General features: G+C 64.7%; 434 protein-coding genes, 10 tRNA genes, 1 other RNA gene, 13 pseudogenes and 1 riboswitch (2 of these 459 cut by a window edge). Of the genes and pseudogenes, 208 read left to right on the forward strand and 250 right to left on the reverse strand.

Going from position 1 to position 449,916, the window contains the following annotated elements; all coding sequences use genetic code 11:
- From narH to KDC96_RS16615, 4 genes are all read right to left on the reverse strand, one after another.
- Positions 1-234, reverse strand: partial view of a nitrate reductase subunit beta gene (gene narH, locus KDC96_RS06900; protein ID WP_212451759.1) — the 5' end (the start) only. Its footprint begins 1,296 nt before the window's first position; only the first 234 of its 1,530 coding nucleotides appear in the window; its start codon is at positions 232-234; its stop codon lies off the left edge, out of view.
- On the reverse strand, positions 231-3,968 hold the full coding sequence (locus KDC96_RS06905) for a nitrate reductase subunit alpha (protein WP_212451762.1): 3,738 nt from the start codon (positions 3,966-3,968) through the stop codon (positions 231-233). Before KDC96_RS06905 ends, narH begins: the two co-directional genes overlap by 4 nt.
- Positions 3,965-4,960, reverse strand: a complete 996-nt coding sequence (locus KDC96_RS16610; protein ID WP_371815552.1) for an MFS transporter — start codon at positions 4,958-4,960, stop codon at positions 3,965-3,967. Before KDC96_RS16610 ends, KDC96_RS06905 begins: the two co-directional genes overlap by 4 nt.
- 110 nt (positions 4,961-5,070) lie before the next feature.
- On the reverse strand, positions 5,071-6,825 hold the full coding sequence (locus tag KDC96_RS16615; RefSeq protein WP_212451764.1) for a nitrate/nitrite transporter: 1,755 nt from the start codon (positions 6,823-6,825) through the stop codon (positions 5,071-5,073).
- A 103-nt stretch (positions 6,826-6,928) separates the two neighbouring features.
- Between KDC96_RS16615 and KDC96_RS06915 the strand changes: the two genes are divergently transcribed.
- A complete protein-coding gene (locus KDC96_RS06915; protein ID WP_212451766.1) occupies positions 6,929-7,624 on the forward strand; it encodes a helix-turn-helix domain-containing protein in 696 nt (231 codons plus the stop codon).
- Here KDC96_RS06915 and KDC96_RS06920 read toward each other — a convergent pair.
- The gene (locus KDC96_RS06920; RefSeq protein WP_212451768.1) at positions 7,621-8,835 is read right to left on the reverse strand and encodes an alginate export family protein; all 1,215 of its coding nucleotides are present in this window, start codon (positions 8,833-8,835) and stop codon (positions 7,621-7,623) included. The two genes, KDC96_RS06915 and KDC96_RS06920, sit on opposite strands and share 4 nt — an antisense overlap.
- A gap of 82 nt (positions 8,836-8,917) precedes the next feature.
- Between KDC96_RS06920 and KDC96_RS06925 the strand changes: the two genes are divergently transcribed.
- The 4 genes from KDC96_RS06925 to KDC96_RS06940 all read left to right on the forward strand — a co-directional run bounded on the left by KDC96_RS06925 (position 8,918) and on the right by KDC96_RS06940 (position 12,577).
- A complete protein-coding gene (locus tag KDC96_RS06925) occupies positions 8,918-9,388 on the forward strand; it encodes a hypothetical protein (RefSeq protein ID WP_212451770.1) in 471 nt (156 codons plus the stop codon).
- A 50-nt stretch (positions 9,389-9,438) separates the two neighbouring features.
- The gene (locus KDC96_RS06930) at positions 9,439-10,050 is read left to right on the forward strand and encodes a carbonic anhydrase (protein ID WP_212451772.1); all 612 of its coding nucleotides are present in this window, start codon (positions 9,439-9,441) and stop codon (positions 10,048-10,050) included.
- A gap of 113 nt (positions 10,051-10,163) precedes the next feature.
- Positions 10,164-10,880: a superoxide dismutase gene (locus KDC96_RS06935; protein ID WP_212451774.1), complete on the forward strand. Its 717-nt coding sequence runs from the start codon at positions 10,164-10,166 to the stop codon at positions 10,878-10,880.
- A 119-nt stretch (positions 10,881-10,999) separates the two neighbouring features.
- Positions 11,000-12,577 carry an acyl-CoA dehydrogenase family protein gene (locus tag KDC96_RS06940; protein WP_249171961.1) on the forward strand — a complete coding sequence of 526 codons (1,578 nt, stop codon included), beginning with the start codon at positions 11,000-11,002 and terminating at the stop codon, positions 12,575-12,577.
- A 28-nt stretch (positions 12,578-12,605) separates the two neighbouring features.
- Here the strand turns inward: KDC96_RS06940 and ipdC are convergent, their stop codons facing one another.
- Positions 12,606-14,240 (reverse strand): indolepyruvate/phenylpyruvate decarboxylase, encoded by a 1,635-nt coding sequence (gene ipdC / locus KDC96_RS06945; protein ID WP_212451778.1) that lies wholly within the window; start codon positions 14,238-14,240, stop codon positions 12,606-12,608.
- A 333-nt stretch (positions 14,241-14,573) separates the two neighbouring features.
- Here ipdC and KDC96_RS06950 point away from each other — a divergent pair, with 333 nt between their 5' ends.
- Positions 14,574-16,595 carry a ribonucleoside triphosphate reductase gene (locus tag KDC96_RS06950; RefSeq protein WP_249171962.1) on the forward strand — a complete coding sequence of 674 codons (2,022 nt, stop codon included), beginning with the start codon at positions 14,574-14,576 and terminating at the stop codon, positions 16,593-16,595.
- A gap of 1 nt (position 16,596) precedes the next feature.
- Entirely contained in the window at positions 16,597-17,334 is a 738-nt protein-coding gene (locus KDC96_RS06955) for an anaerobic ribonucleoside-triphosphate reductase activating protein (protein ID WP_256439043.1), read from the forward strand.
- An 83-nt stretch (positions 17,335-17,417) separates the two neighbouring features.
- On the opposite strand, the gene KDC96_RS06960 is transcribed toward KDC96_RS06955, so the two are convergent.
- The 3 genes from KDC96_RS06960 to KDC96_RS06970 all read right to left on the reverse strand — a co-directional run bounded on the left by KDC96_RS06960 (position 17,418) and on the right by KDC96_RS06970 (position 20,607).
- Complete coding sequence (locus tag KDC96_RS06960) at positions 17,418-18,620, reverse strand: tyrosine-type recombinase/integrase (protein WP_212451785.1); 1,203 nt, start codon at positions 18,618-18,620, stop codon at positions 17,418-17,420.
- The gene (locus tag KDC96_RS06965) at positions 18,617-19,906 is read right to left on the reverse strand and encodes a site-specific integrase (protein WP_249171963.1); all 1,290 of its coding nucleotides are present in this window, start codon (positions 19,904-19,906) and stop codon (positions 18,617-18,619) included. Before KDC96_RS06965 ends, KDC96_RS06960 begins: the two co-directional genes overlap by 4 nt.
- A 479-nt stretch (positions 19,907-20,385) precedes the next feature.
- Positions 20,386-20,607, reverse strand: a complete 222-nt coding sequence (locus KDC96_RS06970) for a hypothetical protein (RefSeq protein WP_212451787.1) — start codon at positions 20,605-20,607, stop codon at positions 20,386-20,388.
- A 343-nt stretch (positions 20,608-20,950) separates the two neighbouring features.
- Between KDC96_RS06970 and KDC96_RS06975 the strand changes: the two genes are divergently transcribed.
- Positions 20,951-21,205 (forward strand): DUF6437 family protein, encoded by a 255-nt coding sequence (locus KDC96_RS06975; RefSeq protein ID WP_212451789.1) that lies wholly within the window; start codon positions 20,951-20,953, stop codon positions 21,203-21,205.
- A gap of 78 nt (positions 21,206-21,283) precedes the next feature.
- Here KDC96_RS06975 and KDC96_RS06980 read toward each other — a convergent pair whose 3' ends face one another.
- The 6 genes from KDC96_RS06980 to KDC96_RS07005 form a co-directional block, all read right to left on the reverse strand.
- Positions 21,284-21,682 carry a single-stranded DNA-binding protein gene (locus KDC96_RS06980; protein WP_212451791.1) on the reverse strand — a complete coding sequence of 133 codons (399 nt, stop codon included), beginning with the start codon at positions 21,680-21,682 and terminating at the stop codon, positions 21,284-21,286.
- A gap of 267 nt (positions 21,683-21,949) precedes the next feature.
- Complete coding sequence (locus tag KDC96_RS06985) at positions 21,950-22,219, reverse strand: hypothetical protein (RefSeq protein ID WP_212451793.1); 270 nt, start codon at positions 22,217-22,219, stop codon at positions 21,950-21,952.
- 70 nt (positions 22,220-22,289) lie between these two features.
- A complete protein-coding gene (locus KDC96_RS06990; RefSeq protein WP_212451795.1) occupies positions 22,290-23,225 on the reverse strand; it encodes a DUF2493 domain-containing protein in 936 nt (311 codons plus the stop codon).
- Positions 23,226-23,444: 219 nt separating this feature from the next.
- Positions 23,445-23,885 carry a hypothetical protein gene (locus KDC96_RS06995; protein ID WP_212451797.1) on the reverse strand — a complete coding sequence of 147 codons (441 nt, stop codon included), beginning with the start codon at positions 23,883-23,885 and terminating at the stop codon, positions 23,445-23,447.
- 11 nt (positions 23,886-23,896) lie between these two features.
- Positions 23,897-24,826, reverse strand: a complete 930-nt coding sequence (locus KDC96_RS07000) for an ArdC family protein (RefSeq protein ID WP_212451799.1) — start codon at positions 24,824-24,826, stop codon at positions 23,897-23,899.
- Between the two features lie 227 nt (positions 24,827-25,053).
- Complete coding sequence (locus KDC96_RS07005; RefSeq protein WP_212451802.1) at positions 25,054-26,286, reverse strand: ImmA/IrrE family metallo-endopeptidase; 1,233 nt, start codon at positions 26,284-26,286, stop codon at positions 25,054-25,056.
- A 155-nt stretch (positions 26,287-26,441) separates the two neighbouring features.
- Between KDC96_RS07005 and KDC96_RS07010 the strand changes: the two genes are divergently transcribed.
- From KDC96_RS07010 to KDC96_RS07030, 5 genes are read left to right on the forward strand one after another with little or no spacing between them, the layout of a single operon-like run.
- Positions 26,442-26,663, forward strand: coding sequence for a DUF2188 domain-containing protein (locus KDC96_RS07010; protein WP_212451804.1), 222 nt, complete (start codon positions 26,442-26,444; stop codon positions 26,661-26,663).
- Positions 26,664-26,680: 17 nt separating this feature from the next.
- Positions 26,681-27,913: a nucleotidyltransferase gene (locus KDC96_RS07015; RefSeq protein ID WP_212451806.1), complete on the forward strand. Its 1,233-nt coding sequence runs from the start codon at positions 26,681-26,683 to the stop codon at positions 27,911-27,913.
- On the forward strand, positions 27,898-28,398 hold the full coding sequence (locus KDC96_RS07020) for a hypothetical protein (protein ID WP_212451808.1): 501 nt from the start codon (positions 27,898-27,900) through the stop codon (positions 28,396-28,398). The genes KDC96_RS07015 and KDC96_RS07020 overlap by 16 nt, the downstream gene beginning before the upstream one ends.
- Positions 28,361-28,732: a patatin-like phospholipase family protein gene (locus KDC96_RS07025; protein WP_212451810.1), complete on the forward strand. Its 372-nt coding sequence runs from the start codon at positions 28,361-28,363 to the stop codon at positions 28,730-28,732. The genes KDC96_RS07020 and KDC96_RS07025 overlap by 38 nt, the downstream gene beginning before the upstream one ends.
- The gene (locus KDC96_RS07030; protein WP_212451812.1) at positions 28,729-29,421 is read left to right on the forward strand and encodes a patatin-like phospholipase family protein; all 693 of its coding nucleotides are present in this window, start codon (positions 28,729-28,731) and stop codon (positions 29,419-29,421) included. The genes KDC96_RS07025 and KDC96_RS07030 overlap by 4 nt, the downstream gene beginning before the upstream one ends.
- Before the next feature lie 140 nt (positions 29,422-29,561).
- On the opposite strand, the gene KDC96_RS07035 is transcribed toward KDC96_RS07030, so the two are convergent.
- The 3 genes from KDC96_RS07035 to KDC96_RS07045 form a co-directional block, all read right to left on the reverse strand.
- Complete coding sequence (locus KDC96_RS07035) at positions 29,562-31,535, reverse strand: ParB/RepB/Spo0J family partition protein (RefSeq protein WP_212451814.1); 1,974 nt, start codon at positions 31,533-31,535, stop codon at positions 29,562-29,564.
- A gap of 104 nt (positions 31,536-31,639) precedes the next feature.
- Positions 31,640-35,887, reverse strand: a complete 4,248-nt coding sequence (locus KDC96_RS07040) for a strawberry notch family protein (RefSeq protein WP_212451815.1) — start codon at positions 35,885-35,887, stop codon at positions 31,640-31,642.
- A 75-nt stretch (positions 35,888-35,962) separates the two neighbouring features.
- A complete protein-coding gene (locus KDC96_RS07045) occupies positions 35,963-36,877 on the reverse strand; it encodes a toprim domain-containing protein (protein ID WP_212451816.1) in 915 nt (304 codons plus the stop codon).
- 146 nt (positions 36,878-37,023) lie between these two features.
- Between KDC96_RS07045 and KDC96_RS07050 the strand changes: the two genes are divergently transcribed.
- Entirely contained in the window at positions 37,024-37,608 is a 585-nt protein-coding gene (locus KDC96_RS07050; RefSeq protein ID WP_212451818.1) for a lytic transglycosylase domain-containing protein, read from the forward strand.
- Positions 37,605-37,808 (forward strand): DUF5818 domain-containing protein, encoded by a 204-nt coding sequence (locus KDC96_RS16385; RefSeq protein ID WP_224800987.1) that lies wholly within the window; start codon positions 37,605-37,607, stop codon positions 37,806-37,808. Before KDC96_RS07050 ends, KDC96_RS16385 begins: the two co-directional genes overlap by 4 nt.
- 7 nt (positions 37,809-37,815) lie before the next feature.
- On the opposite strand, the gene KDC96_RS16390 is transcribed toward KDC96_RS16385, so the two are convergent.
- The 8 genes from KDC96_RS16390 to KDC96_RS07085 all read right to left on the reverse strand — a co-directional run bounded on the left by KDC96_RS16390 (position 37,816) and on the right by KDC96_RS07085 (position 43,502).
- The gene (locus KDC96_RS16390) at positions 37,816-38,469 is read right to left on the reverse strand and encodes a site-specific integrase (RefSeq protein WP_249171964.1); all 654 of its coding nucleotides are present in this window, start codon (positions 38,467-38,469) and stop codon (positions 37,816-37,818) included.
- A gap of 23 nt (positions 38,470-38,492) precedes the next feature.
- Positions 38,493-39,068 (reverse strand): integrase arm-type DNA-binding domain-containing protein, encoded by a 576-nt coding sequence (locus KDC96_RS16395; protein ID WP_249171965.1) that lies wholly within the window; start codon positions 39,066-39,068, stop codon positions 38,493-38,495.
- A gap of 178 nt (positions 39,069-39,246) precedes the next feature.
- Positions 39,247-39,323: transfer RNA gene (locus tag KDC96_RS07060), tRNA-Met, on the reverse strand.
- 100 nt (positions 39,324-39,423) lie between these two features.
- Positions 39,424-39,942 carry a 2'-5' RNA ligase family protein gene (locus tag KDC96_RS07065; RefSeq protein WP_212451820.1) on the reverse strand — a complete coding sequence of 173 codons (519 nt, stop codon included), beginning with the start codon at positions 39,940-39,942 and terminating at the stop codon, positions 39,424-39,426.
- Positions 39,943-40,042: 100 nt separating this feature from the next.
- Positions 40,043-41,014, reverse strand: a complete 972-nt coding sequence (gene mltG, locus KDC96_RS07070; protein ID WP_212451822.1) for an endolytic transglycosylase MltG — start codon at positions 41,012-41,014, stop codon at positions 40,043-40,045.
- Between the two features lie 4 nt (positions 41,015-41,018).
- Entirely contained in the window at positions 41,019-42,278 is a 1,260-nt protein-coding gene (gene fabF / locus KDC96_RS07075; protein WP_212451824.1) for a beta-ketoacyl-ACP synthase II, read from the reverse strand.
- A gap of 95 nt (positions 42,279-42,373) precedes the next feature.
- Positions 42,374-42,610: an acyl carrier protein gene (locus KDC96_RS07080; RefSeq protein WP_212451826.1), complete on the reverse strand. Its 237-nt coding sequence runs from the start codon at positions 42,608-42,610 to the stop codon at positions 42,374-42,376.
- Positions 42,611-42,704: 94 nt separating this feature from the next.
- A complete protein-coding gene (locus tag KDC96_RS07085; RefSeq protein WP_212451828.1) occupies positions 42,705-43,502 on the reverse strand; it encodes a hypothetical protein in 798 nt (265 codons plus the stop codon).
- Positions 43,503-43,696: 194 nt separating this feature from the next.
- Here KDC96_RS07085 and KDC96_RS07090 point away from each other — a divergent pair, with 194 nt between their 5' ends.
- Complete coding sequence (locus KDC96_RS07090; protein ID WP_212451830.1) at positions 43,697-44,131, forward strand: PA2169 family four-helix-bundle protein; 435 nt, start codon at positions 43,697-43,699, stop codon at positions 44,129-44,131.
- 133 nt (positions 44,132-44,264) lie between these two features.
- Here KDC96_RS07090 and aspS read toward each other — a convergent pair.
- A pseudogene (gene aspS / locus KDC96_RS07095) lies at positions 44,265-46,048 on the reverse strand (aspartate--tRNA ligase).
- Between the two features lie 193 nt (positions 46,049-46,241).
- On the opposite strand from aspS, the gene rnd reads away from it, so the two are divergent.
- The 3 genes from rnd to KDC96_RS07110 all read left to right on the forward strand — a co-directional run bounded on the left by rnd (position 46,242) and on the right by KDC96_RS07110 (position 49,657).
- On the forward strand, positions 46,242-47,444 hold the full coding sequence (gene rnd / locus KDC96_RS07100) for a ribonuclease D (RefSeq protein ID WP_212451832.1): 1,203 nt from the start codon (positions 46,242-46,244) through the stop codon (positions 47,442-47,444).
- Positions 47,445-47,451: 7 nt separating this feature from the next.
- Positions 47,452-48,348, forward strand: a complete 897-nt coding sequence (locus KDC96_RS07105) for a LysR substrate-binding domain-containing protein (RefSeq protein WP_212451834.1) — start codon at positions 47,452-47,454, stop codon at positions 48,346-48,348.
- Between the two features lie 304 nt (positions 48,349-48,652).
- Complete coding sequence (locus KDC96_RS07110; RefSeq protein ID WP_212451836.1) at positions 48,653-49,657, forward strand: hypothetical protein; 1,005 nt, start codon at positions 48,653-48,655, stop codon at positions 49,655-49,657.
- Positions 49,658-49,702: 45 nt separating this feature from the next.
- On the opposite strand, the gene KDC96_RS07115 is transcribed toward KDC96_RS07110, so the two are convergent.
- Both KDC96_RS07115 and pgsA read right to left on the reverse strand, forming a co-directional pair.
- Positions 49,703-50,335 carry a hypothetical protein gene (locus tag KDC96_RS07115; RefSeq protein WP_212451838.1) on the reverse strand — a complete coding sequence of 211 codons (633 nt, stop codon included), beginning with the start codon at positions 50,333-50,335 and terminating at the stop codon, positions 49,703-49,705.
- Positions 50,336-50,557: 222 nt separating this feature from the next.
- On the reverse strand, positions 50,558-51,166 hold the full coding sequence (pgsA, locus tag KDC96_RS07120; protein WP_212451840.1) for a CDP-diacylglycerol--glycerol-3-phosphate 3-phosphatidyltransferase: 609 nt from the start codon (positions 51,164-51,166) through the stop codon (positions 50,558-50,560).
- Positions 51,167-51,294: 128 nt separating this feature from the next.
- On the opposite strand from pgsA, the gene KDC96_RS07125 reads away from it, so the two are divergent.
- Positions 51,295-52,698, forward strand: a complete 1,404-nt coding sequence (locus tag KDC96_RS07125) for an MFS transporter (protein WP_212451842.1) — start codon at positions 51,295-51,297, stop codon at positions 52,696-52,698.
- A 12-nt stretch (positions 52,699-52,710) separates the two neighbouring features.
- Here KDC96_RS07125 and KDC96_RS07130 read toward each other — a convergent pair whose 3' ends face one another.
- The gene (locus KDC96_RS07130; protein ID WP_212451845.1) at positions 52,711-52,902 is read right to left on the reverse strand and encodes a hypothetical protein; all 192 of its coding nucleotides are present in this window, start codon (positions 52,900-52,902) and stop codon (positions 52,711-52,713) included.
- Between the two features lie 218 nt (positions 52,903-53,120).
- Between KDC96_RS07130 and KDC96_RS07135 the strand changes: the two genes are divergently transcribed.
- Positions 53,121-54,794 (forward strand): thiamine pyrophosphate-binding protein, encoded by a 1,674-nt coding sequence (locus KDC96_RS07135; protein ID WP_212451847.1) that lies wholly within the window; start codon positions 53,121-53,123, stop codon positions 54,792-54,794.
- On the opposite strand, the gene KDC96_RS07140 is transcribed toward KDC96_RS07135, so the two are convergent.
- Positions 54,791-55,183, reverse strand: coding sequence for an EVE domain-containing protein (locus KDC96_RS07140; RefSeq protein WP_212451849.1), 393 nt, complete (start codon positions 55,181-55,183; stop codon positions 54,791-54,793). The two genes, KDC96_RS07135 and KDC96_RS07140, sit on opposite strands and share 4 nt — an antisense overlap.
- Positions 55,184-55,374: 191 nt before the next feature.
- Here KDC96_RS07140 and KDC96_RS07145 point away from each other — a divergent pair, with 191 nt between their 5' ends.
- The 5 genes from KDC96_RS07145 (at position 55,375) to KDC96_RS07165 (ending at position 60,778) form a co-directional block, all read left to right on the forward strand.
- Positions 55,375-57,039: a bifunctional diguanylate cyclase/phosphodiesterase gene (locus KDC96_RS07145; protein WP_212451851.1), complete on the forward strand. Its 1,665-nt coding sequence runs from the start codon at positions 55,375-55,377 to the stop codon at positions 57,037-57,039.
- A 64-nt stretch (positions 57,040-57,103) separates the two neighbouring features.
- Positions 57,104-57,913, forward strand: coding sequence for a diaminopimelate epimerase (gene dapF, locus KDC96_RS07150; RefSeq protein ID WP_212452477.1), 810 nt, complete (start codon positions 57,104-57,106; stop codon positions 57,911-57,913).
- Positions 57,895-59,088: a MiaB/RimO family radical SAM methylthiotransferase gene (locus KDC96_RS07155; RefSeq protein ID WP_212451853.1), complete on the forward strand. Its 1,194-nt coding sequence runs from the start codon at positions 57,895-57,897 to the stop codon at positions 59,086-59,088. The genes dapF and KDC96_RS07155 overlap by 19 nt, the downstream gene beginning before the upstream one ends.
- Positions 59,085-60,008 carry a signal recognition particle-docking protein FtsY gene (gene ftsY, locus KDC96_RS07160; RefSeq protein WP_212451855.1) on the forward strand — a complete coding sequence of 308 codons (924 nt, stop codon included), beginning with the start codon at positions 59,085-59,087 and terminating at the stop codon, positions 60,006-60,008. Before KDC96_RS07155 ends, ftsY begins: the two co-directional genes overlap by 4 nt.
- A 122-nt stretch (positions 60,009-60,130) precedes the next feature.
- Positions 60,131-60,778, forward strand: coding sequence for an inner membrane-spanning protein YciB (locus KDC96_RS07165; protein ID WP_212451857.1), 648 nt, complete (start codon positions 60,131-60,133; stop codon positions 60,776-60,778).
- Here the strand turns inward: KDC96_RS07165 and KDC96_RS07170 are convergent, their stop codons facing one another.
- The 12 genes from KDC96_RS07170 to KDC96_RS07225 all read right to left on the reverse strand — a co-directional run bounded on the left by KDC96_RS07170 (position 60,779) and on the right by KDC96_RS07225 (position 70,646).
- Positions 60,779-61,621 carry a hypothetical protein gene (locus KDC96_RS07170; protein ID WP_212451859.1) on the reverse strand — a complete coding sequence of 281 codons (843 nt, stop codon included), beginning with the start codon at positions 61,619-61,621 and terminating at the stop codon, positions 60,779-60,781.
- A gap of 269 nt (positions 61,622-61,890) precedes the next feature.
- A complete protein-coding gene (locus KDC96_RS07175; protein ID WP_212451861.1) occupies positions 61,891-62,295 on the reverse strand; it encodes a hypothetical protein in 405 nt (134 codons plus the stop codon).
- A gap of 10 nt (positions 62,296-62,305) precedes the next feature.
- A complete protein-coding gene (locus KDC96_RS07180) occupies positions 62,306-64,231 on the reverse strand; it encodes a potassium transporter Kup (RefSeq protein WP_212451863.1) in 1,926 nt (641 codons plus the stop codon).
- A gap of 165 nt (positions 64,232-64,396) precedes the next feature.
- Positions 64,397-65,038 carry a tetratricopeptide repeat protein gene (locus KDC96_RS07185; protein ID WP_212451865.1) on the reverse strand — a complete coding sequence of 214 codons (642 nt, stop codon included), beginning with the start codon at positions 65,036-65,038 and terminating at the stop codon, positions 64,397-64,399.
- A complete protein-coding gene (locus KDC96_RS07190; RefSeq protein WP_212451867.1) occupies positions 65,035-65,460 on the reverse strand; it encodes a cytochrome c-type biogenesis protein in 426 nt (141 codons plus the stop codon). Before KDC96_RS07190 ends, KDC96_RS07185 begins: the two co-directional genes overlap by 4 nt.
- Complete coding sequence (locus KDC96_RS07195) at positions 65,457-65,891, reverse strand: DsbE family thiol:disulfide interchange protein (RefSeq protein ID WP_371815539.1); 435 nt, start codon at positions 65,889-65,891, stop codon at positions 65,457-65,459. The genes KDC96_RS07190 and KDC96_RS07195 overlap by 4 nt, the downstream gene beginning before the upstream one ends.
- An 88-nt stretch (positions 65,892-65,979) precedes the next feature.
- Entirely contained in the window at positions 65,980-67,965 is a 1,986-nt protein-coding gene (locus KDC96_RS07200) for a heme lyase CcmF/NrfE family subunit (RefSeq protein WP_212451869.1), read from the reverse strand.
- A gap of 14 nt (positions 67,966-67,979) precedes the next feature.
- Positions 67,980-68,441: a cytochrome c maturation protein CcmE gene (gene ccmE, locus KDC96_RS07205; protein ID WP_212451872.1), complete on the reverse strand. Its 462-nt coding sequence runs from the start codon at positions 68,439-68,441 to the stop codon at positions 67,980-67,982.
- Positions 68,438-68,593, reverse strand: a complete 156-nt coding sequence (ccmD, locus tag KDC96_RS07210) for a heme exporter protein CcmD (RefSeq protein ID WP_371815540.1) — start codon at positions 68,591-68,593, stop codon at positions 68,438-68,440. The genes ccmE and ccmD overlap by 4 nt, the downstream gene beginning before the upstream one ends.
- Positions 68,590-69,342 (reverse strand): heme ABC transporter permease CcmC, encoded by a 753-nt coding sequence (ccmC, locus tag KDC96_RS07215; RefSeq protein WP_212451874.1) that lies wholly within the window; start codon positions 69,340-69,342, stop codon positions 68,590-68,592. Before ccmC ends, ccmD begins: the two co-directional genes overlap by 4 nt.
- Positions 69,343-69,437: 95 nt before the next feature.
- Entirely contained in the window at positions 69,438-70,505 is a 1,068-nt protein-coding gene (locus KDC96_RS07220) for a Glu/Leu/Phe/Val dehydrogenase (RefSeq protein ID WP_212451876.1), read from the reverse strand.
- 64 nt (positions 70,506-70,569) lie between these two features.
- Positions 70,570-70,646: transfer RNA gene (locus KDC96_RS07225), tRNA-His, on the reverse strand.
- Between the two features lie 225 nt (positions 70,647-70,871).
- On the opposite strand from KDC96_RS07225, the gene KDC96_RS07230 reads away from it, so the two are divergent.
- On the forward strand, positions 70,872-71,510 hold the full coding sequence (locus KDC96_RS07230; protein ID WP_212451878.1) for a 2OG-Fe(II) oxygenase: 639 nt from the start codon (positions 70,872-70,874) through the stop codon (positions 71,508-71,510).
- Positions 71,507-71,830 carry a TraR/DksA family transcriptional regulator gene (locus tag KDC96_RS07235; protein WP_212451880.1) on the forward strand — a complete coding sequence of 108 codons (324 nt, stop codon included), beginning with the start codon at positions 71,507-71,509 and terminating at the stop codon, positions 71,828-71,830. Before KDC96_RS07230 ends, KDC96_RS07235 begins: the two co-directional genes overlap by 4 nt.
- Positions 71,831-71,916: 86 nt before the next feature.
- Here the strand turns inward: KDC96_RS07235 and rpmE are convergent, their stop codons facing one another.
- The 10 genes from rpmE to pyrH all read right to left on the reverse strand — a co-directional run bounded on the left by rpmE (position 71,917) and on the right by pyrH (position 81,540).
- The gene (rpmE, locus tag KDC96_RS07240; protein WP_212451882.1) at positions 71,917-72,141 is read right to left on the reverse strand and encodes a 50S ribosomal protein L31; all 225 of its coding nucleotides are present in this window, start codon (positions 72,139-72,141) and stop codon (positions 71,917-71,919) included.
- Positions 72,142-72,362: 221 nt separating this feature from the next.
- Entirely contained in the window at positions 72,363-72,839 is a 477-nt protein-coding gene (gene fabZ / locus KDC96_RS07245) for a 3-hydroxyacyl-ACP dehydratase FabZ (protein ID WP_212451884.1), read from the reverse strand.
- A complete protein-coding gene (locus KDC96_RS07250) occupies positions 72,836-73,552 on the reverse strand; it encodes an OmpH family outer membrane protein (protein WP_212451886.1) in 717 nt (238 codons plus the stop codon). Before KDC96_RS07250 ends, fabZ begins: the two co-directional genes overlap by 4 nt.
- Positions 73,552-76,296 (reverse strand): outer membrane protein assembly factor BamA, encoded by a 2,745-nt coding sequence (gene bamA / locus KDC96_RS07255; protein WP_212451888.1) that lies wholly within the window; start codon positions 76,294-76,296, stop codon positions 73,552-73,554. Before bamA ends, KDC96_RS07250 begins: the two co-directional genes overlap by 1 nt.
- Positions 76,297-76,468: 172 nt before the next feature.
- Positions 76,469-77,566: an RIP metalloprotease RseP gene (gene rseP / locus KDC96_RS07260; RefSeq protein ID WP_212451890.1), complete on the reverse strand. Its 1,098-nt coding sequence runs from the start codon at positions 77,564-77,566 to the stop codon at positions 76,469-76,471.
- 16 nt (positions 77,567-77,582) lie between these two features.
- Positions 77,583-78,746: a 1-deoxy-D-xylulose-5-phosphate reductoisomerase gene (dxr, locus tag KDC96_RS07265; RefSeq protein WP_212451892.1), complete on the reverse strand. Its 1,164-nt coding sequence runs from the start codon at positions 78,744-78,746 to the stop codon at positions 77,583-77,585.
- A gap of 10 nt (positions 78,747-78,756) precedes the next feature.
- Positions 78,757-79,347, reverse strand: coding sequence for a phosphatidate cytidylyltransferase (locus tag KDC96_RS07270; RefSeq protein ID WP_371815541.1), 591 nt, complete (start codon positions 79,345-79,347; stop codon positions 78,757-78,759).
- A 177-nt stretch (positions 79,348-79,524) separates the two neighbouring features.
- Positions 79,525-80,223, reverse strand: coding sequence for a polyprenyl diphosphate synthase (gene uppS / locus KDC96_RS07275; protein ID WP_212451895.1), 699 nt, complete (start codon positions 80,221-80,223; stop codon positions 79,525-79,527).
- Positions 80,224-80,244: 21 nt separating this feature from the next.
- Positions 80,245-80,802 carry a ribosome recycling factor gene (frr, locus tag KDC96_RS07280; RefSeq protein ID WP_212451897.1) on the reverse strand — a complete coding sequence of 186 codons (558 nt, stop codon included), beginning with the start codon at positions 80,800-80,802 and terminating at the stop codon, positions 80,245-80,247.
- 3 nt (positions 80,803-80,805) lie between these two features.
- Positions 80,806-81,540, reverse strand: a complete 735-nt coding sequence (gene pyrH / locus KDC96_RS07285; protein WP_212451900.1) for a UMP kinase — start codon at positions 81,538-81,540, stop codon at positions 80,806-80,808.
- Positions 81,541-81,631: 91 nt separating this feature from the next.
- Here pyrH and KDC96_RS07290 point away from each other — a divergent pair, with 91 nt between their 5' ends.
- A complete protein-coding gene (locus tag KDC96_RS07290) occupies positions 81,632-82,705 on the forward strand; it encodes an MBL fold metallo-hydrolase (protein ID WP_212451902.1) in 1,074 nt (357 codons plus the stop codon).
- Between the two features lie 69 nt (positions 82,706-82,774).
- On the opposite strand, the gene tsf is transcribed toward KDC96_RS07290, so the two are convergent.
- Together tsf and rpsB are read right to left on the reverse strand one after the other, a co-directional pair.
- Entirely contained in the window at positions 82,775-83,701 is a 927-nt protein-coding gene (gene tsf, locus KDC96_RS07295; RefSeq protein WP_212451904.1) for a translation elongation factor Ts, read from the reverse strand.
- A gap of 108 nt (positions 83,702-83,809) precedes the next feature.
- Positions 83,810-84,574, reverse strand: coding sequence for a 30S ribosomal protein S2 (gene rpsB, locus KDC96_RS07300; RefSeq protein ID WP_212451906.1), 765 nt, complete (start codon positions 84,572-84,574; stop codon positions 83,810-83,812).
- A gap of 309 nt (positions 84,575-84,883) precedes the next feature.
- On the opposite strand from rpsB, the gene KDC96_RS07305 reads away from it, so the two are divergent.
- Positions 84,884-85,147 (forward strand): hypothetical protein, encoded by a 264-nt coding sequence (locus KDC96_RS07305; RefSeq protein ID WP_212451908.1) that lies wholly within the window; start codon positions 84,884-84,886, stop codon positions 85,145-85,147.
- Here the strand turns inward: KDC96_RS07305 and KDC96_RS07310 are convergent.
- Positions 85,083-85,955 (reverse strand): phosphatidylcholine/phosphatidylserine synthase, encoded by an 873-nt coding sequence (locus KDC96_RS07310; protein ID WP_249171967.1) that lies wholly within the window; start codon positions 85,953-85,955, stop codon positions 85,083-85,085. The genes KDC96_RS07305 and KDC96_RS07310 overlap by 65 nt on opposite strands.
- Positions 85,956-85,965: 10 nt before the next feature.
- A complete protein-coding gene (locus KDC96_RS07315) occupies positions 85,966-86,718 on the reverse strand; it encodes a phosphatidylserine decarboxylase (RefSeq protein ID WP_212451910.1) in 753 nt (250 codons plus the stop codon).
- Between the two features lie 177 nt (positions 86,719-86,895).
- Here KDC96_RS07315 and KDC96_RS07320 point away from each other — a divergent pair, with 177 nt between their 5' ends.
- Positions 86,896-87,996 (forward strand): phosphatase PAP2 family protein, encoded by a 1,101-nt coding sequence (locus KDC96_RS07320; protein ID WP_212451913.1) that lies wholly within the window; start codon positions 86,896-86,898, stop codon positions 87,994-87,996.
- Here KDC96_RS07320 and KDC96_RS07325 read toward each other — a convergent pair.
- Positions 87,957-89,096, reverse strand: coding sequence for a beta-ketoacyl-ACP synthase III (locus KDC96_RS07325; RefSeq protein WP_212451915.1), 1,140 nt, complete (start codon positions 89,094-89,096; stop codon positions 87,957-87,959). The genes KDC96_RS07320 and KDC96_RS07325 overlap by 40 nt on opposite strands.
- 350 nt (positions 89,097-89,446) lie before the next feature.
- Between KDC96_RS07325 and KDC96_RS07330 the strand changes: the two genes are divergently transcribed.
- A complete protein-coding gene (locus KDC96_RS07330; RefSeq protein ID WP_212451917.1) occupies positions 89,447-92,161 on the forward strand; it encodes a DUF3857 domain-containing protein in 2,715 nt (904 codons plus the stop codon).
- An 87-nt stretch (positions 92,162-92,248) separates the two neighbouring features.
- Here the strand turns inward: KDC96_RS07330 and KDC96_RS07335 are convergent, their stop codons facing one another.
- The 4 genes from KDC96_RS07335 to KDC96_RS07350 form a co-directional block, all read right to left on the reverse strand.
- On the reverse strand, positions 92,249-92,479 hold the full coding sequence (locus KDC96_RS07335) for a hypothetical protein (protein ID WP_212451919.1): 231 nt from the start codon (positions 92,477-92,479) through the stop codon (positions 92,249-92,251).
- Position 92,480: 1 nt separating this feature from the next.
- Positions 92,481-92,675: a hypothetical protein gene (locus tag KDC96_RS07340; RefSeq protein ID WP_212451922.1), complete on the reverse strand. Its 195-nt coding sequence runs from the start codon at positions 92,673-92,675 to the stop codon at positions 92,481-92,483.
- A 73-nt stretch (positions 92,676-92,748) separates the two neighbouring features.
- Positions 92,749-93,003 carry a cold-shock protein gene (locus KDC96_RS07345; RefSeq protein ID WP_212451924.1) on the reverse strand — a complete coding sequence of 85 codons (255 nt, stop codon included), beginning with the start codon at positions 93,001-93,003 and terminating at the stop codon, positions 92,749-92,751.
- A gap of 534 nt (positions 93,004-93,537) precedes the next feature.
- A tRNA-Tyr gene (locus KDC96_RS07350) sits at positions 93,538-93,623 on the reverse strand.
- Between the two features lie 138 nt (positions 93,624-93,761).
- Here KDC96_RS07350 and rlmB point away from each other — a divergent pair.
- Together rlmB and KDC96_RS07360 are read left to right on the forward strand one after the other, a co-directional pair.
- Positions 93,762-94,574, forward strand: a complete 813-nt coding sequence (rlmB, locus tag KDC96_RS07355) for a 23S rRNA (guanosine(2251)-2'-O)-methyltransferase RlmB (RefSeq protein ID WP_212451927.1) — start codon at positions 93,762-93,764, stop codon at positions 94,572-94,574.
- Positions 94,575-94,598: 24 nt separating this feature from the next.
- Positions 94,599-95,483, forward strand: coding sequence for a hypothetical protein (locus KDC96_RS07360; RefSeq protein ID WP_212451928.1), 885 nt, complete (start codon positions 94,599-94,601; stop codon positions 95,481-95,483).
- 100 nt (positions 95,484-95,583) lie between these two features.
- Here KDC96_RS07360 and KDC96_RS07365 read toward each other — a convergent pair whose 3' ends face one another.
- Both KDC96_RS07365 and lon read right to left on the reverse strand, forming a co-directional pair.
- Complete coding sequence (locus tag KDC96_RS07365; protein WP_212451930.1) at positions 95,584-95,856, reverse strand: HU family DNA-binding protein; 273 nt, start codon at positions 95,854-95,856, stop codon at positions 95,584-95,586.
- A 244-nt stretch (positions 95,857-96,100) separates the two neighbouring features.
- Positions 96,101-98,509, reverse strand: a complete 2,409-nt coding sequence (gene lon / locus KDC96_RS07370) for an endopeptidase La (protein WP_212451932.1) — start codon at positions 98,507-98,509, stop codon at positions 96,101-96,103.
- A 247-nt stretch (positions 98,510-98,756) separates the two neighbouring features.
- Here lon and KDC96_RS07375 point away from each other — a divergent pair, with 247 nt between their 5' ends.
- Positions 98,757-99,335 (forward strand): hypothetical protein, encoded by a 579-nt coding sequence (locus KDC96_RS07375; protein ID WP_212451934.1) that lies wholly within the window; start codon positions 98,757-98,759, stop codon positions 99,333-99,335.
- Between the two features lie 51 nt (positions 99,336-99,386).
- The gene (locus tag KDC96_RS07380; protein ID WP_212451937.1) at positions 99,387-99,890 is read left to right on the forward strand and encodes a peptidoglycan-binding protein; all 504 of its coding nucleotides are present in this window, start codon (positions 99,387-99,389) and stop codon (positions 99,888-99,890) included.
- Between the two features lie 36 nt (positions 99,891-99,926).
- On the opposite strand, the gene KDC96_RS07385 is transcribed toward KDC96_RS07380, so the two are convergent.
- The 7 genes from KDC96_RS07385 to KDC96_RS07415 form a co-directional block, all read right to left on the reverse strand.
- Positions 99,927-100,268 carry a YbaB/EbfC family nucleoid-associated protein gene (locus KDC96_RS07385; protein ID WP_212451939.1) on the reverse strand — a complete coding sequence of 114 codons (342 nt, stop codon included), beginning with the start codon at positions 100,266-100,268 and terminating at the stop codon, positions 99,927-99,929.
- 19 nt (positions 100,269-100,287) lie between these two features.
- Positions 100,288-102,054: a DNA polymerase III subunit gamma/tau gene (locus KDC96_RS07390; RefSeq protein ID WP_212451941.1), complete on the reverse strand. Its 1,767-nt coding sequence runs from the start codon at positions 102,052-102,054 to the stop codon at positions 100,288-100,290.
- Positions 102,055-102,111: 57 nt separating this feature from the next.
- An RNA gene (gene ffs / locus KDC96_RS07395) (signal recognition particle sRNA small type) lies at positions 102,112-102,206 on the reverse strand.
- Between the two features lie 82 nt (positions 102,207-102,288).
- Positions 102,289-102,567, reverse strand: coding sequence for an ETC complex I subunit (locus tag KDC96_RS07400; protein ID WP_212451943.1), 279 nt, complete (start codon positions 102,565-102,567; stop codon positions 102,289-102,291).
- A gap of 129 nt (positions 102,568-102,696) precedes the next feature.
- Positions 102,697-105,132, reverse strand: coding sequence for an ATP-dependent helicase HrpB (hrpB, locus tag KDC96_RS07405; RefSeq protein ID WP_212451945.1), 2,436 nt, complete (start codon positions 105,130-105,132; stop codon positions 102,697-102,699).
- The gene (locus KDC96_RS07410; protein WP_212451948.1) at positions 105,129-105,647 is read right to left on the reverse strand and encodes a hypothetical protein; all 519 of its coding nucleotides are present in this window, start codon (positions 105,645-105,647) and stop codon (positions 105,129-105,131) included. The genes hrpB and KDC96_RS07410 overlap by 4 nt, the downstream gene beginning before the upstream one ends.
- A gap of 2 nt (positions 105,648-105,649) precedes the next feature.
- A complete protein-coding gene (locus KDC96_RS07415) occupies positions 105,650-106,660 on the reverse strand; it encodes a polyprenyl synthetase family protein (RefSeq protein WP_212451949.1) in 1,011 nt (336 codons plus the stop codon).
- A 68-nt stretch (positions 106,661-106,728) separates the two neighbouring features.
- Between KDC96_RS07415 and KDC96_RS07420 the strand changes: the two are divergent.
- Positions 106,729-107,048, forward strand: a pseudogene (locus tag KDC96_RS07420) (chorismate mutase).
- Between the two features lie 128 nt (positions 107,049-107,176).
- On the opposite strand, the gene KDC96_RS07425 reads toward KDC96_RS07420, so the two are convergent.
- The 7 genes from KDC96_RS07425 to KDC96_RS07455 form a co-directional block, all read right to left on the reverse strand.
- Positions 107,177-107,794: a hypothetical protein gene (locus tag KDC96_RS07425; protein ID WP_212451950.1), complete on the reverse strand. Its 618-nt coding sequence runs from the start codon at positions 107,792-107,794 to the stop codon at positions 107,177-107,179.
- Positions 107,795-107,853: 59 nt separating this feature from the next.
- Positions 107,854-108,732 (reverse strand): hypothetical protein, encoded by an 879-nt coding sequence (locus KDC96_RS07430; RefSeq protein ID WP_212451952.1) that lies wholly within the window; start codon positions 108,730-108,732, stop codon positions 107,854-107,856.
- Positions 108,729-109,322, reverse strand: a complete 594-nt coding sequence (locus KDC96_RS07435; RefSeq protein WP_212451954.1) for a sigma-70 family RNA polymerase sigma factor — start codon at positions 109,320-109,322, stop codon at positions 108,729-108,731. The genes KDC96_RS07430 and KDC96_RS07435 overlap by 4 nt, the downstream gene beginning before the upstream one ends.
- 106 nt (positions 109,323-109,428) lie before the next feature.
- Positions 109,429-110,754 carry a HAMP domain-containing sensor histidine kinase gene (locus KDC96_RS07440; protein WP_212452484.1) on the reverse strand — a complete coding sequence of 442 codons (1,326 nt, stop codon included), beginning with the start codon at positions 110,752-110,754 and terminating at the stop codon, positions 109,429-109,431.
- A 124-nt stretch (positions 110,755-110,878) separates the two neighbouring features.
- Entirely contained in the window at positions 110,879-111,556 is a 678-nt protein-coding gene (locus KDC96_RS07445; protein ID WP_212451956.1) for a response regulator transcription factor, read from the reverse strand.
- Between the two features lie 125 nt (positions 111,557-111,681).
- A complete protein-coding gene (locus KDC96_RS07450; protein ID WP_212451958.1) occupies positions 111,682-112,011 on the reverse strand; it encodes a PepSY domain-containing protein in 330 nt (109 codons plus the stop codon).
- A 90-nt stretch (positions 112,012-112,101) separates the two neighbouring features.
- Positions 112,102-112,833, reverse strand: a complete 732-nt coding sequence (locus tag KDC96_RS07455) for an SIMPL domain-containing protein (protein WP_212451960.1) — start codon at positions 112,831-112,833, stop codon at positions 112,102-112,104.
- Between the two features lie 96 nt (positions 112,834-112,929).
- Between KDC96_RS07455 and KDC96_RS07460 the strand changes: the two genes are divergently transcribed.
- Together KDC96_RS07460 and KDC96_RS07465 are read left to right on the forward strand one after the other, a co-directional pair.
- Positions 112,930-114,732 carry an ABC-F family ATP-binding cassette domain-containing protein gene (locus KDC96_RS07460; protein WP_212451962.1) on the forward strand — a complete coding sequence of 601 codons (1,803 nt, stop codon included), beginning with the start codon at positions 112,930-112,932 and terminating at the stop codon, positions 114,730-114,732.
- A 97-nt stretch (positions 114,733-114,829) separates the two neighbouring features.
- A complete protein-coding gene (locus KDC96_RS07465; RefSeq protein ID WP_212451964.1) occupies positions 114,830-115,192 on the forward strand; it encodes a nuclear transport factor 2 family protein in 363 nt (120 codons plus the stop codon).
- Positions 115,193-115,271: 79 nt separating this feature from the next.
- Here the strand turns inward: KDC96_RS07465 and KDC96_RS07470 are convergent, their stop codons facing one another.
- Positions 115,272-115,745 (reverse strand): DUF6456 domain-containing protein, encoded by a 474-nt coding sequence (locus KDC96_RS07470; RefSeq protein WP_212451966.1) that lies wholly within the window; start codon positions 115,743-115,745, stop codon positions 115,272-115,274.
- Between the two features lie 109 nt (positions 115,746-115,854).
- On the opposite strand from KDC96_RS07470, the gene KDC96_RS07475 reads away from it, so the two are divergent.
- Both KDC96_RS07475 and KDC96_RS07480 read left to right on the forward strand, forming a co-directional pair.
- Complete coding sequence (locus tag KDC96_RS07475; protein WP_212451968.1) at positions 115,855-116,442, forward strand: helix-turn-helix domain-containing protein; 588 nt, start codon at positions 115,855-115,857, stop codon at positions 116,440-116,442.
- A gap of 69 nt (positions 116,443-116,511) precedes the next feature.
- On the forward strand, positions 116,512-117,696 hold the full coding sequence (locus tag KDC96_RS07480; protein ID WP_212451970.1) for a glycosyltransferase: 1,185 nt from the start codon (positions 116,512-116,514) through the stop codon (positions 117,694-117,696).
- 24 nt (positions 117,697-117,720) lie between these two features.
- On the opposite strand, the gene secF is transcribed toward KDC96_RS07480, so the two are convergent.
- From secF to yajC, 3 genes are read right to left on the reverse strand one after another with little or no spacing between them, the layout of a single operon-like run.
- On the reverse strand, positions 117,721-118,701 hold the full coding sequence (secF, locus tag KDC96_RS07485; protein ID WP_212451972.1) for a protein translocase subunit SecF: 981 nt from the start codon (positions 118,699-118,701) through the stop codon (positions 117,721-117,723).
- Between the two features lie 11 nt (positions 118,702-118,712).
- On the reverse strand, positions 118,713-120,311 hold the full coding sequence (gene secD / locus KDC96_RS07490) for a protein translocase subunit SecD (RefSeq protein ID WP_212451974.1): 1,599 nt from the start codon (positions 120,309-120,311) through the stop codon (positions 118,713-118,715).
- Between the two features lie 56 nt (positions 120,312-120,367).
- Positions 120,368-120,694 carry a preprotein translocase subunit YajC gene (yajC, locus tag KDC96_RS07495; RefSeq protein WP_212451976.1) on the reverse strand — a complete coding sequence of 109 codons (327 nt, stop codon included), beginning with the start codon at positions 120,692-120,694 and terminating at the stop codon, positions 120,368-120,370.
- 225 nt (positions 120,695-120,919) lie between these two features.
- On the opposite strand from yajC, the gene KDC96_RS07500 reads away from it, so the two are divergent.
- From KDC96_RS07500 to KDC96_RS07535, 8 genes are all read left to right on the forward strand, one after another.
- Positions 120,920-120,996, forward strand: a tRNA-Pro gene (locus KDC96_RS07500).
- A gap of 79 nt (positions 120,997-121,075) precedes the next feature.
- Complete coding sequence (locus KDC96_RS07505; RefSeq protein WP_212451978.1) at positions 121,076-123,199, forward strand: TonB-dependent siderophore receptor; 2,124 nt, start codon at positions 121,076-121,078, stop codon at positions 123,197-123,199.
- A 55-nt stretch (positions 123,200-123,254) separates the two neighbouring features.
- The gene (locus tag KDC96_RS07510) at positions 123,255-124,130 is read left to right on the forward strand and encodes a CoA ester lyase (RefSeq protein WP_249171968.1); all 876 of its coding nucleotides are present in this window, start codon (positions 123,255-123,257) and stop codon (positions 124,128-124,130) included.
- A gap of 69 nt (positions 124,131-124,199) precedes the next feature.
- The gene (locus tag KDC96_RS07515; protein ID WP_212451980.1) at positions 124,200-124,613 is read left to right on the forward strand and encodes a holin family protein; all 414 of its coding nucleotides are present in this window, start codon (positions 124,200-124,202) and stop codon (positions 124,611-124,613) included.
- A 26-nt stretch (positions 124,614-124,639) separates the two neighbouring features.
- Positions 124,640-125,080 carry a type II 3-dehydroquinate dehydratase gene (locus KDC96_RS07520; RefSeq protein WP_212451983.1) on the forward strand — a complete coding sequence of 147 codons (441 nt, stop codon included), beginning with the start codon at positions 124,640-124,642 and terminating at the stop codon, positions 125,078-125,080.
- Between the two features lie 139 nt (positions 125,081-125,219).
- Positions 125,220-125,675, forward strand: coding sequence for an acetyl-CoA carboxylase biotin carboxyl carrier protein (accB, locus tag KDC96_RS07525; RefSeq protein ID WP_212451985.1), 456 nt, complete (start codon positions 125,220-125,222; stop codon positions 125,673-125,675).
- A 9-nt stretch (positions 125,676-125,684) separates the two neighbouring features.
- Entirely contained in the window at positions 125,685-127,034 is a 1,350-nt protein-coding gene (accC, locus tag KDC96_RS07530) for an acetyl-CoA carboxylase biotin carboxylase subunit (protein ID WP_212451987.1), read from the forward strand.
- 492 nt (positions 127,035-127,526) lie between these two features.
- Positions 127,527-129,923 carry a TonB-dependent receptor gene (locus KDC96_RS07535; RefSeq protein WP_212451989.1) on the forward strand — a complete coding sequence of 799 codons (2,397 nt, stop codon included), beginning with the start codon at positions 127,527-127,529 and terminating at the stop codon, positions 129,921-129,923.
- Positions 129,924-130,028: 105 nt separating this feature from the next.
- On the opposite strand, the gene KDC96_RS07540 is transcribed toward KDC96_RS07535, so the two are convergent.
- Entirely contained in the window at positions 130,029-130,478 is a 450-nt protein-coding gene (locus KDC96_RS07540; RefSeq protein WP_212451991.1) for a GFA family protein, read from the reverse strand.
- Entirely contained in the window at positions 130,475-130,936 is a 462-nt protein-coding gene (locus KDC96_RS07545) for an Lrp/AsnC family transcriptional regulator (RefSeq protein ID WP_212451993.1), read from the reverse strand. The genes KDC96_RS07540 and KDC96_RS07545 overlap by 4 nt, the downstream gene beginning before the upstream one ends.
- A gap of 207 nt (positions 130,937-131,143) precedes the next feature.
- Between KDC96_RS07545 and KDC96_RS07550 the strand changes: the two genes are divergently transcribed.
- The 6 genes from KDC96_RS07550 to KDC96_RS07575 all read left to right on the forward strand — a co-directional run bounded on the left by KDC96_RS07550 (position 131,144) and on the right by KDC96_RS07575 (position 137,033).
- Positions 131,144-132,886, forward strand: coding sequence for a HAMP domain-containing histidine kinase (locus tag KDC96_RS07550; protein WP_212451996.1), 1,743 nt, complete (start codon positions 131,144-131,146; stop codon positions 132,884-132,886).
- 95 nt (positions 132,887-132,981) lie between these two features.
- Entirely contained in the window at positions 132,982-133,989 is a 1,008-nt protein-coding gene (locus KDC96_RS07555) for a polysaccharide deacetylase family protein (protein ID WP_212452488.1), read from the forward strand.
- 61 nt (positions 133,990-134,050) lie between these two features.
- Positions 134,051-134,123: transfer RNA gene (locus KDC96_RS07560), tRNA-Ile, on the forward strand.
- 28 nt (positions 134,124-134,151) lie between these two features.
- Positions 134,152-134,228: transfer RNA gene (locus KDC96_RS07565), tRNA-Pro, on the forward strand.
- A 58-nt stretch (positions 134,229-134,286) separates the two neighbouring features.
- On the forward strand, positions 134,287-135,855 hold the full coding sequence (locus tag KDC96_RS07570) for a DUF1800 family protein (protein WP_212451998.1): 1,569 nt from the start codon (positions 134,287-134,289) through the stop codon (positions 135,853-135,855).
- A gap of 5 nt (positions 135,856-135,860) precedes the next feature.
- The gene (locus tag KDC96_RS07575) at positions 135,861-137,033 is read left to right on the forward strand and encodes a DUF1501 domain-containing protein (RefSeq protein WP_212452000.1); all 1,173 of its coding nucleotides are present in this window, start codon (positions 135,861-135,863) and stop codon (positions 137,031-137,033) included.
- Here the strand turns inward: KDC96_RS07575 and KDC96_RS07580 are convergent.
- Both KDC96_RS07580 and KDC96_RS07585 read right to left on the reverse strand, forming a co-directional pair.
- On the reverse strand, positions 137,030-137,431 hold the full coding sequence (locus tag KDC96_RS07580) for a DUF421 domain-containing protein (protein ID WP_249171969.1): 402 nt from the start codon (positions 137,429-137,431) through the stop codon (positions 137,030-137,032). The genes KDC96_RS07575 and KDC96_RS07580 overlap by 4 nt on opposite strands.
- Before the next feature lie 171 nt (positions 137,432-137,602).
- Complete coding sequence (locus tag KDC96_RS07585) at positions 137,603-139,072, reverse strand: M20/M25/M40 family metallo-hydrolase (protein ID WP_212452002.1); 1,470 nt, start codon at positions 139,070-139,072, stop codon at positions 137,603-137,605.
- A gap of 117 nt (positions 139,073-139,189) precedes the next feature.
- Between KDC96_RS07585 and ettA the strand changes: the two genes are divergently transcribed.
- Positions 139,190-140,863, forward strand: a complete 1,674-nt coding sequence (ettA, locus tag KDC96_RS07590; protein WP_212452004.1) for an energy-dependent translational throttle protein EttA — start codon at positions 139,190-139,192, stop codon at positions 140,861-140,863.
- Between the two features lie 18 nt (positions 140,864-140,881).
- A complete protein-coding gene (locus tag KDC96_RS07595; protein WP_212452006.1) occupies positions 140,882-141,214 on the forward strand; it encodes a hypothetical protein in 333 nt (110 codons plus the stop codon).
- A gap of 236 nt (positions 141,215-141,450) precedes the next feature.
- On the opposite strand, the gene KDC96_RS07600 is transcribed toward KDC96_RS07595, so the two are convergent.
- Entirely contained in the window at positions 141,451-141,762 is a 312-nt protein-coding gene (locus KDC96_RS07600; RefSeq protein ID WP_212452008.1) for a GIY-YIG nuclease family protein, read from the reverse strand.
- A 76-nt stretch (positions 141,763-141,838) separates the two neighbouring features.
- Here KDC96_RS07600 and KDC96_RS07605 point away from each other — a divergent pair, with 76 nt between their 5' ends.
- Together KDC96_RS07605 and KDC96_RS07610 are read left to right on the forward strand one after the other, a co-directional pair.
- Positions 141,839-142,105, forward strand: coding sequence for an acylphosphatase (locus KDC96_RS07605; protein ID WP_212452011.1), 267 nt, complete (start codon positions 141,839-141,841; stop codon positions 142,103-142,105).
- A gap of 115 nt (positions 142,106-142,220) precedes the next feature.
- Positions 142,221-142,703 carry a hypothetical protein gene (locus KDC96_RS07610; protein WP_212452013.1) on the forward strand — a complete coding sequence of 161 codons (483 nt, stop codon included), beginning with the start codon at positions 142,221-142,223 and terminating at the stop codon, positions 142,701-142,703.
- 22 nt (positions 142,704-142,725) lie between these two features.
- On the opposite strand, the gene KDC96_RS07615 is transcribed toward KDC96_RS07610, so the two are convergent.
- Positions 142,726-143,328, reverse strand: coding sequence for a pyridoxamine 5'-phosphate oxidase family protein (locus tag KDC96_RS07615; RefSeq protein WP_249171970.1), 603 nt, complete (start codon positions 143,326-143,328; stop codon positions 142,726-142,728).
- Between the two features lie 172 nt (positions 143,329-143,500).
- Between KDC96_RS07615 and KDC96_RS07620 the strand changes: the two genes are divergently transcribed.
- Together KDC96_RS07620 and KDC96_RS07625 are read left to right on the forward strand one after the other, a co-directional pair.
- Positions 143,501-144,652: an RcnB family protein gene (locus KDC96_RS07620; protein ID WP_249171971.1), complete on the forward strand. Its 1,152-nt coding sequence runs from the start codon at positions 143,501-143,503 to the stop codon at positions 144,650-144,652.
- Positions 144,653-144,853: 201 nt separating this feature from the next.
- Complete coding sequence (locus KDC96_RS07625) at positions 144,854-145,522, forward strand: 2OG-Fe(II) oxygenase (protein WP_212452015.1); 669 nt, start codon at positions 144,854-144,856, stop codon at positions 145,520-145,522.
- Positions 145,523-145,666: 144 nt separating this feature from the next.
- Here KDC96_RS07625 and KDC96_RS07630 read toward each other — a convergent pair whose 3' ends face one another.
- The 3 genes from KDC96_RS07630 to KDC96_RS07640 all read right to left on the reverse strand — a co-directional run bounded on the left by KDC96_RS07630 (position 145,667) and on the right by KDC96_RS07640 (position 150,249).
- Entirely contained in the window at positions 145,667-147,295 is a 1,629-nt protein-coding gene (locus KDC96_RS07630) for a lysine--tRNA ligase (protein WP_212452017.1), read from the reverse strand.
- 225 nt (positions 147,296-147,520) lie between these two features.
- Positions 147,521-148,540, reverse strand: a complete 1,020-nt coding sequence (locus KDC96_RS07635; protein WP_249171972.1) for a copper resistance protein B — start codon at positions 148,538-148,540, stop codon at positions 147,521-147,523.
- Positions 148,537-150,249 carry a copper resistance system multicopper oxidase gene (locus KDC96_RS07640; RefSeq protein ID WP_212452019.1) on the reverse strand — a complete coding sequence of 571 codons (1,713 nt, stop codon included), beginning with the start codon at positions 150,247-150,249 and terminating at the stop codon, positions 148,537-148,539. Before KDC96_RS07640 ends, KDC96_RS07635 begins: the two co-directional genes overlap by 4 nt.
- Positions 150,250-150,326: 77 nt before the next feature.
- On the opposite strand from KDC96_RS07640, the gene KDC96_RS07645 reads away from it, so the two are divergent.
- The gene (locus tag KDC96_RS07645) at positions 150,327-150,599 is read left to right on the forward strand and encodes a metal-sensitive transcriptional regulator (protein ID WP_212452021.1); all 273 of its coding nucleotides are present in this window, start codon (positions 150,327-150,329) and stop codon (positions 150,597-150,599) included.
- Here the strand turns inward: KDC96_RS07645 and KDC96_RS07650 are convergent.
- Both KDC96_RS07650 and KDC96_RS07655 read right to left on the reverse strand, forming a co-directional pair.
- Positions 150,596-151,162, reverse strand: a complete 567-nt coding sequence (locus KDC96_RS07650; protein WP_212452023.1) for a TM2 domain-containing protein — start codon at positions 151,160-151,162, stop codon at positions 150,596-150,598. The genes KDC96_RS07645 and KDC96_RS07650 overlap by 4 nt on opposite strands.
- 30 nt (positions 151,163-151,192) lie before the next feature.
- Positions 151,193-151,696, reverse strand: a complete 504-nt coding sequence (locus tag KDC96_RS07655; RefSeq protein ID WP_212452025.1) for a nuclear transport factor 2 family protein — start codon at positions 151,694-151,696, stop codon at positions 151,193-151,195.
- A gap of 49 nt (positions 151,697-151,745) precedes the next feature.
- Between KDC96_RS07655 and KDC96_RS07660 the strand changes: the two are divergent.
- The 5 genes and pseudogenes from KDC96_RS07660 (at position 151,746) to KDC96_RS07675 (ending at position 157,311) form a co-directional block, all read left to right on the forward strand.
- A pseudogene (locus KDC96_RS07660) lies at positions 151,746-154,513 on the forward strand (ATP-dependent DNA helicase).
- Positions 154,510-155,430, forward strand: a complete 921-nt coding sequence (locus tag KDC96_RS07665; protein WP_249171973.1) for a hypothetical protein — start codon at positions 154,510-154,512, stop codon at positions 155,428-155,430. Before KDC96_RS07660 ends, KDC96_RS07665 begins: the two are co-directional and overlap by 4 nt.
- The gene (locus KDC96_RS16400; RefSeq protein ID WP_249172004.1) at positions 155,331-155,582 is read left to right on the forward strand and encodes a helix-turn-helix domain-containing protein; all 252 of its coding nucleotides are present in this window, start codon (positions 155,331-155,333) and stop codon (positions 155,580-155,582) included. Before KDC96_RS07665 ends, KDC96_RS16400 begins: the two co-directional genes overlap by 100 nt.
- 104 nt (positions 155,583-155,686) lie before the next feature.
- On the forward strand, positions 155,687-156,619 hold the full coding sequence (locus tag KDC96_RS07670) for a sterol desaturase family protein (RefSeq protein ID WP_212452027.1): 933 nt from the start codon (positions 155,687-155,689) through the stop codon (positions 156,617-156,619).
- Between the two features lie 164 nt (positions 156,620-156,783).
- On the forward strand, positions 156,784-157,311 hold the full coding sequence (locus KDC96_RS07675; RefSeq protein ID WP_212452029.1) for a histidine phosphatase family protein: 528 nt from the start codon (positions 156,784-156,786) through the stop codon (positions 157,309-157,311).
- Here the strand turns inward: KDC96_RS07675 and soxR are convergent.
- Positions 157,308-157,772, reverse strand: coding sequence for a redox-sensitive transcriptional activator SoxR (gene soxR / locus KDC96_RS07680; protein WP_212452030.1), 465 nt, complete (start codon positions 157,770-157,772; stop codon positions 157,308-157,310). The genes KDC96_RS07675 and soxR overlap by 4 nt on opposite strands.
- Before the next feature lie 112 nt (positions 157,773-157,884).
- Between soxR and KDC96_RS07685 the strand changes: the two genes are divergently transcribed.
- A complete protein-coding gene (locus tag KDC96_RS07685; protein WP_212452032.1) occupies positions 157,885-158,289 on the forward strand; it encodes a VOC family protein in 405 nt (134 codons plus the stop codon).
- Between the two features lie 49 nt (positions 158,290-158,338).
- Here the strand turns inward: KDC96_RS07685 and KDC96_RS07690 are convergent, their stop codons facing one another.
- The 3 genes from KDC96_RS07690 to KDC96_RS07700 are packed head-to-tail and all read right to left on the reverse strand — an operon-like array spanning position 158,339 to position 160,253.
- Positions 158,339-158,968 (reverse strand): SOS response-associated peptidase, encoded by a 630-nt coding sequence (locus KDC96_RS07690; RefSeq protein WP_212452034.1) that lies wholly within the window; start codon positions 158,966-158,968, stop codon positions 158,339-158,341.
- Entirely contained in the window at positions 158,968-159,870 is a 903-nt protein-coding gene (gene ubiA / locus KDC96_RS07695; RefSeq protein WP_212452036.1) for a 4-hydroxybenzoate octaprenyltransferase, read from the reverse strand. Before ubiA ends, KDC96_RS07690 begins: the two co-directional genes overlap by 1 nt.
- A complete protein-coding gene (locus tag KDC96_RS07700) occupies positions 159,867-160,253 on the reverse strand; it encodes a hypothetical protein (protein ID WP_212452038.1) in 387 nt (128 codons plus the stop codon). Before KDC96_RS07700 ends, ubiA begins: the two co-directional genes overlap by 4 nt.
- 120 nt (positions 160,254-160,373) lie before the next feature.
- Between KDC96_RS07700 and KDC96_RS07705 the strand changes: the two genes are divergently transcribed.
- The 3 genes from KDC96_RS07705 to KDC96_RS07715 all read left to right on the forward strand — a co-directional run bounded on the left by KDC96_RS07705 (position 160,374) and on the right by KDC96_RS07715 (position 162,908).
- Positions 160,374-161,120 (forward strand): 16S rRNA (uracil(1498)-N(3))-methyltransferase, encoded by a 747-nt coding sequence (locus tag KDC96_RS07705; RefSeq protein WP_212452504.1) that lies wholly within the window; start codon positions 160,374-160,376, stop codon positions 161,118-161,120.
- A gap of 95 nt (positions 161,121-161,215) precedes the next feature.
- Positions 161,216-162,589: a glutamate--cysteine ligase gene (locus KDC96_RS07710; protein ID WP_212452040.1), complete on the forward strand. Its 1,374-nt coding sequence runs from the start codon at positions 161,216-161,218 to the stop codon at positions 162,587-162,589.
- Between the two features lie 16 nt (positions 162,590-162,605).
- Entirely contained in the window at positions 162,606-162,908 is a 303-nt protein-coding gene (locus tag KDC96_RS07715; protein ID WP_212452042.1) for a putative quinol monooxygenase, read from the forward strand.
- Between the two features lie 3 nt (positions 162,909-162,911).
- Here KDC96_RS07715 and KDC96_RS07720 read toward each other — a convergent pair whose 3' ends face one another.
- From KDC96_RS07720 to KDC96_RS07740, 5 genes are all read right to left on the reverse strand, one after another.
- Positions 162,912-164,309: an isoprenylcysteine carboxylmethyltransferase family protein gene (locus KDC96_RS07720; RefSeq protein ID WP_212452044.1), complete on the reverse strand. Its 1,398-nt coding sequence runs from the start codon at positions 164,307-164,309 to the stop codon at positions 162,912-162,914.
- A gap of 113 nt (positions 164,310-164,422) precedes the next feature.
- Positions 164,423-165,769: a PQQ-binding-like beta-propeller repeat protein gene (locus KDC96_RS07725; RefSeq protein WP_212452506.1), complete on the reverse strand. Its 1,347-nt coding sequence runs from the start codon at positions 165,767-165,769 to the stop codon at positions 164,423-164,425.
- Between the two features lie 40 nt (positions 165,770-165,809).
- Positions 165,810-166,613 (reverse strand): tetratricopeptide repeat protein, encoded by an 804-nt coding sequence (locus KDC96_RS07730; protein WP_249171974.1) that lies wholly within the window; start codon positions 166,611-166,613, stop codon positions 165,810-165,812.
- 144 nt (positions 166,614-166,757) lie between these two features.
- Positions 166,758-167,900: a glycosyltransferase family 4 protein gene (locus KDC96_RS07735; protein WP_212452046.1), complete on the reverse strand. Its 1,143-nt coding sequence runs from the start codon at positions 167,898-167,900 to the stop codon at positions 166,758-166,760.
- Positions 167,897-168,763, reverse strand: coding sequence for an alpha/beta fold hydrolase (locus tag KDC96_RS07740; protein ID WP_212452048.1), 867 nt, complete (start codon positions 168,761-168,763; stop codon positions 167,897-167,899). The genes KDC96_RS07735 and KDC96_RS07740 overlap by 4 nt, the downstream gene beginning before the upstream one ends.
- Positions 168,764-168,837: 74 nt before the next feature.
- Between KDC96_RS07740 and KDC96_RS07745 the strand changes: the two genes are divergently transcribed.
- Together KDC96_RS07745 and astD are read left to right on the forward strand one after the other, a co-directional pair.
- Positions 168,838-170,256: a protein adenylyltransferase SelO gene (locus tag KDC96_RS07745; RefSeq protein WP_212452051.1), complete on the forward strand. Its 1,419-nt coding sequence runs from the start codon at positions 168,838-168,840 to the stop codon at positions 170,254-170,256.
- Between the two features lie 94 nt (positions 170,257-170,350).
- The gene (gene astD / locus KDC96_RS07750) at positions 170,351-171,775 is read left to right on the forward strand and encodes a succinylglutamate-semialdehyde dehydrogenase (protein ID WP_212452054.1); all 1,425 of its coding nucleotides are present in this window, start codon (positions 170,351-170,353) and stop codon (positions 171,773-171,775) included.
- Position 171,776: 1 nt separating this feature from the next.
- Here astD and KDC96_RS07755 read toward each other — a convergent pair whose 3' ends face one another.
- Positions 171,777-172,499 carry a hypothetical protein gene (locus tag KDC96_RS07755; RefSeq protein WP_212452056.1) on the reverse strand — a complete coding sequence of 241 codons (723 nt, stop codon included), beginning with the start codon at positions 172,497-172,499 and terminating at the stop codon, positions 171,777-171,779.
- Between the two features lie 327 nt (positions 172,500-172,826).
- Here KDC96_RS07755 and rarD point away from each other — a divergent pair, with 327 nt between their 5' ends.
- Positions 172,827-173,753 carry an EamA family transporter RarD gene (rarD, locus tag KDC96_RS07760; protein WP_212452058.1) on the forward strand — a complete coding sequence of 309 codons (927 nt, stop codon included), beginning with the start codon at positions 172,827-172,829 and terminating at the stop codon, positions 173,751-173,753.
- On the opposite strand, the gene pyrC is transcribed toward rarD, so the two are convergent.
- On the reverse strand, positions 173,750-174,787 hold the full coding sequence (pyrC, locus tag KDC96_RS07765) for a dihydroorotase (RefSeq protein WP_212452060.1): 1,038 nt from the start codon (positions 174,785-174,787) through the stop codon (positions 173,750-173,752). The genes rarD and pyrC overlap by 4 nt on opposite strands.
- A gap of 65 nt (positions 174,788-174,852) precedes the next feature.
- On the opposite strand from pyrC, the gene KDC96_RS07770 reads away from it, so the two are divergent.
- On the forward strand, positions 174,853-175,746 hold the full coding sequence (locus KDC96_RS07770) for a RimK family alpha-L-glutamate ligase (RefSeq protein ID WP_212452061.1): 894 nt from the start codon (positions 174,853-174,855) through the stop codon (positions 175,744-175,746).
- The gene (locus tag KDC96_RS07775; RefSeq protein WP_212452063.1) at positions 175,743-176,471 is read left to right on the forward strand and encodes a folate-binding protein YgfZ; all 729 of its coding nucleotides are present in this window, start codon (positions 175,743-175,745) and stop codon (positions 176,469-176,471) included. The genes KDC96_RS07770 and KDC96_RS07775 overlap by 4 nt, the downstream gene beginning before the upstream one ends.
- Position 176,472: 1 nt before the next feature.
- On the opposite strand, the gene KDC96_RS07780 is transcribed toward KDC96_RS07775, so the two are convergent.
- A complete protein-coding gene (locus KDC96_RS07780; protein ID WP_212452065.1) occupies positions 176,473-177,069 on the reverse strand; it encodes a TetR/AcrR family transcriptional regulator in 597 nt (198 codons plus the stop codon).
- A 31-nt stretch (positions 177,070-177,100) separates the two neighbouring features.
- On the opposite strand from KDC96_RS07780, the gene KDC96_RS07785 reads away from it, so the two are divergent.
- Positions 177,101-178,072, forward strand: coding sequence for a metal-dependent hydrolase (locus KDC96_RS07785; RefSeq protein ID WP_212452067.1), 972 nt, complete (start codon positions 177,101-177,103; stop codon positions 178,070-178,072).
- Between the two features lie 19 nt (positions 178,073-178,091).
- Here KDC96_RS07785 and KDC96_RS07790 read toward each other — a convergent pair whose 3' ends face one another.
- From KDC96_RS07790 to rplU, 3 genes are all read right to left on the reverse strand, one after another.
- Positions 178,092-178,634: a GNAT family N-acetyltransferase gene (locus KDC96_RS07790; protein ID WP_212452069.1), complete on the reverse strand. Its 543-nt coding sequence runs from the start codon at positions 178,632-178,634 to the stop codon at positions 178,092-178,094.
- Positions 178,635-178,840: 206 nt separating this feature from the next.
- Positions 178,841-179,110 carry a 50S ribosomal protein L27 gene (gene rpmA, locus KDC96_RS07795; RefSeq protein ID WP_212452071.1) on the reverse strand — a complete coding sequence of 90 codons (270 nt, stop codon included), beginning with the start codon at positions 179,108-179,110 and terminating at the stop codon, positions 178,841-178,843.
- 12 nt (positions 179,111-179,122) lie between these two features.
- Positions 179,123-179,662, reverse strand: coding sequence for a 50S ribosomal protein L21 (gene rplU, locus KDC96_RS07800; protein ID WP_212452073.1), 540 nt, complete (start codon positions 179,660-179,662; stop codon positions 179,123-179,125).
- Positions 179,663-179,893: 231 nt separating this feature from the next.
- Here rplU and KDC96_RS07805 point away from each other — a divergent pair, with 231 nt between their 5' ends.
- Together KDC96_RS07805 and KDC96_RS07810 are read left to right on the forward strand one after the other, a co-directional pair.
- The gene (locus KDC96_RS07805) at positions 179,894-180,358 is read left to right on the forward strand and encodes a hypothetical protein (RefSeq protein WP_212452075.1); all 465 of its coding nucleotides are present in this window, start codon (positions 179,894-179,896) and stop codon (positions 180,356-180,358) included.
- 25 nt (positions 180,359-180,383) lie between these two features.
- The gene (locus tag KDC96_RS07810) at positions 180,384-181,082 is read left to right on the forward strand and encodes a Crp/Fnr family transcriptional regulator (RefSeq protein WP_212452077.1); all 699 of its coding nucleotides are present in this window, start codon (positions 180,384-180,386) and stop codon (positions 181,080-181,082) included.
- Between the two features lie 31 nt (positions 181,083-181,113).
- Here the strand turns inward: KDC96_RS07810 and KDC96_RS07815 are convergent, their stop codons facing one another.
- The 9 genes from KDC96_RS07815 to KDC96_RS07855 form a co-directional block, all read right to left on the reverse strand.
- Positions 181,114-181,566 carry a hypothetical protein gene (locus KDC96_RS07815; protein ID WP_212452079.1) on the reverse strand — a complete coding sequence of 151 codons (453 nt, stop codon included), beginning with the start codon at positions 181,564-181,566 and terminating at the stop codon, positions 181,114-181,116.
- Between the two features lie 77 nt (positions 181,567-181,643).
- Positions 181,644-182,090, reverse strand: a complete 447-nt coding sequence (locus KDC96_RS07820) for a molybdenum cofactor biosynthesis protein MoaE (RefSeq protein ID WP_212452082.1) — start codon at positions 182,088-182,090, stop codon at positions 181,644-181,646.
- A gap of 6 nt (positions 182,091-182,096) precedes the next feature.
- The gene (locus KDC96_RS07825) at positions 182,097-182,339 is read right to left on the reverse strand and encodes a MoaD/ThiS family protein (protein WP_212452084.1); all 243 of its coding nucleotides are present in this window, start codon (positions 182,337-182,339) and stop codon (positions 182,097-182,099) included.
- 1 nt (position 182,340) lies between these two features.
- A complete protein-coding gene (moaA, locus tag KDC96_RS07830; RefSeq protein ID WP_212452087.1) occupies positions 182,341-183,387 on the reverse strand; it encodes a GTP 3',8-cyclase MoaA in 1,047 nt (348 codons plus the stop codon).
- The gene (locus tag KDC96_RS07835; RefSeq protein ID WP_212452089.1) at positions 183,380-183,700 is read right to left on the reverse strand and encodes a Rossmann fold domain-containing protein; all 321 of its coding nucleotides are present in this window, start codon (positions 183,698-183,700) and stop codon (positions 183,380-183,382) included. The genes moaA and KDC96_RS07835 overlap by 8 nt, the downstream gene beginning before the upstream one ends.
- Before the next feature lie 2 nt (positions 183,701-183,702).
- Positions 183,703-184,089, reverse strand: coding sequence for a dihydroneopterin aldolase (locus KDC96_RS07840; protein WP_212452510.1), 387 nt, complete (start codon positions 184,087-184,089; stop codon positions 183,703-183,705).
- A gap of 18 nt (positions 184,090-184,107) precedes the next feature.
- Positions 184,108-185,019 carry a class I SAM-dependent methyltransferase gene (locus KDC96_RS07845; RefSeq protein ID WP_212452091.1) on the reverse strand — a complete coding sequence of 304 codons (912 nt, stop codon included), beginning with the start codon at positions 185,017-185,019 and terminating at the stop codon, positions 184,108-184,110.
- Entirely contained in the window at positions 185,019-186,434 is a 1,416-nt protein-coding gene (thrC, locus tag KDC96_RS07850; protein WP_212452093.1) for a threonine synthase, read from the reverse strand. Before thrC ends, KDC96_RS07845 begins: the two co-directional genes overlap by 1 nt.
- Positions 186,435-186,475: 41 nt before the next feature.
- Complete coding sequence (locus KDC96_RS07855; protein WP_212452096.1) at positions 186,476-186,823, reverse strand: helix-turn-helix transcriptional regulator; 348 nt, start codon at positions 186,821-186,823, stop codon at positions 186,476-186,478.
- Positions 186,824-186,870: 47 nt separating this feature from the next.
- On the opposite strand from KDC96_RS07855, the gene KDC96_RS07860 reads away from it, so the two are divergent.
- Positions 186,871-187,350 (forward strand): SRPBCC family protein, encoded by a 480-nt coding sequence (locus tag KDC96_RS07860; protein WP_212452098.1) that lies wholly within the window; start codon positions 186,871-186,873, stop codon positions 187,348-187,350.
- Here KDC96_RS07860 and KDC96_RS07865 read toward each other — a convergent pair whose 3' ends face one another.
- The 8 genes from KDC96_RS07865 to coxB all read right to left on the reverse strand — a co-directional run bounded on the left by KDC96_RS07865 (position 187,351) and on the right by coxB (position 193,759).
- Positions 187,351-187,923, reverse strand: a complete 573-nt coding sequence (locus KDC96_RS07865) for an SURF1 family cytochrome oxidase biogenesis protein (protein WP_212452100.1) — start codon at positions 187,921-187,923, stop codon at positions 187,351-187,353. It lies immediately after the preceding gene.
- Positions 187,920-188,264: a DUF983 domain-containing protein gene (locus KDC96_RS07870; protein ID WP_249171975.1), complete on the reverse strand. Its 345-nt coding sequence runs from the start codon at positions 188,262-188,264 to the stop codon at positions 187,920-187,922. Before KDC96_RS07870 ends, KDC96_RS07865 begins: the two co-directional genes overlap by 4 nt.
- A gap of 44 nt (positions 188,265-188,308) precedes the next feature.
- Complete coding sequence (locus tag KDC96_RS07875) at positions 188,309-189,139, reverse strand: cytochrome c oxidase subunit 3 (RefSeq protein WP_212452101.1); 831 nt, start codon at positions 189,137-189,139, stop codon at positions 188,309-188,311.
- Between the two features lie 32 nt (positions 189,140-189,171).
- Positions 189,172-189,765, reverse strand: coding sequence for a cytochrome c oxidase assembly protein (locus KDC96_RS07880; protein ID WP_212452103.1), 594 nt, complete (start codon positions 189,763-189,765; stop codon positions 189,172-189,174).
- Between the two features lie 2 nt (positions 189,766-189,767).
- Complete coding sequence (locus KDC96_RS16555; RefSeq protein ID WP_256439044.1) at positions 189,768-189,893, reverse strand: hypothetical protein; 126 nt, start codon at positions 189,891-189,893, stop codon at positions 189,768-189,770.
- Positions 189,890-190,834, reverse strand: a complete 945-nt coding sequence (locus KDC96_RS07885; protein ID WP_212452105.1) for a heme o synthase — start codon at positions 190,832-190,834, stop codon at positions 189,890-189,892. The genes KDC96_RS16555 and KDC96_RS07885 overlap by 4 nt, the downstream gene beginning before the upstream one ends.
- A gap of 105 nt (positions 190,835-190,939) precedes the next feature.
- Positions 190,940-192,661 (reverse strand): cytochrome c oxidase subunit I, encoded by a 1,722-nt coding sequence (gene ctaD, locus KDC96_RS07890; protein ID WP_212452107.1) that lies wholly within the window; start codon positions 192,659-192,661, stop codon positions 190,940-190,942.
- 57 nt (positions 192,662-192,718) lie between these two features.
- Positions 192,719-193,759: a cytochrome c oxidase subunit II gene (gene coxB, locus KDC96_RS07895; protein WP_212452109.1), complete on the reverse strand. Its 1,041-nt coding sequence runs from the start codon at positions 193,757-193,759 to the stop codon at positions 192,719-192,721.
- 243 nt (positions 193,760-194,002) lie between these two features.
- Here coxB and pyrE point away from each other — a divergent pair, with 243 nt between their 5' ends.
- The 8 genes and pseudogenes from pyrE to ruvX all read left to right on the forward strand — a co-directional run bounded on the left by pyrE (position 194,003) and on the right by ruvX (position 199,036).
- Positions 194,003-194,584 carry an orotate phosphoribosyltransferase gene (pyrE, locus tag KDC96_RS07900; protein WP_212452111.1) on the forward strand — a complete coding sequence of 194 codons (582 nt, stop codon included), beginning with the start codon at positions 194,003-194,005 and terminating at the stop codon, positions 194,582-194,584.
- Positions 194,585-194,591: 7 nt separating this feature from the next.
- Positions 194,592-195,332 (forward strand): pyridoxine 5'-phosphate synthase, encoded by a 741-nt coding sequence (locus KDC96_RS07905; RefSeq protein ID WP_212452113.1) that lies wholly within the window; start codon positions 194,592-194,594, stop codon positions 195,330-195,332.
- A 4-nt stretch (positions 195,333-195,336) separates the two neighbouring features.
- The gene (locus KDC96_RS07910; RefSeq protein ID WP_212452115.1) at positions 195,337-195,618 is read left to right on the forward strand and encodes a pyridoxal phosphate biosynthetic protein; all 282 of its coding nucleotides are present in this window, start codon (positions 195,337-195,339) and stop codon (positions 195,616-195,618) included.
- A complete protein-coding gene (locus tag KDC96_RS07915) occupies positions 195,615-195,923 on the forward strand; it encodes a hypothetical protein (protein ID WP_212452117.1) in 309 nt (102 codons plus the stop codon). Before KDC96_RS07910 ends, KDC96_RS07915 begins: the two co-directional genes overlap by 4 nt.
- Positions 195,920-196,320 (forward strand): annotated as a pseudogene (acpS, locus tag KDC96_RS07920) (holo-ACP synthase). Before KDC96_RS07915 ends, acpS begins: the two are co-directional and overlap by 4 nt.
- A gap of 35 nt (positions 196,321-196,355) precedes the next feature.
- Complete coding sequence (lepB, locus tag KDC96_RS07925) at positions 196,356-197,303, forward strand: signal peptidase I (protein ID WP_249171976.1); 948 nt, start codon at positions 196,356-196,358, stop codon at positions 197,301-197,303.
- Between the two features lie 18 nt (positions 197,304-197,321).
- Positions 197,322-198,569, forward strand: a complete 1,248-nt coding sequence (locus tag KDC96_RS07930; protein WP_212452119.1) for a DUF3089 domain-containing protein — start codon at positions 197,322-197,324, stop codon at positions 198,567-198,569.
- The gene (gene ruvX, locus KDC96_RS07935; protein ID WP_212452516.1) at positions 198,566-199,036 is read left to right on the forward strand and encodes a Holliday junction resolvase RuvX; all 471 of its coding nucleotides are present in this window, start codon (positions 198,566-198,568) and stop codon (positions 199,034-199,036) included. Before KDC96_RS07930 ends, ruvX begins: the two co-directional genes overlap by 4 nt.
- On the opposite strand, the gene KDC96_RS07940 is transcribed toward ruvX, so the two are convergent.
- The 3 genes from KDC96_RS07940 to KDC96_RS07950 are packed head-to-tail and all read right to left on the reverse strand — an operon-like array spanning position 199,033 to position 201,066.
- Positions 199,033-199,944, reverse strand: a complete 912-nt coding sequence (locus KDC96_RS07940; RefSeq protein ID WP_212452121.1) for a transposase — start codon at positions 199,942-199,944, stop codon at positions 199,033-199,035. The two genes, ruvX and KDC96_RS07940, sit on opposite strands and share 4 nt — an antisense overlap.
- Positions 199,944-200,888 (reverse strand): hypothetical protein, encoded by a 945-nt coding sequence (locus tag KDC96_RS07945; protein ID WP_212452123.1) that lies wholly within the window; start codon positions 200,886-200,888, stop codon positions 199,944-199,946. Before KDC96_RS07945 ends, KDC96_RS07940 begins: the two co-directional genes overlap by 1 nt.
- Positions 200,889-200,904: 16 nt before the next feature.
- The gene (locus KDC96_RS07950) at positions 200,905-201,066 is read right to left on the reverse strand and encodes a hypothetical protein (RefSeq protein ID WP_212452125.1); all 162 of its coding nucleotides are present in this window, start codon (positions 201,064-201,066) and stop codon (positions 200,905-200,907) included.
- A gap of 123 nt (positions 201,067-201,189) precedes the next feature.
- Here KDC96_RS07950 and KDC96_RS07955 point away from each other — a divergent pair, with 123 nt between their 5' ends.
- Entirely contained in the window at positions 201,190-201,687 is a 498-nt protein-coding gene (locus KDC96_RS07955; RefSeq protein WP_249171977.1) for a PaaI family thioesterase, read from the forward strand.
- Positions 201,680-202,081, forward strand: a complete 402-nt coding sequence (locus tag KDC96_RS07960; protein WP_212452127.1) for a PaaI family thioesterase — start codon at positions 201,680-201,682, stop codon at positions 202,079-202,081. Before KDC96_RS07955 ends, KDC96_RS07960 begins: the two co-directional genes overlap by 8 nt.
- Before the next feature lie 40 nt (positions 202,082-202,121).
- Here KDC96_RS07960 and KDC96_RS07965 read toward each other — a convergent pair whose 3' ends face one another.
- Positions 202,122-204,272 carry a transglycosylase domain-containing protein gene (locus tag KDC96_RS07965; protein WP_212452129.1) on the reverse strand — a complete coding sequence of 717 codons (2,151 nt, stop codon included), beginning with the start codon at positions 204,270-204,272 and terminating at the stop codon, positions 202,122-202,124.
- Positions 204,273-204,332: 60 nt separating this feature from the next.
- Complete coding sequence (gene cobS / locus KDC96_RS07970) at positions 204,333-205,328, reverse strand: cobaltochelatase subunit CobS (RefSeq protein ID WP_212452131.1); 996 nt, start codon at positions 205,326-205,328, stop codon at positions 204,333-204,335.
- A gap of 179 nt (positions 205,329-205,507) precedes the next feature.
- Between cobS and KDC96_RS07975 the strand changes: the two are divergent.
- The 3 genes and pseudogenes from KDC96_RS07975 to KDC96_RS07985 all read left to right on the forward strand — a co-directional run bounded on the left by KDC96_RS07975 (position 205,508) and on the right by KDC96_RS07985 (position 207,408).
- A pseudogene (locus tag KDC96_RS07975) lies at positions 205,508-206,345 on the forward strand (oxygenase MpaB family protein).
- 60 nt (positions 206,346-206,405) lie between these two features.
- Positions 206,406-206,768 (forward strand): DUF1428 domain-containing protein, encoded by a 363-nt coding sequence (locus KDC96_RS07980; protein WP_212452133.1) that lies wholly within the window; start codon positions 206,406-206,408, stop codon positions 206,766-206,768.
- A gap of 4 nt (positions 206,769-206,772) precedes the next feature.
- Positions 206,773-207,408 carry a glutathione S-transferase family protein gene (locus KDC96_RS07985; RefSeq protein WP_212452135.1) on the forward strand — a complete coding sequence of 212 codons (636 nt, stop codon included), beginning with the start codon at positions 206,773-206,775 and terminating at the stop codon, positions 207,406-207,408.
- Here KDC96_RS07985 and KDC96_RS07990 read toward each other — a convergent pair.
- A complete protein-coding gene (locus KDC96_RS07990) occupies positions 207,405-207,998 on the reverse strand; it encodes a DnaJ domain-containing protein (RefSeq protein ID WP_212452137.1) in 594 nt (197 codons plus the stop codon). The genes KDC96_RS07985 and KDC96_RS07990 overlap by 4 nt on opposite strands.
- 60 nt (positions 207,999-208,058) lie before the next feature.
- On the opposite strand from KDC96_RS07990, the gene KDC96_RS07995 reads away from it, so the two are divergent.
- The 5 genes from KDC96_RS07995 to KDC96_RS08015 are packed head-to-tail and all read left to right on the forward strand — an operon-like array spanning position 208,059 to position 211,392.
- Complete coding sequence (locus tag KDC96_RS07995; protein ID WP_212452140.1) at positions 208,059-208,328, forward strand: BolA family transcriptional regulator; 270 nt, start codon at positions 208,059-208,061, stop codon at positions 208,326-208,328.
- Positions 208,328-208,780, forward strand: a complete 453-nt coding sequence (locus KDC96_RS08000; RefSeq protein ID WP_249171978.1) for an NUDIX hydrolase — start codon at positions 208,328-208,330, stop codon at positions 208,778-208,780. Before KDC96_RS07995 ends, KDC96_RS08000 begins: the two co-directional genes overlap by 1 nt.
- A complete protein-coding gene (locus tag KDC96_RS08005) occupies positions 208,777-209,670 on the forward strand; it encodes a pirin family protein (RefSeq protein ID WP_212452142.1) in 894 nt (297 codons plus the stop codon). The genes KDC96_RS08000 and KDC96_RS08005 overlap by 4 nt, the downstream gene beginning before the upstream one ends.
- A gap of 16 nt (positions 209,671-209,686) precedes the next feature.
- Positions 209,687-210,499 (forward strand): SDR family NAD(P)-dependent oxidoreductase, encoded by an 813-nt coding sequence (locus tag KDC96_RS08010; RefSeq protein WP_212452144.1) that lies wholly within the window; start codon positions 209,687-209,689, stop codon positions 210,497-210,499.
- Positions 210,500-210,504: 5 nt separating this feature from the next.
- Positions 210,505-211,392: an alpha/beta fold hydrolase gene (locus tag KDC96_RS08015; protein ID WP_212452146.1), complete on the forward strand. Its 888-nt coding sequence runs from the start codon at positions 210,505-210,507 to the stop codon at positions 211,390-211,392.
- On the opposite strand, the gene KDC96_RS08020 is transcribed toward KDC96_RS08015, so the two are convergent.
- On the reverse strand, positions 211,389-212,483 hold the full coding sequence (locus KDC96_RS08020; protein ID WP_212452148.1) for a DUF2332 domain-containing protein: 1,095 nt from the start codon (positions 212,481-212,483) through the stop codon (positions 211,389-211,391). The genes KDC96_RS08015 and KDC96_RS08020 overlap by 4 nt on opposite strands.
- Before the next feature lie 63 nt (positions 212,484-212,546).
- Here KDC96_RS08020 and hisG point away from each other — a divergent pair, with 63 nt between their 5' ends.
- The 8 genes from hisG to KDC96_RS08060 all read left to right on the forward strand — a co-directional run bounded on the left by hisG (position 212,547) and on the right by KDC96_RS08060 (position 221,508).
- The gene (gene hisG, locus KDC96_RS08025; RefSeq protein WP_212452150.1) at positions 212,547-213,239 is read left to right on the forward strand and encodes an ATP phosphoribosyltransferase; all 693 of its coding nucleotides are present in this window, start codon (positions 212,547-212,549) and stop codon (positions 213,237-213,239) included.
- Complete coding sequence (gene hisD / locus KDC96_RS08030) at positions 213,239-214,531, forward strand: histidinol dehydrogenase (RefSeq protein ID WP_212452152.1); 1,293 nt, start codon at positions 213,239-213,241, stop codon at positions 214,529-214,531. The genes hisG and hisD overlap by 1 nt, the downstream gene beginning before the upstream one ends.
- Positions 214,528-214,995, forward strand: coding sequence for a transcription antitermination factor NusB (nusB, locus tag KDC96_RS08035; protein WP_212452161.1), 468 nt, complete (start codon positions 214,528-214,530; stop codon positions 214,993-214,995). Before hisD ends, nusB begins: the two co-directional genes overlap by 4 nt.
- Before the next feature lie 104 nt (positions 214,996-215,099).
- Positions 215,100-215,957 (forward strand): thiamine-phosphate kinase, encoded by an 858-nt coding sequence (thiL, locus tag KDC96_RS08040; protein WP_212452164.1) that lies wholly within the window; start codon positions 215,100-215,102, stop codon positions 215,955-215,957.
- Between the two features lie 169 nt (positions 215,958-216,126).
- A complete protein-coding gene (locus KDC96_RS08045) occupies positions 216,127-218,268 on the forward strand; it encodes a sodium-translocating pyrophosphatase (RefSeq protein ID WP_212452166.1) in 2,142 nt (713 codons plus the stop codon).
- A gap of 192 nt (positions 218,269-218,460) precedes the next feature.
- Positions 218,461-219,663 (forward strand): GNAT family N-acetyltransferase, encoded by a 1,203-nt coding sequence (locus KDC96_RS08050; RefSeq protein ID WP_249171979.1) that lies wholly within the window; start codon positions 218,461-218,463, stop codon positions 219,661-219,663.
- Entirely contained in the window at positions 219,660-220,544 is an 885-nt protein-coding gene (locus tag KDC96_RS08055) for a transcriptional regulator (RefSeq protein ID WP_212452168.1), read from the forward strand. Before KDC96_RS08050 ends, KDC96_RS08055 begins: the two co-directional genes overlap by 4 nt.
- A gap of 46 nt (positions 220,545-220,590) precedes the next feature.
- On the forward strand, positions 220,591-221,508 hold the full coding sequence (locus KDC96_RS08060; RefSeq protein ID WP_212452170.1) for an acyl-CoA thioesterase II: 918 nt from the start codon (positions 220,591-220,593) through the stop codon (positions 221,506-221,508).
- A gap of 148 nt (positions 221,509-221,656) precedes the next feature.
- On the opposite strand, the gene KDC96_RS08065 is transcribed toward KDC96_RS08060, so the two are convergent.
- On the reverse strand, positions 221,657-222,472 hold the full coding sequence (locus KDC96_RS08065) for a universal stress protein (RefSeq protein ID WP_212452172.1): 816 nt from the start codon (positions 222,470-222,472) through the stop codon (positions 221,657-221,659).
- 143 nt (positions 222,473-222,615) lie between these two features.
- On the opposite strand from KDC96_RS08065, the gene KDC96_RS08070 reads away from it, so the two are divergent.
- The 3 genes from KDC96_RS08070 (at position 222,616) to KDC96_RS08080 (ending at position 226,086) form a co-directional block, all read left to right on the forward strand.
- Positions 222,616-224,112 carry a carotenoid oxygenase family protein gene (locus KDC96_RS08070; protein ID WP_212452174.1) on the forward strand — a complete coding sequence of 499 codons (1,497 nt, stop codon included), beginning with the start codon at positions 222,616-222,618 and terminating at the stop codon, positions 224,110-224,112.
- 102 nt (positions 224,113-224,214) lie between these two features.
- Positions 224,215-224,826, forward strand: a complete 612-nt coding sequence (locus KDC96_RS08075; RefSeq protein ID WP_212452177.1) for a superoxide dismutase — start codon at positions 224,215-224,217, stop codon at positions 224,824-224,826.
- Positions 224,827-225,171: 345 nt separating this feature from the next.
- Entirely contained in the window at positions 225,172-226,086 is a 915-nt protein-coding gene (locus KDC96_RS08080) for an OmpA family protein (protein WP_212452179.1), read from the forward strand.
- A 122-nt stretch (positions 226,087-226,208) separates the two neighbouring features.
- Here KDC96_RS08080 and KDC96_RS08085 read toward each other — a convergent pair whose 3' ends face one another.
- Together KDC96_RS08085 and uvrC are read right to left on the reverse strand one after the other, a co-directional pair.
- Complete coding sequence (locus tag KDC96_RS08085) at positions 226,209-227,531, reverse strand: hypothetical protein (RefSeq protein ID WP_212452181.1); 1,323 nt, start codon at positions 227,529-227,531, stop codon at positions 226,209-226,211.
- Between the two features lie 236 nt (positions 227,532-227,767).
- Positions 227,768-229,777, reverse strand: a complete 2,010-nt coding sequence (uvrC, locus tag KDC96_RS08090) for an excinuclease ABC subunit UvrC (RefSeq protein WP_212452183.1) — start codon at positions 229,775-229,777, stop codon at positions 227,768-227,770.
- A 35-nt stretch (positions 229,778-229,812) separates the two neighbouring features.
- Here uvrC and KDC96_RS08095 point away from each other — a divergent pair.
- A pseudogene (locus KDC96_RS08095) lies at positions 229,813-231,023 on the forward strand (NAD(P)/FAD-dependent oxidoreductase).
- A 6-nt stretch (positions 231,024-231,029) separates the two neighbouring features.
- Here the strand turns inward: KDC96_RS08095 and KDC96_RS08100 are convergent.
- Positions 231,030-232,577 (reverse strand): phospholipase D-like domain-containing protein, encoded by a 1,548-nt coding sequence (locus KDC96_RS08100; protein WP_212452185.1) that lies wholly within the window; start codon positions 232,575-232,577, stop codon positions 231,030-231,032.
- Between the two features lie 326 nt (positions 232,578-232,903).
- Between KDC96_RS08100 and KDC96_RS08105 the strand changes: the two genes are divergently transcribed.
- Positions 232,904-234,451, forward strand: a complete 1,548-nt coding sequence (locus tag KDC96_RS08105) for a wax ester/triacylglycerol synthase family O-acyltransferase (RefSeq protein ID WP_249171980.1) — start codon at positions 232,904-232,906, stop codon at positions 234,449-234,451.
- Positions 234,451-235,269, forward strand: a complete 819-nt coding sequence (locus tag KDC96_RS08110; RefSeq protein ID WP_212452187.1) for a triacylglycerol lipase — start codon at positions 234,451-234,453, stop codon at positions 235,267-235,269. The genes KDC96_RS08105 and KDC96_RS08110 overlap by 1 nt, the downstream gene beginning before the upstream one ends.
- A gap of 230 nt (positions 235,270-235,499) precedes the next feature.
- On the opposite strand, the gene KDC96_RS08115 is transcribed toward KDC96_RS08110, so the two are convergent.
- Both KDC96_RS08115 and KDC96_RS08120 read right to left on the reverse strand, forming a co-directional pair.
- Positions 235,500-236,624 carry a hypothetical protein gene (locus tag KDC96_RS08115; RefSeq protein ID WP_212452189.1) on the reverse strand — a complete coding sequence of 375 codons (1,125 nt, stop codon included), beginning with the start codon at positions 236,622-236,624 and terminating at the stop codon, positions 235,500-235,502.
- Positions 236,528-238,624: a TonB-dependent receptor gene (locus KDC96_RS08120; RefSeq protein ID WP_212452190.1), complete on the reverse strand. Its 2,097-nt coding sequence runs from the start codon at positions 238,622-238,624 to the stop codon at positions 236,528-236,530. Before KDC96_RS08120 ends, KDC96_RS08115 begins: the two co-directional genes overlap by 97 nt.
- A gap of 218 nt (positions 238,625-238,842) precedes the next feature.
- Here KDC96_RS08120 and infA point away from each other — a divergent pair, with 218 nt between their 5' ends.
- The 7 genes from infA to KDC96_RS08155 all read left to right on the forward strand — a co-directional run bounded on the left by infA (position 238,843) and on the right by KDC96_RS08155 (position 244,906).
- On the forward strand, positions 238,843-239,088 hold the full coding sequence (infA, locus tag KDC96_RS08125; RefSeq protein ID WP_212452193.1) for a translation initiation factor IF-1: 246 nt from the start codon (positions 238,843-238,845) through the stop codon (positions 239,086-239,088).
- 19 nt (positions 239,089-239,107) lie between these two features.
- Entirely contained in the window at positions 239,108-239,680 is a 573-nt protein-coding gene (locus KDC96_RS08130; protein ID WP_212452195.1) for a nucleoside triphosphate pyrophosphatase, read from the forward strand.
- A complete protein-coding gene (locus tag KDC96_RS08135) occupies positions 239,673-240,638 on the forward strand; it encodes a ribonuclease (RefSeq protein ID WP_212452197.1) in 966 nt (321 codons plus the stop codon). Before KDC96_RS08130 ends, KDC96_RS08135 begins: the two co-directional genes overlap by 8 nt.
- Positions 240,635-240,823, forward strand: a complete 189-nt coding sequence (locus KDC96_RS08140) for a DNA gyrase inhibitor YacG (RefSeq protein WP_212452198.1) — start codon at positions 240,635-240,637, stop codon at positions 240,821-240,823. The genes KDC96_RS08135 and KDC96_RS08140 overlap by 4 nt, the downstream gene beginning before the upstream one ends.
- 104 nt (positions 240,824-240,927) lie before the next feature.
- Positions 240,928-241,003, forward strand: a tRNA-Phe gene (locus KDC96_RS08145).
- Positions 241,004-241,040: 37 nt separating this feature from the next.
- On the forward strand, positions 241,041-241,844 hold the full coding sequence (gene purC, locus KDC96_RS08150; protein ID WP_212452205.1) for a phosphoribosylaminoimidazolesuccinocarboxamide synthase: 804 nt from the start codon (positions 241,041-241,043) through the stop codon (positions 241,842-241,844).
- Positions 241,845-241,984: 140 nt separating this feature from the next.
- Positions 241,985-244,906: a pitrilysin family protein gene (locus tag KDC96_RS08155; RefSeq protein WP_212452206.1), complete on the forward strand. Its 2,922-nt coding sequence runs from the start codon at positions 241,985-241,987 to the stop codon at positions 244,904-244,906.
- Between the two features lie 126 nt (positions 244,907-245,032).
- On the opposite strand, the gene KDC96_RS08160 is transcribed toward KDC96_RS08155, so the two are convergent.
- The gene (locus KDC96_RS08160) at positions 245,033-247,249 is read right to left on the reverse strand and encodes a TonB-dependent receptor (RefSeq protein WP_212452208.1); all 2,217 of its coding nucleotides are present in this window, start codon (positions 247,247-247,249) and stop codon (positions 245,033-245,035) included.
- A 269-nt stretch (positions 247,250-247,518) separates the two neighbouring features.
- On the opposite strand from KDC96_RS08160, the gene purS reads away from it, so the two are divergent.
- Together purS and purQ are read left to right on the forward strand one after the other, a co-directional pair.
- Positions 247,519-247,770, forward strand: coding sequence for a phosphoribosylformylglycinamidine synthase subunit PurS (gene purS, locus KDC96_RS08165; RefSeq protein WP_212452217.1), 252 nt, complete (start codon positions 247,519-247,521; stop codon positions 247,768-247,770).
- A pseudogene (gene purQ / locus KDC96_RS08170) lies at positions 247,770-248,473 on the forward strand (phosphoribosylformylglycinamidine synthase subunit PurQ). Before purS ends, purQ begins: the two are co-directional and overlap by 1 nt.
- A 4-nt stretch (positions 248,474-248,477) precedes the next feature.
- Here purQ and KDC96_RS08175 read toward each other — a convergent pair.
- From KDC96_RS08175 to KDC96_RS08195, 5 genes are all read right to left on the reverse strand, one after another.
- Complete coding sequence (locus tag KDC96_RS08175; RefSeq protein WP_249171981.1) at positions 248,478-250,829, reverse strand: bifunctional diguanylate cyclase/phosphodiesterase; 2,352 nt, start codon at positions 250,827-250,829, stop codon at positions 248,478-248,480.
- An 81-nt stretch (positions 250,830-250,910) separates the two neighbouring features.
- Entirely contained in the window at positions 250,911-251,300 is a 390-nt protein-coding gene (locus KDC96_RS08180; protein ID WP_249171982.1) for a GFA family protein, read from the reverse strand.
- A complete protein-coding gene (glmS, locus tag KDC96_RS08185) occupies positions 251,297-253,120 on the reverse strand; it encodes a glutamine--fructose-6-phosphate transaminase (isomerizing) (RefSeq protein ID WP_212452223.1) in 1,824 nt (607 codons plus the stop codon). Before glmS ends, KDC96_RS08180 begins: the two co-directional genes overlap by 4 nt.
- A gap of 81 nt (positions 253,121-253,201) precedes the next feature.
- Positions 253,202-254,089 (reverse strand): DMT family transporter, encoded by an 888-nt coding sequence (locus KDC96_RS08190; RefSeq protein WP_212452225.1) that lies wholly within the window; start codon positions 254,087-254,089, stop codon positions 253,202-253,204.
- A gap of 63 nt (positions 254,090-254,152) precedes the next feature.
- Positions 254,153-255,181, reverse strand: a complete 1,029-nt coding sequence (locus tag KDC96_RS08195; RefSeq protein WP_212452227.1) for a glycosyltransferase family 2 protein — start codon at positions 255,179-255,181, stop codon at positions 254,153-254,155.
- A gap of 89 nt (positions 255,182-255,270) precedes the next feature.
- On the opposite strand from KDC96_RS08195, the gene KDC96_RS08200 reads away from it, so the two are divergent.
- Positions 255,271-257,184: a hypothetical protein gene (locus tag KDC96_RS08200; RefSeq protein ID WP_212452229.1), complete on the forward strand. Its 1,914-nt coding sequence runs from the start codon at positions 255,271-255,273 to the stop codon at positions 257,182-257,184.
- On the opposite strand, the gene KDC96_RS08205 is transcribed toward KDC96_RS08200, so the two are convergent.
- The gene (locus KDC96_RS08205; RefSeq protein ID WP_212447985.1) at positions 257,136-257,993 is read right to left on the reverse strand and encodes a hypothetical protein; all 858 of its coding nucleotides are present in this window, start codon (positions 257,991-257,993) and stop codon (positions 257,136-257,138) included. The two genes, KDC96_RS08200 and KDC96_RS08205, sit on opposite strands and share 49 nt — an antisense overlap.
- A complete protein-coding gene (locus KDC96_RS08210) occupies positions 257,986-258,657 on the reverse strand; it encodes an O-methyltransferase (protein ID WP_212447986.1) in 672 nt (223 codons plus the stop codon). The genes KDC96_RS08205 and KDC96_RS08210 overlap by 8 nt, the downstream gene beginning before the upstream one ends.
- Before the next feature lie 249 nt (positions 258,658-258,906).
- Here KDC96_RS08210 and KDC96_RS08215 point away from each other — a divergent pair, with 249 nt between their 5' ends.
- Entirely contained in the window at positions 258,907-260,451 is a 1,545-nt protein-coding gene (locus tag KDC96_RS08215) for a CpaF family protein (protein ID WP_212447987.1), read from the forward strand.
- A 198-nt stretch (positions 260,452-260,649) separates the two neighbouring features.
- Here the strand turns inward: KDC96_RS08215 and KDC96_RS08220 are convergent, their stop codons facing one another.
- Complete coding sequence (locus KDC96_RS08220; RefSeq protein ID WP_212447988.1) at positions 260,650-260,892, reverse strand: hypothetical protein; 243 nt, start codon at positions 260,890-260,892, stop codon at positions 260,650-260,652.
- A 64-nt stretch (positions 260,893-260,956) separates the two neighbouring features.
- Here KDC96_RS08220 and KDC96_RS08225 point away from each other — a divergent pair, with 64 nt between their 5' ends.
- Positions 260,957-261,898 (forward strand): DMT family transporter, encoded by a 942-nt coding sequence (locus KDC96_RS08225; protein ID WP_212447989.1) that lies wholly within the window; start codon positions 260,957-260,959, stop codon positions 261,896-261,898.
- 40 nt (positions 261,899-261,938) lie between these two features.
- Positions 261,939-262,076 carry an entericidin A/B family lipoprotein gene (locus KDC96_RS08230; protein ID WP_212447990.1) on the forward strand — a complete coding sequence of 46 codons (138 nt, stop codon included), beginning with the start codon at positions 261,939-261,941 and terminating at the stop codon, positions 262,074-262,076.
- 6 nt (positions 262,077-262,082) lie between these two features.
- On the opposite strand, the gene KDC96_RS08235 is transcribed toward KDC96_RS08230, so the two are convergent.
- From KDC96_RS08235 to KDC96_RS16560, 14 genes and pseudogenes are all read right to left on the reverse strand, one after another.
- A complete protein-coding gene (locus KDC96_RS08235; protein ID WP_212447991.1) occupies positions 262,083-262,682 on the reverse strand; it encodes a DUF938 domain-containing protein in 600 nt (199 codons plus the stop codon).
- A 1-nt stretch (position 262,683) separates the two neighbouring features.
- Positions 262,684-264,246, reverse strand: a complete 1,563-nt coding sequence (locus KDC96_RS08240) for a fatty acid--CoA ligase (protein ID WP_212447992.1) — start codon at positions 264,244-264,246, stop codon at positions 262,684-262,686.
- 107 nt (positions 264,247-264,353) lie between these two features.
- Positions 264,354-264,800: an ABA4-like family protein gene (locus tag KDC96_RS08245; protein ID WP_212447993.1), complete on the reverse strand. Its 447-nt coding sequence runs from the start codon at positions 264,798-264,800 to the stop codon at positions 264,354-264,356.
- A gap of 3 nt (positions 264,801-264,803) precedes the next feature.
- A complete protein-coding gene (locus KDC96_RS08250; protein ID WP_249171724.1) occupies positions 264,804-265,547 on the reverse strand; it encodes an NAD(P)H-binding protein in 744 nt (247 codons plus the stop codon).
- A gap of 31 nt (positions 265,548-265,578) precedes the next feature.
- Positions 265,579-266,751 (reverse strand): deoxyguanosinetriphosphate triphosphohydrolase, encoded by a 1,173-nt coding sequence (locus KDC96_RS08255; protein WP_212447995.1) that lies wholly within the window; start codon positions 266,749-266,751, stop codon positions 265,579-265,581.
- 315 nt (positions 266,752-267,066) lie between these two features.
- Positions 267,067-267,777: an aspartate/glutamate racemase family protein gene (locus tag KDC96_RS08260; RefSeq protein WP_212447996.1), complete on the reverse strand. Its 711-nt coding sequence runs from the start codon at positions 267,775-267,777 to the stop codon at positions 267,067-267,069.
- 79 nt (positions 267,778-267,856) lie between these two features.
- The gene (locus KDC96_RS08265; protein WP_212447997.1) at positions 267,857-268,828 is read right to left on the reverse strand and encodes an alpha/beta fold hydrolase; all 972 of its coding nucleotides are present in this window, start codon (positions 268,826-268,828) and stop codon (positions 267,857-267,859) included.
- Entirely contained in the window at positions 268,825-269,841 is a 1,017-nt protein-coding gene (locus KDC96_RS08270) for an SO2930 family diheme c-type cytochrome (RefSeq protein ID WP_212447998.1), read from the reverse strand. Before KDC96_RS08270 ends, KDC96_RS08265 begins: the two co-directional genes overlap by 4 nt.
- Complete coding sequence (locus tag KDC96_RS08275; RefSeq protein WP_212447999.1) at positions 269,838-271,028, reverse strand: parallel beta-helix domain-containing protein; 1,191 nt, start codon at positions 271,026-271,028, stop codon at positions 269,838-269,840. The genes KDC96_RS08270 and KDC96_RS08275 overlap by 4 nt, the downstream gene beginning before the upstream one ends.
- A gap of 72 nt (positions 271,029-271,100) precedes the next feature.
- Positions 271,101-271,493 carry a hypothetical protein gene (locus tag KDC96_RS08280; RefSeq protein WP_212448000.1) on the reverse strand — a complete coding sequence of 131 codons (393 nt, stop codon included), beginning with the start codon at positions 271,491-271,493 and terminating at the stop codon, positions 271,101-271,103.
- A gap of 6 nt (positions 271,494-271,499) precedes the next feature.
- A pseudogene (locus tag KDC96_RS08285) lies at positions 271,500-272,893 on the reverse strand (NAD(P)(+) transhydrogenase (Re/Si-specific) subunit beta).
- Between the two features lie 101 nt (positions 272,894-272,994).
- Entirely contained in the window at positions 272,995-273,276 is a 282-nt protein-coding gene (locus KDC96_RS08290) for an NAD(P) transhydrogenase subunit alpha (RefSeq protein WP_212448001.1), read from the reverse strand.
- Positions 273,276-274,403 (reverse strand): NAD(P) transhydrogenase subunit alpha, encoded by a 1,128-nt coding sequence (locus KDC96_RS08295; protein WP_212448002.1) that lies wholly within the window; start codon positions 274,401-274,403, stop codon positions 273,276-273,278. The genes KDC96_RS08290 and KDC96_RS08295 overlap by 1 nt, the downstream gene beginning before the upstream one ends.
- 15 nt (positions 274,404-274,418) lie before the next feature.
- Positions 274,419-274,541: a hypothetical protein gene (locus KDC96_RS16560; protein ID WP_256438993.1), complete on the reverse strand. Its 123-nt coding sequence runs from the start codon at positions 274,539-274,541 to the stop codon at positions 274,419-274,421.
- 244 nt (positions 274,542-274,785) lie between these two features.
- Between KDC96_RS16560 and KDC96_RS08300 the strand changes: the two genes are divergently transcribed.
- Both KDC96_RS08300 and KDC96_RS08305 read left to right on the forward strand, forming a co-directional pair.
- Complete coding sequence (locus KDC96_RS08300; RefSeq protein WP_212448003.1) at positions 274,786-276,219, forward strand: sigma-54 dependent transcriptional regulator; 1,434 nt, start codon at positions 274,786-274,788, stop codon at positions 276,217-276,219.
- A gap of 32 nt (positions 276,220-276,251) precedes the next feature.
- Positions 276,252-277,016: an SDR family NAD(P)-dependent oxidoreductase gene (locus KDC96_RS08305; protein WP_212448004.1), complete on the forward strand. Its 765-nt coding sequence runs from the start codon at positions 276,252-276,254 to the stop codon at positions 277,014-277,016.
- Between the two features lie 15 nt (positions 277,017-277,031).
- Here KDC96_RS08305 and KDC96_RS08310 read toward each other — a convergent pair whose 3' ends face one another.
- The 6 genes from KDC96_RS08310 to KDC96_RS08335 form a co-directional block, all read right to left on the reverse strand.
- The gene (locus KDC96_RS08310; RefSeq protein ID WP_212448005.1) at positions 277,032-278,189 is read right to left on the reverse strand and encodes an alkaline phosphatase; all 1,158 of its coding nucleotides are present in this window, start codon (positions 278,187-278,189) and stop codon (positions 277,032-277,034) included.
- A gap of 74 nt (positions 278,190-278,263) precedes the next feature.
- The gene (folP, locus tag KDC96_RS08315) at positions 278,264-279,379 is read right to left on the reverse strand and encodes a dihydropteroate synthase (protein ID WP_212448006.1); all 1,116 of its coding nucleotides are present in this window, start codon (positions 279,377-279,379) and stop codon (positions 278,264-278,266) included.
- A 225-nt stretch (positions 279,380-279,604) separates the two neighbouring features.
- A complete protein-coding gene (locus KDC96_RS08320; RefSeq protein WP_305819756.1) occupies positions 279,605-280,744 on the reverse strand; it encodes a site-specific DNA-methyltransferase in 1,140 nt (379 codons plus the stop codon).
- A gap of 238 nt (positions 280,745-280,982) precedes the next feature.
- Positions 280,983-281,687: a hypothetical protein gene (locus KDC96_RS08325; protein WP_212448008.1), complete on the reverse strand. Its 705-nt coding sequence runs from the start codon at positions 281,685-281,687 to the stop codon at positions 280,983-280,985.
- Positions 281,688-281,760: 73 nt separating this feature from the next.
- Complete coding sequence (locus KDC96_RS08330; RefSeq protein ID WP_212448009.1) at positions 281,761-282,684, reverse strand: calcium/sodium antiporter; 924 nt, start codon at positions 282,682-282,684, stop codon at positions 281,761-281,763.
- A gap of 31 nt (positions 282,685-282,715) precedes the next feature.
- Positions 282,716-283,345, reverse strand: a complete 630-nt coding sequence (locus KDC96_RS08335; protein WP_371815459.1) for a ribonuclease HII — start codon at positions 283,343-283,345, stop codon at positions 282,716-282,718.
- On the opposite strand from KDC96_RS08335, the gene KDC96_RS08340 reads away from it, so the two are divergent.
- The 6 genes from KDC96_RS08340 (at position 283,338) to KDC96_RS08365 (ending at position 288,306) form a co-directional block, all read left to right on the forward strand.
- Entirely contained in the window at positions 283,338-284,501 is a 1,164-nt protein-coding gene (locus tag KDC96_RS08340) for a PQQ-dependent sugar dehydrogenase (protein ID WP_212448011.1), read from the forward strand. The two genes, KDC96_RS08335 and KDC96_RS08340, sit on opposite strands and share 8 nt — an antisense overlap.
- Positions 284,502-284,545: 44 nt before the next feature.
- Complete coding sequence (locus KDC96_RS08345; RefSeq protein WP_212448012.1) at positions 284,546-285,085, forward strand: GNAT family N-acetyltransferase; 540 nt, start codon at positions 284,546-284,548, stop codon at positions 285,083-285,085.
- An 85-nt stretch (positions 285,086-285,170) separates the two neighbouring features.
- A complete protein-coding gene (locus KDC96_RS08350) occupies positions 285,171-285,725 on the forward strand; it encodes a DUF1285 domain-containing protein (RefSeq protein ID WP_212448013.1) in 555 nt (184 codons plus the stop codon).
- A 13-nt stretch (positions 285,726-285,738) separates the two neighbouring features.
- Positions 285,739-286,347, forward strand: a complete 609-nt coding sequence (locus KDC96_RS08355) for a CoA pyrophosphatase (RefSeq protein WP_212448014.1) — start codon at positions 285,739-285,741, stop codon at positions 286,345-286,347.
- A complete protein-coding gene (locus tag KDC96_RS08360; RefSeq protein ID WP_212448015.1) occupies positions 286,337-287,509 on the forward strand; it encodes a CCA tRNA nucleotidyltransferase in 1,173 nt (390 codons plus the stop codon). The genes KDC96_RS08355 and KDC96_RS08360 overlap by 11 nt, the downstream gene beginning before the upstream one ends.
- A 287-nt stretch (positions 287,510-287,796) precedes the next feature.
- Positions 287,797-288,306, forward strand: a complete 510-nt coding sequence (locus KDC96_RS08365; protein WP_212448016.1) for a hypothetical protein — start codon at positions 287,797-287,799, stop codon at positions 288,304-288,306.
- A 72-nt stretch (positions 288,307-288,378) separates the two neighbouring features.
- Here the strand turns inward: KDC96_RS08365 and parC are convergent.
- Positions 288,379-290,672: pseudogene (gene parC, locus KDC96_RS08370) on the reverse strand (DNA topoisomerase IV subunit A).
- A 168-nt stretch (positions 290,673-290,840) separates the two neighbouring features.
- Here parC and KDC96_RS08375 point away from each other — a divergent pair.
- From KDC96_RS08375 to KDC96_RS08385, 3 genes are all read left to right on the forward strand, one after another.
- Positions 290,841-291,932 carry a redoxin domain-containing protein gene (locus KDC96_RS08375; protein ID WP_212448017.1) on the forward strand — a complete coding sequence of 364 codons (1,092 nt, stop codon included), beginning with the start codon at positions 290,841-290,843 and terminating at the stop codon, positions 291,930-291,932.
- A gap of 126 nt (positions 291,933-292,058) precedes the next feature.
- Entirely contained in the window at positions 292,059-292,601 is a 543-nt protein-coding gene (locus tag KDC96_RS08380) for a DJ-1/PfpI/YhbO family deglycase/protease (protein ID WP_212448018.1), read from the forward strand.
- A gap of 200 nt (positions 292,602-292,801) precedes the next feature.
- Positions 292,802-293,689, forward strand: coding sequence for a DUF4349 domain-containing protein (locus KDC96_RS08385; protein ID WP_212448019.1), 888 nt, complete (start codon positions 292,802-292,804; stop codon positions 293,687-293,689).
- Between the two features lie 104 nt (positions 293,690-293,793).
- Here KDC96_RS08385 and KDC96_RS08390 read toward each other — a convergent pair whose 3' ends face one another.
- The 3 genes from KDC96_RS08390 to KDC96_RS08400 form a co-directional block, all read right to left on the reverse strand.
- Entirely contained in the window at positions 293,794-294,129 is a 336-nt protein-coding gene (locus KDC96_RS08390; protein WP_212448020.1) for a 2Fe-2S iron-sulfur cluster-binding protein, read from the reverse strand.
- Positions 294,126-295,202 (reverse strand): cysteine desulfurase family protein, encoded by a 1,077-nt coding sequence (locus tag KDC96_RS08395; RefSeq protein ID WP_212448021.1) that lies wholly within the window; start codon positions 295,200-295,202, stop codon positions 294,126-294,128. Before KDC96_RS08395 ends, KDC96_RS08390 begins: the two co-directional genes overlap by 4 nt.
- Before the next feature lie 119 nt (positions 295,203-295,321).
- A complete protein-coding gene (locus tag KDC96_RS08400; protein WP_249172006.1) occupies positions 295,322-296,323 on the reverse strand; it encodes an aminotransferase class V-fold PLP-dependent enzyme in 1,002 nt (333 codons plus the stop codon).
- A 172-nt stretch (positions 296,324-296,495) separates the two neighbouring features.
- On the opposite strand from KDC96_RS08400, the gene KDC96_RS08405 reads away from it, so the two are divergent.
- Both KDC96_RS08405 and KDC96_RS08410 read left to right on the forward strand, forming a co-directional pair.
- A complete protein-coding gene (locus KDC96_RS08405) occupies positions 296,496-297,152 on the forward strand; it encodes an alpha/beta hydrolase (protein ID WP_212448023.1) in 657 nt (218 codons plus the stop codon).
- A 446-nt stretch (positions 297,153-297,598) separates the two neighbouring features.
- Positions 297,599-298,297, forward strand: a complete 699-nt coding sequence (locus KDC96_RS08410; protein ID WP_212448024.1) for a TonB family protein — start codon at positions 297,599-297,601, stop codon at positions 298,295-298,297.
- Between the two features lie 9 nt (positions 298,298-298,306).
- Here the strand turns inward: KDC96_RS08410 and KDC96_RS08415 are convergent, their stop codons facing one another.
- The gene (locus tag KDC96_RS08415; protein WP_212448025.1) at positions 298,307-298,534 is read right to left on the reverse strand and encodes a hypothetical protein; all 228 of its coding nucleotides are present in this window, start codon (positions 298,532-298,534) and stop codon (positions 298,307-298,309) included.
- A gap of 101 nt (positions 298,535-298,635) precedes the next feature.
- Here KDC96_RS08415 and KDC96_RS08420 point away from each other — a divergent pair, with 101 nt between their 5' ends.
- From KDC96_RS08420 to KDC96_RS08440, 5 genes and pseudogenes are all read left to right on the forward strand, one after another.
- A complete protein-coding gene (locus tag KDC96_RS08420; RefSeq protein ID WP_212448026.1) occupies positions 298,636-299,007 on the forward strand; it encodes a DUF3597 domain-containing protein in 372 nt (123 codons plus the stop codon).
- A 63-nt stretch (positions 299,008-299,070) separates the two neighbouring features.
- A pseudogene (locus tag KDC96_RS08425) lies at positions 299,071-300,926 on the forward strand (DUF885 family protein).
- Positions 300,927-300,966: 40 nt separating this feature from the next.
- The gene (locus tag KDC96_RS08430; protein ID WP_212448027.1) at positions 300,967-302,613 is read left to right on the forward strand and encodes a cyclic nucleotide-binding domain-containing thioredoxin-disulfide reductase; all 1,647 of its coding nucleotides are present in this window, start codon (positions 300,967-300,969) and stop codon (positions 302,611-302,613) included.
- A gap of 80 nt (positions 302,614-302,693) precedes the next feature.
- Positions 302,694-304,310: a hypothetical protein gene (locus KDC96_RS08435; protein ID WP_212448028.1), complete on the forward strand. Its 1,617-nt coding sequence runs from the start codon at positions 302,694-302,696 to the stop codon at positions 304,308-304,310.
- Between the two features lie 85 nt (positions 304,311-304,395).
- Entirely contained in the window at positions 304,396-305,952 is a 1,557-nt protein-coding gene (locus KDC96_RS08440; RefSeq protein WP_212448029.1) for a hypothetical protein, read from the forward strand.
- A gap of 18 nt (positions 305,953-305,970) precedes the next feature.
- Here the strand turns inward: KDC96_RS08440 and KDC96_RS08445 are convergent, their stop codons facing one another.
- Together KDC96_RS08445 and KDC96_RS08450 are read right to left on the reverse strand one after the other, a co-directional pair.
- Complete coding sequence (locus KDC96_RS08445) at positions 305,971-306,525, reverse strand: DUF937 domain-containing protein (protein ID WP_212448030.1); 555 nt, start codon at positions 306,523-306,525, stop codon at positions 305,971-305,973.
- 40 nt (positions 306,526-306,565) lie between these two features.
- Positions 306,566-306,925 carry a hypothetical protein gene (locus KDC96_RS08450; RefSeq protein WP_212448031.1) on the reverse strand — a complete coding sequence of 120 codons (360 nt, stop codon included), beginning with the start codon at positions 306,923-306,925 and terminating at the stop codon, positions 306,566-306,568.
- Between the two features lie 138 nt (positions 306,926-307,063).
- Here KDC96_RS08450 and KDC96_RS08455 point away from each other — a divergent pair, with 138 nt between their 5' ends.
- Positions 307,064-308,056 (forward strand): endonuclease/exonuclease/phosphatase family protein, encoded by a 993-nt coding sequence (locus KDC96_RS08455; RefSeq protein WP_212448032.1) that lies wholly within the window; start codon positions 307,064-307,066, stop codon positions 308,054-308,056.
- A gap of 23 nt (positions 308,057-308,079) precedes the next feature.
- On the opposite strand, the gene KDC96_RS08460 is transcribed toward KDC96_RS08455, so the two are convergent.
- A complete protein-coding gene (locus KDC96_RS08460; protein WP_212448033.1) occupies positions 308,080-309,696 on the reverse strand; it encodes a phosphoenolpyruvate carboxykinase in 1,617 nt (538 codons plus the stop codon).
- 276 nt (positions 309,697-309,972) lie between these two features.
- Here KDC96_RS08460 and KDC96_RS08465 point away from each other — a divergent pair, with 276 nt between their 5' ends.
- The 7 genes from KDC96_RS08465 (at position 309,973) to KDC96_RS08495 (ending at position 315,359) form a co-directional block, all read left to right on the forward strand.
- Positions 309,973-310,722: a response regulator transcription factor gene (locus KDC96_RS08465; RefSeq protein WP_212448034.1), complete on the forward strand. Its 750-nt coding sequence runs from the start codon at positions 309,973-309,975 to the stop codon at positions 310,720-310,722.
- Positions 310,715-312,301, forward strand: coding sequence for an ATP-binding protein (locus KDC96_RS08470; RefSeq protein ID WP_212448035.1), 1,587 nt, complete (start codon positions 310,715-310,717; stop codon positions 312,299-312,301). The genes KDC96_RS08465 and KDC96_RS08470 overlap by 8 nt, the downstream gene beginning before the upstream one ends.
- A complete protein-coding gene (locus KDC96_RS08475) occupies positions 312,298-312,735 on the forward strand; it encodes an HPr kinase/phosphorylase (protein WP_249171726.1) in 438 nt (145 codons plus the stop codon). Before KDC96_RS08470 ends, KDC96_RS08475 begins: the two co-directional genes overlap by 4 nt.
- 67 nt (positions 312,736-312,802) lie before the next feature.
- Positions 312,803-313,738 (forward strand): RNase adapter RapZ, encoded by a 936-nt coding sequence (rapZ, locus tag KDC96_RS08480; protein ID WP_212448036.1) that lies wholly within the window; start codon positions 312,803-312,805, stop codon positions 313,736-313,738.
- Between the two features lie 65 nt (positions 313,739-313,803).
- Positions 313,804-314,241: a PTS sugar transporter subunit IIA gene (locus tag KDC96_RS08485; protein ID WP_212448037.1), complete on the forward strand. Its 438-nt coding sequence runs from the start codon at positions 313,804-313,806 to the stop codon at positions 314,239-314,241.
- Positions 314,242-314,251: 10 nt separating this feature from the next.
- A complete protein-coding gene (locus KDC96_RS08490) occupies positions 314,252-314,530 on the forward strand; it encodes an HPr family phosphocarrier protein (RefSeq protein WP_212448038.1) in 279 nt (92 codons plus the stop codon).
- A 22-nt stretch (positions 314,531-314,552) separates the two neighbouring features.
- Positions 314,553-315,359, forward strand: coding sequence for an RNA methyltransferase (locus KDC96_RS08495; RefSeq protein ID WP_212448039.1), 807 nt, complete (start codon positions 314,553-314,555; stop codon positions 315,357-315,359).
- 167 nt (positions 315,360-315,526) lie between these two features.
- On the opposite strand, the gene KDC96_RS08500 is transcribed toward KDC96_RS08495, so the two are convergent.
- The 3 genes from KDC96_RS08500 to recR form a co-directional block, all read right to left on the reverse strand.
- Positions 315,527-316,966, reverse strand: a complete 1,440-nt coding sequence (locus KDC96_RS08500) for a DNA recombination protein RmuC (RefSeq protein ID WP_212448040.1) — start codon at positions 316,964-316,966, stop codon at positions 315,527-315,529.
- A 247-nt stretch (positions 316,967-317,213) separates the two neighbouring features.
- Positions 317,214-317,777: a peptide deformylase gene (gene def, locus KDC96_RS08505; RefSeq protein ID WP_212448041.1), complete on the reverse strand. Its 564-nt coding sequence runs from the start codon at positions 317,775-317,777 to the stop codon at positions 317,214-317,216.
- Between the two features lie 135 nt (positions 317,778-317,912).
- The gene (gene recR / locus KDC96_RS08510; protein ID WP_212448042.1) at positions 317,913-318,509 is read right to left on the reverse strand and encodes a recombination mediator RecR; all 597 of its coding nucleotides are present in this window, start codon (positions 318,507-318,509) and stop codon (positions 317,913-317,915) included.
- A 53-nt stretch (positions 318,510-318,562) separates the two neighbouring features.
- Between recR and fmt the strand changes: the two genes are divergently transcribed.
- The 4 genes from fmt to KDC96_RS08530 are packed head-to-tail and all read left to right on the forward strand — an operon-like array spanning position 318,563 to position 321,739.
- The gene (gene fmt, locus KDC96_RS08515; RefSeq protein ID WP_212448043.1) at positions 318,563-319,480 is read left to right on the forward strand and encodes a methionyl-tRNA formyltransferase; all 918 of its coding nucleotides are present in this window, start codon (positions 318,563-318,565) and stop codon (positions 319,478-319,480) included.
- Positions 319,477-320,229: a tRNA pseudouridine(38-40) synthase TruA gene (gene truA, locus KDC96_RS08520; protein ID WP_212448044.1), complete on the forward strand. Its 753-nt coding sequence runs from the start codon at positions 319,477-319,479 to the stop codon at positions 320,227-320,229. Before fmt ends, truA begins: the two co-directional genes overlap by 4 nt.
- A 2-nt stretch (positions 320,230-320,231) precedes the next feature.
- Complete coding sequence (locus tag KDC96_RS08525) at positions 320,232-320,633, forward strand: hypothetical protein (RefSeq protein WP_212448045.1); 402 nt, start codon at positions 320,232-320,234, stop codon at positions 320,631-320,633.
- Positions 320,630-321,739, forward strand: coding sequence for a zinc-binding dehydrogenase (locus KDC96_RS08530; RefSeq protein ID WP_212448046.1), 1,110 nt, complete (start codon positions 320,630-320,632; stop codon positions 321,737-321,739). Before KDC96_RS08525 ends, KDC96_RS08530 begins: the two co-directional genes overlap by 4 nt.
- Positions 321,740-321,865: 126 nt before the next feature.
- Here KDC96_RS08530 and KDC96_RS08535 read toward each other — a convergent pair whose 3' ends face one another.
- Complete coding sequence (locus tag KDC96_RS08535) at positions 321,866-322,846, reverse strand: asparaginase (RefSeq protein ID WP_212448047.1); 981 nt, start codon at positions 322,844-322,846, stop codon at positions 321,866-321,868.
- A gap of 110 nt (positions 322,847-322,956) precedes the next feature.
- On the opposite strand from KDC96_RS08535, the gene KDC96_RS08540 reads away from it, so the two are divergent.
- Positions 322,957-323,032 (forward strand) — tRNA-Val (locus tag KDC96_RS08540).
- A gap of 74 nt (positions 323,033-323,106) precedes the next feature.
- Here the strand turns inward: KDC96_RS08540 and KDC96_RS08545 are convergent.
- Positions 323,107-323,676, reverse strand: coding sequence for a TlpA disulfide reductase family protein (locus KDC96_RS08545; RefSeq protein WP_249171727.1), 570 nt, complete (start codon positions 323,674-323,676; stop codon positions 323,107-323,109).
- A 66-nt stretch (positions 323,677-323,742) separates the two neighbouring features.
- Here KDC96_RS08545 and argH point away from each other — a divergent pair, with 66 nt between their 5' ends.
- From argH to KDC96_RS08565, 4 genes are read left to right on the forward strand one after another with little or no spacing between them, the layout of a single operon-like run.
- Complete coding sequence (gene argH, locus KDC96_RS08550; RefSeq protein ID WP_212448049.1) at positions 323,743-325,080, forward strand: argininosuccinate lyase; 1,338 nt, start codon at positions 323,743-323,745, stop codon at positions 325,078-325,080.
- Positions 325,080-325,346 carry a hypothetical protein gene (locus KDC96_RS08555; protein ID WP_212452533.1) on the forward strand — a complete coding sequence of 89 codons (267 nt, stop codon included), beginning with the start codon at positions 325,080-325,082 and terminating at the stop codon, positions 325,344-325,346. The genes argH and KDC96_RS08555 overlap by 1 nt, the downstream gene beginning before the upstream one ends.
- On the forward strand, positions 325,328-326,587 hold the full coding sequence (lysA, locus tag KDC96_RS08560) for a diaminopimelate decarboxylase (RefSeq protein ID WP_212448050.1): 1,260 nt from the start codon (positions 325,328-325,330) through the stop codon (positions 326,585-326,587). The genes KDC96_RS08555 and lysA overlap by 19 nt, the downstream gene beginning before the upstream one ends.
- Positions 326,588-326,593: 6 nt before the next feature.
- A complete protein-coding gene (locus tag KDC96_RS08565; protein ID WP_212448051.1) occupies positions 326,594-327,448 on the forward strand; it encodes a bifunctional precorrin-2 dehydrogenase/sirohydrochlorin ferrochelatase in 855 nt (284 codons plus the stop codon).
- On the opposite strand, the gene KDC96_RS08570 is transcribed toward KDC96_RS08565, so the two are convergent.
- Positions 327,445-328,443, reverse strand: coding sequence for a MarR family transcriptional regulator (locus KDC96_RS08570; protein WP_212448052.1), 999 nt, complete (start codon positions 328,441-328,443; stop codon positions 327,445-327,447). The two genes, KDC96_RS08565 and KDC96_RS08570, sit on opposite strands and share 4 nt — an antisense overlap.
- A 128-nt stretch (positions 328,444-328,571) precedes the next feature.
- On the opposite strand from KDC96_RS08570, the gene KDC96_RS08575 reads away from it, so the two are divergent.
- Both KDC96_RS08575 and KDC96_RS08580 read left to right on the forward strand, forming a co-directional pair.
- Positions 328,572-329,174, forward strand: coding sequence for an RNA polymerase sigma factor (locus KDC96_RS08575; RefSeq protein ID WP_212448053.1), 603 nt, complete (start codon positions 328,572-328,574; stop codon positions 329,172-329,174).
- A complete protein-coding gene (locus KDC96_RS08580; protein ID WP_212448054.1) occupies positions 329,171-329,545 on the forward strand; it encodes a DUF6768 family protein in 375 nt (124 codons plus the stop codon). Before KDC96_RS08575 ends, KDC96_RS08580 begins: the two co-directional genes overlap by 4 nt.
- Here KDC96_RS08580 and KDC96_RS08585 read toward each other — a convergent pair.
- Both KDC96_RS08585 and KDC96_RS08590 read right to left on the reverse strand, forming a co-directional pair.
- Entirely contained in the window at positions 329,542-330,093 is a 552-nt protein-coding gene (locus KDC96_RS08585; protein WP_212448055.1) for a murein L,D-transpeptidase family protein, read from the reverse strand. The two genes, KDC96_RS08580 and KDC96_RS08585, sit on opposite strands and share 4 nt — an antisense overlap.
- A gap of 91 nt (positions 330,094-330,184) precedes the next feature.
- A complete protein-coding gene (locus tag KDC96_RS08590; RefSeq protein WP_212448056.1) occupies positions 330,185-331,474 on the reverse strand; it encodes an adenylosuccinate synthase in 1,290 nt (429 codons plus the stop codon).
- A 206-nt stretch (positions 331,475-331,680) separates the two neighbouring features.
- Here KDC96_RS08590 and KDC96_RS08595 point away from each other — a divergent pair, with 206 nt between their 5' ends.
- On the forward strand, positions 331,681-332,733 hold the full coding sequence (locus tag KDC96_RS08595) for an alpha/beta hydrolase (RefSeq protein ID WP_212448057.1): 1,053 nt from the start codon (positions 331,681-331,683) through the stop codon (positions 332,731-332,733).
- A gap of 21 nt (positions 332,734-332,754) precedes the next feature.
- Here KDC96_RS08595 and KDC96_RS08600 read toward each other — a convergent pair whose 3' ends face one another.
- The 5 genes from KDC96_RS08600 to KDC96_RS08620 all read right to left on the reverse strand — a co-directional run bounded on the left by KDC96_RS08600 (position 332,755) and on the right by KDC96_RS08620 (position 338,173).
- Positions 332,755-333,066, reverse strand: a complete 312-nt coding sequence (locus KDC96_RS08600) for a hypothetical protein (RefSeq protein ID WP_212448058.1) — start codon at positions 333,064-333,066, stop codon at positions 332,755-332,757.
- A 218-nt stretch (positions 333,067-333,284) separates the two neighbouring features.
- Positions 333,285-333,923, reverse strand: coding sequence for a hypothetical protein (locus tag KDC96_RS08605; RefSeq protein WP_212448059.1), 639 nt, complete (start codon positions 333,921-333,923; stop codon positions 333,285-333,287).
- Between the two features lie 155 nt (positions 333,924-334,078).
- Positions 334,079-335,185, reverse strand: coding sequence for an ATP phosphoribosyltransferase regulatory subunit (locus KDC96_RS08610; RefSeq protein WP_212448060.1), 1,107 nt, complete (start codon positions 335,183-335,185; stop codon positions 334,079-334,081).
- Positions 335,186-335,308: 123 nt separating this feature from the next.
- Positions 335,309-336,892 carry a phosphoglycerate dehydrogenase gene (gene serA / locus KDC96_RS08615; RefSeq protein WP_212448061.1) on the reverse strand — a complete coding sequence of 528 codons (1,584 nt, stop codon included), beginning with the start codon at positions 336,890-336,892 and terminating at the stop codon, positions 335,309-335,311.
- A gap of 102 nt (positions 336,893-336,994) precedes the next feature.
- Positions 336,995-338,173: a phosphoserine transaminase gene (locus tag KDC96_RS08620; protein ID WP_212448062.1), complete on the reverse strand. Its 1,179-nt coding sequence runs from the start codon at positions 338,171-338,173 to the stop codon at positions 336,995-336,997.
- Between the two features lie 186 nt (positions 338,174-338,359).
- Here KDC96_RS08620 and KDC96_RS08625 point away from each other — a divergent pair, with 186 nt between their 5' ends.
- Complete coding sequence (locus KDC96_RS08625) at positions 338,360-339,553, forward strand: glycosyltransferase family 1 protein (protein WP_212448063.1); 1,194 nt, start codon at positions 338,360-338,362, stop codon at positions 339,551-339,553.
- Between the two features lie 4 nt (positions 339,554-339,557).
- Here KDC96_RS08625 and KDC96_RS08630 read toward each other — a convergent pair whose 3' ends face one another.
- Together KDC96_RS08630 and KDC96_RS08635 are read right to left on the reverse strand one after the other, a co-directional pair.
- A complete protein-coding gene (locus tag KDC96_RS08630; RefSeq protein WP_212448064.1) occupies positions 339,558-339,986 on the reverse strand; it encodes a hypothetical protein in 429 nt (142 codons plus the stop codon).
- Between the two features lie 105 nt (positions 339,987-340,091).
- Positions 340,092-340,742: a PadR family transcriptional regulator gene (locus tag KDC96_RS08635; protein WP_249171728.1), complete on the reverse strand. Its 651-nt coding sequence runs from the start codon at positions 340,740-340,742 to the stop codon at positions 340,092-340,094.
- Positions 340,743-340,846: 104 nt separating this feature from the next.
- Here KDC96_RS08635 and KDC96_RS08640 point away from each other — a divergent pair, with 104 nt between their 5' ends.
- The 5 genes from KDC96_RS08640 (at position 340,847) to KDC96_RS08660 (ending at position 344,617) form a co-directional block, all read left to right on the forward strand.
- The gene (locus KDC96_RS08640) at positions 340,847-342,172 is read left to right on the forward strand and encodes a replication-associated recombination protein A (protein ID WP_212448066.1); all 1,326 of its coding nucleotides are present in this window, start codon (positions 340,847-340,849) and stop codon (positions 342,170-342,172) included.
- A complete protein-coding gene (locus tag KDC96_RS08645; RefSeq protein ID WP_212448067.1) occupies positions 342,130-342,849 on the forward strand; it encodes a hypothetical protein in 720 nt (239 codons plus the stop codon). Before KDC96_RS08640 ends, KDC96_RS08645 begins: the two co-directional genes overlap by 43 nt.
- Entirely contained in the window at positions 342,849-343,748 is a 900-nt protein-coding gene (locus KDC96_RS08650; RefSeq protein WP_212448068.1) for a hypothetical protein, read from the forward strand. The genes KDC96_RS08645 and KDC96_RS08650 overlap by 1 nt, the downstream gene beginning before the upstream one ends.
- Positions 343,749-343,762: 14 nt before the next feature.
- Entirely contained in the window at positions 343,763-344,473 is a 711-nt protein-coding gene (locus tag KDC96_RS08655) for a hypothetical protein (RefSeq protein WP_212448069.1), read from the forward strand.
- A gap of 68 nt (positions 344,474-344,541) precedes the next feature.
- A tRNA-Thr gene (locus KDC96_RS08660) sits at positions 344,542-344,617 on the forward strand.
- Between the two features lie 128 nt (positions 344,618-344,745).
- Here the strand turns inward: KDC96_RS08660 and KDC96_RS08665 are convergent.
- Both KDC96_RS08665 and KDC96_RS08670 read right to left on the reverse strand, forming a co-directional pair.
- Positions 344,746-345,132, reverse strand: a complete 387-nt coding sequence (locus KDC96_RS08665) for a hypothetical protein (protein WP_212448070.1) — start codon at positions 345,130-345,132, stop codon at positions 344,746-344,748.
- 67 nt (positions 345,133-345,199) lie between these two features.
- Positions 345,200-346,564, reverse strand: coding sequence for a M24 family metallopeptidase (locus KDC96_RS08670; protein ID WP_249171729.1), 1,365 nt, complete (start codon positions 346,562-346,564; stop codon positions 345,200-345,202).
- A 134-nt stretch (positions 346,565-346,698) separates the two neighbouring features.
- Here KDC96_RS08670 and KDC96_RS08675 point away from each other — a divergent pair, with 134 nt between their 5' ends.
- A complete protein-coding gene (locus KDC96_RS08675) occupies positions 346,699-347,988 on the forward strand; it encodes an NADH:flavin oxidoreductase/NADH oxidase family protein (protein WP_212448071.1) in 1,290 nt (429 codons plus the stop codon).
- Positions 347,989-348,078: 90 nt separating this feature from the next.
- On the opposite strand, the gene KDC96_RS08680 is transcribed toward KDC96_RS08675, so the two are convergent.
- Together KDC96_RS08680 and queF are read right to left on the reverse strand one after the other, a co-directional pair.
- Positions 348,079-352,947: an S-layer family protein gene (locus tag KDC96_RS08680; RefSeq protein ID WP_212448072.1), complete on the reverse strand. Its 4,869-nt coding sequence runs from the start codon at positions 352,945-352,947 to the stop codon at positions 348,079-348,081.
- 180 nt (positions 352,948-353,127) lie between these two features.
- Positions 353,128-353,597 (reverse strand): annotated as a pseudogene (gene queF / locus KDC96_RS08685) (preQ(1) synthase).
- A gap of 112 nt (positions 353,598-353,709) precedes the next feature.
- Between queF and KDC96_RS08690 the strand changes: the two are divergent.
- From KDC96_RS08690 to KDC96_RS08740, 11 genes are all read left to right on the forward strand, one after another.
- Positions 353,710-355,014: a hypothetical protein gene (locus KDC96_RS08690; protein WP_212448073.1), complete on the forward strand. Its 1,305-nt coding sequence runs from the start codon at positions 353,710-353,712 to the stop codon at positions 355,012-355,014.
- Positions 355,015-355,053: 39 nt separating this feature from the next.
- Positions 355,054-355,896 (forward strand): sulfurtransferase, encoded by an 843-nt coding sequence (locus KDC96_RS08695; RefSeq protein ID WP_212448074.1) that lies wholly within the window; start codon positions 355,054-355,056, stop codon positions 355,894-355,896.
- Entirely contained in the window at positions 355,893-357,098 is a 1,206-nt protein-coding gene (gene metC / locus KDC96_RS08700; RefSeq protein ID WP_249171730.1) for a cystathionine beta-lyase, read from the forward strand. The genes KDC96_RS08695 and metC overlap by 4 nt, the downstream gene beginning before the upstream one ends.
- A complete protein-coding gene (locus KDC96_RS08705) occupies positions 357,095-358,237 on the forward strand; it encodes a mechanosensitive ion channel family protein (RefSeq protein ID WP_212448076.1) in 1,143 nt (380 codons plus the stop codon). Before metC ends, KDC96_RS08705 begins: the two co-directional genes overlap by 4 nt.
- The gene (locus KDC96_RS08710; RefSeq protein ID WP_212448077.1) at positions 358,234-359,307 is read left to right on the forward strand and encodes a mechanosensitive ion channel family protein; all 1,074 of its coding nucleotides are present in this window, start codon (positions 358,234-358,236) and stop codon (positions 359,305-359,307) included. Before KDC96_RS08705 ends, KDC96_RS08710 begins: the two co-directional genes overlap by 4 nt.
- Positions 359,308-359,357: 50 nt before the next feature.
- On the forward strand, positions 359,358-359,960 hold the full coding sequence (locus tag KDC96_RS08715; RefSeq protein ID WP_212448078.1) for a hypothetical protein: 603 nt from the start codon (positions 359,358-359,360) through the stop codon (positions 359,958-359,960).
- A gap of 90 nt (positions 359,961-360,050) precedes the next feature.
- Positions 360,051-360,809 (forward strand): uroporphyrinogen-III C-methyltransferase, encoded by a 759-nt coding sequence (cobA, locus tag KDC96_RS08720; RefSeq protein ID WP_212448079.1) that lies wholly within the window; start codon positions 360,051-360,053, stop codon positions 360,807-360,809.
- On the forward strand, positions 360,806-361,102 hold the full coding sequence (locus tag KDC96_RS08725; protein ID WP_212448080.1) for a DUF2849 domain-containing protein: 297 nt from the start codon (positions 360,806-360,808) through the stop codon (positions 361,100-361,102). The genes cobA and KDC96_RS08725 overlap by 4 nt, the downstream gene beginning before the upstream one ends.
- 1 nt (position 361,103) lies before the next feature.
- Positions 361,104-362,732: a nitrite/sulfite reductase gene (locus KDC96_RS08730; protein ID WP_212448081.1), complete on the forward strand. Its 1,629-nt coding sequence runs from the start codon at positions 361,104-361,106 to the stop codon at positions 362,730-362,732.
- A complete protein-coding gene (locus tag KDC96_RS08735; RefSeq protein ID WP_212448082.1) occupies positions 362,725-363,174 on the forward strand; it encodes a DUF934 domain-containing protein in 450 nt (149 codons plus the stop codon). The genes KDC96_RS08730 and KDC96_RS08735 overlap by 8 nt, the downstream gene beginning before the upstream one ends.
- Positions 363,167-363,925, forward strand: a complete 759-nt coding sequence (locus KDC96_RS08740) for a phosphoadenylyl-sulfate reductase (protein ID WP_212448083.1) — start codon at positions 363,167-363,169, stop codon at positions 363,923-363,925. The genes KDC96_RS08735 and KDC96_RS08740 overlap by 8 nt, the downstream gene beginning before the upstream one ends.
- Positions 363,926-363,966: 41 nt before the next feature.
- Here KDC96_RS08740 and KDC96_RS08745 read toward each other — a convergent pair whose 3' ends face one another.
- The 31 genes and pseudogenes from KDC96_RS08745 to KDC96_RS08895 form a co-directional block, all read right to left on the reverse strand.
- Entirely contained in the window at positions 363,967-364,611 is a 645-nt protein-coding gene (locus tag KDC96_RS08745; protein ID WP_212448084.1) for a hypothetical protein, read from the reverse strand.
- A gap of 85 nt (positions 364,612-364,696) precedes the next feature.
- Positions 364,697-365,614 (reverse strand): NAD(P)-dependent oxidoreductase, encoded by a 918-nt coding sequence (locus KDC96_RS08750; protein ID WP_249171731.1) that lies wholly within the window; start codon positions 365,612-365,614, stop codon positions 364,697-364,699.
- A 2-nt stretch (positions 365,615-365,616) separates the two neighbouring features.
- Positions 365,617-366,744, reverse strand: a complete 1,128-nt coding sequence (gene proB / locus KDC96_RS08755; RefSeq protein WP_212448086.1) for a glutamate 5-kinase — start codon at positions 366,742-366,744, stop codon at positions 365,617-365,619.
- Positions 366,729-367,796 carry an Obg family GTPase CgtA gene (cgtA, locus tag KDC96_RS08760; RefSeq protein WP_212448087.1) on the reverse strand — a complete coding sequence of 356 codons (1,068 nt, stop codon included), beginning with the start codon at positions 367,794-367,796 and terminating at the stop codon, positions 366,729-366,731. The genes proB and cgtA overlap by 16 nt, the downstream gene beginning before the upstream one ends.
- Positions 367,797-367,929: 133 nt before the next feature.
- Positions 367,930-369,861 (reverse strand): TonB-dependent siderophore receptor, encoded by a 1,932-nt coding sequence (locus KDC96_RS08765; RefSeq protein ID WP_212448088.1) that lies wholly within the window; start codon positions 369,859-369,861, stop codon positions 367,930-367,932.
- A 116-nt stretch (positions 369,862-369,977) separates the two neighbouring features.
- Positions 369,978-370,207: riboswitch (cobalamin riboswitch) on the reverse strand.
- A 32-nt stretch (positions 370,208-370,239) separates the two neighbouring features.
- A tRNA-Ala gene (locus tag KDC96_RS08770) sits at positions 370,240-370,315 on the reverse strand.
- Between the two features lie 88 nt (positions 370,316-370,403).
- A complete protein-coding gene (locus KDC96_RS08775) occupies positions 370,404-371,396 on the reverse strand; it encodes a hypothetical protein (protein WP_249171732.1) in 993 nt (330 codons plus the stop codon).
- Between the two features lie 191 nt (positions 371,397-371,587).
- A complete protein-coding gene (locus KDC96_RS08780; protein ID WP_212448089.1) occupies positions 371,588-372,319 on the reverse strand; it encodes a Bax inhibitor-1/YccA family protein in 732 nt (243 codons plus the stop codon).
- Between the two features lie 147 nt (positions 372,320-372,466).
- Positions 372,467-373,258 (reverse strand): pyrroline-5-carboxylate reductase, encoded by a 792-nt coding sequence (locus tag KDC96_RS08785; protein ID WP_212448090.1) that lies wholly within the window; start codon positions 373,256-373,258, stop codon positions 372,467-372,469.
- A 126-nt stretch (positions 373,259-373,384) separates the two neighbouring features.
- Complete coding sequence (locus tag KDC96_RS08790) at positions 373,385-373,891, reverse strand: YbjN domain-containing protein (protein ID WP_212448091.1); 507 nt, start codon at positions 373,889-373,891, stop codon at positions 373,385-373,387.
- Positions 373,888-375,567, reverse strand: coding sequence for a tetratricopeptide repeat protein (locus KDC96_RS08795; RefSeq protein WP_249171733.1), 1,680 nt, complete (start codon positions 375,565-375,567; stop codon positions 373,888-373,890). Before KDC96_RS08795 ends, KDC96_RS08790 begins: the two co-directional genes overlap by 4 nt.
- A 142-nt stretch (positions 375,568-375,709) precedes the next feature.
- Positions 375,710-377,440 (reverse strand): cell division protein FtsZ, encoded by a 1,731-nt coding sequence (ftsZ, locus tag KDC96_RS08800; RefSeq protein WP_212448092.1) that lies wholly within the window; start codon positions 377,438-377,440, stop codon positions 375,710-375,712.
- A gap of 164 nt (positions 377,441-377,604) precedes the next feature.
- Positions 377,605-378,948: a cell division protein FtsA gene (gene ftsA, locus KDC96_RS08805; protein WP_212448093.1), complete on the reverse strand. Its 1,344-nt coding sequence runs from the start codon at positions 378,946-378,948 to the stop codon at positions 377,605-377,607.
- Positions 378,948-379,853: a cell division protein FtsQ/DivIB gene (locus KDC96_RS08810; protein WP_212448094.1), complete on the reverse strand. Its 906-nt coding sequence runs from the start codon at positions 379,851-379,853 to the stop codon at positions 378,948-378,950. Before KDC96_RS08810 ends, ftsA begins: the two co-directional genes overlap by 1 nt.
- Entirely contained in the window at positions 379,846-380,856 is a 1,011-nt protein-coding gene (locus tag KDC96_RS08815) for a D-alanine--D-alanine ligase (RefSeq protein ID WP_212448095.1), read from the reverse strand. Before KDC96_RS08815 ends, KDC96_RS08810 begins: the two co-directional genes overlap by 8 nt.
- On the reverse strand, positions 380,826-381,791 hold the full coding sequence (gene murB, locus KDC96_RS08820; RefSeq protein ID WP_371815553.1) for a UDP-N-acetylmuramate dehydrogenase: 966 nt from the start codon (positions 381,789-381,791) through the stop codon (positions 380,826-380,828). Before murB ends, KDC96_RS08815 begins: the two co-directional genes overlap by 31 nt.
- Before the next feature lie 5 nt (positions 381,792-381,796).
- A complete protein-coding gene (gene murC, locus KDC96_RS08825; protein WP_212448097.1) occupies positions 381,797-383,242 on the reverse strand; it encodes a UDP-N-acetylmuramate--L-alanine ligase in 1,446 nt (481 codons plus the stop codon).
- Positions 383,239-384,483: an undecaprenyldiphospho-muramoylpentapeptide beta-N-acetylglucosaminyltransferase gene (gene murG, locus KDC96_RS08830; RefSeq protein ID WP_212448098.1), complete on the reverse strand. Its 1,245-nt coding sequence runs from the start codon at positions 384,481-384,483 to the stop codon at positions 383,239-383,241. Before murG ends, murC begins: the two co-directional genes overlap by 4 nt.
- Positions 384,480-385,724, reverse strand: coding sequence for an FtsW/RodA/SpoVE family cell cycle protein (locus KDC96_RS08835; protein ID WP_212448099.1), 1,245 nt, complete (start codon positions 385,722-385,724; stop codon positions 384,480-384,482). The genes murG and KDC96_RS08835 overlap by 4 nt, the downstream gene beginning before the upstream one ends.
- Positions 385,721-387,105 (reverse strand): annotated as a pseudogene (murD, locus tag KDC96_RS08840) (UDP-N-acetylmuramoyl-L-alanine--D-glutamate ligase). Before murD ends, KDC96_RS08835 begins: the two are co-directional and overlap by 4 nt.
- 10 nt (positions 387,106-387,115) lie before the next feature.
- Positions 387,116-388,186: a phospho-N-acetylmuramoyl-pentapeptide-transferase gene (gene mraY / locus KDC96_RS08845; RefSeq protein WP_212448100.1), complete on the reverse strand. Its 1,071-nt coding sequence runs from the start codon at positions 388,184-388,186 to the stop codon at positions 387,116-387,118.
- A 19-nt stretch (positions 388,187-388,205) separates the two neighbouring features.
- Positions 388,206-389,675, reverse strand: coding sequence for a UDP-N-acetylmuramoyl-tripeptide--D-alanyl-D-alanine ligase (murF, locus tag KDC96_RS08850; protein ID WP_249171734.1), 1,470 nt, complete (start codon positions 389,673-389,675; stop codon positions 388,206-388,208).
- Positions 389,672-391,171 carry a UDP-N-acetylmuramoyl-L-alanyl-D-glutamate--2,6-diaminopimelate ligase gene (locus KDC96_RS08855; protein WP_212448102.1) on the reverse strand — a complete coding sequence of 500 codons (1,500 nt, stop codon included), beginning with the start codon at positions 391,169-391,171 and terminating at the stop codon, positions 389,672-389,674. Before KDC96_RS08855 ends, murF begins: the two co-directional genes overlap by 4 nt.
- The gene (locus KDC96_RS08860) at positions 391,168-392,886 is read right to left on the reverse strand and encodes a penicillin-binding protein 2 (RefSeq protein WP_212448103.1); all 1,719 of its coding nucleotides are present in this window, start codon (positions 392,884-392,886) and stop codon (positions 391,168-391,170) included. Before KDC96_RS08860 ends, KDC96_RS08855 begins: the two co-directional genes overlap by 4 nt.
- Positions 392,883-393,425, reverse strand: coding sequence for a hypothetical protein (locus KDC96_RS08865; protein WP_212448104.1), 543 nt, complete (start codon positions 393,423-393,425; stop codon positions 392,883-392,885). Before KDC96_RS08865 ends, KDC96_RS08860 begins: the two co-directional genes overlap by 4 nt.
- Positions 393,422-394,360 (reverse strand): 16S rRNA (cytosine(1402)-N(4))-methyltransferase RsmH, encoded by a 939-nt coding sequence (gene rsmH / locus KDC96_RS08870; protein ID WP_212448105.1) that lies wholly within the window; start codon positions 394,358-394,360, stop codon positions 393,422-393,424. The genes KDC96_RS08865 and rsmH overlap by 4 nt, the downstream gene beginning before the upstream one ends.
- A complete protein-coding gene (locus KDC96_RS08875; RefSeq protein WP_212448106.1) occupies positions 394,357-394,866 on the reverse strand; it encodes a division/cell wall cluster transcriptional repressor MraZ in 510 nt (169 codons plus the stop codon). Before KDC96_RS08875 ends, rsmH begins: the two co-directional genes overlap by 4 nt.
- 380 nt (positions 394,867-395,246) lie before the next feature.
- The gene (locus KDC96_RS08880; protein WP_212448107.1) at positions 395,247-396,050 is read right to left on the reverse strand and encodes a hypothetical protein; all 804 of its coding nucleotides are present in this window, start codon (positions 396,048-396,050) and stop codon (positions 395,247-395,249) included.
- Complete coding sequence (locus KDC96_RS08885; RefSeq protein WP_212448108.1) at positions 396,031-396,408, reverse strand: hypothetical protein; 378 nt, start codon at positions 396,406-396,408, stop codon at positions 396,031-396,033. The genes KDC96_RS08880 and KDC96_RS08885 overlap by 20 nt, the downstream gene beginning before the upstream one ends.
- A 12-nt stretch (positions 396,409-396,420) precedes the next feature.
- Positions 396,421-397,442, reverse strand: a pseudogene (locus KDC96_RS08890) (cysteine synthase A).
- Positions 397,443-397,483: 41 nt separating this feature from the next.
- The gene (locus KDC96_RS08895; protein WP_212448109.1) at positions 397,484-397,801 is read right to left on the reverse strand and encodes a 2Fe-2S iron-sulfur cluster-binding protein; all 318 of its coding nucleotides are present in this window, start codon (positions 397,799-397,801) and stop codon (positions 397,484-397,486) included.
- Between the two features lie 107 nt (positions 397,802-397,908).
- Here KDC96_RS08895 and KDC96_RS08900 point away from each other — a divergent pair, with 107 nt between their 5' ends.
- The 3 genes from KDC96_RS08900 (at position 397,909) to KDC96_RS08910 (ending at position 401,617) form a co-directional block, all read left to right on the forward strand.
- Positions 397,909-398,526 carry a DNA-3-methyladenine glycosylase gene (locus KDC96_RS08900; protein ID WP_212448110.1) on the forward strand — a complete coding sequence of 206 codons (618 nt, stop codon included), beginning with the start codon at positions 397,909-397,911 and terminating at the stop codon, positions 398,524-398,526.
- A gap of 96 nt (positions 398,527-398,622) precedes the next feature.
- Positions 398,623-400,704: an alpha/beta fold hydrolase gene (locus KDC96_RS08905; RefSeq protein ID WP_371815463.1), complete on the forward strand. Its 2,082-nt coding sequence runs from the start codon at positions 398,623-398,625 to the stop codon at positions 400,702-400,704.
- A 100-nt stretch (positions 400,705-400,804) separates the two neighbouring features.
- Positions 400,805-401,617: an SDR family oxidoreductase gene (locus KDC96_RS08910; RefSeq protein ID WP_212448111.1), complete on the forward strand. Its 813-nt coding sequence runs from the start codon at positions 400,805-400,807 to the stop codon at positions 401,615-401,617.
- Positions 401,618-401,621: 4 nt separating this feature from the next.
- On the opposite strand, the gene KDC96_RS08915 is transcribed toward KDC96_RS08910, so the two are convergent.
- Positions 401,622-401,915 carry a 4a-hydroxytetrahydrobiopterin dehydratase gene (locus KDC96_RS08915; protein WP_212448112.1) on the reverse strand — a complete coding sequence of 98 codons (294 nt, stop codon included), beginning with the start codon at positions 401,913-401,915 and terminating at the stop codon, positions 401,622-401,624.
- A gap of 58 nt (positions 401,916-401,973) precedes the next feature.
- Between KDC96_RS08915 and ccmA the strand changes: the two genes are divergently transcribed.
- The gene (ccmA, locus tag KDC96_RS08920; protein WP_212448113.1) at positions 401,974-402,585 is read left to right on the forward strand and encodes a heme ABC exporter ATP-binding protein CcmA; all 612 of its coding nucleotides are present in this window, start codon (positions 401,974-401,976) and stop codon (positions 402,583-402,585) included.
- Positions 402,582-403,232, forward strand: a complete 651-nt coding sequence (locus KDC96_RS08925) for a heme exporter protein CcmB (RefSeq protein WP_212448114.1) — start codon at positions 402,582-402,584, stop codon at positions 403,230-403,232. The genes ccmA and KDC96_RS08925 overlap by 4 nt, the downstream gene beginning before the upstream one ends.
- Positions 403,233-403,236: 4 nt before the next feature.
- Here KDC96_RS08925 and KDC96_RS08930 read toward each other — a convergent pair whose 3' ends face one another.
- Entirely contained in the window at positions 403,237-403,413 is a 177-nt protein-coding gene (locus KDC96_RS08930; protein WP_212448115.1) for a hypothetical protein, read from the reverse strand.
- Between the two features lie 186 nt (positions 403,414-403,599).
- On the opposite strand from KDC96_RS08930, the gene KDC96_RS08935 reads away from it, so the two are divergent.
- A complete protein-coding gene (locus KDC96_RS08935; RefSeq protein WP_212448116.1) occupies positions 403,600-404,262 on the forward strand; it encodes a hypothetical protein in 663 nt (220 codons plus the stop codon).
- Positions 404,263-404,477: 215 nt separating this feature from the next.
- On the opposite strand, the gene map is transcribed toward KDC96_RS08935, so the two are convergent.
- Together map and KDC96_RS08945 are read right to left on the reverse strand one after the other, a co-directional pair.
- A complete protein-coding gene (map, locus tag KDC96_RS08940) occupies positions 404,478-405,302 on the reverse strand; it encodes a type I methionyl aminopeptidase (RefSeq protein WP_212448117.1) in 825 nt (274 codons plus the stop codon).
- A gap of 46 nt (positions 405,303-405,348) precedes the next feature.
- Entirely contained in the window at positions 405,349-406,137 is a 789-nt protein-coding gene (locus KDC96_RS08945; protein WP_212448118.1) for a DUF4163 domain-containing protein, read from the reverse strand.
- A gap of 61 nt (positions 406,138-406,198) precedes the next feature.
- On the opposite strand from KDC96_RS08945, the gene KDC96_RS08950 reads away from it, so the two are divergent.
- The 5 genes from KDC96_RS08950 to glnA all read left to right on the forward strand — a co-directional run bounded on the left by KDC96_RS08950 (position 406,199) and on the right by glnA (position 411,038).
- On the forward strand, positions 406,199-407,587 hold the full coding sequence (locus KDC96_RS08950; protein WP_212448119.1) for a M17 family metallopeptidase: 1,389 nt from the start codon (positions 406,199-406,201) through the stop codon (positions 407,585-407,587).
- A 98-nt stretch (positions 407,588-407,685) separates the two neighbouring features.
- Entirely contained in the window at positions 407,686-408,036 is a 351-nt protein-coding gene (locus KDC96_RS08955) for a hypothetical protein (protein WP_212448120.1), read from the forward strand.
- A 29-nt stretch (positions 408,037-408,065) separates the two neighbouring features.
- Positions 408,066-408,992: an N-acetyl-gamma-glutamyl-phosphate reductase gene (argC, locus tag KDC96_RS08960; protein ID WP_212448121.1), complete on the forward strand. Its 927-nt coding sequence runs from the start codon at positions 408,066-408,068 to the stop codon at positions 408,990-408,992.
- A gap of 231 nt (positions 408,993-409,223) precedes the next feature.
- Positions 409,224-409,562, forward strand: coding sequence for a P-II family nitrogen regulator (locus KDC96_RS08965; RefSeq protein ID WP_212448122.1), 339 nt, complete (start codon positions 409,224-409,226; stop codon positions 409,560-409,562).
- 66 nt (positions 409,563-409,628) lie between these two features.
- Positions 409,629-411,038, forward strand: a complete 1,410-nt coding sequence (gene glnA, locus KDC96_RS08970; RefSeq protein WP_212448123.1) for a type I glutamate--ammonia ligase — start codon at positions 409,629-409,631, stop codon at positions 411,036-411,038.
- An 84-nt stretch (positions 411,039-411,122) separates the two neighbouring features.
- Here the strand turns inward: glnA and KDC96_RS08975 are convergent, their stop codons facing one another.
- Positions 411,123-412,364, reverse strand: coding sequence for a hypothetical protein (locus KDC96_RS08975; protein ID WP_249171735.1), 1,242 nt, complete (start codon positions 412,362-412,364; stop codon positions 411,123-411,125).
- A gap of 233 nt (positions 412,365-412,597) precedes the next feature.
- Here KDC96_RS08975 and KDC96_RS08980 point away from each other — a divergent pair, with 233 nt between their 5' ends.
- On the forward strand, positions 412,598-413,203 hold the full coding sequence (locus KDC96_RS08980) for a lysozyme (protein WP_212448124.1): 606 nt from the start codon (positions 412,598-412,600) through the stop codon (positions 413,201-413,203).
- On the opposite strand, the gene KDC96_RS08985 is transcribed toward KDC96_RS08980, so the two are convergent.
- From KDC96_RS08985 to KDC96_RS09000, 4 genes are all read right to left on the reverse strand, one after another.
- Positions 413,200-417,420, reverse strand: coding sequence for a translocation/assembly module TamB domain-containing protein (locus KDC96_RS08985; protein WP_212448125.1), 4,221 nt, complete (start codon positions 417,418-417,420; stop codon positions 413,200-413,202). The two genes, KDC96_RS08980 and KDC96_RS08985, sit on opposite strands and share 4 nt — an antisense overlap.
- Positions 417,420-419,546 carry an autotransporter assembly complex family protein gene (locus KDC96_RS08990; RefSeq protein WP_212448126.1) on the reverse strand — a complete coding sequence of 709 codons (2,127 nt, stop codon included), beginning with the start codon at positions 419,544-419,546 and terminating at the stop codon, positions 417,420-417,422. The genes KDC96_RS08985 and KDC96_RS08990 overlap by 1 nt, the downstream gene beginning before the upstream one ends.
- Positions 419,547-419,595: 49 nt before the next feature.
- On the reverse strand, positions 419,596-420,441 hold the full coding sequence (locus tag KDC96_RS08995) for an arginyltransferase (protein WP_212448127.1): 846 nt from the start codon (positions 420,439-420,441) through the stop codon (positions 419,596-419,598).
- A 235-nt stretch (positions 420,442-420,676) separates the two neighbouring features.
- On the reverse strand, positions 420,677-421,942 hold the full coding sequence (locus KDC96_RS09000) for a threonine ammonia-lyase (protein ID WP_212448128.1): 1,266 nt from the start codon (positions 421,940-421,942) through the stop codon (positions 420,677-420,679).
- A 95-nt stretch (positions 421,943-422,037) separates the two neighbouring features.
- Here KDC96_RS09000 and KDC96_RS09005 point away from each other — a divergent pair, with 95 nt between their 5' ends.
- The 4 genes from KDC96_RS09005 (at position 422,038) to KDC96_RS09020 (ending at position 425,585) form a co-directional block, all read left to right on the forward strand.
- Entirely contained in the window at positions 422,038-422,952 is a 915-nt protein-coding gene (locus KDC96_RS09005) for an NAD(P)-dependent oxidoreductase (RefSeq protein ID WP_212448129.1), read from the forward strand.
- Positions 422,949-424,601, forward strand: coding sequence for an amidohydrolase (locus KDC96_RS09010; protein ID WP_212448130.1), 1,653 nt, complete (start codon positions 422,949-422,951; stop codon positions 424,599-424,601). The genes KDC96_RS09005 and KDC96_RS09010 overlap by 4 nt, the downstream gene beginning before the upstream one ends.
- A 330-nt stretch (positions 424,602-424,931) precedes the next feature.
- The gene (locus tag KDC96_RS09015; protein WP_212448131.1) at positions 424,932-425,150 is read left to right on the forward strand and encodes a hypothetical protein; all 219 of its coding nucleotides are present in this window, start codon (positions 424,932-424,934) and stop codon (positions 425,148-425,150) included.
- A gap of 219 nt (positions 425,151-425,369) precedes the next feature.
- The gene (locus tag KDC96_RS09020; RefSeq protein WP_212448132.1) at positions 425,370-425,585 is read left to right on the forward strand and encodes a hypothetical protein; all 216 of its coding nucleotides are present in this window, start codon (positions 425,370-425,372) and stop codon (positions 425,583-425,585) included.
- Positions 425,586-425,640: 55 nt separating this feature from the next.
- Here the strand turns inward: KDC96_RS09020 and tatC are convergent, their stop codons facing one another.
- The 9 genes from tatC to KDC96_RS09065 all read right to left on the reverse strand — a co-directional run bounded on the left by tatC (position 425,641) and on the right by KDC96_RS09065 (position 433,286).
- Entirely contained in the window at positions 425,641-426,456 is an 816-nt protein-coding gene (gene tatC / locus KDC96_RS09025; protein ID WP_212448133.1) for a twin-arginine translocase subunit TatC, read from the reverse strand.
- A 9-nt stretch (positions 426,457-426,465) separates the two neighbouring features.
- Positions 426,466-426,897 carry a Sec-independent protein translocase protein TatB gene (gene tatB, locus KDC96_RS09030; protein WP_212448134.1) on the reverse strand — a complete coding sequence of 144 codons (432 nt, stop codon included), beginning with the start codon at positions 426,895-426,897 and terminating at the stop codon, positions 426,466-426,468.
- A gap of 53 nt (positions 426,898-426,950) precedes the next feature.
- Complete coding sequence (locus tag KDC96_RS09035) at positions 426,951-427,190, reverse strand: twin-arginine translocase TatA/TatE family subunit (protein ID WP_212448135.1); 240 nt, start codon at positions 427,188-427,190, stop codon at positions 426,951-426,953.
- 73 nt (positions 427,191-427,263) lie between these two features.
- A complete protein-coding gene (gene scpB, locus KDC96_RS09040) occupies positions 427,264-427,935 on the reverse strand; it encodes an SMC-Scp complex subunit ScpB (protein ID WP_212448136.1) in 672 nt (223 codons plus the stop codon).
- Complete coding sequence (locus KDC96_RS09045) at positions 427,932-428,795, reverse strand: ScpA family protein (protein WP_371815466.1); 864 nt, start codon at positions 428,793-428,795, stop codon at positions 427,932-427,934. Before KDC96_RS09045 ends, scpB begins: the two co-directional genes overlap by 4 nt.
- Complete coding sequence (gene nagZ / locus KDC96_RS09050; RefSeq protein ID WP_212448137.1) at positions 428,792-429,814, reverse strand: beta-N-acetylhexosaminidase; 1,023 nt, start codon at positions 429,812-429,814, stop codon at positions 428,792-428,794. Before nagZ ends, KDC96_RS09045 begins: the two co-directional genes overlap by 4 nt.
- 88 nt (positions 429,815-429,902) lie before the next feature.
- Positions 429,903-430,616 (reverse strand): SPOR domain-containing protein, encoded by a 714-nt coding sequence (locus KDC96_RS09055; protein WP_212448138.1) that lies wholly within the window; start codon positions 430,614-430,616, stop codon positions 429,903-429,905.
- A gap of 53 nt (positions 430,617-430,669) precedes the next feature.
- Positions 430,670-432,418 (reverse strand): arginine--tRNA ligase, encoded by a 1,749-nt coding sequence (gene argS / locus KDC96_RS09060; RefSeq protein WP_212448139.1) that lies wholly within the window; start codon positions 432,416-432,418, stop codon positions 430,670-430,672.
- A 217-nt stretch (positions 432,419-432,635) separates the two neighbouring features.
- Complete coding sequence (locus KDC96_RS09065) at positions 432,636-433,286, reverse strand: hypothetical protein (RefSeq protein ID WP_212448140.1); 651 nt, start codon at positions 433,284-433,286, stop codon at positions 432,636-432,638.
- A 102-nt stretch (positions 433,287-433,388) separates the two neighbouring features.
- Between KDC96_RS09065 and ispH the strand changes: the two genes are divergently transcribed.
- Genes ispH through rnhA form a run of 3 tightly spaced genes read left to right on the forward strand, consistent with a single transcriptional unit; the run spans position 433,389 to position 435,822 of the window.
- Positions 433,389-434,357 (forward strand): 4-hydroxy-3-methylbut-2-enyl diphosphate reductase, encoded by a 969-nt coding sequence (ispH, locus tag KDC96_RS09070; RefSeq protein ID WP_212448141.1) that lies wholly within the window; start codon positions 433,389-433,391, stop codon positions 434,355-434,357.
- Positions 434,358-434,372: 15 nt separating this feature from the next.
- Positions 434,373-435,344, forward strand: a complete 972-nt coding sequence (locus tag KDC96_RS09075) for a homoserine kinase (RefSeq protein WP_212448142.1) — start codon at positions 434,373-434,375, stop codon at positions 435,342-435,344.
- 28 nt (positions 435,345-435,372) lie between these two features.
- On the forward strand, positions 435,373-435,822 hold the full coding sequence (gene rnhA, locus KDC96_RS09080) for a ribonuclease HI (protein ID WP_212448143.1): 450 nt from the start codon (positions 435,373-435,375) through the stop codon (positions 435,820-435,822).
- A 64-nt stretch (positions 435,823-435,886) separates the two neighbouring features.
- Here the strand turns inward: rnhA and KDC96_RS09085 are convergent, their stop codons facing one another.
- From KDC96_RS09085 to KDC96_RS09095, 3 genes are all read right to left on the reverse strand, one after another.
- Positions 435,887-436,063 (reverse strand): DUF1508 domain-containing protein, encoded by a 177-nt coding sequence (locus tag KDC96_RS09085; RefSeq protein WP_212448144.1) that lies wholly within the window; start codon positions 436,061-436,063, stop codon positions 435,887-435,889.
- A gap of 66 nt (positions 436,064-436,129) precedes the next feature.
- Positions 436,130-437,254 (reverse strand): FAD-binding oxidoreductase, encoded by a 1,125-nt coding sequence (locus KDC96_RS09090; protein WP_212448145.1) that lies wholly within the window; start codon positions 437,252-437,254, stop codon positions 436,130-436,132.
- On the reverse strand, positions 437,254-438,243 hold the full coding sequence (locus KDC96_RS09095) for an alpha/beta hydrolase (protein ID WP_212448146.1): 990 nt from the start codon (positions 438,241-438,243) through the stop codon (positions 437,254-437,256). The genes KDC96_RS09090 and KDC96_RS09095 overlap by 1 nt, the downstream gene beginning before the upstream one ends.
- Positions 438,244-438,355: 112 nt before the next feature.
- Between KDC96_RS09095 and KDC96_RS09100 the strand changes: the two genes are divergently transcribed.
- The 7 genes from KDC96_RS09100 (at position 438,356) to KDC96_RS09130 (ending at position 445,791) form a co-directional block, all read left to right on the forward strand.
- On the forward strand, positions 438,356-438,847 hold the full coding sequence (locus KDC96_RS09100) for a prepilin peptidase (protein ID WP_212448147.1): 492 nt from the start codon (positions 438,356-438,358) through the stop codon (positions 438,845-438,847).
- Positions 438,848-438,937: 90 nt separating this feature from the next.
- Positions 438,938-440,035 (forward strand): Flp pilus assembly protein CpaB, encoded by a 1,098-nt coding sequence (cpaB, locus tag KDC96_RS09105; protein WP_212448148.1) that lies wholly within the window; start codon positions 438,938-438,940, stop codon positions 440,033-440,035.
- Positions 440,036-440,115: 80 nt separating this feature from the next.
- A complete protein-coding gene (locus KDC96_RS09110; protein WP_249171736.1) occupies positions 440,116-441,750 on the forward strand; it encodes a type II and III secretion system protein family protein in 1,635 nt (544 codons plus the stop codon).
- An 18-nt stretch (positions 441,751-441,768) separates the two neighbouring features.
- Positions 441,769-442,422, forward strand: a complete 654-nt coding sequence (locus KDC96_RS09115; RefSeq protein ID WP_212448149.1) for a CpaD family pilus assembly protein — start codon at positions 441,769-441,771, stop codon at positions 442,420-442,422.
- 3 nt (positions 442,423-442,425) lie between these two features.
- Complete coding sequence (locus KDC96_RS09120; RefSeq protein WP_212448150.1) at positions 442,426-443,706, forward strand: pilus assembly protein CpaE; 1,281 nt, start codon at positions 442,426-442,428, stop codon at positions 443,704-443,706.
- 98 nt (positions 443,707-443,804) lie between these two features.
- Positions 443,805-444,776, forward strand: coding sequence for a type II secretion system F family protein (locus tag KDC96_RS09125; RefSeq protein WP_212448151.1), 972 nt, complete (start codon positions 443,805-443,807; stop codon positions 444,774-444,776).
- Positions 444,777-444,792: 16 nt separating this feature from the next.
- The gene (locus KDC96_RS09130; protein WP_212448152.1) at positions 444,793-445,791 is read left to right on the forward strand and encodes a type II secretion system F family protein; all 999 of its coding nucleotides are present in this window, start codon (positions 444,793-444,795) and stop codon (positions 445,789-445,791) included.
- Positions 445,792-445,874: 83 nt separating this feature from the next.
- Here the strand turns inward: KDC96_RS09130 and KDC96_RS09135 are convergent, their stop codons facing one another.
- The 4 genes from KDC96_RS09135 to KDC96_RS09150 all read right to left on the reverse strand — a co-directional run bounded on the left by KDC96_RS09135 (position 445,875) and on the right by KDC96_RS09150 (position 449,413).
- Positions 445,875-446,399 (reverse strand): MarR family winged helix-turn-helix transcriptional regulator, encoded by a 525-nt coding sequence (locus KDC96_RS09135; protein ID WP_212448153.1) that lies wholly within the window; start codon positions 446,397-446,399, stop codon positions 445,875-445,877.
- 47 nt (positions 446,400-446,446) lie between these two features.
- On the reverse strand, positions 446,447-447,319 hold the full coding sequence (locus KDC96_RS09140; RefSeq protein ID WP_212448154.1) for a crotonase/enoyl-CoA hydratase family protein: 873 nt from the start codon (positions 447,317-447,319) through the stop codon (positions 446,447-446,449).
- Between the two features lie 106 nt (positions 447,320-447,425).
- On the reverse strand, positions 447,426-448,211 hold the full coding sequence (locus KDC96_RS09145) for an SDR family NAD(P)-dependent oxidoreductase (RefSeq protein WP_212448155.1): 786 nt from the start codon (positions 448,209-448,211) through the stop codon (positions 447,426-447,428).
- A gap of 29 nt (positions 448,212-448,240) precedes the next feature.
- The gene (locus KDC96_RS09150) at positions 448,241-449,413 is read right to left on the reverse strand and encodes an acetyl-CoA C-acetyltransferase (protein WP_212448156.1); all 1,173 of its coding nucleotides are present in this window, start codon (positions 449,411-449,413) and stop codon (positions 448,241-448,243) included.
- Between the two features lie 156 nt (positions 449,414-449,569).
- Between KDC96_RS09150 and KDC96_RS09155 the strand changes: the two genes are divergently transcribed.
- Positions 449,570-449,916, forward strand: partial view of a tetratricopeptide repeat protein gene (locus KDC96_RS09155; RefSeq protein ID WP_212448157.1) — the beginning only. It continues 1,339 nt past the right edge of the window; 347 of the gene's 1,686 nt are visible here — the first part of the coding sequence; its start codon is at positions 449,570-449,572; the stop codon falls past the right edge of the window.

A 449,916-nucleotide genomic window follows, 5' to 3' on the forward strand; every position in this document is an offset into this window, starting at 1 on the left:
CATCTTGGGCCGGATCGAACCGCCGGGCGTGCGGACCCAGCCACCATTCCAGCGCTTCTGGTTTTCCCAGTCCTTGGGATAGCCGATGCCCGGCTTGGTCTCGACATTGTTGAACCAGGCATATTCCATGCCTTCGCGGCTGGTCCACACGTTCTTGCAGGTGACCGAGCAGGTGTGGCAACCGATGCACTTGTCGAGATTGAGGACTTTGCCGATTTGCGCGCGGATCTTCATGCTGCGGTCTCCCCTTCAGGAAGCGCTTCTTCGAGCCAGTCGACCTTCTGAAGCTTACGGACAATCACGTATTCGTCGCGGTTCGACCCGACCGTGCCGTAATAGTTGAAGCCATAACTCTGCTGAACGTAGCCACCGATCATGTGGGTTGGCTTGAGCACCGCGCGGGTCACCGAATTGTGAATGCCGCCGCGCTGGCCAGTCAGCGGCGATCCCGGGACATTCGTGATCTTCTCTTGCGCATGGTACATAAAGAGCGTGCCCTCCTTCATGCGCTGCGACACCACCACGCGGGCAACCAGCGCTCCGTTGGCGTTGAAGGTTTCGACCCAGTCATTGTCGACGAGACCCGCCTTCGCAGCATCAACCTCGCTCATCCACACGATCGGCCCGCCGCGCGAGAGCGTCAGCATCAACAGATTGTCGGTGTAGGTCGAGTGGATGCCCCATTTCTGGTGCGGCGTGATGAAATTGAGCACCACGTGCGGTGCGTTCTTCGCTTCATCGAGCATCGGCTTGACCGCCTTGGTGTCGATCGGTGGGCGATAGAGACAGAACCCTTCGCCAAACGCACGCATCCACTTGTGATCCTGATAAAGCTGCTGCCTCCCGGTCAGCGTCCGCCAAGGAATCAATTCGTGGACGTTGGTATATCCCGCGTTGTAACAGACATGCTCGCTTTCGAGCCCCGACCATGTGGGCGAAGAAATGATCTTTCTCGGCTGGGCCTGAATGTCGCGGAAGCGGATTTTCTCCTCTTCCTTGGGCAGCGCCAGATGCTCGTGATCGCGGCCCGTTTTCTTGCCGAGATCGCCCCACGCCTTGACCGCAACCTCGCCATTGGTCTCGGGTGCCAGCATCAGGATAACTTCGGCGGCGTCGATCGCGCTTTCGATTTGCGGCATGCCCTTGGTCGGGCCTTCTTCCAGCACTCTTCCATTGAGATTGCGTAAGTTCTCCACTTCATGCTCGGTATTCCAGCCGATACCCTTGCCGCCATTGCCAAGCTTGTCCATCAACGGACCAAGCGCGGTAAACCGCTTGTACAGGTTGGGATAATCCCGCTCGACCACCGCGATATTGGCCATGGTCTTGCCCGGAATAGGCTCGACTTCGCCTTTGCCCCAATCGGCCACGTCATAGGGCTGCGCGATTTCGTTGGGACTGTCGTGTTGGATCGGAGTCATCACAACGTCTTGCTCGACCCCGAGTACCTCGGGCGCAATTTCGGAGAACTTTTTTGCGATCCCCTTGTAGATATCCCAGTCGCTGCGCGACTCCCACACCGGGTCGACAGCCGCCGACAGCGGGTGGATGAACGGGTGCATGTCGGACGTGTTGAGATCGTCCTTCTCGTACCAGCTCGCGGTCGGCAGCACGATGTCCGAATAGACACAAGTGGTCGACATGCGGAAGTCGAGCGTAACGAGCAGGTCGAGCTTCCCTTGCGGCGCATCGTCGTGCCACTTCACTTCCTTGGGCTTCTGGCCACCGATCTCTCCCAAGTCCTTGCCCTGCACGCCATGCGCGGTGCCAAGCAGGTGCTTGAGAAAATACTCGTGGCCCTTGCCCGAAGACCCGAGAAGGTTGGAGCGCCACACGAACATGTTGCGCGGCCAGTTGGCTGGATCGTCCGGATCGAAACAGGACATTTCCAGCTCACCCGATTTCAGCTGCTCCGCCACATAGTCCTTGGCGTCCTTGCCAGAAGCCTTAGCCGCCTTGCCCACTTCTAGCGGATTGGTCTTGAGTTGCGGCGCACTGGGAAGCCAGCCCATCCGTTCGGACCGCGCATTGTAATCAATCAGGCTTGCGTCCCAATCTCCCTCGGGCGCAGTCGGTGAAAGGATCTCGTCCACATCGAGTGTTTCGTAGCGCCACTGATCGGTATGCGCATAGAAGAAGCTGGTCGAGTTCATGTGGCGCGGAGGCCGGTTCCAGTCGAGCGCGAAGGCAAGCGCCGTCCAGCCGGTTTGCGGGCGTAGCTTTTCCTGGCCAACATAATGCGACCAGCCGCCGCCCGACTGGCCCACGCAGCCGCACATCACCAACATGTTGATGATGCCGCGATAATTCATGTCCATGTGGTACCAGTGGTTCAGACCAGCTCCGACAATGACCATCGATTTACCCTTGGTCACTTCGGCGTTGCTCGCGAATTCGCGGGCAATTGTGATGATCTGTTCTGCAGGCACACCGGTAATCTTCTCGGCCCAGGCCGGGGTATATGGGACCATCTCGGCGTAATCCCGCGCAACATGGTCTCCGCCAAGACCCCGATCGAGCCCATAGTTGGCGCAAAACAGGTCGAAGACGGTCGCAACGAAAGACTTGCCTTCCTTGAGCTGGAGCTGGCGCGCAGGCACCCTGCGATTGAGCACACTGGGATGATCGGTCCCTTCGAAATGATCGTGTTCGCGATTGCCGAAATAGGGGAAGGAGACCTCGACCACCTCATCGTGCTGGCCTTCAAGGATGTTGGTCATGCGAAGCACAGTATCGTTGCCGCGCCCGTCCTTCTCCTCCAGGTTCCATTTGCCCTCTTCGCCCCAGCGGAAACCAGCCGAACCATTGGGCACGACGACTTCTTCGGTGGCCTCGTCGATTGCCACCGTTTTCCATTCGGGATTGTTGTCTTCCTCAAGATCCTCGAGGAAATCGGCAGCCCGCAAGAGCCGTTCAGGCACGTAAGCACCGTCTTTTTCGACCAAACGCACAAGCATGGGGAAGTCGGAATACTTGCGGCAATAATCCTCGAAATACTCTGCCTGACGGTCGAGATGATACTCGCGCAGGATGACATGGCCCATCGCCATGGCGAGCGCGGCGTCGGTCCCTTGCTTGGGATTGAGCCAGAGGTCAGCGAATTTGGTCGCCTCGGCATAGTCGGGGCTGACCACGGCAACCTTGGTGCCCCGATAGCGCGCCTCGGTCATGAAGTGGGCATCGGGCGTGCGTGTTTGCGGCACGTTGGAGCCCCACATCATCAGGAAACCCGAATTGTACCAATCGGCGCTTTCCGGAACGTCGGTCTGCTCACCCCAGGTCTGAGGGCTGGCGGGTGGCAGATCGCAGTACCAATCGTAGAAGCTCATGCAGGTGCCGCCGAGCAGCGAGAGATAGCGCGAACCGGCCGCATAGCTCACCATCGACATCGCGGGGATGGGCGAGAACCCAATCACCCGGTCGGGGCCATAGGTCTTGGCGGTGTAGGCGTTGGCCGCGGCGATGATCTCGTTGACCTCATCCCAGGTCGAACGCACGAAACCGCCATGGCCGCGTATTGCGGTGTAGCTTTTGCGCTTGGCCGGGTCCTCGACGATCGAGGCCCATGCAGCCACTGGGGTCCTCACCACACGCGCTTCGCGCCACAGTCTGACCAGCCGCGAGCGGATCATCGGATATTTCAGCCGCTGGGCCGAATAGATGTACCAGCTGTAACTTGCACCGCGCGGGCACCCACGAGGCTCGTGGTTCGGCAGGTCGGGCCGCGTACGCGGATAATCCGTCTGCTGCGTTTCCCAAGTGATGATCCCGCCCTTGACGTAAATCTTCCAGCTGCAGGACCCTGTGCAATTCACGCCGTGGGTCGAACGCACGATCTTGTCGTGCTGCCAGCGCTTGCGATAGCTGTCTTCCCAATCACGGTTTTCGTTAGTGGTCACCCCGTGACCGGCGGAAAAGGCCACTTTCTTCTGGTTGAAGAAGGTCAGGCGGTCGAGAAGCTTGCTCATGCGGTTGCTCCCTTGAGCTGGGCTGGTGATTCAACCGGGGTTGGCGCCCGGCCGCGTTCGATGTCGTGCAGCAGGCCGCCCCGGCGGGTGTAGGCCCACCAGGTCAGTGCAGCGCAGCTGGCGTAGAAGATGAGGAAGCTCCACAAGGCGGCCATCGGCGAACCGGTAGCTGCAATCGCACTGCCGAAGCTCTTCGGGATAAAGAAGGCCCCGTAGGCGGCGATGGCCGAAGTGAAGCCCACGATCGCTGCCGACTCCTTCTCGGCCTGACGGACCCGCGCCGTCTCATCCAGATGGGGCATCAGGCGTGGCACTTCTTGGCGCATGATGTTGGGAATCATCTGGAAGGTCGAAGCATTGCCGACACCCGTCATGAAGAACATGAAGATGAAAGCGCCAAGGAAACCCCACCAGTTTGCCGCTTCGAGGAAGTACACCACCCCGAGCACGCCCAGCATCATCAGCACAAAGACCCAAAAGGTTACTCGCGCACCGCCCCATTTGTCCGATACCCAACCGGTCGCAGCACGGCTAAGCGCACCCACAAGCGGCCCGAGGAAGACGAACTGGAGCACATCCACGTCCGGGAACTGGTGTTTGGCGAGCAGCGGCAGGCCAGCGGAGAAACCGATGAAGCTGCCGAAAGTCCCGGTGTAGAGCCAGCACATCAGCCAATTGTGCTTGCGCTGGAAAATCACCGACTGTTCCGAAAAGCTGGCCTTTGCATCGGCGATGTCGTTCATCCCGAACCATGCCAGCAGCGTGGACACCATGATGAACGGCACCCAGATGAAGCCGGCATTCTGAAGCCACAACTGACCGCCTTCTGCCGTTTGCTGCGGTTCTCCGCCCAGCGCGCCGAAGACGCTGGCGACAATCACCAGCGGCACGAGAAACTGCATCACCGATACGCCCAGATTCCCCAGCCCGGCATTGAGCGCCAAAGCGTTGCCCTTCTGTGCCTTCGGGAAGAAGAAGCTTATGTTCGACATGGAGGAGGCGAAGTTGCCACCACCAAAGCCGCACAGCAGGGCGAGAACGAGGAAGATGATATAGGGCGTGTCTGGGTTCTGAACCGCATAGCCTATCCCGAATGCCGGGATCAGGAGCGACGCGGTCGACAGAGTGGTCCACAGGCGCCCCCGAATATCGGCACGACAAAGCTGTAAAAGATCCGCAAGGTCGCGCCGGAAAGGCCCGGCAATGCCGCCAGCCAGAACAACTGATCGGTGGTATAGTCGAAGCCTATCGAGGGCAGCTTCGCGACCACCATCGACCACACCATCCAGACCGAGAAGGCCAGCAGCAGGGCGGGAATCGAGATGTAGAGATTGCGCCGCGCAATCTTCTCGCCCGTTTGCTCCCAGAAACCGGGATCCTCAGGTTTCCACTCGGTCAGCACCTTGCTGGGAGTAGCGACAGCTTGCTTCTCCTCATCGTGCAGCTCTGCCATTTCCGGGAATTCGGGCAGCGATCGCGTATCGATCCCGCTGGCCTTCTGCTCCATCTGCCGGATGGCGATATGCATCCATGCGAGCGCAACGCCCACTAGGGCAAACAGGACCATGAAACAGCTGGTCCAGATGCCGGTCAGGTCACTGACCGCGCCGAACACGATCGGCAGAATAAAGCCGCCGAGCCCGCCGACCAGGCCCACGAGACCGCCCACCGATCCAACGTGGCCGGGATAGTAGACCGGAATGTGCTTGTAGACCGCCGCCTTGCCGAGCGACATGAAGAAGCCCAGCACGAATACAGTGATGACAAAAGGCACCAGGTTCATGGAGGTGGAGAACGTGATGTCGCCTTCGATCCCGTGGATGACGTAATCGGTCGCGGGATAGGACAGCATAAACAGGCAGATCAGCGAGACGCCGAAGGTGGCGTACATGATCTTGCGCGCGCCATACTTATCCGAGAGCACGCCTCCATAGGCGCGGAACACGCTGGCCGAGAGCGAGAAGGTCGCAGCGAGCATACCCGCCAGCTTCACGTCGATACCGTAGAGGCCAACCATGTAATTGGGCAGCCAGAGCGCGAGCGCCACGAAGGCACCGAAAACGAAGAAATAGTAGAGCGAGAAGCGCCACACCTGCTCATTGCGCAGCGGTTCGAGCTGTTCGAGCAGGCCTTTTGCCTTCACCCCGCTAGTCTTGCGGGCCGCGAACTCGGGATCGTCCTTGGCAAAAAGGTAGAACAGGACGGCTACGATCGCCAAGGCTCCCGCCCAGACCTGAGCCACGCCCTGCCAGCCGATCGCCACCATAACCCACGGCGCAAGAAACTTGGTCACCGCCGCACCGACATTGCCCATGCCGAAGAAGCCGAGCGCCGAACCTTGCTTCTCAAGCGGGTAGAACTTGGCGACGTAAGCAACGCCAACGGCAAAGCCGCCACCCGCCAAGCCTAGACCTAGCGCCGCCAGCAGCATCATGAGATAACTGTCAGTGTAGGACAGCAAGAAGGTCGATGCCGCCGAGGCGAGCATAGTGATCGGGAATACGATCCGACCGCCGTGCTGGTCGGTCCACACCCCAAGCAAGAGACGGCTGAGCGAACCGGTAAGGATCGGCGTTCCGACCAGCAATCCGAACTGCGTATCGGTCAGGCCCAGCTCCGCCTTGATTTCGATCCCGACGATCGCGAAGATCGTCCAGACAGCGAAGCAGATCGTGAAGGCAAACGTGCTTAGGCCCAGTGCCCTGTTTTGCTCACCGCTCGTCGCGATTTCCTGACCTTGCATGGTTCGATCCCTGTTTTGGCATTTTGGACGGAACTGCAATTGCTCGAGGTCGGTCGTGGCTCTTTGACCAAAATCAAATTGGCAAGCGCTGGCCGGAGAATCTCTTCTCGACATGACGAGACGCAATGGTGCCGCCGAAATAGATCATGCATTTACTTGATAATGATCAAGTGAAAGGCTAACTCGGCGAATTCAACGAGTTGGAGCTTCGACATTCATGAGAATCGGCGAGAAGCCTGAAATCGCACGGCTTCCGCTGTTTCGGGACATGGCCGAAGCGCAGCGGGATACGATCCTTGCGGGGGCCTATCTCCAGGTTTTTCCTCCACAGCTCACGCTCTTCGAAAAGGGACAGGATGCGGACTTCCTGCATGTGCTGGTCGATGGGCTGGTGGAACTGTTCGTGGAAGGTGCCGGGCGCGATACGACCATGCGGATCGTGGAACCCGTCGAAAGCTATATTCTCGCTGCCGTCGTAACCGACACTCCCTATCTGATGTCTGCGCGCACGCTTACCTCTTCTCGCATCCTGCTCGTTCCTGCGTTAGGACTGCGCGAAGCCGTTCGGCATGATGCCGCCTTGATGCAGGCGACCATGCATCAACTGGCACATGGCTATCGCGATCTCGTCCGCGCGCTCACGGATATGAAGGTGCGGCAGTCGGCCGAGCGGCTGGGCAATCACTTGCTCGAAAAATCCGCCCGGCAAAGCGGGCAGTGGGAGTTCGAGCTCAAGGGAGAGAAGCGCCTGCTCGCCTCGCTGCTCGGCATGACGCCCGAAAACCTCTCGCGCGCTTTTGGCACGCTCAGAAAACATGGCGTATCGCTCGATGGTTCAAGGGTGAGGATCGAGGACCGCGAAAGCCTCAAGCGTTATGCACGGCCCGATCCGGTACCGCCTGACCTGCGCTAGAAACTGACCTGGACTTGCAACCAACCTTTTGTGGTATCAACGCTGAACGCGTCCGCTTCGTAATGCGCCAACTTTGCTAGAACGGTCAGGTTCTTTTTTATCGGATATACCACAAGCAGGTCCACTTCGCGTCCGTAGGACAGGTCAATCTCCGTAGCGTCGAAATCGTGCACGGTACCGCGCAACAACAACCCCTTGAGGGGTGATCCGTCGCCGAAGCGATAGCTCACGTCGCCATAGAAATCGCGCAGCCCGGTCGGCGGCGTGGCGAGGAACTTGTCGGCCCAGCCGTTGAAAGCGTGCAAGGTTGCCAACGGTGTCTGCAGCCCGGTCGAACCGTTGCCTTCCAGTCGCTCCAGGCCGACCTTGGCGGTGAAACCACCGGTCGAAACCCCTGGCTCGAGCAAGAGGTAGTCGAGCGAAAAATTGCCCGGATTCGGCCCCAGATCGCGCTGGTTGGCGTATTCGGCAGCGTACAGGATTTTCGTACTGCCGCTCACCGGTTGCGCGCCCGCTAGGCGCAGACCCAGCGTTTGCGAGCTGGCCGCAGGCGCATCGGGAATATCGAGGAAATAGCCATAGGCAGAAACCGTACCGACTGACGGAATGGCGTAGCTGGCATTGACGGCGTGGATATCGTTGTCACGCCAGACTCCGTTGGGAGAATCCGGTCCAAATATCCGGTTGACTCGCCATGCATGGAAGTACTGGATCGAAGCTCCTTCGACCGGTTTCAGATTCAGTTGTACCAAGTCGAATGTCTGGTCGTTCTGGCGCCAGTCGACCGAACCGACCCAGCGCTGATTGTCGAGGTTGACCTTTTGCCGCCCGACGACCGCTTCGATCGCCGGATCGGGTCGCCACCGTACGAACGCACGGTTGAGCAACACGTCGGAAGGATCGGCGACGACCGGAAACTGCGCGAGGCCATTGACCGTGTCGTTGAAGTCGTCTGGCCCGATCCGGACCACGGCCTCGCCTTCGACCAGCGCGCTCAGGCCGTTCCATTCGTCGGTCTCGACCCCGCCCCTGATCCTGAGTGTCGAAGCGGTCGCATCTTCAGGCAGGTTTGCCTGTTCGACCACTTCGAGCCGGTACCTCAAATCGAGATAGGGCTCGAACGGCAGATCATTGCCGTCATCTGCAAGGGCGACTGTCGGCGTCAGCATCGCCAGCGAGGCAGCCGAAAGGCTGAGAAGGTGCGTTTTCATGCCGCCCGAATAGACTCGCAGGCCGAGATGTATTTGATGCTGATCAAAGTTGTGCAGGCGATAATGGTTAGAAGGCAAGGCCATGATCTTCGACGACTTCACCATTGCTCGCGTGCTGCATGTCGCCTCCATTGTCGGCTGGATCGGCGGCGTCTGGTTCGTCACATTCGTGGTGATGCCGGCCATACGGAAGACCGAGGCGCCTGAGAACCGGTTGAAAGCCTTTCACCGTATCGAGCAGGGCTTCTCCGCGCAGGCCAAGGCGTGGGTCCTGCTGGCTGGCACCTCAGGGTTCTGGATGACGTGGCGCGGTAACTTGTGGGGGCGTTTTGCCGAGCAGGGTTACTGGTGGCTGCACGCGATGCTCGCCTTGTGGCTGGCGTTCTTTGTGATGCTGTTCATTGCCGAACCGCTGTTTTTGCACAGACGGATGGCGCACTCGCAAACACCCGAACGTGATTTTCGCTTGATGGTTCGGGTGCATCAGGTCCTTTCAGTCGTCGCCCTCCTAACGACGCTGGGTGCAATGGCCGGCGCCCATGGAATACTCTGAATGGGACGACACAAGAGCCGCCAGCGAACACCGAAGGATGATCAGATCAATTGGAAGAGGTACCTCAACTCACACCCGAAGAAGCTCTCGAGCTCTTGAAGGAGGGCAATAGGCGCTTTCTCGACGACTCGACCTATGAGCCGACAATGGACCGCATGCGGCGGCTCGAGCTTGCGGCGGCGCAGCGCCCCTTTGCAGCTTATCTGAGCTGCTCGGATTCGCGCGTCCCGCCCGAACTGTTGTTCGAGCGCGGATTGGGTGAACTCTTCATCATCCGTAATGCGGGCAACACTTTGTGCACAACGGCACTCGGCAGCCTCGAATTCGCGGTCACGAACCTCAATGTGCCGCTCATCGTGGTGATGGGGCACGAGGCCTGCGGCGCAATCAACGCCGCAGTGTCGCTTGCAAGGGGCAAGGCAAGCTTCTCCGGCAACATCTCCAAGGTTCTGCAATCGCTTCTCCCAGCCGTGCTCGAGACAGATCCTTGGGCAGATCACATCGTTGACGCCGCCGCGATCAGCAATGTCCGGCGCGTGGTGAGAGAGCTACGAGAGGAGGCATCACCCGCATTGCTGGCGCCACAACGCCAGGGCACGCTCAAGGTGGTCGGTGCCTTCTATCATCTCGACAGCGGCAAGGTTAATTTCCTTGAGGACTGAGACGGGATCGAAATCGCTTTGATCTGAGACAATGACACGGAAACGAGATATTCCGAAAATCGCCGGATGGGACCATTCGGCCGTTGAGTGAGTGAAGTCGGGAGTCTGACTCTATGAGCAATCTAACCAGACGCGAGGCGATAGGAACGACAGCGATCGGAGCGGCGGGGCTTGCGCTATCGGCAACCGCTTCAAGCGCCGGCGCGCAGGAACCGCAGCCCATCGCTGCCATTGCCGGAAAGCACATCCCCAAGCCCTTGCGGTTCGATCCGGCGAAGCTATCCGGCCTTTCCGAGCGCCTGATAACCTCACATTGGGAGAACAACTACCAAGGTTCGGTCCGAGGTCTAAACACCATCGAAAAGCGCCTCGCCGCCGCGATGGCGGACCCGGACTATCCAACCGTCGCCTATGCCGGAATGAAGCGCGAGGAGCTACACCGTACGGGATCTATGGTGCTTCATGAACTCTACTTCGACGGGCTTGGCGGGGACGGAAATCCGGGCGGCCCGATCTTCGAGGCGCTGGACAGCTGGTTTGGCAGCTATGAAGACTGGGAGGCCGAATTCCGCCGCACCGCCATGTCGCTGGCGGGCGGATCGGGCTGGTGCATCCTCACGTGGAACGCACACACGCGCTCATTGCACAACTACTGGGCGTGGGATCACATGCACGGCGCGGCAGCGGGCGTACCGTTGATTGCGCTCGATATGTATGAACATTCCTATCACATGGACTACGGCACCGCTGCCGCGCGCTATGTCGACGCCTTCATGGCCAATCTCGACTGGGAAGTGATAGACGCGCGGTACCAGGCGGCCACGACCTGACCAGAGTTTCTCGCGCCGGTCTCCGACCATTCGAAGGGCGCGTGCTAGCATTGAGCTTTAAAGGAGCCACCGAACTTATGGAGTTGCGCCACCCCGCTAAGGGGTCCGAGACCCACGAGGTGACCAATCAGCCTCCACCTCTCGTAGGCTTCAATCGGTTCCGCTCGGATCGGGCGCTGCAAGAGGCTGTGATCCGGTCCGGAGCGGGCAGCCACGTCGATCGGCTCGATGGTTTTGGCGAGAAGACAGGCTCGAACGAGGTCATCGGCTGGGGCGAGGATGCGAATCAGAATTGCCCTAGGCTCGAGACTCATGACCGCTTCGGTCACCGGATCGACGAAGTCCGGTTCCATCCTTCCTATCATCAATTGATGTCGTTGGGACTCGACGAGGGAGTGGCGGCGGTCGCCTGGGATGGAACAGAGGCAGGGCAGACGCTTCACGCCGCGTTGAGCTTTCTGGTCGGCCAGGCCGAGGCTGGCACCGGTTGCCCGATGACGATGACCTATGCCGCTGTCGCGGCGCTCGGCCTCGATCGTGACATTGGCAGTTTCTGGATACCCCGGATCACGGCATCGCGCTACGATCCGGCGGTCAGGCCTGCACCGGAGAAGGCGGGCGTCACGATCGGCATGGCCATGACCGAAAAGCAAGGCGGCTCGGACGTCCGTGCGAACACCACCAGAGCTCAGGCGGGAGACGGAGCATACCGGCTCACCGGGCACAAGTGGTTCTGTTCAGCACCGATGTGCGACGCCTTTCTGACATTGGCCTACACCGAAGCGGGATTAACCTGTTTCCTGGTTCCCAAGTGGACACCGGTTGGCGAACGCAATGCCGGTTTTCGCATCATGCGCCTTAAGAACAAGCTGGGTGATCTCTCGAATGCCTCCTCGGAGATCGAATATCACGATGCTTATGCGGAGCGGGTTGGAGAGGAGGGGCGCGGGGTGGCAACGATCATCCAGATGGTTCAGCATACCCGTCTGGACTGCATTGTCGGCTCTGCTGCTACTATGCGCGCCGCGCTGGCCGAGGCCATATGGCACACCAGCCATCGCACGGCGTTCCAGCGCAATCTGGCGGACCAGCCCGCGATGGCCGCTGTCCTTGCAGACCTTGCCGTGGAGAGCGAAGCGGCCACATCGCTTGCGTTCCGTGTCGCAGCCGCATTCGACCGTAAGGAACCGCTGGCCCGTCTGCTGACACCGATCGCCAAATACTGGGTCTGCAAACGCGCGCCGGGCATGGTGTACGAAGCGATGGAATGCCTTGGTGGTGGCGGCTATGTCGAGGACGGACCGATGCCGCGCCTTTTCCGGCAATCACCCCTAAACGCAATCTGGGAAGGCTCGGGCAACGTCATCGCGCTTGATGTCTTGCGAGCGATAACGCGCGAACCCGACTCGCTCGAATCTTTGCGGGAGTTTCTCGCAGAGGCACGCGGCAAACACCCCTTATACGACAACTGGATCGAGTCGCTCGATTTCAGCGATAGCGGTGAGCACCGCGCACGCAATATGGTCGAAAGGTTGGCGCTAGCAGCGCAGGCTGCGGCGCTGATTTGCGCTGAAAGCCCGATTGCCGAGGCATTTTGCCGGTTACGCCTTGTGAGCCCATCGCTGGCCTATGGCGGCTCGGACGCGGTTATCGACTCACGTGACATTATCGAGCGGGCAAAGCCAGCAATCGGCTGACGCAACAAGGCGCGATGGCCCGCGGCCGCTATTCATTCGCCAGCGCCGAAATCCGCCTCATGGCTTGCGTAAAGCGTTGCAGTGCATCAGACGTGCTGCCACGCGGCAGCATCGCTTCGATCAGGTAGAAGCCGTCCTCTTCTTCGACCGCTCTCTTCAGCGCCTCGGCGAGTTGGGAGCAGGCCTCAACCCGCTCTCCTTTCCCACCAAGCGATTGCGCCAAGTCTGCATAGTGAAAATCGGCGAGGTCGGTGTAAGCATCAGCTGCGGCAAAACTCCGGAGCATCCCCCAGCCCTGATTGTTGAGGACGATCACGATCGGTGACCATCCATAGCGTTGGCAGTTTCCGAGTTCCCAGCCGGTCATCTGGAATGCGCCATCCCCGACGAGCACGATCGGACGGCGGCCTGTGACAGCGTTGATGGCAAGCCCCGCGGGGACGCCTGTTCCCATCGAAGCATAGTATCCAGGCGCAACCAATTCGGTATCGGCGACTTCCAGGCCTATGAACAGGCAGTCTCCGACATCGGCGGCAATCGGCATGGGCCCATGAGTTTCGAACAGGTCGTTGATGCCGATGGCGATATGCGACGGTGCCAGCGGCGTCGCGTCATCGGGCAACCCAACCGCGTAGGATGCACCGCTCGCCGACTTGGCCGCTCCGATCGGCTCGGCGATTTCGGTCAACGCGTCGATCAGCGCTTCGAGTGTGACGTCCGGATAGATGTGATGAGCGAACACCACGGTGCGATCAAGCGCGCGGATCGATGCTCGCATATCGATCTCGCGTCCGGAAACGCCAAAATTCGTGTCGCAAACAATCACTCCGAGCATCAACAGGCAGTCCGCGCCTTCTATCGCTTCGGCGACGCCCGAGTTCCCGGCGGAGCCAAGATAGGTGCCGAGCAAAGGCAATTCCTCGCCTGCAAACAGCCCCCTGCCCATGAAGCTTGTTGCAACCGGAATGCACAAGGTCCGACATAGCTCGGCGATCCTGTCTTCGAGGTCGTATCGGCGCGCTTCAACGCCAACGAGGATTGCAGGGGACTCAGCCGCTCGGAGTTTGCCGATGATTTCGCGGGCGCAGGCGCGCGCACTATCAAGGTCAGGGGGCGGCAGATGCATTGAAGGCACTGAGGCGCATGGCATGTCGACGAGATCGCGAGGGAACTCGATATAGACCGGTCGCGACAGACTGATGGCGGTGTCGAGCACTCTTGCGATCCCTTGATGTGCGATCGCCGGGTCATCGAGAATGCATTGGGCACAGGTCAATTCTCGGAAGACTTCGAATTGGGAGTTCAGGCTCTTGACCTGATGGTGCAGGCCGAGCCCCAAGACCCCCTCCTGCGCGCCGGACGCTCCCGAAATGACCACCAGGGGCGATTTCTCGGCATAGGCCTGAGCCACGGCGTTCACCATGTTGAGAGCACCGGCACCGTAGGTGACAGCCGCAACGCCCAAACTGCTCCCGATCCGGCTGGCGGCATCCGCCGCATAGCCGACCGAGGGTTCGTGGCTCAGCGTGTGCAAGGGCAGAATGTCGGTCTCGGAGATGGCGCGGAAGAAGGGCAGGACAAAATCACCCGGAATTCCGAAAACCCGGTCCGCTCCGCGATCCTTGAGCGCCTTGAGCAAGGCCGTCGCCAGTGTCTCCGACAATCCGTTTCTCCGCAGGTCCAAGATGCGCGCCCGAAGCGCGAGGCATCGTCACATGTGCCGCGCGGATAGGTCAGCGATACGGCTGAGGCTTTGACCGAAGTCAAGAATGCGATCCTACCATGAGGGGCGTCACCCGGGCCTGATCTGGGGATCGCATGACTGTTCCTTGATGCCGCGAAACTCGCCCGAAACGCTCCATCGAGAAAATTTCATCGGTTTGACATTTATCAATCCAATCTTCCTATCTTGTGCCTAGGATTCCATAACTAACACTACATGTTGTGTCTAAGCCGCTCGCCAAGAGCTGGCTCGGATCAGGGAGAGAATGGAACCATGACGCTGAAACTGAAGAACGAAAGTGCTTGCGAAGCGCTTGCAGCGAATGATCGTTCGTATGGCCAAGTAGGCATTCGTGACGCACTCCGGGGTGGCCGCGAAATCAACTGCTCCGAAACCGTCGGTGAGTATATCTCGGGTGCCGACTGGCGGATCAAGGCCAACGCCAATGTCGGCTATTCGCACGCCGGCCTCATCAGCAACGTCGCGGGCAAGGTGATCGCCAATTTCTGGCTCGACGAGGTCTACGCGCCCGAGGAGGGCCTGGCGCACCGGCAGGGTGACATCCATATCCACGATCTCGACTGCCTGACCGGGTATTGCGCGGGGTGGTCGCTGCGCGCGCTGCTGAACGATGGGTTCAACGGTGTCGCCGGGCGCGTCTCGTCTCGCCCGCCACGCCATTTCCGCGAAGCGCTCGGCCAGATGAGCAACTTCCTCGGCATCCTGCAATCGGAATGGGCCGGCGCGCAGGCGTTTTCGAGTTTCGACACCTATCTGGCGCCCTACGTCTTCTACGATAATCTGACATTCGCTGAAGTGAAAAAGGCGATCCGGCAGTTCGTTTACAACCTCAATGTGCCGGCGCGCTGGGGTCAATCTCCGTTCACGAACATTACGCTCGACATCGCGGTGCCCGAAGACTTGCGCAGTCTCTATCCGACCTATCGGGACCTCCATCTTTTCGCCGGGATCGAGAATGACGTCCTGCTTGCCCGGGCACAGGCACGGGACATGGGATTGCGATCGCTGAAAGACATGACCTTCTCCCACTTCGCTGCGGAGATGGAGCTGATCAATCTCGCCTATTATGAAGTGATGACCGAAGGCGACGCGACCGGCCAACCCTTTACCTTCCCGATCCCAACCGTGAACATCACCGAGGATTTCGACTGGGACAGCAAGGTAGCCACCGCGATCTTCGAGAACGCGGCGAGGGTCGGGTCCTCCTATTTCCAGAACTTCATCGGCAGCCAGTATATCCGCGATCCGGAGACCGGGGAGCGACACCCCAACCCCGAAGCCTACTCGCCGGGCGCAGTGCGATCCATGTGCTGCCGCCTCCAGCTCGATCTGCGCGAACTGTTGAAACGCGGAAACGGCCTGTTCGGCTCGGCTGAAATGACCGGTTCGCTCGGCGTCGTTACCATCAACATGGCTGCGCTTGGCTATCGCTTCAAAGGCGATCTACCAGCCCTGATGGATGAGCTCGACCGGTTGATGGATATCGCGAAGTCAACGCTCGAGAAGAAGCGCGCTTTCGTCCAGCAGATGTACGATCGCGGATTGTACCCGTTCACCGCCCGTTACCTGCCGTTCCTGCGCAACCACTTTTCGACCATCGGGGTCAACGGGATGAACGAAATGGTGCGCAACTTCACCGGGGACGCCTCTGATCTAACCGAGCCGGACGGGATTCAGATGGCGCTGGATATCCTCGACCATATGCGTGCCAAGCTGGTCGGGTATCAGGAACTGACCGGCAATCTGTACAATCTCGAAGCCACTCCTGCAGAGGGCACCACCTATCGCTTTGCCAAGGAAGACCGAAAGCGGTTCCCCGACATCCTCCAGGCCGGCTGTGAGGAGAACATCTACTATACCAATTCGTCGCAGATCCCGGTCGATCACACCGACGATCCGTTCGAAGCCCTCGAGCTGCAGAATGACCTGCAATGCAAATATACCGGCGGTACGGTGCTTCATCTTTACATGAGCGAGAAACTGTCGAGTGCCGATGCCGCGCGCAACTTCCTGAAGAAGGTGCTGACCAATTATCGCGTGCCCTACGTCACGCTGACACCGGTCTTCTCGGTCTGCGACACGCATGGCTATCTACAGGGCGAGCAACCGGAATGCCCCGAATGCGGTGAAAGGACCAAGGTCTGGACCCGGGTGATGGGATACTTCCGACCGGTGGACAGCTTCAACAAAGGCAAGAGCGGCGAACACCGCGAGCGCCGCCATTTCACCGAGGATGCCGCGATGGTCGGCGACCTCTTTGCATCACCGCACTGAGATGGAATCGGTTGCAACATTGCCGGAGGGCAAACGGCACGTCGAAAGGCGTGCCACCGCCCCGTTTCACGGGCTGACCCCATTCACGATGCTGGATTTTCCGGACCGGGTCGCCTGTATCATCTGGGTTGCAGGCTGCAACATGCGTTGCGGATACTGCCACAACCCACAGATCGTGCTCGGACAGGGCAGCATGAGCGAGGAAAAGATTTTTGCGTTTCTCACCAGACGTCGGAGGTTGCTCGATGGCGTTGTGCTTTCCGGCGGGGAGGCGACGAGTTGGCGCGGGCTGTTCGATTTCGCGATGAAGGTCAAAGCGATGGGATTTGCCCTCAAGCTCGACACCAACGGCCTGCGTCCCGATGTGGTCGCCCGATTGCTCGAAGCGCGATTGCTCGACCGGATCGCGCTCGATTATAAGGCGCCGCCTTCCAAGTTTCAGCGTGTGACCGGCGTCAAAGCCTGGTCGCGCTTTTCATCGACGTTGGACATGCTGTGCGGCCAGAACGCGGTCCCCTTCGAGGTGCGCACGACCGTACACAGCGACTTGCTTGACGAAGAGGACGTGCTCACCATCGCCAGCGACCTTGCCGGTCGTGGCTATCGCAGTACCTATGCAATTCAGCAAGCGGTCTCCGGCGAAGTTCGGTCAACGCTTGGCGACCTTCCGGAAAACAAGCTCTCGATCAACCAGCTGAGGATGTCGGCGGAAAGCCAGATCACGCTTCGATTTCGTTAGCCGGCCCGAGTGACTTGAGAGGGAGCAATATGGTTTACTTCTACGCAGCTAAAGTATTCAAAGCGACTTCAGTCTGACTTTACCTAGGCGTGTCCAAGCCTGTCTTCGATCGCATCGCCTACCTGCTGAACCGCTTCCAACAAATGACCGTCATCGAGGTGGGCATATCGGGCCGTGGTCTGAACATTGGCATGGCCAAGCAGACGCCCGATCATTGGCAGCGTTTCCTTGTTCATCGCGGCATGGCTGGCAAAGGTATGGCGCAGGTCGTGGATACGAACGCCGGGTAGTCCTGCTTCGTCTCTGAGCCGGCGCCAGAACCCGTTCACGCAGCGAAGCGGCTTGCGGTAGCTGTAGTTCCAAAACAGGTACGGAATCCTCTCGAAGCGGGGGAGCGCGGCGATCACTTCACGGGCTGCCGAGCCGAGCCAAACCGTTCGTGGTCCGGTTTTGCTGTCGCGCAAGTGCAGGCGGTTACACTTGATGTCGGTCCATTCGAGCGTGAGGATTTCGCTCTTGCGACAGCCGGTCAGCAACAGGAGCGTGATGGCTGCACCCGCGCACTGCTTCGTGCGGTCGTCCGATGATCGAAGCTTCGCCAGTTCGGTTCCCAAGCGAGCGAGTTCTTCGTTCGTAAGGAAGCGCTCGCACTGGCGCTTGCGGTTGGGCCGCACGGAACGGCACGGATTGGTGTTTTCGAGCCGGTAGCCCCACTCTTCCGCCTTGTTCAGCATGTGCTTTAGGATTTCAAAGGTCCGGTTCGATGCTCCCGGCCCTGTCCGATTGTTGAGGTCCGCAAACCAGCTTGTGACATGACCCTCGTTCAGCTCGTCGATGTAGATACCGGTGAAGGCGTCATCGAGATAGCGGCGGCGATAGCCGGTGTGGGTTTCCAGGGTCGATGCCTTCCAGCGTGGTGCCCAGCGTTCACAATACTCGGTCAAGAAGTCGGCGAAGCTCGGCGCTGACCGGATGCGCTGGCGCTCAGTCGCCGGATCGCGACCGACCTGCGCGTAGGCAATAACCCGGCGCGCGACCATCTGGGCCTGGTAGCGAGTCAGGACCGATGCAGGCCCGATTGTCACGGTGCGCATACGGCCTGCCATGCGGGTCTGGACGATGTAGACGTTGCGACCGCTCGGATAGTGGCGAATGCCAAAGCCGTGCTCGACTCCGAGCCATGTTGTAGTGCGCGCCCTGCCTTTGGGAACGAGCTTGAAGTTGACAGTGGCACCGACTTCGGCAAGCGCTTGCTCGACGATCTTCTTGAGGCTGGCGGCGGTCATGGCCTGAGACCAATAGCTTGCGCCAGCGAGCCAGAAACTCGCTCGGCGGCTTCGCCGATCACGTCATCGGACAGGTGGGCATATTTGGCGGTCGTCTCGACCAGCTTGTGGCCCAGCAGCTTACCAATGGTCGATAGGGGAACGTTGCCCATGATCGCGGTCGAAGCGAAGCTGTGCCGCAGGTCGTGGATGCGGACGTCTGGCAATGCGCAACGACGCCGGAAGACGAACCACCACTGATCGAAGTTCAGCGGGCGTTTTCCAGTGCGGTTCGGAAAAACGAGATCGCTGTCATTGCGCCTCTCGATTCCCGAAAAAACGTCCTGCGCCTGTGAATTAAGCCAGATCACCTTGGGACCAGTCTTGCTGTCTGGCAGCACGAGCCGTGGCGGTTTCACCCACTCCCAGCGCAGGTTCTTGATCTCGCCAACGCGCGCGCCAGTGAACAAGAGCAAGCGAGCGATTGCGACCTCTGCTGGTCGGTCTGCCTCGGCCTCACGCAATGCCGCCCCGATCCGGCGATACTCGACTGGCGTCAAATAGCGTTCGACGCTTTGCCGCTTGTAGCGCGGCATGCCTCGGCAGGGGTTCGAACCTGGCCGACGCATCTTGAGCGCCTCGGCATATTTGAACAGCGCGGACAACACGGGCACGGCGCGATTGAACTTCACCTCGCTCTCTCCCGCGCATCCATCGCGCCAGCGGTGGATGTCAGGAGGGAGGATGTCCGCTACGCGCATGTCGCCAAACGTAGGTTTGATGGTGAGCCGCCACGCGCCCCAGTTCCGCTTGGTAGTCGATGGCTTCCAGACGCGCGAAAGATCGTCCCAATATGTCTCGACGAAATCGGTCATCGTCGGGGTGGCTTTGACCACTACGCGTTGGGGCAATCCGTCGAGCGCGGCTTCGGCAAGGAAGCGGCGAGCCTGCGCCCTCGCCAGCCCCGCCTCAAGTTCGTCGGCCCGGCCAAGGGTGATGCGCCGATGCTTCCCGCGGTGGCGCAAGCGAACGAACCAGAAGTAGTTCCCGCTCGGCCTTACGCGGAGCCCAAAGCCTGCAAGCTCGGTGTCCCAGATGCAGTATTCGCGCTCGCGCAGCGGCAGCTTGCGGCGGGCAAAATTGCCATCGAGAAGCGCTCTGCGCGCAGACCTTCGACGTTTGGGGACCATATGGCATTCGCCCTCATGCAAACTGCCCCCAGAACCCTTGGAAATACTGTCATTTGCGGGGACCGGGCGGCATTCAACAGCGCCCTCTCTGTCGAGCACTTTGAGCGTTTCGCGCACTGATTTTATTGCACTTTTTCCCAAAACACAGCAGTGCTACTGCGTACGGTGTGCCAATTCTGTTCCCCATTGCGCGGCGAAATCCGGTGATCATGGTCGCTCCTTTCTCGAAGGCATTTTCCAACTGAACCCTCGGAGGCGCGAGCATCCAGTTCGCGGTCGTAATCCTGCTTGATCTGCAACTGAATGAATACCACGCACAAGGACCGCACCCCCGCAAAGGCTGCGGCAAAGGAGCGCGTGCGGTGCCCGGGACCGGGGCCTGTCGGTTCCCGCGGCACCGCGCCGGTCCGACCCGCTGCCGCTCGGGAGTGCGCGCGGGGCCCAGAACAAAAATGGCCGCGCCCGCAGGAGCACCGCCGAAGGCGGGGCGGGACCGAGCGCGTCCCCAGCCCCGCTCCACTTTTCGTCCCGCTCCAGTGCCAGCGAACACGAAAAAGGGGCAGGAACCGTCACCGGCTCCTGCCCTCGTTTGGTCGTCAGTATTCGTCCAGCAAGGCCCCATGGACCGTGTGCACCACGCGGCTGGCGAGATGCGCAGGCAGTGCGTTGTAGTCACCCTCGTCCAGGGCGAAGTAGCCCAGGTCTTCATCTTCCACCACGTGCTGGTCGAAGAAACTGTGCAGGGCGCGCCTTTCGGCAACTGCAAGCGCTTCGAAATAGCTGTGCGCGTTCGTGTCCAAGGTGCTGAGTGCAGTCATGATATCCTCCTGAAACCTGTCGCTGAGACGACAGGAAACAGGCGGAGGGGCATGGGGCCGGCGGGTCAGGGATCGCCCCGAGGGCGACCGCGAAGCGGCGGTGGGGGCAACGATTTTGTCGGACCGGAGCAAAGCGCAGGGGAGGCAAAATGGTGGGGCCCCGCCGTCCTTGACGCGCCGGCCCTATACCCATCACCCTTGGAACTCGGTGAGCCAGCCCCCTCCCCCGCTCCGTTACGTAGTGCAAGGGACGACCCGCGCGATTGGACTTTCCTACAGGCTGTGCCCGGGTGCATGTTGATCGAAGGGAGGATCCACCGAGGGGTGCAGGAAAGGAACCCCGATGCCAACCAAACGAAGCGCTGTCGCAGCACTCCGGAAACTCGAGGCCGACCGGCTGGCACTTGCCGAGCGCCAGAAACAACTTGAGGAGCAAGCCGCCCTAGAACTGGGCCGCATCATATTGGGAACAGGACTTGAGACCTTCTCGAAGAAGGCGCTCGCAAGAGTTGCCGGAGAACTTGGAAAGCTCGGCGAAGAAGCATCTCTGCAGAGGCTGCTTCCACCGGCTCGCTCATCTTCTCCTACCGAACAGTGAACCGGAGAGTAGGAACAGTAAGAAGGGGCCCTGTCCGGTAGGACAGGACCCCTTCGGGAGGGAGACCGACGGGAGAGTTCAGTCGATCTCGGGAGCGTCGGTGTTGTCGTTGTCGTCACTCGAGCCGTTACCTCGGGAGAGGAAGTCGACCTTGTCGGCGAGGATCTCGGTACCGTAGCGCGTGACCCCGTCCTTGTCCTCCCACTGGGTGTAGTGGATGCGGCCTTGGACGCTGATCAGTTGGCCCTTTGAGCAGTACTGCCCGACGGTCTTGGCGAGGCCGTTGAAGCAGGTCACCCGGTGGAACTCACTTTCCTTGGCGGTGTAGCCGTTCTCGTCCTTGTAGGTCTTGCCGTCCTTGTCGCGTGCGGGGCGATCGGTGACGACGGTGATCCCGGTGACGTTGGTGCCGCCCTTGGTCTCGCGGGTGTCGGGATCGCGAGCGATGCGGCCAGTGAGGATTGCAATATTGGTCATGGGTGTATTCCTTCGGTTCCTCAAACCGGAGACCATCTCCGGCTTGCGAACATCCAGAAGAAGCAGGACATGGGAGGACTGCACCGCAGGCCTGAAGGGCCGAAGGGGAACCTGTTCATGACGGGTGGTGCGGGCAGGCAGCGCAGCTGCCAACACGGCCGGCAAGGAACGGGTTGCTGTCCTCAGCTGACCTGATTCAGGACTGTTCGCGAAGAAAGCCGGATGGGTATCGGGTGCGGGCCTGAAGGTGCCAATACCCTGCTGCAATCAGCCTGCTCCATCGCCTTCCGATGCCGCCAGGAGATCCATGAAGTTGCGGGCTGCTTCCCGGTCTTCCTCGTTTTCGAACGCAACGTCGAGATCGGGGGCAGACCCAAACATGTGCAGGAACGACCACAGTGCAAAGCGCTTGCCCCGGTCGTCCTCAAGGCCGAGATCGACCCGGCAATGCTCAATGCCGGCTGCAAAGGTGTCGGGAGAAACCCCGGAGAGGTCGGTGGTGGCAAAGTAGCGCTGCAGCAGATCGTCAAGTTGCATGACCGGTCCATAGTCGGGTCGATGCCGGATGCACATGCAGACGTTTACGATGCTGATGATGAATGCCCACTCAGGACCCGGGAGAGGTGCCCAAGAGGCCGCGGCGATCGACCACCGTGATCCGGCGTGCCTTGGCATCGATGACGAGCCGTTCGGTCACGCCATTTCCCGGAAAGGCGACGACGTAACGCGGATTGAGCGCAAGCATTTGCTCGTTGCGCTTGAAGCCGGCGCGGGCACCAAGCCGACGATCGAGCGAATAGGTCAGCTGCTGCACCTCGCGGCGCTCGGCCCAGCTCGCTGCGAGGCGATCTGCACCCTTGCCATCGCCGCCATGGACCAGGAAGAGATCTGGAACCGCATCGCGAACCTTGTCCAGCGTTGCCCAGATATTGTCAGCATATCGCTTCGCATCCTCGGCGCTCTCGAAGCTCTGGCGACCACCGGCGAAGAGGACCGGAATTCCTTCCGGAATCAGAGCGTGACGCCGCTTCTCAGCACGTGCGCGGAGGAAATCGCGGGCATCGATAACAGCCGACGTGAGATGGCGCGAATGGCTCGCACGCGAGCCGGAAACGGGCTTCCACGAGGAACCGGTCTCGTCGCGGTAAAGTGCTGCCGCCGCCTCGCGCATCTGCTCAAAGGCAAGCATGCTGGCTTCGGCAGCCTGCGCACGCTCAACCTGCTCTTCAAGATTGCTCGAATGCACTTCGGACCCGTCGGCTGATGCGAGGAGGACCCGGATCTCGTCGCCGGCCCGGTCAAGTTGAGCCGACTTGCGGCTGGCTGCGCGGTGAAAGAGATTGACCACGCCCCAGGCAATATCCTCGGCATCTGCTTCCAGGGCCGTGTCGGAAAACATCGCGAAGAGGTCGGACCATACGGCACCAAGCGTCTGGTCGATCGCATCCTCGCAGGGAAAGTCGGTCTCGTTGAAGGGGGCTGGCCTGATGCTGAGGCCTGAAAGGTCGAGGCCGCTCAACTGGTCGATGAAGCTGTCGTACATGGGGTGTCTCCTGATCGCGGGGACAAGGAGAGGAGGCACCATTGCCTCGGCCCTGTCCGCCGGAGCCCGATCAGGGCCGGGAAAAGGGGCGAGACGCACCGCGTAGCGGGAAACCTGCGGCCCTAGGCTGGCGCGGGCAACACGGGCCGACGGGCCGCAGGTTGCGGCGCGCTCCGACCGGCCCAAGGGCCTTTCCCGGCGGGCAGGGATGAGGCAGGATCAGGGCACGGTGTCGCAAGCAGATCGGGAGCGCTCGAAGATCGCTTCGCCATTCGAGAACCGACCGACCAAGCGCAGCTCACCGAACAGGTCGATGAACCGTCCCGACACCTGGCCGAGCCAGTGCCGTGCCCTTGCCCTTCGCGGGTTGTAGAAATCGGCTTCCCAGTAGCGAGCGTCATCGCGCTCTACGAGCCAGATCGCCGCGAGACCGCAATAGGTCGATATGCCGCAATCGGCGAAGGCGTTTCGCAGGAGGATGCGATCCTCGCGGCCGCGCCATCCATCGAAGCGTTCAAAGGAAGGAAAGGCCGCCTTCGTGGTATAGATGATCTCGTCGACGAGGCACTCGTAGGCCCAGTCGACATCTTCGTCTTCGCCATCATAAAGCAGGCGAAAGGCTACCACGGAGCCGGTCGGATAGCTGACTGAACGTCCCATCTCTCTGCTCCTCAGGCTGCATCAGCGAGATTGATGTCGGGCTTGCTTTCGTGGGATTGGCAACCACCCAGTTTGAGCAGCAGGCTTGCCGCTTCCTCGGCCTTGGCCGCAGCAGTGAGGATCGCGCGCTCGTCCGATTTGAGGATCTTGAGCCAAGATGCGATGTAGCTGGCGTGATGGTCGAGGTGGGTGACCGGAAGACCCAGTTCGGCTCCGAGGATTGCCGACGAGAGTTCGGCGATCAGTTCTTCGGCAGCATAGGCGTCGCTGCCAAAGCGGTTCTTGAGATCGCGATCGAGCCGCGAGGAATGTCCCGTCCAGTGCGACAGCTCGTGCGCGAGCGTCGCGTAATAGTGGTCATACGCTTCGAACAGTTCGGTTGGCGGCATGGTGACCCGGTCGCGCATCGGCTCGTAGTAGGCATGAGCACCATGATGCCGCAGGTCTGCGCCAATATGGGCAAAGAAGGCATCGAGCCGGTCTTCGCCTCCTTCGGGATCAAGCGCAGCAATGAATGGCTTGGGATGATAGAACTCGGGGAGGCCATCGCACTGGTCAGCGTTGAACACGGCATAGGCCTTAAGCACGCGCCGGTTTTCGGTGTCGGCCTCGCCTTCGGCGTTTTCGACCTCCTTGGTGTAGCTCTTGTAGAAGATTGCGATGGTCGATTTCTCGCCCTTGCGGACCTGTCCACCAAGCTTATGGCACTGGCGGTAGGTGATCCAGTATGGCGAAGTGTAGCCACAGCCATCGGCCACCATCCACAGCCAGAAGGTATTCATTCCGCGATAGGGCGTTCCGCAAGAACGCAAAGGACGGGAGACTGGCACGCCGCGCCACGGCTTTACCCACGGCTTTGTCCCTTGCTCGAGCTTTTCGATGATGGCCGCGGTAATGCGCTGGGCTGGCGAAGCAGAGGCAGTGCGGCGGGATTTGGTCATGGGAGTTCTCCTGAACGCCGGGACGGGCATGTCCCGGTTCAGGAAAAGCAAAGCTCTCTCCCCTCTCGTTTAATGATTACGGCTATGCGTCCTCATTGAACATTAGAGGGATGCGTAAAGGTCAACCAAGAATGATCTTCGCTTTCGTTGCAGCTATGTCCGCTACTTGTGATGGCTTCGACGATCGCGCCCACTACTTGGTCCAGAAAATCCTGGGTCGGCTTCATTCACCGCCGCCGACTTCGTGATGGAAATCGAGGGTTCTCCCACACGTCAAATGCATCGGAAATCCCACCCTCGCCATCTTCCTCTTCGTCCTGATCAGTATGAATGAGCAACGTCATCATCCATCCGTTGTGCAGGCGATAAGCTTGTTCCTGCAGGGATGGGTGAGGACCTTCTGTCGAAAGAGCGAGCCACACTCCGGCGCTCACGTCATCCCAATCGGATTGCTGACCATTGGACAGGCGCGCGGCGAGTGAAGGTGTGGGCAGCCGGGTCCCGATCCGAACATCAATGAAAGGAAAACGGCTGGGCTTGTAGATTCGCCGGACGACATCATCCTTCGAAATGATAACCGCGCAAACGGCATCATTGTACTGCACATATTGAAGAGCGGTCGCTTCGTTACTCATATTGTAGCGCGTGGCCAGCGTGAACACATGCTCCAGCGCTGGTGTCCCCAGATTGCGCATATCGGGTTTGAAGTGCGCGAGCGGCATGAGCATGCCCGCACTGAACCGATTTGCCTCCAACTCCATCCGCCGCGCACGATTGTCACGGTCCGCCTCACGGATCGCCATATCGGCTTTCGAGCATGTGAACTGACCGGCGCGCGCGGGCTGGTGCGCGATAATAAGATAATGTCCGAGTTCGTGCCCGATAGTGAAGCGCTGGCGCTGCACCGAGCCCTTGCTGTTGACCAGGATGACGCCACTCGCGCGTTCGGGCTGTGTAACAAGTCCACCTTCGAAGCTGGCTGTTTCCAGCCGATGGATATCGGTGATGCCGACCGCCTCGGCCAATTCCTCAATCGGCACCGGGATCGGCATGTCGGGCACCTGCCGCATGATTTCAGCGATGATCTTTTCCGGCGAACCGCAGTCCGCGAGTTCGATCCGATCAATCTCCATCCTACCCCCGGTTCGGCGCTTCTGCATCCCTTTGATAATGTCTTCGATCAGCTCGCGCTCCTTCGTATCGAGCGATTTCAGGTCGCGATACATGACGAGCAATTGTTCTTCGTCGCTGCCTTCGTCGGGAGCCTCTCCAACAAGGCTGGCAATCGAAACGCCGAAATGATCGGCGAGCTTCCGGACGAGCTCGATCGACGGATTCTTGGCGGTGCCCTTCTCCAGTTCCCAGACGTGCGCTTTCGATGCGCCGATGGCGTCCGCGACATCCTGAAGCGACTGTCGCTTTGCAGTGCGAAGTTTCTGAAGCTTCGTCGCCAAGGACATTGACCGATTTCCTTTCACGCATCCTATCATGCGGACACCCTCATAGGAATCAACAATCGTTCGGTCAAACGAACGTTTTCGTCCGGTCAGTTGACCTAGAGCGTCGTTCGGTATATCTTACGATTTTGTCGGGCCAATCAGACAAGGAATCGCTCATGAGTCGTAACCAGCATATTACACCCCACCGTCGTGGCTGGGCCGTTCAGCCGGCCGGAGGCCAGCGTGCGTCGTCCGTTCACCGGACACAGGCTGAGGCGATTGCCCGCGGTCGCGAGATCGCCCGCAATCAGGAATCCGAACTTCTCATCCATGGCCGCAACGGCCGAATTCGCGCGCGTGACAGTCATGGCCGCGACGAATTCCCGCCCGAAGGCTGAACCAAGGGAGCCCTGAAATGACGTACCAGAAGCCGATCTTGCCGCCTTCGGCCGCCGATGCTCTCCTGATGGACGTCGCGCGCCGCATCCAGCTCTCGCCCACCAAGCATGACGAAGCCGAACAGCATTATCAGGCGCTCTGCGCCCATGTGGATCGGCCCGACAGCCCGCTCCACGGGAAGGTGATCGCCTGCTATCCGGGCGGTAGTTTCGCGACCGGAACCGCGATCGCATCGCGCGTCTCGAAAGATCAGCACGATGTCGACGTCGTGATCGAACTCGATATTTCGCCGTTCAGTGAGCCGTCGGGCGTGCTGGCGACCCTTTTCGTTGCGATCAACGGTGAGGAAGGCAGCCGTTATCATGGGCGGGTGACCCTCAACAGCCGCTGCGTCACCGTAACCTATGAAGACGGCACACGCGTCGATCTCATGCCGATCGCCCGGCTCGACCAAACGCCCCTGAAGGCTGGCCATCTTTTTCACTGGCGCCAAGAGACCGCCGAAACCTACCACAAGACGGTCAATCCTTGGGGCTTCGCCGATTATTTCAATCGTGAGGTGGCGTTCGATCCGGTTTTCGCGACGATGTTCGACGCCCGTCGCCAGATATCGGATGGCGTGGTCGCGAAGGCCGAAACCGACCCGCTACCCGGTCGCGTTCCGCTCTCGGAAAAATCCTCGCGCGTCGTGGCGCTCCAGTTGCTGAAGCGGAATCGCGATGTCCGCTACCGCTCGCGCGATGGTCGGAAGCCGCCGTCGGTAGTGCTCGCGGCTATGGCTCTGGATAGCGGTCCGGCGCAGTCCGGGCTGGTTGACGAGGTCGTCAATATTGCCTCGCACATCAGTGGCCAGCTTCAGGATCACGTTCGCCGGTTTGACACCTTGGTCGTACGCAACCCCTCCTTCCCGGAGGATATCTTCACAGATCGATGGCCTAGGGAGGTCGCCGCGCAGAACGTTTATATGCGTGATCTCGATCATCTGCAGCGGCAGCTTGGTCGCCTTCGCAGCGACAACGCAAATCTGACCGAAATGCGGACCATCCTCGATGACCTGTTTGGCGAGACGGCGGCGGGCTTCGCGGTCGAACGCTTTCTCGATGCAAGCCGGCGCGAAGCCGAACGCGGCGCGATGCGCTTCGGAACGACCGGACGCATCCTTACCGGCGCGCCCGCCATCATCGGCGCTGCGACCAGCACAGCCGCGCGCGCCAGTACCAACATGGGTGGCGGATGCATCCCGGACTGATCAGCATCGAGAATCAGATTGCCGCGATGGCCGAGCGCTGGCCCGGCTTCAAGGTCATCGAGCGCGCCGATCGATACGCTGTCTGGCAGGGACGTCTGCAACCTCTCCAGCGCTTTTACACGGTTCGGATCGGCTATCGTGTGCCGTTGGCGATCGAGGCCTTCTCGCTGCTGCAGGTTCAACCGCGCGTTCAGATTCTCGATCCCGTTCTCGAACGGCATTCAGACTATGAGGAAGGCCCTGTCCCCCACGTCTATGTGAACCGCGACGAACCAAGGCTGCCTTATCTCTGCCTGTTCGACGCCTATAATCGCGAGTGGACTCCGAGCGATCTGCTCGCCGAGACGACGGTGCCGTGGAGTTCGCGCTACCTCTTCTTCTATGAGGGTTGGCTCGCGACTAAGTCATGGCGCGGCGGCGGTCGGCACCCGACACGAGAGGAGCAAGATGGCATTGCAAACAAAAAGGCCATCGCGGCGGTCTGACGGCACATTAGTCGAGCAGCGGGTGCAATTGCCCTGGCCTACCGACAAGCCCTTCCGCATTCTCTCGATCGACGGCGGCGGGATTCGCGGCATCCTGCCGGCTGCTCTTTTGGCAGAGTTTGAATCTCGCCACTTGGATGGCCGCTCGGCAGGCGAATATTTCGACCTAATCGCCGGGACGTCTACAGGTGGTATCATTGCCCTCGGCCTGTCAATTGGAATGCGCGCAAGCGAAATCCTCAAGCTCTACCTCGATCATGGCGAAGCAATATTTCCGCCAATCCGCCCCCTTTTAGCAGGCTTAAATCGGGCCTTCGCTTTTTCCATTCGTTGACTCGCTACCAGTATGAGCGTGGTCCACTCGAACGCGAGCTACGCAAGCTGTTCGGCGAGCGGCAAATCGGCGATGCGCACTGCCGTTTGTGCATACCGGCATTCGATGGCTTCACCGAGGTCCACATCTTCAAGACACCGCACCACCCCGACTTCAAACTCGACTGGCGCGAGGAAATGGTGACAGCCGCACTCGCAACCTCCGCGGCGCCGACTTTCTTCTCCGTCTATAGGAATGGGGAGCGGCGCTTTGCCGACGGAGGCGTCTGGGCGAACAATCCTGTTATGGTTGCGCTAGTCGATGCGCTAAGCTGCCATGATCTCAATCGGCGCCAAGTCCAGATTCTGTCGCTCGGCTGTGGCGAGTCCGAGATGCTTATCTCAGATGATCAGGTCCGGCTCGGCGGACTATGGCACTGGAAAGAGGTCATCTCGTCGGCAATGCGGCTTGCTAGCCAGAACGCGCTTGGTCAAGCAGGACTTCTCATTGGTCGCGACCAACTCGTGAGAATTGACGCGCCCCTGATGCCTGATAACCCCATCGAGCTCGACGATTATTATCGCGCCAAACAAGTTCTGCTTCCACTTGCTGCGCCCTTGGCGAGCACTTTTGACGAGGTTGTTAGCCAGCGCTTTTTCGCAGTGCCTGTCGATCCTTATGAAGCATTTCATGGCTCGCGAGCGGGCTAATGGCCGACTATTCGGTGAGCGAAGCCGAAGCTGACCGAGGGCTTCCAGCCCAAATGCGGCTCAGATTTTAACATCCAGATGGCGGCCCGTCCCGAGAGGGACGGACCGCCTGCCGAGTGACCTGGACCTGTCAGGAGGGGTCAGGCTGCCTGCTCGGCAATCTCGTCAGTTCCTTCGGCGTTGACCGCCTCGTCTCCGTCGTGGTCGGCCAATTCGACTTCTTCAGAATCGTTGAACCGCATGATCGGCGGAACCCAAGCCTGCGCCCGTTCCTTGACCTCGGGCTCGCCAATGAAGTTGCCCGAGAAGATGCGTTCGGCAGCGCTCGCAAGCTCAGCCTTCTTCGATGCGGCATAACGACTGACCAGTTCGGGACCGCCGGCGGCGTCGAGCGCTTCGAGCGTGCGCGCCTTAGCCACCCGGTCGAAGTAGTTTTTCGCCGTGGGACGCCACCAATGCGCGGTCTCGATTTCGAGGAGCGAGCCGAGTGCCTCGTGCATCGGCACCGATCGTTCGCCTTCGCAGGCAAGGCTGGCAACCAGAGTGCGCGAGACGACATGGCCAAGCCATGCTGAGCGCGCCTCGTCGGAAAGCGCTCGGAATTTCGCGAACCGCTCGACATCGCTTTCACCCGCACGCCAGTTTTCATCGAGCGACCCGGCGAACTCGGCAAGCGCGGCACTCGCCGGCGCATCCTTCGCCTCGAACCCGGTGATAGGCCCGGACGCGACCGAGCCAACGAGGGTCGACGCTTTCTTGGCGCGCCAGTCGTGCCCATCGGCATCGGCGAGCGTGAAGACCATGAAGTCGAGCGCTAGTGCCGGGTCGTTGGCGAGATGGATTGCCAGGATGTCGCGGCGCTGCATTGCGAGTTCGTCGAGCAGGCGCTGGGAAAGCGAGCTCCCCTTGGGCTTAGCCGCACCGCTCTCTTCAATGGCCTCGACCACGCCTTCGTCAGCGATGACCTCGGTCTCGGTGTAGAACTGCGGGACCAGGGTCGGCTCGCCATTGCGCGAGAGGACGAGGAAGGCGCCGGCCTCCGGTTTCAGTTCGTCGGCGAGTACCGGCGGCCGGTCATTGAGCACGCGCATGGCACGGTCGATCACCACTAGTTCCTTCTCGGCCTTGGCGACCTCGTCCTCGTCGCTGTCCTCGTCTTCGAGCACAGCGGCGACGCGGTCGTAGTCGGCCTCGAGCTCGCCGAGTTCCTGAGCTTCCTGTTCGGTCATCGGCGCAGGGTCGCAAGGCAGACGGCTCAGACCTTCGACGAGGTCATGGCTGACGTAGTTGCCAAGGGTCGGGCGCACCCAGGCAAGGCCATATTCGAGCGCGGCCTTTTCTGCGGCTTCGTCCATGGCCTTGTGCGCGAGGTCCTCGAGCAGCGCGACATCGATCCAGCTCTCGCTGGCATCATCGTCGAACAGTTCGCGCTCGATCCGACCACCTGCGTCGAGATAGGCATCGCGTCCGACTAGCACAGCTCGCGGATCGGAACCGCGCACCGTGGCATCGAGCACCATGCGGCGGATCGTGTCGGGCGTGATCTGGTACCAGGCGTGCTGCAGCTCAGCATAGACATGCGCCTGGCGCTCGACGTCGGAAATCGCGCCGTAGGCCTTGGCCATGTCGAGCGTGATCGTGCCTTCGGCGAGCGCTTCGAAGACGCAAGGCGCGAGACTTGCCAGGCGCAGACGCCCTTCGACGAACCGGACGGTGAGGCCGAAGCGGCGCGCCACGTCTTCGGTGGTAGCCCCTGCCTCGATGATGGAGGCGAAGGCCTGCGCCTCGTCGGCGGGGTTCATCGCGAGGCGCTGGAAGTTCTCAGCAAGACTGGCTTCGCGCACTTCGCTTTCTTCGCCTTCGATGACGAGGCAGGTGACCTCGTGGTTCTCGGGCAAGGTGCCCTCTTCGGCCAGCGCCTGCAGCGCGGTGAGACGGCGACCGCCGGCCTCGACTTCGAACTTGCCGCGCTTTCCTTTGCGCACGACGAGGTTCTGCAGCAGGCCGCGCGCAGCAATGTCTGCCCGCAGCTGGAGGTCGGCCAGCACGTCGCTCGACTTGCGAACGTTGCGCGGGCTCGGGACGAGCTTCTTCAAGGGAATCGACTGGATCATAGGTGTTCTCCTGATGGATTGAAGGCGCAGGTGAGGATCACGAGGCCCACAAGCCCAAAGGGCTCCCTCCACTCTCATTCTGAGAATGGGGTCTGCCCGAGGGATCAGGCGGCAAGCGCGGGAAGGATCAAAGAGGCTTTCGACACCGGGACGAACAGCCGCGTGCGGTAGCGGATGATCTCGGTGAAGCAGCCCTTGTTCTTGTACCAGTCGAGCCGGTCGGGCGAGAACCCGGTCAGTTCAAGGCGCTGTTCGCCGCCGACCAGCGAGCGCTTCACAGTCAGGGAGTCGTGGCTTGCGAGGCACAGCGGTTTGCCGCTGGCGAGGACGAGGTCGCCGATCTGCTCTGCCGATGGTCCGGTAACCCCGGAAAGGCCAAAGGTATCGGCGATTGCAGCGAGATCGACATCGAGCACTTCGCGGCCGATGATCGACTGGCCGTCCTCGGCAACGAGCCGGGTGACGCGGACATGATCGCCGGGGAGGCGCTTCCAGACCGGGAGCAGCAGTCCGGTGGCGAGATGGACGCGCTCGGTAACCGGTGATTTGGCCGCCTCTTCTTCCTCGGTCCTCCAGGCGCTGGTGAACGCAGTGACGCCAATTTCTTCCCAGTGGCTCTCACCGAGTGCCTCAAGTGTCCAGTTCGCGGACTTGAGCGGTCGCAGAAGGCGCCGACGTTCGATCACGGCCCCGTCGTCAGCGATAAGGCGCCGGGCAGGAACCGAGAGGGCGACCTTGCCCGAGCGCGTATTGCGCATCGGGATAGCGTGCGGGCTGCCGATCTCGTGCATCCGCACCAGGCGCTGCAATCGCAGAGGCCGAAGGTGCCTCGTCATTTCGAGCGAGACGAGACGGGTCTCGGCTCCGGTCACGGGATCGGTGCGCAGGAGTTCATCTGCCAGGACATTGAAACGATCAACCCTGACGGTTTCCAGTCCCTGGTCGAGCGTTCCGGCCTCGCGCGCGGCTTCGATCCGCGCTTCGACGAGACCAAGGTATTCATCAAATATGGCGTTCTGGAGCGCGATCGGCAGCGCGAGAATGCGGTTGAGCCAACGCTGAATCGTCGGGAGATTGTCGGTCAGCCCGCCATCGGGGTTTTCGAGCCGGAGACCCGTACGCTCGACAAAATTCCCGAAACTCGTGGCTTCGAGCTTGCCGTCATAGAGCAGCTGGAACCAGCGGCTGAGCGCGTCGCGCGCATAGTCGCTTTCGAGATTGTCGGCCGGGTCGAACAGGTTCTGACCGCCCGTCTGGCGCTGGCCGCGCGTCAGCGCGCCCAATGCGTCGAGCCTTCGCGCAATGGTTGAGATGAATCGGCGTTCGCCCTTTACGTCGGTGGTTACCGGCCGAAACAGCGGGGCCGAGGCCTGGTTGGTGCGGTTGGTACGACCAAGACCCTGGATGGCGTTGTCCGCGCGCCAGCCCGGCTCGAGCAGGAAATGAACCCTGCGCTGCTGGTTTCGGCAGCCGAGGTCGGCATGATAGGATCGCCCCGTGCCGCCCGCATCCGAGAAGACCAGGATGCGCTTGATCCCTTCCATGAAGCTTTGGGCTTCGGCGACATTGGCGCTGGGGCTACGCCGTTCGAGGCGCTGCTCACCATCGCGGCCCAGTACAAGCCTGCGGGTCCGGCCCGTGACTTCGGCCACGGCGTCGGTTCCGAAATGTTCGATAATCGCATCGAGCGCAGTGGCGATGGGCGGCAGTGCGCAAAGCTGTTCGATCAGCGCATCGCGCACAGCAATGGCGCGCGGGCAGAAAACGGGATTGCCCTCTCCGTCGCTCATCGCCTCGGAGCGAAGATTGCCGTCCTCGTCGGCGAATACCTGCATCAATCGTATCGGGAAGCTCTTCGTAAGGTAGTCGATGACGTATTCACGCGGGGACAGATCGATATCGAGAGCTTCGCGTTCTTCCACGGTAAGGTCGGCAAGGCGCCGGTCGAGCATGGCCTCGGCGGTCGAGACCAGCTGCACGACAACCGAATTCTCTTCGCCAAGCGCTACTTCCATCGCGGGGATCAGGCTCGGCAATTTCATCGAAAGCAGGAGCTGGGCAAAGAAGCGCTGCTTGGTGCCTTCGAAGATCGATAGCGCCGCAGCCTTGGCATTGCGGTTGAGCGTGTCGCCGCTGTCCTCGTCGACCACGCGGGTTGCTTCGAGCGCAGCTTCGAGGTTGCGGTGGATGATCGCCCAGGCATCAGCATAGGCATCGTAGATCCGTACCTGTGCTTCGGTCAGGCTATGTTCGAGGATGTCGTACTCGACCCCGGCGAAGGACAGCGCACGGGCAAGATAGAGGCCCTGGGCCTTGAGATCACGGGCGACGAGCTCCATCGCCGCGACGCCGCCAGCGCGGATCTCGGTCATGAATGCCTCGTGGGTCGGAAAAGCGGTCTCGGGTCCCCAAAGGCCGAGGCGGGAAGTGTAACCGAGGTTGGCGATATCCGAAGCGCCAGTGGCAGACGCGTAAAGCACGCGGGCGCGCGGCAAGTGGTTCTGCAGCCTGACGCCCGCCATCCCTTGTTCAGAGCCCTTGACCTTGCCGCGGATTGAAGAGCCCCCGAGCGCATTAGCCATCGCATGGGCTTCGTCGAAAGCGATCACGCCGTCGAAATCCTCGCCCGCCCAGGCAAGGATCTGGTCGAGCCGCGTATCCTCGGCGCGGCCCGAGCGCAGCGTCGGATAGGTGACGAAGAGAATGCCTTCGGACATCGTTACGGGCTGGCCGAGTTTCCAGCGCGAGAGCGGCTGGAGATCGAGCGGTAGTCCGCCAAGCGCTTCCCAGTCGCGGCGTGCATCTTCGAGCAGCGCCTCGTTCTTGGTGATCCAGACATGCCGGCGCTCGCCTGCGAGCCAGCGGTCCATGATGACCGCTGCGATCTGCCGTCCCTTGCCCGCTCCGGTCCCGTCGCCAAGGAAGAAGCCCTGCCGGTAGGTGTGCCCATCTTCGGACAGCTCCAGCGAGGTGGCTTCCTGGCTGACCTTGAACTGACCTGGAAGATCACGCGAAAATGCCTGGGCAGCGTAAACGAGTGTCTCGCATTGCGCTTCGGACAGCAGGCCATCGGCCTGCCAACCTGCGGGAAGGCGCGGGCAAACATCGGGCTGCGGTGCCGCGACCGAACCCATGGCGACCGATTCCACGAGCGGGGTGGGATGGACCGGCGCATCTTCGAAGGCGATGCGGCTGGGCCGGTAAGGCAGGTAGATGCCTGCCTGTTCGGGCACAGGCGCGGGGTCGGCGAGGACCGAATAGGCAAGGTCGATCGCATTCGCGCTGGCTGCTGGTGTCGCGGCGAACGGCGCCACCGGCCGAACCGGCGCGCTTTGGGTCGAAGTCTTGCAAACGAGGCGCACTGGCTTGCCGACTGGCAGGCGATGGATGTTGGCGGATGTCTGCGCACGGGGCGGAAGCGCAGTGATAAGCTCGTGGAGCGCGATCAGGTCGGCAGTATCTCCGGTGATCGCGGGCGAAGCCGCAGTCGGCGTCTTGTCGAACACGACCAGTCGAACGGCAATCCCCGTCCCTGTCCGGCGAAACATCTGCTCCAAGCGGACATTGAGCACGAGCGACGTTTCGTCCTGTGCTTTGGCGAAAGCGGAAGCATCGAAGCCTTCGGGCATGATGGCGACTATCCTCGCCCCATTTGCAGCCACTCGGATCGCACCGCGCAGGTGACGCATGGCGGTCTCACCGTCCTTGCCGCGTTCCTGGCTGCGGGCGAATGGCGGGTTCATCAGCACGACCGACGGAACAGGGCCGCGCACCAGGTCGGCGATCAGCTCCCCGTCATACGTGGTGATCGCGGCTGCGGGGAAGATGTGGCCGAGGCAGTCTCGTCTTGCCGGATCGATCTCGTTGAGGAGCAGCGAAGCGTTCTGGACGCTGCCCCAAAGCGCAAGGGCGCCATTACCGGCGGATGGTTCGAGAAGCGTGTCTTGCGCAGCAACTGCTGCGGCCTTCGCCATCAGCCAGGCCAGCATTGGCGGGGTCGAGAACTGTTGGAGCTCGACCTGTGCTTCGCTGCGCACGTGCCGCGGCGGCAAAGCTGCTTCGAGCCAGTCGAACCGCGCTTCGGCTTCGTGTACATTCGTCGCCAGATCGATCCGTGAGGACTCTCGAAGCCAGAGTAGTGCGCCGATCTCGACCGCGCTGTTGTAGTCGTCGATCGTCCAGGCACCTCCCCAGTCGAGAACACCGGTCTCTTCGGCGAACAGCCCGGAAATGTCGGTACGGGTAAGATGACGACCCGAAGCAAGAAGCGCGGCAACTCGGGTGCCAATGGCATAGGCCAAGGGTATGGACGGCAACTGCTCGCCGGCGGGAAACAGGTCTGATTGAAACATGGCAATTCGTCCTCCTGATGGGGGCATCGGGACACGCCCTCTGCCGGATCAAGAAATCGAGAAGCCCTCTCTCCTCTAACGCGCCGCTTTGCGGCGCAGCCATGCTATGAGTTCATCGTTCCAGTCGGTATCGCTTGGATGTGGCTTGCGGACTTGGATCGTCCGCCCTTCCTGCGCGTAGGCTCCGAGGCCACGCGAGGCGGCCAGCTCGCCGCCAGCATCATGATCGACGAACAGATGAAGCTCGGTCACACTCTCGGGAATGCTTACGAGACCGAAACGCTCATTCCCAAGGGTCGCCCAAACGGGAATGCCGGTGAGCGCATAGGCTGACAACGCGCTCTCGATCCCCTCGGCAAGGCCGAGCTTCCCGGAAACCGGAGCAAAGAGACGGACAGCAGCTTCACCGAGCGAGCCAAGCGCGCGCTTTGGCTTGTCGAAGGTGGCCTTGGTTGAAGCCTCGGTGGACAAAAACGTGCGGTGGATCGCGATCGGCCCCTCATCGAGGCTGACCGCCGCAATCATAGCGGGAAGAAAGCGGGCCTGTCCTTTCGGCCCGAGCGGCGTTTGCGGATGAAAGCGAAGAGCTGAAGATGCGGCCAGGATGCCGCGGCTCTCGAGGTAGGCCTTCGCCGGACTGGCACCCAATGGTTCCGCTTCGCGCCAGATCCTCAACGCTGCTGCCGAGGGTGTGCGTAGCCTTGTTGGCTCGATCTGATCCTCGGCCGAAGAACCCGAGAAAAACCTGGCCACCTCGAAACCTTCGCGCGCCATTGCGGAAAGCACGCTCTGTTGATCGCAGCCCGCAAAGCAATGGAAGAGAATAGCCTTTCGGCCGAGCGTCACGCCGAGCGAAGGTGTGCGGTCATCATGCGCGGGACAGCACGCCATCCCCTTTGTGCCTGACCATTTGCCCCCTCGGCTTTCGCAGATGTTGCGGGCGGTGTCCTCAAGCGAGGTACGTGACAGGGTTGAATTCGAAACAGGCATACCGGCTCCATCGCCTCACAATTGCCCCCTCCAGACGAACCCCTCTCCTCTCGGATAAACTTGCAAAAAAAACGTTTTCCTACACCCATTTGTTCTATTTATGTTCTCTTGCGGATCGAGGCAACGTGAAAGGTAATTCAATGCGAATGTCTCTGGTGGCTTGCGGTTGCGGTGCGCTCGCGATTGCGATTTCGGGATCCGCGCACGCGCAGGAGTTTCAGGTCTTCGACCATGACCTCGGCACAGTTGAGGTTACAAACGACAAAGGGCGCGCTTTCAACCCGACTGCAATCCACTTGGGCAAGCCAGATGGCGGCGCGGCCTATATCGATAGAAGCTTCAAGGAAGCCTTGTATGAGCCACTCATCCGGCAAGCTGAAGCGCGATACCAATTGCCGCCTCGACTGCTTCAGGCCCTGATTTGGCAGGAATCGCGGTTCAACCCGATGGCAATCAGTCCGGCTGGCGCCGCTGGGCTCGCTCAACTCATGCCGGGAACGGCAAGAGAACTTGGTGTCAGCAATCGCCACGATCCGGCTGAGAACATCGATGGCGGCGCGCGGTATCTGAAGCAGATGCTAGAGCGCTTCGGTGCGATCCATCTCGCGCTGGCCGCATACAATGCTGGTCCCGGCGCCGTGTCGCGAGCCGGCGGAATACCGAAAAATCGTGAAACACCTGGATATGTGAAGAGCGTTATCGACCGATGGATGGCATACGGTTCGATATGACTACGAATCGGAAAAGGATCAGCGGACGGCTCGAGCACCTTCCTCGGGGAGCCGTAATTGTAACCGATGCCGGAGATCATTGGGTTCTCGAAGACTACGAACCCTCAAACAACGACTTTGGATTTGAGGTTACCGCAGAGGGTATCGTTGTCGGGTTCGACCGCCTTCGCGTCGAATGGCTGGGGCAGGTGCCCGCCTAGGAGCAGGTCAAGCGGCTCTCAAAACAGCAATGTTTTGCGCTTTGCCGCCGATGGAATCGAGGAAGTCTGCCCAATCCTGCAGCATTGCACGACGGGGAGCGAGATATTCGGCAGCATTGTATGCCCCGCGAACCTCGTTCTCTTCGCTGTGTGCCAATTGCAGTTCGACCCAGTCTTCATGATATCTGCGGATCCACATCGGTGGTTCGCTGACCTCGACCAGCTGCTCATTCGCCCAGGTGCTCGCCAGACCCCTGAAGCCGTGAACAGTTTGTCGCCCGTGGTAACCGAGGCGATAGAGGCCATAGATCATCGTATTCTCGGAAAGCGGCATCTTGGGCTTCTGGCCTGGAAAGACGTATTCGCCTTCGGACTTGCTGATCATATCTTGAGCAAGAGAAGCGGCTTGTCGCGACAAAGGCACGATATGCTCGCGGCCCATTTTCATCCGATCAGCGCCAATGCGCCAAACTGGTAAATCTCCGACTAGACCTTCAAACTCGTGCTTCTTGGCGAACCGGAGTTCCTTGGTCCGGACCCATGTAAGAAGAGCAAAGGTCAATGCCGCCCGCGTAATTTCGGATCGTCTCTCACCCTCTTCCTGGTATCGCTCCATCTTGATGATGAGTTCGGGTAGCTGTGCCAGAGGCAGCTTCGCCATATGCTTGACCCGAGGACGTGGCTTCAAAGCCCCCGAAGATGCGCCGTTGGATCGGAATCGCAAAGTCCGCTGGCAATCGCGAACTGGAATACCTGACCAATGCATTGCTTGGCCCGTCGACTGATGTCGAGCGCGCCGCGCTCCTCGATCTTCCGAATGACCTTCAGGACTTCTGGTGGAGTTATCTCATGCATCATGAGCTCGCCTAAGACAGGAAGCACGTCCTGCTCCATCCGCGACCACACGCGCTTCGCATGGGCGGGATTGAGACTACTTGCTCTGTTCTCATGCCACATGGTGGCAATCGCCCTGAAGGTCTTAGCCTCTTCGAAGTCCCGACCCGGTTTGTGAACCATCGGGTCCCTGCCTTCGGCCAGCACACCCTTGGCAGCTCTCTTGAGTTCTCTTGCGGCCGCTATTCCGACTTCGGGGTAGGCACCGAAAGAAAGCAGCTTCTCCTTCCCGTGGTACCGGTATTTCAGCCGCCAGAGCTTCGAGCCGTTCTTTTGCACCAGGAGGAATAATCCCTCCCCATCCGCAAGCTTGTATGGACGCTCAGCCGCCTTCGCTTTTTTGATCTGAATCTCACTCAAGGCCATTGGGGGTATCGCTCCTTTTCGCTACCCCCGGAAAATACCCCCAAAATACCCCCACACCAAATCCGGCTTCAAGCGAATGCATGCGCACGCAAGCGGACGCGAATCACTCACATCATTCTGTTTTAATTGAAGTTTACGGATGTATGCGGAAGCAAGCGAACCCATGCGGATTCGAGATTGGTAGCGGAGGAGGGACTCGAACCCCCGACACGCGGATTATGATTCCGCTGCTCTAACCACCTGAGCTACTCCGCCCCATGCTTGCCGCGATGGGCTTCGCAAGGCGACAATCGCCTCTAGCGAGCGGCGCATTTAGGGTGCACGTGCGCAGCGGTCAACCACTGTTGAGCGGCTTTCATGCGCGCTCCTTGCCCCGAAACGCGCAGGTCTTCACCCATTCCCACGGACCACCGAGATAGCGGTGCAGTTCGAGCGCGGGAAACGCGAAGTCGCGCGGCTCGATCTGTGGTGCCAGCTCGGCCTGCAGGGCGCGCGCCTCCTCCTTGCTCACCTTGTTCTGGATCGTGATGTGCGGGCGCGGTTCGTAGAGGTCCTGATCGGTCAGCGCGCCGTGGAAATGCTCCGCTATCATCGCGCGCAGCGCCAGCAGTCCGGGCGCTTCGAGTGCGATCGCCGTGCCCTTGCCGAGGTCCATCAGCCCGCTGATGCGCGCAGCCGGCGGCGCATACTCGCGCGCGACCTGCGGCAGGAAATCGCGCAGCTCATCGAGCAGCGACGGCGCGAAGGCGTGAAACATCGTGACATGCGCGTGCAGGTGATTGCGTTCGGGCGGGAAATGCGCGCGGCGCAGACCCTCTGCCCAGCCCTGAATGTCGGGCGGCAATTTGGCGGTGACGATGAAGGGACGGCTCACGCCCTACTCCATCTCCCCCCGCTCGCGGCAGGTTCTGTCGAGGTCCGCCGAGGACCGTTGAGCGCGGCGCGAGCGAAGGCTCATTTCGATAAGCGTCCGGTCATTCCATCTCCCCCCGCTCGCGGCGGATCGCGTACCATCTCTCGACATTGGCGTTGTGCTGTTCAAGCGTGTCGGCAAACCAGTGCCCGCCGGTCCCGTCGGCGACCATGAACAGCGCGCTGGTCCTTTCCGGATTGAGAACCGCCGCAATGCTTTCGCGCCCCGGATTGGTGATCGGGCCTTCGGGCAGGCCGACGCGGGTGTAGGTGTTGTAGCCGTTGACAGCCGCGATCTCGGACTGGCGGATGCGGCGGCCCAGCGGCTTGCCCTTGGTGATCGGATAGATGATCGTCGGATCGGCCTGCAGCAGCATCCCGGTCTTCACCCGGTTGGAATAGAGGCCCGCGACCATCCGCCGCTCCGACGGCTTGCCGGTTTCCTTCTCGACAACCGAGGCGAGGATCAGCGCGTCGCGCATCGTTTCGACCGCGATATCCGGCTGGCGTTCGGCCCATGCTTCGGCGAGATAGGTGTCCATGGCAGCCTGCATCTGCTCGATCAGCGAGGCACGGCTCTGGTTGCGCTCGAAGGCATAGGTGTCGGGCAGGATCGAGCCTTCGGGAGGCACGTCGATCTCGCCGGTGAGCAGTTCCTCTGCCATCAGCTTTTCGTAGACCAGGATCGAGGGCATGCCTTCGGGTATGGTCACAAACCGGCGGATCACATCGCCCGCCTGGAACGCCGCGAGGATCTGGCCTTGCGACATTCCGGGGGTCAGCAGGAACTCCCCCGCCTGGATCGGATCGGACGAGCCGAAGATGCGAGCTCGCAATACGAAGCCGTCGGTCGATGTAATTAGGCCTTCGTCTTCGAGCTTGTCCGCCACCGCGCTGACCGAAGCTCCGGCCGGAATAACGAAGGGGGTCTCGTCCTTGACCGTCGCGCCACCCAAAAGCGACGCACCCAGATATAGCCCGGCGGCGCCAGCCAGCGCCAGCACCAGCCCGACAATAAGGCCAAGGCGCTTCACCGGATCAATCGATTTTCTGCATGATCAGCGAGGCGTTGGTACCGCCGAAGCCGAAGCTGTTGTTCAGCACCGCGCGCACTTCGCGTTGCCGCGCCTTGAGCGGCACCAGATCGATTCCCTCCGTGCCTTCATCGGGGTTGTGCAGGTTGAGCGTTGGCGGAACCACGCCGTCGCGCATGGCGAGGATGCAGAACACTGCTTCGACCGCGCCCGCGCCGCCCAGCAAATGCCCGATTGCCGACTTGGTCGAGCTCATCGAGGCACCGCCGAGATCGTCGCCCAGCACGCGCTTGACCGCGGCGAGTTCGATCGTGTCGGCCATCGTCGAGGTGCCGTGGGCGTTGACGTAGTCGATATCGCCCGGCCCGAGACCCGCCTTGCGCAGCGCCATCCGCATCGCCAGCTCCGCGCCCTTGCCTTCCGGATGCGGCGCGGTGACGTGATAGGCATCGCCCGACAGGCCGTAACCGGTCACTTCGGCGTAGATGGTCGCCCCCCGCGCTTTCGCGCGCTCGTATTCCTCGAGCACGATCACGCCCGCGCCTTCGCCCATCACGAAGCCGTCGCGGTCGCGGTCGTAAGGGCGGCTCGCCTCGGTCGGGCGATCGTTCATGCTGCAGTTGAGCGCACGCGCTTGCGCGAACCCGGCGATCCCCAGCGGATTGATCGTGCTTTCGGCCCCGCCCGCCAGCATAACGTCGGCATCGTCCATCTGGATCATCCGCGCGGCATCGCCGATCGAGTGCGCGCCGGTCGAACAGGCGGTCACGACTGCGTGGTTGGGGCCCATGAAACCGTACTTGATCTGCACCTGCCCGGTCACGAGGTTGATCAGGCGCCCGTGGACGAAGTGCGGGCTGACCCGGCCCGGTCCGCGCTCGTGGAGATTGACGCTTTCGAGCTCGATCCCCGGCAATCCGCCGATCCCGGCACCGATCGAACAGCCGGTGCGCAGCTTCTCCTCGTCACTCATTTCGGTCAGGCCGGCATCTTCGAGCGCCTGGCCGGCCGCATCTATGCCGTAGACGATGAAGGGATCGACCTGCCGCTGGATCTTGTGGTCGACGCGCTTGTCCGCATCGAAGCCCCAGGCATGGTCCTTGGGCTTCACCTCGCAGGCGATGGTGCATTTCTGCCCTTCGGGCTCGAAGCGCGTAATCGGCCCCGCACCGCTTTCGCCTGCAATCAGGTTTTTCCAGCTGGTTTCGACATCCCCGCCCAACGGTGTGACGAGACCCAGTCCGGTTACAACCACACGGCGCATTGCAATCCCTCCGAAACACTACAGGCCCGCGACCCTCAGCGGGCTCGGGCCTGTTGGTCAACGCCCCGCCGTCCGGCGGAGCCGATGCGGGCAGATCAGCCCTTGTTTTCTTCGATGTACTTGGTGGCGTCGCCGACCGTCGTAATCTTCTCGGCTGCATCGTCGGGGATTTCGACGCCGAATTCCTCTTCGAACGCCATCACCAGTTCGACGATATCGAGGCTGTCGGCCCCCAGATCATCGATGAAGCTTGCTTCCTGGGTGACCTTGTCGCCTTCGACGCCAAGGTGCTCGACGACAATCTTCTGCACGCGGTCGGCAGTATCGCTCATGTGTGTCCCTCTTGAATTGGGGGTTAAGAATTGGCCTTCGCCCTAATCAAGGGCGCGAATGAGCGCAAGTGGCGATCGATTTTCCGCAACAGGTTCAGTCGAACAGCGATTGTGCATCCTGCCGCTCGATATCGCCCCGGAACGCCAGCGAACGTTCGATCATGTATTTATGCCATCCGCCGAACATCACAAGGGCGCGCAGGCTCTGGCCGCCGATCGTGTCGAGCGCGGCGTTGATGAGTCCCGTGTGGGCGGCGTTGATCTTGGTCCAGCCGCCCGCGCCAAGATCGGGGTCGAAATAAATCTGGTAGGGCGTCTGCCCGCGCTGCACGAGCACGTCGTATTCCGGCGAATGGATGAAGCGCGGGTCATCGCCACGCCCGTCGAGGGCGCGGGAGAGTTCCGCCCTAGCCTCAAGATGTTCGGCCCATTGCGAGGCGCGGTCGCGATCGCTCTCGATCGCGCGAAGGGCGGCGCTCCGGTCGTCGGCAATCTGCTGCGTCCACCCGGCCGTGCCGACCAGCGTGAAATCCATCTCGCGCGAAAGCGGAAACACGACGTCGGTGTATTCGGGAAACACCCGGGTGCGCGGTTCGGTGACCTCGCCGGTTTCGGCAAAGCTGCGGCGCGCCTCGTCGATCCGGTCCGGCGGGATTTCGGTGAGTATGACGTCCGGCTCCGCCCGCCGGATCGCGGTGCGCAACCTATCGAGCGAATAGGCCTCGCTGGTTCGGTGATTGCCGTGGAGCACGGCAAGCACGGTCACCTTGGTCAAGGCCACGTCGGCGGGGTCGCTACCGGGTGCGCATCCGGTCAGCGCCTGGCTGGCACCCGCCAGACCGCTCGCGGCTGCGAGGCTCCCGAACATCGCTGTCCTGCGTGTCGCTTTCATGGTTCCTCCCGGTTCCGGACATTCCGCCCGACTTGGCCTCGATATGCCGCCCCCGTCCAGTCTCTCGACCTGTCGCAGCTCAGGCGCGACTCGTCGTCCGGTACGGATCGAATTCCCGGTCTGACCGTTAAGTGATTGAAAGCGCGATACAATCGGTGTCGCACGCAGCCATACGCAGACCCTTAGGGAGACCCATGACTACTGTTGATCTGATCAAGAACCTTACCCAAACCACTTACGATTCGGTCGAAGGTTATCGGCTCGCCGCCGAAAAGTCGGACAATCCGACTCTCGAGCGCGCCTTTGCCCGCCGCGCCGGCGATCGCGCCGAAATCCTCAACCGTCTGAATTCCGCGATCCAGTCGCGCGGCGAAGCGCCGGTGACCGCTGCCAGCACGCAGGGCAAGGCCCACCAGTTCTTTCTCACCCTCACCGAGGCGCTGGGCGACAGCAACGAAGCCGCGATCAAGCGCGTGGAGGAAGGCGAGGAGTATCTTGCCGAGCAGTTTCGTGACGCGCTCAAGCGGGAAGACCTCGACAAAGACACGCGCATGCTGATCGAAACCGCCTATCGCGACGTGCGCGAAGGGGAACGCTTCAGCGACATGCTCGAGCAGCACTACGCGTAATCGGTACCCGGCGTTGCGCGCTACGCGACCTGGCGATCGTGCCACCAGCGCTCTGTGCCGGGCAATATAATCACGAAATCCTCACAGACTGGGGCGTCCGGACCTTCCGGGCGCCCATTTTTCTTGCGAGAATTCAGCTGTCTTTCGCGGGCGGTTCTACCGTGCGCAGGTGCAGTTCGCGCAGTTGCCTGGGTTCGGGCTTGCTTGGCGCGCCCATCATCAGGTCTTCGCCCTTCTGGTTCATCGGGAAGGCGATAACCTCTCGAATCGCTTCCTCGCCTGCCAGCAGCATCACGATGCGGTCGATCCCCGGTGCCGAGCCACCGTGCGGCGGCGCGCCCAGTTTGAAGGCTTCGATCATCCCGGCAAATTCGCGGTCGACCGTTTCCTTGTCATAGCCCGCGATTTCGAACGCCTTGTACATGATCTCCGGCTTGTGGTTCCGGATCGCGCCCGATGACAGCTCGTAGCCGTTGCAGACAATATCGTACTGCCACGCCCTGATGGTGAGCGGGTCCTGCGTCTCCAGCGCTTCCATCTCGCCCTGCGGCATCGAGAACGGGTTGTGGCTGAAATCGACCTTCTTGTTTTCCTCGTCCCACTCGAACATCGGGAAGTCGACGATCCAGCAGAATTTGAAGCAGCCCTCTTCGATCAGGCCGAGCTGTTCGCCCACCTGCGTGCGCGCGGCACCTGCGAGCTTCGCGGCGTCCTTTTCCTTGCCCGCGGCAAAAAACAGGCCGTCATCGGGCCAAGGCCGAGCTCGTTGTAGAGCTCCTCCATGCGATCCGGCCCATGGTTCTTGGCGATCGGACCACCGAATTCGCCGCCCTTGCGGGTCACATAGCCGAGGCCCGCAAACCCTTCGGAACGCGCCCATTCGTTCATGTCGTCGAAGAACTTGCGGCTCTTGTCGGCGGTGTTCGGGGCTGCCACCACGCGCACCACGCCGCCGCCGCCAACGATCTTCTCGAACAGGCCGAAGCCCGATTTCTCGAAGTGGCTGGTGACGTCGCTGATGATCAGCGGGTTGCGCAGATCGGGCTTGTCGGTGCCGTATTTCAGCATCGCTTCAGCATAGGGAATGCGTGGGAATTCGCCCGACTTGGTTACGGTCTTGCCGTCGGCGAATTCCTCGAAACATCCGGCCAGCACCGGCTCGAGCGCCTGGAACACGTCTTCCTGAGTGACGAAGCTCATCTCGAAATCGAGCTGGTAGAATTCGAGGCTGCGGTCGGCGCGCAGGTCCTCGTCGCGGAAACACGGCGCGATCTGGAAATATTTGTCGAAGCCCGACACCATCAGCATCTGCTTGAACATCTGCGGCGCCTGGGGGAGCGCGTAGAACGTGCCCGGATGCATCCGGCTGGGCACGAGAAAGTCGCGCGCGCCTTCGGGGCTGGACGCGGTGAGGATCGGGGTCTGGAACTCGGTAAAGCCCTGATCGGTCATCCGGCGGCGCAGGCTGGTGATGACCTTGCTGCGCAGCATGATGTTGCGATGCATCGTTTCGCGCCGCAGATCGAGGAAGCGGTACTTGAGGCGGATATGCTCGGGATATTCGAGCTCGTCCGCGACCGGCAGCGGCAATTCCTCCGCCGCGCTCTGCACCGCGATCGCGCGGGCGAACACTTCGACCTCGCCGGTCGCCAGCTTGGGGTTCACCGTTTCGGCGGTGCGCGCCTTGACCTCGCCATCGATGGTCACGACCGATTCGAGCCGCAGCTTGTCCAGCACGGCAAGCGCGGGCGAATCCTCGTCCGCGACGATCTGGGTGATGCCATGGTGATCGCGCAGGTCGACGAACAGGACGCCACCGAAATCGCGCTTGCGATGCACCCAGCCCGAAAGACGGACGGTTTCGCCAACATTCCCGGCGGAAAGCTGTGCGCAAGTATGAGATCGATAGGCGTGCATCTAATTTCTTGTCCTGTTTGGGTGTAAGGCGCTAAGGGCGCGCCGCGCAAAACGGCGTGGTGGCGTGGCTGCTCCAGTCCGCCCGGATACGCGCGCGCTAACAGGGGAACCACGTGGTTTTGTCAAGCCGCGCGGAAAACGAGTGGGACTTGTACCCGAGGGCGGCACTCCGCCCAAATTATGTGAAGTTGAGATGAAGATACACGACCTGATCACCACCACCGAAGCGCTCGCGGACCTGTGCGAGCGGCTCGCAAAATCCGAATTCGTCGCCGTCGATACCGAATTCATGCGCGAAAACACCTATTGGCCGGAACTGTGCCTGGTGCAGATCGCCAACACCGAAGAAGCTGCGGCCATCGATCCGCTGGCCGAGGGTATCGACCTCGCCCCGCTGCTCGATCTGATGTGCGAGAACGAGGACGTCCTCAAGGTCTTCCATGCCGGCGGACAGGATGTCGAGATCATCGTCAACCTGACCGGCAAGACCCCGCATCCGGTGTTCGATACCCAGGTGGCGATGATGGCGATCAGCCAGTCCGAACAGATCGGCTACGCCAACCTCGTCGATACCTGGCTCAACATCCAGATCGACAAGGGCGCACGGTTTACCGACTGGAGCCGCCGTCCGCTGACCGATCGCCAGATCGAATACGCGATCGGCGACGTGACGCATCTGTCGAAGATCTTCCCGAAGATCCTCAAGAAACTGATCAAGACCGGCCGCGGTGCGTGGCTCGATGCCGAAATGGACAAGCTCGCGGACGAGAGCAATTTCATCATCGATCCCGACACGTCGTGGAAGCGCATCCGCTCGCCCGGACGCAATCCGCAGGTGCTCGGGCGGCTGAAGGCGCTCGCCGCATGGCGCGAGGGCGAAGCGCAGCACAAGAATATCCCGCGTGGACGGATCATGCGCGACGAGACGCTGGCCGATATTGCCTCGCACCCGCCCAAGAAACAGGCGGACCTCGCCAAGGTTCGCGGGCTCTCTGCCGCATGGAAGGACAACGATATCGGCAAACGCATGATGCGCGTCGTCGCCGAAGCCGAACCGCTGCCGAAAGAGGAAATGCCCGAAAAGATGAAGCGCGGCGCGCCACTGGGCAAGGAAGGCGCGCTGGTTGCCGACCTGCTCAAGCTGCTGCTCAAGATCCGCGCCCGCGAAATCGACGTTGCCGCGCGCCTGCTGACCCGCGCCGACGAGATGGAAGCGCTTGCCGCCGGGGTGCGCGATCTCAAGGTGCTGCAGGGCTGGCGTTACGAGGTGTTCGGCCGCGATGCGCTGGAACTGGTCGAAGGCAAGCTCGCCTTTGCAGTGCAGAACGGCCGGCTCAAGATGACCCATATCGACGACATGCAGGCCAGCATGGAAGAAGCGCTGGCGGCGGAATAGCGGGAGCGTGAGCACCTACCTTCCCACCATCAAGCAGCTGCAATATCTGGTCGCGCTGTACGAGCACAAGCATTTCGGCCGCGCTGCGGATGCGAGCTTCGTGTCGCAATCGACGCTGTCGGCGGGCATCCGCGAGCTTGAATCGCTGCTGGGCGTGACGCTGGTCGAACGGAGCCGCCGCGTCGTGCGCTTCACCTCGCTGGGCGAGCAGGTGGTCGAGAAAGCCAATCGCCTGCTGCGCGAAGCGGAGGAGTTGTCCGACATGGTCCAGGCGGCCGGTCAGCCGCTGTCGGGCCAGCTGCGCATGAGCGTCATCCCGACCATCGCGCCATTCATGCTGCCGCGGCTGCTGCCGCGCCTCAAGCGCGAGCGCCCGGACCTCAAGCTCTTCCTGCGCGAGGAAACCAGTCAGGACGCGATCGAATCGCTCCAGCACGGGCGCGCCGATTGCGTTCTGCTCGCCTTGCCGTTCGACACCGGCGAGGTCGAAGTCGAACATATTGCCGACGACCGCCTGTTCGTCGCCTTCCCCAAGGACGACCCGCGCGATCCGCCCGACGTCGTCCCGCCCGAAATGATCGACGAAGGGCGGCTGCTGCTGCTCGAGGACGGGCACTGCCTGCGCGATCACGCGCTGGCGGCCTGCAACCGCTCGGAACTGCGCGCCAGCGCAGCGATGATCGGCACCAGCCTGCATACGCTGGTGCAGTTGGTCGACAACGATCTGGGCCTGACGATGCTGCCCGAAATGGCTCTCAACGCCGGAATTCTCGAAGGCACAGAGGTCGTCGCGCGCCCCGTCGACAATGCCGATGCCAAGCGCGAGATCGTGCTGATATGGCGCAAGAATTCGCCGCGCGAGGCGGATTTCAAACTGCTCGCGGAAGAATTGCGGGCAGGCTGAGGAGCCCGGGAAGCTGGCCCTTCGACAGCGAGATTCAGCGCAACCTGAAAGAAGAATCCACGCAATTTGAATAAGATACTGCCCAGCGGCAGAATCTTATCAAGTTCGAATCGATATATTTGTATAAACCCGACAACTTTGCCTCCGGCGATTGAGAAAAATGCAAGAATAGGACAGGGTATTTCCCTTACATTATCGGGCCGCATCCACGACAACTTCTATGGAGGGTATGTCGATGATTAAGGAAGCGCTTGATATCTCAGCACATTCGCTTGAAAGTGCCGCCAAATCCATCCGCAGCGTCTTGCCGGACTCGTCTGCGAAGACCACCGACGGATTGTTCGCCCAGGCGATTACCGTGGTGAATTCGCTGACGGTCGATATCGGCCCCGAGGCGGCATCCGATTTCGAACCTGCGGAACTCGAATTGCTTTCGGTTTCACTGGTAAAGCTGCAGCTCCAGACCGCCGAGCTTGCCGAACAGGCCCTGCGTGTGAACTTCCCGGTCGAATTCGGGATCAAGCACGCCGTCTCACCCTACGCGCTGATTACCCACGACAAGCTGCTGGGCCCCGGCCTGTGGAAGATCGGCGCAGCCGAAGACCCTGACGTCGATCTGTCGAAGCATATGCTCGAATTGGGGCTCGGCGTCATGCTGGCAGGGACGGGGACCGAGAAATCGAAAATGATCGAGCGGTTTCGCGCGTTCAAGAAGCTGCTGCTGCTGATCATTGCCGGTATGGCGACCTCGCAGAACCCGAAGGCGAAGATCGCGGCGAAGATCCTGGCAAGTCTCCTGGCGTCGCTCGACGACAAGATCGAACAGGATGAAGGCGGCGGCGGAATCGGGACCGAGTCTCCGGGCGGCGAAACCGAGGACTGCTACGCCGATGTGTTTCTCCTGAGCGTGGAGTCGACCTCGATCGGTGCCGGCGTCGCCAACGAAACAGCCGACGTCGCCGACTGGGATCTCGAATTCAAGATCGGTGCCGAGCCCAACATCAAGATCAACTCTTCGCAGGCGGACGCATCGATCGCCCGCCCCTATGCGCTGAAGGAAAACCTCAAGCTGGATGGCAAATGCGGCCAGATGAACACGCTCAACTGGGCGTTCAATGCCACCGAGATCGACACGCTGGGCTCGAACGATCTGGGGACCTGGCAGTCTGGATCGACGCGCATGAAGTGCCCGAACCACCGGACTGTTCCCATCCCGGTCACAGTCAGGGAAGACAACAGCACGACGGCCACCAACACGACCACGGTCACCGCCAACCTGCTGATCGTGTTCAAGTGCGGCCGCGACTAGGCGGACTGGGCCGGGCTGGCCCCGGCTCGAAAGAGTGATGCCGGTTCAGCGCGAAACGACGGATCGGGTCCACGTTCGGCCCGGCATCACCGCGATATCGACGGGGAGCGCGCTTACCCCGACGGACAGGGTGTAGGCGACGCCGATCACCTGCGGTCGCCAGGACCGGGTGCTGGCTGCCATGCTCGAAAGCCAGCTCGACAAGCTCGTGCCCGCCGGCGGGGTGAAGCCGCCGGGAGGGGCGCTGATGAACATCGATCCGCCGATGCTGACGCCGGCATCCACGGTGACCGCCAGTTCGATCGAATCTCCGCCCAGGGTCGAGGGAGCGGGTCCGAAGAAGTATCCGAGCTGAACCCCGCCGCCCGCGCCGATGTTCGTCACCAGCCCGACCGAAAGCGAGCCATAGAGGCCGATATCGAACCCTCTGGACTTCTTCCAGAAATAGACCCCGCTGCCCGCAGAATAGGCCGCCCCTGCCGACGCGCCGACGGTCAGCCCTTCGGTGATCGTGAAATCGGTGGGGGAAGGAACGACCGCCCCCGGGATCGAACCGCTGACGGTCATGGTGGCGCCGTCGTCGCACCGATCGAGTGTGTGATCGAGCAGGCGCCCCTTGGCGTTGCCGGTCGCCGCCAGCGCCGCAATGGCCCCGCGAAGCAGTGTCTCCTCGCCCATGACATTCGGCTTGGCACTGGGCAATCGACACCGTTGCGCCGTACTGAAATCAAGCCCCGCGAAATTGCGAAATCGAACGCGAAAATTCTCCGGCATAGAGGCACCCCCTCCTTGGATGCAGCCTCATACCACAGTTCCTCGGCGATCCGGAATTCTTCGATCAGGTCGGTTTGCCGGCGGCGTAATCCACCAGCGCGCGCCGATCTTCCGAAACCGGCCCGTTCAGTCCATGTGCTTCAGGCCGACTCGCAGATAATCCCAGCCGGTGATGCAGGTCAGCACTGCTGCGGCCCACAGGCTGCCCAGACCAATCAGGTGGATCCAGCTTTCGGCGGTAGTGCGGCACATGTCGCCGACCTGCTGGCAAGGCTGGCCGTGCACCGCTCCGCCAGCGATCAGCGCGCCGAGCGCGACCAGCTGAAACGTCGTTTTCCATTTGGCAAGGCGCGAGACCGGGATCGAGACCTGCAATCCGCCGAGGAATTCACGCAGACCGCTGACCGCGATTTCACGCATCAGGATGACGAGCCCGGCGATAACGTGAAAGTCGCCGACATACGGCCCGCGCATATACCCTTGCGCAGTCAGAATCAGGATCACGGTCGCGACCATGATCTTGTCCGCGATCGGATCGAGGAACATGCCGAGCTTCGACACAGTCCCCTGCGCGCGCGCAAGATAGCCGTCGAAGAAGTCGGTGATGCCGATCAGGCAGTAGAGCACGAAGCCGACCGCATAGCCGAGCCGCCATTCCGGCCACCACAGGAAAAACGCCAGCAGCGGCAGCGCCAGGATGCGCGACAGTGTCAGGATATTCGGCAGCGTCAACATGTCCTGGCCGCCTGTAGCGCTTCCCAAAGCGGGGCAAAAGACGTGATCGGGTGCTTGTGAACGCTCTTGTGAATGTCACTGCGTCCGCTATGTCAGCCGCCTCAAGGGACGCAGGCACGCATCACGGCATGACCACATCGACGCACCTCATGCGCCGCAAGCGCTTCCTCCCGCTCATGGCGACCCAGTTCTTCAACGCCTTCAACGACAATCTCTACAAGACCGCGCTGGTGCTGTTCGTGGTCTATTCGGTCTACAACGACGAACAGCAGGAAGCGCTGTTCAGCGGTCTGGCGACCGGCATCTTCATCCTGCCTTTCGTGATCCTCTCCGCGCTTGCCGGACAGCTCGCGGATACGCGCGACAAGGCGAAGATCATCCGGATCGTCAAGCTGTGCGAAATCGGCTGGGCAAGCCTCGGCGCGATCGGGCTGTTCATGGCGTGGCAGGGCATCGCGGTGCACACTTTCGCAATCCCGCTGCTGCTGTTCGTGGTATTTCTCGCTGCGGCGCAATCGACCTTTCTCGGTCCGATCAAATACGCGATCCTGCCCCAGCACCTGAAGAAGGACGAGGTGCTGCCCGGCACCGGGCTGGTGGAAGCGGGCACCTATATCGCGATCCTGACCGGCACCATCCTGGCCGGCTTCGTCTCGGTCGAACTCGCGATCGTGCTCATCGTGCTGACCGCCTTCGTCGGATACTTCGTAAGCCGGTGGGTGCCCGATGCGCCGCCGCAGAGCGATTACGAGATGCACTTTCCGCTGCTCGAGCCCTATGCCGAAAAGCCGCGCAACCCGGTGCTCAAGTGGATGGGCTACGTCCCGGTCGCGATCGCCGACCAGGCGGTGATGAGCTGGCGGCTGGTCACCGACACGATGCACATTCGCGAAATCTTCTACGCCATACTCGCGATCAGCTTCTTCTGGACCATCGGGGCAGTGCTGTTCATCCAGTTCCCGCCGCTTGCGAAAAACCAGCTGTACGCGAGCAAGGAGGTCGCGAGCCTGTTTCTGGTGATCTTCTCGATCGGTATCGCGATCGGGTCAGTCGGCATCAACGCGCTGCTGAAGGGCGTCGTTTCGGCGCGGTTCGCACCCGCTTCGGTGGTCGTCATGGGGCTGTTCGTGATCGGGTTCTATCTTGTCGCAAGGGCGTGGACGCCGAGCTCGACGGGCGAATTATTAGGCGTCCATGCTTTCGTGCTTGAGCCGCTGGCGATCCCTCTCCTGCTGATGCTGCTCGGCATCGCGACGGCCGGGGGCATGTTCGTCGTGCCGCTCTACGCGTTTCTGACGACCCGGTGCGCGCACGATGCCGCTTCGCGCACGATCGCGGCCAACAACATCGTCAATTCGCTGGCGATGGTGATCGGATCGCTGATCGCGATCGGGCTGACACTTCTGGGGCTACCGGTGGCCGAGCAATTGTTGCTCGCCGCCGCGATGTGCGTGGTTTCGGCCTGGCTCGGCAAGATCCTTCACAACGCCGAACTGGCGCAGGTCGAGCTGACTGCCAGGGCCCTGCGCTGAGCCGCGGGCCTGTTACATGATGAAGACGAGGATCGCGGCGGTTGCAGCGACATAGGTGCTGACGAAGCCGCGAATATCGGTCGTCGTCAGGCGCCACAGCGATTCGGCCGGGATATCGAGCAGATCGCGTTTTACATGCGGAGGCAGACTCGCCCGGAACGGATGGCGGCACGTCTCGTCGGTGAGAACCAGGTTTCGGCGCATGCAGGACCTCGTTTTTTGGGCGCAGACTGTTGCCCGTCGCCGTGTCGTCGTTGACCTCTGCGTTAACACTTTCTTAACTTTTTGGAACGGCGGCTTGGGCGGTGTCGCGCAGTGGGACATTAAGCAGTCGCCTTAACCAACCCACCGGGTTCGAAGACCGTTTGCGCCCGGGCGCGCCCGGCGCTAAGCGCGGCTGGCCTGAGCGGGAGAAACACGACTTGGCCGATCCGACGAAAACCGCAGCCGAATTGCTGGTCGAATGCCTCGCCGAACAGGGCACCGATCGCATTTTTACGGTGCCGGGCGAGAGCTTTCTCGCGGTGCTCGATGCACTGCATGAACGATCGGAAATCGAGACGATCACGTGCCGTCAGGAAGGCGGCGTCGCGTTCATGGCCTGCGCTGACGGCGCGATGACGCAGAAGCCCGGCATCGCCTTCGTCACCCGCGGACCCGGTGCGACCAATGCCAGCATCGGAGTGCATGTCGCGCATCAGGATTCGCAACCGATGATCCTGTTCGTCGGCGATGTGGACCGCGCGATGCGCGATCGCGAGGGGTTTCAGGAAATCGATTTCAGCGCTTTCTTCGGCCCGATCTGCAAATGGGCGGCGCGGATCGACGATGCGGCCCGAATTCCGGAATACATCGCCCGCGCCTATTCGGTGGCCATAAGCGGACGCCCGGGTCCGGTCGTGCTCGCCCTGCCCGAAGACATGCTGTGCGACCAGGTGGACGCTGCGCTTGCGCCGCGCCCGCCCGTCACCCGCCCGGCGCAGGCCGCATGCCCCGACGCGATGCAGGCGCTGTTCGCGCTGATCGCGGATGCCGCCAGCCCGATCGCGATCATCGGCGGTGCGGGCTGGAACGCGAAGGCGCGCGATCACTTTCAGCGTTTCGCCGAAAGCATCGGCCTGCCGGTCGCGACCGCATTCCGCCGGCAGGACGCGATCAGCCCGTCCTCCCCGGTCTTTGCCGGCAACCTTGGCTACGGTCCCAATCCGAAGCTGGTCGCACGGGTGAAGAATGCCGATCTGGTGCTGGCCGTCGGCGCGCGGCTCGGCGAGGCGACGACCGACGGCTACACCGTTCCGCCGCTCGAACACCCTGACCAGCTGCTGGTCCACGTCCATCCCGATCCGGAAGAGCTCGGGCGGGTCTACCGCACCGAGCTCGCGCTGTGCTGTGCGGTCGACGAATTCGCCGAGACCGCCGCGCTGTGGGAGGATCACACCGTCATCCCCTTCGATGCCGGGGCCGAGGCGCATGCCGAGTGGGAGGCATGGGCCACGCATTCACCCGCCGACGCTCCCCCTGCGCTCGACATGGGGGCATGTGTCTCCGCCATGCGTGCGGCGCTGTCTCCGGATGCGATCATCTGCAACGGCGCAGGCAATTTCTCGGGCTGGTGGCACCGCTACTGGCGCTACGAAGGGCTGCCGACGCAGCTCGCGCCGACCGCCGGGGCTATGGGGTACGGGGTGCCCGCAGCGGTCGCTGCCGCGCTGCGCCACCCGGAGCGGCAGATCGTCGCAATTGCCGGAGATGGCGATTTCCTGATGAACGGACAGGAACTGGCGACAGCGGTACAATACGGCGCGAACCTGTTGGTGTTGGTGGTCGACAACAGCGCCTACGGCACGATCCGGATGCATCAGGAGCGCGAATATCCGGGCCGGGTTTCGGCCACCCGGCTTTCCAACCCGGACTTTGCGACGCTCGGCGCGTCGTTCGGGTCATGGAGCGCGACCGCGACGACCACTGAAGAATTCACCGACGCGCTCGCCGAAGCGCTGACGCGGCAGGGCCTGCGGCTCATTCACATGAAGATCGATATCGAGCAGCTCGCCGCCAGCGGCGCGACGATAAGCGGCCTGCGCGCGAAGGCCTAGCCTTCGGCCATCTTGCAGATCAGCTTCCATTCGGCTGGCTTGATCTTCGCCACCGACAATCGCGACTGGCGCACCAGCTCGCAATCGGCCAGCCTGGGCTCCGCCTTGATCTGCTTGAGCGTGACCGGGTTATCGAACTTGCGCTTGGGCTTCACTTTCACTGCTGCCCATGTGCCGGTTTCATCGGTCGGGTCGCCAATGCCCGCCACGCTGATTTCGCAGATACCGACGATTTCGAGTCCTTCGCGCGAGTGGTAGAAAAACGCTTCGTCGCCCACTTCCATCGCGCGCAGGTTTAGCTTCGCGGCATGATTGCGCACGCCGTCCCACACGCCCTCCTTTTGGGCGACGAGATCGTCGTAGCTGTATTTGAAAGGCTCCGATTTCATCAGCCAGTAACTGGGCACGCGTCGAGCTCCTGCTGTGTGTCTACGTTCGCCCGATACCCAAGCGAGAGCCTCACCGCCACCCCGGCAGCGTGCGAACACCCGGGATTAACCCGATTTTTAGGGCTATCGCGCCATTACACGCAGATTGGCTTTTCAGGGGGGCAAGCCGTTCTCGGTGCTTTTCGATCAAAGTGGCTAACCAGAATTCGACCAACCGCTTCGGCACCGCCGAGCGCGATCTCATAGCCCTCGGCATCGCGACCGGGGCGATCATCCTGTTCGTCGCTACCGGCAGCTCGGTACTGCCCCAGGTCGTGCGGGCGATGCTTGGTGATGGCGACGGCCCGGACAACCTGCTGGTCAACGCTCTGTTGCTCAACATCGCGCTGATTATCTTCGGATGGCGCCGCTATCGCCAGCTGACGTTCGAGATAAGCGAACGTCGCAACGCCGAGGCTCAGGCGCGCGAACTCGCTGAAATCGACCCGCTGACCGGCTGCCTCAATCGCCGCAGCATGGCCGAAGCCACGCAGAAGCTGCGCGAAGACGCGAACGCAAAGGGTCAGGCGATCGCGTTCGTGATGATCGATCTCGATAATTTCAAACAGATCAATGATATGCACGGCCACAGAGTCGGCGATGCAGTGTTGACGACACTGGCCGAACGCATTTGCTCCCAGCTGCCCGGTCAAGGCAAGCTGGCCCGGCTCGGCGGTGACGAATTCGCGTTCGTCGTTCCGTACGATGCGAAGGCCCCGGAGCGGGTCGACGATCTTGTGATCCGGCTCTACGAGCGCGTTACCGGGCAATTCGAACTCGACGGGATTACCATCGACGCAACGATGTCGATCGGGATCGCTACAGACCACGACGAGCACGGTTTCAATCCGCTCGTGGCGGATTCTATTGCGTTGATGCACCGCGCCGACATCGCGATGTATCACGCCAAGAAGCAGGGCAAGAATCGCTTCTTCTGGTTCGAACCCACGATGGAGAACGAACTGCGGTTCCGCAACGAGCTGGAATCGGGCATCCGCCGCGGGCTCGCTGAGCGCGAATTCGTGCCCTATTACGAACAGCAGATCGATCTCGAGAGCGGGGAACTGGTCGGGTTCGAGATGCTGGCGCGCTGGCATTCACCGCAACTGGGCGTGGTCAGCCCCGAAATCTTCATCCCGATCGCAGAGGAAATGGGCCTGATCGGCGAGTTGTCGGACCAGCTTATGGCGCGCGCGTTCGTCGACGCAACCGAGTGGGACGAAACGCTGACCCTTTCGATCAACATTTCCCCGGTCCAGCTGCGCGATCCGTGGTTCGCCCAGAAGCTGCTCAAGCTGCTGGTCAAGCACGGCCTGCCGCCACGCCGGCTCGAGGTCGAGATCACCGAAAGCTGCCTGCACTCCAATATCGGCATGGTGCGATCGATGATCACCAGCCTGCGCAATCAGGGCGTGCAGATCAGCCTCGACGATTTCGGCACGGGCTATTCGAGCCTCGAACAGCTGCGGACCCTGCCGTTCGACAGGCTCAAGATCGACCGCAGCTTTGTCAGCGAACTGGGCGATCCCGACGGGCGGACCAAGATCGTCGATGCGATCATATCGCTCGGTCGCGGGCTCAACATGCCGATCACTGCCGAAGGGATCGAGGACGAGCACATCCTCGAGACGCTCAAGACCATGGGCAAGCTGAAGGGCCAGGGCTACCTCTACGGACGTCCCGAAACTGCCGAGCAGGTCCGCGAACGGCTGCGCGCAGAAGGCAAGCTCGCCGAACAGCCAGTCGCGCCCAAGGCGTCGGAAACCGATTTCGAGGCAGAGATTGCGGCGATGACGCGGCTGCACGCCAGCCAGTAACGCAGCGTCGCCGGGAACGCCGGGGCTGGACGCGGGCGGACGGCGTGCATAGATGCGCAGCGCGATGCGCATTCCCTTCACCAAGATGCACGGCCTGGGCAACGACTTCGTCGTGCTGGATGCCCGCACGCAGGAACTGCCCCGGATTTCGGGGTCGATCGCGAAGGCGATTGCGGATCGGCGACAAGGGATCGGCTGCGACCAGCTGATCCTGCTCGAACCGAGCGAAAGCTGCGATTTCCGCATGAGGATCTTCAACGCGGATGGCGGCGAAGTCGAAGCGTGCGGCAACGCCGCGCGCGCGGTGGCGCTGCTGCATGGCGAGCCCGCTCGGGTCGAGACCGCCGGCGGCCAGATCGCATTGTCGCCCGCTGACGGCGGTGCAACGGTCGATATGGGCACGCCCCGGTTCGACTGGGAGGCGATCCCGCTCGCCTACGCGATGGACACCGCGGCGATGCCGCTCGCGTGGGAGGAACTCGGCAACCCGATGGCGGTCAATGTCGGCAATCCCCACGCGATCTTTTTCGTGGACGATGCCGATGCGGTCGATCTTGCCACGCTCGGCCCGCAGATCGAGCACGATCCGGTGTTCCCCGAGCGTGTGAACGTCAATGTCGCGAGCGTGGTCGGCGAGGATCACCTCAAGCTGCGCGTGTGGGAGCGTGGCGCAGGGCTCACCCGCGCCTGCGGAACCGGCGCCTGCGCCACCGCTATGGCGGCGATGAAGCGCGGACTGGTCGGGCGCACGGCCACGGTCACCCTGCCCGGCGGTGACCTCGTGATCGAATGGGACACCGACAACCGCATCCAGATGACCGGCCCAGCGACTGAAGCCTTTCGCGGCACATTCGAATGGGACGAGTTCGCGTGAGCGCTCCCTCAAAACTCGCGGAAGTCATCTCATTGGGCTGCCGCCTCAATATCGCGGAAAGCGAGCGGATGCGCGCGATGCTCGCCGAGGCGGGCGATGTGGTGGTGGTCAATTCCTGCGCGGTCACCAGCGAAGCGGTGCGCCAGACCCGGCAGGCGATCCGCAAGGCCCGCCGCGCGCGGCCCGATGCGCGGCTGCTGGTCACCGGCTGCGCCGCCGATATCGAGCGCGACGAGCTCGGCGCGATGCCCGAAGTCGACGGGCTGATCGCCAACGAACGCAAGCTCGATCCGCGCGCGTGGAATATCCCGGCGGCCTCGGCACCCCTCGCCCCGACCAAGACCCGCGCCTTCATCGCGGTCCAGAACGGCTGCGACCACGCCTGCACCTTCTGCGTGATCCCGCAGGGGCGCGGAGTCAGCCGTTCGCTGCCGGTTGCCGAGGTGCTACGCGAGGTCGATCAGCATCTCGATCACGGCGCGAAGGAAGTGGTGCTGACCGGGGTCGACTTGACGTCATGGGGTCACGATCTGCCCGAGATGCCGCCGCTCGGTGCGCTGGTCGCCGCGATCCTCGATGCGTTCCCCGCCCTCGCCCGGCTGCGCCTCTCGTCGCTAGACGGAATCGAGATCGACGAGGCGCTGCTCGAACTAATCGCGAGCGAAGAGCGCGTGATGCCGCACCTCCACCTCTCGCTCCAGCATGGCGCGGACCTGATCCTCAAGCGCATGAAGCGCCGCCACAGTCGCGCCGATGCGATCGACCTGGTGCAGCGCCTCAAGGCCCGCCGCCCCGAAATCGCCGTAGGCGCGGACCTGATGGCGGGCTTTCCGACCGAGAGCGCCACGCATCACGCCGACAATCTCTCGATCATCCGCGAGCTAGATATCGTCCACGGCCACATTTTCCCGTTTTCGCCTCGCCCAAGCACACCCGCCGCGCGCATGCCGCAGCTCGACCGCGCGCTTATCAAGGCCCGCGCCGCGGAATTACGCGCCGCCGTCGCCGAAGTGCGCATCAGGTGGCTCGCCAGCCTTGTGGGCGAAACGCACCGCATCCTCGCCGAACGCGATGGCAGCGGCTACACGCCGCATTACGCCCGCGTCGCGCTGCCCGAAGGCACCCAGCCGGGCGAAGTCATCGAACTGTCCATCGAGGAAGGCCTGCTCAAGTGAACGAGAAAAGCTGGAGCCAGCGCCTTTTCGGGGGATTCAGCAAGACGTCCGACCGGCTCTCGTCGAACCTCTCCGGCATCGTCAGCACCGCCAAGCTCGACGATGCGACGCTCGACGATGTCGAGGACGCGCTGATCGTCTCCGATCTCGGCCCCGCCGCCGCTGCGCGCATCCGCGCCAAGCTGGCGGAGAAGCGCTTTGGCCTGCAGATCACCGAGCAGGAACTGAAGGAAGCGGTGGCCGAAGAAATCGCCGAAATCCTCCGCCCGGTGGCCAAGCCGCTCGAAATTACCGCCTTCCCCCGCCCGCAGGTGATCCTCGTGATCGGGGTCAACGGCAGCGGCAAGACCACCACCATCGCCAAGCTCGCGCACCTCTTTACCGAGGACGATTACGGCGTGCTGCTGGCGGCAGGCGACACGTTCCGCGCCGCGGCCATCGCACAGCTCGCCACCTGGGCCGAGCGCGCCGGTGTGGACCTGGTGCGCGGCCCGGAAGGCGGCGACCCGGCCTCGATCGTCTTCGACGCGGTCAAGCAGGCCACCGACACCGGGATCGACGCACTGATCGTCGACACCGCCGGGCGGCTGCAGAACAAGCGCGAGCTGATGGATGAGCTGGAGAAAATCCGCCGCGTTCTTGGTCGCCTCAATCCCGAGGCCCCGCACGACGTGGTGCTGGTGCTCGATGCCACCAACGGCCAGAACGCGCTGTCGCAAATCGACGTGTTCAAGGAAGTCGCGGGCGTCACCGGGCTGATCATGACCAAGCTCGATGGCACCGCGCGCGGCGGCGTGCTGGTCGCGGCGGCCGAGCAATACGGCCTGCCGATCCACGCCATCGGCGTCGGCGAAAAGATGGAAGATTTGCGCCCGTTCGATCCGGATCTTGTTGCCAGAGTTATCGCCGGTGTTGCTTAGCCTTCGACATTGCGAGGAGACGCAGTCGACGAAGCAATCCATCGACCTTACATCCGATGGATAGCGCAGGAGTTGGATTGCCGCGCGGCTTCGCCGCTCGCAATGACGAAATTGAGAGATAGATGAGCACTTCCGAAACCAAGAAAGCCGGCTCCTCCTGGCTTAACGTCGCGGTCGATTACGGGCCGCTGCTGGTGTTCCTCGCAGTCTATCGCTGGAACGCACCCGACGATCCCAATCCGGCGGGCGAGCTGATGGCGATCATCTACGGCACCGGCGCGTTCATGGTCGCGGCGGTGACGGCGCTGCTGATTTCCAAATGGCGGCTCGGCAAGGTATCGCCGATGCTGTGGTTTTCGACCGCGCTGATCGTCGGCTTCGGCGCGCTAACGATCTTTTTCGGCGACCCGGTGTTCGTGCAGTTGAAGCCGACCATCATCTATTCGGTGTTCGGTGTCGCATTGCTGGTCGGCTGGCGTAAGGGCAGGCCGCTGCTCAAGATCCTGCTCGAAGCTGCGTTCGAGGGCCTGACCGACGAGGGCTGGCTCAAGCTGTCGCGCAACTGGGGCTTCTTCTTCCTCGTCCTCGCCGCGCTCAACGAAGGGCTGCGCGCCTATCTCACCTTCGAAGGCTGGCTGTGGGCCAAGTTCTGGGTGTTCCTGCCGCTGACCTTCCTGTTCACCTTCACGCAGATCCCGATGCTGATGAAGCACGGGCTGGATGTCGGCGAGGAAGAAGACGTGCTGAAGGAAGAGCCGCCGACCGGATGACTAGGCGGGACGACAGAGCTCGTCGCGGTTTCGCACGATGAATTCGTGGACGTGGACCTTGGATTGCTGCTTGCACTCATCCGTATAGAACCACTCCTCGAACGCTTCCGCAGCAGCCGTTTCCGGACCTTCAAAATCGAAGTACCGTTCCCCTCCGGACTCAAATCCGTCGATGGCAACCGAGTTCACATACATGCGCTGTAAATCGTCTTCGTCGTGCAGTTCGTGCACCCATTCGCGCAGGCTTAACTGAAGCGGTTTCATTTTGAACAATCCCAGGAAGCCCGACTGCTTGATCTCGTCAGCCTGGCGCATCTGCCTTTCAACGTAACGTAGGGTATGCTCATTCGACGCGGTCGTTTTGGGCTCGGTATCCTTGGTGGCCGGATCACGACTGCGGACGAGATGTTCGATCAGCCTTTCGCGGCTCGCCGCCCATTTTTCGGGGTCTTGGGAAAGGGGTACGGGCTCGGAGCGACTAGGATCGGAAACGCTTTCGGCCTGTTCAAGCATCGCGGCAACAAAATACTTGTCCAGCTCATCCCAATGGAATTGCTCGACAACATCAGCCATCATCTGATGCTCGTTCGGGTAATTGTCGATCAGCTGTGTAAAGCCGCCATTGCTCACTTGGCCCACGATATCTGACCAGAGCATCAGCGTGCGCTGGGCGTCGGTGAGCGACAGATTTCCCGGACTCCCGTAAAAATTCCATCCCTCGACACCCATCACTTCTGGAACATAAAGAAACGAATCCTCACCCGTTAGCCACCACCCATCGTGGGCAAAGCTGGCGGCTTCTTCAAATCTAGCATCTGTCATCACCGGGCGGGTTTCCGTCACATTGTCCTCCAATCTAGCCACACGAACCGTGCTCGCTTCGATTGATCCATTCCCATATGAGCCGGACCAAGCAAGCATTTTCCTACACGGCAAAACCGCGTCATACTCCGCGCGGCTCTTTGACAATCGCATCTGCGAAACGCGTTTCGAGTTGGAGAAGTGTCAACTTCGCTTTCTCGGCTCAAGCACCTGAGACATAGACTGAAATCGGCGAAATCCGTGCCTGACACCGTGTCAGGTGTGTCAACTTTGCTCCAACCTGACCGCGCCTAATCGTCCGTCGCCCACTGATCCTGATCCTCGACAGGCTGCGGCAATCGCCCTTCGAGCCAGTCGGCAATCGCGCCCGGTGTCGTTTGGTGGTCGGAGCATTCAATCACCCAGGACAGGAAATAAGCAGGTCCACCGTTCAGATAAGGCGGCGGCGAAACCGGCATGAAGATCGTCGGAAGCCTGTCATCCACTGACAGGTAGTTGAGCACGTGTCCCATCTCTTGCACCGCGTGCCACGCCAGCGGATGGCGAATATCGAGGGAAAATTTGATGTACCAGCCTTGTTCCGAGTCACCCGTCCCAAAGCCCGCGAATTCGGTCGTATTGACCTGCACCGACGGCACTCGCGAGAGATAGCTCAACAGCTTGTGAAAGCGAGGGTGATGCTTTGCGAAACTCACGGGCAGCCCCCTAAATCTCCACCTGGCTCCCCAGCTCCACCACACGGTTGGTCGGCAGCTTGAAGAAGTCCATCGCGCTGGCGCTGTTCCTCAGCATCCATGCGAAGATTTTCTCGCGCCAGATCGCCATGCCGGGCTTGTCGCTCGCGAGCAGGGTCTGGCGCGAGAGGAAGAAGCTGGTGTGCATCATCTCGAACTCGCCGCCACACGCCTGCATCTTTTTCAACCCCTTGGGCACGTCGGTCTCTTCCATGAAGCCGTAATGCAGGATCGCGCGGTAGAACCCGTCGCCCATGTCGGTGTATTCGCACCTCTTGTCCGGGTCGACATAGGGCTCGTCGGCAATCTCAATCGTCAGGATCACGACGCGCTCATGCAGCACCTTGTTATGCTTGATATTGTGCAGCAACGCGGACGGCACGCCGGCCGTGCTCGACGCCATGAAGATCGCGGTCCCGGGCACGCGCAGGGCGGAATTCTTGGCCGACTTGGCGAAGATTTCCATCGGAAGCGCGACCTCGCTCATCCGTTCGCGCATCAGCTTGCGCCCGCGCGCCCAGGTGGTGAGCAAGGTGAACGCGATCAGGCCCACGACCAGCGGGAACCAGCCGCCCTGCGGGACCTTGGTGAGGTTCGCGGCGAAATAGGCTCCGTCGACGATCAGGAACAGCAGCACGACCGGCGCGGCGTACCACCACTTCCACTTCCACACGCTCACCAGCAGCACCGCCATCAGCAGCGTGTCGATCGTCACCGCGCCCGTCACCGCGATGCCATAGGCGCTGGCGAGGTTGGAGGAATTCTGGAAGGTCACCACGAGAATGATGACCGCGATCATCAGCGCCCAGTTGACCACCGGAATGTAAATCTGGCCGCCTTCGGTTTCCGAAGTGTGGAGGATGTTGAGGCGCGGCATGAAGCCCATCTGCACGGCCTGGTGTGTGATCGAGAACGCGCCCGAAATCACAGCCTGGCTGGCGATGAAGGTGGCGACGGTGGCGAGGCCTACAAGCGGCAGGCGCCATTCCTCGCTGGCGAGCAGGAAGAACGGGTTGCGCACGACCTCGGCGGCCTGTTCGGGCGGCAGCCCGGCGATCATCGCGCCCTGCCCGAAATAGTTGAGCAGCAGGCACGGCATCACGAAACCGAACCAGCTGAGGCGCATCGGCCCGCGCCCGAAATGCCCCATGTCGGAATAGAGCGCTTCCGACCCGGTTACGGCGAGAACGACGGCACCCAGCGCGAGGAATGCCACGACTCCGTCGGTGACGAAGAACATCACCGCGTAATAGGGATTGAGGGCCCACAGGATGTCCGGGTTCTGGATGATCTGCCAACCGCCCAGCCCGGCGATCACCGTGAAATAGACGATCATGACCGGCGCAAACAACGCGCCGACCTTGGCCGTGCCGCGCGCCTGCAGCATGAACAGGCAGACGAGCAGACCGAGCGCGATCGGGATGACGAAGGGTTGCAGGCCTTCGTCCACCACGGTCAGCCCCTCGACTGCGGAGAGCACCGAAATCGCGGGCGTAATCATGCTGTCGCCGTAGAACAGCGAGGTGGCGAACACGCCGAGCAGCACCACCAGCCAGCCGTAGCTCGATTTGCCGATGTGGCGTGAGAGCAGCGCGACGAGAGCAAGGCTGCCGCCCTGCCCTTTGTTGTCGGCGCGCATCAGGATGGTCACGTACTGGATCGCCACGACGAGCAGCATCGACCAGAAGATCAGGCTGACGACGCCGAGCACATGCATCCGGTCGATCGCGATGTTCGCCGCACCCGAAAAGGTCTCGCGAAACGCGTAGAGCGGGCTGGTTCCGATATCGCCGAAGACGATACCGATTGCGCCGACCGCCAGCGCAGTTTTGGACGCACTGTGACTATGGCCCCCGGTGGGAGGCCGATGCGCCGGCGCTGCTGCTTTATCGCTCATTTATGCGGATTTCCCGTTCATCCGGTACTGCCCTTCTACGAGTGCCCGTTGTTCGGGCTGGCTCGTCGACCCCCTGCTTGCGAACAGCCGCAAGGTCGCGGCCCCTAGCACCGCAGTTTCGCGGCTGCAATATGACGCTGTGCACGGTATCCGGCGAACCCGCCACTAGCGCTGCAGCATCGGGGCATTGGCAATCATCTGGTCGAGCCCGGCAACCCGGCGTTCGAGATCGGCGCGCCACGGTGCATCCTCGGGCGATTTCTCCAGCAGTGCGGCCCAGGTCGCCCGCGCCTCGCGCACTTCGCCGCTACGCAAATAGGCAAAGCCGAGAAAGAATTCGGGCGACGGATTGGCGGGATCGATCGCGATCGCCCGTTCGTAGGCAAATCGCGCAGCGGGAGTGACGGTGCCATCGGCATGGCCGACCAACGCGATGCCGAGCGCGAGCCAGCCTTCGAGATGGCGGGGATTGTCGGTCAGTCCCTTCCTCAGCAAGCCCGCCGCATCGCCGAACTGACCGCGCCGTGCAAAGGCATCCGATGTCACGAGATAATTGGGTTTGGGCACAGTCTCGTCGAACAGCTGCCGCCGCGCCATGACCATTTCCTCGCCCGATTGCTGGGCGCGTGCCTGCTCCGGTTTCGGGCTTCCGGGCTGGCCCGGCGATCCCTGCCAGGCATATCCCGCCAGGCCGAACACCAGTGCTGCGGCAAACAGGCTCCACCCTTCGCGCGGCAATCGCAGGACGATCACGGCGAGCGCGAGTGCCGCCAGCGCAAGTACGCCAACGATCAGCCAGCCGGTCATACGCCCTCGCCTTCGCTGCGGCGCTTTCCGAGCCGGCGCAACAATACCGTCAGCGCAACCAGCAGCAGCAAGGCCGGGATCGCGAACAGCGGCCAGGTGGTCGCGCTTACTTCCGGGGAGTAGCTGACGTAATCGCCGTAGCGCTCAACCAGCCACGTACGGATTGCCTCCGGGCTTTCGCCCGCCGCGATCCGGCTGCGCACCTGATGCCGCATGTCTCCTGCCATCGGAGCATCGCTGTCGGCGATGCTCTGCGACTGGCAGGTCAGGCAGCGGAGTGTCTCCATCAGCTCGAGCGCGCGCGCTTCCTGCGCCGGGTCTTCGAGCTGGGTGTAAGCATAGGGAGCGGGCGGCAGGTCGTCCTGCGCCGCCAGCGGGAGCGCGGCGCACAACAACGCAATGGCGGCGAGGAAGCGCGTCATCGCGCTTCCTCCAGCTTGCCCAACAGCATCGCCACATCGCGTTCGCGAATGTCGCCGATGTGCTGGTAACGGATGTTGCCGGCACCGTCGATCACGTAGGTTTCGGGCACCCCCGACGCGCCGATTTCTATCATCAGCGAGGAAATCTCATCCGCGCCGATCCGCGAATACGGATTGCCGTGGCGCTCGAGAAACGCTGCGACATCTTCCGGCTTGTCGCGGATCGCAATGCCGATGATTTCGACGCCCTGTTCCTTTAACGCTTCGAGCTGCGGCGCTTCGGCGATGCACGGCAGGCACCAGCTGGCCCAGACGTTGAGCAGCCTGGGCTCGCCGCCGACGAAATCGGCGCGCGCGGCGCCCGGCACACCCTCTGTCGCGGGCGGCAGATCGAATTCGGGGAGCGGCTTGGAGATCATCGCCGAGGGCACTTGATCATCCTTCGGCTGGGTCAGCATGTAACCCCGAGGCCGAGAATGAAGAGAAACACCGCAAGCGGAATTGCATAGGCCAGGCGCATCACGCAGTCTCCGGTTGCCGGGCCGAGGCCAGCCGTTCGAGGTCCGCGCGGCGCGCATCGCCGAGCTTCCTGACACGGCGACGGCGAAAATCGGTCTGAATCCGGCCGACGATCGCGAGGATTCCCCCCAGTCCGATCAGCAGCCCGCCATACCAAATGAAGGTCACGAACGGCTTCCACCAAATTCGCAGCTGCCAGCGCCCCTCGCCTGCCCGATCGCCGATCACCGCGTAAAGCTGGCCGTCCCACCGGGTCAGCAGCGCCGCCTCGCTGGTCGCCTGCACCGGCGTCCAGAAGCTGCGCGCCTGCGGATTGAGCATCACCGCCGCGCCATCGCCGCGCCTCGCCGCAATCCGTGCTTCCATCGCGGTCCAATTGGGCCCGGCAACCGGCTCGACGCCTTCGAGCGCGATGGTCCAATTCCCGACACTGGTCGCCTCGCCCGGTGCCACCGCGGCAAGCCGCTCCTGCGAAAATGCGCTTTCGCTCGCCATGCCGAACAGCGACACCGCAATCCCGAAATGCGCGAACACCATGCCCCACACCGCAACAGGTATGCGCGTCACCTTTCGCCCCCGCAGCGGCAGGAAAGCGGCGACAGCGAGCACTGCGGCGAGCGCGAGACCCAGCATCGGCAGCAATCCGTAATTGCCGAGAACCGCCACCATCACAACGATCGCGACGAAGATCGCGCCGAGGATCGCGAGTTCCTGCCTGATGCGGAAAGGCGAATCCGATTTCCACCGCAGCAGCGGGCCGACCGACATGATCACGAACATCGGGATCGCAAAGATCGCGCTCACCGGATTGAAATACGGCGGTCCGACCGACACGCGCACGTCGAATGCTTCGGTCAGCAGCGGGTACAGCGTGCCGAGCAGCACGATCGCGAGGATCGCGGTCAGCATCACGTTGTTGAACACCAGCGCGCCTTCGCGGCTGGTCGCGGCGAAGCGCTTGCCCTCGGCAATCGAACTGGCGCGAACGGCGAAGATCGTCAGCGCGCCCCCGATGTAGAGACCCAGCAGGACGAGGATGAAGGTGCCGCGTTCGGGATCGACCGCGAAGGCATGGACGCTGGTCAAGACGCCCGACCGCACCAGAAACGTGCCGAGCATGCTCATCGAGAACGCGAGCACTCCGAGCATGATCGTCCAGGTGCGAAGCGCATCGCGCGCGGCCAGCACGCTGACCGAATGCAGCAGCGCGGTTGCCGCGAGCCATGGCATCAGCGAAGCGTTCTCGACCGGATCCCAGAACCACCAGCCGCCCCAGCCGAGCTCGTAATACGCCCAGTAGCTACCCGCCGTGATGCCGAGCGTCAGGAACACCCACGCCCCCAGCACCCACGGGCGCATCACGCGGGCGAATTCGGGCGTGACCTGGCGGGTCACAAGCGCCCCCATGGCGAGGCTGAACGCCACAGACAGCCCGACATAGCCGATGTAGAGCGTCGGCGGATGCAGCGCGAGGCCGATGTCCTGCAACAGCGGATTGAGTCCCACCCCTTCGGCGGCGGGCACCGGCAACCGCTCGAACGGATTCGAGCTGAGCAGCAGAAATGCATAGAAGCCGAGCGCGACGAAGCCCTGCACCGCCAGCGTCGCCTGCATCGTGCGTTCGGACAGGCGCCGCTCCGCTGCTGCCAGCAGCCCGCCCGACAGCGCGAGCACCGCAACCCACAGCAACATCGATCCTTCGTGGTTCCCCCAGGTTCCGGTGAGCTTGTAGAGCAGCGGCTTCATCGAATGCGAATTGGTCGCGACCAGCTTGATCGAAAGGTCGGTGATCGCAAAGGCCCACAGCAGCATCGCAAACGCCAGAACTGCAAGCACGGCCTGCACCACGGCAGCGGGTCTGGCGTAGATCGCCAGCGGCGAGGCGTTACCCTCGCCCGCGTGCAAGGCGGCTGCGCCGGACAGCATCTGCAGCGCCGCCAGCGCCGCAGCGAGCCATAGGGCGGCGAGGCCGATTTCCGCGATCATCCCGAATGCCGCCCCTAATCGAGCCCGACAGTGGTTTCGGCCGCGGCCTCGGCAGCGTTGTGCCCTTCGAGCCCTTCGAGCTCCCTCGGCACGTAGTTCTCGTCATGCTTGGCCAGCAGGTTGGTCGCGAGGAAGGTTCCGTCGGCCTGCAGACTGCCCTCGGCAACGACGCCCGATCCTTCGACAAACAGGTCGGGCAGGATGCCGCTGTAGCGGACCGGTACGGCGCTGGCCTCGTTCCCGGTCACGACAAAGGCGACCGTTACGCCATCGGCCTGCGTTTCGAGCGAGCCAGGCCGAACCATGCCGCCGAGCCGTACCGCCTGCCCCACCGCCGGCGGATCGACCGCAATCTGTTCGGGCAGGTAGAAATAGTTGGCCTGGTTGCGCAGCGCCCACGCCGCGATCAGACCGGCAGCAACGATCGCCACCAGTGCGAGCACAACCAGCCCCAGCCTCTGATGCTTGGCCTTCACTGTCCGGACCTTTGGCTTTTCACCGTATCGCGGCGGCGTTCCGCGCGACGCATCGATCGCCAGCTCCAGGCCAGCAGCAGAGCCAGACCGCCCAGCCCGATCGCGTAGGCCGCGATCACGAAATCCCAATGGTCGAGCGCCTCGCGCATCATGCGTTCCCCATCGCTGCGCTGGCGGGCACGTCATCGTCCAGCGCGCGGCGGCGCAGACGCGCTTCGACCTGCGCTTCGGCGATCAGCGCGCGCATCCGCATCAGCACGATCGCCGCGAACAGCAGCGAGAAGCCGAGCACCGCGACCAGCAGCGGCCACAGGAACACAGGGTCGATCGCGCTCTTGCCCGCGGTGATGCTGGGCGGTTGATGAAGCGAATTCCACCACACCACACTGCGATTGATGATCGGAATGTTGATCGCGCCGACCAGACCGAAAATCGCGGCGATCCTGGGCGATCCGCCCTCGCGTTCGGTCGCCTGCGACAGCGCCAGGTATCCGGCATACAGGAACAGCAGCACCAGCATGCTGACCAGCCGTCCGTCCCATTCCCACCACGTGCCCCACGTCGGGCGGCCCCAGATCGACCCGGTGGCGAGGCAGATCGCGGTAAATGCCATCCCCGGCACCGCCATCGCGCGCGCGGCGATTCCCGCCAGCGGGTGCTTCCAGATCAGCAAGGCGCCGCTGGCGATCGCCAGACCGCTCCAGCCACCCATGCCGAGCCAGGCGCTGGGCACATGGATGAACATGATCCGCACGCTGTCGCCCATCAGGCGATCGGGCGGGATCACCGTCAGGCCCCACGCCATCGCGCCGCCAGTCAGCAGCAGCCCGCTCCACAGGCACAGCGGCATCAGCCACTGCGCGAGCGCCATGAAGCGTTTGGGGTTGGCGTAGATGTGCATGCGTTATCGGCCTTGCGGAGTGTATTAGTGTCCCAGCCGCCCCCGGCAAGGGCGCAAAGCATGCAAGGAATGCTGCATTTCGCGAAATCGGGCGCTCAGCTGCGTCCGATCATCTTTTGCGCCATCCGGTCGGCGACGACATCGGGAGAGGTTTTGCCGGCATCGCTTTCCTGCCAGATCTGCTCGAGCCGTTCGGGGATCAGCGCGATCCGCTTGCGCACTTCGTTGATATCCCCCGGTGTCCCGTCGCGGCGCGCCAGGTATTCGGTCGCGACCGAGATGATCCCGCCCGCATTGATGACGTAATCGGGCGCAAACAGGATATCGCGTTCGAACAGCGCCTGGCCGTGTTCGGGGCGGGCGAGCTGGTTGTTCGCGCCACCCGCAACGATCGCGCAGTCGAGCCGCGCGATACCGTCATCGTCGAGGATCGCGCCGAGCGCGTTCGGACTGAACACGTCGCAGGCAACGGTCATGATGGCATCGGCGCCCACGCAATCGGCACCCAGTTCGCGCGCCAGCGACGCTGCGCGCTCCTCGTGCATGTCGGCCAGGGTCAGTTTCGCCCCGTCCTTCGCCAGCAGTTTCGCGACACCGCCGCCGACGCTGCCCGTACCCTGCACCGCAACATGCACGCCGGTAACGCTGTCCTTGCCGAGTTTGTGGCGAACCGCCGCCCTTATGCCGTGATAGATGCCCATTGCGGTGAACGGGCCCGGATCGCCGCCGGCCGCATCTTCACCCGAAACCGGCAAGCCCGAAACATGCGCGGTGTGCTTCGACACGGCAACCATGTCCGCCTCGCTGATCCCGACATCTTCGGCGGTGACATAGCGGCCACCCAGAGCCTCGACCGCATCGCCGAACGCGGCGAGCATGGCCGGTGTCTTGGTCTTCGCCTTGTCGGCGAGGATTACTGCCTTGCCTCCGCCCATCGGCAGCCCGGCCATTGCGTTCTTGTAGCTCATTCCGCGTGACAGGCGCAGCGCATCGCGCAGACCATCCTTGGGATCGGGATAGTGCCAGAACCGGGTTCCCCCGGCGCCGGGGCCGAGATGCGACGAATGCACCGCGATAATGGCCGTGAGTCCACTTTCGCGATGATGCACGAATTGCACCATTTCGTGCTCGTCGAAATCAGGCTCGGTCCAGAAAGCGGTCATACGCCAAACGCCTCACAATAGATCGCGGCGACGACCGAAGATCGATCCGGCAAACTGGGAAATATGGGGCGATCGAGGGGTCTCGAACCCCCGACCTCCGGTACCACAAACCGGCGCTCTAACCAACTGAGCTACGATCGCCACATGCCCCGTCCCAACGCCATCGCAATGGTGCCACGTCCGCGCAAGGAGGGCGGTTTACGCCTGATCTGGCCCCGGTCAAGGGGACCTTCAAGCGGCGCGAGCCTGTTGCACAAAGCCCGTGGCAAGAAAAGCAAAAACTGCGTTTCGGGCGGATATGCGCAAGATTGTTTCGCGGGAAGCGGGCGGCTTGCGCGGCGCGCCTGCCACACTATCGTCGAACCCATGCCGGCCCCAGGCGATTCTTCTGCCGCGACGCTGCTTTCGCATGCTGGCATTCAGCGCGTGCCCAGCCCCAGGATCGAGCTGTTCCAGATCCGCAACTTCGTCGACGAGGCGCTGTGCCGCGAGCTGATCCGGCTGATCGACCAGGATCGTCGCCCGTCGACCATCGCCGACGACAACGGCGATGCCTATTTCCGCACCAGCGAAACCTGCGATCTCGCGCCCGAAGAACCGGCGGTGCAACAGCTCGAGGCGATGCTGCGTGGCTTGAACGGCATAGATCCGGCGCACGGCGAACCGTTGCAGGGCCAGCGCTACGATATCGGGCAGGAATTCAAGCCGCACACCGATTACTTCACGCCGGGCGGGCCGGACTTCGAAAAGTTCTGTTCGGTCGCGGGCCAGCGCACATGGACGTTTATGATCTATCTCAATGACGTGGAGGCCGGCGGCGCTACACGGTTCAAGGTGGTGGGCAAAACCTTCCAGCCCGAAACCGGCAAATTGCTGTGCTGGAACAACAAGCGCCCCGATGGCAGCGTCAACCCGGCCACGCTCCATCACGGCATGAAAGTGCGCAAGGGGCTGAAATATGTGATAACCAAGTGGTATCGGGAACGACCGTGGGGATGGGAATGAGCGACTACAAGGACATGGCGCAGCAGCTGCGGACGCGGCTCGACGATCTGCTCGAGCGCGCCGAGGTGATCGAAGACGACCTGCGGCATCCGCTCGATGCGGATTCCAGCGAGCAGGCGGTCGACCTTGCCGACGACGAGGCACTGGAGGGCGTGGACGAAGTGCTGCGTGCCGAGATCCAGCAGATCAGGTATGCGCTCACGCGGATCGAGAACGGGACCTACGGCACCTGCGCCAAATGCGGCAAGGATATTGCCCGCAAGCGGCTCGAAGCGCGCCCGATTGCGACCCGCTGCATCGATTGTGCCAGCGCGGCCTAGGCCAAAAAAGAAAAAGGCGGCCCGGTAGGACCGCCTTTTCCTGGCAGCGCACCAACGAATTGGGGCTGCGAAGCTCGTCGTGTCGCTTACTTCTTGAGCGAAAGCCCGCCGAAGCGCTTGTTGAACGCCGCCACACGACCGCCTTCCTGCACCTGGCGGTTGCCGCCGGTCCATGCGGGGTGGCTGGTCGGGTCGATATCGAGCGACATGGTGTCGCCCTCGCTGCCCCAGGTGGAGCGCGTCTGAAACTCGGTGCCATCGGTCATCTTGACCGTGATCATGTGATATTCGGGATGCCCTTCGGCTTTCATACGTATTTCCTTCGAGCGTCCACCGGTACCGACCGGTGGTGCTATGTTTTCGGAGAAGCGGCGCTCATACCGCTCACGAACCAAATTGCAAGTGTTTCTCCCCTCCCTTGAGGGAGGGGTCGGGTGGGTGTACAACGGATGTGGCAATCCCACCCCGCTGCGACTAGGCAACGCTGCGCGTCGCCAAGTCTCACTGCCCCTCCCTCAAGGGAGGGGAGAGATTAAGAAGGCGGATCGGCGATCATCGCCGTGAATTCGGTCTCGCAGGTGGTCTTGCCCTCGACGCTCGCCTTGCCCTTGAACTTGTAGATCGTGCGGCGTTGCTGGAGGAATTCGACCTCCAGATCGAGCAGGCAACCGGGTGTCACGGGGCTGCGAAACTTCGCGCCGTCGATCCCCATGAAGATCACCAGCTTGCCGGTGCCCGCGAGCTCCAGCGTCTCGATCCCGAGGATCGCCGCCGCCTGCGCGAGCGCTTCGATCTGAAGCACACCCGGCATGATCGGAGCGCCGGGGAAATGCCCCTGGAAGAACTCCTCGTTGATGGTGACCGCTTTCACCGCGTGGATGCGCTCACCGAGGTGCAGCGCCTTCACCCGGTCGACCAGCAGCAACGGGTAACGATGCGGCAGGGCCTTGAGCACCTTGTGGATATCGTAATCCACGATCGGCTCCGATGGTGTCGCCTTCTCGCTCATGCCCTGCCCCCGCGCGTCCGTGTTCCGGCCCTAGCGGCCTTCGGGGACTGCTGGTTGCCCTGCTGCGCGGCCTGCTGGCGCTGCTGCAGCACCTGTGCGGCTACCAGCGTCTGCTGGATGTCCTGGAACAGCTGCACGCCTTGGCGCGAAGGCTGCCAGCCCGCCGGCGGGACGATCTGCACCGAAGGAACCTTGGTGTTGAGCGAGGTCGTCACCTGCTGCGTGATGTCCGCGGCCGGGGGAGCATAAAGCACCGAACCCGGGGTGAAGACCATCTGGATCTGCTGCTGGGTGACGACTTCCTGCACCGAGGTGGGATACTGCGCGAAAATCTGCTCGATCGCGTAGACGCGGGCGGAATCGATCTGGTTGCTGAGCTGCGCGATTTCCTGTTCGAGCGTCTGCAGCTGCGCGAATTGCGGGCTGCTCTGAGCTGCCTGCAGTTCGGCGTCGTTCACTTCGTTGTCGTTGTTGGTGTCGAACCCCTGCAGCAGCGTCTGGCGCTGCTCGTTCTTGGCCCGGCGGGTTTCGATCTGTGCCGAATAGGTGGTCGAGACCTGGTTGTAAGCGGTCTGCAGCGCGCTGGTGCCGATGATCGCGCGGGTCACATCGACCGTGGCGATCCGGCCCTGGACCTGGGCGATGGCGGGAGCCGCCGAAACGGCACACGCGGCGAGGCTCGCAGCGGCGAGCGATTTGGCAAGAAGTTTCATCAGAACTGTGTTCCTACGTTGAACGTGAATGTTTTGTCGTCATCGCCCTCGACCTTGCGGATCGTCTGGGCGAAATCGATGCGGAACGGCCCGAATGGCGAGTTCCAGTTTACCCCGATACCGGCAGTGATACGCGGGGACGGCGAATTGCCGAGGAAGACCTCGCGAATGCGGCTGTTGGGGCGAATGCTTGGTACGTTGTCGGTCACCCCGTCCGCCGCGATCGGATTGATCGTTGCGAACTGGATGGCATTTCCATCGGCGTCGGTGCCGTTTTCGATAAAGATCAGGTTGCCGTCGGCATCGGTCTGCTGGATGCCGAAGGGATTGTCCTGCAGCACCGGTTGGGTCACACCCCAGAGCGCACCGACATCGACCCACACCGACGGGCGCAGGCCAAGCTCGCGCGCACCGGTGCCGAGCGGCACTTCGAGTTCGGCGCGGGCGAGGTAGTAATTACGGCCGCCGAGCGCGTCGTCGCGCACCGATCGCCGTTCGGTCACGGGCACCGGACCATCGGCGCTGTCGATATAGGGCTGGGTCAGGATGCGCGGCCCCACACCACGAATGTCGAAACCGCGGAACTGCGGCTCGCCGAGGAAGAACCGGTCGGTGAGGAGGATATCTTCCACCTGCGGTCCGCCGCGATCCTGCAGCGGGATGATCGTGCCGCCTTCGGCCAGCAGCGAGAAGATGAAGCCGCTGTTCGCGACGTTCCAGAATTGCTGGCCGCGACCGCGGAACCGCAGATAGCGGACATCGCCGCCCAGACCGGCGAATTCGGTGCTGAGGGTGACGGTGCGTCCGCGCGTCGGGCGCAAGCGCGAGTTGAGCGAGTTGTAGTTGAGGCTGAGCCCGACGATCGAGCTGAGACGTTCGCCCAGCGCATCGCACAGGAACCGGCCCGCAAGCAGCGGGTCGCATTCGCGGGTCCCGTCTCCGTCGAGATCGGAGAAGAAGATGTTCTGGTCGAGGCTGACATCGTCGTAGTTGAGCGTGTAGCTGCCGACCAGCGACATGAACTCGGTCAGCGGCACACCGACACGGATGCCGAACCCGGTGGTCGCCTGTTCGAAGGTCGTGTTGCGATCACGATTCCGGAAGTTGAAACTGCTGATGTCGCGCCGATAGATATCGATGCCGGTCGAGATGTTGCGGTCGAAAACGTAAGGCTCGGTGAAGCTCACCTGCGCCGAACGCGAGAATTGCGAATAGTTAAGGCTGAGCCCGATCGTCTGCCCGCGGCCGCGGAAGTTGCGCTGGCGGATGCTGCCCGCGAGGATGAACCGCTCGATCGACGAGAAGCCGGCCGAAAACTGCAGCTCGCCGGTCGGCTGCTCTTCGACATTGGCTTCAAGAACGATCCGGTCGGGCGCGCTGCCTTCGACCTGGTTGACCTCGAAATTCTCCTGGAAATAACCCAGCGAATTGATCCGCGCGGTGGTGCGCTGCACCCCGAGCGAGTTGAACGCATCGCCTTCCGACAGGCGAAACTCGCGGCGGATCACCTTGTCCTGCGTCAGCGTGTTGCCGTTGACATCCACCCGCTCGACATAGACGCGCGGCGCCTCGCGCAGAATGAACGTGATGTCCATCGTCAGGTTGTCTTTGTTGCGGGTGAAGCGCGGCTGGACATCGGCAAAGGCGTAGCCGAACCGACCGGCCAGCTCGGAAAGCTGCTCGACCGTATCCTCGACCGCCTTGGCGTCGTACCAGTCGCCGGTTCCCATCGGCAGCCGCTCGCTCATCGCGTTGCTGTCGAAATCGCGCAGCTGGCTGTCGACCGTCACGTTCCCGAACTTGTAGCGCTCGCCTTCCTCGACCACGTAAGTGATGATGAAGTCCTGCTGATCGGGGGTAAGCTCCGCCACGGCCGAAACCACGCGGAAATCGGCATAGCCTTCGGTCAGGTAGAATTGCCGCAGCTTCTGCTGATCGAATGCCAGCCGGTCGGGGTCGTAGCTCGTGTTGGAGCTGAAGAAGCGGTAGAAGCGCGCCTGCTTCGTGACCATCTCGCCGCGCAGCTCGCCATCGGAAAACTGTTCGTTGCCGATGATGTTGATCTGGCGAACCTTGGACTTGGGCCCTTCGCTGATTTCGAACACCACGTCGACGCGGTTCTGCGGCAGCTGCACCATCTTGGGCTCGACGCTGGCGGCGAAGCGACCCTGGCGCTTGTACAGCTCGATGATGCGCGCGACGTCGGCGCGAACTTTCGAACGCGTGAAGATCTGGCGCGGCGCGAGCTTGATCTCGGGCACGATCTTTTCGCTGTCGAGCCGCTTGTTGCCTTCGAGCACGATGCGGTTGATCACCGGGTTTTCAGTTACGGTAATGACGACGTTGCCGGCATCGTTGCGGATCGAGAAGTTCGAAAACAGCTCGGTCGCGCCAAGATCCTTCAGCGCCTCGTCGGCCGCGACCGAGGTATATTCCTGGCCGACGCGCAGCCGGATGTAACTGAGGATCGTGGTCGGCTCGAGCCGTTCGGCCCCGGCAACGCTGATCGATCGGATGATGTTGCTCTGCGCGGCGGGATCCGGAGCAGGGGTCGGTGCGGGTGCAGGTTGCGTCGCGGGCGCCGGTGCGTCGCCTTCGTCCTGCGCCAGCGCGGAATAGGGAACACCGGCGAGCATCGAGCCGCAGGTGAGCGCGATCGCGAACCGACCCGCGGCGCTTGCCGGTTTCGAGGTTGCAGGATGGGGATAGACAGACTGGTCGCCTGCCGGCTTGCGTCGATTCATGCAGTAAAAGTCCCGTCTAACCCGTCTTCAAACGCCCGTTTGCGTTGGCCACGCCTCCCCAAAGGCGCATATTCGATGGGCTGCGAAAGCCCGGATTGCCTCTGCCCCATGCACGTCGCGCAATCAAGCGGGCAACCCCCTCTGGCTACGCTCGCCCGTTCGCTTTCCCCGGCTAACTGCCGAAAAACGGCAGCGAGACGACGTCATTCACCGTCACGACCACCATCAGCATCAGGACAATCGCGATTCCCGTACGATAGGCCCATTCGGTCGCTTGCGGTCCGACCGGTTTCCGGCGGATCGCCTCGACAGCATAGAAAGCCAGATGGCCACCATCGAGCGCGGGAATTGGCAAGAGGTTGATGAATGCCAAATTAAGCGAAATCAGGGCGACGAAGAAAACGAAGGCGGAAAGGCCGAGGCTGAGCTGCTCGCCCGAAAACTTGGCGATTTTGACCGGCCCCCCCATCTCGGCAAGCGAGCGATCGCCGCGAATGATCTGAGCGATTCCGGTCACCATCATGTTGGCGGCACTGACGCTCTGATCGACCGAGAGCGCTGCCGCCTCGCCGATCCCGAGCTCCTCGTAACGTTCGGCGATCTGCTCGGTTTCGATACCGATCAGGCCCACGGTCGACGGGTTGCCGAACCGGTCGGTCATTTCGACCGCCGCCGCCGTGACGGGAAGTTCGATCCGGTCGCCCTCGCGCACGACAGTGACCTCGAATGCGCGATTGGGATACAGCAGGATGGTCTGCTGGATTTCCCGCCAGCTGCCCATCTTCTGCCCGTCGATCGCGACGATCCGGTCGCCGACCTCGAACCCCGCTTCGCGGGCCCGCGAATCCTCGGTGAACGCGGCGATGATACCGACCTGTTCGGGCTCAACCGGCAGCGGTTTCCCGTAGGCGAGATTGAACGCGAAGAAGATGCCGAGCGCGACGAGAATATTGGTGACCGGCCCTGCGGCCACGATCAGAGCGCGTTTCCACAGGGCGGCGCATTGGAAGCTGCCCTCTTCCTCGGGAGCATCCGGATCGGGCACCGAAGCAGGGTTCATGTCGCCTCTGAACTGCACATACCCGCCAAGCGGCAGGATGGAGAGTTTCCAGCGCGTACCGTGCCTGTCGGTGACGCCGGCAATCTCCTTGCCGAATCCGATCGAAAAGGCATCGGCTTTCACCCCGAACCACCGGCCAACCAGATAATGACCCAGCTCGTGCACGGTGATCAGCGGCCCGAGCAACAGCAGGAAGCCGACGGCGTACATCCAGAAAGGGGGTGATTCAAACAACGGCGTAATGCTCCAGAATTTCGGTCGCCCGGGCGCGCACATCGGCATCGAGCGCCAGCACGTCCTCCAGCGAACGCGCCGGTTGCGGGCTATAGCGGTTCAGAAGTTCCTCCACCACTGCCGCTATGCGGGTGAACCGAATCTGACCATCGAGGAAGGCGGCCACGGCAACTTCGTTCGACGCGTTGAGCACTGCGGGCGCGCTGCCTCCGACGTGGATGGCATTGCGGGCCAGCCGGGTCGCGGGAAAGCGCTCCTCATCGGGCGCGAAAAAGCTCAGTTCGCCGATCTGCACGAGGTCGAGCGGTTCGAGCGGCGTGTCCATCCGCTTCGGCCAGGCGAGGCAATTGGCGATCGGAACCCGCATATCCGACGGGCCGAGCTGCGCCAGCGTCGATCGGTCGCGGAATTCGACCATCGAATGGATCACACTTTGCGGATGGACCACGATCGACAGGCGATCCAGCCCCACCGGGAACATGTAATTCGCCTCGATCAGCTCGAGGCCCTTGTTCATCATCGTCGCCGAATCGACACTGATTTTCGCGCCCATGTCCCAGTTGGGGTGCGCCACGGCCTGCTCGGGTGTCGCCGCTTCGAGCTGCTCCTGCGACCAGGTCCGGAACGGTCCGCCGCTCGCCGTCAACGTGATCCGCGCGACATCGTCGAAATGGTTGCCGACGAGGCACTGAAAGATGGCGTTGTGCTCACTATCGGTCGGCAGCAGCGCGGCGCCATGCTGCGTCAATGCCGCCGTCATGACGGCTCCGGCCGAAACCAGCGCTTCCTTGTTGGCAAGCGCGATCGTCCCGCCGCGCTCGATCGCGGCCATCACCGGGGCAAGCCCCGCGCAGCCGACGATCGCCGCCACCGTCAGATCGACCTCGCGCCGCGCGGCATCGCACAGCGCCTGCGCGCCGCCCGCCGCTTCGATATCGGTCCCCGACAGCGCTTCGCGCAATGCGTCGAGACATGATTCGTCGCCCACCACCGCAAGCTTGGCATCGAATTCGCGCGCGAGCTTTCCGAGCTCGGCCGCGCTGCAATTGGCGGTGAGCGCCTCTATCTGCCACGCTTCGCGGTCACGGCGGATCAGGTCGAGCGTCGAAGCGCCGATCGATCCGGTAGCGCCCAGAATGGTTATCGAACGGGTCATAGCGTCTGCATTATCCCAGCAAATTCGGTGCCACGGCAACCACGAACAGAACGAAGAACACCGCGAGGAAGCCGTCGAGCCGGTCGAAGAACCCGCCGTGCCCCGGAATGAGACTGCCCGAATCCTTCATCCCGGCGCGGCGTTTCATCCAGCTTTCGAAAAAATCCCCAGTCTGCGCAATAATCGCGATCAGACTCCCGGCGACCAGCGCGAGCGACACACCCGAAACGCTCAGCTGCTCCGATGCCGTCGGGCCGAACCCTGCAAGCTCGTGCGCCAGCGCCACGATACTGGCGGCCAGCGCGCCTCCGCCCAGCCCGGCCCAGGTCTTCGACGGGCTGATTCTGGGAGCGATCTTGGGACCGCCGATCGCGCGACCGGCGAAATAGGCCCCGACATCGACTGCGATCACCGGCAGGAGGAACACCAGCGCTACCTCAAGCGCGCCGTAGCTCCGCCGCACCTGGATCAGCGCCAGTGCAGCGGCGGAGACATAGGCGGCCCCGAAGAACAGCCAGGCGATCTCGCCCAGCGGCGAAATGCCGAAGGCTTTGACGATCGCATTCCATTCCCACAGCACCAATCCGGCGAGCAGGACCACGAAAGCGATCCAGAACCCCCCCCGAGCCAGAGCGCGGCGGTGGCCACCGCGACCATCACGATCCCCGATGCGAGGCGGATCTGGAGGTCGCTCATGCGGCCGGGATCATCGCCACTCTGCCCGACAGCGGGATCGCCCGATTCCAGCGACTTCTTGGTGATTTCTTCGAGTCGCCGCTTAACGTCCGCCATAGCGCCGCTCCCGTGTGCCGAAATCGTCGAGCGCCTGCTGCAGATGCTCCGGCTTGAAGTCGGGCCACAGCGTGTCGACGAAGAGCATCTCGGCATAGGCCGCCTGCCACAGCAGGAAGTTCGACAGCCGAACCTCTCCACTGGTGCGGATCAGCAGATCCAGCGGCGGCAAATCGTGCGTGTCGAGGTTGGCGTCGATCGATGCGGTCGTGATCTCCCCCGCCTGCGCCGCGCGGGTCGCGGCGCGCGCGATCTCGTTCTGCGCGCCATAATTGAGCGCCACGGCGAGCGTCTGCGTGCCCTTGGAAGTCTGTTCGAGAGCATCTTCGAGCATGGCGACGATATCAGGTGCAAGCGAACGCCAGTCGCCGATGATCTTGAGCTTCACGCCGTTGGCGATAAATTCGGCCAGGTCCGATTTGATGAACTTGCGCATCAGGTTCATCAGATCGTCGACCTCGTCCTCGGATCGTTTCCAGTTTTCCGAAGAGAAGGCGTAGAGCGTCAGACAATCGAGCCCCATCGGCTCGACCGCGCGAACCAGCCGCCGGACAGCTTCGACCCCGCGCTGATGACCGACCGAACGCGGCAGGCCGCGCTTCTTCGCCCAGCGACCATTGCCGTCCATGATGATGGCCACGTGACGGGCGCCCTGCCCTGTTCCGGTGTTGGGCCGCTCGCCCATTAGCGCTCCCCTGCCGCGTCCTTACTGCGTCAGGATTTCCTGTTCCTTCTTCGCCGCGGCCTCGTCGGTCTCGGCGACGTATTTGTCCGTCAGCTTCTGGACTTCGTCCTCCATCCGCTTGCGGTCGTCTTCGGAGATTTCCTTTTTCTTCTCGTCGGACTTGAGCGCTTCCATCCCGTCGCGGCGGACGTTGCGGATCGCGATCTTCGCCTTTTCCGCATATTGTCCGGCGAGCTTGGCGAGTTCCTTGCGGCGTTCTTCGGTGAGATCGGGCATCGGCAGGCGCAGCGTCTGTCCGTCGATCATCGGGTTAAGCCCGAGGTTGGCGTGCGCGATCCCTTTTTCGACCGCGATCACGTTCGACTTGTCCCACACCTGCACGCTCAGCATGCGCGGCTCGGGCGCGGAAACGGTCGCAACCTGGTTGAGCGGCATCATCGCGCCGTAAACCTCGACCTGGACCGGATCGAGCAGGCTGGTGTTCGCGCGACCGGTGCGCAGGCCCGAAAGATCGCCCCGAAGCGAATCGACGGCTCCCTGCATCCGGCGTTCGATATCTGCCTTGTCGTATTGCGGCATGGCTTACGCTTCCCCTCTGACAATTGTCTGGACGCCCTCGCCGCTCAGAACGCGGGCGACGTTTCCTTTTTCGCGGATCGAGAACACCACTATCGGAATGTGGTTCTCGCGGCAAAGTGCCACTGCCGTCGCGTCCATCACCTTGAGGTTCTGCGACAGGACCTGGTCGTAAGTGATGGAATCGAAACGGGTGGCGTTCGGATTGTGTTTGGGATCGCTGTCGTAGACCCCGTCGACGCTGGTGCCCTTGAGCAGCGCGTCGCAACTCATCTCGGCTGCGCGCAGCGCCGCGCCGGTATCGGTGGTGAAGAACGGATTGCCGGTGCCTGCGGCGAAGATCACGATGCGGCCCTTCTCGAGGTGCCGCTCCGCGCGGCGCCGGATATAGGGTTCGCACACGCTGCTCATCGGGATCGCGCTCTGCACCCGCGTCTGCACGCCCAGCTGTTCGAGCGCGTTCTGCATCGCCAGCGCGTTCATCACCGTGGCGAGCATGCCCATGTAATCTCCGGTCGTGCGATCGAGCCCCTTCGCCGCCGCGCTGATCCCGCGAAAGATATTGCCCCCGCCGATCACCAGACACACTTCGAGCCCGGTGTCCTTCGCCGCCTTCACCTCTTCGGCGAGCCGCGCGACATAGGCCGGATCGATCCCGTATTCCTGCTCCCCCATCAGAACTTCGCCCGAAAGCTTGAGCAGGACGCGCTTGATTTCGGGAAGGGCCGATGTTTGGGACATGGGTGACAAGCTTCCGGTTCGGACTAAGACTGCGGCTTCCCTTAGCCACGGCGGCCCAAGCGCGCAAAGGGAAAGACGGGGAGACAATCGGATGACCATAAAACGGCGAATCGCCTTCGCTCTAATCGGCGTGGCGCTGATCGCAGGAGCGCTGGTGCTCGCGTTTCAGCGCACGATCGGAGAACGGGTTTTTGCCAGCGCGGTCGCACAACGCCTCGCGCAGAACGATCTTCAGTTCGGACCGGGGTTGCATCTTGTCCTGTGCGGGACGGGCTCACCGCTCCCGAACCCAGATCGGGCGGGACCCTGCAATCTTGTGGTGGCGGGTGAACAGTCGTTCGTGGTCGACATCGGGGAAGGTGGCGCGCGCAATCTCAATCTCATGGGGTACGATATTGGCTCAATCGACGGATTGCTGCTGACCCACTACCATTCCGACCACGTCGACGGGATCGGACCGCTGGCGCTGCTTTACTGGACCATCGGCACTGCCAGAGCACCGCTCGATGCATACGGTCCCACGGGGATCGCGGAACTCGTGGAGGGATTCAACGCCGCCTATGCGCTCGACCACGCCTATCGCGTGGCGCACCATGGTCCCGAAATCGTGCCCGCCAGCGGTGGTGGCCTGCGCGCCGTTCCGTTTGAAGTCGGCGACGAGCCCGTGATTGTTCTTGAACGCGGTGGCCTTACGATCACGGCTTTCCCGGTCGAGCACGACCCGGTCCGCCCCGCGATCGGATACCGGTTCGATTATCAAGGCCGATCGCTGGTAATCAGCGGCGACACATCGCGCTCATCGTCGCTCGAAGCAGCGTCGCAGGGCGCCGATTTACTGGTTCACGATGCGTTGCAGGGCAAACTGGTCGGAACACTGACCGAAGCGCTGGATAAGTCGGGCGCGCGGAACACCGCTCAGATCACCCGCGACATCCTCGATTACCATGCCTCGCCGGAGGACGCAGCGGCCAGTGCTCAGACAGCCGGGGTCAAATATCTTGTGCTTTCGCATCTCGTACCGCCGATCCCCAATGCATTTCTTTATCCCTCGTTCCTCGGCGACGCGGAAAGCAAGTTCGATGGCGAGATAATCGTCGGCGAAGACGGGATGATCTTCACGCTGCCACCGGAAAGCGAAGCGATCGAACGTCGCAAGGTGCTATAGAACGCAAAAACAAGAAGGCCGCCGCAGCGCTGCGCTGCGACGGCCTTCTGTTCTCAATCTACAAGAAACTCAGCCGCCGACGGCAGCCGCGACTTCCGCTGCGAAGTCGCTTTCTTCCTTCTCGATCCCTTCGCCGAGCTGGAAGCGGACGTAGTCGACCAGCTTGATCGTGCTGCCTGCCTCCTTGGCGGTGCGGGCGACGTGCTCTTCGACGGTCGCCTTGCCGTCCTTGACGTAGACCTGGCTCAGCAGCGCGTTTTCCTTGGCGTATTTCTTGACCGCGCCTTCGACCATCTTTTCCTGAACGTTCTCAGGCTTGCCGCTTTCGGCGGCCTTTTCCTGGGCGATCGCGCGCTCGCGCTCGATCACGGCCGGGTCGAGGCCATCGGCATCGAGTGCCTGCGGGAACATCGCGGCGGCGTGCTGGGCCACGTCCTTGCCGAGCTCGGCGAGAACGTCGGCGCTGGCATCGCCCTCGAGCGCGACGAGCACGCCGATCTTGCCGAGGCCTTCGGCGACGGCATTGTGGACGTAGGACACGACCGCGCCCTGCGAGACCGATACGGTTTTCATGCGGCGAATCTGCTGGTTCTCGCCGATCGTCGCGACATTGTCGGTCAGCTTGTCGCCAACCGTCCCGCCATCGGGATAGGCTGCGGCCTTGAGCGCGTCGACATCGTCGCTGCCGAGCGTCAGGGCAACGGCGGTGGTCTTGCGCACGAAGTCCTGGAACTTGTCGTTCTTGGCGACGAAATCGGTTTCCGAATTGACTTCGACAGCCACGCCGCGCGTGCCCTCGACGGCAAGGCCGACGAGACCTTCAGCCGCAGTACGGCTCGATTTCTTCTGGGCGGTGGCAAGCCCCTTGGCGCGCAGCGCGTCGACGGCGGCTTCGATGTCGCCAGCGGCTTCGCTCAGCGCTTTCTTGGCGTCCATCATACCTGCGCCGGTCTTTTCGCGCAGTTTCTTCACATCGGCGACGGTGAAATCGGCCATGGTGATTTCCTTCTGATAAATCTGGGGCACCGGGCCCCGTTGCGGGTGCCCGGTGCGGTATTCTGGGATAGCGACGCGCGCGCGGCGCGCGCCGACTGAAAACGTGGATCAGGCGTCCGCGGTCTCGGCGGTCGGTTCGGCCGGAGGCTCGGCCATTTCGCCGACATCCGCGCCCGAATCCTGCACCGCGCCACCGCGACCGGCTACCGCCGCATCGCGAATGGCATCGCAATAGAGGCGCACGGCGCGGCTGGCATCGTCGTTGCCCGGAACCGGGAAGGCGATCCCGGACGGATCGACGTTGGTATCGAGCACCGCGATCACCGGAATGCCGAGCACGGCAGCTTCCTTGATGGCGAGGTCTTCCTTGTTGGCGTCGATCACGAACATCACGTCCGGAATGCCGCCCATGTCGCGAATGCCGCCGAGCGACAGTTCGAGCTTGTCCCGCTCGCGCGTCAGCTGGAGGATTTCCTTCTTGGTCAGACCGTGGGTCTCGCCCGACAGCTGCTCTTCGAGCGTCTTGAGCCGCTTGATCGACTGGCTGATCGTCTTCCAGTTGGTCAGCATCCCGCCGAGCCAGCGATGGTTGACGAAGTGCTGGCCCGATGCGCGGGCGGCTTCGGCGATCGGCTGCTGAGCCTGGCGCTTGGTGCCGACGAACAGCACCTTGCCGCCGGCGCGGACGGTTTGCTCGACGAAATCGAGCGCGCGCGCGAACAGCGGCACGGTCTGCGACAGGTCGATGATGTGAACGCCGTTGCGGTTGCCGAAGATGTACGGCTTCATCCGCGGGTTCCAGCGGTGGGTCTGGTGGCCGAAGTGTGCGCCGGCCTCGATCAATTGCTGCATGGTGACGGTGGTGGCCGCCATAGGTATTTCCTTTCCGGTTGTTCCTCTGGAAGGCAGGAACCGCAGGCGGCCTAAACGAATAGGGGCTCCGCTCGCGGCACCGGTATGTGGCGCCTTCCATGTGAATTTCGCGCGGTCCGGAAGCTGATGCCCCCGATCCGACGCGAGAGCGGCCCCTTAGCCGGGCAAACCGGACAAATCCACCCTTTTCGAACATTTTTGCGCCCCGCGCCCATTCACCGCTTGACACTGTGGAACAATAGTAGAACAAGGCGTTTGGAACAAACATCGAACATGCATTGTTTTGCACCGGTAAGGGAGCACCCTAGGATGATCACGACCACACTGACCGCGCTGTTCGTGGCTGTTGCGATTGCCACAGCGTTGGGCCTTGTCGATTGCTGGCTGCTCGGCCGGGATGCGTACGCCTCGCTCAGGCAGGAGCGTGCGCTCGCTCGGGCCGGGTTCGTGCCGATGGTCGAAGCGGACGTGATGCGGCTGCGCCGTCCGGTTCGCGCAGCGGCCCTGGCTAATCGTGCGTCGGCGCAGCGTGCACCGGTGCCGTTTCCCGCTCGAGCGCGCGACGCCGCTTGATCCGTCCGTATTTCAGCAAGGCGTAGGGCATCAGCGCGAGATAGCCGACGCTGATCGCGGTCATCGTCCACCACGGCTCCAGCAGCAGGGCGGCGAAAGCCAGCGCGACGAACGCGATGAGCCCGAGCCTGACCCCGCGGCGCGGGCGAAGCGCCGCCCAGCTGAGCGTCGCCATGTTCGAAATCATCAGGACCGCGATCAGGCTGATCCAGATCGCCAGCGCAACGGGATCGCGGAACTCCTCGCGACCGGTCGCCATCCACAGATAGAACGGGGCAAAGGCGATGCCCGCTCCGACCGGCGCAGGCACCCCTGTCAGGAACCCGGCCGATTTGTGCGGCTGATCCTCGACATCGATCCGCGCGTTGAACCGCGCCAGCCGCAGCGCGCAGCAGATCGCGAACAGCAGCGCTGCGAACCAGCCGAACGGCTTCAGTTCGTTGAGCGCCCACAGATACAGGATCACCGCCGGTGCCATCCCGAACGACAGCGAATCCGCAAGACTGTCGAGCTCCGCGCCGAACCGTGACTGGGCATTGAGCAGTCGAGCGATCCGCCCGTCGATCCCGTCGAGCACTCCCGCCAGCACCACCGCCAGGATTGCAAAGGCCCACTGCCCCTCGATCGCGAAACGGATTCCGGTCAGCCCCGAACACAGCGCCGCGGCAGTGATCGCGTTGGGCATCATCGCGCGCAGCGAGAGCCCCTTGCCGTCGGCGGCTACCTTGCCATCCTCGTCCTCCGCCGCCTTCGGTCCGACACGCGCCGGAAGCGGCGATTTGCGGGGGCGTTTCCCGTGCTTCTTCACGGAGTGCCCATCATTGCGCGATGCCTTCGAGCAAGGCCTGAGCGCCGACCTCGGCCAGCACCGTTTCCCCGGCGATCACGCGCTGGCCCATCAGCACCCTGGGGCTGGTGCCAGCGGGCAGATACACGTCGACCCGACTGCCGAACCGGATCAGGCCGACCCGCTGGCCTTTGGCAACGGTGTCGCCCGGTTTCACGAACGGGATGATCCGGCGCGCGACGAGACCGGCGATCTGCGTGAACCCGATCTGCAACCCGTCGGCGCGTTCGACCAGGATATGCTGGCGTTCGTTCTCCTCGCTCGCCTTGTCGAGATCGGCGTTGACGAATTTGCCCGGGATATAGACCAGCCGCCGGATCGTGCCCGCGATCGGCGCGCGGTTGATGTGTACGTCGAACACGCTCATGAAGATCGACACCCGCGTCACCGGCCCGCTGGGCAGCCCCGGGTTGGCCGAACCGTCGTCGATCTGAAGTTCGGCCGGCGGCTCGACCGTCGTGATCAGCGAAATCAACCCGTCGGCCGGTGCGACGATCGCATCGTCGGCCTGTGGCACCACGCGCTCGGGATCGCGAAAGAACGCGAACACACCCGCCGACAGCAGCAGCAGCGGCCAGCCGATGATTTCCCAGTCAAAGATGATCAGCGGCACCAGTGCGATCGCGATCGCGATCAGGCCGAACTTGCGCCCCTCCGGATGGATCGCGGGCCAGCTCCAAGTGGCCTCGCCGCGGCCCTGATTGTCGAGAATTTCACCTGCCATGCGCCCGCATCTAGGGCGTGGCTCGCGGTGTCGCAAGCGAAGCGCGCGCAATGGAGCGGGCAAAAGGGCGAATTCTCGCTGTGTCCCAAGGCTTGGACCGCACAATCGAGGACTGTCCCGAGGTCTGCCGCACATTCACACTTTAGTGATATGTTTACCCTAATTCGGGTCGCCGTGATGAACGACACCGCCATCGTCCCGCCCATGCAGACACTCGAACAGTCGGCCGCACGCCGGTGGCTGGGCGAAGTGCCGATCTACGCGATCGGGCTGGCGTTGATGGCGCTTTGCATCGGTCTGTTGATGTCGCGGGGCGTCAATCCCAGCATCGAAGGGATTTTCGTCAACGCACGGCTGTTCGGCATGTTCGTTGTAGTGCTGGTAGCCTGGGATGCGGGCCGACAACTTTATCGCGCACGTCCCGTCAGCCCGGTCGCGCACCTCAAGGCGCGCTATGCCGATCCGGGGCTGATCCGCACGATCCGCGCAGGCTTGCCGCTGCTTGCCGTCGCGATCGTCCTGCTGCCCTACTTCTCCAAGATGAAGGCCGCGATTCCGCTGTTCAACGACTACACCTGGGATCAGGCCTTCATTGAGTGGGATCGCGCGATCTTCTTCGGGCACGATGCCTGGCAGGTGCTGCAACCGGTGTTCGGATATCCGGTCGTCACCGCGTTTCTCGCGCTGCTCTACCAGCTGTGGTTTCTGCTGCTCTATCCCGGCGTCATGTTCTTCGCTTTTGCGCGGATCGACAGCGACGTACGGCGGCAGTTTTTCCTGTCTTATGTGTTGAGCTGGACGCTGATCGGCGGGGCGATGGCCACCTGGCTGGCATCGGTCGGCCCGTGCTTCGTGGGGCCGATGCTCGGCAATCCGGCCTTCGATGCGCAGATGGCCTATCTCAACTCCGCCAACCAGCAGATCCCGATCATGGTCCTGCCGGTGCAGGAGATGCTGCTCGAATGGTACGGCAAGGCGGAAAACGGCCTAGGCAGCGGAATCACCGCGATGCCGAGCATGCATTGCGCGATCGCGTTTCTCTATTGGCTTGCGATGCGCCGCATCTCGCCGCGCCTGGGCGTCTTCTTCGGCGTGTTCTTTGTCATCACCTGGATCGGCAGCGTGCACCTCGCCTACCATTACGCGGTCGACGGGCTGGTCTCGCTGATCGCGGTGGCGGCGATCTGGAAGGCGTCGCAGGCGATAATCGCCGCGTGGGACGCCGCCGTCGCAGCGCGTCAGGCGACCTTGCGCACGAACACCGTCCCGGCCGAATAGCCCGCACCGAAACTGCAGATCAGCCCGGTGTCGCCCGGCTCGAGATCGTCGCTATGCTGGTGGAAGGCGATGATCGAGCCCGCACTCGAGGTGTTGCCATAGGTATCGAGCACGGTCGGGCTTTCGTCCTCGTCCGCCTCGTGACCCAGCACGCGCTGCGCGATCAGGCGGTTCATCCCGGCATTGGCCTGGTGCAGCCACAGGCGCCGGATGTTGGCAGGATCGATCTGCAGTTTGCTCGCCTCGTCGACGATCATCTGCGCGACCATCGGCACCACTTCCTTGAACACCTTGCGTCCTTCCTGGACGAACAGCTTGTCGGCAGCGCCCGCAGATTCGGGATGCGCGCGGTTGAGAAAGCCGAAATTGTTGCGGATGTTGTTGGAAAACACCGTCTTGAGCTTGGTCCCGAGGATCTCCCAATGTTCCTTCGGTGCGATCGCTTCGTCTTCGACCAGCACCGCAGTGGCAACATCGCCGAATATGAAGTGGCTGTCGCGATCGCGCCAGTTGAGGTGTCCCGAGGTGATTTCAGGGCTGACCACCAGCACACTCTTCGCATTGCCAGCGCGCACATAATCCGCCGCTGTCTGGATCCCGAACGTCGCCGATGAGCACGCGACATTCATGTCGAAGCCGAAGCCTTCGATCCCCAGCGCCTCCTGGATCTCGATCGCCATCGCCGGGTAGGCGCGCTGCATGTTCGATGCCGCACACAGCACCGCATCGACGTCCTCGGGTTTGCGCCCGGCCCGCTCCAGCGCCTGACGCGCGGCGATCACGCCGATCTCCGCCATGATGGACAGCTGGTCGTCGGGGCGTTCGTCCCAGCGCGGGGCCATGATCTCGGGGTCGAGGATCGGCTCTTTCGACATCACGTGCCGCGCCTTGATACCGCTCGCCTTTTCGATAAATTCAACCGACGAGGGATGCAGCGCCTCGACCTCGCCGGCCTCGATCGCTTCGGCGTGGCGCTGGTTGTGGCGCTCGACAAAGCTGTTGAAGCTGGCGACCAGCTCTTCGTTGGTGATCGATTCCGCCGGGGTAAACAGACCGGTGGCGGAAATGACGGGGCGATGGGTCGGTTGCAGGTCTTGCATGGGACGAGCGCAATACTGCCGCGTCGATGCCCCCGCAAGAGCGCTCGGGCATGGGCACGGCCGAATGCGGGACATGCCGCGCAAAAGCGCTTGAGCGGTAGCCTGCCTTCGGTAAAACGAAACGGGGCCAACACCCTGCTGGAGCGAGACAATTTGATACAGGGGGCCGACGAGACAAGCCGGTCCGATCGGAAATGCAGGAAATTATGCGACTGAACATTGAAACGCGTCACTCCGGCGCATCGGATAAATCTCGTCCATGGCGGCACCGGCGCACGGGATCCGCGCTTGCGCGCGCAACGGCATTCCTTCTCGCGACCGCAGCGCTCCCCGCAGCGGCCGGCGACGAAGTGCTCTACGAACCTGCGCCCGACTGGATCATCCCGGTCGACGTTTCGACCGTCGAACGCGATCCGACCAACAATCTCGTGGTGCAGGATACGCAGATCCGGATCGAGGACGGACGGTTGTGGGAATATACAGACACCGTGTTCCGCATTTCGTCGCTGCAGGAACTGGGACAGGTCGGCACCCTGACTGCCCGCTGGTTGCCGGACAAGGGCGACCTGATCGTCCACGAGATCGCGATCCTGCGCGATGGCGAGACGATCGACGTGATCGCGCAGGGCGAGCGGATGGACACCCTGCGCCGCGAGCGCATGCTCGAAATGCAGATCATCGACGGCACGCTGACCGCCACCATGTCGGTCCCGGGCCTACAGGTCGGCGATGACCTGCGCATGCGCTATTCCGTCACCAATTCCGATCAGGCGCTGGGCCGCGAGGTGCAGAGCCAGTCGCTGCTATGGCGCGAGCCCGGCAAACCTGCCGATTTCGCTCGCATTACCGCATCGTGGGCCGAAGACCTGCCGGTGCGCTATCAGACCGGGCCCGAACGCGACATCGTCACGCCCGAACTGCGCGACGGCCACAAATGGCTCAGCGTGATGATGCCGCTGCCCGAGGCGGAGGATTTCCCCTACGATGCCCCGGCGCGCTATCGCGTTCCCAGCCTGCTGCAGCTCGGCACGTTCAAGGACTGGGCCGAAGTGTCGAGCGTAATGGCTCCCTACTACAAGGTCGATGGCGCGCTCGACGAGCTCGACGACCTGAAGCAGCGCGTCGATGCGATCCGCAATTCGGGCGGGAGCGAACTGGAACAAGCGGTCGCCGCGCTCGAACTGGTGCAGGAGGACATCCGCTACCTGATGAACGGTCTCGACGGCGGGAACTACCTGCCGCAGGACGTCGCGACCACCTGGGAAAAGAAGTACGGCGACTGCAAGGCCAAGACGGTGATCCTGCTGGCGATCCTGGCCGAGCTCGGGATCGCGGCCGAGCCGGTGCTGGCATCGACCAATCGCGGGGAATTCGTGCCGACATCGCTGCCGCTTCCCGGCGCGTTCAACCACGTGCTCGTGCGCGCGACGATCGCGGGGCAGCACTATTATCTCGACGGCACCAGCCTGGGTGCGAATATCGACGTCGTCGGCAACGTCCCGCCGTTCTACTACACGCTGGCGATCCGCGATGGCGGCGCGGAGCTCGAGGAGATCGTCCAGGATCTGCCGCGGGTCGCGGAAATGGGCATCGCATTCGATATGGATGCGAGCCTGGGCGGCGACCTCCCGATGCTCGGCACCGTGACCATGACGTTTCTGGGCCCGCGCGCGGCGCAGATGAACTCGAATGCGGAAAAGGTCACCGACGAGAACAAGCAGTCGATGGGCAGCGGTTTCCGCCGGCTGCTTGGCGGAGAGGTCAACGTGCTCGACGTCACGATCGAGCAGGGCGACGACGACAGCGAAGCCACCGTGGTGGTCGAGGCGATCTTCCCCCCGCTGATCAAGTATGATGGATCGGTCGGCGAATTCGCGCCGCAGCTTCCATCGGGCCGCTTCAACTTTTCGCCCAACCGATCGAAGCAGGCGTGGCGCGATTTGCCCGCGCGGGTGAATCCGCCCAACACCGCGACCGGCGAATTCCGGATCACGCTGCCGGAGACCGAGGGCGAATTCGAAATCAAGGGCGAGCAGGAGATCGATCTGATCGTCGCGCGTCAGCAGTTCCGGCGCAATGTCACGCTAGAAGGGCGCGAACTGGTGATTGTCGAACAGCAGACCAGCCTCGGCGGCGAGGTTCCGGCGGAGGAATTCCGCACCGAGCGCCGCAAGTCGGCCCAGCTGGCGCGGTCGCAGGTCAAGGTGGTCGCGCCCAAGGATATGCCGCGGCGCTGGCGCTTCGCCGAAGGCGCGGATCGCTCGGTCCTCGCACCGATCGATGCGGCCCTCGGACGGCTGATCGAAGAGGATACGGACGAGACCGGCCCCTATCTCAACCGCGCGAGTTTCCGCTTCAGCACCTACGATTTCGCCGGAGCGCTGGCGGATCTCGACAGTGCTATCGCAATCGAGGCGACCGCCGGACTGTTCGAACAGCGCTCGTTCATTCACGAAAACCTGCTCGATTTCGACAGCGCCGCCGCCGACCTCGAGGAAGCCTATCTGCTCGATCCATCGCACGAACGCGCGATCGCGCTGGCGCGCATGATGACCGATGCGGGCAAGCTCGAAGAAGCCCGCGATCTTCTCGCGGAAGTCGACGGCAACGAGGAAGTGCAACGCACGCTCGCCTACGCGATGGCCGATGTCGAAGCGGTCGGCGGCAATGGTGCGGCGGGGTTGGAACTGCTCGCCGATCTCCTGATCGACGCGCCCAACAACGGCGACGTGCTCAATTCGAAATGCTGGTACATGGGCACCTGGCAGGTCGATCTCGACGATGCGATATCGGTCTGCACGAAGGCGGTCGAAAACAGCGCGAACACCGCGATGGCGCTGGACAGCCGGGCGCTGGCGTTCTTGCGCAATGGCATGTTCGACGAGGCGCTGGCCGATGCCGATGCGGCGCTGGAACTCAACCCCGATCAGACCGAGACGCTGCTGCTGCGCGGCCTGATCCTGCGCGCGCGGGGCGAAGAACGCGGGCAGGCCGACATTGCGTCGGCCATCGCCCGCAGCCCGGCGCTGGCGCGGCAGTATCGTCGCTGGGGCTTCGAACTCTAGCGCGATCGACGTTGGTCAGTAACGGGCCAGCACCGGACCGATCGGTGCTGAGGCTCCGTCATGGTTTGCGGGACTTCGCGTGGCTATTCACACGCGTGCGGCGCGGCTGCCCTGCTTGCCCGACTGGCGCGCGTGCTCCGCCATCGCGTCGTCCAGCCTTGAATAGGAATAGGGTCCGACGCGGTAAACCATCGAAGCCTCGGCGGTAATCCCGTCGGGAAGCCGCGCCGGTGCATCCGGCCCGAGGGAACCGCCTTCGCTTTCCCACTCGCCGGTGTCGCGCTTGCCGGAGCCTGCCGTGCGCGATGCGCTACTCACGTCATCCATCCCGCCGTACGGCAGGACGTTCGTCTCGGGGCCAGCCCCGGTTGGAGAGGCCATTGGCCTTTCGCCAGCCGGCAATCCGCTCCGCACGGGCACCCAGTTGTTCGGCGGCTTCCGTGCGTTCTTCAGCCGTACCCGACCGATCGGCCTTCATGGCTGCGAGCTGGTGATCGAAGAGAAATTGATTCATCGGCATCGGAAAATCCTTGCTGGAGAAGTGGAGCGGGAGCCGGGAGCACGAAGCTCCCGGCCCTCGGGTGGGGTCAGCCCTGCTGTTGGCGGGCCTGCTCCTTCTGGCTCCGGCCATCGCCCTGCTGGTGCTGCAGGTTTACGGCGCGCTTCTTGCCGCCGTCGACCTCGCTGGTCTCGTAGCCGTAGCGCTGTTCGACCTTGGGTTCCTGGGCCTGCTGTTGCAGATCGGACTTGCCGAAGGGCAGCGCGTCGCCGCCCTTTTCAGGGGTGATCGTTCCCACGCCCTTGTTGCTGTCATAGCTCTTGATCTTGCCAAAATGTGTCATCGGTCATTCCTTCGAACGAAAGTGCAGCGCGCCAGAATGGACCCGGCTGCGACTAGGAGGCGAAACTGAAGGAAAGGGCTTCCGATGAAGGAGGCTGTGACCGTCGATTGCGACTGGTAGCTTACCCTTAAGTGGGTATCGCATTCACCGCTTACAAGGTCGACGGCAGATCATTTGCGCGCCGCACCCACCTCCCGAGCCGCGCATAGTGCGATATCGCAGACTATCTGGCGGCAAGTGGTTGGCAGGGCGTCCGATCGCAACAAGACAGCACGTTGTGACGCTGTCCAATCGCCAGTTTGCGGCGCGGTCTGGAACGAAGCGATCAGCCCCTTCAGCCCGCGACCCGCACCGGATGCAAGCCCCGCCGCCGCGACGCCTGCGAGCTGCGAGAAGAACACGCCGATGTCCCACAGTACATGATCGCGGCCCACCGTTGCGGCGGCGTTAGGCAAGGTGAGCCCAACTCCGGGTCAGCAAGGTCGCGCATGACGAGCAGGACAGGAGTCGATCCGGACTTCGGGAATGGGCAATTGGTGGACAGGGCTGGATTCGAACCAGCGTACGCTTGCGCGGGCAGATTTACAGTCTGCTGCCTTTAACCACTCGGCCACCTGTCCACATCTTGCCATGCAGGAATATGGGGACCCGAACACGGGTCTCCCGCTGCCGAGAGGCGCCCCTTTGGCGAAGCGGCGCTTGCCTGTCAATGGGGCGGCTGGCAGGGGGCTGCTCGAACACCAAAATCGGGACGATACATGGCCAAAGGTGAGAAAAAGCGGGCGTTGCGAGGGCGTGCGGGCCGGATGAAGGGCGGGCGCGGATCGGGCCGAGCCACCGCAGGCCACGTGCGGCTGTGGGGCCGCCATCCGGTCGAAGCGGCACTCATGAATCCGGAACGAAAGCACCGCAAGCTGTGGGCCACGCGCGAAGGCATCGACAGCCTCAATGGCGAACTGCCGCCCGACTTCCCGATCGAATTTGCCGAGGTCACCGATCTCGCCCGGCTGGTCGCCAAGGACGCCCCGCATCAGGGTCTGGTGCTCGAATGCGAACCGCTCGAAGGCCGCTTTCTTGACGAACTCGCCACTGGCGATCCGGCGCATCCGGTGGTGGTGCTCGACCAGGTGACCGATCCGCACAACGTGGGCGCGATCCTGCGCTCTGCAGCGGCGTTCGGGGCCGCGTGCATCGTCACTCAGGATCGCCACGCTCCGCCCGAAAGCGGCGTGCTGGCCAAGTCGGCCTCCGGCGCGCTCGAAACCGTGCCGTGGGTTCGCGTGGTCAACCTCGCCCGTGCACTCGATGAACTGGCCGAGGCGGGATACTGGCGCATCGGGCTGGCCGGCGAAGCCGAGACGACGCTGGCAGAGGCGCTGCCCGCCGGGCCGGTCGCGCTCGTCCTCGGTGCCGAGGGCGAAGGGATGCGCCAGAACATCGCGGCGCATTGCGATGCCCTCGCCCGGCTGCCGATATCCTCGGCGATCGAGAGCCTCAACGTTTCGAATGCCGCCGCGATCGCGCTATATGCCACCGTGACGCGTGAAGGGTCCGACGTAACGTCGATTTAACCGCTTGCTGGGAGCATATCGCCTATGATCGCCAACCACCCCGTCCGCCTCCGCGCCGCCGCCATGCTGGCCGCGCTGTCGTTGCTGCTCACCGGCTGTTTCATATCGCCGGGCAAGTTCACGTCCGAGCTGCAGCTGATGGATCAGGATCGCTTCGCTTTCACCTACGAGGGAGAAATCTTCTTCCTTGGGCTGTCGCGGCTCGCCCAGCTCGGCGCCGCCACCGAAACGTTCGAAGCGAATTGCTGGGACGATGAAACCGGCGAGGATCGCGAATGCACCGCTGCGGAAGTGGCCCAGCAGCGCGCCGACTGGGATGCCGGAGCCGAAGAACGCGCTGCGCGGTCGAAACAGGAGGCCGAGCAGCTTTCCATGATCATGGGCGGGATCGATCCTTCCAATCCCGAAGCGAGCGCTGAACTGGCGCGATTGCTGCTCCGGCAGAAAGGCTGGGACCGGGTCGAGGTCAAGGGCGACGGCGTATTCGACGTGAGCTTTTCGGTCAGCGGGGAGCTGAGCCACGACTTCATGTTTCCGGTGATCGAGGGATTTCCGGTCACAAGCCCGTTTGTTCAGTTGATCCTGCGCGACGGTGACGTCGTGCGCGTCAACGCGCCGGGGTTTGCGGCGCAGAGCGAGGACAATCCCGCTACTGGCATGATGGGCGGTATCGGTGCGCTGGCCGGTCTTGCGGCAATGGACGGCGGTTCTGATACGGGTTCCGGAGCCAACCCGATGCCGAACCTGCCCGTGGTCGAAGGAACCTTCACGATCGTGACGAATGGTTCGATCCTCGCCAACAACACCGACGAAGGACCGATGGCGACGGCCGGCGGTCAGGCGCTCTCCTGGGAAATTTCACCGCGCACCAGGACGGCACCGATGGCGCTGATCGACGTATCGCGCTGATCCGATCGCATTCGGACGTCAGACACGAAAAACCCCGCCGTTCGTGAAGAACGGCGGGGTTTTTCCGTCAGGCGCAAGGCGTTGCGCCGACCGGGGTGTTCTAATTGACCGAATCCTTGAGACCCTTGCCGGCCTTGAATTTCGGCTGGTTGGAGGCCTTGATCGTCATCGGTTCGCCCGTACGCGGGTTGCGACCGGTCGACGCCTTGCGCTTGGCGACCGAGAACGTCCCGAATCCGACCAGCCGAACTTCGTCGCCGCCCGACAGAGCCTTGGTAATCGCATCGAAGACGCCTTCGACCGCGCTCGAAGCGTCGTTCTTGGAAAGGCCAGTCGACGCAGCGACAGCGCCGATCAGATCGTTCTTGTTCATCGTGGGAACCCCCTCATTCTTCTTGGATTGTCCGGTTTCGGTGAATCGCCTCTCCGAAAGCACGCAAATTGAGCCCTTTTTGGAAGGGCTGTCAAAGGTAAAACGCCCGGAAAAGTGCCGTTTTTTGTCAAACGGCAAACAATAGCGACGAGTCGAGCCGTGCCTGCCGGTCCCACCGGACAAAACGGCCCGGACGAATGGTGATACGCGCTGCGAGTCGCAACACACGCTGGCGCATAGCGCATCAATGGGCGGTTGGCACGTCCGTTCCGGAAGCTTTGGGATCACCCGTGGATGCTCCGGGTTGACTGGCGAGATCATCGGCCTCGGTCCATTCGATCGGCACCGGCATTTCGACCAATGCGTGTTCGAGCACCTGATCGACATGGCTGACCGGAACGATCTCGAGCCCTTCCTTCACGTTGTCGGGAATCTCCGCCAGATCCTTCACGTTGTCTTCGGGGATGAGGACAGTCGTGATCCCGCCGCGCAGCGCCGCGAGCAGTTTCTCCTTCAATCCGCCGATCGCCAGCACGCGGCCGCGCAGGGTCACTTCGCCGGTCATCGCGACATCGGGCCTGACAGCGGTTCCCGAAAGCGTCGACACGATCGATGTCACCATCCCTACCCCGGCGCTCGGCCCGTCCTTGGGCACTGCGCCTTCGGGCAGGTGGATGTGGACGTTGCGGCGCTGGAACAGCGAAGGCTTGATCCCGTAGGCCGGCGCGCGCGATTTGACGAAGCTGAACGCCGCGGCGACGCTTTCGTTCATCACTTCGCCGAGCTTGCCGGTGGTCTTGATCTCGCCCTTGCCCGGCGTCGTTACGCTTTCGATCGTCAGCAGTTCGCCGCCGACCTGCGTCCAGGCGAGGCCGGTAACCGCGCCTATCTGCGCTTCGTCTTCGGACATGCCGTGCTTGAACTTGCGCACTCCTGCGAAGTCACCGAGATTCTCCGGCGTGACGCGCACGCTGGTCGTCTCTTTCTCGAGGATCTTGCGCAGGCTCTTGCGGCACAGCCGAGCGATTTCGCGCTCCAGCGTCCGCACCCCGGCTTCGCGGGTGTAGTATCGGATCAGGTCGCGCAGCCCCTCTTCGGTCAGCTCGAACTCGTCCTTCTTCAGCCCATGCTCCTTGATCTGCTTGAGCAGCAGGTGACGCTTCGCGATCTCGACCTTCTCGTCTTCGGTATAGCCTTCGAGCCGGATGATCTCCATCCGGTCGAGCAGCGGCTGCGGCAGGTTGAGGCTGTTCGCGGTGGTCACGAACATGATGCTGCTGAGATCGAGGTCGAGTTCGAGGTAGTGGTCCTGGAACTTGTCGTTCTGTTCCGGGTCGAGCACTTCGAGCAGCGCCGAAGCGGGATCGCCGCGAAAATCCTGGCCGAGCTTGTCGATCTCGTCGAGCAGGAACAGCGGATTGCTGGTGCCGGCCTTTTTCAGGTTGTTGACGATCTTCCCCGGCATCGAGCCGATATAGGTCCGGCGGTGGCCGCGAATCTCGGCTTCGTCGCGCACGCCGCCCAGCGACTGGCGCACGAATTCGCGGCCCGTCGCCTTGGCGATCGACTTGCCGAGCGAGGTCTTGCCGACACCGGGAGGACCGACGAGGCACAGGATCGGCCCCTTCAACTTGTTGGTGCGCGCCTGCACCGCAAGATATTCGATGATGCGGTCCTTGACCTTTTCCAGGCCATAATGATCGGCATCGAGGACAACCTGCGCCTTGGCGATGTCCTTCTTCACCCGCGATTTCTTGCCCCACGGCAGGCCCAGCAGCACGTCGAGATAATTGCGAATGACGGTCGCCTCCGCGCTCATCGGCTGCATCGCCCTGAGCTTCTTGAGCTCGGCGTTGGCCTTGGCCCGCGCTTCCTTGGACAGCTTGGTCTTCTCGATCTTGGCGGTGAGTTCGGCGATCTCGTCGCCCTCTTCGCCGTCCCCCCCGCCGAGCTCGCTCTGGATCGCCTTCAGCTGCTCGTTGAGGTAATATTCGCGCTGGGTCTTTTCCATTTGCCGCTTCACCCGTCCGCGGATCTTGCGTTCGACCTGGAGCACCGACAGTTCGCCTTCCATAAAGGCCATCACAAGTTCGAGCCGCTTGAGCGGATTGCCCTCGGTCAGCAGCGACTGCTTGTCGGAAACCTTGGCATTGATCGCAGCGGCGATCGTGTCACCCAACTGGCCTGCATCGTCGACATCGCTGAGGTCGATATTGGCATCGTCGCCGAGCTTCTTGTTGAGCTTCGCATATTCGCCGAACTGCTGGATCACCTGCCGCATCAGCGCAGTGACCTCGCTGCCTGCGACGGTTTCGGGTTCGATCAGTTCAACTTCGGCCAGCACGTGGTCGCCGTGCTCATGCAGTGCGACGGTCTTCGCGCGGTGCGTGCCTTCGACCAGTACGCGAACCGTCCCGTCCGGCAGCTTCAGCAGCTGCAGCACCTGCGCCACCACGCCGACATCGAAAAGGTCCTCGCTTTCGGGATCGTCGCAGCCCGGATCGAGTTGCGCGAGCAGGAAAATGTCCTTGCTCGCTTCCATCCCGGCTTCGAGCGCCGCGACCGATTTGTCGCGACCGACGAACAACGGCACGACCATGCCGGGAAATACGACGATGTCGCGCAAGGGGAGAAGGGGAAAGTGTTGTGTCATCAGGTAATTTCCGCGGGCACCATTGGGGTGCGCCTTTGGCCATGAATATGGGAAGCGACCCGCTGGCTCGCAATGGGCCGGGTCAGGAAGCTGTGGACGCCCCGGTGCGATAACCGCATTGGTTGCAGGCGCAAGGCCCGCGAGCAAACGACAGTTACGCATCAGCCGAAAACCTGCTATTCCTCCAGCAACAACATCGGTCGCACTTTTGCCAGACACGTCTTTGGCCATGCCGAAGGAGACCGATATGCCACTCGCGCCCGCCGATGCGCTCACCAAGAAATTGAAGTGGGACGACTTCACGCATCTGGACAAGGATCCGCCGAAGCCCGGCGGCACCGCCCAGGCCGCGCTTACCGATGTCGATTATTCGTATACGGCGGCCAAGGTCTGGTCGGACGACGGCAAGAAATACAAGATGAGCCAGAATCCGACCATCACCACCCGGATGCATCCGGATTGCTGGGTGGCCAATTTCGTCTTCGATTTTCCCCAGGCCGAACAGGACGAACTGCTCAAGCATGAGCAGCTCCACTATCAGATCGGGGTGCTGGCCGCGCGCGACTGCGCCGAAGGGTTCAACGCACTCCAGAACAAGGAGTACGACAATACCCAGGATGCGACGGACGAATTCAACGCCCTGTTCGCAACGCTCGACGTGAAAAAGATCCAGCTCAAGTATGACAAGGACACGCACAGCCAGCCGAGAAAGTTCCCGGTGAAACAGAAAGCGTGGGCCACCGCCATCGGCCTTGTCAGCGCGAGCAAGGAAAAGAAGCTGCGACCGACACTCATCGCATCCAGCCTGATCGACGACACGATGTGACGTGAAGGGCACGCACCCCGGAGAGGAATGACAATGTTGAAATCCACACTCTTGTCGCCCAATTCTCGGCTCCAGCAGGCTTCGAACGGCCCGCCGTCGATCCGAAAGCGTCCTCCCGATGACGACAAGGATGCAGTGCAGCGCATCCAGAAAGCGCTCGCAAGTTTCGGGTTCAAGCTGCCCAAATCGTTCCCCAATGGACCCGGTCTCGAACCCGACGGACTCTACGGCCCCGAAACCGAAGGCGCGGTGCGCGATTTCCAGAAGCAGGCGTTTCCGGGGCAATACAGCCAATGGGACGGCCGCTGCGGTCCCAACACGCTCGGCAAGATGGACCAGCGCCTCGTGGATAACCCGGTCAGACCGATCGGGGAGATCGAATGCGTCCCTGCCGGCAGGGGGTCTTCACCGTCCTATTGCCTCGTCAGGGGCCATCCGCCGGTGCTGATCCCTCCTGCGCCACCGGTGCCCTTACCCAGTCTTGCCAAGGCAAGAGGCAAGGTCGGAGCTCCGGTCAGGCGCTTCTATCTCGAAAACGCATGGCCAAAGGGATAGGTTTCCTCGGCGGGGTCGCGTGACTGCTTCCGCACCCTAGCCCATTCCGGGCAGGTTGAACCCCGGCGGCAGGCCCATTCCGCTCTGCATATCCTTCATCTGCTCGGCGGAGACCCGGTCGGCCTTGTCGCGCGCATCGTTGAAGGCGGCGGTGACGAGGTCTTCGACCATCTGCTTTTCTTCGGGCTTCATCAGGCTGTCGTCGATCGATACGCCAAGGATGCGGCCCTTTGCGGTCGCCCGCACCTTGACCAGCCCGCCGCCCGATTGCCCTTCGACTTCCATCGAATCGAGCTTGACCTGCATCTCGTTCATCTGATTCTGGATCGTCTCGGCCGCCTGCTGCGCAGCCTGCAACATTTCTTCCATCGATTTCATCGGGGTATCTCCATCGGGTTTATCGGCCGCCTGATACGCGCGCGACATTGCCGTGCGGCTCGATCAGTTCGGCATCGGGGAAGGCTTCGAACGCGGCCTTGACCAGCGGGTCGGACCGGATGCGGTCGCTCTCCGCTTTGGTTTCGGCATCGGCCTGTTCGCGCAGCGAAGGCTGCGCCGTGCCGGTACCGAGCTCGACCTGCCAGCGCTTGCCGGTCAGCTTGAACAGCGCATCGCGGATATCGGGAGCGGGGTCGTCAGGAAAAGCATCAGCCTGCTCGTAAACCAGCCGCTCGGGCGCGAGTTCGATCACGCGCACCCGGTCGCGCATCATCTGGGCGACGCGCAGCTGCCCGGCCTTGTCGACCTGTTCGACGAGGTCGTTCCAGTCGAGCTGCGATGCGGTGGCGGGCGCGGATCGAGCCACGTCGCCGCTCGACGGCGCAGGCCCCGGCCCTTGAATCGCCAGTTCCTCGATCCGCCGCATCAGCTTGCCGGGATCGGGCATCTCGCTCGCATGCAGTGCGCGCAGCAGCGCCATCTGCGTAGAGACCAGCGGATCGGGCGCCTGTCGCACCTCGTCATGCCCCTTGAGCAGCAATTGCCACAGGCGATGCAACTGGCTCGGGCTGAGCCGCTGCGCAAACTCGCCCAGCGCGGCGCGCTCTTCCTCGCTCGGCGCATCGGGTTCGCCGCCGGAAACCTGCGCGACGGTGATCTTGTGAACCAGGTCCATCAGCGCGCGCATCAGGGCCAACGGCTCCACCCCCAACGCATATTGCTCGTCGATACCGGCCAGCAGCGCTTTCGCATCCGCGTCCAGAATCGTGCTCAGCAATTTGCGTTTGGCGCTCTTGTCGGCGAGGCCCAGCATGTCGCGCACGCGCGCCGCCGTAACCTTGCTGTCCGCATCGAGATCGGCATGCGCGATCGCCTGATCGAGAATCGAAAGCCCGTCGCGGACCGACCCTTCGGCGGCGGCAGCGATGATGGCGAGTGCTTCGTGTTCTGCCTCGACACCTTCCTTTTCGCAGACGTTGCCGAAGTGTTCGGCCAGCAGATCGGCGGGGATCCGGCGCAAATCGAACCGCTGGGTCCGGCTCAGCACCGTCACGGGCAACTTCTCGACCTCGGTCGTGGCGAACAGGAATTTCACATGCGCGGGCGGCTCTTCGAGCGTCTTGAGTAACGCGTTGAAGGCGTTGCGCGACAGCATGTGAACTTCGTCGATGATGTAGATCTTGTACCGCGCCGAGACCGCCGCGTAGCGTACCGCCTCGATGATCTCGCGCACATCGTCGACCCCGGTGTGCGAGGCGGCATCCATCTCGATCACGTCGATATGCTGGCCCTCGGCGATCGCGCGACACGGCTCGCACTGGCCACACGGATCGATCGTCGGACCTCCTTCCCCGTCCGGCCCGACGCAATTCAGCGCCTTCGCGATCAGCCGCGCGGTCGAGGTCTTGCCCACCCCCCGCACCCCGGTCATCAGAAAGGCATGCGCCAGCCGGTCGCGCTCGATCGCGTTGGCGAGCGTGCGCACCATCGGCTCCTGCCCGATCAGCTCGGAAAAGGTCTGCGGGCGATATTTGCGGGCGAGGACGCGGTAGGGCTGGTTTGTGCCAGCTGCCGGAGCCGGCGCTGGCGAAGGCGCAGGTTGAACAGCGGGCGGAGCTGGCGCGGGATCGCCGAACATCGAATTCTGTCCGGCGGCCTCCAGTTCGGCTGCCGTGGGGGCATTCTCGTCATCAGGTTCGGTCAGATCGGGGTCGGAATCGGTCACCCCGTCAAGCTAGGCGCTTGGCGAACGTTTGTCATCGCGATCATCGCAGGATTTGATGGAAAAGGAGCCGAGCGACCCGCCGCAATTCACCTGGGCTGCTTCCTTCCGGACCTGACCCGGTGAGCGAACGCAAACGTCCACCCGGCTCCCGAGGGCGCATATGGCGGCGAGAAATAGAGAATTCAATAGCGCTTTTGTGTCCGGCACGATCAGTCCCGGACACAGCGGCGCTCGCTATTTGAAATTGTCGGCGTAGGCCTGGATCTTGAGCGACTTCGGTGGGGTCGCATGCACGCGGGCCGCAATCCCGTATTTCTCGGCATAGGCCTTGGCAGCGTCCTTGCTGGGGAAGTTCAGCCTGACCTGCGCCTGCGTGTCTCCGCTGCCGGTCCAGCCCATCAACGGATCGGGGCGGCGCGCCTCGCTCTGCTCGAATTCGAGCACCCAGGTGTCGGTCTTGGCCTTGCCCGATTGCATCGCGCTCTTGGGCTGCTGGTAGATTCTCGCGCTCATTTCTTTCTTTTGTCCCTCAAACGCCGGGCGGCGGGCATCCGCCCGCCTTGGCTTTCGCGGCATAAGCCGCGACGGCCGGTCGGCCTTGCGGTCGCTGCGCGGCCGTGTTGCTGCGGCAATAATCGAATCTCACTCTCGATTAAACGCGTTTTTGGTTTTCAGGCTGGGCTTTTCCACCCACGGCTGCTCGGGCCAGCGGTGCTTGGGGTAACGGCCCTTCATGTCCTTCGCGACATCGGCCCAGCTGCCGCGCCAGAAACCGGGCAGGTCGCGGGTCGACTGGATCGGGCGGCCTGCCGGACTGGTCAGCTTCAGCAGCAGGGGTGCGGTGCCGATCATCGGATGGCTGTCGAGGCCGAACAGCGCCTGCACCCGCACCTCGACACTGGGTGCGTCGTCTCCGACGTAGTCAACCGGATGCCGGGTATCGGCGGGCGAGACGAAATGCGTCGGCGCTTCGCGGTCGAACCGCTGCCGCGTCTCCCAGTCAAGCAGCGCCAGCGCGGCTTCGGCAAATCGGTGCGCCGGCAGATCGAGATCGCGGCGGCCGTGCAGCACCGGGGCGAGCCAGAGATCCGGATTGTCCCGCAGCATCTCCGGCGACAGCGCCGAAAGCCCGGCGAAGCGCGCACGCGCCTCGAATCCCGGCGGGAACAGTTCCCCCAGCTTTTCCAGAGCTTTGTCCACCAGCATATCCACAATCGCCTGCGGCTCTGGCCGGGGATCGGGTGCGCTGCTGAGGACGATTGCGCCCAGCCGCTTCTGGCGCCTCGCCTCCACGCGTTTATTCGTGGGATTCCAGTTCAATATCGGTCGTTCTTCAAGCTCGTGCGCAAACAGCTGCGCCACCTGCGCTTCGCTCAATTCGACGCCTGCGGTAATCCGTGCACCCCTTGCCTGACCCTGCGCGTCGCAAATGGCGATCCACTCGGCACGGGCGAGCGCAGAAGCCGGCTCGAGCTGAAATCCGCGACCTCCCGCCGAAAGCCATTGCTCGCCGCTTGAATCGCGCCGCCTTGCAACGAAATCGCAGCGCGCCAGCGCGATGCATTCCGCCGGGCTGGCCTCGCGCTGCACGCCCGTTTTGACAAGTTTGCCGGCCGCCTTCGCCCAGCCCTGCGCGATCCGTCGCGCGCTCGTCGCCCGCTTCGAGCGATCGCCCCGCCACTGGTTGAGACGCTGGGCGAGATCCTCGCTGCGTCCGCCCAGTCCGCGCTCCTGCATCAGCATGACGAGCGCTGCGGTTTCATCCGCGCAACCGGACTGTGCGCCGTAAAGCACAGCGGCGGCCTGATCGGGTGCCATCGGCATGCTCGCCACGGCCTCGCCGAAGGTCGTGATCCTGCCCTCGTCATCGATGGCGCCCAGCCGCTCGAGCGCGGTGCGCGCCGCCGCGATCGAAGCTTGGGGAGGACTGTCCAGCCACGCCAGTTCGCGCGGATCGTTCGTGCCCCACCTCGCAAGCTTGAGCAGCAGCGGTGCGAGATCGGCGGTCTCGATCTCCGGCGCAGCGAATTCGGGTCGCCCGAGATGCCCGCCCTCCTCCCATAGCCGATAGGCGACACCGGGCCCCTGCCGCGCCGCCCGCCCGGCCCGCTGCGTGGCAGCTGCCTGGCTGGCGCGGTGCGTGACGAGATGCGTTGTCCCTGCCGCGCGGTCGAACAGCGCGTTGCGCGCCAACCCGCTGTCGACCACTGCTGCAACTCCGTCGAGCGTCAGCGACGTTTCGGCGATCGCGGTCGCCAGCACGATCCTGCGGCGGCCGTTCGGGTCGCGCCGAATCGCCAGACGCTGGCCCGCCGGTTCGACCTGACCGTGCAGCGGCAGGATCGGCGTGTCGGGCAGGCGCGCTTCGAGCCGCTCGCGGGTGCGCTCGATCTCGCGCACGCCTGGCAGGAAGGTGAGGATATCGCCGTCCCGTTCGCGCCACGCCGTCATCACTCCGGCTGCAACCTGATCTTCGACCGACGCCGACGGATCGCTGCCCAGCCAGCGGATTTCGAGCGGGTGGCTGCGGCCTTCGCTTTCGATCACCCGCGCACCCTCGCCCAGCAAACGGGCAAAGCGGGCACCGTCGATTGTCGCCGACATCACCAGCACGCGAAGATCGCCGCGCAGGACGTTGCGGGTTTCGAGCGCCAGCGCCAGCCCGAGGTCGCTGTCGAGATGCCGCTCGTGCGCCTCGTCGAACAGCACCGCCGAAACATCCGGCAATTCCGGGTCTTCGACCAGCCGGTTCACCAGGATCGCCTCGGTCACGACGAGTATGCGGGTCCGGGCCGAAACCTTGCTGTCGAGCCGGGTCATGTAGCCCACGGTCTCGCCCGGCTTCTCGCCCAGCAATTCGGCCATGCGCTCCGCCGCAGCGCGCGCGGCGACCCGGCGCGGCGAAGTCACGATGATCTGCCCGCTGCACCAATCCTCTCCGAGCAGCGCCGGGGCAACCGCCGTGGTCTTACCTGCGCCGGGAGGGGCGATGAGCACCGCGACACCAGAACGCGACAGAGCGGCGCGCAAAGCCGGCAGAACGGCGTTGATCGGGAGGTCAGTCAGTGCAGACTTCATCTCTCGGGCGGGACATCGAGTATCGCGGCAAACTCGGCCTCGAGAGCAGCCAGCGTGGCGCCATGGTTGCGCCACTCATCGCCTGGCAGGGCGATTGCGATGGCAGCCATGGCGCGGGCCTCATCAGGTTCCAGCGGCGACAAGCGCCTTGCATCGAGGGCAGCTACTGTTCTGGCGTAGTCATATTGGAGCTGTTCGAGCGTAAAGAAGCCCGAATACCGCCCGAACGAAAGGAAATGACGCAGGGTTCGTCCGACCACCCTGTTGGGATGCCTCGCACTTGGAACGGTCATGACAATCGGACTAGAATCGAGCGGCGTACCGTCCATCCGCAAATAGCCGAAATGCACGCCGTCTCCGCCGGTGCCTGCAAAGGTCAGGCAATTGCGCGGCGTCGCATCGTAGCCGGGTGGCTGGAGGCGCACTGTGAACAGCAGGCCCAGACGCTCGGCCACATTGGGGATGTTGGCAAGTATCGCCTTGAGCGTCGCGAGATCGCCCGGCTCGTCCACCATCCTCAATACCCGCGCGCCACCGCGAATTGTGCGGCTTCGGCCATGGCCTGACGCGCCTTGCCGTCGGGGAAGATCGAAATCGCATCGATCGCACGCTGCGCGAAATGACGGGCGCGGTCGCGCGTGTCCTCGAGCGCGTTGTGCCGCTCGATCAGGCGGATCGCCTCGGCGAGGTCCGCATCCGACGTGCGGTGGCCGCCGATCGCATCCTTCCAGAATTTGCGTTCGCCATCGTCGCCGCGGGCATAGGCCAGGATCACCGGCAGGGTCATCTTGCCCTCGCGGAAGTCGTCGCCCTGATCCTTGCCCATCTGGGCCGCGTCCGAATCGTAATCGATCGCGTCGTCGACAAGCTGGAAGGCGACGCCGAGATTGCGCCCGTAATCCTCGAGCGCGCGCTCCTTTTCCTCGTCGCATTCGGCGACGACGGCGCTGATCTGGCTTGCTGCGGCAAACAGCGCGGCGGTCTTTGCGCCGATGATGTGAAGGTAGCGTTCCTCGCTGGTCTCGATCTGGCGCTGCGCGGTCAGCTGGTTGACTTCGCCTTCGGCGATTACGGCGCTGGCATGGCTCAGGATCTTGAGCACCCGCAGCGATCCGTCTTCGGTCATCAGTTCGAAGGCGCGGCTGAACAGGAAATCGCCGACCAGAACGGTCGCGGGATTGCCGAAGATGATATTGGCGGCGGCCTTGCCCCGGCGCAACTCGCTGCCGTCGACCACATCGTCGTGCAGCAGCGTGGCGGTGTGGATGAATTCGACCGCCGCCGCGAGCTTGTGATGCCGCGTGCCCTGATATCCGACCAGCTCGGCCCCGGCGAGCGTCAACATCGGGCGCAACCGCTTGCCACCGCCCGAAATAAGATGCCCGGCCAGCCGCGGAATCAGCGGGATTTCGCTCTGCATGCGTTCGAGAATGACCGAATTGACCGAATTCATGCCGCTGGCAGTCAGCGACAGCATCGGATCGAGTGTCGGCTGCTTGCGCGGAAGAGGTACGACGTCGGCACTCATGATGTTCCGGCCTTAGGTGGAGCGTCGCTCGCTTGGCAAGCGCTCAATTGGTGCTAGTTACGCGGTATATGCCGCAAGAGACGCAACCGCCCGGCGCCCCCGCCGTTCCCGCCGACCCCGTTCTGGCGACCTATCGCAAGAGCATCGACAACATCGATGCAGCGATCATCCATATGCTTGCCGAACGGTTCCGCATCACGCAGGCGGTGGGGGAATACAAGGCCAAGGTCACCCTGCCCCCGCGGATCCCGCGCGCGAAGCGCGTCAGATCGAGCGGCTGCGCAAGCTTTCCGAAGAGGCCGATCTCGATCCGGAATTCAGCGAGAAATTCCTGCGCTTCATCATCGAAGAGGTGATCCGCCACCACGAAAAGGCGCGGGAAGGTTAGGACAAAGGACGGGCACGCGATCGCCATCGACCGCGTGCCCGAAAGTATCCGCAGTAGTCCGACAACGGGCTGCGGATGGGTCCGGCAGGAGGTGTGGGGCCAGTTCCCTGCCGGTTATCGTGCATTGCTCAACGCGGCGCGCGGCGGTTCACCCGGCGCGGTTTCTTGGCACCTTGCGGGCGAGAGGTAGTGACGGTCCGGCTGACCTGACCATCGCTGCGGGTGGTCACGCGATCGCGGGCAAACACCGTGTCTCCGCCCGACTTGCTCACCCGCTGGCTGGCGCTCGAATTGCCCATGCCATCGCGGCTTCGGTTGCCGGTGACGTCGTAGCTGTTGCCCCGCCGACCCGTGGCCGTTCCGGTGAAGGTCGAGCCGTTGTCCGTGCGGACCCGTTCGCCATCGAAAGTGCGCGACCTGCCTTGCGGACCGGTCTGGGTGCGACTGACGGTCGAACCGGTATCGGTGCGCTGACGGTTGAGATTGCTCGAAGCGGTGTTGCCATTGTTTGTGTTGGTAACCGTGCGATCGCGATTGAAGGTGCCCGCTTCGCGATCGCGCGTCGTGGTCTGGGTCGCGGTTGCGTTGGGGCCTTCGAAGGTGCGGGTGCGGGTCTGCTCCTGCGCCAACACGGCGGGAGAAAGAGTGATCGCTGCAATTGCAGCCAGTGCCAGGGTCGATTTCATTGCGGTTTCCTCGTCCTTGCTGATGGGTTTGGCGGGGTCGAAGCCTTCCCGGTCCACCATTCCGGTGCGGTTTCACAACACAGACGCGGCAGTCTCCCAAACCCTTCGCGGGCGGACGATTATTCCGGAGGCAGGCCTCCGGGCTCGGCCTGCGTAACATCGCCCGGAGCGCGGTCGTCGGCCGGTTTAATGCCTTCATCGGCGGGCGGTTCGCGTCGCATTTCGCTGCGTTCGCGCAATCGCCGGATACGTTCGCGCCGCTCTTCGGGCGGCAGGTCTCGCAGGCGCTCGCGCCGTTCGGGGATGAAGTCCTCGCGGGTCAATTCCTCGCCGTTTTCGATCCGTTCGCGCAATTCCTCCCGCCGGGTTTCCAGCCGATCGTCAATGCGACCCTCGCGGCGCTCGCGAAAACGGTCGATCCGGTCGCGCAGAACCTGTTCCTGTTCGGGAGACGGCACCGGCAGGCCTTGTTCCTGTCGCCGCTCGATTGCGCGGTCGATCCGGCGATCGACCCGCTCCCGTCTTTCATCGGTGCGCCGGTTGCGCCGCTCGTCGATGCGCCGGAAAGCCTCCTCGAGCTCTTCGGGCGTGTCGATCGGACCATCGATCTGGACCTCCAGGCGTTCCCCGGCAGCCGGAGAAGCGGCTTCGCTTGCGGTGGGCGAAGTGGCGGGTTCAGGTGCATCGTCGCGCCCGGTGATCGCGTCCCATACCTTCTCGGCGGAAGGGATCGCGATCGACAGGTCGCCAAGCAGGCCGGTCGCCGCCGCCGTCGTCGCCAGCGCACCTGCTACGAGCGCGCCGACCGCCAGCCGCCGCGCGCTGCGCCACCGGCGTGGACCTCCGCCCCCGGGCCGGGTATCGGGAAGCGGCGCTGGGCGATCCGCCGTCCGCGCGATCACGCGATCGGCGAAACCCTCCGGCAGATCCGGCACCGTGTCGGCAGACAGCAGGCGACCAAGCGGGCTGTTGGACGCTATCGCTTTCTCGTCGCTCATGCCCTGCCTCCTTCCGCTTCCAGCTCGGCGAATGCCTTGCGCAGCGCTCCGCGAGCGCGATGCAACAGCGATTCAAACGCCTTGAGATTCATGTCGAGCGCTTCGGCCGCCTCGGCATTGGGAAGTTCTTCGTAGTACGTCAGCACGATCGCAGCACGCTGACGTTCGGGAAGCGCGGCGATCAATGCGCGGGCTGCCCGCCCTTCCTCGCTGGCCTCGATCCGCGCATCCGCGAGCGGGGCCTCGTCCGCGCGCTCGGGCACCTCGGCTCCCGATACGCGCCTGGCGATCCGCAACCGGTCGATCGCAAGGTTGACCGTGACGCGTTTCAGCCACGGCGCGAGCCTGACATCGCCGGCGCTGCGCGCGTCGAGGCGCGGTGCATGGTCCCAAAGTCTCAACATCGCTTCCTGCGCAATATCCTCGGCCTCGTGCGGTTCGCCCATCATGCGATAGGCGATCCGGTGCAGCAGCGGGCCGTGCCGCTCGATGGCAATACGAAAGGCGCTTTCGTCGCGTGCGGCGATCCGCGCGACGAGCTGCGCCTCATCGGATGGGCGGTCGGAGTGTGGCTCGCCGCTCTCGATCATGGTCTCTCGCGCAATGGGCCCCGCTTGCGTGTGTCGTGCGATCATTCGCTTTCGACCTTAACGCAGCTCGCTCACCAAACCCTTCGCGAACGAAGGAATTTTCCGGTCATGCCCGCGGAAGGCTCAGCACCACCAGCAATCCGCCAAGGTCCTCGCTCTCGCCGAGCGTCACGCCGCCGCCGTAGATTTCCGCCACGTCGCGCACGATGGCGAGGCCCAGCCCGGTGCCCGGCTTGCCGGTGTCGAGCCGCGCACCGCGATCGAAGATGCGCTCGCGATCCGCTTCGGGAATACCGGTCCCGTCGTCCTCGACCCAGATTTGGCAAGCCTCGGAATCCTCGTCGGCGTCGACCGTCACGAATACGCTGCCACCGCCATATTTGGCCGCGTTCTCGATCAGGTTGCCCAGTATCTCGTCGAGATCCTGCCGCTCGATCGCGACCATCGACTCCTTGCCTCCGGCAATGTCGAGCCGACCTTCCGGATAAAGCCGCTCGACCGCGCGGCGCACGGCCTCGGCGCTTTGCCGGACATTGGTGCGCGCATGGCCGACCGCCCGCCGCCCGACGGCGCGGGCGCGGGCGAGGTGGTGGTCGACATGGCGCTGCATCGTCCGCGTCTCGCGGAACACCGCCTCGTTGAGGTTGGGATCGCGTGCGGTCGCAGCGTTGGTCAGAACCGTCAGCGGGGTCTTGAGCGCGTGCGCGAGATTGCCCGCATGCATCCGCGCTTCCTCGGCTTGCTTTTCGGAGTGTTCGAGCAGCGCGTTCAGCTCCTCGACCAGCGGCTGAACCTCGGTCGGCAGCGGCTCGGTAATGCGATTCTCGCCGGTGGTGCGCAGCTTCTGGATCGCCGCCCGCACCCGACGCAGCGGCGAAAGGCCATAGCGGATCTGCAGCATCGCCATCACCAGCAGGCCCAGACCGAGCACAAGAAAGCTCCACACCAGGATCGAGCGGACCTGCTGCAATTGCTGGTCAATGTCTTCCGTCGCGGAGGCCACCGCGAAGGTCCAGCGGGTTTCGCTGCCCGGCAGTATGACTGTGCGCTCGACGATCCGCAGCGGCTCGTTCTCGAACTGGTCGGAATTGTAGAAATGCGCTTCGCTGTCGAAGTGTTCGTTATCGCCTTCGACGCCCTGGAGCGTGAGCGTCCGATCCCACAGGCTGCGAGAAGGCCATGGTTCGAACTCGGTGCCGTTGATCTGATAATAAAGCCCGCTGTTGGGCTCAAGAAAGCGCTGATCGCCGAGCGCACGGTTGAAGCTGACTTCGCCCCCCGGCATGATTTCTGCCGAAGCGATCATCGCGGTCAGGATGTATTCGAGCTGCTCGTCGAAATTGCGCTCGACCTGACTGGACAGCGTGCGGTCGAGCGCGATGCCGCCGCCGAGCAGCAACACGATGATCCAGCCCGCCGCAATAAGCCCCATTCGCCGCGCGAGGCTGCGACGGGGATGGTCGACCTGGGGATGCGGTCTTGCCGCTCCATCGGCGGCGGGCAGGTCTGCCGCTCCGCCGCCCGGCGCGGGCGATCGGCCCGCCGGATCGGGCGAATCAGGCGCGGGGAGCGTCTGCGGGGTCGTCGAGGCTGTAACCGAGGCCACGGATCGTCGTTATCACTTCTGCGCCGAGTTTCTTGCGGATGCGGGTGACGAACACTTCGATCGTGTTCGAATCCCGGTCGAAATCCTGATCGTAGATATGCTCGATCAGCTCGGTACGGCTCACCACCTTGCCCTTGTGGTGCATCAGGTAGCTGAGCAGCTTGTATTCCTGCGCGGTCAGCTTCACCGGTTCTCCGGCCAGCGTGACCCGGCCGGAACGCGTATCCAGCCGTACGTCGCCAGCGGTAAGCTCCGATGATGTGTTGCCCGACGCGCGGCGGATGAGCGCGCGCAGGCGAGCGATCAGCTCTTCGGTCTGGAACGGCTTGGCCAGGTAATCGTCGGCGCCCGCGTCGAGCCCGGCAACCTTGTCCGACCAGCTGTCGCGCGCGGTCAGCACCAGCACCGGAAAGCCGCGCCCTTCCTTGCGCCACATCCCCAACACCGTGAGCCCGTCGATTTCGGGCAGGCCGAGATCGAGGATCACGGCGTCGTAATCCTCGGTGCTGCCGAGAAAGTGCCCGTCCTCGCCATCGGTCGACAGGTCGACCGCATAGCCATTTTGCTCGAGCGTCGATTTGAGCTGCTGGCCGAGCGTGGGTTCGTCTTCGACGATCAGAATGCGCATTTTCCACCAATCTGCTGCGAATAAGCCGCCGAACCCGTGCGCTTTTGGGCGCGACGCGTCAAGCAAGCGGCTGTGCGAAGGTCCATGAATTCCCCGGGGTCCTGGCGATCGAAGGAAGCGACGACCTAGCGGGAACGGTTGATGATGCGACCCGTCCGGGCGTCGACATCGACATAGGTCACGCGGCCGTCCCTGATGAACTTCAGGCGATAGGCCCGCGCCGTCGAATCGTAGGCCGGGCCGAGATATTCGCTGCCGCGCATCTGCGGCAGGATCCGGCGTTCGATCTCGCGCAGCGACAGCTGGTTGCCCGCACGCATTTCCTTGCGCGCCTCGCCCTGGTCGCTGCGGTTTTGATCCTGGCTGGCCGCAGCCGAAGCCACGGGCGTCATCGCCAGGGCTCCCAGCGCAATCGCGGTACCGATGCCGGCAAGATACGAACGGATGCGTGTCATGATGGCTCCATGCCTAGAGGCGAGGCGTTGAACAAGCAGTGAATAGTGACGTTGCCGTGCGTTCAGGGCGGCGGCGGGCCAATCGGCTCGTCACGAAGGGTCGCGGGAGAGGAGTTCGTACGTGATCGTGATCGCCACCCCGGTGCTGATCATCCCCGGCTGAACCGGTGGCGGCGCGGCCTCCGCTTCGGCGACCATGGCATCGCGAAGCGCCACCTGCTGCATCGGCGCGCCACCGCGAATGGTCTCGTCGATCGCGAGCACCCGCACGGCGGCGTAACCCAGCATCGCAGCGTAGCTTTCGGCCTGCGCTCTGGCCTTTTCGACCGCCCGCTGGCGCGCCTGCGCCTTGGCTGCCTCGTCGTTCTCGATCGAGAAGCTCGGACCGCCAAGATCGGTCGCGCCCGCCGCAACCAGCGCGTCGAGCACCGCTCCGGTCGCCTCGATCTCGCGCAGCTTCACGTTCACCCGGTTCGAAACCTGGTAGCCGCGAAACTCGTTGCGCTGGGCGGCGCGGTTGTAATCGTAGCGGGCGTTGAGATTGATGCCGCTGGTCTGGATATCCTTCTCGTCTATCCCCAGCGCCTTGATCCGGTCGATCACCCGGCGCATCTCGATCGCGTTGAGGCGCATCGCTTCGACAGCGGTAGCGGCGTCGGAGGTAACTCCTGCGCTGATTGTCGCGATGTCGGGTTCGGCGGTAATGCTCTCGTAGACGGATAGCTCCACCACCGGGCCTTCAGATTCGATCTCGACCGTCGCCGAATGGGCGGGAACGGCAATCGCGCTCGCAGCGAGAGCGGTGGCGAGGTGTCGAAACATGCGTGTTCTCCTTCAGGTCCGCGATGCAGCGACCGGACTTACGCCGTGCTGAACCGGCTTGTGGGGCCGCGCACAAGACCCTAGGGCGCGCGCACCATGGCACAACCCCCCATCCGCTCGCTCGAAGGTATCGGCCTGCAGCAAGGCGGGCGGTGGCTGTTCGGCGGACCAGACGTGGCACCGATGGACCTGCATGTCCTGCCCGGCGACCGGCTGGCGCTGATCGGGCGCAATGGCGTGGGCAAGACCACGCTGTTCAAGCTGATCGACGACCGGATCGAGATGGATCGCGGCACGCGGCGGGTGAAGCCGAACATGCGGATCGTGTTTCTCGAACAGGAGCCCGATTTCAGTGCCTACGATACGCTGATGGACTTCGCGCTGCACGGCGATCACGCGCCTGCCCCACACGAGGTGGAGAGCATCGCCGGGCAGCTCGGCATCGACATGAACACCGATGCGAACTCCGCCAGCGGCGGCGAGCGACGGCGTGCAGCCATAGCCCGCGCGCTCGCGCAGGACCCCGATCTGTTGCTGCTCGACGAACCGACCAACCATCTCGACCTGTCCGCGATCGACTGGCTGGAGGACTGGCTGACCCGTTACAAGGGCGCCTTCATCACGATCAGCCACGACCGGACCTTCCTCAAGCGTCTGACCCGCGCGACGCTTTGGCTCGATCGCGGCACCCTGCGCCGCAAGGAGGTCGGGTTCGGCGGCTACGAGGCGTGGGAAGAGCAGGTCTATGCCGAGGAAGCCCGCGCGGCGGAGAAGCTCGACGCCAAGCTCAAGATCGAAGCGCACTGGCTCGAACGTGGCGTGACCGCGCGGCGCAAGCGCAACCAGGGTCGGCTTGAGAAGCTCCACCAGATGCGTGCGGCTCGGGCGGCGATGATCTCCGACAGCGGCGCCGCGAAGCTGAAACTCGCCAATGACGAGGAGTTCAAGTCCAAGTCGGTGATCGTGGCGGAGGGCATCTCCAAGACCTATGACGGGCGCGCGGTGATCAAACCGTTCAGCCTGCGCATCCAGAACGGCGACCGCATCGGCATCGTCGGCGCGAACGGCGCGGGCAAGACGACTTTGCTCAAGATGCTGACCAGGGAGATCGAGCCGGACACCGGCACCGTCCAGCACGCGCGCACGCTATCGGGAGTGATGATCGATCAGCAGCGCAAGCTGCTCGAACCGGATCTTACCGTGCGCGACATCCTTGCCGAAGGCGGCGACTGGATCGACGTGCGCGGCAACCGCAAGCATGTGCAGGCGTATCTCAAGGACTTCCTGTTCGATCCCAAGCTGGTCGATACCAAGGTCGGCATCCTGTCCGGCGGCGAGCGCTCGCGCCTGCTGCTCGCGCGCGAGTTTGCGCGCACGGCCAACTTGCTGGTGCTCGATGAACCGACCAACGATCTCGACCTCGAAACACTCGACCTGTTGCAGGAAGTGATCGCCGATTTCGACGGCACGGTCCTGATCGTCAGCCACGACCGCGACTTTCTCGACAAGACAGTGACCATCACGCTCGGACTCGATGGCACGGGCCGGGTCGACATCGTCGCAGGCGGCTACGAGGACTGGGAGGCGAAGCGCCGGCGACCCGTCGAGCCCAAGGCCAAAGCGAGCACGCCAACTTCCTTGCCCAGCCCGGCCCCGCCCGCGCCCAAGTCCGATAAGCTCTCCTATAAGGACCAGCGCGATTACGAGCTGCTCCCGGCGCGGATCGAGGAACTGGAAGCAGCCATCGCCAAGGGCGAGGCGATCCTGGCCGATCCCGACCTCTTCGCCAAGGACCCGAAGCGCTTCGCGACCATCTCCAAAGGCCTCGAGAACGCCCGCGCCGAGAAGGACGCAGCCGAGGAACGCTGGCTCGACCTGGCCGAACAGGTCGAAGGCTGAACCCGACTGACGCATCGGCACGCATCGCCACGCGATCTGTCGCGATGCTGCCACATTGCGGGCGCACTCTCCAATGTAGCTCAATGGGAGAACGCCGATGTCGATCGATCAACTCGCGAGGGATTTCACCAAGGCCGTCGCCGAAGACAATGCCGAGGTTTACCAGTCGTACTGGGCCGACGATATCGTCAGCCTCGAACCGATGCCCGACAGTCCGATGGCACGGGTCGAGGGACGCGAAGCATTGCTGCAGAAGCACGCCTGGTGGAACGAGAACGCCGAAGTGCACGACACGACGACCGAAGGCCCGTTCGTGTTCGGAGACCAGTTTGCGGTGAATTACTCGATGGACGTGACGATGGACGGCGAGCGTTCACAGATGTCCGAAGTCGGGCTCTACACGGTAAAGGACGGGAAGATCGCGGAAGAGCGGTTCTTCTACGGCCAGGCCGGAAGCTGACATCAGCCGCGCCTCGGTTCGTCGCTGACCACACGCGCCTGGAGCACATGGAACACGGTCCTGAACCGATAAACCGCGCCTAGCGGATGCGGTAGAAATCGGCGACGCGTTCCAGCGCGAGCCTGAGCACCAGCTTGCCGCTGCGCGCGGGCCAGCCCAGCCGCTTTTCCGCCTCGGGCAGGCTTTCGCCGGCGCAAACTGTCCTCCACAGGATGTCCTCCAGCCCTTTGCCCGCTTCGGCCAGCGCGCCGTCGAACCGGGCCTTTGCCGCGATCTGCCGTTCCGTCGCAGACAGCCCCTGCTCGCCCGTCGTCTTTACCCGCACCGGATCCCAGCGCATCGTCACGTTGGGCGAAAGCTGCGCGCGCTCGTAATCGCCGCGCAGGGCCTCGCCCGCATGAAACAGCCGGTCGTCGAGATGGCCGCGCGCGTGCAGCCAGGCGATCGGGGATTCGGCGACATTCACGGTCACCGTGCGCCGCTTCCCCCTGGCCCCCGATCCGCGCCGCGGCCCTTCGCTGGTCAGTTCCTGTTCCATCAGCCTGCGCCGCATCACCACACTCCTTCACCTATTTGGTGATACGGGTCTTGCATTCTCGCCGACAATGTAGGAAAGTCGAAAATGCCAGATAGGTTAGCCGGACCGGGCCAGAGGGACACAAATGATCAATCGCATCCGCGACTTCCGCAAGGCCAAGGGTCTGACGCTGGCCGAACTTGCCGAAGCCTGCGATCCACCCACCACTGCGCAGACGATCGGGCGGCTCGAAACCGGCATGCGTAACCTTTCGACCAAGTGGATCGACCGGATCGGCATCGCACTCGGAGTCGATCCCGAGACTCTCGTGCGTTCGGAAACCGGTGCGCAGCCGCAGGTCGTGGCTGAATTGCTCGCGTCGGGGGCCGAGGCGCTGACCGCTCCACGCGAGGCGGTGCTGCCGACCGAGCTGGCTGCGCAGGATGACGATACGCCGCTGATGGTTCTCGAGGTGCAGGAGAGCGTCGGCGAATTCCGTCCCGGCGACATGCTGTGGATGCGGCAATTGCCGCCCGAGCGCGCGGGCGAGGCGATCAATCGCGATTGTCTGCTGCCCCGCCCCGGCGGGCGGTTCGCGTTCGGCCGGTTGATCGACCGGCGTGGCACGCTGGTCGGATTGCTGCCGCCCGGTTCAGGACAGAAACAGCAGGTGGTCGACAACCCGCCCTGGATCGCAGTTGCCACCATGCTCGTGCGCCCGCTCCAGCCGTAACCTTGGCCGGTCAGATGCCTTTAACCAACGCCGCATACCGTTGAAATATCGCAGGAGAAACCCGACCGAGTGAAACATGTCCTGGCCCTGAGTACGCTTTATCCCAACCCGGCCAATCCGCGGTTCGGGACCTTCGTGGCGCGCTCGCTGGAAGGATTGGCGAAGCGCGGCGAATGGCGGGTCACCGTGGTCAACCCGATCGGCCTGCCGCCGGTCGTGCTGGGCCGCTATCGCGCGCTGGCAGAGCTGCCGATGCTGGCCGAAGAGCGCGGCGTTGCGGTCCATCGCCCGCGCTTCACCCTGATCCCCAAGGTCGGGGCGCGACGCAATGCCAGCGCGATCGCCAAGGCCGTGCTGCCCGCGATCGAAGCGATCCATGCCGAACACCCGATCGACCTGATCGATGCCGAGTTCTTCTTTCCCGATGGGCCCGCTGCAGCGATGCTTGCGCGGCACCTGCGCCTGCCGCTTTCGATCAAGGCGCGCGGTTCGGACATTGCGCTGTGGGGCGAACACGAGTTCGCGCGCGAACAGATGCTCGACGCCGCCCGGCAAGCCGCCGGGCTGCTCGCCGTCAGCGAGGCGCTCAAGCGGCAGATGGTGGCGCTCGGCATGCCGGACGACAAGATCGCGGTCCACTACACCGGGCTCGACCGCGACCGCTTCCGCCCGCTCGATCACATGCAGCTGCGCGCGCAGCTGGGCCGCCAGCTCGGGTTCGAAATGCCCGAAAACGCGCCGCTGCTAGCCTGCGTCGGCGCGTTGATCGAACGCAAGGGACAGGACCGCGCGATCGCTGCCCTGCCGCACATTCCGGGTGCCCGGCTGGTGCTGGTCGGCAAGGGCGAGGATGAAGACCGGCTGCGCAGCCTCGCGCGCAGCACCGGCATGGAAGGGCGGGTGCATTTCGCCGGATCGGTCGATCACGATTTCATGCCGCTCATCCTTTCGGCGGCGGACGTGATGGTACTCCCCACGGTCAGCGAAGGGCTGGCGAATGCATGGGTCGAAAGCCTCGCCTGCGGGACACCGGTGGTAACCACCGATGTCGGGGGCGCGCGCGAACTCATCACCGGCGAAACTGCCGGTCGCTTGCTGGAGCAGCGCAGCCCCGAAGCGGTTGCGGAAGCGGTGAACGCGGTGCTGAATAATCCGCCCAAACCGCTCGAGGTCGCCGCGCTGGTCGAAAGCTTCAGCTGGAGCAATCACGCCGCGGAACTGGCCGCGCGCTTCGAACAGGCCCTGTCGCGCTGAACCCGGCCGGTGCCGCGTGTGGGTCTAAGCCTCGCCGCGCGCGATCTTTTCCTGCCGGTCGGCGGCGGTTTCCTGCGGCACGAAGCTGTTCGAGGTCACCCCCATCCAGATCAGCAACGGTGCCGCCATGTAGACGCTCGAATAGGTGCCGACGAACAGCCCGAGCGTGATCGCGGCGACCATGCCGAACAGGCTCGCCGGGCCGAACAGCAGCAGCGGCAGCAGCGCGACCAGCAGCGTCAGTGACGTCATCACGGTGCGCGCCAGCGTCTCGTTGACCGACAGATCGAGCAGTTCGGGCAGCGGCATCTTGCGGAATTTCTTGAGGTTTTCACGGATGCGATCGTAGACGACGATCGTGTCGTTCAACGAATAGCCGATGATCGCCAGGATCGCGGCGATGATCTGCAGCGAGAATTCGAGCTGGAACAGCGCAAACATGCCCAACGTCAGCGACACGTCGTGGAACAGCGCAAACAGCGCGCCCGCGCCGAACTGCCATTCGAACCGGACCCAGATGTAGAGCGCAACCGCGAGCATCGCGGCGACCAGCGCGAGCAAGGCGTCCTGCCGGAATTCGCCCGAAACCTTGCCCGAAACGCTGTCGACCCCGTCGATCCGGATATCGGGGTGGCCGACTTCGAGCGCGGAGACGATCGCGGTGGTCATCTGGTTCGCGAATTCGGGGTTGCCTTCGGCCTCGGGCGGCAGCTTGACCCGGATCGAGACCTCGTTGGGCGCGCCGAAGCGCTGGACCACCGGATCGCCGACACTCTCGACCCCCGCAACGGTCGAACGCAGTTCCGCCAGCGGGGCCTCTGCGGTTTCGGTAAAGGTCACGCGGATTTCCTGGCCGCCGGCGAAGTCGACCCCGTAGTTGAGGCCGTTGATCGCCACCATCGCCCAGCTGGCCGCGATCAGGATGATGCTGCCGATGAAGAACGGAAACCTGAGTTTCAGGAACCGGATGTTCGTATCGTCGGGAACGAGCTTGAGCAGCTTCATGGCGTCGGTCTCTACAGGTTGATGTCGCTGGGACGCTTGGCGCGCAGCCAGTCGGCGACCCACATGCGGGTAAGCGTAACGGCGGTGAATACGCTGGTGAACAGGCCGATCACCAGCACCACCGCAAAGCCGCGGATCGGACCGGAGCCGAACAGGAACAGCAGCACCCCGGCGATGAAGTTGGTGACGTTGGCGTCGTAGATCGCGCGGCTCGCTTCCTTGTAGCCGGTTTCGACCGCCGCGACCACGCGTCGCCCGCGCTTGCGCTCCTCACGGATGCGCTCGTTGATGAGCACGTTGGCGTCGACCGCCGCGCCGATGGTCAGCACGAACCCGGCGATGCCAGGCAGCGTCAGCGTGGTATTGAGCCCCGCCATGATCCCGAGCAGCATCATCACGTTGAAGCCCAGCGCGATGGTCGCATAGATGCCGAAACGGCCGTAGGTCGCCACCATCAGCGCGATCACCGCGAGGCTGCCGATCAGCATCGCCAGCATCCCGCGCCGGATCGAATCGGCACCGAGATCCGGGCCGACGGTGCGTTCTTCGACCACCGCCAGCGGCACCGGCAACGCGCCCGACCGCAGCGAAATCGCCAGCTGGTTCGCGCTGTCAGGGGTGAAGCTGCCCGAAATCTGCGCCGCCCCGCCCAGGATCGGTCCTTCGAATACCGGTGCGGAAAGGATCGCTCCGTCGAGGATGATCGCGAACGGTTTGTCGACGTTCTCGGTGCTGAGCTTGGCAAACTTGGCCCCGCCCTGCGAATCGAACTGGATGTTGACGACGTTCTCGTTGGATTCCGGGTTCACCCCGGCCTGCGCTCCGGTGAGGCTGTCGCCGCGAATTCCGCCCAGTCGACGGACCGCCTCGAACGATCCTTCGCGCGCCGATCCGGCCGCATAGGGATAGATTTCGCTGCCCGGAGGCGCGATCCCCGCCTGCACATTCTCGGGCAGCGCGTTGAGATCGACCAGCTTGAACTCGAGCTCGGCGGTCTGGCCGAGCAGCGATTTGAGCGCTTCGGGATCCTCGAGCCCCGGCACCTGCACCACGATCCGCGCATCGCCCTGGCGGATGATTGTCGGTTCGCGGGTGCCGAGCTCGTCGATCCGGCGGCGGACCACTTCGGTGGCGCTGTCCATTGCGTCGTTGAGCGCCTGGTCGATCCCGTCCTGGGTCGGAATCAGCACCATGCGCTGCCCGTCGACCACCGACAGGTCCCATTCGCGGGTCAGGTTCTGACCCTGGATCAGCGGCTCGATCAGCCCGCGCGCACGATCGACATCGGTGGCGTCGTTGAGCAAGAACGACAGCCGGTTGTTCGAGGTCGAGACATCGCCGATGCGGATACGCGGCTCGGCATTGCGCATCGCCTGCCGCGCCGCCTCTTCCATGTTCTGCAGCCGCTGTTCGCGCACATCCTGCGGGTTGGCCTCGAGCAGCAGGTGCGACCCGCCCGCAAGGTCGAGACCGAGATTAACCGTCGGCGACGGCAGCTGCGCGGGCCAAGCGACATTCGTGGCGCTGAATATCGACGGCAGTGCCGCCGCGACGGCGACGAGGGTGATCCCCCACAACCAGATTCTTTTCCAAAAGGGAAATTCGAGCATGAAGCCGTTCTCAGTCCGCGTGCAGGGTGGTCGTGACAGGGTCGCCGGTCTGGCGATCAGTCGTTGGCGGGGCTGCCGCCCGGCGGAATGACATCGCCGATCGTGTGCTTGATCGCCTTGACGCGGACGCCCTGGGCGAGATCGATTTCGACATACGTGTCGTCAACCTTGGCAATCTTGCCGACCAGACCACCGGCGGTCACGACCTGATCGCCTTTCTTGAGGCCCGAAACCTTTGCCTGGTGTTCCTTTTGCCGCTTCATTTGCGGACGGATGATGAGGAACCAGAATATCAGCACCATGCCGATGATCGGCAGCCAGGTGAGCCAGGCCGGAGGTGCTGCGGCGGCACCGGCCCCGGCGGCGGCGAGAAAGTCAACCATGTGTCGTTCAGCCCGTCAGAATTCGCGTCAGTGGTCTTGCAACGGGCCGGAAGCGCCACTGCGTCTGCTGCGGCGCTGCCCTCCCGTCTGCGTTCAAGTGGGCGCGGTTAGCAGCAATGCAAGTGCCCCGCAATCGCGGCTGTTTCGCGTTGCGCACAGGATTGCCCGCCCAATCCGGCTTGCCACGCCCGGGACCTCGCCCTATAGCGCGCGCCTCCACTGGATCGGGACGTAGCGCAGCCTGGTAGCGCATCACACTGGGGGTGTGGGGGTCGCTGGTTCGAATCCAGTCGTCCCGACCAGTGGAACGTTCGTCGACTTTCGGTATATTTCTTGCCCGCGCAAGGAACTAACGCGCCTTCTGTCTGTTAGGATGCGTTAATGCCTGGTCGAGCCCAATTTCTCGGATGCGCGGCGATGTTCGCTGTCGCGGTGCCCGCCGCCGCACAGGACGACACGCCACCCGATCCCCGCGTGCAGCAGATTCCGCCCGCATCGTCGGCTGAGTCTGCTGGCAGCGCGATCGATTCGGCATCTGCCGCCCGCCGCACCTTTACCCCCGCCGATTTCGCCCGCTTTGCCCCCCGCAATGCGCTCGACATGGCGCAGCTGATTCCGGGCTTTTCGATCCGCTCCGACGATGGCGATCGCGGGCTGGGCCAGGCCAACACCAATGTCATCGTCAACGGGCAACGCATCTCGGGCAAATCGAACGGCCCCGTCGCCGCGCTCCAGCGCATCCCGGTGGAAGAAGTCGTGCGGCTCGAAATCGTCGACGGGGCAAGCCTCGATATCGGCGGATTGACGGGGCAGGTCCTCAATGTCGTCACCCAATCGACCGGCGCGATTACCGGACAATTCCGCTATTCGGCAGAATGGCGGTCGTCGGGCGTCCCGTTCCGGTGGAGCGACGGGCAGGTCTCTCTCGCGGGCGGCGACAACAGGACCGAATGGACCCTGAGCTTCGAAAACGATGCCGGTCGACGCGGCGACGCCGGGATCGAACGCGTCTTCGATGCGGCAGACAACCTGATCGACACCCGGATCGAGCGCTCCAATTTCGATACCGATCGGCCCAGCCTGTCGGGCTCGTTCGCGCGCACCGCCGACAACGGCAACGTGCTCAATCTGACCGGGCAGGTGCAGGCCTACATCTTCCGCGAACGCGAAGTCTCCGAACGCAGCGGCCCGATCGCTCCGATTGATCGGCTGCGGACCTTCCGCTCACGCGAGGACGAATACAATTTCGAACTCGGCGCGGATTACAGCTTCGCTGTGGGCGACGGGACGCTCAAGCTGATCGGCTACCACCGCTACGAAGACAGCCCGACTCAGGCCGCAGTCCTCACCGAATTTGCCGACGACAGAGCGCCGGAAGGGTCGGTGTTCGTGCGTGACGCCGACGAGGGCGAAAGCATCGTGCGCGGCGAATACAGCGTCGCGGGTCTCGGCGGAGACTGGCAATTCGCGCTCGAAGGCGTGAAGAACTTTCTCGATATCGATTCGGCACTGGAACAGCGCGACGCATCGGGCATGCTGCAGCCGGTCGCATTCGAAGGGGCCAGCGCACGGGTCGAGGAAGATCGCGCCGAAGGCAGTGTGACCTACGGGCGCGCGCTCTCGACCGCGTTTCTCATCCAGCTTTCACTCGGCGCGGAGTATTCGCAGATCAGCCAGTCGGGTGTCGCGGGCCAGACCCGAACGTTCTGGCGTCCCAAGGGCTTCGCGTCGTTCGACTGGAAAGCCAACCCCACCCTCAACCTTTCGGGCCGTGTCGAACGCGTGGTCGGGCAGCTCGATTTCTTCGATTTCATCGCGTCGACCAACCTCGATCAGGACCGGGTCAACGTCACCAACGCCGATCTCGTTCCGCCGCAAAGCTGGCTGTTCGAACTCGAGGCGACCCAGAGCCTCGGTGCTTACGGTTCGCTCAACCTGCGCGGATTCTTCGAGGATATCAGCGACATCGTCGATCAGATCCCCATCGCAGGCGGCGGGCAGGCACCGGGCAATATCGATTCGGCGACGATCTACGGGCTCGACGGCGAGCTGACGCTGCTGTTCGATCCGCTCGGCCTCAAGGGTCTGCGGCTCGACACCGAACTTGCCTGGTCGCAAAGCGAAGTGCTCGATCCCCTGCTCGGCACCCCGCGCGAAATTTCGGGCAACGAACTGGTCGAATTCGAAATCGAATTGCGGCAGGATTTCCTCGGTACGCCGTGGGCCGTGGGCGCGTTCTTCCGCTACGACGAGCAGCAACCTTCAGTGCGGCTCGACGAGGTATTCCAGCGGCTCGAACCGCCGGGTTTCGCGCGGGTCTTCATTGAGCACAAGGACGTGTTCGGGATGACCGCGCGCTTCCGCCTCAGCAACCTGCTTGATCGCAGGAACCGGCTGGATCGCACGATCTTCGTCGACCGTGCGGCGGGGATCGTCGACTTTCGCGAAGACCGCGATCGCACCTTCGGCACGATCTTCTCGATCGATCTCGAAGGGTCGTTCTAGCAGCCTTGCACCGCCCCGCGCCCGCGCCTAACCGCTGGCGCCGGAGGAGCCGACAATGACACTACGGATGCGCAGCTGGCTGTTTGCCCCGGGCGACAGCGCCCGGAAGATGGACAAGGCGATCGCGAGCGAGGCGGACATCGCGCTGCTCGATCTGGAAGATTCGGTGGTGCCGGAAAACAAGGCTGCGGCGCGCGGGACGGTGGTCGAGGCGCTGGCCAGCGCGCCCGACCGGTCGCGCGTCTGGGTGCGGATCAATCCGCTGTCGGGCGCATGGACCGGGGCCGACCTCGACGCTGTGGTCCCTGCGCAACCGGGCGGCGTGTTCCTGCCCAAGGCCGAGGGCGGGCACGATGTGGAGCGCCTCGATGCGCTGCTGACCGAGCGCGAAAAGGCGGCGGGACTGCAGCCGGGAGCGATCAAGGTCGCGGCGCTGGTCACCGAAACGGCCACCGCGATGTTCACCACCGGCACCTATGACGGCGCGCCGCGGCTCGTCGCGATGAGCTGGGGCGCGGAAGATCTCTCAAGCGAACTCGGTGCCAGCGAACAGCGCGGGCCCGACGGCGAATACACCCATGTTTATGAAATGGCGCGCAGCCTCTGCCTGCTCGGCGCGGTCAAGGCCGGGGTCGCTCCGATCGAGACCGTGCAGCCCGAATTCCGCGATCTCGAGAAGCTGGAAGAGAGGGCCCGCCGCGTCCGCGCGCAGGGGTTTCGGGGGATGCTGGCGATCCACCCGGCGCAGATCGCGCCGATCAACGCCGCCTTTACGCCCGGCGCAGCGGAGATCGCGCATGCCCGCATGGTGGTGCAAGCCTTCGCCGACCATCCCGGCGCGGGCACGGTGGCGATGGACGGCAACATGCTCGACCGCCCGCACCTGGCATTGGCACAGCGGCTGTTGGCGGAAGCTGGTGAGGCCGAATAGGAGATAGAATTTTCCTACACTATCCTATTTGGTTACTTCCTACGCAATTCGACAGCAGGAGTGGCTTACATGGGCGTCATCGAAACCCTGATCGGACCGATCAGCGCAATCATCGACAAGATCATCCCCGACAAGGAGGCCCGCGCCCGCGCCAAGCTCGAACTGCTCAAGCTCGAAGGCTCGCAGGAAATGCAGCTGATCGAGGCGCGCCTGCAGGCGATCGTCGCCGAGGCCAATTCGCGCGACCCCTGGACCAGCCGTGCGCGCCCCAGCTTCCTCTACGTGATGTATGCGTTGATCCTGTTCTCGGTCCCGATGGGCATTATCGCCGCCTTCGATCCGATCACCGCCCGCGCCATCGGCGAAGGCATGACCGCCTATCTCGCCGCCCTGCCCGAGGCGCTGTATGCGCTGTTCGGCACCGGCTACCTCGGCTACACCGCCGCGCGGCAATGGGGGAAGGTGAAAGGCGTTGAAAGGTGAGCCATGCGCGGGCTAAGTCCGCGCCTATGACCAACACAGTCTACGTCCTCAACGGCCCCAACCTCAACCTGCTGGGCCTGCGCGAGCCGGAGATCTATGGCTCGACCACGCTCGATGAGATCGCCGGAATGCTCGAAGATCGCGCGCGCGATCTCGGTCTCGCCATCGACATGCGCCAGACCAACCATGAAGGCATGCTGGTCGACTGGCTGCACGAGGCGCAGGCTGAAGGCGCGCGGGCGGTGCTGCTCAACGCGGCGGCCTATACCCACACCTCGATCGCGCTGCTCGATGCGATCAATGCGATAACCACACCGGTTATCGAAGTGCACCTTTCGAACCCGAAAACGCGCGAGGAATTCCGCCACACCTCCTATGTCGGGCTGGCCGCCGCCAGAACCGTGGAAGGCCACGGCGCGGACAGCTATCGCATCGCGCTCGAAGCCGTGGCGGCAGGCGAAGTCTGAACCGCGCGCCAGCCGCTTTGCAGAAAATGCAAGCATTGCCACTTGCCAGCCGCAATCTGCGTGAATAACCACCTCGCAACCACACAACCAAGGGGCATGCATGGCGACCGATAAGCCAGGTGCCGGAAAATCTTCCGGCATGAATATCGACACCGATCTTGTTCGTGAGCTCGCCGAGTTGCTCAACGAGACCGGCCTCACCGAAATCGAAGTCGAGCACGACGATCGCAAGATCCGCGTCGCGCGCGGCGCGGTGGCCGCCATGGCTCCGGCCATGGCCGCGCCGCCTGTCGCTGCGGCGGCCGCTGCGCCGAGCGCCGCTGCGCCAGCACCCGCCGAGTCTGCTCCGGCAGAGGATACCGCCGACGCGATAAAATCGCCGATGGTCGGCACCGTCTACCTCGCGCCCGAACCGGGCGCAGCGAATTTCATCAAGATCGGCGACAGCGTCTCCGAAGGCGACACGCTGCTGATCGTCGAGGCGATGAAGGTCATGAACCCGATCACCGCCGAAAAGTCAGGGACGATCAAATCGGTGCTGGTCGAGAATGCCCAGCCGGTCGAATTCGACCAGCCGCTGGTCGTCGTCGCGTAAGTTCACGCCATGGCAATCACCCGCATCCTGATCGCCAATCGCGGCGAAATCGCGCTGCGCATCCATCGCGCCGCGCATGAAATGGGGATCGAAACGGTCGCAGTGCATTCGACCGCCGATTCCGATGCGATGCATGTGCGGCTGGCGGATCGCGCCGTCTGCATCGGCCCGCCGCCTGCAGCCGAAAGCTATCTGAACCAGGCCGCGATCATCTCCGCCGCCGAGGTGTCCGGCTGCGACGCGATCCATCCGGGCTACGGCTTCCTTTCGGAAAACGCCAAGTTCGCCGAGATCGTCGAGGCGCACGATATTGCCTGGATCGGGCCCAAGCCCGAGCATATCCGCACGATGGGCGACAAGGTCGAAGCCAAGCGCACCGCCGGGGCATTGGGCCTGCCGCTCGTCCCCGGCTCCGATGGCGCGGTCTCCGATCCCGAAGAAGGCAAGAAAATCGCCGCGGAAATCGGCTATCCTGTGATCATCAAGGCGGCCAGCGGCGGCGGCGGCCGCGGGATGAAAGTGTGCGAGAGCGAAGACAAGCTCGCCAGTTTGATGCAGGCTGCCGGCAACGAGGCGAAGGCCGCGTTCGGTGACGCCACCGTCTATATCGAGAAGTATCTCGGCAATCCGCGCCACATCGAATTCCAGGTGTTCGGCGATGGCGAAGGCAACGCGATCCACCTCGGCGAGCGCGATTGCTCACTCCAGCGCCGCCATCAGAAGGTGCTCGAGGAAGCGCCCTCCCCCGTCATCAGCCACGAAGACCGCATGCGTATGGGCGAGGTCTGTTCCAAGGCGATGCGCGACATGGGCTATCGCGGGGCGGGTACGATCGAGTTCCTGTGGGAGAACGGCGAGTTCTACTTCATCGAGATGAACACCCGGCTGCAGGTCGAGCATCCGGTGACCGAAGCGATCACGGGGGTCGATCTGGTCCGCGAACAGATCCGCATCGCGGCCGGAAAGCCGCTTTCTGTAACGCAGGACGAGATCGTGTTCTCGGGCCACGCGATCGAATGCCGGATCAACGCCGAAGACCCCTTCACTTTCGCGCCCTCGCCCGGCGAGGTGACGTATTATCACGCGGCGGGCGGCATGCACGTGCGGGTCGATTCGGGACTGTATGCGGGCTACCGGATCCCGCCCTATTACGACAGCATGATCGCCAAGCTGATCGTCTACGGGCGCACCCGTGAAGGCTGCATCATGCGCCTGCGCCGCGCGCTCGAGGAAATGGTGGTCGAAGGGGTCAAGACCAACATTCCGCTGCACCAGGAACTGCTGCGCCAGAACGACGTGCTGCATGGCGATTATTCGATCAAGTGGCTCGAGGAATGGCTCAAGGAGCGCGAATCATAGCCTGCGACGGAACGCACGGGCGTCGCCGATAAACACCGCCACCGGGTTTGTCCGGTCCGGCCTCGAAGACCTCGGCTGGCAGTTCATCACGCTGGTGCGAAAGATGGATCGGCGGGCGAGAAGAGCCGCTGGCTGACCGCGAGGAATGGTGTGCAGACCGCCGGGCTTTCTCGGTCGCAAGAACCCGATACCGACGCCAACCCGCGCGCCGCCCCGCTGGCCACGTCCTTTCTTGCGGCTGGCGCGGCGGGATGCCGCGGCGGGTCGGATGAGGAATTGTTACTATTCCCCTGTCCGTGCGAGCGGAAAGGCGATCGCCGTAGCCGCGTCCTTGCCCGAACCTGCTTTCGAACGACCGCGTGGCCACAACGAGTGTTACTTGGATAACACAGCTGCCGCGCAAATTCCTCCGCTCCGCCATCGCCGATATGTTCCGAACCCCGAAAAGGCGTAGAATCCCGCCATCATAGTCTCATGGTTGGGAGAGAATTCATGAGTAACGGGATCGTATCCAAGTCGACCGTCTTGCGCGCCGCTTTGCTGGTCGGCTGCGCGCCTGTGCTGTTCGCCACCCCCGCATGGGCACAAGACGGCGAGACCGACGACCAGGCGGAAGCTTCGGGCAACGTCATCATAGTCACCGCGACCAAGCGGGATTCGACCATTCAGGACGTGCCGTTTTCGATCAACGCGCAGACCCAGGAAGACATCCAGCGCTCCGGCGCCGGCACGCTCGAAGACCTGTCGCGCAATGTCGCCGGTCTCTCGATCCAGAACCTCGGCCCGGGCCAGAGCCAGGTTTCGGTCCGCGGGGTTTCCGCTGGGCAGGTCGTGCGCGATCAGCCGGGCGTGAAGGAACAGGTCGGCATCTATCTCGATGAATCGGTGATTTCGCTGTCGCTGTTCACCCCCGATCTCGACCTGTTCGATCTCAACCGCGTCGAAACGCTGCGCGGTCCGCAGGGAACGCTGTTCGGATCGGGTTCGGTCGGCGGCACCATCCGCTACATCACCAACCAGCCGGAAATCGGCGTGACCGAAGGGCAGGTCGAGGGCAATCTCAACCTCGTCGACGGCGACGATATCGGCTGGCACATGAAGGGCGCGATCAACGTGCCGCTGGGCGACAACGCGGCGATCCGCGCGGTCGGTTACTACACCCAGTATGCCGGGTTCATCAACGCGATCGGCCCGGCCGGCGGCGAGGACGTGAACGATGGCGAGCGCTACGGCGGCCGCATCGCGTTCAAGCTCGACACCGGCGAAGGGTTCAGCATCACGCCTCGCGTGATCTACCAGAAGGTCAAGGCCAACGGCTTCAACCGGCAGGAAATCTTCAACCTGTACGCCAACCCCTTCACCATCCCGACCACGGTCTTCGACGAACGCGAGCAATATCTGCTGCTGCGCGAAGCGTTCGAGGATGAAACCCTGATCGCCGACATGGTGGTCGAGGCCGAACTTGGCGGGGTGATCCTGACGTCGGTCAGCTCGTTCACCAGCCGCGACATCCTCGTCAGTCGCGATGCCAGCGCGCTAACCGGCTCGGTTTCTGTCGATCTCGGCTATCCCGACGCGGCGGTGAACCTGCCTTCGAACCTGCGCGACACCACCGATCTGGAATCGCTGACGCAGGAAGTCCGCCTGTCCTCGAATTACGACAGCCCGCTGCAGTGGGTCATCGGCGGGTTCTATTCGGACACCGACCGGTTCTATCGCCAGCGTCTGCCCACTCCGGGCTACGCGGCGGCGACCGATGCGACGCTCGGCGCAGGCACCTCGGCGGCGGTCGCGAACGGGTTCGCCAACCTCGATTCTCCGTTCAATTCGGACCTGCCTTACAATATCGAGCAGCTCGCGATTTTCGGTGAGGCGACCTGGTCGATCAACGATCGTTTCGACGTGACGCTGGGCGGGCGATACTACGATTTCGAGGAAGTGCGCACGATCACCACCGGCGGCCTGTTCGCCAACGGCGATTCCGGCCAGGTCGACCGCACCAGCTCGGACGGGGTGAGCCCGCGCGTGCTGCTGAGCTACGATGTGACCGACAGCGTCACGCTCAACGCGCAGGCTTCGAAAGGCTTCCGCCTCGGCGGGGTCAACGATCCGCTCAACGTGCCGCTGTGCAACGCGCAGGATCTCGCGCTGTTCGGCGGGTTCCAGGACTACAACGACGAAACCCTGTGGAACTACGAAATCGGGGCCAAGGCCTCGGGCAACGGCTTCTACGCAAACGTCGCCGGGTTCTACAATGATATCAAGGACCTGCAGGTTACTCTGGACGCCGGCAGCTGCTCGTCGCGGATCGTCTTCAACGTCGAGGAGGCGCATACGCTCGGTTTCGAGGTCGAAGTCGGGCTATCGCCGATGGCGGGTCTCGACCTGGTGTTCTCGGGCAGCTGGGTCGAAGCCGAATTCGACACCACCCTGCCCGGCGCGCTGACTGCGGCGACCGGCATTCGCGAAGGCAACCGGCTGCCGTCGGTGCCCGAATTCCAGTTCTCGGCAACCGGCAGCTACGAATGGCCGATTTCCGACACGGCGGATGCCTTCATCTCCGCCAGCTATTCGCATGTCGGCAGCCGCTTCACCCAGCCTGCAGACCAGGAGAACAACCCGCGCACGTTCGTTTCCAACCTGCCGTTCAACGGGGCGACGGGCAACGCCGGAACCACGGTCGACCTGCTGCTGCCGTCCTACGACATCGTCAACCTGTCGGCGGGGATCGATATGGAGAACGGCCTGTCGTTCCAGATCTACGCCAACAACATCTTCGACGAGAATGCGCTGCTCAGCTTCGATCGCGAACGCGGCGGCCGGGCACGGCTGGCCTACCAGACCAACCAGCCGCGCACCTTCGGCGTGACGGCGCGCAAGAGCTTCTGACGCCCGCAGACAGGGCGGCGCGGAAAGCCGACGAGAAAGGGCGGGCCTTCGCGGTCCGCCCTTTTTCTTGCCTGTCGATGCGGGCTGCGCATCCGGGCGCACGCATCAATCGAATGTGAAACCGGCCGCTTTCGCTTCGGCGACGATCTCCGGCCCGGTCTTCATCGGAGTGTCCTGCGCGAGATCGTACCAGTCTTGCTTTTCGTCGACGAAGATCTGGTGCTTGATCGGCAAGCCTGCCGGCAGGTCGTCGAACAACCCGGTCAGGAATGTCCGCGCGCCGGTGGGCTTGAACCGGTACCACAGGTTGCTGCCGCATTTCGTGCAGAACGCGCGTTCGGCCCACTCGCTCGAATCGTAGGTCGTGATGCTGTCTTCGCCGGTCAGCGAAAATCCGTCGCTCTCGATCCCGGCATACATCGATCCCCCCCATCGCGCGCACATCGTGCAGTGGCAGACATCGACCTCGCGATGCGCGCCCGTCAGCGTGATGCCCACCGCGCCGCACAGGCAGCGGCCTTCGAGCGGCCGGTCGAGCCGCTCGACTTCGCTCACAGCGGGACGCCGGGTTCGTGCTTGGCGGTGCGGATCGTCAGCGACGTCTTGACGCTGTCGACATTGGGAGCGGGGGTCAGCTTGCTGGTCAGGAATTCCTGAAAGCTCTGCAGGTCCTTGCTCACGATCTTGAGGATGAAATCGATTTCGCCGTTGAGCATGTGCACTTCGCGCACCTCGGGCAGTTCGCGCATCGCCTCTTCGAATTCGCGCAGCGCGCTTTCCGCCTGGCTCTTCAGGCTCACCATCGCGAACACGGTGATGGCAAAGCCCAGCTTCGAGGGGTCGAGATCGGCGTGGTAGCCGCGGATCACGCCGTCTTCCTCGAGCCCGCGCACCCGGCGCAGACAGGGCGGCGCAGTCAGCCCGACGCGTTGCGCCAGCTCGACATTGGTTACACGCCCTTCGGCTTGCAATTCTGCCAGCAGGCGTTTGTCGATATCGTCGAGGTTGGCCATACTTCGCCCGCTCCGCAACAAAAGAACGAAAGAACATGCTCACAGAAGCGCGCGCATGAACAATATTATTATGTCTGCCAGCAATTGTCCCGCTTTGCAACGCACTCCAAGTGATGCGCTGTGACAAACACGCCGGACTGGTATGGCACCATCGAGACGCTCTGCGCTGTGCGGAGCGACAGCGCCTGCCCCGAGGTAACTGCCTGAATGTTCTTCGACGATCGCCTTGCTACCGTGTTGCGCCAGCGCGGCGACAGCGAGGCGGGCGCACGCACGCAGTTCAGGCAGTTGCTCGATATCCTGGGGAATCGCAAATACGGGCGCGATCACAGCCTGATCGCGGCCGCGTGGCTGCGGATGGACGCGCTGGCGGATCGTCTCCCGCCGCACGAGCGCGCGGCGATGATCCGCGAGCCGGGCTGGCGGTTCCGCAACGCCGATCTTGCTGCGCATCTCGCCGATTTCGAACCGGAAGTGGCCTCGGCTGCGCTCAACCGCGCCAATCTGTCGGCGGAGGACTGGACCGCGCTGATCCCCCGCCTGCCGGTGCGCGCGCGCGGATTCCTGCGGCTGCGCAAGGATTTGCCGGTCGATGTCGAATCGCTGCTGAACCGGCTGGGAGTCTACGATCGTGGCCTGCCCGCTCCGGGCGTGTCCGAACCGGCGGTGCTCGACCTGACCGAGGCGATTGCCGACGAAGACCAGCCGGCGAACGATCGGCAAGAGCCGGTGATCGATACTGTGTCCCCGGCTCGTGAAGACCCGGTCGAAAGCGGCCGCAGCGAAATCTCGGCGCTGGTGGAGCGAATCGCGCAATTCCGCCGCACCCGCGATGCCGAAACCGCCGATGCCGAGCTTTCGCCCCGCCTCCCGCTGGAGGATGACGCTGCGCCGATCGACCGGCGGATTGCCGGGTTCGGGTTTGCCGCCGACGCCGCCGGACGGATCGAATGGGCCGATTCCGAAGTGGCGGCGATGGTGATCGGCATCCGGCTCGCGGCACCGCGCACGCTCGGCGAGGATGTGCGGCGGAGCGCGCTCGACCGGGCATTTGCCCGGCGTCAGCCGATCGTGCAGGCCGCCACGCAATTGTCCGGTGCCAGCGCGATCGCGGGCGACTGGATTGTCGATGCCCAGCCGCGTTTTACCGAGGATGGCAATTTCGCCGGATATGTCGGGCGCTTCTTGCGCCAGTCGGCAGCGAACGATGCAAGCGCGAGCCGCGCCGCGCGCGAGGCCGACCGCATCCGGCAATTGCTCCACGAACTGCGCACCCCGATCACCGCGGTGCAGGGCTATGCCGAAGTGATCCAGCAGCAATTGTTCGGCCCCGCCCCGCACGAATACCGCGCCCTGGCTGCCGCGATCGCCGCCGATGCCGCGCACATCCTCGCCGGGTTCGAGGAACTCGACCGGCTCGCCAAGCTCGAAACCGGGGTCGCGGAAATGGAACCCGGGGATGTCGACCTGGCCGATCTGGTTGCGCGCACCGTGGGCCAGCTTGCGCCGGTTCTCGCCCCGCGAATGGCGGGCATCGAGCTGCTGCTGGAAGCGGACGGACAGGCGCGCGTCGCGATCGATCCGGACGAAGCGGAGGCGCTGGTCTGGCGATTGCTCGCGACCCTGGGAGGCGGGTGCGCTTCGGGCGAGATGCTGACCTGCACCCTCGCGGTCGAAGGCGGCGTGGTGCGGCTCGCCTGCGATCTGCCGGCCCAGCTGATCGGCGAAGAAAGCATCTTCTCGGCCGAAGCGAGGCCGGTTGCGGGCAGCGTCAATGCCGGTCCGTTCGGCGCCGGGTTCACCCTGCGCCTGGCCCGTGCGGAAGCCCGCGCGGCGGGCGGCTCGCTGGTTCAGGACAGCGATCAGGTGATCGTGCTGCTGCCGCTCTTGACCGCTGCTGGCGGCCTGCCTAGCGACAGAGGCGGATGCGAAGCAGGCGGGGAGGCCTGAAACGCCTCCCGAGGGATCACATCGCTGCGGCGCCGCAAAACGAGCGGCGGATCGGCGATCCAGCAAAGGGGGGAAGCCGCGCTGTGACCGGCTCGATGCTCATTCCGCCCGATCGCAAGGCGCTGGCGGGCTTCGCCAGCGGTTTCGGTCAGAAAGTGCTGCTGACGGTCGACACCGAAGAGGAATTCGACTGGGAAGCGCCGTTTCGCCGCGACGGCCATGGACTGAAGCATGTCGGCGAGATCGCCCGGTTCCAGAGCTTTTGCGAGGATATCGGAGCGCGTCCCGTCTACCTCGTGGACTGGCCGATCGCGAGCGACCCGCGGGCGGTCGACATCATCGGCGATGCGGTGCAGCGCGGGGCGGCGGAGGTCGGGGTGCAATTGCATCCCTGGGTCAACCCGCCTTTCGATGAAGAGGTCAATACCCGCAATTCCTATGCCGGAAACCTGCCGCAAGCGCTCGAAGCGGCGAAATTCACGCAGCTGCGCGACCTGATCGAGAGCGCTTTCGGCACCGCTCCGCTGATCTACCGGGCTGGTCGCTACGGCCTCGGCCCGCACACCGCCGACATGCTGAGGCAGGCGGGCATAGCGATCGACACTTCGGTCCGTACGCTGTTCAATTACTCGCACCAGCACGGCCCCGATTACAGCCGCCACCCGCCCGCGCCCTACTGGGTCGACGAAGCGCGCGAACTGCTCGAACTGCCGGTCACGACGGTCTACTGGGGCATCCTGCGCCAGCTCGGCATTCCGCTGCAGCGAATCCAGCGCCATATTCCGACCTTCTACGCTGCATTTTCGAAGCTTCGCCTGCTTGAACGCATCGCACTCACACCAGAGGACGTGACCGCCGAGGAGGCGATACGCGGCATCGACATCGCGCTCGATCTCGAACTGCCGGTGCTGGTGCTGTCGTTTCACAGCCCCACGCTGGCCCCCGGCTTCACGCCCTATGCCGCTAGCCAGGACGACGTCGAGCGCCTCTATGACTGGTTCCGGCAGGTCTATGCCTATCTCGGCACGCGCGGGGTGCGCTCGACCACGGTTTCTGAAATCGTCGATGCGACGAAAAGCCAGCCCGGCACCGCGCCCGTCTGAACGCTTGTTTCCGCCCGATGCACGCTGTAGGGGGCGGGTCCGTCTCGCCGTCGATCCGGACGGGCCTGTAGCTCAGCGGTTAGAGCTGGCCGCTCATAACGGCTAGGTCGCGGGTTCGAATCCTGCCGGGCCCACCGGCGGCGGTGACGGGCATACCGATGTCGGGGAGTGGCGCAGCCTGGTAGCGCACCTGTTTTGGGTACAGGGGGTCGCTGGTTCGAATCCAGTCTCCCCGACCATCGGTATCGACCCTCCCGGCCCGGCGCGAAGGGTTTTTCCGCGCGCGCCGTCTTCTTCATGCCCGCGACAATTCGCGACGCGCCGCAGCGTGACATCGCCGGTCCGGCGAGTCATGATCGCGCGCAGCAGGAGAACCGGAAGACCAGCATGGCGACATCGCAGCCGCATATCGCGCTCAACCGCTTCGGTTACGGTTTGCGGCGCGGCGAGTCCCCGCCGGACGACGCGCGGCGCGCACTGCTGCGCCAGCTCGACGCCTACGACCCGCGACCCGCAGCGCTCGCCGCCCGCGCCGACACTTCGGGCGAGGCCGGGGAACTGCTGCAACTGATCCGCAGCCAGCGCCGCCAGCGGCAGGATTATCTCAAGCGCATGGAGCGCGAGACCGAGGCAGCCATGGCCGGACCAGGCATGGCAGACCCCGGTATGTCCCGCAGCCGTCGGCAAGCCGGACGCGACGCCCTGCCGCCGGAACTGCGCCGCGCCTTTGTCGCGGGCTTTGACGTGTTTCGTGAGGACGTGCAGCTGCGCACCGACATCGCGGTCGCCAGCGAGACGCCCATGGTCGAGCGGCTGGTGCATTTCTGGTCGAACCATTTCAGCGTATCGGTCGGCAAGGCGGGAACAGCGCACCAGGTCGGCAATCACGAATTCGGAGCGATCCGCCCGCATGTTCTCGGCCGGTTTTCGGACATGCTCAAGGCGGCGGTGCTGCATCCGGCGATGCTGCTCTATCTCGACCAGTTCCAGTCAATTGGACCCAGTTCGCGCTTCATGATGCGCCGCCGCAAGAGCGCGCGCGGCCCGCGCGGCCTCAACGAAAACCTCGCCCGCGAAGTGCTCGAACTGCACACGCTCGGGGTCGGCGGCGGCTATTCGCAGACCGACGTTGCCGAACTGGCGCGGGCGCTGACCGGCTGGACGATACCCGGTTTGCCGCGCACCGAACGCTTCGCCGAGCCGCAGCCCGGAGGCGCGGCGTTTGTCGCGGTCGCGCACGAACCGGGCGATCGCAGCGTGCTTGGCCGCACTTATCGCGATGGCGGGGCGCGTCAGGCGCTCGACATTCTCGACGATCTCGCCGCGCATCCGTCGACCGCGCGCTTCATCGCGACCAAGCTGGCGCGACATTTCGCCGGCGACGATCCGCCGCAGGGTCTGGTGCGCCGTCTCGAACAGGATTTCCTCGCCACCGAGGGCGACCTCGCAAGCCTTGTCCGCGCCCTGATCGATGCCCCCGAGTCGTGGGCCACGGGTCCGGTCAAATACCGCGCACCCTTCGAATGGCTGGTATCGGTGCTGCGTCTGACCGGAGTCGAGGGGCTCGGTGCGCGGCGGACCGTGGGTGTCCTCAAGGAAATCGGCCAGGTGCCGTGGCAGGCCCCTTCGCCCGCTGGCTACGATGATCGCGCAGGCAGCTGGGCCGGGCCCGATGCGCTGTTCCGCCGGGTCGAGCTGGCCGAACGGATCGCGCGCAATGTCCCCGCAGGCGATGTCGCAGCCCGCGCCGAAGCGGCTTTCCCCGGCACGTTGAGCGAGACCACGCGCACCTGGCTGGACCGCGCCGAAAGCGGCACGCAGGCGCTCGGTCTGTTGCTGGTGTCGCCCGAAATGATGCGGAGATGACAGGCATGCTCCATTCCCTCGATCGACGCAGGTTGCTTGGCGGATCGCTGGCGCTCGGCGCGGCGAGTTTCGCGCTCCCGCGCATGGTGTTTGCCCGCGCGGCGGGTGATCGCAACCTGTTGCTGGTGGTGTTGCGCGGAGCCGCAGACGGGCTGGCGATGCTCGCGCCGCTCGGCGATCCGGCCTACGAACAGGTGCGCGGCTTCGGTCTGCCCGACTACGAGAGCGCGCCGAAGGCGGGCGGGTTCTTCGCGATCCATCCCGCGTTCCAGCAGGTTGCTGCGGCCTATGCCGAAAACCAGGCGCTGTTCGTGCATGCGACCGCAACCGCGTATCGCGAGCGGTCGCATTTCGACGGACAGAACCTGCTCGAAACAGGCGGAACGAAGCCCTACGCCCAGCGTGATGGCTGGCTCAACCGGCTGGTCGGCATGATGCCGGTCGACGGTTCGGGCGCTGCACCCAAGGCGCTCGCGATCGCACCGACCGTGCCGCTGGCGCTGCGCGGCGAAGCGCCCGTATCGAGCTACGCGCCGTCATCGCTGCCGCAGGCGAGCGACGCTTTCATGGAGCGGGTGTCGCTGCTGTATGCAGAGGACGCCCAGCTCGGCCAGCTGTGGCAACGCGCGCTGGAGACGCGCGAGATGGCGGGCGGTGACAATCTGCGCAATCTGCGCGACGCCAGGGCCGCTGGCGAGCTCGCCGCCTCGCTGATGCGCGAACGCGGCGGCGCACGCATCGGCATGATCGAGCTGAGCGGATGGGACAGCCACGCCAACCAGCGCAACGCGTTCAATCGCCAGGCGGGTCAGCTCGATGCGCTGCTCGGTGCCTATCGCGCCGCGATGGGCCCGGCCTGGGCCAGCACTCTGGTGCTCGCAGTGACCGAATTCGGACGGACCGTCCGCTATAACGGCACGGGCGGGACCGATCACGGAACCGCTGGCGCGGCGCTGGCGATGGGCGGCGCGCTGCGCGGCGGTCGCGTGATCGCGGACTGGCCCGGGCTGAAGGACGGCGAGCTGTACGAAGGCCGGGACCTGCGGCCGACTATCGCGCTCGAAAGCGTGCTGGCCGGGGCAAGCGCGGAGCATTTCGGGCTCGATCCCGAGCACACGATGGCGCGCCTGTTCCCGGATCGGAGGGCTCCGGCCATGACCGGATTTGTCGCCGGCTAGTCGGCGCTTTTCACGTTCTCGATCAGGCGCTCGTCCAGCTTCTGACCGTGGAGCACCGACACGTCGCCGGTCGTTTCGAGCACCACCGCGCGCACTTCGGAAAAGTCGAGCACGTTCGCCTCGCGCAGCTTGGCGATCAGGTCGCTTTCGGCCATGCGCGCCTGACCGAGCGCATCGGACAGGATCTGGCCGTCGCGCATGATCAGCAGCGGCTGGTTCTGCATCACCTGTTCCACCCGGTCCGAGGACGATCGCAATTTCGCAGCGATGTATTGCGCGATAACGAGACCGGCCATGCCGATCATCGCCTGCGCAAAGGTCTGCCAGTCGCTGGCCTGGATCACCCCGGCGGCGACGCTGCCCATCGCGACCGTCATCACGAAGTCGAAATTGGTCATCTTCGACAGTGTGCGCAGGCCGTTGACCCGGATCAGCAGCGTTACCCAGATGAGCGCGACCGCCGCGAGAATGATGCCGCGAAGCGCCAGATCGAGCGCGGTGGTTTCTACAAAGATGGCGTCTCTCCCCTTTAACGGGGGATCAACGCCCGGGAGCGCACTTGGCTCCGACTACCTGTCCATCACCGCAGGCGCGCTCGGCTCGATACCGCCTGTCTGGATCGAGCGCGGCTCGTTGGCGAGGATTCCGGCGACCTGCGTCCAAACCGCCACATTCTGGCGCAGTTGCGCGATATCGATCTTGTCGAGCGTGTCGTCGGGCGTGTGGTGGAGATCGAAATAGCGCGTGCCGTCCTGCTGCAGATCGATGATCGCGGTCTGCTGGTCGCGCGCGATGTTCAGGTCCGCACCGCCACTGGCGACGATGGTCGAATTGGCCACGCCGAAACGCGCGACCGCACTCGCGATTCTTGCGTGCAGATCGGGATTGCTCTCGCCAAAATTGCTTTCGAACCGCCAGATGCGGTCCGCGCCGAAATCGCTCTCGATCCCGACCGCGATCGGCTCGTCGATATGCGCGGCGCTGTAGGCGCGGCTACCCCACAATCCGACCTCCTCGGCCCCGGCGAACAGCACCCGGACGGTGCGCAGCGGCTGGCCGCTCGCAGCGACATTCAGCGCGGCGGCGGCGATGATCCCGCATCCCGCACCATCATCGAAGGCTCCGGGCGCGTTCCACCAGCTGTCGAGATGGCACGCCAGCAGCACCGGCGGCAGATCGGGATTGCGACCGACGATCTCGCCGACGACGTTGCCGCTGATCTGCTTGCCGATGCGGCGCGGGTTCATCTCGAGCCTCAGGGTGACCGGGCGGTCGCCTGCGCGTTCGAACATCCGCTCGAGATTTTCGGCGTCGGGCAATGACAAGGCTCCGGCGGGGATCGGGTCGGCCTCGTCGCCCCACGATGTCCCGCCGGTATGCGGGTTGCGATGGTAGTCGGTGCCGACCGACTTGATGACCACCGCGACCGCACCCTTTTGCGAAGCGATCGCGGGCGCGATCCAGCGTGCAGGCCCGGCAAACCCGTAATGCGAACCGTCCTGCGCGCGCCGCATCTGGTGGCTGATGTAGGCGATCTTGCCCTGCAGGCTCGACGCCGGGGCCGCGCGCAGTTCGTCGACCGTGCGGAAGTACACCACTTCGGCCTCGATCCCGCCTGCCGGCGTCGCCGCGCTGTCGCCCAGCGGCAGGACGACGAGGTCCTGCGCAAACGGGGCGGTCACCCGCGCCCGTGCGAGATCGCCCGGTACCCAGGTGTCCATTTCGAACGGCTCGTCGGCAACATTCTGGAATCCATGCCGGGTCAGCCATTGCATCGCCCAGACCCGCCCGCGCGTTTCCGCCTCGGTTCCCGCCTGCCGCGGTCCGACTTCGGTGGTGACGCCCTCGACGAAATCCCACGCGATCCCGTCGCGTTCCAGCGCGGCATCCGCGATCTCTTCCAGCGTTCCCTGCACAACGATCGGCGTTCCGTCGGGGTTCTGCCCCCGCGAGAGGTGCGCCAACGCGCCATCCCATTGCTGGGCACCAAGAACGGCAGGAGCGGTGAATGCGGCGAGCGCGAGGATCATCTTATGCATGGCATGCGCTGCTATCCATGGTGCGGCGCCAAGTCCAGCTTGCCCTGCCCCCGCCTGCGCCCTATCTGCGCAGCGAGACTTTCACCCAGATACCCGATCGACAAGGACGACCCCACGATGGCCGCGCAATACGCATTCGTCATGAAAGGCATGACCAAGAGCTTCCCCGGTGCCCAGAAGCCGGTGCTGTCGAACATCAGCCTCCAATTCTACCAGGGCGCGAAGATCGGCATCGTCGGGCCCAACGGCGCGGGCAAATCGACCCTGATGAAGATCATGGCCGGGATCGACACCGATTTTTCGGGCGAGGCCTGGGCGGGCGAGAACATCACCGTCGGCTACCTGCCGCAGGAGCCGGAGCTCGATTCGACCAAGACCGTGCTCGAAAACGTGCGCGAAGGTGCGCTTGAAACCGCGCAGCTGGTCGAGGAATTCAACGCCGTCTCCGCGCAGATGGCCGAACCCGACGCCGATTTCGACGCGCTCGGCGACAAGATGGCCGAGCTGCAGGCGAAGATCGACGCGGTCGATGGCTGGACGCTCGACAACCAGCTCGAAATCGCGATGGAGGCGCTGCGCTGCCCGCCGTCGGACATGGGCGTCGAAAGCCTTTCGGGCGGCGAGAAGCGCCGTGTCGCGCTGACCCGGCTGCTGATCCAGAAGCCCTCGATCCTGCTGCTGGACGAGCCGACCAACCACCTCGACGCGGAATCCGTCGAATGGCTCGAGAACCACCTCAAGGAATATGCCGGTGCGGTGCTGATGATCACCCACGATCGCTACTTCCTCGACAATGTGGTGGAATGGATCCTCGAGCTCGATCGCGGTTCCTACTACCCCTACGAAGGCAACTACTCGACCTATCTCGAGAAGAAGGCCAAGCGTCTCGAACAGGAAAGCCGCGAGGAGAGCGGCAAGCAGAAGGCGCTGCAACGCGAGCTCGAATGGATCCGGCAGACGCCATCCGCGCGCCAGACCAAGTCCAAGGCGCGTATCCGCAAGTTCGAAGAGCTGCAGGAAGCGCAGGGCAACCGCACCCCCGGCAAGGCGCAGATCGTCATCCAGGTCCCCGAACGGCTCGGCGGCAAGGTGATCGAGGCGAAGAACCTCACCAAGGCCTATGGCGACAAGCTCTTGTTCGAAAACCTTTCCTTCATGCTGCCCCCCGGCGGCATCGTCGGCGTGATCGGGCCAAACGGCGCGGGCAAGTCCACGCTGTTCAAGATCATCACCGGGCAGGAAACCCCCGACAGCGGCAGCATCGAGATCGGCGACACCGTCCGCCTCGGCTATGTCGACCAGTCGCGCGACGACCTGACGCCGACCAACAACGTCTGGGAGGAAATCTCCGACGGGCTCGATTACATGAAGGTCAACGGCCACGACATGTCGACCCGCGCCTATGTCGGCGCGTTCAACTTCAAGGGGCCGGACCAGCAGAAGAATGTCGGCAAGCTCTCGGGCGGCGAACGCAACCGCGTGCACATGGCCAAGATGCTGAAAGAGGGCGGCAACGTGCTGCTGCTCGACGAGCCGACCAACGACCTCGACGTCGAGACCTTGGCCGCGCTGGAAGACGCGATCGAGAACTTCGCCGGCTGCGCCGTGGTGATCTCGCACGACCGCTTCTTTCTGGATCGTCTCGCGACGCACATTCTGGCGTTTGAGGGCAACAGCCACGTCGAATGGTTCGAGGGGAACTTCGAGGCGTATGAAGAGGATAAGCGGCGGCGGCTGGGCGACGCGGCGGATCGGCCTACGCGGTTGGCTTATAAGAAGCTGACTCGGTGATAGGAGGAAAGCTACTGCATGAACGAAGAGCAGCTAAATCGCCTAATCGAAGCGATTGGATCGCATGCCGATCAGCAGGGCGGTAATCTGGCCAAGCTCAAAGGGTTTTTGGCACAACAACAAAAGGAACAGCGGGATTTCCTCGCTGGGCAGCGAGCCGCCAGCGATACTTCCCAGAGGGCGGCGAATAGGGCAGCTGTCTGGTCTGCGATAGCCGCGACAATCGTTGCGTCGGCTGCCATCGTGCAAGCGTACGCAGCGATTACCGAGAGGTCAGTGCCTCAAGCTGCAATCGAAGCCGAAGGAAAGTTGCTACCGTCACCTGATGACGAAGTTGCAGAGACGAGGTAACCGTGACGGCGTCCCCCCGGAGTTGGTCAGGGGTCCCGCTTCTTACACAACGCGCCAACCAAGAAGAAAAGCCTTATCCCGGATCAAGTCCGGGATGACGGTGGGGCTGTGTGCGACCTCACCTCTCTCGTCGGCCCGTGCTTGACACGGGCCTAGGCTTACTTTTGCGCCAACCTACGAAGGAAGAAAGCCCTGCCCCGTGTCAAGCACGGGGCGACGTTTAAGGTTGAGCGGGGCTAATCACCCTCCCCATACCAATCCTCCCACAAATCCTTCCACTCCGGATTGTCCTTCTCGATCAGCGCGAACTTCCACTCCCGCCGCCATTTCTTCACCAGCTTCTCGCGCGCGATCGCATCGGCGATGTCCTCGTGCCGCTCGGCATAGACCAGCATCGTCTTGCCGGATGCAGCGACATGCTCCGAACCCTCGCCATTGCGGTGCTGCCACACACGTGCGGGCAAGTCTGCCGTCACGCCGGTATACATCCCGCCGCGATAGCGGTTCGCCATGATGTAGACCCAGCCGCCCTTTTCCATGGCGACCATCCTGTGCAAAAGTCGCTTAAAAAAAAGCCTTGCCCCGGATCAAGTTCGCGACGACGATGTGTGACAGGTTGAGCTCATGCCCGCCACCCACTGCATCATCCACGGTCTGGTTCAGGGCGTGTTCTACCGCGACTGGACCATCGCGAGGGCGCGCTCCCTCGGCCTTGCGGGGTGGGTGCGCAACCTGCCGGACACGACGGTCGAGGCGCATCTGGAGGGTGATCGCCACGCCATCGCCCGCATGATCGCCGCGCTGCACGAAGGCCCACCGCGCGCGCGGGTCGAGCGGATCGAGCAGACTGAAGTCGACCCGCAGGACTTCGCGATCTTCGAGCGGCGCTAGGCGGCGGCGGGTTGTCCAGCCCCCGCAAGCTTGTTCATCCTTTACGGCCTGTTAACCTGCACTGGGCAGTCTCCCCTAGAGACACGGGGCAACGCCACAGGGGGCATCGCCGAACATGGCAAGCGACATTGCGCTTCCAATCCTGACCGGCCCGGTCGGCTTTATGCTGGCCGCCGCCTTTGCCTGCGCGGTGCATGCCACTCTCGCCCTGCGGCCGCGCCGGGCATCGACCAAGACCGACGCGCTAGACGGGCTGTTCCAGCGCGAAACCCTCGCCAGCGAAATGCACGAAGCCGCCTTGCGTCATCGTCGCGCACACGGTCAGCGGCGCGCGGTATGCGGGCGAAGCGATCCGCTGCGCTACGATTGGGGAGGACGCCGGCGACGCCAGACGCTGGAAGAGGTCGCCGCCGTGCTGCGCAGTGGGCAACGCAACGGTGCCGCATGGGAAGCCGTCGTCGCGCTGGTCGAAGGCGAGGGCTTCGTCATCGTCGATGGCAAGGCCGAGGTTGCGACGACCGCCCAGCCCGAGATTGCCGAGTTCGCCGAGATCGAGGAGGTGAAGCTGCTGCCCCCGCCAACGGCCGCAGCGGCCTGACCCGCCAAACGAGGGGCCATAGCTAGGGCGTGACCCAGCGCCCCTGCCACGTTCCGCCATCCCCGCGCGCGAATTGTGCGCGAACATGCCCGGTATGCGCGAGGTACAGCCAGTCGATCTCGCTCAGCTCGACCAGCAGCACCGCGAAATTGTCCCATGCGGGCTCGAGCTGTGCGTCGCTCGGCTCGATGCCTTCGAGCTCCGCCGGGAGCCCCGATGTCGGCGCCTCGGCCAGCGTCCCCGGTCCGTCGCCAAGGTAGCACCGCCGCGCGAAGTTCGACCCGTCGGCCCATGCCTGCCGCGTCACGTCGGCATCGCGCAGGATCGCGCCGGTCCCGCGTGCGCGGATCTGCACCTTGGCGCCCTTGTCGTAGAACAGCACCGCCATGCGAGGGTCGGCCTCGATCGGGCCGACCTTGGGCGCGCGGCTATCGGTATGGAAGCGCAAGGTCCACGCCGCGCTGTCGAATTCGCGCAGCACCATCGTGCGGGCATCGATGTCGCTGGTGACCACCCCGGGGGTGTGCATCGGCGACCTGCGATCCCGCGCCGCACGGATGAGCCGGTTGGTGAGATCACGCTGCACGTCGTCGAGATGGTCGAACATGGCGGGCATGTGGGCCATCACGCCCGGGCGATCAAGCGGGCTCGACTTCGCTCACGCGTTGTTCATAATAAAGCCCATAAACATGAACGCGAACCTAAACGGGTGGTTAAGTCTGGCGACAGCGAATCCCCTGTATCAGGACGTATCAACTTGGCCGCGAGTGGTGGGGCGGTAACACTTGGAGGCACTCATGGACCTATCCCAATGGCTGAAAGGCAGCGCGCTGTCCGCACTGGCGCTCGCGCTTGCAGTGGTCGTTCCCACCGAATCCGGCGAGGCGAAAGCCGAGGCGGCCGAAGCGGCGAATGCGACGGCGAGCTTCGAACAGGATCGCCAGGATCGCGCACAACGTCGCAGCGAACGCCGCGCCAACCGCCAGCAGGCCCGCGGCGACAATCGCGGTCAGCGCCAGGAAGCGCGACGCGGCAATCGCGCGCAACGCCAGGAAGCACGCGGCGGCAATCGCGGCGAGCGCCAGGAAATGCGGCGCGACAACCGTCAGAGCCAGCAGTTCGAGCGGCGCGCGGTGCGGGCCGGAGAGCGCAATATCGAGCGCGCCGGCAATCGCGGCCAGCAGTACCAGGGCCGCGCCGAACGCCGGGCCGAGCAGCGCCAGGACCGGGGCGACCGGCGTTTCAACGGGCGTGCAGAGCGTCGCGAGAATGCTCAGAACCGTCGGGCCGATAACCGCGTGGACCGTCGTGGCAACCGCATCGAGAACCGGCAGATCCGGCGTGACGGCTTCCGCGATGGAGTCCGGACGGAACGGCAGCGTGATCGCTACGAGAACCGGCAGATCCGCCGCGATGGCTTCCGCGACGGTGTCCGGACCGAACGGCGGCGCGATCGCTACGAAGACCGGCAAATCCGCCGCGATGGCTTCCGCGATGGCGTAAGGGCCGAGCGGCGGCGTGACTATCGCCGCGACCAGCGCGACTATCGCCGCAGCGACCGGCGTTATCGCGATCAGCGCAACTACCGGGGCGATCGCGGCTATGCCCGCGGGTACCGAGACGGGATCCGCAACCACAAACGGTGGGATCGGCGCTGGCGCAACCACAACCGCTATGGCTGGCGCAATTATCGCAGTTCGCACCGGAACATCTTCCGGCTCGGTCGCTACTACGCGCCGTACCGCGCGCACCGCTACAGCCGGCTGCATATCGGGTTCTACCTCGACAGCCTGTTCTACCAACCGCGCTTCTACATCAGCGATCCGTGGGCCTATCGCCTGCCGGACGTCTACGGACCCTATCGCTGGGTGAGGTATTACGACGACGTGCTGCTGGTCGATATCTACACCGGCGAAGTGGTCGACGTGATCTACGATTTCTTCTGGTAAGGATCGTCGGTCGACGCGGAACGAGATGCCCCTGCCGGAGCGATCCGGCGGGGGTTTCGCTTTTCGGTGCTGGCATGATGGCCTCGCGCGTCGGCGCATCGACCCCGACGGTGCGTATGCCGGCATCGCAGCGGCGCCCGACAGCCTTTCGCCGCAGCCACCTGCTTGCATGGCGCGTCGCAATTGGTAAGCGTTTCGCCTATGCCCAAGACCGAAACCATTCCCGATCAGGACGGCCTGGTACGCGTCGGACAGAGCGTGCGACAGCGACTCAAGGCCGATCCCGGTGCCTACCGGGTCGACACCGAAAAGGCGGAGCTTTTCGCGATCGGCGATTTCCTCACCGGCGCCGAAAGCGAGCGGTTGTGCCTGATGATCGACCAGATCGCACGGCCTTCTTCGCTGCATGAACTCGGCTACGAAAGCGGCTTTCGTACGTCCTATTCGGGCGATCTCGACCCTTCGGATAGCTTCGTGAAAAGCATTTCGCGACGGATCGACGATCTGCTGGGCCTGAACCCGATCATCGGCGAAGCGATCCAGGGTCAGCGCTACCTCCCCGGCCAGCAGTTCAAGCCGCACAACGACTGGTTCTACACCACCGAGAAGTACTGGAATCTCGAACGCAAGCGCGGCGGGCAGCGCAGCTGGACCGCGATGGCCTATCTCAACACCGTGGAGGAAGGCGGCGGGACGCATTTCACGGAAATCGGCATCAACATCCAGCCCAAGCCCGGCGTGCTGCTGGTGTGGAACAACGCCACCCCGGATGGCCGACCCAACGAGGCGACGATGCATGCCGGAACGCCGGTGGTGAAGGGCTCGAAATACGTCATCACCAAGTGGTATCGCACACGGCGCTGGCGGTAGGAAAATGGATTGTTTCGCGCTTGCTTTCCCTCCGTCATTGCGAGCCGAAGGCGAAGCAATCCATCACCAGATGTGTCCGCTAATAGCGACGGTCGGTCGATGGATTGCCGCGTCGCCTTCGGCTCCTCGCAATGACGAAGAAGGCTATGCCCTAGCCAAAGCCTCGCCGATCAGCTTGCGGCTGTTCTCGACCCCGTAGAGCGCGATGAAACTGCCCATGCGCGGCCCTTGCTCCGATCCGAGCAGCGTCTCGTAAAGCCCCCGGAACCAGTCGCGCAGGCTTTCGAAGCCGAATTCCTCGCGCTTGCCGATTTCGTAGACGATGGTCTGCAATTCCTCCGCCGCGATGTCCGCCGGGGCGGTGGCCAGCTCGGCATCGAGCGCGCGCAGGGCCGCCGCTTCGTTCGCCGCGGGCGCACGCTTGCTCAGCGTGGGGACGATGAAGTCGCGGGTGTAATTGATCGCGCAGTGGATCAGCCGCGCGAGCTCGGGGCGAATGTCGACCTCGCCCAGATAGGAGCGCAGGTAATCCTCCAGCGCCTCGGGCGTCGCCTGCGTCCCGAGCACGCTCGCGAGGTTGAGCAACAGGCCATAGGTCACGGGCAGGCTCTCGCCTTCGCCCGGTGCCTCGTCGGCATGCCATCCGCCCTTGGCGCGCAGCAGGTTCCACGCCGGATTGCCGAGCTTCTTGTCGAGATCCTGTTCGGCAATACGCTCGCGGAACGCCCAGTAATCGTCGACCGCGCGCGGGATCACCCCGACATGCAGCTGCTTGGCGCTTTTGGGATTGGGGAAGATGTAGAAGCCCAGGCTCTCTTCGCTGCCATAGGTCAGCCACTCCTCGATGGAGAGCCCGTTGCCCTTCGACTTCGAGATCTTCTCGCCATTCTCGTCGAGGAACATCTCGTAGATCAGACCCTCGGGCTTGCGCCCGCCGAGCGCCTTGACGATCCGGCCCGACTGCACGCCGCTGTCGGTCAGATCCTTGCCGTACATCTCGTAATCGACCCCGAGCGCATACCAGCGCATCGCCCAGTCGACCTTCCATTGCAGCTTGGACATGCCGCCAAGCGCCGACTGCTCGACGTCGCTGCCGTCTTCGTCGGTGAAGCGCACCGTCCCGGCCTCGGCATCGACGACCTCGACCGGCACCTGCAGCACCCGACCGCTGACCGGGCTGATCGGCAGGATCGGCGAATAAGTCTGCCGCCGTTCCTCGCGCAGGGTCGGCAGCATGATGTCGAGGATGTCCTGGTTTGTGCGCAGCACCTGCCGCAGCGCATCGTCGAACCGGCCCGAATTGTACATGTCGTTCGAAGCGACGAACTCGTACTCGAACCCGAACCGATCGAGAAACGCGCGCAGCATCGCGTTGTTGTGCGCGGCAAAGCTTTCGTGCCCGGCGTCGAACGGGTCGGGTATCCGGGACAACGGCTTGCCGAGATGCGATGCCAGCATGTCGTGATTGGGGACGTTGTCGGGCACCTTGCGCAGCCCGTCCATGTCGTCGCTGAATGCTACCAGCCGCGTCCTGCCGTCTTCGGGACGCGCGCCGATCATGGCCTCGAACGCGCGCCGCACCAGCGTCGTGCGCAGCACTTCCTGAAACGTGCCGATATGCGGCAGGCCGCTGGGGCCATAGCCGGTTTCGAACAGGATCGGCGAACCGTCAGACTTCGCGCCGTCTGGGTAGCGTTTGAGGAGGCGCTGCGCCTCTTGGAACGGCCAGGCCTTGTTGACGCGTGCGGCGGCGATCAGTTCGTCCATGCTCATAGTGCGGCGGTCTTTATGGAAGCGCTGCGATGTTGCAAGCGCGAATTGGGCGGCGAAGTTGACACACTTGACACCGTGTCACCTTCAATTTCAGGTGTGTTTTCCGTTCGAAAGCAGACGCTTAACGCCGAAAAAGCGAAGTTGACACTTCTCCAACCCGAATGCGGGCGTTTGGGTCCTGCTTATCGCTCTGCCCTAGCAAGCGGCGGGCGTGTAGGACAGCGCTCAGAACCAGGCGCGCAGGCCGACGATCAGCTTGAAACCGTCCGGGTTCTCCCCGGCAGCGCGGGCGATGTCGGCGGTTTCGCCAAGCTTGGCTTCGTACTCGACCCCGACATAGGGCGCGAATTCGGGCACGAATTCATAGCGCAGCCGCAGGCCCGGCTCGATTGTGGTGATCCCCGCACCGATATCGCGTTCGGGAATGTCCTGCGCCGAGAATTCGACTTCAAGCCGCGGCTGGAGGATCAGCCGCTGGGTGATACGCTGGTCGTATTCGCCTTCCAGCCGCGCGGTAAGGTCGCCCCTGTCTGACAGGAACAACGCCCCGTCGACGTGGAACATGTAGGGCGCAAGTCCCTGAATGCCGAGCACCAGATGCCCGCGCGAATCGGGTTCCGGATCGAACCGGACGCCCGCCTGCAGGTCGAAAAACGGGCCGATCGCGCGGCTGTAGAGCGCCTGTATTTCGGCATCTTCCAGCGCGCCGCCAAATTCGCCTTCCCCTTCGGTCTTGAGCACGAAGCGGTTGATGTCGCCGCCGTACCAGCCCTGCGCATCCCAGACATATCCGGTGCCGCCGCCTTCGGCCGGGAACCGCGCTTCGAGCCGCTCGATCAGGACCATGCCGGTTGTCATCCCGCCATTCTCGCGTGCCAGCTGGCGGCGCGCGGGAGCCATTGCCGCTTCGCCCCAGATCGCATCGGCAGCGTGGCGCGGACCCTCGAGGGCGCGCGCCGGCACAGCGTCTTCGGGCGCAGCTCCGGGCACGGACTTGTCGGCACCCATCGCGTGCCCCGAATGGTCCATTGTCGGCTCATCGGGTGTCTCGGTCATGTCATGCCCGGAATGGTCCATCGCTTCCGGCTCGGCCTTCGTCTCGTCCTGCGGCGGGCATTGCTCGGGCGGCAGGTGGCCCATGGCGCAGTGATCCATCTCCGGCTTACTCCCATGCGCGGAGTGATCCTGCGCAGCGAGCGGCGCAGCGATCAGGGCTGCGCTGGCAAGGGCGAAAAAACGGATCACGCTCGCGTTGCTTCGGGGAACGGCCGCACGGTCACGACCTGCATCATCCCCGCATGCATGTGGTAGAGCAGGTGGCAATGGAACGCCCAGTCGCCCGGCTCGTTGGCGGTCAGGTCGAACGTCGCCGTCCCGCCCGGCTGCACCACCATCGTGTGCTTCAGCGGCTGGTGCATGTGGTCCGCGCCGTTGACCAGCTCGAAGTAATGGCCGTGCAGGTGGATCGGATGCGCCATCATCGTCTGGTTGACGAGTTTCACCCGCACCCGTTCGTCGAACCCGAAGCGGATCGGATCGTCGGTGACCGAGGTGAATGTCTTCCCGTCGAACGACCACATGTAGCGTTCCATGTTGCCGGTGAGATGGATCTCCATTGCGCGCTCGACCTCGCGGTGCGGGTTCATCCGCCTGGCGCGCAGATAGGTGTAGCGCAGCACGCGGTGCTCGACGTTGTCGAGGCCGAGGCCGGGGAAGTCCATCCGGTCCGTGGGGCTAGGCGCGACCATGTCCACGCCCGGCCCCGCCTTGACGTCGGCGGGCAGGAGCGAGGTGTCGCGCATGTCGTGGTCCATGCCGGCCATATCGCCGCCCATATCACCATGCCCCATCGCGGCGTGGTCCATCATGCCCATGTCGGTCATGGTCAGCGTGGGAATTTTGCGCAGCGGCGGCGGCGTGGCGATGTGGCCCTTGTGGCTGGTCAGGCTGGCGACGCCCATGCCGCTGCGGTCCATCGCTTCCGCGACGATCGCGTGACTGCCATCGGACGGCTGGACGATCACGTCGTAGGTCTCGGCAGTGCCGATCTGGAATTCGTCGACCTCCACCGGGTCGACGTCCTGCCCGTCGGCCTGGATCACCGTCATCGGCACGCCGGGAATGCGGACATTGAAGAACGTCATCGCGCTGCCGTTGATGACGCGCAGCCGCACGCGCTCGCCGGGCTTGAATTCCAGCTGGAGGTCGTCCGCCGGGCCGTGTCCGTTGATGAGATAGGTGTAGGTCGAGCCAGTGACGTCCGAAATGTCGCGCGGGTTCATCCGCATCTGGCCCCACATCCGGCGCTGCTCGCCCGACAGCTCGCCCTCGGTCGCGCTGTTCATCTGGCGCTGGAAGTAGTGCTCGCCGACCTTGAGCTTGCGCATGATCTCGTGCGGATGGATCGGCGTGAATTCGCTCAGCAGCACGACGTAATCGCGGTCGTAGCGCGGGTCGGGGTCCTTGGGCTCGATCACCAGCGGGCCGTAATGCCCCGCCTGTTCCTGCAGCCCCGAATGCGAGTGCCACCAATAGGTGCCGTTCTGCCGGATCGGGAATTCGTAGGTGAAGGTCTGCCCCGGCTTGATGCCCGGAAAGCTCACGCCCGGCACCCCGTCGAACTGGAACGGCAGCAGCAGGCCGTGCCAGTGGATCGAGGAATCCTCATCGAGATTGTTGGTCACGTGCAGCCGCACGTCCTGCCCTTCGCGCAGGCGGATCAGCGGGCCGGGCACCGTGCCGTTGACCGCGATCGCGTGGCCCGAGCGTGCGCCGGTGACAAAATGCGCATCGCCGATCGACAGCGCGATATCCTCGCCCGACAATTCGCCGAAGCCGTTCTTCGCGTGAGTGAGCGAGCGGCCCTTCGCCCAGGCGGGCGTGGCCAGCGATGCGGCGGCGGCGAGCCCGACGGTGCTCGAAATGAAATGGCGACGATTGAGGGAAACAGGCATGGCCTTATCGGGGTTGCGACACTGGATATGTATCCCTTATATATACCCCCTAGGGTATTTCAACGGGAACGTCGCCTATGGCCGGGTCATCCAGCACCAAAATCAACCGCCTGAACCGCATCGCCGGGCAGGTGCGCGGGGTCGCGCAGATGATCGAGGACGATCGCTACTGCATCGACATCCTGCACCAGCTTCGCGCGATCAAGTCGGCACTCGCCAAGGTCGAAAGCCAGGTGCTCAAGGACCACGCAGCCTGCTGCGTCAACGAAGCCATCGCCAGCGGCAACGAAGCCCAACAGCGCGAAAAGTTCGAGGAACTGGTCGACCTGCTGGAAAAGGCGCGCGGTTAGGCCATCACCGAGCGGCCGGTGCCGCTGCGATCCTTGAAGCGCTGCATCATTCCGGGGATCATCAGAAAGTCGAACCCGACCCAGATCCCGCGCAGGATCAGCCCAATGGCTCCGAGCGGCGGAAAGATAACGAAGCAGATCACGCTCCCGCAAAGCAGGGCGAGCTGGGCGATCGCGGAATGGAATTCGCCGCAATAGAACCGATGAACCGACAGCGGGCTGGCGAAGAAGAACATGAGATAGGCAACGATGATGCTGCGCCGGTGCGGCGGGCCGAACAGCCGATCCAGCTCGTCCTCCACCCTTGCCTTGAGGCCCGATCGCTCGGGTGCGTAACCCGAAACGAAAGGGGTCGGCGCTGCGATGCCGGACGCGCGCGAGACCTCATGGGGCGCGGCGCAAGGTCGCGCACCATCACGCGCCCGTTCTTCGGCAAGAAACGCCGCGCGGTGGTCCTGATAGGGGTCGCACGGGGCGGGTTGCCGGTCGCTCAGGCCTTTCCTGCCGAAACTCGCATGTCCCGCGCTCAAACGTCTCGAGGTGTGGTGCAACGGGTCGTCCATCTCGTAGTCCAGTTCGCTCGCTCCCGAAGCCTAATAGGACGCGACCACCCGCGAAATCTTGTCGCCGGCCACTTCGTATTCGCCGTAGGTGACGATCTCGGCCTCGCCGAGAAACTCCTTCTGCCAGACATAGATCCGATCACCGGTCCAGCCGCTTTCGATGATCTCGGGGGCTCGCATCTCCAGGCCGGCTCCGCGTGCCGCCGAAAAGAACATGGTGTAGACTTTTCTCAGCTCGGCCCGGCCGAGGACGACGGTGTCGTTCACGATGAAGACGACATCGGGGGTGAAATGCTTCAACCATCCTTCGAAGTCGCCCTTGAGTCCGGTGTCGCGGGCGCTCTGCACCACTTTGGCCGCTGCCATCATCCGCTTGTGGTCGTCGGATTGCGGCACGGCAGCCGGTTCTTGGGCTGACGCGACCGAAGGCCCGAGCAATGCCGTTGCCGTTGCGAAACCCAAAGCGATGCCAGAAACGAGACTGCGCATATTTCCTCTTTCCTCCCGACGATGGTTGCTGCGCAATTGTCGCATGCTTGCGTTTACATTTCGTTCCTGCTCCCGCATTTCATGAACCGTGACCTTGCCCGCACCCTCACCGGACCCGGTCCCCCTCCCCGCCTTGCACGCCAGCCATGGCGGCAACTGGCTGCGTCCGGCCGATGGCGAAACCGGCGCCGTGTCCAAGGGCGATGCGATCATGGCCGCATCGGACACGCCCGTCTTGCTGGTCAACGCGCCGCTGGTGGCGAACCGGCTGGGCTATCCCGACCTTTCGGGGCTCGACCTGCTCGAACTCTTCGCCTTCGTGCACCCTGCCCGCTTTTGTGTGCCGACTCCGCGCGGACTGGCTCAGGCGCTGACGATCGCCGAGCCCGAGGGCGACGAAGACGTGCCCGAATTCCTGCAACGCGCCGCCGGGGCGCTGGTCGCGGCGTGCGAGGATCCCGAATGGTTCGAGCGCGAGGGTGCATGGAGCGCGCTGCAGACGATGCAGCGGCTGCGCTGGCCGTGGGCCAACGTGTTGAAACCGCATGTCGCCAAGCCCGAGCAGGCGGAAAAGTGGCTGTTTTCACGCCTGCCCGAATGGCAGGAAGCCCCCGAGCGCGGCGCGCCGCGGCAGATCGCGTTGCCCGATGCCGAAGTGCTCGCCCAGCTCGATCACCTGACCGGCGAAGGGGCGGAGAGACGCGAAGGCCAGCGCGCCTATGCCAGCGACGTCACGCGGATATTCGCACCCAGAGACAAGCGCGAAACCCCGCATGTGGCGCTGGCGCAGGCGGGCACGGGTATCGGCAAAACGCTGGGCTATCTGGCCCCCTCCTCGCTGTGGGCCAGCGCCAGCGGCGGTACGGTGTGGGTCTCGACCTTTACCAAGAACCTCCAGCGCCAACTCCGCGCCGAAAGCCGCCGGGCATGGCCGGTCAAGCGGCCCGACGGCACGCCCCCGTGGTGGTGCGCAAGGGGCGCGAGAACTACCTCTGCCTGCTCAATCTCGAAGACGCGCTTCAGGGCGGGTTTGCCGGACGCCCCGCGATCCTGGCGCAGCTGGTCGCGCGCTGGGCCGCCTTCACGCGCGACGGGGACATGATCGGCGGCGACTTGCCCGGCTGGCTCGGCACCCTGTTCCGCAAGCGCGGGATCGCCGCGCTCACCGATCAGCGCGGCGAGTGCATCTATGCCGGGTGCCCGCACTACCGCAAATGCTTCATAGAGCGCGCGGCACGCGACAGCGCACAGGCCGATCTCGTCATTGCCAACCATGCGCTGGTGATGGTCAACGCCGCGCGCGGTCGCGACCATGCCCAGCGCCCTACCCGGCTGATCTTCGACGAGGGGCACCACGTGTTCGAAGCGGCGGATTCGACCTTCGCTGCGACGCTTTCCGGGCAAGAAGCAATCGAATTGCGCCGCTGGATCATCGGTCCGGAGCGCAAGAACCGGGGGCGCAGGCGCGGGCTGGCAGCGCGACTGGCCGACGTCGCGAGCTATGACGACGAGGGCGGCGAAGCGGTCGAGGCGGCGATCGAGGCGGCGCAGGCGCTGCCGGGCGACGGCTGGCTCGGGCGGCTCAATGAAGGCGAACCGTCCGGCCCGATCGAGCAATTGCTCTTCGCGGTGCGCGCGGCAACCTATGCCCGCGACGAAAGCGGCGGGCAGGAAGCGGGCTACGGTATCGAGACCGAAGCCTCCGGACTTCCGGGCGACGTGATCGAAGCCGCGGGCGTCGCGGCAGAAGCGCTGGCCGCGATCCGCACTCCGCTGATCCGGCTGGGCGGGCGGCTCGAAGCGATCATGGCCGATCCGCCCGACTGGCTGGATGGACAGGGCCGCGCACGGATCGAAGGCGCGCGCTTCTCGCTGCAATGGCGGGTCGATCTGGTCACAGCGTGGGAATCGCTGCTCGATCGGCTCGGCGGACCGGACGATCCCGAATTCGTCGATTGGCTCGCGGTCGATCGCTCGGACGCGCGCGAATTCGACGTGGCGATCCACCGCCGCTGGCTCGACCCGATGAAGCCGTTTGCCAAGGTCGTGCTCGAACCCGCGCATGGCGTGATGCTGACCAGCGCCACGCTTACCGACCGGATCGGGGCGCAGCCCGGCGATCCATGGGAAAGCGCGATCCAGCGTTCGGGCGCGGCGCATGTCGATACGCAGCCGCTGCTCTCGGCTGCCGACAGTCCGTTCGACTATGCGAGCCGCGCCGAAGTGCTGATCGTCACCGATATCAGGAAGGGCGATCTGCCCGGCCTCGCAGGCGCCTACGCGCGGTTGATCGAGGCCTCGCAGGGCGGCGTGCTCGGCCTGTTCACCGCGATCCGTCGCCTGCGCGCTGTGCATGGCCGGATTGCCGATCGCCTGGCGCGCGAAGGCCTGCCGCTCTACGCCCAGCATGTCGATCCGATCGACACCGGCACGCTGGTCGATATCTTCCGCGACGATCCGCGCGCGAGCCTGCTCGGCACCGATGCGCTGCGCGACGGGGTCGATGTGCCGGGCCGGTCCCTGCGCTGCGTGGTGCTGGAGGCGGTGCCGTGGCCGCGCCCCGATATCCTCCACAAGGCCCGCCGCGCCGCGAGCGGTTCCGGCAGCCAGTTCGACGATCGTATCATCCGCGCCCGACTGGCGCAGGCATTCGGGCGGTTGATCCGGGGCAAGGAAGACCACGGCCATTTCGTCGTGCTGTCCGCAGCCTTCCCCTCGCGGCTGCTGTCGGCCTTCCCCGAAGGCACCGCGATCCGGCGCGTGACGCTGGACGAGGCACGCGAACGGATCGCCGGAAGCATGATCGGAGCCGACCAAGCGGCTGGCGCGACCGAAGCAAACGAGGCACAAGCACCGTCATGATCGAGCAGGTCGAATTCTTCGTCCGGGTGATGACGATCGGCGCGGCGCTGATGTTGCTCGCGCAATTGGTCGCCGGTGAGGTGCGCGCGGCAATCAAGCTGCCGGTTGTCGGCATGATCGTCGGCGTGATCGCCTATCTCGTGAATTCGAGCACCATGATGACCCGGGATAATGTGTGGGTTCCACTGGTGGATCTGGTCGCGATATTTTCGCCGTTCTGGATCTGGCTGTTCGCCCGCAGGCTGTTCGAGCGCGAACCGCCCAGGGGCGTCATGAACGCCGCCGCCGCAGCGCTGACGATATCGTGGTTCTTTGCAAACTTCGTAGAGCCGGTGCAGGTGTTCGCATTCTACTTTACGCATGCCGTCGCGCTGGCGCTGATCGTCGATCTCGTCCGGGTCGGCTTGATGGGGCGAGAAGACGATCTGGTCGAACAGCGCCGCGTCATCCGCCTGTGGTTGCCGCTGCTCGTCGCCGCGCAGGCCGGCGGGATCCTGATTTTCGAGATGGTTTTCGGATTGACCCGCGCGTTTCCGCTGGTGCAGCTGCTCAACACGTTTCTGATCCTGCTGATTACCCTGTTTGCCGGGCTCGCGCTGCTGCGGACCGATCCCGAACTGCTGGTCGAATCCGAGCAGGATCAGCCCGACGAAGACGATCCGCGTCTCGACCTCTCACCGTCGGAAACCGTCCTCCACGACAAGCTTGCCGCGGCCATGGCCGAAGGGGCCTATCGCCAGCCCGGCCTGACGATCTCCGCCTTGGCCGAACAGCTCGATACCCCGAACACCGGCTGCGCGCGCTCATCAACCGCAAGCTGGGATACCGCAACTTTTCCGTCTTTCTCAATCGCCACCGGATCGCCGAAGCGCGTAAAAAGCTCGCCAGCCGCGAGGATGTGGACCTGCCGGTGCTGACCATCGCCATGGACCTCGGCTACAACTCGCTGCCGACCTTCAACCGCGCCTTTCGCGCCGAGACGGGCACCACGCCGAGCGAATTCCGCCGCGAAGCGATCGGAGCCGAGGAATCCGCCGAAACAGTGCCGGTTCGGGCTGTTCAAAACTGAAAAACCTCGATCGATTCCGGAATCGACCGGCTTTCTTCGCCAGTGAGAGGAAATCCGGAGCGCGCCGGTGCACCTAGGTTTCCGTCAGATCGATGGAGAGCCCCATGACCCTACTATCCACCCCGCCAGCCACCGGCGACCCCACCCTGACCTATGCCCTGGGCAAGGTCGGCGATCATTTCCTCGACGTGATGTATTTCGATCTCGGTCGCTATCTGATCGCCGCCGGAGTCCTCACCGCGATCCTGCTGGTGTTCCGCCGCTGGGCAGGCCATCGCCGCATCCAGCAGAAGAACGCGCAGGGATCGGATTATCGCCGCGAGATCCTGTCCTCGCTGCGCACGGTGTTCGTGTTCGGGGTCACCACCCTGACCACCTTGCTCGGCAAGGAACTCGGGATCATCAAGCTCGAACTGGAAACGACCACGCTCCTGACGCTGATCTGGCAAACCGCGCTGATCATCGTCGTGCACGATGCCTATTTCTACTGGATACACCGCGCGATGCACACCAGGCGGCTGTTCCGGGCGACGCACCTGCACCACCACAAGTCGCGCACCCCCACCCCGTGGGCAGCCTACAGCTTCTCGACCTGGGAAGCCGTGTTCGAAGCCGCCTTCATGCCGCTGTTCCTGCTGATCACCAGCCTGATGGGCGTCGCCTATGCCGGGTTAGCGGTGTTCCTGTTCCTGTGGCACATGATCATCCGCAACGTGATGGCGCATGCCGGGCACGAACTGTTTCCGGCAGGCTGGGTCGACAATCCGCTGACCGACTGGATCAGCACCACCACCCATCACGACCTGCACCATTCGGACCGCCACAATTTCGGGTTCTACTTCACCTGGTGGGACCGGTGGATGGGCACCGAGCATCCGCGCTACAAGGAGGAATTCCGCAAGCACGCCAAGCCCCTGCGCATGCCGGGCATTCCGGGATCGGTCGCGGAACGTGTGTCGGTGATCGCCATGGCCGTCTTCGCCACGTCGATCGCGCTGGCAGGACCGTTCACCGGGATCGAGACAGGAATGCTCTGACTCCACCCTTCCCCAGCGACCGGCGCGCTCCTCGTGCCGGTCATGCGGCAGTCTCGCCAGCGCGAGGCTGCCGCATTGGCTTTACAGACCGGGGGTTATCGTGCTGAGAGCAACCGCGCGGCGCTGGTCGCTGCGGTGGGATCGAGCAGGAGAAGTGGCGCGTCATGAAAATCCTCGGATTGCTGAGGCACGCCAAATCGGACTGGGACGATTCGTCGACGCGCGATTTCGACCGTGGGCTCAACGATCGCGGTCGCAGGGGCGCGGCGCTGATCGGCAAGCACATCGCCGATCATGGCATCGAGTGGGGCGCGCTGATCGCCAGCCCTGCGGTGCGGGTGAAGCTCACGCTCGAAGAGGCACTCCCGGACGCTGAACCGGTGTTTGACGACCGGCTTTATCTCGCCAGTTCGGACACGATCCTCGAAGTGGTCGAAAGCCAGGGGGGCGATCACGATGCGGTGCTGATCGCGGGTCACAATCCTGGCCTTCAGGACGTATTGCTGGAACTGGTTTCGCCGGCCCACGAGAACGATCTGTTTCACGAAGCGAAGGTCAAGTTCCCGACCGCGACCTTCGCGGTGATCGAATGCGACATCGACGACTGGAGCGAGCTCAAGAATTTCGTCGGCAAGCTGGTGCACTTCGCCCGACCGCGCGATCTCGATCCGGAGCTCGGGCCGGAATACTAGGCCACTTCGGGCGGCAGCATCACGCGCGGGCCTGCGCCCTTTTCGCCCCAGCGATCGCCCGCGTTGTAGAGCGCGCACTTCTTCAGGCTCAGGCACCCGCACCCGATACACCCGTCGAGATCCTCGCGGATTTTCGCGAGCGCGGCGATCCTTGCGTCGATACGCTTGCGGATGACGCTGCTGATCCTCTTCCAGTCGCGCGCATTCGGGGTGCGCCCATGCGGCAATTGCGCCAGCTGCTCACGGATTTCGCCGAGCGTCAGGCCGAGCTGCTGCGCGATCATGATGAAGCTGACCCGGCGAATGTCCGAACGCAGGAAACGTCGCTGATTACCGCCGGTGCGAACCGGCTCGATCAGGCGCTTGTCCTCGTAAAACCGGATCGCCGACACGGCGAGCCCGGTGCGTCGCGCCATTTCGCCGATCGGGATCAGGTCGTTCCTGTGCGGTCTTGCGGTCATGTTGCACCCACTTTCGGAATAAGCTTGACCTCAAGTTAGGTTGAGATTGCACGATTGGCAAACGGGTGATTCGCAAGCGGATCGCCAACCCATGATTACAGGGAGCCGACCAATGCCCAGCGGACAGATCGAACACGCCAACCTTTCCGTCACCCAGCCCGAACGCAGCGCCCAACTGTTCAGGCAACTGTGCGGCTGGGAGGAACGCTGGCGCGGCGAATCGCAGCTGGGCGGCAGGACGATCCATGTCGGCGAACCCGGCAATGGCGCAGGATATCTTGCGCTCTACACCGGCGAGCATTTGACCGGCGACTATGCCAAGGGCCAGCCGCTCAACCATGTCGGCCTGGTGGTCGACGATCTCGACGGGGCCGAAAAGGTGGTGATCGCCGCCGGTCTGGAACCGTTCGGGCACGACGACTACGAGCCGGGCAGGAGGTTCTACTTCTTCGACTGGGACGGGATCGAATTCGAAATCGTCAGCTATCAGAATCGTGGGGCGGGAGAGGCAGCATGAACGAACCGATCCTGCGCGAGCCGATCTTCGGCGACGCTGGCAAACGCCCTCACAGAAGGTTTGTCTGGCTCGCCGCCCCGCGGGTCCACGGCTGGTCGGTGCGGTCGATGCTGATGTCGCCGCTCCACGGCTTGCACAGCGCTTTCGCATCGTCGGGCGATCCCGAAACCCACCCCTCGTAGTCCTCTGGCCGAAGCAGCACGGGCATCCTCGAATGCACGCCCTCCGCGTCCGATCCCTTGCTGTCGGTCATGACCATTGAATAGCATGTCCCGAATTCGTCCGATTCCCGCCAGACGCCCGCTGCGGCGAACAGCTCGGCGTCGGGCAGCGACAGCCAGGTGCGGGTCTTGCTCCCCTTCGGCCCCTGCGCCTCCGCCCACGCGCTCACCGGGATCAGGCAGCGGCGTTCCTCGAACGAATAGCGCCAGAAGAAACTATCGAGCTTGTCGGTGCGGGCATTGTTGACCGGCTTGGGCTTCAAGGGCTGGCCGCTCTTGCCCTTCATCACCAGCGGAAACCCCCAGGTCATCTGCCTGATCTCGCCGCCAGCGACGACCAGACCCGGATAGCCGGGATAGACTTCTTCGCCGAAATTCGCCCCGCCCAACGCTTCGATCGCGTCAAACCACCTGGCGACCTCGTCCTTTGCCTTGGTCATGCGGTAAAGGTTGCACATCAGGCATTCCCCACGGTGAAACAGGCCAGCGCCATCAGCGCCCCGGCCCAGCGGTTCGAGCGGAAGCGGGTGAGCGGGTTGTCCGGATCTTCGGGGTCGAGCGTGGCGACCTGCCACAGCAGGTGCAGCGCGACCGGCAGCAGCGCAAGCAGCGCCAGCCAGTCCTCGCGGAACAGCCAGAAGCCCAATCCCCACAGCCCGATCGTGGCGGCGTAGAACCCGGCGACCCCGGCCTGCACCTTGCCCCCCATCCGCAACGCCGAGGACTTCACGCCGACCAGCGCATCGTCCTCGCGGTCCTGCAGCGCGTAGATCGTGTCGTAGCCGATCACCCACGCGATGCACCCGGCATAGAGCACCGCGAGCGCGTCCCAATTGTCGAACCGCAGCTGCGTCCAGCCGACCAGCAGACCCCAGTTGAACACCATGCCGAGCCACGCCTGCGGCCACCAGGTGATGCGCTTCATGAAGGGATAAGCGGCGACCAGCGCGAGGCTGGCGAGCGCGACCAGTTGTGCCTCCCAGCGCAATTGCAGCAGCACCAAGAGCCCGATCAGGCAGAGGAAGACCAGCCAGCCCCACGCGACCTTCTTCGACACTCGCCCGCTTGCGACCGGGCGCGCTGCGGTGCGCGCAACCTTGGCGTCGAGGTCCGCGTCGACGATGTCGTTGTACACGCACCCCGCCCCGCGCATCGCGATCGCGCCCAGCAAGAGCCAGCCGAGCAGCGCCCACTGGAACCCGGCGCCGGTCAGCCAGACGCCGAACACGCACGGCCAGAACAGCAGCCACCAGCCGATCGGCCGGTCGAACCGCGCCAGCTGCGCCAAATCGCGCGGCAGCTGCGGCAGGCGCTCGATCAAGCCGCGGTGCTCGGTGTCGGGGACGATCTGCTCGGTCATGCGCGCGACTCTTCAGCCTTGGCGGCGCGCCAGCCGATCACGGCCAGCACCAGCATCACGGTGTTCCCGGCAAAGTCGATCATTCCATAGGAGGTGAGCACCGGCACTTCGAAATGGAAATACCAGTTGAAGACGAAGAACGGCAGCAACAGGGCTGCGAAGACCAGGAATGCGGTCGCCCGCCATCGCACCACCAGCGCCATGATACCGAACAGCACCGCCTGCGCTCCGAAACCCGCCATGATGAAGCGGTTGGTGTAGGTGTTGGCGCGATAGGGCTCGGTGAAACCAAGCTCGATCACGTTGCCGGGTGCCAACAGCGCCCATCCGCCAAGGATCAGGAATACCGCAGCTATTCCGAATTGTGCAGCGCGCGCAGTCATACGAGCCGACTAACCTATTTCGTCACCCCCGCGAAGGCGGAGGTCCAGCTTTCTTGCCCGCCACGGTTGAAAAACAGCTCGATTCCCGCTTTCGCGGAAATGACGAGAATGGAGATCGAATTGCCCGCAACACCCGCCTGGCCTCCGAAAAGCGCACCGCGCCTGTTCGTCGAGGAAGAACTGGGCCAAGGCCGGACCTTCGCGCTCGAGGGCAGCCATGCGCACTATCTCGGCAAGGTGATGCGCGTGCGCGAGGGCGACACGATCATCGTTTGCGACAATATCACCGGCGAATGGGCGGCACGCGTCGGGCAGGTCGACAAGCGCCGGGTCGATGTGACCGTGACCGAACGCCTGCGCGAGCGCGAGGAGGTGCCCGACCTGTGGCTCTGCCCCGCCCTGCTCAAGAAGGACCGCTTCGACCTGGTGCTCGAAAAGGCGACCGAACTTGGCGTCGCGCGCATCCAGCCGGTCGTCACCCGCCGCTGCGTCGCCGACAAGCTCAATCTCGACCGCGCCCGCACGATCACCACCGAGGCCGCCGAGCAATGCGCCCGCACCGCACTTCCCGAACTGGGCGAGCCGGTGAAGCTGGAGGCCTTGCTTCGCGATTGGCCGCAGGACCGCGCCCTGTTGTTTGCCGACGAACAGGGCGGTGAGGCCGCCGCCGACGCCTTCACGGTGCATTCTGGCCCCGCCGCACTTCTGATCGGCCCCGAGGGCGGGTTCGACGATGCCGAGCGCGAGGCGATCCGCGCCCATCCGCAGGCTCGCGCCATCACTCTCGGCCCGCGCATCCTGCGCGGCGAAACCGCTGCGATTGCAGCGCTTTCGGTGTGGATGGCCACCGCCGGCGACTGGTCCTGACAATTTTGTCCTGGCTGCAAAAAACGCAATTTGCCCTTCCCACGCCGAATTCGGTTTCGTAGGGCAACCGGTACCAGAGGAAAGGGTTTGCCCGTATGAGTACGCGCGAGGCATCGACAGCCGACGATCCGGTCATCGATAGCCGTGATCAGTTGATCGCCCCGATGCGGGGCGGCGAGAAGCCCAAGTCCGACTGGCGGATCGGGACCGAACACGAAAAGCTGGTCTACAAGAAGGCCGATCGCCGCGCGCCGTCCTATGACGAGCCCTGCGGAATCCGCGACCTGTTGATGAACCTGACCGAATTCGGCTGGGAGCCGGTCGAGGAAGGGGGCAAGGTCATCGCCATGCGGGGCGCGGACGGCACCGTCAGCCTCGAACCCGCCGGGCAGCTGGAGCTTTCGGGCGCCCCGCTCGAAACCCTGCACGAGACCTGCAACGAGACCGGGCGCCACCTGGCGCAGGTCAAGCAGGTCGGCGAGCGCTGCGGGGTCGGCTATCTCGGCCTCGGCATGTGGCCCGACAAGACCCGCGAAGACCTGCCGATCATGCCCAAGGGCCGGTATGAGATCATGCGGCGTCACATGCCGCGGGTCGGCAATCTCGGGCTCGACATGATGCTGCGGACCTGCACGATCCAGGTCAATCTCGATTATTCGTCCGAAGCCGACATGGTGCAGAAATTCCGTGTCGGGCTGGCGTTGCAACCGCTTGCGACGGCGCTGTTTGCCAACTCGCCCTTCACCGAGGGCAAGCCCAACGGCTACCTCTCCTACCGCTCGCATATCTGGTCCGACACCGATCCGCACCGGACGGGCATGCTGCCGTTCGTGTTTGAGGACGGCTTCGGCTACGAGCGCTGGGCCGACTACATCCTCGACGTGCCGATGTATTTCGTGTTCCGCGACGGGAAATACATCGACGCGGCTGGGCTCAGCTTTCGCGACTTCCTCGACGGCAAACTGTCCGTTCTGCCCGGCGAGCGCCCCACGGCGAGCGACTGGTGGGACCACCTTTCGACCGCGTTCCCCGAAGTGCGGCTCAAGAGCTTCCTCGAAATGCGCGGGGCGGACGGCGGGCCGTGGAGCCGGATCTGCGCGCTGCCCGCCCTGTGGGTCGGCCTGCTCTACGACAGCCAAGCGCTCGATGCCGCGTGGGACCTCGTCAAGGACTGGTCGATGGAGGAGCGCGAGCGGCTGCGCAACGAAGTGCCCCGGCTGGCGCTGGAAACGAAGCTGCCGGGCGGCAGCGGGACGCTGCAGGACCTTGGCAAGGATGTGCTCAAGATCGCGCATGCCGGGCTCGCCGCACGCGGCCGGCTCAGCGTCAGCGGCGACAACGAAACCGGCTATCTCGAAACGCTCGAGGAAATCGTCGCGACCGGCAAGGTCCCCGCGCAGCGCCTGCTCGATGCCTATTACGGCGAATGGGGCGAAGACGTGAGCAAGGTCTACAAGTATTCATTCTAGGAAGGGGCGGTCCATCATGCTGATCGTGCTGGCGAAAGCAAAACTTGGCGCAGGCGCACTCGAAGCCGGGCGCGCGGCGTTCACGGCGATGATCGAAGCGTCGCGAGCCGAAGAAGGCTGCATCGAATACGCCTATTCGGTCGACGTGCTCGACCCCGCAACGCTCAACATCGTCGAAAAATGGGTCGACGAGGCCGCACTCACCTTCCACTTCCAGACCCCGCACATGGCGGCGTTCCAGAAGGCGCTGGGTTCGCTCGATGTGACGGTGGTCGAAGCGCTCAAGTTCCAGGCGGACGACGGCGCGCCGCTGTTGTAGCTGCTATTCGGCGGGCTCCGCCACCGGCCCGCGCCCAGCCCCACTCCCGCGCCGCATGATCCGTCGTTTCAGGCGGACAAGCGGCGCCGTGATCACGCCGTGCTGGTCCATCCAGTCGTAATATTCGCGATATTTCGGATCTTCTGCGAGCAGGTGCGCTTCCTCGGTCCGCGCGCGCCAGTAATAGATCGCGTTGACCAGCAACAGGAAAAAGCTGTTGCGGATCGCATCGGCGGGAGAGCCGTTGGTCACCAGGAACGGCATCACCGAACACCACCAGAACAGGTTCTTCGACAGGTAGGCCGGGTGCCGGGTGAAGCGATACGGCCCGTTGGTCAGCACGCCGCGATAGGTGAGGTTGGAAAAGCGGATGCCGAACGCCACCGTCGCCCAGGCGTAGACGCCGGTGAGGAACACCAGCCAGCCCGCCCATAGCCACAGGGCGGCATCGTTGCCCGCCAGCCAGTGCCCCCATCCCGCGACATTGCTTTCGTAGCTCAGGATCTGGTTGTTGCTGCCGATCAGGCCCCACACGAACGGCGGGTAGCATAGCAACGCCGCCAGCCAGCCGCCCAGAAACGGGTTGCCGCTGCGAATATGCGCATCGAGCGGGCGCAGCGTGAACAGGTATCCGACCGTGCCGATCTGTACGTCGATCACGAACAGCAACGTGATCAGCAGCACCCCGATTGCGACCGGGTTGGAGATGATCTCGGCCGGGTTCGCCTCGACGATCTCGGCAAAGCCCGGCGGCAGGATCGAGATCATGAACGCGCCGAAAAAGCCCTTGATGATCCACGCGCGCCAGTGCTTCCTGATCTTCCCGGCGTCCCATTCCCCGCGCCCGATCATCATCGCGCCGAAATGCCAGGTCGCATCGCGCGGCTCGATCATGAAGCGGTCGAGCCAGATCACATAGGGCACCGACAGCACCACCATCGGCAACAGTGCGACGGTGAGCACCTCCATCGCGAACAGGTATTGCCCGTCCCAGTACCAGCGGCACAGCCCGTACAGCGCGGCGAGGATCGCCCAGGTCGACCACAGACCCGCGATCTTCACCGTCGATACCGGTACGATCTCGGATATTGTGCGCTTCAGGCTCCAGTCGAGCCCGGTCGAGGGCCGCAGATGCACCCGGTCGACCAGCACCGACCAGATCGCCATCGGCCCGGCCGTGAAGAGCATCGCCGCAAGCGCGGCATAGGGTCCCGACAGCACGCCCCGCCCGGACGACAGCGGGCCGCTCAGACCCAGCGCATCGGCGATCGCGGGATAGGCGCGGCAGAACAATATCCAAGCGAACAGGCCCAGCAGCCCGGCGAGGCCTACGCCTGCCGAAACGTCGCTGGGTGGCGGTGCGGGTTTGGCACCGGTCGCGGATCGTGAGGTCGCGCTCATTGCCCTTCGCCCTTAGCGGCAAAGGGTTAACAACGCGGGTGGATTATCCGGGCGGTCCCTTCCGGGAACAGCGCCGGTCCAATCGTTAACGGCGGGCGGTCGTCACCGGCAGTCTATCGCCAGGCGTGGATCGTTCCGCTGTCGTCGAGAATGTAGAGATAACCGTCGGCCACCACGGGCGGCAGGCTGACCGGCTGGTCGATATCGGCGAACAGCTGCGCCGACCCTTCGCCCACGCTCAGCTTCCACACTTCGCCGCGCGAGCTCGCGACCCACAGGTGGTTGCCCGCCAGGACCGGTCCGGTCCAGAAAATCGGGCCTTCCTTGTCCTTTTCATCGCGCCAGCGCTGCAATTGCGTGATCCAGCGCACCCGGCCGGTCGAGCGCGCAATCGCCAGCATCCGGGCGTCGTCGGTAAGCGTGAAGATCCACTCGCCCGCAATCGCCGGAGTCGAGATGCCCGCGAGGTTGAGCTCCCAGATGCGCTGTCCGGTGACCAGCTCGTAGGCTGCCATGCGTCCGCCCTGACCGAGCGCGTAGACCCGCCCCGAATCGATGATCGGATCGGCATCGATATCGGTCAGCGAACTCACCTGGGTCGAAATGTTGGTACGCGCCAGCGCGTCCGACCACAGGGTGCGCCCGTTTTCATAGCGATAGGCGGACAGTTCACCGCTCGAATAGCCGGCGATCACCGTCCCCTGACCGGCCGCAGGTGCGGCCACGCCGAACACCCCCGATTGCGTCGCGGAACCCGATTCGTCCCACATCAGGCTGCCGTCGCTGATATCGAGCGCGATGATCTGGTTGTCCTGCGTCATCACGAACAGCTGACCGAACGCGATCGTCGGCGATCCGCGCAGCGGCCCGGATGGCTTCACCTGCCAGATGATGGAACCCGTGTCCGCGTCGAGCGCCTTGACCTCGCCCGCGCCATTGGTGGCGTAGAGCTTGCCGTCGTTGTAGCTCACCCCGCCGCCGAACGCCGACGGGCGCATGTCGGCGTCCATATCGACATCGACGCTCCAGATCCGGGACCCGTTGTTCTTGTCGAACGCCTGAATCGCACCGTCCGACCCGACCGCGAACAGCTTGTCGCCGCCGATCACCGGCGTTGCGGCAAGACGCGCGCGATCGCTCGATCCCTCGACCCGCGCAGTCCACACCCTGGCGGGAGTCTCGGACAGCTGGAGATGGCCATAGGATTTGCTGGCCGATCCGCCGACCTGCGCCCATTCGGCATTCGCCGCTGCCGGGGGCAGCACCACGCTCACCCCGGCCAGCGTGGGATCAACCACCGTTCCGCTTTCGATCCGCGACAGGATCGGCATGCGGTCGCCAACCGTGGGCGTGGTCTTCTTGCCGCCGCCGAACAGTCCCCCGCCGCTGCAGGCGGTCAGCGTGGCGGCCAGCATCCCGGCGATCAGAGCGGTCTTCGTGGCATTCCAGTACATCGTCATACGTCCGTCCAAGTCATTTCCGGTGCTGCATTTGCGCATGCTACTGCGCGGCAATTGGCCCCTCGCCGTCCCTGTCGGCAGGGAGCACGCCCTCGTCTTCGAGCAGTTGCTCGACATCCTCGATCGCATCGACCCCAAGCAATCCGGCCATCTGGCGCGCCCGGGTTCGCAGCGTGTTCGGCACGTCTTCGTCCTTGGCGATCGCCGCGAACATCGCCCCGGCTTCTCTGCGGTTGCCGGATTCGAGATGCGCGATGGCGGTCAGTTCGCCCGCGCTGCCGAAAAAGGCGTTGCCGGGCACGGCCAGGTCCTTGAGCTTGGCGATCACATCGGCGGGCTTGCGCGTGTCGAAATTGGTCGCGACTTCGCGAATTCGGGCGAGATCCCGCAAGGCCGGGGGTGCGTCGGGATCGTCGGCGACCTGCTTGTAGAGCGCGACCGCCTCGTCGAACTTGCCCTGCTCCAGCGCCGCTCCAGCCTTGAGGAAGCGAGCCGATGTGCGCGCGCCCGGCGAACCGGAATCGAGCAGCGGATCGACTTTCTTTGCCGCCGCATCGAATTCGCCCGCCTGGGTCGAATCGAGCGCGCTGACGATCGTTTCGGATTCGGCTTCGAGCGCAGCCTCGTTGCGGCTGTCCCAGAACAGGTAGCCGCCAAACCCGACCAGCACGATCGCCAGCAGCCCGGCAATGGCGACGCCGTATTTCTTGGCGAACTGCTCGACATCGTCCTTGCGCACCGCCTCGTCGATTTCGCGCATGAGGATTTCGTCCTCGGCGGACGCGGCACTGTCCTTGGACTTGTTCTTGTCGGCTTTGTTCGGGTCGGTCGGGTTGAGCGCCACGGGGCTCTGATCCTCATCCTGATTTCGGTTCGGGCGTGCTTTAGGCAGGAGCGCTGCCTTCCGCAATGCCGCGCACGCACAGGCCCAGACCCTCTCCCCGGCGAGATGCCGTCGGTAAGTTGAACCACCAATGAAGCGATGTCGTCAGATTTCCCGGCCGAGCGCATCGGAATACAGCGCCCGGTAACGGGCGATCATCGCCGCCTTATCGAAGTGTTCGGTCGCCCTGATGCGGTTGGCAGCACCGACATCACGTCGCACAGCCGCGTCACCGGCCAGTTCCTCCAGCATCGAAGCCAGGGCGAGCGCGCTGTCCGGAACCGCGATGAATGGTCGGTTTGCCTCGGACACCATCGCCTTGATATCGCCGACGTCGGGCGCGACCACCGGAAGGCCGGCGGCCATCGCTTCCACCACCGAAAGCGGAAACTGTTCGGATTTCGAAGACAGGGCAAAAATATCGAACAGGCCGATGACCCGCGCGGGATCGTTCACGACCCCCGGCAGATGGACACGGTGACTGATGTCGGCGGCCACCGCCCGTTCGCGGATCGCGTCCCGTTCCGGCCCTTCGCCGAGGATCACGAGGTGCCAGCTCTCGGGCAGGCCGGCGCACGCTTCGACCAGCATCGGCAACTGCTTGACCGGGCGCAGTCCCGCAAGCGTTCCGATCCAGAACTCGCCTGCGCGCTTGATGACTCGCAAGGCGCCCGGCTCCGGCTCGCGTCCGAACCGCGTGATATCGATCCCGTTGGGTATGCGTTTGATCCGCTCGGGCGGCTGTTTCCAGCGAGTCAGCGCAATCCGCTCCAGCAGGCGGCTCGGCACGACCAGCGAGGTCGCACCGGTCAGCGCGATCCGGCGATACACGTTTCGGCGCAGCTTGAGCTCGCCTGCCTCGTCCTCGTTGAAGCCGTCCTCGTGATGGATCAGCGGGGCGAGCCCGAACTGCTTGCCGAACACCGTATGCGCCATGACCACGTCCATCGCGCCCCAATTGTAGGTCAGGATCAGGTCGAACGGCTTGAGCGCTTCCGCGATCCTGACCAGTCGCCCGGGCGTCGGCAACCCCTTGAGCGCTGGGAAATCCTGCGGAAAGCGTACATCCACCGCGCGGTCGATGTATTCGCGCGCGCCCGTTTCGCCCGGCGTGCCCGAAATCACTGTGTGGTGGAGCGCCGGGCCGAAAGCGTTCATCAGCTGCACCGCGCGCAGCTCCTTTCCGCCAGCCGAAAAGGTCGAATGGCAGTGCAGGACCCTGGGCGGACCGCCGGAACCGTCGCTCATTCGATACCCGCCAGCAGGGCGTCGATCGCGGCGCGCGCTTCGGGTTCGTCGAGGGTCGGCGCATGGCCCACGCGTGGCACGGTGACGGTCCGCATCGCGGGATTGATCGCTTCCATCCGTTCGACCGTTTGCGCCGAGATCAGGTCGGACAATTCGCCCCGCACCAGCACCATCGGCACATCGCGCAGCGCCTCGAACGCCTGCCACAGATTGGCAGGAGCGGCGTTGCCGGGCTTCGCGAACGGCTCGGCGATTGCCATGTCGTAATCGTAGCTGATCCGCCCGTTCTGGCTCACCACCAGCGTGCGCTTGGCCATTTCGAGCCATTTTTCGAGGTCGTAATCGGGAAACGCCGCGCCGTGTACTTCGCTGAGCGATCGCGCGGCATGGATCCAGGTCGGGTAGCTGCGTCCCTGACCGACATAGCCCGATATCCGCTCGACCCCGGATGCCTCGACTTCCGGCCCGATATCGTTGAGCACGCAGGCGGCAATCCGCCCCGGCTTGGCGTGCGCCAGCAACAGCGTCATCAGCCCGCCCATGGAGGTGCCGATCGAAATGAACCGTTCGATACCTTCTTCCGCCAACAGCGTTTCGACGTCGGCGACATAGGTCAGCGGGTTGTACGTGTCCGAATCGGGTGCGTAATCGCTCATCCCGCGGCCGCGCATTTCGGGCACGATGACACGGCGCGTTGCGCTGATGTGCGCGCCGAGATCGGCGAAGTCGCGCGAATTTCGGGTCAGACCATGCATGCAGATAACCGGCGGACCGGAATAGCTCTCCGGCCCTCGGTAATCGCGGTAATGCAAGGTCAGCCCGTCGCTGCTGGTCCAGCTGCGGTCTTGGTACAAAGTGGCCATAAAGGGCGACATTCCCCCGGAATTGCTTGGCGCGCACGCTTGCAGCACACGCCGCTTGCCCCCAATATCGCGAGATGCGCCCCGAACCGCAAGCTGCTCGATACCGCCCCGATCCGGCGATTGCGGAAATTGCCGATTGGCTGGGCGATCCGGTGGCCGCTGCCGATTTCCCCGAAACCCGCCTGCGTTTCCGCAATGATCGCGCGGCTGCCAGCATCGGGCTCGATGGCCTGAGCGACAATGGCTGGACCGCGCATTTCGGCCGCTTCGAACCGCTCGACGGCAATCTGCCGCAACCGCTCGCCCTGAAATACCACGGGCACCAGTTCCGCGTTTACAATCCCGAGATCGGCGACGGGCGCGGATTCCTGTTTGCGCAGCTGCGCGATTCGGACGACCGCCTGCTCGACCTCGGTACCAAGGGTTCGGGCCAGACGCCTTACAGCCGCGCGGGCGACGGGCGGCTGACCCTGAAAGGTGCGGTTCGCGAAATCCTCGCGACCGAGATGCTCGAAGCGCTGGGCGTCAACACCTCCAGGACTTTATCGGTGATCGAGACCGGCGAGGAACTGATGCGGGACGACGAGCCATCGCCCACCCGCTCGGCGGTGATGGTGCGCCTCTCGCACTCGCACATCCGCATCGGCACGTTCCAGCGCCTGCTCGCGTTCGAGGAACGCGATCATATGGCGGCTCTGGTCGACTATTGTCTCGCCCACTTCCCCGGCCCGCAACCGCCCGAGGATGCCCCGGGACGTGACGAACCGGCGGTCATCCTGATGCATCAGGTGGTCGAACGGATGGCCGATCTCGCCGCCAGCTACATGGTCGCAGGCTTCGTCCACGGCGTGCTCAATACCGACAACATGAACATCACCGGCGAAAGCTTCGATTACGGACCGTGGCGCTGGCTGCCGACATGGGATCCCGGCTTCACCGCCGCCTATTTCGACCATGCCGGGCTCTACGCCTTTGGTCGCCAGCCTGAGGCATTGCACTGGAATTGCGGGCAATTCGCCGTAGCGCTGCGATTGCTCGCGGAAACCGAACCGCTGGTCGCAGCGCTCGATCGATTCGGCGAACTCTACATGGCCGCGATCGCGCGCCGGTGGTGCTGGCGGCTTGGTGTTGTGCCCAAAGGAATCGAGGCGGACGCGGCCATGATCTCTGGCTGCGAAAAGCATATGCGGGAGACCGGCGAGGGTCCCGACGCGTTCTTCTTCGCCCATCGCGGCACGCGCGGAGCCAAGGGGGAAATCGGGGCGATGCTGCGCGATTACGACCCTGTCGACACGTCGCACGATTACTGGGCGGACTCTGCCCCGCAATCGCTGCTGATCGACGAAGTCGAAGCGATCTGGTCGGAGATCGATCGCGCTGATGACTGGTCGCCCCTGCATGACAAGGTTGCGGCCCTGCGTCGCGTGGGCGAAGCACTTGGGCCGCCGCCGGAGCCCTCGGGTCATGCACAACCCAATGAATGCGGGGGATAATTGCGCAACCCGGCGACTGCGCGAATTCCGTGGCAGCGCCTTAGCCCTAGCTTTTCGGCAAATGCGCGACTAACTCCGCGCCAAAGACCAGAACATGACAGAGACCGCTGCCGACACCACCCTGATTTCCTATGCTCCTGCGACCGGCGAAGAGCTGTGGCGCGGGGAGCATGGCGACGTGGGCGAAGCGGTCAGCCGGGCGCGGCGCGCCTGGCCCGAATGGGCCGCAAGATCGCTGACCAACCGGATCGAACTGGCCCGCCGCTTCGCCAACCAGGTGCGCAAGGCGGCCGATGAACTGGCGGAACTGATCGCCAGGGAAACCGGCAAGCCGCTGTGGGAAGCGCGGACCGAGGTCGAAGCGGTTGTCAACAAGGTCGAGATTTCGGTCCAGGCCTATGCCGAACGGACCGGCAAGAAGAAACTCGACAGCGCGCTGCAGGGAACCGCGGCCGTCCGGCACAAGCCGCATGGCGTGATGGCGGTGCTGGGGCCGTACAACTTCCCCGTCCACCTGCCCAACGGCCACATCGTCCCGGCGCTGATCGCGGGCAACACGATCCTGTTCAAACCCTCCGAAAAGACTCCAGCGGTCGGAGCGAAGCTGGTCGAATGCTTCCACCGCTGCGGCATTCCGAAGGACGTGGTCCAGATCGTGATCGGCGGCCCGCAGGAGGGCAAGGACCTGGTCGCACACCCCGGCGTGGACGGCGTGCTGTTCACCGGCTCGGCACAGGCGGGGATCGCGATCAACCGCAAGCTCGCCGCCAACCCGGGCAAGATCGTCGCGCTCGAGATGGGGGGCAACAACCCGATCGTGGTGATCGACACGCCCAAGGTCGAAGACGCGGCGGTGCTGATCGTGCAGAGCGCCTTCACCACCGCGGGCCAGCGCTGCACGGCGGCGCGGCGGCTGATCGTCAAGGACAGCATGCACGATGCGCTGCTGGCAGAGCTGATCCCGCTGACCAAGAAATTGCTGGTCGGCGGACCGATGGACGAACCGCCGCCGTTCATGGGCCCGGTGATCGACAACGACACCGCCGACAAGCTCGGCGAGAGCTTTCTCGAACTGGTCACCGCAGGCGGCAAGCCGCTGGTGCACATGCGCCGCCCGGACCCGGACAAGCCGTTTCTGACGCCCGGCATCGTCGACACGACCGATATCGAGGATCGACCCGATATCGAGCTGTTCGGACCGGTGCTGCAGGTGATCCGGGTGCCGGATCTGGATGCCGGAATCGCCGAAGCGAACAACACCCGGTTCGGTCTCTCGGCTTCGCTGATCGGCGGGACGCCCGACGATTACGCGCGGTTCTGGGCCAATATCCGCGCCGGGATCATCAACTGGAACCGCCCGACCAACGGGGCCTCTTCGGCCGCGCCATTCGGCGGGATCGGGCTATCGGGCAACCACCGACCGGCCGCCTACTACGCGGCGGATTACTGCGCCTATCCGGTCGCCAGCACCGAAATGGATCAGCCGCGCGCCAATATCGGCGTCGGGCTGAAGGAATAGTTCACCGCTTCCAGTACACCAGATCGACCGCGTTCAGCCCGTTCGGACCGGGGCGCGCGTGGACGAAGAACTGTTCATCGCCGCGCGAGCCGCGCAGGCTCGGTCCGGGCTGCGCATAACGCACCGTGCGCAACTGCGCGCGTGCGGCGCGGTTGAAATGGTATTCGAGCGCGTCCTCGATGGTTGCCGCAGTGAGATAGCGCACCACCCTGACGCTGCACCCGCCGGTATCGCTCCCGGCAGCCTGCTGCACCATACCGTGCGGCATGATCTGCGCGGCAGCCGGCATGCGCGCAGTCCAGGAAAAACCCTGTTCCAGCCGCGCAGCACATTCGCGCGGTCCGCCAAGCGTCCGGATCATCGCCTCGGCCGATCGTGCCGTGGCCAGCGCCGCGCTGCCGTCTCCGTTCGGCGCATCGGGCAGCGGCAGGATTTCGCCCCCGTCGAGCAGTTCCAGCCGGGCCTCTTCGCGAGCCCGCTGGTCGGCGCCATCGCCTGCGACAAGCGGGGGCAGCGCGTGGTCGTGCCGGATGGTGATCGCCGCATTCGCCTCGTTGCGATAGGCCAGATCGGGATCGACCATCAGCGGATCGTAAAGCGCCCGTGCGAGCACCGGATCGGCGCTGAGTTCCGCATCGCTTGCGGGCGATGCGCGGTCTTCGCCGCACGCGGCAAGCGCGAGCAGCGACAGTGGCAGCAGGCTACGAAACGGACGGGACGCCATGCCAGCGTCTATGCGGGCGGTTTGGTTAATTTTCCCCGAGCGGAGGCAAAAACGCTCCCGTGTCACGTTGGACACAGGAGCGCTTTCCGCGACTGGTGGCAGCCGCGCCCGGGTCATTGGTGGGAATGACCCAAGCCGTGGGGATCGGGCCGCGCAGGGGAGAAGGACGCGACCCTTTCGATTCGGTCATTCATCTTTAGGGGTCTTTAGCTGAACGCCCTGCAATCGGAGGCGAAAGGAACCGTTAAGCAAAACCGGCATCGTAGGCTGATCGAGACGCGATGCAGGCTTGCCCACGGTGCTCGCCGGCCCTAGTGCGCTGACCCGATGGCACGCTCCGCCGCTCCTTCGCCCGCGGCAGCGGACGCCCGGCCTTCGGGCCTTCCCGCTGCGCTGGGCGCGTACATCATCTGGGGTTTCCTGCCGCTCTACCTGTTGCTGGTCACGAGCGTGCCGCCGATCGAATTCGTCGGCTGGCGGATCATCTGGACCTTGCCGTTCTGCCTCGTGATCGTGGCGCTGCGCCGCCAGTTCCCTGCGCTGCGGGAAGCCTTGTCGAACCGGCGGACGATGCTGATGCTGCTGGCGAGCGCGATCCTCATCGCGATCAACTGGTTCGTCTATATCTGGGCGATCATGCAGCAGCAGGTCTACGCCGCCAGCCTGGGATACTATCTCAATCCGTTGCTCAACGTGCTGCTGGGCACGCTGCTGCTGGGCGAAAAGCTGTCGAAATGGCAATGGCTGGCGGTCGCGATTGCGGGTCTGGCGGTGGCACTGCTTGCGGCCGAAGCGGTAACGACACTGTGGATCAGCCTCACGCTGGCTTTCAGCTTCGCGCTCTATGGCATTGTTCGCAAACAGGTTGCGGTGGGATCACTCCCGGGATTGACGATCGAGAGCACGATCCTGCTGCTGCCCGCGATCGGCATCGTCGCGTGGTATGCGCAAACCCCGGCGGGGCCGGCATTCGGCGCGGACTGGTTCCTGAGCGCCGCGATCGCATTCTCCGGCGTGGTCACCGCCGTCCCGCTGCTGCTGTTTGCGATTGCCGCGCGGAGGATGGATTATTCGACGCTCGGCTTCATCCAGTATCTCGCGCCGACGATCGTATTCCTGCTTGGGCTGACGGTGTTCGAACAGGAGCTGAAAGCGGCACAGCTCGGCAGTTTCGTGCTGATCTGGATCGCGGTGGGAGTGTTCGTCGCCGACCTGTGGTCGCGAACCCGGCGCGCGAAGATCGCCGCGGCCTAGCCCGCCATCCGCCAGCCGAGCGTCTGCCCGGCATGGAACGGCACGATCTCCTCGCCAACCAGCTCGAGCGACTCCGGCACGATCACGCTGCCGCGCTCGAGCGTGATCGCATCCTCGTTGACGGGGAGACCGTAGAAAGCCGGCCCGTGGATCGAGGCGAAGCCTTCGAATGCGTCGAGCGCTTCTTCCTGATCGAACACGGTCAGGTAACTCTCCAGCGCGAAGGGCGCGTTGAAGATCCCGGCACATCCGCACGCGTTTTCCTTGGCGGAGCGCAGGTGCGGCGCCGAATCGGTGCCGAGGAAGAATTTCGCTGATCCCGAGGTCGCCGCGTTGCGCAGCGCCAGCCGGTGCGTCTCGCGCTTGGCGACCGGCAGGCAATAATTGTGCGGCTGGATGCCGCCGACCAGCATCGCATTGCGATTGATGTGGAGATGCTGGGGCGTGATCGTCGCGGCGACGTTCTCCGATGCGCTTTCGACGAAGGCGACCGCATCAGCGGTGGTGATGTGCTCGAACACGACCTTGAGCGCCGGAAACGCGTTCACGATTGCGCGCAGGTGCCGCTCGATAAACTCCGCCTCGCGGTCGAACACGTCGATATCGTGATCGGTCACCTCGCCGTGCACGCACAGCACGATCCCCTCGGCCTCCATCCTCGCCAGCACCGGGTAGATGCGCTCGACATCGCTCACCCCGGCTGCGGAGTTGGTGGTGGCGTTGGCGGGGTAGAGCTTGGCTGCGGTGAATACGCCCGTGGCCGCGCCGCGCACGAGATCGTCCGCATCGGTCGTGTCGGTGAGGTAGCAGGTCATCAGCGGCGTGAAGGACACTCCCTCGGGCACGGCGGCGAGTATGCGCTCGCGATACGCGGCCGCCAGCGCGGACGTGGTAACCGGCGGAGTGAGGTTGGGCATCACGATCGCGCGTCCGAATTGCCGCGCGGTGTAGGGCACCACGCCGCGCATGATATCTCCGTCGCGGAAATGCAGGTGCCAGTCGTCGGGGCGGCGGATCGTGAGAGTGTCGGTCATGCGCGCTCCCTAGTCGGCAACGATAAGGCTTTCCAGCCCTGCCACGGCCTCATAAGGCACTGTCCATGACGACGATCGGATTCCTGGCCTGCGAGACCACCCTTCCCGGCGCGGGCCAGAGACGCGGAGACGCGTTCGAACACGATCTGATGATCGCCGCGCTCGAGCCCGCGTTCGCGGCGCGGGACATGATCCTGACAGTGGTGGACTGGGAAGCGCCGCTCGCAAGCTTCGACGGGATCGAGCTGGTGATGCTGGGCACCGCCTGGAACTATCAGGACAAGGCCCCGCAGTTCCTCGACAAGCTCGAAGCGCTGGCAGCAGCCGGCGTTTCGGTCTGCAACGCGCCCGATCTGGTGCGCTGGAACGCGAAGAAGACCTATCTGCGCGAGCTTGCCGAGGCTGGCGCGCGGACCATCCCCACACTGTGGCGCGAGGTGGTGACGCCCAGGGGCGCACTCGAGGCGATGGAGACGTTCGATACCGATCGCATCGTGGTCAAGCGGCAAGTCGGTGCGGGTGCCGAGGGGCAGGAGCTCATCCGGCGCGGCTCGCTGCCCGATCGCGACTGGACGTTCGGTTATCCGGCGATGCTCCAGCCCTATCTTCCGGCGATCGCCAGCGATGGCGAGCTGAGTTTCGTGTTCATCGATGGCGAGCTGAGTCACGCCTTGCGCAAGCTGCCCGCCGATGGCGATTATCGCATCCAGTCGCTGTATGGCGGGGTCGAAAACGTGCACGAGCCCTCGCCCGAGGAAGCGCAGGCCGCCAGCACGATCCTCGCCGCGCTGCCCGACCCCGCCCCGCTCTATGCCCGGATCGACATGCTGCGCGATGACGACGGCTCGCCGCTGCTGATGGAAGCCGAGCTGATCGAACCCTATCTCTACCCCGAACAGGGCCCGCAGCTGGGCCCGCGCCTCGCCGAGGCGGTTGCCAAGCGGGTAGAAAGCCAATGAGCACCACGCTGCTGACCGACAGAGCGATCCTTCGTCTCGCGCCGATGGAGCCGGGCGAGGACGTGCGCGGGTTCCTGCAGGGGCTGGTGACCAACGATGTTGCAGGCGATCTGCCGATCTACGCCGCGCTGCTTACGGCGCAGGGCAAGGCGATGTTCGATTTCTTCGTGTGGGCCGATGGCGACGACCTGTTGCTCGATTGCGAAGCCGACGCCGCCGACGACCTGGCGAAGCGGCTTTCGCTCTATCGCCTGCGTCGCAAGATCGCGATCGCGCGCGACGCAACCGTCGGGGTGCACTGGGGCCGCGACCCGGTCGATACCGGTGCGCCCGACCCACGCCTGCCCGATCTCGGCTACCGCTGGCTGGGTCCGATGGAGGGCGAAGCGGCGGACGCTGCCTATCTCGCCCACCGCCTGTCGCTCGGCGTGCCCGAAACCCGCGCGGAACTCGCCGATATCCTGTGGCTCGAAACCAACGCGGTCGAATTGAACGGCGTGAGCTTCGGCAAGGGCTGCTATATCGGGCAGGAGAATACCGCGCGGATGAACTGGCGGCAGAAGGTCAACCGGCGGCTGGTGGTGGTGCCGCTCGATCACTCCGATGAAACCCGTCGCAAGGCGGCCTACCCCGAGCTTGGACTGGCGATCGATCACCTGCGAGTGGCGGATCTCGATCCCGCAACGCTCCCGGACTGGCAACGCGACGGCGTGACCCCGGAATAGGTTAGCGCTGCTGGTACTCCGCCAGCGAGGCTTCGAGCATCTGTTCCGCCCTGGCTCGCGCCGCATCGCGCGGCAGCCCGAGCGAATTCGCCAGCGCTGCTCCGATCAGTGCATCCCCCAACGCCATCAGCACGAGATTGAGCGTATCGCGATGGACGCGCATGTCCTCGGCGCAGTGATCGGCTTCTTCGGGGGCGATCTTGTCCACCAGTTCGTGGATGGTGGCGATTATCGGATCGAGCGCGTCCTCGTTGCCGGTCAGCAGCATCCAGCTGGTCAGCGCCCCGGCGCCTTCGCGATCGAAGGCGTCGAAAGCCAGATCCACCACTTCGCGCGGCGAACCGAGGCCCGCGCGGCTCGCATGCACCGCCTCGATGATGGTTTCCGAAACGGTCCTCGCAAGATGCTCCGCGAGCGCTTTCTGCAGCCCCGATGCCGATCCAAAGTGGTGAAGCAGGTTGGCATGGGTGCGGCCGATGCGCGAGGCGACGGCTTTCAGCGTGACCGATTGCGGGCCGGTTTCGATCAGCAGCGCCCGCGCCGCTTCGAGCGCGGCCAGGCGCGACTCCTCCGGGGTTAACCTTTTGCGATCCTTCATTGTTTATAGACCTTTATTGGAACTCGAAGCGATGAACAAGTTAACCTCTCTCGATTGGAACAGCGCCGTCGAATTCGACGGATCGTCGCTGGATTGCGATCCCTTCGCCAGCCAGGTGTTGGTTCGCGCGGCATCCGCGCCCGACGGACATTCGCTGACCATACGCGACGAGCGGTTCGATCGCGAAGCGATTGTTCCCCGCCACTGGCATTCGGACGATCCGGTCGCAACCGCGTGGTTCAATTCGCTCTCCGCCAGCCTGCCGCGCGGGGAGGCCTATTTCGTTGCGACCCTGCGCGAATTCCGCGCGGCGGTGCCCGGCAGTCTCGCCCGCGAGATCAAGGCGTTCTGCACGCAGGAGGTCAATCACACCCGCGAACATCTGGCGTTCAACCGGCTGGTCGAAGATCACGGCTACAACGTCGTCTCGATCGACAAGGGCATTCAGGAAATGCTGTCGCTGGCCGATGGACGGTCGCGCGAGTTCCACCTGGCGGTCACGCTCGCGCTCGAACATTTCGCGGCGGTCATCGGGCGCCACCTGCTGTCCGATCCGCGTTACCTCGACGGGGCCGATCCGGTCGCGGCGGAGCTGTGGCGCTGGCACGCCACCGAGGAAATCGAACACAAGGGCATATCGTACGACGTCTGGCTGCACGCGACGCGCGACTGGAACAGGGCGCGGCGATTCGCGATCAGGACGCTGGTCGCGCTGCTGATTACCCGCAAGTATTTCCGCAACCGCGTCCGCGATGCGCTGGGCCTGATGGAGCAGGACGGCATTCCCCGCTGGAAAGGCCGGTTCAGGCTCGCCTGGTACCTGTGGGGCAGGCCCGGAATGATGCGACGGATGGCGCGCGAATGGGCCGCGATCCTGAAGCCTGGGTTCCATCCCTGGCATCACGACGACCGCGACCTGATCCGCAAATGGGAAAGCCCCTATGCCGATGCGGTGATGCCCGACGGGGAGCCGATCGAGCAGCGCCCGGCAAAGGCCGCCTGACGCCCGGCAATCCGATGCGTCAGGCCGCGCGCTTCTGCCACACCGCGTCGCCCTCCAACTCTATCGTGTATTCGGCGGTCTTCGCCGTTCCCCCGCGACCGCAACTGTGCCGCTCGACGATCCGTCCGGTCGGCTCGAAACCGAGCTTTCGCAGCACCCTGCCCGAGGCGGGATTGTCGAGGAAGTGCGAGGCCACGACCTTGCGATGACCGAGCGTCGCCGCGATGTCGAGCACGGCGCGGCCTGCCTCGGTCGCGAAGCCCTGCCCCCAATACGGGCGCGCGATCCAGTAACCCATCTCGATCGCGTCGGGGTGTTCGTCGATCAGATCGAGCCCGATGCAACCCACCACGACAGCATCGCTGGCGCGGGTGACGAGGAAGCGCGGCTGGTGCGGATCGATCGCCCGCGCAGCGAATTCGCGGGCGTGCGATTCGTCATAGGGCCACGGGGCGCGGGCGAGATTGCGGACCACGCCCTGATCGGCAATGCCGCCGAATATCGCCTGCCAGTCCTCGGGCCAGATCGGCCGTAACAGCAATCTTTCGCTGCGATGGAACACGTGTCTCTCCTCTCGACATTCGAGATCGCCCCACGTCGCCCCGCTAGGGGCAATGCGTGACAAATGCGTTGCGGCGAACCGGAATTCGCCAGTCTGTGAGGGAGAAACGACAAGAGGGAGTGGGTCGGCCCCATCTCCCTCTTTGGTTGCCGGCTGAACCCGGCTGGGACCGTCCCGGTGGACGATCCTCTTAACGAACCGTCCGGTTATTCGGCTGCTTGCGCAATCATGTCTACCGACACGTATTTGCGGCCGAGCTTGCCCTTGTGGAATCGCACCACGCCTTCGGCGAGCGCGAACAGGGTGTGATCCTTGCCCATGCCGACATTGGTGCCCGGATAGAACTTGGTGCCGCGCTGGCGCACGATGATGTTGCCGCCGATCACATCCTGACCGCCGAACTTCTTCACACCAAGGCGACGGCCGGCTGAGTCGCGACCGTTGCGGGATGAACCGCCTGCTTTCTTATGTGCCATCGTTCGTGATCCTTACTTCTTGTCTTCGGCCTTGGGCGCCGCTTTCTTGGCGGGAGCCTTCTTGGCCGGGGCTTTCTTCGCAGGTGCCTTCTTGGCCTCTGCTGCCTTGGGAGCCGCTTTCTTGGCCGGGGCCTTCTTCGCAGGCGCCTTCTTGGCCGGTGCCGCCTTCTTTTCCGTTGCCGGCTTGGCTTCGGTCTTGGGCGCAGCTTCCTTCTTCGGAGCGGCAGCCTTCTTGGCAGCCGGCTTCTTGGCGCCTTCGCCCACATCGGTGATCCGCAGCAACGTCATCTGCTGGCGGTGACCGGCCTTGCGGCGATAGTTGTGGCGGCGACGCTTCTTGAAAACGACGACCTTCTCGCTCTTCGCCTGGGCGATGATCTCGGCCGAGACGGTGACCTTGGACGCGTCGGCGATGGTTTCGCCTTCGCCGGCCAGCAGGACGTCACCCAGCGTGATCGTGTCGCCGGCTTCGCCCGCGAGCTTTTCAACGGCAATCTTGTCTCCGGCGGCAACCCGATATTGCTTGCCGCCCGTGCGCACTACTGCGAACATGGCTTTGTACTCTCGATCTTGGCTATGTCCGGTAAGCACGAGATACTCCCACGCGGGCCGAACAGCAATGCGGCGCCGCAACCCGCAGCGCCGGAAAGAAGCGTGCCGTTAAGGGAAAGGCGGCGCCAAGTCAACGCCAAGATGACCGGAAAATCGGTCCGCCCCGATCATTGTTCGGCTATCCCGGTCGGTGACCTCATGTTAGGAATGCTGCCGATCATGGAACGGGAAATGTTTCGACTTTCGCTTGCCGTGGCGACAGCTGCGATGCTTGCAGGCTGTGCCGGAGACAGCGGCCGTTATCCCTCGCTCGCCATTCGCGATGCGGAGCGCATTTCCGGGCAGTTCACACCCACCGCGCGTGCTGTCGAACCCGTCGCGCCAGTGGCCTCGGCCCGGGATCTCGCGGCGATCGTCGACCGGGCGAACGCCTCCAGCCGCGCCTTCGCCAACGCGCGTCCCGCCGCCAGCCGGGCGGTCACCGGCGCGCGCGGCACCAGCATCGAAAGCGACGCGCGGGCGCGGGCGCTGGTGGCGCTGGCGGACCTCAGCTCGCTGCGCAGCGACACCGCGATTGCGCTGGGCGATCTCGATCTGATCGCGGCTGAAAGCGCGGTCGCATTCGCCCCGAACAGGATGTCGCCGCAGCGCAGGCACAGGTGGCAGCGCTGGTGGAAGAACAGGACCGCACGCTAGCCGGTCTGTGGGAGCAAATGTCGCGATGAACCTCGCTTGCGAAACCTGCCCGGTCAGGGATTCGGCTGCGTGCTCGGTCCTGACCGCTGACGAACGCAACGCGCTCGCAGCCGCCGGGAGAACCCGGGCGCTCGGGCGCGGCGAGATGCTGTTCGCCGCCGGAGACGAAGATGCCGCCTGCGCCACCCTGGTCAGCGGTGCGCTCAAGGTGTCGGCGATCAATGCCGACGGGGACGAGCAGATCCTCTCCCTCGTCCACCCGGCAGGGTTCGTCGGCGAGCTGTTCGCCCCCTTCGCGCACCACGATGTCGTCGCGCTCACCGACAGCACGCTGTGCACCTTCGGCCGCCGCGATATCGAGCGGGCGCTGGAAGACTATCCGGCGCTGGCCCGCGCGCTGTTGCGGCGCAGCCAGGAAGATCTGCTGGCAACCCGCAGCCTGCTGGAACTGACCGCCAATGCCAGCGCCGAGGCGCGACTGGCCGCGTTGCTGCACGATTTCGCCGCCGCCGCCAGCCATTCGCCCTGCCATCTCGCGGAGGAATTCGAACTGCCGCTGACCCGCGGCGAAATCGCCAACATGCTGGGCCTGACGATCGAGACCGTCAGCCGCAAGTTCGGCGAGCTCGAGGATAGCGGTGCCATCCGGCGGAAAGGAAAGCGCGGGATCGAACTGGTCGACCCCGCGCAGTTGCAGGCCATTTCCGGGCGGATCGGGGATTGATCCGCGTGGATCTGGACCTGTCCCCCCTTCGCTAAACCAGAGCGGCAATCGTCACTGCGGCGAGACCCCACAGCACGACCAGCACCGGCAGTATCAGCACCTGGATTGCGGCATCGCGCGGCATCAGCCGGCCGGTGTGGGTCATGATTCCGTATTCCCCGAACTGACCGGTCGTCATCGGGCTGGTGTCATTCGGCTCAAGTCCATTCTTCTTGAGCCGCGTCCAGATCGTCGGAACGCCGAAGGCGGCGACGATGAATACCGCAAAGATCGCCATCGGGATCGCGAGGCCCGGCGAGGCAAAGGCAATGCCGGTGATCGCGAGAAAGGCGAAAAAGCACCCGGCCGTCGCGGCATACAGCGCCGCTGGCAATTCGAAATTGCGGTCGACTTCGACCTGGTGGCGCACCTCGGCCCTGACCTCGGGGGCAGCGACGATGCGGGCCTCGCCGCGGGCCACGATGTCCTTGACGTGTTTGCTCATGGGGCTTTCTCCTTCGTTGAAAAAGGGGATGCCCCGCCGCGCATGCCCGCGCCTTGATGCAGATCAAATATTGACGATTATTGCTGCCAGCGGGCCAGGTCCTGATGGTCCTGCGTGCGCGGTTCGATCCAGTGCCATTCGCCGTTGCGCAGCTCGCGCTTCCAGAACCACGCCGCGCTCTTGAGATGGTCCATGCAGAAATCCACCGCCTCGATGGCGGCGCGCCGGTGCCGCGCGGCAGCCGAGACGCATACGATCGGCTCGCCGGGATGGAGCCGCCCGACCCGGTGGACCATCAGGATTCCCATCAGGTCGAAGCGGTCGAGCGCATCGTCCGCCAGCGCGTCCATGCCCGGCAGCGTTAGCGGCTCGTAATGCGACAGCTCGAGCGCATCGACGCCATCGTCGCTGCGCACCTTACCGACAAAGGTGCAAACGCCGCCAAGGCCGGGATTGGCGCTGGTGAACGGCCCGATCAGTGCCCCGGGGGCGAACGGTGCGACCTGCAGGCGGACGTCCTTCACGAGACCTCAGCCGCCGCTGACGGGCGGCAGAAGCGCAACTTCGTCGCCATCCTGCGCCGCGAGCGCGGTCTTGTCCGCCAGAACCCTGCCCGCACAGGCGACGTTGATCCGCTCCGATTGCAGCTGCTCAGCGACCTCGGGGCCTACCGCTTCGAGAAGCGCGCCCCAGTCGAGCGGAGCCGCAACCTCGCGGCTGTCTTCGCCTGCCAGATCGCGCAACGGGCCGAGAAACACGACAGTCACCGTCATATCAGCCGCCCGTCATCGACATGTGTCGTGGCTGCGCCGGGTCGGCACCGGGTTCGTCGATCCGGAAGTGATGCCGCTCGGGCTTGATCGCCATCGCCCGGGCGAGCGCTTGTTCGAGGTTCACCTGCGGCTGATCGGATCGCAGCGCTGCGCGCAGATCGACCCGCTCGCTGCCGCCGAGGCAGGGATACAGCTGCCCGGTCGCGGTCACCCGCAGACGGTTGCAGCCGGCGCAGAAATTGTTGGTCAGCGGGGTGATCAGGCCGAGCCGCCCACCGGTTTCGGCGATATCGGCGTAGCGTGCCGGCCCGCCCGTGCTGGCATCGGTGTCGGTGAGCGTCCAGCGCTCGTCCAGCCGATCGCGCACCACGCTGAGCGGGAGGTAATGGTCGAGCCGGTCCTCCTCGACCTCGCCCAGCGGCATCACCTCGATCAGGGTGATGTCGTGTCCCTGCCGGTGCGCCCACGCGACGAGATCGGGCAGTTCGTGTTCGTTGATACCCTTGAGCGCCACTGCGTTGAGCTTGACCTTGAGGCCCGCCTCGCGCGCCGCCGCTATGCCGTCGAGCACCTGCGGGAGCGCATCGCGCCGGGTCAGCCGCGTGAAGGTTTCGCGATCGAGCGTGTCGAGCGAGACATTGACCCGCCGCACCCCTGCCTGGGCGAGTGCCTCGGCGTGCTGCGCCAGCCGGGTCGCATTGGTGGTGAGGGTCAGCTCATCGAGCCCGTTGCCGAGTCGCCGCCCCAACGCATCGAACAGGTCGATGATGTCGCGCCGCACCAGCGGCTCGCCGCCGGTCACGCGGATCTTGGTCACCCCGCGATCGATGAAGCCGGTCGCCAGCTCGTACAGCTCCTCGAGCGTGAGCACCTCTTTCTTCGGGAGGAACTGCATGCGCTCAGGCATGCAATAGGAGCAACGCAGATCGCAGCGATCGGTGACCGACAGTCGCAGATAGGTGATGCGGCGCTGAAACGTGTCGACCAGCGGGCCGCCGGAATTGTCGACGGCGATCAGATCGGGATTGCGGTTCCGGGCGTCACTCATGCGCGGCAAGATACTGTCCGGTGACGCCGGGCGCATCCCTCAAATATGCGAGCATTTCCTCGCGCGCTTCGCCCGCAGTCGCGCCGACGACGTTGACGCGGCTGGGCGCGTGCGCGCGGGCAAGATCGCGCGCCAGGGAGCGGCGCCAATCGTCGTGATGATGCGGCATGGGCAGGAGGACGATCGCCAGCGAATCGGTTTGATCGTCGGCCAGGAGCCGACGGGATTCGACAAGGTGATTAGAGAAGAATGCCGCCGCCGCGTCGATCGCCCGGTCGGGCAGGTCCTCGACGATCTGGACCGCCTGCGCCACGATCAGGCGTGGTCCTGTGCCGGGCGTTCGCGATGCAGCGTTATCCCGATCTTCTCGTTCGCCTCGGCAATCGCGAGCTTCACGATCTTGACCGTCACGGCCTGAACCCGGCGATCCTGCACGAACAAGGTTTCGCAGATGTGATCGGCAACCGCCTCGATCAGCTTGAAATGGACGCCCCTGGGCAGACCCTCGGACATCGCGAATTTCAGGTCCATGTAGTTCTTGCTGGCTTCGAGCGGCGTGTCGGCATCGTAGTGATCGGCGACATCGTAACGCGCCTGCACGGTCATGCGCAGCGGCTGCGGCTTGCCGGTTTCCTCGGAATAGATGCCGGTCAGGACATCGACTTCGAGATCGGCGACTTCGAGGATGAGCGAATCGGTCATGGTCATTGGCGCACGCCTTTAGCCCGGATTCGACCAACGTGCGAAGATGGCGGTCGGCAGCAGGCGCCCCTCCCGCTCATCCTGAGCCTGCCGAAGGGCCTCTTCGCGCACGGCGAGATCGCCATGCTCGATTGTGCCGGGCAGATGCGCCAGCTTTTCCTCGAGCAGACCGGCGATAGCGAGGCTGCTCATGCGTACCGCGTAGACCGTGAGAAACAGGAACCGGCTGTCGCCATCGAGCAGCCTGGCGCAGTCGCCGATCAGGCCGCCCAAGCCTTCTTCCAGCCGCCATGTCTCGTTCTTCGGGCCGCGTCCGAACTTGGGCGGATCGAGGATGATCCCGTCATAGCGCCGCTCGCGCCGCACCTCGCGCGCGGCGAACTTGGCCGCGTCGTCGACCAGCCAGCGGATCGGGCGGTCCTCCATGCCGGAGAGCGCGGTGTTGTCGCGTGCCTGCGCGACCGATTTCTTGGACGCATCGACATGGGTCACCTGGCCGTGACGACTCAGCGCCAGTGAACCAAGGCCGGTATAGCCGAACATGTTGAGCGTCTCGGCATCCTCACGTCCCACAAGCTGCGCACGCATCCACTCCCAGACGGGGGCCATGTCGGGGAAGAACTGCAAGTGGCGGAAGGGGGTCGGCTGCGCGGTGAAGCGCACTTCGTTCCACGCCAGCTCCCAGCCACCTTCGGGAACATCGCGTTCGAACACCCAGCGCCCGCCGCCATCCTCGTCCGAGCCGGGGATGAATTCGCCATCTGCCTGCCAGTCAGACCGGCGCGGCTGCCACAGCGCTTGCGGTTCTGGGCGGATGAAGGAAAACGGCCCGAACGCCTCCCACTTGCGCCCGGCCCCGCTGTCGAGCAGGCGATAGCCATCCCACCCGGAGCACTCCATCACGATGGGTTGAGCGACAAGGTGAGCCATCAGGCGCTGGCGCTGGCCGCGTTCTGGAGCACAAAATCGCGCGCCGCTTCGTATTCGCCAGAAATCTCGGTGAAGTGCTCCTCGCGTCCGAACAGGTCGCCGACGCGGGGCGGAAGCGCGGGACGCACGCCGACCGCGCGCTCGACCGCGTCGCGGAATTTGGCCGGATGCGCGGTCGCGAGGGTGACGATCGGTACGCCGCGCTCGATCACGCCCGTTTCGGCGGCTGCAAGGCTCGCATGCAGGCCAACCCCGGTATGCGGGTCGATCACCTGGTCGGCATTGCGCTGCGCCCATTGCAGTGCACGCGCGGTTTCGGCCTGATCGGCGCGCATGCTGGTGAACAGCCTGGAGGCCCCTTCGCGCTGGCTGTTGGTCAGCTGCATCGCCTTGCTCGCTTCGAAATCGCGCATCTGCATGGCCAGTGCCGCACCGTCGCGTCCACCGACGTCAAACAGCAGCCGCTCGAAGTTCGAGCTGACCTGGATGTCCATCGACGGGGTGATCGTCGGCGTGACGCCGCCCGCCGAATAGTCGCCATCGGTGAGCGCACGATGGAGGATATCGTTGACGTTGGTGGCGACGATCAGCCGCTCGATCGGCAGACCCATTTGCGCCGCGACATAGCCCGCGAACACATCGCCGAAATTGCCGGTCGGCACGCTGTAGGCGATCGTGCGGTCGGGCGCGCCAAGCTGGAGCGCGGAGTAGAAGTAGTACACCACCTGCGCCATCAGCCGCGCCCAGTTGATCGAGTTGACCGCACCGAGATTGAGCGGGCCATTGACAGCAGGATCAGCGAACATCGCCTTCACATGGCGCTGCGCATCGTCGAAGCTGCCTTCGATCGCGATATTGTGCACGTTGGGCGCGCGCACGGTGGTCATCTGTCGGCGCTGGACCTCGCTCACCCGCCCCTTAGGGTGGAGCATGAATATCTCGGTCCGGTCGCGCCCGGCGACCGCGTTGATCGCCGCCGAGCCGGTGTCGCCGCTGGTCGCACCGACGATCGTGAGGCGCGCGTCGCGGCGGCTCAGGAACGTCTCGAACAGGTGGCCGAGCAATTGCAGCGCGACGTCCTTGAACGCCAGCGTCGGCCCGTGGAACAGCTCGAGCAGCCAGTGCGTCTCGTCCATCTGCACCAGCGGGGTGACGGCAGCGTGGCCGAAATCGCCATAGACGGTGGCGCACAGGCCATCGAGTTCGTCATCGGTCAGGCTCCCGGCGACGAACGGGCGCATGATTGCGGCGGCGAGCGCCGGGTAGGACAGGCCACGCAGGTCGCGGATCTGCGCTTCGGTCAGGCGCGGCCATGCGGCCGGCACGTAGAGCCCGCCATCGGAAGCCAGACCCGCCAGCGTGACTCCTTCGAAATCGAGCGTCGGCGCGCTGCCGCGAGTGGAGACGTAGTGCATGATGCGGTGCGGTTAGCGGGGAGCAGCACCCCCTGCAATGCTCACCAGGCGGTTTCCGTCGCCTTCGTGCTTTCCAGCGCTGCTTTCAGGTTCGACAGATTGCTGGCTGCCCGCGCGGCATGCGGTCCGATCCAGCGTTCATGAATCGCCTGGATCGGCATGGCGTCGAGGTAATTGAAGCGTTCGCGTCCCTTGCGAACCGAAACCACGAGGTCGGCCCGCTCCAGCACTCGCAAATGTTGCATGACCGTGCACCGGTCGAGGTCGGGGAAGCACGCGCACAGCTGTTTGGTGGTCAGCGGTCGCAGTTTCAGCTGGTCGCAAATCCCGCGCCGCACCGGATTGGCCAGGGCCTTGAACACCTGATCGAGATCGTCATCATTTGACATGTTATATTTTTATAACATAATGCAGCGCGACTCAAGGGAGACACGCCATGGAGGTCAATTTCCGCGTTTCCGGCCGAATTGCGAAGCCGGTCGAAGACGTGTTCGAGGCGCTCGCCGATCCCGAGAAGCTCTCGCAATTCTTCACCACCGGCGGGGCGAAGGGCAGGATGGAAGCGGGCAAGACCGTAATGTGGGACTTCCACGATTTCCCCGGCGCCTTCCCGGTCTACGTCATCGAAGTGGTGCCCAATGAGAAGATCGTGTTCGAGTGGGCGGCCTATGAAGGCGACAGCGGGAAGATCGGCGCCAAACATGGCGAAGCCGACTACCGCACCACCGTCACGTTTCTGTTCAAACCGACCGATGACGGGCGGACCTTGGTGGAGATCATCGAGGAAGGCTGGCGCGAGACCGACGGCGCGTTGCGCGGTTCCTATCTCAATTGCGAAGGCTGGACCGGGATGCTGTGCGCCATGAAGATCTGGCTCGAACACGGCATCAACCTGCGCGAAGGCTTCTACAAGTAGTCAGTCGTCGCGTTTGGCCACCCGGGACTTCAGCGCAAAGCCATAGATCACCAGCGCCGTCAGCGCGAAGAAGAACCACTGCCCCGCATAGGCGAGGTGGTTGTTGGGCAGGTCGTTGGGATCGGGTTTGGCGAGGGGTTCAAGGTCGGCGAGCGCTGGGTTGGCGACAACCTTGCCTCCGGCATCGACAATCCCTTCGACCGATCCACCATCATAGACCGGAGGTGCAGGATCTCGCGACCACCCCAGCGCCACTTCGATCGGTAGTCCGCCAGCATTGCACTTCGCGATATGGGCAAACCCCTTGGCACCACGAACGCTCGTGCCTGCAGTGCTTCGCAAGGAAATCACTTCGTCGCAATCGAGCACTACGCGAGTGAACAGCACCTCACCCTGCCAGAACTCCCTTGATCGAACCGGCACCGCAGGCGCATCGGCGGGGATTGCCGAGAACCGCTCGATCATGGCGGCCTTTTCGTCCGCCCGCCCCAATTGCCAGAAGCCAAGCCACACCATCACGCCCGCCGCCGCGACGACGAGGATGGTCGGGATGATCGGGATCGAGCGCATCATCCCTCCGTGCCGCCCTGTTCGGCCTGTGCCTCATATCGACGATACAACAGCGCGGTCTTGTAGAGCCGCAGCGTCCCGATCACGACCGCCAGAGTCAGCGGTGCCCAGATCACGACCTGAAGCCACAACGGCGGGCGCAGCATGATGTCGATCCCGATCGCGAGCATGATGAGGATCGCGGCCGTCAGGATCGTCACCAGCCCGGCAAGCCGCGCCCCGCGTTCCAGCGCGCCAAGGTCGAGCCCGCACCGATCGCACGACAGCGCAATGCTCGCAGGCGTTTCGAACAGGGTCGCGGCACCACAACGCGGGCAGAGACCAGAAAGGGCAGCCTGGACCAAACCAGGCTGCCCCCTCTCAAATTGTGGACCGGAGTCCGGACGCATCAGTGGTATTCAGCGCCCCAGCCGCCCCAAACATAGACCACGATGAACAGGAACAGCCACACCACGTCGACGAAGTGCCAGTACCACGCCGCCGCTTCGAAGCCGAAGTGCTGACGCGGAGTGAAGTGGCCGATATAGGCGCGATAGAGGCACACCGAGAGGAAGATCGTTCCGATCAGCACGTGGAAACCGTGGAAGCCGGTCGCCATGTAGAACGCCGAGCTGTAGGTGTTGCCGCCGAACCCGAACGGCGCGACGTAATATTCGTAGGCCTGGATCGAGGTGAACAGCACGCCGAGCGCGATCGTCGCCCACAGGCCCTGCTTCAAGCCGTCGCGATCTCCGTGGATCAGCGCGTGGTGCGCCCAGGTCACCGTGGTGCCCGAACACAGCAGGATGATGGTGTTGAGCAGCGGCAGGCTGAACGGATCGAGCACTTCCTCGATCGCCTGTGGCGGCCACACACCGCCGACAACTTCGGCAATCGACGAGGGAAACAGCGAGAAATCGAACCACGCCCAGAACCAGCCCACGAAGAACATCACTTCGGAAGCGATGAACAGGATCATGCCGTAGCGCATGTGCAGCTGCACCACCGGGGTGTGATCGCCGCGCTGCGCTTCGATCGTGACGTTGCGAAACCACATGAAGAAGGTCGCGATGAGCCCGGCGAGACCGGCCCAGATCACGATATTGCTCGCCGCCCCGAACTGCTCGGGATGCCAGCTGAGCACCATGCCCGAAGTGAACGTCAGCGCCGAGATCGATCCGACCAGCGGCCAGATATCCGGGTCGAGGATGTGGTAATCGTGGTTTACTTTGCCAGCCATGTGGTCGTTCCCGTCCCTGGGTTGCGTCTGATTCAGTTCGAGCGCTTGGGAGCCGACACTACGGGCTCCTTGGCGCGGTGGAAAGTGTAGCTCAGCGTGATCTGCTCGACATCCTTCATGAACTCGTCGTCGAGGATCGCCGGATCGACGTAATACAGCACCGGCATGTTGACCTCCTGCCCCGGCTGCAACGTCTGCTCGGTAAAGCAGAAACACTGGATCTTGTTGAAATACTTGCCCGCCTGCGAAGGCTCGACATTGAATGTCGCGGTGCCGGTGATCGGCTGGTCCGAATTGTTGCGCGCCACGTAGGTCGCGATGTCGCGCTGGCCGATCTGCACCGTGTCGGTCGATTGCGCCGGATGGAAGGTCCACGGCATGTCGTAGGCGGTCGACGCGTCGAAGCGGATCGACATCGTCTCGCCACTGGCTGCCATCGCTGCGCGCGCGGCGTCGGCTTCGCTGGCGACCTGCGTGGTGCCACCGAAGCCGGTGACGCGGCAGAACATCTCGTAAAGCGGCACCGCGGCATAGCCGAGACCCAGCATCGCGAGCGCGCCGATAAAGGCGAGGATGCCGACACGGACGTTCTTTTCGCTGAGTTCCTGCGCGGTGTAGGCTGCCATGGTCAGTCTCCCAACCGCACGATGGTGATCGCGTAGAACAGGACCACGAAGAACAGCAGCGTACCCCCGACCACGAGGTTGCGGCTCTTGCGGCGGCGCTTGAACTCGGTTTCTTCTTCGGGGGTCATGCGATCACCCCCTGCGCCGCCAGCACCCGGTCCGCCACCAGCGCGGCGAACAGCACGAACAGATAGGCGATGCTGTATTTGAACAGCGTCTTTTCCGGCTTGAGCGGGTCGCCGCCCGTCCGCCGCTCGCGCAGCACCGGGATCGCCAGCGCAACGAACAGCGCGGACAAGACCACCGCGACCGATCCGTAGACCCAGCTCGTCTCGCCGATCGCCCACGGCGCGATCGCGATCGGGGCGAGCAGCAGGGTGTAGACCATGATCTGGCGCCGCGTGACGCGCTCGCCCGCGACCACCGGCAGCATCGGGATGCCGACCTTGGCGTAATCGGACTTCACGAACAGCGCGAGCGCCCAGAAATGCGGCGGAGTCCAGAAGAAGATGATGGCGAACAGCAGCACCGGCATCATCGTGATCTCGCCGGTCACCGCGATCCAGCCGATGAAGGGCGGGAACGCGCCCGCGCCGCCACCGATCACGATGTTCTGCGGGGTGCGCGGCTTGAGCCACATGGTGTAGATCACCGCGTAATAGACGATCGCCGCCGCGAGGCTGATCGCCGCCAGCCAGCCGACCGCGACGCCCATCAGCCCGACCGACACCGCCGACAGGAAAATCCCGAAATCGCGCGCGTCCTCGCGCCGCATCCGCCCGGTCGGCAGCGGGCGATTGGCGGTGCGCTTCATGCCCGCGTCGAGATCGGCTTCCCACCAGTGGTTGAGCGCCGCCGATCCGCCCGCGCCCATCGCGATCGCGAGGATCGCGGTAAAGCCGATGACCGGATGGATCGAGCCCGGCGCGGCGAGCAGTCCGCAGATGCCGGTGAAGATCACCAGCGTCATCACGCGCGGCTTGGTCAGCGTGAAGAAGTCACGCCATTCGGTCGGGAGCGCGGTGCGGCGCTCCTGATCCGGTGCCTGTGTGTGTGCGGTTGCGTCCATTGGTTCGGTTCGTGTCGTTATTCCGAAAGAGAACGCACCCGGCGGCGCGCGCTCCCCCTTCTCGTGTCTGTACGGCACCGGAGCGAAGCCCCGGCCCGCCCTGCGTCAGGCGGTTGCCGGCTTGTCCGATGCCGGACGGTGATCGTGATAATCGTGATGATCCTCGATCACCGGCAGCGTTTCAAACTGGTGGTACGGCGGCGGGCTCGACAGCGTCCATTCGAGCGTCGTCGCGCCTTCGCCCCAGGGATTCTTGCCCGGGTTCTTGCCCGCGACGAGCGCGTAAATGACGTTGACGAAGAATACCACCATCGATGCCGCCATCACCATGTAGCCGATCGTGCTGATCTCGTTCCAGAAGGCAAAGGCGTCGGTATAGTCCGGATAGCGCCGAGGCATGCCCTGCAAGCCGAGGAAGTGCTGCGGGAAGAAGATGATGTTCACGCCGATAAAGAAGCCCCAGAAGTGGATATGGCTCAGCAGTTCGGAGTGCATCTTGCCGCTGATCTTCGGGAACCAGTAGTAGAAACCCGCGAACAGCGAGAACACCGCACCCATCGACAGCACGTAGTGGAAATGCGCCACCACATAGTAGGTGTCGTGCAGGTTGTCGTCGATGCCGCCATTGGCAAGCACCACGCCGGTCACGCCGCCGACGGTGAACAGGAAGATGAAGCCCAGCGCCCAGACCATCGGCGACTTGAACTCGAGGCTGCCGCCCCACATCGTCGCGATCCAGCTGAAGATCTTCACCCCGGTCGGGACGGCGATGACCATCGTCGCCGCGGTGAAATACATCTTCGTGTTCACGTCGAGGCCAACGGTGTACATGTGGTGGGCCCACACGATGAAGCCGACCACGCCGATCGCGACCATGGCGTAGGCCATGCCGAGATATCCGAACACCGGCTTGCGGCTGAAGGTCGCGACGATCTGCGAGATCATGCCGAAGCCCGGCAGGATCATAATGTAGACTTCGGGGTGGCCGAAGAACCAGAACAGGTGCTGGTAGAGCACCGGGTCGCCGCCACCGGCCGGATCGAAGAAGGTCGTGCCGAAATTGCGATCGGTCAGCAGCATGGTGATCGCAGCGGCGAGCACCGGCAGCGCCAGCAGCAGCAGGAATGCGGTGACCAGCACCGACCACACGAACAGCGGCATCTTGTGCAGGGTCATGCCCGGCGCGCGCATGTTGAAGATGGTGGTGATGAAATTGGTCGCGCCCAGGATCGAGCCAGCGCCCGCGAGGTGCAGCGAGAAGATCGCGAAGTCGACCGCCGGACCGGGAGAGCCGCTGGTCGAAAGCGGGGCATAGACCGTCCAGCCAACGCCCGCCCCGTTGCCCGCACCACCGGGCACGAACAGCGAAAACAGCAGGCTGAAGAAGCCCGCGACGGTCAGCCAGAATGAAATGTTGTTCATCCGCGGGAACGCCATGTCCGGCGCACCGATCATCAGCGGGACGAACCAGTTGCCGAACCCGCCGATCATCGCGGGCATGACCATGAAGAACACCATGATCAGGCCGTGCGCGGTGATGAACACGTTCCACATGTGCAGCGCGGTGTTGAGATCGTCGCCGCCGCCCATGAACGCGGCCCACCATTGCAGGTACTGGATGCCCGGCTCAGCCAGCTCCATCCGCATGATGCCCGAAATCGCACCGCCGACAATCCCCGCGCAGATCGCGAAGATCAGGTACAGCGTGCCGATATCCTTGTGGTTGGTCGACATGAACCAGCGGGTGAAAAAGCCCGGCTTGTGATCCGCATGATCGTGGGCGTGATCGCCTGCGGGGATGTCGAAGCCTTCTGCTGTGGTAGCCATCGTTCAGATACTCTCAGGTTCGTCGTGTGTTCTACGTTCGGTTGCGTCGCGCCGCGATCAGGCGGCGGGCTCCGCAGCGGCGTCGTCGGCGGGCGCTTCCTCGGCCGGAGCCGCAGCTTCTTCGCCCGGCATCGTGCCGCCCTGCGCGCGGACCCAGGCGGCGAATTCCTCGGGCGGAAGCGCTTCGACCGCGATCGGCATGTAGGCGTGGCGCGTACCGCACAGCTCGGAACACTGGCCGTAATACACGCCCGGCTCCTTGATCGTCAGCATCTTCTCGTTGAGCCGGCCCGGCACCGCGTCCATCTTGAACCACAACGAGGGTACCGCGAAGGCGTGGATCACGTCGGCACCGGTGGTCTGGATACGCAGCGGAACCCCCGCCGGCACGACCAGGCGATTGTCCACCGCCAACTTGGGCGGTTCGCCGTTGGCGATCGCATCGGCATCGGTCAGCATGTTCGAGATGATCTCGCCGACCCCGTGATCGGGATATTCGTAGCCCCAATACCACTGATACCCGGTGGCCTTGATGGTCACCGCATCCTCCGGCGGGGTTTCGTACTGGCGCGCCAGCAGCGTGATGGAGGGCACCGCGATGATCACCAGGATCAGGACCGGCACAACCGTCCAGATAACCTCGATTGCGGTGTTGTGGGTCGTCTTCGACGGCACCGGATTGGCACGGCGGTTATAGCGCACACCCGCGTACAGCAGCAGACCCAGCACGAACAGGCTGATCACCGTGATGATCGGCAGCAGCAGGTTATCGTGCATCCACAGCGCATAGGCGCCGTTTTCGGTATACTGATCCTGGAAGTTCATCGACTTGATCGGATCGTCCTCGAACGAGGTGGGCATGCCCTTGCCCTCGGTCGGAGCCATCGGGGTATAGGCCCCGGTCGCTTCGGGAGCTTCGGTTTCGCCCGCGACCACTTCGTCCGGCGCGGCACCCGGAGGCACCTCGCCGAGAACCTCGGCCCCGGTCGCATCCTGCGCGACAACGGCCTGCGGCGCAGCGATGGCGGTCAGCGCCATCATCAGCGCCAGTGCCAGCGCGATCGTTCCATTCTTCACACGGGTGAGTGCGTGACCCATAATTATGTGCCCAGACATGCTATCGATTTTCATCCCATGCCGCCCTGCCCAAGGGTCCTTGCGACCTCTTGGGCAAACGGCGTTGCAGCCGACATTTCCGCCAGCTTCCGGGTCCCCTTAGCCGCGCTTGCCGAGTGCCTCAAGCGCTTCTAGGGAGAAAAATATGCAAGCCGCCATGAAGCGCACGCAAGTTTACGCAACCCTACGGATTTTGCCGGGAATTCACGTGCAATGAGCGCAACAATGACCACCGATCAGGTACTCGAGGAATTCCGCCAGTGCGGCGCGCTGCTCGAAGGCCATTTCAAGCTGTCGTCCGGGCGGCACAGCGGGCACTACCTGCAATGCGCGCGGGTGCTGATGAACCCGGCCCGCGCCGCGCGCCTGGCCGAAGCGACCTGTGCACAGATTCCCGCCGCCATCCTCGATCGGATCGACACCGTGGTTTCCCCGGCGATGGGCGGCATCATCATGGGCCACGAAGTCGGCCGCGCGCTGGGCAAGGACGCGCTGTTTCTCGAACGGCCCGACGGCACGTTCCACCTGCGCAGGGGATTCGCGCTGGAGCCGGGCGCAAAAGTGCTCATGGTGGAAGATGTCGTCACCACCGGCCTTTCCAGCCGCGAAGCCATCGCCGCTGTGGCGCGCGAAGGCGGCGAAGTGATCGCCGAATGCGCGCTGGTCGATCGCTCGGCGGGCTCGGTCGATCTCGGCGTGCCGTTCTATCCCCTGGTCGCGATCGATTTCCCGACCTACGACGAGGACAGCATCCCCGAAGAACTGGCACGCGTAGCTGTGACCAAACCGGGAAGCCGCAAAGAATAGCAGGACAATGACCAGCCCCCTTCGTCTTGGCGTAAACATTGATCACGTTGCCACTATCCGCAATGCCCGCGGTGGCGACCATCCCGATCCCGTGCGTGCGGCCGAGATCGTCGCAGCTGTGGGCGGGGACGGCATCACCGCACACCTGCGCGAGGATCGCCGCCATATCCGCGACGAGGACCTTGCCCGCATCCAGGCGGCGACCGACCTCCCCCTCAACCTCGAAATGGCGGCGACCGAGGAGATGCTGGCGATTGCGCTGCGACACAAACCGCACGCCGCCTGCATCGTCCCCGAAAAGCGCGAGGAGCGCACCACCGAAGGCGGGCTCGACGCGGCGGGGCTGCACAACACGCTGGTACCGATCGTCGACCGCCTGCACGAGGCGGGCATCCGCGTGTCGCTGTTCATCGAGGCCGACGAGCGCCAGCTCGACGCCGCGCTGCGGCTCGGCGCGCCGGTGGTCGAATTCCACACCGGGGAATACGCCCACGCGATCCTCGACGGCGATGCCGAGCGCACCGCGAAGGAACTGCGCCGGATCGGCGACATGGCCGCGCTCGCCGCCAAGAACGGAATCGAGCCGCATGCCGGGCACGGCCTGACCTACGAAAACGTCCAGCCGATCGCCGCCATCCCGCAAGTCGCCGAACTCAATATCGGGCACTACCTGATCGGCGAGGCGGTGTTCACCGGGCTGGAAACGGCGGTGCGGCGGATGCGCGAATTGATGGACGAGGCGCGCTGAACCGATGGCCGAAGACCTGCCCGAGCTGACCGGAGAGCAGAAGCGCTGGGCATTCGGCGCGGTGGCGCTGTTCCTGCTCGCGGTCTGCTTTCTGGGCTTCGCGCTCAATGCGCAGGTGCTGGTTCCCTTCGCGATCGGCTGGGTCGCGCTGCAGATCTTCGGCTATGTCGGCTCGCTCAAATTCGCCAATGGCGACTTTGCCAGCCCGTTGTTCAAGAGCCAGGTGATGCTGCATGTGGTGGCGCTCACGCTGCTGGTCACGCTCATCCTGAAAGGCGCGGGATGACCGACAGCAAGCCGTCGAACTGGCCGATCGTGGTGATGATTGCCTGGTACGTGGTGCTGCTGGCAGGCTCCGCGGGCATTTTCCTGATTGGCCTCATGTTCGGATCGGAGGCCTATCGCGGTCGGCCCATGCCGATCATCGAATGGCTGTTGATCGGCGGCCCGCTGGTGCTGAACGCGGCGCTGCTGGCGACGACCATCTGGCTGTGGAACACCGGCAGACGGACCGCTTCCATCGCGCTTACAGGTGCCAGCCTGATCGTGGTTGTCGGTCTTGTGGCGCTGGGAGGATTGCTCGTACTATGATTATCGGCCTCGGCTCCGACCTGTGCAATATCGAGCGAATCCAGAACTCTCTCGACCGTTTCGGCGAACGGTTCGAGAACCGCGTCTTCACCGATATCGAGCGCGCCAAGGCTCGCCGCCGCCCTTCACGATCGCCGGCACCTATGCCAAGCGCTTCGCCGCCAAGGAAGCGTTCAGCAAGGCGGTCGGCACCGGTTTCCGGCGCGGCGTGTTCATGAAGGACATCGGCGTGGTCAACGCCCCGTCGGGCGCGCCGACGCTGGCATTGACCGGGGGCGCCGCAATCCGGCTTGAAGAAATGGTCCCGTCAGGCCATGAGGCGCTCATTCATCTGACCCTAACCGATGATCACCCATGGGCGCAGGCATTCGTGATGATCGAAGCGCGTGCGCTCTGAACCCTGTATATTGACGCCGGAACCGAACCCGAACCGTGACCCAGACCGATTCCCCGCAGGCCGACGCCCCCAAGGCGACCGAGGCTGTCGAACCCGTCGCCGCACCGGCGCAGGGCACCCATGCTGACGGCGGGGAGGAAAGCGACAAGAAGGTCGACTGGTTCGCGGAACTGCGCGGGCTCGCCCTGATGCTGCTCGCGGTGCTGGCGTTCCACAGCCTGGTCGCCAAGCCGTTCTACATCCCTTCGACCTCGATGATGCCGACCCTGTGGGTGGGCGACCGGCTGGTGGTGAGCAAGTATCCCTACGGCTGGTCGTGGGCGTCGGCGAGCTTCCACATGCTGCCGCGCGGCGACTGGCGGGTCTGGCCGGCCACCCCGGAATACGGCGATATCGTTATCCCGGTCCACCCGCAGCGCGACGAGGATTACATCAAGCGCGTGGTCGCCCTGCCCGGCGACACGATCGAAGTACGGGACGGACGGATCATCCTCAACGGCGAGCTGGTGACACGCGAAATCGTGCCGCCGGTGCGCATCCCGTTCGAACCCGAGCTCCTGTGCGACAACGGCCCCTGCCTGTCGGCGTTCGAGCCCTACAAGGTCCGCGAAGCCAATGGCGCGCAATTCTACGAACCGCCGACCTATCGCGAGACCCTGCCCAATGGCGCGACCTATCTGGTCATCGACCATGAAGATCAGCCGCTCGACAATTTCGGCCCGCTGACCATCCCCGAGGGCCACGTGTTCGCGATGGGCGACAACCGCGACGAGAGCGCCGACAGCCGCGCGCCCGCGGAAGCGCGCGGACTGGGCGGCGCCATCCCGCTGGAAAACATCGGCGGGCGGGCGGAATTCATCACCTTCTCGCTCGACGGATCGACCACCTGGAACCCGGTGAGCTGGTTCTCCAGCATGCGCGGCGCGCGGGCATGGAGCACGCTGCGCCCGCCGATCGCCGAACGAACCGCACCCTCCCAATAGTTTGCAAGACCCACGACAATGGCCCGAAAATTCCTCTATCTCGTCGCATTCTGCATCGTCGTCTTCATCGTCGGCCGGATCGCCTACGAGATGTTCCAGGAAGAGCTCGCCGCCGTCGCGCTCGTCCCCTCGACCGAGTTCACGCCCACCGAACCGCTGGAGGTCAACGCCTATCAGGACCCGGCGCTGTGGTATTCGCGCCCCGGCATCGGCGTAAACGATCCGGCGCGCTGGCAGCCGGCGCTGGCCGAACGCGCGCCCGATCCGACCGCGCGGCAGCCCTCGCCCGACAATCCCGCCGCCGAACGCACGCTCGGTCGCCCGGCGCAGTTTGAAACGCGCGGCTCGCGCGCGGTCGATCCGCGGGGGAATGGCGAGGTGTCCGATTTCGCCGTCTTCTTCGTCCACCCGACCAGCTATCTCAGCCGCGACAACTGGAATGCGCCGATCGGCGAGGATGCCGACGAAGAAGCCGAACGCATCGCCCGCGTGTACATTCGCGGCATGGCCAGCCCGTTCAACGCCGCGAGCGAGATCTGGGCACCGCGCTATCGCCAGGCGACGATGGGCGCCTTCCTGACCGACGAACCTGAAGGCCAGCAGGCGATCGACGCCGCCTATTCCGATGTGCGCGAAGCCTTTCGCTACTTCCTCAGTTCGGTCGACGAGGACACGCCGATCGTGCTCGCCGGACACAGCCAGGGCGCGCTGCACCTGATCCGGCTGCTGCGCGAGGAGGTGCAGGGCTCGCCAGTCGCCGATCGGCTGGTGGCCGCCTATGCGATCGGCTGGCCGATTTCGGTCGCGCACGATCTGCCCGCGATGGGAATCGTCGCCTGCGCCACCCCGGCGCAGACCGGCTGCGTGCTGTCGTGGTCGAGTTTTGCCGAACCCGCCGATCCTTCGTCGGTGATCAGGACCTATGCAAAGTCGACCGGCTTCGACGGGACCGAACGGGGCGACAGCCAGATCCTGTGCACCAATCCGCTGACCGGCATGTTCCGCGGGTCGGCTCCGGCCAGCGCCAACCTCGGCACGCTGGTGCCCGACGACAGCATCTCGACCGGCGAGCTGGTTCCCGGTGCCGTCCCGGCGCGTTGCGACGAGCGGGGATTGCTGCTGATCGGCGATCCGCCCGAGCTCGGCTCTTACGTGCTGCCGGGGAACAACTACCACGTTTACGACATCCCGCTGTTCTGGGCGAACACCAAGGCGGACGTGGCGCGGCGGGTGAACGCCTTTGCCGCAGCGGCGAACGGCTCCTGATCACCGAATCCGCCCACGATTTCTCCGAGGCGCTGCCCGATGGCGGCGTACTGCTCGGGCTCGATCTCGGCACAAGGACGATCGGCATCGCGACCTGCGATGCGGGCTGGCGCTTCGCCACCGCAGGCAAGACGCTGGGCCGGGGCAAGTGGAGCCGCGACCGCGCCGTGCTCGGAGAACTGGTCAAGGCGCGCGCGATCACGGGCGTGGTGCTTGGCCTGCCGCGCAACATGGATGGCAGCGAAGGTCCGCGCGCGCAGGCCAGCCGCGCCTTCGCCCGCAATCTCGCCGAAGCCTTCGCCCTGCCGGTGCTGCTGTGGGATGAGCGCTGGTCGACCAAGTCGGCCGAGGATGCGCTGATCGGGCAGGACATCAGCCGCAAGAAGCGCGCCGGAGCGATCGACAGCCACGCGGCGGCGGTGATCCTGCAAGGCGCGATCGATCGGCTTGCCGGCGGGGTGATCTAGGCGAGCGCGGCGCGGCGCTCCCGTGCGACAGCTTCCACCATCCGGCTTCCGCTCGCCTCGGCGGTCCGCCACAGCGCGTCCTCTCCGTCTGCATCGGGGCACCTCGCCGCCCGCGCCTCGAAACTCGCCAGCCGCAGCCGGTCGCTCGGATGCGACTTGCCGATCTGCTCGGCGAGGTCGAGCGCCTCCCCGGCCCCGGTTGCCACCGCTACGCGCAGGAAAGTCTCGGTCGAGTTGGGGCTGAGCACTGCGTTCACGCATTGCTCCTCAAGGTCGAACCCGTACTGGTCGAACCAGCACTGCACCGGATCGACATGCATGACGTTGAGCGAAACCGACAGGCTTTCGGGCGGCAACTGGCTGTGGATGTCGAGATGACGCCGGTACAGCATCAGCTTGCCCGGGTGCAGCGCGCTCCGCTCGATGAACTTCAGGTCGACCTTCTCGCCCGCAAATCCCGCCACGCTTTCGTAATCGTATTCGAAATAGTCGCTGCGATAGCCGGGGCCGAAATAGCCGCTGGTGAGAAACGAGAAATCGTGATCGTGCGGGACGCCATAGACGAAGCTGCGCGCGCCGCTGTTGCGGAAGCACAGGTCCTGCTCGGCCGGCCAGATGTTGGCGCGCAGGAACATGCCGCCGCTGGCACCCGTGCGATGCGGGCTCAGCACGATCGCCTGCGGACCATAGCCGCTGTCGATCGCCGTGCCACCGCCCGACCGCCGGGTCACCAAATCGACCAGCAGATCGCCGAGGAAGCTGCGGTTGTTGGTCAGCCGCCTAAGCCAGCGCGCTGCCTGCGCCGTGCGCTGTTCGCAATCGGGATCGAAATCGAGCGCGGCCAGCGCCTCGATCGCTTCGGGCAATGAACAGGCGCGCGCATCGTCCACGGGGATGATTTGTGGCATCAGGCGGCCTCTGCGAGGTGCGGATGAGCCTCGGCGAGCTGCGCTCTGAGGCGAAGTGCCGGGTTGAACAGCGGATCGGTCGGGCATCCCGCAAGGCCGCTCAACAGCGCGAAACCCCCCGCCGGATCGAGCGCCAGCGCCTGGCGAACCGCTTCCCAGCGCACATCGGGGTCGCGCGCGCCGTCCGCGCATACCTGCTGCATCGCCGCCAACCCGGCCGGGTGTTCCATCGCGCCGATCACGGCGAGCGCCATCAGGTCGCGGCTTGCCTGCCGATCCCCGCTGGCGACCTTGAGCAGGCAGCTGTCGGCAAGTCGGTATTGGCGCGTCGGGCGCGGGGTCCGGGGCGTTCGGGAAAGCTGCAGCACCAGCAGCGCCCCTTCGACCGCGACAATCTGCCGGGCACGCCGGTAGTGCATCGCGATCCGGTCGCCGGAGCGCCAGGTCTCGGTCGATGTCTCCACCGTCCCGTCGTCAACGAGCCGGTGCGACGCGCCGCGCGCGGTCCCCGCCAGAACCAGCTCGCTGCTTTCGCGATCCACGAACAGTGCGGTCCGCGGCTCGGCGCCACCCGGCTGGCGCTCATAGGCCGAAACGCCCAGCGTCGCGCCGCCTGCCGACAGCAGCTGGACCGTGGAATATCCCTTCGTATGGCGGTAGCCGAAAGGCACCTCTGCCAGCGGATAGCGGTTCAGGGCCTCGATCAGCGGCGCGCTCCAGCCGGCGACGAATGCGCACGCCGCGCCCCTGTCGCCAAGCAGCGCCGAAACCGCCGCGCAGTCCGTCAGCACCGCACCGGCAGCGTAGCGGGCAAGATCGGCTGCGATCTCGCGTTGCCAGGACGCCTCCCGCCATGTGCGAAGCGTATCGGCCATCGCCGCTTGCGTGCGGCGTTGCGAAGCGGGATCGCTCCGCAACGCCGCGATGGCAGGATGCACGTGCATCGTCGCGCCACCTCGCTCAGAAAAACATTTCCGGCGGAGGCGGGGGAGCGCTTTCGTACAGAAAGATCATGATTTCGACGACCGTGTCGTCGAAAGTCGCGGCCTGCTGGCTGAGCGATCCGAACAGCCCCTGGGCGGTTTCCAGCCCGGGCAGCGCGTTGAGGTCGATCTTCGGCATGGTTGGTTTCCTCTCATTCGACGTCCGGCGGAATGCCGAACGCAGACGCAAGGTGACGCAGGTGACGCGATTGAAAAAATTAAATGATTGTAATGATTCGCTACTCGAAGCACAGAAAACGCAATGACCAGAAACATGGCCCGGTTCGATCCGCGCGAAGCGGCAAAATTCTTTTTCCGGCACGGCCATTCCGGCTGGCTCGGGCTGACCTATCGCGACCACGGCGATGACTGGGTCGAGCTCGAATTGCCGTGGCGCGAAGATTTGCTGGGTGAGCCGGACCGACCGGTGCTCGCCTCCGGTCCGATCGTCAGCCTGATGGACATGGCGAGCGGGATGTCGATCTGGCAGAAATCGGGCACCTTCACGCCGATTGCGACGCTCGACCTGCGGGTCGATTACCAGCGTCCGGCACGCGAACGCTCGGCGGTGTTCGGACGGGTCGAATGCTATCGCATGACCCGATCGGCCGCGTTTGTGCGCGGTATCGCGCATGATGGCGATCCGGATGATCCGGTGGCGCACGTAGCGGGGGTGTTCATGACGATCGCGTCCGACCCGCGTCAGAAAGACAGGACTGCTACGGAAAGCGCGAAGTCCGAGGGCGACACCGATGACTGAACCGACGCGCCGCCTCGTCCTTCCCGCCTATGCCCGCTCGCTCGGGATCGAGATCCATGGTGAGGAGCACGGCCTGCCGGTGCTGACGGTGGCATTCGGACCGAATATCGAAGGGCGGCCCGGCCATTTCCACGGCGGGGCGACCGCAGGATTGCTTGAAAACGCCGGCTACGCGGCGCTGCGCGCGGTATTGCTGCGCGAGGGCCGTGATCACCGGCTCAAGCCGATCAACATCACGGTGCAGTATCTGTCGGCCGGCAAGCAGAAGCAGACCTATGCCCTTGCCCGCATTGCCCGGCTGGGACGGCGCAATGCCAACCTTTCGGTCGAAGCCTGGCAGGACGATCGCGACCGCCCGATTGCGAGCGCGGTCATGAACATCCTGATGGCCTGAGCATGATGTCCCGGGCGCGGGGCGGTGCGGGGCGGGGTCGCTAGCGTTCGGGTTCGGCAGGTTCGACCGCGAGCCCGCCATCGTCGATCCGAAATTCGACCGGAACCCCTTCCACCCGCGTGGTGACACTCACTTCGCCATCCTCGATCCGCAGCATCGATCCCCGGTCGTCGAGCGGGATTTCCGCACCATCCTCGATATCGAAGGGCTGGATCGGGCCTGCGGGATCGGGCGAGGCGCTCGGGCTCGGGCTTGGCTTGAGCGACAAGGCACCTCGCATGAAATCCTTCCAGATGCGCGCCGGCAGCCCGCCGCCCGTGACCTTGTCGAGCGGCGTGTTGTCGTCGTTGCCGACCCACACGCCGACCACCAGATCCCCGGCATAGCCGACGAACAGCGCGTCGCGGTAATTCTGGGTCGTGCCGGTCTTGCCGAAATTGGCGATCGGCAGCGTCGCGGCGCGCCCGGTGCCACGGTTGATCGCCGCGCGCAGCATCTGCTCGATATCGTCATGCGTCCCGCTCGAAAGACTGTCGCTCGGCGTCGTGAACCATTCCCACCAGCCCTTTTCCTCCTGCACAAAGGCATGCGGTCGCACCGGGAATTCGTTCGCCGCGATCCCGGCATAAGCTGCGGTGAGCTCGATCAGCGTCATGGTGGACGTTCCGAGCGCCAGGCTGGGATCGCCTTCGGTCATCGGCGAGGTGATGCCGAGCGCGCGCGCGGTGCGGATCACCCGTTCGCTGCCGATCTCGTTGAACAGCCGCACCGCCGCGACGTTGCTCGACGAAGCGAGCGCATCTTCGAGGGTGATTTCGTCGGAATAGCGCTCGCGGGCGTTCTTCGGTCGATAGCTGCCGCTTTCGATCGGGGTGTTGGTGATGGTGTCGTCGGGTTCCCACCCGGCTTCGAGGGCGGCGAGATAGACGAACAGCTTGAAAGTCGAGCCCGGTTGTCGCCGCGCCTGCGTCGCGCGGTTGAACGGCGAACCGGAATAGTCCTTGCCCCCGACCATCGCCACGACCTCGCCGTTGGGCCGCATCGCCACCAGCGCAACCTGCGCCGTACCCAGAGCCGCGCGGCCGGTCACGCGGCTGGCGAGTGCCTGCAACCGCGAATCGAGCGTGGTGGTGAGCACCTGCCGTTCGTAGCCCGGCTTGAATCCCTCGCGCGCGATCGGCAGTGCCCAGTCGGCGAAATAGGTCCCGGTCGGCAGGTCCTCGCGGGTGCGCACGTCCAGCCGGGGATCGGGCAGCGCGGTGGCCTCGGCCTCGCTCAGGTAACCTTCTTCGACCATCGCGCCGATTACCAGGTCCATGCGTGCCTTTGCCCGTCCGTAATGCTTGGTCGGGTTGTAGCGCGATGGCGCCTGCAACAGGCCCGCGAGCATAGCCGCCTGTTGCGGGAGCAGCTTTTCGGGCTGGCGGTAGAAATAGTGCATCGAGGCCGCGCGCAGCCCGTACTGGTTGTCCCCGAAATAGGCGTTCGACAAATAGCGTTCGAGGATGTCGTCCTTGGTCAGCCAGGCTTCCAGCCAGAACGCGATCAGCGCCTCGCGCGCTTTGCGGGTGAGGCTCTGTTCGGGCGTGAGGAAGGTAAACTTGGCGAGCTGCTGCGTGATCGTGCTGCCGCCGCCAACGCCGGTCCATGCCGCGCGCGCGATCCCGCGCGGATCGACGCCCCAGTGCGAATAGAATCGCCGGTCCTCGATCGCGAGAAACGCCTCGACCACGTGCGGGGGCAAATCCTCGATCTCGACCGGTTCATCGACCATCGCGCCGCTGCGGGCGATCGGCGTCCCGTCGCTGGCCAGCAGCGTGACCTGCGGTGCGGCGATCGGTTCGAGCGACTTCGACAGCGGGGCGGTGATCGCCAGCCAGGCGACCAGCACGAAGAACGTCATGATGAAGCCGGCGACGATGCGCACCGCCCACCAGCGCTTGCGCCGCCCGCGCCAGTGTGCCGGACGCCACCACGGCAGGCGGCGGCGCTCTTCGCGCGCGACATAGCCATCGAGCCGCGACAGACGATCGTCCCACGCACGGAAATCGGGTCTGCCATGCGTCCGCCGATCGCCGAAATCGTCATCGGGTTCGTAGGCCCGCTGCGATTCGTAGAGCGGAAAAAACCCCGCTCCCTCGCGATCGAGATCGTCGGCCGAGCGTTTGCGGAAGCGTGCGAACAGACCCATAGCGCTACTGTATTATCAGACTAATACGGCCCGCCGCAAGGCTGTGGGGACACATTCCCGTCAGGGTGCAGTCTTCGCCGCGCTTTCCGGCAGGTCCTCGCCGAAAACCCGCTGGTAGTATTCGCTCACCAGCGTGCGCTCGGCCTCGTCGCACTTGTTGAGGAACGACAGGCGGAAAGCGAAGCCGACCGAATTGAAGATTTCCGCGTTCTGCGCCCAGGTGATCACGGTGCGCGGGCTCATCACGGTCGAGATGTCGCCGTTGATGAACCCGTGCCGGGTCAGCTCGGCGACCTTGACCATGTCGGCGATCAGCTTGTCGTCGGTATCCGGGGTCTTGGACTTGACGATCTGCTGTTCGGTTTCCGCCGCCAGGTAATTGAGCGCGACGACGATATTCCAGCGGTCCATCTGCGCCTGGTTGATCGCCTGCGTGCCGTGATACAGCCCGCTCGTGTCGCCAAGGCCGACGGTGTTGGTGGTCGCGAACAGCCGAAAGAACGGGTTGGGCGTGATCACGCGGTTCTGGTCGAGCAGCGTCAGGCGACCATCGAATTCGAGCACGCGCTGGATCACGAACATCACGTCGGGGCGACCGGCATCGTATTCGTCGAAGGTCAGCGCGACCGGGTGCTGCAGCGCCCACGGCAGGATGCCTTCCTTGAATTCGGTGACCTGCAGCCCGTCCTTGAGCACGATCGCATCGCGTCCGACCAGATCGATCCGGCTGATATGCGCATCGAGGTTGACCCGGATGCTGGGCCATTTCAGCCGCGCGGCGACCTGTTCGATATGCGTCGATTTGCCGGTGCCGTGATAGCCCTGGATCATCACCCGCCGGTTGTGCGCGAATCCCGCCAGGATCGCGAGCGTCGTATCGGGATCGAACACGTAATCCTTGTCGAGCTCGGGTACGTGCTCGTCGGTCACGCTGAAGGCGGGAACCTGCCAGTCCACATCGATGCCGAAGGCGTCGCGCACGTCCACGACGGTGTCGGGCGCTTCGAGGGTCGTTTCTGCGGAGGCATCGAAGGATTTGTCGGTCATGTGATTCATCACGCCCCGGTTAGAACGCGATGCCTCATGCCGCAAGGCGGCAACACCTGCTAATTTTGCAAGTCGCGGTAAATCTGCGGCGGCTCGCTGTGTCCTGTGCGAAGGCGGAGAACCGCGGTTTTCGCCGTCAGGAATCGTGCCGCTCGAAATATGCGATTGTCGTGACTACATTTCCAGCGATGCCCGATCCGATCGAATCCCTGCGCCTGAGACTTGTCGAGCAGGTGCGCGGCGTGTTCAACGATACGGCAAGCGGGCAGAAGCCGGTTCCGCCGTCCGACGACGCGCTGTTTGCCAAGGACACTCCGATCCGCAAGGTGCATGCCGATCTGGTCGGGATGATGACCGGGGGATCCGGGGCTGCTGCTGCAGATGCTCCACCCGCACGCGCTGCAGGGGGTGCTCGACCATTCCAATTTTCGCGAGGACATGCACGGGCGGCTGCGGCGCACGGCGCGGTTCATCGCGGTCACCACCTTCGGCCACCGCGACGAGGCGATGCAGGCGATCGAACGGGTCAATCGCATCCATGCCAGGATCGGCGGGACGCTGCCCGACGGCACCCCCTACAACGCGACCAATCCGCGCACGCTGGCGTGGGTTCACGTGGTCGAAGCGCAGAGTTTCCTTGCCGGCTATCTGCGCCACGTGCGCCCCGACATGCCGTCGAGCGAGCAGGACGAATACTATCGCCAGTTCGCGGTGATCGCCCGCGCGCTCGGGGCCGATCCTGTGCCGGAAAGCCGCACCGAGGCCGAGGCGATCTTCCGCGGATTGCGCACCGATCTGCGCACATCGCCAGCGGCGCGCGAAGTAGCACAGCTGGTGCTGAGCCAGCGACCCAAGGGCACGCCGCCCGCGCTGCAGACGGTGATCGGCGCCGATGCGGTCGCCATGCTGCCCGATTGGGCGCGTTCGATGCTGCGGCTGCAGAAACCGCTCTTGACCGCGCTACCCGCGCGGGCCGCGACATGGGGCGTGGGCCGGACGCTGCGCTGGGCGTTCAGACAGAACTGACGCGATTGGACTGCAATCCTGCTATACCGTGCCGCTGGGAGTCTTGCAGGGAGATCGACGATGTACGTGATGGGAGCGGTGCTCGGCGTGAAGGCCGACCGCGAAGAGGACTACCTCGAGATGGCGCGCTGGATGAACGAAATGTTCCTCGAATATGGCGCATTGGAGGTCGCGGAAAACTGGGAAGTCGACGTCGCCGATGGCGTGCACACCGATTTCCGCCGCGCTGTCGCGGCGGAAGGGGACGAGAAGATCGTCTTTTCGTGGATCACCTGGCCCGACAAGGAAACGCATGACGCAGCGCACGAAAAGATGATGCAGGACGAGCGCATGCAGAAGATGCCGGAGGATATGCCGTTCGACGGCAAGCGCATGATCTTCGGCGGATTTCGCACCATCTATCACGGCAAGCAGAAGGGCTGATCCAATGGCCGAATTCACCTTCTACACCGTCGCCATGAGCCGCGGGCAGATTTCGCGCTGGGCGCTGCACGAAGCGGGCGCGGATTACGAGCATGTGATGATGAACTGGGAGACCCGCCCGGAGACGTTCAGGGAGATCAATCCCATGAACAAGGTGCCCGCGCTGGTGCACCATCACGGCGGTCACGACCACGTCGTCACCGAAGCCGCGGCGATCAATCACTACCTCGCGGAAACGCATCCCGACAAAGGTCTGCTGCCCGATGCGCACGAAAAGGCGGCGTACTTCCGCTGGCTGTTCTTCGGGGCCGGTCCGCTCGAACAGGCGGTGGTAGCCCAGGCGATGGGCTGGAAGGTGCCCGAGGACAAGGTCGGCATGGCGGGCTTCGGCTCGCTCGAACTGACACTCGACGCGCTCGATAGCTGGCTCAGCGCGAATGACTGGGTCGCTGGCCAGCGCTTCACCATGGCGGATACCTATGTCGGCAGCCAGTTCATCTGGGGCCTGCGCTTCGGCTCGATCCCCGAGCGCCCTTCGTTCAAGGCCTATGTCGAGCGGCTTACCAATCGGCCGTGCTATCTCGAGGCGATCGTGATCGACCAGAAGATAATCGATGCAGCGGCGGCGCAGTCTGCCTAGGCGATCGCAGCGCTCTTTCGCAGCAGCTGATACGCCTCGACAACCTTGCCCAGCCTCGCCTCATACTTGCGGTCGCCGCCGTTGCGATCGGGGTGGTAGCGGCGGACCAGTTCCGAATAGCGCCGCCGCAATCGCCGCCGGTCGGTATCGAGACCGAGACCCATCGTTTCCAGCGCCTGCGCCTCGTCCTTGGAAAAGCGCCCGTCCATCGCCATTCTCGCTTCGCGTTCGGCGCGGCTGCGGATACCGCCCGCGCGCGCGGCGATGGCATCCAGCGGGTCGGTGAAATCCGCCCAGCGCGGCATCCCGTCGACATGCACACGCTGCGAAAAGCCGGGACTTTCGGTGCGCCAGCCGTTGACCGGCGATTGCGCATTCAGGATTTCGTCGGCCGACATTCCTTCGAACCAGTCGTAGCCGGAATTGAACTCGCGCACGTGATCGAGGCAGAACCAGCGCCATTCGCCCGGACCGTCGAACCCGCTGGCGCGGTATCCAGGTGCTCGAAATTCGCCAGCCTCGCGGCACCCGGGGGCCTCGCAGTGCCGATTTGCGCTTTCGTGGCGACCATGGAACTTGGCGGAAGACATAAAGGTTGGAGAATGGGGATTGGGAACCCAGATGCCAAGAATGCAAAAGGACAAATCACCATGAGCGGAGCGATCGCCGATGAAATCACTGCCCGGCTGACCGACGCGTTTTCGCCGACCCGGCTCGACGTGATCAACGACAGCGCGCATCACGCCGGGCATTCGGGCGATGACGGATCGGGCGAATCGCACTTCACGGTGGTGATCGAAGCCGCTGCCTTTGCCGGCATGAGCCGCCTCGCCCGCCAGCGCGCGGTGATCGCGGCGCTGGGCGACATCGTCGGCGAACGGGTGCACGCGGTGGCGATCAGAGCAGGCGCGCCGCAATAGTGGATGCACCGGCCCAAAAGCGCCTGCGCCGCGCTGCCCGGATCATCGTGCTCGATCCGGACGATCGCGCGCTGATGTTCCGGTTCGACGTGCCGAACCGCCCGCCCTTCTGGGTTACCGCCGGGGGCGAATGCGAGCCGGACGAAAGCTTCGACGAGGCGGCGCGGCGCGAACTGTTCGAGGAGACCGGGATTACCGCCGATCCGGGTTCGCAGATCGCGCGGACCACGCCCGAATTCGTCACCGTCGAGGGCGAACCGGTGCGCGCAGACGAGCGCTACTACCTCGTACGGGTCGCCGAAGCTCGGATCGACACGGCCAACCACACCGAGCTCGAACAATGCCTGATGACCGAGCACCGCTGGTTTACGGTAGCCGAGCTGCGCGACTGGCCCGAGGCGGTCTTTCCGGTCAACATCGCCGACATGATCGAACAGGAGTTGAACCCATGATCACCCAGACGATCACCCCCGTCACCCACGATCTCGGCCAGTTCGAGGTGCGCCGCGTGCTGCCTTCGCGCGAGCGGACGATGGTCGGCCCCTTCATCTTCGTCGACGAGTTCGGCCCCGCGCAGCTCGATCAGGGCGCGGCAATGGACGTCCGCCCGCATCCGCACATCAATCTCGCGACAGTCACCTGGCTGTTCGCCGGAGAGTTTGGGGGCGCGATCGATCATCGCGACAGCATCGGCAGTTTTTCGACGATCCGCCCCGGCACCGTGAACCTGATGACCGCCGGACGCGGGATCGTGCATTCCGAACGCAGCCCGCAAGCAGAGCGCGATGCAGGACCCAAGCTGTTCGGGATGCAGACCTGGCTTGCGCTGCCCGACGGGCGCGAGGAGATCGACCCGGCGTTCGAGGCGGTGAGCGAATTGCCGCTTATCGAAGACCAGTGCGCCAAGGCGTGGGTGATCATGGGCGAACTGTGGGGCAAGCGCGCGCCGACCACGACCTATGCCGACACGATCTATGCCGAGATCGTGCTCGGTGCGACCGGTTCGCTGCCGATCGAATCCGAGGCCGACGAGCGCGCCGTCATGCTGGTCAGCGGCCAAGCGAGCGTCGATGGCGTGCCGCTCGAAATCTACCGGCTCGCGGTGCTGGCACCGGGCAAGGTGATGACGCTTGCGAGCGAAACCGGCGGCCGCGTGATGCTGCTCGGTGGCGAGGCCTTCTCAACCAGGCGCCACGTGTTCTGGAATTTTGTCAGCTCGGATCGCGAACGGATTAACCAGGCGAAAGAAGACTGGCGCGAAGGTCGGTTCCCCAAGGTTCCGGGCGACGACGAGGAATTTATCCCCTTGCCCGAAGTGCCCAAGACCGTCAGCTATCCCTGAGACACGGGAGAACGAAATGGATTATCAGGGCAAGGTGGCGTGGATTACCGGGGCCTCGTCGGGGATCGGCGCGGCGCTGGCGCGCGATCTCGCTTCGCGCGGCGCGCATGTGGTCCTGTCGGGGCGGGATGAAGGCAGGCTGGCCGAGGTCGCGGCGGACTGCGGCGAAACGCTGATCCTGCCCTTCGACGTCCGCGACAATGCTGCGCTCGCCGACGCTACGGCGAAGGCGATTGCATGGAAAGGCGGGGTCGATCTCGCTGTCGCCAATGCCGGGGTATCGCAGCGCAGCCGCGCGCTCAACACCGACATGCAGGTCTATCGCGACATCATCGATATCGACCTCACCGCGCAGATTGCGTTCGCACAGGGCCTGATCGGACACATGGCCGAGCGCGGATCCGGCGCTCTCGCGTTCATCTCCTCAATCGCGGGCAAGGTCGGAGTGCCGATGCGCACCGCCTACAGCGCGGTGAAGTTCGGCCTTGCCGGATACGGCGACGCACTGCGTGCCGAGCTGTCGCAAACCGGCGTCAGTGTGCATGTCATCTATCCCGGCTCGGTCGCCACCGATGTCGCCCGCAATGCGATGGTCGGCGATGGCAGCAAGCGCGGACGCAGCGACAAGGTGATCGACGAGGGCATTCCCGCAGCGGACGCCGCCGCAGCCATGCTCGACGGGATCGCCAGCGGCGAGCGCGAGATCATCGTCGCGCAGGGCATGGAAGCGGGCATGGGCGAAATGCGCCGCACGCCCGATGCGCTGTTCGATCAGGTCGCCGCGATGGTCGCGGGCGGTTACATGAAACGCATGGAAGAGGACGGCTGAGCGGGATGGAGCAGAAACGCGTAGAGCTGGCCAACGGAATCCATCTCGATGTCGTCGACGAGGGCCCGGTCGATGCGCCGGTGCTGATCTTCCTGCACGGCTTTCCCGAAAGCCACCGCACCTGGCGGCATCAGATCAAGCACTTCTCAGGCATCTACCGCTGCATCGCTCCCGACCAGCGCGGCTATCGTGCATCATCGAAGCCGCAGCAGGTCGAAGCCTACACTCCGGACAAGCTGATCGGCGATATCTTCCTGCTCGCCGACGCGCTGAACATCGCGAAGTTCACCATCGTCGGCCACGATTGGGGCGGCGCGATCGCTTGGGGCGTGGCGCTGGGCGGCCAGCACATGCGGGTCGAACGCGCGGTGATCGCCAACGCCCCGCATCCGGCGATTTTCCAGAAGCTGCTCTACACCAATCCGCAACAGCGCGAGGCGAGCCAGTATATCCGCGGCTTCCGCGATCCCGCCAACGATGCGCTTGTCAAGGATCAGGGCCTCACCGGATTGCTGCTGAAAGAGGTCAAGTGGGACCGCCCGAGCGCGATGGAACCGGCAGAGCGCGAGGCGCTGCTGCGCGACTGGCAGAACCGCGACGCCGCGTTCGGGATGCTCAACTACTATCGCGCCAGCCCGATCGACGTGCCGACGATGGACCAGCCATTCGAAGTCCCCGAAGGCTACACGCCGCCATCCCTGCCGAAGCTTACCATCCCCACGCTGGTGATCTGGGCGCTCGACGATCTCGCGCTCCCGCCCGAAAATCTCGAAGGGCTGGACGACATCGTCGATCCGCTCACCATCGTGCGCGTGCCGGATTGCGGACACTTCGTCCCGTGGGAGGCGCCGGACAAGGTCAACGTGGCGATGGAGGCATTTCTCGCGGGCTAACGCCCCGCCCACTCCACCCACGCGCCATGCGGGTGGGCGTGGCTCAGCAGATGCGTCTCGCCGTCCCGGTCGCTGCCGTTCCAGTATCGCACCTTGAGCTCGTGCCGGAAGGTCGCGGGATCGGTCTCCAGCGAAATCCACGCCAGCGGCCGGTCGGGCGTGGCCGCGGCCCCGGCCGCCTCCATCGCTGCGGTAATGGCCTGCTGCGTCGCGGCGGGCATGTATTGCCACATGATCGAATGAAACATCGCCCGCGTCGCACCGCCTTTTCGGGGCCATTCGAGGATGGCGGTTGTGAATTCGCCCGCATCCATCCTGACGAGGTCGGGCGGATCGGCGCGCGCCAGTTCGATCGCGGCATCGATCCGCGCCATCCGTCCGGGCGCATCGGGCCAGACATAGCTCTTGAGCCGCAGGGCGCTGGCCGGATCGGACAGGTCGATCGGGGCGACATCGCAGCCGCGAATATCGACGATCTCGAAATCGGCGGGTGGCGCGGGGGGCGAGCCCTCGCCGCGCCACTCCGGCTCGATCCGCATCGGCGAATCCGCCGGCCCGACCGCGGTTTCGCCGAGCTGGAAATGATAGCGATCCAGCATGGTGTTGACGCCCGCGCTCGCGCCAAGCTCGAACAGTTCGAACCGCGGCACCACGCGCTGCGCCAGCCACAACAACCCGGCCATGATGCTCGCGGAACGACCCGCCTCGTTGGTTTGCGGCGGCCCGTCGAGCCACGGCAGCAGCTGGGTATCGTAGGTCTCGACCAGCTCGCACACCAGCGCATCGACCTGCCCCTGATCGACGATCTGCCCGCTGTAGACCCGCGCCAGCCGCTCATCCTCGCCCGACAGCAGCAGGTGGTGAAACCCGCCTGCGATCCTCAGCGGCATCGCATCCTTGAGCGTCAGTCCCTCCCATGAGGCCATGCGCCGCCCCGTCGCGGTATCGGTCTCTCGAACCTTGGCGAGCGCCCGGATCACCCGCGCGGTGCAGGGTGCATGGTTGATCTCGGCATGATCGGCCTGCCATGCGATCGCCGCATCGAACTCCTCGATCTGCATCACATCACTGGTTCGTTCGGTGTCGGTCATGCAATCTCCCACTCGTTGGCGGCATTGCCCTTTGCCGGTGCAGTGCCTAAGTGCCGCGGCGCAATGACTCTCGACGCGTCCGATATCCCAGCCGGTCCGCTGACCTTCGCGGTGCCGAAGGGGCGCATCCTCGATGAAGCGCTGCCGGTCATGGCGCGTGCCGGAGTGGTGCCCGAGGATGGCTTTCACGACAAGGCCAACCGCGCGCTGTCATTCGCCACCACGCGTGAAGACATGCGGCTGATCCGTGTGCGCGCGTTCGACGTCGCAACCTTCGTGGCACACGGAGCGGCGCAGGTCGGGATCGTGGGATCGGACGTGATCGAGGAATTCGATTACGCCGATCTCTACGCACCGGTCGATCTCGACATCGGACATTGCCGCCTCTCTGTCGCCCGGATGGCGGACGATTCCGAAGAAGCAGCAGGCGTCAGCCACCTGCGGGTCGCGACCAAGTATCCCAATCTCACCCGCCGCCATTTCGAACAGCGCGGTATTCAGGCCGAATGCGTCAAGCTGAACGGCGCGATGGAACTGGCGCCGTCGCTCGGCCTCGCGCGGCAGATCGTCGATCTCGTGTCGACCGGGCGCACGCTCAAGCAGAACGGGCTGGTCGAAACCGACCGCATTCTCGACATCTCGGCGCGGCTGATCGTCAATCGCGCCGCGCTCAAGACCGATCGCCGCGTCGCCGCGCTGGTGAGCGCGTTCCGTGAGGATGCCGAGGCGCGAGAAATCGCAAGGAACGCGGCCTGATGAAGTTCTACTCCAGCCTCGAACCCGATTTCGCTCGGCGTTTCGACCGGCTTGTCAACGCCCGCCGCGAAGCCGATGGCGACGTCGCGGGACAGGTCACGAGTATCCTCGACTCCGTGAAAACGCGCGGAGACAAGGCGCTGGTCGAATACACTCAGCGCTTCGATGATTACCCGCTGGTCGAGGACGCCGACTGGTCGATCGACGCGGAGACATGCGCCGAAGCCTACGCGGAACTCGAACCGGACCTGCGCGACGCGCTTGACCTCGCGGCCCGCCGCATCCGCGCCTATCACGAGGAACAGCTGCCCGAGAACCGCGACTATACCGACGAGGCCGGAGTGCGGCTCGGCGCGATTTGGCGAGCGGTCGATGCGGCGGGACTGTATGTTCCCGGCGGTCGCGCGGCCTACCCCTCTTCGTTGCTGATGAACGCGATACCGGCCAAGGTCGCCGGGGTCGGGCGCGTGGCGGTGGTCACCCCGACTCCGCATGGCAAGACCAACCCGCTGGTGCTCGCGGCGGCGCATATCGCCGGTGTCGACGAGATCTGGCGCGTCGGCGGCGCGCACGCGATCGCCGCGCTGGCCTATGGCACCGGGCGAATCGCGCCGGTCGATGTGATAACCGGCCCCGGCAACGCCTATGTCGCCGAGGCCAAGCGCCAGCTTTTCGGCGTGGTCGGGATCGACATGGTCGCGGGGCCAAGCGAGATTCTCGTGATCGCCGATGGCAAGAACGATCCCGACTGGATCGCCGCCGATCTGCTCAGCCAGGCCGAGCACGACCCGACCTCGCAATCGATCCTGATCACCGACGATGCCGGTTTTGCCGCGTTGGTCGAAGACCGGATCGATGTGCAGCTGTCGCAGCTCGCAACCGGGAAGACCGCCCGCGAAAGCTGGGAGGCACATGGCGCGATCATCGTCGTCAACGACCTGGTCGAGGAGGCACCCGCGTTGGCCAACCGCCTCGCCGCCGAACACCTAGAACTGGCGGTCGACGACCCCGAAGCGATGCTGCCGCACATCCGTCATGCGGGCAGCGTCTTTCTCGGCCGCATGACGCCCGAAGCGCTGGGTGACTATGTGGCCGGTCCCAACCACGTCCTGCCGACCGGGCGGCGGGCGCGCTTTTCCAGCGGGCTCTCGGTGCTCGATTTCATGAAGCGAACCAGCTTCATCAGTCTCGACGATGCGAGCTTCGCCCGTATCGCACCGGCCGCCGCCCGCCTCGCCCACGCGGAGGGCCTGCCCGCCCACGCCAAATCGGTGGAGCTCCGGATCAAATGAACACCGCCGCCCGATCGCAAGCCCGCTCCGCCGCGCGGTTGGCCGCCGTCCAGGCGCTGTACCAGCAGCAGATGGAGGGCACCGCCCTTACCAAGCTGCTCGACGAATTCCACCAGCACCGGCTGGGCCGCGAGGTCGACGACGACGAGCACGAGGGCGAGGTCTTTGCCGACGCCGAGGTGGCGTTCTTCGACGACATCGTGCGCGGAGTCGATGCACGGCGCGAGGAGATCGACGGGATCGTAATCGAACGACTCGCCGCAGGCTGGACGCTGGCCCGGCTCGACAAGACCATGCTGCAGGTGCTGCGTGCCGGTGCTTACGAGCTGCTTGCCCGCCCCGATGTACCGACGGCAACGGCGATCAGCGAATATGTCGACGTCGCCAAGGCCTTCTTCGACGATCGCGAAGCAAAATTCGCGAACGGGGTGCTCGACGCGGTTGCGAAACAGGTCCGCGACTGACGCCTTTGAAGCGTTCCGTGCAACACTTGCATTTTGATCAATTTACAAGCGCGCCGCGGCGTTTAAAACGGTCTCGGGATAGAGTTTGGGATCATAATAACATAATGAATGAAATGGATTTTCTCGCAGGTCTGCGGGAATTGCCGTTGCATCCGGGGGCGCGTGGACTCGAAGACGATTGCGCCGTGCTCGACTTCGGCGATGAAACGCTGATCATCAATCACGACATGATGGCGGAAGGCACGCATTTCCGCCCCGATGCCGATTTGTCGGATGTCGCGTGGAAGCTGGTCGCGCAGAATCTTTCCGATCTGGCTGCCAAGGGCGCCGAACCTATCGGCGTGCTGCTGGGCCACACCCTGGGCGGCGACGATGCGGGCTTCCTGTCGGGACTGCGCGAAGCGCTGGCGGTCTTCGGTGTCCCGCTGCTTGGCGGAGACACGATTTCGTCGACTGGAGCGAGCACCTTCGGGATTACCGCGATCGGCCGCGCCACCCACCTGCCCGTTCCCTCACGACGCGGCGCGAGCGCGGGCGATGCCCTGTATCTTACCGGAACACTTGGCGGGGCCATGCTCGGTTTCGAAGGGAGCGAACGGCACAGCGATGCCTTCAACCGCCCCCATCCGCGCCTCGCCGAAGGCCGCGCGCTGGCACCGCACGTCAGCGCGATGATGGACGTGTCGGACGGCCTGCTGCTCGATGCCTGGCGGATGGCAACCGTCAACGAGGTGACCCTGCGGCTCGAGAGCGAGACCATTCCGGTGGTTGAGCCTGCACGGCTCGACGATTGCCTGCGCTGGGGTGAAGATTACGAATTGCTGTTCGCGGCCCCGCCTGAAACGCGATTGCCGGTCGAGGCGACCCGCATCGGCATGGTCGAGGCGCAGATGAACGCGCCGGTGATCCTCGGCGAAACCCCGCTGCGGAGCCCGGAAACGCTCGGCTATAGCCACGGCTGAGCGACGCGCCGCCGGAGCGCCTAGCGAAACTGGTGAATTTGGCGGAGTTCTGCCGATTCCGGACTTGTCACATGCGGTTCAATCCCTATGAGGGTCGCCATTGCGCTCGTGGGATTTCAAGACAAGCGCACTTCCAAAAAGTCTTCCACGCTGAAGAGGGGATTGCTCCGTGGACCTTATTCTTATTTCAATCGGGCTGGGACTGCTCGCCGTGATCTACGGCTTCGTTACCAGCCGGCAAGTGGTCAACGCCGCCGACGGCAATGACAAGATGCGCGAGATCGCAGGCGCGATCAAAGAGGGCGCGCAGGCCTATCTCAACCGTCAATACACCACGATCGGCATGGTCGGCGTGGTGGTCGCGATCATTGTCGGGGTGTTCCTCGGCCCGATCCCGGCAGTCGGTTTCGTCGTCGGTGCGGTGCTTTCGGGCATCGCCGGATATATCGGCATGAACATCTCGGTGCGCGCCAACGTCCGCACCGCAGCCGCCGCCGAAACCGGCCTGCAGCAGGGTCTGACGCTGGCGTTCCGCGCGGGCGCGATCACAGGGATGCTGGTCGCCGGTCTCGCGCTGCTCGCGATCGCCGTGTTCTTCTACGTACTCGTCGGCCCGATGGCTCTCGAAGTGACCGACCGCAAGGTGATCGACGGGCTCGTCGGTCTCGCCTTCGGTGCTTCGCTGATCTCGATCTTCGCGCGTCTCGGCGGCGGGATCTTCACCAAGGCTGCCGATGTCGGTGCCGACCTGGTGGGCAAGGTCGAAGCGGGCATCCCCGAGGATGACCCCCGCAACCCTGCGACCATTGCCGACAATGTCGGCGACAACGTCGGCGACTGCGCCGGCATGGCTGCCGACCTGTTCGAAACCTATGTGGTGACCGTAGGCGCGACGATGGTGCTGACAGCACTGCTGCTGACCTCGGTCGGCGAGTTGCTGCTGCCGCTGATGGCGCTGCCGCTGCTGATCGGCGGGGCGTGTATCGTCACCTCGATCATCGGCACCTACTTCGTCCGCCTTGGCGGCGGCACGAACGTGATGGGCGCGATGTACAAGGGCTTCCTTGTCTCTGCCGTTCTGGCAATTCCGCTCATCTGGGTCGTGACCGCACATGCGCTGGGCACGGCGGGCACCGACATGAACACCGTGATCAATCCGGGCCTCGGCATGGTCGAGTTTACCGGTGTGGACCTGTTCCTGTGCGCGTTCCTCGGTCTGGTCATCACCGGCCTGATCATCTGGATCACCGAGTACTACACCGGAACGGGCTTCCGGCCGGTCCGCTCGATCGCCAAGGCTTCGGAAACCGGCCACGGCACCAATGTGATTCAGGGGCTGGCGATCAGCCTCGAATCAACCGCTCTGCCGACGATCGTGATCGTCAGCGGGATCATCGTCGCGTTCCAGCTGGCTGGCCTGATGGGCATTGCCTACGCTGCGACCGCGATGCTCGCGCTCGCGGGTATGGTCGTGGCGCTCGATGCCTATGGTCCGGTGACCGACAATGCCGGTGGCATCGCCGAAATGGCGGGCCTCGACGAGAGCGTGCGCGAAAAGACCGATCTGCTCGACGCGGTCGGGAACACCACCAAGGCGGTGACCAAGGGGTATGCGATCGGATCGGCGGGCCTCGGCGCGCTGGTGCTGTTCGCCGCCTACACCACCGATCTGCGGGTGTTCTTCCCGGCGTTCCTCGACGGCGATCTCACCAACGGCGAAGTCAGCTTCAGCCTCGAGAACCCGTATGTGATCGTCGGCCTGTTCCTTGGCGCGCTGCTGCCGTACCTGTTCGGTGCGATGGGCATGACCGCCGTGGGCCGCGCGGCCGGTGACGTGGTGAAGGACGTGCGCGAGCAGTTCGCCGGCGATCCGGGCATCATGGCAGGCACCAGCCGTCCAAACTATGCGCGCACCGTCGATCTGGTGACCAAGGCCGCGATCAAGGAAATGATCATCCCGTCGCTGCTGCCGGTGCTCGCGCCGGTCGTGGTCTACTTCGTGATCACCGCGATCGCAGGTCAGGACAACGGCTTCGCCGCGCTCGGCGCGCTGCTGCTCGGCGTGATCGTGGGCGGGCTGTTCGTCGCGCTGTCGATGACCGCCGGTGGCGGGGCGTGGGACAACGCCAAGAAGTACATCGAAGACGGCAATCACGGCGGCAAGGGCTCGGAAGCCCACAAGGCCGCAGTGACCGGTGACACCGTGGGCGATCCCTACAAGGACACCGCCGGCCCGGCCGTGAACCCGATGATCAAGATCACCAACATCGTGGCGCTGCTGCTGCTCGCCGCACTGGCTGGGGCGCATTGATCATAGGGTGATCTTCCGCGCAGGCGGGAGCATCACGCCGCACCCGGTCCCCGCCTTGGCGGGGACTGCCGGAAAGTTCGACCCCGTCCGGAGCGATCCGGGCGGGGTTAACTTTTGCCGCGCCCCAGTCCCGTGGCCGGACACCGTAAACGCGACAAAACCTTTGTTAATCGGCCTGTGGCATGGAGGATCGTGGCGCGCAGTCCCGTGCGCCCGGAGACGGTTAACGCGATGGACCTTGCAAACGCGCCCGACCTGCGGAGGACAGCTGCAGCGGCCGACCAAGTATCCGGTCGCCTCGAACAGCTGCGCCGCATCTCCGTCGAACAGGCGGTAGACCCGTCCTTCGTCGATGCATGGCGGCTTCTGTCGGACCGGGCGAGCGAGCCCAATCCCTTCGCCGAAGCGTGGTTCGTGCTGCCATCGATCGGCGCGTTGGGAGACGGGGCCGATATCCGGTTGCTGGCGCTCTACACAGGGGGCGAGCTGGCAGGATTGATCTCGATCGGTCTGACCGCGAACTATTACGGCTACCCCGTCCCGCACGCCGCAAGCTGGCTGCATGCCAATGCCTTTTGCGGGGCGCCGATGGTGGCGCGGGGATGCGAGCGGCAGTTCTGGCATGCGCTGTTCGGTCATTTCGATCGCGCCCCTGGCCGCGCGCTGTTTCTGCACCTTCCGTCGCTGCCCACGGACGGCCCCCTCGAACGCACCTTGCAAGCGGTGCTGGCCGAGGAAGGACGCCGCAGCAACACCGCCCTCGAACAATCGCGCGCGATGCTGGCGTCGGACCTCTCGCCCGAGGATTACCTCGCCCGATCGATGACCGCGAAGAAGCGCAAGGAACTACGCCGACAGCACAAGCGGCTGGCTGAGGAAGGCGCGCTCACCTTTGAGCGGTGCGATGACGCCGATGGCCTCCAGCGCTGGATCGCCGATTTCCTCGCGCTCGAAGCCGCAGGATGGAAGGGCGAAGCCGGTTCGGCACTCGCGAATACCGACGCGACGCGCGCGTTCTTCACCGCGACGATGGCGGGGGCTGCGCAGGCGGGGCGGCTCGAACGGCTGGCCTTGCGGCTCGATGGCCGACCGATCGCGATGCTCGCCAATTTCGTCACCCCGCCCGGCGTCTACAGTTTCAAGACCGCGTTCGACGAGCGTTACGCACGGTTCTCTCCCGGCATGCTGCTGCAGCTCGAGAACCTCGCTCTGCTCGATCGCGACGACATCGCATGGGCTGACAGTTGCGCCGTCGAAGGGCATCCCATGATCGAGCGGCTGTGGCGCGAGAAGCGGTCGCTCACGAGCCGCAATGTCGCAATCGGCGGGCGTGTGCGTCGCGCGCTCTTTGCCCGCCTGATGGCCTTTGAAAACCGCACCCGGAGCGCCGCATGAACGCCCCTGTCACGCATTGGACGCCGCTGCGATCCTCCGCGCCCAACGTGTTCGATGCCGAGGCGTGCGCAACCTTCGCCGCCCATTACCCCGAAGGACCGCACCGGCTTCGCCATGCGCTCGACCGGCATCCCTTGCTCGACATCGATGCGCTCGCCGATCTTGCCGAGCGGCTTCCGCAATCGAGCGTCGAATACAATCGCGGCGACCTGCCGATCGGGGTCGACGGCAAGCCGGGCGGCACGGGGCTATCGATCGCCGAAACCATCCGCCGGGTGCACGAAGCGAACAGCTGGGCGGTGCTCAAGAACGTCGAGCAGGTGCCCTCGTATCAGGCACTGCTGCACGATTTGCTGGGCGAGTTGAAGGACGAGATCGAAGCGAAGACCGGACCGATGCTGACCCCGCAGGGCTTCGTCTTCATCTCCAGTCCGAACGCCGTAACCCCATACCATTTCGACCCCGAACACAACATCCTGCTGCAGGTCGCAGGGTCGAAAGTGATGACACAGTTTGCCGCCGGCGATCCGCGCTTCGCGCCCGACGAAATGCACGAAAGCTACCATTCCGGCGGACCGCGCGAGTTGACCTGGCGCGACGAGTTCGACGTGCATGGCTGCGAATATCCGCTCGGCCCCGGCGATGCAGTATACGTGCCGGTCATGGCTCCGCATTTCGTGCGCAACGGCCAGGACTCCTCGATCTCCCTGTCGATCACCTGGCGCTCTGGCTGGAGCTACAACGAAAGCGATGCGCGCGGATTCAACCACCTGCTGCGCCAGCGCGGATTCGCCCCCGCCGCGCCCCGGCGCTGGCCCGCGCAAAACCGCGCTCGCGCCTACGCCTTTCGCGCGCTGCGCAGGCTCGGCCTGGCCGGCTGACGCACGCGCTTGACCTCTCCCGCGCCGCCCCGCATGGGATCGCGCGATGACCGACACACGCACCCGTGAACAGCTCGTCGCCGGGCTGGTGAAGCTCCTCACCGTCGACAAGGCCTGCGCCGATGTGTTTATCGGCCGCCCGCAGAAAGGCGGGATGGGGCGCGTGTTCGGCGGGCAGGTGCTGGCGCAGGCGCTGCAGGCCGCGCAGTTGAGCGTGCCCGAAGGCAAGCAGGCGCATTCGCTGCATGCCTATTTCCTGCGCGGCGGCAGGGAGGGTCCGCCAATCGAATACCGCATCCAGCGCGATTTCGACGGGCGCAGCTTCGCCAACCGCCGGGTGGTCGCCGTGCAGGAGAACGAGGACGGTTCCTGCACCCCGATCCTGAACCTCACCGCCAGTTTCCAGGTGCCCGAAGACGGCCTCGAACATGTCGATGCGCCGATGCCCGATGTCGCCGGGCCGGAAGAACTCAAATCCGACATGGAAATGCGCCACGAGATGGTGGAGACGATGGGCGATCGGCTGTCCGAGGCGCAGCGCACGCTCATGCTGCGCCCGCGCCCGATCGAGATGCGCACGCTCGACAAGCTGCACTGGATGAACAGCGAACCGCGCGCGCCGCGGGCGCACACATGGTTCCGCACCGCCGCACCCCTCCCCGACGATCCGGCGCTGCACCGCGCGGTCATCACCTACGCCAGCGACTACACCCTGCTCGGCACCAGCGCCTTGCCGCACGGCCTGTCGTGGATGCGCGGCGAACTGGTCGGCGCGAGCCTCGACCACGCGATCTGGTTCCACCGGGAGGCACGCGCGGACGAATGGCTGCTGTACTGCACCGACGCCCCATGGTCGGGCGGCGGACGCGGCTTCAACCGCGGAAGGATATTCAACCGCGCGGGAGACCTGGTCGCGAGCGTCGCGCAAGAAGGCATGATGCGGCGGCGAAAGGGAGTGCAGTAGGGCCCAATCGGCGCAAAGCGCCGCAAGGGCGGAGTCGAAGTCGAAGACGCAGACGTGCAAAGCACATCTGCAAGGCCGCCCGCAGCGATGCCACCTTCAGGTCGCATGATCGAGGAAACCGCGCGTCCGGATGGACGCGCGCAAAAACTCAGTGCGCCAGGAAAATCGGCAGCTGGGGATCGGTGAGCGAGCGCCGGGTCACCCCGCCCAGCAGCATTTCCGACAAGCGTGAGTGGCCATAGGCACCCATCACCATCATCCCGCATTCGCGCAGCTGCGCTGCCGAGAACAGCGTCTCGCTGATTTTCGCATCGCCGCGCGGTATCTCGACCAGCTCCGCCTCGATCCCGTGGCGGCTGAGATATTTCGCCCCCGACGTCGGCGGAAAGTCGAACCGCTGCTGATCCGATTGTTCGGAAATGGTGGCGAGAAAGACCTTGCTGCAAAGCGCCAGCAACGGCGTCGCAGCGCGCAGGGCAACGCACGCCTCCGACGACCCGTTCCAGGCCACCAGCGCCGGGTCCGACATGTCGAGCCGCCTCGTTTCGCCGGGCACGACCAGCACGGGAGTCCGCGCCTTCAGCACCAGTTCGCCAACCATGCGCGACGCGCGCTTGCCTTCTTCGCCGACATCGTTGGGGCCGACGACGATGATGTCGTGCAGCGGCGATTGTTCGAGCAGCCGGTGCTCCGGCATCCCGTACAGGAACTGCCATTCCCACGAGACGTCCTCGTTGGCGAGATCGGTTTCGATTGTTGCGCGCAATTCCTCGGCAGCCTCCTTGATCCTCGGCAATGCCGCCGCCATCGCCGATCCGTAGAAGTCGCCGGGTGCAAACACCTCGTAACTGACCGACTGCAGGCAGGTGATATGACCGCCGGTCGCGCGCGCGATGTCCAGCGCCACCTGCATCCGCGCCTCCATGCAGCTGTCGCCATCGATATGCAGCAGAATCGATTTCATGGTCCGGTCTCCTTCGATGATGCGACTCTGACGCAGGTTGCGCATGATAACATTGATCGAGGTCAAATTTGCTCGCGGGCCGAAGATATTTCCACGCGCTCGCCGGTGGTTTAAGGTCCGGACCGAACGGGAGAGATCAGATCATGCCAGTCACGCGCCATCCGCCGGTCGTCACGACGCTCGAGCCGTCGAACCATCCCTATCTCAGCGGGCCGTGGACGCCGTGCCATGAAGAGGTCGACGTCGATGAGCTGGAGGTGATCGAAGGCGAAATCCCGGCGGATATCGACGGCATCTATCTGCGCAATACCGAGAATCCGGTGCACCAGCCGCTCGGTCGCCATCACCCGTTCGATGGCGATGCGATGATCCACCAGGTCTCGATCAGCGGCGGCAAGGCCAGCTACCGCAACCGGTTCGTGCGCACCCAGTGCTTTGCCGCGGAACAGATCGCGGGCGGCGCGCTGTGGGGCGGGCTGATGGACCCGCCGGCGCTCTCCAAGCGCCCCGGTTTCGGTGCGCATGGAAGTCTCAAGGACACCGGATCGACCGACATTATCGTCCATGCCGGGACGGCGCTGGCGACGCTTTATCAATGCGGTGAAGCGTGGATGCTCGATCCCGTAACTCTGGACAATCTCGGCAAGGCCCCCTGGGGCCCGCTCGATGGCGTTTCGGCGCATCCCAAGGTCGACGAGGAAACCGGCGAATTGATGTTCTTCAACTATTCGAAGCATCCGCCCTTCATGCATTACGGCGTCGTCGATCGGGCGGGGAAGCTCGTGCACTACACGCCGATCCCGCTGCCCGGCCCGCGCCTGCCGCACGACATGGCGATCACGAAGAACTGGTCGATCCTCAACGACATGCCGCTGTTCTGGGACGCAGACCTGCTGAAGCGCGACATCCACGCTGCGCGCATCCACGAAGGTGTGCCGACCCGGTTCGCGCTGATCCCGCGCCACGGACAGGCGGAGGATATCCGCTGGTTCGAAGCCGCGCCGACCTATGTCCTGCACTGGACCAATGCGTGGGAGGACGGCGACGAAGTCGTGCTCGAAGGCTATTACCAGGACAAGCCGATGCCCGACCCGATCGAGGAAGCCGGCGAATACAGCCACATGATGGCCTATGTCGACGAGCACTCCTTCCTGCCGCGCCTGCACCGCTGGCGTTTCAACCTCGAGACCGGCGCGACCGTCGAAGAGCGCCTGTCGGACAGCATCGTCGAGTTCGGGATGATCAACCCCGACTACCTGATGCGGAAGTCGCGCTATGTCTGGTCGACCACCACCCGGCCCGGCTGGTTCCTGTTCAACGGCTATGTCAGGCACGATACCTTGACCGGTGACGAGCAAGTCTACCAACTGCCCGACGACATCTATGCCAGCGAGAGCCCGATGGTGCCGAAAAGCGGGGCGAATTCGGAGGACGTTGGGTATCTGGTCACCTTTCTCATCAACGAGAATGCCGGCACATCCGAACTCGCAATTCTCGATGCCTCCGACATCGCCAGTGGCCCCATTTGCCGTGCGGCGCTCCCGCACAAGATTTCGAGCGGAGTGCACTCGACGTGGGTCGAGCATTCGCAATTGCGGAGCGATGCGGAATTCCGGCGCGATCTCTTGGCCGCCGCCTGATTTCATCTGTCCGGCGGGTTTTCCGGGAAGATTTGCAACTTATATCCGCCCCGCGCATTGGTTTAACAACGGACGAAAACCCCAAAAAGAGAGGGACCCACCATGGCTTTCAAACTCATCGACCTTCCCTATGCCGACACCGCTCTGCAGCCGGCCATCTCCGCCAACACGCTGTCGTTCCACCACGGCAAGCACCACAACGCCTACGTCACCAAGATGAACGACGCGATCGAAGGCACCGATCACGCGGACAAGCCGATGGAGGCGATCGTGGCCGCGGCGCGCGGGAGCAATCAGGGCTTGTTCAACAACGCCGCGCAGAGCTGGAACCACGCCTTCTACTGGCATTCAATGGCCGCTGAAGAGACCGCGCCATCGGCCGAGCTCAAGGCCAAGATCGAAGAGGCTTTCGGTTCGGTCGATGAGCTCAAGAAACAGCTGAAGGATCGCGGCGCAGGCCACTTCGCCAGCGGCTGGGTCTGGCTCGCCGAGAAGAACGGGAAGCTTTCGATCGAGGAAACGCATGACGGTGACACGCTCGCCGACAGCGATTTCAACCCGCTGCTCACGATCGACGTGTGGGAGCACGCCTACTACCTCGACCACCAGAACGCCCGCCCGGCCTATCTCGACGCGGTGGTCGGATCCAAGATCAACTGGGCCTTCGCCAGCGAAAACCTCGCGCGCGGCACGACCTGGACCTATCCGCAATAGCATCGCGTCCGGCCGCGCCCGGCCCGATCACGCAGAGCCCGGTTCGTCCCGCACGAGCCGGGCTCTTGCGATTCTCAGCCATGCGCAGCGACGGTGCATAACGGTTCGCCGCACGGTGCGCTCGAATTGACTACTGATCGGTCTGCGATGACAATGTTGTTCATCTGGCAGCAAGGTTTGGGTGACAGTTGGAGGGCCATGATGACCACGTGCGGCACATCCGCTGCAACAATTCGATACCGCAATTTTGGGGGCTTCTGCAGCCGGCGAGACCGTCGCGGGGGACGGTCGAACGAAACGCCTCGACCATTTCAGGCGGGCCGGCGGAGTTGAAGGAGTAATGCGATGACAATCATTTCGAATACGCCCAGGGCGCTTGCGCTGGCGGGCATGCTGGCCATTCCGGTGACGGGTGGCCTCTACGCACAACAGCCGTATCCGGTCCCGGATCAGGACGACACCGAAGTGCTCACGACGGTCTACGGTTCGCCGCCCGCCGATCTGTCGGGCCTCGCCGAAGGTCCTGAAATCGAAGGGTTCATTTCGGCGCGCAACGGCGATCAGGTGCAGGTGACGAGCCCCGGCGGCACGACCTCCGTATTCCGCCTGAGCGAAGGCACGGAAATCCGCTCGAGCGGCGGCTTCCTCGGTCTCAGCCGGGCATCGCTCGGTGCCGACCAGCTGCTCAACGGCCTGCCGGTCGAAGTCCGGACGGTCTCGTGGGGCGGCGCGCTGGTCGCCAGCCGGATCAAGCTCAAGAACACCGATCTCAAGACCGCATCGATGATCCGCAACGGTACCGAACAGCGGTTCGGCCAGAACGAATTCGCGATCGCAGAGAACGCCGCCGCGACCGAGGCGCTGCGCGGACGGGTCGGCGATATCGACAAGTACAACATCAAGGGCACGACCAACGTCTATTTCGACACCGGCAAGTACAACCTGTCGGCCGAAGCCCGCAACGAGCTGTGCAGCGCCGCTTCCCAGGCCGAAGCGATGGACAACGCGCTGTTGCTGGTGGTCGGCTATACCGATTCGACCGGCAGCTACGAAATCAACCAGGAGCTCAGCGAACGCCGCGCCGCGCGGGTGACCAATTACTTGCAGCAGCAATGCGGATGGAAGCCGTGGCGCATGCTGACCCCGACCGGGATGGCCGAATCCGATCCGGCGGCGGACAACAGCACCGCCTATGGCAAGGCCCAGAACCGCCGCGTGGCGGTCAACATCCTCGTCAGCAAGAGCGTCGACGGGCTCTAGGCCCGCGCAGAATACTGGACGAAACATGCGGAGCGGGCACCAGGTGCCTGCTCCGCTTTTCGTATCCACCGATCGCCATCGCCGTGCTGGTGGCCCTTGCTGAAATGCAGGAGAGCCCGGCGTCAGCCCAGCATGTCACCCGGGATGAAAGACACCACCATCATCGGTGTATTGCCGGTGAGCCGCCACTTGCCGGGAAACACGCCGAGGGTTCCCGGTGACAGGGCGATGCTCGCGAAGCCCTGACAATCGTTGACCTCGACAATGTTGGGGTTCGTCGCATCGGTCTTGGACTGAACGCCGATGGTCGTTGCCGACGCGTCCCTGCCGCTTACATCGCGGCAATTGGCAAAGGTGAACCGTCCTCCGCCGATCGTCCCGGAGCTGTTGTTGGCCGTGACGAGCGGGCCGCGATAGCTGGTGCTCTCGCAATCGAGTTCGCAGTCGATGAAGTTTACCGAAGCCTGCACGCCGATGCCGGAGCCGAAGGCCTGAATCTGGGCGGAGTGTCCGACAATGAACTTAACTCGCCGAAAATCGACTGCGTAGTCGCGATTGATATCGCCTTCGGAATCGGGGGTCTGCACGCCATGAACGAAGTCGGTGTGCCATGCATAGCGCGCGGTGCCGCTCGGCCCGTTTGGCACGGTGTTGCGCAGCGTCAGATCGATGGCACCAGTGTTCGCCTGTCCTTCGATGATCGGTCCGGTTGCGCCGGGCGCATGTTCGATCACTACACTATTCGGGACGCGGCCCACCAGATAGACCCAATCGGGAACATGCTCGGACGCCCCCGTGTAGGTCCCGGGATCGAGCACCAGCGCGATCCGGTGGAACGGGTTAGCACGCAGGCAGACCGGCAGCTGATTGGGATTGCTCTGGTTGGCAAGCCGACCGCCGGCGTAGAGGCTTTCGAGCGCGGCACGGATCGTCGTCAGGCTCCGCCCGGGGCCAACGGGAATGATTTCCTGGAAGTCGTCGATCGATTTCGGTCGGGTGTAATCGGAACGCGTCGAGACATTGGCTCGGTTGATGCGGCTGGTTTCGGGTCCGGAGAACTGCAAGATCCCCGGACCCGGCACGATGGCGCTGGCGTTGAGCTTGAGCCAGCCCTGTAGTCCCGAAAACTGCTGCCCGTTCAGAGGATTGCTCGAATTGAGCAGCACCCTTTCCGGCAATCTGTTGTAATCGGGGTTTTCGAATTCGAACCCGGCTACCTGCCGACCGATCTGCTCATCCCAGATATGCATCCGCATCAGATCGACATCGGTCTCGATCAGCGAAACGCGATAGTTTCTCGCTTTGGCATTGTAGAGGACGAGTTCGCTGGTGATCGCCGCGAGATACGGATCCAGCGCCGTCGCTGACGCGTCGTAGGGCTGTCCGCCCGTGGGGCTCGGAGTGGGTGTGGGTGTAGGGGTCGGAGTGGGCGTGGGCGCTGGCACGGGCGTCGGCCCACCCCGGTCGGCGGAGGCGAACTACTCCCCCCCCCCCGCAAGAAATGAGCGCAAATGCACTGCTGCCAACCAGAAACGACCTTCTAGAATAGTTCATGGAGCGACCCGAAATATGGAGAACTGCCAGTCGAATAGCGTATTGGCGTGGTTTGGCCACATCAGAATCCACAGGAAAGATCGTATACGAAAGTATTCCTGCTTTGCTGGCGCGCCGTGACCTGTCCTCACCCACCCGCGTGGTAAAAATCGTACACCTGCCGCGCCACCGTCTCGCTCACGCCCGGCGCGCGTTGCAGGTCTTCCAGCGCCGCCGCCCTGACCTTGCTCGCGGTGCCGAAATGCAGCAGCAGCGCGCGTTTGCGGGCCGGGCCGATGCCGGGGATTTCGTCGAGCGGTGACGCGGTGATCGCTTTCGAGCGCTTCGCCCGGTGCGCGCCGATGACGTAGCGGTGGACCTCGTCGCGCAGGGTCTGGAGGTAGAACAGCAGCGGCGAATTGGTCGGCAGCGTCTTCTCGCGCCCGTCGGGGAAGTGGAACACCTCGCGCCCCTCGCGCCCGTGATGCGGACCCTTGGCGATGCCGATCACCGCGAATTCGTCCGCCAGCCCGTATTCCTCCAGCACCTCCATGACGCTGGAAATCTGGCCTTTGCCGCCGTCGATGAGGATCAGGTCGGGGAGTGTGTTCTTGTGATCCGCCTTCCGTTCGTCGCGAGCGAAGTCGCGAGACGTTTCGCTCTCATCGGTGTCTCGACTTCGCTCGTCACGAACGGATGCCGCGATGTCGCGAAACCGCCGCGACATCACCTCGCGCATCATCGCGAAGTCGTCGTTTGTCTGCGCTTCCTTGATGTTGAACTTGCGGTATTGCGATTTCTCGAATCCTTCGGGGCTGGCGACCACCATCGCACCGACCGCCTTCGCGCCCTGGATGTGCGAGTTGTCGTAGACCTCGATCCGCTGCGGCGGGGCATCGAGTTCGAGAAATTCAGCCAGTTCGCGATGGACCTTGGCCCTGGTCCCGGTCTCGGCCAGCCGCCGCTCCAGCGCCTCGACCGCGTTGCGCTGCGCCTGCGCTAGCAGCTTGCGACGATCGCCGCGTTGCGGGATCGAGATCGCCACCTTGCGGTCTGCCACTTCCGAAAGCGCCGCTTCCATCAATTCGCGTTCGGGCAGGTCGCGATCGACCAGTACGGTCGGCGGTGGCGGCACTTCCTCATAGAATTGCAGCATCACGTCGGCGAGCACCTCGGCCTCGTCGACTTCCTTGGTGTGCGAAGGGAAGAACGCGCGGTGGCCCCAGTTCTGCCCGCCGCGGATGAAGAACGCCTGCACCCCGACATGCCCGCCCTTGCTCGCGAGCGCGAACACGTCGGCATCGCCAACGCCGCTGGCATTGATCGCCTGGCTACCCTGGATGAAGGTGGCCGCGCGCAGCCGGTCGCGCAGGATCGCGGCGGTTTCGAAATCGAGCTCTTCGGCCGCCTTCGCCATCTGCTTTTCGAGATCGGCCTGCACCTTGCCCGATTTGCCTGCGAGGAAATCCTTCGCCTGCCGGACGAGATCGTCGTAGTCTTCGGTCGAGATGCGATCGACGCAGGGGGCCGAGCAACGCTTGATCTGGTAGAGCAGGCAGGGCCGGTCGCGATTGTTGAAGAAGCTGTCGGTGCAGCTGCGCAGCAGGAACAGTTTTTGCAGCGCATTCAGCGTGGTGTTGACGCTTCCCGCGCTGGCAAACGGGCCGTAGTAATTCCCCTTCGCTCGGCGCGCGCCGCGATGCTTGTGGATGCGCGGGAATTCGTGATCTGCGCGCAGCAGGATGAAGGGAAAGCTCTTGTCGTCGCGCAGCAGCACGTTGAACGGCGGGCGATAGCGCTTGATCAGCTGCGCTTCGAGCAGCAGCGCCTCGGCCTCGGAATTGGTGGTGACGATCTCCATCGAGCGGGTCTGGCTCACCATTCGCTGCAGCCGCCCCGACAGGCCGTTGATCTGGGTGTAGTTCGCCACCCGCGCCTTGAGGCTGCGCGCCTTGCCGACATACAGCACGTCGCCGCGCGCATCGAGCATCCGGTAGACGCCCGGCACCGGCTTGAGCACCTTCACCGTCTCGCGGATCGCCTCCACCCCGGCTTCGAGGTTCGGTTGCGCACGCGCGACGGTGTAGGCCGCGCGCTCCTCGTTGAAGCGTTCGGCCCCGCGGGGATCGTGGGGAGAGCCGGCCTTGGTTCGCGACATGCGCACCAGATAGGGATCGCGCTGGGCGATTGGCAATGCGCGGCAGGGCGACTATCGGCAGACGCGTGAAAAGCTACGATGTCGTGATCCTGGGTGCAGGCGCCGCCGGGCTGATGTGCGCCGCGATCGCGGGACAGCGCGGATTGCGCGTCGTCGTGCTCGAAAAGGCCGACCGGCCGGGCAAGAAGATCCTGATCTCGGGCGGCGGGCGCTGCAATTTCACCAACCTGCATGCAGGGCCGGAAAGCTTTCTTTCGGCGAACCCGCATTTCGCCAAGTCGGCGCTGGCGCGCTACACCCCGCCGATTTCGTCGCGCTGGTCGACAAGCACGGAATCGACTGGCACGAAAAGACGCTCGGCCAGCTGTTCTGCGACGGATCGGCGCGGCAGATCGTGCAGATGCTGCTCGATGAATGTCCGGACTCGGTCGAGGTCGTGTGCGATGCCGATGTCGGCGCGGTGGTGCACGAAGGCGGGATGTTCGCAGTTTCCGCCAGCGGCGAAAGCTATTGCGCCCCGGCGCTGGTCATCGCCACCGGCGGCCCCTCGATCCCCAAGATGGGAGCAACCGGCTTCGCCTACGACCTGGCACGGCAGTTCGGGCTCAAGGTGGTCGAACCGCGCCCGGCGCTCGTGCCGCTCACGCTCGGCGGAGACGACGTGCTGTTCCGCGAGCTCTCCGGGGTCTCCGCACCGGTGCGCGCGCGGGCGGGCGGCAGCGAATTCGCCGAAGCGGCGCTGTTCACGCACAAGGGCCTGTCGGGCCCCGCGATCCTGCAGATCTCGTCCTACTGGCGGCATGGCGAGCCGATCGGAATCGGCTTTGTCCCGCAGGCGGAGCAGGACTGGCTGCTGGCACTCAAGCGCGACCACCCGCGCGCTACCGTGCGCGGCGCATTGCGCGAACACCTGCCCGATCGGCTCGCCGATGCGCTGGCCGAACGGCTCGGGATCGGGCGCGAACTGGGCAATGTGTCCGACAAGGATCTGCGCGCTGCGGGGGAGCGGCTGGCCGATTGGCGGTTCTCTCCCACCGGCACCGAGGGCTTTGCCAAGGCCGAAGTCACGATCGGCGGGGTCTCCACCGCGGAACTCTCGTCGCAGACGATGGAGGCCAGGAAAGTCCCCGGGCTCTACGCGATCGGCGAAGCGGTCGACGTTACCGGCTGGCTCGGCGGGTACAATTTCCAGTGGGCCTGGGCGAGCGGGGTCGCGGCCGGAAAGGCATTGGCCGCGACCCGCTGAGACGCCTCACGTCTTGGGATCGGTCGGCGCTACCCCGGCGGCCCACAGCGGATTCCAGTAATCGGTGATGAACTGCTGTGTCGCAGCCCGATCGGCGATCACATAACCGTGTTCCTGCAGGAAGCCGGGATAGATGTTGTCCGACCCGACGAAGAACGCGCTGTCGTCTACGATCCAGATCTTGGCGTGGTTGTATTCGTAGCTCGGCACCTGGCGGACGGTGAGCAGCTTCGAATCCGACCCCAGTCGCTCGGCGATTACCTTGCGCAGATTGTTGCCGCCCATGTCGTCCTGATATCCGCTCGCGCCGGTCTCGAACGATGACAGGATGATGTCGACCGTGACGCCATTCTTCAGGGCATTGGCTACGTCGTCGAGGAAATTGCCCGGCCAAATCACGAATCCGGCGCGCGAAACGGTGTCGGTATCGGCGATCTTCTGCTGCGAGATGCGCAGGTTTCCGCCGGGTTTGACCTGGCTTAGCGCCACGTGCCGTGCGGTGCTGCTCGCCTGCTGCGCCTTCGCCACCCCCGGGTCGAAATGTGAAAACGGAAACCACAGCGGTATGTTGGGCGTGCTGGCGTACCGGCCGTTGACCTTCACCTGTTCGTAGAGGCGCGCATAGCCGTATTCGAGCGCCAGCGCGCTCTGATCGGCCAGCGTCCACAGGCCGAGATTGCCGACCGCGAGCACCGGCAGCGATCCGGTCGCGGGAGGCGGGGTGATGCCCGAACCGGAGAAATAGGGGATCGCCGCAGACCCGAACGCGGAATCGCCGAGCTTGAGCGATCTGAATTCGGAGGTGCCGCCCACATCGACCTGCTTCCACAGATAGTCGGCCCAGGCCTGCGAGGAGGCTGCGGCCTCGCCTACCACCTTGATCGCGGCGTCGTAGAGGTTCGCGTTGCTGCCGGTCGACAGGTAATCGTTCCAGTAGTTCATCCCGCCGACCATCCCGCAGGCCCCATCGACCGCGAGGATCTTGGAATGGTTCCACGATCCGGGAAGCTTCTTGATCCCGTCGGCCCACGGCACGTTGAGATTGCCGATCCAGCAGGTGAGGTTGCCGAGGCCGCTCTGTCCGCTGGTCTTGCCGAGCAGGATGTTGGCGAAATCGAATGGCAGCGGGCTGCCATCGTTGGGCAGGCCCTCGAGGAACCGCACCGTAATCGGCGCGCTCGAGGCCTTGGCGAGCGCGACCAGCGCGTCGGCAATATCCTGCTCGAACTGGTCGTTGGCGCGCCCCGCGTCCAGCCCGAGATGCGCGATATCGATGAAATGCGGCGCGGCCGGCGCGCTGGCGGCGAACTGAGTCAGGATCCCGGAAAAGGCGTTCCAGAATTCGGACTGCGACTGGTTGGGCTTGTTCTGGATCAGGTAATCCGGCGGCAGCGTATTCCCCGTGGTGCTGTGGTAGCTGTGCCCTTCGAGCGTAGCGTCGGATCCGCGCAGCACCGCAAGGATCGATTGCAGGATCGCCGCGCTGGGAGAAGCCGCTGCCGCAATTTCGTCGGCAAGTCTGGGCAGGCATTCGAGATTGGCTCCGTCATCCATGATAACCTCCATCGGATCGTGACATTAGCAAAGTAATTCACGCTCGATTATGGTTATCGAATCTGGATGCAGCCCGCTCTTATCGGCGCGATGACTTGAACATGCCCGAATAATTGATCCCTGTCTATTCCAGGTCTATTTAAGAATGTCCCGTTGCACTGCGATCCGGGACAAGTGCGCAAGAAAATTGCGCAATACCTTCCCCAAGGGCAAGTGCTGCCGTGTGCGTGAGGTTGTCTTGTAAAGAATTTGTGCTTACCCTTGCACCCAGAGCCCGAAAACGGGTCGAAACCGGCGTTGTTCGCGTCGGCCTGCAGGAGAAACCCTTGCGTCAGCTGCAAGGCATGGATTCCTCGTTCGTAGCGCTGGAATCGCCCAACTCGCCGATGCATATCGGCAGCGTATTGATCTACAATCCGGCCACCGCGCCTGGAGGGTTCGTCCGTTTCAAGGACATTTTGAGCTTCATCGAAAGCCGCATGCAGCTGTCGCGCACCATGCGCCAGCGGCTGGTGCGCGTCCCGTTCGATCTCGATTATCCCTACTGGATCGAGGATCCCGATTTCGACCTCGAATACCATGTCCGCCACGTCGCATTGCCCAAGCCGGGCGACTGGCGACAGCTGTGCATCCAGGCTGCACGCATCCATGCGCGCCCACTCGACCTCGACCGCCCGCCGTGGGAGTTTACGGTGATCGAGGGACTCGACAATGTCCGCGACTACCCACCGGGTTGCTTCGCCTTCGTGACCAAGGTGCACCACGCCGCGATCGACGGGATGAGCGGCATCGATCTGATGGAGGCACTCCATACCGTCACGCCGGATGCCGAACCGCCGAAGCAGCCCGATACCTGGAAGCCCGAGAAGATTCCGGGTCCGGTCGAACTGCTCGGCAAGTCCTATTTCAACGCGATCCTCAACCCCATGAAACAGGCGCAGGTCGCGGCGCAGGCGCTGCCGGGCGTGGCGAGCGCAATCAAGGGCCTGATCGCGCGCGATTTCAGGCTAAGCACCGACATGGTGCCACCGCGCACGCGCTTCAATCGTTCGATCTCGCCGCACCGCGTGGTCGAGGGGCGCAGTTTCAACCTCGAGGAATTCAAGTCGATCCGCGCACTCTTGCCTGATGCCAAGGTCAACGACGTTGCGATCGCGGTTATAGGCGGGGCGCTGAACAAGTATCTGACCGCGAAGGGCGACCTGCCCAAATCGACCATGACGGCTATGGCGCCGATCTCGGTCCGTGCGAAAGACGAGAAAGGCGACATGGGCAACCAGGTCGCGGCGATGATCGCTCCGCTTGGCACGCATATCGCAGACCCCAAGGATCGGCTGGAATACGTGTTCAACCAGACCAGCAATTCCAAGGCGATGACCAACGCTCTGGGTGCGCGGACGATGACCGAGGTGAGCAAGGTCAACCCGCTGCTTTACATGGCGCTGGGGGCGCAGCTGTTCAGCCGGGTCAGCATCGCGCACAAGCTCGCCATGCCGTTCAACACGGTCGTCACCAACGTGCCCGGCCCGCCGGTGCACATCTATTCCTCGGGTGCGCGGATGGAGAGCATGGCGCTCTCGCTGATCTGCCTGACCGACGGGCTGGGCCTGGCTCACGTGGTGCAGTCCTATGTCGACGAGGCGTATCTGAGCTTCACCGCCTGCCGCGACATCATGCCCGATCCGGAATTCTACTCGCAGTGCCTGCAGGACAGCTTCGACGAGATGCTGGCAGCGGCCAACAAGGCCGCCAAACCCGCGAAACGCACTGCGAGGGCCGCCAAACCAACGACCAAAAGCAAGACGCCCGCCAAGAAGGGTCGCACAACACGTCCGCGCGCAAAGAGTGCGCAGCGCAAGGGGGAAAAAGTATAATGGCGAGCATTCCAGCCGATTTCATGGACGAAAAGGCGCCGCGCGCACCGCGTCCGCCCAACCGCATCTGGACCTTTGCCGAAGGGCGTGCGTTCTTCGAACTCGGAGCGCTCTATGCTTCGATGCCGATGCTGTCCTCGACCCTGCCCAAGGGCGACGGGCATACTGTCATCACCATGCCGGGCTTCATGGCTTCGAACAGTTCGACCGTGCCGATGCGGCGGCTGCTGTCGCGGCTGGGCTACGATGCGCTCGGTTGGGAAAGCGGGCGCAACGTCCGGGTCAACGAAGCGCTGATCGGGCGGCTCGAGCGGCAGTTGAAGGACGCCAACGACGCGAGCGGTCGCAAAGTCTCGCTGGTCGGCTGGAGCCTCGGCGGCGTGCTCGCACGCGAACTGGCCAAGCTGCATCCTGACCGGGTGCGGCTCGTGGTTTCACTCGGCAGCCCGATCTCCGACGATCGCAACCACACCAACGCTGCGCGGCTGTTCCAGTTCTTCAACGGTGACGAGCCGGAAAAGATTCGCGGTGGGCAGTTTACCGGCCTCGACATCGCGCCACCGGTGCCGACCACGTCGATCCTGACCAAGACCGACGGCGTCGTCCACTGGCGCGGCAGCGTGCAGTGTCCGAAAAAGACCAGCAGCAAACACCCGACCGAGAATATCCAGGTCTACGCCAGCCATTGCGGGCTTGGCGTGAACCCGTCGGTCATGATCGCGCTCGCTGATCGATTGGCGCAGCCGGAGGACGAATGGATGCCGTTCGAGGCCCATCCCCGCCACGCGTGGATGTTTCCCAAACTCAGTTTGAACTGAGTTTGGGGTGCTTCTGTTTCGCCCCCAAGCGCCGGGCGCGGGCCATCCGGCCCGCTCGGCTTTCGCGCCATAAGGCGCGACGGGCGGTCGGCCTGGCGGTCACCTTCTGACCGATCTGTCGCAAACAAGAAACGGCGGCGCTAGACGCCGCAAGGGCGACCGCCCGCACGCAGCGACGCGCCCGCAGGGCGTGTGAGCGAGGAAATCGCAGCCGGGATGGGCTGCGCCAATCAAAAAAGCTTGCGGATATCCACGCCGATGAACCGGCCGACCGGGTCGATCAGGAATGGCTGGTAATTGAGCGGGGTCTCGCCGTTGACGTCGGTCACCTGTCGGCGCGCATCGAAGATGTTATCCGCACGCAGCGATATGCGGACGTTCTCGAGCAGCCCCTCGTTCTTCCCGACCAGCTGGCCGATCTCGCCGAACAGCCGCAGATCGAAGGTCGCAAGGTCATCGAAGATCAGGTCGCTGCTGCCGGGCAGGCCCGACCCGTTGAGCCGGGTTTCGCCGGTGTATCGCCCGGACAGCCGCATCCCGATGCCGTTGCCGAATATGCCCGCTTCGAGCCGGCTCGAATGACGCGGAAGTCCGAATGCGCCGGTGCCATCGCCGTCGAGCTGGTCGAGCACCGCCACACCGGGCGCGATCAGGATCTCGTTGTCGAGCTCGATCGTGTGGTTGAGCGAGACGAAATACCGCCAGCCGCGGAAATTGCGGCGCTGTAGCGGATTGAACGCCGGGCCTCCGCCCCCCTGTGCGGCGCCCTCCCCTTGCGGCGGTCCGCTGGCACAGAACTGCGAGCGGAAACGCTCGAGCGCCTCGTCGGGGATGTTGCCGTCTGCGTCGCGCGCCTGGTCGAGCCCGAGCTTGATGAACTGCGGATCGACCCCGGGAAATTCGGCCGAAATATCCTCCCCGCGCTCGATCTTGCCGATCAGTTCGCGGATCGCAGCAATGCCGTCTTCTCCGCACGCGCGCTCTCGGAAAGCCGCCGACGCCGCCGCTGCCGGGCCGCGAGGAACGTCACCGCCGGGGGGCGTACCGGCGGTTTGGGTCGGAGGCCCGCCCTCGCCGCCGCGCCGTCCTTCGAATGCGCCGGGGTCGAAGCTGCACAACCGCTCGCGGAACTGCGCGATCCGGGCCTCGCTGATTGTGCCGTCTTCGCCGCGTACGCGGTCGAGGATGCGCTGCAGGCGTTCGGGATCGAATCCGGGCAGATCGGCGGAAACATCCTCGCCATTCTCGAGCGCGCGCATCAGCCGGATCGCGAATTCGAGCCCGTCATCGGCGCATAGCCGCTCGCGGAAGGCCATGAACTGCTGCCGCTGTTCGGGCGTCGGCGGACCGCCCACGCCGTCGGGCCTTCCGCGACCGGGAGCATCCCCCCACCGCGTGGGGGGCCACCTCGGCCGCTCCGTTCCTCGCCCTCCTCGCGGCCGCCACCGATGCTGCCGCGCGTGAACAGGCTGAATTGCAACCGGTTGGCGCGGGTTTCGGCAAAGGTCACGAACCGGCGATCGACCGCAGTCAACGTTCCGCCTGCATCGCGGGTGATCCGGCCCGGGAACGCCGCCTCGATTTCGGGCGTGATGATCGGGAAGCCGCGCGTCACGTCGTCCGAGCGGTTGCGGACATATTCGATCGTGAAGCGGGTGTTGTCGACGAACGGCAATTCCCAGTTGAGCGCGAATTTCCAGTCGCGCTGGGTCTCAGCCCGCAGGTCGGGATTGCCGCCCGTCGTGACCGTGGCCAGCACGGTTTCGCCGTTGGTAAAATCGAACACCGGAACGTTGAAGAACTGCACCTCCGGATTGCCCAGCGTATCGAGCGCGGGTGCGACTTCGCGGACGATATAGCTGGCCGACAGATCCAGCCTGTCGGTCACGCCCCAGGTAAGCCCGAGCGTGTAGTCGCCCAGCGTCCCGAAGTCGGAAAGGTGGTTGAGACCGACCTGCGCGTTGAGCGTGAAACTGCCCAGCGCATCGGCGAAACCGTTGCGCCGGCTAGTGATCGGGAGGACGAGGTTCGCCCCGGTCGAAAGGTCCCCCCGGGTCAGATCGGTGCCTAGCGGATTGCGGGTGTCGGATCCGTCGAGATTGGTCCACTCGTAACCGAGATCGAATGTCGCCAGCAACTCGCCGCCGGGTAGCTGTGCGATCGGCCCGCGCAGGGTGGTCAGCGTGCTTGCGTTGATGCTGCGCGTCGCAGCGAGGTCGAAACCGGCATCAAATGCGCGCGGCAGTGCCGCGTCGAGCGCCAGCCGTCCCGCGAACGCATCCGCCTGCAATGCGGTCGTATCGAACCGGCGATCGATCTCGGTCTCGCTTTCGGACAGGCTGGCGTCGAACGTCGTGGTGAGCCGAAACGCGTTGATCGGTTTGGTCAGCGAACCTGCAGTCGAGAAAGTGTCGGAACCGGTGCGCTGTTCGAGCGGACTGTCTGCGCCGAACGTCCGCAGCGCGCTGTCGCCACCGCTATCGGTCAGCACCACCGTGTTGAGCCCGCGCAACGAACGCGAATCGCCGCGCGTGTAGCTGGCATTGGCCGAAAGCGAGATTCCGCTGTCGATGATCGCCTTCGCCCAGCTGATATTGCCTGTCAGCGAGCGGCTGTCGGCGACTAGGCTGCGGAACGCGGCCTGATCGGGGTCGGTGGCGATGTCCGACACCGAGCCCGGCGTCTGGATGATGTCGCGCTCGGGCTCGGTCAGCGCCGAGCTGTCGTTGGCTTCGAAGTTGACGTTGATCCGTCCGCCATCGGCGATCTGGAGGAACCCGATTTCCTGCTCGCGCTGGTGATATCCGCCGCGCGAGGGGCCTTCGAATTCAAATTCCACCTCGGCATTGCGGTAGTTTTCCTTGAGGATCAGGTTGATGACCCGGCGATCGGGCGGAAAGCCGAACCGCTGCGCTACTTCCTCGGGAAATACCTCGACCCGCGCCAGCGCCTCGGGCGGGTAATTGGCGAATTCGCGAAACGAGCCGATGCGGATACCGTTGATCAGCAGCACCGGTTGGCCGCCGCCACCGCGACCGCGCGCTGAGCCGGTCTGGTTGGTGATCTGGGTGATGAGGTCGGCGATCGAGGTCACACCCTCTGCGGCGATATCCTGTTCTCCCAGTTCGAGGATCGGTGCCTGCTCGACATCGAGCTGCCCCGCCAGCCGTTCCGCCCGCACCACGATCTCGCCGCTGCCGGCGCCAAGTTCGTTGGGCCGCTCATCAGGTCGCGCGGTCTCGGCCGGCGGATCCTGCGGCGGCGATTGCGGCTGGGCCCACGCGGGCGATGCTGCCAGCGCGGCCAGACAGGCGCCAGCACACAGGCGGGTTCGGATGGTCGATCTGGACGTCATGGAACCCTATTGATCGCGAAGGGGAGAGGAACAAGGACTTGAATTGTACCGAATTGCACCGATCTATACGGGACCGGCTGCTGTTGGGATGAACAGCCAGGCCGAATCGGTGCGTTGGAGCGTTAACGCACGAGGCTTCCCTTTTGTTCTCGCCATCGCTAAATGCCGCGCGGTGATCGGCGGGCGTTGTGTCCGCTGCAACAGGAATCAGGAATTACATGGCCAAAGAAGAACTCCTCGAAATGCGCGGGCGCGTCGTCGAGCTGCTGCCCAATGCGATGTTCCGGGTTGAGCTTGACAACGGCCATGAAGTGCTGGGCCACACCGCGGGCAAGATGCGCAAGAACCGCATCCGCGTGCTGGTGGGCGACGAGGTGCAGTGCGAACTGACGCCTTACGATCTCACCAAGGCGCGCATTACCTATCGCTTCATGCCGGGTCGCGGCGGTCCGCCAGGATCCTGAGCATTTCCTCGCTGCGCCGATGAGCGCACCTCACCTCACCCTCGCATCCGCTTCGCCGCGTCGGCGTGAACTGCTCGCACGGCTCGGGATCGAACCCGATGCGGTCGAGCCCGCCGATATCGACGAATCCCCGCTCAAGGGCGAGCGCCCGCGCGACTACGCGCTGCGGATGGGTCTGGAAAAGGCCGCTGCAGCGGATGCTCGGGGATTCGTGCTGGCGGGCGACACCGTGGTCGCCGCCGGGCGCCGCATCCTGCCCAAGACGGAAAGCGCGGAGGAGGCGCGGCGGTGTCTCGAACTGCTTTCGGGGCGGCGGCACACTGTCTTTTCCAGCGTGGTGCTGCGCGCGCCAGACGGGACCGCGCGTTCGCGCCTCCAGGAAAGCACGGTGCGGTTCAAATCGCTCTCGAACGAGGAAATTGACGCCTATCTCGATGGTGGCGAATGGCGCGGCAAGGCCGGTGGCTACGCGATCCAGGGCAGCGCCGAAGGCCTGGTCCAGTGGATCAAGGGCAGCCATTCAGGCATCATGGGCCTGCCGCTCTACGAGACACGTGCGCTGCTGAAAGCGGCGGGTTTCGCCCTTGGCTGAGTGGCTCATCGAGGAAGGAATCGGCGAACGGCGCGCGCTGCTGGCTGAAGGCGATCGGGTTCTCGCCGCGAAACTGTGCTGGCCGGGCGAATTGCTGGCAGGCACCCGCCATGCGGCGCGGCTGATTTCGAAGCCCACCGGCGCCCGGCGCGGCATCGCCGCCCTCGAAAACGGCATGGAAGTGCTGGTCGATCACCTGCCGGCGGACCTGACCGAAGGCAGCGCCTTCGAATTGCGCGTTTCGCGCGCAGTGATCGCGGAGCGCGGGCGCTTCAAGCAGGCGCAGGGGCGCTATGTCCCCGCAGCCGAGGCAAAACCATCCCCCGATGCTGTGCCCTTTGCACCGGGCGCGACCGCGAAACAGTTTCCGGCCGGCTGGTGGGAAGAAATCTGGCATGCCGCATCCAGTGGAACCATGGCCTTCGCGGGTGGCGAAATCCTGTGCAGCGTCACTCCCGCCATGACCGTGATCGACATCGATGGCGACCTGCCACCGCGCGAACTCGCGATCTCGGCGATGCCGGCTGTCGGGCAAGCCCTGCGCCAATTCGGGATCGGCGGGAATATCGGCATCGATTTCCCCACCATCCAATCCAGATCGGAGCGCCAGACGGTTGACAAGGCGCTCGCCGAAGAACTTCGCGGCTGGCCGCACGAGCGCACCGCGATGAACGGCTTCGGTTTTGTCCAGCTCGTCGCCCAGCTCGATGGGCCTTCGCTGCTGCACCGCTTCGCCAGTTCGCGCACGGGGATGTGCGCCCGCCATGCCTTGCGCGTGGCCGAACGCGCCGAAGGCACCGGGCCGATCCTGCTGCTCACCGTCCACCCCGCGCTCAAGTCCAGGCTCAAGCCCGAATGGCTCGATGAACTCGCCCGCCGCACCGGGCGGCAGGTGCGGATCGAAACCGATCCCGGACTTGCACTCGAAGCGCCCAGCGCCCAGATTCTCTCCGCATGACTTCGCCAGCTTCCAAACCCTGCCCGATCTGCAGAAGGCCCCGGACCGAGGATTTCAGCCCGTTCTGCTCGCAGCGGTGCAAGGATCGCGATCTCGCGCGATGGTTCGGCGATGGCTATGCCGTGCCGGGTCGTCCGGCGAGCCCGGACGAAATCGCGAGCTCGGATTGGGGCGAGCAGGATTAGGGCTGGCGGGACTGATTTGCTCTTGCCAAGCGCCGCCCCGTTCGCCATAGGCGCGCTCTCATTCGCTCGCCGACACGCATGTCGCTGTCGCCGCGGAGTAGCACGCCCAAGTAGCTCAGTTGGTAGAGCATACGACTGAAAATCGTAGTGTCGGTGGTTCGATCCCGCCCTTGGGCACCACTCCCTTTCGCGAATAGACCCTGGGGGAAACGCTAGCATGTCCCGTCGTCGCCAAATCTACGAAGGCAAGGCCAAGATCCTTTACGAGGGTCCCGAGCCCGGCACGCTGATCCAGTATTTCAAGGATGACGCCACCGCCTTCAACGCCCAGAAGAAGGGCACGATCAACGGCAAGGGCGTGATCAACAATCGCATCAGCGAACATGTGTTCACGCGCTTGGCGCACATCGGCATTCCGACGCACTTCATCCGCCGGCTCAACATGCGCGAGCAACTGGTGCGACAGGTCGAGATCATCCCGATCGAAGTGGTGGTGCGCAATGTCGCCGCCGGATCGATCAGCAAGCGGCTCGGCATCGAGGAAGGCGAACCGCTGCCCCACACGCTGATCGAATATTACTACAAGGACGATGCCTTGGGCGATCCGCTGGTTGCCGAGGAACATATCGCCTGCTTCCAGTGGGCGAGCCACGAGGAAATGCACGACATTTCCTCGATGGCGATCCGCATCAACGATTTCCTGTGCGGGATGTTCGCCGCGATCGATATCCGGCTGGTGGATTTCAAGCTCGAATTCGGACGACTCTACGATGGCGATTACAGCCGCGTAATCCTCGCCGACGAGATCAGCCCGGATGGCTGCCGGTTGTGGGACATGACCTCGGGCGAAAAGCTCGACAAGGACCGCTTCCGCCGCGATCTCGGCGGCGAAGAGGAGGCCTATCGCGAAGTCGCGCGGCGCCTCGGCCTGCTGCAGAAGGAGGATAGCGGCCCCGGCGAAGTGCTCGACCTGTCGAGCCACCGCTCACGCCTGCGCGGCGGACCGCCACCGAAGAAGTAACCCGGACGGCGTCAACACGGCCGGCTTTGTCGCCCGCATTCCCGATTTTTCGGGGTTTCGCACGCAATTTTCACCTGACACCCAGCATTCCTTCTCTAAGCTACTCGGCTTCAGGGGATGAAGAGGTCTTGCCCGAACACATGAAATCGACTGCACGCGCATTCGCTGCGGGGCTGCTGCTGGCCCTGCCCCATCTGGCCTTCGGCACACCGCTCGCGGCGCAGGAAACCGCCGATACGGTTGCGGCGGACGCGCCCGCCGAGCCGGTGTGGCCGTTCGAGGTCAGCGATGTCGAGGTCGATCGCGGTTACGTGTTCGGACGGCTCGACAATGGCATGCGCTATATCCTGCGCGAGAATGCCACGCCCGAGGGCACCGCGCTGGTGCGGATGCGGATCGATTCGGGTTCGCTCGACGAGACCGAGAGCGAACGCGGCCTGTCGCATTATCTTGAACACATGGCCTTCAACGGGTCCAGCGGCATTCCCGAAGGCGAAATGATCAAGCTGCTCGAACGCGAAGGGCTGGCGTTCGGGGCCGATACCAACGCGTCGACCGGGTTCGACGCGATAACCTACAAGCTCAACCTGCCGCGCAACGACGAAGCCTTGCTGGACACTGCGCTGATGCTGATGCGGGAGACCGCGAGCGAGCTCACCATCGCCGAGGACGCGGTCGAGCGCGAGCGCGGCGTGATCCTTGCCGAACGCCGCGACCGGCGCAATTTCGCACAGCGCGCGCGCGAGGACAGCTTCGCCTTCACCTCTCCCGATGCGCGCTACCCAGACCGGCTGCCGATCGGGACGCTCGACGTGCTCGAAAGCGCCGGAGCGGCCGAGTTGCGCGCGCTGTACCGACGCACCTACACCCCGGCGAACACGGTGCTGGTGGTGGTCGGGGATTTTCCGACCGCGCTGGTCGAAGCGAAAATCCGCGAACGATTCGGCGATTGGCAGGGCGGCCCGGCCCCCGCCGACCCCGTAACCGGCCCGATCGATATCGATCGCCAGGGGCTGACCGACATCTACCTCGACCCGGCGCTGTCCGAAAACGTCTCGATCTCGCGCTTCTCGCCGTGGCGCGACGAGCCCGACACGCTCGCCAATCGCGATGTTCAGGCGCTGCGCGGGATCGGCTACGCGATCGTCAACCGCCGCCTCGCCCGGCTCGCGCGCGGCGAAGATGCGCCGTTTCGCGGTGCCAGCTACGGCACTGGCGACGTCTTTGAAGACGCGCGGGTCACCGGCATTTCGATTTCGACGCCCGATGGCGAGTGGATGAAGGGCATGCTCGCCGCGGTGCGCGAGGTGAACGAGGCGCTGACTCACGGCTTCACCCAGGCCGAGATCGATGAGCAGCTCGCGAATTATCGCACGGCGCTCGAAAATGCGGTCAAGGCTGCGGATACTCGCGCCAATGCCGCCTATGTCGGCGAGGCGTTGAGCCTGGTGGCGAACGAACGCATCCCGACCGATCCCGCATTCCGGCTCGCCAATTTCGAGCGCCTCGCGGGGCTGGTCACACCGGAGAGCGTCCACCGTGCGCTGCGCGATCATGCTGCGCCACTGGGCAACCCGCTGATCCGGTTCCAGGGGCGCACCGCGCCGGAAGGCGGCGAGGAGGCGTTGCGCGCCGCTTTTGACGAAGCGATGGCGCTTCCGATCGCCGCCCCGGTCGATAACGGTCCGCTCGAATTCGCCTATTCCGATTTCGGCGTACCGGGCGAGATTGTTTCCGACACGGTCAACGAGCGGCTCGGCATTCGCATGCTGCGGTTCGCCAACGGCGTGCGGCTCAACCTCAAGCCGACCGAGATTCGCGAAGATCGCATCAGCTGGCGCATGTCGATCGATGGCGGCACCTTGCTCAACACCAGCGAGGACCCGCTCAAGACCGCGATGGTCGGCGCGCTCGGCAATGGCGGACTGGGGCGGCACAGCGTCGACGAATTGCAGACCGTGCTCGCCGGACGCAGCGTGGGCGTTCGGGTCGGCAGCAGCGCCGAATTCTTCACCTTCAGCGGCACCACCACCCCGCGCGATCTCGATCTGCAGATGCAGCTGCTCACCGCCTCGCTGACCGATCCGGGCTACCGCCGCGAAGGGGAGGAACGCTATCGCCGCAACATCGCTAATTTCTTCGCCAATCTCGATGCGACGCCGGGACGGGCGCTGAGCAATGCGCTGGGCGCGATCCTGTCGGACGGCGATCCCCGTTTCAGCCTGCAGGACGAAGACGCGTTTCTTGCGCGCGATTACGGGAAGCTGCGCGCGGATATCGGCGACCGGTTCGGTTCGGGCGCGATCGAGCTGGCGCTGGTGGGCGATTTCGATCCGGACGCGGCGATCGCAGCGGTTGCCGCCACGCTCGGCGCGCTGCCCGAACGCGAAGCCGAATTCCAGCGACGCGAAAAGGCCCGTCTCCGCAGCTTCACCGCGAACCGCGGCCTCACCACCCTGACCCACGGCGGCGAGGCCGATCAGGCGCTGGTGCGGCTGACCTGGCCGACCAACGACGACGACGACTTCGCCGAGGAGCTGAAACTCACGCTGCTGGCGCGGATCGTGCGGCTCGAGCTGACCGAGCGCCTGCGCGAAGAACTGGGGCAGGCCTATTCACCCTCAGCAGGGAGCAGCAGCAGCTCGGTCTATCCCGACTACGGGACTTTCCGGGTGCAGGCATCGGTCGATGTCACGCAGGTCGAGCCGACCCGCGCGGCGATCGTCGACCTGATCGAGGACCTGCGCACCAAGCCGATCGATCCCGACTTGATCGAGCGGGCGAGGAAGCCGATCCTCGAAAGCTACGACAACCTGCTGAAGGGCCTTGGCGGGTGGATGAGCCTGACCGGCCTTGCGCAGGAGAAACCACGGCGGATCGACCGCTATTTCGCCGCGCCCGACCTGCTCAAGAGCTTCACCCCCGAGGATGTGCAAGCGATGGCGGTGCAGTATCTCGATCCTGCGGCAGCGGTCGAAATCCACGTCCTGCCGGGTGAGAACGCCAAGCCTGCCGACGAGGATCCGAAATCGGAAGAGCCGGAAGACGAAATCGAAGAATAGCGCGCCGGATGGCGTGCGGAACAAGACAACAAGCAAACAAGGCTGGCGGGTCGCCTCCCGCCAGCCTCTTGATGCCACGCTGCCCGCCGGATGCCTGATCGGCAAGCCCCGCGGCAGAACCTTGGCTCAGTAATCGACCGAGAACGAAACGCCGATCACCCGCGGCTCGTTGACGAACGCCGTGTTGTTGTTGAAGTCGATTCCGCCGAGAATGTTGTCTTCATCGGTGATGTTGCGCGCGAACGCGGCGAGCTCCCACTGGCCGTCACCCCCCGAATATCCAATCCGCAGACCGCCTTCGATCCGGCTGCCGGCATTGTATTCGAGGCTTTCGTAGAGAAAGAAGTTGGTCTCGCCGAGGAACACCCAGTCGGTGAAGATGAAGAATTCGCCGCTGTTGCCGACCGGCAGACCGTACCGCGCGGTGAAATCGCCACTCCATTCGGGCGCGTTCGGGAACGGGTTGCCATCCACCAGCGCGAAACCGTTGGCATTGAACGGATCGGTCACGGTGCACTGTGCGCAGGTGCCGACCGCGAGCGTATTGTCCTTGATCTCGGTATCGTTGTAGGCAACGCCCAGCGTGACGAGGAAGTCCGGCGTGATCTGGAACGCGCTGTCGAGCTCGAAGCCCCATGCCTCGCCCTTGTTGGCGTTGATCAGCTGGACGAAGTTGCCACCGCCGCCGACCGCGGTGAACTGCGGATCGTCGACCGTGTAGTAGAACACCGCACCGTTGAGCCGCACGCGGCGATCGGCCAGCTCGCTCTTGAAGCCGATTTCGTAGGAATTGATCGTTTCCGACTGCGCGACCGATGGCGGCGCGAAGAACGCGACGTCGCGTCCCTGGATGGTTGGCCCACGGAACGCATTGGCGACCCTGGCGTAGACGCTGGTATCGTCCGACACGTCGGCGAACAGGCTGATGTCCCAGCTCAGCTGGTCGTCCTGCACGCTGACGGCCTGCCCCGGCCCGCCGATCACGACGAAGTCCTTCTCATCGTCGGTATAGCGCAGTCCTGCGGTCAGGCGCAGCGTGTCGGTCAGCTGGTAAGTGCCCTGTCCGAACGCCGCCCAGGCGACGTTCTTGTGATTGACCGTGGTCACGGGCGGGAAGGTGAAGCCTTCGGTCGTGACGTTGAAATTGCTGACGAAGATAAAGCCGCCGACCTGCCAGCTGAACGGACCGTCGGTGTTCGAGGCGAGGCGGGTTTCCTGAGTGAACTGCTCGAGGTCGATCGAGTCCTGCGTATCGGCCGGGAACGGAATGAAGCCTGGTCCCGAAACCGGCAGGAACGCCGCGCCGAAACCGCCGTCGATATCGCCCCGGCTCAACCCTTCGCTGGTGCTGTAATTGGTGATCGAGGTCAGCGTGGCGGCATCGAATTCGTGGCTGAAATTCAGCGTCGCGCCGAACTGCTGGTATTCCGCCGGGTTGCCGCCGCCGGCGTCGTAGAACACCACGTCGCGATCGTAATTGGCGTTGAGCTCGTTGCTGCCGGCGGTGAGCACGTTGGCGCGGAAGAAGGTTGAACTGCCGTCGAGATCGCGGAACTGGACCGAACCGAGGATGCGGGTGCGATCGTCGGGCGTGATCAGCAATTGCCCGCGAATGGCGAAATCGCTGAACCCGCCGAGCACGTCTTCCTCGCCGGTAAAGCCGTTGTCGATCCAGTCGCCGCGACGCTGGAACTGGGTCGCGACACGGAAGGCGACCGTATCTTCCACGATTCCGCCACCTACGGCACCGGCGAACGTGACCGTATCGAGCGATGCGAATGACAGGCTCGCCTGCACGTCGGTTTCGAAGCTCGGCTTTACCGTGTCGATCTTGACGATGCCCGCCGGGGTGTTGCGTCCGAACAGGGTGCCCTGCGGCCCGCGCAGCACCTCCACCCGCTCGATATCGAAGATCGGGAAGCTCTTGAGCGTGACGTTTTCGAGCACGACCTCGTCCATGATCACCGAAACCGGCTGCGACGCGGCGAGATCGAAGTCGGTGTTGCCGAGCCCACGGATATAGAACCGCGGAGCGACCCGGCCATTGGAGCTTTCGACATTGAGACCCGGCGCGGCTCCCGCAAGCACCGTGTTGTCGGCCCCGGCGCTGAACAGCGCGCCGACGCGCTGCTCGTTGAGGATCGCGGCGGAAACCGGCACGTCCTGCAGGTTTTCCTCGCGGCGGTTGGCGGTGACGATGATGGTCGGCAGCTCGCCAGCCTGGTCGGCGGTTTCGGTTTCGCCGTCCTGCGCGGCCGCAGGAGCGGCCAGGCCAAGCGCGGCTGCGGTAATGGCGGTCGAGCCGACAAGCGCGGCACGGATGGTGATGAGGCGATACGACATCGGAGAATTCCTCTTTCGAGTCGGAGGGTTGGATTGCGCCCTACCCGCTGGCAGAAATGCGCGCGTGTGGCGAGTTCGCTGGCGTCTACGGCGGGCAGAATCAGGCGACTCCCGCTCCGGATGTTGCAGAGAAACTACACTCATGGGCTGCGAACCGGCGGAGCGCGGCGGAGGCGGTCGACCGTGGGCAAGCCCGTCGCTGCAATTGCACCCTCGCCCGATCGCGCTATAGGCACGCGGGAACCCATCGCCGCGCAGGAAACACGCCCATGAAAGTCCGCATTCTCGTCCGTCTGAAGCCCGGCGTGCTCGATCCGCAGGGTCGCGCGGTGCACCACGCGCTCGAGGGACTCGGCTTCGACGGGGTCGAGGATGTCCGCGTCGGGCGGATGATCGAGCTCGACGTCGCCGAGGGCACCGGCGACGAAACGCTGCGCAAGATGTGCGAACAGCTGCTCGCCAACATGGTGATCGAGGATTACGCGATCGAACATCTCGACGGCGAAAAGGCGCCGGCCTGATGGCTTTCCCGTCGAACAGTTTCCGCGCCGGGGTCATCACCTTTCCCGGATCGAATTGCGATCGCGACATGGCGGTCGCGCTCGAAGCGGTGTCGGGCAAGCCCGCGATCCGGATCTGGCACGGCGATGCCGACCTCCCCGAGGGCCTCGATCTGATCGCCCTGCCCGGCGGCTTTTCCTATGGCGACTACCTGCGCTCGGGAGCGATGGCGGCGAAAAGCCCGATCCTGCGGGCGGTGGTCGCCGCAGCCGGGCGCGGCGTGCCGGTGCTCGGGGTGTGCAATGGCTTTCAGGTGCTGACCGAAAGCGGGTTGCTGCCCGGCGCGCTGATGCGCAACGCCAATCAGCGATTCATCTGCCGCACGGTGCCGCTCGATGTCGTCAACACCGGCTCGATCTTCACCCGCGGCTTCGCCGAAGGCCAGCGCATCCACATCCCGGTCGCACATCACGATGGCAATTACTTCGCCGACGACGCGACGCTCGACCGCATCGAAGGCGAAGGCCGGGTGGCATTCCGCTATGCCGAACCGTGCAACGGCTCGCGCCGCGACATCGCGGGCGTTCTCAACGCGGCGGGCAACGTGCTGGGCATGATGCCGCACCCCGAACGCGCGATCGAGCGCGCGGCGCATCCTTCGCTGGGGGAGCGGACGGACGCTTGCTGTTCGAAAACGTCGTGAGCGCGCTGGTCGACGCCTGACGGTCTAGGCGCGTTTCTGGTTGGACTCGGTAAACAGTCGCCGGGCGTCCTCGTCGGTCATGGGCCGCCCGAAATAGTAGCCCTGGATCTTGTCGCAGCCGAGACTGCGGATCAGTTCCGCCTCCTCGCTCGTTTCCACGCCTTCGGCGGTGGTTGTCATCCGCATCGCCTTGGCCATCGCCACCACCGCGTTGATGATCGCGAGACTTTCAGACGATTGCTGCGCCGCTCCCTGAACGAAGGTGCGGTCGACCTTGATGGTCGAAAAGCGCAGCTTGCGCAGGTAGCCGAGCGACGAATAGCCGGTGCCGAAGTCGTCCAGCGCAACCGAACAGCCCAACGCCATGATCCCTTCGAGCGCGCTGCTGGCGATGCTCGCATCCCGCAGAAAGATGCTTTCGGTGACTTCCACTTCGAGCCGATCCGGACGCAACCCGCTCTCGGCCAGCGCCTCGACGACGTCGGAGTTGAAATCGGGTTCGAGCAGCTGTTCAGGCGAAACGTTGACGTTGATCTTGATATGGTCGGGCCATTTGCGCGCTTCGAAACATGCCTTGCGCAGCACCCATTTGCCGATTGGCACGATCAGCCGGGTATCCTCGGCCAGCGGGATGAACTTGCCCGGACTGACGAAGCCGTGTTCCTCGCTGTTCCAGCGAACCAGCGCCTCAAAGCTGACGATGGCTTCGCTGCGCGCGTCGACCACCGGCTGATAATGCAGCACCATCTCTTCGCGGCTGAGTGCCTTGCGCAGCGAGACTTCGAGCTGGCGGCGCTCTTCGGCAGAAGCGTGCAGCACCGGTTCGAACTGGTAATGCTCGCCGCCGCCGACGTCCTTGGCCCGATACAGCGCGAGGTCGGCGTTGCGCATCAGTTCCTCGACCGTGCTGCCGTCGCGTGGGCCGATTGCCGAGCCGACGCTGGCCCCGACATACAGCGTGTGCTGATCGACCTGATATGGCTCGGTCAGCGTGTCGATAACGTCGAGCGCCACTTGCCGGACGGCGTCGGGGTTGCTGGCATCGCGGATCACGATCGCGAACTCGTCCCCGCCCAGCCGACCGCACAGCTGGTTTTCTCCCATCAACGCCTTGAGGCGCGCCGAAACCTGCGCCAGCAGCTTGTCGCCGGTCATATGGCCGAGCGAGTCGTTGACCGCTTTGAACCGGTCGAGATCGACCATCAGCAGCGCGCAGCGGCTGCGCCATTGCTGCGAAAAGCGCAAGGCCTCGCCCAACGCTTCGGTCAGCTGCAGCCGGTTGGGCAGGGACGTGAGCGTGTCGTACCGCGCCAGATAGGCGATCTTCTCGGTCGATTCGCGCTGCGCGGTCACGTCCGATCCGACACCGCGAAAGCCGGTGAACTTGCCCGTTTCGTCGCGGATCGGGGTGCCCGAAAGCTCCCACCAGCGTTCTTCGCCCCTGATCGAAACCTCCACCAGCAGGTTTGAGAAGTTCTCGCGGTTTTTCAGGCGTTCGGCGAGGTCGTGCAGGCTGGGCGGAAACTTGCCTTCTTCCCATTTCCTGCCGGCGATCAGTTCGAGCAGCGGGTGTCCCTCCGCTTCGGTCTGGCTCGATGCCAGCGCAAAGGCAAACCGCGGGCTGACGTTGCGCAGCCTCCGCAGCGGATCGACTTCCCACAGCCAGTCGGCCTCGTTCTCCTCGAATTCGCGCAGCAACAGCGAAACCACCTGGTCTTTTTCGGCCATCCCGCTCTCGGCAATTCGCACCGCGAGCTGGATGCGCGCAACCTCGATCGCTCCGAAGATCGACATCATCACGAACAGGGCAACCGCAACGGCCGCGATCGCAGAGTAATTGAGTGCAAGCACGGCGACGATCGAGGTGCCGAGAACCAGACAATAGGCGATGACGCCGAGCGGTGTCCCGGTCTGGAAGAATATCGCACCGGCCACGGTCACGGCGATGACAATCAGGATCGCGATCAGATCGCCCGGTGGGGCATAGGGCGCAAACAACCAAACCGGAACCGACCACAACAGCCCTGACATGAGCGGGGTGAGGGCTTGCTTCAGCCGTTCCTCGCGCGTGATCTTGCGATGATCGACATCGGCAAGCGAACGATCGAACGCGATGCCGCGGATCTGCACTGCGGCGAGCGCTGCCATCCACAAGATGAGCCACAGCAGCCAAATGTCTTCGAGGAAGATCTGCACCGCCAACAGCGAAAGTACCGCATTGCCATAAGCCCGGTGGAACGAGATTTTCGCGAGCGCTGCAAACTGGAGGCCACGCAGCCTGGTCCAGTCGACGTCGCCCCGGTCGCTGAGACCCAGGACAGCCGACAACGGCAGGTCGGACGCTTGCACCTGCAGGGAGGACGTTGTTTCGCTCACCCTTCGCAACTACCCGGCAAAGGTTATGGGGCGGTAAAGTATCCTCGGCCGGATGGTAAATTCCGATATAATTTCATTGACCTATCGATCGATGCCGGAAATCGCGCCTTCCCAGTTTTTACCGTCGAATTCAGTGATTTCCGGAGCCAGTCCGGTAGCGTCGTCGAGGCAGGCGAAGTGCACGCTCCAGCAATCGGGGTGTGAGCGCGGCTGATAGAAGCTCTTTATCCCGCAGAATCGGCAGAACAGATGCTCGGCCTGGCCGCTCCCGAAACGATACGATGTGATGGCATCCCGGCCCTGGATCAGGGTGAAGCGTTCGTGCGGTACGAACAGGTGCAGATAACCCGATGCCGAACAGATCGAACAATTGCAGCGCAGCATCTTCGGCCGGGGTTCGACATCGGCACGAAACCGCACCGCGCGGCAATGGCATCCGCCCTCGATCGTGACGAGCGCGGCCTCGCTCACTCCACCGTGACCGATTTCGCAAGGTTGCGCGGCTGGTCGACGTCGGTGCCCTTCACCACTGCGACATGGTAGGCGAGCAGTTGCACCGGGATGGCGTAGACCAGCGGAGCGATCAGCGGGTGCACCTTGGGCATCTCGATCGTGGCCATGCAGCCCTCGCCCGCCTCGGCGATCCCTTGTGCATCGGAAATCAGCACCACCTTGCCACCGCGCGCGCGCACCTCTTCCATGTTGGAAACGGTCTTTTCGAACAGCGGCCCCGAAGGCGCGATCACCACCACTGGAACCTCGTCGTCGATTAGCGCGATCGGCCCGTGTTTCATCTCGCCCGAAGCATATCCTTCGGCATGGATGTAACTGATTTCCTTAAGCTTCAATGCGCCTTCCAGCGCCAGCGGGAAATCCTGCCCGCGCCCCAGATACAACACGTCGCGCGCCGGTGCGATGAGGTGCGCCATCGCTGCGATGTCATCGTCATGCGCCAGTGCAGCGTTGAGCGCGGCGGGTGCTTCGAGCAGGTGTTTGACCACCTCCTTTTCCTCATCGCGCGACATCCGGCCCTTCTTCACCGCCATGTTGGCCGCAAGCGCCGCCAGCACTGCGAGCTGGCAGGTAAACGCCTTGGTCGAGGCCACCCCGATTTCCGGTCCCGCATGGGTGGGCAGCAGCAGATCGGCCTCGCGCGCCATCGAGCTGGTGGGCACATTGACGACAACCCCAATGGTCTGTCCCTCGGCCTTGCAATGGCGCAGGGCTGCGAGCGTATCGGCGGTTTCGCCCGATTGCGAAATGAACAGCGCCAGCCCGCCCTCCTCGAGCACCGGCTCGCGGTAACGGAATTCGGAGGCGACATCGATATCGACCGGCACGCGCGCAAATTGTTCGAACCAGTATTTGGCAACGAGCCCGGCGTAATATGAAGTCCCGCAGGCAACGATAGTCAGGCGCTTCACCCCCGACAGGTCGAAATCGAACTGCGGCAGCGCAACCGAATTGTCCTCGCGCCGCAGGTAGGAGGTCAGCGTCTGCGCCACCACGGTTGGCTGTTCGAAGATCTCCTTTTGCATGAAGTGGCGGTAATTGCCCTTCTCCACCGCCGCTGCCGAAGCGCCTGACGCCTGGATCGGGCGTTCGACCGGGTCGTTGTCGACATCGAAAATCTCGGCGCCTTCGCGCGTGATGACCACCCAGTCGCCTTCTTCGAGGTAGGATATGCGCTGAGTCAGCGGGGCCAGCGCCAGCGCATCGGAGCCAAGAAACATCTCCCCTTCGCCATACCCCACGACCAGCGGCGAGCCGAGCCGCGCACCAATCAGGAGATCGGGGCTTTGGCGAAAGGTGATGGCCAGCGAAAAGGCACCGCGCAGGCGCGGGAGCACGTCGGCAACCGCCTCTTGCGGAGACATGCCCTTTTCAATGCGCGAGGAAATGAGGTGCGCGGCGACTTCGGTGTCGGTTTCGCTCTGATAGGTGCGGCCTTCACCCTTCAGCTCGTCACGCAGCGCCTTGTAATTCTCGATGATCCCGTTGTGGACCAGCGCCAGTTCCTCGGTCGCGTGGGGGTGTGCGTTTGCCGCGGTCGGTGCGCCATGCGTGGCCCAGCGGGTGTGGGCGATGCCGACATTGCCGGGGGCGGGTTCGCGCTCAAGCACTCCGACCAGATTGATGAGCTTGCCTTCGGCCCGGCGGCGGATCATCTCACCGTTGTGCTGGGTGCAGACCCCGGCGCTGTCATAACCGCGATACTCCATCCGCCGCAGGCCATCTACCAGCCGGTCTGCAACCGGCTGCGAACTCACGATCCCGATAATGCCGCACATACGCGTCCGTTGCCCCTGTTTGTGCCCGTGCGCGAGGCGCTTAGGGCCGGTTGGGTGAATATAGCATTGCGCCTCTAGCCGCTATGCTCTCCGCCGCAAGCCGTCGCGCCAAAGATAAAGCCCCGCGGCGACGATCAACGCCGCGCCCGACAGCGTCGGCAAGTCGGGCCTGTCGTCGAAGAACCACCAGCCCAGCAAGATCGCCACCAGCAACTGCACATAGATCGCCGGTGCGACCTGCGCCGCGCCCGCGCGGATCGTTCCGATATAGGCGAGCCAGTGCGCGGTCGTTGCCGTGACTGCGACGACCGCGCAGCGGGCCACGACGTCCCAGCTCGGCCACCCGAAATCGAGCGAGGGAATGCCCGAAAGCTTTGCCGCGATCGCGCCGACGATCAGGATCGGCGCGCAGACCCCGGCGATGAACACCTGCATCGACAGCGCGCTGCCCTGCCCCGCGCTCGCGCGGTTGGCGATCACCATCAATGCAAAGAACACCGCCGAAACCAGCGGCAACAGCGCCGCCCAGCCCAGCAGCGCGAGGTTGGGCCGCAGGACGATCGCGACCCCGCACAGCGCCACCAGCGAGACAACCCATACCTCCCGGCGCACCGTCTCGCCCAGCAACGGCCCGGCCAGCAGCTGCGTGAGGACGGGCGAAAGGAACGCGATCGCCATCGCTTCGGCCAGCGGCATGATGTAGATCGCGGAGAAGAAGCACACCGATGCCAGCGCCAGGCACGAACCGCGCGCGATCTGGAGCCATGGGCTCTTGGGCCGGAACGCCTTTGCCCCCTCGCTCTTGAGCAGCCAGATCGACAGCACACTCGCGCCGATCGCGAACCGCAGGGCGGCAACCGCAAAGGCCGGCCACGCGCCCGCCATCGACTTGATGACCGCATCGCCGATCGACAGGATGATGAAGCCGGCGATGGCATAGGCCAGGCCGCTGCGTTCGGAATGGGTCATGCGCGGCCCGTATGGCGCGACGCGGTGTTTGAAAAGCCCTCGCGTGGGCGGATCGCGCCGGTCTTACAGCTGCGCCGCGATTTCCTGCGCCACGCGCTCGTTCAGCTCGCGCTCGACGATCGCACCGGACCGTTCGGCGACCGAATACTTGTCGCCTTCGGTAATCGAGCGCCGCAGCACGATTTCGGCGACCAGTCCAACCGAAACCATCTGCCCGCCGAACAGCACCAGCAGCATCCCGAGCATCAGCAGCGGACGGTTGCCGATCGGACCTAGGCCGATCACCCACAGCACGCTGAGATAGCCGAGGATGGCAAAGCCCAGCGCCGAAAGCGCCAGCCCGCCGCCGCCGAACAAGTGCAGCGGGCGCGCGGCATAGCGCGTGGTCAGCCACACGGTCAGCAGATCGAGCGCCCCCTTGATCAGGCGCTTGGCCCCGAATTTCGACACGCCGAACCGGCGCGCGCGGTGCTGCACCGGAATCTGCCCGACCTTGTAGCCGCGCGCATGCAGCAGCGCGGGAACGAAGCGGTGAAGTTCGCCGTACATTTCCAACTCGGCGAGGATTTCGCGGCGATACGCCTTGAACCCGCAATTGTGATCGTTGATCTGAAGCCCGAAGGCCTTGTTGACCGCGCCGTTGAACAATTTCGACGGCAGCGTCTTGTCGAGCGGATCGTTGCGCACTTGCTTCCAGCCGGTGACGCAATCTTGGCCTTCGTCGATCGCTTTCAGGAAGTTGCCGATCTCGCTCGGATTGTCCTGCAGGTCGGCGTCCATGGTGAAGACTATGTCGCCCACCGCTTCGCGAAAGCCTGCCGACAAGGCGGCCGACTTGCCGAAATTGCGGCGAAACCGGACAAGCGACACGCGGGCATCTTTCGCCGCCAGCCGGCGCACGATATCCTCGCCGCCATCGGTGCTGCCGTCGTCGACGAAGATCAACTCGAAACTGCGACCGAGCGTTTCACACTCGTCAACCACTTCGCCGTAGAGGATTTCGAGACTTTCGCACTCGTTAAGAAACGGGATCACGAAGCTGCATTCGACGATACCGGGTGCGAGCGGATCGATCTTGCCTGCAAAAGACATGTGAATTGAAACCCCCTGGAAATTGCATTCCGGGCCTAGGGGTCGAATGGAAAGAAACCGTTAATGCTGTTTGGTAAGGGTTGGGGCCGATGATCCTCTCGATTGCGGCGACATTGCTGCTGGCATGCCTGGCGATGGCACCGGGCTGGGTGCTCGTGCGCGGCCGCGCGCAACGTCCGGGCATGGCCGCCGCCGCGATGGCGGCTTCGCTGACGGTGGTGATGCTGGTTACGGCGCTGCTCGGGATCGCGACCAAGGCGGTGGCAGGGTTGTCCCTTCCGGCGCTCTCGCTGATCGCCGTCGGGATTGTCGCCACGGCCGGGGCACAGCTGGGCGCGCGCAGGATCGCGGTCGGCGCGAGCACACCCCGATCCGCGCCGGTGTTCGAATGGCAGGGGCTGGCGCTCGGGGTGATCTTCCTTGCCTACGGGTTTTTCGTCCATTGGCTGGCGGTGCGCGAAGGCCCCGGTGGAGCCTTGCTGGTGCATGGCTGGTACAACGCCGACTGGTTCAAGCATCTCGGCCATGTTTCCGCGATTGCCAATTTCGGCGTTCCGGCGGTCGACAATTTCAACCGGGCCGACCCGCTCTATTATTACTGGCTCAGCTACGTACTTCCCGCAGCAGGCCTCGCCATCGGCAATGACGGGTGGTCCGCGCTCGCCGCTGCCAACAGCGTGCTGGTGTTGCTGTTCGGATCGGTGTTCTACGGAGTGCTGCGACAGACCGGGGCGGCGCGCAATATCGCCTTGCTGATCGGGGTCATCGCGCTGTTCGCCAGCGCCCCGACCTCGTTCCTGTATCAACTGGTTGCCGGGATCGGGCTCGACGGGATCCTCAACTTCCCGGCCGCGCCCAAGGGGCCGGGCCTGATGACTCTGTCGCAATACATCCCGCAGCACCTGCTGGCGATCGTCGCACTGCTCGGCTGGTTCCTGCTCAAGGACGACGGACGGCTCAGGTGGCTAGCACTGGCGGCGTTGGTGCCGGTGATGGCGATCTCGGTGCTGCTCGGCGCGGTGGTGCTGCTCGCCTATGGCCTGTATCGCCTGTGGAGCGGACGGCTGCAGGCGGTGCCCGAACTCGTTGCGATGGTCATCCTGTCCGGGCTGATCGTGGTGGTGTTTCAGGTAGTGCAGATCGGCAATGTCGATTCGGCCATCGAAAGCCCGCTGCTGGTCAACGAACGACCCGATCTGCCGCTGATGACGCGCATCATCGCCAGCGTGAACCTCGTGCTCGGTACGGTCGGGGTGCCTTTCCTGATCGCTGTCCTCGGCCTGTATTACTGGCGCCCGAGCGAGAGTGCGAAGATCGAAGTCAAAGGGTTTGCCGTCGCCCTGATCGCGGCGGCGCTGCTGGCGGCGGTAGCGGTGGAAATCGTGATGACCGAGCGGTTGGCGATCGAGACCCGCATCCGCGCAGTCAACCTGCCTGCGCTCGCCAACGCGATCATCGGCGTGTTCCTGTTCGACCGGGTTTGGCGGGTCGGCGGTCGTCAGCGCGCCCTCGGAGTGGCGGTGCTGATCGCGGTGGTACTGGTGGCGCTGCCGAGCGCGGGCCTGCGCACCGCTTGGCACGGCCGGATGGGCGACAGCTTCACCACCGAAATCCCGCGCGATGACCGCGCGGTGCTGGCAGCCATGCGGGAACGCACCGCCAAGACCGCGATCGTGCTGCAATACCCCGAACCGCCGGTGCTCGCACCGGATCGCGGCGACGACGCCTGGGCGGCCATCATCGGGCAGCGCGCCGTCACCGCGTCGCTGCGGGCGACCGACTACCCGTTGGCAAAGCCGCGGATCGAGGCGGCCGAACGGTTCTTTGCCGGGGCTCCGGAGCCGATCGCTCCCGAAGTCGATCTGGTTTACCTGTCACGCGTTCTGCACCCGGATAGCTACGCTGCCGTGCTTGCGAGGATGGATGCGGAGCCCGGTTTCGAGCGCCTTGCCTGCTACGCCGATGCCTGCCTGTTCCAGCGGCGCGAGAGCAGCAGGCCGTAACCCGCACAGCCGATCGCGGCATCGCCGATCGTGGTCGCCAGCCGCGTCAGCAGCGCGAACGCCGCGACGATTGCCGCGCTTTCGTCGGGGACCGCCAGCGCGAGCAGAGCGGTTTCGCGCACGCCTATCCCGCCCGGTGCAACCGGGACGAGGAAACCCGCGACCCAGGCGAGCATGAACATCGCCGCGAGCCGTTCCGGATCGCCTGCCGACACCGCCAGTGCTGCGAGCGCAACCGCCAGCAGCGCAAACAGCGCGAAGAAGCACAGCTGAAACCCGGCCGCGCGCCAAAGCGGTGCACCTGCCACAAACCCGACCGCCAGTCCGCCTGCCGCGAGCAGGCCCAGCGCGGGCGCGCCGCCACCGACGAGGAGGATCGCCGCGCACAGCAGCGCTGCGGGTATGTGCAGGCCCGCCTCGGCAAGGCTCGCCCTGACCATCGGTTTCTGTTCGAGCCCGAATTCGGCCCCGGTCAGTTGCCGTGATCCGTACTGAAACACCGATCCGGGGATATACTTGGCGACCACCGCCGGGCCGTAGATCGCAAGCACATTGGCAAGATCGAGCGCGCCCTTGCGCGCCGCCATCGCCGCCCAGCCCGCCGCCAGCAATGCCAGCGCCGCGCCATAAGCCAGCCCCGTCGCGATGGTCACCAGCCACGCGGCCGGCGAAAGCCGTTCGACCAGCGCATCCATGCCAAGCTCGCGCAGCGCCTGCCCGCAATAGACCAGCGCGGCAATCAGCAGGGCATAGCCGCCCCAGCGCATGACTGCCTTGGCCCGAGCCGGCGGCTGCGGTGTGTCAGCCATCGTGGCGCATCAGACTGGTGTAGTCGGGATAGGGAACGCAGTACGAGCGACCGTAATGCCGGTGCTCGTTCAGAGCGCTGCCTTCGATCGCATCGCGATAGCGCGACCGGCCCGAATCGTCGAACAGCACGATCCCGCCGGGCTTGAGCCGGTTTTCGGCGTGCTTGAGGCAGGCGGAGCGGTGCCGACCATCGATCACGATCAGATCGAACGCGCCGTCGAACTCGTCGATTGCCTCGACATAGGCGGCGGGACTTTCGTCGATCGGACGATACAGCAGCGACACGTTGTCGAAGCCCGCGGTCTGTCGCTGAAACTTGTCGAGCCAAGGCTTGTCGTGTTCAACCGTCACGATCTCCCCGCAGCGCCTTGCGAGCCACACCGTGCTTGCACCCGATCCGTATTCGAATACCCGCGCGTTGCCACCGCGAGCGGCGAGAAAATCGGCGATCTCGCGCGTCGCGGCGACGTTCCACCACGGCAGATCGAGCGCGATCATGCGATCGGTTTCGTAGATCGCGAACAGCGATGCAAACCACCGGCGCCAGCCATAGGGGTCGCTTGCGCGCTGCGCCGCATCACTGTCGACCGAACCGCCGAGCCCGTCGAGACCGTGACCGAGAGCTTGCATGGTGTCGACGTAACGGCGCTTTATAATGTGCATGGATCGTCCCCTTGGCGAATAGCCTTTCCATGGGCTCTATCAAGGAAGCCTTAACCAAAAACTACCGCAGGAAACGCAGGCTTGCGACCGCCCGAGCCCCCTTCTTCACTGCCCGGGACGGTGCGCGCTTGAAGCCCGGGTCCTTAGGAAAAAAATAAGGTTTCCCGAATATTCACCACCTTCTGAGAGGCACTGTTCGCCTTGTTGCTGGACATGTGCGGGAAATATTGAACGGCCTGGGGGCTTGGAATGAGCGCATTCGGAAAAAAGGGTGGAGCAGGCGGTATGAAACCGAACCGGCCCGCTTTCGGCGTTGCACGACCGATGAAGGGTTCGTCCGGTTCGGGCAACGAGCCCAAGGGCGGAGAGCAGTTTCCGCCGCTGCCCAAGGGCGAGGATGACGCCAAGCCGTCGGCTCCCAATCCCGCGCCGACCGCAACCAAGGGTTCGGGCAACGCCACCGCCGACGCGATGGATCGCCTCGCCGAACGCGCCAACGCCATCAACGAAGCCGCATCGGAATCGGGCGGCTTCGAAGCCAGCGTCCACAAGATCAAGGAGCAGGTGCTGCCGCGGCTGCTCGAACGCGTCGATCCGGAAGCCGCAGCGACCCTGACCAAGGAAGAGCTGTCGGAAGAATTCCGCCCGATCATCCTGGAAGTGCTGGCCGAACTCAAGGTCACGCTGAACCGCCGCGAGCAATTCGCGCTCGAAAAGGTCCTGATCGACGAGCTGCTGGGTTTCGGTCCGCTCGAAGAGCTGCTGAACGACCCCGACGTTTCCGATATCATGGTCAACGGTCCCGACCAGACCTACATCGAAAAGAAGGGCAAGCTGACGATCGCACCGATCCGGTTCCGCGATGAAAGCCACCTGTTCCAGATCGCCCAGCGGATCGTGAACCAGGTCGGCCGCCGCGTCGACCAGACCACGCCGCTGGCCGACGCCCGCTTGAAGGACGGCTCGCGTGTGAACGTCATCGTGCCGCCGCTGTCGCTGCGCGGCACCGCGATCTCGATCCGTAAGTTTTCCGAGAAGCCGATCACCCTCGACATGCTCAAGGAATTCGGTTCGATGTCGGACAAGATGTGCACCGCGCTGAAGATCGCGGGCGCGTGCCGGATGAACATCGTCATTTCGGGCGGTACCGGTTCGGGTAAGACGACCATGCTCAACGCCCTGTCGAAAATGATCGACCCGGGCGAACGCGTGCTGACGATCGAGGACGCGGCCGAACTTCGCCTGCAACAGCCGCACTGGCTGCCGCTGGAAACGCGTCCGCCGAACCTCGAAGGGCAAGGCGCGATCACCATCGGCGACCTCGTGAAGAACGCCCTGCGTATGCGTCCTGACCGGATCATCCTGGGCGAAATTCGTGGCGCGGAATGTTTCGACCTTCTCGCGGCGATGAACACCGGCCACGATGGTTCGATGTGTACGCTCCACGCCAACAGCCCGCGCGAATGCCTGGGCCGTATGGAAAACATGATCCTGATGGGCGACATCAAGATCCCGAAGGAAGCCATTTCGCGCCAGATCGCCGAATCGGTCGACCTGATCGTTCAGGTGAAGCGCCTTCGCGACGGTTCCCGCCGCACCACCAACATCACCGAGGTGATCGGGATGGAGGGCGACGTGATCGTGACGCAGGAGCTGTTCAAGTTCGAGTATCTCGACGAAAGCGACGACGGCAAGATCCTCGGTGAATTCCGCGCCTCGGGCCTGCGTCCCTACACGCTGGAAAAGGCACGCCAGTACGGCTTCGACCAGGCGTATCTCGAGGCCTGCCTGTAAGGCAGGCGATATCGGGTCATCCGACCCGATATCTGCGGCCTAACCGGCCGTCGCGCGGTCGCGCTCTGACTTCCATAACCAAGTGCCGAACGGCGGCGCATGCCGCCGCAAGGGCGACCGCCCGCCCGCAGCGACGCGACCTTCAGGTCGCATGAGCGAGGACATCGCGCGCCCGGATGGGCGCGCGGAAACAAAAACTCACAAATTCCCGAGAACCACCGGCAGGCTCATCGCCAGGCAACCGCCGCCGATGATCATGCAGCCGACGAATAGCCCGGTCCACGGCACCCAGCCGACGCGTTCGAGCCGTTCGAGCGAACGCGACTTGCCCCGCCGGCGCTCCATCAGCGCGCAGAACGCCGCAAGCAGCAGAAAGCCCGTCCCGACGTCGGCAAGGATCGCGGCATCGCTTGAAAGCAGGATTGCGTTCACAAGGTCCATGGCCCGCGCGATTTAGTCCTGCGCGCGGCTTGCGCAATCCCTCACTGTGCGCCAAGCGCGCTTTGTGGACGGTTCGATCGCCAATCCGCGCCCTTTGCTCGCCATCGGGTTGCGCCTTCTCACCGCGATTGTGTTTGCAACCATGGCGATGCTGGTCAAGCTCGCCGGAGAGCGCGGCGTCCATCTGGTCGAGATGATTTTCTGGCGGCAATTCATAACCTTGGCGCTGATCACCGGCGGTCTCGCCGCGTTTGGTCGGCTTGCCGCGCTGCGCACCAGACGCATCGGGAACCACGCGGGCCGCGCAGTGCTGGGCGGGGTGTGCATGTTCTTCGTCTATGGCGCGGTGCTGCTGCTGCCGCTGGCCGAGGCGACGACACTTTCCTACACCGCGCCGCTGTTCGCCGTCGTTATCGCGGTCGTGATGTTCGGCGAAAAGGTCGGGCTGTATCGCTCGGCAGCAGTCTTTACCGGCTTTTGCGGGGTGCTCGTGATCATGCAGCCGGGCCTGGGTGGCGGCGCCAATGGAGGCGAGATCACTTTCGTCGGCGTGGCAGTGGCGCTGATCGCAGCTGCCATGGTGGCGATGATCAGCTTTCAGGTGCAAGACCTCAACACCACCGAAAACCCCTTCAGCATAATCTTCTGGTTCACCGCGATCACCACTCCGGTGTTGCTGGTCATCCTGCCCTTTTTCGCGGGCGGGCATGATCCGCAAACCTGGCTGATCGTACTTGCGATGGCGCTGTGCGGAGCACTGGCGCAGATTCTGCTCACCACGTCGCTGCGGTTCGGATCGGCGGGGGTGATCCTGCTGATGGATTACACCTCGCTGCTGTGGGCGACATGGTACGGTGCGACCGTGTTCGGGCGCGCCGCGCCGCCGACCCTGTGGCTCGGCGCTCCGCTCATCATCGGTGCGGGGCTGCTCATCGCATATCGCGAGCGCGTTCTGGCGCGGGAACGCAACGCCGCTTCACGCGCTACGCTGGCAACCTCGGATTAATCCGCTAGATCGGATAATCCGGGCATTGAAAGGGTTCGATATGAAGATTCGCAAAGTGATCATCGCCGGGACGCTCGCCGCGATCGCGCTGACCGGAACCACCGCCTGCAACACCGTGAAGGGTCTGGGCGAGGATATCCAGTCGGTCGGCCGTGCAGGTGAAGAAGCGATCGACTGACGCCGTCTAGGCGCCGCGCCGATAGACCAGCGAAAGATTGTTGGCGGGCATCTCGTGGCGCGCGGTGCGCGCAAAGCCGTGTGTTCGCGCCACGTCATCCACCCGAGCGATGTCGCGCAAGCCCCATTCCGGGTTCCGCGCCCGCAATCCTTCGTCGAAGGCCAGGTTCGACCGCGTGGTTGCAACCCCCGGTTCGAGATACGGTCCGTAAAGGATCAGGGGCGCGCCTTCGGCAAGCAATGGGGCAGCGCCCGCGAACAGCCCCTCGGTCGCCGGCCAGGGACTGATATGCACCATGTTGATGCACACGATGGCTTCGGCGTGCTGCATGCCCCAGCTTTCCGGCGCGCTGGCGTCGAGCGTCACCGGGTCGCGCAGGTTCACCCCGTCATACTCGTCACGATAGGCGCGGATCGAGGCCACCGCCTCGGAATCGGGATCGCTCGGCTGCCATGCGAGCTGCGGAATCCGTCCCGCGAAATAGATCGCGTGTTCGCCCGATCCGCTCGCCACTTCGAGCACCGTGCCCCACTCGGGCAATTCCTGCTGCAAGACGGCGAGGATCGCCTCGCGGTTGCGCAGCGTGGCGGGCGCGTGTTTCTTCACCCTAGGAGACTTGGCGTTCCTGCCCTTCCCAATAGGGCGCGCGCAATTGCCGTCGCAGGATCTTGCCCGATGGATTGCGCGGCATTTCCGGGATAATCTCGATGCTCTTGGGCACCTTGAACGCCGCAATCCGCTCGCGCGTGTAGGCGATCACGTCGGCCGGATCGACCTGCGCCCCCGGCTTGGGCACGACGCAGGCTTTCACCTCTTCGCCCCAGCGTTCGCTCGGCACCCCGATCACCGCCACCTCGGCGATCGCCGGGTGACCGAAGATCGCGTTTTCGACCTCGGCCGGGTAGACATTCTCGCCGCCGGAAATGATCATGTCCTTGATGCGGTCCTGAATGTAGATGTAGCCGTCCGCATCCATCACCCCGGCATCGCCCGTATGCAGCCAGCCATCCGGGTCGATCGTTTTCGCGGTCGCATCGGGCAGCTTCCAGTAGCCGGCGGTGTTGGATGGCGACTTGATGCAGACTTCACCGATCTCGCCGCGCGGCATCTCTTTGTTGTCGGGTCCGCGAACCTCGATTGCGACCCCCGGCAGCGCCCTGCCCGCCGATCGCATGCGTTCGTTGCCTTCGAGGGTGTGATCGGCTGGCGGCAGCAACGAGATCGTTCCGCTCGTCTCGGTCATGCCGTAGGCTTGGAGAAACCCCGCATTGGGCATCGTCGAGACCGCCTGCTTGAGCAGTTCGAGCGGCATCGGCGCGGCCCCGTACATCAGATATTTGAGATGGCTGAAATCGGTCTCCACCGCGCGCGGATGTTGCACCACCATCTGCAGCGCTGCGGGGACGATGAACATGTGCGTCGCGCCATTCTCGATCGCTTGGAGCACGCCGACGGGCGTGAACTCGCTCTGCACGAGGCTGCGGATTCCGTTGGCGATCGCGATGTTGATCAGACCCGTTCCACCGATATGCGCGCACGGCATCGCGATCAGCATGCAATCGTCGGGGTCATAGAAATTCCACTCCAGCCCCGCTGCGTTGCCCGGATTGCGCAGCCCGAGCAGGTTCGCGTTGGAAAGCACCGCGCCCTTGGGATTGCCGGTCGTGCCGCTGGTGTAGAGTTGCAGGATCGGTTCGCCCGGATCAGGCGGATGATAGTCGCCCGGTTCGTGCGCCGCGGCTTGCTGGCGTGCCTCAGATGCGCCGATCACTTCGGGCTGTTCGGGCAGATCCGCAGCGACCTTGCGCGCGGTTTCGACGAATTCCTCACCGGCAAACACCAGCTTCGCGCCGGTATCGCCGAGGATATAGGCGATCTCGGGCGGGGCGAGCCGCCAGCCGATCGGAACCATCACCGCCCCCATACGGGCCGCAGCGAGATAGAGCAGGCAGTAGATGTCCTCGTTCTTGCCCAGCCACGCAATCCGGTCGCCTGCGGCGATCCCTCGTGCCTGGAACAGCCCGATCAGGCGGCGGGTCTGTTCGTCGGCTTCGGCATAGGTCGTGGCGTGCCCATCCTGTTCGAGAGCGGGGGCATCAGGTCGCTCCTTCGCCCAGAAGTTCAGGATTTCATCGAAGGTGACGAAGTCGTGATGGGCGTCTTTCGCCATGATCGTGCTCTCTCCCGCAAGCGTTGTCAGGCAACAGGCTTACGGCAAGAAACCAGCGCGCTCAAAGCCCTTTTCGGTTAGGGCCGGCCCGGCGAACGAAGCCGGTTCTAGCGAATGCGGCCTTTCGATCGTGCGCGCGGCTCGCGAATGGCGAGCCAGATCAGCAGACCCAGCGGTCCGGCCATGAACGTGGCGAGCAGGATCGGGGCCTGCACCCAGCGCGAAAAGAACTTCGCATCGGCATCGCGTGCGATCCACAAGCCCACGAACAGGTCGAAGGCGAGATAGTGCGTCCAGCCGATCGTGACCCCGGCATCGCTCGCGAAGATCGACCGCACGCCCGCAATCGTGGTAAAATCGGCACCGCCCTCGCCGGCTTCGAACACGCCGCCGAGCACACCGATCAGCCCGACGGCATAGATCAGGCAGAGCAGGCCGACTCCGGCATACAGCACACCCGCCAGCAGCGCAGGATGGCGCGGCAATGCGATCAGTGCGATCCACGCGATTAGCGCAAGCAGGTTTACCGCGCTGAAAACGAACCCCCAGTCCACAGGCTATTCCTCGTCCACTGCGTGGCGTTCGACCGCGTTGCGCCATTCGCGCGCGGCGCGCTTCATCGCCTCGTTATCATGGGTGAAGCGGCCGGCGGCCCGCCGCATGCCGAGGCCCAGCGCCGCCTCTGCGACGATATCGGCATCGATAGAGCGGTACATCTCCCATTTCTGCGGCAGCAGCGGATCCACCACCGGGCTCGCGAACATCGCCAGCTTTTCGACCAGGCGGAAATCATCCTCGCGGACTCCGCGCAGCAGGCCGGGGCGCAGGATATCGAGCCGCTTGAAGCCCACCTTGGAGACCAGTTGTTCGGTCTCGCCCTTCACCCGCAGGTAGAAATTCGTCGAACGCGGATCGGCTCCGGCGGAACTTACCAGCACCATGTTGGGCACGCCCGCTTCCACGGCGGCTTCGGCCGTGGCCACGATGAGATCCTGATCGACCGCCTTGAACGCCGTCTCGTCGCCGCCGACCTTGCGCATCGTCGTACCGAGCGCGCAGATCAGCGAACGCGGCTGGACCGCCTCGAGCACCTCGCCCCACTTGTCCGGCTGGGCGACGAACATTTCCATTCGCGCACCTTCGGGAAGCCGCGCTTCGCGCCGGGCGATACCGACGATCCGGGCCTCGTCGCTGGCGCTGGCTACCTGGATCACAAGCGTCCCGATCAGCCCGGTGGCCCCGACCAGCCCGATCCGGGTCGGCCCGAGCTTGACCGCCGCGGTGCTCGGTTCGGCTTGCACGTGCGGACCATGGCCGCGGACCCTGCGCCGGTCAGACATTGACCAGCCCATCGGGTTGTTCGCCGTAGATCGCGGTGCAGCTCTGAATCGCGAACTTGTCGCTCATCCCGGCGATGAAATCGGCGATCGTGCGGGCGCGCGCCGGCTGTTCGGACGGCAGCCGGTCGTGCCATTCGTCGGGCATCAGCGCAGGCTCCTGCGAATAGGCCGCGAACAGCCGCGTCACCACGTCCCTCGCGCGCGCGGCGGCGGTGACCTGCTCGGGGTGGTAGTACAGCCTTTCGTACATGAATTTCTTCAATGCCCGTTCCTGTTCGCTCATCTCCGGCGAGAAGCCTGCCAATCGGCGACCCGCTGCGCGCACCTCGTCGACCGAACCAATCCCGGCGACCTGCGCGCGCGTATGCTCGAGCACGTCGTTCACCATCAACCCGATCTGGTCGCGCACGAGCTCGCGCAATTGGCGCTCGCGCGGGGCGTTGGGAAAGCGTTTTTCGACCGTCCGCCACTGGTCCGCGAGGAAATCCAGCTGCAGCAGGTCTTCGAGGTCGAGAAAGCCCGCCCGCAACCCGTCGTCGATATCATGGTTGTCGTAAGCGATATCGTCCGAAACGGCGGCGATCTGCGCTTCAAGCGAGGGCCAGGCGGCAAGCTCGAGCGGAAATTCGGCGTCGAGTTCGGCCAGCGCCCAGTTGGGGCCCAACACCGGCCCGTTGTGCTTGGCGAGCCCTTCGAGCAGGTCCCACGTCAGGTTCAGGCCGTCATGTTCGGGATAGGGGCTTTCGAGCCGCATGACGGTGCGCAGTGCCTGCGCGTTGTGACAGAACCCGCCGAACCGCGCCATCGAATCCGCCAGCGCCGCCTCGCCGGCATGGCCGAACGGCGGGTGCCCGAGATCGTGCGCCAGGCACAGGGCTTCGGTCAGGTCTTCGTCGAGCCCGAGCGCGCGCGCCAGCACCCGTCCGATCTGCGCGACCTCGAGGCTGTGCGTCAGCCGGGTGCGGTAATGGTCGCCCTCGGGCGCGATGAACACCTGCGTCTTGGACTTGAGCCGGCGGAAACTCATCGAATGGACGATCCGGTCGCGATCGCGCTGGAATTCGCTGCGCGGCCCACGCTGCTCGCCAATGCCGCCGCCGCGTTGCGGTCCGAATTCGCGGCCCCGGTGGCGGGCGGGATCGGCAGCGAAGGGTGCGCGGGTCATGTGTCGAGGAGTAGGTGAGCGCCGGGCGGCTCTCAACCGGAACAGATCGGCAACCCCGAAGGATAGCGGTGGACAGATCGTTGCGGAAGGTGCCCTAAAGCGCCGGGCTTTTGCGGCGGAAGTGGGACCGCCCACCCTTGGTGCATTGAAGGGGAGCGGCCCCGATGGCCATCGGTGCGACCCGAGGGCCCGGAATTCGTCCGATATGATGTCGTAACGATTTCCGCAGTTGAGCTACGTTAGCAAACGGCGAAACGCATCGCGCGGCGGGACCGCTTGCGACGAAGCGTTTTCAATCGGGGGTGAAGCGACAGGTTATGCGACCAGTTCTTGATCGAGCACCCAATCGGCGGCTGCACGGCAGTGAATTCGGGTGGAGTCGAACACCGGCAGCACATTCGCATCCACGTCGACCACCAGCTCCAGTTCGGTACACGCAATGACGACCGCCTCGGCACCCTCCTGCGATTTGTTGGTGATGATGGTCTTCATCGCGCGCTCGGCATCGCGCGTCACCTTGCCGACCATCAGCTCGTCGTAAATGATCCGGTCGAGCGTTTCGACGTTGTCCATGTTGGGCGGCAACAGATCGATCCCGTGCGCAACCAGACGCTGGCGATAGAAGCTTTCGGTCATCACGTTACGGGTGCCGATCAGCGCGGCGCTCTTGTGCCCCGCTTCCTTCAGCGCCTTGCCGACGTAATCGGCGATATGCAGGATCGGAATGTCGACCGCGGCAGCGACGTCGTCGTAAAGCTTGTGCATCGAGTTGGCGCCGATGATCAGCCCTTCGGCTCCGGCCCCTTCGAGCCGCCGCGCGCTGTCGCACAGCACTTCGGAAGCGCGTTTCCAGTCCCTGTCCTCGCGGATCGCGTAGAGCTGGCAGAAATCGAGGCTCTCGATCAGCATCGGCGCGCTCGCCATGGGCGCCGCGCGTTTCTGCACGATGCGGTTGATGCGATCGTAATACATCCCGGTCGACACCCAGCTCATGCCGCCGATCAATCCCAATTTTCGCAAAGCCATTCCTCGAATCCGGACCTTAGGGGGAGGGTCGAGCCGCAGATGTAGCTATGAACCCGGACACGCGTCCATAGGTTCCGAATTATCGATTGTCTTGCGGCACTTCGTTGGTGAATTCGAGGTTAAGCAGCCACTTCTGGAGGTCTGCGACGGCCTCGGGCGTCTCTTCCTGCGGCAAATGGCCGATCCCCGGATAGATCGCCAGACGGGCGTCGGGCAGCGTCGCGTCGTACCATTTTCCCGCGGCCACGGGAATCAGCCGGTCCTCTGCGCCCCACAGAATCAGCGCGGGAACGCCGATCTGCGAAACCTGCTCGGCATCGAAGCCGGTCCACCCGCGCGAGAACCGCTCGATCGACGCGGCGCGATTGCCGGGAAACCGCAGCAGCTCCCAATAGCGGTCGATCGCTTCATCGGTCACGATCGCCTGGTTGCTGACACTCTGGCGCAGGCTTTTTTCGACCAGAGAGCGCGGCGTGATGTGGCGCATCACCTGGTTGATCACGGGCGTGCGGGCGATGGTGAAGCCGAGATTGCCGCCGCCATCGTTCTTAACCGGCGCGCCGCCTGCATCGACCAGCACGATCCCGTACAAACGCTCTGGGTGGGCGATCGCATAGCCGATCGTGTGGCTGCCGCCCATCGAATTGCCGCCCAGCACGAAGCGATCGATTTCCAGCGCGTCGGCCACCTCGTCGATGTCCGCGACAAAACTCGCGAGCGTATAGTCGCCGTTCGGATCGGGTCCGGTGAGACCGTGGCCGACCTGATCGAACCGGATCACCCGATAGGTGCCGGACAGCGCCTCAGCCCACGGGTCCCAGGTATGCAGGTCCGCGTTCGAGCCGTGCAGCAGAATGATCGGAACGCCATCGCGCGGCCCCTCGTCGCGCAGATGCACGGTCAGGCCGTCGCCGATCTCGACGAACTGCGACGGCTCGCCGCCATATTTGGCACGCATCTCGTCCGCGTCGGTATCGGGCGATCGGAATATCACGAACAGGACGACCAACACGGCCGCCAGCGTCAGGACGGTGCGCAGGACCCATTTCATGATGCAGGCATCTCCTCAATCCACTTGCGGATCGCCGCGACGCCTTTCCGGTCGACCGTGTCGCGCCCCAGTTCGGGCATGGCGACACCCGGTTCGGTGGACTGCATGCGATAGAGCAGGATCGATGCATCGGGATTGCCCGGCGCAATGCTGACAAGAAGTCCGCCCGCCCCGCGTCCGGCGGCGACCGGGGGCTTGCGTATACCGATCGCGTGGCTGCCATCCTGTTCCCAGCGCAGGTCGAGCCCTGAATTCGATGCGCTGCCGCCAGGCTGGTGGCAGTGCGCACAGTTGACGTCGAGATAAGCGCGGGCGCGCAGTTCGACAGTGCCTGAGGTGTCGTGTTGCCAGTAGGGCATCGAACTGGATTCGGGCGGCACCGAGTCCAGCAGGTCCGTCTCTACGGCATGGCTCAGCCACGTCGCCGAAAGGTTGCGTGCCTTGGGGCCGATGGGGATCACTTCCCCGTCCTTGCTGTGGCAGGTCTTGCACTGGTTCTTGTTGGGAATGCGATAGCTGATCTGTTCGCCATCGGGCGTGGTGATCGGCACCCTTGCCCCGGCCAGCGCCAGCGTCGCTTCGGTCTGCTCCGCGTTCCAGCGATAGGGCAACGCGATCCAGCCGTCGGCGCGGCGCAGCAGCAGCCGGGTCTCGATCAGTTGCCGATCCTCGCCCTCGCCAAAGGCAAAGGTCTTGATGATCGCGCTGCCGACCGGGAAGTGCAGCAACCCTTCGCCATTGGCCCGCAGCGCCGTGCCTTGGGGCAGGTAGACGAACCGCAGCTTGTCCGCGCCGTCCGACCAGAGCGGGGTGTTGAGCTCGTATGCGATCACCCCCTTGGCGGGCGCCTGCGCCCGCGTTTCGGTAAAGAACCCGAACTCCGCCAGCGTCCGCGGCATTGCATCGCCGAGGATCGCCGCGTCGGACACGGCCGGGGCGGCCAGTCGCGCCTGCGACACCGATCCGGCCAGGACCGCGAGCGACGCGGCAAAGACGAGCAGCGAGCGCCTCAATTGAGCCGCGCCTCCATCCCGTCAGCCAGCACGACCGCTGCGAAGGAGACTTCCGTCGCAGCCGGAGCGGTCTCGAGAAGCTGCGGCTGCGCCTCGGAGAATGGCTGCCCGACCCGGGTCAGCCCCAGCGACACGACCGGCACCGTGTCCTGCTTCACGAAATTCCGGTGCAGCCCGTCGGTCAGCACCGGGGGCAATGCACCGCCCATGGCCGCTGCCAGCATCCCCCCTCCGGCAAAATCGGGCGCGTTGCCGCCCGAACCGTAGACATTCCCGGCGATCACGACATCGACCGGTCGCGGCTGATAGCGCTCGTCCTCGTAAGGCTGCGTGTAGGCGATCAGCATCACGTGGCTTGTGGCGTTGTTCACCAGCGCGTTTTCGCGAATGATCACGCCCTTGTTCGCCATCACCATCACCCCGGTCCCGGCGGGGACGCTGGCGACGATATTGCCTTCGGGCGCGAAATTATCGGTGTTGTTGTCGATCACCGCGTTGCGCGCGACCAGCACGCTGCCGCCGCCGACCCTGGGCAGGCTCGGCAGGTCGAACACCAGAATGCCGCCAGTGTTCCGGGTCGCGAGATTTTCCGTCACTTCGGCGTGGTTGCTGTTCTCGATCTCGATCCCCGCGACGTTCTCGACCACGCGATTGCGCCGGACGATGATGTTTTCCGACTGGCCGACATAGATCCCGGCATCCGATGCCCCGCGCACATAGCTGTCCTGCACCAGGATATCGCGCGCCTCGACCGGGTAGATGCCATAGGCACCGTTCGATGCGTCAGGTCCGTTGGTCCATTCGACCCGGATCGCGTGATAGACGATCCGGTCGGCGCCCTTGGACTTGATCCCGTCGCCCTTGGCGTTCTCGACCGCAAAATCGCGCAGCGTGACATCGTCGGAGGTGACGAGCAGCCCCTCGCCCGATCCCTGTTGGTTGGTGAAATCGAGTACGCTCGCGTTCATCCCCGCGCCGCGCACCGTCACGCCGTCGACATCGAGGCTGAGCCCGTCGGTCAAGGCGAACCGCCCGGCCTCGAGCACGATCTCGTCACCCGGGCCGGCCAGGATCAACGCCTCCTGCAGGCGTTCCTGCGCGCCTTCGCCCGGCGCAATCACATGGGTTTCGGCCAGCGCCGCAGTCGACGCGGACAATGCCAGCGCGGCGACAAAAATCCTGATCATGAAGCTCTCCCTCTCGGCCGCGCATAGTGGCGCAACCGCGGGAGAATGCAAGCGATGCAATGCGGCGGTTGACTAGAGCCCGACGGCCCCGATCAGGCTGTCCACGCCGCAGCGCGCGCCGACCACCGCGAGCGCCTTGACCGCCTCATCGTCGTCGACCCGGCGCAGCCGTGCAAGCGCTTCCCCGGGGGACGCCGGCAGACCGCTTTCCCCCTCCTGCGGGCCAAGCCGTTCGAGCTTGCGCAATTGCGAAATGCTGAGCCGGTCGGTCAGCTGAGGCGCCATGCAGGCCGCCATCGGCACCGGCACGCCCTTGGCGAGCAGCGCATCCTCGACCCGTTCCTCGGTCACCTGGTTCAGCAGCCCGCCATCGCGCAACACCAGCCAGGCAAGCAGCCCGACCAGCCCGATCCCGATGAGGATCGCGGTGAAGCGAAACGGGTGGGGATTCCGGGATGGTGCCATGATTTTCTAGTCCAGCGCTTTCACGATCTCTTCGACCATCTTCTTGGCGTCCGCCAGCAGCATCATGGTCTGGTCCATGTAGAACACGTCGTTGTCGACCCCTGCATAGCCGACCCCGCCCATCGAACGCTTGATGAAGAACACCTGCTTGGCCTTGTCGACGTCGAACACCGGCATGCCGTAGATCGGCGAACTCTTGTCGGTCTTCGCCGCCGGGTTCACCACGTCGTTCGCGCCGATGATGAAGGCGACATCAGCCTGCGCGAATTCGGAGTTGATGTCCTCCAGCTCGAACACCTTGTCGTAATCCACGCTGGCTTCTGCCAGCAGCACGTTCATGTGGCCCGGCATGCGGCCGGCGACCGGGTGGATCGCGAACTTCACCTCGATGCCCTTTTCCTCGAGCATGTCGCACATTTCGCGCAGCGCGTGCTGCGCCTGTGCCACCGCCATGCCGTAACCGGGGATGATGATGACCTTTTCCGCCTGTTCGAGCATGAACGCAGCGTCTTCGGCGCTGCCCTGCTTGTACGGACGCGCTTCGCGCGCTTCGCCCCCTGAGCCCGCGCCGCCATCGGAGCCAAAGCCGCCCGCGATCACGCTGATGAAGCTGCGGTTCATCGCGCGGCACATGATGTAGCTGAGGATCGCGCCCGACGATCCGACCAGCGCGCCGGTGATGATCATCGCGGTGTTGCCGAGCGTGAAGCCCATCGCCGCCGCCGCCCAGCCCGAGTAGCTGTTCAGCATCGAGACGACGACCGGCATGTCCGCCCCGCCGATCGGGATGATCAGCAGGAAGCCGATGGCGAATGCGGCGACCGTCAGCGCGATGATGAAGGGCAGGTTGGCGTCCGCCCCGGCGTGTGTGCAAACAGCGCGGTCAGCACCAGGATTGCCGCGAGCGTGCCGAGATTGATGACATGGCGCAGCGGCAGCAGGATCGGCGATCCGCTCATCCGGCCCGACAGCTTGAGGAAGGCGATGACCGATCCGGAGAAGGTGATCGCCCCGATCGCGATGCCGAGACCCATCTCGAGCTTGCTGACCGGCGAGATGACGTTCTCGCCCACCAGCAGCCCGAACGCGCCGGGGTTCAAATAGGCCGCCCAGCCGACCACCACGGCGGCGAGCCCGACCAGCGAGTGGAAGCCCGCGACCAGCTCCGGCATTGCGGTCATCGCGATACGGCGCGCGATGGTCACGCCGATGATCCCGCCGAGGAAGATCGCAATTCCGATCTCGACGATGTTGGCGATGTCGTGGGTGACGAGCGTCGTCACCACCGCCAGCACCATGCCGATCATGCCATTGCGATTGCCCGCGCGCGAAGTGGCCGGGCTGGACAGCCCGCGCAGCGCGAGGATGAAGAACACGCCCGCCGCGAGATAGGCGAGCATCGCCCAGGCGGGGGTGCCCGCGCCATGCGACGCAGCTTCACTTGCAGCAGAAGCCGGTTGCCACCACTCGCAACCGCCCGGAGTTTCAGGTTCACACATCCCTACTTCTCCTTCTTCTTGTACATTGCCAGCATGCGCTCGGTCACGGCAAAGCCGCCGAAAATGTTGACGCTCGCCAGCACCACCCCGAACAGCCCGAGATACTTGGCCACCGGATTGCCTGCCTCAGCTGCCGCAATCAGCGCGCCGACGATGATCACCGACGAAATCGCGTTGGTCACCGCCATCAACGGCGTGTGCAGCGCCGGGGTAACCGACCACACGACGTAGTAACCAACGAAACACGCCAGCACGAAGATCGAGAGAATGCTGATGAAATCCATTATTCGGCCCCCTTCAGCCTTTCGTTCACCACTTCCCCGCCCATTGTCAGCCGGATAGCGTCGCCGATTTCCTCGTCGAGCACCGGCTTGCCCACCTCAGCGTCCCAGAAGGCCGAGAGGAAGTTGAAGTGGTTGCGCGCGAACAGCGCCGAGGTATCCGCCGCCAGATGCGCCGGGGTGTTGGCGTAGCCGATGATTTTGACCCCGTGCCGCTCGATCATGTCGTCGGGCACCGAGCCTTCGACATTACCGCCTTGCGCGACCGCAAGGTCGTAGATGACGCTGCCGGGCTTCATCGTCGCGATCTGTTCGTCCGAAATGAGCCGGGGGGCAGCGCGCCCCGGAATCAGCGCGGTGGTGATGACGATGTCCTGCTTGGCGATGTGTTCCGAGACGAGCTTGGCCTGCGCGGCCTTGTATTCGTCGCTCATCTCGGTGGCGTAGCCGCCCGAGCCCTCGCCCTCGATCCCCGCGACGTCCTCGACGAAGATCGCTTTCGCGCCGAGGCTTTCAATCTGTTCCTTGGTCGCCGAACGCACATCGGTAGCGGAGACCTGCGCGCCCAGCCGCCGCGCGGTAGCGATCGCCTGAAGGCCCGCCACGCCGACCCCCATGATGAAGCACTTGGCCGCCTGCACCGTGCCGGCCGCCGTCATCATCATCGGGAAGGCGCGGCCATAGGTGTCGGCCGCGGTCAGCACCGCCTTGTATCCCGCGAGGTTCGACTGGCTGGAGAGAACGTCCATCGACTGCGCGCGGGTGATGCGCGGCATGAACTCCATGCTCAGCGCTTCGAGACCCGCCTTGGCGTAGGCCTCGACCCTGTCCCTGTGCTGGAACGGATCGAATAGCGCCGCCACCATCGCGCCGGGCTTCACGCCCGCCAGCAGCTCCACTTCGGGGGCCTGAATCCCGAGCACGATATCCGCATCCTTCGCGGTTGCGCTGGCATCGCCGATGCTCGCCCCGGCTTCCGCATAGGCATCGTCGGCAATCGAAGCGGCCGCTCCGGCCCCTGATTCCACCGCCACATCGTTGCCCAGCCCGATGAACTTCCTGACCGTTTCGGGCGTCGCGGCGACCCGCGACTCGCCCTCGGCGCGCTCCTTGAGGATGGCGATCTTCACTGTCTTGTGTGTGCCTTATTCTGCGATCAGCATGACGACGAACAGCGTGATGAGCGCGATCAAGGGCACGGTCCATTTGAGGGTGGAGATGAACCCTCCATACATCTTTTCTGCCTTGTCAATGTCCTGGCTCGCCATGGCGCAGCTCCCCTCTTGAAATGCCTAACGTCGAATCCGGTCGAAAATCGCCGGAAAATAGCCCTACGGCCCGTATCGGAGCCGGAAGGCTAGCTCAAGTCTGCACTGCACAACGTCTTCACCACGATCGCGCCCGCGGCGCAATTCAGGCTTAACACCGTCTTTACCCGCACCCCTTATGCCAGAGCCATGTTTCACCCTGGGACGCACGAGTCCCGGGCGATTGGAGGTTGCAGCAACACCTATGTCCGATACGGATGCGCACCCCGAAACGCGGTTGGTCATGCTGATCGACGATGAACCGGCGCAGAGCCGGTTGATTTCGGCCATCGCCGCGCGCGACGGCTGGCGCACGATCGTGGCGGGCGACGCCGAAACCGCGATCGCGATGCTCGGGACGCGCGAAGGGATGCAACTGTCCGCTATCCTGCTCGATCAGTGGGTTCCGGGCGACGACGCCTGCTCGCTGATCGCCGAGCTCAAGGAACGCCGCCCCGCGCTGCCGATCCTGATGCTGACCACCAGCGCATCGCCGCTGCTTGCGGTCGAGGCGATGCGCGCGGGCGCGAGTGATTATCTCGTCAAGCCGATCTCGCCCGAGCGACTGATGGAAGCCCTGCGCACCGTCACCACCCGCGAGGCACCGCGCAACGAGCTTGCCCCGCTGACCGAAAAGATGTCGGCGAGCCTCGATTTCGACGCCATGATCGGCACCGCGCCCAAGTTTCGTACCGCGCTGGCGCAAGCGGCCAAGGCGGCGCGCGGACACGGCCATTCCTTGATCGAGGGCGAAAGCGGCACCGGCAAGGAAATGCTGATGCGCGCGATGCACGCCGCCAGCCCGCGCAGCAAGTTTCCGCTGCGGATCATCAATATCGCCAGCGTGCCGCCCAACTCGATTGAATCGGTGCTGTTCGGCCACGAACCCAACGCCTTTCCCGGGGCATTCGACCGCCAGATCGGTGCCCTGCAGCATTGCGATGGCGGCACGCTGGTGCTCGACGAGATCGACCGGCTGCCCACGGTTTTGCAGGAACGGCTTTACGACACGCTCGAAAGCGGCATCGTCCGCCCGGTCGGGGCGGCGCACGGCTTCCGTGTCGACGTACGGATCCTGTCGGCCAGCAACCTCCCGATCGACCAGCTGGTCGGCGCGCAGCATTTCGAGGCGGCGCTGGCGGAAAAGCTTGCGGCGACCCGCATCACGCTGCCGCCGCTACGCGAACGCAACGGCGACATCCCCGCCCTCACGCGCCATTTCCTCGGCCGCATCGGCGATCAGCCGGGGCTCAAGAATCTTTCCGTATCCGACGGCGCGCTGAGCCTGCTCGCCGCCTACGACTGGCCCGGCAATGTCCGCCAGCTGCAATCGGTGCTGTTCCGCGCTGCGGTCTATTGCGAAGGCAATTCGCTGACCGCCGAAAGCTTCCCGCAGCTGTCCGAAATGCTCGGCGAGACCGATGGCGCGAGCGCCGCGACGTCGCACGAAGGGGTCGGCATCATGCTCTACACCGAGGACGGCAACCTGCGCCCGCTCGAAGAGATCGAGGCCGACGTGATCCGGCTGGCGATCGGGCACTATCGCGGGCGGATGACCGAAGTCGCTCGGCGGCTCGGGATCGGTCGCTCGACCCTGTACCGCAAGCTCAGCGATCTCGGGATCGACAACGCGGCTTGATCGCTCCGGCAGCAGCGCCTAGCGCGCTCGCCATGACGCAAACCAGAGATTTCGAAGGGCGCACCGCGCTCGTAACCGGCGCGGCTTCGGGGATCGGTGCCGCCTGCGCTCGCGCGCTCGCCGAACGCGGCGCGGCGAAACTGTTTCTCGTCGACGTCGACGACGCCGGTCTGGCGGCGCTGGACCTTGGCGATTGTAAGGTTGTGCGGATCACCGGCAGCGTCGCCGACGAGGCCTTGTGGGATGGTCTGACACCGCAGATGGCGGGGCTCGACCACGCCGTCATCAACGCGGGCATCGGCGGCTGGGGACCGATCGCCGACCTCACCATGCCCGAATGGCGACGCGTGATGGACGTCAATCTCGATGGTGCCTTCTTGACGCTGCGCGCTGCCTTGCGCGCGATGGATGCCGACAAGGGCGGCAGCGCCGTCGTCACCGCATCGACCACCGGGATCAAGCCGGTCGCCGGGATCGGCCCGTATGGCGTGGCCAAGGCCGGGGTCGCGCATATGGCACGCATCGCAGCGCTTGAAGGCGCTGCCAAAGGCATCCGCGTCAACGCCATCGCTCCCGGAGGCGTGGACACCGCCATTTGGGAAGGCGGCGAGGACTTCCTGAAGTCGGTCGAAGCGATCGGGCGCGAAGCGACGATGCGCAACATGGCCAAGACCACCCCGCTCGGCCGGTTTGCCACGTCGGAGCAGATCGCCAGCGACATCCTCTACATGCTGTCCGACGCCGGCTCCAACATCACCGGACATGTGCTCGTTTCGGACGGTGGATTCACGCTCTAGCGCGTCTTTCGCGCGTCACCAGCTCTCGGTCCGCATCACTCGCACTTCGCCCGCGCTGCCGCGCAGCGACATGGTGAACGTGCGGGCATCCCAGTCGATCTCGACGAGACCGAAGTTCTCTTCCGAGATGAAGTCGGTCAGACGCCTGGGGTCGGGTTCGCGCGCGGTGTTGCTCGCGGTCGAGCTGAACGCGTAGTTGAGCGAAGAGCTGGTCAGCTCCCACAAGGTCTCGCCCCCACCCGCTTCGGGTGCATCCCTGTAGATGCCGCCCGCGTGACGGTCGCCCGAGAGCATCAGCAGCCCGCTTTCCTCGCGACCGGCCAACATCGCATAGAGCCGTGCGCGCTCATGCGGCAGCGCCTCCCAGCTTTCGTAATCGTGCGCGTCGGTGATGACCTGGATCGAGGACACGAGGATGCGCAGGTCCGCGGGCTTCGCAAGCTCCTGATCCAGCCACGTCCACTGCGCCTCGCCCAGCATCGTCTTCGAGGTATCGCCCGAAGGCCTGTATGGCCCCAGCGGCGGGCGCTCGGGCGTATAGTCCAGCGTGTCGAGATCCGAACGGAAGAAGCGGGTATCGAGCATGATCACCTGCGTGATCTTGCCGTCGGAACCGAACATGCGGCTTTCGTAGATGCCGGGACGCGACTTTACCGCATCAGAGGACCCCCAAAAGGCCTCGTAGATCGTCTCTGCCCACCGGCGGAAGGCGAAGGTCGCGCCGCCATCGTTGAAGCCGAAGTCGTGATCGTCCCACGTCACCATCATCGGCACCCTGGCGCGGAAGTCGGCCAGTTCGGGCGTGTTCGCCTGCACCCCATAGGCTTCGCGCAGCGTGGTCAATGCGGCGTCGCCATCCCACCCCTGATCGCCATAGTTGTTGTCGCCGATGAACAGGAACAGCTGCGGATCGGTCGCGGCGATCTGCGCCCACATGTGTTGCGAGCGCAGCTGATGGTTGCAGCTGCCGAAGGCGAACCGGGTGATGACGCGGTCTGGCGCGAGCGACACGTTCGCGGGCGCAACCGGCAGCGTGATTTCCGATTCGAGCTTCGCGTAATACGGCGCAAGCAGGTCTTCCGCCGACAGTTCGACGTCGTTTTCCGCACCGGACGGCGCGGCGAACAGGGCTGCTCCGGCGAGCGCGGCGGCGTAGGGCGATAGTCGGCGCATGGGCGAATCCTTCCGGCGTGTCTCGAACGCTTGTGGCGCGCCTGCATGACGACTTTGCGACCGCATCGCCAACCCTAAATCGCCGGCAGCTGCGCGAAGTCGGTCAGCGCCGCATCGCGCATCCCGCGCCAGACGTTGCGCGCCTGCACGGTCTCGAACACGTCGTGGACGCGCAGGATATGCACGCCTGCATCCATCCCTTTCGTCGCCAGCGCGATCGAGCCTCCGAGCCGCTCTGGTGCGTCTTCCTCGTTCGACAGCGCGCCGATCATCCGCTTGCGGCTGACCCCGAGCAGCAGCGGGCTGCCGAGCGCGTGGAACAGCGGCAGCGCGTTAAGCAGCGCGAGGTTGTCCGCCAGCGACTTGCCGAAACCGATCCCCGGATCGAGCACGATCCTGTCACCGGCTATCCCGGCCGCGATCGCCTTTTCGCGCGCATCCTTGAGGAAATCGAACACCTCGCAGACCACGTCGCCGTATGAGCCGCCCTCGTGCAGATCGTCGCCGCTGCCGGGCGCATGCATCAGCACCACCGGGCACCCGGCGTTCGCAACCAGCTCCGCCATGCGATCGTCGTAGCGCATCGCCGAAACGTCGTTGGCCATCTGTGCGCCTGCCTCCAGCGCGGCCTCCATCACGCCCGCGCGGCGGGTATCGACGCTGATCGCCGCGCCCATCGCCGCGCAATATGCGACCGCGGGGAGCACGCGCTCCTTTTCGTCCCCCTCCCACGTCGCCGCCGCGCCGGGGCGCGTGCTTTCGCCGCCGATATCGATGATCGCCGCGCCCGCTTCGAGCATCGCCGCGGCGTGTTCGCGCCCGGCTTCGGGCCGGTCGAGGAATTCGCCGCCATCGGAGAAGCTGTCGGGCGTCACGTTCAGCACCCCCATCACCTGCGGCTGGTCGAGGCGGATCGTCCGTTCGCCCACCTGCAGCGGCGGGTGGACTGTCCGGAGGTTGGCCCATTGCCGCTCGGCCTCGGTCGCGAGCGCTCCGCCCGGTTCGGCCAGCGCCGCGTCAACCTCGTGGGTCGTGAACAGGCGGCGGTGGGTCACCGCCCCGCCGTCGCGCACCACCAGGGCGAAGCGGCTGGCATAGACCATCGACCCGGCCAGCCGGATCGCCGCGCCATCCTCGGCCTGCGGGCCGGAAGCGAAGGCGATCGGGTGGAGATAGACGCCGCTGGTCACGCGCGATCCCCCTCGGCAAGCCCTGCACGATGGAACACATGGAACACATGGAACACGGTCCCGAGACCGGATTCGGCGGGAGGATGGAACGGGTGCGTCATGCCCGCCGGTTTAGCGGGCGGTGGCCGTGCAGGATAGGATCGCCGGTGGGGTTATCGTCATTCGAGGCTTCTGTCGCCAGCCGGCACACTACCCAAGTGACGACACTACCCAAGTGACGAAGGATCAATCCTCGTTCGCCAGCAGGTACAGTTGCCGCGCGGCGTCGACGGGCTGGATCTCGCCACCCGCCTCGTAGTGCCAGAACGTCCAGCCGTTGCAGCTGGGCGCGCCTTGCAGGTCCTTTCCGAGCCCGTGGATCGACCCGGTCTGCCCCTTGTGATCGAGCGAACCATCGGCGCGCACGGTGGCGATCCAGCGGCGCTTCTTGTCAAACACCTTCGTGCCCGGCGGGATCAGCCCGTTCTCGACCAGCGCCCCAAAGGCGACGCGCGGGGCGGCCTTTCTGCTCTGCATGGTCTTGAGCGCGCTTTCATCGAGCGGCAGTTCCTTTTCGATCCGCTTTTCGGCGACCCCGCGATAGAAGCTCTCTCGCTCGCAGCCGATCCATTCGCGGCCCAGCCGTTTCGCCACCGCGCCGGTGGTGCCGGTGCCGAAGAACGGATCGAGCACCACGTCGCCCGCTTCGGTCGTGGCCAGCAGCACGCGGTACAGCAGCGCCTCGGGTTTCTGGGTCGGGTGGGCCTTCTTGCCGTTTTCCTTGAGCCGTTCGCCACCCGAACAGATCGGCAGCACCCAGTCAGAACGCATCTGAAGTTCGTCGTTTAAAGTCTTCATTGCGCGGTAATTGAAGTGATACCGCGCCTTTTCGCCCTGGCTCGCCCAGATCAGCGTTTCGTGCGCGTTGGTGAACCGCGTGCCCTTGAAATTGGGCATCGGATTGGTCTTGCGCCAGACGATATCGTTGAGGATCCAGAAGCCGAGATCCTGCAGGATCGCACCAACGCGGAAGATGTTGTGATAGCTGCCGATCACCCACAGCGATCCGTCGGGCTTCAGGACCCGGCGTGCCTCGGTGAGCCAGCCGCGGGTGAAATCGTCGTAGACGCGGAAGCTGTCGAACCGGTCCCACTCGTCGGTTACCGCGTCGACATGGCTGCCGTCGGGCCGATTGAGATCGCCGCCAAGCTGGAGGTTGTAGGGCGGATCGGCGAACACGCAGTCGACCGAATTGTCGGGCAGCGATCGCATCGCCTCGATGCAGTCGCCCGGCAGGATCTGCCCGAGCGGCAGGGATTGGCGGACAGATTCCGTTGTCTTTGCAGTATCTTTCGCCTGCAACTTGGCAGTTTCTATCACACCCACAATGTGTCCCCGCTTCGTATCCCTGACTGAGTTATCCACAGGCATGAGTCCTCGCGGACTCCGCGTCAAGGCCGGAATCTTCGCGGTTTATGGTTACCGAACGGTAAATGACGCCGGGCTTCGAGCGGAACGAAACGGGACCGGCACAACATGTGGAGTCCCGCACCGGACAACAGGGTCGATATGGAGGGGTGTGGCGGGAAAGACTCGATTGCTGCGTTTGCGACCGGTCACCCGCTCAATCGCATCCGGGCCAGCCGAGCGTCGCGCCGAACAGCTGCTTGTGCCGCGCGAAGGCGGCTTCGCCGATGCACATCTGGCCGACATAATGCGACATCGCGATGATCTTCGGGATCATTGCCTTCGCCGCGTGATCCCAGGATTGCACCCCGTCCCAGGTCAGGTTCTGCGATGTCTTGATCTGGTCCATCTGCGCGTCCATGTCCTCGCGCAGTTCGCCCAGCAGGCTTTCGAGCTGCGGGATCAGGCCGTCGGGGTAGCCGCCCGGATGCTCGGGCAGGTCGAGCACGTAGCTGGACCGCTCGTCGGCGGCGAGCAGCATCGTGTTCCACGCCTGCTGCGGCCACAGCCCGCAATTGACCGCCAGCATGTGGCCGTATTGCGTGTTCCACAGCTCCCACGGCAGCATGGCATAGGCCGCTACGGAAGTGCCGGCCGGAAGCTGCGCGTTTACCCGCTCGAGGAACTCGCTCTGGAGCGCGATCTGTTCGTCCTGCAGCGCATCCGCGCTTTCCTGCGTCGGCGCGAAGTTCTGCGGATCGCCAGGGTGGAAGCCGAGCTCGCGCAGCATGTCTCCGGTGTCGCCCTCCCACAGCTCTTCGGGCAGGATGCGTTTGCCACCGGGATCGTTGGCCGGGGCCTGCGCCGGAGACGCATTCGAAGGCGTGACCTTGCGGCCGAATACCGGGCGATGAATGGTCATGCATGCTGCTCCACTGACGCGCGAAGGCTTACGCAGAACCGTGAAACAAATGCTTAACAGGACCCTTCCCGGATCAGGCAAACACCCACACGATGTTCCCGACAAACGCCGCCACCAGCATCGCGCCCATCGCCCGGCCGATCGATGTCGCCCGCCAAAGCAGCGCGAGGACGATTGCCGCGCTCGCGGCGAGCAGCGCCATCTGCGTGCCGACCAGGCTCTGCGGAAGGGCAAATGGCGCGATGCTCATCGTCGCCCCGCCGATCAGCAGGATATTGTAGATGTTCGAGCCCACGACATTGCCGATCGCAAGCCCCGGCTTGCCGCGCAGTGCCGCCGCGACCGAAGCCGCGAGTTCGGGCAGCGAGGTCCCGATCGCCACCACGGTAAGGCCGATCACCGTCTCCGACACGCCGATCAGCCGCGCGAGGTCGATCGCGCCGGTCACCAGCGCCTGACCGCCCAGGATCAGGATGGCGAGCCCGACCGCGAACAGCAGGCCCGCCACCACGGCGCTGCCGGGATCGGTGTCGTCCTCTTCCTCGATCGCCCCGGCACCGGGATGGCGATAGCGCCAGACGATGTAGGCGATAATCCCGGCCAGCAGCGCTACGCCGATCCAGCGCGAACCCCATTGCGACGCGGCGATCGCCCACAGCAGCATGGTCACGCCCAGCGCCACCACCGCATCGCGCCTGCCAGTGCCGGTCAGCGCGATCGGCGCGATCAGCGCGGTCGCGCCGAGGATCAGCAGCGAGTTTGCGATGTTCGAACCGACGATATTGCCCCACGCGATCCCCGGCGATCCGGCCAGCGCGGCTTCGACACTGGCGACCATTTCCGGCATCGAGGTCGCAAAGCCGACGATCACCAGCCCGGTGAACAGCGTCGAGACGCCGAGCTTGCGCGCGATGCCCACGGCACCGCGAACCAGCAGTTCGCCGCCGATGGCCAGCCCGATCAGGCCGGCGAGGCTCAACAAAATGGCGTTCAGCATGATGGAAGGCGGGCGCTAGCTGACCGGGCGATCAGAGCAAGGTCGCTTGCGCAACCGGAGCGAAGGAACGGCGATGGAGAGGCGATGGTCCATGGTCGCGCAACGCATCCATGTGCTCGCGCGTTCCATAGCCCTTGTTTTTTTCCCAGCCGTAGAGCGGGTGCTGGGCGGCGGCGGCAATCATCAGCCGGTCGCGCCATTCCTTGGCGACGATCGATGCGGCGCTGATCGCGGGTTCGATCCCGTCGCCGCCAACGATCGCGCGCGCGCGCCAGCGCCACCCAGCGCAGCGTCCCTGCGGGGTCAGGTTGCCGTCGATCAGGACTTCGTGCGGGTCCGCGCCCAACTGCCCGGCCAGGATCCCGACGCAATCGGTCATCGCATGCATGGTCGCCATGAAGATGTTGAGCCGGTCGATCTCGGGTGGCTCGATCACCGCCACGGCCCAGCCACACGTCGCCCTGATCTGTTCGTCGAGCGTCGCGCGGCGTTTGGCCGAAAGCTTCTTGGAATCGTCGAGTCCGGCGGGTATTCGCGCGCCCAGCACCACCGCCGCGGCCACCACCGGCCCGGCAAGCGGTCCGCGCCCCGCCTCGTCGACCCCCATGACGAGATTTTCGGCACCGAATTCGAAATCGGGAGTTACCCCAGTCATGACCATGTTATCCAAGCTTTCATCCGTTGTTTCCCTCCCCGCCTTCGCGCTCGCAAGCTGCGCTGCCGCGGAAACTGGGGAAACTGCCGCGAACGGGGCAACCGACGCCGCCTACACCGTGACCGCGATGGGCGAATTCGAGCGGCCATGGGCGATCGAATTTGCACCGGGCACCGACACGCTGTTCATCACCGAGAAGTCCGGCACGCTCAAATTGATGAACACCTTGAGCGGCACGGTCAGCACCGTTGTGGGTGCGCCCGAGGTAGCCTTCGCCGGCCAGGGCGGCCTCGGCGATGTCGCCTTCCTCGAATCCGAAGCCGGGATGCCGCTCGACGGGCGGACGATCTACCTCAGCTGGGCCGAGGGCGGCGATGGCAGCACCTATGGCGCGGCGGTGGGTCGCGGCAGGCTGTCTTGCGACGAGGCCGGTGAAGACTGCGCAGTCAGCGACCTCGCCGTGATCTGGCGCCAATCGCTCAAGACCGGGCGGCGAGGCCATTATTCGCACCGCATCCAGTTCTCGCCCGATGAGCAACACATGTTCATCGCCAGCGGCGACCGGCAGGAACTCGATCCGGCGCAGGACCTGACCAACAATCTCGGCACCATCGTGCGGCTCAATCTCGATGGCACTCCGGCTGCGAGCAATCCGTTTGCCGGCCAGGGCGAGGTGCAATCGCAGATCTGGTCCTACGGGCACCGCAACATCCTCGGCATGGATTGGGATGCCGACGGTCGGCTGTGGGAGATAGAGCACGGCCCGGCAGGCGGCGACGAGCTCAACCTGGTTCGGCAAGGCGCGAACTACGGCTGGCCGACGCGTTCCTATGGCGATCACTACAACGGCGACCCGATCGCGGATCACAGCGCCGATGACGGCTTCGTCAAGCCCGCCGCGCACTGGACCCCGGTGATCGCGCCGGGCGACATGATCATCTATTCTGGCGAGATGTTCGGGCCGTGGCAGGGCAATGCCCTGATCGCGGGTCTTTCGAGCAAGGCACTGGTGCGGGTCGCGATCGATGGCGAAAGTGCGCGCGAGGTCGAACGCTACGGTTTCGATGCGCGGCTGCGCTCGGTCGAACAGGGCCCCGATGGCAGCATCTGGGTCGCCGAGGATGGCGAAGGCGGACGAGTGCTGCGGATTTCCGCCAAATAGTTTCGCTGGGCATGCTGCGCCAAACCGCTTAAGCGCCCGCGCCTATGGGCGCTGACACGGCCACTCTCATCCCGCTATCGGCGGTCGATCCGGCGCTGGTCGAGGGATTGCTCGATCGCGCCTTCGGCGAAGATCGCCATGCGCGCACCGCCTATCGCATTCGCGCAGGGATGAACTGGCTCGAAGCGCTCAGTTTCGCCGCGCTCGACAACGACGAAATGCTGGTCGGCACGATCCAGTGCTGGCCGATCGCGCTGGTCGATCGCGAAGGCCGCCCGATCCCGCTGGTGATGGTCGGCCCGGTCGCGGTGGTGCCAGAACGGCAGGGCGAAGGGTTCGGCGTCGGATTGATGGCGGCGATGCTCGATGCCGAGGCGCGGCTCGCGGGGGACGGTCAGCGACCCTTCGCGCAGGTGCTGATCGGTGATGCCGAATATTACGGGCGCTGGGGTTTCTCGGCGGCGGCGACCGGCGGCTGGCGCTGCCCCGGTCCCTACGCGCCCGAGCGGCTGCTGGCGCGCGGAGCGGCACTTGCCGCGATGCCGGCAGAAGGAATGCTCGGCCCGTGGACCGCCGCGTCCTGATCGAAACCGGACGCGCGAACTCGCCGCTTTTCGAAGCCATGCCTCTTTTCGGGAACGTCCGGTTCTGCCATCGCATTGACCAGACATGCCCTACGAACCGCCCCCGTACCTCGCCGAACTCACGCTCGCCCAGATTGCCGAGCAGGTTGCTGCGCGCAAACTGCCCCCGGTCGAAGGGTGGGCACCCCAGCAGATCGGCGAAAGCCTCATGCGGATCGCAGCCGACGGCACCTGGTTCCACGAGGGCGATCCGATCCGCAGGCAGGCCATGGTGCGCGCCTTTTCCGGCTTGCTCACCCGCGACGACGCTGGCCAGCACTGGCTCGTCACGCCTTTCGAAAAGCTCAGCATCGAAGTCGTGGACGCGGCGTTCATCGCCACCGACTGCGTGATGCGCGACGGTGAGATCGCGTTCCGGCTCAATACCGATGATCTGGTCGTGGCTGGTCCCGAGCACGGCCTGCGCGCCGCCGGCGATCCGGAAACGCCCGCGATCTACCTCCATGTCCGGCGCGGCTGCGAGGCGCGGCTCAACCGCTCGACTTACGCGCAGCTGGCGGAGATCGCGCTCGAAACCAGTGGCGACGACTGGATGGTTACCAGTCAGGGCGCTATCTTCTCGCTGATATCAACCGACTGAGCGTCTGGGGGGCATGAGCGAGCTATTCGATCGATTGTCGGCGGCCTTTGCGGAAGGACACGCGCGTAAGGTCGATGGCCTGCTGAGCGATGCCCGCTTTGCCGAGGGCGCTCGCAGCACGCCGGCCGCCGTCCTGATCGCGGTTACGGATCGTCCGCAACCGGGCGTGATTCTGACCCAGCGCCCGCGCGACATGCGCGATCATCCCGGTCAGGTGGCGTTCCCCGGCGGCAAGATCGACGATGGCGAGGATACGATCGCCGCCGCCCTGCGCGAAGCCGAGGAAGAGCTGGCTCTGCCGCGCGAAGCGGTGCGGGTGATCGGCGAAACCGATCGCTACGTCACCGGGACCGGTTTCGATGTCGCGCCGGTGCTCGGCGTGGTGCCGCCCGATCTGCCGCTCACGCCCAGCCCGGACGAAGTCGAAGCGTGGTTCGAAGCGCCGCTCGAACTGCTGCTGACCCGCGCCAACTGGACGACGAACGAAGTGTTCTGGAAAGGCGCGATGCGGCGCTATCTCGAACTGGATTACGATGGCTTTCGCATCTGGGGAGTGACCGCCGCCATCATCGCCAACCTGTCGCTGCGGATCGCCCCCGAAAGGCTGCGCGATGTCGCCTGATCTCAGCGCGGCCGAATGGCCCCGGCGCAGCGGGCTCGCCACGCTCACGCAGGCGCTCGGTGCGCAGAATATCCGGTGGGTCGGCGGGGCGGTGCGCGATACGCTGCTCGGCCACGCGGTCAGCGATATCGATTGCGCCACGCTGCTCGTCCCCGACGTTGTGATCGACCGGTGCCGCGAAGCGGGCATCCGCACCGTTCCGACCGGGATCGAGCACGGTACCGTCACTGCGATCCTTGCCGATGGACCGGTCGAGATCACCACCCTGCGCCGCGACGTATCCACCGATGGTCGCCGCGCGACCGTGGCGTTCGCAACCGAGTGGCGCGACGACGCGGCGCGCCGCGATTTCACCATCAACGCGCTCTATGCGGATCCCGAAACGCTGGAGATCTTCGACTATTTCGGCGGGCTTGCAGACCTTGCGGCGCGCCGGGTCCGGTTTATCGGCGACGCGCGCGATCGGATCGCCGAAGATCACCTGCGGATCCTGCGCTACTACCGCTTCCAGGCGCGGTTCGGCGCGGAACTCGATCCGGAGGCGGAGGCCGCCTGCGCCGCAATGGCCAACACGCTCAAGGGGTTGAGCCGTGAACGGATCGCGAGCGAACTGCTCGGCCTGCTGGCTCTGCCCGATCCCCACGCCACCGTCGAGCGGATGCACCGGCAGGGCGTGCTGCCGGTGATCCTGCCCGAAGCGTGTCGCACCTATGTCGAGCGGCTGGGGCCGTTCATGGCGCGCGAGAAGGCGCAGGGATTCGCCCCCGAAGCGGTGCGCCGCCTCGCCGCGCTGCTGCCGCCCTCGCGCGAGGTGGCGGAAACCGTGGCCGCGCGGCTCCGGCTGTCGAAGGCGCAGCGGGCGCGGCTGGTCAACGCGGCCGAACGCAGCGACGCCGATGCGGCCGAGCCCCGCGCGCTCGCCTATACCCATTCTCCGGCATTCGCGATCGATCGCCTGCTGCTGCTCGGCGAGGACGCGCGCGCACTCGCCGACTGGCAGCCGCCGGTCTTCCCGCTGAAGGGCGGCACGATCGTCGAACGCGGAGTGGACGCGGGGCCGGAGGTCGCGCGCATCCTGCAGGCGGTCGAGCGGCGCTGGATCGCAGAGGGCTTTCCCGAAGCAGACCGGGTCGAACAACTGCTCGCCGAAGAACTCGGCTGAACCGCCTTCTCGCCCCCTTTCCGTTTACGTTAAGGTTCGCTTCAGGCGGCTTCCTCCAGACAGGCCGGGTTGTCATGCCAGCCGCCCCTGATTAGGGAAGCCCCCGCGTCCGTCGCGATTGGAGAAGCCCGCGTGCCCTGCTCAAGTCGGCCCGAGCCCTTCGGTACATCGCCATCGGCCGACCTGATCTGCACTGCCTGAAAGGGAACAGCTGCATGTCTTCCTGCTGTCGCGCCCCTCGTTGGCGATGGTGGTGGTCCGTGTTTTTGGAATGGAGAGAATACCCAATGAAATTTGCAAAGCTGGCTGTCCTGGCCACTGCCATGGCAGCGACCCCGATCGCGGCGAACGCGCAAGATGTCGGCGCTACCGTTTACGGCAACGATGATGCTCCGATCGGCACGGTCGAAAGCAACGCCGGCGGCGTCGTCACGGTCGATACCGGCGCGCACAAGGCGCCGCTGCCCGCAAGCCTTCTCGCCGAACGTGAAATCGGCTGGACGGTCAACGCGACCAAGGACCAGATCGACGGCATGATGGCCGCGCAAAAGGCCGAAGCCGAAGCCAAGCGCGACGCCGCGCTGGTGGTGGGTGCCGCGGTGGTTTCGGCCAAGGGCCTGCCCGCCGGCACGCTGAGCGAAGTCGACCTCGTCGAAGACGCTATTGTGCTCGATACCGAAACCGGTCCGATCGCGCTCAAGAAAGAGCACTTCGCCGTCAATCCGGAAGGTCAGCTGATGGCGCTGTTCACCGTCGACCAGATCGCCGCGGCGAGCGAAGCGTCCGTGACCGAATAGGTCCGGCACAGCACAAGGCATTCGAAGGCCGCGAACGTCGATCGGACGTTCGCGGCCTTCTTTCTATCTGCCTCAATCGAAGGTGTTGTCCTTGGGGAAGCCCTGCGGCGGCAGGCGTCCGGCGGCGCTGCGCGCGACCTTCCAGAGATGGATGTCGGTTTCTGTGCGGGTGCGTTCGCCCGATCCGCCCATCTGCCAGCTGAGCCCTTCGGCGAGCGTGAAGGTGGTGGCGTCGGACAGGCCGCCATCGCGATAGCGCTGGAGCATCACCCCTGCCCGCGCGCCATGACCGGCATTTCCTCGAGATTGAAGACGATCAGCTTGCGGTTCTCGCCGACGCACGCGATGTGATCGTGCTCATCGGCGATCTCGCGGATCACCTGCAACCGGGCATCGCCTTTCAGGTTCACGACCTGTTTGCCCTTCTTGGTTTCGGCCAGAAGCTCACCCGTCTCTGCAACGAAACCCTTCCCGTTGCTCGCCGCGAGCAGCAGCTTGCCGCCCTCGCGATGCACCAGCATCTTCGCGATCGAGGTGTCCGCTTCGAGGTCGATCATGCTGCGCACCGGCTCGCCGAAACCGCGCGCGCCCGGCAGCCTGTCGCAGCCGAGCGTGTAGAACCGCCCGTTCGCCGCGGCGATCAGCAGCTTGTCGGTGGTCTGCGCGTGGAGGATGAAGGCAAGCGCATCGCCCTCCTTGTACTTGAATTCCTGGTCGAGCGGCACGTGCCCGCTCGCCGCGCGGATCCATCCCTTCTGCGACAGGATCACCGTGACCGGCGCCTTCTCGATCATCGCGTCCATCGTGAATTCGACCGTCGGTGCCGCTTCCTCGATCCGGGTGCGCCGCGCGCCGAGCCTGGTTTCCTCGGCGTAATCCTTGCGCAGCGCGCGCAGGTCCTTCTTGAGCCGGGTGCGCTGGCGCGCCGGGCTGTCGAGCAGTTTCTCGAGCTCGTCCTGCTCGGCCAGCAATTCGTCCTTTTCCTGCCGCAGCTGCATCTCTTCCAGCTTGCGCAGGCTGCGCAGCCGCATGTTGAGGATCGCCTCGGCCTGCCGGTCGGTAAGCTTGAATTCCTCCATCATCACCGGCTTGGGCTCGTCCTCGGTGCGGATGATCTCGATCACCCGGTCGAGGTTGAGGAAGGCGATTATGTAGCCTTCGACCAGCTCCAGCCGCCGCGCGATCTGTTCGAGCCGGTGGCGGGTGCGGCGTTGCAGGATATCGATCTGCGCCGCCGTCCAGTGTTGCAGCAGCTCCTTCAACCCCATCACCATCGGCGTGCGATGGGCGTCGAGCACGTTCATGTTGAGCCCGAAACGGGTTTCCATGTCGGTCAGCTTGAAGATCGATTCCTTGAGCAGTTCGGGATCGACATTGCGGCTGCGCGGCACCAGTGCGATGCGGATCGTCTCATCGCTTTCGTCGCGGACATCGTCGAGGATCGGCAGTTTCTTGTCGGCAATCGCTTGCGCGATCTGCTCGATCAGCTTGCCCTTCTGCACTTGGTAGGGGATTTCGGAGATCACCAGCTGCCACTGCCCGCCGCCGAGCCGCTCGATACCGAGTTCCTGGTCTTCTTTCTTCTCGGCCTCGGGTGCGCGGAACACGCCGCGCAGCCGGAAGCTGCCGCGCCCGGTCTCGTAGGCCTGGGAGATCGCCTCGGCGCTGTCGACCAGCTGGCCACCGGTCGCGAAGTCCGGACCCTGCATCAGCTCCATCAGCCGCGCATGCTCGACATGCGGGTTGTCGATCAGCTCCAGCGTCGCATCGATCACTTCGGCGACGTTGTGCGACGGGATGTTGGTTGCCATCCCCACCGCGATCCCGCTCGCGCCGTTGGCCAGCAGATTGGGGAACAGGCCGGGCATCAGCTCGGGCTCTTCCTCCTCGCCATTATAGGTCGGGATGAAATCGACCGTGCCCGCATCCAGCCCTTCCATCAGCTGCATCGCGGTCTTGGTCAGTCGCGCTTCGGTGTAGCGGTAGGCTGCGGCATTATCGCCATCGATATTGCCGAAATTCCCCTGCCCTTCGACCAGCGGATACCTCAGCGAGAAATCCTGCGCGAGCCGCACCATCGCGTCGTAGGCGGCGGTGTCGCCATGCGGGTGATACTTGCCGATCACCTCGCCGACGACGCGGGCGCTTTTCTTGAACGTGTTGGACGGATCGAGCTTCAGCTGCCGCATGGTCCACAACAGGCGGCGATGGACCGGTTTCAAACCGTCGCGCAGGTCGGGCAGCGAACGCGCGGTGATGGTCGAAAGCGCATAGACGAGATAGCGCTCTTCCAGCGCCGCATCGAACGGCGCATCGACGATAGCGTCGAAAGGATCGGAATCAGTGTCTTCGGTGATGTCGGACATGCAAATCGCTTAGCAACGCGATCGCCGGGCGGGGAGAGGCGTTTCCACAGGGAATGCGCGGGATACCCCGATTGCAGCGGCGCGGACTGGCCAGCGGTGCAAATCCCGCTTTGGAACTCGGGCCGAACTGGATAGAGAGACGCCGCGAGGGAAACAGCAAGAGCATCGATGACCGATACCCGACCGACCTATCAGATCGCATCGCCGTCGATCCGGCCATACGTGCAGACCCTGTGGCCCGGTGCGCTGGCGATGCCGTTCGAAACGCGCGACGGGGATGGTCGCAAGATCAGCCTGGCCGACGATCACCTGTCGGGTCGCCATCTGCTTCTTGTGTTCCTGAGCGATCCGGACAGCGAACACGCAAAGGCGCTCCTGCGGTCCCTGGCCGATCTATTCGCGCCGCTCGATGCCGCCGATGCGACCGTAATCGCGGTCAGCGCGTCGGCCGATGCGGCGCACAACAACGCCCTGAAACGCACCACCGGCTTTCCCTGGCCGGTCGCCAGCGATCCGTCCGGCGGCATGTTCGCCTCATACGGACTGCACAAGGGAACCGACCACGCGACCCGGCTGGTGCTGGTGACGCCATACCGGCAGATCCGCACCTGGTTCGATCTGGAAGAGGACGCAGGCGAAACGCTGAAGACGATTATGGATACACTCGACAACTCGCGGGCCGCCGAAGAATTGCGCTGGAGCCCGCCGCACGCACCGATCCTGACGGTGCCCAACGTGTTCTCGCCCGAGGAGTGCGGCAAGCTGGTCGAATCCGTGGTGACCGATACGCCGTTCATGGTCCGCCAGCCCCAGCCGGGCGAGGTCGCGGGCGATTACAGAATTCCGGTCTACGATCACTATCGGCAGGATCGCGTCGACCTCATCATCAAGAACAGGGATACGCTGGCACTGCTCGACGAACGGATTTTCGGCCGGGTGACGCCGATGATCAAGAAGGCGTTCGCGTTCGAAGTGACGCGCCGCGAAGACCTGCATATCGCGCGCTATTTCGGCAAGCGCGAAGGTTTTTCGATGGGCCACCGCGACAACACCGATCCGCCCGGCGCACACCGCAAGTTCGCGCTGTCGATCAGCCTCAACGACGATTACGAAGGCGGCGAAATCACCTTCAAGGAATTCAGTCCGAAGGGTTATCGCGTGCCGGCGGGCACCGCGATGGTGTTCTCGTCATCGCTGCTGCACGAGGTGCAGGAAACGACATTGGGCGTGCGCTACAATCTCATTTCGCACTTTTTCTGACCAGCCGGGCCGCCACCGGCCCGCCGCTCCGCTTCGTCGCAAGAACGCCACGACCCGGCCTTGCCGGGGGAACGAGTGCGCGTAATCTCCGTTAAGTAAGCAAATGATTTACAAGGAGATACTCCCATGAAACGCATCCTGATCATCGCTACGGACGGGTTCGAGCAGTCCGAGCTCATGAAGCCCAAGGCCCTGCTGGAAGAGGCCAATGCGCAGATCACTGTCGCAAGTCTCGAAGACGGCTCGATCAAGGGCTGGAACCAGGGCGAGTGGGGCGACAGCGTGGCCGTCGACAAGACCGTCGATTCGGTAAACGAGGGCGATTTTGACGCGCTCCTGCTTCCCGGCGGTCAGATCAATCCGGACGTGCTGCGGATGAACGACCGCGTGATCGAACTCGTGCGCGATTTCAACAGCGCGAACAAACCGATCGCCGCGATCTGCCACGCCCCGTGGCTGCTGGCCGAGGCCGACATCATCGCGGGCAAAGTCGTGACCGGCTGGCCGTCGATCCGCACCGATTTGCGCAATGCCGGCGGGGAGGTGGTCGACAAGACGGTGGCGGTCGATGGCAACATCATCACCAGCCGCAATCCCGACGACATTCCCGCCTTCACCGCCACGCTGATGAGCGCATTGGCGATGGACAAGGTGACCGAATCCGCCTGATTCGCCACAATTGGCAGCGCCAGCCTGCCACATTTGAGCAGATTTGACCGAATTGGCCCCGCCATGCGACCTTGCAAGGCGGGGCTATTCACGCGCGCACTCCACTAACAATCTGATTTTAATGTATTAAAAATTCTCCTTGCCAAAATCGACTAATTATGGCGCAATTATGGCATAAACATGGCGAAAAGGAGACGGAAATGAGGCATGCAATTCGGAGAGCGGCTGTGGCGGGAGCGGCGATCAGCGCGCTCGCATTGGCGGCATGCAGTGAAACGGGCGATGGCTCCACCGATGCGGCGTATGAATCGGCCGCTGCGGACAGCGCTGTCGAAGCGGTGGCGGACCGCGGGGGCGACGGCTCGGCTATCCCGGTGCTGGGCGACATACCGGTTAGCATGCCGCAGCTCGCCTACACTTACGATTACCGCTGGCGCCTGCCCGCTGCCGAGATCGGCCCGCTGCAACGCCGCCACGCAAGCCTGTGCGAACAGCAGGGCCCAGGCAGTTGCCAGATTCTCGGTATGAACAAGACCGGCGAAGAAGCTGATGAGGTTACCGGCGTGCTGCAAATGGCCGTTGCCAGCCGGCAGGCCCGCGCGTTCGGCGCGCTGCTCGAAGACGAAGCCGAGGATGCCGGGGCGGAGCAGGTTTCAGCCGAGATCGCATCCGAGGAACTATCCAAGCAAATCGTCGATACCGAAGCGCGGCTGCGCGCCCGCACTGAATTGCGCGACCGGCTGCTCGAAGTCCTCAAAACCCGGCGCGGCACGGTCGAGGAACTGGTCGAAGCCGAACGCAGCGTTGCCCGCGTCAACGAGGAGATCGACCAGGCGCGCAGCTGGCTCAAGGAAATGGAAGGCCGCGTCGCCTATTCGCGTGTTACCGTTCGCTACGAGACGGGCATTCCCGTCAGCAGTGACTTCCTTGGCCCGGTTCAAGGCGCGGTAGGATCGCTCGGCACGATCTTCGGCTACCTCGTCGCCTTGCTGATCCTGGTCGGCTCGGTCGCGCTCCCGATCGGCGGGGTCGTGTGGCTGGTCCGCCGCCTCACGCGACCGACGCAAGTCGAGATCGCCGAGGCCTGATCGGTTCGCGGACGTGGATGTCTTGGGTCCACACAAACCCGCCCCCACTGGCTGGCCGCTCTTCGCAGGGTCGAGCGGTCAGCCAGCCCCTTTTCTCGGCAGGACTACATCCGCCGCAGGTCGGTGCTTTCGGCGGGAACGGTGACGGTCAGGCCGTCGAGGTCTTCGGTGAGCTCGATCTGGCAGGACAGGCGGCTGGTGCGCCGCACGCCGGCGGCGAAATCGAGCATGTCCTCTTCTTCCTCGATCGCTTCGGGCAACCGGGCGAACCACTCGGTGGCGACGATGACATGGCAGGTCGAGCACGCCATCTGCCCTTCGCAGGTCCCCTCGAGCGGCAAACCCGCGCCCTGCCCGACGCGCAGCAAATTGTCGCCCGGCTCGGCTCTGACTTCGACCGGCTTTCCGCGCGGGTCGATGAAGGTGACGGTGATGCTCATACGCCCTGATCCCCGGCAGCGGCATTGATGATTTGCGCAGCCACTTCGAGCTGTTCCAAAGTCGTGTAGCGGCCGAAGCCGAGCCGGATCGAGGATTTGGCCTGCTTGTCCGACAACCCGATCGCCTTGAGCACATGGCTCGGGCGACCCGATCCGCTGGCACACGCGCTTCCGGCGGAGAACATCACGTTGCGGCATTCGGACATCAGACGGTTCACGTCGAGGCCATCCTTGCGAAGATTGAGATTGCCATGCCAGCGCGCGTCCTCGCTGCCGTTGAGCGTCCAGTCGGCGAACAGCTCGCGCGCGCGGCCGCACAGCGCTTCGACGTGTGCCGCATCCGCTTCCATGCGCTCCTTGGCGAGCGCCGCCGCAGCGCCGAACCCGGCGATCAATGCGGGCGAGAGCGTGCCCGATCGCAGCCCCGCTTCCTGCCCGCCGCCGGTGATCTGCTCCTCCAGCGCGATCCCGTCGCGCACCCACAGCGCGCCGACGCCCTTGGGCCCGTGGAGCTTGTGCGCGCTGACCGCGATCATGTCGGCGCCGGTGACTTCGATCTTGCCGTAAGCCTGCACCGCGTCGATCAGGAACAGGGCATTGTTCGCCTTGGCCTTGCGGTGCCAGTCGATGGTGGGCTGGATCGTGCCGATCTCGTTGTTGACCTGCATCACCGCGATCAGCCGCACGTCGTTCGGCACGTCCTGCGCAGTGTTGCACTGGCCTTCCTTCGAGACGTTGAGGATATGCGCCGTGCCCAGCGCCTCGGCGGTGTCGAGCACGGCTGCATGTTCGATGGCGGAGACGGATACGCTGCCGCCCTTGCCCGATCCTCGGATCGCAAGGTTGAGCGCCTCGGTCGCGCTGCCGGTGAAGATCACCCGCCCTCCCGGAGGAAACAAAGCCGCGACCTTGTCCCGCGCCGCCTCGACCGCTGCCGCCGCCATCCGGCCGAACTTGTGCGGCGAATGCGGATTGCCGAAGCCGGTCCCGTCCGGCCCGTCGAGCCAGCGCAACATCGCATCGCGCGCCTCGGGCGCGAGCGGGGTGGTGGCCTGGTAGTCGAGGTAGATCATGTGAGCGGCCTATGCACCAACTCAACTAACTCGTCATCCCGCACTTGATGCGGGATTAGGCTTCTTCTGGCGCGGGTACAAAGAAGCCTTGCCCCGAATCAAGTCCGGGGCGACGAATTCTAAGAGGTCAGGGATTGCCAAACCTCAGCGAACTGCTCCAAATCCTCAGGCGTCGTGTTCCAGCCGATGCTCACCCGGATGGTTCGGGCCGCGACCTCGCCGGGAACCCCGAAGGCGTCGAGCACCCGGCTTTTCTTAAGTGTGCCGGAGGAGCACGCGCTGCCTGCAGATACCGCGATGCCCATGGCGTCGAGGCGGATCAGCAGCGCCTGAGCGGACATGGTGGGGTGCGTGACAGCGAATATGTGGGAACATTGCGGCCCCATCACGATCCCCTCCCCCGCTTCCCAGATCGCCTGCCGGAAATCGAGCCGCTCACTCTCCTTGGTGATCCAACTGTCCAGCCCGCCCGCCTCCAGCGCCGCCGCCATGCCGAGTGCGCCGGGCAGATTTTCGGTGCCTTGCCGGTAGCCGCGTTCATGCCCGCTGCCGGGTTCGAGCGAACTGAAATCGCGCAAAAGCAGCGCGCCGATCCCTATTGGTCCGCCGAACTTGTGGGCGCTGACCACGATCATGTCGGCATCAGGCAAGGGCATTTTGCCCGCACTTTGCGAACAATCGGCGAGCAGCAAACCCCCTGCGTCCCTGACCTGCTTCGCCAAATCTCGACTATGATCGGATCGCGCTGTCAGAAGTTCCGTCCCGGTCTCCGAATTGATCGCCAGAAGAGCGAACAGTGCCGATTTGCCTTGCGCCAGAGATGCGGCGAGGGCCACGGGATCTGGCTCGGCTCCGTAAATTCGAATCGGCATCACCTCCGCGTCCGGCGCAGCGCGAAACACCGCGTCATGCTCCACTGCACTCACTATCCGACGCTCGACCTTCGCCCGGTTCAGAGCGATCCACAGCGCCTCGCTCGCCCCGCTCGTAAAGATCAGCTCGCCATCCCACCCAAGCTGCGCCTTGATCCGCTCGCGCGCATCCTCCAGCGCCGCCCTTGCCTTGCGACCTTCGGCGTGGGGTGAGGACGGGTTGGCCCAGATGCGGAAGCCCTCCTCCATCGCCGCTTTCGCTTCGGGGCGCAGCGGAGAGGTAGCTGCATGGTCGAGATAGATGCGCGTCTTAATGAGAACGATTCTTAAAAAATTGCGGAACGGATGGCGACTCGTATATAGAGCGCGCAAACGCAGGTGCCAGCGGGCACTTTGCGCACTCCAATTTGCAAGGACTGCGATGCCATCCGTCATCTTTCCCGGCCCAGAGGGCCGCCTCGAAGGTCGTTTCTCCCCTCCCCCGCGCCCGCGTGCGCCGGTCGCGATGATCCTCCATCCGCACCCGGAGGGCGGGGGCACGATGAACGACCGGATCGTGCAGCGGCTGTACAAGACCTTCGCCGATCGCGGCTTCGCTACCCTGCGGTTCAACTTTCGCGGCGTGGGCCGCAGCCAGGGCAGTTTCGATAGCGGGATCGGCGAACTCAGCGACGCGGCCAGCGCGCTCGACTGGGTGCAGTCGATCCACCCCGAGGCGCAGACCACCTGGGTCGCGGGCTACTCGTTCGGCGCGCTGATCGGCATGCAGCTGCTGATGCGCCGCCCCGAAGTGCGCGGCTTCATCTCGGTCGCGCCGCCTGCCAACATGTACGACTTCAGCTTCCTCGCCCCGTGCCCGGCCAGCGGGATCTTCGTGCAGGGCGCGGCGGATACGGTGGTGCAGCCGAGCGCGGTGCAGAAGCTGGTCGACAAGCTGCGCACGCAAAAGCACATCACGATCCACCACGACGAGATCCCGCGCGCCAACCATTTCTTCGAGAACGAGATGGAAGACATGATGGCGTCGGTCGACAACTACCTCGATTTCCGCCTGTCGCCGGATTGTCCGATCAAATAGAGTCTTTGTCTTCCGCACGCCATCCGGCGTGCAAAATCCTCGCACACGCGGCCTGAAGGCCGCATCACTGCGGGCGGCCGGTCGGCCTTGCGACGCCTTTGGCGTCGGTGCACCGCGAAAATGGGCTGGTGATTCCAAGTCTCCTCCCCTCCCTTTCAAGGGAGGGGATTGAGGGGTGGGATCGAGCCGCAAAGCTCGTCTCTGTTTCAACCGTGCTATCGCTCGGACCACCACCCCTGACCCCTCCTCCAAGGAGGAGGGGAAGATTTTGTCTGAAACAATATTTCACAAATCAAACCGGTTGCATTCGCAGACGGGTCCTTTTCCGAAACTCGAAACAGCTTGCATTGAAAATGTAACGTTGTAACATGACTCGTGAGTGGAGCCAGTCGGGTCGCTCGCGCTGGCTTCCGCTCCCACGAAGAATGGAGAGAGGAACCACTGCAATGAACTATGTCGCATCCGCCCGCAGGCCCAACCCCTTCGCGATGCTCGGCGCGCTCGGCGTCCCCGCCACGTTCGGCGCGGTCCTGATCGCCGGCCTCGCTGTCAGCGCCGTGATCAAGGATCCGGACACGAACCCCATCGGCGTACTCATCACGCCGAAGATTCCCGATCCGCCCCCGCCCCCGCCGCCCGAACCCGACGCCCGCTCCACGCAGACGGAAACGCCGCGCACGCAGGCTCCCCAGGTCGTGACGGTGCCCGAAACCCAGTTCGATCTTAGGCCCGGCCCGCCGATCGAGGTCGGAACCCTGCCGGAGCTAGGCAACGAGCTGATCACGGTGCCGGGACCGGTCGAAGTCACGGGCGGCGGTGCCGCTGCGCTTCCCGTCGCGCCGCGCTTCGATCCGGTCGCCGCTTCGCCCAGCAATCGTCCGAGCCGCTGGATCACCGATCGCGATTATCGCCCGCGCTGGATCCGCGAAGGCCGGGCCGGGAGGGCAGGCTTCCGGCTCGAGATCAGCGCTGCAGGCGAAGTGACCGGCTGCACCATCACCCGCTCGACCGGGCACGCCGTGCTCGATGCCGCCACCTGCGATCTGATCACCAGCCGCGCAAAGTTCGATCCGGCAAAGGACAGCGCCGGAAAGAAAGTGCCCGGCAGCTTCAGCAGCTCGGTCAACTGGGAAATCCCCGAATAGGGTCGCAACTCAGGAGTCGGTCGGGGTGTCCTGCGCCCCGGCCGACTCCACCTGGTCCACCGGAGCGACCCCGCTCGCATCGGGCAGGGTCCAGATCAGCACGTTGGCAATCGCGACCAATGCGAGCAGCACCATCAGCGCGGGTTGTTTCAGCTCGCCGGTGCGCCGCCAGTAGACGATCGCCCCGGCAATCAGCGCCAGCGCCACCAGCATCACGAGCGAAAGTACGATATTCATGCGATTATCCGGGTCCGTTGTGCTATCGTCCTTATGCGCATTCGCGGCAGGATTGAAACCCGCCGCGGTTCGAACGCAGAGACACACCAAGGAGGGATTGAATGGGAATTTTCAGCTCGATCAAGAACGCGATTTTCGGCGGCGATGATGACGACAAGGCGCAGGAAGCTGCCACCCCGGCTCCGGCAGCCGACGCTGCCCCGCCCAAGCGCGAAGCTATCAGCGCGGTCGATGTGGAACAGCGCGTGAGCAACATTCCCGGCGCCGACAGCCTCAACTGGCGCACCTCGATCGTCGATCTGATGAAGCTGCTCAACCTCGATTCGAGCTACGAAAACCGCAAGGAACTGGCCGGCGAGGTCGGGATCAGCGGGTATTCGGGCTCCGCCGAGGACAATATCGCGCTGCACCGGGCGGTGATGCGCAAGCTCGCCGACGCCGGCGGTATCGTTCCGGACGATCTGAAGAACTGAGAAAGCGGGTCTCTCGCCCTCGGGTCGATTGACTTGAGGAGGGCGCGCGGTAACACCGCCGCCATGCAAGAAACCACGAACCAGATCACGCGCCGCCAGGCCCTCTCCGGGCTTGGCGGCGTTTCCGCGTTGGCGTTGCTGCCGGGATGCGCCGGCGCAGCCTACCGTGCCGTCGCGGATGCCGCCCCGGTCACGCATTCGCCCGACGAAATGCTCGACCAGATCGCCTACGCGATGCTCGATCACGAACCGGGCCGTGCGACCGGTCTCGGCGTCGACACCGGGCGATACGCGAAATGGCGCGGCACTTTCGGCGCCGCCGGGGCCGAGGGGCGCAGCGAATATGCGGCGACCTTGCGCTGGGCACTCGAACAGGCGCGTTCCTATCCCAAGGACGGGCTGACCCCGATCAGCAGGTCGGATTCGACGTGGTCGAAAGCGCGTTCGACAAGGCGCTCGAAGGCATGGCGCTACCCTATGGCGATGTCGCGGTCGGCAGCTGGCGCAACGCGCCCTATCTCGTAGTCCAGAATGTCGGGGCCTATATCGACATGCCCCGCTTCTTCGGTGCGACCCAGCCGCTGCGCGATGCGCAGGATGTCGAATACTACCTCGGGCGGCTGGTCGAGACCAAGGCGGTGCTCGACGGCGAACTGGACCGGATCAGGGCGGCGCGAGCCATGGGCGTGGTGCCGCCCGACTTCCTGCTCGACAAGACGATCGCGCAGATGGAGGACACGCTCGCGACTTCCTCGATCAACGGCGGGGCATTCGTCGAGCCGCTGCTGACCTCGGAACTGCCCGCCGCCGCCACCGCTTCGCGCCAGGCGGTGCAGATCGTTTCCGACATGATCGTCCCCGCGCTGCTGGCGCAGCTCGAAGAGCTCAGGGTCGAACGGTCGCTGGCCAGTTCCAATCCGGGAATGTGGGCGCAGCCGCGCGGGGACGAATGGTATTCCTGGGCCACCAGCGCCTCGACCACGACCGCGCTCGATCCCGACGAAATCCATCAGCAGGGCCTCGACGAACTGGCCGAGCTGCACGGCCGGATGGACCCGATCCTCAGGGAGATCGGCTATACCAAGGGGACTGTCGGCGAACGGATGCAGGCGCTGTCCCAAGACCCGCGCTACAAGTTTGCCGATGGCGATCCCGGTCGCGAGGAAATCTTCGCCTTCATCTGGGAACGGATCAACTGGATCAAGGCGCAGATGCCGCGCGCGTTCAACACGCTGGTCGATCCCCATATGGAAGTGCGCCGTATCCCGCCCAACGAGGAACCCGGCGCACCGGGGGCCTATGGCGGCGCGGGGAGCAAGGACGGGCAGATACCGGGCCGTTTCTGGATCAATCTGCGCACCACCGACCTGCACCGCAAATACGACCTGCCCGACCTCACGTTCCACGAAGCGATCCCGGGCCATGTGTGGGAAGGCGAATATTCGAACCGCCTGCCGCTGATCCGCTCGATCCTCGCGTTCGGGGCGTTTTCCGAAGGCTGGGCGCTTTACGGCGAGCAACTCGCCGACGAGCTGGGCGCGTATGACGATTTCAAGGTCGGGCGGCTGGGCTACCTCCAGAGCCTCGCGTTCCGCGCGTGCCGCCTGGTGGTCGACACCGGCCTTCACCACAAGCGCTGGACGCGCCAGCAGGCGCGCAATTTCTTCATCGAACGCAATGGTTCGAAGGAGGAAGAGGTCGCGAGCGAAGTCGATCGCTATTGCAGCTGGCCGGGACAGGCGTGCTCGTACAAGATCGGGCACAGCGAAATCGTCCGCCAGCGCGCCCGCGCCGAGGCCGAACTGGGCAGCGCGTACGACTTCAAGGCGTTCAACACAGCCGTCATACTGGGCGGCAACGCCCCGCTCGATGTCGTTGAAAAGACTGTCACACGATACATTGCGGATGCGAAGGCCTGACCCTACCTCTTGGGACGGCGAATAGCGCCAGGAGGCAGCGATGGAACAGCTTGGGCAGGATCTTGAGACTCTCCGCCGGGTCCCGCTCGCCGAGGCGCATGTCGAGGCGATCTGCGAAATCGGCGGCGAGCGCGAATATGCCGCCGGCGAAACCGTGGCCGCAGTCGGCGATCCGATGGACCGGTTCGTGTACGTGGTGGAAGGCGAAATCGAGGTCGTCGATCCCTACACCGGCGAGCGCATGTTCGAACACGCGCTCGGCCCGACGCAGTTCATGGGTGAGATCGGGTTTCTCAACGCCGCGACCAACTACCTCAAGATGCGGGCAGCCAAGCCCACCCGCGTGATCGAGGCCCCGCGCGCAGCGATGCTCGAGCTGATGAGCCGCATCCCCGAGCTGTCCGACCACATCATCACCGTGTTCGCCGCGCGGCGGCGCAAGCAGTTCGAGGACAGCAACGGCGCGGTGAAGGTCATCGGCGCGGACCGCGACCCGGCGGTGCAGGACGTCGAACGGTTCCTGTCGCGCAACCGCATTCCGTTCGAAAGCTTCGACATGGACGCGACCGATCGCGAAACCGCTCGGGTCTGCGATCTGACCGGGCACCAGCCCTCGGTGATCCTCGGCGGCGAGCACCGGCTCGAAAACCCCACGCCGCGCAAGGTCGCGCAATATCTCAACCTCGATATCGACATCTGCCAGCAGCGCCTGCTGGACCTGCTGATCGTCGGCGGCGGCCCGGCGGGCGTCGCGGCGGCGGTCTATGCCGGATCGGAAGGTCTCGATGCGCTGGTGATCGAGGACATGGCAATCGGCGGGCAGGCCGGCACGTCGAGCAGGATCGAGAACTACATGGGTTTCCCGACCGGGATCAGCGGCACCGACCTGACTTATCGCGGGCAAATCCAGGCGCTCAAGTTCGGCACCCGTTTCGCCATGCCGCGCCGGGTCGAATCGCTGGAAAAGCGCGACGACGGCACATTCTGCGCCACGCTGGACGGCGGCGACGAGGTCTGCGCGCGCGCAGTGCTGGTCAGCACCGGCGTCCAGTATCGGCGGCTCCCGATCGATCGCCTGCGCGAATTCGAAGGGCACGGCATCTACTACGCCGCCACCGAGATGGAATCGCGCTTCTGCCAGAACACCGAAGTGGTGGTGATCGGCGGCGGCAACTCGGCCGGACAGGCGGCGATGTACCTGTCGCGCAGCGCCTCTCACGTTCACCTGCTGGTGCGATCGGACAGCCTTGCCGCGTCGATGTCGAAGTATCTTTCCAGCCGCCTCGAAGCCGACCCGCGCATCTCGATTCACTACCGCACGACGATGGAAGAGCTGCACGGCGGCGACTGGCTCGAGGCGGTGACGCCGAAGGGTCCGGACGGCGAACTGCGACAGAACGCGCGCGCGGTCTTCATCATGATCGGTGCCGCGCCCAACACCGATTGGCTTTCCGGACTGGTGCGGACCGACGACAAGGGGTTTGTCCTCACCGGCAAGGAGGCCGGGCGCGACAGCCCGTTCGAGACCGGCACGGATGGCATCTTCGCGGTTGGCGATGTGCGCGCCGGATCGGTCAAGCGGGTCGCCAGCGCAGTCGGCGAAGGTTCGGTCGTGGTGTCGCAGATCTGGAACTATGTCGACCGCTTGAAGTCCGATGCAACACGATCGGAGCCGGTTTCAGCCTGATCTAGCCAAGCGCTTATTTTTTTGCATATAGTTTGACCCGGGGCGGTGCGGTCGCAGGCATCGCCGAGGGGACGCTATTGATGATTTTCAGAATAATTGCCGCTATCGGCCTGCTCGCCGCCTTCCTCGTCGCGCCCACGGCTGCGCGCGCGGACTGGTACGAGGCGTCGAGCGATCACTTCGTCATCTATGCCGACGACAAGGAAAGGGACATCCGCCGGTTCGCCGAGAACCTCGAGCGGTATCACAGCGCCATGGCGTATGTGACCGGACGCAATTTCGAGAAACCGAGCCCGTCAAACCGGGTGGTGATCTTCGTGGTCGGAGACCAGCGCGATGTGCGCAAGCTGGCCGGTACCGACGATCGCGCCCTGGCCGGGTTCTACATTCCGCGTGCGGGTGGTTCGCTCGCGTTCGTGCAGGATATCCGCAACAAGAACGGCTATCCGCATTTCTCGACGATCGTGCTGTTGCATGAATACGCGCACCATTTCCTGATTTCGAGCTCGCGCTTCGCGATGCCGCGCTGGATGAGCGAAGGCGCAGCCGAGTTCTTCGCCTCGGCCGGGTTCGAAAAGGATGGCAGCGTCCTGGTTGGTCGCCCAGCGGTGCACCGCGGCGCCGAACTGGCCTATGCCGAGGAGGTGTCGATCCGCGAACTGCTCGATCCGGAGCAGTACGAGGCGAGAAAGGGCAAGCGCTATGACGCGTTCTACGGGCGCAGCTGGTTGCTCTACCACTACCTGACGTTCGAAAAGGAACGCGCCGGACAGGCGACCAATTACTGGCTCGAAGTGCTCAACGGTACCCCCCCGATCGAAGCCGGAGAAAAGGTTTTCGGCGACCTCGACACGCTCGAGAAAGAGCTCGACGCCTATGTCCGCCAGCGGCGAATGTTCACGTTCAACCTGACGCCGGAGAAACTTAGTGCGGGCGAAGTCGCCATCCGCAAGCTGCCGGAAGGCGAAGCCGAGGTGATGCCGCTGCGCATGCGCTCGCAGCGCGGGGTAACTGCCGAGCAGGCGGCCGAACTGCTGGTCGAAATCCGCGCGGTCGCTGCCAGATATCCGGACGATGCCGGCGTTCTCGCGGCGCTGTCAGAGGCCGAATACGACGCCGGCAACGATGCCGAGGCGATCGCCGCAGCCGACCGGGCGATCGCGATCGATCCGGCGCGCACCAACCCCTACGTCCAGAAAGGCTATGCGCTGTTCCGGATGGCCGCCGACGCCGACGACAGGGACGCCGCCTACCAGCGTGCGATGCAGCCGTTCACCGAACTCAACGGGCGCGAGAACAACCACCCTCTGCCGCTGATTTATTTCTATCGCAGCTTCGTCGAACGCGGCGAAGAGCCGCCCGAAAACGCCCGCCACGCGCTCGAACGCGCGGCGCAGCTGGCGCCGTTCGACAAAGGTTTGTGGTTCAATGTCGCGATGATGCAGATGGGCGAAGGCAAGATCGCGCTCGCCAAAATTGCGCTGCAACCGATCGCCAACGATCCGCATGGCGGCGAAGGTTCAGACCGCGCCAAGGAATTGATCGCGCTGCTCGGCCGGATGGAAGAGGGTACGCGCGTGAGCGGCCGCGACGCAATGCTCGCGCAGGGCGTGGCGCAGGTGGCGGTGTCTGGCGATCCCGGCGAGGAGCCCGAAGCGGAAGAAGACGAAGGCGAGGACGAGCCGGAGCAAGACTGACGGACCGGGCAAAGCGCCCGAACCGCCGTCCCTTCGCTCGCCTCCCGCCCGGCCAGGTCCCGGTCCCTCGCAGGATTATTCAACCATGATTGCCCGCATTTTTTCGACCCTCGTCCCGCTCGCCTTGCTGATGCTTGCCCCAAGCCCGGCCCGCGCGGCCTGGCATGAAGCCTCGTCCGACCATTTCGTGATCTACGCCGATGACGACGAGCAGGAAATCCGCCGCTACGCGGAGAACCTAGAACGCTATCACAGCGCGATGGAGCACTTCACCGGGCGTACGGTCGAAAAGCCCAGCCCGTCCAACCGCGTCACTGTCTACGCAATCGGGTCGGCAGATCAGGTCAGGCGGCTGGCCGGATCGAGTGGCGTTGCGGGATTTTACATCCCGCGCGCGGAGGGCAGCGTCGCCTTCGTCCAGGATATCCGCAACAAGGATGGCTATCCCGACCTGTCCACCGTCGTGCTGCTGCACGAATATGCGCACCATTTCCTCAGCTCGACCGATCGGTTCGCGATGCCGCTGTGGATGAACGAAGGCGCGGCCGAGTTCTTTTCCGCCGCCTATTTTCGCGAAGACGGATCGGTGTTTCTCGGCATGCCCTCCTCGCAGCGCAGTTTCACGATCTTCTGGAAAGAGGAGGAGATGACCCCGGTCCGCGAAGTGCTCGATCTCGACTGGTCGAGGCTCAACGGCCGCGTCGGCAAATCCAAGGATTCGTTCTATGGTCGCAGCTGGCTGCTCTACCACTATCTTTCAATGTCCGAAGAACGCACCGGGCAATTGCGCGAATACTGGCTCGAAGTGCTCAGGGGTACGCCTTCGCTCGACGCAGCGCAGCTGGTGTTCGGCGATCTCGGCGTCCTCGAACGGCAGCTCAACCGGCACATTCGCGACCGCGATCGCAAGAGCTACCATGTCGGCCCCGACGAAATCACCGTCAGTCCGATAACGCTGCGCCGCCTCGACGAAGGCGAAGCGGCGATCATGGACATTCGGATCCGCGCGGATCGCGGTGTCGCGCCCGAAGAGGCACAGTCGCTCGCGGCCGAAGCGCGGGCGCTCGAGGGGCGGTTTCCCGATAACGCGAATGTGCTGACGGTGCTGGCCGAAACCGAATACGGCGCCGGAAACGATCGGGCTGCGAGCGAAGCGGCCGACCGCGCTCTGGCGCTCGATGCACAGCTGGTCGACGCTTACCTGTACAAGGGGCTTGCCGGATTTCGTCTGGCGCGCGGCATGTCGGACCTGGTGCAAAGGGATGCCGCCTACGGTCGGGCGATCGAACCGCTACGGGCGCTCGCTGCGATCGAGCCCGATCACACCGTCCCGCTGGTCTACGCCTACCGCTACCACGCCGAACGGGGTGCCGTTCCGCCCAGCGATGCCAAGGAGGCTTTTGCCCGAGCCGCCCGACTTGCTCCGTTCGACCAGGAATTGTGGCTGCTGACCGGCATGATGCACATGAACGACGGGCGTATCGCTGACGCGCGGGCGGCGCTGCAGCCGCTCGCCAGCAATCCGCACGGCGGCGACAAGGCCGAACAGGTGCGCGGCCTGCTAGCGTTTCTCGCCGACAAGCCGGAAGGCCGGCCGATCCCGGTGCAGGACGCGATTTCGGCCTATTTCATCGAGGAATAGGCCGCGCGATCGCCGGAATCAGCGCATCATCCCCGACACGATCGAACCGAGAATGCCGCCCAGCGGGTTGTTTCCGCCGCTCGGCTGTGCGGGTGCGCTGGCAGTGGCCTGTTTCGCCATGTAGCCAGCGACCGCCATGGCGAGGATCGGCAGCATCTTCTTGAGGAGCCCCTCGTCGAGTCCGGTCACGCTGGCGACCTCGCCCGCGACCGATCGGCTGACGTCCTTGCTGCCGAAGATATTGCCGAGAATGTCGTTGCCCGGCTGGGTCGGGGTCGGGCTGGAGCCGAGCACGGCATCGAGCAAACCGCCGCCGAGTCCGCCCGCCAGCGCTCCGCCCAGTCCACCGCCACCGCCGCCGGCTCCGCCGCCCAGGATCGCCCCTGCCAGTCCGCCGAGCCCGCCCATCGGGTCAGGAGTGGCGGTTCCGCCGGTGGCGCTGCGGCCCATCCCGGCAACGATCGCCGGGAGCAAGGCCCCCGCCGCGCTGCCCGCCGTGCCCTCGTCGACCCCGAGTTCCCTCGCCATGGCCGAAATTGCGCCGCTCTGCTGCAGCATTTCTGCAAGGCTCATACGCCCCTCCCTTTTTCAAAAACCGATATGCTCGGGCAGGTTACTTCTTCCCTCCGAACAGTCCCTTGGCCATATCCGCCACATCGTCCATCACGCTCCCGTCGCCATCGCGGTCGAGCAGCTTGGAAAAGCTGGTCGGATCGTTCTTGATCGCGTTGGCGAATTCGGTGAGCGACCCTTCCCCGCCGATTTGCTGCACGATCTGGCCGAGCGTGCCGGTGTCGAGACCGGTCTTGGCCGCAGCCAGTTCGACAGTATCGCCCTGCATCTGGTGGGTCTGACCGAGCGTGGCGATCGCCTTTTCCGCCATCTTCGGGTCAATCCCCACCTTGCTGGCGAGATTGACGACATCGTCCGGCGCGCCGCCGATATTCTTCAGGATTCCATCGAGCAGGCTCATGCAATTCTCCATCGTTTATCGAGTCGCGGCAGGATGGAGGGGCGAGACGACAAAATAAAGCGACTTCTGCGCAACCGGCTCGACGGCATTCTCGGAACTTCGACTGCCACGGGCGGTTGTGCTCGCGAGGGAAACATCATGATTCGACTTGGCCAGTTTCTGTTCGCGCTGGGCGTCATCGCGCTGCTGGCGGTGCTGGTGTCGCTGATCGACACCGATTGGTGGCTGGTGCGCGCGGTCGACCTGGTGCGCGAACCGATGACGTATGTCATGCTGGTCTTGCTGGCCACCGGCCTGGCCTTCGCCCGGAAATATCGCGGGTGGATCGCGGCCACCTTCGGCACGGCGGCGCTGGTCAACACGGTGTGCATCTGGCCCTATTCGACCTTTGCCGCGACCGAACTCGATCTGGTCGACGGAACGCGCGACGAACAGTGCTTCACGGCCATGTCCGCCAATGTCCTGATGGACAATCCCGACTACGCCGGCATGATCGCGCAGATCGAACAGGTCGATCCCGACGTGCTGCTGCTGACCGAGACCAACGCCGAATGGATCGAGGAACTGCGCCCGCTGACCGCGCGATATCCGCATGTCCGCGAACACCCGCAGGAAGATACGTTCGGCAAGGTGTTCGCGAGCCGTATCGCGGTCGCCGACACCGATGTCGTGGAGCGCGAGGGTGAGGACACGCCCACCATCTATGCCCTGTTGCGCGCGAGCGATGCCGATCTGGTTCGCTTCATCGGTCTGCATCCCAAGGCGCCGCTGCCGGGGCAGGACACCGATGAACGCGATCGCTCGATCCTGCGCGCGGCAGACGAGGCGCAGGGATCGATCGCGGGCGGGATCGTGATGGGCGATTTCAACGATGTGCCGTGGTCGAGCACCACCGAGGCATTCCGCGAGCGCGGCGAATGGCGCGATCCGCGGGTCGGGCGCGGGACGTATCCGACATTCCCGTCAAACCTGCTCCCGATCGGCTGGCCGCTCGACCAGATCATGGTCACCGGGGAAGTCGAGATTGCCGCGTTCGAAATCCTGCCCGACAACGGATCGGACCACCGCGCGATCTACGGGCGGTTCTGCCTGCCGCGTCCGGTCAACCGGATCGGAAACGGCGCCGACTGACCCCCGGCGCCATCGCCTAGCGATCAGGCCGCCACCGGCGATGCCGGAGCCGCCTGCCGCACGCCATCGTCGACATGCGCCGCAAACTCGGCAAAGTTGTCGATGAACAGCTGCACCAGCTTGCCCGCCGTGGCGTCGTACTGTTCCGGGTCGGGCCAGGTGCTGCGCGGATCGAGGATCGACTGGTCGATACCCTGTTCGGCAAGCACCGGGACGTGAACCGGCACATCGAAACCGAAATTGGCATCCTGGCGGTATTCGACCTGGTCGAGATCGCCGTCGAGCGCGGCGTTGAGCAGCGCGCGGGTAGCCTTGATCGGCATCCGGTGACCGGTCCCGTATTTGCCCCCGGTCCAGCCGGTGTTGAGCAACCAGCATTGCACCTGCCCCTTGGCGATCCGCTCCTTCAGCAGGTTGCCGTAAATGCTCGGGTGGCGCGGCATGAAAGGCGCGCCGAAACAGGTGCTGAAGGTCGCTTCCGGTTCGGTGACGCCGATTTCGGTCCCCGCGACCTTGGCGGTGTAGCCCGACAGGAAGTGATACATCGCCTGTTCCGGCGTCAGCCGGGCGATCGGCGGCAGCACGCCGAAAGCGTCGGCCGTCAGCATCACCACATTAGCCGGGACCGGGCCGAGATTGTCGGCGCTGGTATTGGGGATGTAGTCGATCGGATAGGCCCCGCGGGTGTTTTCCGCGAGCGCATTGTCGTCGAGATCGAGCGCGCGCGATTGCGGATCCATCACCACGTTCTCGAGCACCGTGCCGAACCGGCGCGTGGTCGCGTAAATTTCCGGCTCGGCCTCTTCGGACAGGCGGATCATCTTGGCGTAGCAGCCGCCTTCGAAATTGAAGACCGCGGTATCCGACCAGCCGTGCTCGTCATCGCCGATCAGCGTGCGCGATGCATCGGCTGACAGCGTGGTCTTGCCGGTGCCCGACAGGCCGAAGAACACCGCCGTCTTGTTATCGGGACCGATATTGGCCGAACAATGCATCGGCATCACGCCCTTGTCAGGGAGGAGATAATTGAGGATGCCGAACACGCTCTTCTTCATTTCGCCGGCATAGCGGGTGCCGCCGATGAGGATCAGTTTTTCGGAGAAGTTGACGGCAATTACCGTTTCGCTGCGCGTACCGTGGCGTTCGGGGTCGGCCCGGAAGCTCGGCAGGTCGATGATCGTGTATTCGGGCGCAAAACCGCTCAGCTCCGCGCTGGTCGGACGGACCAGCATCGTGCGGATGAACAGGTTGTGCCACGCCAGCTCGTTGATCACGCGGACATTGACCCGGTGTTCCGGCTGCGAACCGCCGAACAGGTCCGCGACGTATAGCGTTTCCCTGTCGGCCAGCGCGGCCATGAAATCGGCCCTGAGCGCAGCGAAGTGTTCGGGCGTCATCGGTACGTTCACCTTGCCCCACCACACCGTGTCCTCGGTCTCGCTGTCGCGGACGATGAACTTGTCCTTGGCGCTGCGCCCGGTATGCGCGCCCGTTTCGACCACAAGCGCGCCGTGCTGCGACAGCGCCCCTTCCTTTGCGGCAAGCGCGGCTTCGACCAGCGCCGGTGTGCCGAGGTTGGCGCGAATCTGCGCCCGGGTTTCGATGCCCTGGGACGAAAGCGAATGAGCGAGGGGGGTCAAAACGGAATCTCCTGAGCCATGGCCCGGTGCGAGCCGGAAAAGGGATCGTTCTGCCCGGCGCGAAGCGTGCAAATCCGATGCGATTCGAGCGCCGGTCCGATCCCCTGCAAAATTTTCATAGAAGCGCCCTACTATGCCGTCAAACCGCTCTGCACCGCCTGCCATCAACAGATTTCTGCGCGCGCCCAGCTGCGGTCTGGGCGGCGATTCGCGGACCGCATGCTGGCGTTGTTTCCGATCGGCTATGCCGCTAGTCATTCCGCAGGAGGTTCTGCGATGGTCGAAAACAACGGGGAGGGGCAACGGCGCGACGATGCCGTGGTGATCGCGCTGGTCGACGACGATCGCAACATCCTTACCACCGTCTCGATCGCCCTCCAGGCCGAAGGATTCGTCACCCGCCTCTATTCCGATGGCGAGACGGCGCTGAAGGCGCTGATCGAAAACCCGCCCGATCTCGCGGTGTTCGATATCAAGATGCCCAAGATGGACGGGATGGAGCTGCTGCGCCGGGTGCGCGAGCATTCGCCGCTTCCGGTGATCTTCCTCACCAGCAAGGACGACGAGGCCGACGAGGAAGCCGGGCTGGAGCTGGGTGCGGACGATTACCTTGCCAAGCCGTTCAGCCTGCGCCTGCTGATCGCGCGCATTCGCGCCATCCTGCGACGCGCCGATCCGAGCCGCGAATTCGGTGCCGAGCCGGGCGAGATCGAACCGGTACACCCCAGCATCGATCGCGGACGGCTGTACATGGACCCGGCGCGCCATCACGTCACCTGGAACGGTCGCCCGGTCAGCCTGACGGTGACCGAGTTCCTGATCCTGGAAGCGCTGGCCGCGCGGCCCGGCGTCATCAAGAGCCGCAACCAGTTGATGGATGCCGCCTATCCCGACGACGTGTTCGTCGACGATCGCACGGTCGACAGCCATATCAAGCGGATGCGGCGCAAGTTCCGCGCGGTCGATCCCGAGTTCGGCGCGATCGATACCCTGTACGGCGCCGGATACAGCTTCAACGATGGCTGAGATCGCGGTTCCGCCCGGCAGTGCCGAGGATTCGCCCAGCGTCGGGCGAGGCGGCGAGCGGCTGAGCCCGGTTGGGCGGTTTTCGCTCACCGCGCGCATTCTCGCGGTCAACATCCTGCCGCTCACGGTGCTCGGCGGCGGGCTGTTCTATCTCGACACCTATCGCACCCAGCTGATCAACGAACGCTTCAAGCTCGCCCGGATCGAAGCGCAGATCACCGCCGAAGCGCTGGCAGGCGCCACCCGCGAGCGGCAGGAGGCGCTGCTGGTGCAGATCGGCAAGGAACAGCGGATGCGGCTGCGGATGTTCGACGCCGAGGGCCGCCTGTGGGCGGACAGTTTTCAGCTCGCCGAACCCTCTTTCACCTTCGACGACATCTCCGACGATACCTGGGACCAGCAATTCGCGCGCTGGCTCGACCGCACGGTCGACACGATCGTCAGCGCCGAACCGGTCACCGATTATGTCCCGCGCGAAGCGGAAACCGCGGATGCCTGGCCCGAACTGGTCCGCGCCCGCGAAGAGCGGCTGAGCCAGGTCAACCTCTACGATTGGCGCGATGGCACCCCGGTGATCACCGCAGCCGCCCCGGTAGGGCTGAACGGAGCGACCCTGCTGACCGTGCGCAACGCGGTGGACATCACCGCAACCGTGCGATCGGCGCGAACGACGCTGGTGACATCGGTGCTGCTGGTGCTGTTCGCATCAGCGATGCTGTCGCTCTATCTCGCGCGTACCATCGTCACCCCGTTGCGCCAGCTTGCAACCGCCGCGGTGAAGGTGCGGCAGGGTCGTGAGCGCGAGGTCGAGGTTCCGCGCCTGCCCGAACGCAGCGACGAAATCGGCCTGCTGGCCCGCGCGGTGTCCGACATGACGGCGGCGCTGCGCCACCGGATCGATGCGGTCGACAGTTTCGCCGCCGATGTCGCGCACGAGATCAAGAACCCGCTGGCAAGCCTGCGCAGCGCAGTCGAATCGCTTCCCAAGGTGAGCGACAGCGACACGCGGCGCGAGCTCGAACAGATCATCACCCACGACGTGCGCCGGATCGATCGGCTGGTTTCGGAGATCTCCGATGCGAGCCGGATCGATTCCGAGATGTCGCGCGCCAAGCTCGAACGGATCGACATGGCCGACCTGGTCCGCGCCATCATCGGCAGCCGCGAACACCGTGCCGAGAACCAGGACCACCGGATCGAGCTGGTCACCCGCGGTTTCGCCGCGAGGGTGCTCGGAGTGGGTGCACGGCTCGAACGGGTGGTCGAAAACCTGCTCGACAACGCGGTCTCGTTCTCGCCCCCGGATGCACCGATCGAGGTCATCATCGACAATGACGGGGATTGCGTCACGTTGATGGTGTGCGATTCCGGCCCCGGCATCCCGGAGGATTCGCGCGAGAAGGTGTTCCAGCGGTTCCATTCGGTGCGCCCCGATGCGGAGGATTTCGGCAACCATTCGGGCCTCGGCCTCGCCATCGCGCGGACCATCGCCGAAGCGCACGACGGATCGCTCGCTGCCGAAGCCCGGCCCGATGGCAAGCCGGGCGCGTGCATGCGGCTCCGGTTGCCGGCCACGTGAGCGACGGCGCAAGCCTCCTCATCCAGGCCAGCGCGGTCGCGATTTCGGGCCGTGCGCTCCTGCTCGAAGGGCCACCGGGAAGCGGCAAATCGAGCCTCGCGCTGGCGTTGATCGATCGCGGAGCCCGCCTGATCGGAGACGACGGGGTGATCCTGACCCGGCAAGGGGAGCGCCTGATCGCCACACCGCCGCCCAACACCACCGGCCTGATCGAAATCCGCAACGTTGGCCTGATCGAGTTGCCCGTCGCGCCGCCTGCGCCGCTGGCGCTGATCCTGTCGCTGGCCGCCGATGCCGAGCGGTTACCCGACAGCGCACAGGAGCGCGTGTTTCTGGGTCTCGGCGTCCCGGCCCTCGCCTTCACCCCGGGTGCGATCGCGCCGGCGGTGCGGGCGGAGTGGGCGTTGCATCGCCACGGCCTCGCACCCGATTGAGCGGCGAATTTCCGGTCCCGTCCACAAGACGCTTTTCTTTGTCCCGGAATATCGCGACAACAGGTGCATGGCTCAGGCCCCAGATTCCCTTTCCACCCCGCCGCCCGACTCCGCCGCAGGGCAGCGCCTGCTGCTGCTGACGGGCCTGTCGGGTGCCGGAAAATCGACCACGCTCGACGTGCTGGAGGATCTCGGTTGGGAGACGATCGACAATTTCCCGGTGCGCCTGCTCAAACGGCTCGTCTCCAGGCCGGACGGTCAGCATGGTCGCCTCGCGATCGGGTTCGATTCGCGCACCCGTGGATTCGTGCCAAGCGACATCATCGCGCTGGTCAAGGATCTGGCTGAGCGCAACGATCTGACGGTCAGTTTCATGTTTCTCGATTGCGCCGGCGGCGAGGTCGAACGGCGCTACAACGAGACCCGCCGCCGCCATCCGATGGCGCAGGACCGCCCCTTGCGCGAAGGGATCGCGGCCGAGCGCGAATTGCTCGAGCCGCTGCGGCGTTGGGCCGATATCGTCGTCGACACCAGCGACATGTCGGCCAACGATCTGCAGGGCCATGTCCGCGACCTGTTCGGCGAAACCAGCCCCGAAACCCTGACGCTGACGGTATCGAGCTTCGGTTTTGCACGCGGCATGCCCCCGCTCGCCGATCTCGTGTTCGACATGCGGTTTCTCGACAATCCGCACTGGATCGAAGGGTTGCGCGAACTGACCGGTGAGGATGCGCCGGTCGCCGAACATATCGAGCGCGATCCGGCCTTCGGCCCGGCATTCGAGCAGATTCACGACCTCCTGCTCACCCTGCTTCCGCTGTATCAGGCGCAGGGCAAGGCCTATGTCCATGTCGCATTCGGCTGTACCGGGGGGAGACATCGCTCGGTATTCACCGCCGAACGCATGGCCCAAGGCTTGCGCGAGGCCGGATTTTCGCCCACTGTCCGCCACCGCAACCTTGGCTCGCGCGCCGCCGACGAACTCGAACGCGAACGCCGCTGACCGCGCCGACCGGATTGCTGGGTAAGACGTGTCGCGCAGATAGGCTAACGGACCGAATTTCACGCATGATTGGCTTGATCCTGGTGACGCACGGCCGCTTGGCCGAGCAATTCGTGGAAGCGATGCAGCATGTCGTCGGCCCGCAGGACGGTGTCGCGACGGTCTGCATCGGCCCGCATGACGACATGGAACAGCGCCGCGCCGAAATCGCCAAGGCGATCAAGCAGGTCGAGGACGGCAGCGGCGTGATCGTGCTGACCGACCTGTTCGGCGGCACTCCATCAAATCTGGCGATCTCGCTGCTCGAAGCGGGAAAGGTCGAAGTCATCGCCGGGATCAACCTGCCGATGCTGATTCGCCTCGCCGGGGCGCGCAAATCGATGAGCGTGGTCGAAGCGGTCGAAGCGGCGCAGACGGCCGGTCGCAACTACATCACGGTCGCCAGCGAACTGCTCGGCCACGACACGAAATCGGCAGCGAGCGCTGCAGGCGGCAAGGGTTGAGGCGATCGCGATGAGCGAATTGCGGCGTCAGATCACGATCGTGAACCAGCGCGGGCTCCATGCCCGAGCCAGCGCGAAGTTCGTCGGCGCGGTTGCCGCACTGTCCGACGGCACGCAGGTGCGCGTCGCCAAGGGCGGGCACGAGGCGGCAGGCGGCTCGATCCTCGGCCTGATGATGCTGGGCGCGGCGAAGGGCGACACGGTCGAACTGATCGTCGCAGGCGATGACGCCGAAGCGGCTTTCGAACAGCTCGGCGCGATGATCGAGGGCGGGTTTGGCGAAGACTGACGCGCGGGCTACAGGTCGGACCATGCGCAAGCACATCTCCGGATTTTCCAATCCCACGGTCAAGTACCTGCGCTCGCTGCGCGACAAGAAGCACCGCAAGCGCGCCGGGCAATTCCTGGTCGAGGGCCTTCGACTACTCGAGGATGCGCGCGCCGGTGGCCGCCTGCCGCGCCAGCTGGTGATGGCCGAGGGGCGCGAGCCGCATGAACTGCTGACCCGGCTCGAAGGCGAAGTCGTGGCAGCGGGCGGTGAAGTGATCGAGACGACGCCGGACATTCTTTCGAAGATCACCGGCAAGTCGAACGCGCAGAGCGTGGTCGGGGTGTTCGACGAATGGGACACGTCGCTCGGGCGGATCGCGCGCGAGGCGGCACCGATCTGGCTGGTGGCGCAGGCTTTGCGCGATCCCGGCAATCTCGGCACGATGTTGCGCACCGGCGATGCCGTCGGCGCGGGCGGGGTGATCCTGATCGACGATTGCGCCGATCCGTTCAGCGCCGAGGCCGTGCGCGCGAGCATGGGCGCGGTGTTCACGCAGCAGCTGGCGCAGGCGCGGTGGGAGGAATTCGTGCCGTGGCTGCGCGGGGGTGCCGGACAGCTGGTGGCCGCGAGCCTGCGCGATGCGGTGCCGTATCGGGGCGCGGCCTACGAGGCGCCGTGCTTCATCCTGGTCGGCAACGAATCGCAGGGTCTGCCCGAAGCCTACGAGGCTGAGTGCGATCTGCGGGTGACGATGCCGATGCGCGGCCGCGCCGACAGCCTCAACGCGGCGGTCGCGGGCGCGGTGCTGGCCTACGAAGTGCTGGAGAGCCTCGAAGGGCCAAGTTGACACACCTGACACAGTGTCATGCGGCAATCCTGGCAAATTTCTTAATGTTCAGAACGACTTGAAGCGAAAAAGCGAAGTTGACGCTTCGCCAACTCGGTTTGGGATTGCGGACGGCGATGTGAAAGAGCCGCAGGCATCCTGACAGCCGCTGATCGTGTAGGAAAGCGCTACTCCGCCGCGTCGCGCCGGTCTTCCAGTCCGGGAAAGGCGCTCTCGGCCCTGTTCTCCGCCTTGTCGACCGCTTCGGCATCCTCGGCATTGTAGCGCGGCGCGCTTTCGACCAGCGGAACCTCGTCGATCTCGCGCTTGCCGATCTCGATCCCCTTGTCGGCAAGCCGCTTACCCGAAGACAGGACGTTGCGCTCGAAGCTGCCGACGAACTTGTTGTAATTGTTGACTGCGGTTTCGAGGCCGCCGCCCACGCGCTTGAGGTGATCGGCGGCAACGCGCAGCCGGTCGTAAAGCTCCGCGCCCATCTTGCCGATTTCCTGCGCCTCTTTCGCCAGCCCGTCCTGCCGCCAGACTTGCGCGACGGTGCGCGCGATGGCGACGAGGTTGGTCGGGGTGGCGAGCAGCACCCGGCGCTCGAAGGCGAAATCCCACAGCTCCGGGTCCGCGTCTAATGCGGCGGTGACGAAGTGTTCGCCCGGCACGAACATGATGACGTAGTCGGGCGCTTCCTCGAACTGGCTCTGGTAGCTCTTCGCGCCGAGCGTCTGGACATGGTTGCGCATCGACTTGGCGTGGAGACCGAGATGGCGTTCGCGCTCGCTGTCCTCATCCGCCTCGAACGCGGCCTGGTAGGCGTTGAGCGAGACCTTGGAATCGATCACCAGCTTCTTCTGGCCCGGCACGTTGATGATCGCATCGGGGCGCAACCGGCCCTCGTCGGTGTCGACCGAATGCTCCATGATGAAATCGGTGTGCTGCGCGAGGCCGCATTGTTCGAGCAGGTTCTGCAGCGCCCGCTCGCCCCAGCGCCCGCGCGCCTTGGGCGCGTTGGTGAGCGAATTGCCGAGCCGCTGCGCCTCGCGCCGGACCTCTTCCTGCCCCTCGCGCATCGACTGGATCAGGCCATTTAACTGCCCGAACGCATCGACCCGCTGCTTCTCCAGAGTTTCGACCTGCTTTTCGTACTTCTCGAGCCGCTCGCCCACCGGGCTGAGCAGCGCCTTGATCTTCTGCTCGCCGGCTTCCTCGGATTGCTTGAAGCGTTCGTCGGCGCGGCGCAGGAATGCCTCCTGCGCCTTGGACAGTACCGCAGCGCCGGTGTTCTCGAATTCCTTCAAAAGCTTGTCGCGCGATTCTTCGAGGAGCTTCTTCTGCTCGGCAAACCCGGCGCGCTCCGCCCTGAACGCGGCATTCTCCTCGCGCGTCCGGTCCAATTCGCCCGCCAGCGCATCGGCCCGCGCCGCACGTTCGTTGGCGGCGGAAAGATCGACCTTCGCCTCGCCCAGTTCGGCGATGGCTTTCTTGAAGTCGCCCTCGCGCTCGGCGAGTCGCTCGCGCAGATCGGCAGCGGATTTCGAGGCAAAGAACCAAACGCCGCCGCCGCCCAATCCGACACCGACGACGAGCGCTACAATCAAGAGAATCGGTTGTTCCATGCCTTCTTATAGCACGGAACAAAATAGGAACACCAGCGCCGTGTAGGATATCCCCGAAAAGAAGCCCGACCCCGGATCAAGTCCGGGGTGACGAAGTGCCAAATCGGGCCAAAGGCCCGCAAGGGCGGAGTCGAAGTCGGAGACGCAGACGTGCAAAGCACACCTGCAAGCCCGCCCGCAGGCGCCCGTAGCGAAGCGGAGGAACAGCGCCGAGGACGAACGCGCGGATGCGCGTTCGAAACGAGAACTACGCCGCCTGCCTGATCTTCTTCAGCTTCTTGAGCGCCATCTGGCGCTTCAGCCGCGACAGGTGATCGATGAACAGGATCCCTTCGAGGTGGTCCATCTCGTGCTGCAGGCAGGTCGAGAGCAGGCCTTCGAGATCTTCGGTGTGCTCCTTTCCGTCGAGGTCCTGATATTTGACCGTGCAGGTCGCCGGGCGATCGACATCGGCGAAGATTTCGGGGACCGACAGGCAGCCTTCCTCGTAGGTGTTGAGCTCGTCCGCCGGATTGAGAATCACCGGATTGATGAACACGCGCGGATCGTTGATGACCGGTTGGCGTTCGTTGCCATCCTCGTCCTCGATCGGGTCGGCGTCCATGTCGCGTTCCTGCAGGTCGATCACCAGCACCCGCTTGGGCACGCCGACCTGGATTGCCGCCAGCCCGATGCCGGGCGCGTCGTACATGGTTTCGAACATGTCGGAGACGAGCGTGCGCAGGTCATCGTCGAACTCGTGCGGTTCGACGGGGGACGATACGGTCTTGAGCCGGGGGTCCGGCACTTCGAGGATTTCACGGATAGCCATATTGGGAAAATAGTCTGGGGTCGCGCGGATTTCAACGGGTCGGAAACCCACCCCGCTGCGACTAGCGAGCAAGCTCGCAAGTCTCGCTGCCCCTCCTTTGAGGGAGGGGTTGGGGTGGGTGCTCGACGTTGGTGGTTATCCTACCGGCCGCCTCGCCCTGAGCGCCTGCGCGAGCGTGCCTTCGTCAAGGTAATCGAGTTCTCCTCCGACCGGCAGGCCGTGCGCAAGCTGGGTGATGCGCAGCGCATACGGCTCCAGCCGTTCGGCGAGGTAGTGCGCGGTGGTCTGCCCTTCGAGCGTGGCGTTCATCGCCAGCACCACTTCGTCGATTCCGCCGTCCTCGACCCGCGCGAGCAGGCTGGCGATATTGAGATCGTCCGGGCCGATGCCGTCGAGCGCGGACAGCTTGCCGCCGAGTACGTGGTAGCGCCCCTGGAACAGCCGCGCGCGGTCGAGCGCCCAGACGTCGGCGACATCCTCGACCACGCACAGCGCCTTCGCGTCGCGCTTGGGATCGGCGCAGATACCGCAGGGGTCCTTCGTATCGACATTGCCGCAGGTGGCGCATTCCACCAGCGTCTCCGACACCGCATCCAGCGCTTCGAGCAAGGCGGGCAAAGCCTGTTCGCGGTTCTTGACCAGCCACAGCACCGCCCGCCGCGCCGAGCGCGGGCCGAGACCCGGAAGCCGGGCGAGAGCGCCGGAGAGCGCTTCGATCTCTTGCGATGCCATGGGGGGAGAGATAGGGGCTGGCGCTCGGTTCACAAAGCTCGGGCATCCACCTTATGCGCATCATCTTCATGGGAACGCCGGACTTTGCGGTGCCAGCGCTGGTGGCCCTAAACAAATGGGGGCATGAAGCGGGGCATCAAATCGCCTGCGTCTACAGCCAGCCGCCGAGCCGCTCCGGGCGGGGCAAGAAGCTGCGGCCCTCGCCGGTTCACGCCAAGGCGGAGGAACTGGGGTTGGAAGTGCGCACGCCGAAATCGCTCCGGAACGCGGAGGCACAGGCCGAATTTGCCGCGCTCGAGGCCGATGTGGCGGTGGTCGCGGCATATGGGCTGATCTTGCCGCAACCGATCCTCGACGCGCCGAAGCACGGCTGCCTCAATATCCACGCCTCGATCCTGCCGCGCTGGCGCGGGGCGGCGCCGATCCACCGCGCGGTGATGGCCGGGGACGAGGAGACGGGCGTGACGATCATGCAGATGGAGGCCGGGCTCGACACCGGGCCGATGCTGCATATCGTGCGGACACCGATCGCGAGCAAGACCACCGGCGAGCTGACCGCCGAACTGGCCGAGCTGGGCGCGGGGGCGATGGTGGAGCTGCTCGCCAATCTCGAAGGTTATGCCCCGCAGCCGCAGGACGATGCACTCGCGACCTACGCGCCCAAGATCGACAAGGCCGAAGCGCGGATCGACTGGGCACGGCCTGCCGAAGACGTTGTTAGGCACATTCACGGCCTTGCCCCGTTTCCGGGAGCGTGGTTCGAGCTTGAGGGCGAGCGGGTGAAGCTGCTCCGCGCAGCCGTGTTCGAGGGGAACGACGAGCCCGGGACGGTGATCGATGACGAACTGACCATCGCCTGCGGGTCCGGCGCGATCCGCCCGGTCCGCCTGCAACGCGCGGGCAAGCCAGCGATGGACCGCGACGATTTCCTGCGCGGCAAGCCGGTTGCGGCAGGGACCAGCCTCGCTTGACCCGCTTCGCGCTCACTCTCGAATTCGACGGCACACCGTTTCAGGGCCTGCAGCGCCAGAAGTACGGGCCGAGCGTGCAGCAATCGGTCGAGGAGGCGCTCCACGCGATCACCGGCGAGGATGCGACCCTGCACAGCGCCGGACGCACCGATACCGGGGTGCACGCGCTGGCGATGCGCAGCCATGTCGATCTCAACAAGGACATCGACGCCTTCCGCTTGTCCGAAGCGCTCAACGCGCATCTGCGGCCCGATCCAATTGCCGTCACCCATTGCGCAATCGTCCCGGACGACTGGCACGCGCGGTTCTCCTGCATCGGGCGGCGCTATGTCTATCGCATCGTCAATCGCCGTGCACCGCTGACGCTCGACAAAAACCGCGCGTGGCAGGTGGCGCAGGAGCTCGACCACGAAGCCATGCACCGCGCGGCGCAGGCGCTGGTCGGGCGGCACGATTTCACCACTTTCCGTTCTGCGCATTGCCAGGCGGCGGACCCGGTCAAGACGCTCGATCGGCTCGACGTCGAACGCGAAGGAGAGGACATCCGCATCCACGCCGCCGCGCGCAGTTTCCTGCATCACCAGGTCCGCTCGATGGTCGGCTGCCTCAAGCTGGTCGGACAAGGGACATGGCGCGAGCAGCAGATCCCCGAAGCGCTGGAAGCGCGCGACCGCGCCGCATTGGGGCTTAACGCCCCGCCCCACGGGCTCTACTTCGTCGAAGCGATCTATCCATCAGAGGGGGAGTAAGCGTGTCCAACTGGTACAGGATACCGCCCAGCTTTCGGATCACCGAGCGCGAGTACCGGGCGAATATCGACGGCATGAACATCGTGTTCGGCGCCGTGCTGGGATTCGTGCTGGTCGGAGCGGAGAACGTGGAAGTCCGGGATTTCATCGGGCTGCTTATGCTGAGCGCCGCGATCGTGATCCTGATCCTGTATCTGGGATCGAGCGAATACAAGCTGTTCAACGCCACCATCACGGCGGTGAGTATCGCATTCCTGCCCTACATATCGGTCGACCTGTTCGACATCACCGAGGTTCCCAAACTGCAACCGACGCTTGCCATCTGGGCGCTGATGGTGCTCGGAGTGGAACTCATTCCGCGCGCACCCTCGCATGACAGGATTTCACAGGAGAAAGACCAATGACCACCGGCAAACAGCTGTTCACCACCCTTACCGCCGACGGGAACCTGACGCTGGAGATCAGCGAGGAGTCCTTCCCCGAGCCGACCGGCAACCAGGTGCTGGTCAAGATGGAGGCTGCGCCGATCAACCCGTCCGACCTCGCGATCCTAACCAGCGCGGCCGACTTCGACAACGCCGAGTATTCTTCCGGGAAAGTGGTGGCGACCATGCCCGAACCGTTCTTGTCCGGCCAGAAGGCGCGCCACGGGCAGCGACTGCCTGCGGGTAACGAAGGCGCGGGCACGGTGGTTGCGACCGGCGACAGCGACATGGCGAAGGCGCTGATGGGCCAGCGGGTCGCTTGCGTCCCCGGCAACGCCTTCAGCCAGTATGCCATCGCCGATGCGATGATGTGCCTGCCGCTGGGCGATCACGACAGCGAGACCGGCGCGTCCTCGTTCGTCAACCCGATGACCGCGCTGGGCTTCGTCGAGACCGCGAAGATGGAAGGCCACGATGCGATCGTGCACCTCGCCGCCGCTTCCAACCTCGGCCAGATGCTCAACAAGATCTGCCTCGAAGACGGGATGAAGCTGGTCAATATCGTCCGCAAGCAGGAGCATGTCGACCTGCTCAAGGGCCTCGGCGCGAAGTGGGTCGTGAACTCCTCGGACGACGATTACATGAGCCAGCTGCGCGCGGCGATCATGGAAACCGGCGCGTTTCTCGGTTTCGATCCGATCGGCGGGGGGCAGAATTCGGACCATGTGCTGAAAGCGATGGAGCAGGTCGCGGTGTCGCAGATGAGCGAATACTCGCGCTACGGCTCCAACCAGGACAAGAAGATGTACATGTACGGTCGGCTCGACCTCGGCCCGACGATCCTGACGCCGTCCTACGGCCTGCAATGGTGCGTGCAGGGCTGGCTGCTGACGCCGTTCATGCAGAAGGCCGGGATGGAAACGGTGGTGAAGATGCGCACCCGCGTGCAGCAGAACCTCACCACGACCTTTGCGAGCCACTACAAGGCGAAGGTCAATCTCGAACAGATGCTAAGCAAGGACGCGATCACCGATTATCGCCAGATGAAGACCGGCGAGAAGTATCTGGTGACGCCCTGGGGGTGAGAGTCTTTGGTTTTCGCACGCCATCCGGCGTGCGATTTCCTCGCTCACGCGATCAAAGATCGCATCGCTGCGGGCGGCCGGTCGGCCTTGCGGCTGCTGCGCAGCCGGAGTTCGGACCATTCACCATCATGGATTATCGAAGGCACGCTGGATCGCGGCAGGATCGGTTTCGCCCGCCGCGATCAGCATTTGCAGCAGGATGCGCGCCTTTTGCGGGTTGAGCGCGCGCGCGGCGACGAAGCGGTTTGCGTCGTCCTCCGGCTCGCGGTCGACCAGCCCCTCGTCCACGCGGCTCGCGCGCACGACCGGCATGCCTCTGGCCGCCAGAGCCACCAACGCCTGCCGCACCGGTTCGGGCATGTTGCCCTCGCCCACGCCCGAGACGACTACGCCGCGCGTGTGATCGGTGACTAGCCGCTCCACGTAATCCGGCGTCATGCCCGCGTGAACGAACAGGATCGGCACGTCGGGCAGGTCCGCGCGGAACGCGAACCGCGCGCCTTCGCCCGTCCGCCACGGCGCACCAAACCAGTCGAGCGAACTCGGCGTCACCAGCCCCACCGAACCGCGCGGGAAGCCCTGGAACGCATCGGTGCCGCGGGTGCGGGTCTTGCGCACGTCGCGCGCGGCGAACACCCGCTCGCCCATCACCACCAGCACGCCCCGGCCCGCTGCGTGCGGGTCGCTCGCCACGCGCATCGCGTTGGCGAAATTCCGAAGGCCGTCATAGCCCACCGCCGTCGCCGGGCGCATCGCGCCGACCAGCACCACCGGCTTGGTGGTCGGCAGGGTCAGGTCGAGCAGGAACGCGGTTTCCTCGACCGTGTCGGTGCCGTGGGTGACGATCACGCCGTTGCACTCCGGATCGGCGATGGCGGCGGAGATGGCACCGTGCAGCCTGTGCCAGATCGCCGGTGTCATATCCTCCGAACCGACAGCGGCGACCTGCTCGCCTGTCAGATTGGCTGCGATGCCGAGGTCCGCGACCAGCCCGAGAAATTCCTCGATCCCGATCTGCCCCGGCCGATACTCGTGCCGGGTGGCCGAATCGGCCTTGCCCGCGATGGTGCCGCCGGTCGCAAGCACGGTGAGATTGGGAATGCTCATCGCCTGCGCCGATAGCCCCGCTGCCCCTCACAGGCCAGACAGCAATTGATTTTCAGGATTCGCGCGCTAGATGGCACCCACCGCTTCGCTTTGGCGAAGGTCTGGCCGTGGGGCGATTAGCTCAGTTGGTAGAGCATCTCGTTTACACCGAGAGGGTCGGCAGTTCGAGCCTGTCATCGCCCACCAGTTTCGACGGCACGAATTGATCCGGGGGATCAATCCGGGTCGAAACTCCCGAGCGCAAGCGAGGGGTCACCCCCTTATTTCGCAAGCGCCGCGCGGATTTCCGCGATCGCGCCCTCACTGCTCCATTCGTAATCGCCCGCGACGCGGAACACTTCCCTGCCTTCGGCATCGAACAGGATCGTGGTCGGCAGCAGACCGCCCTGGGTAAATCGCACCGCGAGTTCGGATTCGGGATCGAGCCACGGTTCGAGATTGCGGAAATCGCGCTCGGCGAAGAACGGCGTGACGACCTCGGCGCCGCGAATATCCTGGCTGATGGTCAGCACCTTCACCTCGTCGCCCAGTTCGTCCGCCAGATCGTCGAGCAGCGGCATTTCGACAACGCACGGCGCGCACCATGTCGCCCACAGGTTGAGCAGCACCGGCGTGCCCTTCAGATCGGCGAGCGCGAGCGCATTTCCGTCCGGGTCCTGGAACGTCAGATCGGGCAATTCGGTCCCCGCCTGCGCGCGCACGATCTTGCCCGGCAGCGGCGGCGGCGCGGGCGCGTCGGCTGCGGGAGCTGCGCTCTCCCGTTGCGAAGTCTCGCCGGGGGCCGTATCGCACCCGGCCAGAGCGAAGACCGACAGGGCGATTATGAGCAAAGACCGGGACATATCGGGTTCCAACCAGATGTGGGGGGCAGGTTCGCCGACGGACCTAGCGCGATCATGCGCGAAATCAATGCCTCGATCCCGTTCGACAAGGCGCTGTGGCGGCAGGATATCGCGGCTTCGCAGGCGCATGTGGCGATGCTGGCGAAGCAGGGGATCGTCAGCGCGGCCGACGCGAAGGCCATTGCATACGGTCTCGCGCAAATAGCCGGCGAGTACGAGCAGGATGGCGTGCCCGAGGACTGGGACCTCGAAGACATCCACATGACCACCGAGGCGCGGCTGACCGAGCTGATCGGCCCTGCCGCCGGACGCCTCCACACCGCGCGCAGCCGCAACGATCAGGTCGCGACCGATTTCAAGCTGTGGGTGCGCGAGGCGCTGGACGCGATGGATGCTGGGCTGGCCGATCTTCAGCGCGCGCTAGTGGCCCGCGCGGGCGAGCACGCGGACAGCATCATGCCCGGCTTCACCCATCTGCAGACGGCGCAGCCGGTGACGCTGGGGCATCACCTGATGGCTTACTACGCAATGCTTCGCCGCGACCGCTCGCGGCTCGCCGATGCGCGCACGCGGCTCAACGAATGCCCGCTCGGCAGCGCCGCGCTGGCCGGGACCGGGTTCCCGATCGACCGCGATGCAACGTCGCAAGCGCTCGGTTTCGACCGGCCCACCGCCAACTCGCTCGACGCCGTGTCCGACCGCGATTTCGCGCTCGATTACCTGTTCGCCGCGAGCCAGTGCGCGCTGCACCTCTCGCGCCTCGCCGAGGAACTGATCCTGTGGGCGAGCCAGCCCTTCGGCTTTGTGCGGATGCCCGATGCGCTCTCGACCGGCTCCTCGATAATGCCGCAGAAGAAGAACCCCGACGCCGCCGAACTGGTGCGCGGCCATGCGGGGCGGGTGATCGGCTGCGCCACCGCGCTGATGGTGACGATGAAGGGCCTGCCGCTCGCCTATTCGAAGGACATGCAGGACGACAAGCCGCCGGTGTTCGAGGCCGCCGGGCTGATGGAGCTCTCGATCGCCGCGATGACCGGGATGATCGCCGATGCGACCTTCCGCACCGAGCGGATGCGGCAGGCCGCCGAACTCGGCTTCGCCACCGCCACCGATCTCGCCGACTGGCTGGTGCGCGAGGCCGACATCCCGTTCCGCGAGGCGCACCACATCACCGGCGCGGCGGTAAAGCTGGCCGAGGAAAGCAATTGCGCGCTGATCGAACTGCCGCTCGCCGAGTTGCAGGCGATCGACGCGCGGATCGACGCACGGGTGTTCGACGCCCTCTCGGTCGACGCGTCGGTCGCCGCGCGCGCCTCCTATGGCGGAACCGCGCCCGAGCAGGTAAGGCTGCAGGTTGCGCGCGCTCGCGCCGAGCTCGGGATGGATGGATGATGCGGATAGTACTTCTTTGCGGATGCGCGCTGGCGCTGGCGGCCTGCGGCTCGCGCGCGCAGCTGACCCCGCCCGAAGGCGCGAGCCTGCCGGTCGCCGCCTATGGCGCACCCGAACAGCCGACCGCCGAGGAACTGCTCGAACTGGAAACCCTTGCCGCTCCGCAGCGCAGTGTGGAATTGCGCCGCCGCTCCGAAGAGCGCGAGGATGACCCGTTCGACCTGCCCCCGAATAGACCGACGAGACGATGGACCATTTTGCCCTGAAGGACGGCGTGCTGCACGCCGAGGACGTGCCGCTGCCGCGCATTGCAGATGAGGTCGGGACGCCGGTCTATGTCTATTCGCGCGCCACGCTGGAGCGGCATGCACAGGTGTTTCGCGACGGGCTGTCGGATGTGCCCGACAAGCTGATCGCCTTCGCGGTCAAGTCCAACCCCAACCTTGCGGTGCTCAAGGTGCTGCAGCGGCAGGGATACGGCGCGGATGTCGTGTCGGTCGGCGAGATGCGCCGCGCGCTTGCGGCCGGGATCGCGCCCGAACTGATCGTGTTCTCGGGCGTCGGCAAGACCCGCGCCGAGCTGACTGCCGCGCTCGAAGCGGGGATCGGGCAGTTCAACATCGAGAGCGAGGAAGAGGGCCTCGAGCTGGCCGAACTCGCCGCCGCAATGGGGCTGACCGCGCATTGCGCGCTGCGGATCAACCCGGATGTCGATGCCGGGACGCACGACAAGATCTCGACCGGCAAGGCCGACAACAAGTTCGGCGTGCCGATCGATCAGGCGGGGCAGATCTTCGGCAAGCTCGCGAGCCATGACGGCGTCAACCTGCGCGGGGTCGCGGTGCATATCGGCAGCCAGCTCGGCGAACTGGCACCGCTCGAACGCGCCTTCGCCAAGCTGGGCGAACTGGTCGCGGCGCTGCGCGGCGCGGGCCATGCAATCACCCATGTCGATCTCGGCGGCGGGCTGGGAGTGCCGTATCGCAAGGGCGAACAGCTGCCCTCCCCGGCCGAATACGGCGCAATGGTCGCGCGGGTGACGCGGGACTGGGGCGTGAAGCTGATCTTCGAGCCGGGCCGGGTGATCGCGGGCAATGCCGGAGTGCTGCTGACGCGCGTGGTGCGGGTCAAGCGCGGGCTGAACCACCCGTTCGTGATCGTCGATGCGGCGATGAACGATCTCGCCCGCCCGGCTCTCTACGGAGCCTACCATCATTTCGAAGCGGTCGAACCGACCGGCGCGGACATGACCGCGAACATTGTCGGCCCGATCTGCGAAACCGGCGACACCTTCGCGATGGGCCGCGAATGCGACGCGCTGCAAAGCGGCGATCTCGCGGTGTTCCGCACCGCCGGTGCCTATGGCGCGACGATGGCGTCGAGCTACAATTCGCGCGGCTTCGTGGCCGAGGTGCTGGTCGATGGCGACAAGTTCGCCGTCGTGGCCGACCGGATCGCGGCGGGCGCGATCATGGATGCCGAGCGCGTGCCCGAATGGCTGGCCTGAAGCGGCATGGCTGAACTCGCCAGCCTTCCGCTGTTCCACCGGATCGCCGGGCAGAAGGTGCTGGTGCTGGGCGAAGGCGATGCCGCCGAACCCAAGCGGCGGCTGGTGACACGCGCCGGGGGTATCGTGATCGACGATCAGGCGCAGGCGGTGGACGAAGGCGTTCGCATCGCCTTCGTCGCATATGAGGACCCGAAAGCCTGCGAGGTCGCGGCGATCAACCTGCGGTGCGCCGGGATGCTGGTCAATGTCGTCGACCGGCCCGAATTGTGCGATTTCACCACTCCGAGCATTCTCGAACGCGACCCGCTGCTGATCGCGATCGGCACCGGCGGCGCATCGGCGGGGCTCGCCAAGCATGTGCGCCTGCGGCTCGAACGGTTCCTTCCGGCCACGCTGGGCAAGCTGGCAGACGCGCTCCATGCCGTTCGCCCGAAGCTGCGTGAGCGATTCCCCGGCAGTGCCGAGCGGCGCCGCGCCCTCGACGAGGCGCTGCGCGAAGGCGGCGCGCTCGATGCGATCGATCCAGCATCGCACGAACGTGTATCGGGCTGGGTCGAAGGTTCGCAGACGGCGAACGCAGCCGAATGGCACGAAGTGGATCTGGCCAGCGACGATCCGGACGACCTGACGATCCGCCAGTCGCGCTTGCTGGGAGAGGCCGATGCGCTCTGCCTCCACGGAGATATCGCCCCTGCAATCCTTGCCCGCGCGCGTGCCGATGCCCTGCGGCTGACGTGCGACAAAGCCGTTTGCCCGCTCGCCGATCCCCGTGACCCTACCGGTGGGATGCCGGTCTGCGCCGGGGCAAACCGGACCGGCGGTGTGACCGTGATCCTGCGCCGCGAAACCGAACGCTAGGCCGCCACCGCGAGCGGCATTTCGATCGCGGCGAAGTACCGCGCCATCGCATCGACGCTGCGATCGCTCAGCGCGATGAAGGTGCGACGCTTGTCGCTCGAATCCGCGATCCGCTCGAACACTCCGGTATCGACCAGCTGCTTGATCCAGCGCAGCGCGGTGGTCGCCGGAACGCCGGCCGCGATGCACAGCGACGTCACCGAAACCCGTGTGTGCTCGGCATGCGCGGCGGTGAGATCGAGCAGCATGTCCCAAGCCGGATCGGAGAACAGCTCGGCATCGAAGAACTTGCTGCGCGCCTGCCTGCGGACGATGATCTGTCGCACCAGTCGCGGGTCGGGCAGCGGCGGTCGCACCGACTTCCCGCCCAGAGTGCCCGGTGCCCCGCCGTCGCCGGGGCCGCGCCAGTCGCGCCTGGAATCGGCCAGCCGCCGGGGTTCGGCCAATCCATCCGCGGAAATCCGGTCGAGCTGCTGCGCGATCGCTTCGACCTGCTGCGATAGCCGCAACAGCGCGAGGCGATCGTCCTCGGTCATTTCGCGCACCCTTCGATTGGCGACGGTCCGCATCACCCGGCCGACCGCAACCACCCGTTCCGCGCGGCTCGGCTGAACCAGGATTTGCGGGCTGGACTGGTCGAGCGCGTCGAACACATCGTCGAGCGCGTCGAGCGAGGTCGAGACGATCAGCTGCGCCCCGGCGCGCGCCGCGCGCATGTCGAGCCGCGCCAGCGCCGCCAGTGTCGCTGCGTCGACCAGCGGGCAATCGACCAGCACCACATCGCCCAGCAGCGCGATCGGACCTGCGAGCAGCACGCCGAGATCTCCGCCATCGAGCGTGCGAAACCCCGCTCCGGCAAGGTCTTCCGCGATCTGTCGCCTGATTCCCGCCCGGTCGCCGAAAATCGCGACCCGCGCGGGCAATCCCGCTCCGTCGCGCGCCAAGTTGCGATCGCTGGAATCGTAATTGAAGTCTTCGGGCTCACTCTTGACCATGGACTCGCCTCCTCGATTGCGGAACGAGAGTAGAACAAAACGTGTTCAGGTCAAGAATTCGTTGCCGCCTTGCGATTTTTCGCGGCCTGCATTGAACCTTTTGCGCTTCGCGTCAGACTACCCGGGCAATGACGCAAGCGCTTCGCCCCGGGTCCGTGCCGCCAGCCGGTGCAGTTTTCGACGAGTTGCTCGTCATGCTGGCGCAGCAGGGCGACAAGCGCGCGCTCGAACGCCTGCATGCGCGCTGGAATCCTCGTCTCGCCCGCGCCGCGCTGCGTTATACCGGCGATGCCGACCTCGCGCGCGATCTGGTGCAGGAATGCTGGATCGGCATCTGGAAAGGCCTCGGTCGCCTGCGCGATCCGGCGCGGTTTCGTGCCTATGCCTTTGCGGTATTGCACCGGCGCGGCGCCGACCACCTGCGGCGCGTGATCGGCGAGCGTACCCATGCGGCCGCGCTGGCCGATAACGGAACCGACGATCCCTCGTTCCCCGCGATGCAGGCCGAGCGGCTCGCGCTGCACCAGGCGTTCGCTGCACTGCCGCCCGACCAGCGCCTGGCCGCGCATCTGCATTTCGTCGAAGGGCTGACCCTGCGCGAGATCGCCGAGGTGCAGGATGTCGCCACCGGTACCGCGAAGAGCCGCCTGTTCCACGCCCGCCGCAAGCTGAAAGCGGCCCTGAGCGGGCAAACACCCGAAACCACCGACCCCCAAGGAGAACCCGTATGAACACCCATGACGAACGGATCGCCGCCGCGCTCGACGAGGACGACAAGGCCTTTCTCGCCTCACTGGACGAGGGACGCGGCATGTTCACCCAGATCGGAGACGTGCTTGTCGGCCCGCTCGGCGGCTGGTCGAAGCTGATATTCGCCGTGGCATTCGTGCTTGGCTTTGTGCTGCTTTATGCAGGGTGGCGCTTTTTCACCGCCGAAGCATCCGATGAGATGGTGTGGTGGGGCGCGATTACGCTCGCCGTCCTGATGATGCAGGGCTTCATCAAGGAATGGTTCTACAACCGCATGAACATGCTCGCCATCCTGCGCGAGGTGAAGAAGCTGCAGCTGCAGGTTGCGCTGCTTTCCTCGGACAAGGGCTAGGGCCGGATCTCGATCGGGGTGCCGTCGGGCACGATGCTCCACAGCTCCTCGATCTCGGCGTTGGTCAGCGCGATGCAGCCATCGGTCCAGTCGCCGCGCATCCGGCGATCCGATGGCAGCCCGTTGGGCTGGCCATGGATGAAGATGTCGCCGCCCGCCGATCGCCCATATTGCGCGGCGAAGGCGCGGTCGGCGGAGTTGGGATAGTCGATCCGCAGGCTCAGGTGATAGGAGCTGTTCGGGTTGCGGGTGTGGATCGTGTAGATCCCTTCCGGAGTGCGCTCGTCGCCTTCGAACCGCTTGTGCCCGTAAGGGGCATCGCCGAACTGCAGCCCGTAATAGACCTTGATCGGTTGGCCCTGCGCATAGGCGACAAGGATGCGGTCGGACTTGTCGACCAGCAGGTAGTCGGCGACGCGGTAGGTGGGAGCCGGGATCGCCCGGACCACCGGCGCACGATAGACCACCGGCTCGCGCACCGGCGTGGCCGGTTGCCCGGCGCAGGCGGCGAGGGCGAACAGCGCGATCGGGGCGAGCAGGCGTCTCATTCCGCGAGAATGTATCGCCTCGCACGCCGCCGGGCAATTCCGCCGCTGCCCCTGTGTCCCATGCGGGGAACCGGCCGTGAAGCAGGCCGCCTCAATCGACGAACGGATCGCGCATCAGGATCGTGTCGTCGCGCTCCGGACTGGTCGAAACAAGCACGACCGGGCATTCGATCAGCTCCTGGATGCGCTGAATGTACTTGATCGCATTGGCGGGCAGGTCGGCATAGCTGCGCGCACCGGCGGTCGATTCGCTCCAGCCCTCCATCTCCTCGTAGATCGGCTCGACCGACTCCTGGTCCCCGGCATGGCTGGGCAGGTAGTCCATGACATTGCCGCGCAGCCGGTACCCGGTGCAGATCTTCACCGTCTCCAGCCCGTCGAGCACGTCGATCTTGGTCAGCGCGATACCGGTCACGCCGCTGATCGCGCAGGTCTGGCGTACCAGCACCGCGTCGAACCAGCCGACCCGCCGCTGGCGCCCGGTGACGGTGCCGAATTCATGGCCGCGCTCGCCCAGCCGCTGGCCAACCTCGTCGTCGAGTTCGGTCGGGAACGGTCCCGAGCCGACGCGGGTGGTGTAGGCCTTGACGATCCCGAGCACGAAACCGGTCGAGTTCGGACCCAGCCCGCTCCCGCTCGCCGCGGTGCCGCTGACGGTGTTGGAGCTGGTGACGAAGGGATAGGTGCCGTGATCGACATCGAGCAGCACGCCCTGCGCGCCTTCGAACAGGATCTTCGCCCCCGCCTTGCGGACCTTCTTCAATCGCTTCCACACCGGCTGGGCAAACCGCAGCACGAACGGCGCGACGTCGCGCAGCTCGGCCAGCAGCGCCGCACGATCCACCGGCGGCTGGTCGAACCCGGCGCGCAGCGCATCGTGATGCGCGCACAGCCGGTCGAGCTGCGGTTCGATATGGTCGAGATGTGCGAGGTCGCACACCCGGATCGCGCGGCGACCGACCTTGTCTTCGTAGGCCGGGCCGATCCCGCGCCCGGTCGTGCCGATCTTGCCCTTGCCCGCCGCGCCTTCGCGCAGCCCATCGAGATCGCGGTGCAGCGGCAGGATCAGCGGGCAATTGTCGGCGACAGCAAGGCTATCATCGTTGATGACCACGCCTTGCCCTTCGAGCTTCGCCACCTCGTCGCGCAACGCCCACGGATCGAGCACCACGCCGTTGCCGATCATGCTCATCGTTCCCGAGACGATGCCCGAGGGCAGCAGCGAGAGCTTGTAGGTCGTGCCGTCGATCACCAGCGTGTGCCCGGCATTGTGGCCGCCCTGAAACCGGACCACGGCATCGGCGCGGCTCGCGAGCCAGTCGACGATCTTGCCCTTGCCCTCATCGCCCCACTGGGCGCCGATCACGGTGACGTTGGCCATTGCTTTCCCTTGCTGAACCCCATGTCTGGTCGTGCGCAGGCACGCGCAAACCGCGCGGGGTTAGGCGCTGGGGCATGGAAGGGCAAGCGCGTTCGGCGGCTGCCTCACAGGCTGCACGTTACAATTCGCGACCGCTTTTGCATTGCCCCGCGCGAAGGGTTTGCGCGAGACCTGCGTTGAACGTGGGTAACGATCGGAGCCAGACCATGAATCGCCTCGCCACAGCCCTCGTCGCGGGCCTCGCCACCATGCTGATCGCCGCGCCGATCCTTGCGCAGCGGTCCGATCGCCCCTCGCGCGAATGCGTGCGCGAAATCGTGCAGCTCTGCGGACGCGACCGCTCGAAGATCCGGTCCTGCCTGCAGGAGAAAGCGAGCCAGCTGTCGGAAGGTTGCGCAGCGGAAGTGCGCGAGCGCGCCCAGCAGCGCGGACAACGGGGACGAAGAAGCCGCGACGGGGCAGCTGGGGGACAATTCCAATCCTCGGCCAAGATCGATCGCACGATCTTCTACGGTCAGCACCAGCGCCAGCAGATCGACGTCTACGAACCCGACGATGCGGTGGACGAACTGCCAATGATCATCTTCATCCACGGCGGCGGCTGGTCGTTCGGCAATCACAAGACCACGGTCCAGAACAAGCCCAATCACTTCAATGGCAATGGCTACTATTTCGCCTCGACCGGTTACCGCCTCCTGCCCGACGCGCCCGTGGAGCAGCAAGCACAGGATATCGGCGCGGCGATCCGGGCACTGCGCGGGCAGGCATCGGCAATCGGCTTCGATCCCGACCGGATCGTGCTGATGGGCCACAGCGCGGGCGCGCATCTGGCAGCGCTGGTTGCGACCGATCCGCAATATGCGGGTGATGCGTTCGCAGCGATCAAGGGCGTCGTGTTGCTCGACGGCGCTGGCTACGATGTCACCGCCATTATGGCCGATCCCGCCCCGCAGGCGGCGCAGATCTATCGAACGGCATTCGGCAACGATCCGGCGCGTCAGGCAGCGCTGTCCCCGGTGACACACGTCGGCGGTCGCGATGCGCCCAACTGGCTGGCGCTCTATGTGGAAGAGCGAGACCGCGCGAAAGTTCAGGCGGAGATGCTGGTCGCCGGATTGCAGGCCGCAGGGGCGAATGCCGAGGCTGTGGCAATCGCGGGCACCGATCATGGGCGCATGAACCGCGAACTCGGCACCGAGGACGGCGCGGAACAAACGTCGGCCGTGGGTCGTTTTCTCGCTTCGACGTTCGACGGTTAGGTCGATCGCGCGACCGCGAAGTCAGAACTCCGCGTCGCCGGGCCAGACGAGGCCTTGCCTTACCGACCACACATCGTCGTCCTGCGCCAGCCAGAGCGTCAACCGGCAATCGCCATCGACCCAGGTTTCCTCGCGGATCGTTCGGCCTGCGTCCTTCTCCTGCGAGAAGACGTTGAGCAGGCCAATGCGAAACTCCGTCGCGCCTTCGCCCAGAAGGAATTGCTCGGTCGAGGACGGCTCTCCAAGCATATCGTGCGCCTCCTGCTGCGACTTGCCGTTATAGTCGGCGGTTTGAGCCAGGGTGTCGCACCCGTTCGATTTCCACTGCGCCATGGAATACTCCTCGCTTCCCAGGCCGGACCCTGCCGACGCGCTTGATTTGTCCGAAGGTGTTCCGCTTGTACCCGACGTCTCTGCGATCGCATCGTCAGACTTGTTCGGCAGATTGGCGAGCGAAGCATTTCCGTCGCATCCCCACGTCATCACCAGCACGCCTGCTAAGACGAAGGCGAACGAACGTCTTGGTCCTGTTGCGATTTGTGGCGGAGCGATCATCGGATCACCGCCACCTGAAAGGTCGTGTTTGGGATCATCGTGTTCAGTTCCCCGATTATCGTATCGAAATGCCGGGTGCGCAACTCGCTTCCCTGATTCATCATGCTTCTGAAGTCGCTGTTGTGAGGCGAGGATGCGGGATACTCGTCACCGCGCCCCAGAACCGCCGTATTGCCTGCCGAATGCCCGAATTCATGAGCGACCGGATATTGCCGGTTGGTCGGTCGGCTGGTCGAAACCGTGCGCGGATTGATGTCGTTCGTATCGAGCGAGATCGTTCGCGCATTCCAGCGCACCGAGCTCGTTACCTGTGCACTGGGAGCAATCTTCTGCACGGTAACTGTCCAGTGCTGGTTGCTGGTCACCCAGCGGATGTCCCAGTTGACGACGTAGTTACCGGGCGTCCTTGCCACCTGCGACGTACCGCGCGCCCTCAGGAATGCCCGGCCACTCCAGTATTGCCAAACGAGGCGATCGGCGGCGTTGTGAAAATCCCGCCGTTCGGTTGCGGTCCATGCAGTCTGGCCGGGAGCGACAATCCAGTTGTAGAGCCAGCGTTGCTGGAGAAAGATGACCCGGTTCGTGGTGTCGATGTCGATCTCGCACCATGCGATGTCCCGCGTCACATGCCCCATTCACACCTCCGCCAGGAATTCGCTGCCCAATTCACACCAGTTGGATGCCTAGCAGGTCCTTGTTCCAATGAACACAGGGTATTGAACGTATTCGGAAGCGCTTGGAAAGTATTCGCAGGCTCTTCGCGCTGACCGGACAAATGCAGCAAGCCGGACTACAGGGGCGATAGATCGTTTCCGCGCAGGGCGTGCGTGCATCCGAGCGCATGCGGATCGTCGTCTTCGGCAAGCTGCGCCACGGTTCGCATCCCCTGCCCGCGCAGTTCCGCCGCAGCGACGGGATCATGCCCATAGGGCAGGAACACAGTCTGCACCGCTTCGGGCTCCGGTGCCACTTCGGCCAGCCGGTCGACGTACAGCGTGAAGCCGGTCGCGGCCTCGCCGGTGCCGCCTATTCGGTACGTGCCTCCGCGCCCCGCCGCGCCGCGCACTCCCTCGGCATAGAGCGTGAACCCGAACCAGCTCTGGTATTCGAAACCATAGCGTTCGGTCGGGTCGAGCGTCATCCGCGCCGCGTCGCCAACGCCCGCCGCGACCGCCTCGAGCCCGTCGAGCCGGGTCGCGAGCGCGCCGCCCGCATCGAGTTCGCGCAGCTTCGCCATCGCTTCGGCAAACGGGCCGGTAGCGTAGAGCAGCGGCAGGTACGCCGAGCCGCCGACCGCTTTCAGCCCGCCCGCATCCTTGGTGTCGAGTTCGCGGCGGATCTCTTCGATCGTATCGGCATCGAGCGACCGGTCCTGCGCCGCGATCGTGTCGACGAGGTCGGGCAAAGTGAAATCGACCGAAATCCCCGCCAGACCCGCCGCCTGCAGCGCTTCGATCGCAACCATTACGACCTCGCTCGCCGCCGCGACCGTGTCGGATCCGATCAGCTCACCCCCCAGTTGCAACCGCTCGCGCGCAGGATCGAGCTGGCTCGCCTTGATGACGACCGTGTCGCCGCAATAGGCCAGCCGCAACGGGCGCGCCGCGTCCTTCATGCTGGTCGTTGCGATCCGGCCGATCTGCGGGGTGATGTCGCTGCGCAGCGCCAGCGTGCGCAGGCTCGCCGGGTCGACGAAGCGGAACATCTGGTTGGTATGGATGCCCTCCATCCGGCTCGCGAGCGATCGCTCGAATTCGAGCAGCGGCGGACGCACGCGGTCGTAACCATGCGCGCCCAGCATATCGAGGCAGGCCCGCATGGCCGCGGTGATCCGCGCTGCCGCGCGCGGCAGAGCGTCTTCGAGTCCTTCGGGCAGGAGATCGGTGGGTTGGGTCATTGCCAGCGCGCTTAGCGCCCTATGTCTGCCGGGGAAAGCCCACCCCGCTGCGACCAGCCAGCAAGCTGGCAAATCTCGCTCCCCTCCCGCAAGCGTGAGGGGTTGGGGGTGGGCAATCCGGCGTCAGAACCCCAGCGCCATCGCCACCTTGACGCCTTCGACCTGTTCGACCTCGGCGATGGTTTCGGGCGTCAGCGCTTCGTCGAGGCTCAGCAGCAACACCGCCTCCCCGCCCGCGTCGCGGCGACCGAGGTTGAAGGTACCGATATTGATCCCGTGATCGCCCAGCAGCGTCCCGATCCGGCCGATGAAGCCCGGCTTGTCGTCGTTGACGACGTAGAGCATGTCGCCAGCCAGATCGGCCTCGATCCCGATGCCGAAAATCTCGACCAGTCGCGGGGCATGGTTGCCGAACAGCGTTCCGGCGACCGAACGCGGCCCTTGCGCGGTTTCCACGGTAACCCGGATCAGCGTGTTGAATGCGCCTTCGCGATCGTGGCGGATTTCGCTGACATCCAGCCCGCGTTCCTTCGCGAGATAGGGCGCGTTGACCATGTTCACGCTGTCGGAATAGCGCCGCATCAGCCCGGCGAGCACCGCCCCGGTGATCGGCTTGCCGTTGAGTTCGGCCGCCGCGCCTTCGCGCTCGATGCTGATCTTGGTCAAGTTGCCGTGCGCCAACTGGCCCACGAGACTGCCGAGCTTTTCGGCGAGCGCCATGTAGGGCTTGAGCTTGGGCGCTTCCTCGGCGCTGAGGCTTGGCATGTTGAGCGCGTTGGTGACCCCGCCGTTGACGAGGTAATCCGCCATCTGTTCGGCGACCTGCAGCGCGACATTGACCTGCGCTTCCGTGGTCGATGCGCCAAGGTGCGGTGTGCAGATGAAGTTGGGCGCGCCGAACAGCGGGTTGGCCTTGGCCGGTTCCTCGGCAAACACATCGAGCGCCGCGCCGGCGACCTGCCCGCTTTCGAGGCAATCCTTCAGCGCCGCCTCGTCGATCAGGCCGCCTCGGGCGCAATTGACGATGCGGATGCCGGGTTTCGCGTGTTCGAGCCGCTCGCGGCTGAGGATGTTGCGCGTATCGTCGGTCAGCGGGGTGTGCAGGCTGACGAAATCGGCGCGCGACAGCAGCGTATCGAGATCGACCTTCTCGATGCCGAGCTCGATCGCGCGGTCCTCGGTCAGGAACGGGTCGTAGGCGATGACCTTCATCTTGAGGCCCAGCGCGCGACTGGCGACGATCGAACCGATATTGCCCGCGCCGATCAGGCCCAGCGTCTTGCCGGTCACTTCGATGCCCATGAACGCGCTCTTGGGCCATTCGCCCGCCTGCGTCCGGGCGTTCGCCTCGGGCACCTGCCGGGCCAGCGCCATGATCATCGCGATCGCGTGTTCAGCGGTCGTGATCGAGTTGCCGAACGGGGTGTTCATCACCACCACACCCTTGCTGCTGGCATAGGGAATATCGACGTTGTCCACGCCGATCCCGGCGCGGCCGATCACCTTGAGATTGGTCGCCGCGTCGAGGATGTCGGGCGTCACCGTGGTCGAGCTGCGGATCGCAAGGCCTTCGTACTCGCCGATCACGGCCTTGAGCTCGTCGGGCGTCATGCCCGGCTTCACATCGACGTCGCAGCCGCGTTCTTCGAAGATACGCGCGGCGTTCTCGTCCATCTTGTCGGAGATGAGCACTTTGGGTTTGGTCATTGTTCGTGTCCTTTGCGAGCTCCTGCGCACGCAGGAGCCCAGAAACGGGAAAGGGAAAGCGGGCTTGGGCTCCTGCTTTCGCAGGAACTCACGGGCTGGAAATCAGCCGTTCTTGAGCGATTCGAACGCCCACTCGATCCACGGCAGCAGGCGTTGGATATCCTCCGCCTCGACCGTGCTGCCGCACCAGATGCGCAAGCTCGGCGGGGCGTCGCGATAGCCGTTGAAGTCGTAGCCGACCGCGCGCTCCTCGAGCATTTTCGCGATCTGCTTTGGCACGCCGGCCTGGTCCTCGGGGGAAAGGCTTTCGTACCAGTCGCCCTTGAACTTCATGCACACGCCGGTGTTGGTGCGCTTGGCCGGATCGGGGACCATGTTTTCGAGCCACGGGGTGGCTTCGATCCAGTCCTTGACGATCTTGGCGTTGGCATCGGCGCGTTCGAACAGCGCCTTGCGCCCGCCGATCGACTTCGCCCATTCGAGCGCGGCGATGTAATCCTCGGTCGCGAGCATCGATGGGGTGTTGATGGTCTCGCCCACGAAGATGCCCCGGTTGATCGTGTCGCCCTTCTTCAGCCGGAACAGCTTGGGCAGCGGCCAGGCCGGGTCGTAGCTTTCGATCCGCTCGACCGCCTTGGGCGACAGGATCAGCATGCCGTGCTGCGCCTCGCCGCCCATCACCTTCTGCCAGCTGTAGGTTGTGGCATCGAGCTTGGGCCAGTCCATTTCCTGCGCGAATACAGCGCTGGTCGCGTCGTTGAGCACCACGCCCTCGCGACCCGGCTCGAGCCAGTCGGTGTCCGGGATCATCGCGCCCGAAGTGGTGCCATTCCATGTGAACACCACATCGTTGCGCTGCGGAATGGTCGAAAGGTCGGGGATTTCGCCATAGTCGGCGGTGAGCGTCTGCAGGTTGGGTAGCTTGAGCTGCTTGACCGCATCCTGGATCCAGACATTGCCGAAGCTTTCCCACGCGGCGACCGTCGCCGGGCGCGCGGGATCGAGCATCGTCCACATCGCCGCCTCGATCGCGCCGGTATCCGATCCCGGCATGATGCCCACGAGGTAATCCTCGGGCACGCCGAGTAGCTCGCGCGACAGGTCGATCGCGTATTTCAGGCGCGCCTTCCCCGTCGCCGAGCGATGCGACCGCCCGAGTGCGGAAGTCTTCAGCTTGTCGAGAGACCAGCCCGGATATTTTACCGTGGGACCGGAAGAAAATTGAGGCCGCTCAGGCTTGAGCGGGGGCTCGTGCAGGAGCCCGCGGATATGGTCAGTCATGTATTCTCTCCTTGCAGAGAGCACGCGCGGCGTTGGGACCGCGTGGCCCGTCGGCGGCACTAAGGTTGCGCACGGCAGAGTCAATCTGAAATTGCAGGCCTGCGACAGATTGGCTGCGGGCAAGGATGAATTCCCGACCCTTCCGCTCTCGCATTCAATGCGCGACTGCCCTAAACGTGCCGCGAAATGCAGACGTCCGACCTTCGCATTGCCCTGTTCAGCGGCAACTACAACTACACCCGCGACGGGGCGAACCAGGCGCTCAACCGTCTGATGGGGTCGATGCTCGACCACGGTGCGGCGGTGCGGGTCTATTCGCCGACGGTCGAGAAACCCGATTTCGAACCGACCGGCGAACTGATCGGCGTGCCCAACATCGCGATGCCGGTAAAGGGGCGCGGCGAATATCGCCTGCCGACCGGGCTGGGCCGCAAGGCGCGGCGCGATCTCGAGAAATTCCGGCCCAACATCGTCCACCTGTCCTCGCCCGATCCGGCCAGCCACGCGGCGCTGCGCTGGGCGCAGGATAACGACATCCCGGTGCTCGCCTCGGTCCACACGCGGTTCGAAACCTATCCGCGCTATTACAAAATGGCGTTCCTCGAACCGCTGGTGATCCGGATCTTGCGGCGCTTCTACAATCGCTGCGATGCGCTCGTCGCGCCGTCGCAGAGCATGATCGACGAATTGCTGGCGACGAAGATGCACGACGATATCGCGCTGTGGTCGCGCGGCGTCGATCGCACCGTGTTCGCACCCGCGAAGCGCGACCTCGAATGGCGTCGTTCACTCGGTCTTGACGATGACGACGTGGCGATCGTCTTCCTCGGACGGCTGGTGATGGAAAAGGGGCTGGACGTGTTCGCCGAAACGATCGTCCAGCTGCGCAAGCGCCAGGTCCCGCACAAGGTGCTGGTGATCGGCGACGGACCGGCGCGCGGCTGGTTCGAAGAGGCGCTGCCGGGCGGTATCTTTGCCGGGTTCAAGACCGGGGCTAATCTGGGTCAGGCGCTCGCCAGCGGCGACGTGTTCTTCAATCCCTCGATAACCGAAACCTTCGGCAACGTGACGCTCGAAGCTATGGCCTGCGGTCTTCCGGTTGTCGCAGCGGGCGCGACGGGTGCCTCGAGTCTGGTCGACGACTGGGAGACCGGACGGCTGGTGCCTCCCAGCGATGCGGACGCGTTTGCCGAGGCGATCGCGCCGTACTGCACCAATCACGACCTGCGCGCGCGCCACGGTGCTGCGGGCGCAGCCAAGGCGGGCGAATACGACTGGGAAGCGATCAACCGGGTGGTCGCCGATACCTATGTCCGGCTGGTCGAGGAGCGTCAGGAGATCATCGCGACCGAGGAAGCGGAAAGCGCCGCCCCGGCCTGATCGCCTAGCGCAACACGCCCGCCGATTTCATCCGCATGGCGTACCATAGCAGGAAGAAGGTCGTCACCCAGATTGCGGCGGTCAACCCCGGCGCACTGAGGCTTTCGGGCAGGTCGACATGGACAAACTGGAAATATGTCGTCCCGATAAGACCGACGATCGCGACCCCAACGGAGACGATCGTCCAGCGCGATCGCAGCAGCAGCAGGATCGAGCCGACGAACGCACCCCAGACGCCGAGCGCCCAGAAGGTGTTGGCCCACACCGGATAACTGTCGAAAAAGGCGATTTGTTCGGGCGTCATGCCAAGTTGGTCCAGCATTCCGAGCCGTGTGGTCATGTAACTCACGATGCCGACGCTGTTCCACAGCAGCGTCAGCACGCCGACCACCCACAGGTGCCACGGCGTCTTGGTTGCGATTGCTTCGTTCATGGGTTCCCCTCCCCAACCGACGCGACCCGATCGATGGGGAGGGAACTTAAGCCCAAGCGGCGCGCACGGCAAACCGGTTAAGGACCAACCGCGAAAAGGTTTCGATCAAATCCTTTCAATCCGCTTGGCGACCTCGTCGATGATATCGACGATCTCGTCCATCACCGCCTTGTCGAGCGTGCCCGCCCGCGCGCGGTTCTTGAGCACATTGGCGAGGTTGCCCATGGCGCGGAACAGGTCGGGCGAGCGGACCTTTTCGGCGCGCTCGCCGTGCTCGTTGAGGCGATCCATCAGGGACTCGACCTCGCTGGCGCGCTCTTCCAGCTCGGCCTTGCCGTCCTTGGTCGCCTCGAACGGCTTCTTGCCGCTGTCGGCATCCTTGTCCTTGCCCTTACCTTTCGGTTTGGCAGGCGTGATCTTGCCTTCATCCTCGAGCAATTGCAGCGTCGGATACACGGCACCGGGACTCGGCGCATACTGGCCGCCGGTCATTTCCTCGATCGCCTTGATCAGTTCGTAGCCATGGCGCGGTTCCTCGGCGATCAGCGCGAGCAGCGCGAGCCGTAGCTCACCCTGACCGAACATCCGTCCGCGACGACGCCTGCGGCCCGATCCGCCGGGGCCGCCACCCCAATCGCCGCTCCAGTCGCCCCAATCGGCGTTCCATTTACCGCCAGCGGCCATCATCGCCATCAGCGGCCCGTACATCTGCCAGGCATTGCCACGGCGGTATCTGCGTCCTTTTTGCCAGGTCATCTCGATCTCCATCGGCATCTTCGATAGAACAAAGATATATCGTAGATGTTTCGATGCAAGGGTTGAATGGCTTTTTCTGACAAGCGGCCTATTTCTGCCGACGAATGGCCGACCTGTTCCAAAACGATGCCCCGTCGCCTGCGCGCGGCGATGCCCCGCGCGACGACGCACCGCTCGCCGATCGCCTGCGCCCGCGCTCGCTCGGCGAGGTCATCGGACAGGACCACCTGACCGGACGCGAAGGCGCGATCGGGCGGATGGTCAGCGCGGGCAAGCTATCGAGCATGATCCTGTGGGGACCGCCCGGCACGGGGAAGACCAGCATCGCTCGCCTGCTCGCCGATGCGGTGGGGATGCGGTTCGTGTCGATCAGCGCAGTGTTTTCGGGCGTGGCGGACCTCAAGAAGGCCTTTGCCGAGGCAGACAAGATGGCCGAGGCAGGCAAGCGCACGCTGTTGTTCGTGGACGAGATCCACCGCTTCAACCGCGCGCAGCAGGACGGTTTCCTGCCCTTTGTCGAGCGCGGGACGGTGACGCTGGTGGGCGCGACGACCGAGAACCCCAGCTTCGCGCTCAACGCCGCGCTGCTCAGCCGCGCTCAGGTGCTGATCCTCGAACGGCTCGACCATGCCGCGCTCGAAGCGCTGCTGGCGCGCGCGGAAGAGCTCGAAGGCCCCCTGCCCCTTGACGACGAGGCTCGCGCCGCGCTGATCGCCAGCGCCGACGGCGATGGGCGTTTCCTGCTGGGTCAGGCCGAGACGCTTTACAATGCGAAGCTCACCGAGCCGCTCGATCCGGCGGGCCTCGGCCAGTTCCTCCAGCGCCGCGTCGCGGTCTACGACAAGGATCGCGACGGGCACTATAACCTCATCAGCGCACTGCATAAGTCGCTGCGTGGATCGGACCCGCAAGCCTCGCTGTACTACTTGGCGCGAATGCTGACCGCAGGCGAAGAGCCGCTCTACGTCCTGCGCCGCCTGGTGCGCTTCGCCAGCGAGGATATCGGCCTCGCCGACCCGCAGGCGCTGACCCAGTGCCTCGCGGCGAAAGACGCCTATGAATTCCTCGGCAGCCCCGAAGGCGAACTCGCGATCGTCCAGGCCTGCCTCTACTGCGCCACCGCGCCCAAATCGAACGCCGCCTATGCCGCGCAGAAAGGCGCGTTCCGATCGGCGAAGGAAACCGGCAGCCTGATGCCGCCCGCCAACATCCTCAACGCGCCGACCAAGCTGATGAAAGATATTGGCTACGGCGAAGGCTATGCCTACGATCACGACCGCGAAGACGGCTTTTCCGGCGACAATTACTGGCCGGAGGGGATGGAGCCGCAACGATATTACGAACCGGTCGAACGTGGGTTCGAGCGCAAGGTTAGGGAGCGGATGGAATGGTGGCAGCGAAAGCGATCCGAACTGCATGGACAATCCTGACTGTATCGGCCGCGTTCGGCGTGGCCGTACCGGCTCTCGCGCACCCCGATCCGGCACCGTCGCTGGCCTATTGCGAGGCGATACCGCAGCAGGAATTCGACTTTGAATGGGACGGTGAGAAGTCGTTTGCTGTGCCGCAGGAGTGGAGCGCGTTCGCAGCCGCTTCGAACCGCTGGATGGCGGTCGCGACCACGGCCGGAACGACCGAATGCGTCGATCTGAGCTGGATGTTCGAGGGCGAGGACTTCGAAATCCATCAGGACCGCTTCGTCGGCTTCAGCTGGGTCGGATACGAAGCATTCGGCTACACCCTGGTCGACCGCGCCGGAACCGGGACTGTGCTCGACACAGGCCATCGCCCGGTCTTCTCCCCCAATGGGTTTCGGATGGCCGCGCTGCAATCGTCGGAATCGGGCTATGGCGGGCTTGAAGGGTTTGGCGTCTGGTATGTCTACGAAACCGGTCTCAAACCGATCTATCTGAATTCGGCCGTTCCGTTCATGACCGACTGGCGGATCGACCGCTGGGAAGGCGACGATTGCCTGCACATCTCGGCGATCCCGTTCGACCGCGTCGAGGACTGGGAAGACCTGTCGCAATACGAGCGCGATTCCTTCGTCTCCGGCGACGCAGGCGGATGGGCACTCAAGCCCGGAACCGCCTGCCCCACCCCTTGATGCGTGAATTCGACCACTTCGTCGCGATCGACTGGTCGGGCGCGCGGGGCGAGCGTCACAAGGGGATTGCGATCGCGATCGCCGATGGCAAGGGCGGTCCGCCCGCCCTGGTGCAGCCGCCGCGCGGAGGCTTTTCGCGGATCGAGGTGCGCGACATCCTGCGTGACGAACTGCCGGCCAATGCGCTGGTCGGGCTCGATCTCGGCATCAGCCTGCCGTTCCACGACACTGGCGCGTTCTTTCCCGGCTGGGATCGCACCCCCAGGAGCGCCAAGAAGCTGTGGGAACTGATCGAGGAAATCTGCGCGGACGAACCGTTTCTCGGCGCGCACAGCTTCGTGACCCATCCCGAAGCCCGGCGCTATTTCCGGCACGGCCGCGACGACGAGGGCGACCGCTTCCTGCTGCCCGGCGCCGCGACCCGCGAAGGCCGCTTTCGCGAAGCCGAGACCGCGCAGCGCGCGCAGAAATGCCGCCCGGTGAGCAATTTCAACCTCGTCGGCGCGGCGCAGGTCGGCAAATCCTCGCTCACCGGCATGCGGATGCTGCACCAGCTGCGCGGGCACCTGCCGGTCTGGCCGGTGGACCCGATCCCGGAGAAGCGCATCACCAGCGGCGGATCGATGGCGGTCGAAATCTACACCGGGCTTGCCTCGAAAGAGACGGCAGCGCTGGGCGGGCGGACCAAGCTGCTGACCTATGCCGATCTCAATTCCGCGCTCGACGTGCTCGATTGCCCGCCGGTCGACGAGGTAGGCGAGGTCGACGACCATTCCTCGGACGCGCTGCTCACCGCCGCCTGGCTGCGCAAGGTCGCGCCGGAGCCGGCACGCTGGGAGCCGCGCTGCCTTACCGCCGAAATCGCCTATACCGAAGGCTGGACCTTCGGCGCGTTGTAGGCGACGAGCGCAGCATGACCGACGACGTCGACATCGAATTCCTGTGCGATCCCGCGCTCGCGGGCACGATCCCCGCACCCGAACCCGCAATCCGCTTCGCGCCCGAATGGTTCAGGCGCATGGACCGCGAAATGGGGATGCCCGATGAGCAGGGATTGCCGGGGCTGACGGTCAAGGCGTGCCTGCCGGTGACCGACGCCTTCTCACTCGGCTATGTCATCCCGCTGCCCTATGCGGTGACCTTCGGCGGCGGCACGGGCATACCGAACCTCGACATCCGCTGGGCCGAGGATTGCGCGTTCCGGCCGATCGAGCAGCACCATCCGGGCCAGCTCGGCGCCCCCGATCCGCCTTTTGCCGGCGTGGTGCCGCTCAAATTCGTCAATCCGTGGCGGGTCCGGGTGCCCGAAGGCTATTCGGTGCTGTTCCAGCCGGTGATGAACCGGCCCGACCTGCCATTCTACTGCTTTTCGGGCCTGGTCGATTGCGACCGATTCGCGACCACCATCAACTTCCCCTTCATCTGGACCGGCGGGACGCAGGAAACGACGCTCGAAGCCGGGACCCCGATCGTGCAGCTGGTGCCGATCCGGCGGGACGCGCTGATCAAGCGCCACGGTTCGCGCGGCTCCACGCCCGCAGAGCTCGCCGAGCAGGACGCGGCCCGCCATCGCAAGTACAACGAGGAATCGACCTACCGGAAGGAATGGCGCGTCAGAAAGTGATCGCGCGCGCATGGGGCTGGACAATCGCCGCGCTTTGCCGATAGAGGCGCGCGTCCCGATCCGGACACGCCGGCTTAGCTCAGTTGGTAGAGCAGTTGATTTGTAATCATCAGGTCAGGGGTTCGATTCCTCTAGCCGGCACCATCATCTTTGCGCACGCGGAACCGCGAGTGCCAAGTCCTTGCTCATGCGATCAAGGATCGTGTCGCTGCGGGCGGTCCGTTGCGCTTGCGGTCGGTTTGCGACCATACTTCGCCACCCAGCCCTCCGGCCTAAGTCCCCGGCGCGGTCAGTCCCCAGCCCTGCATGACCGCTGCCTGCGTCAGCATCACCGCCAGCCAGTGCGCGCTGGCCGATAGCGCCGATCCCCGTTCGAGGCGGTAGACGGTAAAGGTCACCCATATCACCGGCAGCACGAATCCGACCCAGATCACGAAGGCGCTGCCCAGCGCCATGGTCCATGCTCCCGCTTCGGGCGGAGCGAGGATCAGCGCCCCGGCCAGGATCGCCGCAAGCCAGAATTCCGCCAGCGCCGCCAGCGCAAGGGTCTGCCACCCCGGCAGCAACATTCGCGAGGCGCGCAGCCACACGATGCCGATCGCCAGACCGGCCAGAGTCGCAGCTGCAATCAGCAGGAAATTCAGCAGGATATAGATCATCGACGATCCCCCGGATGCCTTGTCGCACAATAATCCAGCGGCCGTGAATGGGGCGTGAAACCGAAAATCACCCGGACGGTATCAGTGTCAGTTCGGTCTGCCGCCCATCGAGAAACCGCACGGTTTCGCCATCGAACCACGCGTTTTCCTCCGACCGGAAATCGACCCGCTGACCGCCCCATTCGGGAACCGCGCTATAGGATGTCAGCTCGATCGACCAGGCGGTGCCCGCCAGCACCGGATATTCGCCGCGCGGATCATCGCGCTGGTTGTCCCAGAAACCGATCGCGGTCCCGGCGCCATGGCCGTGCAGCCCGATCGGGTGCGAATAGATCGACGGGTCGAGCCCCTCTGCCAGCGCCTTGCGCCGGGCTTCGGCCAGGATCGCGTTTCCGCTGACCCCGGGCTCGAACGATTCGAGCAGCAGATCCTGCACCCGGTTGGTCGCCGCGAGACCCGCGCGCAGCCCGGTCGGCGCCGCGACCTCGCCGGGTTTCAGCACATAGGCAAGGTGCTGGGTATCAGTTGCGAGACGCAGGTAGGTGATGCCGAAATCGGTCCACAGCAGGTCGCCCGGCTCGATCACGGTATCGCCCGCCAGCATCCCTGTCGCACCCTGCCGCTGGATCCCGACCGAGGGGTGAAACCACGGCGTCAGGCCGAGCCGCGCCAGCTCCTCGCGATACCACCATTGCACGTCGGCAGCGGTGGTTTTCCCCGGGGTCACGACCTCGCGCGAAAAGGCGCGACCGATCAGCGCGTGAGCGAGGCGGACGATGCCGGGATAGATGGCCAGCTCGCCCGGCGTACGGCTTTCGAGCCAACGCACCGCCAGCGTCTCGCCGGAGACGATCCGGTCGCGATAGCGCGCCGGTAGTTTCGCGCTCATCGCGCGGTACTGGCTCAGCGTCATCCCGTCGCCAAATGCGGTGATATCGGAAAAGTTGATCGCGATCCGCCGGGGATCGCGCGCGGCGACGATATCGGCGACCGCCTGCCACTGGTCGGGCTGAACCTCGGGCTGCCATGCTGGCTCGAACAGCCCGGCGAGGCCATAGCGGCTGACCGTGAGTCGCTCGACCGGTCGCCCTTCGCCCGGATCGTGGAAGATCAGGATCGTGCGCCGCCGTGCGCTCATGCTGTTGGCATCGAGCATCGAGGCGACCACCGGCTCTTCGAAATATTCGCGCGCCATCAGCAGCCACAGGTCGATGCCCTGCTCGCGCATGATCGCCGGAATCACGGTTTCGAGCCGCTCGGCAAGAATACGGTCGATCGTTTCGGCGCGCGCGCGCATCGGGAGGATCGGCGGCATTGCGGGGGCGGATATCTCGGTATCGGACATCGGCAGGACCGGCGGGACCGGCTCCTGCGCGGTCACGCCCGATGCCAACAGCGCGGCGAAGCCTGCCGGAAATGCTCGTAGTTTCATGCGAATATACGCTCCCTTGCCGTCGCACCGGTATGATGAGACCCGCTGCACGCTGTCAATCGCGGGATCGCTGGCCAGCGTGCACACCGCGCGCTACATAAGTTGCAAATAACGACCGAAACGGGAGGAAGCCCATGAACCTGGATCGACCGCTGACACTGCCTTGCGGCGCGGTGCTGCCCAACCGGATCGCCAAGGCCGCGATGACCGAAGGGCTGGCGACGCCCGACGGACGCCCCACGCCCGAACTCGAGCGGCTGTATGGCATCTGGGCCGATGGCGGCGCGGGATTGCTGCTGACCGGCAATATCATCATCGACAGGGACCACCTCGAACGCCCGGGCAACGTGGTGATCGAGCGCGAGCCCGATGCCGACATGGCGGCGCGGTTGAAACGCTGGGCCAAAGCGGGGACGCGCGGCGGCAACCACCTGTGGGCACAGATCAGCCATGGCGGGCGGCAGACCCCGAGCCTGGTCAATCCGCAGCCCAGATCCTCCTCCGATGTCGCGCTCGCGCTGCCCGGCGGGCAGTTCGGGAAGCCGACGCCGCTGACGACCGACGAGATCGCCGATCTCGCCGAGCGCTGGGCGATGGCGGCGAAGGCCTGCCGGGATGCCGGCTTTACCGGAGTGCAGATCCACGCCGCGCACGGATATCTGATCTCGCAGTTCCTGAGCCCGCGCGTAAACCTGCGCACCGACGATTATGGCGGATCGCTGGAAAACCGCGCGCGGTTCCTGCTCGAAGTTGTCGCGGCGACCCGTGCTGCCGCGGGCCACGACTTCCCGATTTCGGTCAAGCTTAACAGCGCCGACTTCCAGAAGGGCGGGTTTGCCTTCGAGGACAGCCTGACGGTGGTCAAATGGCTCGAGGCGGCATCTGTCGACCTGATCGAGATTTCGGGCGGGACTTACGAACAGCCCAAGCTGATGGGTATTGAGGGGATGGAGGAAGAGGAACAGCAGACCGTCGCCCGGTCGACCGCGGCGCGCGAGGCCTATTTCGTCGATTTCGCCAAGGCGATGCAGGCCGAGGTCGGCGTGCCGCTGATGGTGACCGGGGGGTTCCGCAGCCGCGCCGCGATGGAACAGGCGCTGGCGATCGGTGCGGCGGACGTGATCGGGCTGGGCCGTCCGCTGTGCGTCATGACCGACGCGCCGCACCAGCTTCTGGAAGGGCGCGACGCATTGCCGCGCTACGAGGACGGGCTCGAGCTGATCCCCGACTGGCTAGGCTTCCTCAAGCGGTTTCAGATGATGAAGGCGATCAGCGGTTTCGCCGGAATCTACTGGTTCTACCAGCAGCTCTGGCTGCTCGGGCACGAGGGGCGGGTCGATCCCGGTTTCGGGGTGTTCAAGGCGTTCCGGCTGGTCGACGCGCGCGGCAAGGCGATCATGAAGGCCCGCGCGCGCGCAACCTGACGCCAGCCCTGACCCCCGGGATACGGTCCGCAAAACAAAGGGGGCGACCACCCAGTGGCCGCCCCCTTGTTGTTGACATCGGAGCCTGGCTTAGAAGCCGATCCGGACGGTCGCCCGGGCCGAATGCGCATCGTAGCCGCTGGCGAAATCGCCCTGGTAGCCGATACCGATGGTGAAGGTATCGCTGACCTTGATATCGGCACCTGCGGACAGTTCGAAGCGGTCCTGCTCGTTCTCGGCCAGCACCGCCGTGAAGGTCGGCAGCTGGGCCGAGCTGAGCGTGAAGATCCGCGAGCTGTCGGCGAAGTCGCGGATGACCGTGCCCTGGATGAACCCGCCGACCTTGTCGGACATCTTCGCCGCGAGTTCGACGCCGAGGCGGCCTTCGACGAAGACTTCCTCTTCGCGCTCGACAGCGAAACCGAACCCGCCCGCTTCGACCGTGTCGTCGAAATCGAGCGTCGCCGCGTGCACCCCGATGGTGGGGGTCAGCGACACGTTCTCGTCGGCCAGCAGATCGTACCCGGCAACGAGCCGCGCGGCGAAACCGCTGAAATCGTAACCCGAAGTGATCGCCCCGAGGAACCCGTTGCGCGCGGTGTCGACCGACCCGGTGAGGTATGCCAGCTCCATGTTCACGAAGGTGCGATCGGTCGGCGTCCAGGCGGCATAGGCGCCCAGCTTGATGCTTTCGACTTCGGATTCGTCCTGCTCGACATTGCCGGCGAAGTCTTCGACCTCGATATCGGCATAGCTGGCGAGCACGCCCACGCGGGCGTTGGGCGAAGCGGCGAGATCGGCCCCGATGGTGAACACCAGCTGGTCCGATTCATAGCCGTCGACCGACAGCGAACGCTCATCCTGTTCGGATCCGCGGATCGCGAACTGGCCCCAGACGCCCGAACCTTCGCCCGCCAGGTGCCGATCGAGCGCAAGGCTCGCGGTGTTGGAGGTTTCGAAGATCTCGCGTGCGACACCACCGCTGAGCGACGGCAGCGCATCGGCCGCCACACCCGACAGCGCATCGGCCGTCGGCAGGGCGTTGAACGCCGCGAGGTTGGCAGCGCTGACCGTTCCGGCCCCGATACCGTTGAACAGCGCGGTCCCGAAGTTGGCGATGTTCTGATCGGGCGAAGCTGCCAGCGGATTGACGAGGAAGACCCGCACGAGCACCGAGCCGGTGATGACCTGGTAGTCGAGCAGCAGGTCGTCGTCGATCACGGTGACGGTTCCGCCATTGTTGGTGAAGGTGCCGCCATTGTCGCGGATCACCGTCACCGTCTGGCCCGCCAGCGCGAAGTCGAGCGGCGTCCTGATGGTGATCGCCGAACCCGCCGCAAGCGTGAGATTGCCGGTGAAGATCAGCGAATCGACCCCGAGGTCGAACGCCACCCGGCCATCGACCGTGGTGTTGCCGGTGTAGGTCCGGTTGCCCGAAACCCGCAGGTCGAACAGTCGGCCGAGCGACACGTTCTCGAAGCCCGTGAGGATATCGGCGTTGAAGGTGCCGCCGAGGATCGCGAGATCGGTCCCGGCCCCGCCGTTCACGCCGCCGCCGATCGACGACGCCGTGCCCTCGAGCACGAAGGTGTCGTTGCCGCCGCCGAGGTTCACGCCCCCGGTCACGGTCGCGCCGGTCCACTGCTGGAACTCGTCGTTACCGTCGCCCAGCGCCGCTGCGGCGGTGGTGCCGGTGATGCGACCGAAGTTTACCACCTTGTCGTTGCCGACGCTGCCGGTAACCCCGGTTGCGCCGGAGATCGTGCCGCCCGCCGCGTTGGTGAGCGTGGAGCCCGCGTTGAAGCGGATACCGTCGGTTGCGCCGGTGATCGTCCCCGAGTTGGTGACGGTCGAAGCGGCAGCAAGATCGATGGCGCGCGCCGCGGCCGCCGAGATGATGCCCGAGTTGTTGATCGTCGCGGCACCAGTGAACAGCACGCCAGTCGCGTTCGTTCCGGTCGTGGCGATCGTGCCGGCGTTGGTGAAGGTGCCCGCTCCCGTAAGGATAACGCCCCCGGCGTTGTTCCCGGTGGTCGAGACCCTGCCGGTCGCGCTGTTGGTCACCGTCGAAACGGCACCTGCGACGATGCCGACGCCGCCGGTCCCCGAGGTGGTAACGGTGCCGTTGTTGGTGACGGTCGACGTGGTCGACGCCAGCACACCCGCGGTGTTGTTGCCCGAGGTCGCGATGACGCCGTTGTTGACGAGGGTGGAGCCCGCCGCGTTGAGACGGATCGCGTCGGCGGATCCCGATGCGATAGTGCCGCCTGCGGCGTTGGTGACGTTGGCGGTGCCGCCGATGTCGATCGCGCGACCCCCGGCAGCGGCGATGATGCCGCTGTTGGTCACCGTCCCGTTGCCGGAGATGGTCACGGCCTGCGCGCCTGCGCCCGAAGCCGAGATGACGCCGGCATTGGTGAGCGTGCCGTTGCCGCTGATGACGGTGTTGAACCCGCCGTCGCCACGCGTGGTGATCGTCGCCCCGGCACGGTTGGTGATGGTCGAACCGTTACCCGCCGCGATCGCGACGCTGTTCATGCCCTGCGAGAGGATCGAGCCGCTGTTGGTCACGGACGAATTCGCGCCGACCAGAACCGCAGCGGTGTTCATGCCGCCGGTGGTGATCGATCCGTTGTTCGTGAGGACGGTGTTGTCGCCACCGGTAAACCCGATTTCGCCATTCGCCGTGGTCACGATCGCGCCGCCGCCGGCGATGGTGAAGCCGGTGGTGATGCCGGTGTTGGCACCGGTGATGAAGTTCACGCCCCCGTTCACGGTCCCGGCGAGGATCGCGGTGTTCACCACGGTGAAGCCCTGCGACGAGGTGCCGGTCAGCGTGAACACGCCGGTTGCCGGCGGGCTCATGGTCGAGAAGGTCGTGAAGTCGAAGGTCTGCGAACCGACCCGGATATCTTCGAAGTTCTTTACGGTCGTGCCGAACTTCGTGATGTCGAGCGTGCGGTTGGTCGCGTCGGTGATGATGTGGGCGTAGAGATCGTTGCCCGCACCGCCATCGACATTCCCGGTTTCGGACGCGTCATTGGTCTTGATGAAGCTGTCGTCGCCTTCGCCCAGCGCCACCGCGTTGGTGGTGCCGTTGATCGTGCCGAAGTTGAACACGGTCTGCACACCGCCCGGAGCGTTGACGGCGGTATCGCCGGAAATCGTGCCGGTGTTGGTCAGCGTTCCGGCATTCATGCGGATGCCGTCCGTGCCGCCGGAGATCGTGCCCGAGTTCATCACCGTCGAGGTGCCGGCGAGATCGACGCCGCGCGCGGTGGTGGCGGCGATCGTGCCCGAGTTCATCAGCGTCGCATCGCCGGTCACGGTGATACCCTGTGCGCCCGCGCTCAGGGTCGTGATCATGCCGGTGTTCGTGATCGTGGCGTTATCGACCGCGACGATCGCGCCCGAATTGGTGCCGATGGTTGAGACCGTGCCCGAGTTGGTCACGGTGGAGCCGTTGCGCACCACCAGCGCCACGGCATTGTTGCCGCTCGCAGTGATCGTACCGGTGTTGGAGACGGTCGAATTGACGCCGGTCGCAACCGAGGCGGTGTTCATCCCGGTGGTCGAGATCGTGCCGTTGTTGGTGACGGTGACGTTGTTGAGCGCGTTGACGCCCAGCGCACCGTCGCCATTGGTCGAAATCTGGCCGTCGTTGACCACCACCGAGGCCGCGCCGCTCAGACGGATCGCATCGGCCCCCGTCGCCGCGATCACGCCGCCGGCAAGGTTGTTGACGGTCGAGGTCAGCGCGAGGTCGAGCGCGCGCCCGCCGCCACTGGCCGAAATCGTGCCCGAGTTCAGCACCGAACCCGCGCCGGTGATGATGACGCCCGCGGCATCGGTTCCGGTGGCCTGGATCAGCCCGCCGATATTGCGCAGCGTGCCGTCGCCGGTGATGACGATGGCGTGCGAGTTGGTGCCGGTCGTGGCGATCTGCCCGGTCGGGTTGTTGGTGACGGTCGAGCCGTCGCCCGCGACCACGGCCACTGCGCTGTCACCGCGCGTCAGGATCACGCCGTTGTTCTGAACGGTCGAATTGGTGCCGGTCAAAACCGAAGCGAGGTTGTCGCCAAAGGTGAATATCTGACCCGAGCCGGAGTTGATTACGGTCGCATCGTTGCCTGCAAGTACGCCATCTGCAAGATCGCCAGTGGTAAAGATGATCCCGGTGTTGGTAACCGAACTGTTGTCGCCGACGATAACGCCGTCGGTAAAGTTGCCGAAAGTCTGGACAAGACCATCGTTGACGACCGTGGCGTCGTCACCGAGGAAGATACCCGCCCTACCGACGTCGTTGAAGATCGCACCGGTGATTGTGTTGATCACAGTCACACCCGTGTCACTGCCGAAGAGGGTGCCGCCGCTACCGCCGCCGGAAATCCCGATCGTGTTGAAACCGGTGAGGGAAATCTCCCCACTGTTCGTCACGGTTGAGTTGTCACGCACCTCGATCGCACCCATGCTCGATTGGGCCGACGTAATGATGCCGTTGTTGACGACAGTACTGTCTGCGCCGGTGCGGATAATGCCCGAGTTCGGCGTCGCGGCGTTGGAAATGAAGCCATTGTTCACGACGGTCGAGGCTTCGCCCACATCGACAGCACGACCGCTGTTCGAGATGATATCGCCATCGATCGTCACATTGACGCCGACCAGCAGGTTGATCTCGCCCTGGACCTGCGAACCGGCCTGAACGGTCGCATCGATCGAGTTGAACGGCTCGCTGATGCCATCGGGATCGGTGCCGGGCGCGCAGACGATCTCCGGCACGGACGGGACAAGCGCGCACTCTTCGACGTTGGCGGGCGCCGCAGGCGGGGTCGGCGTCGGTACGCTCGGCTGCGGCTGGGTAACAACTTGCGCCGAAGCTGTTGCAGAAAACCCTACGGCAATCGCAAGAAGCGATGCGCCGCCAATAACACGAAACTTGATCGAAGAGGTGGTAGTCATGGATTGCCCCCTGGTGGGTTGAACTGATTTTCCGGACGGATGGCACGCATAATGCACGCTGACCCCCGGTCGCTCCAAGACGGACTGATACATAATCGCGACGTAATGAAAAGGGCATCGCGACGGATTGAGGTCGAATTTTTCGGGTTAAACGACTGATAAACGGGTAAGTGAGGTGTTTTAGCCACGCCCGCGATACGGCGCGACGCCCTGATCGGGCAGCCACAGTCCCTCGGGCGCCGGGCCCGATTGCCAGAACACGTCGATGGGGATCCCGCCGCGCGGATACCAGTAGCCGCCGATCCGCAACCATTGCGGATGCATCTCCTCGAACAGCCGCTGCCCGATCCCCACCGTCACGTCTTCGTGAAATCCGTTGTGATTGCGGAAACTGCCGAGGAACAGCTTGAGGCTCTTCGATTCGACGATCGTTGCGCCAGGGGCGTAATCGATCACCAGATGCGCGAAATCGGGCTGATTGGTGACCGGACACAGCGAAGTGAATTCGGGCGAGACGAACCGTACCAGATACAGGGCATCCGCGCGCGGATTGGGCACATAGTCGAGCTGCGCCTCCCGGGCGATGCGGGAAGCGGGCTGTCCTTGCCGAGAAAGGCGGGGTCGAGGGCGTTGCCGGGTGTGCTTTCCATGCCGCGCTGTTGCCGCGAAAGCATGCCGCATGCAAGCGGGGAACTGGACGCGGGCGCAATGCGAATTATGTGATCAAAACCCCGTTCATCCACAGCCTGATACCGGAATCGCGTGTCCCATTCGCTCACCCCTTCGCGCCTCTCGCGCCTCGCACTCGCCGCCGCCCTGTGCGCGGCTGCGCCGGGCGGGGCATCGGTGGCCGCGCAGGAATCGCCCGGCAGCTTTCGTCTGCCCGATCCCACCCCGACCCCGACTCCCGCGCCGCAGGGTCCAGTCGATGTAAGATCCGGCGTGCCGATCGCGCCGCGCGTGATCCCGGAAGATCGCCCGACCCGGCCGGTGCAGCCGACACCTGCGCCCACCCCCACGCCCGCGCCCGCGCCGGCGCCAACCTCGGCCCCGGTCGGCAGCACGCCGACTCCCGCCGCGCGCACTCCTGCGCCGCGGCCCAGCGCTTCTCCGTCGCCATCGGCCCCTGCCGCTCGCGAAGCCGGCCGTGCGCCTGCTCCCGCAGCGACTTCCAGCCCCAATTCGGCGACCGCCCCGCCTCCCCCGACAGTAGCGACCGACCAGAGCCCCGCGCCTGCGGGCGACACCAGACCGGCGATCGCGAGCGATGGGTGGTACACACCCGAAGACCGGGGAGAGGCGGCGACCATGCCATCCGCCGACGGGCCGGATGTCGCCGACGGAGCAAGTCCGTTCTGGGAAGGATTCGCCGCCAGCCTCTCGCCGACCCGTATCTACGCGCTCGGCGGTACGGTGTTGCTGGTGCTTCTCGCGCTCGGTTTCCTGGTATGGCGCCGTCGCCGCCTTGCGACCGCGCGGCCCGAGCTGTCCGCGCCGACGCTCGCTGCCGGAGTGCGCAATTCGATCGCCGCGACCCAGTTGCGAGAGGCGCCGGGGGTGCAGCAACCGAAGCCCGCGCCAATGCCCGAGCCGCCCCGGCTCGATCTCACGCTTGAGATCGTCAGCGCCGCCCGCAGCCTGATGATGTTCACACTCGAATACCGGCTGACCATCGCCAACCGTTCGGACCATGCCGCGCGCGATATCGAGGTTTCGGGTCAACTCACCAGCGCACAGGGCGCCGGCGCCAACGCCCCGCCGGTCGCCGGGGGCCAGCCGTTCGGTTCGATCGACCGGATCGGTCCGCATCAAAGCCGTGTGCTCGGCGGCCAGCTGCAACTGCCGCTGGCCCAGGTTCAGGCGCTGCGGCAGGGAGCAAAGCCGCTGTTTATCCCGCTCATGCACGTGCGCGTGCTCAGCGCCGGGGGCCACAGCCTGACCCGCAGTTTCGTCGTCGGTTCGCCGAGCTCTGCCAGCCAGGGCCGGGTTCACCCGATCCGGCTCGATACGCCGCCCGGCGGGTTGCCGGGTTTGCGCGCGCGCGAAGTGAACCTCGAAAACGCCTGACACTTGGCGGACGCGCGGCGCCGCGCTACTCCGCCAGCGATGGACAGCCTCGTTTCGACCCAGTGGCTTGCGGACAATCTCGGTTCGCCCGGTCTGGTCGTGCTCGATGCCTCGCGGCACCTGCCCGCCGCCGGCCGCGACCCGCGCGCGGAATTCGACGCGGCGCATATACCCGGCGCGCGGTTTCTCGACCTTGAGAGCCTGACCGACACGGCTTCCGAAGTCCCTTCGGCGATACCCAGCCCGCGCCAGCTGGCCCAACGGCTCGCCGAACTCGGAGTCCGGCTCGGCGATCGGGTGGTGGTTTACGACGACAGCGCGGTCAAGACTAGCGCGAGAGCGTGGTTCATCCTGCGCGCGCACGGGATCGACAGCGTCGCGATCCTCGATGGCGGGCTTGCCAAATGGCGCGACGAGGGCCGTCCGCTCGAATCCGGAATGGCGGAGATTTCCGCCGCTCGGGTCCCCGACCTTCCGCTTCCCGAGGGTGTGCGTTCCAAAGCCCAGATCCTCGCGCTGCTCGAGGGCTTGTCCGAACAGCTGATCGACGCGCGCGGCGCGGACCGGGTGTTCGGCACCGGGATCGATCCGGTGCATGGCGGGCAGAACGGGCGCATTCCCGGGTGCCTCAACCTGCCCTTCGGCGCGCTCTACCAGGCCGACGGCACCTTCAGATCGCCCGGCGAACTGCGCGCCGCATTCGTCGCGTCCGGGCTCGATCTCGACCGACCGGTCGTCACCACCTGCGGCAGCGGGGTCACCGCGGCGGTGCTGCTGTTCGCGCTGCACCTGCTCGGCAAGGACGACGTGGCACTGTATGACGGCAGCTGGGTCGAATGGAGCGCCGATCCCGCGACTCCCAAGCAACAGGGGCCTGCATGAAGGGCGAAGACAAGGACCTCAGGCCCGCGACCGACGTCACGCGCGCCGGGCGGCGGGCGGAATGGACCGGTCCGGTCGTCAATCCGCCGGTGTGGCGCGCCTCGACCCACCTCTACACCAGCGAAGCGGCACGCAAGGCGGCAGGCAAGGGCAATGCGGACGGCGCGTTCTTCTATGGCAGGCGCGGCGCCCCGACGCAGTGGGCGCTGGCCGAGGCGCTGACCGAGATCGAACCGGGCGCGCACGGCACCGTGCTCTACCCCAGCGGAGTCGCGGCGATCGCCGGGTGCCTGCTGGCGGTGCTGAAGCCCGGCGATCGCCTGCTGATGACCGACAACGCCTACGATCCCTCGCGCAGCATGACGACCGGCCTGCTCAGGCGGATGGGGATCGAAAGCGCGTTCTTCGACCCGCTCGATCCCGGCGCCTATCGCGCGCTGTTCGACCAGCCGGTGCGCGCGGTGTGGCTCGAAAGCCCCGGCAGCCTGACGATGGAAGTGTGCGACGTGCCCGCGCTCACCGCGATCGCGCGCGAGCACGGCGCGGTGAGCCTGATCGACAACACCTGGGCCAGCCCGCTCGGCTTTGCCGGGCTCGAACACGGCTGCGACATCGTGATGATGAGCCTGTCGAAGCACGTCGGCGGGCATTCGGACCTGATGATGGGATCGGCCAGCGCGGGTGAGCGCTGGTATCGCGCCTTGCGGCGCACCTCGCAGGAACTGGGGCAGGTGGTCTCGCCCGACGATGCGGCGCTGGCCGCGCGCGGGCTCAGGACCATGGCGATCCGGCTGGAGCGCGGCACCGCCAGCGCGCTCCGGATAGCGCAGTGGCTTACACAGCAGCCGCAGGTCGCGCGGGTGATGTGCCCGCTGCTGCCCGACGATCCCGGCCATGCGCTGTGGCAACGCGATTTCACCGGAGGGTGCGGGCTGTTCAGCTTCGCGCTCGACACCACCGACGAAGGGGCGTGCGGGCGGGTGGTCGATGCGCTCGACCTGTTCGGCATCGGCTACAGCTGGGGCGGGTTCGAAAGCCTGGCCCTGCCGATCTTTCCGCAGCAGCATCGCACCGCGATGCGCACCCCGAATAGGGGCGACGCTGGCGCGCGGGCGGCCATTCGCCTATCGATCGGGCTCGAAGACCCGGACGACCTGATCGCGGACCTCGCGCAGGCGCTGGCCAGAATGGACGATTCATGACCGCCGCAGCGACGCCGCAAGCCAGTCCGACCGACGCCGTCGATCCCGCCACCGCGCCCGGCGCGGCTGCGGATGGCGCAGTCGGCGAGGCTGCGTCCGTCGCCCCGCCGACCACAGGACCAACGCCGGAACCCACGCCCGAACCGACCCCCACCGAAGTGGTCGAGGGCACCGGAGACCTCGTGGAGGGCGTTTCCCAGCAGAGCGAAACCGCCGGCGCGTTCCTGCAATATCTCGACACGCTCGCGCTCGAGACCAGCCAGTTCCGGGTCTCGGTGCTCGACGCGCTGCTGGTGATCGGCGTCATCCTGCTGGTTATCACGGTGGCCTGGTTGCTGAGCCGGCTGAGCGGCAACGCAGTCGATCGCTTTACCCGGTTCGACAAGACGCAGAAGCTGCTGGCGGAAAAGATCAGCACCATCGTCATCTGGGGCGCGGCGTTCTTCATCGGGATCGACCTGATCGGGATCGACCTGACGACGCTGGCCTTCTTTGGCGGTGCCTTCGGTCTCGCGATTGGTTTCGGACTGCAGAAGACCTTCGGCAATCTGATCGCCGGGATCATCCTGCTGATGGACAAGTCGATCAAGCCCGGGGACGTCATCGCGGTCGCCGACACGGTGGGCAACGAGACCTTCGGCGAAATCCGCAAGATCGGCATTCGCGCCGTGTCGGTGACGACCCGCGATCGGCGCGAATACCTGATCCCGAACGAAAACCTGATGATCAACCAGGTCGAAAACTGGTCCTATTCCTCCAAGGAGGTGCGGATGCAGGTCAATGTCGGGGTGAGCTATTCTGCCGACATGGACCAGGCCGAACAACTGATGCTCGAAGCCGCACGCAGCACGAAGCGGGTCCTGACCACTCCTCCGCCCGAAGTCTGGATGGCCGAATACGGCGACAGCTCGGTCAACTTCATCGTCCATTGCTGGATCCGCGATCCCGAACTTGGCGTCGGCAATGTCCGCAGCGACGTGCTCAAGAACCTGTGGAAGCTGTTCAGGCAGCACGACGTCGAAATCCCGTTCCCGCAGCGCGATATCAACCTGCGCGACAACGAACAGCTGCGTGCGCTGCTCGGTGCGATCGACGGGCGGGTCGCGACCGATGAACGTCAAACCGGGGACCAGCCATGACCACCACCGCCGCGCCCTCCCCCACGGTCACCGAGCCGGCGACTGCCGCGCCCGCCGCGACTGCCGCGCCCGCCGCGACCCCCGCGCCCGTGGTCGAGGCCAGCCCGACTCCTGAAGCCGTGGTTACCGTCGCCGAGGGCGCGAAGGAGGGGATCGCATCGCAGAGCCAGACCGGTGCCGCCGTGGTGGAATCGCTGGATAGCTATGCTCTGGTGATCGGGTCCCTGCGGATATCCGCGTTCGACGTGCTGTTCCTGCTTGGCTCGGTCGCGGTGGTCATCACGGTCGCGTGGTTCGCAACCCGGTTCGCGCGACGCGGCTTGAAGCGCGTGAGAGGTTTCGACGACGCGCAAAAGCTGCTCGCCGAAAAGCTCGCGACCATCATCATCTGGACGATCGCGTTCTTCGTCACGGTCGATCTGGTCGGGATCGATCTCACCGCGCTCGCTTTCTTTGGCGGCGCATTCGGCCTCGCAATCGGGTTTGGCCTGCAGAAGACCTTCGGCAACCTGATTTCGGGGATCCTGCTGCTGCTCGACAAGTCGATCAAGCCGGGTGACGTGATTTCTGTCTCGGACCAGGCGGGGAACGAGGCGGTCGGGCAGATTCGCAAGATCGGCATTCGTGCAATCTCGGTGGTCACTCGCGACCAGACCGAGCACCTGATCCCGAACGAGAACCTGATGATCAACCAGGTCGTGAACTGGTCCTACAGCTCGAAGGACGTGCGGGTGAAGGCCCCGATCGGGGTGTCGTATGGCAGCGATCTGAAGCTGGTGACCGAGCTGCTGTACCGCGCGGTCGACGATACGCCGCGCGTGCTCAAGAACCCCAAGCCGCGCGTCAACCTGATGGGGTTTGGCGACAGCTCGGTCGATTTCGAGCTGCGGTTCTGGATTCAGGATCCCGAAAGCGGCATCGCGAACATCCGGTCCGACGTCTACATGCGGATCTGGGAGCTGTTTCAGGAAAACGATATCGAAATCCCGTTCCCGCAGCGCGACCTGCACCTGCGTTCGGGCGTGCAGGTTGACCAGGTCATAGGGACCAAGGGCGGCGGGAAAGGCTGAATTCCAAACGTTAACCGGAACTGGGCCGGGGTGTGCTATGGCGCGTCGACATGACGCAGAACGTGGACTCCACCAAATGGACCGGGCTCGTTCCGGACTTGGGCCGCGAGGACGTGCGCGAAGCGCAGCGCCCCGTGGAGAGCGGTCCCCTGCTACTCGAGCCGAAAACCTTCCGAGATCGGGTGATCAACTGGGCGAGCGCGATAACCCTGCTGCCACTGTGGGCGGTGTTCTCGTTCGTGGGTTCTTTCGATCTGCTCGTTTCGCTGCTTTTTCTCGCCGCAGGCCTTGTGCTGTTCGTTGCCGTGTCGGTTGCGGCGCATTTCTGGTCCATAGCCCGGTCGCATCCGCCGGCCCTGCTGCTGAATGAGGAGGGGCTCCATCTGCCGCGGGAATATGAACGGCCGATACCGTGGTCGCGGGTCGGAAAGGTGGAGTACGCCTACGGCAAGGTCTTTCGCTGGGTCAGTGTTTCGACCGACCCAGATTACAAGCTGGTAATGCGGGCGCGCTGGCCGCTCGGCCATCTCAGCGCGGCACAAAGGACGCAGAAAGTGCCAGTCCATATCCTGTCCTGCTGGAACATCGACGCGGACGGTGACGCGCTGATTGCCGAACTGGAGCGTTTCCGGGACAATTACTGCGCGCAGTGATCCTGCCTTAGGCCCGCCAATAGCTTTCCTTACCCACCCCCAAACCATTCTCGCTGGCGTGTCGGCGTTCGCTCGCTCATTTCGCCATTCATGGAAAAGACCGGAACGATCTTTCTGGTGGGCGCAGGCCCGGGCGATCCCGAGCTGCTGACCCTGCGCGCGGCACGGCTGCTCGCGACTGCCGGGCTGGTGGTGCATGACGGGCTTGTTTCGGACGAGATACTCGCCCTCGCCCCCTCGACCGCGCAATTCATCTCGGTCGCCAAACAGCGCGCAAGGCACACCCTGCCGCAGGACGAGATCAACCTGTTGCTGGTGCGCGAAGCGCTGAAGGGCCGCGACGTTGTGCGGCTGAAAGGCGGCGATCCGCTGATCTTCGGTCGCGGCGGCGAGGAATCCGAACTGGCGCGTGCGCATGGTGTCCCGGTCGAGATCGTGCCCGGGATCAGCGCCGCCAACGGGGCGGCGGCTGCGGCGCAAATCGCGCTCACGCACCGCGACGCATCGAGCATCGTCAGCTTCGTCGCGGGCCAGTGCAAGGGGCTGTCGGATCAGGACTGGTCGGGCCTCGCGGGCAAGGGCCGCACGCTGGTGATCTACATGGGCGTCAAGACGGCGCCGCAGATCGCCGAAAAGCTGATGGCGGACGGGCTCGCGCCCGACGTTCCGGTGGCCGTGATCGAAAACGCCGCAAGGCCCGAAATGCGCGTGGTGCGTGGTTTGCTCGCCGGGCTGCCCGACCTTGTGATCGAGCACGCGATCAAGAGCCCCGCTCTGATCGTCATCGGCGACGTGACCGCCCGCGACAATCTGACAATCGCACAGACCGCTATGGAGGCAGCCCAGTGAAGATCCTGACTGGCAACGACCTCAAGACCGGCGCGGTGATCTGGTGGGACGGCAGCAATTGGTCGCTCCATGTCGATTGCGCCGCCGATGTCGGCATCCATGGGGAAGAGATCATGGCGCGCGAGGAAGCGCTGCGCCGGGTCAACGTGCCCTACATCATCGAGGCCGAATCCACCGCCGAGGGCGTGCGCCCGGCGCATATCAAGGACCGCATCCGCGCGCTCGGCCCGACTGTGCGCCCCGACCTCACGCACAAGCCGCAAGACGCCGAAGCGCTCGACTGGGTGATCTGACATGTACCAGTATGACCAATACGATCAGGCCATGGTCGATGCCCGCGTCGAGGAATTCCGCGATCAGGCGCGCCGTCGGCTCGAAGGCAAGCTGACCGAAGACCAGTTCAAGCCGCTCAGGCTGATGAACGGGCTCTATCTGCAGCTTCACGCCTACATGCTGCGCGTCGCGATCCCCTATGGCACGCTCAATTCGCGCCAGATGACCGCGCTGGGCGATATCGCCGACAAGTACGATCGGGGATACGGCCACTTCACCACCCGCCAGAACATTCAGTACAACTGGATCAGGCTGGAGGACGCCGCCGATATCCTCGCCGACCTGTCCAAGGTCGAGATGCACGCGATCCAGACCAGCGGCAATTGCATCCGCAACATCTCCTCCGATCACTTCGCGGGCGCGGCGCATGACGAGTTGGTCGACCCGCGCCCCTATGCCGAGCTGCTGCGGCAATGGTCGAGCTTCCACCCCGAATTCACCTACCTGCCGCGCAAGTTCAAGATTGCGGTGATCGCCAGCGAAAAAGACCGCGCGGCGATGCGGCTGCACGATATCGGCATCCAGATCGTCGAGCAGGACGGCGAGATCGGCGCGCGTTTCTTTGTCGGTGGCGGCATGGGCCGCACCCCGATGATTGCGCCGATGATCCGCGACTTCGTGCCGCTCGATCAGCTGGTGACCTATGCCGAGGCGTGCCTGAGGGTCTACAATCGCTACGGTCGGCGCGACAACAAGTACAAGGCTCGGATCAAGATCCTCGTTCACGAACTGGGCGCTGAGGAATACACCCGCCAGGTCGAAGCGGAATTCGCGCATCTGCTGGGTCAGGGCGTCGAGCCGCCGCGCGAGGAGCTGGAGCGGATCAGGCCGTTCTTCGCCGATCCGCCGTTCGAAGATGGCCCGAAAACCGTCGACCGCTCGGACCCCGATTTCGCACTGTGGGTCGACCGCAACACGGTCCGGCACAAGCATGACAGCTATGTCAGCGCGGTGATCTCGCTGAAGCCGGTCGGCGGCATCCCCGGCGATGCGACCGGCGAGCAGATCCGCATCATGGCGCGGCTCGCCAGGCAGTACAGCTTCGACGAGCTGCGGGTGATGCACACCCAGAACATCGTCCTGCCGCATGTTAGGATCGCCGATCTGCACGCGCTGTGGACCGAGCTCGACGCGGCCGGTCTCGGCGCGCCCAATCTCGACACGGTCGAGGATATCATCGCCTGCCCCGGCCTCGATTACTGCAGCCTCGCAAACGCCCGCTCGATCACGGTCGCACAGCGCATTTCCCAAAATTTCGCCGCCACCGGACGCACCGCCGAACTCGGCGAGCTGAAGCTCAAGATTTCGGGCTGCATCAACGCCTGCGGGCATCACCATGCCGGGCACATCGGCATCCTCGGCGTCGACAAGAAGGGCAAGGAAAACTACCAGCTTTCGCTCGGAGGCAGCGAGGCCGAAGACGTCAGCCTCGCCAAGATCACCGGCCCCGGCTTCGACGAGGACGGCGTGGTGCAGGCGGTCGAGACCGTCACCGACGTCTATCTCGGCGCGCGGCAGGAGGGCGAGAGATTCCTCGACACGTACCGCCGGATCGGCATGGAGCCGTTCAAGGAGGCGCTTTATGGATAATCTCGGCACCTCCCCCGACGAAGTCCAGTTCCGCTTCCGCGACGACGAGCCTGCCGATCACGGCACCGTCACCGTCGATGCATGCTGTGACCAGACCAACGCCACCGCCGTCCGGATCGAACCGGGCGACGATGCTCGGGTGCTGATCCCGTTCCTCGATCGGCTCGCGCTGGTCGAAGTCAACTTCCCCAGCTTCGGCGACGGGCGCGGCTATTCCGCCGCCCGCATCCTGCGCGAGGCGGGCTACACCGGCGAATTGCGCGCGGTCGGCGATGTCTTGGTCGACCAGCTGAGCCATATGCGCCGCTGCGGGTTCGACGCTTTCGCGCCGGACAAGCCGCTCGACGAGGAGGATGCCCGCCGCGCCTTCGAGACGTGGGAGAATGTCTACCAGAGCGCTGCGGACGGGCGAAAGACCATCCAGGAATTGCGTCATGAATGAGCACCGCACAATCGACCGGCTCGATGCCAGCCCGCGCTTCTCCGAGCACGACGCAGTGCGCCTCAACCGCATGTTCCGCGGGTCTTCGACGCAGGAGATGCTCGAAGCCGTCATCAAGGACAACCTCGCGGGCGATGTCGCGGTGGTTTCCAGCTTCGGTGCGGAGAGCGTCGCCTTGCTGCACCTGATTGCGCAGGTCGACCCCGGTGTTCCGGTGCTGTTCCTCGAAACCGGCAAGCATTTTGCCGAGACGCTGGCCTATCGGGACGAGGTGGTCGAACGCCTTGGTCTTACCAATCTCGTCGTTCTCACCCCGGACGAAGTCGAGCTGATCGCCAAGGACGAAAGCGGGCTGCGCTGGTCGTACGATCCCGATGGCTGCTGCGAAATCCGCAAGGTCAAGCCGCTGGCCAAGGCGCTGGCCGAATTCGATGCGAGCTTCACCGGGCGCAAGGCGTTCCAGTCATCGAGCCGCGCCAACCTGCCGCGCTTCGAGATCGACAATTCGGACGCGCAGGGCCGGCTCAAGATCAATCCGTTGATCGACTGGTCAGCCGACGACATCGCCGCCTACCTGGAAGAACACGACCTGCCGCGTCATCCGCTGGTCGCCAATGGCTTTCCCTCGATCGGCTGCGAGCCGTGCACCCACAAGGTCGCCGACGGCGAAGACCCGCGCTCGGGCCGCTGGAAGGGCTGGGACAAGACCGAATGCGGCATCCACAAGCCCGGCGAGGAACCGTTTCTGTAAGCTCATGCGCGCCCCGCGAAAGACGGGGATACGCATGGGAGCTAGCGCCGAACCGCAGCGCTCAGGCGCACGCGCATCGCATCGTCGGCGCGCTTCTTGGCTAGCGCGCCCGCTTGCGACATCGCGGGGTCCAGGAAAGTCTGCCCCTTGATCAGGATCGCCTGCTTGCGCAGGTCGGGCGAAGACAGGCCCGGAATGAACAGCTGGAACAGCCGGGGCTTTCCAGGCGATCGCGGGTCGATCGTGCCGCCGTTCGTCACCGCAGCGCGCCCTTCCCCGGTGTAGGCGAGCAACGGTGAGCGCGTGACCCCCTGGATCAGGAAGCTCATGTCGCTCCAGTCGTCGGGCACCGCGCACAAATGCCGCACAGCATAGGCGATCGATTCCCCGTGCTTGTCGGCATACAGTTCGACCGTCCGATAATTGGGCCAGTCGAGCCACCATTCGCCCGAAGCGACCTTGGGCACGAACGGCCGGGCATCGCGCCACGGCGATCCGCCAAAGCGGACCAGCACCGTTCCCGCCGGGATCAGCAGCCGCTTTGGTCCGATGATGCCGCCGTTGATCCCGCCATCGGGCGAATAGCGATCGCCATCGGGGAAGTGCCGCAGGCGGCCGAGTTGTTGCCCGCTGGCCAGCTTGAGCGTCTCCGGCCGATCAAACGCTTCCTGATTTATCGCGACCATGCGCACCCCTTCACGATTCTCAAATCCCTGCAATTCCGGAGGGATACACCAAAACGGGATCGACACGTAGAGCTTTGCGCCCGATCTACAGCCAGCCCTGCTCCCTGTACCATTCGGCGGTCATCTTGAGGCCCGCTTCGCCATCCCATACCGCCTGCCACAGCGACAGCGGCGGGGCTTTCCTGACGTCGCACACCCAGTCCGGGTGGACCATGTAGCCGACCCGGTCCTCGGTCAGCTTGGCCTTGTGCCCGCGCAGCGCCTTGTCGATCCTGGCCGCGATCTGCAGCAGCGGCTCGGGCAGACTGGGGGCGAAAACCTGGCTCCTGCCGACCGCCTCGCCGATCATCTGCGCCAGTTCGGTGTGTTCGTAGCCATAGGGATTGTCGTCCCACGGCTCGTAGGTCCGATGCGTCGCGATCGACCCGGCGCAGGCGAGCGCGATCAGCAGCCGCGCCAGATCCTCGACATGGATCAGCGAGCTGCGTCCCGCCGGCGGGACCGGGACAATGCCGAGCTTGGCCGCCTTGAACAGATCGAGATAATCCTTGTCGCGCGGGCCATAGACGCCCGGCGGGCGCACGATGGTCCACTCGAGATCGCTGGCCTTTACCAGTTCCTCGGCGCGCGCCTTGGACGCGCCGTACGCCGACAGCTCGGGTTCGCGGGCCGAGAGCGACGAGACGAACACGAAGCGCCGGATGCCCGCCGCGCCGGTCGCCGCGAGCATGCGCTGTGTCCCGGCAACATTGGCGCGGTCGAATTCGCTGGTGTCGGGCGTGTTGGTCAGACCGGCGATGTGGATCACGGCATCGACACCGGTCGCGAGCTCGGCCAGCGCCGCATCGTTGTCGAGCGTGCCGGACACCCACTCCACCCGCTCGCGCGCATGCTGGTTGCGGCGCGTGAGCGCGCGCACGCGCAGCCCCTTCGCAAGCGCCGCATCGAGCGTCGCGTGCCCCACGAAACCGGTCGCTCCGGTGATCGCGACATGCGTAACCACCGCTACCCCCGCACCATGTGGTCGCGGTGGACGACGGCGGCGCGCGGGGCGTAGCCGAGCTTCGCTTCCTGCTCGCTGCCTTGCAGGCCCAGGATCGCGCGGCATTCCTCCGCCGAATACTCGACCAGGCCCTGCCCCAGCCGCTCGCCCTTCGGTCCGTGCAGGCTGACGAGCGCACCGCGCTGGAACGCGCCCTCGACCTCGATCAGGCCGGCCGCCAGTAGGCTCGCGCCCCGGCCCAGCGCTTCGACGCAGCCCGCATCGACCGTCAGCACGCCTTCGGGCGCGATCCGCCCGCCGAGCCACGCCTTGCGCGCATTGTCCGCGCGAACGGGCAGGAAGATCGTCCCGATCCCGCTGTCCCGCAGCCGTGCGACTGGGCTGTCCCGGCGACCATCCACGATGCCCAGCGCAACCCCGGCGCGTTCGGCGATCCGCGCGGCCTGCAGCTTGGCCCGCATCCCGCCCGAACCCAGCCCGGACGATGATCCGTCGCCCGCCATTGCGATCACTTCAGGCGTCACCCCTTCGACCCGATCGATCAGCTGCGCACCCTCGGAAGCCGGATCGCGATCATAGAGTCCCGCGACGTCGGACAGCAGCAGCACGCCCTGCGCTCCGGCAGCCTGCGCCACGCGCGCGGCCAGCCGATCGTTGTCACCGAACCGGATTTCCTCGGTCGCGACGCTGTCGTTCTCGTTCACCACCGGGACTGCGCCCGCTTCGATCAGCCGCTCGAGCGTCGCCGCAGCATTGAGATAACGCCGCCGGTCCTCGAGATCGCCGAGCGTCACCAGCATCTGCGCGGCGGTGAGACCGTGTGCGCCCAGCGCCTCGGCCCACAGCTGCGCGAGCGCGACCTGACCCACCGAAGCCGCCGCCTGCGCATCGGCCAGGCTCGCGCGCCCGCCTTTCGCAAAGCCCAGCCGCGCCGCGCCGAGCGCGATCGCGCCCGAGCTGACCAGGATCACTTCGGTCCCCTGCGCGCGCAGGGCGGACAGATCGCTCGCGAGCGAGGCGAGCCACGCGGTCCGCGCCTTGCCATGTTCGACCAGCAGCGCCGATCCGACTTTCACCACCAGCCGGCGGCACTGCGCGGGATCGAGCAGCGCCTTCAGATCGGCGACCATTCGTCGCCCTTCTCCGCCTCGTCCTCGACTTCGGCGGCCTTGGTTTCGGTCGACGTGCGATCGGGCAGGTAACCGAGCACCGCGTCGAGCAATTGTTCGATCCCTTCGCCTGTTGCGCCCGAGACTGCAAACACCTGCGCCGCGCCCGCCTCGGTCAGTTCCTCTGCGAAGCCTGCCACCAGTTCCTCATCGGCGAGGTCGAGCTTGTTGAGCGCAACCAGGCGCGGCTTGTCTTCCAGCCCCGCGCCGTAGGCGGCGAGCTCCTCCTCGACGATGCGCATGGCTTCCACCGGGTCCTGATCGTCGGTTCCGGTGATGTCGATCAGGTGGATCAGCACCCGGCAGCGCTCGATATGGCCGAGGAACCGGTCGCCGATCCCCGCCCCGTCCGCTGCGCCTTCGATCAGACCGGGAATGTCGGCGAGCACGAATTCGCGGCCCTTGTGCCGCACCACGCCGAGCTTGGGAACTAAGGTGGTGAAGGCGTAATGCCCGACCTTCGCCTTGGCGTTGGACACCGCGTTGATGAAGGTCGATTTGCCCGCATTGGGGAGGCCAAGCAGGCCGACATCGGCGAGCAGCTTCAGCCGCAACCACACCCACATTTCCTCGCCCGGTTCGCCCGGCTGGTGCTGGCGCGGGGCGCGGTTGGTCGCGGTCTTGTAGGAGGCGTTGCCGCGCCCACCCATACCGCCTTCGAGGAAGACGACACGCTGGCCGACCTCGGTGAAGTCGGCGAGCACTTCCTCCTTGTCCTCGGACAGGACCTGGGTGCCCACCGGCACCTTGATCACCAGATCGGGCGCGCCCGCTCCGGTGCGATCACGGCCCTGCCCGTGATTGCCGCGCTTGGCCTTGAAATGCTGCGAATACCGGAAGTCGATCAGGGTGTTGAGGCCCTGCACCGCTTCGAAGATGATGTCCCCGCCCTTGCCGCCGTTGCCGCCGTCGGGGCCGCCATATTCGACGTATTTCTCGCGCCGGAACGAGACCGCTCCCGGTCCGCCCGCGCCCGATTTGAGATAGATCTTGGCCTGATCGAGGAAATGCATGGGATGCACCTATGCATTTCCTCGACGGATTGCGAGGGGAATAGAGCGCCAGCTCTCCGTTCGTGTCGAGCGTAATCGAGACACGCCCGCGCCAGCGCCTCTCGACTACGCTCGAGGCGAACGGGGTCCTCGACTAGAACCTCGCTTCGATACCGATCAGCGCTGCTCGCCCGGGAGCGACGAAGGTGAAGACCGGCTCGTAGGTTTCATCGAGCAGGTTTTCGACCCGCCCGAAGGCGTCGATCCCTTCCGCCAGTTTCACCCGTGCGTTGACATTCACGAGTACGTAATCGTCCAGCGTGGTTTGCGGCGCGGGAAAGGCTCCGACGGTGAAATCGGAATCCTGCGCTTCGCCGTGGTAACGGACAGCCAGATTGGCGGAAAAATCATCGCGAGGCGCGGCCCAATTGAGCACTGCGCTGGCGAGGTGATCGGGGCGACGGACCTCCTCGACTCCGTCTTCCTCGGCATCGACGAAGCTGTAGGCACCGTTGAAGGAGAAGCCGCTTCCCAACTGCGCCGCAATGGCCAGCTCGACACCGCGCTGGGTGCTGTCGGTCGCGCGATTGCCCGGTGTCTGGATGAAGTCAGGCGGTGGGAAGGCGGTGAAGATTTCGTTTTCGAGCTCGGCGTCGAAATAGGTCAGCGATACCCGCACCGCACCGCGGACGAAATCCTGATCCACTCCGACTTCCCAACTGGTCGATTCCTCGGGCTGCAAATTCGGGTTGCCGACGAAAACGCCGTCGAAAAAGCCGAACAGCTCACCGAAAGTCGGGTTTTTGACCCCTGTACCAAAAGCCGCACGCAGCCGCGTCGTATCGGTCACGCGCATGCCTGCGCCGATCCGGAACGTGGTCGCATCCTGAAAGCGATCATTGATATCGTGACGGACTGCAGCGGCAAAATCAAAGCGCTCACCGGAATAGCGATACTCGCCGACCAGCCCGACATTTTCGATCTCGCGGCGATCGTCAAAGGTCAGGACATTGTTGAAGCCCTCAACTTCGTAGTCTGCAGCGAAAGTGACGGTATGATCGTTTCCGCCAAAGTCATAGGCGGTCACGTAGGACGCCTTGAACCGGTCACTCTCCGTCTCGCTCGGGAAGCCGGCAGGCGCGACGGTGTTGCGGTCGATGTCGGCGACCTGCGCGGAAAGGTCGTGAATCCACGCTCCGTCCAGCGCTTCGAACCGGGCACCGACCAACGCGTAGAACGCCTGATTCTCGTATTGCGTCCCGGGGCTGTCGATCACGAAACCCTGTGTCGGGCTGCCAAAGCCGAAGTCCTGATCGTTGAACTCGCCTTCGGTTTCCACATAGCGGAGTGCGGAGCGCAGCTCGAAGCCATCGGCGACTTCGACCGCACCCTTGCCCGAAATGGTGTAGCTGTCGCGACCGATGTCGCGGGTGCCATTCCGCGCATTGGGTTCGCCTTCGGTGCTGACGACGGTGGCCGAGAGCGCCGCGTCCCATCCATCCCCACGATATCCATAGCGCGCCGCGCCGTTGACGGTCGAATTGGTCCCACCCTCGATCCGCGCAGAAAAGCCCGAAAGCTCACGACCGCTCGCCGCGTTGTAGGCCACGACACCGGCGACCGCATCGTTACCGTACAGCGCCGATTGCGGTCCGCGCAGCACTTCGAGCCGGCTGCCGATCTCGGCCTGCAACGTGCCGATATCGAATTCACCATTGTTCGGGTCGGACACCTCGATCCCGTCGACCAGCACCAGCACATGGTTCGCTTCCGACCCGCGCATCCGGATCTGGGTTTGACCCGCCACGCTGCTGACGGCCACGCTCGGAACGTCGCGCAAAACATCGGCGATGTCGCGGATCTGGCGCCGATCAATCTGCTCCGGAGTGATGAGGGTCAGCGATCCGGTAAACTCGCTCACCGGGATCGGCATGTCCCGGCTCGCGGTCACCAGAATGGGGACTGGGCGCTCGGTCAGGTAAATTACGCCATCGGCTTCGCTTTCCGCATCGGCCTGCGCCCACACAGGCGCACTCCACGCAATCGCCGCCAGCGCAGCGCCGCACCACACAGTCTTCGATTTCATCTTCCGTATCCCTTCCGAATGAGCAACGTCGGACCGTGCGGGGATCACCCACACGGCCAGTGAAGTCGTCGCTCGAAACGAAAGTTCATTCGCGCCGCGCCAATCCCTGAGCGGGGCAACAAGCGACACGCTCCGGTCGGTCTCCTGGCTTGCGGGTCTCCGCGTCTGGCTCTCACCTTCCCAGAACTTGCGCTCCAGTGGCGACGGCCCTTGCGGACCGCGCGAGACAGACACTCACCGCTTACAGTTGCAGGGACAGCTGCGGATTTGCACTGTTGTCCGACAGGACCTCGCGCGCACCGCATTCCCGTTACCGAGGCGTGCCATCGCGTTAGGGATGAAGAGCGCGCGTCGCAAGTCTCGTGCACGCTGCGGACCTGGTGGAGCCGAGGGGAATCGAACCCCTGACCTCGTCATTGCGAACGACGCGCTCTCCCATCTGAGCTACGGCCCCGTTCAGGTGTGCGTGCGCCCTGCGGCGGGCAGGCGCGCGCATTAGCTCAAGCCTCGCGCGCTTGCCAAGCGAATTATACTGGGCGGATCTATCGCCTCGGAGTATTCGCCTGGTCGGCCGGCGCGGCATCGGGAATGGGTTCGACCACCGGCTGCGAGACGAAATTCTCGTTCACCGGCACGACGGGTATTTCGTTCCCGGTATCGGGGTCGGCTACCAGCGTGCTCGCCGCTGCCGGTGCCGCGAGGGTCGCCGCCGGATCGCCCATACCGGGCGTCGGGACATTGGGATCGCCCGCCGACCGTGCGCGCTGCACCGCCACCCAGCCGGGCTGCGAGGGACCGTAGAGCGCGCCGTAGCGCCGATCCCATTCGCTCGATTGCTGTTCGTACTGCTCATACTCGTCGAAGAACGTATCGAACGGTGCCTCGAGCAGCGGGAAATTGGCCAGAGCGAAGGCGATCGGATCGCTCGGCGGCGCGGCCAGCGCGCGGTTCGAAAGATCGAGCATCGTGGCGCAGAATCCGCGGCGCGCGGGTGGCAGGGCGAAGAAATTGTAGACCTGCGTCATTTCGCCTTCGCGCGCGACGATTCCGGCGCGGCGCGCGCCCAGTTCGCGATTGTAGATCGCATCGATCCGGTCGTTGACGCGCTTCAGCGCGCGCGCGTGATCGGTGATGTAGGCGCGATATGCGTCGGTGATCGGCGCGTATTGCGGCGCGGTGCAATTCAGCGCAGCGACGTTCCAGCCGGATCGGAAATGCCACACCGTTTCGTCTTCGGTGAGCCCGCGATTGACGGTCAGGCGCTTGCCGTCCGCCCCGACCGAAGGGATGTTCATGACATAGGCCGCGCCCGACGGCGGAAGCGGGCGATAGGGGATCGTCTCGACCACCGGCGGCGGGGGCGGCGGGGGTGGTGGCGGCAGCGGCACCGGGGCCGGCGCGCAAGCGGCAAGGGTCGCCACGCCTAGCGCGACGGCGGTGATCCGCAGGCCTGCCGGTGGGCGATTGGGCCCCGTGGGTATCCCGCCGGAAATCCGGTCGCCGCCCGTTGTGCCTGTATCGTGATCCACGCTCATCGCCCGTCTGCCTCTCGCTTTACCCCTGCGAGCCAGGATAGCTCGCGCTCCCTTGCTCCCGTGTGAAGGGGATCAGCGATAGGCCCGCCGCGCAGCAAAGAAAATGCCCGGGACGCACGAAACGTCCCGGGCACGATTCCATTCACCGTTTTCGCCGCCAAGCGTAGCCCAACGGCAACATCGGGGCGCGACTATTCGCGGCTGCCGAGGAACTGCAGCAGGAACATGAACATGTTGACGAAGTCGAGATACAGGGTCGTTGCCCCCATGATCACCGCCTTGCCCATGAACTCGGTTCCGCGCACCTGATGGTACTGGTTCTTCAGCCGCTGCGTGTCGTAGGCGGTAAGGCCTGCGAAGATCAGCACGCCGAGGCTGCTGATCACGAACGCCATCGCTTCCGACTGCAGGAAGATGTTGATCACCATCGCGATGATCAGCCCGAACACGCCCATGATGAGGAAGCTGCCCCAGCCGGAAATGTCTTTCTTGGTGGTGTAGCCCCACAGGCTCAGCCCCGCGAAGGCGCCCGCCGTGGCGAAGAATGTCACCGCGATCGATTCACCGGTGAACACCAGGAAGATCGTCGACATCGACAGGCCCATCACGATCGCGAACGACCAGAACAGGATCTGCAGCGTGCCCTGGCTCATCTTGTGCAGGCCGAAGCTCATCGCCATGATGAAGCCGAGCGGCGCGAGCGCGACGATCCACATCAGCGGACCCCCGGCGAACGCATAGGCAAGCCCGGTGGCTGCCGCCGCCATGGCGACGATTCCGGTCAGCAGCACACCCGAAGCCATGTAATTGTAGATCGAGAGCATGTACGAGCGCAGGCCCTCGTCGTAAGTGACCTCGCCGCCGGCGCGCGGCACCGAGCCGAAATTCGACTGCGTGCGCTGCGTGTCTTTCCAATCAGCCATTGTGGATCCCTTGTCTCCATTTCCAGCGCGACAATACGCGCCTTTCGCCATGCAATATCGGTGTTTTGCCAGCCGTTTTCAAGCGAAACCGGTGGCAATTCGGTCCGATTTGTTCATTTTTTCGGGGGATATGATTAACGAATGCTTTCAATCGCTTCCGCGCGACAGTTTTGCACCGCGATCGCGGGTCGCGCGCAGCGTATCGACCAGCAGTGCCCGCAGGGCGTTGTCGCGGTCGAGCACGTCCAGTCCCTCGCGGGTCATCCCGCCGGGGCTCGCGACGCGGTCCGCCAGCTCGCCCGGCGACAGCTCGGCCCTGGCCGCCAGCGCGGAAGCGCCCTCGACCGTGGCCAGCGCAAGGTCTTGTGCGGTCGCGGGGTCGAGCCCGAGCTCGCTCGCCGCGGCCGCCAGCGCATCGATGAAACGATAGACAAAGCCGGGGCCGGACCCGGCCAGTGCGGTGACCAGATCGAACCGGGTCTCGTCCGCGAGCCAGACCACGCTGCCGAGCCGGTCGAACAGGCTCGAGGTCGGGCCGCGATCGGCCAGTCCGCGCTCGCACAGGATCACCGGCGACTTGCCGATCCGCGCGGCGAGGTTGGGCATCACCCGCACATGCGCCGCTGCTTTCGGAAACGCGGAACCCAGCTGGTCGAGCGTGATCCCGGCGAGCAGCGAATAGACGGTGACACCCTGCCCGGTGAGCGACTGCAATTCCGGACCCAGCGCGCCCAGTTGCTGCGGCTTGAAACCGAGCAGCACCGCATCGTGACCGCTGGCTTCGCCCGGTTCTCGAAACAGCGCCACGCCGTCAGGAACCGATTCCAGCGCCGGATCGAGCACCGCGAAACGCGCCGGATCGATGCCCGAGGCCAGCCACCCGGCCAGCATCGCGCCGCCCATGTTTCCGCACCCGATCAGGAGAAGCTTGGTTGTCATCCCGTAGTCCGTTCATGCTCAGCCTGTCGGTTGTGAAGCAGGCACGAAGAGCCAACGATAAGCGCTGCGCTGCGCTCGCCCCGCGACAGGCTCAGGACGAGACGTTCCATGGTACCGGCGCGAAAGCTACGCCTCGCCTGCGGCATCGACAAGCGCGCTGTCGAGCGCGTCCCGCGGCGTCTTGTCGCCCCACAGCACGAACTGGAACGCCGGATAGAACCGGTCGCATTCGTCGATCGCGGTTTCGACCAGCGCCTGCGCCTGCGCGATGCTCAGCATGCCCTCGTCGCCCAGCAATGCGCCGTGACGATACAGCAGCACGTCGCCGTTCGACCAGATATCGAAATGGCCGAGCCACATCTGTTCATTGACCAGGCTCAGCAATTCGTAGGCGCGCGGGCGCTTGTCGTCCGACACGCGAATGTCCGGCAGGCACAGGAATTGCAGCACATTGTCGGCGCTGCGCCAGATCGCGCGCAGCTGATACTTGGCCCAGCTGCCCTGGACCTCGCCGGTCATTTCATCGTCCGAAATCACCTCGCACGGCCAGCCGCGCGCTTCGAACAGCGCTGCCAGCATATCGACCGGGGCGGCGTCGTCCTGCGCGGCGTATTCGGATTCGCGCGGCATCATGCGGAGGTTTTCGTGTGCGTCATCGGTGCGACGAATGCCTTGGCGCGGGCGGGCTTGGCAATGGGCCGTGCCGAGGCGGCTGGGGAGAACCGTTCTGGCTTGTTCAAAGCTTGTGCAAAGAAACCGGGGGATGAACCCCAATCTCTAATCAAGTGATTGAATCTCCGTGCCTTCCGGGCTGGTATACGAGAAAGTATCGAGACCCTTTTCGGCCAGCGCGTTGACCAGCCGTCGCGCCTCGCCGGTGCTTGCGACCGGCCCGGCGAGCAGGCGGTTCGACTGGCCCATGTGACCACGTGCGGCGTGAACGGGCCGAGCAGGTCGGGCGCCTGGCGCTCGATCCGCCGCCAGTCGAACCGCAATGCCTCGCGGTCGCGTCCGGTCGCGACCTGGACCCAGAATCGGCGGGGATGCTGCGGAGTAACGGCTTCGGGTGCCGGCGGCGCCTCGCGCCGGACCTGGATGGTTGCGAGATCGACCGCGTCGCGGCCGCCTGAAGTCGCGGGCATGGTACCTTCGCCAAGCTCGGCGAAGACATCGGCAAAACCAGGTTCAGGCTCGATCGCCCGCTCGGTCGCTGGGCCAGGAGAAGTAGTGGCGGGAGCGTCCGACGTTGCCGCGCTCGCAACGCGGGCAAGGTCGAACCCTGGCGCGGGAGCGGCATCCCCACTGGCCGGGGAGGGCGGTTCGACCCGGGCGACGCGTGCGGGCCCAGTTGCGGTGTCGCCCGAGGCCCCGTCGGTCGAGGGGACTTGCTGCGAGGCGATGGCCACGCGTTCGGGCGGGCGTCCGAGCGGCTGCCCGACGGGCTCGAGCCGATTGCCGGCCTCGACCGACGACGAGGCCGAGACCGCGCCCGAGCCGGTCGCCGCGTAACCGGCGATGCGCGGGTCGTCGCGACCGATATCCGCCGCACGCGGAAAGATGCCGAGATTTGCGGCTGCGGCTTGCTGGGCCTTGGTCAGGCGCGGCATATAGGCGAGATAGGGCGTGATCCGCCCCGCAAGATCGCGCGGCATCACCGCTTCGGTTATCGCCGCCGCGCGCTCCTGCTGACCGAGGATCGCCAACCCGAAGGCGCGAGCGCGAAACGCAGCGAATTCGCGCTTGTCGATCAGCGGTCGCAAGGTCTCTTCGAAGGCGCGCTGTTCTCCGACGATGGCCTGGCTCAACGCCATTCTGCGGATCGCGAGGCTGTCGTCCGGATTCTCCCGCAGCGCCTGGCGATAGGATGCCTGCGCGCGCACTGCGTCGCCGACGAGGTCGTAGGCCAGCCCGCGATCCGCCAACACGTCGCGCGGCGATGCCCCCGCCGCTTCGGCCTCGGCAAACAGCCGCAGCGCCTCGATCGGACGTCCCGAGCGCAGATATACCGCAGCCATGCCCATCTTCACGCGCGGGTTTTCCGCCGACAATTCCTCGGCCCGGCCGAAGAATCCGAGCGCAGCGTCGAGATCCTCGAGCTTCAGCGAAGCGTTGCCCGCTTCGATCAGCGCGTCGAGATCGCGCGGGCTGCGTGCCAGTTGCCGCAGCGCGCGGTTGAGCCGTTCGACATCGGGAGAGGGGAGCGGCTGGACGACCGCTCGCGAAGTGGATTCCTGAGCCCCCGCCGGCGCACCGGACAGAGCGAACCCCGCCATGCCGCAAAGGGCCAGCGCAAGGGTCGAAATTCGCATCGTCAAGCGCATAATCACGCCGTGGGGCTAATCCAATCGAACGGAGACGCTAGCCGGAATGGCCTGAATGCGAGGCGAACGGAGCGGTGCTTCGGTCGAACCGAAGCCCGGCACCGAGGCATCGCGCCGACCGTGCGGAATCCTACTGGTTGTTCTGCCGTCCGAGGAAACGCGGGATCGACAGCGCCGGAGCGTCGTCATCGCCATCATCGTCGTCCTCGTCTTCGTCGGAGGACGACCCACGCGACAGGTTGGCCATCCGCTCGAACAACGTCGTGCCGGGATTCGAACCGCCAGCCGAGCCGCTGCCCGGAGCCGATCCGGCGTCGTCACCGCCCAGCACCGGACGCTTGCGCGGTGCCTCGCCACGCGGTTCGACCGGCTTGTCGTCGGCCGCGAGCCGATCGGCATCGGCGAGCAGATCGTCGTCGGCATCGCCTTGCATTTCAGGCTCGTCCGCTTCGGCATCTTCGAATTCGGCATAATCGCCGCCGAGCTCGAGCGTATCTTCGTCCGCACCGAATCCGTCATCGGTCGGGTCCCCGAACCGGCTGTCTCCGGCGGGTTCGGGCAGCGTTTCGTCGGTGTCCTCGAGGTCATCCTCGTCCGCACCGCGCAATCCGGCAAGCGGATCGACGATGCCGTCGACGTCATCGTCTTCCTCGCCCATGTCGTCGCCCGCCTGCATGCCCGACAGGTCGAACGGCTCGGCCTCGTTGGCCGGTTCGGGCATCGGGTCGGGCGTTTCAGCCACCGGATTGGCCAGCGGAGCGACTGAAGGCGTGTCATCTGTTTCGGCTCCGGCTTCGCTTTCCTCGGCCTCGCCGCCCAGTTCGAGCACCGGCCGCTTGGGCGGGCGCGCGCTCGCAAGCGAAACCGGCGTCGAACGCTCGATCGCGCCCGATGCGCCTTGCTCGATCCCGGTGGCGACCACCGAGACGCGGATCTTGCCGTCGAGATCGGGGTTGAAGGCGCTGCCCCAGATGATGTTGGCGTCTTCATCGACCAGCTCGCGAATGTGATTCGCGGCTTCGTCGACTTCGAGCAGCTTCATGTCCTCGCCGCCGATGATCGAGATGATGACACCTTTCGCACCCTGCATGCTCACCCCGTCGAGCAGCGGGTTGGCGATCGCCTGTTCGGCAGCGTCGAGCGCGCGGTTCTCGCCCTCGCCTTCGCCGGTGCCCATCATCGCCTTGCCCATTTCGCTCATGACCGAACGGACGTCCGCGAAGTCGAGATTGATCAGGCCCGGCATCACCATCAGGTCGGTGATCGAGCGCACGCCCTGCTGCAGCACTTCGTCGGCGAGCTGGAACGCTTCCTTGAAGGTCGTTTCCGCCTTGGCGACGAGAAACAGGTTCTGGTTGGGAATGACGATCAGCGTGTCGACGTGATCCTGCAGCTCGTCGATCCCGGCCTCGGCCGCGCGCATCCGGCGGGTGCCTTCGAACAGGAAAGGCTTGGTCACGACGCCGACCGTGAGCACGCCCTTGCGGCGTGCCGCCTCGGCGATCACGGGCGCAGCGCCGGTGCCGGTGCCGCCGCCCATCCCGGCGGCGATGAACACCATGTTCACGCCCTCGAGCGCTTCCTCGATCTCAGCCACGGTCTCTTCCGCCGCCGCCTTGCCGACTTCGGGCCTCGCGCCTGCGCCGAGACCACCGGTGATGTCCGGGCCAAGCTGGATGCGCCGTTCGGCCGGGCTGGTGCTGAGCGCCTGCGCGTCGGTGTTGGCGACGATGAAGTCGACGCCTTCGATTTCGGCATCGATCATGTTGGCGATCGCGTTGCCGCCCGCGCCACCGATCCCGATGACCGTGATGCGGGGCCGAACCTCGTCAGTGGCTGCCGGTCCGATATTGATGCTCATCAATCTGTCCTCCGGGTCTGCGGCGCGCCCCGTTTTGTCTACCGCCAGACCTTACATTTCCTCGATTTGCTTGTGACACATACGCTTCGTGCCCGTTATACCGCAGTTTTCATTATCCACAGCGGCCTGTTAACTCGCTTCCGTTTCGTATTGCCCGGTCCAATTCAGAAATACTGCCTCAATGCGCGCCACAACCCGCCGATCGCCAGCGGCGCGGCGATCGTCCCGCGCTGCCTGCGGGGCTGCGCGTAGCCGCGCCCGACCGATCGAATATCGACCGGATCGTCGGCCGCGTAAAGGCACAGGCCCGCCAGCGTCGCAAAGCCTGGCGTCGAATGCGCCTCGGGCAGCCCCCTGAGCGAGGGCGCGCGGCCGATCCGCACCGGCATGCCGAGCGCGCTCTGGGTGAACTCGGCCAGCCCCGCAAGCTCGGCTCCGCCCCCGGTCAGCACCACCTGGCCCGCGCTCGTTCCGGAAAAACCCATCTCCTTCAGCGCCTTGCCGATCTCGCGAGTCACGTTCGAAAGCTGCTGCGTCACCACCGAAACCAGTTCGGCGCGGGGTATGCGGTTCTTGTCGTCGGCCCCGCGCGCGACCGGTCCGCCGGCATCTTCCCCGAAGGATTCGTTCGGGCCGTTGACCGGGATCATTTCGCGGTGGTCGCTGGGGCTGGCGATCGCCGAGCCGGAAACGCATTTGAGCCGCTCGGCCTGATAGCGGCGGATGCCGAATGCTCCGGCGACCGCGTCGGTGATATCGCCCGATCCCATCGGCACCGCACGCAGGCCGAGCAGCATGCCGGCGGCGAAGACCGATACATTGGTGACATCGCTGCCGATCTCGACCAGCGCGACGCCGAGCTCGCGCTCCTCCTCGCTGAGGCAGGCATAGCCCGAGGCGAGCGGCGCGGCGACCACCGCTTCGACTTCGAGATGCGCGCTCTGCACCGCTTCCATCAGGTTGCGCACCGGTGCCCCGTCGGCGAGCATCACGTGCACATCCACTCCGAGCCGTTCGGCATGAAGCCCGCGAGGATTGGCGACGCCGTGTGCGCCGTCGAGCGTGTAATGCGCGGGCTGCGCGTGCAGCACGCTGCGCCCGTCGGGCTGGATCGTGTCGCGCGCGGCGATCAGCAGGTGCTCGACATCCTCTTCCTCGATCCGGCGTCCGCCGATCTCTATCTCGACCTTGGAAACGTGGCTCTTGAGCCCCGCTCCGGCGCAGGCGACCCAGACGCTCTGGATGCTCGTCCCGGCGTTCTTTTCCGCGCGCTCGACCGCGTCGCGGATGGCATAGGTCGCCGCCCGCATATCGGTGACGTAGCCGCGCTTGATCCCCTGGCTCGCGCGATGCCCCGATCCCAGCACCAGCAGTTCGCCGGTCTCGGTCTCGCCCATGATCATCGCCGAAATGCGAAAGCTGCCGATATTGACCGCGCCGAAGATCTTGGCGAGCCGCGCCTTGCTCGCGGCGGCCTTGTTGGTGCGGGTCACTGCCTTGCTGGCCATTACGGATTGGCTCCTTCGAATTCGATCCGGTCGCCCCGGCCCGGCACGCGCATGTAGATGCGCGGCGGCGCGCGCATGTCGAAGGTCGCGACCTTGCCGCCGATCAGCCGGTTCTGCCCGTCGATCCGCGCGAACTTGACCAGCGCGCTGGCGGATTCGTCTGCCCCTTCGGGCAGCGCCAGCACCTGCCCGGTCTTGAAGGTGAGGTTCCAGCGGCGGTTGCCGACCCATTCGGCAGCCTCGACCTGCGGGCGCAGCGCGGGCACAGCATCAAGCAGCGTTTCGAGCGCCGGCACCTGTTTTGCCGCCCCGGGGCCGGAAATCCGCAGGCGCTCGCCCGCCTTGTCGCGCGCGATCGGTTCAAGCTCCACGCCGCTGGCATCGATCAGCATCAGCCGGTCTGGCTTTTCGAGCACGGCATGGGGTGTGCGTTCGATGATATCGATCGCCAGCGTTTCGGGTAGCTGGACCGAGACCCGCGCGTCGGCGACCCACGGCAGTTCGAGCAATTCCGCGCGCAGCGCCTCGACATCGACCTGCGGCATCGGCTGATCGCGCTGCGCCAGCGCGCGGGCATAGACCTGGCGTTCGTCCATGCGGCTGGTCCCGGTGACGCGCACGTGGCGAACCTCGAAACCGGCGTCCGACGCCAGCAGCGCAACCTGCGCGTGAGCCATTGCCGGAACCCCCGCGAGGTTCGCAATCACCCAGGCCAGCGCAACCGCACCGCCGATGATCGCGGCGAGCCAGATGCGGCTCCACTGCTCCTCGGTAAAGGGCAGGATGCTCATCGCTCCATCAATGAAACCGCTGGTCTTCGCCCTGGCGCGACGCGCACCGGCGGCGCGGTTGGATGCCTTGGCGGCACGGCGAACGCCCTGCCCTCCGCGTTTGATCCTAGCCATCGGCGCCTCCCGTCGCCTTCGCGCCTTTCGCCGCATGAACCCTGATCGCTTCGCGCACGATCATGTCGCACAGATCGGGATAGGTAATCCCGGCATGCCTGGCCTGTTCGGGCACGAGGCTGAGCGGGGTCATGCCGGGCTGCGTATTGGTTTCGAGCACGAACAGCCCGTCCTCGCCCTGCTCGTCGTCCCACCGGAAATCGGTGCGGCTGGTGCCCTTGCAGCCGAGCACCTCGTGCGCCTTGAGCGCATATTGCTCGCACAGCGCCGCGATCTCCGGCGGGATCTGCGCCGGGCAGACATGCTGGGTGCGGCCCTCGGTGTATTTGTGCTCGTAATCGTAGAAGCCGTGCTCGATCACGAGCTCGGTCACGCCGAGCGCCCGCGCGCCATCCGGCCCGTCGATCACGGCCGTGGTCAGTTCGCGGCCCCTGATGAACGGCTCGGCCAGCAATTCGGCAAAGTCCTGCCACGGGCCTGCGGCATCGCGGCCGATGGGATTGCCGTAATTGCTTTCATCGGTGACGATCGCGACCCCCACAGAGGAGCCTTCGTTGACCGGTTTGAGCACATAGGGCCGCGCCAGCGGATCGCGCTCGAATATCTCTTCGCTGCTGACGATCCGCCCGCCCGGAAACGGGATGCCGTGCGGCTGCAGCACCAGCTTGGTCAGCTGCTTGTCGATCGCGATTACCGAAGTGGCAACGCCGGAATGGGTGTAGGCGATGCCCATCAGGTCGAGCATGCCCTGCACGCTGCCATCCTCGCCCGGCACGCCGTGGAGCGCGTTGAACACCACGTCGGGCTGCGCCTCGGAGATCTTTGCAGCAACATCGCGGCCCATGTCGATGCGAGTGGTGCGATGCCCCTTGCTCTCGAGCGCATCGGCGACGCCGTTCCCGCTCATCAGCGAAACCTCGCGCTCGTTGGCCCAGCCGCCCATCAGGACGGCGATATGGAGGGGAGCATCACTCACGGGCGCCCCACCCGTTTGATTTCCCATTCGAGCTGAACGCCCGAATGCGCATAGACGTTTTCGCGCACGATCTCGCCCAGTTCCTCGATCTCGGTGCTGGTCGCGTTGCCGGTGTTGATCAGGAAATTGGCGTGTTTCTCGCTCACCTGCGCGCCGCCATGCTTGAACCCGCGCAGTCCGGCGGCGTCGATCAGCTTCCACGAACTGTGCCCCGGCGGGTTCTTGAAGGTCGATCCCCCGGTCATGCTGCCGATCGGCTGCGATTCCTTCCGCTCGCTGGAAATGCGGTCCATTTCTGCGCGGATCGTGTCGGGATCGCCCGCAAACCCTGCGAAGCGCGCCTCGACCACCGTCGCGCCATCGGGCAGGGCGGAATGGCGATAGGAATATTGCAGGTCGGCATTGCCGAGCGTCACGAACTGCCCGTCGGGCAGGATCACGTCGCAATCGACCAGCACGTCCCTGGTCTCGCGGCCGTAGCACCCGCCATTCATGCGGGTGACGCCGCCGACCGATCCGGGAATGCCGGTGAAGAAAGCCAGCCCGTCGATCCCGGCCTTGGCCGCGCGGCGTGCGACGATGCTTACCGGAGCGGCGGCCCCGGCCTTCAGCGTCGTCGGCCCGGTGATTTCGACCTCGGCGAATTCCTTGCCCAGCTTGATCACGACGCCGGGCACACCGCCATCGCGTATGATGGTGTTCGACCCGACCCCCAACGCCATGACCGGCAAGTCGCCGTCGAGCCGTTCGTAGAAGGTCTTGAGATCGTCCAGATCGGCAGGCTCGAACAGCCAGTCGGCGTGGCCACCGCTTTTGAACCAGACAAATTTCGCAAGCGGCGCATCGCGCGTCAGCCGCCCGCGAAGACCTTCGATCGGCACGGGCGCGGATGCCGCGCCCTCGACAGCGCAGTCGGGGGCCATGCCGCTGTCGAAGTTCGGGACATCGTCGGGTTGCACCATGTCGTTCATGTTCCCCGATGTGAATCAATCGCGGAAGTCAGACCAGCCGCCCAGCGTGTGATATCCCCCGCGCCGAGGCACACCACGATGTCTCCCGGGGCAAGCTCCTGCGCGAGCGCGCCAGCCAGCGCGTCCTGATCGGGGATCGTCTGCGCCGAACGGTGTCCGCGCGACTTCAGCCCGGCGACCAGCGCATCGGCATCGATGCCCGGTATCGGATCCTCGCCCGCTTCGTAGACCGGAGTGACGTAGACCATGTCGGCTTCGTTGAAGCAGGTCTGGAAGTCTTCCATCAGGTCGCTCAAACGCGAATAGCGGTGCGGCTGGGCAACCGCGATCACACGCCCCGCCTCGCCGCCGACCGCTTCGCGCGCGGCAGAGAGAACCGCGCGGATTTCGACCGGGTGGTGGGCGTAATCGTCGATGATCTGGACCTGCGCCCCGCCGCCGACGTCGAGCGTGCCGACCCGGGTAAAGCGACGCCGCACGCCGCCGAAACTGCCGAAGCCCTCGCGGATGACATCGTCGCTGCAGCCCATCTCGATCGCCACCGCGATCGCCGCGAGCGCATTCTGGACATTGTGCCGCCCCGGCATCGGCAGATGCACGCCCTCGATCCGGCGGTCCTCCCGCTGCTCCTTGGTGCCGCGCTGGCGGACGATAACGTCGAATGTGTTGCCGCCGTCGACCGTGCGGATGTTCACGCCGCAGATATCGGCCTGCAGCGAGAAGCCGTAGGTCACGACCTTGCGGTCGCGCACCTGCCCGATCACGGCCTGCACTTCGGGATGATCGACGCACAGGATCGCGGCGCCGTAGAACGGGACGTTGTGGATGAACTCGACGAAGGCGCGCTTCACCCCGTCGAAATCGCCGTAATGGTCGAGATGCTCGGGATCGATGTTGGTGACGACCGCGATCGTGCCGTCGAGCCGCAGGAAGCTGCCGTCGCTCTCGTCGGCCTCGACCACCATCCAGTCGGAATCGCCCAGACGCGCATTGGAACCGTACTGTTCGATGATCCCGCCGTTGATCACGGTCGGGTCGATCTTGCCGCAGTCCAGCAGGCTGGCGATCATGCTGGTGGTGGTCGTCTTGCCGTGGGTGCCTGCGACTGCGACGGTTGATTTCAGTCGCATCAGTTCGGCGAGCATTTCCGCACGGCGCACCACCGGAATGCGGTTTTCGAGCGCGGCGACGACTTCGGGATTGGTGCGGCGCACCGCCGTCGAGGTGACGACCACCGCCACGCCTTCGACATTCTCCTTCGCCTGGCCGATCTTTACCGGGATACCGCGTCCGCGCAGCCGTTCGACGCTCGGCCCTTCGGAAAGGTCGCTGCCCTGTACCGAATAGCCGAGATTGTGCATCACCTCGGCGATGCCGGACATGCCGATCCCGCCGATCCCGACGAAGTGGATCGTGCCGATATCGGTGCCGACGCCCTTCATCGGACGTTATCCTCCGAGGCTTCGCGCGTGGCCGCCTGCGGCTTGTGCGCCTGTTCCGCAGCGCGGGGGCTCGTTTCGCCCACGCGGATCACGTCCATCAGATCGATCCCGGCCATGCTCTCGACCAGGTCGGCGAGATCCTTCGCCGCGTCGGGGCGCCCGCAATTCCACGCTCCGTGCGCCGCGTTGGCGAGGCTTTGCGGGTTCTGAGCCATCGCCTGGATCTGCTTGGCCAGTTCCTTGGGATTGAAATTGTCCTGCCGGATCATCCGTGCCCCGCCCGCTTTCACGATCTCGCGCGTGTTCGCCGCCTGGTGATCGTCGGTGGCGATCGGCAGCGGGATCAGGATCGCGGGGCGGCCCACCGCGGTCAGCTCGGCAATCGTCGAAGCCCCCGCGCGGCCGATGAACAGATGCGCGTCGGCGAGCCGTTCGTGCATATCCTCGAAATAGGTGCCGAGCTCGGCCGGGATATCGTGATTGGCGTAGCGCTCGCGCACCGCGTCGAGATCCTCGCTACGGCATTGCTGGGTCACCTGCAGCCGCTGGCGCAGCATCGGCGGCAGCATGGCGAGACCATCCGGTACCACTTCGGACAGCACCCGAGCGCCCTGGCTTCCGCCGGTTACGAGCACACGGAGCAGCCCGTCTTCGGTGAAGGCGGGGAAATCCTCGTCGCGCAGGTGCAGCACTTCCTCGCGCACGGGATTGCCGACGAGATGGACCTTGTCGGCGAATTTCGGCTTGAGCCGCTGCACATCGGGATAGGAGGTTGCGATCGCATCGACGCGCCGCGCCAGCAGGCGGTTGACCCGCCCGAACACGGCGTTCTGCTCGTGCACGAGGCACGGAATCTTCGCCGAAGTCGCCGCGAGCAGCGCGGGCAGCGCGGGATAGCCGCCAAAGCCGATCACCGCGCTCGGTTCGAACGCATCGAACAGCCGCAGTGCCATGTTGCGCCCTTCCAGCACCGAACGCACCCCGCGAACCCAGCGCAGCGGGTTCTTGCCGAATCGACCGGCCGGCAGGACATGCGCGGTGAGGCCTTCGGGCTTGCCGGGGATGGTGACCCCGCGAGAATCGGTAATCAACGCGACGTGATGCCCGCGCTCCTCCAGCTCGCTCGCCAATGCAAAGGCAGGGATCAGGTGCCCGCCGGTGCCGCCCGCGGCAAGCACGAAGTGACGGCTTGCCCCGCTCGGGACATGCTGGCCCTTCCTTCCCGGCGTCTCGCTGGTCATGCGCGGTCCTCCCTGTGGTCCGTCTTCGGACGCTCGATCATCGACATCAGCCCGACATCGTCGCGTTGGAGAAACGGATTGCGACGGGTGATCGCCAGCAATAGCCCAATTGCGAAACAGACCGCCAGCGTCGAGGACCCGCCATAGCTGACAAGCGGCAGCGTCATCCCCTTCGACGGGAACAGCTGGAGGTTGACGAGAATGTTTATGAACGCCTGTCCGCCGAACCCGGTCGCCAGGCCGGTCCCGGCGAGCAGCACGAACAGGTTGTCCTCACCGACCAGTCGCAGCAGCACCCGCGCGACGATCGCGAGATAGAGCGCGACCACGATGGCGCACACGATCAGGCCGAACTCCTCGCCGATGACCGAGAAGATATAGTCGGTGTGCGCCTCGGGCAGGTTCATCTTGCGCACGCCGAGCCATAGTCCGCTGCCCGTCCAGCCTCCGGCCAGCAGGGTCCGCTGCGCCAGATCGACCTGGTCGAACGCGGTCCCCCCGCCGAAGAAGGAATCGATCCGGTGACGGGCATTGTCGTAGAGGAAATAGCTCAGCGTCAGGCCCGTGATCCCTGCGAGCACCAAAGCGCCGATGCGTTGCAGCGATACGCCCGACAGCAGGATCAGTACGAACCACACGCCGCCGAACAGGATCGTCGCCCCGAGATTGGGCTGGAGCATCAGCAACGCCGCGACCAGCGCCATGATTGCGGTGCAATAGCCCAGCACCGGCAAATCCGGATCGCGCAGGCGCCAGCTCAGGATCCACGCCAGAATGACGGTGAACCCCGGCTTGAGGAATTCGCTCGGTTGCAGCGACATGCCGACCTCGAGCCAGCGCCGCGCCCCGTTCTTTTCCGCCCCGAAGATCGGCACCAGGAACATCAGCCCCAGCATGATCACCCCGACCACGATCCCGACCCGGCGCGCATCATCGCGTTCAAGGAAAGAAAGCCCGATCATCAGGCACAGCCCCATGAACTGGAACACCAGATGTCGCTTGAAGAACAGGAATTCGTCGAGCCGCACCTCGGCGGTCGAAAGCTGGTCGGCGCTGGCCGGCGAGGCGGCGAGCACCGAGGCCGTGCCGATCGCCATCAGCATCAGGATGAACGCCAGCAGCACCTTGTCGATTTCCTGCCACCACACCCGCACCCGCTCGCGCCAGGCCCGGCGCACCGGCACGGGAGCGTGGAACGGCGCGTCGGGGCGCGAATGGGGATAGGAACCCGCGCCGCTCATGCCGCCTGGTCCTTGCGGTGGGGATCGTCGTCGAACGGTGAGCAGTCGGTCATCACGCCGACCAGCTGGCGGAAATGCTCGCCGCGTTTTTCATAGTCGCGAAACTGGTCGAAACTGGCGCAGGCGGGCGAAAACAGCACGACTTCGCCCGGTCGCGCGGCAGCGCGGGCACGCTGCACCGCCTCGCAAACCAGCTCGCAGCGTTCGACATGCGCATGCGGGGCGATCAGCTCGGCAAAGCGCGGTCCGGCCTCGCCAACGGTGTAGGCGGCGGCGAGCTTGTCGAGATGCACGGCGCATTCGCCCAGCCCGTCTTCCTTAGCCAGCCCCCGACGATCCAGTGCACGCGCGGCGCGCCGGCGTTGATCGCCGGGTCGGGCGGAAACGCTGCAAGCGCGGGTGCGGCGGACGCCGGATTGGTCGCCTTGCTGTCGTTGATGAACAGCACGCCATCGTCCTCGGTCACCCGCTCCATCCGGTGCGGAAGGTTGGTAAAGCGCGGGAGCGCGTGCTGCCACTGCGCCGGCGTCACGCCGAGCTCTTCGACCAGCGCCACTGCGACCGCGACATTTTCGAGATTGTGCGGCCCCTGCAGGCCGGGCCAGTCGGGCTGCCTGCCGATGAAGCGGTCGAGATCGGCCAGCGTCACGCGTCCTTGGGCGCGACGCGCGCGCTCGCGCTCGAAAATCGCGCCAACCGGTTCGGCGCGCGTGCCGAACACCGCGAACCGACCGTCCGATTGCAGCTGGAACAGGCGCGCCTTCGATGCGGCGTAGCCGGCAAACCCGTCATAGCGATCGAGATGGTCGGGGGTGATGTTGGTCAGCGCAGCGGCTTCGCAATCGAGGCTGAAGGTAAGATCGACCTGGTAGCTCGACAGTTCGAGCACATACACGCCTTCGCCATTCGCGTTGGGATCGAGCGGCGGCTGCGCCATGATCGGCACGCCGATATTGCCGCCGACTTCCGCCGGGATGCCCGCCATATCGAGGATGTGGTGCACCAGCGCGGTGGTGGTCGTCTTGCCGTTGGTGCCGGTGATGCCGACCACCCGGTGCGGCGGCAAGCCCGGTCGGGCCAGCGCGAACAGCTCGATGTCGCCGATGACGGGCACGCCGAACTGCCCGGCATGGCCTTTGATCGGATGGGTGTTCAACGGCACCCCGGGAGACACCACCACCCCGTCGAACCCCTTCAGGTTGAGCTCGAGCGGATCGGCCAGCGTGCAGCGTCCCTCGAACGGTTCGCGCGCTACGTCCTGCCGGTCCCACGCAGTCACGTCCGCCCCGCTCGCCAGCAGCGCCTCGACCGCTGCCGCGCCCGACCGCGCCAGGCCGAGAACGGCATAGCGTTTTCCGGCAAAGGCGCGCGAGGTGATCATGCGTGTCCGGCTACCTCAACTTCAGTGTCGCCAGCCCGGCCATGGCGAGCACGATCGCGATGATCCAGAAACGGATCACGACCTTGCTCTCGCTCCAGCCGAGCTGTTCGAAATGGTGATGGATCGGCGCCATGCGGAAGATGCGCTTGCCGGTCCGCTTGAACCAGAACACCTGGATGATGACGCTTGCGGTCTCGACCACAAACAGCCCGCCGACGATCAGCAGCACGATTTCGTGATGGCTTGCCACCGCGATCGCACCCAGCGCCCCGCCGAGCGCGAGCGATCCGGTATCGCCCATGAATACCGCTGCCGGCGGTGCGTTGAACCACAGGAACGCGAGCCCGCCGCCCATGATCGCGGCGCAGAATATCGCCAGCTCCCCTGCTCCCGGTACATGCGGGATTCCGAGATACTCGCTAAAATCCGCGCGCCCGACCAGATAGGCGATGATCGCGAACGTACCCGCCGCGATTATCACCGGCATGATCGCCAGCCCGTCGAGCCCGTCGGTGAGGTTTACCGCGTTGCCGAAGCCGACGATGATTGTCGCCGCGAAGAGGTAATAGAAGGGGCCGAGCGGAATCTGCACGCCAGAAAAGAACGGCACGTAGAGATCGGTGCTGATCTGGCTGACGATAATGTAGGACGCGATCCCCGCGACGGCGAATTCCAGCAACAGCCGCACCCTGCCGGGCACCCCGGCATGGCTGTTCTTCGAGACCTTGTCGTAATCATCGAGAAATCCGATCACGCCGAAGCCGAGCGTCACGGCGACGCAGGCCCAGACCAGCGGATTGCGCGGGTCCATCCAGATCAGCAGCGACAGGGTCAGCGCGATGATCACCATCAACCCACCCATTGTCGGCGTACCGCGCTTGGCCAGGTGCGATTGCGGACCGTCCTCGCGGATCGGCTGCCCCTTGCCCTGGCGCACACGCAGCAGATTGATGAAGCGCGGACCGATCAGCAGGCCGATGAACAGCGCAGTCAGCAGCGTCGCTCCGGCACGGAACGTCTGGTAGCGTACCAGGTTCAAGGCGCCTTCGAAGCCCAGCCATTCGGCGAGTAGGTAGAGCATTCAGATCCCTCGCCTCCGTCTAGCCAGAAGCGTTCGTAAAGTGTGTCACCAGCCCGCCCAGGCCGACCGAATTGGAGCCCTTCACAAGCACAGCATCGCCATGGGTGAGTCCGAAATGCTCGAGCGCCGCGATCGCCTCGGCAGGCCCCTTGCAATGGGCGAAGCTCGGCGCGATGCCAAGCGATTTGGCGCCGTCTTTCCCCAATTCGGCGGCGAGCGCGCGCATTTCGTCGCCGACAAGGATCGCATGGTCGATCTTGGCTTCGGCCAGCGGTTCGGCGAGCTGCCGGTGAAACCGGTCGGCGAAATCGCCCAGTTCCTTCATGCTGCCGAGCACCGCGATGCGGCGCAGCGCCGGGGTCTGGCCCAGTTGGCGTAAGGTCGCGCGCATCGAAGCGGGGTTGGCGTTGTAGCTTTCGTCGACCAGCAACGCCTTGCCGCCCGAAACCGCGATCTGCAACCGCGCACCGCGCCCCTTCAGACCGCCCATTTCGGCCAGCGCAAGCCCGGCTGCGGCCAGATCGCCGCCCGCCGCGCGCACCGCAGCCAGCACGCCGAGCGAATTCGCGACCCAGTGCTCGCCCGGCTCGGCGATGGTGTAGCACAGCCGCGCATCCCCGAGCTCGGCCGTCACCAGCGATCCGCCGTTGGCAGCCGGGATGGCGTCGAGCAGCCGCACATCGGCTGCTTCGTTGCGACCGAAGGTGACCACCTCGACACCAAGACGGCGGGCATGGTCGATCAACCGCCCGGCGTATTCGCTGTCCGCCGGGATGATCGCGGCGCCGCCTTCGACCAGGCCGGTGAAGATCTGGGCTTTCTCGTCGGCGATTGCCTCCATGCTGCCGAGATTTTCGATATGCGCGGGTGCGATCGTGGTGATCAGCGCGACATGCGGGCGCACGTGGTCGGTCAGCGGGGCGATCTCGCCCGCGTGGTTCATTCCCATCTCGAACACGCCGTAGCGCGCCCGCGCAGGGAGCCGTGCGAGGCTGAGCGGAACACCGACATGGTTGTTGTAGCTGCGCACGCTGCGATGCGCACCGCCCCGGCTGGCACGGTCGAGCGCGTTGAAGATCGCTTCCTTGACCCCGGTCTTGCCGACCGAACCGGTCACTGCGATGCGTTTTGCATTGCCACGTTCGCGCGCTGCATGAGCGAGCGCATGAAGCGCCGCGGTGGTGTTCTCGACCAAAACATGCGGGAAATCGACCGGACGGTCGGTAATCGCGGCGACGGCTCCGGCGGCGAAGGCCTGGGGCAGGAATTTGTGACCGTCCATCGCCTCGCCCTTGAGCGCCACGAACAGATCGCCCGGACGCACGTCGCGCGAGTCCATCTCGACCCCGGCAGCCTGGAAATGGTGCGACGACACACCGCCAGTCGCGACCTCGATGTCGTGCGAGAACCACAGCGGCAGCGGCAGGCGGTCGCGCGGGTCGACCGGCCATGCCTTCAGCATACCCTGCACCAGCTGACGGGCGTTCATGCCCCGGCTCCTGTCGACGCTGCCGCGCATTCGCGCGCCACCTGTACATCGTCGAACGGCAACACTCGCATAGCTTCTCCCGACCCGATTATCTGTCCTTGCTCGTGGCCCTTTCCGGCAACGAGGATGATGTCGTGTTCGCGCGCCTCGGCGATGGCGGCGGCGATGGCTTCGCGGCGCCCGCCCATGTCGCGCACATGCGACGCTCCGCCTGCACCGTGCATGATCGCGGCGCGAATGGCGGCGGCATCCTCGCCGCGCGGATTGTCGTCGGTGACGATTACCACATCGGCCGACTTGGCCGCGACTTCGCCCATCGGCGCGCGCTTGCCGCTGTCGCGGTCTCCGCCTGCACCGAAGACGACGATCAGCCTGCCCCCACGCTCCGCATCGACATGCGGGCGCAGCGCCGCGATCGCCGCTTCGAGCGCGTCGGGCGTGTGCGCGTAATCGACATAGAGCGGTGCACCAACCGGCGCGATGACCGCGCGCTCGAGCCGCCCGCGCACCGGCTGCAATCGTGAAACCGCGTCGAACACCTGCGATGCGTCGGAACCGGTCGACAGCGCGAGCCCGGCAGCGCACAATGCATTTGCCGCCTGGTATGCCCCGATCAGCGGCAGCTTGATCGTCCGCCCGGTGCCGTCGTGCTCGACCGTCAGGGTCTGTCCGAGCTGGGTCGCCTCGCGGGCGGCGAGGCGCAGGAACGCGCCCCGCTCGCCCACTGTCCGAACACGCAGGTCTTGGGCTTCCGCGTGTTCGATGGCGCGGCGGGTCCACTCGCACATTTCCCCGCCGTCCCAGATGATCGCCGGCGCGCCGGGTCCGACCACTTCGTCGAACATGCGCATCTTGGCCGCAAAATACTCTTCCATCGTGCCGTGGTAATCGAGGTGGTCGCGGCTGAAATTGGTGAAGGCGCAGGCGGCCACGCGCAGCCCTTCGTTGCGGTATTGCGACAGGCCGTGGCTCGATGCCTCGTAGGCGACATGGGTCACGCCTTCGCGCGCCAACCCGCTCATGTTGGAGAGGAAAGTGACGATGTCGGGCGTGGTCAGCCCGGTCGAGATGCTGCCGTCGGGGGTGGTCACGCCGAGCGTCCCGATGCTCGCCGCGCGCTCGCCGCACATGCGCCAGATCTGGCGGGTCATCTCGGCGGTCGAGGTCTTGCCGTTGGTGCCGGTGACCGCGACCAGCGTTTCGGGCACGGGCTTGAAGAACTGCGCCGCGAGCAGCGCAAAAGTCCGGCGCGGCTCCTCGCTTGAGATATGCACCGCGCCTTTCACCGGCGCTTCGGGCCGGGTCACGACAGCGACTGCACCCGCTTCGACGGCCGCGGGAATGAAATCCTCGGCGTTGAAGCGCTCGCCGCGAAACGCGCCGAACACGGTGCCGGGCGCAACCTTGCGGTGATCGATGGCGAAGCCGGTTACGGCGATGTCGCCGCCCTCTCGACACTCCACCCCCGCGCGCTCGGCCAGCCCCCTCAGCTTCATTTGTGCCCCTCGACCAGATAACGCAGGTCGGAAATGTCGACGTCGCGATTGTCGTCGGGCCGGACCCCCAGCATCGGCCCGATGCGCGGCACCAGCCGCCCGACGATCGGAGCGGCGTTGAACGCGGCGGTGCGCTGGAACGAGCTGGCGAGCGTGCCGCGCGGTTCATCGAGCATCGTCACCACGACATAGCGCGGACGATCCATCGGAAAGGCGGCGGCGAACGACGAGATCAGCGCGGTCTTGGCATACCCGCCCTGGCGCGGCTTTTCGGCCGATCCGGTCTTGCCGCCGACCCGGAAACCCGGTGCATCGGCGCTGCGGCCCGTGCCGTAGAGCGAGATCATGCGCAGCATCTGCCGCATCCGTGCCGAAGTCGAAGCCTTGAACACCCGGCGTCCGCGCGGAACGTCTTGCGGGGCCAGCTTGCGCAGCGTCGCCGGGCGCCAGATCCCGCCATTGACCATTGCCGCATAGCCGCTGGCGAGGTGCAGCGGCGTGACCGCCACGCCGTGTCCGTAGCCGACCGTCATGGTCTTCAGCCGCGACCAGTTGTCGCCGGGCCAGATCGGGTGGCCGCGCGCGGGCAGTTCGACATAGGGACGGCGGTCCATGCCGAGATCGATCATCGTCTGCCGCAGCCGCTTTGCGCCGAGCTCGTCGGCGATCCGTGCGGTGACGGTGTTGGACGAATAGACCAGCGCCTGCGGCACGTTGAGTGCACTGCCCTTGGGCTTGAGATCGCGGATCGTGCGCTTGGCAATCTCGACATTGGTTGCGTTCCACGGGCGCGACAGGTCGCGCACTACTCCGGCATCGATCGCGGCGGCGACGGTCAATGGCTTGAAGGTCGATCCGAGCTCGTAGACGCCGTTGGTGGCGCGGTTGAATTCGTTCGGGGCACCCTGCGCGCCGATCACGTTGGGATCGAATTCGGGCAGCGAGGCCAGCGCCATGATCTCCCCGGTATCGGCGTCGAGCACGATACCCGCCGCGCCGATCGCATCGGTCGCAAGCATGCCGCGCCGCAATTCCTCCTCGAGCGCACCCTGGACGCGCACGTCGATCGACAGCGCGACAGACTCCGCCCGCAACTCCGGGTCACGCAACTGCCCGTCGAGCACCTGCTCCATCCCGAGCCGCCCGCCCTCGCCTTCGACCACGTAGCCCAGCACATGCGCGGCGAGCGAACCCTGCGGATAGTGCCGCTCGTTCTCGCGCGGGAATTGCAGCGCGATCTCGCCCATTTCGAACACCCGGTTGGCCTCTTCGGGCAGCACCCGACGTCGCAGATAGCCCGCCCGGCCCGAGACGAGCCGCTGCGCCGTCTTGGCAACGTCCATGTCGGGGAAGATCGCGTTGAGCTCGGTCGCGACCTCCTGGGGCGATCGGACCAGCGGCGAACCCTCGTCGCCCATCGCTTCGGGATCGAACCACATCGCATAAGCGGGAAAAGCCCGCGCCAGCGGCACACCGTTGCGGTCGGTGATCTCGCCGCGCGGCGGAAGCAATTGTTCGGCCAGGCTGGTGCGGTCGGGCGTGCCCCCGACAAAGCCGAGATACGCGATCCGCAGCACCGCCACCGCGGCCACCAGCGCGAACACGATCGCGATCCAAAGCACCCGCCAGCGGGCGGTCAGCAGCGACTGGTAGCGCAGGTGGACCAGCCGGACGCGGCCCAGCGGCACCGCAGCCTGCGCGGCATAGGCGTTCATTCAACCGCCTCGTCTGGTCGCGACGTGCGCGCCTGCGCCGCGCGGATCGGCGAAGCCTCGACGAGGAAATCGCCGAACGCATCGGTGAACGCGCTCCGCGGATCGGTATCCGCGCTGGCCGAAGCGAGCGTGATTGGTGCCCCGGTCAGCGGCGAGACCATGTCGCGCGCAGGCACCGGCGCACCGTCCTCCCCGGTTTCGGCGCGGGCGACGCGGATCGGTGAAGGCGCGCCCGGAGCCTGCGGTAGGCCGAGGCTCGCCAGCTGGCGCTGGCCGTCGATATACTGGTCCGCCCGCGGCGCTTCATAACCGAATTCGACCGCGTTCCAGTTCGCGAGCTGGCGCTGGCTGGCGCGCGATTCGAACTCGGTCTCGAGCATCAGCGTCTCGCGTTCGAGTGAAACGATCTTGCGCTCGGCGAGCAGCACTTCGCTCTTCACCGCATGGACGTTGAAGCTCAGCACCATGAAGATGCCGAGGCACAGGCCGAGCGAAGCGAGCCAGCCGATCTGGCGCATGCGGGAGCCGGTCACGATCATGCTGCATCCCTCCTGGCTGGCGCGGCGGTGCGGATGGCGTGGCGCAGGATCGAGGAACGCGCGCGGGGATTGCGCGCGACCTCGTCTTCGCCGGGGCGGATCGCCTTGGAGACGCGTGCAAAGGTCGGCGTCGGTCCGGGGAGCTCGCCGGGCAGGTGGCGCGATACGGCACGGCCCGCGCCCGAAGCGTCCCTGAAGAAGCGCTTCACGATCCGGTCTTCGAGGCTGTGGAAGCTGACCACCGCCAGCACTCCGCCTTCACGCAGCAGCGCTTCGGCGGCGGCGAGGCCGGCGCGCAGTTCGCCCAGCTCGTCGTTCACATGGATGCGCACCGCCTGGAACGTGCGGGTCGCGGGGTCCTTCTTGTCGTGCGGCTTGTGGCCCAGCGCCTTGCGCACCACGCGGGCGAGCTCGCCGGTGGTTTCAAGCGGGCGTGCGGCAACGATAGCGCGCGCGACGCGGCGCGACTGGCGCTCCTCGCCATATTCGTAGAGCACGTCGGCGATCGCGGCTTCGTCGGCGGAGTTGAGGAAATCGGCAGCGCTTTCGCCAGCTGAACTCATCCGCATGTCGAGCGGCCCGTCGTGCGAATAGGCAAAGCCGCGTTCGCCCTGGTCGAGCTGCATCGAGCTGACGCCGATATCCATTACCACGGCATCGACCCGCGGCACGCCGAGCGCATCGAGCTCTTCGCGCATCTCGGAAAACCGCCGCTGATGCAGCGAAAGCCGACCGTCGAACCGCTCGACCATTGCAGCGCCGTCGCGGATCGCACCCGGATCGCGATCGAAGGCATAGACGCGCGCGCCCGCTTCGAGCAGCGCGGTCGTGTATCCGCCGGCCCCGAACGTGGCATCGACCACGCTCATGCCGGGTGCAGGGCTGATCGCGCCGATCACCTCGTCGAGCAGGACAGGAATGTGCGGCGCGATCATTTCGCACCGCCTTTCTTCGCAGACTTCGCCGTCGCCTCGGTCACCAGCTTGGCGCAGGTCGCCTGTGCGCCCTTCCACGCCGAATCCATCCGCGCGAGCTCTTCCGGGTTCCAGACGAAGAAGAAATCGCCCGCGCCCTGGAAGTACAGCCCGTCATCGACCTTGCCGAGATCGCGCAGGTGATCGGGCATGACGAAGCGGCCGCTGTCGTCGAACGGCAATTGCTCGAAGCCGAACAGCTGCTGGGCGCGCACTTCGCGATCGAAATTGTCCTGATTGAGCCGGATCGCGCGCTCTTCCTCTCGGTCGAGCTGTTCGTGCAGTTTCTCGGTGCGCGAGAGGCCGAACCCGATCAGGCAATCGAACCGGTCGTGCGCGGCGAGGCACAGGACCTTGGAGCCGGACGAATCCTTTACCGCCTTGCGAAACGCGGGAGGCAGGACGAAACGACCCTTGTCGCCGCTAAGCGAATAGGCCTGTCCACTATATCCTCCAAAGGCAGACACGTGCCTCGATCCCCTCTCGTCCCGTTCCGGCGAACCCCTTCTCGCCGTACAATCGATTCAGACACGCCTTCTGCGTCGCCGCACCCGCGCAAACGGGGGCGGCGCGCCAACCGGTGATGGCGACGCGGCACAAACAGGCATGTTTGATGGAACCCGGACATATCGGGGATGAGAGCGGGATGGAAGGGGTTTTTGCGGGAAATCTAGGGATTACTTGGTAAATTATTGATTTAATGTAGAAAATCTAATCCCGAATTCTGCACGACCGGGCGAGCGTCTCCCGAGATCTCCTCCAGGTGACAGCGGCAATAGCCTGTTTTTACGTGCGAATCCGAAAAGCTGCCGCTGCGCGCCTGCCTCCGGATTCGCCTGTTCCCGCATCATCCCCTGTCCTGCCCGGAAAACGCCGCATCGAGCACGCGCGACTGATGCTCTCCGCGTTCTCCGGCGAGGTCGCGATGCTCGAACAGCGCGGCGTCGGCCAGCACCGTCACGCGTCCCTGGCCGATCGTGCAGCGTGCGAGGGTGCCCTGCGCCAGAATTTCGCACGCCGAATTCCCCGTAACGGGAGCGATCGTGCCCGAATGCACCACGGTGATCTGTCCGTTGCCCAGCGCGACCGTGCGGATGCCCTCGTCCCGGTTTTCGTGCAGCTCGGCTGTGATTGCGAGTCCCCAGCGCTTGAGCACCGGCGGGATCAGCGCGGTGTCGACCGGCCGACGCGGATCGCCCAGCGGCACATCGTAATCTCCGCTCAGGATCGGATCGAGCACCAGCAACAGTTCGCCGCCGCCCCGGACCCAATCGTCGAGCGCGACATTGTCCGCTGCCGAAAGGCCGCGCGGCTGGATCACCGCCAGCCGCTCGAGGCCGGCAAGCGGATCGGTTTCCCGATCGCCCGGAGACAGACCGGGGATGGGCGAAAGCGTATCGAGCGGCACCAGTTCGAACCGCCGTTCGAGCAGCGCGCGCTGCCACGGCCTCTCGCCACCGCCCTGCGCGAGCTCGGAAAAATCCGCGCCAAGCGGCCAGTACAGCGGGAGGCTGGTCATCAGGCCCAGCGGCTCGCGCGGGATCGCGGACGCGGCAGGCGCTTCGGGGGCGGGCGTCTCCGCGTCGCTGCAGCCGGGCAGGACCAGCGCGCAAAGCGCGGTCGCGATCGCCCTAAGGCGCGGGCTTTTCATTGGTCGCCGGGGTTGCCCTCGTGCCTTCGGCCGGGGCGATATCGGGCACCGTGGTCGCGTTCGGATCGGGCTCTGCCGGGATGTCCGGGACCACGCCTGCATCGGCCAGCGGATCGCGCTGCGGCGGTGCTTCGGTCGGCTCGGTGGTCGGTGCCGCTTCGGGCACGGCGGCGGCCTCTGCCTGCTGCGCGCTGTTGTTGATGACGCTGGCCAGCCCCACGACCAGCACCATGCTGAACAGCCCGAACAGGCCGACCTGCAAACGCTGGACCGCCTCGGCCCGGTTTCCCCCGAGCGGAGCGCCTTCGCGTTCGCCCTCGTGCATGTCGATCGTGTGATTGCTGCGCTGTTCGGCCATGGCCCGAGCCTATCAGTCCGTATCGCCGCGCGCCAGCCAATCGAACACCGGCAGGTTCTTCGAGCGCAACCAGTCGGCATTGTAGAGGGTCGAAAGGTAGCGGAAACCGGTATCGCACAGGATCGTCGCGACCTGCGGCTTCTGGCGACCCTCGGCGACAAGTTGCTGGCCGAGCGCGATCGCGCCGGCAACATTGATGCCCGACGACAGGCCGAGACACAGCCCCTCTTGGCGCAGCAGTTTCTCGACCCAGACCAGACCTTCCTCGTCGGATATCCTGAACTGGGTATCGATCGGCGCGCCTTCGAGGTTGGCGGTGATCCGGCCCTGCCCGATACCTTCGGCGACCGACGAGCCTTCTGCCTTGAGCTCGCCATGGGCGTAATAGTTATAGAGCGCCGCGCCGTGCGGGTCGGTCAGCGCGATGCGGACTTCGGGATCTTTTTCCTTCAGCCCCATGCCGACCCGGCGATCGTGCCGCCGGTGCCCGCCGCGCAGGTAAAACCGTCGATCCGGCCGCCGGTCTGCTGCCACAGCTCCTGCGCCGTGCCTTCGATATGCGCCTTGCGATTGGCGATATTGTCGAACTGTCCGGCCCAGATCGCGCCTTCGGTCTCCTCGGCCATCCGCCGCGAGACGTGCTGGAAATGGTTCTGGTCGGCATATTTGGTCGGCGGGACAAGGACCAGCTCGGCGCCGAGTGCCCGCAGCGTGTCCATTTTTTCCTTCGACTGGTTGTCGGGCATGACGATGATCGTCTTGTAGCCGAGCGCGTTGGCAACCAGCGCGATCCCGATCCCGGTATTGCCTGCCGTCCCCTCGATCACGGTCCCGCCGGGAGCAAGCTCGCCACGCTCCTCGGCATCGCGGATCATGTAAAGCGCCGCGCGGTCCTTCACGCTGGAGCCGGGATTGGCGAATTCGCATTTGCCCCAGATGTCACAGCCCGCCGCCTCGCTCGGCCCGGCAAGGCGCACCAGCGGGGTGTTGCCGATCAGGGCCAGCGTATCGCCCAGAGGTTGGGTAATGTTCATGCGAGCGATCTAGGCCTTTGCCCCGTGCCCCGCAAACAACATCAGTCTTCAGGCGCGATTGTTACCTTGAGGCCGTCGAGCTCGGACGTGAACGGGATCTGGCACGACAGGCGCGAGGTTTCGTTGCGGTGGTCGGAAGATTCGAGCAGGTCGTCCTCGTCCTCGCTCATCGCCGGGAGCTTGTCGGTCGCGCCGGCTTGCACGAACACGTGGCAGGTCGCGCACGAACAGCACCCGCCGCACAGCGCCAGCAGCTCATCGAAGCCGTTGTCGCGGATCGCCTCCATCACCGTCAGGCCGTCCTCGACCTCGATTTCGCTCGTCTCGCCTTCGCGATTGGTGACGACCAGCTTGGGCATGGGCTTCGTTCCTCTTGGATCATTGAGCGCACAAACGCGCGCTATGGATAAGACGCGGCGGCTGCTAGGACGTTCCACCGATCAAGGTCAAGTTATAGGATTGAGTAGTGGGGCTGACGGCAGAGCGGATCAGGGACGGGCTCGACGCGGTGGCGCGGGAGGATGCGACGGTCGCCACCGAGCTGAAGCGCATCGGCTATCCCGAACCGCGGCTGCGGGCACGCGGCTACAAGACGCTGCTGCGCACCATCGTCGGTCAGCAGGTGTCGGTCGCTGCGGCAAGCTCGATGTGGACCAAGCTTGAGGCCGAGCTTGGGCCGGACTTCACCCCCGCCTGCCTGCTGCAACGCGATTTCGACACCCTGCGCGCCTGCGGATTGTCGCGGCAGAAGCAGGGCTATGCCCGCTCCCTGTGCGAACTGGTCGATGCGGGCGAGATCGACTTGCACGCGTTGCCCGAAGACGACGAGGAAGCGATCGCCGAACTCACCCGGATCAAGGGGATCGGGCGCTGGTCGGCAGAAATCTACTTGCTGTTCGCCGAAGGCCGCGCCGACATGTGGCCGGCCGGGGATCTGGCCGTACAGGAAGGAGTCAAGCGGCTGCTCGATCTCGACGAACGCCCGCAGGAAAAGGCGCTGCGCGAAATCGGCGAACGCTGGCGCCCGCATCGCGGCCCGATGGCGATATTCACCTGGCATTTCTACGCCAATCCGGCGCTATAGCCCTCGTTTTCCGCCTTTCGGGAAAGGGTTGCAGCGCAGCGTCGAGCGTGTATTAATGTGGCAATACACCGGCTTGACCAAGGGAGAATCAACGCCATGTCCCCCATCACCCGTACCGCTCGCCTGCTCGTTGCCTCGGCGGCGGCCTGCGCGCTCGCAGCGCCGACACTCGTTTCGGCCGATCACCACGCCTCGAACACTACCACCGGAGCCTCGATGACCACCTCCCAGGAAGCCGCCCCCCTGATCCCGCGCGACGCGCTGTTCGGCAACCCTACCCGCGCGCAGGGCCGGATCAGCCCGGACGGCAAGTGGCTGAGCTGGCTCGCGCCGCACGAAGGTGTGCTCAACATCTGGCTCGCTCCGCGCGACAATCCCGACGCGGCGAAGGTCATCACCTCGTCCACCGATCGCCCGATCCGGCAGCATTTCTGGGCCCCGGATTCGAACAGCGTCGGCTACATCCAGGACAAGGGCGGCGATGAGAACTTCCTGCTCTACCGCATCGATGTCGCAACCGGCGAAGAGGTGACGCTCACCCCGTTCGAGAACACGAGAGTCGACATCATCGGCAGTTCCGAGACGATCAAGGACAAGATCCTGATCGGTCTCAACAACCGCAACCCGCAGTTCCACGACGTGCACCTGCTCGATCTCAACACCGGGGAGATGGAACTGGTGCTCGAGAATAATGGCTATGCCGGGTTCATGGCCGACGACACGCTGACCGTGCGCATGGCGTTCCGCCAGAACGAGGAAGGCGGAACCGACTATTTCGACGTGCGCGACAATGTTGTCGCCGAAACACCGTTTGAAGCGACCGCGATGGAAGATTCGCTCACCACCAATCCGGCAGGCTACACCACCGACGGCTCGATCCTGTACTGGCTCGACAGCCGCGGGCGCAACACCGCCGCGCTGTTCGCGCAAGACACGGCGACCGGCGACAAGACCATGATCGCAGAGGACGACAAGGCCGACATCGGCGGCACGATTCGCGATCCCAAGACCGGGGTGGTCGAGGCCTATTCGGTCAACTACCTCAAGAACGAATGGGTCGCGACCGATCCCGATCTCAAGGCCTCGCTCGACTGGCTCGGCGAACAGCTCGAAGGCGAATACGGTATCTCCAGCAGGACCGACGATGACGCGACGTGGATCGTGTGGAACGACCCGCTCACCGCGCCGACCGCGACCTATATCTACGAGCGCGAAGCCGGGACGCTGACGCCGTTCTACGTCACCCGGCCCGAGCTCGAAGGCGCACCGTTGCAGCCGATGCACCCGGTCGAGATCGCCAGCCGCGACGGGCTGACATTGCCCTCCTATCTCACCCTGCCGCCCGGCTCGGACACCGATGGCGACGGGCGTCCGGAAAGCGCCGTACCGATGGTGCTGCTGGTCCATGGCGGGCCGTGGGCGCGCGACGATTACGGCTTCAACTCGCTGCACCAGATGCTCGCCAATCGCGGCTATGCGGTGCTGTCGACCAATTTCCGCGGCTCGACCGGCTTCGGCAAGGATTTCCTCAATGCCGGCAACAAGCAGTGGGGCCTGAAGATGCACGACGACCTGATCGACGCGGTCGACTGGGCGATCGGCGAAGGCATAACGGGTGAAGACCAGGTCGCGATCATGGGCGGGTCCTACGGCGGCTACGCGACGCTTGCGGGCCTGACCTTCACCCCGGAAAAATTCGCCTGCGGAGTCGATATCGTCGGCCCGTCGAATCTCGAAACGCTGCTCGCGACCATCCCGCCCTATTGGGCGCCGCTGGTGAAAATCTTCCACGAGCGGATGGGCGATCCCAACACCGACGAAGGCCTCGCGCTGCTCAAGGCGGCAAGCCCGCTCTACAAGGCGGACCAGATCGTGAAGCCGCTGCTGATCGCGCAGGGTGCCAACGATCCGCGCGTCAAGCAGGCGGAGAGCGACCAGATCGTGACTGCAATGAAATCGGCCGGAATCCCGGTCACTTACGTGCTCTATCCCGATGAAGGCCACGGTTTCGCCAAGCCCGCGAACAACATCGCCTTCTTCGGCATCGCCGAGAACTTCCTCGCTGAATGTCTGGGCGGCCGGGCCGAGCCGCTGGGCAACGTGCTCGAACCCTCGACCGCCGAAATCGTCGAGGGAGCGGAGCACGTAAAGGGCCTCGAAGACGCGCTTGGTGGCTGATGAACACGACTTGGCGCTGCTGACATTGGTGTCAGTGGCTGACAATCGCTGCGCGCGGGGCTAAAGCTCCGCGCGTATTGCATTCGGGAGTGGGATCGAGATGGCAGACGACACGCGGCGGAGCATTTTCATAACCGGTGGGGCTTCGGGCATCGGACGGGCGGTTGCGCGCCATTTCGGCGATCGCGGGTGGTTCGTGGGAATTGCCGACGTCAATGTGCACGGCATGGAGGACACGCTCGGCCTGATCGGCGGGGGGTTCAAGTACATGCACGAACTCGACGTGCGCGATCGCGATGCGTGGGACGTCGCGCTCGAATCCTTTTCGACAGCCGCTGGGGGCCGCATCGACGCGATGGTAAACAATGCCGGGATCGGCACCGGCGGGCCGTTGGCCGAACTCGAAAAGGAAGAGATCGACCGCTGCCTCGATATCAACCTGCGCGGCGTGCTGTACGGCGCACAGGCGGTCTACCCGCACCTGCAGAAGACCGCGCCGGGCTCCGCGCTGGTCAACATCGCGAGCGCGGCCGGGATGACCGGCGGCAGCGGGATGAGCGTCTACAGCGCGACCAAGTTCGGCGTGCGCGGGATCACCGAGAGCCTCGATGCCGAATGGGCGGAAGAGGGGATCACGGTGGCTGACATCTGCCCGAGCTTCATCGAAACCCCGCTGCTCGAGGGCACCGGCAACCGTCGCAGCAACGAATCGGTGCGCTCGCGCGTGGTCGCGGCGGGCCTGGAAATCACTCCGGTCGAAGAAGTCGCCAAGGCGGTTTGGGACGCGGTGCACGGCACCGACCTGCATTACCTCGTCGGCAAGACCGCGCGGCAACTGAATTTCGCCAAGCGCTGGATGCCCGGCAAGGTCCGCAGGCAAAACCGCGAGCGCACGACGCTGCTGGGGAAGTAGCGGCCTAGATCAGCTGATCGATCGCCTTGGCCATCACCGCGTCGCGCTGCGACAGTCCGTCTGCATCATGGGTGGTCAGGGTAATATCGACCTTGGCGTAGACGTTGGACCATTCGGGATGGTGATCCTGGCTGTCGGCGATCAGCGCGACCTGCGTCATGAAGCCCCAGGCCTGGCGGAAATTGTCGAACTGGAAAACGCGGTTGATCGCCTTGCCTTCGCGGGCGAGCTCCCATTCGGGGTGATCCTTGAGCAGCAGCTTGATTTCGTCTTTTGATAGGCCGGGCACGGATTTCATTGCAGGTCTCCTTCGGCGGAGTTGTGGGCGGGTTCGCTTTTCCCTAACGCACCAGCCGATGCAAGGTTCTGCCGCCGTTTCGCTTTCCGCAAGCGACCTCGCGTGCCGCCGGGGCGACCGGCTGCTGTTTCGCGGGCTGTCGTTTGCGCTGGCGGGCGGCGAAGCGCTGCACGTAACTGGCGCCAACGGCACCGGCAAGACGACGCTGATCCGGGCGCTGTCAGGGCTGACGACGCCGCTGGCGGGGCATGTGGTGCGCGAGGGCGCGCTCGGCCTGCTCGACGAACGCCCCGCGCTCGATCCGGACCTGCCGCTTGGCCAAGCGCTTGCATTCTGGGAACGGATCGATGGTTGCGGCAATCCTTCGGGCGCGTTGACGGTGCTCGGGCTGGAGCCGCTGCTCGACGTGCCGGTGCGCTATCTCTCGACCGGACAGCGCAAGCGCGCCGCCTTCGCCGCGCTGCTCAATCGCGGCGTGCCGATCTGGCTGCTCGACGAACCGCTGAGCGGGCTGGACAAGGTCGCGATCAACCAGATCGCCGCGCTGATCCGGCTGCATGTCGGGGGCGGCGGTATCGCGCTGATCGCCTCGCATCAGCCGCTCGCGATCGAGGGTCTTGGAACACTCGCGATCGAAGATCACGTGCCCGCCCGGGAATCCGCCGAATGATCGGCACGCTCCTGAAGCGCGATCTCGCGAAGTTCTTCCCCTTCAGCGGAAGCGGAGCGGCGCTGCCGGTGGTGTTCTTCGTCGCGGTGGCGATGCTCTATCCCTTTGCCGTCGGGCCGGACCCGGCGATGCTGGCGCGCACGGGCGGAGGCGTGGTGTGGATCGCCGCTCTGCTCGCCGCGGTGCTGCCGCTCGAAAAGCTGGTCGCGCAGGATATCGAGCTCGGCACGTTCGACCAGCTCAAGCTGCGGGGGTTGACCGAGGAACTCATGATGGCGGTACGGCTGCTGGCGCATTGGCTCAGCTTCGGTCCGCCCTTGATCCTCGCCGCCTTCCCCGCCGCAGCCTTGCTCAACCTCGACAATCCGACGCTGCATCTGGTGCTCATCGGGCTGCTGACAGGCACGCCGGGCCTCGCCGCGATCGGCCTGACGATTGCCGCGCTCACCGCGAGCCTGCGCGCCGGTGCTGCTCTGTCGGGCCTGCTGCTGATCCCGCTCGCGCTTCCGATCCTGATCTTCGGCGCAGGCGCGCTCGTGCGCCAGGACGAGGCCAGCATTGGCTTTGTCGCCGCGATCAGCCTGCTGCTGGTCGCCATCGCCCCGTTCGCCGCTGGAGCGGCAATCAGGGCGGCGCGCGAAGTCTAGCGCATCAATGCGGAAGGAAGATCGCCGTCAGCACGGCAGTAATCATCACCACCCAAACCATGAAGGCGAGGTCGGTGTTGGTCGCCGAAGCGCCGACCATTCTGGTCAGCCAGGCCGGCACGGCCGGGTGAGGTTCGGCAACAGGTTCGGACGCAGCTTCCATCGCGGCGTCGTCAATCATGCGGTGGGACGTCATGTTCGACAGGTTCCGGGCACGCAAAAGAGCGGGTGCCCACGCGTCTCGGCGACTCGCCGAAACGGCGCGCAAATACTCCCGATTTTCCGGGTTAGAAAGCGAAATGTGCGCGGGTCCGGATCGCGCGCGGGCGGCGGACGTTGATACGCTGGAACCACGGACAGGACGACAGTGAGAGCACCCGAAAGCCAACGAAGAGAGAACCTGCTTCTCAGCCGCATTGCGCAGGGTTTGCTCGTCTTCACCCTGCTCGCTTTCGCGGCAAAGGCGCTGGCGCATTCCGAGGTGCAGGCGCGCTACACGCCGCTGGTGGTGTTGCATGCGGGCGCGATGGTGGCATGGCTTGGGCTGCTGGCTAGCCAGGCGTGGCTGGCGGCGCAGCACCGGCTAAACCTGCACCGCGCATTGAGCCGCGCGTCGATAGCGCTGGTCGGCGCGATGGCGGTTTCGGGCGCGATCATCTCGATCAATATCGGCGCGGAATTGGGCCGCCCGGAAGTGACCATCGTGAACCTCGCCGCGTTTGTGACGTTCCTGCCGCTCTACTTCGCCGCGCTGCATTTTGCCCGGCGGCGCGAAATCCACGCGCATCGGCAGGCAATGCTGATCGGCACGCTCGCCCTTATGACCCCCGCCTATGCCCGCGTCGTGCAAGTGCTGGGCCTGCCCGACCCGGTCGCCATTGCAGTGCAGGTGCCGATCACTGTGGCGATCGCGGTGGGCTACGACTGGGCGACGCAGGGTCATGTGACGAAGCCGGTGCTGGCGATTCTGGGCTTTTCGGTTGCAGTCATCACGGTGATGGTGGGAGGGCTGGCGATGTGGTTTTTGTAGGCGACACGCCGCCCCGGGCTTGGCCCGGGGTCCAGTTCAGTCCCGGAAAGACCAACGAAAGCCCGATCCCGGATCAAGTCCGGGATGACGAGTTAGCTAGGAAGCGTGATGTCGGCGAGCGACTAGCGAGCCGCAAGGGCGACCGCCCGCCCGCAGCGGGTGCAGCTTTGCTGCACGTCTAGCGAGGATCGCGCGCCCGGATGGGCGTGCGGAAATCAATAAGGCGGCTTGTCCCGCCCCGTCGGACTCTTCGTAAAGATCTCAGTGCCGGTCTCGGTAATCGCAAGGCTGTGCTCGAACTGCGCCGACAGCGACTTGTCGCGCGTCACCGCTGTCCAGCCGTCGCCCAGCACCTTTGCCCATGGCTTGCCGAGGTTGATCATCGGTTCGACGGTGAAGAACATTCCCGGTTTCAGCTCCGGCCCCGTGCCCGCCTTTGCGGCGTGGACCACTTCGGGAGCGTCGTGGAACAGGCGGCCCAAACCGTGGCCGCAGAACTCGCGCACCACACCGTAGCGGAACTGTTTGGCATGCGCTTCGATCGCCGCGCCGATATCGCCGAGCCGCGCGCCGGGCTTGGCCGCTTCGATCCCGAGCATCAGGCATTCGTAGGTCACATCGACCAGCCGTTTCGCCTTGAGCGGCGGCTCGCCTGCGAAGAACATGCGCGAAGTGTCGCCGTGCCAGCCGTCAAGCAGCGGCGTGACATCAACGTTGAGGATGTCGCCTTCCTTCAGCACTTTGTCTGATGGAATGCCGTGGCAGATCACGTGGTTGATCGAGATACAGCTTGAATGCGTGTAGCCGCGATAGCCGAGCGTCGCCGGAACTGCGCCCGCATCCAGCATCATTTCGCGGATCGCGGTGTCGATGCTTTCGGTCGTAACGCCGGGTTGGACGAGGTTTGCAACTTCATCAAGGATGGTCGCGGCCAGCCGTCCGGCCTTGCGCATCCCGTCAAAGCCTTCCTCGGTGTGAAGCTTGATGGTGCCGTCGCGATAGACGGTCTGATCCCCGTCGATGAGCTGATATTCGTGCATGCGCGCCATATAGCGAATGGTTCGCAGCAATGCGAGAGCAGTCGCGTCAGTTCGCCAACGAAAACGCCGCGCGATATTCCGGCTTGGCGACGTCGATCACCGGCTGAGTTACCGGCACCGTCACCTCGTACGGCCCCTCGGCATAGGCGCCCGCGACATAGGGTGCGGCGAGCAGTTCGATCGTATCGAACGTCTCTCCGTCGCTCGATCCCAGCACCATCACCAGTTCATCCAGCGCAGGGCAGCTGTCAAAAATATCGGGTCCGTTCGTCCTGCTTCCCCCCAGACGCTCCGAGCGCTCGGATTTCAGTCCATTGCAATACGCCTCACGCACCGCCCCTTCGAGCGCTGCGGGCGAAGCAAACAGGTCGGTCGGTGCCAGTTCCGCTTCGGCCCTGCGGTCCCACAGCATGGCATCGAACCAGGAGTTCCCGTGCGCGCCGCCGGTATAGGCGTATGTGCCCGCCACGAGGCTCAGGAACCGAGGCGTGTCCGCGGCGACTTCCCAGCCCTTGCTGAAATCATACCCGCGAAACGGATAGTCGTTCTTTTCGGCATCAGCCTTGGCCTCGGCAGCGTAGGCAGCGTATTCGTCATGCTCGCCCTGCGCCCGGACTTCGAACGCGGCATCGAGCGCCGGTATGGCCAGCACCTGCGCCGGCCATGCATAGACGAACTTCAGGCTATCGGTCTCGATCATGATCTCGCGCGGCTGTCCGGTTTCGGATGCCGGACCCGCGCCGTCAGACGCATCCGTTCCGACCGCTTCGCCCATGTCCTGCGGGGAGGAACACGCGATCAGTGCCACCGCCGCCAATGAAGTCGCAATCTTCATCTTGTCCGTGATCCCCCCATTTGAGACGTGACAAGTCTAGCGGCGTGATTATGGACGCAGCATGACCGATATCAAAGACCTGATCCAGCCCGATCGCGGGCAGGAAGCGACCGCCATTCACCTTTTGAACAAGGAGGGGTTCGAAGCCTACGCCAAGACCCTTTCCGCCGGGCAGCGCGCCAGCCTTGCCGCGCAGAAATTCGAAGGGAGCGGATTCCAGGTCGGGATCGTGCCCGATGGCGATGGATGGTTCGCCGTCGGCGGGGTCGCCAATCCGGATGAGCTGTCGAGCTGGTGCCTCGCGGCGCTAGCCGAACAGCTTCCCGAAGGCACCTATCGCCTGGCCGAGCGCCAGCCGGGCCCGGCGATGTTCGGATGGCTCACGGCGCAGTACCGGTTCACGCGTTACAAGGATGAGGAGAACGCGGTCGGCCCGCGCGTGCTGCTGACCGAACAGGTCGGTCGCCTGCCCGGCATTCTCGCCGAGGCCGAGGCCGAATTGTGGGTGCGCGATCTCGTCAACACGCCCGCCGAAGACATGGGTCCGGCAGCACTCGAGGCCGAAGTCGAAAAGCTCTCCAGGGCGCACAAGGCACAGGTGAAGACCATCAAGGGCGATGCGCTCGAACAAGGCTACCCCATGGTTCACGCGGTCGGCCGCGCCGCCGCGCGCCACCATGCGCCCCGGATCATGCACCTGACATGGGGCAGCGAAAGCGACCCGGTGCTCGCGATCGTCGGCAAGGGCGTGTGCTTCGACAGCGGCGGGCTCGACATCAAGCCGGCGAGCGGCATGCGGTTGATGAAGAAGGACATGGGCGGCGCGGCGCACGCCATCGCGCTCGCGGGCCTGGTGATGGGCGCGGGACTGAAGGTGCGGCTGCACCTGCTGGTCCCGGCGGTGGAGAACGCGATATCCGGCCCTGCCTTCCGCCCCGGAGACGTGCTGTCCAGCCGCAAGGGCCTCAGCGTCGAGATCCACAACACCGATGCCGAAGGACGCCTGATCCTCGGCGATGCGCTGACCCGCGCGAGCGAGGAAGAGCCCGACCTGATCGTGGATTTCGCAACGCTGACCGGTGCCGCGCGCGTGGCGCTCGGCCCCGATTACGCGGCGATGATGACGCGCAATGACGAGACCGCACAGGCGTTCATCGACGCGGGCAAATCGGCCGACGACGAACCGTGGCGCCTGCCGCTGCCCGAAGCCTATCGCGAATATCTCGTCTCGGACATCGCCGACATCGCCAACGCGCACGCCAATCCGTTCGCCGGGGCCAGCGTGGCCGGCCTGTTTCTCGACCGTTTCATCGGGGACGGAATCGACTGGGTGCATTTCGATACCTTCGCCTGGCGGCCCTCGCCCAAGCCCGGCCGCTCGAAAGGCGGCACCGCCTACGGCCTGCGCGCCAGCTGGCACGCGCTCCAGGCGCGGTACGCAAACGGCTGATCCCCCGGCACGGGAAATTCGCGGGGGTTGGCTAACTTGCTCGAAACCATGTCAGCGTATAAGCGCCCCGCACCACAGGGGTTGAGGAAGATTTCGGAATGAACGGCGCTGCCAGCCACGCAGCCGATTATGCGATGCCACAGGGCGTGCTGGGCCTAAAAGGTCCGGTGCGGAAGCCCGCGCCCGGCACGCTGCCGCTGCGCGGCGATCTGGCGCATATCGCACTGGCCGGTACGCACCTGGCGGCGCATTACGTCATCCCCGAGCTGCGCGAGATCGGCGCGGGTGGCGCGGCGCTGCACCTGATGCCGCGCGACGACAGCGACATCTCGCAGCGGCTGGAAGCGGGCACCCGGATCGAAGTCCTGGATGTCGCGGGCGCGTGGGCGTGGGGCTGCCTCGGCCCGCAAGGCCCGAGCGGATATCTGAAGCTCAACGAACTGGCGTAGCGCGATCCTGCACGCTAAGGCCGCGCGCCATGGCGACACGCATTTTCATCGACGGCGCGGCCGGGACCACCGGGCTCGAAATCCGCGACCGGTTGGCGGATCGCGGCGAGTTCGAACTGCTGGTGCTCGACGACGCGCAGCGCAAGGACGAGGCGGCGCGCAAGGAAGCGCTGCACGAAGCCGACATCGCAATCCTGTGCCTGCCCGATGACGCCGCGAAGGAGGCGGTGATACTGGCGGAAGGCTCCGACACACGCATCATCGATGCATCGAGTGCACACCGGGTGTCGGACGGGTGGACCTACGGATTTCCGGAAATCACCGGGCATGACAAAATTGCAGAGGCGCAATTCGTATCGAATCCGGGGTGCTATCCGACCGGCTTTCTGGCGCTGGTCGCTCCGCTGGTTCGCGCCGGGTTGCTGCCTGCCGACTGGCCCTTCACCTGCAACGCCGTCAGCGGGTATTCGGGCGGCGGCAAGGCGCTGATCGCACGCTACGAGAGCGAAACCGACCTCGCATTCCGCACCTACGGGCTCGACCTGGCGCACAAGCATCGCCCCGAAATGCAGAAACATGCTGCTCTGACGCACGGCGTGCTGTTCGCGCCAGCGGTCGTTCCGGCCTATCGCGGGATGCTGGTCGATATCCCGTTGCATCTGGGCGCGATGGCAACCGATCCCCGTTCCGATGACCTGCGCGCTGCGCTGGCGGAATTCTATTCCGGTTCCGGTGTCGTGACCGTGCGCGAGGAAGCCGCGATGCCCGAATTGCTGCTGCACGCCGGGATCGCCGCGCATGACGGGATGGAACTGTTCGTGTTCGGCAATGAGGGCGGCTGGAACGCCCGCTTGATCGCCCGGCTCGACAATCTCGGCAAAGGCGCGAGCGGGGCTGCGATCCAAAATCTCAACATCATGTGCGGTCTGCCGGAAACGACCGGATTGCGGCTCTAGGACCACTCCGCCTGCCCAATTATTAGGCAATCCCCGACCGCGCAATGGGCAGTGTTGCACTGCACAACAGAATCTTGCTAATCCCGCTCGCGGGGCGAATGAGCCTTGCGCCGACGCCGGGATCAAGTAACCCGGTGTTGCGCGCTGCTTGGCACGATTCTTGGTAGGAATCCGTCAACCAAATGACCAAAAACGGCCCGGATACGGGCAAACGGGGCGGGACAACGATACGTGAAGAAGATCGAAGCGATCATCAAACCCTTCAAGCTCGATGAAGTGAAGGAGGCTCTGCACGAAATCGGTGTCTCCGGCATTACCGTAACCGAAGCGCGTGGATTCGGCCGTCAGAAGGGTCATACCGAGCTGTATCGCGGTGCCGAATATGTCGTCGATTTCCTGCCCAAGGTGAAGCTCGAGGTCGTCGTCGACGACGATCAGGCCGACCGCGTGGTCGAGGCGGTCGCGAGCGCCGCGAAGACCGGGCGCATCGGCGACGGCAAGATCTTCGTCACTGCGATCGAAAGCGCGCTGCGCATTCGCACCGGCGAAACCGACGGCGACGCGGTCTGAATATCATACCTGCCCGCACGCATTGGCGGGCCTACCTCTCGAACTACAAGGCTGGAGACTACAAGAATGGCTAGCGTGAAAGACGTCCTCAAGAAGATCAAGGACGAGGAAATCGAATGGGTGGACCTGCGTTTCACCGATCCGAAGGGCAAATGGCAGCACCTTACGATGTGTGCGGGCGTGATGGACGAAGATTCGCTCGAAGACGGGCTGATGTTCGATGGTTCGTCGATCGCCGGGTGGAAGGTGATCAACGAATCCGACATGATCCTGAAGCCCGATCTGTCCGAGACCTGGCTCGATCCGTTCAGCGCGACCCCGATGCTGATCATCAATTGCGATATCGTCGAACCGTCGACCGGTGACTGGTATGCGCGCGACCCGCGCACCACCGCGAAGCGCGCCGAAGCCTATCTCAAGTCGACCGGGATCGGCGACACCGTGTATGTCGGGCCGGAAGCCGAATTCTTCATGTTCGACGACGTCCGCTTCGAAGACGGCTATGCCGGCAGCGGATTTGCGATCGACGATATCGAGCTGCCGACCAACACCGGTAAGGAATACGAGATGGGCAACATGGCCCACCGTCCGCGCGCCAAGGGCGGGTACTTCCCGGTCGCGCCGGTCGATTCGGCGGTGGACATCCGCGGCGAGATGGTTTCGACCATGCTCGAAATGGGTCTGCCCTGCGACAAGCACCACCACGAAGTCGCTGCCGCCCAGCACGAACTCGGCCTGACTTTCGGCACGCTGGTGCAGACCGCCGACCGTATGCAGATCTACAAGTATGTCGTGCACCAGGTGGCGCATGCCTATGGCAAGACCGCGACCTTTATGCCCAAGCCAATCAAGGAAGATAACGGCAGCGGCATGCACACCCACATGTCGATCTGGGCCGACGGCAAGCCGAAGTTCGCAGGCAATGAATATGCCGGTCTCTCCGAATCCTGCCTCTACTACATCGGCGGCGTCATCAAGCACGCCAAAGCCCTCAACGCCTTCACCAACCCGACCACTAACAGCTACAAGCGCTTGGTGCCGGGGTTTGAAGCGCCGGTGCTGCTGGCCTACTCGGCCCGCAATCGCTCGGCTTCGTGCCGTATCCCCTACGGCGCGGGCGAAAAGGCGAAGCGGGTGGAGTTCCGCTTCCCCGATGCGATGGCCAACCCCTACCTCGCCTATTCGGCGCTGCTGATGGCGGGGCTCGATGGGATCGAGAACAAGATCCATCCGGGCGAGGCAATGGACAAGAACCTCTACGATCTGCCGCCGGCAGAGCTGGCCGAGGTTCCGACGGTGTGCGGATCGTTGCGCGAAGCGCTCGAAAGCCTCGAGGCCGACCACGAATTCCTGCTGAAGGGCGACGTGTTCACCAAGGATCAGATCGAAGCCTATGCCGAGCTCAAGTGGGAAGAGGTGCTGCGCACCGAAACCACCCCGTGCCCGGTCGAATTCGACATGTATTACAGCATGTAAGCGCAAGGGTTCCCAATCTGGAACCCGGCACTTGAAAAGCGGCGAGCGGCCTTCGGGCTGCTCGCCGTTTCTCTTTGCGGGCCGTTATTCGCAGAGGCCCGCAGCCCGTTTCGCAATGCCTGCCAGCCCCTTGCATTTGGGCTTGCGGACCGGCTCGGCGGGATTGCCGCCATCGGGGTTGCGATCGTCCGTCCCGGCCATCATGCCCGCCATGTCGTCCATCCCGAGCATGAACATGCTGGTCGAGCGAAACCGCACGCGGGCGATCCATTCGGGATTCCACGCGATTTTCGGGTCCGCGGGGCGCGGTGGAAACGCAAAGTCGCGCTGGGGACCGAAGGCGGAGAGATTGCCCATCATGGCCTCACCGCCGGCCGCCGCGACCTCGGCCGGGACGGTGCAGCTGGTCTGGCTGGGCGGCATCACGGTCTTGGCCGACACCAGCGTGGCGACCGCAGCGGGCGACATCCAGTCCCACATCGGGCCGCCGAACGCCCGCGTTGCGGAAGAAGCCCACCACACCATGTCGAGGCTTTCGCCTCCCCCGCCGGCCTGGCCCGACATGACCCAGGCGTAATAGCCGGTCGCATCGGGTATCCCGGTCCAGTCTAGGACATAAGCGCCGCTCGGCATCGCGGTGTTTCTGACCTGCAAGGGTGCCATGAAATCGCGATCGAGCTCGAAGCCGATCTCGGGCGAATAGTTGCCGACGATCCGGTGCCTGCCCAGCAGCGAGGATTGCGCACTCAGATGCTTGCGGGCCTTTTCGTTCGGCCAGTCTCCGTAAGTGCGGCTGTTGGACGGGCTGATCCTCCATTCCTCCGGAATGTTCACCGCTGGGGCGAACAGGTCGGGCGGGTACTGCCCCGCCGCCATCTTGCTGAAATCGATAACGACCGGCTGGCCCGGCCCGGCCCGTTCGCCGCAACCCCAATAGATCCGCAGGCGGCCCTTCGGACGCTCGAAATCGTAGGTCCCTTCGGATTGCGCACGGCGCGGCGTGACCAGCGGCACCGACGTGCCGAGCGCCGCACCCGTTGGCATGAAGTGATCGGCCTTCGGATCTCCGCTCGCATCGCGGTTCGATCCCAGCCGCAGGATCATTTCGTGCGCCGGACCGGGACTTTCGCCGCGCATCATCGCCAGGGCCGAGGCCATTCCCCCTTCCGACGACATCGCGGCAAAGCCCGAAAGCGTGCCCGCGTCGATCGTGTACCGCGCGACGGGTGCACCCGATGCCCGCTGGGACATGCCTGGCGAGGTGGGGACGGCCAAAGTAGAACAGGCGGCAAGCAGGAACGCCGCCTTCATGGCGAGCTTATGCATCACAGATTCTCCTAACCCTGTTGGGCGCGGCGACTCCGCGATTGTTTCGCGCAAGGCGCTATTACACCTGCCCAAGATCGACCGGAAGCCCGAATATCGCCGCCCCCAACGGATCGGAACACGGCGGACTGCGGCACGGAAGGCAGCGCGCAGCGATCGATCCATTTTCCTACTCGTCGATGTTCTGCTTACTTGCCCGGTCTCCTGCCCTTTCAAGCCCCGGAGGCACTGCTATGCCGAACAATCGAAAGCCGATCTTCGACACTGTCCGCACGATCCTGAAGCGCGGTTTCCGCCAGGCGGAAGTCGACGCACTCGATGCCGCGCTGGACCGGTCGGGCGGAGAAGCCGACACGGAGGCCTCCGGCAATGCTACCCTGGGAGCGGCCGGAATCGCCCTGATCAAGCGTTTCGAAGGCTGTGCGCGGTTGCGCGTGGATGGACTGGTCGAAGCCTATCCCGATCCCGGAACCGGCGGCGATCCATGGACCATCGGCTGGGGAGCGACCGGGCGGGATGGCGACGGTCGCATTGGCCCCGGCACCGTATGGACGCAGGCGCAATGCGATGCCCGGCTGGCCGCGGACCTGCAGCGGTATGCCGCCGATGTCGTTCGCGCGATCGGCGACACTCCGACGACGCAGGCGCAGTTCGATGCGCTGGTCAGCTTCCACTACAATACCGGCGCCATCGCCCGCGCGACTCTGACCCGCAAACACAACGCCCGCGATCACGAGGGTGCCGCGCTGGAATTCGCGCGCTGGAACCGGGCCGGCGGGCGGGTGCTCAAGGGGCTGGTGCGGCGTCGCGCAGCCGAAGCGGAGCTCTACCGCAGCTAGTAGTCCCGGCTGATCTCGGCCGCCACGCTGTCGCGCCCGATGGTAGAGACCGTGCCGAGCAGCGCGAGCCAGCGAGTCACGCGGTATTCTAGCCGCGTCGCGCTATAACCCTGCCCGTCGGTCACCAGCTCGATATAGACCTTGTTGCCGAGATACTTGCCGAGCGCGACCCCGGTGCTCCGACCGAGCGCAGGATCGGCGGACACGATCCGCAGCTGATCGAGCCCGATCGATCGGCGCAGCTGGCCGATCGGATCGAGCCCGCTTCCACCTTGCAACGCCGCCAGCGCGGCGGCGAGCTGCACCGCGTCGGTGGCGGCAAGGCTCGTGACCGAGCTGCCGAACAGCAGCTGGGCCAGGATCTCTTCCTCCGGCAGAGGGGGTTCGGACGAAAGCGCGATGCGCGGAGCCTGCGACCGTCCGGTGATCGTCACCGTAACGTCGGCACCGTTGCGGTTGGTCTCTGCCGCGATATCGAGCTGCGGGTCGATCGGCTCGTTGAGGTTGAAGCGGATGCGTCCGCGCGTGAGTTCGAACCGCGCCCCGGCGAAGCTGTAGGCGCCGCGCACGAGCCGTGCCTCGCCGCCGAGCCTGGGGTCGTCGACCGTGCCGCGCAGTTGGATATCGGCGGCCCATTCGCTGTCGAGACCGAGCCCGTCGACCTCGATCCTGCGCCGCGCCCGCGCATCGACGAGGTAACGCCAGGGCGACGCGCGACCGGACCGCACGGTCGCTGCCCCGCCGTCGGTGCGGTTGACCTCGCGCGTGGCGATCTGCGGCAGGCTCATGTCCTCGGCGGCGGTGCCGAGCTGCCAAAACGCACTGTTGACCTGCACCCGCCCGGCGATCGTGCCGCCCGCCCCGTTGGACACGATCCGCAGCGGGCCGGTGACGGTGGTGTCGAGCCCGGCGGTGTCGAGGATCTTGGCGTTGCGCGCGGCCACGCGAATATCGAGCTGGGGACCGCGCTCAGCGCTCATCTGCGACAGGTCGATCGTGCCGCTGCCGCTGACCGACCCGCCGCCGCGCGGCGTTCCCGCGAAACGCGTGAGCTGCAGCCGCGACCCGGCGAAACGACCGCGCGCGGTGATCGCGGAAATGTCGGTCCCGGTGATCGCACTCTGCAGCCGCAGGTTCTCGCTCGCGAGCGTCCCGCCGAGGCGCGGGTTGTTGAGCGTCCCCGTGGCATTGGCGGTGACAGCCAACGGTCCTGTGAGGTCGAACGTATCGACCCCCGATAGCCGCCACAACGCCTCCGCGTTGCCATCATAGGCGAGCGTCGCGTTGAGCCTGCCGCGCATGATCCGGCCTGCCAGGTCGCTGCCCCCGCCAAGGCCGGTGATGCGCGCGTCGAGCCGTCCGAGCCTGCGCCCGTCCTCGGCCAGCCTAGCGCCCGCCGTAAGCCGGTCCGGGCCAAGATCGACCACGGTCAGCACGTCGATCGGGCGCGAGGACAGCAGGATCCCGGCGCGGCTGAAATCGTCGATCTTGAGCCGCGCGCTACCCGTCGGCGGACCGTCACCGGCCTGACGATAGGTGACAATGCCCGAAAGCCGCCCGCCGAACCCTAGGTCGCTCACCGCGAGATCGGCGAGCCGCAACGGCATCTCGGCAATGCGGGCCTCGATCGCCGTGGTCGGCCCGCCCAGCGTGCCTTCGAAAATCGCGAAGCCGCGCGCAAACCCGATTTGGGTCGGGGCCAGGCGATAGCCGCCCGCTTCGAGCGGCGTGAGCACCGCGCGGCGCGGCATGGTTATCGACCGCCCGGCGAATTCGCCGCGCGCGAGCAGCGCGATCCGCTCGGGTGCGATATCGCCATCGAACTTGAGCGCAAAGCGATCGCTGCGCCGCCCGGCAATCGAGCCGAGCACCGACCCACGCCCGTCCTCGATCGCCGCCTTGGCCGCGAAGCTGGCGATGCTGAGCGATCCGTAGTCGAGCCCGGTTCCGTCGATATCGGCGAACACCTGGCTGCGTCCGCTGCCGAACCGGCCGCGCGCGAAAATGTCTGCCTTGGCGAGGCTGAGCGGTGTCGGCCCCTCGAACCGGGCGTTGCGCGCGGTGGCGGTCAGTTCGAAACCTTGTGCGCCCGCCGAAGACGGGGCAAGCGCGAGCCGGCCATCCAGTCCGCCCCCCGCCAGCGCGAGGTCGCCCGAGATACCCGCTTCGCCCAGCGTCAGAGCGCCGCTCACGCTGGTGCGGAACACATCGAGCCTGGCGATATCGATCCGGGTCGGCGCGTCGCTTGGCAAGACGAGGCCGAGGGCACCCTCGAACGGGCCGAGCAGCGAACCGCCCGCCACGTCGAGCGCGAACCCGTCGTCGCTGGGAGCGATGGCGATCCGCACGTCGCTCAGCCCGGCGGCGGGCAGCGGATCGGCCAGCACCAGGACGGCGCGCGGACCGCTTCCTTCGATCGTCGCATCGATCGTGAACGGCCCGTATTCGCTATGCCTACCGCGCCCGGCAAGGGTCGTCACCTCGCCGCGAATCTGGCTGTCGAGCGTTGCCTGGAGGCGCTCGCTGTCGAGCGAAACGTCGCGCAGCACGATCGGCTGATCGCCGCCCATTCCGAACGCTCCGCGAAAGCGCAACTGCTGGCCCGCTACGTTGGCCACGGTGGCGTTGGTCACGTCGCTCAGCCGCCCGGCGACATTGGCGCGCAGGGTCCAGGGGATATCGCTGCCGAACTTGGCAAGCAGCTTGGCGTTGCCGGTCGCCCGCCCGATCCCTTCGAGCGCCAGCCCGCGCGCCTCGATCGGCCCGGCAACCGCATAGACCCCGGTGCCCGTGTCGCCGCGCAGCGTGAGACGCGCATCGAGGCCGGGGAACGACACGCGCGCGCCGTCGACGGTCAGCTTGCCATCGGCGAGGTTGAGCGTTCCGTCTAGCGTGCCGCGCTCGAGCTGCGCATCGACCAGTTCGACCCCGGTCGAGACCCGCGACGTCTCCGCATCGAGCGGCAGCGTCAGGACACCTTCGCGAAAGGTCGCGGTGCCGCGCTGCGATAGGTCATCGACGGTGATGGTGCCGATCGCGAGTTGCGACGTGGTCAGGCGATGCGGGATAGTGAGATCGCGGAACAACCCGTCGAGCTCGGCCTCGATCCGCGCATTCGCGAGCGCGATCCCCCCGCCCAGCAGATCGGGGTCGCGCAACCGCAGCACCGTCTCGAACGCGTCGAAGCGGTTGCCGGCGAGGTCGATCGCGCCCCGCCCGCGGGCGGCCAACGTATCGGAGATCGCCACGAGCTGCCCTTCGAATACGCTTTCCTCGAGCGTGCCCTGCGCCACCAGCGACAGCGCGTCGCCCACGGCGCGCCTGGTGAGCCCGTCCTGGTCGATGCGCGGGGAGACCTGACCGAGCAGGCCATAGGTCCCGGCGCGGTTGGTCAGGCGGAATCCCGCCACCCGCTCGCCATTGATGCTGCGCGTTCCCGGTGCGTAGCGCGTCACCAGGGCATGACCGAGCCAGCGCGACCAGGTGCCGTCGCCCTCGATCTGCGCGCGATATCCCATGTCCAGCCCGGTGAGCCCGGCGATAACGCCGCCGGCCGGGGCATTGTAATCGAGCGCGAGGTCGAACCGGTCGCCGTCGGGCTCGGCATCGAGCAGCAGGCTGACGGTGTCCCGGCTCCCGAGCTCGCCATCGGCTTCGATCAGCGCGCGTCCCGAGCGGATATCGATCCGCGCCCCGAGATTGACCCGCTGCGCGCCCTCGGTCGCGACCCCTGAGGCGATGGTCAGGTCCTCGATCGCCAGACGGTCCACGCGGATGTCGAAATCGGGCAGCAGCGGCGCGTCGGGATCGCCCGGCAGCAATTCGGGCAAACGCGACAACCGGCCACGCCGCACGCTCAGCTCGCGGATATCGAGCCCGCTCCACAGCCACGCGAGCGGACGCCAGTCGAGCGCGACTTCGGGGATGGTGAGAAATTCGCCCTTGGGGTCGCGCAGGATCACATCGTACAGCACTGCCGTCCCGTAGATATCGCCCTCGATCCGACCGACTTCGAACCGCAGGCCCGAAGCGGGCGCGACCTGGGCGATCTGGTCGGCGACGAAGCGCTTGCCGATCGGCGAACTCAGGAACCCAGCGACCAGCACGATCGGAAGCAGCACCAGCGCCAGCGCCCAGCCAAGCCGCTTGGCCCAGACCCGCCGGCGCCTGCTCGGGTCGGCCCCGGCTTGGGGCGCAGTGTCGGCTTCGCTTGCCATCAAAATGCCTGTCCGAGACTGACATAGACCGCAACCGGACTGTCGAACTCATCGGGGTTGAGCGGCACGCCGACATCGACCCGGATCGGGCCGAAGCTGGTCTTGTAGCGGATGCCCACGCCTGCACCGACCCGGATCACGCCAAAATCGGGGGTCGAGCTGGTCGAGACCGACCCGGCATCGACGAACGGGACGACTTCGAGCGCGCCGTCGAAAAATCCGGTCTCGATCCGGGCTTCGAGCGACAGCTCGACCAGCGAGCGGCCGCCGATCGGTTCGGCATCGTCGTCGCGCGGACCGATTGCCTGAAACCCGTAGCCGCGCACCGAGCCGCCGCCGCCGGCGTAGAGCCTGCGCGACGGAGCGATATCGAACGTGTCCGCGCCGACGATGCTCGAAACATGCGCCCTCCCGGCGAGAACGGTGCTGCCGACCGACTGGTAGTAGCGCGCATCGGCCCCGCCCCTGACATAGAAGCTGGTCACCCCCTGCGAGCGCGAGACATCGGGTGCGAGCGAACCGGTCAGCCGGAAGCCGCGCGTCGGATCGAGCAGGTCGTCGCTGCTGTCGAGGGTCGCGCGGCCGAACAGTCCGCCGATCAGATATTCCTGTCGCGGCGCCGCGTCGGCGACGAAGGTTGCGTTGCGTTCGTCGCTCCACAGCACTTCGGCCCCGACCGCCCAGCTGAGCGGCTTCTGGTACAGCAGGTTCGAGATCCGTTCGAACGTGCCGCGCAGCGCCACCGTGCGTGCCTCGATCGCCTCGGTATCGAGATCGCTGGCATAGGCGTCCACCGTCAGCACCTGGTCGCGCGCGCGGAAATTGTTGCGGCGATAGGCAATGCTGGCGAGCTGTTCGCGGGTGCCGAGGATACCGCGCAACCTCAGCGCGCCTTCGGGCGGGAACAGGTTGCGATGCTCCCAGCTCGCCTCGATCCGCGCGCCTTCTTCGGTACCATAGCCGATCGCGCCGGCGATGGTGCGCAGCGGCGCCTGCTCCATCGTCACGTCGAGCGCGACCTCGCCCGGCCGGCCAGCTTCGGGCGGCGCCACTTCGCGCGGCTCGATCGCCACGCTCGAAACCAGCCCGGTGGCCAGGATCGCGCGGCGCAGGTCGGTTTCGAGACTGCGTTGGTAGGTGTCGCCCGGATCGAACCGCGCGATCCGCCCGAGATGCCTGCCCGACAGGAATTCGGGCCGATTGCTCACGACTTCACCGAACACGTATTTGCCGTTCGGATCGACCGGCATGGTCAGGTCGCCTTCGATCCTTGCGTGGTCGATCAGCAATTCGGGTTCGGACAGGGTCGCAAACGGATATCCGCTCTCGCCCAGCTCGGTGTCGAGCGCGGATCGCTGCGCGACGATCCGGTCGGCATAAAGCGGATCGCCCGACCGGATGGCGAAGGTGGCGCGCAGGCTCTCGCCATCGGGATCGGGAAGCGCGCCGAGCGCGCCGAGATCGATCGCGCCGAATGCGTAGCGCGGACCGGGGATGACATCGAAGCGGACCCGGGGATCGGATTCGGGATCGCTGCCGACGCGCGATTGTTCGCGCCGTCCGCCCGAAAGCTGGCGGATCACCTCTCCGTTGTAATAGCCGTAGGTGCGCAGCGTCTCGGTCAGGAGCTCCTCGTCGGCGCGCGCGCGGGCGGCGAGCTGCGGCAGCGTGTCCTCGTCGGCGTCGAGCGCTTCGATGGTGGACAGCGCCGAGAAACGACGAACGAATTCCTCGCGTTCGGGGAACAGCGTGGGATCGGTGGGAAAGGCGAGCACCAGTTCGCTGCTGATTTCGACCTCGGCCAGATCGGGCAGCTCCATCAGGTCGGGCGCATCGATTTCGGCGAGCGCGGTGACTTCGGGATCGGGCTCGAGCGGTTCGGGCAGCGGCACGTCGTCGGGAAGCGCGATCGTGCCCGAATCCGCCCGCGCGGCCTGGTCCAGCGCGGCCTCGACATCGGCCTCGACTTCGTCGACCGCTTCCTCGATCGGCTCGGGCTCGGGCTGTTGCGGCGCGTCTTCAACGCCCTGCTCCGCCCATTCCTCGGGATTCTCGACCGCGCTGTCGGGGATCAGGTCCTCAAGCGTGCGCGGCGGTTCCTGCGCCGCGACGATCGCGGCGGGCATAGCGCAGCAAGCTGCGAGAATCAGGTTCAGATTTCGCAATGTGAGGGAACTAACCCGCCGGGAACTTTGCCGGTTGACCATCCTTGCCCAACGCCCCGCGAAGTGTGTCGCGATGTTCATCGCGCGGTGCGGTCGCTTTGGCAATCAACCGGCTTTGCTCGCTTCCCCCCATTCGCTGCCAGCCTTCGCGGGTCAGCCGCTCGAGCGGGCGATAACGAACCTTGTACTGCATGCGCGGACTGCCTTCGACCCAATAGCCAAGATAGACGTAAGGCAGGTTGTCGCTTGCCGCGCGCTGAATGTGATCGAGAATAATGAAATTGCCGAGCCCGGCGCGGCCGTCGTGGGTCGGGTCGTAGAACGAATAGATCATCGACAACCCGTCGCCCTGGCGATCGGTCAGGCACGCGCCGACCAGCTTGCCGGGCGTGCCATCGGTGGTCGGCTCGCGGTATTCCACCAGCGTGCTGGTGACCGGCGTGTGTTCGACCATGTCGGCGTAATCGAGCTCGTCCATCGCCGACATCCCGCCATCGGGATGCCGCACGCTGAGATACTTGGTCAGCAGTTCGAACTGTTCGTCGGTCGCCCACGGCCGGCATTCGGTCACGACCAGATCGGCATTGCGCCGCAGGTCGCGCTTCTGGGTGTTCGACGCCGTGAATTCGCGGGCCGCCACGCGCACCGACACGCAGGCCTGACAATCGAGGCAGCTCGGGCGATAGGCGACGGTCTGGCTGCGACGGAAACCGATGCGACCCAGCGCCTCGTTCAGCTGGTCCGCATGTGCGCCCTTGAGCTCGGTAAACACCTTGCGTTCGCTGCGGCCGGGCAGATACGGGCACGGCGCAGGGCTGGTCACGAAAAAGCGGGGAAAGCGGATCGGTGCCGTCACGGGTCTGGCTGGGTCCTCTCGTCGCACGGGGAATCGGCGGTTGTGTTATTAAGACAATGTTATGCCTTCTCCGGTTCCCGGGTAAAAGACCCTTAACCACGAAACAGGGTGAATAATGGCTTAGTTTGCACAAGCCGAGGTCGTCGAAAGCACCGTTTCGGACCGAATCGGCTGCCGATCGCGCCTGCAGCCGCCCGCCCGCGCGACCGATTCGCCGGGCCACCAGACCGCCGCTTCAGTTGAGTTCGACCATCTGCACCTTGTAACCGCTCTTACGCAAACCGGCGACCAGTCGCTCGACCTGCTGCGCGTCGCGCGCCTCGCATTCGATATCGGTAATCAGTCCCTTGGCCGGGAGCGAGGTGAAGATGCGCTGGTGATAGATTTCGATGATGTTGACGTTGTGCTCGTCGAACAGGCGCATCACCTTGAACAGCGCGCCGGGGCGATCCTGCAGCGTGATCCGCAGCCGCGCCAGCCGCCCTTGCCGCGCCAGATCGCGCAGCAGAACATTGGCGAGCAGCCGCGTGTCGATGTTGCCGCCGCACAGCACCAGCCCGATGGTCTTGCCGGTGAAGCGTTCGGGGTTGCTCAGCACCGCCGCGAGCCCCGCCGCGCCCGCGCCTTCGACCACGGTCTTTTCGATCTGCAGCAGCAGCGACACCGCCTTTTCGAGCGCGGGCTCGTCGACCAGCAGGATATCGTCGACCTTTTCGGCAATCACCTTGCGGGTGAACTCGCCCGGCCGCTTGACCGCGATTCCTTCGGCCAGCGTATCGCCGCCGCATTCGCGCTCTTCGCCCTTGAACTCGGCGAACATGCTCGGGAACAGCGCCGCCTGCACGCCGATCACCTCGATTTCGGGATCGAGCGCCCGTGCCACGGTCGCCATGCCCGAAATCAGCCCGCCTCCGCCGATTGGCGTGACGAGGCAATCGAGATCGGGCTTCACCTCGAGCATTTCGAGCGCGACCGTCCCCTGCCCGGCCGCGACGTGCGGATCGTCGAACGGGTGGATGAACGTGAGACCGCGTTCGGCTTCGAGCTTGCGCGCGTGGGCGTGCGCATCGTCGAAGGTTTCTCCTTCGAGCACGACATTGCCGCCCACGCTTTCGGTCTGCATCACCTTCACCGTCGGGGTGGTCTTGGGCATCACGATCGTGACCGGGACGCCAAGCCGGCTGCCGTGATACGAAAGCCCCTGCGAATGGTTGCCCGCCGACGCCGCGATTACCCCGCGCTGCATCTGTTCTTCGGATAGGTGGAGCAGCGCGTTGAGCGCCCCGCGCTCCTTGTAGGCGGCGGTGAACTGCAGGTTCTCGAACTTGAGCCAGATCTCGGCCCCGGTGATTTCCGAGAGCGTGATCGAGTGCATCATCGGCGTCTTGACCACCGCGCCCTCGATCCGCTGGGCTGCGGCGCGGACGTCGTCGATGGTGAGGTCTTCCGGCCCGGGCACGTGCCCGGCCGCCTGCTCGCTCAAGGCCTGTTTCGCTTTCATTGCGCCGGTTCGATTAGGCGGAACGCCGGGCGAGGGCAATTGCCAATGCCGATCCCGTTGGCAAGCCGCGCTTTCCGCGATAGGCACCGCGCCCCATGAGCGAAAGCAAGCACGTAGCATTTGTCGGCCTCGGCGTGATGGGTGGACCCATGACCGGGCACCTCGCGCGCGCCGGGCATCGGGTCACGGCCTACAACCGCTCGCCCGAGCGCGCTGCGAAGTGGCGCGACGCCTGGGCCGCCGAAGGGCTGGAGGTCGCGTTCACCGACAGTCCCGCTGCGGCGGCGCAAGCGGCCGATATCGTCTTCACCTGCGTCGGCGACGACGAAGACCTCGCTGCAGTCACACTCGGGGATGACGGGGTGTTGGGTGCGATGCGCGACGGTGCCTTGCTGGTCGATCATACCACCGTCTCCGCCGCCATGGCGCGGCGGCTGGCGGACGCAGCCGACGCGCGCGGGATCGCTTGCGTCGATGCCCCGGTCAGCGGCGGGCAGGCGGGTGCGGAAAACGGTCAACTCGCGATCATGTGCGGCGGCACCGCAGCAGCGCTCGCGCGCGCGCAGTCGGTGATGGAGTGCTACGCCAAGGCGATCGTCCATGTCGGCCCGGCCGGCGCGGGGCAGACCGCGAAGATGGCGAACCAGATGTGCATTGCGGGGGTGCTGGGCGGCCTCAGCGAGGCGATCCGGCTGGCCGAAGCCGCCGGGCTCGATCTCGACAAGACCTACGAGGCGATCTCGGGCGGTGCGGCGCAAAGCTGGCAGATGGACAATCGCTGGCCGACGATGACCGCAGACGAATTCGATTTCGGGTTCGCGATCGACTGGATGCGCAAGGATCTCGGCTACGCGCTAGACGAGGCAAAGCGGCTCGGCCTGTCGTCGCCGGTGACGGCGCTCGTCGATCAATTGTATGCCGACGTGCAGGCCGCAGGCGGCGGTCGGCGCGACACGAGCGCGCTGATTACCCGCCTGCCGCGACAGACTTCTGAACGGGAACACTCATGAATCGCATAATCTCCGGCGCGGTTGCCGCGCTCGCCGCCCTCGCTGCCTGTCCCGCAGCGGCCGACACGCTGGTCTACGACGTCGATGGCATCACGATCGGCGAAGACGGCGCGGTGCAGCGCTTCACCGCGCTGGTATTCGACGAAGAGGGGCGCATCACCCGCGTGCTCGAACGCGGCGAGCAGCGTCCGCGGGATGTCGATTACGCGATCGATGGCGAAGGGCGGGTGATGCTGCCCGGGATGATCGATGCGCATGTGCACGTCATGGAGATCGGCTTCGGCGCGCTGACCCTCGATTTGTCCGAGACGACCTCGCTCGAAGACGCGCTGGCGAAAATCAGGGCGTTCGCCGAGGAGAACCCGGGTCGCCCGTGGATCCTCGGGCGCGGCTGGAACCAGGAGACATGGGGCCTCGGGCGCTTCCCGACCGCTGCCGAGCTCGACGCCGTGGTGAGCGATCGCCCTGTCTGGCTCAGCCGGGTCGATGGCCATGCGAGCTGGGCCAACAGCGCGGCGATCGCACTCGCCAACGTCACCGCCGCGACGAAGGACCCGGAAGGCGGGCGGATCATCCGTGCCGCAGGAGGCGCGCCCGAGGGCGTGTTCGTCGATGCCGCCGAATCGCTCGTGAACGCAGTCGTCCCGGCTCCCAAGCCCAAGGATCGCGACGCCGCGCTGGCGATGGCGCAGCGTATCCTGCTCGAAAACGGGATCACCGCCGTCGCCGACATGGGCACCGGGATCGAGGACTGGCAGGCATTCCGCCGCGCGGGCGATCTCGGTCGGCTGAAACTGCGGATCATGGCCTATGCCAGCAGCCCGGAGGCGATGGAACTGATCGCCGGGTCCGGACCGACTCCGTGGCTGTATGACGACCGGCTGCGGCTCAACGGGATCAAGCTGTATCTCGACGGCGCGCTGGGATCGCGCGGGGCCATCCTGAAGCAGCCCTATGAGGACGAGCCCTCGACTCGCGGCTTGCCGCTGCTCCGGCCGGCGCAATTGCGCAACCTGATGAGCCGCGCGGCGTTCGAGAATTTCCAGCCCGCGATCCACGCGATCGGCGATGCCGCCAACGCCGATGTGCTGAACGCGATTGCCGAACTGTCCGAAACTTACACCGGCGACCGGCGCTGGCGGATCGAGCACGCGCAGATTGTCGATCCGGACGATATCGCCGCGTTCGGCAAGCACGGCGTGATCGCTTCGATGCAGCCGCTCCACCAGACCTCCGACCGGACGATGGCCGAGGCGCGGCTCGGGCCGGACCGGCTCGGCGGTGCCTATGCCTGGCGCAGCGTGCTCGAAGCCGGCGGCAGGCTCGCCTTCGGATCGGACGCACCGGTCGAACCGGCCGACGTGTTCGCCGGAATCGCCGTCGCGATCAGCCGCACCGACGCAAACGGCGAACCGTTCGGCGGCTGGCGTGCGCAGGAAACCGTGAGCCGCGAAGCCGCGCTCAAGGCGTTCACCGCCGATGCTGCCTTCGCCGGATTCGCCGACGGCCGATTCGGTCGCCTGGTGCCTGGCGAACGGGCCGATTTCCTGCTGGTCGATCGCGACCCGCTGCTGGCTTCGCCAGATGCCATTCGCGAGACGCAGATTCTCGAAGTCTGGGTCGGCGGCGAGCGGGTGGACGCGCGCTGAGTGCAATTCGCACCCATCGCACAGTATGCGGGAAGGGTTTTCGTGAATTGGTGACCCGAATGCTTCAGGGACTCTGCCTCGCGAAGGGAATCGCGCGTTGCTTGGTTGGTGTGTCGGAGCCGGTGCGATTGTGCACTTGCACAGACCGCCGGCACGCCCCGCTCATGGCGAATCGATGCAAAATGGACACAACCCCGATAAAATGCTGAATTGCAACCTTTCTCCCGGACGAAATCCGATGCTTCGGTCCAAATTAAAGGTTGTATCAATGACAAGTTTGTCCTAACCAGCAGCCAAGACAGTTAATAAGAGCTCATAGGAGACACCAAAATGAAGTTCCGTAACGTTGCGCTGGCCACCGCAGCCCTCTCTTTTGCCGCTGCTCCGGCCGTCGCAGAAGCCTCGTTCGATCGTTCGTCCGCTCCCGCCGAAGGCGAAAGCCTCGAAGGTGGTTCGGGCATCATCATCGCGATCCTCGCGGCTGCTGCCATCATCGCCGGTATCATCATCGCTGCCGACGGCGATGACGACGATGCGGTCAGCCCGTAAGGCTCGACACACCGAATTCAAAAGGGCCCCCTCGCGGGGCCCTTTTTTTCGTCCGGGATCGCGATTTGGGGACCACCCTAAGCCCGGACGTGAGATGCGAGCGACCAACCGAAAGTGCCTCTATAACTTGGACTTGCAGTTCGCCGCTACGCTTGTAAGCACGCCTCGCGCATCTCGCGATCCGCACCCAGCAAAAAGAGCTCAATTAGGAGACGCATCATGAAGTTTCGTAATGTTGCCATGGCCACCGCCGCCCTCTCGCTCGCCGCGGTTCCCGCCGTGGCCGAAGCTTCGTTCGATCGTTCGTCGGCAGCTGCCGAGGGCGAAAGCCTCGAAGGCAAGACTGGTATCCTTCTCACCATCCTCGGGGTTGCCGCGATCGTTGCTGCGGTCCTGATCATCGACGACAGCGATGATGACGCCGTCAGCCCCTGAGGGGCGATCATTCGCATTGAGAAAGGGGGCTTCGCGGCCCCCTTTTTTTTTCGCGCTAGTTCCCGGGTCCGGGATTGTCGGCCAGCTCGCCTTCTCCGGATTCGGCATCGTCCGGGGCGAGCTTGCGCTCCTGGAAACGCATCAGCAGCAGCGATCCTTCGAACAGCAGCAGCAGAGGCAGCGCGAGAATGATCTGCGATCCCGGATCTGGCGGTGTCACCACCGCTGCAAGCGCGACCACGCCGACAATCACGTAGCGCCGCGCGCCGACCAGCTGGGCCCGGGTCACGATCCCGGCACGGTGCAGCAACATCAGCAGCACCGGCAACAGAAAGGTCATTCCGAACGCCAGAATGAACTGCATCACCAGATCGAGATACTCGCCCGCCGCCGGCAGTGCCTCGACATCCAGCCCCCCGGCATCCCCGCCGAAGCCGAGAAAGAACCGGAACGCCGTCGGCATCACCACGAAATAGGCCAGCGCCGCACCGCCCAGGAACAGCACCGGGGTAGCCATCAGGAACGGCAGGAACGCGCGCTTCTCCTTCGCGTAGAGCCCCGGGGCGACGAAGGCCCATAACTGGTTGGCGATGATCGGGAAGCTCATCATGAACCCGGCGAACAGCGCGACCTTGAGATCGACGAAGAACAGCTCCGGCAGCTTGGTGAAGATCAGCTGGCCTTCGCCATCAGGAAAGGCATCCTTGAGCGGGCGAACGAGGAAGCCGAGAATCGGATCGGCGAAATAGAGGCAGATGCCGAACGCGACCGCCAGTGCCAGGACCGAACGCAGCAAGCGCGCGCGCAGCTCGATCAGGTGGTCGAGCAGCGGGGCCCGGGTCTCGTCGATATCCTTGATCTCGAACGCCATCGCGCCGCCCTACTCGCCCGGCCTGTCCGTGCCGCCGCGCTGAGGCAGCGGCAGTTCGGGCGACGGATCGGGGCTGGCAGGCGGTGCCGACGGCGCCGGATCGTCGGCCATCGGATCAGGGACACCGGCATCGTCCGGGCTCGAACGTTCCGGGCCGGGCGGCGGGCCGGTCATCGCCGGTTCGCCCGTCGCGTCGTTGCCCGACAAGGTGGTGCGGCGCATGATCTCTTCGTTCTGCGCCTTCCACTTCTTTTCCATGTCCTCGAGCTCGGCTTCGCGCACCATCGCATCGATCCCGGTGCGGAAATGCGCGGAAACCTTGCGGATCTTGCCAATCCAGCGACCTGCCGTGCGCATCGCAAGCGGCATGTCCTTCGGCCCGATCACAAGGATCGCGACGATCACGATGACCAGTAATTCAGCGGCGCCGATATCGAACATGGTGGCCTTGCCGGTGCAGTTGCGGCCGATGCCGCCGGGGGTCGCTCAGGCGCTCAGCTCGCGGAATCGCTCGGCTCGCCGGTCTTGGTTTCGGCGGGCGTCACGTCCTTGGCTGGCGCTTCGATCTGGGCCTTGGAAGCGGGCGTATCCCGCTCTTCCTCGCTCATGCCCTTCTTGAAGCTCGAAATGCCCTTGCCGAAATCGCCCATCATCTCGGAGATGCGCCCGCGCCCGAACAGCACGAGGACGACCAACGCCACGATGAGGATTTGCCAGATTCCGATACCGCCCATTTGCGAAGTCTTTCCTGATTACCTTGCCCGCATATAGGGATGATCGCTGCGCAACGCCAGTCGCGCATTGCGATCACGCGTCGGACGGCGATTGCTGATCGGCTTGCGAAGCGGTTTCGAAATCCTCCTCCGGCTCGCCATCGGGTTCGTCGTCACCGCCCAGCGCCTCGTCCAGCGCATCGTCGACCGGATCGAGCAGCCCGGTCGCGCGCAGCTCGTCGATTCCGGGCAGGTCGCGGCGCGATCCGAGCCCGAAATGATCGAGGAATTCGGGTGTCGTCGCGTAGATCACCGGCCGGCCGGGCACTTCGCGGCGTCCGGCCAGCTTGATCCAGCCCGCTTCCATCAACACGTCGAGCGTCCCGCCACTGGTCTGCACCCCGCGAATCGATTCGATATCGGCGCGGGTCACGGGTTCATGATAGGCGATGATCGACAGCACCTCGGTCGCGGCGCGGCTCAACCGCCGGACCTGTTCGCGCTCGCGCCGCAGCAGATGCGCCAGATCGGGCGCAGTCTCGAAATGCCAGCGCTTGCCGCGCTCGACCAGTTGCATCCCGCGTTTGGCATAATGCCGTTCGAGCGCAGCGAGCCCGTCGCGCACCGCACCCTTGTCCAGCCCGCCGAGATGGGTCGCCAATGCCTCGACGCTGAGCGGTTCTTCGGAGGCGAACAGGGTCGCCTCGAGCGCCCGCTCGATCGCGTCGGCCGGCATCTCCGGCGCCGCTTCGGCCCCCTCGGTCATGCCCGCTCGGCCTCCTTCAGGCGGCGGATACGCAGCGGCGAATAGGCCTCTTCCTGCTCGATCTCCGCCCGGCCCAGCCGCGCCAGTTCGAGCGCCGCGACGAAACTCGACGCCAGCACCGACCGGCGCAGTTCGGGCTCGGCATTGGTCGGCAGGAAGTCGCGGATATCCATCCAGTCGAGCGTCACTCCGAGCATCGCCGAAACCCGCTCCAGCGCGCTGTCGAGCGTCATTACCGGGCGGTTCGATACGTGGTAGATGCGCGGCGCGGTGCGCGCCTTGACCTGGCCATAGGCCTGGATCAGCGAATAGGTGTCGCTCTTCCACTTGATCTTGCGGTCGATCCGCAGGCCTTCGGGCGCGCCGCGCAGGAAGATATCGCGCCCGATCCGGTCACGCGCCATCAGCCGCGCCGCAGCTTCGCGCATCGCCCCCAGCCGCTGGAGCCGCAATTGGAGGCGCAGCGCCAGTTCTTCGGGGCTGGGGTCCTCCTGCTCGTCCTTGGGAAGCAGCAGCGCCGATTTGAGATAGGCGAGCCACGCTGCCATCACGAGATAATCGGCCGCCAGTTCGAGCCGCAGCGCTTCGGCACGCTCGATATAGGTCAAGTACTGATCGACCAGCGCGAGGATCGAGATCTGGCGCAGATCGACCTTCTGCCGCCGCGCCAGGTCGAGCAGAAGGTCGAGCGGCCCCTCCCAGCCATCGAGTTCGAGATAGAGCGCCTTGTCGCCCGAGCGCGCGCCGGACTGCCCGATCTCGTCATCGGCCCAGCCTTCGGCAATGTCCGCTGCCGGTTCGCCATCGCCCAACGGATCGCTGCCCAGCATGAAGCCGTCGTCGGTGTCGGCCACGATCATGCCGCTTCCCCCGCCAGGGCGAGCAGCGCGTCGCGCTTGGCCAGCAATTCGGGCTGTTCGGCGGGGATCGCGGGCGCGATCCGCGTGTGTTCGAGCGCCGCGTCGAGCTTGGCCGCGACCGCATCCGGCATGGCTGGAAGCACCGCGCAGATGCCCTGCATGTCGTCCATTTTCGCCCAGCAATTGAGGATGATCTCGCAGCCCGCCGCATGCGCTTGCGCCGAGCGTTCGGGGATCGTGCCCTCGAGCGCCTGCATGTCGATATCGTCGGTCAGCAGCAGCCCGTCGAACCCGATTTCGCCGCGGATGATGTCGCGGATGATCGTTGGCGAAAGCGTCGCCGGGTGGTCCGCATCCCACACCGGGTAGAGCAGATGGGCGGTCATGCCAATCCCGGCCGAATTCAGCGCGCGGAACGGTGCAAGGTCCGTTTCGAGTTCCTCTGCGCTGGCCTCCACGCGCGGCATGGTCTTGTGCGAATCCACGGTCGCGCGGCCGTGCCCGGGCATGTGCTTGATGCACCCCGCCACGCCGCCTGCAGCCAGCCCGTCGAGCGTCGCACGCCCGATCGCCGCGACCTGCATCGGATCGCTGCCCAGCGAGCGATCGCCGATCGCATCGGTGGTGCCCGGCTGGCGCACGTCGAGCGGCGGATGGAAGGTCACGGTGATCCCCATCGCCGACAATTCGAGCGCCATCGCCTTGGCACTCGCCCGCGCCGCTTCGATCGCGCTCGCGGGAGCCACGCTATAGAGCCTGTCGAATGCCTCGCCCGCAGGATACAGCGACCAGTGCGGTGGGCGCAGCCGGGCCACCCTTCCGCCTTCCTGGTCGATCGACACCAGCAACCGGTCGCGCCCGTGGATCGTGCGCAGATCGTCGGTCAGGGCGCGCAATTGTTCCGGGTCCACGCAGTTCCGTCCGAACAGGATGTAGCCCGCCGGATCCGCATCGCGGAAGAAGGCGCGCTCGTCGGCCGTCAGGGTCGGGCCGGAACATCCGAAAATCGCCGGAATCATGGTGCGAGCCTCGCAGCGAAGGCCGAATCAGGCAAGCGGGCTAACGCTTCGCAATGGGGAAAACGGCGCGCGGTGGCCGCGCTCCCGCTCAGGGTTTAACCTGGCAGGGCAGGCCATCGGCCTTAAGCGCGTCGCACAGCCGATCGGCCGCGGCGCGATCGGCGGCGAGCGCCTGCAGCCGGTAGACGGTGCCGATATCGGCTTCGCCCTTCACGATCCGGTAGCGAACACCGCTGAGCGCGTCGCTGCTGCGGGTGAGCGTGGCCCAGCCCTCTTCGGCGCGCGCGCGGCTGCCATAGGCACCCACCTGCACCCCGACGACCGAACTCGGCGTGTTGCCTGCGGTTGCGGTGGCCGCTGTTTCGGCGGTGGTGCGCGTCGCGATCGTCGGCCGGGCGGTGTCCTCGCCCGTTTCGCCGGATCCGGCATCGCCGCCGCGTTCGGCCATCACGCCTTCGCGGGTTTGCCCCTCGCCGACCACCGGGGCGACGTTGCCGGTACCGGCGAACTGCTTGCCGCCCGGGTCCTGCGGGCGCTCCTTGTACGGTCCTGCGGGCGCTTCGATGGTGCTGCCGTCGGCAACCAGCGAGGCATCGCCGCTGCGGTTCGTGAAATACCATACGCCGCCGACGATCCCGGCGAGCAGCGCGATCAGGATCGCGGCGAAGCCGATGATCTGGGCAGCGTCGTAGCCGCCCTCGTCCTCGTCTTCATCCGATTCGAGCCACGGCAGGCTGTCTTCGCCCGACAGGTCGAGCTCCTCCGGCCCGTCTTCAATCTCTTCGAATTCGGCCTCGATCATCACTGACCCAAGTCCTTTCCATCCGGCTGCACCAGCGACCCGGCGCAAGCCGATCACATCGATTCGACGGCCTCCACGCCAAGCACGCGAAGACCATTGCGCAACACTTGCCCGATTGCGTTAGCAAGGAAAAGTCTGGCTCCGGATAAACCCTTATCCTGTTCCACGATGAAGCGCTTTTGCGGCGAATCGTTTCCAAGGTTCCAGAACGCGTGGAGTTCCGCAGCCAAGTCATAGAGATAAAACGCAATTCTATGCGCTTCGCGCGCCTTTGCCGCGGCCTCGATCTCGCGCGGGAACTGCGCTGCGCGGCGGATCAGAGCGATTTCCTCGTCGCCCAGCCGATCAAGCGCGTCAGTTGACGGCGCTAACCCGGCCTCGGCGGCCTTGCGCAGGGTCGAGCGAATCCGCGCATGCGCATACTGGACATAGAACACCGGGTTGTCCTTCGACGCCTCGATCACCTTGGCGAAATCGAATTCCATCTGGGCCTCGGGCTTGCGGGTCAGCATGGTGAAGCGCACCACGTCCTTGCCCACCTCCTCGACCATGTCGGCGATGGTGACGAAGTTGCCCGAACGCTTGGACATCTTGACCGGCTCGCCGGCGCGCATCAGCTGGACCATCTGCACCAGCTTGACGTCGAACGGGATCGGCTTGCCCTGCCCTTCGGACAAGGCCGCAACCGCCGCCTTGATCCGCTTGACCGTGCCCGCGTGGTCCGCGCCCCAGATGTCGATCAGCGCATCGGCCTTCTCGGCCTTCTGCATGTGATAGGCGAGATCGGCGCCGAAATAGGTCCACGCGCCGTTCGATTTCCTGATCGGGCGGTCCTGATCGTCGCCGAACCTGGTGGAGCGGAACAGCGGCAGTTCGACCGGCTCCCAGTCTTCGGGCGGGGCCTTGCCCTTGGGCGCTTCGAGCACACCGTCATAGACGAGATCGTGCTCGCGCAGCCACGCCTCGGCGGCATCGGGTTTCTCGGCGAGGTGCAGCGCCGCTTCCGACGCGAAGACATCATGACGGATGCCGAGCAAAGCGAGGTCGGACTTGATCAGGTCCATCATTTTCTCGACTGCTTCGGCGCGGAAGAACGGCAGCCATTCCTCCTCGGGCACATCCTTGAAGCGATCGCCGAGTTCGCTGGCGAGATATTCGCCGACCGGGATCAGGTAGTCGCCGGGATACAGCCCTTCGGGAATGTCGCCGATATCCTCGCCCAGCGCCTCGCGGTAACGCAGGTGCGCCGAGCGCGCGAGCGTATCCACCTGCCCTCCCGCATCGTTGATGTAATACTCGCGCGTGACAGAGTGCCCGGCGAATTCGAGCAGATTGGACAGCGCATCGCCCACCACCGCGCCGCGGCAATGCCCCATATGCATCGGCCCGGTCGGATTGGCGGAGACGTATTCCACGTTGACCATCGACCCTGACCCCATTTGCGATCGGCCGTATTCGTCCCCCAGCGCATCGATTGCCTGCAATTCGGCGAGCCAGGCCGCAGGATCGAGCCGAAGGTTGATGAAGCCGGGACCCGCGATCTCGGCGCTGGCAATTCCGCTCTCTTGCTCGACCTTCGCGGCGATCTGTTCGGCCAGGGCGCGCGGATTGGCCTTGGCGGGCTTGGCCAGCACCATCGCAGCGTTGGTCGCGAGGTCTCCATGCGCGGGATCGCGCGGCGGCTCCAGCGTGACGTTGGCGAAACTGGTGCCTTCGGGCAGCGCGCCCTCGCCGACCAGCTGGGTCAACGCGGCTTCGATCTTGGCCGCATAGGCGGAGTAGATGGTCTTGTGTTCAGTCATCTTTGTCTCGTGCGCGTACGCGGGTGATCCGCGATGCAAGAAAGGAAGCCTTGCCCCGGGTCAAGTCCGGGGCGACGTGGTTGTTGAGTTCAACGGTTGCGCAGCAACCGCAAGGGCGGCCGCTCGCCCGCAGCGGAGTCGTAGACGGCGCTCAGCGCCACCCGACCTTCAGGTCCCATGAGCGAGGATTTCGCACGCCGGATGGCGTGCAAGAAAGCTAACGCGTGGCGTTATACGCCAGCTGCTCTTCGCTGAGCTGGAAACCCACCAGCATCTCGAACCGGGTGCGCGCGATCGCGGCCTTCACTTCAGGGGCAGCGAGCGGGTCGAGCGCGGCTTCGGGGTCGCCGGCGCGTCGGCGGCGGGTGATGCGTTCGCGAACATCATCGGGCAGCGTTGCGGCGGCCTTGTCGATAAACGATCCGGCCCGGGCCGTGGCGCTTGCGCGTTCCTGGCCATCGGCAAAGGTCAGCGTCACCTCGCCCACCCGCTTGCTGACGACCGCGCTGCCGCCTTGCAGTACGGTCACGAAGTACGGCACAGCAACCGTTCGCGCACCGCGCACGTCAGCCCTGCGGGCGCGCACATCGAACGTCGCCTCGCTGTACACCTTCGCGCCGGTTTCGTCGCAGGTCGAGCGCAGATTGGTCATCGATGCGGTCATGTCGAGATTGGAAAAAGTCGGGCCGCCGGTGCTGCGGAACACGGTCACATCGCCGGTATAGTCGGGAATGCCGACCGACGGGCAGGACGACAGGACCGCCGTGATCCCGACGCCCTGGTCGACCACCAATTCACCTTCGCGGGCGCAGCCGGTCAGCGCGGCGGCAAGTGCAAGTGCAGGCAGAACTCGGGTGCGAAAGGTCATGGAAATCCCGTCCTTGAATATCGATCCAGCGCAGACCCATCCAGCCAGGGCCGCGCGTCACCGCCCTAGCGAGGCGCGTCACAAAGCGCTAGAGCAAGCCGCATGAACGCGCCCTTTCAAGAATCTCCCGCCAAGGCAAGACCGTTGAACCTGCTGATCGCCGCGCCGCGCGGATTCTGCGCCGGGGTCGATCGCGCAATCGAGATCGTCGAGAAGGCGCTCGAACGCTTCGGCGCGCCGGTCTATGTCCGGCACGAAATCGTCCACAACAAATACGTGGTCGAAGGGCTGAAGGCGAAAGGCGCGATCTTCGTCAAGGAACTCGACGAAGTGCCGGCCGACGCGCCGGTCGTGTTCAGCGCGCACGGCGTCCCAAAATCGGTCCCGGCCGAAGCCCAGCGCCGCAAGATGATCTATCTCGACGCGACCTGCCCGCTGGTGTCAAAGGTGCACCGCCAGGCCGAACGTCAGATCGAAAAGGGCCGCCACATCATCTTCATCGGCCACGAAGGGCATCCCGAGGTGATCGGGACGATGGGGCAGGTGGAACCGGGGCAGATGACGCTGGTCGAGCATATCGAGGACGTCGACAAGCTTCCGTTCGAGAGCGACGAGCCGCTCGCCTACCTCACCCAGACCACCCTGTCGGTCGATGACACGCGCGAGGTGATCGCCGCGCTCGAATGGCGCTATCCCAAGATCCACGGGCCCAAGGCCGAGGACATCTGCTACGCCACGTCCAACCGTCAGACCGCGGTGAAGGACCTTGCCCCGGCCTGCGATCTCGTGCTGGTGATCGGTGCGCCGAATTCCTCCAATTCGCTGAGGCTGGTCGAGGTTTCCGAACGGCTCGGAACGCCCGGCAAACTGGTCCAGCGGGCATCCGACATCGATCCTGCGTGGCTCGAAGGGGTGGATACGCTTGGACTGACGGCGGGTGCTTCCGCGCCGGAAGTGCTGGTGCGCGAAGTGGTGGATGCGCTGCGGCAATTGCGCGAAGTCCACGAAACCACCGTCACCGCCGCGGAAGAAAAGATGGTGTTCAAACTGCCGCGCCAGCTAACCGAATAGCGCCGGGCCCGGCGAATGGCGGTCTACACGCATCTCGGTGCCGAACAGCTGAGCGCACTGATCGCGCATTACGAGGTCGGCGAACTGGTTTCGGCCAAGGGCATCGCCGAAGGCGTGTCCAATTCGAACTGGCTGATCGAAACCACCGGCGTGCACGGGGATAGCGCCCGCTTCATCCTGACCATGTATGAGCGCCGGATCGAACTTGCGGACCTGCCCTATTTCCTAGGGCTGCTGGATCACCTGTCAGCCAACGCATGCCCGGTCCCGCGCACGATCCACGATCGCGACGGCGCGGCTTTCCGGATGGTCGGCGGCAAGGCGGTGGCGCTGATCGAATTCCTGCCCGGCGTGTCGCCCAGCCATCCCACGCCCGCACAGGCGCATGCGGTCGGCGAAGTGCTGGCCACCATGCATCTCGCGAGCGGCGATTTCGAGCTGGAACGCGCGAACACCATGGGCTTCGCCCACAATCTCGAAACGCTCGAGAAGTGCGGCGCAGACGGCCTCGCGTCGATCCACCCCGCGCTGCCCGAGGTCCTGGCCGCCGCCACGCACGCCGCCGCGCTCGATCTGGCGGACCTTCCGCGCGCTCAGATCCATGCCGACCTGTTCCCGGACAATGTGCTGATGCTCGGCGACCGGGTCACCGGGCTGATTGATTTCTACTTTGCCTGCACCGGGCCGATGGCCCTCGACCTGGCGGTGACCCACGCGGCCTGGAGTTTCGATCCGGATACCAACGCGCATGAGGGCGCGGTCGGCACCGCGTTGCTCGAAGGCTACGAATCGGTGCGAAAGCTCGAATCGCGCGAACGCCAGCTGTTTCCCGCCATCGCCCAGGGTGCCTGCCTGCGATTCGTCGCCAGCCGGGCCGAGGACTGGCTCGACACACCCGACGATGCCCTGGTGACGCGCAAGGACCCTATGCAATTCGTCGATCGCTGGCGCTTTTACGGGCAATCCGGCACTAAGCTGTTTTCCTGAACCGATTTTCCGGGCACAAACGCTGGCCATGAAACGCGTCGAAATTTTCACCGATGGCGCCTGCAAGGGCAATCCCGGTCCCGGCGGCTGGGGCGCGCTGCTGAGGATGGGCCAGCATGAAAAGGAGCTGTCGGGAGGCGAGCCCGACACCACCAACAACCGCATGGAACTGACCGCCGCGATTCGCGGGCTGTCGGCGCTGATCGAGCCGTGCGAGGTGGTACTCTATTCGGACAGCAAATACGTGATCGACGGGATCACCAAATGGGTCGCGGGCTGGCAGAAGCGCGGCTGGATCAATGCCAGCAAGAAGCCCGTCCGCAACGCCGATCTGTGGCATGAGCTGATCGATGTCGCCGCGAGGCACCGCATCGACTGGCACTGGGTCAAGGGACACAATGGCCACGCGGAAAACGAACGGGTCGATCAGCTCGCCAGCGACGAAGCTGAGCGGATCGCGGCGCTGGGCGGCGCCTGAATCCGAATCGAAACGGGCGCACCCGATTGGGCACGCCCGCATCAAATTCAAACCGGACGACGGCTCAGCTGTTGTCTTCGGTTTCCGCGCCGGGGGCGTTCTTCTTGAGCGATTCGATCGCGTTCTTGGCACTCGACTTGCTCGAATAGCCTTCGCTCGAGAACATCACTTCGGAATTGTATTTGAAGCGGACGCGGAATTCGCCCTTCTTGTCTTTCCAGATTTCGAATTTGTGAGCCAACGCAATTCTCCCCTGTGTCTTGGGCGTGGAATCTGCGCGCCACCTTACAGATTGCTGCGCCTTTGGCTAGCCGGTCTGCGCTGCGCCTGTTCGCGCAAACCGGCGTGGCGCGTAGGCTGGGGGATCGATCGTCCGGGTCATGCCATCGGGCTGCTGACCCAGTGCGATCTGAGCCCCGAGCCGCGCAGCCGCAGGTGCTGTCTGGATGCCGAACCCGCCCTGTCCCGCGAACCAGAAAAATCCCGCGACCTCGGGATCCGGGCCGTAGACCGGCAGGCGGTCGGGCGCGAAGCTCCTGAGCCCGGCCCAGCGCCGCTCGACCGCCTCGATCCGCCACGCCGTCACCTGTTCGAACCGGTCGATGGCGAGCGCGACATCGATCTCCTCGGCAGCGGCATCGCAGGGCACACTCGGAATTTCATCGTGCGGGCTCAGCCACAACCGTCCGCCATCCGGCTTGAAGTAGAAGCCGCCGTTGATATCGAGCACCAGCGGCAGATCGTCCGGTGCCGCCGGATCGACCCGCAGCTGCGCGACGGTGCGGCGTTTCGGGTCGATCCCGAGCGGTTGCACACCTGCCATCTGCGCCACCGGATCGGCCCACGCCCCCGCGGCATTGACGATCGTCGCGGCGCGGAAGATGCGGCCCGATGCGGCAACCCCCTCCCAGATGCCGTTCGCACGCGACAGCGCCTCGACCCGCGCCCGGCAGATCAGCTCGCCCCCCGCATGCCTCAGCGCCTTCAGATAATGCTGGTGCAGCCCCGCCACATCGATATCGGCGCAGGCCGGCTCGTAGATGGCATCGCACCACGCTTCGCGCACCTGCGGCACACGGCGCGCCAGTCCCTCGCGCCCGAGCCGCTCGATCGTGACGCCGGTGCCGCTGAAGGTCTCGACGAAGCCATCCATCGCCGCCTTGTCCCCGGCCCGGCCGACATAGAGCGCGCCGCGCGGTCGCAGGAACCCGTGCTCGCGCAGATAGGTGCCCGATGCGAGCGTCAGCGGGACAACGCCCGGCCCGCCATAGCATTCCTCCCAGAACGCCGCCGACCGCCCGGTGGCATGGTAGCCGGGGGTGTCCTCGGCTTCGAGCACCAGCACCCGCGCGTGCGGCGCCAGCTCTGCGGCGATGCTCGCACCGGCCATGCCCGCGCCGATCACGGCGAAATCGTACACCGCGTCGGCCATCAGTCGGTTTGGCGAGGCGCGACCCGATCGAGAAATTCAGCGATGGCCGCCATCGCCTTGCCGCGCTCGGCGTCGGTTTCGCGCAAGATTTCGTGGTGCGCCTCGTCGCCGAATTCGAGCATTTCTCCGCGTGGTAACCGCTCGATCGCGCGGACATTTGCCGCATGGCTGACAAGTTTGTCGCCTTTCGTGGAGAGGATCAGCACCGGGGTCGCGACGTTTTCGAGCGCTCCGGGTGCCTCGAGCTCCTTCCACGAGGCGTAGGCGCGCTCTACCCAACCCCAGCTCGCCGGCCCCATCACCAGTTCTGGGCGGTGGTCGCGCCACCATTGTTCGTCGGCGTAGCGATCGGGATCATGGGTCAGCAGATTGGCGCGACCTTCGGGCAATGCCCCGGGTTTTTCGCTCCACTTCCAGGCCTGCCTGGTCGGATCGCCGACCACGGTCATCATGCTGGCGACGGCGTGAAGAATGCTGAGCGGCAATGGCGGGCCGGCCATGCCGAGCATCGGCGCGCTCAGCACCACGGCATCAGGCGTGATCTTGGCTTCCACCAGCGCGCGCATCGCCAGGTGCCCACCCATCGAATGCGCCGCCAGCACGTGCGGGCCGGGTGCCTGCGCCTTCCACGCCCGCCAAAAATGCGCCAGATCATCGATCCAGGTCGCGAAGTCGTCGATATGGCCGGTGACCTCGTCCTTGCCGAGCCGCCCGCTGCCCGCCTGGCCGCGCCAGTCGGCGGCGGTCACCCGCCAGCCGGCGCGATGCCATTCCTCGAGGCTTTCGAGGTATTTCTCGTAATTGTCGCCGCGACCCGGAAAAAACAGGATCGAGCCGCGCGGTTGTGCCCCGCGGCCCGGCCAGTCGATCCGCCGCACGCGGTGCCCGTCCACCGCTTCCCAGATCGTTTCGACCGCACCCGCGGGGATTGCGCGACGGTCGATCGGTTCCTGGATGGCTGCCTCGTCGTTCGTCTGGTTTTCGTTCACGTGCCTAATTTCCGACCGCAGGGCGTGGTTACTTTTTGGTAAGCACTGCCCTGTAGCACCACGCTCCTGAGGACCGGCCGAACCTATCGGTCGCGAACCTTGAGGGGGCCGAATGCTTACGACGTATCTTCACTACGGGCTGCTGATTGCCTTGGCAATCGCGCTGGTTTTTGCTGCGGTCACCGATATCCAGCGGCGCCAGATCGACAACTGGCTCAATGCCGCGATCGCGCTTGGCGCCCCGGTGTTCTGGTGGACCAGCGGAATGGCGCTGTGGCCCGACGTTGCCTGGCAGTTCGGCTTTTCGGTAATCGCGGCCGCGATCCTGATCGGCATGTATGCCATCAAGCTGATGGGCGGCGGCGATCTGAAGCTGCTGATCGCACTGTCGCTGTGGCTCGATCCGCTCAAATTTCTCGACATGCTGATCGTCATGGCGATCGTCGGAGGGGGCCTCGCCGCGTTTTTTGTCGTCCGCAAATTCATCCTTCAGCTCAAGGGAAAAGCCCAGCTTCCCTACGGGGTCGCCATTTCTGCAGGCGCGCTGTGGGTGATCGCTGCCAACTACATTCCGGCAGAAATGCTCGCGGGCAATCTGGGATGAACCCGATTTTAACCAGTTCGGACGTACGCATCGAAACCATACCCGCCCGATAACCAATCTTGGGGCGAAACACAGGGGGCTAGAATAGCCATGGATAGGAAGAAGCTGGTTCTGCTCATCGGAGCGCTGATCATCGCGGTCGGAACCGCGTTCGCAGCCCGGACCATGTTTGCCGGAAGCGCTGCGCCCGAGGCCGAAGCCGCGCCGGTGGGTCCGAAGGTCCTGGTGGCGCAGCGTGCGCTGCCCGCGGGGACCATCATCACCGCCGACGCAATGGGTTTCCAACAGTGGCCCGAGGAGCTGGTGCAGGACGCCTACTTCATCGACGGCGAATCCGACATCAACGAACTGATCGGCACCGTCGTGCGCCATCCGATCACCGCAGGTGAGCCGGTGACGCAGGGTTCGCTGGTGAGCCCGGGCGACCGCGGCTTCCTGGCAGCGGCGCTTGCGCCCGGCATGCGTGCAGTCACCGTTCCGGTGTCGGCACGGACCGGGGTGGCCGGCTTCATCTTCCCGGGCGACCGTGTCGACCTGGTGCTGACCCAGACCGTCAAGGGCGAGGGCCGCGATCTCAAGGCGGCGGAAACCGTGCTGCGCAACCTGCGCGTGCTCGCGACCGACCAGTCGACCGAACAGATCACCGATGAAGAGGGCAAGACCGTGGTCCGCGCCTTCCGCACCGTGACGATCGAAGTGACGCCGAAGATTGCCGAGAAGGTCGCGGTCGCCCAGACCGTCGGCACGCTCAGCATGGTACTGCGATCGATCGCCGACAATCAGGCCGACCTCGAGCGCGCGATCGCTTCGGGCGAGGTCAAGATCCCCGACAACGCGACGCCGGAAGAGGAAGAACGCTACCTGCGCGATGCGGTCAATCGACCGATCGACAAGGGCACGACCTTTGCCACCGGCGGAGATGTCTCGCGCTTCCAGCGCAAGAGCATCCCCGAGGATCCCGAAACGCTGCGTCGTCAGGCGCGCGATCAGGCCCGCGCCGATCAGCTTCGCCGCGAAGCCCAGCGCTTCAACGGCGGCGGGTCGAGCAATACCTCGGCCACCCCGGTGAGCACCGGTCCGAGCGTCCGCGTGACCCGCGGCAAGACCACCACTGCGGTGCCGGTCAACTCGGCCAGTGGCGCCCAGGGGCTGCCGCAGGGCACGCCCACCGGCCCGCTGATCCGCTGAGGGGACGAAACATGTCGAGCAAATTCTTGCGCTTGAATCCCGCGAAAGCGGAAATTGGAAAACCCACGGGGGGCCAGACAATGAAACGCCTAACTGCCAAAATGCTGCTGGCGAGCCTTGCCGCCGCGCCGCTTGCCGCGGTCCCGGCGACCACGGCCACCGCGCAGCAAGTGACCAACCCGTCGCAGGATATCCTCCTGTCGATCGGTCGCGGACAGCTTGTCACGGTCCCGGGTGCGATGACCGACGTGTTCGTCGCCAACGAGAACGTGGCCGACGTCCAGGTCAAGTCGCAGCGCCAGCTGTACGTCTTCGGACGGTCCGGCGGCGAGACCACGATCTATGCCAGCAACGCAGCCGGCACGGTGATCTGGTCCGCCAACGTTCGCGTGGGCTCGAACATCGACAGCATCGACCAGATGCTGAACCTCGCCATGCCCGAAGCCAAGATCGGCGTCGCGACCATGGGGGCCAACACCGTATTGCTGACCGGCACGGTCGGCGCGCCCGAAGATGCCGCCGAAGCCGAACGGCTGGTGCAGGCGTTCCTTGGCGAGGAAGCCAATGTCATCTCGCGGCTCAAGACCGCGACTCCGCTGCAGGTCAACCTGAAGGTGACCTTTGCCGAGGTGAGCCGTTCGCTCGTTCGCGAGATCAACGGCAACCTGACGACCTTCGATGCCGCAACCGGTGGGTTCCGCGGCGGGGTCGGCACGGGCCGCCTGCTCGGCCAGGCCGGCGAGATCAGCAATCCCCGAGGCCCGGTTTCGGTCGGACAGGGGGCTCAGAACCCCGCTCTGATTGTCCCGCTGCGGGATGCGAACGGAGCCATTGTGCTTGACGCGAACGGTGTCCCCCTGACCCAAACGATTGCCGGCACCGGCATCGATAGCCAGGGCGGGACCACGATCGCAGGTCTTGGTCGCCTGTTCGGCCTTGATCTGTCGGGCGCGCTGGACTTGTCCGAGCAGCTTGGTCTCATCACCACCCTTTCGGAGCCGAACTTGACCGCGCTTTCGGGTGAAACCGCCACCTTCCTGGCCGGCGGCGAGTTCCCGATCCCGATCAGCGAAGGCCTCGGCAATGTGTCGATCGAATACCGCAATTTCGGCGTCAGCCTGGCTTACACCCCGACGGTGCTCGCCAACGGCCGGATTTCGATGCGGGTCCGCCCGGAAGTGTCGGAACTGTCGAGCCAGGGAGCGGTGACGCTCAACGGCTTCCAGGTTCCCGCGTTGACCATCCGCCGTACCGAAACCACCGTCGAACTGGGCTCGGGCCAGAGCTTCATGATCGCGGGCCTGATGAGCAACAGCTCGCAGAACGCGGTCGACAAGGCCCCCGGCCTCGGCGACGTGCCGATCCTCGGCAACCTGTTCCGTTCGCGCTCGTTCCGCAAGGGCGAGACCGAGCTGGTGATCATCGTCACCCCGTACCTCGTGAAGCCGGTTGATGCGAAAGACATCAAGCTGCCGACCGACGGGTTCCGTTCGGCCAACGAGTTCGAACAGCTGATCACCTACCAGAACAACGCCGGCAAGTCGGGCGAACAGCGCCCCGGACCGACGGCGGCCGACAACGAGGCACCGGATCCTGCTGTCAGCAGCGCCGATCCGGCTGCCATCGTCCCGAACAACGCTCCGAGCGAGCGCAGCGCGGACAAGAAGAACCGCAAGCAGGACCGCCAGGCGGCGGCTCCCGGCTTCAGCTTCTAAGAGAGAAAGGTGAGTAACATGCCCTTTGCCAAACACAGCAAGCTGACAGGTGCTCTCGCCCTCTCGCTCGGCCTCGCGGTCGCGGGTTGTGCCGGAATGCCTACCAACACCAGCCTCTACAGCGACAAGCAGCCGGTGGTGGAACGCACCAATTTCACGTTCGACGTCCAGACCAATGGCGGCGGCCTTGCGATCTCCGAACAACAGCGGCTCAACGGCTGGTTCGAGACCATGGACCTTCGCTACGGCGACCGGATCACGGTCGAGGACCCGTCGGCCAACCCTGCGGTTGCCGACGCGGTCAGCGAACTCGCCAGCCGCTATGGACTGATTGTGGGCGAAACCGCGCCGACTACGGCCGGCTATCTCAATCCCGGCCAGGCGCGTGTGGTGATCACCCGCACGACCGCTTCGGTCCCAGGTTGCCCCGACTGGTCGGCCAAGGCGGATGCCAATTACCTGAACGGCACCAGCCCAGGTTACGGCTGCTCGGTCAACAGCAACATGGCGGCGATGGTCGCCGATCCGCAAGATCTGCTCGAGGGCAAGAAGGGCGACGGTGAAACCACCATCGCAACTTCGAACAAGGCCATCTCGACCTATCGCGAGACCGCTCCCAGCGGGGCTCAAGGTCTGCAAAACGCAAGTGCCGGCAACGGCGGAGGGAACTGATCGATGAACGCGCCCTGGAAATCCGGTCTCCCCGGCAATCGTGACCCGTTTGCTGCCTATATCTGCGATGACAACGCGCTGGATGTCCTGCGCCCGGTCATCATCGAGATGGGCTGGCAGCCGGAGAAGTGCAACAAAGGCGGCCTGCGCAACGCGATCCAGTCGCTCAGCGTCAGCGCCAGCCCGGCGATCCTCGTCGTCGACCTGTCGGAAAGCGGCGATCCGCTGAACGACATCAACGCGCTCGCCGAAGTGTGCGAGCCGGGGACGGTGGTTATCGCCATCGGCCAGGTCAACGACGTGCGCCTGTATCGCGACCTGCTCGCGAGCGGTATCCACGATTACCTGCTCAAGCCGCTTTCGGCACAGCAGCTGCACGATGCGCTCAACCAGGCGCTGGCGATCTTCACTGCGCCCAAGGCGGGCGAAGGCGAATCCGTCAAGCGGCACATCTCGACCGCTGTGGTCGGGACGCGCGGCGGCGTCGGCGCATCGACGCTGGCGACTTCGCTGGCCTGGCTGTTCAGCGATCACCACGAATCGCCCACTGCGCTGCTCGATCTCGATGTGCATTTCGGCACCGGTGCGCTCGCGCTCGATCTCGAGCCGGGTCGCGGGCTGACCGACGCCATCGACAACCCGAGCCGCATCGACGGCCTGTTTATCGAGCGTGCGATGATCCGCGCGAACGATAATCTGTCGATCCTGTCGGCGGAGGCACCGATCAACCAGCCGTTGATGACCGACGGTTCGGCTTTCGTGCAGCTGGAGGAAGAATTCCGCCAGGCGTTCGAAATGACCGTGATCGATCTGCCGCGCAACATGCTGATCAACTTCCCGCACCTGCTGACCGACGTGAACCTCGTCGTGCTGGCGTGCGAGTTCACGCTCGCTTCGGCGCGCGATACGATCCGCATCCTCTCGTGGCTCAAGACGAATGCCGCGCATGCGCATCCGATGATCGTAGCCAACAAGGCGCAGCTGAATGTTGCCGAGATAAGCCGCTCCGACTTCGAAGCCTCGATCGAACGCAAGGTCGATTTCGTCGTACCTTACGACGTCAAGGCGGCCTCGAACGCGGCCAAACTTGGCCAGGTGTTCGTCGATGCCAATCGCTCGAGCAAGGCCAGCGCGGTAATCAAGCAGATCGCCGAACGCATCATGGGCGCGAGCGAGGAAGACCTGTCGTCGGTGACCGAAGAGAAGAAATCGCTGCTTGGCGGCTTCGACTTCAAGTCGCTGCTGGCGAAGAAAGACAAGACCGAAGCAGAACCGGCAGAATAGCGGTCGGGCGGGATCTGGCGCGCGCAATCGCTGCGCGCGCTGCCCCCGCCCAGCCCCAGCCAGCTCCGCAGGAACAAGAATAGGCAGGACCGACACACATGGATATGCTCCAGACCCTGATCATCACGGCCGTGATCTTCGCTGTGATCGTCGTCCTGTACCTGATGATCGACGGTGCAGGTGCCGGAAAGGCGCAAAAGCGGCGCCTCCAATCGCTGCGCTATCGCCACTCCGAAAGCACGGATGCTAAGGTCGAATCGCAGTTCAAGAAGGCGATCGCGGCCCGCAAACCCAAGACGCACAAGGTCGCCGGCTCGGGCTCGCGGCTCGAGGCGCTCGAAGTGCGACTCGACCGCACGGGAAAGCAATGGACGCTTTCGCAATACATCTACTCTTCGCTCGGCCTTGCGCTGGCGATCGCGGTGGTGGTGTTCATCCAGTCGGGCGCGATCCTGCTGGCGCTGGGCGTCGGTCTGCTGATCGGTGCCGGCCTGCCACACCTCGTCGTCGGCTTCTACATTTCCAAGCGGACCGCCCAGTTCAACTCCAAGTTTCCCGACGGGATCGAGTTGCTGGTGCGCGGTCTGCGTTCGGGCCTGCCGGTGACCGAAACGCTGGCGGTGGTCGCACAGGAAGTGCCCGGCCCGGTCGGAAGCGAGTTCAAGGGCGTGGTCGAAAGGATCAAGATCGGCAAGACCATGGAGGATTCGCTCCAGGAGACCGCCGATCGCCTGGGCATTCCCGAATTCAACTTCTTCTGCATCACGCTCGCGATCCAGCGCGAAACCGGGGGCAACCTCGCCGAAACGCTGTCGAACCTTGCCGACGTGCTGCGCAAACGCGCGCAGATGAAGCTCAAGATCAAGGCGATGAGCTCGGAATCGAAAGCGTCCGCCTACATCGTCGGCGCTTTGCCCTTCATCGTGTTCGGCATGATCTGGTGGATCAACCCGAGCTACATCGGCGGCTTCTTTACCGACGATCGCCTGATCGTCACCGGGCTGGGTGGGCTCGTCTGGATGAGCATCGGGGCCTTTATCATGGCCAAGATGGTCAGCTTCGAAATCTGAGCGGGGAGACAGGATCATGATCGAACAACCCGCCGGACCCACGCTACTGGGCTTTGACGTCGTCATGGTCGGCACCGTGCTGGCCGGGCTCGCCGCATTCGCCGTGATCATGGCAATCTATGCCGCGGTCACGATCAAGGACCCAATGGCCAAACGCGTCCAGTCGCTCAACGAGCGGCGCGAGCAGCTCAAGGCCGGGATCGTCACCAGCGCGACCAAGAAGCGCGCAAGCCTTGTCCGCAAGTCCGACACCACCGACAAGGTCAAGGACCAGCTCGGCAAGATGAAGGTCCTGCAGGATAGCCAGATCGAGGCGGTGCAGCAGAAGCTCGCCTATGCCGGCTATCGCAACAAGGAACTGGCAGTCCTCATCATCGGCCTGCGTGCCGTGTTGCCGATCGTGCTCGGCCTGGCCGGATTCCTCGCGATCTACATCATCGAAGTGTTCCCCGATTGGGGCCCGATGTACCGCCTTGGCGCGGTCAGCGCGCTCGTCGGGCTCGGCTACAAGGGTCCCGAACTGTACCTTTCGAACAAGGCTTCGAAGCGCACGCTTGAAATTCAGAAGGGCCTGCCCGACGCGCTCGACCTGCTGGTCATCTGCGCCGAAGCCGGTCTTACCGTCGACGCGTCCTTCAATCGCGTCGCCAAGGAACTGGGCCGTGCCTATCCCGAGCTGGGCGACGAATTCGCCTTGACCGCGATCGAGCTGAGCTTCCTCAACGAGCGCAGGCAGGCCTTCAACAACCTCGCCTACCGGGTCAACCTCGAAGCGGTGAAGGGCGTGGTGACCACCATGGTCCAGACCGAACGCTACGGTACGCCGCTCGCCAGTGCGCTGCGCGTGCTGTCGGCCGAATTCCGCAACGAGCGGATGATGCGCGCCGAAGAGAAGGCCGCACGTCTGCCCGCGATCATGACGGTGCCGCTGATCCTGTTCATCCTGCCGGTGCTGTTCATCGTCATCCTCGGCCCGGCGGCCTGTTCGATCAACGACGCGCTGCTGACCGACTAGAGCTCCTTACCAAGACGGGAGTGCGAACGCGCGGCTGGCCGGGATACCCCGCCGGTCGCGCGTTTCGCGTTGGGGTCGCGCGCCTAGTCGAGCCCCTGGTCGAGTCCGCCTTCGAGCCTATCGTCGAGCCCGCTTGCGCGCCCGCCATTGAGCTCTGCCGCGCGATGGCGCATCCGTTCGAGCAGCGCGCGGAACTGCACGCGTTCCTCGGGCGCGAAGCCGTCGAACAGCTCGCTTTCGGTCTGCAGCGCCAGCGGCATCACCTCGCGGTGGATCGCCCAGCCCTCCTCGGTCAGTTCGAGCAGGTGCGAGCGCCCGTCGCGCGCGTTAGGCGCGCGGGTCACCAGCCCGCGCTCCTCCAGAACCTTGCACGCCCGGTTTACCGCCACCTTGTCCATCACCGTCGCCGCCGTCAGATCGCGCTGCGTCGCGGTCCCGGCATCGCCGAGCACCGCCATCACCCGCCATTCGGGGATCTTGAGCGAAAACCGCTTGCGATAGCGTTCCGAGATCAGCTCGCTCACCGCGTTGGAGGCAATCGAAAGCTGGTATGGCAGGAAACCGGCGAGTTGCCCCGGCGCCACGCCCGATTTGGTGGTCTTGCTCATGCACTTGGTTTCCCATGAAACCAACTCGGTTGGCAAGGGCCGCCCGGCTATTCGTAGGGGCGCTTCTCCCACCACGGGTAGAAATCGGGCATGTCCTCGCTCACCTTGCCGGGATAGACCGGGCGGCGCTTGTCGAGAAAGCTCGCGATCCCTTCCTGGGCATCGGCCCCGCGCGAGAGGCGATAGATCGCGCGACTGTCGATCTTGTGCGCTTCCATCGGGTGATCGGCATTCATCAGCCGCCACATCATCGCCCGCGTCATCGCCACCGAGATCGCCGAAGTGTTCTCGGCGATCTCGCGCGCGAGTTCCTGCGCAGCGAGAAGCAGGTCCGCGGGTGCATGGATCGAGCGCACCAGCCCGCCGGCCTTCGCCTCCCCTGCGTCAAACACCCGGCCCGAATAGCACCATTCGAGCGCTTGGCTGATCCCGACGATGCGCGGCAGGAACCAGCTCGAGGCAGCCTCGGGCACGATTCCGCGACGCGCGAAGACGAAGCCGTAGCGCGCCGTCTCGCTCGCCAGGCGAATGTCCATCGCCAGCTGCATCGTCGCCCCGACGCCGACCGCCACGCCGTTACACGCTGAAATCAGGGGTTTTTTCGATTCGAACAGGCGCAAAGTGAGCAGCCCGCCGCCATCGCGGACGCGCTCGTCGGAGAGGCTTTCGACCTGGTCTCCGCTCGAAAACACCTGCCCTCCGCCGTCGGGCGTCAGGTCCGCCCCGGCGCAGAACGCCCGCTCGCCCGAACCGGTGAAGATCACCGCGCGCACCGCGTCGTCGGCGTCGATATCGTCCATCGCCGCCATGATCTCCGCCCCCATCGTGCGGGTATAGGCGTTCATCTTCTCGGGCCGATTGAGCGTGATCGTGGCGATGCCATCGGCTTTGTCGACGATGATTTGCGTATATTCGGTCATCGTGGTCTCTCCCAAAAACGAGTAAGCCCCCGCGCCGGCGGGGGCCTCCGTCGATCTCGTGCGAGATTGTGGGAGGTCCCCGTCTGCGCGGGGACTCGCAAATTTGTTATCGCGGCGCCATCCGGATCGCGCCGTCGAGGCGTACGTCCTCGCCGTTGAAGTAGCCGGTTTCGATCATGCACATTGCCAGTTGCGCATACTCTTCGGGGTAGCCGAGACGCTTGGGGAACGGCACGCTGGCCGCGAGCGCTTCCTTCACTTGCGGAGGGGCGGCGTTCATCAGCGGGGTGTTGAAGATGCCCGGCAGGATCGTGTTCACGCGGATGCCTTCGCGCATCAGATCACGCGCGATCGGCAGCGTCATGCCGACCACCCCGCCCTTCGACGCGGAATAGGCGGCCTGACCCATCTGCCCGTCTTCGGCGGCCACCGATGCGGTGTTGACGATCGCACCGCGATCGCCGTCTTCTGACAGCGGATCGAGCGTCATCATCCCCGCCGCCGACTTGGCGATGCAGCGGAACGTGCCGATCAGGTTGACCTGGATCACGAAGTCGAACGCGCTGATCGGGAAGTGCTTGATTTCTCCCGATTGCTTGTCGCGGCTGGCAGTCTTGATCGCATTGCCGATCCCGGCGCAGTTGACGAGGATTCGCTCCTGCCCGTGCGCCTCGCGCGCCTTCGCAAAACCGGCATCGACGTCGTCGTCGCTGGTGACGTTGACCTTGCAGAACACGCCGCCGAGCTCATCGGCCATCGCGTTGCCCTTGTCCTCGTTCATGTCGAAGATCGCGACTTTTGCACCTTTCGCGGCCAGCGCACGCGCCGTGGCTGCGCCGAGGCCCGAAGCACCGCCGGTGACGACGGCGGGAGTGTTGGCTGAAACTTCCATTTCGATATTCCTCTCAGATTGGGATGGGGTCAGACCGACTCGACGATGGTGACGTTGGCGACGCCGCCGCCCTCGCACATCGTCTGCAGGCCGTATGTCTTGTCGTGGCGCTTGAGCGCGTGGACCAGCGTCGCCATCAGCTTGGTGCCCGACGCGCCGAGCGGGTGGCCGAGCGCGATCGCCCCGCCATGGACGTTGAGCTTGTCCGGGTCCGCGCCGGTATGCTTGAGCCACGCGAGCGGCACCGGTGCGAAGGCTTCGTTGACTTCGTAAAGATCGATGTCGCTCATCTTCATGCCTGCGCGTTCGAGCGCGCGGTCGGTGGCGAACAGCGGCTCTTCGAGCATGATCACCGGATCGCCCGCCGTCACGGTGAGGTTGTGGATGCGCGCCAGCGGGGTGAGGTTGTGGCGCTTGAGCGCCGCTTCGCTCACCACCAGCACCGCGCTCGATCCGTCGCAGATCTGGCTGGCGGAAGCGGCGGTGATCTTGCCGTCGGGAGAGATCAGCTTGACGCTCGCGATCCCTTCGAGCGTGGCGTCGAAGCGGATGCCTTCATCGACCTTGTGAACGTCATCGCCGTCCGGGGTCTCGATGGCGACCGGCACGATCTCGTTGTCGAACGCTCCCGCCTGGGTCGCGGCGATCGCACGCTTGTGGCTTTCCAGCGCGAATTCGTCGAGCTGATCCTTGGAAAAGCCGTGCTTGTTGGCGATCATTTCCGCACCCATGAACTGCGAAAACTGGATGCCGGGATACTTCGCCTGCAGATCGGGCGACATGTAGTGGCCCAGCCCCTCTTTCATGTGGAACGTCGCGTTCGAACCCATCGGGACGCGCGACATGCTCTCGACGCCGCTGGCGATCACCACGTCCTGCGTGCCGCTCATCACCGCCTGCGCGGCGAACTGGATCGCCTGCTGCGAGCTGCCGCACTGGCGGTCGATCGTCACCGCCGGGGTCGATTGCGGAAGCAGCTTCGAAGCGAGCACGCCCATCCGCCCGACCTGCATCGCCTGTTCGCCCGCCTGCGTCACGCAACCGGTCACCACGTCGTCGATCGCGGCGGGATCGACGCCGCTGCGCTCGACCACCGCATCGAGCGATTTCGCCAGCAGATCGACCGGGTGGACGCCGGCAAGACGGCCCCCGCGGCGGCCACCGGCAGTGCGCACGGCTTCGACGATATAGGCGGTGGTCATGGGCGGGTCCTCTCGTTTACGTAAACGTTGCTATTTGCCACTCGCCTATGGGAGCGCAAGCCCCAAATCAAGCGCTCAAAGTGATGGGAGGCGACGGCAAACCCTTGTCCGGCGCGGCCCGCCCGCTATCACTCGGGGCGAGGGGAGATGCGGGTCATGATCGGCCTTTCACCGCAGGACTGGTACGACAGGGCCTCCGCCGCCGCGCAGGCGGGCGATGCGATGGGTGCGCTCGCCACCCTGCGCAGCGGACTGGCCGCGCATCCCGATGCACCGGGCCTGTGGCATGCTGCGGGCAGCACGCTGATGATGCAGGGACGCCCCGCCGAAGCGGCCGATCACTTCCGCAAGGCCTTCACGCTCGATCCCAGACAATTCGACCATGCCGTCGACCAGGCGATCGCGCTGTCTGCGGCAGGGCGCAATGCAGAGGCGCTGGACGTGCTCGTCAGGGTCGAGAAGAAGGGGGCGAAGCACGCGCATTACTGCTCCACCCGCGCCAA

The sequence above is a fragment of the Erythrobacter sp. JK5 genome (assembly GCF_018205975.1).
Classification (GTDB): Bacteria; Pseudomonadota; Alphaproteobacteria; order Sphingomonadales; family Sphingomonadaceae; genus Erythrobacter.

What these genes read in the sequence shown, in the direction of transcription:
- KDC96_RS06905 (WP_212451762.1), bottom strand. Translation starts at nt 3,968, where the DNA reads ATGAGCAAGCTTCTCGACCGCCTGACCTTCTTCAACCAGAAGAAAGTG.
- KDC96_RS16610 (WP_371815552.1), bottom strand. Translation starts at nt 4,960, where the DNA reads ATGTCGAACATAAGCTTCTTCTTCCCGAAGGCACAGAAGGGCAACGCT.
- KDC96_RS16615 (WP_212451764.1), bottom strand. Translation starts at nt 6,825, where the DNA reads ATGTCGAGAAGAGATTCTCCGGCCAGCGCTTGCCAATTTGATTTTGGT.
- KDC96_RS06915 (WP_212451766.1), top strand. Translation starts at nt 6,929, where the DNA reads ATGAGAATCGGCGAGAAGCCTGAAATCGCACGGCTTCCGCTGTTTCGG.
- KDC96_RS06920 (WP_212451768.1), bottom strand. Translation starts at nt 8,835, where the DNA reads ATGAAAACGCACCTTCTCAGCCTTTCGGCTGCCTCGCTGGCGATGCTG.
- KDC96_RS06925 (WP_212451770.1), top strand. Translation starts at nt 8,918, where the DNA reads ATGATCTTCGACGACTTCACCATTGCTCGCGTGCTGCATGTCGCCTCC.
- KDC96_RS06935 (WP_212451774.1), top strand. Translation starts at nt 10,164, where the DNA reads ATGAGCAATCTAACCAGACGCGAGGCGATAGGAACGACAGCGATCGGA.
- KDC96_RS06950 (WP_249171962.1), top strand. Translation starts at nt 14,574, where the DNA reads ATGACGCTGAAACTGAAGAACGAAAGTGCTTGCGAAGCGCTTGCAGCG.
- KDC96_RS06955 (WP_256439043.1), top strand. Translation starts at nt 16,597, where the DNA reads ATGGAATCGGTTGCAACATTGCCGGAGGGCAAACGGCACGTCGAAAGG.
- KDC96_RS06960 (WP_212451785.1), bottom strand. Translation starts at nt 18,620, where the DNA reads ATGACCGCCGCCAGCCTCAAGAAGATCGTCGAGCAAGCGCTTGCCGAA.
- KDC96_RS06970 (WP_212451787.1), bottom strand. Translation starts at nt 20,607, where the DNA reads ATGACTGCACTCAGCACCTTGGACACGAACGCGCACAGCTATTTCGAA.
- KDC96_RS06975 (WP_212451789.1), top strand. Translation starts at nt 20,951, where the DNA reads ATGCCAACCAAACGAAGCGCTGTCGCAGCACTCCGGAAACTCGAGGCC.
- KDC96_RS06980 (WP_212451791.1), bottom strand. Translation starts at nt 21,682, where the DNA reads ATGACCAATATTGCAATCCTCACTGGCCGCATCGCTCGCGATCCCGAC.
- KDC96_RS06985 (WP_212451793.1), bottom strand. Translation starts at nt 22,219, where the DNA reads ATGCAACTTGACGATCTGCTGCAGCGCTACTTTGCCACCACCGACCTC.
- KDC96_RS06990 (WP_212451795.1), bottom strand. Translation starts at nt 23,225, where the DNA reads ATGTACGACAGCTTCATCGACCAGTTGAGCGGCCTCGACCTTTCAGGC.
- KDC96_RS06995 (WP_212451797.1), bottom strand. Translation starts at nt 23,885, where the DNA reads ATGGGACGTTCAGTCAGCTATCCGACCGGCTCCGTGGTAGCCTTTCGC.
- KDC96_RS07000 (WP_212451799.1), bottom strand. Translation starts at nt 24,826, where the DNA reads ATGACCAAATCCCGCCGCACTGCCTCTGCTTCGCCAGCCCAGCGCATT.
- KDC96_RS07005 (WP_212451802.1), bottom strand. Translation starts at nt 26,286, where the DNA reads ATGTCCTTGGCGACGAAGCTTCAGAAACTTCGCACTGCAAAGCGACAG.
- KDC96_RS07010 (WP_212451804.1), top strand. Translation starts at nt 26,442, where the DNA reads ATGAGTCGTAACCAGCATATTACACCCCACCGTCGTGGCTGGGCCGTT.
- KDC96_RS07015 (WP_212451806.1), top strand. Translation starts at nt 26,681, where the DNA reads ATGACGTACCAGAAGCCGATCTTGCCGCCTTCGGCCGCCGATGCTCTC.
- KDC96_RS07020 (WP_212451808.1), top strand. Translation starts at nt 27,898, where the DNA reads ATGCATCCCGGACTGATCAGCATCGAGAATCAGATTGCCGCGATGGCC.
- KDC96_RS07025 (WP_212451810.1), top strand. Translation starts at nt 28,361, where the DNA reads ATGGCATTGCAAACAAAAAGGCCATCGCGGCGGTCTGACGGCACATTA.
- KDC96_RS07035 (WP_212451814.1), bottom strand. Translation starts at nt 31,535, where the DNA reads ATGATCCAGTCGATTCCCTTGAAGAAGCTCGTCCCGAGCCCGCGCAAC.
- KDC96_RS07040 (WP_212451815.1), bottom strand. Translation starts at nt 35,887, where the DNA reads ATGTTTCAATCAGACCTGTTTCCCGCCGGCGAGCAGTTGCCGTCCATA.
- KDC96_RS07045 (WP_212451816.1), bottom strand. Translation starts at nt 36,877, where the DNA reads ATGCCTGTTTCGAATTCAACCCTGTCACGTACCTCGCTTGAGGACACC.
- KDC96_RS07050 (WP_212451818.1), top strand. Translation starts at nt 37,024, where the DNA reads ATGTCTCTGGTGGCTTGCGGTTGCGGTGCGCTCGCGATTGCGATTTCG.
- KDC96_RS16385 (WP_224800987.1), top strand. Translation starts at nt 37,605, where the DNA reads ATGACTACGAATCGGAAAAGGATCAGCGGACGGCTCGAGCACCTTCCT.
- KDC96_RS16390 (WP_249171964.1), bottom strand. Translation starts at nt 38,469, where the DNA reads ATGGCGAAGCTGCCTCTGGCACAGCTACCCGAACTCATCATCAAGATG.
- KDC96_RS16395 (WP_249171965.1), bottom strand. Translation starts at nt 39,068, where the DNA reads ATGGCCTTGAGTGAGATTCAGATCAAAAAAGCGAAGGCGGCTGAGCGT.
- fabF (WP_212451824.1), bottom strand. Translation starts at nt 42,278, where the DNA reads ATGCGCCGTGTGGTTGTAACCGGACTGGGTCTCGTCACACCGTTGGGC.
- KDC96_RS07080 (WP_212451826.1), bottom strand. Translation starts at nt 42,610, where the DNA reads ATGAGCGATACTGCCGACCGCGTGCAGAAGATTGTCGTCGAGCACCTT.
- KDC96_RS07085 (WP_212451828.1), bottom strand. Translation starts at nt 43,502, where the DNA reads ATGAAAGCGACACGCAGGACAGCGATGTTCGGGAGCCTCGCAGCCGCG.
- KDC96_RS07090 (WP_212451830.1), top strand. Translation starts at nt 43,697, where the DNA reads ATGACTACTGTTGATCTGATCAAGAACCTTACCCAAACCACTTACGAT.
- rnd (WP_212451832.1), top strand. Translation starts at nt 46,242, where the DNA reads ATGAAGATACACGACCTGATCACCACCACCGAAGCGCTCGCGGACCTG.
- KDC96_RS07115 (WP_212451838.1), bottom strand. Translation starts at nt 50,335, where the DNA reads ATGGGCGAGGAGACACTGCTTCGCGGGGCCATTGCGGCGCTGGCGGCG.
- pgsA (WP_212451840.1), bottom strand. Translation starts at nt 51,166, where the DNA reads ATGTTGACGCTGCCGAATATCCTGACACTGTCGCGCATCCTGGCGCTG.
- KDC96_RS07125 (WP_212451842.1), top strand. Translation starts at nt 51,295, where the DNA reads ATGACCACATCGACGCACCTCATGCGCCGCAAGCGCTTCCTCCCGCTC.
- KDC96_RS07130 (WP_212451845.1), bottom strand. Translation starts at nt 52,902, where the DNA reads ATGCGCCGAAACCTGGTTCTCACCGACGAGACGTGCCGCCATCCGTTC.
- KDC96_RS07140 (WP_212451849.1), bottom strand. Translation starts at nt 55,183, where the DNA reads ATGAAATCGGAGCCTTTCAAATACAGCTACGACGATCTCGTCGCCCAA.
- dapF (WP_212452477.1), top strand. Translation starts at nt 57,104, where the DNA reads ATGCGCATTCCCTTCACCAAGATGCACGGCCTGGGCAACGACTTCGTC.
- KDC96_RS07155 (WP_212451853.1), top strand. Translation starts at nt 57,895, where the DNA reads ATGGGACGAGTTCGCGTGAGCGCTCCCTCAAAACTCGCGGAAGTCATC.
- KDC96_RS07165 (WP_212451857.1), top strand. Translation starts at nt 60,131, where the DNA reads ATGAGCACTTCCGAAACCAAGAAAGCCGGCTCCTCCTGGCTTAACGTC.
- KDC96_RS07180 (WP_212451863.1), bottom strand. Translation starts at nt 64,231, where the DNA reads ATGAGCGATAAAGCAGCAGCGCCGGCGCATCGGCCTCCCACCGGGGGC.
- KDC96_RS07185 (WP_212451865.1), bottom strand. Translation starts at nt 65,038, where the DNA reads ATGACCGGCTGGCTGATCGTTGGCGTACTTGCGCTGGCGGCACTCGCG.
- KDC96_RS07190 (WP_212451867.1), bottom strand. Translation starts at nt 65,460, where the DNA reads ATGACGCGCTTCCTCGCCGCCATTGCGTTGTTGTGCGCCGCGCTCCCG.
- KDC96_RS07200 (WP_212451869.1), bottom strand. Translation starts at nt 67,965, where the DNA reads ATGATCGCGGAAATCGGCCTCGCCGCCCTATGGCTCGCTGCGGCGCTG.
- ccmD (WP_371815540.1), bottom strand. Translation starts at nt 68,593, where the DNA reads ATGATGCGCGAGGCGCTCGACCATTGGGATTTCGTGATCGCGGCCTAC.
- ccmC (WP_212451874.1), bottom strand. Translation starts at nt 69,342, where the DNA reads ATGCACATCTACGCCAACCCCAAACGCTTCATGGCGCTCGCGCAGTGG.
- KDC96_RS07220 (WP_212451876.1), bottom strand. Translation starts at nt 70,505, where the DNA reads ATGACCGCTTTCTGGACCGAGCCTGATTTCGACGAGCACGAAATGGTG.
- KDC96_RS07230 (WP_212451878.1), top strand. Translation starts at nt 70,872, where the DNA reads ATGCCGGCCCCAGGCGATTCTTCTGCCGCGACGCTGCTTTCGCATGCT.
- KDC96_RS07235 (WP_212451880.1), top strand. Translation starts at nt 71,507, where the DNA reads ATGAGCGACTACAAGGACATGGCGCAGCAGCTGCGGACGCGGCTCGAC.
- rpmE (WP_212451882.1), bottom strand. Translation starts at nt 72,141, where the DNA reads ATGAAAGCCGAAGGGCATCCCGAATATCACATGATCACGGTCAAGATG.
- fabZ (WP_212451884.1), bottom strand. Translation starts at nt 72,839, where the DNA reads ATGAGCGAGAAGGCGACACCATCGGAGCCGATCGTGGATTACGATATC.
- KDC96_RS07250 (WP_212451886.1), bottom strand. Translation starts at nt 73,552, where the DNA reads ATGAAACTTCTTGCCAAATCGCTCGCCGCTGCGAGCCTCGCCGCGTGT.
- bamA (WP_212451888.1), bottom strand. Translation starts at nt 76,296, where the DNA reads ATGAATCGACGCAAGCCGGCAGGCGACCAGTCTGTCTATCCCCATCCT.
- rseP (WP_212451890.1), bottom strand. Translation starts at nt 77,566, where the DNA reads ATGTACGCCGTCGGCTTCCTGCTGTTGCTCGGGCCGCTGATCACCGTG.
- dxr (WP_212451892.1), bottom strand. Translation starts at nt 78,746, where the DNA reads ATGACCCGTTCGATAACCATTCTGGGCGCTACCGGATCGATCGGCGCT.
- uppS (WP_212451895.1), bottom strand. Translation starts at nt 80,223, where the DNA reads ATGGGCGAGCGGCCCAACACCGGAACAGGGCAGGGCGCCCGTCACGTG.
- frr (WP_212451897.1), bottom strand. Translation starts at nt 80,802, where the DNA reads ATGCCGCAATACGACAAGGCAGATATCGAACGCCGGATGCAGGGAGCC.
- pyrH (WP_212451900.1), bottom strand. Translation starts at nt 81,540, where the DNA reads ATGTCCCAAACATCGGCCCTTCCCGAAATCAAGCGCGTCCTGCTCAAG.
- KDC96_RS07290 (WP_212451902.1), top strand. Translation starts at nt 81,632, where the DNA reads ATGACCATAAAACGGCGAATCGCCTTCGCTCTAATCGGCGTGGCGCTG.
- tsf (WP_212451904.1), bottom strand. Translation starts at nt 83,701, where the DNA reads ATGGCCGATTTCACCGTCGCCGATGTGAAGAAACTGCGCGAAAAGACC.
- rpsB (WP_212451906.1), bottom strand. Translation starts at nt 84,574, where the DNA reads ATGGCGGCCACCACCGTCACCATGCAGCAATTGATCGAGGCCGGCGCA.
- KDC96_RS07305 (WP_212451908.1), top strand. Translation starts at nt 84,884, where the DNA reads ATGATCACGACCACACTGACCGCGCTGTTCGTGGCTGTTGCGATTGCC.
- KDC96_RS07315 (WP_212451910.1), bottom strand. Translation starts at nt 86,718, where the DNA reads ATGGCAGGTGAAATTCTCGACAATCAGGGCCGCGGCGAGGCCACTTGG.
- KDC96_RS07320 (WP_212451913.1), top strand. Translation starts at nt 86,896, where the DNA reads ATGAACGACACCGCCATCGTCCCGCCCATGCAGACACTCGAACAGTCG.
- KDC96_RS07325 (WP_212451915.1), bottom strand. Translation starts at nt 89,096, where the DNA reads ATGCAAGACCTGCAACCGACCCATCGCCCCGTCATTTCCGCCACCGGT.
- KDC96_RS07340 (WP_212451922.1), bottom strand. Translation starts at nt 92,675, where the DNA reads ATGAATCAATTTCTCTTCGATCACCAGCTCGCAGCCATGAAGGCCGAT.
- KDC96_RS07345 (WP_212451924.1), bottom strand. Translation starts at nt 93,003, where the DNA reads ATGACACATTTTGGCAAGATCAAGAGCTATGACAGCAACAAGGGCGTG.
- rlmB (WP_212451927.1), top strand. Translation starts at nt 93,762, where the DNA reads ATGGCCAAAGGTGAGAAAAAGCGGGCGTTGCGAGGGCGTGCGGGCCGG.
- KDC96_RS07360 (WP_212451928.1), top strand. Translation starts at nt 94,599, where the DNA reads ATGATCGCCAACCACCCCGTCCGCCTCCGCGCCGCCGCCATGCTGGCC.
- KDC96_RS07365 (WP_212451930.1), bottom strand. Translation starts at nt 95,856, where the DNA reads ATGAACAAGAACGATCTGATCGGCGCTGTCGCTGCGTCGACTGGCCTT.
- lon (WP_212451932.1), bottom strand. Translation starts at nt 98,509, where the DNA reads ATGACACAACACTTTCCCCTTCTCCCCTTGCGCGACATCGTCGTATTT.
- KDC96_RS07375 (WP_212451934.1), top strand. Translation starts at nt 98,757, where the DNA reads ATGCCACTCGCGCCCGCCGATGCGCTCACCAAGAAATTGAAGTGGGAC.
- KDC96_RS07385 (WP_212451939.1), bottom strand. Translation starts at nt 100,268, where the DNA reads ATGAAATCGATGGAAGAAATGTTGCAGGCTGCGCAGCAGGCGGCCGAG.
- KDC96_RS07400 (WP_212451943.1), bottom strand. Translation starts at nt 102,567, where the DNA reads ATGAGCGCGAGAATCTACCAGCAGCCCAAGAGCGCGATGCAATCGGGC.
- hrpB (WP_212451945.1), bottom strand. Translation starts at nt 105,132, where the DNA reads ATGAAGTCTGCACTGACTGACCTCCCGATCAACGCCGTTCTGCCGGCT.
- KDC96_RS07410 (WP_212451948.1), bottom strand. Translation starts at nt 105,647, where the DNA reads ATGGTGGACGAGCCGGGCGATCTCGCGACGCTCAAGGCGATACTTGCC.
- KDC96_RS07415 (WP_212451949.1), bottom strand. Translation starts at nt 106,660, where the DNA reads ATGAGTGCCGACGTCGTACCTCTTCCGCGCAAGCAGCCGACACTCGAT.
- KDC96_RS07425 (WP_212451950.1), bottom strand. Translation starts at nt 107,794, where the DNA reads ATGGTGGACCGGGAAGGCTTCGACCCCGCCAAACCCATCAGCAAGGAC.
- KDC96_RS07430 (WP_212451952.1), bottom strand. Translation starts at nt 108,732, where the DNA reads ATGAGCGACGAGAAAGCGATAGCGTCCAACAGCCCGCTTGGTCGCCTG.
- KDC96_RS07435 (WP_212451954.1), bottom strand. Translation starts at nt 109,322, where the DNA reads ATGATCGAGAGCGGCGAGCCACACTCCGACCGCCCATCCGATGAGGCG.
- KDC96_RS07440 (WP_212452484.1), bottom strand. Translation starts at nt 110,754, where the DNA reads ATGGGGCTTATTGCGGCGGGCTGGATCATCGTGTTGCTGCTCGGCGGC.
- KDC96_RS07445 (WP_212451956.1), bottom strand. Translation starts at nt 111,556, where the DNA reads ATGCGCATTCTGATCGTCGAAGACGAACCCACGCTCGGCCAGCAGCTC.
- KDC96_RS07450 (WP_212451958.1), bottom strand. Translation starts at nt 112,011, where the DNA reads ATGACACGCATCCGTTCGTATCTTGCCGGCATCGGTACCGCGATTGCG.
- KDC96_RS07455 (WP_212451960.1), bottom strand. Translation starts at nt 112,833, where the DNA reads ATGTTTCGACACCTCGCCACCGCTCTCGCTGCGAGCGCGATTGCCGTT.
- KDC96_RS07460 (WP_212451962.1), top strand. Translation starts at nt 112,930, where the DNA reads ATGGCACAACCCCCCATCCGCTCGCTCGAAGGTATCGGCCTGCAGCAA.
- KDC96_RS07465 (WP_212451964.1), top strand. Translation starts at nt 114,830, where the DNA reads ATGTCGATCGATCAACTCGCGAGGGATTTCACCAAGGCCGTCGCCGAA.
- KDC96_RS07470 (WP_212451966.1), bottom strand. Translation starts at nt 115,745, where the DNA reads ATGCGGCGCAGGCTGATGGAACAGGAACTGACCAGCGAAGGGCCGCGG.
- KDC96_RS07475 (WP_212451968.1), top strand. Translation starts at nt 115,855, where the DNA reads ATGATCAATCGCATCCGCGACTTCCGCAAGGCCAAGGGTCTGACGCTG.
- secF (WP_212451972.1), bottom strand. Translation starts at nt 118,701, where the DNA reads ATGAAGCTGCTCAAGCTCGTTCCCGACGATACGAACATCCGGTTCCTG.
- secD (WP_212451974.1), bottom strand. Translation starts at nt 120,311, where the DNA reads ATGCTCGAATTTCCCTTTTGGAAAAGAATCTGGTTGTGGGGGATCACC.
- yajC (WP_212451976.1), bottom strand. Translation starts at nt 120,694, where the DNA reads ATGGTTGACTTTCTCGCCGCCGCCGGGGCCGGTGCCGCCGCAGCACCT.
- KDC96_RS07505 (WP_212451978.1), top strand. Translation starts at nt 121,076, where the DNA reads ATGCCTGGTCGAGCCCAATTTCTCGGATGCGCGGCGATGTTCGCTGTC.
- KDC96_RS07510 (WP_249171968.1), top strand. Translation starts at nt 123,255, where the DNA reads ATGACACTACGGATGCGCAGCTGGCTGTTTGCCCCGGGCGACAGCGCC.
- KDC96_RS07515 (WP_212451980.1), top strand. Translation starts at nt 124,200, where the DNA reads ATGGGCGTCATCGAAACCCTGATCGGACCGATCAGCGCAATCATCGAC.
- KDC96_RS07520 (WP_212451983.1), top strand. Translation starts at nt 124,640, where the DNA reads ATGACCAACACAGTCTACGTCCTCAACGGCCCCAACCTCAACCTGCTG.
- accB (WP_212451985.1), top strand. Translation starts at nt 125,220, where the DNA reads ATGAATATCGACACCGATCTTGTTCGTGAGCTCGCCGAGTTGCTCAAC.
- accC (WP_212451987.1), top strand. Translation starts at nt 125,685, where the DNA reads ATGGCAATCACCCGCATCCTGATCGCCAATCGCGGCGAAATCGCGCTG.
- KDC96_RS07535 (WP_212451989.1), top strand. Translation starts at nt 127,527, where the DNA reads ATGAGTAACGGGATCGTATCCAAGTCGACCGTCTTGCGCGCCGCTTTG.
- KDC96_RS07545 (WP_212451993.1), bottom strand. Translation starts at nt 130,936, where the DNA reads ATGGCCAACCTCGACGATATCGACAAACGCCTGCTGGCAGAATTGCAA.
- KDC96_RS07550 (WP_212451996.1), top strand. Translation starts at nt 131,144, where the DNA reads ATGTTCTTCGACGATCGCCTTGCTACCGTGTTGCGCCAGCGCGGCGAC.
- KDC96_RS07555 (WP_212452488.1), top strand. Translation starts at nt 132,982, where the DNA reads ATGCTCATTCCGCCCGATCGCAAGGCGCTGGCGGGCTTCGCCAGCGGT.
- KDC96_RS07570 (WP_212451998.1), top strand. Translation starts at nt 134,287, where the DNA reads ATGCCCGCGACAATTCGCGACGCGCCGCAGCGTGACATCGCCGGTCCG.
- KDC96_RS07575 (WP_212452000.1), top strand. Translation starts at nt 135,861, where the DNA reads ATGCTCCATTCCCTCGATCGACGCAGGTTGCTTGGCGGATCGCTGGCG.
- KDC96_RS07580 (WP_249171969.1), bottom strand. Translation starts at nt 137,431, where the DNA reads ATGACCAATTTCGACTTCGTGATGACGGTCGCGATGGGCAGCGTCGCC.
- KDC96_RS07585 (WP_212452002.1), bottom strand. Translation starts at nt 139,072, where the DNA reads ATGCATAAGATGATCCTCGCGCTCGCCGCATTCACCGCTCCTGCCGTT.
- ettA (WP_212452004.1), top strand. Translation starts at nt 139,190, where the DNA reads ATGGCCGCGCAATACGCATTCGTCATGAAAGGCATGACCAAGAGCTTC.
- KDC96_RS07595 (WP_212452006.1), top strand. Translation starts at nt 140,882, where the DNA reads ATGAACGAAGAGCAGCTAAATCGCCTAATCGAAGCGATTGGATCGCAT.
- KDC96_RS07600 (WP_212452008.1), bottom strand. Translation starts at nt 141,762, where the DNA reads ATGGTCGCCATGGAAAAGGGCGGCTGGGTCTACATCATGGCGAACCGC.
- KDC96_RS07605 (WP_212452011.1), top strand. Translation starts at nt 141,839, where the DNA reads ATGCCCGCCACCCACTGCATCATCCACGGTCTGGTTCAGGGCGTGTTC.
- KDC96_RS07610 (WP_212452013.1), top strand. Translation starts at nt 142,221, where the DNA reads ATGGCAAGCGACATTGCGCTTCCAATCCTGACCGGCCCGGTCGGCTTT.
- KDC96_RS07615 (WP_249171970.1), bottom strand. Translation starts at nt 143,328, where the DNA reads ATGGCCCACATGCCCGCCATGTTCGACCATCTCGACGACGTGCAGCGT.
- KDC96_RS07620 (WP_249171971.1), top strand. Translation starts at nt 143,501, where the DNA reads ATGGACCTATCCCAATGGCTGAAAGGCAGCGCGCTGTCCGCACTGGCG.
- KDC96_RS07625 (WP_212452015.1), top strand. Translation starts at nt 144,854, where the DNA reads ATGCCCAAGACCGAAACCATTCCCGATCAGGACGGCCTGGTACGCGTC.
- KDC96_RS07630 (WP_212452017.1), bottom strand. Translation starts at nt 147,295, where the DNA reads ATGAGCATGGACGAACTGATCGCCGCCGCACGCGTCAACAAGGCCTGG.
- KDC96_RS07640 (WP_212452019.1), bottom strand. Translation starts at nt 150,249, where the DNA reads ATGCCTGTTTCCCTCAATCGTCGCCATTTCATTTCGAGCACCGTCGGG.
- KDC96_RS07645 (WP_212452021.1), top strand. Translation starts at nt 150,327, where the DNA reads ATGGCCGGGTCATCCAGCACCAAAATCAACCGCCTGAACCGCATCGCC.
- KDC96_RS07650 (WP_212452023.1), bottom strand. Translation starts at nt 151,162, where the DNA reads ATGGACGACCCGTTGCACCACACCTCGAGACGTTTGAGCGCGGGACAT.
- KDC96_RS07655 (WP_212452025.1), bottom strand. Translation starts at nt 151,696, where the DNA reads ATGCGACAATTGCGCAGCAACCATCGTCGGGAGGAAAGAGGAAATATG.
- KDC96_RS07665 (WP_249171973.1), top strand. Translation starts at nt 154,510, where the DNA reads ATGATCGAGCAGGTCGAATTCTTCGTCCGGGTGATGACGATCGGCGCG.
- KDC96_RS07670 (WP_212452027.1), top strand. Translation starts at nt 155,687, where the DNA reads ATGACCCTACTATCCACCCCGCCAGCCACCGGCGACCCCACCCTGACC.
- KDC96_RS07675 (WP_212452029.1), top strand. Translation starts at nt 156,784, where the DNA reads ATGAAAATCCTCGGATTGCTGAGGCACGCCAAATCGGACTGGGACGAT.
- soxR (WP_212452030.1), bottom strand. Translation starts at nt 157,772, where the DNA reads ATGACCGCAAGACCGCACAGGAACGACCTGATCCCGATCGGCGAAATG.
- KDC96_RS07685 (WP_212452032.1), top strand. Translation starts at nt 157,885, where the DNA reads ATGCCCAGCGGACAGATCGAACACGCCAACCTTTCCGTCACCCAGCCC.
- KDC96_RS07690 (WP_212452034.1), bottom strand. Translation starts at nt 158,968, where the DNA reads ATGTGCAACCTTTACCGCATGACCAAGGCAAAGGACGAGGTCGCCAGG.
- ubiA (WP_212452036.1), bottom strand. Translation starts at nt 159,870, where the DNA reads ATGACCGAGCAGATCGTCCCCGACACCGAGCACCGCGGCTTGATCGAG.
- KDC96_RS07700 (WP_212452038.1), bottom strand. Translation starts at nt 160,253, where the DNA reads ATGACTGCGCGCGCTGCACAATTCGGAATAGCTGCGGTATTCCTGATC.
- KDC96_RS07710 (WP_212452040.1), top strand. Translation starts at nt 161,216, where the DNA reads ATGAGTACGCGCGAGGCATCGACAGCCGACGATCCGGTCATCGATAGC.
- KDC96_RS07715 (WP_212452042.1), top strand. Translation starts at nt 162,606, where the DNA reads ATGCTGATCGTGCTGGCGAAAGCAAAACTTGGCGCAGGCGCACTCGAA.
- KDC96_RS07720 (WP_212452044.1), bottom strand. Translation starts at nt 164,309, where the DNA reads ATGAGCGCGACCTCACGATCCGCGACCGGTGCCAAACCCGCACCGCCA.
- KDC96_RS07725 (WP_212452506.1), bottom strand. Translation starts at nt 165,769, where the DNA reads ATGACGATGTACTGGAATGCCACGAAGACCGCTCTGATCGCCGGGATG.
- KDC96_RS07735 (WP_212452046.1), bottom strand. Translation starts at nt 167,900, where the DNA reads ATGAGCGACGGTTCCGGCGGTCCGCCCAGGGTCCTGCACTGCCATTCG.
- KDC96_RS07740 (WP_212452048.1), bottom strand. Translation starts at nt 168,763, where the DNA reads ATGGCCACTTTGTACCAAGACCGCAGCTGGACCAGCAGCGACGGGCTG.
- KDC96_RS07745 (WP_212452051.1), top strand. Translation starts at nt 168,838, where the DNA reads ATGCGCCCCGAACCGCAAGCTGCTCGATACCGCCCCGATCCGGCGATT.
- astD (WP_212452054.1), top strand. Translation starts at nt 170,351, where the DNA reads ATGACAGAGACCGCTGCCGACACCACCCTGATTTCCTATGCTCCTGCG.
- KDC96_RS07755 (WP_212452056.1), bottom strand. Translation starts at nt 172,499, where the DNA reads ATGGCGTCCCGTCCGTTTCGTAGCCTGCTGCCACTGTCGCTGCTCGCG.
- rarD (WP_212452058.1), top strand. Translation starts at nt 172,827, where the DNA reads ATGGCACGCTCCGCCGCTCCTTCGCCCGCGGCAGCGGACGCCCGGCCT.
- pyrC (WP_212452060.1), bottom strand. Translation starts at nt 174,787, where the DNA reads ATGACCGACACTCTCACGATCCGCCGCCCCGACGACTGGCACCTGCAT.
- KDC96_RS07770 (WP_212452061.1), top strand. Translation starts at nt 174,853, where the DNA reads ATGACGACGATCGGATTCCTGGCCTGCGAGACCACCCTTCCCGGCGCG.
- KDC96_RS07775 (WP_212452063.1), top strand. Translation starts at nt 175,743, where the DNA reads ATGAGCACCACGCTGCTGACCGACAGAGCGATCCTTCGTCTCGCGCCG.
- KDC96_RS07780 (WP_212452065.1), bottom strand. Translation starts at nt 177,069, where the DNA reads ATGAAGGATCGCAAAAGGTTAACCCCGGAGGAGTCGCGCCTGGCCGCG.
- KDC96_RS07785 (WP_212452067.1), top strand. Translation starts at nt 177,101, where the DNA reads ATGAACAAGTTAACCTCTCTCGATTGGAACAGCGCCGTCGAATTCGAC.
- rpmA (WP_212452071.1), bottom strand. Translation starts at nt 179,110, where the DNA reads ATGGCACATAAGAAAGCAGGCGGTTCATCCCGCAACGGTCGCGACTCA.
- rplU (WP_212452073.1), bottom strand. Translation starts at nt 179,662, where the DNA reads ATGTTCGCAGTAGTGCGCACGGGCGGCAAGCAATATCGGGTTGCCGCC.
- KDC96_RS07805 (WP_212452075.1), top strand. Translation starts at nt 179,894, where the DNA reads ATGTTTCGACTTTCGCTTGCCGTGGCGACAGCTGCGATGCTTGCAGGC.
- KDC96_RS07810 (WP_212452077.1), top strand. Translation starts at nt 180,384, where the DNA reads ATGAACCTCGCTTGCGAAACCTGCCCGGTCAGGGATTCGGCTGCGTGC.
- KDC96_RS07815 (WP_212452079.1), bottom strand. Translation starts at nt 181,566, where the DNA reads ATGAGCAAACACGTCAAGGACATCGTGGCCCGCGGCGAGGCCCGCATC.
- KDC96_RS07825 (WP_212452084.1), bottom strand. Translation starts at nt 182,339, where the DNA reads ATGACGGTGACTGTCGTGTTTCTCGGCCCGTTGCGCGATCTGGCAGGC.
- moaA (WP_212452087.1), bottom strand. Translation starts at nt 183,387, where the DNA reads ATGAGTGACGCCCGGAACCGCAATCCCGATCTGATCGCCGTCGACAAT.
- KDC96_RS07840 (WP_212452510.1), bottom strand. Translation starts at nt 184,089, where the DNA reads ATGACCGATTCGCTCATCCTCGAAGTCGCCGATCTCGAAGTCGATGTC.
- KDC96_RS07845 (WP_212452091.1), bottom strand. Translation starts at nt 185,019, where the DNA reads ATGGCTCACCTTGTCGCTCAACCCATCGTGATGGAGTGCTCCGGGTGG.
- thrC (WP_212452093.1), bottom strand. Translation starts at nt 186,434, where the DNA reads ATGCACTACGTCTCCACTCGCGGCAGCGCGCCGACGCTCGATTTCGAA.
- KDC96_RS07855 (WP_212452096.1), bottom strand. Translation starts at nt 186,823, where the DNA reads ATGTCAAATGATGACGATCTCGATCAGGTGTTCAAGGCCCTGGCCAAT.
- KDC96_RS07860 (WP_212452098.1), top strand. Translation starts at nt 186,871, where the DNA reads ATGGAGGTCAATTTCCGCGTTTCCGGCCGAATTGCGAAGCCGGTCGAA.
- KDC96_RS07865 (WP_212452100.1), bottom strand. Translation starts at nt 187,923, where the DNA reads ATGATGCGCTCGATCCCGATCATCCCGACCATCCTCGTCGTCGCGGCG.
- KDC96_RS07875 (WP_212452101.1), bottom strand. Translation starts at nt 189,139, where the DNA reads ATGGCTGGCAAAGTAAACCACGATTACCACATCCTCGACCCGGATATC.
- KDC96_RS07880 (WP_212452103.1), bottom strand. Translation starts at nt 189,765, where the DNA reads ATGGCAGCCTACACCGCGCAGGAACTCAGCGAAAAGAACGTCCGTGTC.
- KDC96_RS16555 (WP_256439044.1), bottom strand. Translation starts at nt 189,893, where the DNA reads ATGACCCCCGAAGAAGAAACCGAGTTCAAGCGCCGCCGCAAGAGCCGC.
- KDC96_RS07885 (WP_212452105.1), bottom strand. Translation starts at nt 190,834, where the DNA reads ATGGACGCAACCGCACACACACAGGCACCGGATCAGGAGCGCCGCACC.
- ctaD (WP_212452107.1), bottom strand. Translation starts at nt 192,661, where the DNA reads ATGGCTACCACAGCAGAAGGCTTCGACATCCCCGCAGGCGATCACGCC.
- coxB (WP_212452109.1), bottom strand. Translation starts at nt 193,759, where the DNA reads ATGGGTCACGCACTCACCCGTGTGAAGAATGGAACGATCGCGCTGGCA.
- pyrE (WP_212452111.1), top strand. Translation starts at nt 194,003, where the DNA reads ATGACCACCGATCAGGTACTCGAGGAATTCCGCCAGTGCGGCGCGCTG.
- KDC96_RS07905 (WP_212452113.1), top strand. Translation starts at nt 194,592, where the DNA reads ATGACCAGCCCCCTTCGTCTTGGCGTAAACATTGATCACGTTGCCACT.
- KDC96_RS07910 (WP_212452115.1), top strand. Translation starts at nt 195,337, where the DNA reads ATGGCCGAAGACCTGCCCGAGCTGACCGGAGAGCAGAAGCGCTGGGCA.
- KDC96_RS07915 (WP_212452117.1), top strand. Translation starts at nt 195,615, where the DNA reads ATGACCGACAGCAAGCCGTCGAACTGGCCGATCGTGGTGATGATTGCC.
- KDC96_RS07930 (WP_212452119.1), top strand. Translation starts at nt 197,322, where the DNA reads ATGGCCCGAAAATTCCTCTATCTCGTCGCATTCTGCATCGTCGTCTTC.
- KDC96_RS07940 (WP_212452121.1), bottom strand. Translation starts at nt 199,944, where the DNA reads ATGCCACAAATCATCCCCGTGGACGATGCGCGCGCCTGTTCATTGCCC.
- KDC96_RS07945 (WP_212452123.1), bottom strand. Translation starts at nt 200,888, where the DNA reads ATGCACGTGCATCCTGCCATCGCGGCGTTGCGGAGCGATCCCGCTTCG.
- KDC96_RS07950 (WP_212452125.1), bottom strand. Translation starts at nt 201,066, where the DNA reads ATGCCGAAGATCGACCTCAACGCGCTGCCCGGGCTGGAAACCGCCCAG.
- KDC96_RS07955 (WP_249171977.1), top strand. Translation starts at nt 201,190, where the DNA reads ATGACCAGAAACATGGCCCGGTTCGATCCGCGCGAAGCGGCAAAATTC.
- KDC96_RS07960 (WP_212452127.1), top strand. Translation starts at nt 201,680, where the DNA reads ATGACTGAACCGACGCGCCGCCTCGTCCTTCCCGCCTATGCCCGCTCG.
- KDC96_RS07965 (WP_212452129.1), bottom strand. Translation starts at nt 204,272, where the DNA reads ATGGGTCTGTTCGCACGCTTCCGCAAACGCTCGGCCGACGATCTCGAT.
- cobS (WP_212452131.1), bottom strand. Translation starts at nt 205,328, where the DNA reads ATGAATCACATGACCGACAAATCCTTCGATGCCTCCGCAGAAACGACC.
- KDC96_RS07980 (WP_212452133.1), top strand. Translation starts at nt 206,406, where the DNA reads ATGTACGTGATGGGAGCGGTGCTCGGCGTGAAGGCCGACCGCGAAGAG.
- KDC96_RS07985 (WP_212452135.1), top strand. Translation starts at nt 206,773, where the DNA reads ATGGCCGAATTCACCTTCTACACCGTCGCCATGAGCCGCGGGCAGATT.
- KDC96_RS07990 (WP_212452137.1), bottom strand. Translation starts at nt 207,998, where the DNA reads ATGTCTTCCGCCAAGTTCCATGGTCGCCACGAAAGCGCAAATCGGCAC.
- KDC96_RS07995 (WP_212452140.1), top strand. Translation starts at nt 208,059, where the DNA reads ATGAGCGGAGCGATCGCCGATGAAATCACTGCCCGGCTGACCGACGCG.
- KDC96_RS08005 (WP_212452142.1), top strand. Translation starts at nt 208,777, where the DNA reads ATGATCACCCAGACGATCACCCCCGTCACCCACGATCTCGGCCAGTTC.
- KDC96_RS08010 (WP_212452144.1), top strand. Translation starts at nt 209,687, where the DNA reads ATGGATTATCAGGGCAAGGTGGCGTGGATTACCGGGGCCTCGTCGGGG.
- KDC96_RS08015 (WP_212452146.1), top strand. Translation starts at nt 210,505, where the DNA reads ATGGAGCAGAAACGCGTAGAGCTGGCCAACGGAATCCATCTCGATGTC.
- KDC96_RS08020 (WP_212452148.1), bottom strand. Translation starts at nt 212,483, where the DNA reads ATGACCGACACCGAACGAACCAGTGATGTGATGCAGATCGAGGAGTTC.
- hisG (WP_212452150.1), top strand. Translation starts at nt 212,547, where the DNA reads ATGACTCTCGACGCGTCCGATATCCCAGCCGGTCCGCTGACCTTCGCG.
- hisD (WP_212452152.1), top strand. Translation starts at nt 213,239, where the DNA reads ATGAAGTTCTACTCCAGCCTCGAACCCGATTTCGCTCGGCGTTTCGAC.
- nusB (WP_212452161.1), top strand. Translation starts at nt 214,528, where the DNA reads ATGAACACCGCCGCCCGATCGCAAGCCCGCTCCGCCGCGCGGTTGGCC.
- thiL (WP_212452164.1), top strand. Translation starts at nt 215,100, where the DNA reads ATGAATGAAATGGATTTTCTCGCAGGTCTGCGGGAATTGCCGTTGCAT.
- KDC96_RS08055 (WP_212452168.1), top strand. Translation starts at nt 219,660, where the DNA reads ATGAACGCCCCTGTCACGCATTGGACGCCGCTGCGATCCTCCGCGCCC.
- KDC96_RS08060 (WP_212452170.1), top strand. Translation starts at nt 220,591, where the DNA reads ATGACCGACACACGCACCCGTGAACAGCTCGTCGCCGGGCTGGTGAAG.
- KDC96_RS08065 (WP_212452172.1), bottom strand. Translation starts at nt 222,472, where the DNA reads ATGAAATCGATTCTGCTGCATATCGATGGCGACAGCTGCATGGAGGCG.
- KDC96_RS08070 (WP_212452174.1), top strand. Translation starts at nt 222,616, where the DNA reads ATGCCAGTCACGCGCCATCCGCCGGTCGTCACGACGCTCGAGCCGTCG.
- KDC96_RS08075 (WP_212452177.1), top strand. Translation starts at nt 224,215, where the DNA reads ATGGCTTTCAAACTCATCGACCTTCCCTATGCCGACACCGCTCTGCAG.
- KDC96_RS08080 (WP_212452179.1), top strand. Translation starts at nt 225,172, where the DNA reads ATGACAATCATTTCGAATACGCCCAGGGCGCTTGCGCTGGCGGGCATG.
- uvrC (WP_212452183.1), bottom strand. Translation starts at nt 229,777, where the DNA reads ATGTCGCGAACCAAGGCCGGCTCTCCCCACGATCCCCGCGGGGCCGAA.
- KDC96_RS08100 (WP_212452185.1), bottom strand. Translation starts at nt 232,577, where the DNA reads ATGGATGACGGAGCCAATCTCGAATGCCTGCCCAGACTTGCCGACGAA.
- KDC96_RS08110 (WP_212452187.1), top strand. Translation starts at nt 234,451, where the DNA reads ATGGCGAGCATTCCAGCCGATTTCATGGACGAAAAGGCGCCGCGCGCA.
- KDC96_RS08120 (WP_212452190.1), bottom strand. Translation starts at nt 238,624, where the DNA reads ATGACGTCCAGATCGACCATCCGAACCCGCCTGTGTGCTGGCGCCTGT.
- infA (WP_212452193.1), top strand. Translation starts at nt 238,843, where the DNA reads ATGGCCAAAGAAGAACTCCTCGAAATGCGCGGGCGCGTCGTCGAGCTG.
- KDC96_RS08130 (WP_212452195.1), top strand. Translation starts at nt 239,108, where the DNA reads ATGAGCGCACCTCACCTCACCCTCGCATCCGCTTCGCCGCGTCGGCGT.
- KDC96_RS08140 (WP_212452198.1), top strand. Translation starts at nt 240,635, where the DNA reads ATGACTTCGCCAGCTTCCAAACCCTGCCCGATCTGCAGAAGGCCCCGG.
- purC (WP_212452205.1), top strand. Translation starts at nt 241,041, where the DNA reads ATGTCCCGTCGTCGCCAAATCTACGAAGGCAAGGCCAAGATCCTTTAC.
- KDC96_RS08155 (WP_212452206.1), top strand. Translation starts at nt 241,985, where the DNA reads ATGAAATCGACTGCACGCGCATTCGCTGCGGGGCTGCTGCTGGCCCTG.
- KDC96_RS08160 (WP_212452208.1), bottom strand. Translation starts at nt 247,249, where the DNA reads ATGTCGTATCGCCTCATCACCATCCGTGCCGCGCTTGTCGGCTCGACC.
- purS (WP_212452217.1), top strand. Translation starts at nt 247,519, where the DNA reads ATGAAAGTCCGCATTCTCGTCCGTCTGAAGCCCGGCGTGCTCGATCCG.
- glmS (WP_212452223.1), bottom strand. Translation starts at nt 253,120, where the DNA reads ATGTGCGGCATTATCGGGATCGTGAGTTCGCAGCCGGTTGCAGACCGG.
- KDC96_RS08190 (WP_212452225.1), bottom strand. Translation starts at nt 254,089, where the DNA reads ATGACCCATTCCGAACGCAGCGGCCTGGCCTATGCCATCGCCGGCTTC.
- KDC96_RS08195 (WP_212452227.1), bottom strand. Translation starts at nt 255,181, where the DNA reads ATGTCTTTTGCAGGCAAGATCGATCCGCTCGCACCCGGTATCGTCGAA.
- KDC96_RS08200 (WP_212452229.1), top strand. Translation starts at nt 255,271, where the DNA reads ATGATCCTCTCGATTGCGGCGACATTGCTGCTGGCATGCCTGGCGATG.
- KDC96_RS08205 (WP_212447985.1), bottom strand. Translation starts at nt 257,993, where the DNA reads ATGGCTGACACACCGCAGCCGCCGGCTCGGGCCAAGGCAGTCATGCGC.
- KDC96_RS08210 (WP_212447986.1), bottom strand. Translation starts at nt 258,657, where the DNA reads ATGCACATTATAAAGCGCCGTTACGTCGACACCATGCAAGCTCTCGGT.
- KDC96_RS08215 (WP_212447987.1), top strand. Translation starts at nt 258,907, where the DNA reads ATGAGCGCATTCGGAAAAAAGGGTGGAGCAGGCGGTATGAAACCGAAC.
- KDC96_RS08220 (WP_212447988.1), bottom strand. Translation starts at nt 260,892, where the DNA reads ATGGACCTTGTGAACGCAATCCTGCTTTCAAGCGATGCCGCGATCCTT.
- KDC96_RS08230 (WP_212447990.1), top strand. Translation starts at nt 261,939, where the DNA reads ATGAAGATTCGCAAAGTGATCATCGCCGGGACGCTCGCCGCGATCGCG.
- KDC96_RS08240 (WP_212447992.1), bottom strand. Translation starts at nt 264,246, where the DNA reads ATGGCGAAAGACGCCCATCACGACTTCGTCACCTTCGATGAAATCCTG.
- KDC96_RS08255 (WP_212447995.1), bottom strand. Translation starts at nt 266,751, where the DNA reads ATGACCCGCGCACCCTTCGCTGCCGATCCCGCCCGCCACCGGGGCCGC.
- KDC96_RS08260 (WP_212447996.1), bottom strand. Translation starts at nt 267,777, where the DNA reads ATGGCTTTGCGAAAATTGGGATTGATCGGCGGCATGAGCTGGGTGTCG.
- KDC96_RS08265 (WP_212447997.1), bottom strand. Translation starts at nt 268,828, where the DNA reads ATGAAATGGGTCCTGCGCACCGTCCTGACGCTGGCGGCCGTGTTGGTC.
- KDC96_RS08275 (WP_212447999.1), bottom strand. Translation starts at nt 271,028, where the DNA reads ATGATCAGGATTTTTGTCGCCGCGCTGGCATTGTCCGCGTCGACTGCG.
- KDC96_RS08280 (WP_212448000.1), bottom strand. Translation starts at nt 271,493, where the DNA reads ATGGCACCATCCCGGAATCCCCACCCGTTTCGCTTCACCGCGATCCTC.
- KDC96_RS08290 (WP_212448001.1), bottom strand. Translation starts at nt 273,276, where the DNA reads ATGGATTTCATCAGCATTCTCTCGATCTTCGTGCTGGCGTGTTTCGTT.
- KDC96_RS16560 (WP_256438993.1), bottom strand. Translation starts at nt 274,541, where the DNA reads ATGGCGAGCCAGGACATTGACAAGGCAGAAAAGATGTATGGAGGGTTC.
- KDC96_RS08300 (WP_212448003.1), top strand. Translation starts at nt 274,786, where the DNA reads ATGTCCGATACGGATGCGCACCCCGAAACGCGGTTGGTCATGCTGATC.
- KDC96_RS08305 (WP_212448004.1), top strand. Translation starts at nt 276,252, where the DNA reads ATGACGCAAACCAGAGATTTCGAAGGGCGCACCGCGCTCGTAACCGGC.
- KDC96_RS08310 (WP_212448005.1), bottom strand. Translation starts at nt 278,189, where the DNA reads ATGCGCCGACTATCGCCCTACGCCGCCGCGCTCGCCGGAGCAGCCCTG.
- KDC96_RS08325 (WP_212448008.1), bottom strand. Translation starts at nt 281,687, where the DNA reads ATGACCATTCATCGCCCGGTATTCGGCCGCAAGGTCACGCCTTCGAAT.
- KDC96_RS08330 (WP_212448009.1), bottom strand. Translation starts at nt 282,684, where the DNA reads ATGCTGAACGCCATTTTGTTGAGCCTCGCCGGCCTGATCGGGCTGGCC.
- KDC96_RS08340 (WP_212448011.1), top strand. Translation starts at nt 283,338, where the DNA reads ATGACCATGTTATCCAAGCTTTCATCCGTTGTTTCCCTCCCCGCCTTC.
- KDC96_RS08335 (WP_371815459.1), bottom strand. Translation starts at nt 283,345, where the DNA reads ATGGTCATGACTGGGGTAACTCCCGATTTCGAATTCGGTGCCGAAAAT.
- KDC96_RS08345 (WP_212448012.1), top strand. Translation starts at nt 284,546, where the DNA reads ATGGGCGCTGACACGGCCACTCTCATCCCGCTATCGGCGGTCGATCCG.
- KDC96_RS08350 (WP_212448013.1), top strand. Translation starts at nt 285,171, where the DNA reads ATGCCCTACGAACCGCCCCCGTACCTCGCCGAACTCACGCTCGCCCAG.
- KDC96_RS08355 (WP_212448014.1), top strand. Translation starts at nt 285,739, where the DNA reads ATGAGCGAGCTATTCGATCGATTGTCGGCGGCCTTTGCGGAAGGACAC.
- KDC96_RS08360 (WP_212448015.1), top strand. Translation starts at nt 286,337, where the DNA reads ATGTCGCCTGATCTCAGCGCGGCCGAATGGCCCCGGCGCAGCGGGCTC.
- KDC96_RS08365 (WP_212448016.1), top strand. Translation starts at nt 287,797, where the DNA reads ATGAAATTTGCAAAGCTGGCTGTCCTGGCCACTGCCATGGCAGCGACC.
- KDC96_RS08375 (WP_212448017.1), top strand. Translation starts at nt 290,841, where the DNA reads ATGACCGATACCCGACCGACCTATCAGATCGCATCGCCGTCGATCCGG.
- KDC96_RS08380 (WP_212448018.1), top strand. Translation starts at nt 292,059, where the DNA reads ATGAAACGCATCCTGATCATCGCTACGGACGGGTTCGAGCAGTCCGAG.
- KDC96_RS08385 (WP_212448019.1), top strand. Translation starts at nt 292,802, where the DNA reads ATGAGGCATGCAATTCGGAGAGCGGCTGTGGCGGGAGCGGCGATCAGC.
- KDC96_RS08390 (WP_212448020.1), bottom strand. Translation starts at nt 294,129, where the DNA reads ATGAGCATCACCGTCACCTTCATCGACCCGCGCGGAAAGCCGGTCGAA.
- KDC96_RS08395 (WP_212448021.1), bottom strand. Translation starts at nt 295,202, where the DNA reads ATGATCTACCTCGACTACCAGGCCACCACCCCGCTCGCGCCCGAGGCG.
- KDC96_RS08400 (WP_249172006.1), bottom strand. Translation starts at nt 296,323, where the DNA reads ATGGAGGAGGGCTTCCGCATCTGGGCCAACCCGTCCTCACCCCACGCC.
- KDC96_RS08405 (WP_212448023.1), top strand. Translation starts at nt 296,496, where the DNA reads ATGCCATCCGTCATCTTTCCCGGCCCAGAGGGCCGCCTCGAAGGTCGT.
- KDC96_RS08410 (WP_212448024.1), top strand. Translation starts at nt 297,599, where the DNA reads ATGAACTATGTCGCATCCGCCCGCAGGCCCAACCCCTTCGCGATGCTC.
- KDC96_RS08415 (WP_212448025.1), bottom strand. Translation starts at nt 298,534, where the DNA reads ATGAATATCGTACTTTCGCTCGTGATGCTGGTGGCGCTGGCGCTGATT.
- KDC96_RS08420 (WP_212448026.1), top strand. Translation starts at nt 298,636, where the DNA reads ATGGGAATTTTCAGCTCGATCAAGAACGCGATTTTCGGCGGCGATGAT.
- KDC96_RS08430 (WP_212448027.1), top strand. Translation starts at nt 300,967, where the DNA reads ATGGAACAGCTTGGGCAGGATCTTGAGACTCTCCGCCGGGTCCCGCTC.
- KDC96_RS08435 (WP_212448028.1), top strand. Translation starts at nt 302,694, where the DNA reads ATGATTTTCAGAATAATTGCCGCTATCGGCCTGCTCGCCGCCTTCCTC.
- KDC96_RS08440 (WP_212448029.1), top strand. Translation starts at nt 304,396, where the DNA reads ATGATTGCCCGCATTTTTTCGACCCTCGTCCCGCTCGCCTTGCTGATG.
- KDC96_RS08445 (WP_212448030.1), bottom strand. Translation starts at nt 306,525, where the DNA reads ATGAGCCTTGCAGAAATGCTGCAGCAGAGCGGCGCAATTTCGGCCATG.
- KDC96_RS08450 (WP_212448031.1), bottom strand. Translation starts at nt 306,925, where the DNA reads ATGAGCCTGCTCGATGGAATCCTGAAGAATATCGGCGGCGCGCCGGAC.
- KDC96_RS08455 (WP_212448032.1), top strand. Translation starts at nt 307,064, where the DNA reads ATGATTCGACTTGGCCAGTTTCTGTTCGCGCTGGGCGTCATCGCGCTG.
- KDC96_RS08465 (WP_212448034.1), top strand. Translation starts at nt 309,973, where the DNA reads ATGGTCGAAAACAACGGGGAGGGGCAACGGCGCGACGATGCCGTGGTG.
- KDC96_RS08470 (WP_212448035.1), top strand. Translation starts at nt 310,715, where the DNA reads ATGGCTGAGATCGCGGTTCCGCCCGGCAGTGCCGAGGATTCGCCCAGC.
- rapZ (WP_212448036.1), top strand. Translation starts at nt 312,803, where the DNA reads ATGGCTCAGGCCCCAGATTCCCTTTCCACCCCGCCGCCCGACTCCGCC.
- KDC96_RS08485 (WP_212448037.1), top strand. Translation starts at nt 313,804, where the DNA reads ATGATTGGCTTGATCCTGGTGACGCACGGCCGCTTGGCCGAGCAATTC.
- KDC96_RS08490 (WP_212448038.1), top strand. Translation starts at nt 314,252, where the DNA reads ATGAGCGAATTGCGGCGTCAGATCACGATCGTGAACCAGCGCGGGCTC.
- KDC96_RS08495 (WP_212448039.1), top strand. Translation starts at nt 314,553, where the DNA reads ATGCGCAAGCACATCTCCGGATTTTCCAATCCCACGGTCAAGTACCTG.
- KDC96_RS08500 (WP_212448040.1), bottom strand. Translation starts at nt 316,966, where the DNA reads ATGGAACAACCGATTCTCTTGATTGTAGCGCTCGTCGTCGGTGTCGGA.
- def (WP_212448041.1), bottom strand. Translation starts at nt 317,777, where the DNA reads ATGGCTATCCGTGAAATCCTCGAAGTGCCGGACCCCCGGCTCAAGACC.
- recR (WP_212448042.1), bottom strand. Translation starts at nt 318,509, where the DNA reads ATGGCATCGCAAGAGATCGAAGCGCTCTCCGGCGCTCTCGCCCGGCTT.
- fmt (WP_212448043.1), top strand. Translation starts at nt 318,563, where the DNA reads ATGCGCATCATCTTCATGGGAACGCCGGACTTTGCGGTGCCAGCGCTG.
- KDC96_RS08530 (WP_212448046.1), top strand. Translation starts at nt 320,630, where the DNA reads ATGACCACCGGCAAACAGCTGTTCACCACCCTTACCGCCGACGGGAAC.
- KDC96_RS08535 (WP_212448047.1), bottom strand. Translation starts at nt 322,846, where the DNA reads ATGAGCATTCCCAATCTCACCGTGCTTGCGACCGGCGGCACCATCGCG.
- argH (WP_212448049.1), top strand. Translation starts at nt 323,743, where the DNA reads ATGCGCGAAATCAATGCCTCGATCCCGTTCGACAAGGCGCTGTGGCGG.
- KDC96_RS08555 (WP_212452533.1), top strand. Translation starts at nt 325,080, where the DNA reads ATGCGGATAGTACTTCTTTGCGGATGCGCGCTGGCGCTGGCGGCCTGC.
- lysA (WP_212448050.1), top strand. Translation starts at nt 325,328, where the DNA reads ATGGACCATTTTGCCCTGAAGGACGGCGTGCTGCACGCCGAGGACGTG.
- KDC96_RS08565 (WP_212448051.1), top strand. Translation starts at nt 326,594, where the DNA reads ATGGCTGAACTCGCCAGCCTTCCGCTGTTCCACCGGATCGCCGGGCAG.
- KDC96_RS08570 (WP_212448052.1), bottom strand. Translation starts at nt 328,443, where the DNA reads ATGGTCAAGAGTGAGCCCGAAGACTTCAATTACGATTCCAGCGATCGC.
- KDC96_RS08575 (WP_212448053.1), top strand. Translation starts at nt 328,572, where the DNA reads ATGACGCAAGCGCTTCGCCCCGGGTCCGTGCCGCCAGCCGGTGCAGTT.
- KDC96_RS08580 (WP_212448054.1), top strand. Translation starts at nt 329,171, where the DNA reads ATGAACACCCATGACGAACGGATCGCCGCCGCGCTCGACGAGGACGAC.
- KDC96_RS08585 (WP_212448055.1), bottom strand. Translation starts at nt 330,093, where the DNA reads ATGAGACGCCTGCTCGCCCCGATCGCGCTGTTCGCCCTCGCCGCCTGC.
- KDC96_RS08590 (WP_212448056.1), bottom strand. Translation starts at nt 331,474, where the DNA reads ATGGCCAACGTCACCGTGATCGGCGCCCAGTGGGGCGATGAGGGCAAG.
- KDC96_RS08595 (WP_212448057.1), top strand. Translation starts at nt 331,681, where the DNA reads ATGAATCGCCTCGCCACAGCCCTCGTCGCGGGCCTCGCCACCATGCTG.
- KDC96_RS08600 (WP_212448058.1), bottom strand. Translation starts at nt 333,066, where the DNA reads ATGGCGCAGTGGAAATCGAACGGGTGCGACACCCTGGCTCAAACCGCC.
- KDC96_RS08605 (WP_212448059.1), bottom strand. Translation starts at nt 333,923, where the DNA reads ATGGGGCATGTGACGCGGGACATCGCATGGTGCGAGATCGACATCGAC.
- KDC96_RS08610 (WP_212448060.1), bottom strand. Translation starts at nt 335,185, where the DNA reads ATGACCCAACCCACCGATCTCCTGCCCGAAGGACTCGAAGACGCTCTG.
- serA (WP_212448061.1), bottom strand. Translation starts at nt 336,892, where the DNA reads ATGACCAAACCCAAAGTGCTCATCTCCGACAAGATGGACGAGAACGCC.
- KDC96_RS08620 (WP_212448062.1), bottom strand. Translation starts at nt 338,173, where the DNA reads ATGACTGACCATATCCGCGGGCTCCTGCACGAGCCCCCGCTCAAGCCT.
- KDC96_RS08625 (WP_212448063.1), top strand. Translation starts at nt 338,360, where the DNA reads ATGCAGACGTCCGACCTTCGCATTGCCCTGTTCAGCGGCAACTACAAC.
- KDC96_RS08630 (WP_212448064.1), bottom strand. Translation starts at nt 339,986, where the DNA reads ATGAACGAAGCAATCGCAACCAAGACGCCGTGGCACCTGTGGGTGGTC.
- KDC96_RS08635 (WP_249171728.1), bottom strand. Translation starts at nt 340,742, where the DNA reads ATGACCTGGCAAAAAGGACGCAGATACCGCCGTGGCAATGCCTGGCAG.
- KDC96_RS08640 (WP_212448066.1), top strand. Translation starts at nt 340,847, where the DNA reads ATGGCCGACCTGTTCCAAAACGATGCCCCGTCGCCTGCGCGCGGCGAT.
- KDC96_RS08645 (WP_212448067.1), top strand. Translation starts at nt 342,130, where the DNA reads ATGGTGGCAGCGAAAGCGATCCGAACTGCATGGACAATCCTGACTGTA.
- KDC96_RS08650 (WP_212448068.1), top strand. Translation starts at nt 342,849, where the DNA reads ATGCGTGAATTCGACCACTTCGTCGCGATCGACTGGTCGGGCGCGCGG.
- KDC96_RS08655 (WP_212448069.1), top strand. Translation starts at nt 343,763, where the DNA reads ATGACCGACGACGTCGACATCGAATTCCTGTGCGATCCCGCGCTCGCG.
- KDC96_RS08665 (WP_212448070.1), bottom strand. Translation starts at nt 345,132, where the DNA reads ATGATCTATATCCTGCTGAATTTCCTGCTGATTGCAGCTGCGACTCTG.
- KDC96_RS08670 (WP_249171729.1), bottom strand. Translation starts at nt 346,564, where the DNA reads ATGAAACTACGAGCATTTCCGGCAGGCTTCGCCGCGCTGTTGGCATCG.
- KDC96_RS08675 (WP_212448071.1), top strand. Translation starts at nt 346,699, where the DNA reads ATGAACCTGGATCGACCGCTGACACTGCCTTGCGGCGCGGTGCTGCCC.
- KDC96_RS08680 (WP_212448072.1), bottom strand. Translation starts at nt 352,947, where the DNA reads ATGACTACCACCTCTTCGATCAAGTTTCGTGTTATTGGCGGCGCATCG.
- KDC96_RS08695 (WP_212448074.1), top strand. Translation starts at nt 355,054, where the DNA reads ATGGACAGCCTCGTTTCGACCCAGTGGCTTGCGGACAATCTCGGTTCG.
- metC (WP_249171730.1), top strand. Translation starts at nt 355,893, where the DNA reads ATGAAGGGCGAAGACAAGGACCTCAGGCCCGCGACCGACGTCACGCGC.
- KDC96_RS08705 (WP_212448076.1), top strand. Translation starts at nt 357,095, where the DNA reads ATGACCGCCGCAGCGACGCCGCAAGCCAGTCCGACCGACGCCGTCGAT.
- KDC96_RS08710 (WP_212448077.1), top strand. Translation starts at nt 358,234, where the DNA reads ATGACCACCACCGCCGCGCCCTCCCCCACGGTCACCGAGCCGGCGACT.
- KDC96_RS08715 (WP_212448078.1), top strand. Translation starts at nt 359,358, where the DNA reads ATGACGCAGAACGTGGACTCCACCAAATGGACCGGGCTCGTTCCGGAC.
- cobA (WP_212448079.1), top strand. Translation starts at nt 360,051, where the DNA reads ATGGAAAAGACCGGAACGATCTTTCTGGTGGGCGCAGGCCCGGGCGAT.
- KDC96_RS08730 (WP_212448081.1), top strand. Translation starts at nt 361,104, where the DNA reads ATGTACCAGTATGACCAATACGATCAGGCCATGGTCGATGCCCGCGTC.
- KDC96_RS08735 (WP_212448082.1), top strand. Translation starts at nt 362,725, where the DNA reads ATGGATAATCTCGGCACCTCCCCCGACGAAGTCCAGTTCCGCTTCCGC.
- KDC96_RS08740 (WP_212448083.1), top strand. Translation starts at nt 363,167, where the DNA reads ATGAATGAGCACCGCACAATCGACCGGCTCGATGCCAGCCCGCGCTTC.
- KDC96_RS08745 (WP_212448084.1), bottom strand. Translation starts at nt 364,611, where the DNA reads ATGGTCGCGATAAATCAGGAAGCGTTTGATCGGCCGGAGACGCTCAAG.
- proB (WP_212448086.1), bottom strand. Translation starts at nt 366,744, where the DNA reads ATGGTCGCCGATCTGAAGGCGCTGCTCGATCCCGCGCAGTGCCGCCGG.
- cgtA (WP_212448087.1), bottom strand. Translation starts at nt 367,796, where the DNA reads ATGCATTTCCTCGATCAGGCCAAGATCTATCTCAAATCGGGCGCGGGC.
- KDC96_RS08765 (WP_212448088.1), bottom strand. Translation starts at nt 369,861, where the DNA reads ATGAAATCGAAGACTGTGTGGTGCGGCGCTGCGCTGGCGGCGATTGCG.
- KDC96_RS08775 (WP_249171732.1), bottom strand. Translation starts at nt 371,396, where the DNA reads ATGAGCGTGGATCACGATACAGGCACAACGGGCGGCGACCGGATTTCC.
- KDC96_RS08780 (WP_212448089.1), bottom strand. Translation starts at nt 372,319, where the DNA reads ATGGCTGATTGGAAAGACACGCAGCGCACGCAGTCGAATTTCGGCTCG.
- KDC96_RS08785 (WP_212448090.1), bottom strand. Translation starts at nt 373,258, where the DNA reads ATGACAACCAAGCTTCTCCTGATCGGGTGCGGAAACATGGGCGGCGCG.
- KDC96_RS08790 (WP_212448091.1), bottom strand. Translation starts at nt 373,891, where the DNA reads ATGATGCCGCGCGAATCCGAATACGCCGCGCAGGACGACGCCGCCCCG.
- KDC96_RS08795 (WP_249171733.1), bottom strand. Translation starts at nt 375,567, where the DNA reads ATGCGAATTTCGACCCTTGCGCTGGCCCTTTGCGGCATGGCGGGGTTC.
- ftsZ (WP_212448092.1), bottom strand. Translation starts at nt 377,440, where the DNA reads ATGAGCATCAATATCGGACCGGCAGCCACTGACGAGGTTCGGCCCCGC.
- ftsA (WP_212448093.1), bottom strand. Translation starts at nt 378,948, where the DNA reads ATGGCCAGCAAGGCAGTGACCCGCACCAACAAGGCCGCCGCGAGCAAG.
- KDC96_RS08810 (WP_212448094.1), bottom strand. Translation starts at nt 379,853, where the DNA reads ATGGCTAGGATCAAACGCGGAGGGCAGGGCGTTCGCCGTGCCGCCAAG.
- KDC96_RS08815 (WP_212448095.1), bottom strand. Translation starts at nt 380,856, where the DNA reads ATGGGAAATCAAACGGGTGGGGCGCCCGTGAGTGATGCTCCCCTCCAT.
- murB (WP_371815553.1), bottom strand. Translation starts at nt 381,791, where the DNA reads ATGGTGCAACCCGACGATGTCCCGAACTTCGACAGCGGCATGGCCCCC.
- murC (WP_212448097.1), bottom strand. Translation starts at nt 383,242, where the DNA reads ATGAAGGGCGTCGGCACCGATATCGGCACGATCCACTTCGTCGGGATC.
- murG (WP_212448098.1), bottom strand. Translation starts at nt 384,483, where the DNA reads ATGACCAGCGAGACGCCGGGAAGGAAGGGCCAGCATGTCCCGAGCGGG.
- KDC96_RS08835 (WP_212448099.1), bottom strand. Translation starts at nt 385,724, where the DNA reads ATGAGCGGCGCGGGTTCCTATCCCCATTCGCGCCCCGACGCGCCGTTC.
- mraY (WP_212448100.1), bottom strand. Translation starts at nt 388,186, where the DNA reads ATGCTCTACCTACTCGCCGAATGGCTGGGCTTCGAAGGCGCCTTGAAC.
- murF (WP_249171734.1), bottom strand. Translation starts at nt 389,675, where the DNA reads ATGAACGCCCGTCAGCTGGTGCAGGGTATGCTGAAGGCATGGCCGGTC.
- KDC96_RS08855 (WP_212448102.1), bottom strand. Translation starts at nt 391,171, where the DNA reads ATGAAGCTGAGGGGGCTGGCCGAGCGCGCGGGGGTGGAGTGTCGAGAG.
- KDC96_RS08860 (WP_212448103.1), bottom strand. Translation starts at nt 392,886, where the DNA reads ATGAACGCCTATGCCGCGCAGGCTGCGGTGCCGCTGGGCCGCGTCCGG.
- KDC96_RS08865 (WP_212448104.1), bottom strand. Translation starts at nt 393,425, where the DNA reads ATGATCGTGACCGGCTCCCGCATGCGCCAGATCGGCTGGCTCGCTTCG.
- rsmH (WP_212448105.1), bottom strand. Translation starts at nt 394,360, where the DNA reads ATGATCGCGCCGCACATTCCTGTCCTGCTCGACGAGGTGATCGGCGCG.
- KDC96_RS08880 (WP_212448107.1), bottom strand. Translation starts at nt 396,050, where the DNA reads ATGAAAAGCCCGCGCCTTAGGGCGATCGCGACCGCGCTTTGCGCGCTG.
- KDC96_RS08885 (WP_212448108.1), bottom strand. Translation starts at nt 396,408, where the DNA reads ATGGCCGAACAGCGCAGCAATCACACGATCGACATGCACGAGGGCGAA.
- KDC96_RS08895 (WP_212448109.1), bottom strand. Translation starts at nt 397,801, where the DNA reads ATGCCCAAGCTGGTCGTCACCAATCGCGAAGGCGAGACGAGCGAAATC.
- KDC96_RS08905 (WP_371815463.1), top strand. Translation starts at nt 398,623, where the DNA reads ATGTCCCCCATCACCCGTACCGCTCGCCTGCTCGTTGCCTCGGCGGCG.
- KDC96_RS08910 (WP_212448111.1), top strand. Translation starts at nt 400,805, where the DNA reads ATGGCAGACGACACGCGGCGGAGCATTTTCATAACCGGTGGGGCTTCG.
- KDC96_RS08915 (WP_212448112.1), bottom strand. Translation starts at nt 401,915, where the DNA reads ATGAAATCCGTGCCCGGCCTATCAAAAGACGAAATCAAGCTGCTGCTC.
- ccmA (WP_212448113.1), top strand. Translation starts at nt 401,974, where the DNA reads ATGCAAGGTTCTGCCGCCGTTTCGCTTTCCGCAAGCGACCTCGCGTGC.
- KDC96_RS08925 (WP_212448114.1), top strand. Translation starts at nt 402,582, where the DNA reads ATGATCGGCACGCTCCTGAAGCGCGATCTCGCGAAGTTCTTCCCCTTC.
- KDC96_RS08930 (WP_212448115.1), bottom strand. Translation starts at nt 403,413, where the DNA reads ATGATTGACGACGCCGCGATGGAAGCTGCGTCCGAACCTGTTGCCGAA.
- map (WP_212448117.1), bottom strand. Translation starts at nt 405,302, where the DNA reads ATGCACGAATATCAGCTCATCGACGGGGATCAGACCGTCTATCGCGAC.
- KDC96_RS08945 (WP_212448118.1), bottom strand. Translation starts at nt 406,137, where the DNA reads ATGAAGATTGCGACTTCATTGGCGGCGGTGGCACTGATCGCGTGTTCC.
- KDC96_RS08950 (WP_212448119.1), top strand. Translation starts at nt 406,199, where the DNA reads ATGACCGATATCAAAGACCTGATCCAGCCCGATCGCGGGCAGGAAGCG.
- KDC96_RS08955 (WP_212448120.1), top strand. Translation starts at nt 407,686, where the DNA reads ATGAACGGCGCTGCCAGCCACGCAGCCGATTATGCGATGCCACAGGGC.
- argC (WP_212448121.1), top strand. Translation starts at nt 408,066, where the DNA reads ATGGCGACACGCATTTTCATCGACGGCGCGGCCGGGACCACCGGGCTC.
- glnA (WP_212448123.1), top strand. Translation starts at nt 409,629, where the DNA reads ATGGCTAGCGTGAAAGACGTCCTCAAGAAGATCAAGGACGAGGAAATC.
- KDC96_RS08975 (WP_249171735.1), bottom strand. Translation starts at nt 412,364, where the DNA reads ATGCATAAGCTCGCCATGAAGGCGGCGTTCCTGCTTGCCGCCTGTTCT.
- KDC96_RS08980 (WP_212448124.1), top strand. Translation starts at nt 412,598, where the DNA reads ATGCCGAACAATCGAAAGCCGATCTTCGACACTGTCCGCACGATCCTG.
- KDC96_RS08985 (WP_212448125.1), bottom strand. Translation starts at nt 417,420, where the DNA reads ATGGCAAGCGAAGCCGACACTGCGCCCCAAGCCGGGGCCGACCCGAGC.
- KDC96_RS08990 (WP_212448126.1), bottom strand. Translation starts at nt 419,546, where the DNA reads ATGCCCGCCGCGATCGTCGCGGCGCAGGAACCGCCGCGCACGCTTGAG.
- KDC96_RS09000 (WP_212448128.1), bottom strand. Translation starts at nt 421,942, where the DNA reads ATGAAAGCGAAACAGGCCTTGAGCGAGCAGGCGGCCGGGCACGTGCCC.
- KDC96_RS09005 (WP_212448129.1), top strand. Translation starts at nt 422,038, where the DNA reads ATGAGCGAAAGCAAGCACGTAGCATTTGTCGGCCTCGGCGTGATGGGT.
- KDC96_RS09010 (WP_212448130.1), top strand. Translation starts at nt 422,949, where the DNA reads ATGAATCGCATAATCTCCGGCGCGGTTGCCGCGCTCGCCGCCCTCGCT.
- KDC96_RS09015 (WP_212448131.1), top strand. Translation starts at nt 424,932, where the DNA reads ATGAAGTTCCGTAACGTTGCGCTGGCCACCGCAGCCCTCTCTTTTGCC.
- KDC96_RS09020 (WP_212448132.1), top strand. Translation starts at nt 425,370, where the DNA reads ATGAAGTTTCGTAATGTTGCCATGGCCACCGCCGCCCTCTCGCTCGCC.
- tatC (WP_212448133.1), bottom strand. Translation starts at nt 426,456, where the DNA reads ATGGCGTTCGAGATCAAGGATATCGACGAGACCCGGGCCCCGCTGCTC.
- tatB (WP_212448134.1), bottom strand. Translation starts at nt 426,897, where the DNA reads ATGTTCGATATCGGCGCCGCTGAATTACTGGTCATCGTGATCGTCGCG.
- KDC96_RS09035 (WP_212448135.1), bottom strand. Translation starts at nt 427,190, where the DNA reads ATGGGCGGTATCGGAATCTGGCAAATCCTCATCGTGGCGTTGGTCGTC.
- scpB (WP_212448136.1), bottom strand. Translation starts at nt 427,935, where the DNA reads ATGACCGAGGGGGCCGAAGCGGCGCCGGAGATGCCGGCCGACGCGATC.
- KDC96_RS09045 (WP_371815466.1), bottom strand. Translation starts at nt 428,795, where the DNA reads ATGATCGTGGCCGACACCGACGACGGCTTCATGCTGGGCAGCGATCCG.
- nagZ (WP_212448137.1), bottom strand. Translation starts at nt 429,814, where the DNA reads ATGATTCCGGCGATTTTCGGATGTTCCGGCCCGACCCTGACGGCCGAC.
- KDC96_RS09055 (WP_212448138.1), bottom strand. Translation starts at nt 430,616, where the DNA reads ATGATCGAGGCCGAATTCGAAGAGATTGAAGACGGGCCGGAGGAGCTC.
- argS (WP_212448139.1), bottom strand. Translation starts at nt 432,418, where the DNA reads ATGACTGAACACAAGACCATCTACTCCGCCTATGCGGCCAAGATCGAA.
- KDC96_RS09065 (WP_212448140.1), bottom strand. Translation starts at nt 433,286, where the DNA reads ATGACCTTTCGCACCCGAGTTCTGCCTGCACTTGCACTTGCCGCCGCG.
- ispH (WP_212448141.1), top strand. Translation starts at nt 433,389, where the DNA reads ATGAACGCGCCCTTTCAAGAATCTCCCGCCAAGGCAAGACCGTTGAAC.
- KDC96_RS09075 (WP_212448142.1), top strand. Translation starts at nt 434,373, where the DNA reads ATGGCGGTCTACACGCATCTCGGTGCCGAACAGCTGAGCGCACTGATC.
- rnhA (WP_212448143.1), top strand. Translation starts at nt 435,373, where the DNA reads ATGAAACGCGTCGAAATTTTCACCGATGGCGCCTGCAAGGGCAATCCC.
- KDC96_RS09090 (WP_212448145.1), bottom strand. Translation starts at nt 437,254, where the DNA reads ATGGCCGACGCGGTGTACGATTTCGCCGTGATCGGCGCGGGCATGGCC.
- KDC96_RS09100 (WP_212448147.1), top strand. Translation starts at nt 438,356, where the DNA reads ATGCTTACGACGTATCTTCACTACGGGCTGCTGATTGCCTTGGCAATC.
- cpaB (WP_212448148.1), top strand. Translation starts at nt 438,938, where the DNA reads ATGGATAGGAAGAAGCTGGTTCTGCTCATCGGAGCGCTGATCATCGCG.
- KDC96_RS09110 (WP_249171736.1), top strand. Translation starts at nt 440,116, where the DNA reads ATGAAACGCCTAACTGCCAAAATGCTGCTGGCGAGCCTTGCCGCCGCG.
- KDC96_RS09115 (WP_212448149.1), top strand. Translation starts at nt 441,769, where the DNA reads ATGCCCTTTGCCAAACACAGCAAGCTGACAGGTGCTCTCGCCCTCTCG.
- KDC96_RS09120 (WP_212448150.1), top strand. Translation starts at nt 442,426, where the DNA reads ATGAACGCGCCCTGGAAATCCGGTCTCCCCGGCAATCGTGACCCGTTT.
- KDC96_RS09125 (WP_212448151.1), top strand. Translation starts at nt 443,805, where the DNA reads ATGGATATGCTCCAGACCCTGATCATCACGGCCGTGATCTTCGCTGTG.
- KDC96_RS09130 (WP_212448152.1), top strand. Translation starts at nt 444,793, where the DNA reads ATGATCGAACAACCCGCCGGACCCACGCTACTGGGCTTTGACGTCGTC.
- KDC96_RS09135 (WP_212448153.1), bottom strand. Translation starts at nt 446,399, where the DNA reads ATGAGCAAGACCACCAAATCGGGCGTGGCGCCGGGGCAACTCGCCGGT.
- KDC96_RS09140 (WP_212448154.1), bottom strand. Translation starts at nt 447,319, where the DNA reads ATGACCGAATATACGCAAATCATCGTCGACAAAGCCGATGGCATCGCC.
- KDC96_RS09145 (WP_212448155.1), bottom strand. Translation starts at nt 448,211, where the DNA reads ATGGAAGTTTCAGCCAACACTCCCGCCGTCGTCACCGGCGGTGCTTCG.
- KDC96_RS09150 (WP_212448156.1), bottom strand. Translation starts at nt 449,413, where the DNA reads ATGACCACCGCCTATATCGTCGAAGCCGTGCGCACTGCCGGTGGCCGC.